The sequence below is a fragment of the Treponema sp. OMZ 855 genome, from assembly GCF_024181145.1.
In the GTDB taxonomy this organism is placed as follows: domain Bacteria; phylum Spirochaetota; class Spirochaetia; order Treponematales; family Treponemataceae; genus Treponema.
The window spans coordinates 2,025,018-2,412,500 of sequence record NZ_CP051194.1 but is presented as its reverse complement, the minus strand read 5'-3'; the positions used below and the strand labels follow the sequence as shown (position 1 = coordinate 2,412,500).

The window sequence follows — 387,483 nt, the reverse complement described above, 5'->3', positions numbered from 1 at the left end:
TATTGCCCGGTTGCCATAGTGGAGAGGTCATACCCGTTCCCATCCCGAACACGGAAGTCAAGCTCTCATTACGCCGATGATACTGCTCATCCAGAGTGGGAAAGTAGGTAGCTGCCGGGCTTTTTTTTTACCTAACTATGTGGAATAAAGGTAGGTATTGTTGATGATGTTTTCTCATCCTATCTCAAAATATTGTGTATTATATTTGTTTGTTCCTATTCTTTTCTTCATATCATGTACTACAGTAAAAAATAGTACTCACGCCGATCATTCGTCCGGCCAGTCTCTTTCGGCCACTATTCTGCCATTACCTTCGGCCACTGATTTGGCCTCAAGCCGTATTGATCCACAGGTTCAAGCTGATATGGAGATAGGTTCTCCGGCAAGTATTCGCAGTGCGGTAACCCGTGTGTATTCGACTTCCCAGGGTTTAACGAAGGAGAAGCAATTGCAATTAACATTGGCTACCCGATTGATGCGTCTCTTATATCCGTTTGAGACTATCGATTGGAATGCGCCGAATTATCAACAAACTGATCCGTATCTTGATGCATTGACTCAGATCGAAAAAGGTCTTTATCCACAAAATCTTGGAATGAATACGTTTTTTGATGCGGTTATTCCGGCAATAATTTTAACAAAGGGTGTAGGGGTACAGGAATACGCTGATGCATTGGAAAAACGTCTCTTTATTGCAAGAAATTTAAATCCTTCTTCTGTACTGCCTTCTTACCTTTTGGGACTCTTATATGAGCAGCGTGGTAAACTTTCGGATGCAGAGAATTACTATCAAACGGCATGGGAACAAGATGAGAGCTGCTATCCGGCCGGTATGCGCTTTGCATATTTAGCTCTTTTTAGTAATAATATTGAAACATCATATAAAATTGCTGAAAAATTGTATGCGCGCTATCCTAATGCAGTAACAATTCAACTATTGCTGGCAGAAACATATCTTGAAAAAGGAAATCTTGAAAAGGCAGAGGAGATTGTTTCTGCAGTTCTCAAAAAAAACAATGACTTTGGACGTGCGTTCTTTTTGCAAGTCCGGTTGCATATAGAAAAAAAAGAATATTTAGCAGCAAATGCCATGCTTGATGAATTTGCAAAACAAAATAAGGTTGATAAGGATTATCTTTCGCTGCGCCACCGTGTGTTACTTGAATGGAGTAAAAATATTGCCGAGGCAAAACAATGCCTTGAAAGAGCCGCCTCTTTTTATCCGCAATCACCGGATGTTGTTCTTGCTTGTGCGAATTTTTGTTTTGAAACAAAAAATACTGTTAATGGGAAAACAGCGAATGATTTTATTAATGCACTTTTAAAACAGAATCCGCGTAATATTCTAGCAATTCGTCTTCTGGTTAAAGAGGATATAGCTGAAAAACGATGGGGAAGTGCCTTTGAACGTGCTCAGTATCTATATGAAAACAATCCTTCTGAGGAAGATATCGTGTTATATGCTCGTGTCTGTGCAGGAATGAATAACTGGGAAGAGGCGGTGACTACGGCACAAGCTGCATATAACGCTGCTTCGAAACAGCCTTCCGACGAAATTATTACGTTGTATTTACAGGCTCTTTACGGTGCAAAAAAATATGGTATGCTGGTGCAAGTGATTAATCGGCATCTCTCCGATGCTCGTTCTGCATTAAAGTCGGTTTTAATTTATTATCAATCATTACTTGCATCCAATGATGAAGATAAACTTGCTCTTTTACGGTCGAGCCTTTTATCCGATCCGCGCAGTTCTTTGACGCTCTTTGCTCTCTACGAGTGGTATTTTAGACATAAAGACTATCGAAAGGCATATTATTATTTACAACAAGTTATTGCGCTTGACCCTTACAACAAGACGTATCTCCAACTCGCTGAAAAATTGGAAAGACTTCAATAGAATTTTACATGAACAATGTTGTAGGCGGTAACTTCTTTTCCGTTATGCAGTTCAGGTTAAACGTAAAGGCAAGTGCGGAAAATAAAAAAAAAGCCTAAAGCACTCCGCTTTAGGCTTTAATCATCTCCTAGGGGAATTGAACCCCTGTTGTCGGGATGAAAACCCGATGTCCTAACCACTAGACGAAGGAGACATTTATATTCCGCCGAATAACAACGAGATACATTTATATCGCAAAAGCGGATTATTGTCAAGTGGTAAGTTTAAAACCTGTCAAGTTTTAAAGTTTATTCGGCAAAACGAATATTCACCTTCCCTATACCGGCTTTAACACAGATGGTATGTAGCGCATTCTGATTGTTGATACGGAATGTGGAGTCGAGCCCTTTCGCACTGCGTCCGTCTATTAGTATCGAACCAATCCCTGAGGTAGCATTGATCAAATAATCATCTTTTTTACCGTTTATACGCATATCTATTTCGCCGATTCCGGCATTGATATCAAGGTTCTTGCAAATTTTGCCGTCAAAGGATGTTTCACCGACACCGGTGTTCATCACCGTATCCGTAAAGCTGCAATTACGGAAGACCGTTTCACCGACGCCTGTTTTGATATCCACATTTGAGGCGGTAATATTTTTAATGTCTATAGCAGCAGCCCCGGCATTTAGTGTAAACCGCTGATTTGCCGTAAAGCTGTCAAGGAGTAATGAACCCGCCCCGATGTTGATGTCAGCGGTATCGAATAGCATATTTTGAGGAATTTTTACTGTGATTACAATTTTAGCACGTCCTATATCAGGGCTCCATCCAAAAAACCAATTCCATTTACGCTCCTTTTCCGTGCTGATCATCAAGGTATTCCCCTCAGCTTGTACCGAAGCTCTCATTTTCTTTGTGTTATTCATGATGCTGTAGGTAACGGATTGCTTATCGTGCGGTATAATTCGCAGCGTGACATAAGAAACATCCGCTTTAAGCCGGTTTAAAGCGGATATGCTGGTAGACAGCTGTGTTTCATGCATATCAGCCGATAGGGCAGTACCGGTATTCTTGTTATCCATATTCCACTCCTCGTCCATACTCCACTTTTCATCGTGATATTCGTTATAGAAAGTCTTTTTAACGCTACCGCCCATCAGAATTCCAATGATGATGAGCAATCCCCCAATTCCGATAATTGCAAATGCCGTTCGAATTCTTCTTTTCATCTATACATCCTAAAATAAGAACACCAAGCCGCCGAAAAATAATCCTGCCAATAAAAGGGGGATGCCGAACAAAATGGCAATAATCAACGTAATACTAAAGATGAGGAGCTTAAATGAGAACTTTAGCAGGCCGCCTGCGATGGCAAAGACTAATCCCCCCATTCCGAATAAAGTAAGCAAAAGGCATAAAATAATAATTGTCAGCATTTACTTTTTCCTTATTGCTCCATATCATTTTCACCTTTGCGGACATATTCATATTCGAGCGGTTCCTCTCTTTTAATCGGGATTACCAATGCACAAATAATGTAGCAGAAAATGCCGCTTCCGAAAAAAAGAGTCGCAAGAATCCACAACAACCGGATAACGGTTGAGTCGATATCAAAGTATTCGGCAATACCGCCGCATACACCACAGATTTTTTTATCGCTTTCGCTTCGATAGAGTTTCTTTTTCATATAGTCCTCCAATGTGTGTGGTTTTGAGAATCACTAAAAGTTCATTTGAGCTTTTGGCAATGCTCGTTCATCTATTTATTTGATTTGTTCTTAATATGCTTCCCAATACCGGCAATTAAGGCGCTGATGCCGTAAAAAATCAGGAGTGCAAAACCTACCAGTATTAATGCACTGCCGAAGAGTAATAAGGCAGTAGCAGAGCCGAAAAACAATGTGCCAATGCCTTTGATAAAAATGGCACCTGCTGCAATTATCAAGGCAAAAACAACTGCAAATCCGGCAAATCCGAGTGCTACGATGGTTACCACTGCTGCGATGATAAGCGGTACCGCAACAGGCGCGGCGCAAATCGCCAATATGGTAAACCAAAAAGCGTGCCAGCCGCTTTTAGTAGAGGCTCGGGCTTTTTTTGCTTCTTTTACGGCATAATCGGATAAAATTTTTGAAGCAACATGTGCGGGGCTTCTCAGTTCCCGTATCACCTCTTGTTCATTTTGACTGCCGGCCTCCTCAAAGTATTCTTCATAATATTGCAATGCAGCTTGCAAATCTTCTTGCGGTAACCGGTGCAGCCGCGCGGCAAGCTCGAGCATAAATTCTTTATGGGTCATGAATGCTGTGCTCCTTTAAAAATTTTTTCGATCAATTCCTTGTAAGACTTCCATTCGTCACAGTATAGGCTCTGCTGCCGTTTTCCTGCGGGTGTTATACGATAATATTTTCTATTGCGTCCATCAATGGGCATGTCATACGTTTCTAGAAAACCCGCCGTTTGCAGCCGTTTTAATACCGGATAGAGTGTCGATTCGGAAATAGACATGACGTCCTTTACGTCTTGCGTTAGCTTATAGCCGTAGGAATCTTCATTACTCAAGAGAGCAAGCACACAGGCTTCAAGCAGTCCTGAGTTAATTGAAAAAAGCACCTTCACCTCCCGATGTTTATATGGAAATCTCTAAAAACTGCAAGCCTATCGGCTTGTTCTGTAAGGAAATTCATTAAGTTATCCGCTAAAGCGGATTGCGAATCAGTTTTTTAGAGATCTGTCTTAAGCGTGTTGGTAAACATCTACAAATCTTTGAAAATCTCACGGAGCTTATTACTATCTCCTTATTTTACACTGTAATTATTATAATATTATTTATAATATAATATGTTGTCAAGTATGATATTTAAGAAAAAATAAACTGATGTGTTTGTCCTAACTTATCTGTCTATTAAAACTTTCTTAAATGATATATACTTTTAACCGATAATTGAAAACGATGATGTGTATAAAAAAAATTTTTGCAGCGCTATTTTTTTTCTCAAGCATTCTCACGGCTTCATTTACCGGTAATGCGGTATTTGAATTAGGTGGAAAAAACGGTTGGGGTATGCTGCAGTATACGGAAAATATCCAGATGTGTCCGGGAAAATATGGGAATCCCGGCATTTCGCTCAGCAGCAGTGTTCCAAAAATAACGCAGGAAACCGATCTGTATCTTAATTTCGATTCCCCTTCCATCGTAGAAGAGACCAGCTCCTATACGGTTGCTTCCTCGAGTATGCGTTTTGCAGGAGCTGAACAAGCAAAACTGGGAGCCGGTGCTGCAATGTGCAGCCCTCATGTAAAAACAGCCGGTTTGGTTTTAAAACCTCAAAAAGGCTCTTTTTTCGGAGGTGAAAGTTCTGCCGGTTCGTTTACGATTGAATTTTGGATTGCTCCGTCGGTTACCGAAAACGGTAGTATTATTCTTCAATGGTATTCCTCATATTTTGAAAGAGAACGCTTAACCGATCAGCATATTATCGCACAGATCATTCAAAATAAGCTGCAGTGGAATTTTTTTAACATTTGGCAGGATAAATACAATAATGGTATTTCCATTCAGCTGAGAGGACGCACCAATTTAATTCCTTCGAAGTGGTCGCACCATCTGATTACGTATGATGAAGAAATCGGGTTGTTAGAATACCGAATGAACGGGCATACGGAGAATATTGTCTACATTACCGAGAATGGGCGGGAAAGTGATGCCGTTTTATTATCAAAAATGGGGCATGCAGCCGATCTTTCAATTGGGGTGCAGTATTCTGGAATGCTTGATGAGATGAAGATAACCAAACGGTTTGTCGAACCACCGACTTTTGCCGAACAGACGGCACTGTTTGATCGGTATCACCTTAACGGCGGCCGTTTTGAATCTCTGATTATTGATGCAGGCGGTTCTCTGTCCGAGGCAAAGCGGCTGACTGTTTCTGCTGATACGCCGGTACAGACAGACGCTGTGTTCTTTATTCGCTCTGGGGAAAACCGTTACACATGGACGGATACGGAACCTGCATGGAAACCTATACGCAGCGGGCAGACAATTACCGGAATGCAAGGCCGGTTCTTTCAAATTGCAGGAAATTTGTATCCGGATGCGGAAGGACAAAAGACACCGATTGTACATTCCATCAGTCTTGAATATGAAAAAGATTCAGAACCGCTGCCGCCTGCACGATTATTTGCAGTGCCGAAGGACGGCGGAATCGAACTGTCATGGACGCCCTCAATCGATTTTGATGTAAAAGGTTATATGGTTTATTACGGAGAGCGCCGAGGCGAATATTTTTCGGCGGGCTCGCCTTTGAATGTGGGTAAAGTTCTTTCTTATCGCATACCGAATTTGCATAACGGTAAAATTTATTTTTTTGCTGTTGCCGCCTATGATGATGAGGCCGGTACGCGGGTAGGGACGTTTTCTCAAGAAGTATGGGCAAGGCCGCGGAAGGAATAGCGGCCTTTAGAGGAACTATGTCGGAGTCACTTGATTTTATCTTTGAACGTGCAAATTCAGCTTTAATTACTCAAGACTTTGAATATGCCGAACGTTTGTTGACCAATGCGCTGAAAAAGCATCCGGATATGTTGCCTGGTGACAGGGAAAAAGTTGAGAGCTTGTTAGCGCGTGTGTATGGAGATGAAGGTAATCTTGAACAGTCGCTTGCAACCTATCTCCGCTTATATGAACGTGCTCCCGATAATATTGACTTGATGCTGAGTCTCGGCCGTATTTATCGGCATTTGGGACGTTATGACGATGCGCTTGAGATATTAACTAAAGCGCAAGCAGCCGGCGGTGATACCGACGAAGTATTGTATAATTTTGCAAAAACCTATAAAAGAATGGGCGACTATGCAAAATCTGCGGAGTATTTTTCCCGTGCAATCGAAGTGAAGCCCGACCATGCTCACGCCTATGATCGGCTCGGCAATCTTTATGTCTTAACCGGTGAAACGGATAAAGCAATTGAAATATATAAACAAGGTCTTCGTGTAGACGCTAATCATCCCTATTTAAATTTTCACCTTGCCGGGCTTTTACGCAAAGAAAAGCGATATGAAGAAGCGATTGTATATTACAATTCGGCACTTCGTGTTAATCCTGCATGGGGTGAAGTGTTAGCGGGTATCGCTGCTGCGTATTTAGAGTTGGATAAACTTGATGATGCGTTGAATGCCTATCGCTCGTTGCTTCGTGTAACCGGTGAAAATGCCTCGGTCTATACTGAGCTTGGTTATCTTTTTGAAAAGAAACAGCTTCAGCAGGAGGCTGAGCAATACTATTATGATGCATTGGCGATCGATTCCGGGTACGCTCCTGCTGCACTTGCCTTAACGAATCTTTTAGAAAAAAAACAGCGATATAACGAAGCGCTTCCGATACTGCTTACTGCAGAAGCTGCACCGGTAAATGCCGACAATCATGCCTTACGGCTTAAAGCTATTCAAATGTGCATGTATGCTAAAGATTATGCAAAGGCACACGAGCTTTTGGGGCGGCTGGACACGGAACATAGTAACAGCCTCAACGCACTAAAACTACGGGGGCAGCTGTTTGCCCTTACAGGTGAGCTTGAGCAAGCTGAAGATACCTTCAAACAAATATTAAAAATGGCACCTTCAGCAATAGAGTTCCGTCAAGAACTTGCAGAACAATACCTCTTGGCTCATAAATATGAGGAAGCAAAGGAGCAGCTTAAACTCTTCTTGCGGCAAAAGCCGAGCGATATTTCTGCGTTGATGGCATTAGGTAGAACCGAAGAATTGCTGAATAATCCTCAAGCTGCATATCAGGAATATCAAAAAGTGCTCGAGTTAAAGCCGAATGCTATTGAAGCCCGCTCCGCTCTTTCGAGATTATTCCAAAAAAGAGGAGACACACTTGAAGCGTTAAAAACAGCAAATGAGATTCTTAATATGCAGAGTGGCTTCGAATCGGATGCTCCTGAACAAGATATAGCTGCCTCGCTTGATCTCTATGAGCAGGCTGCAGAAAAGTATATAGCCGATCCGTTGTTAACTAAAAACCTTGAACAGCTAAAATCCGATGATTCATATCTTTATATTTCTCCGGCCGAATTGAATCCGGAGCCGAAACAAAGTATTCCTTCATTGAGGGATATATCGATGTCCGAACGGGAAATTCCTTTTGAAATGCTCATCGAAGGAATGGAAGAGGTAAAAGAACTTCCGCCGGAAAAAGACGATGCTGCACTCGGCGGTATCCAATTAATCGGCGCCCAACAATCGGATATAGCCGGTCAGTCGTCATTTCCCTCCTATTCAAGCGCGGGGGTTGAACCCTATACGTTCGGTGCAGGAAATTCAGATACTGCCGGCTTTGCCGCAGCAGGGAACAGCGCCGGCGGTGCACCGCAAATAAGCAGCCGTCTACCGAATGGTCAAGTAGGGGCAGCCTCCAATGAGACGTTTGCTTCACCTGTTGATGAACTGTATCTTAATCCCGATCACGTTGAAAACAACGCCGCCCTTGGCGTTGGCGGTATATCTCAAAAAAATGTACAAGCGCTGTATAAACGCCAGAATCTTCTTCGCGACGAGGTAGTACAGGAAAGATTGAAAGATCTGGATGTCTACGGCACGACAATCGGTTTTTTGCAGGATGTCATTTCAGATATTGATAAGCAGCTTGATGAAAATCGATATGCTCAGGCTGTTGAGGTTTTAGCAGAAAAGATTGCCGAAAACCTGAGTCGAAAAATGCCGCTTCAATCAGCTCTTCTAGAACAAGAACCTGAGGAGCAACAGATTCAATCGGATGAGCAAGCAGTGCAAGAATCGGCGGAAATATCCCAAGACGAAACAGCACCCGCCGCCGAAGAAGAAACCGTTGCAGTAACCACAGCAGGAGAATCCGAAGTGGGAGAAGCCGAAGCAGCAGAAGAAGACGGGCTGCAGATTGCCGAAATGCAGGAAACTTTCCCCGATATGGAAGAAGATCGTGCTTCGGTTGATAGGGATGTATCGGTGCATGATGATAGCGTGCAGGTTATCGAAACTACAGAAGAAGATATTTTTGGCACCGAGGAAGATAAGGCGGTTTCGCTTGAAACCGAAACGATTCCGGTTGATGAAATAATGGATCAAGATTATTCCGAAGTGGTTACAAAAGACGCAACGGAAGAAGAATCTGTAGATATTTCATCTGATTTCAATCAAGAAGAAGGCACGGACGTTACCGTTGATACTGATGAAGACTCTGCTTCCGAAAATTTGGAAAGCAAGGAAGTATATGCGCCGAGTGATAACGAAGCTCCGTTTGTTCTTGATCAAGAACAGAAAAACCTTTTGTGGTGCCATGCAAAACATCAGATTAAAGACTCTCCTTCGCTTGAACAATATCTTAATACTACGGATCCTGAGCAGCTTGCTCAGTTGTTCTTGTATTTGCGCGATCTAGCTATCTATCTTCCACAGGAAGAACTTGAAGTTTTCCTTAACAGCAGCGAAAGAATACAGATTTATTATATTATTGCTCGATTGTCGGGAGAATTGGGGCTTAAAGAACGGGCGAACCTTATTAAGCAGGCTTCTAGTGTAGCGAATGATCATCTCCCGTATAATGATGCGGCTGTATTTAAATTGCTCAGCTATTTGCGTGATTTAAGTATTGAGTTACCTGATCAGGAATTAGGAACGAGAGTAAGACAAGAGTTGGAACAAGTAATGGCGAATATGTCGGCAGTGTTGCCTGACTTATCATAAGATAAAAAAATGTTAGACTGGTGTCTGTTATTTTAGGAGAAAAAAATGGAATTGAATAAGTATATCGATCATACTTTATTAAAGCCGAATGCCGTCGAGCCGGAAATTATTGCATTGTGCAAGGAAGCAAAGGAATATCATTTTGCTTCGGTTTGTGTGAATCCCTGCAATGTTGCACTGGTAAAAAAAGAGCTTACGGGTTCCGATGTTATGACGTGCAGCGTTATCGGTTTTCCGTTTGGAACGCAAACAACCGAAGTAAAATGCGCTGAAACCGAGCAGGCTATAAAAGACGGCGCCGATGAAATCGATATGGTGATCAATATCGGAAAACTGCTGGAAGGAAATACTGCGTATGTCGAAAAAGAAATTGCTGCGCTTGCCTCGCTTTGCCATGCGAAAAAAGCTCATTTAAAGGTAATCGTCGAGACCTGCTATTTGTCCGAAAAGGATATTGCGAATGTCTGTGCCGCGGTTGAACAAGCCGGAGCAGATTTTATTAAAACATCTACCGGTTACGGTTCACGTGGAGCATCGCTTGAGGATATTGCATTATTTAAAAAATACCTCAAAAAGGATACAAAGATTAAGGCTTCCGGAGGTATCCGCAGTCGCGAGGATGCGCTTAAATATATAGAGGCGGGATGTTTGAGGATTGGCACCAGCAGCGGCATCAAAATAATTAAAGGATAAATGATGCGCCGTTAGTGGATATTTTGCTGTATAATACAGTAAGGCTGTAACATTCAAGATTTTTCGATATTCACCGATAATTAGACTGTCGGCCTGTCGGAATATGTATGTCGGATATTAGTAGAGGCGCAAAAAGGGTTTTAGAATGAAAGATATTGAGTATTTAAAATCGCGACCGAAGTCGGATACGCATAATCACCTTAACTTGAGCATGAAGTATGAACGCTACAAGCATTGGGCTGGTATGGCTATTCCGAATTTTCCCCGTAAAATGACCGGCCTCGATGAAATGCACATGGTAATCGGTACTTATACCCGCCCGCGCTGTCAAACGGCAAAGGATGTTAAGGATCTTTTTGAAATGTCCATTCAGGATGCGATTGCAGATAATGTTGTATGGCTGGAAACGTCCGTCGATATAAATTTTCTAAAACATTACGATAACAATCTTGACAAGTTCTTATCGGATATTTCGGGGCTTGTTTCAAAGTACAAAAAGCAAATTGAAATACGCCCCGAAGTCGGTATTTCGAAAACACTTGACCGCGATTTTATTCGTACGTGGGTATATCCGCTTTTTGAAAGCAAGATATTCAACAATGTTGACTTATACGGTCCGGAAGTTTTTGAGGGTATTGAAGATTTTGTCTATATTTTTAAGCTTGCCGAAAAATATAATATAAAAAAGAAAGCCCATGTCGGAGAATTTTCCGATGCACAGTCTGTCCGCCGCTTTGTCGAACTTTTCGATTTGGATGAAGTACAGCACGGTATTGGGGCCGCTGCCGATGATTCGGTTTTGCAATTCTTGGCCGACCGTAAAATACGCTGTAATGTATGCCCGATGAGTAATGTGATGCTGAGCGCTGTTTCCAGTTTAAAAGAACACCCTATCAAAAAAATGATCGATGCGGGAATTCCAATCGGACTTGGCACTGATGATTTGTTGTTCTTTGGAAAGACAAACAGCGATCAGCTCTACGATATGCTGAAATGCGGACTGATTACGGACGCCGATGCTGAAATGCTGATGGCGGTGCGCGATTAAGCGATACGCCGCTCACGCTTCTCTTGGGAATCTCTAAAAGCTAACCGAGTTTTTAGAGATGCTCTCTTATTTAATTGCTACCATCAACACCATTATATCAGACGGGCGGATGCCGGGGATTCTGCTTGCCTGGCCGATTGTTGCGGGCATTACCCTCTTTAAGCGTGCAAGCGATTCCGTCGAAAGTCCCGAAACCGCATCGTAGTTAAAATTGGGCGGGATGCGGCTTGTTTCCATCTTCTTCATTTTATCAATTCGTTTATCCTGCGCAATAATGTAATGCTCATAGCGGATTTCGAGTTCCGCCGCGTTTTTAATTGCCTCGGAATACTGTGCGCTTGCTGGATCGCATCGGCAGATCAGCTCAAGCGGGATAAGCGGATCGTGCAGCGCGTCGGCGAGGGATTTACCGAGATGACACTGCAACGCGGGTTCCGCCTCTACAATGCTGCCGGTAATTTTCGACTCCCGCCAGTGTTTGATAAGCTCGCCGCGCTGCACAAGTTTTTCCTGTAGGCGGGTAAAGGCGCTTTGTTTTTGCAAGCCGATGCGGTATGCCCGCTCGGTGAGCCGCTCGTCGGCAGTATCGTGCCGGAGCTTGAGCCGGTATTCGGCGCGGGCGGTGAACATCCGGTAGGGTTCATCGACCCCTTGCGTGATAAGGTCGTCGATCATTACGCCGATGTAGGCTTCATCGCGGCGGAGTGTAAACGGTTCGTAGGCTGCCGGTTGTGCGTGGCTGTGGCTGAAAGCCCTGGCGTACAGCGTTGCGTTGATTCCGGCGATGAGACCTTGACCGCCCGCTTCTTCGTAGCCGGAGGTGCCGTTAATCTGCCCCGCGGTAAAAAGTCCTGCGATCCGGCGGGTTTGTAAGTCCGGCCCCAGCTGTAGCGGAGAGACAACCGCATAGTCAACCGCATACGCGGGGCGGGTGATTACGGCATCGGCAAAACCGGTGAGGGTGCGGAGCATTTGATCCTGCACATCCTCCGGCAGCGACGAAGAAAAGCCGTTGATGTACAGCTCATCGCTCATCAGGCCTTCCGGTTCGATATACAGTTGGTGCCGCGTGCGTTCGGGGAACTTTCGAACCTTGTCCTCGATGGAAGGGCAGTAGCGGGCGCCCGTTGCGTGGATTTTCCCTGAAAAAAGCGGCGAGCGGTGAAAGTTTTGCCGGATAACCTCGTGGGTATGCTCGTTGGTGTAGCAGACATAGCACACTGCCGAGGGGCGGAGTATTTCCGCCGTGTCGAAGGAGAACGGGCGCATCACCGCACCCGCCTCCTGTATTTCCAGCTGAGAAAGATCGACTGATTTCCTCAGTACGCGGCAGGGAGTGCCGGTTTTGAGTCTGCTCATCGTGAAGCCCTTGCGTGCAAGGGCTGTACCGAGCCCAATCGCCGCTTTTTCGCCGAGGCGGCCTTCTTCGGCCTCGAACTCGCCGATGTAGATTTTCCCTTCCATAAAGGTTCCGGTGGTAAGCACCACCGCCCGTGCGGAAATTGTCCTGCCGCGCGCCGTCAACACCGCTTGTATGGTTCCTCCGTCCACAAGCCCGCTTTCCGCAGTCTGCGAGGCGATAACATCAACAACCGTATCTTGATAAATATGGAGATTTTTTTCTTTTTCGAGGGTGTACTGCGCAGTCTGCGCATATAAGAATTTATCCGCCTGAATGCGGGGGGATTGCACTGCCGGCCCGCGGCTTTTATTGAGGAGTCGGTACTGAATCATACATGCGTCGGCGAGTTTTCCCATTTCGCCGCCGAGCGCGTCTATTTCCCGCACGATATTGCCCTTTGAAACGCCTCCAATCGAGGGGTTGCAGGACATCCTGCCGATAGTATCAACCGTTTGTGTAATAAGAAGGGTTTGTGCGCCCATCCGTGCAGCGGCGAGCGAGGCTTCGATGCCCGCGTGCCCCCCGCCGACGACAATCACGTCATAGTCCGAATAACGAAAATTCATAGCGGATATTATAGCGAAACGGCTCCTGTTTGTCTGGCATAGATTTGTATTTTCGGCTATAACTATGTAAAAAGCAAGGCACCCGCTTGCAATAGTGCCAGTGTGTTTGCCTGCTGTGAAATGTTTATAGTTGGAGACGGTTATGGAAATAGGAATTAAGGGCGATGCCAGCTTTGTTGTTACAAAGGAAATGCTCGCAACTGCGGTGGGGAGCGGAACGGTGGAGGTATTTGCAACACCGGCTATGATTGCTCGAATGGAAGATACGGCAACGCGCAGCGTGATGCCGTATTTGGACGAGGGGCAGGCTACGGTCGGTACACATGTGGATGTACGGCATCTTGATGCAACGCCCGAAGGAATGAAAGTTACCATTCATACCGAATTGGTAGAGATCAACGCAAATGGAAAATTTCTGACCTTTCAGGTTGAAGCGCGTGATGAGCGCGGCGTGATAGGCAGTGGTATTCATGAACGGGCGATAATCAATGTCGGCCGGTTTATGGAAAAAGTGAATAAAAAGAAAAACGCATAACTCAAATGACATGTAAGGGAAATCTCAAAAAACCGATATTTTATGAGGTTCCTACTATTTTAATACGATGAGTATCTTTTAGCAATGCAGATGAACGGCGAAATATATCAGGATAATGAAATAGACGAATTCGGCCTTATACGCGGAGAAAAGCGTGCGGGGGATGAAAAAGACCGCGCGCTACGCCCGCAGCTTTTGAAGGATTTTCAGGGACAGCAAAACATCAAAGAAAATCTGTCGGTCTTTATCCAAGCGGCGCGGAGTAGGGGAGAGAGCCTTGATCACCTTTTTTTGATTGGGCCTCCCGGGCTGGGAAAAACAACCCTTGCACAAATTACCGCGCAGGAACTTGGCGTTGAATGTAAGATCACCGGCGCTCCTGCCCTTGATAAACCTAAGGACTTGGCTGGTATTTTGACAACGCTTTCCGAACGGAGCGTATTCTTTATCGACGAAATCCATCGGTTAAAACCTGCTATCGAAGAGATGCTCTATATCGCTATGGAAGATTACGAGCTTGACTGGATTATCGGGCAAGGGCCGGGGGCGCGGACTGTCCGTATCCCGCTGCCGCCGTTTACACTGATCGGTGCGACAACCCGTGCTGGGATGGTTTCCAGTCCGCTTATCAGCCGGTTCGGGATTGTGCAGCGCTTCGAATTTTACAGCGACGAAGAGCTTGCTTCCATTATTATGCGCTCCGCCGATATTCTTCAAATCAACATCGGGAAAAAAGCGGCCGTTGCACTTGCCCGCTGTTCCCGCGGAACGCCGCGCGTTGCCAACCGGCTGCTGAGGCGTATGCGGGATTTTGCATTTATTGAAGGCAGCGATACTATCCGCGAAACAACCGTTGCGCAAGGCTTGGAAAAATTGCACATCGACCGGCTTGGTTTGGAAAACTATGACCGGCAGATACTTCGCTCTATCATCGAAAACTACGGTGGGGGACCGGTCGGGGCAGAGACGCTTGCGATCTCCATCGGAGAGTCGCAGGATACGCTTGAAGATTACTACGAACCCTACCTTATTCAAACGGGATTGTTACAGCGTACTCCCCGCGGACGTATGGTTACGGAAAAAGCATACACCCATCTCGGACTAAAAATTCCGGCGTCAGCAGCACAAACCGGCAGCCTCTTTGAGTAGGTGAGGCTACACGGTTACATCCGTTGTTCATGATGTTGTTGCCCTTTGTACTTCCGTTTACATTGGGCAATAACAAGTTTTTTCATAAAAGCAAAGCCGGGTGGGCTTAGGGCAGCGCCCTAATTGGTTTTAAATTTAGAAACTTCTTGAGCAAGACTTTCTATGCTTTGTTTGTTTTTCTGAGTAATTGTGTTGACTTCTTGGATTGCATTGTTGATTTCAATAGCACCTGAAGCCATTTCGTTCATGCTGTCGGTAATAGTGCGGGTAAGATTGTCCAATTTGTACATTTCTTCCGCAACACCCTCACCGCCTTTCAGCATTTCCTCAGAGCCGGCTTGAACTTCAGTTGTTACCATATTGATGTTTTTAATCGCGGAGAGGACTTCTCTACTGCCGTTTTCCTGTTCTCTCATCGATGCGGTAAGTGTGTCGCTCATTGTCTTTACCTGCTCGGCAAGCGTAAAAATGGCGTTGAATTTTTCTTCGACCGTTTTAGAGGAAGCCGAAAGTGTTTCAATCTCGATGCTGAGTGTTTTTAAGGTTGTAGTGATGTTTTTTCCCTGCATGGCAGAATCTTCTGCAAGCTTTCGGATTTCATCTGCGACTACGGCAAAACCTTTGCCCGCCTCTCCTGCATGAGCAGCTTCGATTGCAGCATTCATTGCAAGAAGATTCGTCTGTGAGGCAATATGCTGGATAACATTTGAGGCTTCCATAAGAGAGCCGGACTCTTCGGCAATTTTTTGCGTTACGGTATTTGATGTTACCAATGTTGCTTTACCGTCGTTCGTTGCAGAGGTTAAATCTTTTATAACCGTGTCGGTTTTTCCGAGTGTTTGTCCGATAGAGGCAATATTGGCAACCATTTCTTCAACCGATGCGGAAGATTGGGCAACGCTTGCTGCTTGTACTTCAATACTCGCGTTCAGCTGTTTAATGGTTCGGACAATCTCTTCTATAGTAGAGGCGGTTTCGGTAACGCTTGCCGCTTGCGTTAAGGCTTGTTGTTTTAATCCATCGATGTTTGCGCTGATTTGGTTTACCGAACTTGCCGTGGTGGTCATATTTTCGGCAAGCTCGTTTCCGGTGGTTTGCATGGTAGCGCTGTTTTCTCCAACTGTTTGGATTGATGTACCGATCTTTTCAATTGTTTGGTTAAAATATTCCGACATATCGGTAATTTCGTCATTCCCTAGTATCGGTAAACGTACCGTTAAATCGCCTTCTCCTTGGGCAATGTTCTGCAGTGCCGTAACAGCCTGACTAATCGGTTTGATAATATTGCGTGCAATGAAGTACACAATAACAAGCGCGACAATCAAACTGATGGTTGCCATAATACCCATGATTCGTTGTAGGTCATCCAGTGTTCCCATAAACTCTTCAACCGGAGCTCTGATAATGACCGACCATCCTGATATCCCGATGGGCGAAGCAGTTGCAATGTAATAGGTTCCTTTGTAGGTGTAGTATCCCATTTCGTTTTTGCTGCCGTCTAAAATGTACTGTGTAAATACCGCAAGGGAATCGTACTCGCGGTCTTCTTTGGCTTTTTCGATAGCATTGAATTGTGTTTGAACTAAAGAAAAATCTTTGTTCGCAATGATCGTACCGGTTCTACCGATAATATATGAATTTCCTGTTTTCCCGATCACGATATCGCTGATTTGCTTCGATAAAAATTCCGGAGGGACAACTGCGCATAATACACCGATAATTTCTTGATTTTCACCTCTAATCGGTACGGCAAGAATGATTTGGAGCGTATTGAGCTTGCGGGCAAGCTGAGGTTCCGTAATAAAATTAGCTCCTTTTATAGCTGCAGTGAACCATTCTCTATCGCCGAGGAAAACTTCGTTCCCGTCCGTATCGGAGCAATTGCCTTGCATATTGCATACGGCAAAAGCTTTTATGTCTTCATTACTCTCTGCTTCTCGAACGAGTGTTTGAGCCTTTTGCCGAAGAGAAAGCGAATTGTCCCTTAAAGAAGGCATACGGGAAACGCCTTCGATAAATTGAAAGAGAGCACCGAGTTTCCCGTCTATAATTAAGGCAATATCAGCTGCTTTATCGGCGAGATGGTCTTCGATTTTTTCGGAAACAGCTTTACGGGCAGTGTAAATTGCCAAACTTCCTTCGATAGTTAATGCAACAGCGATTAAAGCTCCAAAAATAAGAATAAGTTTTCTTTTGAGCGAGAATCGTTTTTTTCCTTTTGATGTACGCATAAAAAATCCCTTTCCTTTCTATAAGATTACGTATAGACCTTTTATGAAAGCGTGTCTAGCTGATAAACGTATTTTTTTCAATAGCTCGTTTTATGTTACAGTAGTGCTTCATTAACATGGTTTACTATACTAATGGAACCGTTTTGTGTAAAATTATCACCGAGCTTTTTAGATTGAGTCTTTTAATAATAGAGGAGCGGGACGTGAGTATCGAAACGGTATATCAGCAGACATTATTGGATTATTCGCGGAGAGCGGAACATAAACATCAGTTGGACGGAGCGACCGGCATTGAGCGCGGGCATAATCCCAGCTGCGGGGACGATTTAACCTTGCTGATTAAGCAGAAGGACGGGATTGTTGAGGACGCTTCTTTTTTAGGCGCCGGTTGTGCGGTTTCAACCGCTTCCACCAATATGCTGATCGATTTAATCAAAGGCAAAACGGTTAAAGAGGCGCAGCATTGCCTTGAGGTGTTTTTTAATATGATGGCAGGAAAGCCGCAGTCAGAGGAAGAATTAGAGAGCCTCGGCGATGCGCAGATTCTTAGCTATTTTGCCGAAATGCCTGCTCGTATTAAATGCGCGACACTGAGCTGGCACAGCGCACAGGTACTGCTTAAATAAGATAATCGGACATTTCAGGATAACCTCATCGGAACATCAGACATGGAAACCAAGACAACGAATAAGACTCATAAAACAAATAAACCGGCATTAACCGGAAATTGGGAGCCTCAAAACAAACTGCGGTTGGAACGCTTGATTGCTGAAAAAGCTTTTGCGGACAACTATGCCGTCTTTGATTGGGATTACACGTGTATTTTTTATGATATACAGGATAGTCTTTTTCTGTATCAGATTGAGCATCTTTGTTTTAACCTGACGCCCGAACAGTTTGCCGTTACTATTCGGCACGAAATTCCGCAGAATATTCCGCTCGTCGGCTGCTTTAATAGCGAAGGGCGGCAGCTCACTGCAGCCGATCTTTCGGCGGATTTGGATGACCGCTACCGGTTCTTATATCATGCATATCAACATTTGAACGGAACGCTTCCGCTTGAGGAAGTTGTGCAAACCGAGGCGTTCCTCGATTTTAAGGCAAAAATTCTGACGCTGATGCGGTATGCGGTAACGGTTTGCGATACCGATATTTCTCAATCGGTATGCACGGGAATGACGCTTCCCGAATTGAATAGTCTTGTAGAAAAAACGATTGCCGAAGTGCTTACCGCTGAAATAAAACAATACACGATCGTATCACCCGTGCGGCAGGCAGGGAGAGCTGGTGTCGTTATCGCAACGTACCGGAAGGGTATACGGATACAGCCGGAAATACGGGAGCTGTTCCGCCGCTTTGAAGAACACGGTATTACTCCCTACATCTGCTCCGCCTCGCAGGAGGACGGCGTGCGGGTGTTTGCTTGTAATCCTGCGTATGGCTACTGCCTCCGTCCCGAACAAGTATTCGGCAGGCGGCGGCTGCGGAATGCCGACGGCGTGTTTACCGATGAGCGGGATTACTCCATTCCGCAAACGTGGCGGGAAGGAAAGGCGGAGGCGATACGGACGTTGATTGCTCCGCGGCACGGCGGAAAAGCTCCTATCCTTATTGCGGGCGACAGCGACGGCGATTTTTGTATGATGGATGCGTTCAAAAATGAGGCATTGCTGCTTATCCTGTACCGCAATCAAAAGCCGCACGAACAGCTCTACCCGCTGATACAGCGCGGTTTAGCCGAGCGCAATGCCCCCGATGCATCGATTATCGTACAGCATCGGAATGAAGAGACGGGGCTATTTATTTCCGGTGTGTCTGATTGTGCCGACGGTTCTGTGAACGTCCTTTAGGCGGTTTTGCTCGTCCGCCGGAGTTTTTGGGGCCGCGCTCTGCCGCCGATTTTTGCCCCAGCTGTTTGAGTTCTTCCACCCGCTGTGGATCGTAAAAGCCTTCCTTCCAATTAAAGCGCACCGAGTCGGGGAGGGGAGTACCGTTCCGCAGTGACTGTAAAATAAACCGGTAAGCGCGGCGTTCAACGCTCGTATGCGAAAAATCCAGTAAAAAGCGTGAGAACTGATGATGCTGCAAGGCATGGTAGCGGTCTACAACCGAGAACGGCTTGTCGGACAGCACAAAAGAGGCGGATGGGGTAGAAAAAGCTCTAAACGCTTCGCCCTGCTTGTCGGAAAAGTAGAGAAAGTTGTAGTTTTTCGGCAGCGTAAAGCGCATCCTGAACAGCACGGAATACGAAAAAAGCGGCAGCAGTACCTGCGGGCGCAGCTCCGGCGCAAACACCGTTTCGATATTCGCCTGAGAGCTTTCGGCAGGGGGAATGTAGGCGCAGATGCCGTTCTCCTGCAGCCACGAAACCGCCCAGCAGTTAAAGGTGTAAAGGTACGGCCCCGCGACTAAAAAGTTCTTTTTATTGCGGAGCATGGAAATATGTGCCGGATTATTCACGATAAATTGCGTATACCCCTGTGCGGTTAGCTGTTCCAGCTGCTCCGCAAGGATAGGCTCCTGTTCCTGCGGCACAAAGGGATCAAGCGAAATAAAAATTTCCCGTTTGGAGAACGGCAGCGGTTTTGCCTGCTGCTGATTTTGCTGCTGCGGATTGGACTGTTGTCCAGCCAGCGCCGGATAGGTGTCCTCATTTAAATTGATAATAACCCGTACCGGTTTATCCGCAAGGATGGTATGCAAATCCGCAATGGAAGAAACTTGAACGTAGAGCCCTTCGGGAAAGATATCCGCAGGCTTTTTCGCAAGGCTTTTTTTGACAGGTGTCGCGGAAAGTGCGGTTGCTGCAGTCGCTGATTTCGCGGGCAATGCAGCTCCGGCAGGTGTCGAGGTTGCTGATTTTGAAGACGCAGCCTTGTTTGTATCGCCGAGCGTCGGGAAGCCTGCTTCGAGCGTCAACATCGGCAGCGCTTCGTCGTTGGGCTGTTTGCGGTATTTTTCGAGCGAGGCGGGCAGCAAACGGGGGTAGCGTTTGGTCATTGCCTTGGTCTGTAAAAGGTATACGCTGTCTCCTTTGCCGGAATCCGCAGGCAGCTGCAGCCATGCGCCGGATTTACTTTCCATTATATCCTGAATTTTCCAGCTTTCGCGTCCGCTGTCGTCCTTCTTATGAATGCGCACCGAGTCGCCTTTTTCCGGCGTATAATGTCCGTCTTTCAGCTGTACATAGTGTACCGCCCTCGTACCGTCTTTAAACGGGACTTCCTCCACGGCGCCTTTTTTAATGCCGTCGATAATGCCGAGGTAGATGCCGGTACCGCCCGCCTGATCGGGGTTGAGCACTTCTTCCGCGCGGGTGCTTTTAAAGCGATAGCTTGTCTTTTTCCGTGCAAAGTCGTTCGCTAAGATACGCTTGCCTGTTTCTACCGCCGCCTTTTTATCGGCTTCCCAGTTATCGATAACATACCGGTAGGCGGATACCACCGTGCCGACATACTCGGCACTTTTCATTCTTCCTTCTATTTTAAATGAGGCAACGCCTGCCTGAATCAAATCGGGAATATACTCGATGAGTTGTAAGTCCGCGGGGGAGAAAAAGTAGCCTTCCCGGTCGCCCTCCGGCTCATGCGCGGTGTAGAGGCGGCGGCACGCTTGGGTACACATCCCGCGGTTCGCCGACTTTCCGCCGAGGTAGCTCGAAAACAAGCACAAGCCCGATTCGCTGACACAGAGCGCCCCGTGTACGAATACCTCCAGCTCGCATGAAGTGTTTGCATGAACGGCACGGATTTCTTCCAAGCTCAGTTCCCGTGCCAGCACCGTCCGCGACACTCCCCAGCGGCTCATCGCATTGGCTGCTTTTGCACTCGCAATATTGAGCTGCGTAGAAGCATGGAGCTTGAGATTCGGAAAGTGTTTGTGTGCCATTTGAATCAGTCCGAGATCCTGCACGATAATGCCGTCCGGGCCGACATTGTTGAGATACGCCAAAAACCGGTAGAGCCGCTCCATCTCGTTCTCAGTTACAACCGTATTGACGGTAACATATATTTTTTTGTTCCGCTTATGCAGCACATCAACCGTTGCCTCAAACTGATTCCACGCAAAGTTTGAAGACCGCATACGGGCATTAAAGCTTTTTAAACCTAAATAAACGGCGTCCGCCCCTTCCGCAATCGCTGCTTCCAATGCTTCGGGATTCCCCGCCGGCGCTAATAATTCGACCATTCCGTCATCATACTGAAAAAATGCGGCGCTGCATAGATATGGGGTTGTCCGTGATGTCGGTGTAATTGGGGAGGGGCTTCCCGATGACCTTCTGCTGGAAAGCTTAGACTATGTCGAAACACGTGATTGTCGTATTGTTTTCTAAAGCATTTTTAGTGATGCTATCTTTATTATCAAGAATATTTTGTAAGTCTTGAGTAATATCTTTTGAGTTTTTATTATTTAGTAACTCATGATTCGTTGTAAGTATTTTTCCATTTTGATATTTATTTGGACTTGATAACTTTTCTGCTGTTCTGGAATCTATTTCAATGGCTTTAAGAATGTTTCCTTCTTTATCAAACAATACCACAACAAGAATATCGAAATCCCAGCTTCGAATTACATTTAAACTTGTTGTTTTTAATCGATCTATCTTTCTTGATTTCACTTGTATAAGTCTTCCGTCTTTTGTTTTCAAATCAGCGCTTTTATTTGAGGCAGGTAACTGTTCTGCATTATAGTATTTACCTACGAGTATTTCAGCAAACTCGCCGACTTCATTTGCTGTACCACCCATTGCTGAAGTTAATAAATAACTTGCATTATTGTACTTTTTCCATAATGATACAAGAAAATCAAAATTAAATTCCATGTTTATTCCTTTATTATTTGTGACCACAGTAAGATTTCTTGCTAAACCTTGAGCGGTAATCTGCGTATCAAAAGGTACAATCGGAAATCCTTTATTTTCAAGATACGCTCTAATCATTCCGTACGTTTCTGTATCTTCGGTCGTAAAATCTATTATGTTAGTAAAATCGGAACAAAAATTCTGTGCACTACTCTTCTCTTACACTTTCAGCGTCCGCAGGTAGTCCTTTATTTCCGGAGAAATCCGGCGGCTCTCTATCGCTTTTTGAATGGTTTTGTTGTGGGTAAAGGGAGCAAGCGTTTGCTTTTTGATATAGGGGAGCGCGGCATCGTACTGTTTAATTAGCGCAAAGCTGAAATACCACGCAATCATCATATTGATGTAATACTCATCCGATTTTACAGAGGCAACAAGTTCGAGCATTTCCGGTTTAAACCGGTCATCAAGGTAATTCGACAACAAGAGATTGATGGCATAACGGACGGTATAGGTGCGGTGCGACCGTATCCAGAGCAAAATTTTTTGATATATCTCATCTGGGTGTTTTTTAAAGAGCGGCGGTGCAAAGGTATCGCAGGTTGCCCAGTTGTCGATAAACGGTAAAAACCGTTCTGTTTCGGTGATCGCAGTGTCAAAATCTTTGATGTTTTCGATGAGGAATGCATGGAGATTGTTTTCTTCAAAATACCGGTGCGGAAGGGTTTGCATAAAAGCGGCAGCCTGCTTCGGTTCCATCTTAAACAGGTCTTTCGCAAATTTTCGTAAAAGAGGCGTCCGTATTCCGATCATCAGTTTCGGGTCAACGGTGGGGATGAGTTTCGCATTAAAATCCCGATATGATATATCTTGCATCGACAAGAGCTTACTTTGAATTGATTCCATCATTTTCTCCATGGTAATTGTACCGGACGCTTTGCTAGGTACCCCACAGAAAACTAAAGACTATTCAAGCAGAGTTGAACCTCTTCGCGGTTCAAATGCTTGCCTAATCTTTAGTTTTCTGCGATGTCTGTTTATTTGTCCGGTACACTTACCTTCTTTTTAAAATAAACTGTGCGAAATTTTAGATAAAATTTCGCATGACAAGGAAGGCAATCGTACCGGACGCTTCCTTATAATAAGCCGCTTACCAGCGCGGGGACTGCGATAAAATTTCCGATTGCCCCGCCGAGGCTGGATAAAAAGAATATCAACAGGATGTGCGCTATTTTGTTTTTATACCATCCCTTGATGCTCGTTACATCGGTGGTCAGGTTTTCCATATCGGCGACCTGCGGTTTCCGCACCCAAGCTTGAACAATACCGGTAAATAAGCCGACTCCGATAAACGGGTTAAGGGTTGCGAGGGGCGCTCCTAAAAAGCCGGTGATAATGCTTAACGGATGTCCCAGCGCGAGCAAGGTTCCGAGTGCGGCAAGGCTTCCGTTCCAGAGCAGCCAGCGTACCAGCAACGCGCTTGACGCTGCAACGCCGCCTTTCATAAATCCCGCTGCGATAAGTAGCACAATCAGCGCCGGTAATATCCAGCCGGAAATTTTTGCAAACCTGCTTTTCGGCGGTACGTCTGCAATATCGCTTACATCGTTCGGCGCGGTTCCGTTTTGCAGTTTTTCAATGTAGGCGGCAGTACCTTCGAGGTGTCCCGCCCCCAGAACCGCAACGGTTTTCTTTCCTGCCGCATTCCATATTTTTGTTGCCAAATAACGGTCACGCTCGTCGATGAGGGCTTCTTTTACCTGCGGCAAGTATTCCGCCATTTCCGCCATCATGCTGTCCATTTCACTTTTGTCTTTCAGCGCTTCAATTTCGTCCGCGCTGAGTTTTTCGGTAGAAAAAGCGCTGCTGAGCAGCGTTGCCAAAAGCTTCGATTTGCCCCACAGATTATTCTTTGCCCATGCCCGTTTGAGCGTGATGTGAATCGGACGATCAACAAGCTCTGTTTTAATCGAAAGTTCTTTCGCTACGGTAATAGCCGCCTTCATTTCATCTCCGGGCTTAACTCCGACATCGGCGCCGATCCGCTTCTGAAAAGCAGCAAGCACTAAATTAGCAAGCAGCAAAAAGCCTTTTCCGCTTTTTAGTACTGCGACAATATCAAGTTCCTGCCATTGCTTTTCATCGGTAAGCGCTTTGTACCGTTGTTCGTCCAACTCGACGCATACACAGTCGGGCTGTTCGTCGTGGATACACTGTTCAACATCATCGATGCTTTCTTTTGAAATATGCGCCGTTCCAAGTAAGATGATTTCTTTATCATTTAAGGTAATACGTTTCAATGTTTGATTCATGGGGGTATCCTATTTTTGAGCAGTTTTATTCCCATCGGGGGCAAGCTCACTTACCGCAAGCCGATATTCAAAAAAAGTCGGAGCTTGCGTTGTTTTTATTTCGAGTAGAAATTTTTCGGCAAGATGACCTTTGCCTGCCAGCCGGTAGAATTCGGCTAAATAAAAAAACTTGCGCAAGCGTTCCGATTCGTCTTTTACTTTGGTGATTCGATTATTAACATCGCTATCACCGGCAAAGTCGATAAAGAGACGGCAAAGATAATAATCGGTTTCGCGCTTTGTACGGTCTATCGTTTTAAGATATTTTGACATAAAATCTTTTGCCTCAGCTTTTTTCTTCATTTTATAGCTGCAGACGGTTGCGGATAGTGCGTAATAGATGTTTGTAGGAGCATAACGCAAGGCATTCACAAAGGCTTTGCGGGAGTTTTCCCAATCTTTTTTTTCAAACAGTAAAATACCGAGTCCTTCATACGCAAAATAATATTGCGGATAGAGTTCGGTTACTTTTTTGTAATGTTTTATCGCATCCTCTTTATTGCCGAGGTCATCGTTTAATCCTGCAAGATAAATGTGAATAAAATATGAATCGGGGACAAGCTCGATTGCGCGGTTAAATGCAACACGGGCTTCTTCTCTCCTTCCGATTTGCAGATTATAAGAGCCGAGATCTGTCCAATGTGGAGCAGCATCGGGTTCCAAGTCGATCGCTTTTTGTATATCTGCAATCGCCTCCGCCATGCGGTTGGTTTCCGATTTTATCCGTGCCAATTCGGCGATTGCAAGACTGTTCTTTGGTTGATACTTCAAGACGGTGAGATAGCATTGCTCAGCTTCCGGCATCTTATTGTCCAGATAATACACCTTACCGCACCAAATCAATGCCTGAATATCGTTCGGATACTTTTTTAAAATTTTGCTGAATGTTTCTCCTGCTTCTTTGTAGCTGCCTTGATTGTAAAAATCAACGCCTTCTTCCTGTAAAGCCTGTACGTTGTCGGGATCAAGTTTTAATATCTTTTTTAAATACGTTTTCCGCATTTTTTTATCATTTTTCGCCTGTGCGACCATTGTCATCGTATACAGTACATTGAGGTCATTGGGATATTGTTTTTCCAGGGCTTTTGCCGTCTCCTCCGCATCCTGTATCCGGCCGGTTGAAACGAGTACCGCTACCTTTAAATTCCGTATGGAAAGGGAATTTCTGTCCTCTTCGGGCAATGTGTCAAAGAGTGCAATGGCTTCATCCGTTTTTTGTTCGTTTAATAATGTGTTGAGCCGCTGTCCGAATATAACACGCGGGGAAATTTCTTCAGCTGCTTCCGCCGCACTGCCGGCGGCTGCGGGCTTTTCGGATACTTTTCGGTTAGACTGCGTATGAGGCTTTGCGCTCTGTGCGCTCAAGCAGGAAAGTATACCGATTATAAGGGAGATACATACGGCTTTTTTTGAAATACTTCTATCCAAATGTTTCATGGAAACTCCTACGGAACGGTGATTAACTAAAACTAAAGAAACTGCTCAAAGCCTTTCGCTTTTGCATAACCCCGCTAGTCTACCCAAGTTTTCCAATCTGGTCTAGCGGTTATGTTAAACGGTTGTACATCCGTGTGCACTTTTCATGATGCGACAACGCAGATGCATCGTATATTTGCAAAGGGAAGGATTGCAATTATTATCCCCTTTTATTAGACTAACAGCGTATGAAGCATATTGTCGGCAGAGTAGTTGCATATACCGTTCTTTATTGTAGTGTTATTTTCGGTATTTTTGTTCTTCAGTTTACCAAAGGACAAACATTTTCTTTAACTTTAGGATCTATGGCCGTTACAGGCAGACAGGAGCGCACCGAAGCGGGTGAAACGCTCCCTCTTTTACCCCTTCATGTCGTGTCGAATGGGCTTGATTTATATATTAGTGACCAAAATCCCGTTTATGCCGTAGATGCAGCGGACACGATTTCCCCTTTGCGTGTACTATCGTACCAATTTTATGAAACGGAAGCACGTTTTTCGGTACACTGCTCTGATGATGTGGTTATTTCATTTTTTTCCGAAAAGCGGGGTGAAGTTGACAGCCTTATGGTTGAAGCGGTGCTTCCCGAAGGAATAAAAAGAGTATTGCTTCCGTGGAAGATTACTCAAAATGCCGGTATTGAGCGTGCCGACGGTAAGATCTTTGTGCGTTCCGGTAAAAAGCAATACACGTTTACCGGCAGCTTCGGGTTTGATACGGATGGTGAAAATACGGCGGCACAATTGGAAGGACCGCATCTGGTACTCGCAAAGACACAGCCGATTGCCTCTTACAAAACCTATTTGCCGCTCGAAGAGCTTGATATCACGACTATCCCGTCGATGGTACAGGCTTCTGCGGAATCATATACGGCAGCACTGAACACTTTTTCCTCAGCTGTCATCCATGCGGGTACGCAGGCACTTTCAGCTAAACAGATAACGGAGAAAACGTTGACGGCATATATTGCCGAAATGGGGCAGCGCGGCAAATTCGCCGGAGCGATGGAAGCTGCTCCTGCTCAAACGCTGGCGCGGAACGTGCGGACATATCTTTCAAATCCTTTTTACAATAATATACAGGAAACCCATGTAGGCTTGGCTGCTGACGATACAAAAAAAAGAGAGCTGTATGCTGCCCTTATCACGGATAATTCACTTGAAATTTTTGAACAAGACGGCTTAATACCGTTTTTAACCGACCGCGGCTCTAGTCGCAGCATAGAAGGTTTATTCCGGCTGATAGGAAAGCTGGATGCTGTACAGCTTAACGCACGGCAGGCGGCAGGGGTATTGGCAGTGTGGCTCGACTGTACGCATTACTACCCTGAGCAAAAGACATTGTTTGAAGATTTACTTCCGTTGTGCGAGAAAAAAATTACCGAATCCCTCTTGCTGATTAATGAAGGTTTATATCTGAGCAATAACGGCACGTATATCGATAGTGCAGACTCTTTAACTTCTGCACAAATACTGATGCGGTACGGAGCGGTTCAATCTTCGGTATGGCAATCCGTCGCCCGGATGCTGATAACCTCTTTATTAAGATACTCAGGCGAATCGACCGAGTTGCCGATAGGATTTACCATAACCGGCAGCAAATCGACACAGCTTGTAATTACAGCTGATGACAGCGGTATGCTGGATGCCGGTACGCTCTATCCTTTGCTAAAACCGGATAACAGTTGGTATCCCCATGCACAGTCGCTTGCTTTGCAGGCGGAAGCCGGTATTTGGGCGTGGACTTGTGCGCAGAACATCGAGGTTTTGGAAAACACTTCAAAAACCTTAGTATTGCGGATTCGCTTTCCGGAAGGCCAATCTCACTATCTTACCTTGCACGGTATTAGGTCTTTCTATCGAATTGAGATGTATGGTATTCCGTTCAGGAGCGATGCCCGTTTTGAAATGTATAACTCCTCCGGCTATGCCTATAATGCAGGAAGTAAGATTTTATACTTAAAGATGAGACATAAGAGCGAATACGAAACAATACGGCTTTCGCTCGGTTCAGCGCCACAGGATGCTGCTTCCGTGCGGCCTGCCCCATCTGCTTCCGGTTCAAATACAAGCACCGGAGCCGCTCCTTCTACGGAGGCAGCATCCTCTAACCAAGCGGCAGGCACAACTGGGGCTCTTTCGGTACCGCAACCGGAAAATCCCGCTCAGCCGGAGGATGCAGAATAGTTCACGGGAGTGTGAGACGGCTTCAAAGTGTTTCCTCACCGCATAAAAAAAGCCCTGCCGATATAATCGACAGGGCTTTCTAGAATAGTTTTTACAGCCATCGTACTTAGCTGCGTTATGCTTTTTGCTCGGTTATCCTTTTAGGTTCTGCGGCTATTTTTCCGCTAAAAGCATTGTTTTGGCGTCAAGTTTGCAGCCGGTATCAAAGTTCGCTTTACCGCGAGCTTTTAACGCGTGTATTTTAATAGCGTCCGGCGTCGGTTCCAAATACAGGATAACGTCTAGATCATCTGCATAAGGTTTTAAATCGGCATGAACGGCTTTTTCACGTGCGTCAGCGGAAGCAGAATACCAGACGAACATACCGGTTTCTTTTGCAAAAGTTTTTATCTGCTGAATCGCTTCGGGAACCGCTTTGGAAAAATCGAAATCATCGATAATCAGCGCGGAAGGCTTGGATCCGACTTCAAACAGCGCTTTTACGGTCTTGATAATTTGTGTCGTACGTACAATGTCTTGATTAAAATTCAGAACAATGCGTCGTGCGATAACCTCCGACTTTAACTCGGCTGCTTTTTCAAGGTGTTTTTTCTCGGCTGTTTCGTCGAACATATTGTTGTACCATGTAATGGCATAATCGGTTTGCTGACTGAACGAGATATGTACAATCGGTTTACCTTGCAGCAGCTGATCCAATCCGAGCTGTACCAGCATGGAAGTTTTTCCAACGCCTCTTTTAGCTGTTACAATACCGATTTCCCCCGGTTGTAACGCCCCTCCGAGCGCTTTCTCAAAATTACGAACAGCGCTGCGTTCGATTAAATCCTCTTTAACCATTTTCCGCCTCCTATTTTTGTTGTTCCGCTTTGCGTTTTTCTTCGTACGCCTTAATTAAGGTCTCCGTAACACTCTGGGGAGCTTTGCCGTACTTCGCAAATTCCATTGAGTATTCCGCTTTACCCTGCGTTGAAGAGCGCAAAATGGTTGAAAATCCGAACATTTCGCTTAACGGGACTTCTGCATCAACGCGGGTAAACTGTTCATCTTCGGTCGACGAAAGTATTATACCACGACGTTGGTTGATAAGTCCAAAGATATTTCCTTGAAATTCCTGAGGGCCTTCGATTGAAACTTTCATAATCGGTTCGAGTACAATCGGATTGGCTTTTTTGTACGCTTCGCGGAAAGCACCGATAGCGGCAGCCTGGAATGCCATATCGGAAGAGTCAACCGGGTGTGTTTGACCGTCGTTAATGGTAACCCGTACACCGACAATCGGGAAGCCGATAAGCGTACCCTTCTTCACAGCCGCTCTAAAGCCCTTATCACAAGACGGAATGAATTCCGAAGGAATGGCACCGCCCTTAATTTGATCGACAAACTCGTAGTCTTGCTCGGAAGTCGGTTCAATAAAGCCTGCAACACGGCCGAACTGACCGGAACCGCCCGTCTGCTTTTTATGGGTGTAGTTAAAATCTGCACGCTGGCTGATTGCTTCGCGGTAGGCAACTTGCGGCATACCGGTTTCTACGTCGCACTTGTATTCACGGCGCATTCGTTCGATGTATACATCCAAGTGGAGTTCGCCCATACCCTGAATAATCGTTTCGTTCGATTCGGTGTCCACATACGTGTGGAAAGTAGGGTCCTCTTTGGTAAAGCGGTTTAACGCCTTGCCCATCTGGTCGGCAGATTTTTTATCCTTGGGGGTAATCGAAAGCGAAATAACCGGATCGGGGACGTACATGGAACTCATTGCGTAGTTGAGGTCTCCGCCGCAGAACGTGTCTCCTGATGCACATTCGATACCGAAGAGAGCAACGATGTCTCCCGGGCCGCCTTCGGAAATATCTTCCATTTCGGCAGAGTTCATGCGGACGAGACGCCCAACCTTGAACTTTTTGCGTGAGCGGGTATTGTACAGTTCGCCGCCTTTTTTCAGCGTTCCCTGATAGATACGCACATAGGTCAGCTGACCGTATTTCCCATCCTCCAGCTTAAATCCGAGCGACACAACCGGATCATCGGGGTTAGTGCTCAATACAACCGGCTCTTCGTTTTTATCCAAATCGAGCGCTTTATTGGTAATTTCCGTCGGATTGGGTAAGTAGTAGGTAACGGCATCGAGCAGCGGCTGGATACCTTTGTTTTTATAGGCTGAACCGAGGAATACCGGTACAAATGCTTCTTTTAAGGTTCCTGCGCGTACCGCTGCACGGATCATCTCTTCCGTTTCGGCGCCTTCAAGATATGCTTCTGCAAGCTCATCGGAGAACATGGACGCTGCATCAATCATTTCCTCGCGGTATTTTTTTGCATCATCCAGCAGGTGCGCCGGAATTTCGGCAACGCGGAGTTCGGTGCCGCTGTCTCCTTCAAAGTACAGTGCCTTCATCGTTACGAGGTCGATAACGCCTTCGAGTTTGTCTTCAAGACCGATCGGGAGCTGCATCATATAGGCGTTGAGGCCAAGCTTTTCGCGGAGCTGCATCCGCACCTTTAACGGGTTTGCACCGGTTCTGTCACACTTGTTAACAAATGCGATACGCGGAACATGGTAGCGCTTGAGCTGGCGGTCAACCGTGATAGACTGAGACTGTACACCGGCAACGGAACAAAGTACCAAAATAGCGCCGTCCAAAACGCGTAATGAACGCTCAACCTCGATAGTAAAGTCAACGTGTCCGGGAGTGTCGATAACGTTAATGGTATGATCTTTCCATTGTACCTGTGTTGATGCGGACTGAATGGTGATACCGCGCTCCCGTTCCAATTCCATATTATCCATAACGGCGCCGACACCGTCTTTTCCGCGTACTTCGTGAATGGTATGAATACGGTCGCAATAAAACAAGATACGCTCTGAAAGGGTTGTTTTTCCCGAATCGATGTGCGCACTGATACCGATATTTCTCATTTTTGAAATATCACTACTCATAATTCTTTTACCTCATTTCTATAAGATTTTTACGTCAAAAAAAACAGCAGCTAAAAATATCAATTTTCAAAAACTGTCTATAAGCAAGATTATAAATTATACAGGAAACGGTTTTTGATTGCAAGACTAAGCTTTAAGTTATGTGAGAAAAAGGCGCAAAAAGCAGAAAGATGCCTCTTTCGTATACTAAAACGTGTCCAATATGTAACTGCTGCTGTTAAATACTGTTTAAACTGAAAGGACTATTTTAGTAATTGGAATTTTGAAAGATGTCTATTAATGATCAGTACATTTTATGAGTGCTGAGGGGATGGTCTATGGTTACAGTCAATGAAATTCAAAAGGCTTTGGACGGTATTCGTCCTCACTTGCAAGCGGATGGAGGCGATGTTGAATTTGTCTCATTATCCGATGACGGTGTTGTTTCCGTCCGATTAAAGGGGGCGTGCGGCTCCTGTCCGATGGCTTTGATGACGTTAAAATCCGGTATTGAAGCTCAACTAAAAGAATCCTATCCTGATATAAAAAAAGTCGTCTCCGTTTAATATCTTTACATTATCCCGATCTTGATATACTCAAGTTTTCGGGGTATTGTGCCGATACCTTAAAAGGAAATTTTTACAACAATGATCTTCTTCTTAATCTGAATTACTATAAAAGTTGTAGCATGCCGGTACTGTATATAAGTTTCCGGAGAAAGCTGCCGTATTAAACGAGAGCTTATTTACTTTAATAAGGAACTTCTATGAAAAAGCTACTGCTCTGTGTCTGTGCGTCCGCCTTTCTGGGGGCATTTCTATTTGCCGGAGGCAAGGTAGAAACCCGCACTGTAGAAAATCCCGAAAGCTGGGACGAATCTTTTGATCTTACGGGGAAAAAGCCGGGTAAGTATAATGTACTTGTTACGGCCGAAGATTCGGCAGGTAATATCGGAGAAGCCGGCCCCTTTAATATGTACATAGACCCCCGCTCGGATCAACCGGTTGTGTCTATTACAAACCCCTTCAAAAATATGAATATTACGGGAACTTTTAGTGCATCCGGAACATGTTTTGACGATGACGGTATCGATTATATTGAAGTAGCCTTAGACGACAATGAACCGGTCCGTGCAAAAGGTAAGCAGTTTTGGACACAAACCTTTAATACTGCCGACTTGCAAGAGGGGGTACACCGTATTACTGCATGGGGTATCGACATTAACGGACTAAAGAGTGACGGCGTTTCGGTTGAGTTTAATTTGAATCTGCATACGCCTGAAACCCTTGTAACCACTATGGATGACGGTGCCTTGATTTCCGGTAAACAGGTATTGGGAGGAATCGTGCGGGATGGAAACGGCGTGAGTAAGCTGTTCTATTCGCTGGATGCCGGACATACCTATACGCCGCTTGCGCTTAAATATGATAAAAAGGCGAACGTTTCTTCTTTCAAGCTTGACATTGATACACGTAAAATGCCTGAGGGGCCGACCGTATGTTGGTTTAAGGCGGTTGATAAATTAGGAGCCGAAGGTATTTCTACGTTCTTATTCTTTATTGATAATACTCCTCCTGTGGTTGATTTCTTTTATCCCGCCCCTTCCGAAAAGGTTAATAGCGTTTTTGGGATAGCAGGCTTTGCAAGCGATGCGGTAAATCTTAAGTCGTTATCGTGGCGAATGGGGAATCAAGCCGGAGATTTTGAACTGACTAAAGGAAATTCTTATTGGGTTAAAGAATTTGATGTGAGCGGTTTTTCAAATAAAACCGAGACCGTTGAGATTACTGCCGAAGATGCAGCCGGCAATATTACGAAGGTAGTACGGACAATTACGATTGATAAATCCGTGGATGCTCCCCGCCTTACAATAGTACAGCCCGTTGCCAATGCCATTACCGGTAACAGTATATATCTTGCCGGTTCAATTCAAAGTGGTTTCGGAGTTTCCGAAATACGCTATAGAATCGATCGAGGGGAGGAAGTAACCGTACCCGTCACCATGAGTGCTTTTGGCGTTCCTATTACCGATATTTCGGGAGGAACGCATACGGTTTCGGTGTATGCCGTTAACCCTCAAGGTGTAAGAGGGAATACCGAAACGGTATCTTTCTCGGTAATAGGTACGAAGTCCGTTATCGGACTTGAGGGAACTTCCGGTGTTGTGCAGTCGGCGGCTCCTGATAGCCGGACTCCCGTTACAATAACTGTCAGCGCCGGAGCCGGTCTTGATTCGGTTTCATACACTATTGCAGATAATGCTGAAATTCCTGTTTCAATCAGGAAAGGGGCTGCAAATACGCTTATCCGTATTCCGGTTGATTCTTCATTTACCGGCAAGGTGATTCCCGTTGCGGTACAAGCTTCCGATATATACGGCAGGGCGGTCGCTCAAACTATTTTAATTGATTCTCAGACAACTGCGGAAGAAGAAGCTTTTGCCTGGGCGGAAGGGAATAAATCTTCTGACGGAACTTTTGTTTTATCCGATAACAATACGCTAACGGCGGTGTATCGTCCTGCAGGCGAGGCTGAGATTGCTTCCGTCGAATTAGCCGGTTCTACAATACCCTGCGAATTGTCGTTTTCGGGACATGTCATTGCGCTCGCTGTCACTGAAGAAGGAGTATATAAAAATGTACGGATTACCGTTACGGATACGGAAGGCCGGACTTTTACCTCTTCGGGTATTAATATTCTCGTTGATAAAACCGCTCCGGTAATTAAACTGACGCTTGCCGAAGAGCCTCGCTTTATAAAAGAATCGCTGGAATTAGCCGGCACAATTTCCGATATTTCCGCATTACAGTCGATAACATACACGGTTGGAGATGCCGAAGCGCAACCGCTTCCTTCCGCTAAGTTCTCTCAGAAAATTGCGCTGGAAAATTATCCTGACGGCGTTATTGTTGTGGGTGTACATGCAGTCGATGTGCTTGGACAGAAAAGCTCTGCATATCGGACATTCTATAAAAATTCGCAGGGACCGCAGGTGTCGCTTATCCTTCCTCGTGAAGGCGATAAGGTGAACGGTTCTATTTTGGTGGCTTTTAAACCGGATAACTATTCTGCCCTCGAAAAAATCGAGTATAAACCGGAAGGTTCTAATCGTCCCTGGGAGCCCATGGAAATTTCTCCTCTTCCCCATAGAATTATCGGGACGGCAGCCGCACCGATCGGTAAGGGAATGGTATTCCGATTTACAGATAAAGCAGGGAATGTCTCAACATATAACGAGTATCCTTTTGAAATAGACACTGAGTCGGATAAGCCGATTATTGAAGTTCACTTACCGGAAGAAGATGCCATTGTAGTAAAAGATTTTGTCCTGTCCGGTATCATCCATGACGATGACGGCGTCTCAAAAGTCTTTTATCAGATTGACAACGGTGCAATCAAATCTCTTGAAGTAAAGAATACCTTTACGGTTCCGCTTGCTTTAACCGATTTTACGGATAATGAACATACTATTTCGATTTATGCCGAAGATATTTATGGCGTTAAGAGCAATGTATTTAAGCGGAAAGTTCGGGTTTCTCTTGAACCTCCGTCAGTTGCGGTTCAGGTGCCGGCGAGTACGTCCATAGTAAAAGATATTATTTCTATCAAAGGAACTGCAGCCGATAAAAACGGCATCAAGTCAATTGAGGTGTCGATTGACAACGGAAATACCTATTCTAAAGCAGAAGGTGGTGAGAACTGGTACTATGATTTTAATACCGCTGTGATTGCCGATGGAACCCATGTAGTGTTTATAAAAGCTGTAGACCAATACGGCGAAGAATCTCGAGCTTCTACTCTGGTAAACATCGATAATACGGCACCGGTACTCCAGTTTGAATATCCCATCCCCGGTGGAAGATACGACAATGAGCTTTTTGTTTCCGGACAGGTATATGACGAAATCGCCTTAAAAGAAGTTGCTGTTCATATCAAAGGATTACAAGGTCAGTCGGTGCCGGCAAAGTTTTCAAATACAGTGCTTGAACCGAAGCTTATCGTCTCAAAAAGTATCAATGTTGCAGATCTTCCTGAAGGATCTTATAACCTTGAAATTGTCGGTTCAGATGAAGCAGGAAATGTTACCAATATTGCCCGAAACTTTGTCATTGATCGTAGTAATGATAAAGGAAAGATTGAGCTTCTCGCTCCGCTTATGGGAGAAACATTGGTCGGCGAGTTTAATATATATGGAAAGATTTCCAGTACGATTTTTCCTGAGTCCGCGACCTTATATATCGATGGTGCGGAGCGCGGTACATCCACTATTTCTCCGACCGGTTATTTTAATTTTAGAATAACGCCTGAAGGTATGACCGAGGGTTCACATAAAATATCGGTTAAAGCAGAAATTGTAAAAAATAAACCGGAAAGTTCTGCCATTCATTCGATAGTTTATAAGACCTCTGGTCCGTGGATTACGATTGATAATTTTGCAATGGGTGATTTTGCCGTTGAGCGGCCGTATCTGAAAGGTAAGGCGGGATACACTCTTTCCGAAGAAGAGAAGTTATTACTCAAAGACAAATCTACGGCAGTTGGTGTTCGCGAAGCAATCGCTGCAAAGAAATTAGTTGCAGTAGAACTGAGTTTTAATAACGGTAGAACATTTGTTCCGCTCGGTTCGAAAGCCAACTGGAAATACCGGCTTGAAACCGGAGATATGGCAGAAGGTGAACATTTCTTGCTCGTGCGTGCTCGAATGGCAAATAATGAAACTGCTGTTTGCCGTATGGTGGTGAGTATCGATAAGACGGCTCCTGTTGTTACCCTGCTTACTCCGGATGAAGGCGGAACCTATAACCAATCTTTGACGTATGCAGGATTAGCGACCGATGATGTTTCCCTTACTAATGTTTCTTTGTCTTTACGAAAGGGTGATAAATACCTTTATGGTATACCAAAGGTCATACAAGGGTTGCATTTTGATGTCGGTTTCTGGGGGGCTACGTTGTGGAATGCCGGGGTTGGGTTGAGTTTCTTCGGCAGCAATGTGAAATTACAGCTTCATTATGGACAGTTCTTGCAATCGCAATGGGATTTATTCTATAAGGGCAAGGTAAGAATGCGGTACGGCGGGCACGTCTTTAGTATGAAGATTCTTGCAAACGTATTCGAGCTGCCTTTTGAATCTTTTGCGGGTCCCGATTGGTCGTGGTTATATATGACCGGTGCTTTAGGCGCAAATTTCTCGGTCTTTACGCAAACACAGAAAGGGACGCCGCAAGTCCTTGCTGCTATGCTTGCGCAGATAGAGTTCCCTCGTGTTAAGTTATCGAAGAAGAAAATGAAGTATTTTAGAAGCTTTGCTGTGTATACGGAAGGTCAACTTTGGTTTATCCCGACCGATGTCAGCGGCGGTTCTTCCTCAGCAATAAGGGGTGTCCTTCCGCATATATCGGTCGGTCTCCGCTTTGATGTATTCTAAAAAAAATGCAGCGCCTTTGGCGCTGCATTTTTTGTTTTAAAAGATGTTTAACGTATCATGTTGGAGTAAAAATACACACGTTTGCAAAAACGGCCGGTTTTTTCTATAATACAACGATAATGAGTATGCAAAAACCTTTTTATGAAAAATTTATTAAAAAACCGTCTTCCGTCCGGACGCAAGACAAGCGCAATCAATTCCAAGTAGAGGAAAAGAACCGGAAGCATCAGTCAAAAGAGAAGGATATTTATCAAAAAACTTCCGGACAGCGTCTTAATCAAAAAAATGAGAAGCAAAGCAAAAACCGAAACACTGCACTTTATACATTCGGCAGACCGATATTTGCAGAGCTGACTCCTGAAGCTAAAAATATCTTAGAGCATTTCCCTGCCTTGTTGGATCAGGTTTTGCCGCTTGATGCAAAAAAGAAACAACTGTTACCGCAGCATATTCATACGCTTTTCCATGAACTGACGGATGAGCGAAGCAGCAGAAAAACGCACTATTTAAATGATCCGGTAAAGCTGTCCGCATATACGCATTATTATGTCTGGTGGAATTTAGTACGGCTTACGAAACTCTTGCAGAATCTTGATATTCGGCTTGATGACGGCGATTATGCGGCAGATTTCGGTTCGGGGCCGCTTACTTTGGTCTGCGCTTTGTGGATTGCAAAACCGGAGCTGCGGAAAAAATGGCTGACATGGTATTGTGTGGATATTTCTAATAAGGCGCTCGGCTTTGGTGAAGAGCTTTTTTTAGCGCTCTGTGCATACACCGGTAAAAAGAATGACAACGGCGAAATTCCGTGGACTGTTAAGAAAGTGTGCGGCGCATTCGGTACGCCATTGTCCGAAAAAGTATCGCTGGTAACGGAAGCAAATATGTTCAATGAGATATTCTGGAACAGCCCGCTCTCCCTCGATGACCAGGCCGAAAAAACGCACCGTACGGTTATGCACTATCTCAAGCCAGCCTGTTCGGTTCTGTTCATTGAACCGGGGATACCGCTTGCAGGCGAGTTTTTAAGCTTGTTGAGAACGGAATTTTTAGCGGCTGGATTTTCTATATATGCGCCGTGTCCCCATGCCGGAGTTTGTTGTTTCCCCAATCGTCCTCTCCAAACCGGAACGGCGAAAATGCCGGTAGCGTTTCATAAATGGTGTCATTTTACTTTTGAAACGCACGATTCACCTGAGAATCTTCTCCGCCTTTCGGAAGCATCCCATTTGGGAAAAGAGCGTGCAAGTTTAAGTTTTTTATACGGCACGTTATCCTCATCCGCATTATCTTCCGGCACCGTGCAGCGGGGGGCTTCCGATGGAATACCCGTGCGTATCTGTTCGGATATCATCAAACCGGATCCCCAAACTATCGGCAGATATGCCTGTTCGGAAAAAGGTTTTATGCTTATTACCGGCCATGCGTACAAAGAATCGGTGTTAAATATCGCCGTATCGGGCACGCTGCTTATTCTGCCGGAAGAGTCAGTGAAGCTTAATCAGCGGGATAAAAAGACCCATGCACTGTTGGTGGAAGTACCGTAAAAGCGGAGGGAAACGATTAGTTCGAAATTGCTATGGACACCATCATGGTTGACGAATCTATCGTTTTGTTTCCCTGTGTATCCATCCCTCTCTCTCCGCCCTTTACTTACTCCAACTCACTTATATCAAGCCGGTCAAAACCTTCCAGTAATGTGCGGGCGATGTCTTTCAGCTTTGCAAGATCACCTTTTCGGGCGCTTTCGATGTTCAGCGGCATAACGGGGTCGTGCAGGGATAGGCGGAGCAGCATCCAGCCTTGTGCTTCGGCGTTTTTAAATGAAATACGCACCCCTTCATACGACTGCGGCAGTTCAAAACCGGCTTTTGCGGCGCGCTCCTTAAATGCTTGCAGGATTGACGTGCCATATTCTTTAAAGTCATCGCCTCGTATCTTAAAACGCAATTCCGTTTCTTCTACCATCGGCGGGAGCTTTTCAATCAGGCTTTCGATATTTTTTCCTGCGTGCTTTGCGTTCGCAAGCGCCGTAACCAGCTTTACCGCAAGAAAAGCGCCGTCATCGAGGTAGTAATTGTCTTTCAGCGCGCCGTGTCCGGACGTTTCCATCGCCAGCGGGCTGATAAGCCCTTGCTCGTTCAATTCGCGGCATTTGTTGATTACGTTTTTGTAGCCGCGCATATACCGCAGATGGGTAAGCCCTAACTCCTGCTCAAGAAAGAAGGTGAGCCGGTCGGAAGTTACCGAATCGGTAACGATGGTGCTGTGCGGATAGTCGGGTGCAAGGATTGCCGCCGTCATTGCGATAATTGCATCGCGGTTGACTTCCGTTCCGTCGGATAGTACTGCCGACATACGGTCAACATCCGTGTCGAAAATCAAGCCTAGATCGGAGCTGCTTTGCACGGTAGCGGTTTTAGCCGCTTCCATCGCCGCCTTGTTTTCGGGATTGGGAATGTGATTGGGAAAGGTACCGTCCGGTTCAAGGAAGCGGCTGCCGCTGGTATCGGCGCCAAGCGCTTTTAATACCTGCTTTGCAAAAAAGCCGCCTGCACCGTTCCCGGCATCGACCGCGATTTTTAAGTTTGCAAGCGGCTTTTCGGCATGGAAGCTCAAGCCTTTCCGGATGGCGTCTTGCAGGTGTTTTGAGTATCGCGCAATTAAATCGAATGACCGGCATTTCGACGCGCTGCTGTCTCCGGTAGTCTGTTGTGCGGCGGTATCAGGCGGAATGGCATTACTGTGCTGCGCTGTAGCATCATGCTGTGCGGCGGCACTGCGTAAAATTTCCGTGATGTCGGCGCGTTCAAGCCCGCCTGTTTTATCGAAGAACTTGAACCCGTTCCGGTTGAACGGGAGGTGGCTTGCGGTAATCATAATTGAGCCGTCAAAGTTTGTTTCTTCAAACACGGTGCCCATAAACATTGCCGGTGTGGTAGCAAGCGAGCAGCGCACGATAGTAACCCGCTGCGCCGCAAGCCCTTCGATGAGCGCATTTTCAAGCGCTTCGCCGGAAAGCCGGGAATCCCGTCCGATACCGATTACCAGCGTATCCGTGCTGCGTCCTGTTTTTGCAGAAAGCCAGAGCGCAAACGCCGCGCCGATGTTCCGGCAGACTTCGGTCGTTAAATTTACCTGTTCGCCGTCAACGCCTTCCAGCGCAACGCCGCGGATATCGCTGCCGTTTTGCAGCTTCAAAAAATCATGTTCGTTCATAGTGTGTTTATTATAGCAAAAAACTGCGTGTGGGGTAGAGGGGGAAGCGCGGCTTTTAGTCGGAGAGAGCCCCCTCGCAAAATGATGATCTGATGATATAGCTTGCTTGATATATAAAACTGCGGTACCATTAGGGAATGAGCAGGAATATAAACATGAACAAAAGATTTTTTTATTGGTTTATTATCAGCATTGCTGTTGCGGCACAGTTATTTGCAGCTGAGACGGTGCGTTTTCAGGAGCAGACTTACAGCGGTTCCGTAACCTACAACGAAAAGGTTCAGCCGGGAGACGCAGTATTCGTGCGTCTTTCGATGAAGATGCCCGGAGCAACGTCTGATAAGACCTCACAAAAGCCTACCGCCGTTTTGCAGCTCTTTAAGGGAAAAGAGCGGGCTGCTTCCGCGCAGTTCTTCTTTACAAATCCACAAAATTGCAGCGCGGAAACAGCTGAGATGCTTGCGGGTATTCCGCTTTCGACATGGCTTTCCGACAAAGAGGTTTATTCACTTAAAGTGATTATTTCAACAGGGGATGCACAGAAAAAAGAAATAACGCTGCCCTTCAGTATTCAGAAAAAGCAATTTGTTTCCGAGCGTATTGTGCTTGATGCAAGAAATACAGGAATTAGGAAGGATGTGAGTCCGGAACGCCGTGCACAAAGTGAAAAACTCAATAAAATTCTTGAAACGGTAATACCGCAGGATGTGTATACATTGAAGCCCTTTACAATACCGGTAGATTCAAAACGGATAACGTCCGGTTTTGGCGACCGCCGAGTCTTTGAATATACCGACAAGCAAACGAGTACTACGCTGCATTATGGAATAGATTATGGAGTGCCGACGGGGACTCCCGTTCATTCCTGTGCTGAGGGAAAGGTTGTACTAGCGGAGAACCGTATTTCTACCGGCTGGAGTGTTGTGGTAGAGCATTTGCCTGGACTGTACAGTCTCTATTACCATCTGGATTCGCTGAACGTGCAAGAAGGTCAATATGTCAAACAAGGGGAGCGGCTCGGGCTTTCCGGTGCAACAGGGCTTGCAACCGGGCCGCATCTGCACTGGGAAGTACGGCTGAATATGGGCGCTGTAAATCCCGAATTCTTTTTGAAAGAGTTTGCGTTTTGACTTTGATATCTTCCCATGCATTATCTGTATCATCAGAAAATCTTTATGCATTTTTATCTGTATGAGTATTTTATACTCCGACGTTCTACGTCGAGGGAAACAGCATAGGGTAAAGTATATATCTTGATTTCTGCATAAAACCGCAGTACCATTAGGAAGTAAAAGATTATGATGGGAAAGACTATGAGGTCTGCTGAATAATGTGCTGCGGTGGGCGTGAATGAACGGGGGCCGATTGCATCAATGTAAGAGGAGATAAATATGACATACGAAATGTTGGAACAGCAGATAAAATCCCTTCCGTATGAATATTATATGCAAGTTGAGCATTTTGTAAATTTTATGGTACACGAAGCGGGGAAACAGGCTGACGAAAAATATGCTTCTACTATTTCTGAAAAATTGAAGAGTGTTTATTCACAGATACCGGCATCTGCACAAACAGCTTTATCGGCAGCAACATTGGATTCATGGCGGGAGCTTACAAAAAATGATACGTGGTGAAATATACTGGGCTGATTACGGAATACCGTATGGAAGTGAGCCTGGATTTAAAAGACCTGTTGTGATCGTCCAGAACGATGCATTTAATATCAAGGAACTCCATACTGTTCTTGCCGTTCCGCTGACAACCAATATAATACTCGCTGATGCTCCCGGGAATGTATTTATCGATAAAATAGATAGCGGTCTTCCAAAAGATTCCGTCGCAGTGGTATCGCAAACAGGAGTGATTGATAAAGCAAGAATTTCTGAAAAAGCCGGTATTCTACCTTTTGATAATATGCATGAAATTGATGCCGGACTTTGTTTGATTTTGGGGCTTAATTAAAAAGCTCATTTTAGTATTCTTATAAACTCGTCCGAGTGTGTTATAATGTGTGGCATATTCAAATACGAAAGCGGAGGAGGGGTAAATGATGTCTATTAAGGCAAAAGACATGACGATGGCGGAACGCAAGGAACGTGTGGCGCAGCTGGTAAATCAATTTAAGGAGAATGAGGCGTTTTATCTTTCCAAGAATTTTGTTGAAAGCGAAGTACGTAATAAGTTTATCGATCCGCTGCTTGAATGTCTGAAGTGGGATGTTTAACTTCGGCTGCTAATGCGTTTGCACAGCCGAAAAAATTCTTTGATTATCGAAAACAAAATATAAAAAGCGGCGGTGATTGGAATGTTTACAGCAAAGATAGAATTGTCGTAAGGTAAATCGATTCTATACCAATCGTAGGTCTATGTAAAGCTGACATACTTGCATCAAATACACTATATAGTATTTGGTCGAAAACTCCTGATTTTTCATTATTATATATACTGTGTATATTAAATTCAAAATTAATAAAAAAATATTGGAGTACAACATACTCCGATAACAAGTTACTATTTTCTAAAATAAAAGGATATCAGCTAAAAGAACGGCCTATTAAAAAAATTCCGCTTCAAGAGCAAACGCCGCTTATCCATTTTGCTGAGCAAATGCTTGATGCACAGGAATAGCTGGACAGTGCAATATCCGATTCTGATAAAAAATTCTTACAACAGCGGGTTGACATTTTAGATAAGCAGATAAATACTGTTGTATATGGACTGTACGGGTTGACGGCGGATGAGGTGAAGATTGTGGAGGGGGAGTAGGGATAATTTATGAGAGATAAAACTAATGCAGAAATAACAGTATATCCTAAACTTATCAAGAATATGCCGTGTGAAGAAGATTTATTTGCTGGTAAAGCACATACAACAATTGCACAAAATATTTGTAATACCATAAAAAATAATCTTGATTGTCGTATGATAGGTCTTGACGGATCTTGGGGGACCGGTAAGTCAAACTTATTAAAAATACTTGAAAAACAGCTTAATCAACAAGAGTATGAAAAATATTATTTTTTTTATATGACGCATGGGGACATCAAGAAGATATTCAACGACGTGCAATTTTAGAGAATTTGACTGATTTTCTTGTTAAAGAGAAAAAGATTCTTGATAGTAAGAAATGGAAAGAAAAATGTAAAAATCTTGAATCAAAAACAAAAGAAACGGAAGTAAAAACGATACCTAAATTAAGTATCGGAGTTATCATAGGTGTTCTATCTGTTATAATAGCACCTGCTTTAAAACCGATCTCTGATTTATTACAAGAATCTTATCCAATAATTAGTAAATATATATATTGTATACCTTTAGGTTCATTAATGCTTGTGTTATGTTTTAAGATATTAAAACATATTTGGCATTGTATAATATGTTTTTATAAAAGGGGTAAAAATCAACAAAAATTTAAATTTATTTTTGATGAAATATTTGCTTTTTATACAAAAGATAGAAAAGACATTGTAACCCATGAGGTAATCTCTGAACGTAATCCTTCCTCAAAAGATTTTAAAGATTGGATAAAAGAGATATCTGAGGACTTAGAAAATAATAATCTTATAATTATTTTCGATAATATGGATAGGCTTCCGTCCAATAAAGTACAAGAACTTTGGTCATCGATTCATAGTTTTTTTGCAGAAGAAAGATATGAGGGGAGATGGGTTATTGTTCCTTTTGATAGGCTGCATATACGAAATGCTTTTAAGAAAGAGGATATACAAATACCTAAGACAGAAAAAGAGAATACTTCTGCAGATAAATATATATGTTATGGCGATGATTTTATCAATAAAACCTTTGATGTTGTCTACAGGGTATCTCCGCCTATTATGTCTGATTGGAAAGATTATTTTAGAATGCAGTGGAAAGAGGCATTCGGGAATACGATTGAGCAAAACAACTATGAAAATGTGATGCAAATATATGATATGTTGACAATAGAGCAATCACCTCGAAAAATTATTGCATTCATAAATGAAATAGTGACGATTAAACAAATTGTAAAAGATACCATACCCTACCAATATATTGCATTGTACATATTTGGTAAACAAAGAATGACCGAAAAAGGTATTACCGAAATTTTTTCGCCTACCTTTTTAGGTGCTATTGACTTCTTATATAAAAATGACACTGACCTAGCAAAATATCTTGCTGCATTATATTACCAATTACCACCGGAGCAGGTAAAAAGCGTCATATTCAAGGAAAAACTTAAGCAGTCACTCGACAGCAAGGATGTGATTACCGTTAAAGAAATCAGTAATTCGCCTCTTTTTATTGATGTACTAGAATCTGCTTTGCCGGAGGTTACCAATGTTGGTAATACGGCAGAGGTCATTAATGATGTTTTCCGTGATAAACAAGATGACCCATATACCAAACATATGTGGAGAGTTCTTTACAATAAGTCAAGAGATAAAACGGAAACAAAACTAGAAAATTATCAGTATATATTACTTACCCATATTGAAGCTCCTGCACAATATCTAATGAACATTATAAATACATTAGCAAATGATAAAAATTTTAATTCTAAGCAGTATTATAGTGATATTACAAAGCTTAGTGAATTAAAAAATATTAATGTTTTTGACTACATCAAATCTAAAGAATTACAGGTAGAGCAGTTTATTACTTTTATTAACCTTGCGAAAGAAAAAATAGAAAAGTATAAAATTACTTGTGATAATGATGAACTAGATGAATACTTAGCAACATTGGAAGTTTTAAAATTAAAAGAAATAAATTTTATACCATACATTGTAAAAGAATATGATTTTGATAAATATAAAAAACACTTGGTTGAGCTTATCTCAAAAAATCAAAGCTCTAAAGAATATATTAAACTTTTATATACTCGTCTAAAAGAAATTGAACGTCCTGTGAAACAAGAGCTTTTAACTGATAGTGAGATTTATTCACTGTTTACCCAATTTAATAATCAAGATGAGTTTTACTATGATTTAATTTGTATGAGGATTGCACGATTTGATGATTTTAGTTCATCATATTCAAGCCCCTTCGATGCTGTGCTAAAGAACAATAAGGATAAGATATCTTTAAAAATAGCAGAAAGAATCGAGTATTACACCGATTACAGTGATATACTCATAAATTTATCAAAAATAGACTTTCCTCTTTATAAATCAATGGCACAGGATTTAACGAAAAGATCTTATGGTGTATCACGTGCAAGAATTGAAATAATCTTAAATGATTATGATGTTATTAGTAAAAAACTGGAACTTCCACATAAGACATTGCTTTCTCGTTTAGAGGGCTGGAGTGAGTATGCAATCAGAGATATCACTATATCTAATATAATACATATATCGGTTGCCTTTTTTAAAGCAGTACATAATGAAAACATCAAAAATGAATTGACTGATCATTGTATGAATACGCTTGATGAATATCTGAAAAGCCTTACTAAAGAACTATGGATTGAAGAAATTAAAAATAAAGGCTTTGCTTACCAAACAATCGAATACAGTACATTACCACTACAGCATAGCGCTGTTGAGGCGTTGGAAGATGTTATCAAAAGTTTTGTAAAATCAGAATCAGATTTTACAAATTGTACAGATCAGATTACATATTTAATTGAAAAAGCAGAAAAAGATAGTCGTTCGTTACAAAGTATTGCAAAGGATATCAGGGATATTTTTACCAATGGAAAGGTAGAAATGACAACAGAGCTTTTTTCAACTATAGGAGTTCTTCTATTGAAACGAGGCAAACTTGAACAGAAAACGGAAGCTCTACGTACGGTATTTCCTAATACTGTTGTTGATTCATATATTGATCTATTACTCCAATACAGTAAATCAATAAAAAAGATAATACAGCAAGCAGATACTGAAGAAGTTGAATCGTTTGCCGCTCATCTGATAAGTATGTCGGATAAAGATGAGCGAGCGCTTGAACTTATCAAAAAACTTGGGCTATCTCAATCTGAGAACAAAGAAAATACAAAAACCGATAAATTATAATTACACAGTATCTCCCTCAATGTCTTACGAAACAATTATCAAACAAGTAAAAATGTTACCGGAACCATTGTTAGCATCAGTATCAACCTTCATCAAACTATTTGAATCTGCGTAATGCAATTTTACTGAAAACCACGCCGGTCACGCAAAGCCTAAAAAAAAACTTTTTTTGCATTAGCGGAAAAATACACCTTGACCAGAACGCTGTTACCGAGTTACGCGAGGTAAGCTTGATATGATTTGATCTACTGAATGAATCTTTTAACCCACGTATCTAAAAAATTCATTTGCTCTTCCGTATGAAACCAATGTTCGCCCCTATCAAAAACCGTTAAGCTCGCGTTTATTGTATGTGCAAAATTCGTCATTGTTTCCAAAGAAGTCATATCGTCTTTTTTACCGTAAAGAATGCCGGTAGGAATGTTCCATGTTATAGGATTGTTCCTGACAAAAGAAAGGTATTCCCACGATAATGGTTCGCCGAAAGAAGTACTGATTATCTTTTTTGCCCTCAGCTCTTCTTCGGATACCTTTGCCTTTTTCATCATAGTTAAGATTAGATTTTCCATATCGACAATGGGCGAAATAAACAGGGCTTTTGTGATTGGCTTTTTCGATAAAGAAATCAGAGAAAAATAAGCTCCTATACTGTTTGCGATTAATAAAATTTCACTGTACTTTGGAGCGATAAAATCAAAATAGTTTTGAAATTCTTCTTTAGCCTGCCACGGTAATTCCGCTTTATAATCGAAACCTATAACTTCATAATCGTCATTAAAAAGTTTTTTATAATGATCGGCTTCGTCTGTGGAACCGCCTTTTCCGTGCACATATATAACAGCGTTGTTCATTTAAAATAGCTCCTATTCTGCATCTATAAATCCGAAACAATAAATTATTTTAAGAAATCTTCCCAATTTCGCCAACCGGCATAGGAAAATTCTAAGGCAGGGCAACCGCATTACAAATATTTTTAGCGGTTGCCTTCCTTCCTCTGTGCGAAATTTTGCTTAAAATTTCGCACATTTTTCCAGCAAATGGGTAAACGCATCAGGTAGAGTAGATATAAATCGCGGAAAAATTGAGACTGTGAGACCATTTGAACCATCTTCAACTGTTGTACATCCGTGTACAACAGTTGAAGGCGAGTTTTGTGCGCGCACAAAACATCGCTGCTGTATGGAACTACTGCCATCCTTGGCCGTTCTGGTCGAATAGTATCAATTTTTCCGCGGGGAGACTAAAAAAACGACCTGATGCGTTTATCCTGAATTCTAAAGTCAATACATGGGAATTTCCAGAGTAATCCCCGCTTCCCACCTGTTGCCTTTCCGTTCAAAAATCGTGATGTTATCAACCGGAAAGTCTTCCGCAAGGTTCATTTCGTTCATAACTTGAAGCGCCTTCGTCATTATGCCTACAGAAATATCCCGATTTGCAACAGTTGCATGAGGCTGGAAAGGCTTTTTGTCTTTTTTCGTACAGCCCGGACAGGCATTCAAAATTGCTTGTATTGTTTTATCACGGAGCTTTGTCCAATTTTCATCTGCAACGACGTTTGCAAAAAGCGTTCTATCTCCAAACGCATCAAAGTTATCAATATGAGCAGTAAAACCTAAACCTTTGGGCAAGACTTCTTTTTCAATCGCGCTGATTAAATCAGCTGTTGAATATTCTTCTTGCAATCTGAACGGAGGGACGAGTGTAACATGGATGGGTGTACCATGCCCTGACTTGCAGCCGTAAACCTCGTTCATATAACGGCGGCAATCTTCAAGAGTAAGGGTTATATCCTCTGGGAGGAGAACGCCGATAAAATGCGTTTGCTGCGGAACATTGTTTTGTTTCATCTCTATCATTATAGCATGGAACCATGTATCATTCTATCTTGGTGTTCTTCAGTATTCTGAATGCCGGCAGCTGGATTTTCTCAAAGTTATGATATAATAGTTATGCAATGTTAAGGTTAACTGAAAATGATTCATAATCCGGTATTTTTTCATGTTGATTTAGATGCTTTTTTTGCCTCGGTAGAACAGCTTGATAATCCGGCTTATCGCGGCAAGCCGGTTATTGTCGGCGGGCTTGGTAGGCGAGGTGTTGTTTCAACTGCTTCGTATGAAGCGCGGAAATTCGGTGTCCATTCTGCGATGCCGATAGCCCGTGCGCGTGCCTTGTGTCCGCAGGGGATCTTTATAAAAACACGAATGCAGCGTTACTATGAAAAATCGAAAGAGATTATGAGCATTTTTAAAAACTTTAGTCCCGATATACAGCAGCTTTCTGTCGATGAAGCGTTCCTCGATATGAGCGGTACTGAAAAAATATTCGGCGATACGACAACGGCAGCCCGGCTTTTAAAAACTACCATTTTTGAACAAACCGGTTTGCGCGTTTCCGTAGGAGCTGCTTCTAATAAGTACATTGCAAAAATTGCGTCGGGACAATCGAAGCCGGATGGTTTGCTGGTTATTCCGCCAGGCGGAGAAGGGGCGTTTATGCAGTCGCTGCGTTTAAGCGATGTATGGGGGATCGGCGGCAAAACGCGTGCGAGACTTGCGGAGGCCGGTCTGACGACTATTGCTGAAATTCTCAAACAGCAGGAATCCGTTTTACAGCTGATTATCGGGAATGCCGCCGGTACGTTTTTGTATCAAGCCGTCCGCGGAGATATGGCGCATGTTTTTAACGAAGAGCGGAAAAGTCATGCTATCAGTACGGAACGCACGTTTGAAACCGATCTTCATGAAAGAGACGAAATCTCCGATGTGCTGTTTCAGCTGAGTGCTGAGTTGATGTGCCGTATTCTTGATGAGCGTATTCAAAGCCGCACCGTACATATTAAAATACGGTATACGGATTTTACCACCATTTCGGCACAGCAGAGCGGGGCATTGATTAACGATTCTGCTGATTTATATGAGCGGGCACAAAAGCTGTTCTTTTCCCGTTTTGATACGGCGCTGTCCGTCCGGCTTATCGGGATTGGGGTGGATGTCGGCAGCGACAACAGTCAGTTGGAGCTTTTTGCTTCCGAAAAAGCGACAAAAAAACGTAAAATTGAAGAAGCGGTTTTGAATATTGCAAAGAAGAATAAAGATGTCAAAATTGTGCAAGCACGATTGCTCCCGCGGGGAGAATAGCGGAGTATAATGAGTTTATGGCTTGCTTCCGTACTTCGGGATTGTCTCTGCGGCAAGGGATGCGTCTGTATACGATTGTGCCGGCACTGTGTCTTTTATCGCTGTGGCTTTTGAGTTCGTAGTTTGTGCTGCTTTTACGTTTTCCTTTTGCACTGTTGTATTAGATGATATGACGGCGGAGGAATCAAGTTCCATAAGGTTATCTGTCCACACTTCGCATTGGTTCATAACAGTTTCCACTGCATCTTCTACCCCTGCTGGCGGGTAATCATATTTTTTTAAGAGTCTTTTGATAAGCATCCGCATGTGTGCCCGAGCACCTGCTTTCCGCGACCAATCGATGGTTTTATTTTTACGCAGTGTTTCGGTTAATGCCTTTGTCATTGCAATCAGCTCACCATTTTTATAAAAATCTTTGATTGCTTCAGGCTTCGTGAGAGCATCATAAAACGCGGATTCTTCGGCGCTCAAGCCTAGCTGTTTTCCTTCCTGTTCGGCTTCGGTGATTTGCCGTGCGAGTTTGAGCATCTCGGCTATGACTTCTTCGTTGGTAAGCATCCCGTTCAAATAGGCATTTACGGTCTGCTGCAGCATTTTGCTGAATTTTTCTGATTTTACAACATTGTACCTCTGATAGATATGTACTTGTTCCGCAAGCAGCCGCTTGAGCAGCTCGACGGCAAGGTTGCGCTCTTTCATATTCGCAATATCTTCTAAAAATCCCGGAGAAAAGAGGGAAAAAGCTTTTGAAATATCCGAAAAAAGATTGACTACACCGCTGCTTTTAATACTCTGCATTAAAAGCGCATTGATCTGAGCATTCAATTCAGGCAGTGAAAGCCGTTTGCCGCCACCGGTATAGCTTAATCTGACTAACAAAACACGTACCGCTTCAAAAAAAGCAGCTTCAAACCGTTGCGGTTCTACAGCAACGGAAGAACAGAGGGAGAGTGCTTGCCGGAGCAAGAATGCTTCTTTCAAAAAAGTGTCTTTTTGCTTTTCTTTTTCACGTGCCATAAGAAAGTTCACCGCACCGCTTATCGCCTTTGCCCGTTCCAGATCGGTACCGGTCATAAACATAGAGTAATCATAGCCATGTAAGAGGTCTTGGCAGATAGAAAGTTTTTCTAGGAAGGTAGGATAAGCAACGGAAAGAATATCAGTGTCGCCGTATTGTTTTTTATCGCGGCTGGTGTAGTCGTTCATTGCCTGTTTGAGCGCCCGTATAATCCCGATGTAATCGACTACGAGTCCTCCTTCTTTATCCTGAAAAACACGGTTGACACGGGCGATTGCCTGCATCAGATTATGCCCAGCCATCGGCTTGTATATATACATGGTAGCAAGAGACGGTACATCAAAACCGGTCAACCACATATCGACAACAATCGCAATCTTGAGCGGACTCGTGTTATCCTTAAATTTTGCAGCAAGTTCATCCCGTCGGTGTTTATTTCCAATAATACTCCGCCATGATTCATCGTCATCATTGGTAGAAGTCATAACGACAGCAACGGTTTCAGTCCATATAGGACGCAGCTCCAGCATTTTACGGTAAATCTTCATCGCAATAGGCCGGGAATAAGCGACAACCATCGCTTTACCGGTTAGAAGGCAGGCACGGTTACTTTCATAATGTTCAATAATATCGCGCACCAGCGAATCGATTGCTTCATCGCTGCCGAGCAATGCTTCCATTTTGGTAAGTTCGTGTTTACTTTTTTCAATGACGTATTCATCGGTTTGTTGCGCAGCCGCATCATATTCCGCATCGATGAGCTGCAAAGTTTCCTGATCTAGTTTGAGCTTGATGACGCGACTTTCATAATATACCGGCCGAGTTGCGCCGTCTTCAACTGCCTGCGTCATATCGTAAATATCGATGTAATCGCCAAACACTTCGCGAGTGCTGCGATCGGCAGCGGAGATCGGTGTTCCGGTAAAACCGATATAACTTGCATTCGGTAGACTGTTACGAATAATGCGTGCAGTACCGATTATCCGTTTGGCGATATCTTCACCTGCGTCGTTTTTGGCTATTTTTATTTTTTCGGTGAGGCCGTATTGTCCGCGGTGAGCTTCATCTGCCATCACAATGATATTCCGACGTTCCGACAGCGGTTCAGAAGATTCTTCGAACTTCTGCATGGTGGTAAAAAAGATACCGTTTGCCTGTCGTCCTGCAAGCAGTTGTTTTAGGTTTTGTCTGCTTGTTGCTTGTATTGGAGATTGCCGCAAAAAGCTCTTGCATTTAGCAAACTGACCATAGAGTTGATCGTCAAGGTCATTTCGATCCGTAATTACTACAATAGTAGGGCTTTCCAATGCAGCTTGCAGCAAATGGGCGTAAAACACCATCGAGAGAGATTTTCCGCTTCCCTGCGTATGCCAAAACACTCCGGCTTTTCCGTCGGTCTTAACAGCTTTTTGCGTTGAAAGGATGGCTTTCCGCACGGCAAAGTATTGATGATACCCTGCAAGGATTTTAAAGCTCTCGAGTCCCTCATCCGAGAAGCAAATGAAGTTTTTGATGATATCCAAAAGCCGTTCTTTTTTAAACATACCTTCAAAAAACGTATCAAACTGAGCATACTGGGTATTTTCGTAGTTGCCGTCCTTTGTTTTCCACTCCATAAAGCGGTCTTCTCCGGATGTTATCGTACCTGCTTTTGAGGTAAGCTGATCACTCATTACGCAGATTGCATTGTAGATAAACAGAGAAGGGACTTCTCTCATATAGTTGCGGATTTGCCGGTAAGCCTCGGATGCATCGGTTTCCTCACGGGATGGTGACTTCAGTTCTATCAGTACAATCGGCAGTCCGTTAAGAAACAGGAGCATATCGGGGCGTTTTGTGCTGTTTTCGATATATGTCCATTGATTTGCGATGATAAATGAATTGCGCGCAGGATTGTCATAATCGGCAAGATATACGATAGCTGACCGCCGTTGCCCCTGATCAAAATACTGTACTTCGATACCGTTTTGCAGGTAATCCATAAAAAGCGTATTTTTTTGCAGCAGTTCGGCGTTTTCAAAATGCTGTAATTTAGAAAGCGCTTCCTGAATCGCCTCTTGCGGCAGATCCGCGTTAATCCGATACAGAGAATCCTCTAAAACAGTATGGAACAGGGGGCTATGAAAATCCCGTTCAACATCCGGCCCGTACACATAGTCATAGCCCAATGTATCTCTAAAAAGCTCAATCAAAGAATGTTCATAATCGGTTTCGGTATAATTTTGCACACTCTCTCCTTTTGAAAATATACAGCGCATCTACTGCGTCGCATCATTAAAAGTGTACATCCGTGTACACTTTTAATGGCGATGTTTCGGTGCTGCCGAAACATCGCTTCTGATAAAACCAGCGGCATCCATGCCGCTACTGAAATTCTCACCGTTTCAGAACGGACATGGATGTCCGTGATATAAAACAAGAGCGATGTTTTTGCGTGAGCAAAAACTCGCCGTCAGCAAATGTACACGGATGTACATTTGCTGGCAGGGTATCTACACCGTCTCTTTTCAAAAGGCTCACGAAAACCTGATTTTTCAAAAAAGAGGTGTTTCATCGCTGCGCTAAATCAGAATTTATCGGCTTAATCAGGGCTTTATCCTAAGTTTTAGAATCGATTTCTGCTATAGCTGATTAACGGGACATCCGTTTTGCCGTGCCCAGCGGATAACTTCGTTCATGCGTTTTTGATAGCCTTTAACACCTGAACTTTGCAACCATGCCAAATTATCTAAGTCTATTCTAAAGGACACCGGTTTTTTTAAGGGTTTCCAATTTTTTAAATGCCCTTCTGAAAAGTCCTTTTCCGTAAGTTCCGGAATATCCGTAAAATCGATATTTTTACGCAATTCTTCCATTCTTTTAGCTGTAAAACTGTTTGCACCATTGTTCATAAAGTCTTTCCTCTTCATTTGACGAAATACGGGCGGATATAATCCTAATCCGTTCCCGTTCCGTATAGCAGGAAACAACCACTGCAAATCCATTTATTTTAGCAGTGCCGATATATCGTGTTTCATCTAAACTTGAATGAGCAAAATCTTCCTTTTCCCAAAAAAGAGGATCATCAAACATCGGCAGTATTTCTTCAAAAGAAATACCATGCTTTTTTATGTTCAACGTCTCTTTAGCTTTATCCCATTCAAAACGACCATGTATAACATTTTCACCCATTTGATTGCCTATAATTATTATACATTCTGTATATACAATTTGTCAATTATAATTTTCTCTCATTACCTAAAATAGCTATTATCAGTTGACCTTTATTCCAACTCTATCTTTGAAACATCGATTTCACCCGACATAAGTTTTGGTAAGAGGGTGTCGCGGAGAGAGGAAAGGGTATATATCTCTTTTATATTATTATCGATAGCACTATTAATAGCTGTAAATTGATCTATAAGAGTAAAGTTATTAATATCTTTAGGGCCAATAAATCGGAAATCTTCGAGATTCCCTTTTGTAATAAAGTTAATTACAGAACCTCGCGCAGCTTTTGTAATTTCAGAAAGATGAAATTTGACAGCATAATATAGCCAACTTGTATATCTTGAAATTGTTGGAATTAGCACATATGTACGTTGATATGCCTCAAACTTTCCATTATACCACTTAACATTAAAATCACCGTTGCCTGCAACAAGAATTGCATTTGCATCAAATGAATATTCATCTGTCCAACTAATAGTCTGTGAGCAGCTGAAAAATGGATAGCGCCCTTTTTCTGATGAAATATTAGCATTTTTCTTTCCCGTTACTACCGGCAAAAAATCTCCTAACCGATACTCATTCCAATCATCTGGCATTGTACCGCCGAATGGCTCAAAATCAATAAACCATGACTTAAAAATTGCCTGAGCCTGCTGCTCTAAATTAGTATTTATCTGCCGATTGAGCTCGATTTTATCGTCGAGGAGTCTTAGAAGTTTCGTCAATTTTTGTTGTTCAGTATATGACGGACAAGAAATTTCAAGATTTTTAACAACATCAAGTTGTACTCTTTGCCGTCCGGAAGAACCAACCATTGATTTTATTGCACCTTCTCTAACGTCAGAACTCGTTGCTAAATAGTAAATATAATCAGCATCCGCTATTCCTTTTTTTGCTCTTAAAACAATATATTCTGTAGAACCAAATCCAATTTCATTATCATTTAATAAAGAAATTTTAGCTGTTTTACCATTTTCTAGACAGGGAGTAATTCTAGCCATTATCGTATCGCCATTACGAAATTTTGTACCGCTATAAAAAACTTCTTTTGTATATCCTATAACATCTCTACAAAAAGGCGTAAGCTGTGTCATTTCTATTTTTTTAGCAGCAGAGCCTTTGGGTATACTTTCTTTAGGATTAAATTCAATAATATCTTTCAATTTACATTCTTTCCACTTTTCCATATTTATTCCTCAGCACAATTATTTCTTATCCAATATATTTGCGATGTGCAATTTTGACATTGCTTTGTTTGACCATCGCGTACTGCAATGTGGTATCGATACGTTTATGTCCCAATAGCTGCTGTAGTTGTTCGATGGGCATTCCCTTATCGATTGCCATTGTCGCCAATGTTCTTCTGAATTTATGAGGATGCACCCGCGCCAATCCTAACTGTTTTCCCAATCGGCGCAAACAAGTTTCAATACCGCCGATATTCATTCTATTATATGGAGCTTTAAGCGAGACGAAAAGAGCTGGATTATCGTCAGTTCTGCTTTGAAGATAATTTTTTAAATGTATCTTTGTTCGGGCATCAAAATATACCACTCGTTCCTTATTACCTTTACCGAACACAACACATTCACGTTCGTTAAAATCTATATCGTTCCGATTAAGAAGCACCATTTCACCCACTCTCATGCCGGTTGATGCAAGCATATCGATCATTGCTAAATCGCGCGGTTCGGTGCAGTTATCCCGCATCATTTCTAGAGCTTCATCAGAATAAGTCTCTTTTATGTTAATAACAGCTTTTACTTTATGGATTCGCCGTACCGGACTTTTTAAAATATGATCTTCATCTTCAAGCCACGAGAAAAAACTCGACAATATCCGCCGAATATTATCAATTGTAACCCTGCAGGACTGTTTTTGCTGCTGATAACTTGTAAGATAGCTGCGTATATCTTCCGTTTCAATCTGTTTTATATCTTTGTTTACCGTAGAAAGCATAGCTTGAATGGTTGTATGGTAGTATTTGAGCGATTTTTCCGAACATCCTTCGACCCGTTTAGCCGATAGAAATAAGTCAACAAGATTAAGTGTACTGCATTCCGAGCTTCCGTCTTTCTTGGTTATTTCATACTGAAAAAGAACATATTGCATTACTGCTTGTAGCTTTTCAAGCTGGGCATTATTTAAACAGGGCAACATAGACTGCATAACGTCATTTATAAGATTTTGTTTCATTTTATATCTCCTCTCTACTTACGGTATCGGTAAAATAGAGAATAGAGACCGCTAAATCAGAATTTATCGGCTAATATATCCAAGGCTTGATGCGGTGTTATGACGAAGGGAACTTCAGGAAAATGTTTTATATTGCCGGTAATTAAATAAGCATTAAACTGTTGCCGAGCATGTAACGTAACGGCATAGAAAACAATGTCTTTCGGATCGGGCATTGGTTCATTGACTGATATGCCGTTAAATTTTATCCCTATCTCTTGTATCGCATGTACTGCAATATCAACTGATTTTGCCGGAAAACAAAATTTTGGACGGTGCAGTACGGTAGAATATTCAGCAATAATTTCTTCATTATAAATCGGAATAATATTACCTGCATACATGTTATTGACGACAGAGCGAGGAACAGAATTTTCCTTTAGAAATGCTGAAACAAGCACATTTGTATCAACAACAGCATATAGAGGCATATTATTATCCCTTGCGAACGGCATTGATTTCAGCATTAATTTCGTCAAGACTCATATCGGCAATGCCGTTTACGGTAGCACTTTCGGTCATTTTCTGCATTGCAGACATCACATCTTGTGGAATTCGCCTTTTCAAAGCCTTTTGATCCGAATTTCCTAACTTCATGCTAAATGGAATGCCATTTTCTGCAACGCTCCGCTTAAAAAAAATACGCACTGCTGTTGATAAATCTAAGCCAAGACCTTCATAGACGGCAGCAGCATCGTTTTTCAGCTTTTCATCTACTCGGATTTGAACTAAGGTACTTGCCATAAGGAATCTCCTGAAACCGATATTATCATATAAAAAGTCATTTTTGCAAGTATAATGTAATAACAAATTCTTATAGCTGTAAAAATCTTTCAAATTGTTTGAAAATATATCAATCAAGCTCTATTTTTGAAACGTCTATTTCTCCAGACATCAATTTGGGGAGAAGAGTGTCGCGGAGGGCAGAAAGCGCTGTATTTTCAATACGGGTTGTGATAATAAAATCATATACGTGACTAAGCAAGTTTCCCACTGTCAAATATACTTGTTTTGTAGGAATAACAACCTCTGCTTTTGCTAAATTTTCTCGTTTGATATGTCCTAGTGTGGTTGCTTTATCTGCAGCTTCCGTAATAAAGTGATGTAAATGAAATTTTGTCCAACAATAATAAAACCATTTGACATATTTGTTCGAGCTTACTTTAAAAAGATGTTGGTTCAATCCGCACAAACCTCCACACCAGAAATCGATTAGTAAACTTCCTGACCAAGAAAAAATAACATCGCCATTATGTATTAAATAAGCAGGATTTACATTATTTGAACATAATTCACTGCTATTATCGCAAAAACCTTGACGAAGTTCTTTGATTTTCATAACAGGAATTCCTTGTTCATTATTGAGAGGGCGATATTTTTGCATTGCTAGGCCATTCACATAATCTGCAATATCCAGTAAACACGCCTTTTCCCAATCATCTGGCATTGTACCGCCGAATGGCTCAAAATCAATAAACCATGACTTAAAAATTGCCTGAGCCTGCTGCTCTAAATTAGTATTTATCTGCTTAAAAATATCCGCAGCAAAACAAAAAGCATCAAAAATAACAGCAGTAAATTAGTATTTATCTGTCGATTGAGCTCGATTTTTTTATCAATATCATATAAAATATCAACAATTTTTTGTTGTATGGTAATAGAAGGAAGCCGTATTTCCATTCTTTTCATAATCCAACCAGAAAGGCCTCCTCTTGTACTTGTTCCATCTGATAATTGCCTAAGCTCCTGATAACGATTAGTTAGATTATAATATAAATAGAGCGGCAGAATGATATTTTGTTTAGGAACAAGAACTAACACAGATTGACTTACATATGTATCTATCATTAAATAACTTACTTGTCCCCTAGTATAGCCTTGTCCGGCAGAAGCGACAATGATACTACCTTGCTGTGCTTTTTTAGTCGCAGAAAACTTTACACCCTCTGAGGTGATTTTTTTCTTTGTATCATAAATGAAATGTTTTGATGTTTCACTGGACGATAGCCAATTTACATCCCCATTCCAGAATAATGATTGTTTTGTTGAAGGAGTTCCACCACTATATATATTGGTACAGGTTTGATTCAATGTATAAATTTTCCACTCACATCTCATAGCCGATTGCTCCAAGGTTTTTACGTATTTCGGCTTCTAATTCGTGCGATTTTGCGAAGAGTCCCGTTAATTCGGTAGTCAAGCGCTTCATTTTATCATCGAAAGGTTCACCGTCATCTTCTTGTTCTTCAATACCGACATAGCGTCCCGGCGTTAAGATAAAATCTTGCCGGGCAATCTCCTCCGTATCGGCGATTGCACAGAAGCCTTTTACCGGTTCTAAGGTTCCGTTTTGAAATGCTTCAAAAGTATCGCCGAGTTTTTTAATATCCTCATCGCTAAAATCCCGATGGTTTTTATCTACCATGTGTCCCATTTTGCGGGCATCGATAAATACGGTTTTTCCTTTCTGCTTTTTGTTTTTTGAAATGAACCAGAGGGTAACAGGAATAGTAACGCTGTAAAAAAGCTGTGTAGGCAGCGCAACGATTCCTTCTATTAAGTCTGCTTCAATAATATTTTTTCTGATTTGACCTTCTCCGCTTGTTTGTGTCGAAAGAGCACCATTGGCAAGTACAAGTCCGATTTTACCGTTAGCAGAAAGATGGTGTATCATGTGCTGTATCCACGCATAGTTCGCATTGCCGGCAGGAGGAAGCCCATATTTCCAGCGGACATCATCTTTAAGCTTATCCTGTCCCCAGTTTGAGAGATTGAAGGGCGGATTTGCCATAATATAATCGGCTTTTAAGGTTGGATGTAAGTCGTTAAAAAAGGTATCGGCTTGATGAGAGCCGAAATCAACTTCGATACCGCGGATTGCCATATTCATTTTTGCCATTTTCCAGGTATCGGCATTGCTTTCTTGTCCGTACACTGAAATACCGTAGCGGTTCCCCGCATGTTCATTGATAAATCGAACCGATTGTACGAACATACCGCCCGATCCGCAGCATGGATCATAGATGCGGCAGTTGGAAAACGGCTTGAGTATTTCTACAATAGTTTTGACAATACTTGCCGGAGTATAAAACTCTCCGCCCTTTTTACCCTCGTAGGCAGCAAACTGCGCAATGCAGTATTCATACGTTCTGCCGAGCAAGTCTTTGCTTTCCTCCGTACCATCCATATCCATGTTGGTAAAAAGGTCAACAACATCACCAAGGACACGCTTATCCAAATCATGACTTGCATAATTTTGAGGCAGCACATTTTTAAGGTTTTTATTTTCTGCTTCTATTTCCCGCATTGCGGTATCAATTACAATGCCGATTTCCGGAGTATGCGCTGCCGTCGCGATGATATTCCAGCGAGCTTTTTCGGGTACAAAGAAAATATTTTTCTCTTCGTAAGCATCGCGATCGTTCTCAAAACCGTCACCGTCGCTCACTAGCTCAGCATAGCGTTTTTCAAATGCAGATGAAATGTACCGTAAAAAAATCAGTCCAATAATTACTTTCCGGTATTCGGCAGCAGGAATATGTCCCCACAAGACGCATGCAGCATCCCAAATCTGTTTTTCAAATCCGATATTCGCATTGTTTTTTACCGGCATAGTGACGGCTCCTTTTTTTGAGTTAATTTACCTACCACACACTTTTCTACACATGCTGCGACATCAGCCATGGAGGAGGTCGGTTCAAAGCGGGCAATGACCGTACCAGCCCGGGCGTAGTTGTACGTTTATGTTTTACCTATTGTACCTTAAACTTAGCGACCTCCTCTGCCAGCTTTTCAATACTCCGCTTATTCTTCTGCGTAATTTCGTTGACGTCCTGTACTGCATTGCTAATCTGCACCGCGCCAGCTGCCATCTCATTCATACTGTCGGTGATAACGCGGGTTAGACTGTCCAATTTTTGCATCTCCTCTGCGACACCTTCACCGCCTTTCAGCATTTCTTCCGAACCGGCTTGTACTTCCATTGTTACCATATTGATATTCTTAATAGCCGTTAATACTTCTTTACTGCCGTTTTCCTGTTCCCTCATCGATTCCGTAAGGATGGTACTCATTTCCTTCACCTGCTCCGCAAGGGTGAAAATAGTATTAAATTTCTCTTCTACCGTCTTGGATGAAGCGGAAAGGGTTTCAATTTCACCGGATAATGCTTTCAGCGTTGTTGTGATGGTTTTTCCTTGTATTGAAGATTCTTCTGCGAGCTTGCGAATTTCATCTGCAACAACCGCAAAACCTTTTCCCGCCTCTCCTGCATGGGCTGCTTCGATGGCGGCATTCATCGCTAAAAGGTTTGTCTGCGAGGCAATATGCTGAATAACGCTCGACGCTTCCAGCAGCGAACCGGATTCTTCGGCAATCTTTTGTGTTACGGTATTTGAGGTTACAAGTGTTGCTTTGCCGTCTCCTGTTGCACCGGTCAAATTTTTGATTACATCATCGGTTTTTGCAAGGGTCTGTCCGATAGAGGCGATATTTGCAACCATCTCTTCTACGGAAGATGAAGATTGGGCGACACTTGCCGCTTGCGTTTCAATACTGGTATTCAGCTGCTTAATTGTGCGTACGATTTCTTCAACAGTAGCGGCTGTTTCGGTAACGCTTGCCGCTTGCGTTAAAGCTTGTTGTTTTACGCCATCGATATTTGCACTGATTTCATTTATAGCGCTTGCCGTTTCAGTCATATTGGATGCAAGTTCATTCCCGATTTCTTCCATGTTGTTACTGTTTGTACCGACGGTATGTATCGACATACCGATTTTTTTGATTGTTTCATTGAAGTATTCTGCCATATCGGTAATTTCGTCATTACCGTGTACAGGCAGCCGTACCGTTAAATCTCCTTCGCCTTGTGCAATATCCTGCAATGCAGAAACGGCTTTTTGAATCGGTTTTACCATTGCACGGGAGATAATATATACAATAACAATTACCGTGAGTAAAATGACAAACCCTATCAGTATCATGGTGCTGCGTAAGGTATCGACGGTTCCCATAAATTCGTGATACGGAGCTTTGATAATAACAGTCCAGCCCGTTGTCTTTATCAGAGCATGAGCTGCAATATTCGAAATATTGTCGTATGTATAACTGCCGATTAAAGCCTTGCTGTTTTGCAGAGCTTGTTTTTCAAAGGTTGCACGAGAATTAAACTGTGCATCTGTTTGTGCTCGCTGTTGTGCATTATCAAAATTATCGACAAGAGAAGCATCTTTATGCCCGATAACCGTTCCATCAGAATTGATGACATAGCAATATCCCGTTTCGCCTACAACAATGTCTTTAATCTGTTCAGTTATCCAATGACCGTCAACATCGGCTCCCAGTACACCGATCAAGTTTTTGTTCCTATCGTAGACAGGTATGGAGAAAGCGATAAACAGCGCATTACCGCGTGTTTCGTCACGATCGGGAACGCCGATAAATCTTTTTCCGGTAACGGCTACGGCAAACCAAGGGTCGGTTGCGTAATCTTCCGTCGTACCGTCGATATTATGCTGCTTTCCTGAGGGATCGGCTATATATAATTCTTTCAGTACGGTATTGAACTGGGTTTCTTTAGCAAGAATGCTCATTTTTTCCTGAAATGATCTGGAATTATCTTGAATAATCGGCATGCGGGTAATACCTTCCAAAAACTGAAACATAGCTGTTATTCGTCCGTCAATAATTTCCGCCGTATTGAGTGCTTTATCGATTAAATGGGTCTCAACTTTTTCGATTACCGCTTTTCGTGACGTATATACCGCAAGAGCGCCTTCGATAGAACCTGCAAGTAAAATTAAAAGACCGAAAATAACGATAAGTTTGTAACGAAGCGAAAAACGTTTTTTCATTGTACAACCCCTAAGAAAATATAATGCATAGCGATACCTTTTATCATAACATATATTATTCCTTTTGCAAGGTTTACAATGTTTATAATGGCTAATTTTTTTGGTTTTAATGTTAAATTAAATCTAAAGAAGTATCGACCGGTTCTGAGGATATTATCTACAACCCCAAAAAAATAATTTTGACAAGTGCCGAATCGCATGATATAATCCTTTTTATATTTATTGCCTCTTTTAAGGCAAGCGTGATTTTATCCGGTAGGGTTTACCGGATTATTTCTATTAGGGAGTACATTATGAAAAAAATGTGTCTGTTTTTATTGGTTGCCGCAGCTAGCGTATGGACAGGAATGTCTAATGCTTTCGGCTGTACCGGCTTCGTTGCAGGAAAGGATGCAACAGCCGACGGCTTTCGTATCATTGCACGGACTGAAGATTTAAGCGGTGCCCATAACAAAACCTTTAAGGTATATCCGCATAAGAAAAACAGAAAGCCGGTACAGTTTGCCGACTCAATCGGCTTTAAAATCGAATTACCGAAAGAGAGTTATCGGTATACCGCTATCTGCGATGCCGAACAATCCGAAGGCATCTACGACGAAGTCGGTTTTAACGAGCACGGCGTTGCTATGAGCGCAACCGTTTCAGCATCTCCGGGAAAAGCAGCGGAAGCAGCTGACCCGCTTGTTGAAAACGGACTGTCTGAAGCATCTATGACAACCGTTGTGCTGCCGTATGTTACCACCGCACGGGAAGGCGTTGAACGGATTGCAAAGATTGTAGATACCTACGGTTCAGCTGAAGGCAATATCCTTTTTATTGCAGACGATAAAGAAACCTGGTACATGGAAATTTATACCGGCCATCAGTATGCGGCGGTTAAAGTTCCGGACGATATGTATGCGGTAGTACCTAATTGCTTCTTGCTCGGCTACATTGATACGGCAAGTAAAGATGTTATTGCATCAAAAGATTTAATCAATTTGCCTAAGGCGAAAGGTTTTTATAAAGAAGTTGACGGTAAATTCCATGCGGGGCTTACTTATGGAGAAGAAATGAACGACTACAACCGTGTGCGGCTTTGGGGAGGACAAAACAAACTCTCACCGTCCGCTAAGGTTGCGTATGACACAAAGCTATTCTCTTTGTGGAGAAAGGCTGACAAGAAAATCGCGCTTGAAGATGTAATGGAATTGCAGCGCTACCGCTATGAAGATACCGATAAAAATGCAAATTTACCGGAAAACGCAGGAGTTCGGGCAATCGGTACACCGACTTCTATGGAGTGCCATATCATTCAGATGAAAAACACATTACCGAAAGCTATCGGCGGTGTAATGTGGATGGCAATGGCAAATGCGGAACATTCAGTATATCTGCCATTCTATGGCAACATTACGGACACCTACTCTGCGTATAAAGTAGACAACGAAATGTATACACCCGATTCGTTTTACTGGCTGATGCGGACTATCAATGTCTTTTCAGCATTAAACAGGGATATGTATGGAAAGAATGTCCGCAGCTATTGGAAAGCCTATGAGCAAAAGCTGATTAAAGAGCAGAAAGACAAAGATGCTGAAATTGCACGGCTCTATACCAAAAAAGGTGAATCCGCCGCAGCAAAATATGCAACCAAATTAGGAAACGACCAAGCAGCCGATGTGTTTGCTAAAGCACAGAAAATATACCCGGAACTGGTAGGTTTTGCAGCAAAGAACGAAGGCAGAACTCCTAAAAAAGCCTTTGAACCGTCTGTAGCAAAAGAAAAATAAAGAATGTCTTCCAGCAGTTTAGCCGCTAAACTGCCGGAAATTGGAAGCAACCAATGAATATACGTACTATGCTTGTATCCGACTATGAAGCGGTATATGCTTTATGGATGTCGTGTGCGGGAATGGGCTTGAACGATTTAGATGACTCAAAAGAAGGTATTGCTCGTTTCTTGAAGCGCAATCCGGAAACATGTTTTGTTGCGGAAAATGAAAAAGATATTATCGGCGCAATATTGGCAGGAAATGACGGAAGGCGAGGTTACATATACCATACTGCTGTACATCCGAAATGGCGGAGACAAAGGGTTGCTTCCCAATTGATCACCACGGTGCTGAATGCTTTAAAACATATTGGTATTCACAAAACCGCGTTAGTTATATTCACTAAAAATAAAGATGGTAATGCCTTTTGGGAAAACGAAGGTTTTTCCGCTAGGAACGATTTAGTTTATCGCAATAAAGCACTGACAGAATTAAAAAGAATAGACACCTAGCTTGATATCTTTGGGACAGTTTTTTAGCGGTATAAGGGTATTTCCTTTTTATCGAAAAACCTGTTTTTTCAACCCTTTTGCGAAATATCTTAGACACAAATAAAGCGAGTAGATACAAGGCGCTGAATAAAAATAAAGCGGAGACACGGCAACGAATGCACATCCTATACATTCGTTGCCTGCGAATTTAGTCTTGCGCCTAAATTCGTTTCTAATTGGCACCCCGTCCATCCGTGGACGTTCTGAAATAGGTTATCGTGGCAACCCCAACGGCCAAGCTTTTGTATCAGAGCTAAGCTCAAGAACAAAGGCGAGGCATATAAGGGGAGATTGTAAAGAGGGGGCTCCCTCTTTACCCGTCATTTTTCTTTTTAGGGGTTGTAGGGGGTATTTTTCTTTTTATCGGAAAAAAAGAAAAATACCCCCTACATGACTTTGAATTTAGAGACCTCGGTTGCCAGATTCTCAATACTCTGCTTGTTCTTTTGCGTAATCGCGTTTACTTCCTGCACGGCATTGTTAATCTGCACCGCACCTGCCGCCATCTCATTCATACTGTCAGTTATGATGCGGGTAAGATTATCCAGTTTCCGCATTTCCTGAGCAACTCCTTCGCCGCCTTTAAGCATTTCCTCGGAACCGGCCTGTACTTCCATTGTTACCGTGTTGATGTTCTTAATAGCTGTCAATACTTCTTTGCTGCCGTGCTCCTGTTCTTTCATCGATTCGGTTAGGCGGGCGCTCATCTCTTTAACCTGTTCTGCAAGAGTAAAAATACTATTGAAATTTCCTTCTACCGTTTTGGATGATGCTGAAAGGGTTTCTATTTCCGCTGAAAGCATTTTTAAGGTTGTGGTGATCGTTTTCCCTTGTACCGAAGATTCTTCGGCAAGCTTTCTTATCTCATCAGCTACAACGGCAAAGCCCTTACCGGCTTCTCCTGCATGTGCAGCTTCTATTGCAGCATTCATTGCCAATAAGTTTGTCTGCGATGCAATGTGCTGGATGACGCTTGACGCTTCCAGTAAAGAACCGGATTCTTCTGCAATTTTCTGCGTTACGGTATTTGATGTAACGATCGTAGCTTTGCCGTTAGCGGTTGCGGTTGTAAGCTCTTTAATAGCGCTATCGGTTTTAGTGAGTGTTTGTCCGATCGAAGCGATATTTGCGACCATTTCTTCTATAGATGACGATGACTGTGCAACACTTGCCGCTTGCATTTCGATGCCTGTATTCAACTGCTTAATGGTTCGGACAATTTCCTCAACGGTTGCCGCTGTTTCGGTAACGCTTGCCGCTTGAGTCATTGCTTGATGTTTTACCCCATCGATATTCGCACTGATTTGATGTACTGCGCTTGCCGTTTCGGTCATATTGGTAGACAACTCATTTCCGATTTCTTCCATTTGATTGCAGTTCACACCTATCGATTTGATTGCGTTTCTTATTTTTGCAATCGTCTCGTTAAAATATTCCGATAAGTCCGTAATTTCATCATTTCCGGTTACCGGAAGGCTTACGGTTAAATCACCTTCGCCCTGTGCGATATTTTTTAAAGCCGAAACTGTCCGCTTAACCGGTTTTATCATACTCCGAGCTGCTAAATAGACGATAATAACGGCTCCTATAAAAATAACGAATCCGATTAAAATCAGACTGAGCCGGAGTGTGTTGACGGTTTCCATAAATTCGTCTACAGGCGCACACACGATAGTTGTCCATGCAGCTGACTTCAATTTTGTATAAGCCGCAATTTTGGGAACTCCCTCGTACTCATAATAGCCGATGCCGGGTTGTGAAGAAGCTATCGCGTTTCTTTCAAATTTTCCGCAAGAATCCAATTCAATATTGCTCTGTCCTTCTTGGCTTGGGTTGAGCATACTTGTTACCGCATTAATATCCTGATCGGCAATGGTTGCTCCCGTAGGTCCTATGATGTAGCAATTGCCGCTTTTGCCGATGGTAATGTCTTTGATATTATCTCTGAACCATAGGCCGGAAATATCGGCTGATAAAACACCCGTGATGCGTTGATTCTCATCGTAAAGCGGAATCGAGAATGTGCTGATCAACTTTTGAGTTGTTTTTGAAATCAGTAAGTCGGAAACAAAACGTTCCCCTCTCATTGAGGTTTTAAACCATTCTCTGTCGTTTACATTTACCGTACCGCTTTCTGCATAACAGATACCGGCGGTATCACTGATATTAAGTTCCTGTATTGTATTGTTGCTTATGGCATTTTTTTGCAGCTGTTCTATTTTTTCTTGATATGAAGCATTCGGATCATACAGTATCGGTATGTGAGATAATCCTTCTAGAAATTGAAAAAAAGCAGTTATTTTTGCGTCGATAATTTCCGCTTCATCCAAAGCCTTATCGATAAGTTGTACTTCCAATTTTTCGATAACGGCTTTCCGTGCAAAGCTGATTGCCAGAGCTCCTTCCGTTACGGAGGCCGCTGCAATTAAAAGTCCGAAAATGATAATCAATTTGTTGCTGATTGAAAAACGTTTTTTTGCCATGCTATGTATCCTATTTTAAACAATTTTGAGCTGAGTGGTATGTATACCATATTTTGTATATTTTGAAAATAGGGGAAAAAGTATTGACATGAAAAAAATTGTTGACGGGCGGGGGAATCTCACGGTATAATTTTACAATAGAGTATGCAAGAAAAAGTATTCGCAGGAGCAGTGCTGATCATTACGGTGCTTCTCTGTCTCGGTATGCCGAAAATTTCAAATAAACTCAAGCCCGAATCTCCGTTTACCCAAGAATTTGCTGAGGGTATTATCGAGGAGGTGCTGGAAGAAGACCTTTCTCTCGATCCTGTTGTACAAGGAAGATATCGCGGTACGCAGAAACTTCGTGTTAAAATTCTGGAAGGGAAATATAAAAATACCGAATTTGAGGTGTATAATACGCTCAGCAGCTTACACAGTAATTTTGCGTATAAGGGCTTAAAAGCGGTGTTCACGCTGCGGGAGAGCGGAGGGCAAACTGCGGTATGGCTTTATAACCTCAAGCGCGACACCCATGTTTTTGTGCTGCTGGGGTTGTTCTTTGCCGCGCTGATTATTCTCGGTAGGGGACAGGGCTTAAAGTCTGCGCTTGGACTTGTGTTTACCTGTGTACTTATTGTTACCGTCCTTATTCCCGCTCTGTTTGCCGGCTTCCCGCCCGTGCCGATTTCTATCGGGCTTGTTTCCATTATGACCATCGTCAGCTTTATTTTGATAAGCGGCTTTACGCGCAAAACATATACCGCAATCGCAGGTACCGTGTCCGGTATTACCATTGCCGGAATTATCTCGGCAATCGTTTCTTATTCGGCGCAGCTTTCCGGTGTCAATATGGAAGGAGGCGAACAGCTGCTCAACTTGGCCCCTGATTATAACCTCAAGCTGGACGGACTGCTGTTTACCTCAATTTTGATTGCCTCGCTCGGTGCCGTGATGGATGTCAGTATGTCTATCGCTTCTTCTATGCAGGAGATTTTAGCGGTCAATCCGCGCCTCAGCAAAAAAGAGTTGTTTAAGTCGGGATTGACCGTAGGCAAAGATATTACCGGCACGATGAGTAACACGCTTATTTTAGCCTTTGCTGGGGCGTCGCTGCCGCTTGTGATGATGATTTGGGGCTACGGCATGAGCTTTAAGCAGTTTATCAATATACCGCGCATCGTCATAGAAATTATGCACGGTATTTCCGGAAGTATCGGCATTATTGGGGCTGTTCCATGCACGGCGCTGGTTGCTCTTGTTGTACTAAAAATACCTGCTGCCGGGAAAGTACGAAAATAGGCGGATAAGATCCGTACTATAAAAGATATCGCGATAAACTCACCTAAGATTTTGAGCGGTGTCAAAAATAATGTAAAAGGAGTATGCACATGATCAAGAAAAGAATGCTGCATTTTGTAGCTGCATTGATTTTTGTTTTTTCGCTGACCGCTTGCGTTGAAACAAATTCTGCAGCACGAAGCACGGAACAGGCCTCTGCACGTACAGCAAAGGCGCGCGGAAAACAATCTGATGAGGTAAAGCTTACCCACAAGATTATCCAAAAGGGACAGCCGGGCGCGGATGCCGTTACCCTTACCTTCGGTGTAACCGGCGACGTACATGGACGGCTCTATGCCTATGACTACGCAGTCTGTGAAGAGACCGCGGGAGCCGGTTTTGTAAAAACTTACGTACTTGCAAAGGAATTGCGGGCACAAAATCCCAACACCGTTTTGATCGATGTCGGCGACACAGTACAGGACAACAGTGCGGATCTGTTTAACGACCTCGATACCCATCCGATGATTCAAGCCCTCAACTACATGAATTATGATATTTGGGTATTGGGTAACCATGAGTTCAATTTTGAAAAAGAATTCCTTGCCCGTAATATCCGCCACTTTAACGGTTCGGTTGTAAGTGCCAATATCAAAAACACAAAGGACGGCAGCAACTTTGTACTGCCCTATCAGCTGTTTAATATTGAAGGTGTCCGCGTTGCCGTTATCGGTATGGTGCCGCCTCATATCCCGATGTGGGAAGCTGCCGCACCGTCTCACTTTAAAGGGTTGGAATTTGAAGATCCGATAGCTGTTGCACGTAAAACCGTCGATTCCTTAAAGGGGCAATATGACGTTCTAATCGGTGCGTTCCATCTTGGGCGTAACGGTGAATACGGTACCAACAGCGGCGTTATCGAAATGGCAAAGCAAATTCCGGAATTCGATTTAATCTTCGGCGGACATGAACACGCCCGTTATGCAAGCATTGTAGACGGTCAGAACGGTGATAAAACATGGATCATTGAACCGGGGTGTTACGGCTGGGCTTTAGCGGTTGGAGAAGTACAGGTTAAAAAAGACAACGGCGCATGGAAGGTTGTTTCCGTAAAAGCAGAAAACCGCGAAACTGCCAAAATTGCTGCCGATAAAGCGATGGAAAAAGAGTTTAACTTTGTACATGATAAATCCGTTGCAGATGCAAACCTCATTGTCGGAAAGGTTACGGCAGATTTTATCCCGCGTGTTGATTACATTACCGGAAAAGACAAAGTTACGACCATGCCTACTATTCAGCTTGAAGATACCGCACTCATTGATTTAATCAACAATGTGCAGCTTTATTACACGAAGGCTGATGTTGCTGCCGCTGCCGCTTTCCGCTTTGATATGAATTTAAAGAAAGGGGATTTCAAGAAAAAGGATGTGGCCTTTATCTATAAATATTCCAATACGTTGATGGGTGTTAATATGACCGGTGAGAACCTGTTAAAATACATGGAGTGGTCGGCTTCATATTACAACACTGCAAAGAAAGGCGATGTAACGATTTCGTTTAATCCCAATGTGCGCGGTTATAACTATGATATGTTTGAAGGTGTCGATTACGACATCGATATTTCAAAAGAGGCTGGGAATAGAATTACAAACGCCAAGATAAAAGGGCAGGCACTTGATCCTAAAAAGGTGTATAAGGTTGCCGTCAATAACTACCGCTTCGGTACGCTGCAAAACTTAAAACTTGCAACACCTCAAGATGTGTATTACGATTCGTATGAAGTAATGCAGGATGCCGGGCGTATTCGAGATTTGATCGGTGCGTATGTAAAGAAAGTCGATAAGGGCGTTATTACTCCCAAGGTTAATTACAACTGGAAGATTATCGGTTTTAATCCGAATGTTGCCGAACGGGATAAGATTTTTGATGAGATTAGAGCGGGTACTATCATGATTCCGACTTCTGCGGACGGAAGAACTCCGAACGTTAAATCCATCAATATTAACGACCTCAAGAAGTAAAAAATTAATTTGTGGTGTTTCTAATAAGTTCTGTATATTTATAGACTTATTAGAAACTCGCAAGGCATCTCTAAAAAACTGATGAGATTTTTAGAGATGCCTTATACAATTTTCAGCGGTTTAGTTAAAAACCCGCGTGGTGGCTAAAAAGCGGTAATTGTCGCTATCAACCCGAAAATAATCCCGGGAGCGTTTGCTGCTGCAAGCGGGTAATCTCTTTTATCTTTCAGCAATGCGTATAAAACCCATATTGTGCAATTGACGGCTGCCGCTAAGGGCTGAAGAAAGACGGTTTTATTTCCGCTTAAGTTATTCATAATCTGAGGGATATAAGATATGTACATGGTAACCGATAATGCTGTGCCTATCCACCCGATAATCTTTAATTTGTTTTCGCTCATTGCAGCTCCTTATGTATCAATTTATAGTTAATACTTTGCAAGTATACATTGATGGGTTTACTATATCCGTTTTATCGGTGTTGAGCAATATTCCGGCATATCGGATAACGGCGCCGGACATATTGTCGAGTATCCGCAGCTTACTCGCGCGGTTCGTTGAGCTTGTCGGTAATTTCCTTTATTTTTGCAGAATGAGCGAGCACATAGAGAATATCGCTTTTTTGAATAACGGTATCGCCCTTAGGAAAGATGATTTTTCCCCCGCGTACGATTGAGCTGATGAGCGTATCCTTATCAAGATGGAGGTTGCTGATTTTTTGACCGATACTGCCGGAATGATCTTCTATATAAATATCAAAGATATCAACGTCGCTTGCTTTAAGCGAGTACAGTTCGACCGAATACAGCGACTCCGGTTTCTTTGGGTCGGTAAACTTTAAGAGCCGTGCAAGCGGTGCAAGCGTGGTTCCTTGAATAATACAAGAAAGAAAAACAGCAAAGAAGATCGTATCAAAGATAAAACCGTTCTCGTCCAACCCGTTCGCAAGCGGGTAGGTTGCAAGAACAATGGGAACCGCACCTTTAATACCGCCCCACATTAAAAAGAATTTTTCCTTCCGTGTATATTGAAATGGAAACGTAGAGATCAATACGGCAAGCGGGCGAGCGACAAACATCATAATGCCGACAATGATGAGCGCTTCTTTCCAGATATGGACGAATCGGTGGGGAAACGATAAAAGCCCGAGCATAATAAAGAGCGTGATATTAAAAATAGTAGAAACGCTTTCGAGAAAACTTCCGACGCTGCGCTTTGCAGGAAAAGCGGTATTACCGATCCAGTAGCCCATAAAAAATACTGCGATAATTCCGTTCGCTTGACAAAGCTCCGCTGCGCCGTATCCAAGCAGTACGCAGCCCAGCATCAGTACGTTATAATTCCCTCTATTATCCGACTGCAGCCGGTTGAACAACCATACCGAAATTTGAAAGGCAAAGTAACCGATAATGATGCCGCCGACAAACTGCCAAATAAGCCGAGCAACAGTTAAGGCAGGGGTATCAAATGCTCCGGTTGCAATATGTACAAAGGTGAGGGTCAGCAAAATCGCCATCGGGTCGTTTGCTGCGGATTCAACATTGAGCGTTGTCGCAAGTTTATCCTTTATCGGGTTTGATTTGGTAATCATAAAGACACCGGCCGCATCGGTGGAAGAAATAATAGAAGAAATCAACATCGAGTATGCTAAATCGAATTTTAGGACAAAGTGAATTAAGAACCCGAGTGTTACCGAAGTAAGCGCAACGCCGAGTATTGCAAGGGTCATCGATGGTCCGGCAACTTTGTGAAACGTATCTTTAGAAACGCAGAATCCGCCGTCAAAAATAATAAAGATCAACAGAATATCCGCAATTTTTTTGGTTAAAAGGGCATTATCAAAATAGAATAAATTTAAAACATCGCTTCCAACCAGCACACCGATAAGAATAAAGCCGATAAGGAGCGGCAGCCCGAATTTATCGCTGATTTTGGTTGAAAGCATCGCCAAAATGATAAGAAAGGAGATAAACAGAATCATAGAAACCTCAAAGTTGTAGCTATGCCGATTGTACCGATTTTGACAGTAAAATCAACAACCCCGACGCAGACCACTGGTGCCGCCTAAAAAAATCTCTTTGCGATTTGTGGATTTAGTGCTATAATCGTTCTATGCAAAAATTATATCGATATGGATTGTTATGTATCGGCTTTTGTTTTGTCTTTATGATGAGCAGTTGTGTTTCTACTTCTTTGGCAAAACGTGATGAGTCAAATGTTCAAAAATACGGCAAGGACGGCAGAGATATACTGCTTATCTTTACCGGTTCGGATTGGTCACAGGAAGCGGAAGAGTTTTCAAAAAACATCCTTACCGAATCGTGTAAAACTGAATTGGCAGCGAACTATACCGCCCGTTTTATCGACTTATTACGTAATCCTTCGGAGGGTGAACGAGCGGCTGCACAAAAGAACTATCTGTTGTTTTCCGAATATGCAGTACCTGATGTCCCTTTTATTATACTGCAAACAGCCGAACAGGATACGTATGCCTCTGCCGTTATAGAATCGGATATAAAGAGCGGCGTGCAGCTGATGGAAAAGATTAAAGCGCTGACAGCACAGCGGACAAGCGTGGTTGAAGCGCGAAAGCGTATCGGCAGTACAAAAGGAGCGGAAAAAGCGCAGGCAATTGATGACTTTTTAAATACGGTCGGCAATCCGGAAGCGCATCGCTATGATTCGTTACGGATGCAAGTACCCGCGCTCGATCCCCATAATCAATCGGGACTCAAAGGCAAATACGTATTGATAAGCGCTGACATACGGGCAAAGAGCTTTGCACAACAGGGAAATTATCTTAAAGCAGGCGATGAATATAAAACTGCCGCAGAAACGGGCGATCTTTCTCCTGCCGAATTACAGCTTGCATGGTATTTAACGGCTTATTCTCATCTCATGGCGGGAAGCGCCGATACGGAAATCATCGTTGGATATTTACAAAAGGCGATTGAAGCGGATCCTCAAAATCCCGCGGTTCCACAACTTAATCAGGCAATACATAAGCTGCGAAACGATGTTCAGTTAAAAAAATAATGAGAGAAAAAAGGAATTACATAATATGATGTCCAAACACACCCTTGCGCTGCTGCAGCAAATTGCACACGGTATTGCTGTCCATTTCGGTAATAATTGTGAAGTACTTGTGCACGACCTTACCGCCGGCTATACCAACAGCTCAATCGTCATTATAGAAAACGGTACTGTTACGATGCGGAAAATCGGTGACGGGCCGTCTCATGTAGTGCTTGAGGCGCTCAATAGCGATCGTAAAACGTTGGAAGACAAACTCAGTTATCTGACAAAAACGAAGGACGGACGCATTCTTAAATCGAGCAGTATGTTTATCAGAAATGAAGATGATGCAATCGAGGCGGTACTTTCGATTAATCTTGATATTACACCGATGCAGATGGCGGAAAATGTATTGCGGCAGCTTATTTCGCCGATCAGTGTTAAAAATGAACCTGAGAATATTCTGCAGAATGTCAACGATCTGTTGGACGAGCTTATCGAACAATCCGTTCATATTGTGGGTAAGCCGGTTGCATTGATGAATAAAGAAGATAAAATTACGGCGATTAAGTTTTTAAATGAGTCCGGCGCTTTTTTAATTACAAAATCCGGCGATAAGATTTCAAGTTACTTCGGTATTTCCAAGTATACGCTCTACAGCTATATAGATGCCGGCGCGAGCGGGCATCTATAATGCCGCACCGTACCTTGTACCGGCAACGGTAATAGACCGCCGTTCATACTGCTCTTCACTATGGCAAATCCCAAGCTGTTTAGAACAATCGATAAGGCTGTTTCCGAATATAATATGATAGAAGCCGGCGACCGGATTTTGATTGCAGCATCCGGCGGAAAGGATTCAACGGCTCTTACGGAATATTTTGCAGCACGGCTCCAACGCCGGCATCCGGTTTTTGAAGCCGCTGCACTCCATATCGCCACGGATATCGGCTCAGAATTCGCGCCTGAATTGGCGAAGCGGTTTAAAAGCTGGGGAATTGATTTAACCGTTAAAACAATTTCGGTACTGGAGCGGCTTAAAACCGGCAAGAAGATGAACTGCTGGTGGTGCTCCAGCCAGCGCCGCTTGGAACTGAGCAAATATGCGCAGGAGCACGGCTTTAATAAAATTGCGCTCGGGCACCACTTGGATGACATCCTCGAAACGGCGCTGATGAATGCGCTGACAAAGGGAGAGCTTGCGGCAATGCCTCCCGTACTGAAGTTCGATAAATTCCCGTTGACCTTTATCCGCCCACTCTGCCTCGCCGACATCCCGATGATTGTCCGGCATGCAGAAATGCAGGGCTATATTTCTTCTACCTGTACATGCAGCTATCAGGATAATTCAGGGAGAAAAACCGCTCGTTCCCGCTTGGATAAGCTTACGGACGGTAACTATGAGTTAAAACGTAAGCTCTTCGATGCGTTGCGGAATATAAATACGGCGTACCTACCCTAGCAACACCTTTTGAAATATACGGTGCATCTACTGCGTTATACAGTAAAAAAGTGTCCTCAACGTATCAAAGATACGCCTGCGGTACTTTTTTACTGTATTCCTTGTATCTACACCGTCTATTTCAAAAGGCTTACGGAAAGGTTTTACAGTATATGCCGCTTCTGAAAATACTCAACGTATCGCTTGCCTTGCGAAGCAATGTCAGGGTGAAGCGGGTGTTGGATTAGCACGTTGCAAGATATCGAGCCGTATTAACATTTCGTATTGTCATATCTTTATATACTTTATGCGATATTACTTTATTTAAATGGCTTTTATTATAATCTTCTCGCCGAACATTCCAGATTAACGCACCCTTAACATATATCAATTGTATATATTCTTTTCTTATTGGTAATTCATTGATTATGTTTTCATTATCTATTGAGTCAAATAAATAGGCTACATCAGTCTTTTGAGCATCATTATTTTGCCAATCACTGGGGATGCTCGTTGCTATTTTTACCATCTCACTTTTTGTTTTTACTAATACTTTTACTTCATTCCCGGTCGTTATATGCAATGCTTGTTCAATATTCTCTGTGATACTATTTTTCGCGTCATGTGATTGAAAAATGACGTTTCCGGAATTGATATATGTTGAAATGTTTGAAAAACCGCATTGCTCAAATAATGTTTTCAATTCTTTCATGTTAATTTTTACAGAGCTTCCAACATTGATACCTCTGAGCAATGCTATATAATCCATATATTCCGTATTAATTCTGCCATGCATGGCGGGGTGTTCAAAAGAATATCTAATTACCCCGCCATAATTGCTATTTTGCGATGTGCGATGCGGCGCTGATAGTGCGGTGGCGTTCTTCCCAAGGGGAGGCGACACGGTTTACATCGGAAACAACGAGGAAGCATTGAGTCGCCTTACCAAACCAGTCTTTATTGGTTGCATCTTTGCGGAGTACATACTGGCATTTTTTTCCATCGGTAGAGAACGAGCGGCATCCGTTTACCGGCTTTCCCGTTGCATCGATCATCGAACCTGAATCGCGATAGTATTCTTCTCCCGGTACGTCAAAATAGAAATAAGCGTTTTTAACCCGTGAATCATTAACCGAAAAGATAATCTCTATTGTATCTGCGTCGCGGGAAACGGATTGTATAACCGGCATTGTCAGTGCTTGCTGTTCGTTTTCCGCTTTCGCAGTGGGAACGATAAGCGGGATAACCTTTTTCTTTGCAGCCTCTTTAGCGGCCTTATTCTCCGTGACGGTTTTACCGCCGATTCCGGTTACGTTCAATTCTTTTTCAAACGGCTTTTGCCCTGTAAGGGTAACCGATGCAAACCACTTTCCAAGAGCAGCTGCTCCTTCGCCTTCACCCGAAGACAGATGTTTCAGCATCAAGAGTTTCTCTTTTTTGTTAATCTCCATCAGCCCCTTTGCACTTTGTTCATCAAGCCCCCACACATCAGCGGGTGAAGCAAAGAAAGCTTCTTTGAAATCTTGAGCTGTTAGTTCGCCTTTGTATTTTGCAAGCATGGTAACAAAGATTTTTCCCTTACCTTTATGCTGTTTGGAAACAAAAGATGCATCAGCTTGCTCAATCATCCAGGAAATATCGGTAATTTGGGCTGCTGCGGTTTGAGCAGCAGATTCTTTTGCTTTAGTTTCGGTCTTTTTATTTTCCGGCTGTTTTGCCGGAGCAGCTTTATCGGCAGTATCCTGCTTGGCAGATATCGATTTAGATGCTTCTTTCTTGGCCGCTTCCGGAGATGCAGACTGCTTATTATTTTTTGCGGTTGCTTTAGACTTTGCCGTTTCTTGTTGTTTCGGATCTTGCTTAGCGGGCTTTGTCTGCGCATTTTTTGCTTGAGAAGCGGTTTTGTTTTTTGAAGTGCTTTCCGCTTGTGCAGCAGCCTTTTGTGGCGTTTCCTTCTGAGTAGATTCTTTCGCCGGTGCCTTTTGGGGTGCAGTCTTTACCGATTGCTTAGAGGTGTCAGTTTTTGCAGCCGATGTAGCGGACGCATTTGAGTTCGCTGTTTTCTGCTGCGTCGTACCCTGTTTGGGGGACTTTGTTTGAGTATTCTTTGCCGCTGATGTCGCAGTCTGATTCGCCTGTCCGGGCGTTTTAACCGGTTCCGGTGTTTTTGCAGTGGCTGTTTGTGCAGCTTCCTTAGATTTTGCTTTTTGAGCCGTGTTCAATTCGCCCGCTGTTTGCGTTGTTTGTGTCTCAGCTCCCGCTCCTTTGGCGGTTTCGGCCGGTTCCGGCGTTTTATTCGCAGGAGCTGTTTTACAGCCCGCAGCAATTATAAGTAAGCAAAATAATATAAACGATAATAATGATTTTTTCATCCAAGATCCTCCTTAGCGGTAAGGCATAGTAAGAAAACAAATAGTTCTATGTGATGTATCGGTAAATATACCGAAAAGCCTAAGAAAATACCAGAGGGGGATCCCGCAACGATCCGCCGTCGATCTTGACTTAACAGGTAAATGTGATATAGTTTTGTCTGCAATTTTACGGGAAAGTACTTATTGAGGATTTTTTTTAAAACTAACCGAGCTTTAGAGATTCCCGACAGATTTTTTCCACCGTAGATATTTTTATAATTGAGGAGTATAAAATGGTAAAATTAGCGACGATTGCCGGTTCCGACGCATCAGGCGGAGCAGGACTTGAGGCAGATTTAAAAACATTTCAGGAATATGGCGGATACGGTATGGCAGCGATTACTTTGGTTGCTACCATGAACCCCCACAAGGATTGGGGACATGAGGTATTTCCAATTGGCGAAGATTCGCTGCGGGCACAGCTCGAAACCATTTTTAACGGTATCGGCGTTGATGCGGCAAAAACGGGAATGTTGGCAACTCCCTATGCAATCGAACTTGCTGCCGAGTATCTCAGTAAATATAAGGTAGAAAACTACGTTCTTGATCCGGTAATGATTTGTAAAGGCGGAAATTTACCGCTTAATCCCGAAATCAATGAGCTGTTGATTAAAAAACTGCTGCCGCTTGCAAAGATCATTACGCCGAATGTGTTTGAAGCCGGTCAAATTGCCCATGTCGATACGCCTTCGACGTTAGAAGAAATTAAAGATGCCGCAAAACGGATTTACGATATGGGCGCCCCGCATGTATTCATCAAGGGCGGCTCAAAATTGAAAGATGCGGAAACCTCCATCGATGTTTTCTATGATGGCAATGATTTCCGATATCTCGAAGCAGAGCTGATTAAAACCGAATGGACTCACGGGTGCGGTTGTACCGTTGCCGCTGCAATTACTGCGGGCTTGGGTTTCGGGCTTGAACCGTACGAAGCAGCCCTCCGCGCAAAGAAATTTATCACGTTAAGTTTACGGAACGGTTTTGCCCTCAATAAATGGGTTGGCCCGGGTAATCCCGCTGCGTGGCGAAAAGCCTTCAATTAAGAGAGGAATAAAAAGCATGCGTGCAGTTGATATCATTATGAAAAAGCGCGGATTTAGAGAAACCGGCGCAGGAACGCTCTCTCGGGAAGAAATTGCCTTTTTAGTGAACGGATATGTGGCCGGAGAGATTCCCGACTATCAAATGGCCGCATGGCTGATGGCGGTTTATTTTAACGGTATGACGTTTGATGAAACCGCCGTTCTTACCGACGTCATGCTGCATTCCGGAGCGGTTATGGACTTGTCGGGGATTGAAGGTCCCTTTGTCGATAAACATTCCACCGGCGGCGTCGGAGATAAGCTTTCTCTGCCGCTTGCTCCTATTGTGGCTGCTTGCGGGGTGAAAGTTCCGATGATGAGCGGCCGTGCACTTGGACACACCGGCGGTACGCTCGATAAACTTGAATCGATTACCGGATATAAGACCGGCCTTTCCGTTGACCAATTCCGCAATTATATTAAAAAAACCGGCTTTGCAATGACGGGGCAGACAAAAGAGATTGTCCCCGCCGACCGGCTGATTTACGCCTTACGTGATGTGACTGCAACCGTTGAATCGGTGCCGCTCATTACGGCGAGTATTCTCTCCAAGAAAGTTGCCGAAGGCGCCGAAGCGCTGGTGTTCGATGTCAAATGCGGAAGCGGCGCCTTTATGAAAACACTGCCCGAAGCCGAAGCGCTCGCAAAGAGCCTTGTCGGTACCGGCACCGCGATGGGTAAAAAAGTTATCGCGATGATAACCAATATGTATGAACCCTTAGGAAATGCAGTCGGTAATTTCTTGGAAATGGAAGAAACCTACAATGTTCTGAAAGGCACAGGGCCGCAGGATGTAACCGACTTAACATTACAGCTTGCAGGCTGGATGCTCGTGCTTGGTCATAAGGCTGCATCAAAAGAAGAAGGAATTCAAAAAGCGCAAGAGGCGCTTCGCACCGGTAAAGCGGTTGAGCTCTTTTTGGAGAATGTTACGCTGCAAGGCGGCAATGCGCAGCAGTTTGTTGCCGAATGCGGAAAGCGCCGCAGCCCGCACACCTGCCACATTAAAGCGGAACAAGACGGTTTTATCGCGGATATCGATGCGTTTAAAATCGGTATTGCCGGAGTTAATCTTGGGGTCGGCCGCAATAAAACAACCGATGCGGTGTGTCCCGATGCCGGTATGATTCTGCATAAGCACGCAGGCGATGCCGTAAAAAAAGGCGACCTTATCATGGACGTGTACGGCAAGGATGCGGAGTGTCTTCCGGCTGCTTCCGATATGATCAAAACAGCGATACGGTATGCAGCGGAGAAGCCGCAAATGCGTCCGCTGGTATTTAAAGAAATTTCTGCGGCCGACTTATAGCCGCGCTTCCGGTACCATACAGTGAATTGGGAAAAAAAAGATATAGACCCTAATGTTGTCCGCTCCATGGCGCAGCAATACGGCTGCACTCCGCTTGTTGCATCGATTTTGCTGCGGCGTGGTATTGCCGAAGGGAGCGAGGCGTTTTTTCACCTTGAAAACGATCTGCGCTATGTGCATAATCCCTTTCTTTTTGTAAATATGGAGGATGCCGTTGACCGGATCCTCGATGCAAAGGAAGAAGGGGAGCGGGTGCTTATTTTCGGAGACCGCGATGTGGACGGGATTACTGCCGTTACCGTGCTCTACGAAGCGCTCACCGATTTAGGCATCCCGACAACATGGCGTATCCCCACCGGCGACGAACCGTACGGACTTTCCTGCGAAGCGGTTGATGCGCATGAAGCCGACGGTGGTACCCTCATCATTACCGTAGACTGCGGTATTTCCAATATTCAAGAAGTCGCCTACGCTGCGGAAAAAGGAATCGATGTTATCGTCATCGATCATCACACCCCGCAGGATACGCTTCCCGATGCCGCAGTCATCATTAACTGTAAGGTGCCGGGATCGGGCTATCCCAACGAACATCTTTCCGGATGCGCTACGGCGTGGAAGGTTGTTACCGCCCTGCGCTTCGGACTTCTCGACATTTATAAACAGCAGATTTGCCTATTGAATGTGCGCCCCGTTAACGATGCCTTTGCAGTGGAAGCTATCCATACCGTCAATTTAGTTGAAACGGCGCGAATCACCGAAACGATTATCCCCGGTATGGTTCCGTTTTCAGATACTCGGCTCGGCAGATTTTTGCAGGGGCAACAGATTTTTGTGTGGGATAAGGAGTTGCAGCTCAAGCAGCTGGAAAAAGTCTTCGGTAAGTCGGTTGAATTTTATGTGAGTGATTTTAGACTCGAATGTGCAAAGATTGCGCCTCAGCTTGCCGAGATGAGCCTTTTGCGGTTAAAGAATCTATCGCGGATTGGCAAGTACAACGACACGCCGATGTCCGAACTCGACGGCTTTTTCAATATCTTTATTACGCTCATCCAACAAGCGCATAACATATACGGTGAAAAAGAAAAGCGTGAATTACAACTTGTCGCGCTTTCGCTGCTTGCAGACTTGATGCAGCTGACCGGAGAAAACCGGATATTGGTAAAGCAAGGCTTAGCAGCCATCAATGCCGCGCCGCGTGCCGGTCTTTCCGAGTTGATGATAAAACAGGGACTTATCGGTAAGCACATTGGCACCAACGATATTGCGTGGAATATTACGCCCGTTATCAATGCAACAGGACGGATGGGTAAACCGGAAACGGCAATCAGACTTTTTCTTGAGCAAAATGCAGCGGTACGCAATGAACTTGCAGATGCGGTTATTGCGATGAACGAGGAGCGGAAAGAACTCGGAAAGGCCGGCTGGGCAATTGCCGAACCGATTGCGCGGGAAAGTCTTGCAAAATACCGCGAAAAGCTCACCGTTGTTGTAAGCGATAAAATCCACCGCGGCATTACCGGTATTCTTTCAAACCGGCTTGCAGATCGGTTTAACGTGCCGAGCATGGTTATCTGTCTTATGGAAGACGGAACCGCAGTCGGTTCGCTTCGTTCCGCCCGCGGCTATCGGGTGCTTTCTTTACCGGAAGCATACCCCGATTTTTTCCTCGACTACGGCGGACACGCATTTGCAGCAGGCTTCAGCTTAATGCAGGAAAAACTTGCGCCGTTTTTAAAAAAAGTTCAGGAATTTACCGCGGCTATCGAATTTGACGAAAACTCGGAAAACCCTCCGCTTTCCATCGATGCGGAACTCCCGCATGACTATTTAACGCCCGAACTTTTAGCCGTGCATGATACCTTTGAGCCCTACGGTGAAGGGTTCCCGGCGCTGCAATTTGCCGCTAAAGCAATCAAACTTACCGCTGCCTCAATTATGGGGAAAACCCAGCCACAGCATTTGCGTCTTACGTTCGACTGCGGAACATATAAATGGACAGCGGTGTATTGGCAGGCAGCGGATAAATTGAATGTTGAATTTAAAATCGGCGACAGTATCGATGCCGTATTCACGCTGACCCGGAATACCTTTAACGGCAATACGGTGCCTCAAATGGTTATTCAGGATATGCGGAAGACGGGCACGGGTATTTAAGCAGCGTCTCTCTTATACACAAAATTTTGAATAAAATTTTGTGTAATTTTTTTACGGCGGCAGAATAAGCGTATCAGACAGATAGATCAGATGTCGCAGAAAAAGCGGGGTTGTGAGACCATTTGAACCGCAAAGAGGTTCAATTCTGGTTGAACAGCTCCACTTTTTCTGCGGGAATATTAAACAAGCATCTGATGCGCTTGCCCTGCGCTTCGTTGGTGTTAGCGCCCCTGCCGAGACAAGGTAAGGTTTGCCAGCTCTTTGGGTAAGTCGCTGCCGCGCAGTGTGAGCGTATTATCGTCATTGCGGGTGTACTGGAGTTTCCACGTTGCATTCATGCTTTCGCGGGTTTCCTTTTTAGAGCCGTTTGTCCATGTTTCGGTTTCTTTACTTCTTACGGTAAAGGTGACTTCGGTATCCGTAGATGTCCAGAAACCTTCCCACTCCGTCGATGAAGTAAAGCCTTGCAGCCATTCGATTTCCATACTGCCGTCGCGGTCAAACTCAACCTTCACCGCTTTATTTTCATCGCGGGCAATCCATTTACCCATAACCGAATTCCCCGTCGGTGCGGCAGCATCATTCATCATCGGGCGCCGGTTGAACTCTCCGCCTTTACCGTCATGCGGCATCGGACGTTCCGCAGCTCCGGCATCATTATGATGTTTCCAATCTTTTGAATTCGATTGGTGCGGTTTTGCAAAAACGGCTCCTACCGATAATACCGCACCGATACCGAATGCCGCAGCCTTTTTCACCATTTGTTTGTTCATTTGTATACTCCTAAAATAAAGTACGGCTGTTTACGTTTTCACACCGTCTGTGCACGACTATACCGTATTGTGCTAGCCCTATCATGAAGCCTGCATTGGAAAAAGATTAAAATATTTTAATCGGGAATTTTGACACAAAACGGAAAGAATACGGTATGATACGGTTATGATTACGCATAAGACATTGAGTGTCTCTATCATATCGGTATTTATCTTTCTTATTATGCACAGTACACTTTTTGCGGATAAACCGAAGGACGCTAAACATACATTTTCATATCGCGGTATGCGGATGGCAAATGCCGACGGTCTTTTTTATGTTACAAAAATAGAAACCGAAATCGAGCAGGCCGGCATTATCGAAATAGAGATTAAATTCAATATGCCTGCCGATCCGCGTACACTGCAAAAAAAGAATATCAGCATAAACGGTCAGTTTTTACCTGCCAATGCGTTGATTGCTTTTAACAAAGCAGGTGATAAAATAAAAATATTGATTCGGGACTCTTTTTTATCTGCGGGAAAAGATACGCCAAATCGTCCGTTTCATCTTGATTTACCGGAAGCGAAAAGTTTTAATCATATTCCGCTCTATCTTTCACACTTTGATGATATGGAATGCGACAAAGAATATAAATTTACATTTTTGAATATTCCGCCGCAGAAACCTCCTAGGGAAATGCACGAAGAAATGCATAATCATCACCATTATGAATATATTCGTTTTGAGGAAAAAGATTGATGGCACGGGTATTAATCGTTGAAGATGATTCGGGTATTGCGGAATTCTTACAGCTTGAACTTGAGCATGAAGGATATGATATTCTCTACGCCGCAGACGGCAGAACCGCTTTGGATATTTTTGAAAAGAATGAGCCGGATCTTGTGCTGCTCGGCATCATGCTTCCCCAGTTGAACGGACTTGAAGTGTTGCGGCGAATCAGAAAAACGTCGAATACGCCGGTTATTATGCTCACCGCGCGGGGGGGATACATTCGATAAGGTGAGCGGTCTTGATTCCGGTGCGGATGACTATCTTGCAAAACCGTTTGAGATTGAAGAGTTGCTTGCACGGATGAGAGCGGTGATGCGCCGGAACAATGCACAGGGAGTAACGCCGTTAAAACTGCGTGGTATCGAACTTAACCCGAACAGTATGGGAGTAACGGTAAACAAAGAACGGGTTATGTTGTCGAAAACCGAATACCTTTTGTTAAAAACATTGCTCGAACACAAGAACACCGTTTTAAGCCGCGATACCATCATCAATACGGTATGGGGTGCAGATCATTACATCGATGAAAATTCGGTCGATGTGTATGTGCGGTATTTGCGTGCAAAAATCGACGATAAAACCGGTGAGGAATATATCTCTACGGTACGCGGCGTCGGCTATGTTATGCGGGATATCGGCAATGAAAGCATTTGATTCACCGGTACGGCAGCTCCGCATATCGACGGTACGGCAGCTTTCACTTCGCTTCTCTCTTTTGTTTGCCGTGATGATTGCCCTTTTTTCCGCCGGTATTATCGTGCTGCTTCGTTCCGGCGTTAGGCAGCAGCAAAACCGCGAACTCATTTCCGCCGCTCGGACTATTGCCGAAGCACTGAAGGACGGCCGTGTACAAGAAATCGACGCGGATCTTCCGTATTATATTACGTTTTCCGTGTATCAGAGCGGCACGCAGGAAGTGATCGCAACGAACGATCCCTTTTTACCGATGCTGCCGGTAACACCCCGCCGTGCAGAACGCTATACGGCAAAACAATACTTTATCGACGGCGATTTAAATATTCTCTACTATGCAGTACCCGTTCATGCGGGGGGCGATTACGTTATACAGACGGCGCTGAATATGGATTCCGATACGGCGGAGTCCATTATCTCCGGTGTACCGAGCATCCTTGCTCTCGTTACCGTCCCGTTGCTGCTGCTTTCGTACATCGCGGTGTTTTTTATGACAAAACGTACGATGCGAAGCGTTCGTGCTATGACCGATGCGGCAAAGAACATCAGCGGCTCCAATTTAACCGACCGGCTTCCCGTTACGGATAGGGACGACGACTTTGATGTTCTTGCAAAAACATTGAACGATTTGCTTTCCCGCCTGCAAACCGATTTTGAACGGGAACGCCGGTTTACGGCTGATGTATCCCACGAGTTAAAAACACCGCTTGCGGTGATACTCGGTCATGCGAACCTGCTGCGCCGTTGGGGAAAGCACGATCCCGACCGCTTGGAAAAATCGCTTTCGGCACTGATCCGCGAAGCGCACTCGATGGAAGCAATTATCGAAAATTTGCTGCAAATGACCCGGCTTGAAAACGGGCATATACGGATTCATAAAACGCCTATTGCCGTTGCCGAATTTTTTACGCGGCTTATCGACAGCACACAAAGCTATGCGCCGAATGTGAGCTTTACCGAAAGTATTGGGGTGCCAACCCTGTATACGGATGAAGCGCTGCTCCATCAAGTATGCACTATTATAATTTCCAATAGCGTAAAATTTGCCGGAGAATATGCGCATATCGAACTTTCGGTACAGCCTCTTTTGGAAGCGGAGCGCCTTCCTGATGCGCCTGCGTCGGAAAGTGCGTGTATTATCTCGATTTCGGATAACGGCCCCGGAATTGCGCAAGATATACTATCGCATATCTTTGAGCGCTTTTACCGCGGAGATGCCGCGCATACGAGAGGTGTGGGCGGTGCGGGGCTCGGCTTGTCGATAGCGGCAAGCATAATGCAGGCGCTCGGCGGTTCAATTCGTGCCGAAAATAACAACGGGAAAGGTGCGTGCATTATGCTTCGGTTACCCTGAAGTTTTCCCTTGACAAAAGATGCCGAGAATATACACTATAAGCGATAATTAACATATCGACAGGCTGTTGAAAGATATCCTTTCGGGTTATAAGTTATTCTAAAAATATAGGATTCTGCGATGAGTGAGAATGAAGATAAAAAGTTAGAAACACCGCCGACACAGACGCTAAAGTCTCCTTATATGCTGCAAATTGTTTCCCTTGCTATTTTGGCTGCATTGATGGTTATGCCTTTCGGTATGGATAAAATGAATTTGCTCAATTATGAGCAGACTCCGCAGCTCTTGTATCCCTTTACGGCTCTGTTTTCCGGTTTGGTACAAAAAGAGTTCTATTTTTTTTATATCAGCTGTTTTTCCTTTTTTTTATTGCCTGTAGCTTTTCTCATTATTTTAGCTTCGATCTTTTATAAAAAAATTACACAAAACATTGTTATTATCTCTGCCTTTGTTGCGGTAACATTGTATCTTGCACCTACCCTTTCGGGAATGACAGTATTCGCCAACACCATACGTTGGTTTAAATCTTTAAGTATTTTAGTGTATGCCGCTTTTTTTACTGCGCTTATCTTTCATATCTTTTTAATCAGCCGCGGTATTGCTTTAATAAAAGCAAAGAATGAAGCGTTCTCTGAATACAAGCAACTTATTTTGGAAGATGAAAAAGCTGAGAAATCGGATAAATCGGAGAAACAGCAGGGAAACAAAAAGAAAGATACAACAGAAGTTGCAGAACCGGAAGATAAAAAAAAGATTAATATAAAAACTCGAATTAAAGAACTCATTGCTGCGGTAAATGATCCTGAAAAGAAAACACATCTAAAAAATAAAATAGCCGCTGTAATTCTTATCGCAATTATTGTTATTATTTCTGCCTTTATTTATACGGATTTAAAGAACTACAAATTGCTTTTAACCCAGAATGTCAATACGACGGGTAAGAATCAAGCCGAGCAGGTCGCGGCAATTTATGATTTTTCGGATGGACTTCATGCAAAAATAAGCGCCTTTCTCGAAGGTATAAAAAAGACAAACGCCTCTTCACCTTTTCCGCACCGCCGCGTAGATATTATTACGACTGACAGTACCGCTCCTATTTTTCTTGATAAAATCGATAGTACTACGGAGCTTCCGGACTTCAACGTATTCTCTTATACGACAGAGTCCGGATCGGTACGCGATATACCGGCAGAAGAAAAACGCATTACTGCGAAAGAGGCTGCTTTCTATATAAAGCATTTTCAAAATGCAAGTACCCGGAATCAACCTATTTATAAACCGGAAAAGGGAACCTGTATTTATATATATCCTATAACTTTTTCACGGAAAGATGGGCAAAGGCTTGTCGGATTTTCCGTTGTAACATACATGAAAGAAATACTTAACCGTCCGTATTTCCAAGCAAAAGTATTTATCTTTGCACTTGCAGCAGTCTTTTTGTATGCTGTCATCATTATCACATTGTTTCTTGCTGATTTTATCGCCGCTCCTATTATTCAGCTTTGTGTAAATATTAGAAAGACAACCAATATTTTAAGCGGAATACTTTCGGGTAACGCAAAGGTTGAAGCGAACAGACTGGTCTTTGAAGATAATCTAAAAACACGGGACGAAATAAAGACGCTCTCACACGAAATAAAAAATATTATTACGCTCGTGCGTAGAATACTGCCCTATATTTCTTTTCATACTCTTCAGAATGCAGAAAAGGATATCGGCCCCAAGGGAATTACACGGAATCTTTGTTTTCTTTTTACCGATATCAGAGGGTTTACAAAGATGTGCGAAAAACTTCCTGCGCGGGAAGTCATTATGATTTTAAATCGATATCTGAACATCGAAACTAAGATTATCTTTGATCATGGCGGCGATGTTGATAAATATGTCGGCGACGAAATCATGGCGTTTTTTTCCGGACCCAATAAAGAGATAAATGCTTGTAAGGCTGCAATGGAAATACGGGAGGCACTCTACCGTGAACAACAGGCCGCTATGAAGGTAGGTAAGGAAACTATCTCGCTCGGCATCGGTATCAATACCGGCTATGTTACGTTCGGTCCTGTCGGTTCGGAAACAAGAAAAGATTTTACGTCCATCGGCGATACGGTAAATTTGGCGGCACGGCTTGAAGGTGCAAATAAAGAATACGGTTCAAAGACCATTATTTCGGAAGCTGTTTACAAGAGTCTCAACGATTCTTTCATTTGCCGAGAACTTGATTATATAACGGTAAAAGGCAGAACTGAAGTGGTGCGGATCTTTGAAGTGTTACAAGATGCTCAAAAGACCAGCAGTGATAAGCTTTATGATTTAAAAGAAGTTTTTGAAACAGGACTCGGATATTATCGACAACGAAAATGGAAGACTGCCGAAAAATATTTTTTGGAATGTGTAGAAAAATACAACGATCAACCGGCAAAAGTATTCTTAGATAGAATAGCCCACTATCGTAATTCTCCGCCTCCCGCCGACTGGAAAGGCGTCTTTGCTATGCGTATGAAATAACCAACTAAAACAACTATTGCACATAAAAAAGGCCGATCAACCGGATGGTTAATCGGCCTTTTCCATTTTAGCCTTTATCTTAACTTAAAACTTATAGCGTAAAGTTGATAACGTTTGTCCTTCACGCAATACATCGAACCACACTTCTTTTTTAACCTTTGACAATTCGCGATAGAATTCACGCATATTTGCTACCGGCACATCGTTTACCGCAGTAATAACATCGCCGGATTTAAGCCCGATAATGACTGCGGGGGTTTTATTGGTAATGTTGGTTACCAGTACTCCCGTCTGTTTTTTATCAAGCTTTAATTTATCGCGTACTTCATCAGTGAGCTCGTAACCGACAAACCCCGGCCATAATTTTGATGAGTCGGTAACGATTTTTTGATCCCGCTCTTCAATTTTTACGGAAAATGTTTGTTCTTTGCCGTCACGGATAACTACAAACTCTGCTGTCGTTCCGCTGCGGAGATCACCGACATCGCGCACGAGCTGATCGACACTTTTTACTTCTTTGCCGTTCAGCTTAACGACAAAATCTCCCGGTCGGATGCCGCCTTTAAACGCAGGGGAACCTAAGAATATGTCGATAGCCAAAGCACCGGTTTTTTCACCGAGCCCTAGAGCTTTCATAACTGTTTCGTCGGCACTCGTTAATTGCACGCCGACCCAGCCGTATTTCAGTTTACCGTCGGAAATAAGCGAGTCGATTGCGCCTTTGACGTTGTTGATCGGAATGGAAAATCCGAGCCCTTGTGAACCGCCGCTTGACGATGCGATCCATGTGTTAATACCGATAACTTGCCCGTAGATATTCACAAGCGGGCCGCCGGAGTTTCCCTGATTAATTGCCGCGTCGGTTTGGATAAAGTCGTTGATGTTATTATTCGGACCACCCGACCGTCCTACCGCGCTGACCATACCGCGGGTAACCGTCGAAACATACCCGAGCGGAGAACCGACGGCAAACACGATATCACCAACCTCTACCGCATCGGAATTTCCCAATTCGGCAATGGCAATATCTTTTTCGGTGGATTCAAACGAAACCAATGCGATGTCCCGCCGCTGATCGCCGCCGACCAGTTTTCCTTCTGCGGTATGTCCGTTATATAACTTGACGATAATTTTTTCCGCCGTACCGGTAACATGCTGATTAGTCAGCACATAATAAGTATTGCCGCTTTTACGGACGATAACGCCCGAGCCCATACCTTCTGATTTATATTCCTGCTCGCCGCCGTCATTACCATCGGATTTTTCACCGTTATTCTGATTAGGCATTCCGAAAAAGAACCACGGGAAGCCGTCCCCCGAGAGAGGATTGCGGACTTTCTTAATTTCCGTAACCGAAAGCGTTACTACTGACGGCAAAATTGCCGCAGACACTTGTCGATTTGCGCTTTGCAGCCCTTCCAGCAAGGAAATCGTCTCTTTTGTGATTGCTTCCGAATGTTTTGTATCGGCATAAACCGTTGTTGCCGAAGCAGGACTCGCAGAGCATGATGATACAAAAATCATTACAGCCATGCTCAACAGTGCGGTAAATGACAGTACTGTTTGAAATCGTTGTTTTAAATGCATGTGTTTACCTCCAATATGAGAGCGCTATATAAGGATATAAGTTTTAGAAGCCCTCGTTTGTGTATCAACTGTTTCTTAAACATATAAAATACTATTTTGATACACGCATCGGCAATAACTTGACAGAGGTTTTATATTTTGTTTGTATGTACGGATGATACGATTAGTAAACGTAAACAAACGGTACGGGGATCTTCAAGCAGTAGATAATATCAGCCTTGAAATTCCTTCCAATACGATTTTCGGGATTATCGGGAAAAGCGGTGCGGGGAAATCGACGCTCGTGCGGCTGATAAGCCTTTTAGAACCGGTGGACTCGGGCGAGATTTACTATGGAGACTCCCGTGTAGACACCTTGACGGGCAAGCTCCTACGGAATCAGCATAAAAAAATCGGGATGATTTTCCAGAATTTCAATTTATTTGCATCGCGCACGGCAGCAGGCAATATCGCCTATCCGCTTGAAATTGCCGGAATGCCGAAACGTGCTATTGCAGCAAAAGTGGAAGAAATGCTGCACGTTGTCGGGCTTGAAGGACGCGGCGATGCGCGGGTAAGTACCCTATCCGGCGGGCAAAAACAGCGGGTGGCTATTGCTCGTGCCTTGGCGGTTTCTCCTGATATCCTCTTTTGTGATGAAGCAACGAGCGCACTTGATCCGCAGACGACACGCTCAATTCTGGAGCTGCTCAAGCGGCTGCAAAAGGATATGAATTTGAGCGTTGTGATGATAACGCATCAGATGGAAGTGGTGCGCGATTGCTGTCAGCAAGTGGCCGTTATCGATAACGGTGCCGTGGCGGAAACGGGTTCCGTGCGTGAAATCTTTTCTGCACCGAAGTCGGAAGTAACCAAAGACTTCTTAATGCATATCAACCCGCTCAATCCCGAAGACACGCAGCTTATCCGATGGTCTAAAAGCGGCGGCGCCTATACGCTCCGGTTCTCAGGTGAGCTGACGAGTGAGCCTGTCTTGAGTAAAATTTCCCGCGATTACAATATTGAATTTAACATCTGCGCAGGCGGTATGCAGAAGGTCGGGGAAACGGTGGTCGGAACCCTCTTTGTCGATATTAACGGTTCACCCGAAAATATGCAAAAAGCGTTTGCTTATCTTAATCAAAACGGTATCAAAGTAGAGGAGACACGCAAATGAGTTCATGGTCAACGTTAGTGCAGCTGGTAGGAACGGCGACGGGACAAACGCTTATAATGGTATTCTTTTCTACGCTTTTTTCTTTTATACTCGGAGCACCGCTCGGCGTGCTGTTGTGCATCACTGCGGAAGGAAACCTTATGCCAAGACCGGTGTTGCATCAACTTATCGACCGGGTGGTAAACGTGTTACGCTCATTCCCGTTTATTATATTGATGATTTTGCTCTTTCCGTTTTCGCGGCTCATTATCGGTACCAGCATCGGAACCGCCGCAACGGTAGTGCCGCTTTCCATCGCCGCCGCCCCCTTTGTTGCGCGGGTTATCGAAAACGCCTTGCTGGAAATTGACCGCGGTGTTATCCAAGCGGCTCTCGCGATGGGATCATCCACTATGGAGATTATCTTTAAAGTGATGATACCGGAAGCGCTGCCGCCCCTCGTTGCAGGCATTACACTGACTATTATCAACCTTATCGGGTATTCGGCAATGGCAGGTGCAATCGGCGGCGGCGGTCTCGGCGATTTGGCAATCCGATACGGCTATCAGCGGTTCCGCAGCGATATTATGCTGGCGGCGGTCATCGTCATTTTAGTGATGGTCGAACTTATTCAATTTATCGGCACGAGGATCAGTACGGCGCTTGCAAAACGACGGTAGGAGATACTCGCTCACTGTCTTTTGTAAAGACTGGGAAGCTGCATTAAGGATGAAGAGGTAGTACTGATTAATTAGCCTTCCTACTAAAAAGCTGAGAGAAAGGGCAAACATGTCAGATTTGTTTGCCCTGGTCGTACCTTTATTTTTTATTAATTTGTTCCGTATAGAATTCAAATGCTTCTTTGTCGGTATATTTGTGGTGAACGATTTTTCCGATTGCATCGGCCATCGCTACAGGATGAGCACTCTGAAAAATATTACGTCCCATATCAAGGCCGCGGGCTCCGTCACGGATTGCATGATAAGCCAATGCAAGCGCTTCTTGTTCGGGGAGCTTTTTTCCACCGGCTACTACAATCGGCACCGGACATGCAGCGACGATTTCTTCAAAATCTTCGCAATAATATGTTTTTATAATGTTTGCACCGAGTTCGGCAATAATACGTGTTGCAAGTTTAAAATACTGTGCGGTGCGCTCCATATTCTTACCGACTGCGACTACGCCAAGAGTCGGTATGCTATAACGGATTCCCGCATTAATAACCGCAGAAAGATTATCGATGCTTTCCAGCTGACCGTCGCCGCCGATAAAGGTCTGAACTGCAAGACAGTCAGCATTCATCCTTATCGCATCTTCAATATTGACGGCAACAACTTCATGGGTTAAGTCATCCTGTACCATAGAAGAACCGGAAGATACTCTGAGCGCAATAGCTTTTTTGCAGTCGGGACGCACAGAGGTACGCAATGCTCCTCGTGTTGCCATAAGGACATCGACATGGTCATTAAGCTGGGGAATTAAAAGGTCGAGCCGTTCGAGCCCCGAAACGGACCCCATAAAATAACCGTGATCAAATGCGAACATCACGGTATTACCGGTTTGAGGATTAAAGATATTCGAGAGGTGTTTTTTCATACCCCAGTCGAGATTACCTGCCCCCTTGACATAAAATGCTCCGTCAACGGCAAAAGGGACATCCGTGTAATAATCGTGAGCTGTTTTTAAACCATCTAAATCTGCCATACTATCATTCCTATCATTAAAAGTGATAACAGGGAACCTCTAAAAACGGCTGTGTCTTTAAAGATTCCCCTATAACCTCTATTTAGAAGTTATATTTATCCATGTTTTCTTTTGTGAATACTGCACGCTCCGGAAGCAATACAACACCGGAATCGTTTGCCGTATAAGCTTTCGGATCAAGTACCGTGTTCGGCTGAATAGTTACCTTACCGATGGTAGGAATATCGATTGTGTCGCCGACTTTCATACTGTGTCCTGTTGCTGCCCAGTAGGCGAGGTAACAGGAAATTGCACCTTGAATACCGCAATCCCACAAACCCCAGCGAGTAAGAATACCTGCACGGCAATAGCCCTTAATCGCATTCGGTGTTGCAAAACCGGTAATGGTTACCTTTTTCTGATTAAGACCAAGGTTTTGTGCGGCTTGACATTGACCGGGAAGAGCAGTCGAGTCGTTACAAATAATTAAGTCGATATCTTTGTGAGCAGACAGAACCGCTTCTCCAACTGTAATTGCACGTTCCGCATCTTGGTTGGAATAGTAGTTATCCGGCGCAACATTAACCCATTTGGGATACTTTTGGCGAATATAAGCTTCGCCTGCGACATGCCATGAATTCTGATCGGTAACCGTTGCCTGAGAATAGTGCCAGCAGTATTTGATAACATCTGTATCGGGATTTTTACCTCTTTCTTTAAGAGAGGTAACGCCCATATCTACAAGCATTTTGCCGAGGATATCGGGGGTTCCCTGAGATGTCATAAGCTGCCGAGCATCAGGATTGGAATCGGAGTCCCATGTCATAACGGCAAGGCCGGCTTTGCGAGCTGCTTTCAATGCTTGATCGACACCGGCTGCATCAACGGTCGAAATTGAGATTGCATCGGCACCTTGCTGAATAGCATTGTTAATGATATTAACCTGATTCGCCACTGCTGCATCGGGGCTACCGTCATACTTTACGGTAAAACCGACCTGTTTTGCCAGTTTTTGAGCGCCTTCATTTGCTACTTCAAAAAAAGCATTGCCGCTGATTTTCGGAATAAATACGACAACAATGTCTTTCTTTGAACCACCAGAGCCCTGATCACTTGAGCCGCCGGCAAATACCGGTACGCCGACCAAGAGCGCTGCCAACATAATCGACATCAGTTTTTTCATTTTTTACCTCCTGATTTTGTCGTCCGTTGTTTTTCACCTATAGACATCTTTAAAAAATAAAATTTGTTTTTTAAAAATGCCCCCTATCGCTTGCGGAAAATACCGGTGAGATTGCTCGAAAAACCTTTCCCGGAAAATCCGCGAGATGCAACAATAATGAGCAGTAACATGCCGACCGGTATATCAAGATACTGAGTATTGACTCCAGCCATCGATAAACCGAATCGCATAATTCCAATTACCAGCGCAGAAAGCGCAGTCCCGAAAATACTGCCGCTCCCGCCGGTAATTGCCGTACCACCGAGTACGACAGCTGTTATAACCGGCAGGGTTAATTCTTTACCAAAGTCCGCCTTTGCAGTACCAAGATATGAGGTAAGCACAATCCCGGCGATCGCCGCACCGGCTCCGGAAAGCGCATACGTCGTCATCTTGATAAATCGCGTATTTACCCCGGAAAATTCGGCTGCATTCGAGTTAATACCGCACAAATACACGGAACGTCCGTAGGCAGTACGGTGCAGAATAATATAGGCAATTATCGCCATAATTAAAAACAATAAAATTTGAGAAGGAATAATTCCAAAAAAACGGAACTGCGTAACTGCCGTAAATGCAGCAGGGAAACCGCTGATACCCTTGTACAATTCAACCTTTGCAATACGGGTAATCGAAACCGCTAAACCGGAATATAAAAACGAACCGCCAAGTGTTACAACCATGGGCGGCACATTGGTATACGCAATGATAAAACCGCTTAACAGTCCGCACAGTATACCTGCAATAATCGCAAGCAAACAGGCCGCATAGATATTTACACCGCTTTGAAAAAATACACCTACAACAATTGACGAAAGGCCGACTATGGAACCTGCCTGAATATCCATCCCGCCGGCAATAATAACCATCGTTACAAAAAGCGAGATGATGCAGATCGAAATAAAGTCATTGATCGAACCGAGCAGTACAATCGGACGTAAAAAGCGCGGGTTCAACATACCGAATAAGATAATTTCGCATACAATAACGGCAATCAGCAATAATTCATTTGTAAAAGCAAACCGTTTCTTTCCCATATCGCTACCTACTCTCCGTTCCGGCTGTCTTTGCTAAGAGGCGCGTTCTCCGTGCCTTTTCAGCCGCATAATGCTGTACCAGCCCGTCTATCGTAACAATCGTGATCAATAAAATACCGGTAATCGTGCTGTCATAATCGGAAGAAAATTTTAAAAATACGAGGATGCGGTCTATCGACGCCATGATGATGGCTCCTATCAGCGCACCGAACAACGAACCTACACCACCGGACAGACTGATGCCGCCCAGAACACAGGCTGCAATCGCTTTCATTTCGTAACCGTTTCCTGCAATCGGCGTAACAAATCCGATGCGGCTTACATAGATACAACCGGCTGCGGCGGCAAAGAACGAACTGAGCACAAAGGCGCTTATCCGCGTGCGCTTTACCGGAATGCCGACCAGCTCGGCGCCGCCGATATTGTCTCCTACGGCATAAAAGTTTCGTCCTACGGCAATACGCCGCAGTAATAGCGAACCGCCGACTGCGATAATGAACGTTGCCAAGTAAATGTAAGTGATGCCGCCGACAGTCGCTTGACTGATCGCCTTATACTCAAACGGAATGTTTTCAACCCATTTTCCGCCGGTATAGACATAGATAAGACCGCGGATAACACCGTTCATACCAAGCGTCATAATAATGGAAGGAATGCCGAGATATACGAGCCCATAGCCGTTTATGAGACCGCATACGATGCCGATTCCGACGGCCGCTAAAATAGCAAGCGTCCACGGACTGCCGTCACGAATTAACGTTGCGCTTACCGCAGCAGTCAACCCCATCACTGCGCCGACTGAAACGTCGATTTCACCGATAATCAGTACAAATGCGATACCGATAGACAAAAGCGCAAATACGACGCTTGAGTTTACCGTCTGCATTAAATTTCGCGTACCGAGAAAATCGGGATTAACAATACCGACAAGAAGAAAAAGTATAACTACTATCGCAAGCGAAAAGAGGCTTCTTGCCTTAAAAATCCGCTTAAAGGATATATACTGCATTTATCCAACCATCCCTTTTTCTACACCGAAAGAAGCCGCCATCAGCGCCTGTTCGTTTATTTCATCTTTTGAAAATTCATGATTAATTCTACCACGGTACATGGTAACCACCCGATCGCTCATTGTAATGATTTCTTCCATATCGGAACTAATCAGTAAGATAGCTACGCCTGTTTTTTTAAGCTCTTTGATAATCGCGTACACATCACTGCGAGCTCCCGCATCAACACCGCGCGTCGGTTCGTCAAGAATAACAAGGTGCGGATTTGTAGAAAAACATCTTCCGATAATCACTTTTTGCTGATTGCCGCCGGAAAGAGAACCCATTATCTGGCCGTCGCCGGTAACTTTAATATGAAATTCATCGATGTATTTTTTTGCAAGCGATTTTTCTTGTACGGTATTGATAAGCATTCGCTTTAACGTTGTAAGTGTTATAGAGGTAATATTATTACGCACCGTTGTCAATTTAAAAATCCCGTTTAAAAACCGGTCTTCGGGAAGATAATTGATCCCCTTTGCAATAATCCGCTTGGTCTTCAACCCCGTAATATCTTCTCCGTTTAAATACACTTTTCCGCTCAGCACCTTATCGCGGCCGTAAAGCGTTGTTGCGAGCTCCGTTTTACCGGCTCCTACGACACCTGTCATACCGAGAACTTCTCCGGGATAGACATCAAGATTGACATCGGCAAAACCGTAACCGCTGAGAGTTTTAAGTGAAAGTACCGGCTCTTTTTTTTCGACTTTCGTCGTCTCAATCGTTTCTTCTTCGAGCATTTTTTCGACACTTTCCGGTGCGAGCCCTTTTAACAACATGTCGTATGTAAAGTCTTTGGTGTCGCCATCCATCGTAATAGTACCATCTATCAAAAGCGCAATGCGGTTTGCTATAGCAAATACTTCATTTAAACGATGCGTTATATAAATGACACCGACTTTCTTTTTTTTCAATTCGGCGATAATGTTAAAAAGAGAGTTAACCTCTTCAAACGTAAGTGAAGACGTCGGTTCATCAAAAAACATGATGCGTGCTTCACGCATCAGACCGCGTAAGATTTCTACCAACTGCTGTTCCGCAATCGAGAGCATACGCGCTGTTCTATCAAAATCGAGCTTCCAGCCGAGCTGCTGCATAATATCCATAAGACGCTTATGAAGTTCTTTCTTTTTACCGGGAACCCCCATCAAAATATTTTCTTCAAGCGTCATATTTGAAAAAAGCATCGGCTCCTGCGGTATAAGATATACTCCCGCATGCAGCGAGGCCGATGGACTTCCGAAATGAATAGGTTTTCCGTCTACAAGGATATCTCCGCTTTCCGGTCTGTTTATTCCCATAATGGTCTTTACCAGCGTGCTTTTACCGGCGCCGTTACCTCCGATAAGCGCAAGAACGTCTCCCGGGTAGACATTAAGGTCAACACCTTTAAGTACGGCATTGGAACCGAATGATTTATAGATTTTCTTTACCGACAGCAACGGCGCTGCGTTTTCATCCATAGGTTGTTTCCTCTCTCACTCAAGAGTAAAAATTAAAGAACTTTTGTTCTTGATATGAACATTTATCAATATTTTAAGTATAAGACGAAAGAAACGATTTGTCAAATGTATATTTGATAAAATAGCAAAATTTCAGCGAGACAGGAATTTCTTACTGTTTTTAAAGTTTTGTTAATTAAATTATGAAGAAAATGAATGATTAGTCCTAATAACCTATCGGTTAAATCTTGTTTTTTTAGATCTAATGTGATAATATGTTCATAGTGTGATATTTTGTTCGTTTAGGAGAAAAAAAACACAATGACGGATGATTGGGAAAAAGAGCTTATCGTACGTATTGCATGGTATTATTACATACAAAAGAAGACGCAAAAAGAAATAGCTGATATGCTCGGTATTTCCCGTATGCGTGTTATAAGATTGCTTGAAAAGGCTGAACGGGAAAACGTTGTGCAAATCAGTATTCATAACGATTTTAGAGGCAGGTTGAAAACCGAGCAAGAGCTAATCGATATCTACCGGCTTGATGATGCCTTTGTAATCCCGTCCGATGAACGCCATACCCCCGAAACGCTTAATGATGCGGTTGCGAAGGCGGCTGCCATGTACATCGACGAACACTTCTCCGATACTCCCATCATCAATATCGGATATGGTGATACGACCGGACGGTTTATGAATTATTTTTCGCAAATTTCAAAAAAGAAACCGACGTATATCTCACTCACCGGCGGAGTGAGTATTTATCTGCTCAACACACAGCTCTCTGCCGGAAATGCATCACTCTACCTTATTCCGGCTCCTTTCGTTGCATCAACAAAAGAAATTGTTGACGCAATCAAAAAAGAAACGGCCGTTATTGAAATTTCGCGGATGCACCCGACGGCAAGTTGTTCGGTTATCGGCATCGGCGGTATGGATGATAATGCGACTGTTATTAAGTCCGGTATCATACAAAAAAACGATTTCGATTTTCTCAAAATGCGCGGCGCTGCGGGTGATGTGCTTGCTCATTTTTTTGACGAAAACGGAACTTTTATTCCGGTTTCTACCGAAGAACGCCTTATCACATATTCACCGGAAGCATTAAAAAAACTGCACAATGTCATTGCCGTTGCTGCTGGAACGGTTAAACGCACTGCAATCAGAGCGGCGCTTCGGGGACAGTACCCGAATATTCTCATAACGGATGAAGCAACCGCAGAGTGGCTCATTGAAAATAAGTAAAGGAGTATTGGGAGATAATTATGAGTGAAAAGTATTTGATGGCTATCGATGCCGGTACGGGGAGTGTTCGCGCTGTCATTTTTGATGTAAAAGGAAATCAAATCGAATGCGTACAGCAAGAATGGGAGCATCTTGAAGATCCGAAATATCCCGGAAGTATGAACTTCGATTGGGAAAAAAATTGGGACTATGCGCGCCGCTGTATCGCCGGGGTAATGGAAAAATCACACATCAACAATGCCGACATCGTTGCCGTTTCGACAACTTGTATGCGCGAAGGGATTATCTTATACGATAAGACAGGAAAAGAAATCTGGGCATGTGCCAATGTCGATGCGCGCAGTACGGACGAAGTGGTACAGCTTAAAAAAAAGTCGCTCTCTCTTGAACATGAACTTTATCTTGAGACCGGACAAACGTATTCGCTCAGTGCGCTGCCGCGTATCCTTTGGGTAAAAAATAATTTGCCGGAAGTATATGAGAACATTGCTTCTATTGGTATGTTTAACGACTGGCTTATCTATAAAATGAGCGGGAAACTGGTTGTGGAACCGAGTAACGGCTCTACAAGCGGGCTTTTTTCATTGATAAAGCGGACATGGGATAAAACGATTGCAGAGCGTTGCGGTCTTAAACGCGATATCTTCCCGCCGGTACAGGAATGCGGTACGCTCGTTTCCCACGTCAGCAAAGAGGGCGCTAAAGAAACCGGATTGAAAGAAGGAACTCCTATTATTGTCGGTGGCGGAGATGCCCAGCTTGGTACAATCGGAGTCGGCGTAACGGAAGCGAATGAAGCGGCTGTTTTCGGTGGGACATTTTGGCAATATGAATATAACACCGCAAGCGGAAGCATATCGGACGACTGCGATATACGGGTGAACTGCCATGTACAGCCGAATCTTTGGCAGTATGAAGCGCTTGCATTTAAACCCGGCCTGATGATGCGCTGGTACCGCGACGGATTTTGTAGCGAAGAACAAAAAGAAGCTGCCGCACAAGGTAAGGATGTCTATGCGCTGATGGATGAACGCGCCGAAAAAATCCCGGTTGGTTCGAACGGTATGTTCTGTACATTCAGCGATGTTATGAATTTTTCCGCATGGCGCCATGCAGCCCCTACGTTTACGAACTTCACCTTTGAAGCGGAGCTGTTCAATAAATACACCTTTTACCGTTCCATCCTCGAAAGCACTGCGCTTATCACTTACGGCCATATGCAGCTGGTTGCATCAAAAGGAGGCGGAATGCCGTCCGCGGTAACGTTCGGCGGCGGAGCTGCGAAGAGCCGGTTATGGGCGCAAATCGTATGCGATGCACTCGGCGTGCCTCTGCGCATACCGGTCGTAAAAGAAGCAACCGCGCTTGGGGCGGCAATGCTCGCGGCGACAGGCGTCGGTATATACGGCAGTATAAAAGAAGCGGCGGCGGCGATGGTGAAAATCGAAACGACACTACAGCCGAATATGGAACATCATAAAAAATACATGGAAATGTACAAGATATGGCGGAATATATACGATGCCCAACTCGATTTGAGCGATCGCGGCATCACGCAGTACATGTGGGCTGCGCCGGGCATTACCGGAAAATAGAAAGGAACTTCTAAAAACTTCAGGTTTTAGAAGTTTTCTTTAGATGTAACTTGTGATGTTTTAATTTAAGTCATTATATTGTAAAGACTTAAATTAAAACTCGACGGGCACCTCTATTCCGAAGGATGCGAAGCAAATCTAACCGAGTTTTTAGAGGTGCCCAGAGCATAATAGGAGAATAATATGTTTATAGTAGATGAAAAAGATAAAGAGTATCGTTTTCAGGATCACGGGCCGAAGTATTTGATGAAAGGGCCTCGAATGAATTTTGCGATAGTGCAGTTCCAACCGGGACAGGATTTTAGAGCGCATTATCACGACATAATGGAAGAAAATTTTTACATCCTTGAAGGTGAGGTAGATATCGTTGTCGATAACGTCATGCACCATCTGACAAAGGGGCAATTCATCCATATTGAGCCCAAGGAAGTTCATTATGTTATCAATCGATCCAATGCCGTGATGCGCATGGTATCGACGCTTGCCCCCTATCAAGACAACGATAAAATTGAAGTGGATAATCCGGTATTGGAATAAAGGCCACAGAGCGCTCTTGTTGACATACTTTGCTTTTTCAATTGACCTTTCAGCGATAGTATGCGAAAATAAAAAGATGTCCGCATCGTAATCAACCAAATCTACAGATGTGGGCAAGAAGGAGCATAAATCTATGTTAAAAAAAATGATTGGCATTTTGTCTGCGGGGCTGATGATTGCAGCTCTTATGTCATGTACTCAGGCAAAAAAGGAAGAGGGACCTATCACGCTTCATTATTGGACGCATGAAGACCCCGCCCGTACGGAGCTTGAAACAAAGCTTATCGCCGAATTTGAAAAAGCAAATCCGAATATCAAAGTCGAGCGGACGACGCAGGGCGCTGCAAAGCTGATTGAACTGGTACAGACTGCTTTTGCGGCTAATCAGGGACCGGATATTTTCAATTTATCTATCGAAGATGAATATTCTTATGTTGCGAACGGTAGAGTCGCTCCGGTTGATCCCAAAGCTGCCGGTTATGCCGATCAGGCAGCTATCTATGACAGCTATTTGCCGGAAATTCTCAATGCCGTAACCAAAGACGGAAAAGTATACGGTCTGCCGTTGGAAATTACCAACTGGTGTATCTATATCAATAAGAAGATTTTCCGTGATGCCGGTTTGGATCCCGAAAAAGATTATCCCAAAACATGGGAAGATATGGTTGCTGTTTCCGAAAAATTGGTTATCCGCGACGGTGATATTTTGGTGCGCAGAGGGTTCGATTTCCGCTATCCGTATTATCTTGTTGCCTTTGTTCCGATGGTGGAACAGCTCGGTGGTCAGCTGATCAGTGATGATGGAAAAACAGCGATTGTCGGCGATGAAGCATGGATCAAGTTCCTTACCTTTATGCGCGATTGGGGACCCTCCGGAAAGAACCTTGGCTCTCCCACCTACAAGAGCGCACGTAACCTGTTCAACAAAGACAATAACGACATTGCAATGGCAACGACCGGTTTATACCAGCAGGGACGGATCCGCAAGGATAATCCCGACTTCTATAATAGCGGTGAATGGATGGTTGTTCCGTTCCCTCAATTTAAGAACGCAGTTAAAGAAGTTCCCGCTTGCTATTACGGACATTTCTTAATGGTTAACAACGATATTTCCAAGGCGAAGCAGGAGGCTGCATGGAAGCTCATCGGCTTTTTACTCAAGCACGGTGAAGACTACCTACGCGAAGGAGGTAACATTATTCAGCCGACCAAAGCCTTGCTCGACTCGCAGACACTCAAAGATATGCCGTATTCCGATGTATTTATCAACGATATGAACAAAGGACACATGGTGTATTACGGAGCGAACAGTGCTGAGTTGCAAACGGCAATCCGCTCGGCAGTTGAGTCGGTTATGCTGTCCGGTGTAGCTCCTGAAAAAGCGCTTGAGTCTTTGCGAGCAACGGCTCAAGAAATTCTTGACGAAGAAAATAAAAAATAAATAGTTACCTTGCAATGCGATGTTCTAACTCGTGCTATTTGTACGAGTTAGAACTCGCCGACCTATTCGCCAACGAAGCTATTGAACAGGTCTAGTACTCATCGGTAAAAGGAAAAGCGGTTATGTCTAACTCAAAAAAAAGCGGCGGTATTGAAAAAAAAATCGCACGGTGGGGTGTTATTTTTGTTATTCCCGCAGTGTTGTTTTTTACTGTATTCAGTTTTTATCCCATTATAAATGCATTCATCGAAAGCTTTTTCGATAAGCGCGTTCTCAGTAATATTCCCCCTAAGTTTGTAGGGCTGCAAAATTATTTCTATATTTTTGACGCTTCCCGATACGATAATCCGATGTCATTCTTAAATTCGCTGCGTGCAACGGTCGTGTTTACGCTCGGAACATTTATACCGCTTGTGATATTAAGTCTCTTGTTTGCGGTGCTTATCAGCTCATTGCAGCGAAACAGTTTAAAAAAAGTTTTTCAGATAGCGTATTACACGCCTGCTATTCTATCGTCTGTTGTTGCTGCGGCGATTTGGCTGCTTATTTTTGATCCTCGCGGACTGGGAAATTACTGGATTAATAAACTTCTTTCCACGCCCGGTGTTGACCATCAATGGTTGCTAAACAGTACGATGCTTCAACTTTCTACAATGATTGTATATTTTTGGAAATATATCGGATACTTTGTTATTCTTTTTATTACCGGTCTTTCGACCATTCCTCCGGTGGTGTACGAAGCGGCTTTAATCGACGGTGCAAATAGATTCCAAGTCTTTTGGTCGATTACGCTGCCGCTCCTGAAACCGACGGTTGTATTGGTTTCAATTATGGCGATGCTGCAGTGTTTAAAAACGTTCAGCACCCAATATCTCTTTACTCAGAATGGAGCGTCGCTCGGGCCGATTAACGTTATCACGTTGAATATCTATCAGACCGGTATTAAGCTGCAGCGGATCGGCCGTGCAAGCGCGATGAGTATCGTATTATTTTTAATGATGCTCCTTTTAACATGGCTGCAATTCCGCTCGTCAAAACCCGACGAGACGGATTATTAAAAGAGTGCCGTAAGACGCATAGGAGTTAAATATGAAACAATCTATGACGACGGGAGCGCTTTCGGTTATTAAACTGGTATTATTGCTGGCGCTTGCTGCCTTTACTGTGATGCCGCTCATTTTTATGTTGACCGCTTCATTTATGTCGGGAAAAGAGATTATGCAGATGCCGTATAAATGGATTCCCGAAAGCTGGCAGTACGTCAACTTTATAACGGCAATGAAAGGCAACGACGGCAATTACATTTACGTTCGGAATATTATCAACTCGTTTATCGTGGCAATTAGCGTGTCATTTACCACGGTTCTCCTCGCATCCATCACCGGTTACGGACTGGCTAAATTTAGATTCCGCGGACGAAACCTCATCTTTATGCTGATTATGGCAACCATGATGATTCCGTTTGAAGCTATTATGATACCGCTGTACATGATCGCGACGAAGCTGCATATCCAAAATACATACACGGGGCTGATACTGCCCTTTATGGTGAGCGCATTCGGTATTTTTATGATGCGCCAATACCTTATCACCTTCCCGAATGAGTTTTTGGATGCAGCACGTGTGGATGGTATGCATGAGTTTTCCATCTATTCGCATATCGTACTGCCGAACTGTAAACCCGTTATCGCAACGCTCGCGATCCTTTCGTTTAGGACGCAGTGGGATAACCTGCTGTGGCCGCTGCTGGTTTCCCAGTCCGATACGATGAAAACCATTCCGCAGTACATCACCTCATTTACAGCCGAACGGAGCACCGACGAAGGTGCAATGATGGCCGCCGCCGTTATTGCCAGCATCCCGATGATGTTGATCTTCTTCGGACTTTCCAAATATTTTATTGGGGGGTCGGTTGTATACGAATCCCGCAAAGGCTAACCACCTTTTGAAATATACGGCACATCTGCGTTGTCGCTACGCCGAAATAAATGCTCAACGTACAGCAAGTACGCCTCCGCTTTATTTCGGCTAGGCTCCTAACATCTGTACCGTCTATTTCAAAAGGCTTACGGAAAGGGTGCAGCTACTGTGTCGCATTGCCAAAAGCGTACATCCTTGTACGCTTTTGGCAGCGAGTTTCGGGCGATGCCGAAACATCGCTTCTGTTTAAACCAGCGGCATCCTTGCCAATGTTTAAGCGGCATTGCCGCTTAAACTTGCAAGTTTTGGCTGGCCAAAACGTTGCTGCTGAAAATCCTCAACGTATCATTTCCGATAAAGATGGCGGTGGTTCCACACAGCAGCAAGTTTTTCGTGAGAAAAACTTGTCGTTGAACGGCGTACATGAATGTACACTGTTCAACAGGCTATTTCCGCTTTTTATAGGCGGAGGCAGAGCTTGCACTGACGGGATGTTTCTTTCTCGTGTCTTTGTCGCGGAAAAAGGCTTCGCGCCGGTTCCCTTCACGCAGCTTTCGTGAAGGGCTTTTTTTTGCATAACCGGCTGTATGAGGACTCTTTTCGTTTACGCTATCCGATTTTGTGTCGATGTGGATATGCGGCATATTGTTTTTTTTCTTTGAAAGCCTCAATGCCTCGTGAGCGGCGTCGGCCGGTAAATCTGCGAGCGAAAAACGGTCGAATAATTCGATACGATCAACCGCGTGTTCGGGAATGGAAAGCAACGTACTGAAAAACTGTGCGAGGCTCCGCTTGCTTGTCCCGTCCTTCCTGCCTAATCCGATATAGAGCCGGACGGTATTCCCGCCGGAGGATTTTCCGCGCTTGTCTTCCGTGCGGGGGACTTTGATATTTCTGTAATGGGATGCCGACAGTACCGAACCGTAATGCAGCTGCAGCACGGCGGCAAGCACTTCGACACTGTCAATATTTATGATACTGCTTTCGGTATTCTCGGCGTAGGATACGGTGGCGGTTTCTTCAGTGGCGGTGAGGCTTGCTTTATTTCCGGCTAAGAGTTCTCGGGCGAGTTCGATAAAGGGCTTGTTGACCGTATGCTCGGCTCGGATGGTGTCCAGCTGACGCCGCAGATCGGAAAAGAGCCGCTCTTGTTTTTGCGCGAGGACTTTCTCTATAGAAGGGATTTTTCCTTCCTGCAGCTCGCCTCGTGCATGGCGGCGCAAATAGTCGATCCTGCGCCGCTCATTCGGGCGGATAAAGCTTACCGCCGTCCCTTTTGCCCCCGCCCGTCCGGTTCTGCCGATACGGTGGGTGTACGTGGGGCCATCATACGGAATGGAATAGTTGACAACGTGCGTAATCCCTTCGATATCGATACCGCGGGCGGCAACATCGGTTGCAACGAGAATGCGGGTTTTCCCCGCCCGAAAACGGCTCAAGATTTTTTCGCGCTGTCCCTGCGGGATATCTCCATGCAAAGCGGCGGCTTCGTAATGCCGTTCGTCAAGTTCTTTCGCAACCGCATCGGCGTCAACCTTGGTTTGGCAAAAGACCAGCCCGTAAAAGTTTTCGGCGGTGTCGATCAGGCGAACTAAGGCTTCGCTTTTATCTTCTTCCCTCACCATCCAAAAAAACTGTTCGGTAAGCGGCAGCGGTTCTTCCGACGCCTCTTCTTCTACAATTTCATATTCGCCCATAAAGTCGGCAGCAATTTTCAAAATCTGCTTGGGCATCGTTGCCGAGAACATCAGTACTCGAGAATCGGGATTTGCCTTTTTGAATATCGTTTCGATATCTTCGATAAAGCCCATGTTCAGCATTTCGTCAGCTTCATCTAAAATAAAATATTCGATACTGTCCAAATTCAGCGAGCCGCGCTCCAAATGATCGATAACACGGCCGGGGGTTCCGGCAACAATTTCGCATCCGCGCTTTAAGTTTCGTAATTGTTCGACAATCGATGCGCCGCCGTATACGGTCGTGATACGGGGATGGGTTCCTTCCTTAAACGATTCTATTTCCGAAGCGACTTGCAGCGCAAGTTCGCGAGTAGGCACCAATACCAACGCACGTGGTTTTTCCCGCGGTTCCCTCAATTCCTGTACAAGCGGCAATCCGTAGGCGGCTGTCTTACCGGTACCTGTTCTCGCCTTTGCAATAACGTTCGCATCACCGTTTAAGAGGCGCGGAATTGCCAACACCTGAATGGGCGTCGGCTCTTCAAATCCTTTTGCCGCTACCGCATTCAACACGGACTCATCGAGTCCTAAATCTCTAAAAGATATATCCATAATCGGTGCGAGTATATCAGATACGACGATAAGTTCATAGCCTACTTTACAAAAGAAACTTAATATGCTACAGTACTCCCTCGAAAGCCGGCGTGGTGAAATTGGTATACACGATAGACTCAAAATCTATTGGGGGCAACTCCGTAAGGGTTCAAGTCCCTTCGCCGGCATGTTCTTCAACCCAGCCGCCGTTAACCCACCGGTCTTCAATCTATCAAAACTACTAAAAATGAAATATGGAACGAAAAGACGCAGGACTTGCATTTTTATTGCAATACGAAAATGTCGCATGGTATGAAAAAGGACGTGTCAGAATCCTTGACCGGCGCATTTATCCCCAAAAAATAACATACGTTGAATGTTCTTCGTGGCAGGAAGTCCGGCAGGCGATTGCCGATATGGTAACCCAGAGCGCCGGGCCGTATACGGCTGCCGCTATGGGAATGGCGCTTGCCGCATATCAAGTACGGAATGAGGGGGCAGAGAAGCAGCGGCGCTTTCTTGAAGAGGCAGCGCAGGGGTTGGCTCATGCGCGCCCGACGACGGCAAACAGAATGGGACTGATTACTACCGGCTGCCTCACTACGGCTGAAAATGCCTTGAACGCGGGGCAAGATGTAGTAACCGCCCTTTTTAACGCTGCAATAGATTCGCTGAATCGGCGCTACGGTATAATGGAAAAGGTTGGAGGCTATCTTGCAGAGCTTTTTCCGCAAGGAGGCGGCGTTCTTACCCAGTGTTTTGGGGAAACGATTGTCGGGATGATGCTGAAGGCTGCCCGTGCGAGCAATAATCCCGTGAGAATAATCTGTGCCGAAACGAGGCCGTTCCTGCAAGGCGCCCGCTTAACTGCAAGCTGTGCCGCCGATATGGGCTTCGATACCACCGTTATTACCGATAATATGGTTGCCTATATGATGCAGCAAGGGCAAGTCGATCTTTTTACCTCAGCGGCGGATACTATTACGCGGGACGGTCATATCGCAAATAAAATCGGCACGTTTCAGATAGCCCTGCTTGCAGAGCAGTTCGATATACCGTACTATGTAACCGGCATACCGGATGCGGATAAAAAAACTGCCGCTGATATCCGCATCGAGCAGCGCAATCCTGAAGAAACGCTTTCGTGCCATGGAGTGCGGCATACGCATCCTGCGGTAAAAGGTATTTATCCCTCGTTCGATATTACCCCACCTCAGCTTATCCGTGGGGTCGTAACCGATAAGGGAATATACCGCGCCCAAGAGCTCGGTGCGTATTTCGATACGCCGCAGGAGCGGTTCTATTAGATTGTTACGAGATTGCTAGGTTATTACTATGGATATACAAAAAGTTCCTTATACCCGTATTATTACTCCGGCTCCACGCCGTCCCATCGAAAATGCAGTACCGTTGTATGGGTCGTATTCGGGGATGTTTCATACCTTTGACATACGGGGCGTTAAAAAACCGTTCGGAGATTTACCGATTCCTTCGTTCATTACGGATACCCGTATAACCGACACACTGAGGCTCCTCTTTTGCGATGATACTCTTATCGGTGAAATCGAATTTTTTTACGGCGGATATTTTGCTTTTATGGAAACAACACTGTGGAACCGGCAAACGAACCGCTTGCTTGCCTACCGGCAGCTTTTGCCGCTCGGTTTTGTGCATCTACCTAAGTACATTGCGTACAGTGTTGCAACCTGCCGCGTTAAACGGCGGTATATCCGTATTTTTTCCCGCCTTTCCAAAGGGATGCTCTATGCCGATTTTGATTTTCTTGCTGCCAACGACCGTCCGTCATGCGAGGGGCGACTTGATTTTGATTCACGTTCGCCGCAATGCACCGACTATTCCGCCGTTATCCCTTCTTTTGTGAACCGCCGGTGCCAAGCCGTGTATTTCCGCTCATTTGCCGTAAACGGGTGGGTTACGTTCGGGCACAATCAAGATATACAATTGAATAAAGCAAATGCAGTCGGCTTTTTGGATTTTCGAAAAACATATACGACACTGCGTACAAAGCGGAGTGTGGTTATCGGACTAGGCGTTATTGATGGCACCCAAGTTTCTTTCCATTTAAGTAATTCCATCGCTCCCGACAGCTACAGCTATAATGACAATATTTTGTTTTATGGTGGAAAACGTATTCCGTTGCCGCCGGTACGTATTACATATCCGTTCGGTTCTTCCAAGGAATGGATTATCCAAGATACCGAGAGCATGGTTGATTTAACCTTTACCCCCAGTGCAATCTCCCAGCGGAACCTGAATATCCTTGTCTGGCAGCGGGATTATAAGACTATTTGCGGTACTTTTGAAGGTTCTTTTTTAATTGAGGACGGCGTAGTGCTCAAATTAAAAGGCTTCCCAGGCATCGCAAAAAAAGTTAGGATGAGAATGTAAAGGGCATCGGCAGGTGTCTACCGCAGCTTTTCTCCTTTAGTTTTGTGCTTAACTCTGTACTTCCGGAAAACGATAGATAAAATCGGCAATGGGCTCCAGTCCGTTTTGAATATGCATCGTATCGATTTTTTGTTCTATAGAGCTCAATACGGAATCATCGGCGATTATCTCTTTTACTTTTTTTATTATCTTCCGTGGTTTTGGAATATACCAACCGAGGTTGTTGTTAACAACATAGAGCATATTCCCGAATTCTTGTCCACGCACATAGCTTGCAAGGATTAACGGCTTACCGGCAGACAGGGTTTCCATAACGGTAGCAGGTCCGCCTTTGGTGATCACACAATCGGACACATTGATTAAATCGGGCATAAACGAAACAAAACCGAATACCTGAATATTGGAAATATTCGTGGTTTTAAGGAGAATTTCCAGTTGTGTTTTTAACACTTTATTCTTGCCGCAGATAACGATTAAATGAGCAGGACAGCGCTGAAAAATAAAAGCGTTGACAATAGCAAGCGTCGATTTTAAGCCTTCTCCGCCGCCGACAACCAGTATGATTTTCTTATCAAGCGGAATGCCGTGTTTTTTCTTAGCAGTAATTTTTTCGTCGGGGGTATACCGCCGGTCAAAATTCCGTGAAAGCATAATAGGAAATTGATGAACCTGTTCCGGCTTAAAGCCGCAGTGCGAGATCGCTTCTTTTTGCAGCTTCCGAGAAAAGACAATAAGCTCGGTATCTTTTACATAAAACCAGGACGGATGTGCGGTGAACGGATCCATCACAATGGAAATAAGCGGGATGTTAGGGTTTACTCTATCGATAGCAATCCGTGCCAGCGGAATAAGTATTTCGTGTAGACAAACCAATTTAGTTATTTTTTCAGCTTTAAGAAATGTTACCAGATTTTTTACAATAAACGGACGTAACAGCCATGCACAAAAGGTTAAAACGGTTTTCGATTTTGTTAACTGATAGAACGCAACGTAACCGGGTTCAAAGTAGTTTGAAGTTGCAAGATATCCTTTTTCAAAAAAAATGCGCGCAACCCAATTGGTGCTTTTGAAGCCATTTTGCGGTATATATTCGGCATTATCCGGATATTTTTCTTTTAAGAATGACACTAAAGCATTGGCGCCGGAAATATGCCCGCCGCCTGTCTTTAGATATAAAAAGCCGATACGTTGTTTCATTAAGAACACTATATCAAAAAGAGGTTGTAAGCGTAAAGACGATGGTATTGAAACGTTGTAACCAAGTTTTTCCGCTGCTGCCATGAATTGGAGCATTTGACAATAGGTGGGTGGCTTGACAAACAATATCGTTGCCGATAGCATAAATAAGTCTTTTTAATAGTATTTGAAGATACCTGGTGGTATCTAAAAATGGGGAGAAAATATGCATTTACATAAAAAAATATTGGCGGTGGTACTGTTTGCTGTCGCTGCCGTCCATTTATATGCTTTTGATTCCGGCTTTACGTTGGGAGTAAAGGCGAATTTGACCGGCTCACTGACACGTCCGAAGATTAATAAAGAGGATAGGGATTACTTAGGTGCCGACAAAATGGAAGGATCGCTCGGCTATATAACCGTCGGAGAAGCAGATCTAACCTATATTTTCGATTCAATAAAATACTTCCGCTTACAAGATAATAGTATATTTGGCGGACTGGGCTGGAGCTTCGCGCTCGGCCTGGGGCAGGGCTTTACCGGACAGATTTCGGGACAGGCTGATGCAGGTATCGGGGTGCCAGTTAATGTCTATTGCCGTATACACATGACTCCTGTGTTAACGCTTACAACGGGTGTCCGCTCATATTTTTTAGGTAACCGTATCGCAGTCGGTCTTAACACCGGTATACGGATGCCGATGGATCCTCAACCGATATATGAACTTTACAGCAATTTAACGCCGGAACAGATTGAAGCATTAAAAACAGCTACCGGCGGAAAGGTTGATTTTTCTCCCGAAACAGGAACGCTGTTAATTACTCCGGAACAAATAAAAAAAATAAACCCTATCGGTTTTACTTTTAAGGGCTACTTTGAATATAACCAGCCGTTCCTGTCCCGAATGGAGATTTTGTTTGGAGCGTTCTTATCATATACGGTGTATAGACCGAAATATATAACAATGCCGCAAAAAGTTATTACTGCGGCTCAAGCCGGAGGGGCAGCCAAAAATCCTCCTATTAATGTTGATGTGCTTAATCACCCGCTTAATTCGTATTATTTAAATTCGCTCGATTTTGGTCTCACAATCGGGTTAACCTTTAAGGTCTAAGGAGGTACATTTATGTATTTGCCTAAAAAGATTATAAATACAATTACTGTAATGCTTTGTACCGCTTCTGCGGTGTTGATGTTTTCGACATGTAAACCGTCGATAGGAACCCCATGGTACCCGCGGTCGGCAGGTTCGGATAAAATGCCGCTGTATGTAGGCGAGATAACGGTGGCAGATACCCATGTAGAAAAAAGCGCTGATGCACCCAATTTTAATGCTTCTGCGGAATATACCGTTCCGGTATCCGGTAAATTAGATTCCGTTAATGTTGCACATATTAAGGTAAAGCTCTATTCCGATGCCAAGTTAGAAAAAGAATTGACGCTTGATAAAGATTTTACCCTTGAGCTTGCCGGAGGTTCCATTCCTCTGGTAACGAATACTCCTGTTCCGGTGCTGCTGCGTATTAAGCCTACGGCTTCACAGTATGGTATTATAGAAAAAACAATAAAGATAACACGGCAGCCTAAGGATACCGTATACCTTGGTAATTTGACAGTATATGGTATTTCGGCAACTCCGCCATCGGCTGACGGCAGTTCTTACTATACGGTTACCGTACCGAGCGAAATTAACAAAATAACAAAAAATGAGATTGGCGTAAGTCTTTTTTCGGATGCGCAAAAGAAAAATGAAATAGATAATAACAGTGTTACTATTACCGTTACCGGCGGTTCCGTACAGCTAGCCGCCGAGGTGCCAATTGCCGTTACAGTAACGATTACCCCGCCCGATCTTTATGACAGTGTACAAACAACTGTTATGGTAACACGCGAAAAGGTTCAGGAAAAACCTTTGAGTGAATTGGTATTGGTAAAAGAACTGGCGGTATTCGGAACTCCTGTTGTACCCGATAATAATGGGACATATACTCTTTCCGTTGCGAACGATACAAAACGAGTAACACAGCGGGATATTACCGTAAGTCTGGTAAAAAACGATGAAGCCCAAACGCCGGTTGTAGGTAGAGTAAGGTTACTATCCGGCAGTTCGGTTCCGTTAGCTGCAGGGACAGAGGCCTACCTCGCTGTTGAAATTACAGTGCAGGAGCCTTCCGGCCAATTTATAAAGATTGTAAAAATCACACGTGAAAAGAAAGCTGCTGATCCTTCCAATCCGGGCGATCCGTCCAATCCTAATGATCCTGATGACGGAGAAGATTGGGGAAGTGGTGGGGAAAGTGATGAGGACAATAACGATCTCCCTGGAACTGTGCCTCCTTCTATTCCCGAATTTAATGAAAATAAACCCAATTCAAACCCGAAAGATCCAGAAGGTCGATTGAAATGGGTTAAGAAAACTTTTGATCCGAATGAAGATCCGTTTACCAAATATACGGCAGATTCCAACGGCTTTTCTGCTACCCAATTTGATAGTTGGGTTGTGTATATCAGCGATTTTAATAACGACACAAACGTTCCTACCTATAGATTTAAACCCGGTGTATGGACGGGAACACCTGAAAGCTATGATGGACCGAATTTCGGCTCCAGTCTTAAAACTTCAAAAAATGTAAAGTTTTATCGTTATAGAACGCGAAAAGATCGTTGGGCACAACATGGGGGGTTCGTTCCTGCCCATGATCCAAACGATGAGCGGTTTTATTTTTATCGATTTACTTCACTTTCAGGTCCTGCAATTGGTGCTCAAAGTCTTGACAATTCAATGTTTGCGATGGATACTTATTCCAAATTCATCTTCTACTATAGCGAACCCAGTTATCTAAAAAATTTGTTTGGAAATAAAGTTCCTCAAAACTGGATGGACTATAATGCCCCTGCTTCAGGAGAACATCAGCTGTTTAATGAACCGTTTTATATGAGTGACCCTATAGGGTATGTTAACGCTGACGGAACAGTTGTTCTGTATTCTTGGGTTAAACAGTATATTGCAAATGATAAGTATCATGCCCCTAAAAATGGAAGTTTTACACAACCGGCAGAACCTAATGAAGGAAAACCGGGCTATTCGCCTTACCGGAAAACTCAACTGCCGTTACAGACCAAGTGGGTAGAAAATCCTGATTATACGGCAGCGGCTGTAACGATTAAGGAGCAGCCTAAATCGCAGTCTGTTATGCAGGGGGCTCGTGATTGGTTTGTACAGGTTATACCGAATGCAACGCCGTCAGACGAAAACTTGAGCTACCAATGGTACGAAAATGCTTCGAACTCTAATACTGGTGGTACACCGGTTTCAACCGGTATGGGAAATACGGCGTCTGCATTTTATTTCCCGACCGGTACAGAAGGAGTAAAATACTATTACTGCAAGGTAACCAATACAAACCCCAAAAACAATAAGACCGCCGAAGTAGTAAGTGATGCTGTTAAGGTTGAAGTAAAAAAAGGTACAGCCGTTATTCACTTCCGTCATACTCCCGATAAGGGTGGCACGCTTGCCGCTGTAATAGACGGACAGCCGGTACAAGATGGAGCAACGGTTGATCGTGGTTCCGTTATTACCTTAACCGCAAGTCCTGCTGCCGGTTTTGTTGTCGGCAGTTGGGTAGGTGCTGTACAGAAAGATGCCGGTATCCCACTCGTTGCCGAATATACCGTAACTCAGAATGCAACTATAGGTGTGCAATTTAAATCGAACTCTGCACCTCCTGCTGAAAAAGTAAAGTTGTATTTCTTTACCGGCGATTCTAACGGAACTCTAAAAGCAGTGGCAAGAGTAGAGAACCAAGATGTTGAACTGCAAAACGGCACGGAGCTTGATAAAGGCACTATCGTTACCTTTACCGCCGACCCCAAGCCTTTGTATGAAGTTGACTCATGGACAGTCGGAGAGTCCTCCAATAAAACAATAACAGTAACGCTAAAGGAAAAAAAGACCACGGTATGTGTATTCTTTAAGTTGAAACAGTTTAAGGTAACATTTGCGCCGGAACCGGTAGAAGGAGGTTCGGTTACCGCTTTTATAGATGAAAAGCCGCATGAAAACAATACTGAAGTGGAAGTGGGCAAAAACGTAACCTTTAAAGCGAAAGCAGAGCCCGGCTATTACCTCGATCATTGGGAAGGCTGGGATGAAGCTTCCGACAAAGGTGAAGCTTCTGAGGTGCAGGTACAGGTGAAAAATCCCCTTTCTGTTACAGCTGTCTTTAAAAAGCTCTATCCCGTTACCTTTGCTTCCACTGACGAAAATAAAGGTACCGTTACCGCAACCGTTAATGGAGAATCTATTGAGAGCGGAGCAAACGTTCGAGAGGGGCAAACCGTTACCTTTAAAGCAACGCCGAAAAATGGAGCATTCATTATTGATCAGTGGAACGATATTGACGCCCAAGCTTCCGATACAGAAAAAACGGTAGTTGTTGATCGCGTATTTAATGTTACAGCCTCCTTTAAGCATAAGCCTAATATGCAGTTAACTGTAACTCCAAAAATACAGAATGTAGATTTACAGTCGTGGAGTACAGCAGACGGAGCTCACTTTAGTCCTAAATATCTGGATGGTGTCCATTTAGCACATAATCTTTCCGTATCGATACAAGGCGGCGGTAACGATAAGACAGAAAAATGGGAATACAGTTTTCCTTACGAAAAGAAATCGTGGGCTAACGGAAATAAAGGCGATTATGTACAAGAAGTTGATTTGATTACTGTAGGTAAAAACAAAGAGAAGGGATCCGCATTGGTGGATATTGGGTATACCTCATTTCCCAATTTAAAAGTAGGATTTACGAATTATCTAGTTAAATCTAATCGGCATGACTATTGGCGTACTGAATATGTGCGGTATGCTCTGGGAATTGGCCCCGATCTATATAGGAAACAATGTTTAGATAACAATAGTGTATTTGCGTTGAAATACAATGAAGGCGAAGGGGAATGGACGATCAATAAAAACGCTGTCCATATTAACCAAGTTGATAAGGATAATGATGGTATTACCGATGATGTTCCCCAGCTTCCACGTCCGAACGGCTATGATGGTATGGATCCTAACTATAAAACCATATCGTTTAAAAACGTAACTATCACCTATGACGAAAACTTTACCCTTGCCGGTGGCGAGGAAAAAGACTTCGTTATTACGTACAAGGTAGATAACCATGATGGAACCCGCTCGAAAGGAACCATAAAGGTAATCTATACGATAGGGTGGAAGTAGTTACTAAGCAATAATTTTGAATGAAAGGAAAGCCGTTTTATGTTGGAGAAATCCTGCGTAAGACGGCTTTTTTTTATGGGTAGGGCGTGATTTGCTCCTTTACTAAGGTTTTGGCAGCGGGGTAGAACGAACCGGTTTGGCGGTTGTACCGCATCCGTATAGATTGAAGATGTAGAGCGTTCTATGATATTATGAGGAGAGAGAAGGATACTTGTCTATCTGCGATTGAAATAATAAACTTGAAGAGATGATGACCGTTACAAGTCGTCTGTATTGGTCTGTGTATGTAGTTGGGAGCATGTTTAATGTTGTTGTATAGCTCAACGACTAAAACGAAGGAGCAATATATGTTTAAGACGGTGTTGATACTTGCAAATTCAATAAAACATCACGGATATTGTGTTGCCGGAAAGGAATTGATTACTAAAAACTGGATTAGATTCCATCTAATTTTCTAGATAGTCCTCTCGATTTATGGGGTACGAAGGATTGGGTAGATCCTAATGCTATTACACAAAAGCAAATTGCTATTAATCAGTCATTGTATCTTGTGAAAGTCAAAAATCTTCAGACAAAAGTTATAGATGAAAATCAAAATAAAAGAAGAAGAGTAGTGTTTGACTATAATGGAATACTGTATGATCTTGCTTGTACGGATCCGAACTTTGATACTATAAATAATGGTCAAAAAGCGCATAATAATATATTGTGTATCAGCTTGGGAGAACTTTTTGACGCGACAGGCTGTCATCATAAAATTGTAGCAGGAATCTTTTGATGGTTATGAGTGCAATAAACAGCGGAGGTAGGCTCTACACAATAGGGTGTTCGATTCACACTATCGAATCTTTCATTGATATTCTCAAAAAGCATGAAGTTAATGTCGTTATTGACGTTCGATCTACTCCCTATAGCAAGCATACGGCTCAATTCAATAAAGAGAATTTACAGAGAGTGACAAGTCACAATCGTATCTATTATTCATCTTTTAGTAAGGAATTCGGTGCTAGGCGTAAAGAAAACTGTGTTTACACAAACGATACTGTCAGTTTTGATAAAGTAAAGCAGCTTCCCATATTTATTAATGGGGTAGAAAGAATTAGAAAAGGACTACAAGAAGGATATCGTATTGCTCTTATATGCACGGAAAAAGAACCTGCCGACTGCCATAGATTTAGCCTTGTTACTAAAGGCATTTCAGAGAGAATCGGTGTTTATGCAAACCATATTTTATATGACGGCAGTCTAATGACAACCAAAAGACTTGTTACGTAATTATCAAAAGAAAGAAATTACCTGGGCAGATTATGAAGTTGAGTATTTAAGAATTATTGAACAAAGAAATATACTGAATATCATAAAAAAAGACGAGATCATCAACGGTGTGTTACTTTGTAGTGAAGATCGTCCCGACCAGTGTCATAGAAGATTATTAGCGGAATATTTAGCACGAAATTGGGAAAATATTGAAATAGTTCACCTATTTTAATATAGGAGGAATATTATGATTACTTCAAAAAAATTAACGGCTGAAAGATTGGAAGAAATAAAAAACTATCCTATATTGTATGATGAGGATAGTCCAAAACTGACAAAAGAACAAATTGCAAGGCTTAGACCGGCGCATGAAGCATATTGGAATGCAACGCCCGTTAAAAAACAATTTCTATAAAAAAAATAGATGCGGATATTCTTGCTGTACTCCAGTCTTTAGGTAAAGGCTATCAGACGAGAATCAACAGTATTTTAAGAAAAGCTATTACTATAGGTGATTATTAAAATATTCCTGACAGGCTTAATTGCACTATATTGATTACTATCATTTCAATATATTTTAAAAGACTTGATTTACTTGAAGAATATTTTCAAACAAAGTTAACTTATCCCCCAAAAAAACATGTATTTGTTTTACCGCTGCTATTACGCAATAGCAAAACTTCAAGTGTAAATGTGCCGCCTGATAGGTCTGTATACTTTCCCCACTAGAGGGAGAATAGAAAGGCGAATCTATACCCTTGATACGATGCGGTATCTCTGACTCCGATGACCTTACACTATCGAGCTTTGTATGCTATACTGCTATCATGTTAGAAACCGTACCGGATAACCGTAACTATAAGGACTCTATTTTTGTCGATCTGTTCAGCACCGATGAAAAAGCAAAAGAGAGGTTTTTGTCCCTCTACAATGCTTTGCACGGTACTCAGTTGCATGATGTTGCCTTACTAGAAAATATCAAGCTTGAACAAGTGATGTATATGAGCTTTGCCAATGATGTCTCGTATCTTGTCGAAAACAAAATTATTGTCCTTGCCGAGCATCAATCGACTATTAATCCTAATATGCCATTGCGCTGTCTTGAGTATGTCAGCCGTCTGTATGAGAAACTTTTTGAATCAAAAGAAAAGTATAGCCGTAAACTGCTCACTATCCCGACACCGGAATTTTATGTCTTTTATAATGGAATAGAACCATATCCCTGTGATAAAGCGCTTAAACTATCCCACGCATTTAAGGAACAGACGGAACAACCAAACTTGGAATTAATTGTCAAAGTGGTAAACATAAATCAGCATAATGAACATCCGCTCTTGGAACTGTGTAAACCCATCAATGAATATAGCATTTTTGTCCAAACAGTGAGAAAATGGAAAGAGCTTGATCCGGTACATGGTTTTCAAAAAGCCATTGAGGAATGTATAGCAAATAATGTTTTGCGAGAATATCTCGAACGGAAGACGAAGGAGGTAATAAACATGTTGCTGGCCGAATATAATTATGAAGAAGATATTGCCGTACAACGTGCAGAAGAACGTGAAATAGCCTTTGCTGAAGGTATAGAACAAGGTATAGAACAAGGTGCTCATAACAAAGCTGTTGAAAGTGCAAGAATTTTAAAGCAGCTCCATTCTGATACTGCAATGATTATGCAAGTAACCGGTTTAAGTGCTGAAGAAATAGCAAGGCTATAGAGGAAGGTGCGCTCAATTCTCCCGCCACTTCTGCTTGCGAAAGCCCTGTCTCTTGGGCTATATTTTCCACTGATAGGCTGAACCGTATCTAATTACAATCAGGCTCTCTATAATTTCTCTCCCCAAAAGTGTATAATGATTGGTGCATGGAAGCGCTTATACTTTTTTGAAGAGTAGGCAATATTTTAATTTTTTATAAGGAGAGACGTTATGGATCAAAAGAAACGAAAAGTAACGATTGTCGGTGCGGGTTCTGTCGGGGCTACATTTGCGTATGCGTTGGCTCAAAGCGGTTTTGCCGATGAGATTGCAATCACCGATATGAATAAAAACTTTGCAGAAGGGCAGGCGATGGATCTTGTCCACGGTTTGCCGTTTTTGCCGCAGGTTGATATCCACACCGGCAGTCAAACCGATTATGCCGACAGCGATATCATTGTGATAACTGCCGGTGCAAAACAGCAGCCGGGAGAAACGAGAATAGACCTCCTTAAACGCAATGCCGCTATCATCAAAACTATTGCAAAAGAAATTGCCGCAAGCGGCTGCAAAGGCGTCATGCTGCTCGTGAGTAATCCCGTCGATATTCTTACAAAGGTGGCGCTCGAAGCAAGCGGTTGGGATCGCGGTAGGGTTATCGGTTCCGGTACCGTCTTGGATACCGCCCGCTTCCGCTACGTACTCAGCAAAGAATGCGGCGTCGATGCCCGTAATATACACGGCTACATCCTCGGCGAGCACGGCGACAGCGAATTTGCCGCATGGTCGATGACCACCATAGCCGGACGGCGCATCGACGAATACTGCGGCAGCGGCACGTGCAGCTCGGGTATTCACTTCGATAAAGAAAAAATCTTGGACGAAGTACGCCATTCCGCCTATCATATCATCGACTACAAAGGCTCAACCTATTTTGCTGTCGGTTTGGCGCTTACCAGAATAGCCGGCGCCATTCTGCGTAATGAACACAGCATCCTCTCCGTCTCGATGGCTCTAAACGGAGAATTCGGCTTGCACGGCGCTTGTTTGAGCGTTCCCTGCATTGTCGGCAGAAGTGGCGTCGAAAAAATCATCGAAGGCGAACTTCCCAAGGACGAACAATCAGCGCTTGAAGCCAGCGCCCAGCGGCTTCACGACGCATATCTGTCTATCTGTTAAAAAGCATATTTTTATATAGGATTTCAGCAGCGGCATCTCCTGTACACCCCTTCCGTAAGCCCGTTGACCAGTGTACTTCCGTGTACACTGGTCAACGTCGAGTTTGCGGGGCAAACTCGCTGCTGCTCAATTTCACGGACATCCGTGTCCGTTCTGAAAAGCCTTTTACCGTAAGCCTTTTGAAATAGACGATGCAGATGCTAGGAGCGTACAAAAAACACCCGCAGGCACGCCCAAAAATGAACATCCTTGTTCATTTTTGGGCTGCCAGTTTGCAAGCAAACTGGTTACTGTTTAGAACCAGCGGCATCCGTGCCGCTTCTGCCACGTTGAGGATTAATTTATGTGCAGCACGAAGTAGCTGCACCCTTTCCGTTAGCCTTTTGAAATAGACGGCGTAGATGCTAGGAGCCTAGCCGAAATAAAGCGGAGGCGTACTTTTTGTACGTCGAGCATTTATTTCGGCGTAGCGACAACGCAGATGCACCGTATATTTCAAAAGGATAGCTTGCAGGGACACTGTAACCATGCTACACTTACCACATGAAAACTATCAATAAAGATTTACAATCTATTACGGAACACTTCCCTTCCGACTTTACGGAAAATGAAAAAGCGGCGGCGAAAACGTTGTTTTTAAAAAAGCTTTCGCTGTTAACACACGAATTTTATGGCGGAAAGCTGCAAACCGTCCCAAAATGCGGGCTCTATGGGTTTAACTGGTTCAATGTCTGGTATACACCGGGAGTTTCCGCCGTTTCTACCGGCATCCGCGATAATCATGACAGCTCCTTTATGCTTTCCAATCGAGGAAACCTTGTAGCCGTTGTCAGCGATTCCACCCGCGTACTGGGCGACGGGGATTGTTCTCCTTCCGGCGGTCTCGGCGTTATGGAAGGAAAATGTATGCTGATGAAGTACTTAGGCGGCGTGGACGCGTATCCCATCTGTATCGATTCCTACGTTAAGCCGAATGAAGAAAAGAAATATAACTTCCCCGCCGGTAAACATTGTCCCGATAAGATCATCGATTTTGTGAAGATGCTTGAGCCGAGCGTTGGTGCAGTTAATCTGGAAGATATTCAGCAGCCGGACTGTTTTAAAGTTCTGGATACGCTGCGGGAAGAATGCGATATTCCTGTGTGGCATGACGACGCTCAAGGAACGGCCTGTATTACGCTTGCCGGTTTGCTCAATGCGCTGAAATTGGCGGGTAAAAAAATCGGAGACTGCCGCATTGTCCTTCTCGGTGCAGGCGCTTCCAACACGACGATTGCACGCCTCATCCTACAGGACGGCGGAGATCCCGCGAAGATGATTGTTTGCGACTCTCAAGGTGCGCTCCATGCAGGCCGCGAAGACATCAAAGCTGATGCGCGCTATTACCGCAAATGGGAGCTGTGCCAAACAACGAACCCCAACCGGATAAACGATTTTGACGAAGCACTGAAAGGCGCCGACGTACTGATCGCTTTGTCCAAGCCGGGTCCGAATACCGTAACCAAAGAGCAGATCGCCTCTATGGGCGATAAACCCATCGTGTTTACCTGCGCAAATCCCATCCCCGAAATTTGGCCGCATGATGCCAAGGCCGCCGGCGCTTTCATCGTCGGCACCGGACGCGGAGACTTCCCGAACCAGATCAATAACTCCGTCTGCTTCCCCGGCATCTTGAAAGGAGCGCTGCTTGTCCGTGCCCGGAAAATTTCCGACGGTATGGCGATCCGCTGTGCACACTCTATTGCCGACTATTCGGAGAAAAAAGGTATCAATCCCGAAAATATTGTCGTAAAGATGGATGATGAGGATGTCTTTGCCGTCGAAGCAGCCGATGTTGCAATGCAGGCGATAAAAGAAGGTCTTGCCCGTATCACTATTACATGGGATGAAGCCTTTAAGCAGGCTAAGGCTGAGATTGCCGAAAGCAGAGCGCTGACGCAGCAGCTGATGGATAGCGGGTTTATCAAAGAACCGCCGCAAGACTTTTTTAATCAAGCGATGGACTACGCGATTGAACAAATTAAAAATCAGCGTAGCAAATAACGACAAGACGTTTGTGCTAGATATAGAAGAGAGGGTGCCCCGAAAGCAATCAACTTTTGGGGCGTCCTCGTACTGACTGCCGGTGTTTCCATACTCGGAACCGCCGGCATTTTTCTTAAAAGGCAGGTACGGCCTCTTTTTCTGGGACGGTCTCCTCACGCATATCGTCTAACGCATCGGCAGGCTGTTTCCCGTTTTTGAACAAGGGCTTAAACTCGATATGTTCGGCCACTACTTTAATCTTGCTGTAGTGTTTGCCGTCGGTACCTACCCAGCGGTCTTGCTTTAAACGTCCTACAACCCGGACGCCGCGGCCTTTTGTGCAATTTTCTCCGCAGAGTTCCGCTAAGCGTGACCATGTTTCGACATCAAAGAATGAAGTTTCTTGCGTTGTTTGATCTTCCTGCTTAAAAAAACGGTTCGAAGCAATGGAAAACATACAGAGCGGTGTTCCTTTAGGTGTCGCTCTTACAACGGGATCGCGAACTACATTTCCCTCAATGATCAACGAATTCAAATTGTGCATAATAGCCTCCTAAAATAAGAGTACCGAGTTGCCGCTCGCCGCGGTTCCGGTCTCTTTTGATCTTGTAGTACCTGTTATATAAAGCATTCATTTAAAAATGGCTGGAAATTTACGGTATTTTTGCAAAAAAAAATAAAAAAAATTACAAATTTTTTTTATATGCACTATTAAGAGAAAAATCGATACGGTTTGAGCGATAGTCTTGACATTCGCCATTATTCTAGGCTAATATACAAACCGCTTATGGAGCGGTGGCCGAGTGGTTTAAGGCGGCGGTCTTGAAAACCGTTGTGCTGCGAGGTACCGGGGGTTCGAATCCCCCCTGCTCCGTAAAATAAAAGGCGGCACGTTCCTTTATACGTGCATATATAAAACCGATAACTTAGACAGGCAATAACTTTGGAGCGGTGCGAGAGTGGCCGAATCGGGCTCCCTGCTAAGGAGTTGTACCCATCCGGGTACCGGGGGTTCGAATCCCCCCTGCTCCGTAAGATAAAACCGGATATTATTGTACATTAGACGGCAAGAATGCAGTAATGGACAAAGCATATCGGGGATATTTGAGATTATAGCTCAGTTGGATCAGAGCGTCAGATTGCGGATCTGAAGGTCGGCGGTTCGAGCCCGCCTAGTCTCATCGGTTGTTTTTGTGTTTGAGATTATAGCTCAGTTGGATTAGAGCGTCAGATTGCGGATCTGAAGGTCGGCGGTTCGAGCCCGCCTAGTCTCATCGGTTATTTTTATTTTTGAGATTATAGCTCAGTTGGATTAGAGCGTCAGATTGCGGATCTGAAGGTCGGCGGTTCGAGCCCGCCTAGTCTCATGCTACTGGAGAGATGCGAGAGCGGTCGAATCGGGCGGTCTCGAAAACCGTTGTACCGCAAGGTACCGGGGGTTCGAATCCCCCTCTCTCCGTTTTTTAACGGAGCCGCGCGTTCAAGCATCTTCTTTATGCGTTTTACGAAACACCTTGAAAATTTCAATACTTTCAGGTGCTTTCAACACTTTGGAGAGATGTCCGAGTGGTCGAAGGTACACGATTGGAAGTCGTGTGTGCCCGGAAGGGTACCGAGGGTTCGAATCCCTCTCTCTCCGTACCGGGACCTATGCAAAGAAGGTTTTTCAAACCCCGTCAGATCCGGAAGGAAGCAGCGGTAGATTAATTCTTCTTGTGCCGTAGTGCTCCCGGTTTTTTATATCCTCTGTAAATTTTCTTTTTCAGTTGACCGTATCTCTCCAATTTATTCTATAGAATAGCCATTGCATCGGAATGGTGATCGTATCGGCTAACAAGCAACTTGTACATTTAGACTGATAGCGGTATGATAGCGACTGCTTCGTAACACTTTTAATGATAGGAGTAATAATGAACGAACATAAATTATTTACCTCGGAATCGGTCGGAGAAGGCCATCCCGATAAACTGTGTGATCAAATTTCTGATGCTGTTTTGGACGCTTGCTTACGTGATGATCCCGGAAGCCATGTTGCGTGCGAAACCTTTGCTTCAACTGCGTTAATCCTTATCGGCGGAGAGATTACCACCAATACTTTTGTTGATATACAGCAAACAGCCCGCAATATCGCACGGGAAATCGGCTATACCGATTCCGCATTTGGACTTGACTGCAACTCCATGGCTGTTTTAAGCATGATTCACGCTCAGTCTCCTGACATTGCGCAGGGGGTAAACGGTACCGGCCTCAGCGAGTATCAGAACCAAATGGGTGCAGGGGATCAGGGGATGATGTTCGGCTATGCGTGTAAAGAAACGCCGGAATTGATGCCTGCCCCTATCATGTATGCACACAAACTTTTACGCAAAGCTTCACAACTGCGTAAGTCAAAAGAGATTGATTGGCTACGCCCCGATGCAAAAAGTCAGGTAACGGTGGAATACGAAGGCGATAAACCCGTGCGTATCGATACGGTCGTTATCTCCCATCAGCACGACCCCAAAATTTCGTATGGTTCGTTAAAAGAAGCGATTATCGAAAAGATTGTTAAACCCGTCCTTGAACCGACCGGTTTACTCGATGCAAAGACAAAATTCTTTATTAACCCAACCGGACGCTTTGTTATCGGAGGCCCCTTCGGCGACACCGGTTTAACGGGGCGGAAGATCATCGTGGATACCTACGGCGGTATGGGGAGGCACGGCGGCGGCGCTTTTTCCGGTAAAGACCCGACCAAGGTAGACCGTTCAGCCGCATATATGGCACGCTATGTCGCAAAGAATATCGTTGCAGCAGGATTTGCCGAACGGTGCGAGTTGCAGCTTGCCTATGCTATCGGTGTACCGTTTCCCGTTTCAATTCGGGTAGATTCCTTCGGTACCGCAAAGGTTCCGGAAGATGCAATCGAAAAAGCCGTTCAGCAGGTATTCGACCTCAGCCCCGCCGGTATTATCAAGACATTGGATTTACGTAAACCTATTTACCAAGCGACCGCTGCCTACGGACACTTCGGTCGCCCCGAATTCAGTTGGGAAAAAACCGATAAGATTGACGCTCTAAAAGCAGCTATAAAATAGCAGCAACATGCATATCCTGCTGCGTGGCGTTCTTGTTTTAGTTTTTACCTCTTGGTTATGTACCTCTTGTGTCGATCCCGCGTCGTCGGTATCGCTTGCATTGCCGGCAGACAGGGATGATACTGCGGTTTATCTATTAGCTGCTTCTGAGCGGCATATCCGCTCCGTACCGCTCAAGGCTTTAAATACAAATGCCCAAACGGGTACGATAGATGATCCGGAAAAATCCGATGTCATGTGCTTCGCTTTTGAAAAAAGCCCTACGATGTTCGGTTTAACCGATTCCGGCTTATATGCCCTCGAGCTGGAGTTTGAACCGTTAGAGTTCACCGGTCAATCGAGCCGCACAGCACCTATCAACCCAAACGCTATTCAAACTGATGCTGCCCAATTTGCCGTAGGGCTGCTTTATGCAAACGATTTTTCCGCTTTCGGTAAGTTAAAAGAAAACTTCCGCCCGCAGCATCCCGTTACAGCGAAGCTGCTGCCGCGAGGAACCCTTACGGTCAGCATCGGCTTTGCTGGCATAGCCGTAGGGACAGCTCATATGAGGGGCTTTATGGTTTGGGCGAAATCGGCGCTAAAGCTGAAAAGTGCGGCTATCGTACCCGTTCGGTACGGTTGGTTAAAAGATGGGGCTGCACTGTGGTACGGTACAACCGCCGATGGAGATGTTATTCCGCCGGAATTATGTACCGAAGCAAACGTACCATTACGCACGGAGTTACCGAAGCCGTCGGCTGTCATACAGGCACGGTATGCCGGAAAAGGCGGTAGGGACTCTATCGGTATTCATTTTGACAAGACCCAACCGGTTAATCTGACGGCAGGGCAAAAACAGCCGCGCCTTTCTTTCCAATGCGGGGATAAAAGCATATCCGTATATCGCGCACCGAATGTATATCGCCTTACGCTTGACGGCTGTCTTTTTCCCGATGCTTTTTTTACTATTGAACAAACCGGCGCGGAGCGGTTATCCAATGCGGATACGCTTCCTGGTACCGGCGGGCAGGCAGATACGGGAGCCATGGTCTGTGGTATTACAATCGAATATTCTACTCCCTCTCTGATGACTCCGATTACTGCCGATCCGGGGCTTATTCCGGATTGGCCGCAAGAACAATGGCGGCAGCCCTCTTACGAGCTGTTTTCATGGGAACAGTTTCCTTCGGTGCTGATCTTTGATTTTGCCGACTATTCAGTGCAGGATGCCCATCTTAAACGGCTTTCGTTCTTTGCGGAAAAAAAAGGCTTTACAGGAAAGCTCCTTTTTGATGAAGAGCTTGCTTCTCTCCACGGGTTTAATGCCCACGACTATAGAGCTGAAGCGCTTGCAGCATTCTTTCAGAAGGCTGAAGCGGAATCTTTCCCACTTAACAAAGCGGAATTACATTTACGGAAAATCCTTTTCCATAACGGCATTATTATTCGTACGGAAGCCGGTATTGAGGCGGGGGAGGGTGCAATCGTATCCATCAGCCGTCAGTCTGAGCGGGATCTCCGTTACCGGTTTATTACCCACGAATGCCTGCACGGTATTTATTTTACGGAAGAAAGCTTCCGTGATACGGTAACGGAGGCTTTTCGGAAGACAGATCCGCGCGCAGTGTTGTTTTTGCGCCGTTATTTTGAAATATATCCGTCGCTGCAGTATGACACGGATGACGATTACTTGATGCAAAATGAATTTATGGCGTATCTCCTTCAACAAAGCAGCAGTTTTCTTCAGCACTATTTTACACAGATTGCATGGTTCCGTTTAATGAATACGGCTGAACCGGCGCTTTGCAGATACATCCGCAAGACCAAGGCAGTTGGTTTTGTGCGGGCCGCTGCGCACATGGAGTCTTTTTTATATACGGCATGGGGGATAAAAGGCGGAAGAATTTATTTGGCAAATATGGAAACTTTATAAAAATCGATAAATTTCAATATTATTGAAAAATTGTTGAAAAATTATTGAAACGTTTTTTGTAGTTCATTGTTTATTTTTTTTATCTTTATTTCCGTGAGAGGGAAAATTATGAATTTTGAAGCGATACTGAATCAATGGGAAACTCAAACTCAACAGCCTTATGGAAAGAAGCGAATGCGTAAAGATGCAAAAAATCCGGCAGCAGCGTATGCCGTTGAAACTACCCAAACGCTCAATCCGATGGATTATTGGGTGCGGCGTTACGGCATTTATGATAAAGATGCGGATAATTCCGAAAATATTTCCTTTTTTGATAATCTAGCCGAAAAGCGGCGGCTACGGACAATGCGTCCGCAGGCAGAAATCGACTTGCATGGCATGACGCTTGAAGAAGCGTATGGCGCGTTGGTTACTTTTTTTGAAGATTCCGTGAGGAGAGAGTATCAAAAAATACTCATCATTCACGGTAAAGGGAATCATTCTCAAAACGGGCCTGTATTGGCGCGGTTTGTACAAAAATTCTTAGAAACAAATACCCATGCAGGCGAAACAGGCCATCCCAAAGGACGCGACGGAGGGACGGGGTCAACGTGGGTGATATTGAAATAACCGTCTCTTTTGCAAATATTCTGCGGGAATATCAAAAAATACCTGATGCGTTTACCTTGACTAAACTTATTGCCATAATAGTTAAAAAGAATTACAATCAGCAATTATTATGGATACCCAGTCGGATATTGTAGCTAGGGAAAAGGACAATCCCCTCGCTCGGCATGCTTTAGTAATGCAGATAGCGCTCTATGCCGGAGAGCTTCTTATTCGGAACGGAGCAGAGATGTACCGCGCCGAGGAAACGATTGTGCGGATAAGCGAAGCGGGCGGCGTCCACGATATTACTCCGTTTGTTACGCCCACCGTGCTGTTTATTGCAAACGGTGACGGCGAAAACGTACTCTATACAAAAAATATAAAAAAGCGGAGCAACAATATTGCTAAAATTACATTAGTGAGTGATTTTTCCCGTAATTTTGTGGAAGGCCGTATTGATATATCCGAAGCAATGGATTGCTTACGCAAAATAGATCAATACAAAGGTTATCCATACCGGTTTGTTCTCTTTGCGACCGGCATCGGATGCGGTCTTTTTGCGGTATTAGTAGGCGGAAAATTCGGAGACTTTGTTGCGGCGTTTTTTGCCTCATATATTGCCGTTTTTATCAGCGATAAAATAATGGCTCGTTCCCGCACCGTCTTTACCGGTAATTTTGTCGCAAGTATGTTCGTAGGGATTATTTCTATAATATCTTTCGAAATTAAATTAGTCGATAATCTCGATAATATCATCGTCGGCGCCGCACTCGCCCTTGTTCCCGGTGTTGCATTCACTGCAGGTATTAGAGACTTTATTTCGGGGGATCTTATCTCCGGTATTGCGCGTATCGGAGAGGCGGTTCTGGTTGCCATTGCCATTGCTTTCGGTGTCGGCAGTATCCTCATGCTCTATTCAATCTTAGGGGGACTGTGATGCCGATCTATGCCCATACGATACTCTCCTTTGTCAGCTGTCTCGGCTTCGGTGTCTTGTTCAATGTTCAAAAGCGTACATTACTGCTTGCCGCAGCAAACGGTGCAATCGGATGGACAATTTTGTTAGTACTCGATGTTCCGCAAGTCAGCTATATTTTTGCCAATCTCTTGTCCGCCATTATAGTCGGTCTTCTTGCCGAAGTCTTTGCCGTAATCCAAAAAACCCCTGCAACTTCTTTTATCGTTATCGGTGTTATTCCGTTAGTTCCCGGTTTCCGCGTGTATCGGTCGATGCTTTTCTTTGTACGGGGAGATCTTGATAAGGGAATTGCTGAAGGTGTCCATTCATGCTTTATGGCAGTTGCGATAGCAGTCGGTATCATTCTTGCCACCTCAATTGTCCGCATGACTAGACAAGCCCATACGGACTATAAAAGAAAAAAATACAGAATAGACTAAATTGACAGCCTAGGTTAATTGCAATAAAATATCCCTGTATACTTAGGGGATAGTCCGCCCCTTGCAAAAAAGTATAGGAGGTCGATATGAAGCTTGAACTGGGAATTATCCCTATTCATGAGATGAGGTTTTCCAGTAAAACTGCTATCAAGGGAACTTGTCTTGAAATAAACAAAGATGAACTGATTTCGCTTATTAAAGAGGATCCGCTTATCACTGATGTTTCACTGACAATTACCAAACCGGGTGATAAAACCCGTATTATTTCCGTTAAAGATGTTATTGAACCGCGCTGTAAAATCGAAGGCAGCGGTGTTTGTTTTCCCGGATTCTTTACCGGTGAGGAAGATACTGTCGGATCGGGCAAAACTGCCGTGCTTCGCGGTGCAGCGGTTGTAACAACCGGTACCGTTGTCGGGTTCCAAGAAGGAATTATCGATATGAGCGGCCCCGGCGCCGAATATACACCGTTTTCACGCACGGTTAACCTTGTGGTAAAAGGTACCGTTAAAGACGACACGACGCGTGCGGTTAAAGAAAAATCGCTGCGCTTGATGGGGCTTAAAGCTGCCCGCTATTTGGGTAATGCCGCAAAGTCCGTTGCTCCGGCAGAAACCGAAGTGTACGAAACCTTAAACCCGATTGAACAGGCTAAGCAATATCCCAATCTGCCGAAGGTTGGCTATGTCTATGCACTCCAAAGTCAGGGATTGCTGCATGACACCTACTATTATGGTATCGACGTTAAGCAGATTGTTCCGACCATTATGTATCCCACTGAGGCGATGGACGGCGCAGTTGTGAGCGGTAACTGCGTTTCCGCCTGCGATAAAAACCCGACCTATGTACATCAGAACAGCCCTGTTATCCACGAACTGTATAAGCGGCACGGAAAGGATTACAACTTTATCGGCGTCATCGTAACCAACGAGAACGTAACGCTTGCCGATAAAGAGCGCTCCTCTTCTTTAACCGCACGGCTTGCGGAACAGCTCGGCCTTGATGCGGTGATTATCTCCGAAGAAGGTTTCGGTAACCCCGATGCCGACTTGATGATGAACTGCCGCAAGATTGCCGCAAAGGGCATTAAAACCGTATTGCTGACCGACGAATACGCGGGGCAGGACGGCGCGAGCCAGTCGCTTGCGGATGCTCATCCTTCTGCGGATGCCGTGGTGTCGAACGGGAATGCCAATCAGGTTATCAAACTGCCTAAGATGAACTTGGTTATCGGCGATCCCCAACAGGCCAACGTTATTGCAGGGGCATGGGAAGGCAGTTTACACGAGGACGGCAGTATCGAAGCGGAATTACAGGTTATTACCGGCGCAACCAACGAGCTGGGCTTCTGGAATTTATCCGCATGCGGATTATAAGAGGTAAACAATGAAAAAGATTGTACATTATATCAACCAATTCTTTGCCGGAAAGGGCGGCGAAGATGTTGCCGATTACAAAATTGAAGTAATCGACGGAAATGCCGGCCCCGGTATGGGGATTCAGGCTGCACTCGGCGACGGAGGAAAAATTGTTAAGACAATTATCTGCGGTGATAACTATTTTAACGACCACACCGACGAGTGTATTGCATTTATCCAAGATGTTTTAAAGAAAAACGAAGCGGATTTGCTGATTGCCGGCCCCGGTTTTAACGCCGGCCGTTACGGTATGGCATGCGGCGGTGCTGCGAAAGCTGCTGCAGCCCTTGGCATTCCTGCTGTCTCCGGTTTGTACGAAGAGAACCCCGGTTACGACGTGTTCAAAGCCTTTATGTATACGGTAAAGACCAAGAACTCCGCTGCCGATATGCGCCATGCGGTACCTGCAATTGCCGCAGTTGCAAAGAAAATTTTAAACGGCGAAGCAATCGACCTTGCAGCCGACGGTTTACTGCCGCGCGGTATCCGCCAAAACTACTTTGCAAAAGAACGCGGTGCAAAACGCGCCGTCGATATGCTCGTGCAGAAACTCAAGGGTGAAGCATTCGTTACCGAATATCCGATGCCGGTGTTCGACCGCGTACCGCCGCATGCGCCTATCACCGATATTTCCAAAGCGGTTATCGCATTGGTTACTTCAGGCGGTGTTGTTCCGAAAGGAAACCCCGATCACATCGAAGCATCTTCCGCTTCTCATTATGGGGAATACTCCATTGCGGGGCTTGCAGAGCTGACCTCCGAAAACAGCGAAACGGCGCACGGCGGTTACGACCCCACCTATTGTAACGCTAACCCCAACCGCGTTTTGCCGGTCGATGTATTGCGCGATATGGAACGCGAGCATAAAATCGGAAAACTGCACGAGCTGTATTACACGACGGTCGGTAACGGCACCAGTGTTGCGAATGCAAAGCGTTTTGCTTCCGAAATTGCCGGTAAGCTTGTAAACGCCGGAGTGCAGGCGGTTATTCTTACCTCCACGTGAGGTACCTGTACTCGTTGCGGTGCAACGATGGTTAAAGAAATTGAAAAAGTTTTACCGGTTGTGCATATTGCGACCGTTGTTCCGATTTCAAAAACAGTAGGAGCGAACAGAATTGTACCGGCGGTAGCAATTCCTCACCCGCTCGGAAACCCGACAATGAACGCAAAGGATGAAAAAGAATTACGCCGTGCGCTTGTCGAAAAAGCCTTAAAAGCCTTACAAACACCCATCACAGAGCAGACTGTTTTCTAAACGACCGGCTGACGGCTCTGGCCGTTAGCTGATGTTAAAAGCAAGCTGTTTTTGTGTGAACGCCCTCTAAAACACATGGTCTTAGAGGGCGTTTTTATAATGTAATGCTGTTACCGGTAGCTTTCATTTACCGCAGCGAGGGCAGGGAGTAGGTTATCGGTAAAAAAACGGTCTTCAATCGGGAGATGGGCTGCGGTTCTGCCTAAATACACATCTTTACGGTTCTTACCGTGGAAGTCGCTCCCTGCGGTAACAATCAATCCGAGTTCTTCCGCCAATGCTTGCAGCCGGACGCATTCGCCGTATCGTGCTCCCGAATGCCATGCTTCAAGGCCTACTAAGCCTTGTTCCTTGAATTGAGCAATCGTTTCGGGCAGTTTTCCCCACGAAAGATAAAGCGACATCGGGTGCGCCAAAACGGGAACTCCGCGAGCGGCTTTAATAGCCTCTATCGCTTCCGCAAGCGGTAAACATTCCTTTTCAATATAAAACGGCCGTCCTTTGGCTAGGTATTTAAGAAAGGCGTCTTGAATGGATTTTGCTTTTTTTTCCTGTACAAGATACTTTGCAAAATGAGGCCGTCCGATTACCGCTCCACCGGCGAGTTGGGCGAGCTTTTCTTCATCGATTACAATTCCCGCCTCATTGAATTTTTCTATTATCTTACGGTTCCGTTCCAGCCGCTTTGCCTGAGCATACTGCATAAGACTGCACAGAGTTTTATTTTCAATATCGATTCCAAGCCCGAGTAGATGCAGCTCTCCCGGTTGCCATTCAACGCTGATTTCTATTCCCGGTAAAACACGGATGCCGAGAGCCTCTCCTGCCTGTTGTGCTTCCGCAACGCCTTCTACCGTGTCGTGGTCGGTAAGGGCAAACAGCGAAAGACCGGCTTTATGGGCTTCCGCTGCCAGTTCTGCCGGCGAAAAAGTACCGTCGGAAGCAGTGGAGTGAGTATGCAAATCTACCATAGCAATCATTATAGCAAAAAGATGTATAATGCACTAGGTTTTTTCCGCAAGGTATGATATAATCCTTACAGATAGTTCTTACCGTTAATTAGAGTTGAGAACTGCGTGTGGTACGGAGGACAAAATGCCAAAGGCTGTTCAATACAGCGCAAATTCAGTAATTTATTTTTCAGGCGATTTTGATGCTCGAGTATTTTTGCTGCATAGCGGACATATTGCACTTAATTCGCTTGATATTGAAACCGGCGCGCAGGTAACGGAATATATTAAAACCGGTGAGTTTTTTGGGGTGAAGTCCGCACTTGGGAATTATCCGCGGGAAGAAAGCGCAATGGTTTTAACCGATTCGCTCGTATATACTTTCTCGGTTGCCGAATTTGAGAGTTTTGCTCAAACCAATACGCGTATTATTCTTCAAATGTTGAAAGTTTTTTCCAGACAACTGAGAAATATTCATCATCAGCTTGAATCGTTGATGGATAGTAAACAGCAGACAAATAACGAAGACGGTTTATTCACGGTTGCAACGGCTTTTTATAAGTCACAGCATTATCAGGCGGCTGCCCAAGTAGCAGCGCGCTATCGGGCGCTTTATCCGTCCGGTAAGCATTTGGCTGCTATCGGGCCGATTATTGCAAATTCGACACAGATGGCAGGACGCAGCTTCGGGGAAGCGCGGCAAGCAGGTAGTGTTAATGCCGTGCCCGGCGGCGGTGGTGCTGCTGCTGCTCAGCCTGAACAGAACAATGATGCCTCCATAGAATTGACGTTCCAGCTTGCTGAAGATTTGGCAAAGCAGCAAAAGTGGGCCGATGCGTATAAGCAGTACCATACGATTATCGAGTTAAAACAAGGTGCAAATGTTGAAGCATCCTATTTAGGGGCAGCCCGCTGTTTATATAAACAAGCGGAATATGTCCGGTGTATTCAATTGGGTACCGGTTTTATCACTCAATTCCCTAAATCTTTAAAACTTGCAGAAATTCTGATGTTCCTCGGTCTCTGTTATCAAGGTATGGATCGCCCCGATAAGGCGTTGCCGTTCTATGATAAAGCTTTAACGATGGCAGGTCCGCTGCTGGTGCCTAAGATTAAAGAATTGCAGGCTACATGCGAAGGAGCTATTCATGCCTGATTTATTTGCCTCGTTTGCCCGTTTTGCAAAAAAATTCCCCAAAGGATCGGTTATTTTTTCCGAATTTGAACCCGGGGCATCTTTTTATTTAATTCAATCGGGACGTGTTCAGCTGATTAAGATTATCAACGGAGCAGAAAAAAATCTTGATATTTTACAACAGGGGGAAATCTTCGGCGAGATGGCCGTTTTGGATAATTCTCCCCGTTCCGCTTCTGCAATCGCGTATGACGATGTTGTTGCGCTCGAGTTTAATAAAGAAAACTTTGAAATTCTTTTAACCGGCAATCCCGCTATTGCAATGCGTCTGTTAAAGACCTTTGTAAAGCGTATTTACGTGCAAAAGCGGCGGTTTATGATTTTGACGATACAAGATAATGTTGCCCGTATCGGCGACGTATTCTTGATGCTTGATGAAACCCAGCCCGATCTTGACCGTTCTACCCAGATGCGCACCTTTATCATTACGCCCGAAGAAGTTGCCCGATGGGCAGGTCTTTCGGCGGAGGCAACCGGCGATGCGTTGCGGAAATTCGCCGATCAGGGGCGGTTAGAGGTATACGGCGACCGCATTATCGTAAAAAATATTGTTGACCTTGCCCGTTTCGTAACGACTCGCCGTACAAAAGACAATTTCTTCGGCTAAATCAACAATCCCGGCGTACACTGCCGAGGAACGGCGGGTATGCAACCCTCTGCACGAATTATTGGTGATGAAAGAACATACATTACAAGACAGTATCCGCTCATGGAAAACCATGCAAGACGCTTTTTCCTCTTTGAGGGAAGGGCGTTTTCCGTATCATATACACGGCCTTTCAGGCGGTATATTCGCTTTTTTTCTTGCCGAATATGTCCGACATTTTAACGCTCATCTCTGCATCGTCGTACCGACGGAAAAAGAAATAGAAGAACTGCGTGCAGACCTCGATATTGCAGGGCTACAGGCTCAGGTTTTGCCGTGGTGGGGCAATATGGCATACCGGCCGGTGCAAAACTCGGCGCCGGTTTTTGCGGAACGTGCTCAAATATTAGCGGAACTTTGCGCGGGGTCGCCGGTATCTGGTGCGGTATCGTCCGGCTTGACGACAAAAGCGGTATCCGGTGCGGCGGTCTCCGGAGAGGCGACAACCATGGTAACGGTAATGACCCAGCGGGCATTTCTAACGCCGGTTCCGCCGCCCGACTACCTTAAAACACTCACCTGTACTCTCTATAAAGGCAAGGAAATCGATACGGAAAAAATAGCTTCGCTGCTCGTGCAATGGGGCTATACGCGGGTGCCGCGGGTAAGTGTCCGGGGCGAGTTTGCGCTTCGAGGCGAGGTACTCGATGTCTGCGCCGCTGCTAACAAAGGCTCGCAGCATACCGCCTACCGTATCCAATTCGACTTTACTACTATCGAAAAGATAAAGTCCTTCGATATGCACACGCAGGCCTCGGTTGAAGAATTTGACAGCCTGACGCTCTATCCGATGAAAGAAGTTATCTGGGATGATGAGCGGATCGCCGCGTTCGAACGGAATGTGCATAATATGCCCGAATTTACTGCCGAAGGTACGGAAAAGCTGATTGCGCACTTAAAAGAACACCGCGCCTTTGACGGTGAAGAGCTTTTTTATCCGCTCTGTTTTGAAAAACCTGCAAGCGTCCTTGATTATCTTGAGTATCTGCATGGCGGCGCTGCGAAACCCGCGGTTCTCCTTTATATGGATTACGACCGGCAGCGGAACGCGGTGGAGGCGCTGGAGCGGGAATATCACGGCTTATATAACAAAATTACCCGCGCAATCGACGACGACATTAAGCATAATCTCTTAATTACCGAATATCCCATGCCGCAGCGCCTTTTGCTGCCCTTTACGGAGTTGACCGAAAGCTATCCGCAGAGCCTTTTCCTTCGGACGCTGAAAGAAACAGACGAAACCGAAGCGTCGATTGTGTTTAACTGCGACCCGCCGCGCAGTTTTTTCGGCAACATCGTGTATCTAAAAGAAGAATTAACGCATTTACAGCAGAAAGGCTGGCGTATTTTTGTATTTGCGGAAAGCGATGCGCAGGCGCTCCGTATCGGCGAATTGCTCAAGGATATTAAGGCAACGGTGCTGCCGCTTACGCTATCGTCCGGCTTCGGTATCCCCGAACTTAAAATACTCGTTATTCAGGAAAACGAAATTTTCGGCAGGCGGCGGCGTATCCCGAAATCGGTTAAGCAGGTTAAAAGCTCCGTTATCGACACCTTTGTGGAACTTAATCCCGGCGACTATGTTGTCCACGTCAACTACGGTATCGGACAGTTTAAGGGGATTGAGCGGGTCAAAACGCTGGGGCATGAACGCGACTATATCAACCTGCTATACGCGCAAGACGAAACGGTGTTTATCCCGATCGAGCAGGCGAACCTCGTGCAGCGATATATCGGCAATGAAGGCGAAGCGCCGCGGCTGGATATCATCGGGTCTAAGGCGTGGGAAAACCGGAAAAACAAGGTTAAAAAGTCGGTTGAAGATATCGCCGATAAACTCATCGACCTTTATTCCCGCCGCAAAGCCGCCGCCGGTTTTGCCTTTGCGAAAGACAATGAATGGCAAACCGCTTTTGAGGCCGCATTCCCGTATGAGGAAACGGAAGATCAGCTGACCTGTATTGCCGATGTAAAGACGGATATGGAAAAACCGATACCGATGGATCGGCTCATCTGCGGCGACGTCGGTTACGGTAAGACGGAAATTGCGATGCGGGCGGCATTTAAGGCGGTGATGAGCGGAAAGCAGGCCGCCTTTTTAGCGCCGACTACCATCCTTGCGGAGCAGCACTTTGATACCTTTCAGGAACGCTTTCAAAAATTTCCGGTAAAACTCGCTCGGCTGTCCCGCTTTGTTTCAAAGACTGAACAGAAAAAAGTGCTGACCCAGCTGAAAAACGGCGAGCTTGATATCGTTATCGGCACACACCGCATTATCCAGAAAGACGTGCAGTTTAAAGATTTAGGCCTGATGATTGTCGATGAAGAACAGCGGTTCGGAGTCAAAGACAAGGAACGGCTCAAGCAGATGAAGACGAATATCGACTGCCTTTGTTTGAGTGCGACACCCATCCCGCGTACCCTGCATATCAGCCTGCTAAAAATCCGCGACATGAGCCTTTTAACCACGCCGCCGCAAAACCGCCGTCCGGTAGAAACCGTTATTTCTCCGTTTGACCCCGAAAGAATTGCGCAGGCGATCCGTTTTGAAGTTGACCGCGGCGGGCAGGTGTTCTATCTGCATAACCGCGTGGAGAGCCTCGAAGAAACACGGTATAAGATCCAGCAGCTCATCCCCGAAGTGCTTATCGACATTGCCCACGGGCAGATGAGCGCAACCGAACTTGAAGATATTTTCCGCCGCTTCAACATGGGCGGCTTTCATGTCCTTATCGCGACTACTATTATCGAAAACGGTATCGACATCCCCAATGCGAATACCATCATCATCGACCGTGCCGATATGTACGGCGTTTCACAACTGTACCAACTGCGCGGCCGCGTCGGACGTTCCGACAGAAAGGCCTATGCGTACCTCCTCTATCCCGAAAACAAGGCGTTGTCGGAGGTTGCGATGAAGCGGCTGCAGGTTATCTCCGATTTTACGGAACTCGGCTCCGGCTTTAAAATTGCGATGAAGGATATGGAAATCCGCGGCGCAGGGAATCTGTTGGGAAAAGAACAGTCAGGCGATATTTATTCCGTCGGCTTTGACCTCTATCTTCGCCTGCTGGAAGAGGCGGTGGAGCGGCTGCAAAACGCCGGTTACGAGCCTGAGACAGAACCGGTCATAGAGCTTGAGTACACGGGCTTTATCCCCGACAGCTATATCCGCGTGCCGGAAACAAAGATGGAAATATACAAAAAAATCGCCGCCGTCCGCACTGCGGAAGAACTGGATAGGCTCTACGCGGAACTGTCCGACCGGTTCGGCCCCGTTCCGGAAGAAGCGGAAAGCCTGCTTGCCCTTGCCGAAATCAAAATTATCTGTGCAAAACTCGCAATCGCCTCGCTTAAAGAGCGGAACGGAACCGTGCGCATTACCTTTGCGAAGGTCTCAAAGATTTCCATCGATAAATTGCTCCGCATGATAAAAGAGTCGGCAGGGCGGGTTAAACTCGATGCAAAGCAGCCGAATGTCATCATGCTCGAAACCGGCTCCATCGGCTTAAAAGAAAAGAGCGAATTTATCAGCGAAAAACTCAATCAGCTAAGCTGAGATGTGAATAAGCTAAACTACGCTATACCGTATCGGTAGTGCCGGTGGTATACAATTTGTTATGAAGGTATATTTAACTCGTTTGCGGAAAGTGTGTTGTCGTATTAAATAATCATTGAGAATGGGTAATTTATTTTGACAGCGGTATTATGGTGTGGTATGCTTTTAGAGTATATGATGCTGAATCGAAATAAATGGCTTTTAGTTTTGACGGCTGCCGTAGTTGCAGCTGCGGTACTGCCCTGCACGAGCGTGTGCCTCTACGCAGGCATTGGGCAGCGAAGCGATAGCGAGCTTCAAGCCAATAATCCGGTTAAATATGTGGATCCGGATGGGAAAGCTTCAACTGAAACTGAGGTTACCCTAAGGATTGATGGTACTTTAGGCAAGACCAATGCACGTGATATGGCGGTAGCTATATATCAATATTCTAATCTTGTAAGTTTAGTACTCGCATCGTCTAATGATGAGAAAAATAAAATAAATGATTTTGCTTTTAGTATTATGAATGCACTTTCTGGCTATGGGGAGCTAATATGATTGAGGAAAACATGAGAAATTTAAAGGGGAAAAAATACACGGCTTTATTTATTGCAATTTATGTTTTGCTTAATATTGCTATTATATTTATTGTGTATTTACGTATTTTACCCGGACATTCAGATAAATTATATATTCCTGTAAATGATAGTGATATATCCATATCACAAATACATTCTGTTCTTCAAATGCTTGGAAAATATGATGAAAATTATACTTTAAATATTAATGGTTCAGAATTTGAATTCGGTTTAAATATGAAGAAAGTAAGACAAATTCTTGTGCTAAGTTTAATAGTGATTATACATGACTCTAAAAACTCTTAAAAAGATAGAGAAAAAGGATACTGTAAGACGGTGTTTGATAGATTTTGAAAAGAATTAGGAACAAGAAAGCATACAATGAAATGTCTAAAAATGCTCGCTTTCTCACAGAACGAGTTACGGCCGTATGTGAGGAATAAACAGAAATAGGGAAGGGAGTATCCCGTACAGCGATTGAAGCAGAAATCCTTTTCGCCGCGCGTATAATGCAAGTGCGGTTTTTGGAGCGGTTATCAAACCTGTATATCCTTGTACAGGTTTGATAGCACGTTTTGCTCAGCAAAACGTGCTTCTGCTTAGAACCACCGACGTCCGTGTCGGTACTGAGAGCAGAAAAACACCGCTTAAAGAAAACAGCAGCGGCAAAAAGATTGGAAGTGAGATCGGTTGACAGTCCATCGAATGGGAAAATTATAAATGGATTTTCTCGATTTCCTGTATGGTCAAACCGGTTGCGTGTGCAATAGTGTCGATAGATAAGCCCATAGAAAGTAAGTTCCGCGCTGTTTCGCGCTTACCTTCGGCGATACCAAGAGATCTGCCTTCGGTATAAGCTATTTTCCGCTCTTCAGCGCGCTGTACGGCGATATCGGTAGCATAATCGTATTCTGCTATTAACATATTTATGACCTCCTTGGCTTTTCGTTGCAGGTATTCTTTGAGAATACCGTTTTGTATACATTCTTTTATTGCATTTTCAAAACCGTGTTCTTTATCTTGTTCAATATTTCGTTGTACCGTTTCCACGAACATACTGTATTCCGCTAACGACTTACAGTTTTGCAGTATCGTATGTTTTTTATTTTTATTGATATTCAGTACTTTTACTTTTAATTCTAACGGAATATGCTCCGGTTTTGTCATAAAAGAATCGGAAAGTTTTAATTCGGTTTCATTCGGATAGTCTTCGACTCCATTATAAAAAACATAAAATTCCGGCGTTGGAATTTTTACGAGCGAGCGTGCCTATCGTTCTTGAGCATCTAATAGCCGTTCATATAATCGTACGACATATTCGAGGCATCGTATTGGCATATTAGGATTGATGGTTGACTGATGTTCAGCCAATACAATCATTTTGTTATCAATGAGATATGATACATCATTATAGAAAGACATATAGATAACTTGTTCAAGGCGGAGTGATTCTAACGGTACTGAATTGCCCAGATGAGTGCCGTGTAGAGCATTATATAATGAGAGAAAATTTTCTTTTGCGTTTTTATCTTCACCAAACAGGTCTACAAAAACCGAATCTTTATAATTCCTGTTTGCCGTTTGTTTTTGCTCTTACATAGTTTCCAGTATAGCAGAAAAAAGTACATAGTGCAAATAGAGCGCAGCCGAAGAACAACAGGTGTATCCGTCTCCCTACGAATAAAGCATAGTTTTGATTTTGACAGCAGCACAGTGATATGCTAGGATAATAAGAAAGCTGGGAAGACGATACAGGTATACTTTAACGATGAAAAGTATGAAGGGATGGTGGAAGAAAAAGTCGCGATAACAATTAGCCGGCTGTATGAAGTAGCAGAGGAAGGGAAGCGGATCGAATCGTATACGGATCACTTTACGGATATGATCAACGGGACATTGAGCTTACCGGAATCCCCTGATCCGGTGCGGGTGAACTTAAACAGCATCAAGGAGTTACAATAAATGAAAAAGATTGCATTGATAATAATATTTATTTATATATTTATAGGACCAAACGCTTAACTTTTTCAAAAGCAGGATTGGCGGGACTAGCAGGATATTTTAAGGTTGATAAATCTTTAGCAATGGATATGCAAGCAAGTTTAACCTTAAATGGAAAAGAAGTTGGCAGTTTTAAGGGGATACATTGGTGGGCGACCAGCTTTAATCCGAGGGTACAAGGGGTAAAGGCAAGCGACTTAAAAGCCCAGTTTACCGTTAATTTTGGTAACAATAAGCAAATGTATCAAGATTTCAAAGCAGAATGGGATAAAAAAGATTTAAGGTGGACATTTAATGATAATAATTGTTCTGCAAAACTTAATTTCTAAGGAGTTGATATGAAAAAACTATTTTATGTTGTTGTATATGGAATGATATTATTTACTGAGGGGTGGGGATGGCCTCTGATTTTTCAAGATATGAAGCACATAGAGAAGAAAAGAACAGAAGCGCTTTTACTGGCAATAAAAAACAAAGATAAAATTAGTTTTAAAAAGCACTTTATTCCTCACATAGAACACTTTTCCTCTCACTATGATGAAGATGTTGATCATTTATTTGAGAGATTTCAAATTCAAACGTATGAGGTTATTGATGCAATGGTGTATGAATCGGCTTTATACAAGGATGGAGAAGGTATCGTTCAGTGGAATGTTTCTATATTAATTGCTACGGATATTGGAGAATTACGATTAATGTTTGTTGATGTCAGAAAAGACTATAAGCATAAGGAAAATGTGGGAATACGCGGTTTATTTTTATTAGAAGAAAGGAAGGCCGATGAAATTGATTTTGATGATTTTGATCTTAGTACACTTCCATATGGAGTCTATGTTGAATCTATTAAGTAAAATAAAAACAATATAAACCTATTGCTAAAAGTATGAAAACAACATTTTGCTTTTATTCACAGCTTAATTATTCTCACCCCCGGACAGCGATTGAAGCAGAAATCTTTTTTGCCGCGCGTGTAATACAAGTGCGGTTTTTGAAGCGATTAATTGGAAAGACAACATTTATTAAATACAATCCAGCAGACCCTTCGTATGGGATGAGAGTTTGGCCATGAAAAAATATGCTATTATTATATTAGTCTTCCATATTTTTGTAAAACTATCATCTCAAGAACTTCTTTCGAATACTAAATATTATTCTGATGATGGAAGTTCATATTTTAAATTTACAGAACAAGGGGGGGTAACCAAAGGGTTTGTATGGGATAAGAAAAGTCAACATGAGCTTATGATTTTTTCACTTAAATTGCGTTATAAACTTAGAAAAGATGCTATTAAATGGTTTAAGAATAGAATTTTAGAAATTAAAATTCATACAGGCAACCCGGGTATTTATTCTATTTTTGTGTCAGTGAATGACGGAATAATATCTAATCCGGTTAATTTTGTGATGGCAGTAGATATTACCGGAAGCTATGCACTTGTAGGAGAAGAGGATGTTTATGTGTTAGATATATTCAAAGGAAAAAAGATATTTTATATAAATCGTAATTATGATAACACTGCAATTAAGTATTTACTTTTTGATTTAAAAGAAACTAAGTTTCTTGATAATGGAGATCTAATGATTACGTATTATAACCTGTCTATGGAAAAAGTATATGAATTAATAAATAAGAATGATTTTATGAGATGAAAATGACTACAATTGTAATTATGATGTTTATATTTCTGGGACTCGCCCTTATGGTGATGATGTTTCTTGCCGTTTTTATTCATATATCTTTTAATCGCACAGGGCTTACTTCTTTATTCTATGAAGATGCTACAAGAGAAGATGTATTTTTTCCAAAAAATGCAGTCTCCAATGGCGGACTCATATCATCTTCATGGGATAGAACCAGATTTATGATAAGATGGTGCTTAAAAGAAGAATATGCAAAAGAGGATTCAATACAAACGAAAGCGATAAAGCGAAAATTTTTTATTTTAAATATGATACAGCTGTTATGTTTTCCATTATCCTTATTATGGATTTTATTATGTTTAGTTACAATAGTTTTAACTTTTTTTCTTGTTTAGAAAGATATATAAGTATTGTGAAGTCTATAGTTACAGTTAAAACATAGAAGTATGTGGATCCGGATGGGCGGGAATTAATGCCTATTAAAAATAATCGTGTAAACTATGCTGTGCTAAAGTTATTTTTTAATAGCCCAACATTTAAAAAACATATGAACAATCTTTTAGCCTCGACAAATGCTCACGGGATAAGTTACTAACAGTAATTACAGCGATGCAAGGTAAGTACGCCGGCAATACAGAAACACAAACGACTTCCCTTGATGCAGATGTTGCTACAATAAAACTTGATAGGAATGGTTCTATGATTAATGGAAAGATGAATAAAGGAGATACCGCTCAAGCTATTGTAATAAATATTGACCTTGATAGAATAGATAAGAATGGGCTAAATCTTCTTGAAGTTATAGCAGAAGAAGTAGTTCATGGCTCTGATGCTTCGAAAGCAGGAGCAGAAAAATGGGAGAAACGCGCAATTGAGGAAAACAAACTACCTTATAAAGAGCGGCCGCGTGAAATTAGTGCAAAAAATGTCGTTAAAGAAATTCTCAAAGAAATGAATTTTGCAGGTGAATGATATGAAAAAAGTTCTTTTAATTAGCGTATTCATTTTAGTGAATTTGTTATACATTTTTGCTGATTTTGTTGCTATGGAAAAAATAACAGAAAAGGAATTTAATGAGAAGTATCATATTTTAGATAGAGTTAAGACTATGCTGTTAGAAGAAATTTGTATTGATGACTTTATGAAACAAGAGGAAATAAAACTTGAAATAGAATTTTATGAATGTAATCTGTTTGGTGATTTTGATAATATTATTCATATCTATGCAAAAGAAGAATCGTTATTTGGGAATAGTTATTATTATATGATACTTTTTTTTGAAAAAGGAGAAAGCAGGAAACTTTTAACTTATTCTTTTTATGTGTTAAATGAAACCATCCCCGAAACGTTGCCGTTTAAACTAATAGAAAGGCCTGATATTGAGTTCATAGAAAAGGATAGCAAAGAGAGTGGTTTAAGATGATCCGATAATGCGGATGATAGGAGATATGAATATGAAGATAGACCTCCGGCAACACCAGAAAATCCCTAGCCTAATTGGGAGGGTATTCCAATAGATTAGATAATAAGGGAGGCGTCTATGTTTTTTATCAAATATGAAACTGAAGAAAATATAAATGGTGAACTGCCACCGATAATATACATAAAAGGAAATCGTAATAAATTCCACAATGCTTTATTGACATTATTGAAAAAATTACGGATGAAGGTATTTACGGTTAATATACGTGAATTAGGAATAGTCATAGATGAGAGAGTAACCTATGTCGATATTATTCTTAAAATTCAAGATAAAACTGAATTGTTTTATAATACTGAGACACTTATCATTGGAATTGAATATGATAATTTCATTGATATATTATTTGAATTAGAGCAATTAGCATTTACTAATGCTACAGTATTTTTTGAATACGAATGGGTACAAAGTTTATATAATGGAGCAATAATTGTTGAGTCATGTGATAGTTGTTAAATTGCTTGATTACAAATTGTTATGGGGAATAATCCGGTGAAGTATATTGACCCGGATGGAGATGAAATAGAACTTGTTAGCAGAGATGGATTATCATTTGTGAATTATCAAGGAAAGAAATGGAATTCCTCTGCAGTATATGCATTTCAGCGAACTGGATTCGATCAAAGTTTTATAGGACAAGTTAGTAATGCATTAGGATTGTATGACAATAGTTCTAAATTGCTTGGAAAAGTTGAATATAATCATAATCGGAGAGGAAGTGGCTATAAAGTTACTGATATAGAGACAGGTAAATCACTTGGAGATTTGTACTATAGCATAGCATTAAAAGACAATAAAGAGGAAGTAGCATGGAATATGGGTAAATATGTTGTCAGTCTTGGGGGGATGCATTTACGGTAGTAAGTGCTTTTGAAAAAGATGCTGAAAAAGGTGCACTATCAGTTTTAAAACAAATTGCAACACCGAGTAAAACAAGTATAGGTGCATGGGGTCTTACTGCAAAAGAACAATCGTTTTTTTGCGAAGGTGTACAAAATTTTGCTAAAGGACTTATACCTTTTAAGGGAACATACGATGCGGCGAGAGAGACAATAGATTCATCTAGTCGAATTTATAATATAAAGAATGAAGAATTATTAAAGGAGATAAAGTAATATGTATTTAGTTTTGCTTAAAATAGTATGTGTTTTTTTTCTCGTACTATCAGCTGCATTTTTTATAGCGATGTGGATTTTATATCTTAAAATGAGTCGAGGAGTGACAGATGCATTGGTAGAAAAAAGAATAAAATGGAAATGGTGGTGGACTATGCCGATGGTATATTGGCACGCATATCCTGAAGATAGAAAAATATATATTATGTATACTGCTTGTTTTTGGCTATTTATAATTTTTCTTTTTATAGGTGTGTTTATAAGCGGTAAGATCCGCGCCTTGGATTGGACATGGTGGTTATGAATATAATAAGAGCGTCTAAGTTGTTATAATATGCCGTATGTGGGAAGCCATATCAAATCTGTATGTCCTTGTATAGATTTGATATCATGTTTTGCTGACAGCAAAATATGATATTATTTAGAACCACCGCCATCCGTGGCGGTACTGAGAGAGGAAAAACTGTGCCTTTTGAAAAAAAGGGGCAACAACAGAATATGCAAATGGGACAAGACCCTATAGTGCCGGCTGTCAAATTTCTCATCTAGCTGATTTCAATGAGGTTACCAGTATATTAAAAGATATTGGTTTTAAGTATGGAGAAGGTGAAAAAGTTTGGGTGAAAGGAGACAATATTAAAATAGTAATTAAGGCTCCACCAATAGTTGAAAATTAATCAACACCCCGACACAGAGCGTCGGGGTATTACTCCCTCCATACAAATAAAAAGGAGACTATATGGAAAAAACAATTCTCAAGATAATTTTTTTGTTATGTATATGTTTTAGGACTTATACATTACCAATGAATGGGGTGAAAATAGCTGAACCGACTTACTATAAGGATATGAATAGTTTTAAAATGATAACTTTTTACGAAAACAATAAAATTAGATTTTCTGATGATGAAAATAACAATTCAGATGATTTTTTATGGAATCATGTATTTGAGTATTCAATCAATACTGATGGTAAATTTTATCAGCTTAAGATAAAAAATGAAAATTATTCAAAATCATTATTGATGTTATTATCTGAAAGGTTCTTAGTTTTGTATGGAGAATCTAATGAACCTATCTTTTTTGGTGCTTCAAAAATTAATACAGAACTCTTATATTTCCCATCTTATTTTGAAGCTTCTTCGGAACTACATGAAAAAGATATTATATACTCTGGATCAAATTTGAAAACTCTTGATTTAAATAAACCATGGGTTGAAGGTGTGAAAGGATACGGAGAGGGTGAGTCTGTTCGATTTAGCATAAATGCTGAGGAATTAATTATTTTTAATGGATTTGTATCAAAAAATAGATCCTACCTATTTTCTCAGAATAGCAGGCTGAAAACAATAGACTTATATTTTACTTCTTCAGATTTGCATCAACGATATGAATTAAAAGACACACCGAATCCTCAGTCAATAATTTTTGAAAAAATCTTTAATGAAGATATTATATTAACAATTATTGATGTGTATAAGGGTGAAAAATATACCGATACGTGTTTAAATGCAATTATACTAAAATATTAATGTATACAGTTATGCTAAGTAAATTTTTTAAAGAAATGTATCACCACTTTTGAATGGGGACTTTGACAGTTAACGCAAATGGCGCAACTCAAAGAATTTTGGAATTAGCAATATCATCAGGATCTACACCGGGACGGATGGAAGCGATGCAATGAGCTTCAGATGGAAATTATAATCTCTGTGAACCAGGCGGTGAGTTTAATCAACTTAAAAAATATAGAGATAGAGGTTTTGAATGAAATATAATACAGAAATTGAATATTGTTTGGTAGAATTTAAGATGTCTAATCAAACATATTATTGTTTATGGTTTTCTGATAACCGTGATGCGTTTTTGATTGATGAAAATGGCAAATTAATTATATTTTATTGTGAAGCTGAAATGAGAGGTTTTTGTAAAATTCATAATTTAGATATTCAAGTAGATGCCGCTGTATTGTATGATATTGATACATTTATAGAAAAAATATGTCTGAACGACATAGATTGCAATCTTATTTTACGTTTTTTGAACATTGCATCTGATATGGCAGATACATTGAAAGAACCATTTATAGGTGATGATAATGGTGTGGATTGTATAATCTTAGACGTATATAATAAACTGTTTTACGGAACGAATCCTCCTGCTTTGAAAAAAGACTCTCCTGAGGTATATAGTCCTGTATGGGGAGAAAGCGAAATAAATATTATACGGAATATTATGAACGATAGTATTAGAATATTTCGTAAGTTTCTAAAATAAATATGTCATTATTAGGACAAGCATCAGGATACAACAAAATGAGAAAAGAAGTCAAAGATAAAACTATAAATACCTCAGATAAAGAAAATAATACAAGTTGCTGACATGAATAAAGATATTTGGGAGTAAAGCAGGGGAAGAAGGAAATGGTTTATAAAAATAATATCATAGATGCATATACAAAATTAAAAAATGGAGCTAATCATTATGTGTCTATTCCAGAATTTTTATATTTAATGAGTAAATTAAAGTCTAATGGTTCGATACAAAAAAGTATTTCATTTAATCCATTTTATGAACATAAAGATTTTCTGTTGGAAATAGATGAAAGGATGCTTTATATAGAAAGCCGAGATAGTCTGAATGAAATTGATACAAAGAAATTTTATGAGAGTCAAAAGTGTGAAGAAGATTTTTATAATGTTGATATTGAAAAAAGATATTTCCTAATACAAAGAGATGATGTGACCGAGTATAAAAAAATTCTTGATAGGATAATTTCATATCTTGATGAGTTAATTCCTTATATACTGCAACGTTTAAAATCTGAATATAATATCAAAGAAGTTGACTTATTGTTTGGGAATGTATGTTTTGAGATTTATTATGAATAGAAAATAGTCTTCTGGAGATAGGGTTATGTGGATTTTTGATGATTATAAAGAAACCTACAATCCGCATTTAATATCCTGATAAGAATTTCTACTCTCTTCCCACAGAACGAGTTACGGGCGTATGTGAGGAATAAACAGAAATAGGGAAGGTTGTATCCCGGACAGCGATTGAAGCAGAAATCCTCTATCAAGCGTTGTACGTCCATGTACAACGCTTGAACACGAGTTTGACGAAATGTCAAACTCGTTACTGTATGGAACCACGTCCATCCGTGGACGATTGTAAAGTCATGCGGTTTTTGGGAGCGTTTATCAAACCTGTACATCCTTGTACAGGTTTGATAGCACGTTTTGCTCAGCAAAACGCGCTTCTGCTTAGAACCACCGACATCCGTGTCGGTACTGAGAAAAAAAACACCGCGGGAACAAAGAAGTATACTAAGCCGGATGGGAAGATCGTTATTGCCCCTGCTATTGTATGGGGCATCAATGCTACTTTATTCGGATACGGTGTAGTTGCTTCAAGAAACGATGAGATAGGGTTTGCTGCAAGACATCCGATAATTGCTGTACAATTGGGAATCTTACAGGATGGTGGAAGACATGGAATAAATAGTGCTACGACAAATTTTGCTATAAATTCAGAATTATCTACTTCTGTATTTTCTGAAGGACAAGGATGGAAGCTATAGCGTAGGAATAACAAAAATAAATGATAGTGAATATAATACTGCATATTCAGAGATTTTAAAAAGAAATAATCAAGGATTATTAAAATGAGTGGAAAAAATAAATTATTTATGATATCTACAATTATTCTTATTTTATTTTCATTGATTTCATGTTCATCGAAAGAAGAGAGGAGAATTATATTGCAAATACAAAAGAATGGTTTTGTTGATTTATCAATGTATTGCAGTGAGTGTGATGAAATTATAATTTATAATGAAGGATATTATTGTGAGCATGATGATAATCAATGGCCTGGAACAAAAATCTATTATTTTAATAAAGGAAATGTAAAGAAAATAATAAATCTACATTATTGCGCTGATATTCCAATTGGTACTGTAATTCACTTTTCTGATTATAATAATGGAAAAATTAAACGAAATAAAGAAAATGCTGTATTTTATCTTTCGCATATATCTGAATATAAAAGTGGAAAAATATTGCAGCTTAATTCTCAAAAAACAAATATACAAACATGGTCATTTAAATGAAAGTGAAGTACAAACAGATCGGACTCCTCGTCAAGATGAATGGCAAATAGATCATATTATTCCTAAAAGCAAAGGCAAAACAAAAAGTTATTCGAATGCTCAAGTCCTATCAAGGCAAGAAAATAGGTTGAAATGGGATAATTAGGAGGAAAGATAAACTGGCTTTTTGATGACAAAAAAACAACGATGGTCATTACAACAAAACGTATTATCAATAAACTTACTCCGATATCTATCGTTACTCATGATCGTGATGATGGTATGTGGCAATTTCTTGATAAAGGAGAATTAACCGAAGAAATTGCTGCTATAGTTAGTTTAGAAGAAATAATTTTACTGGATGAATCGTTAATGATATTATACGATTTGCCTTTAGGATGGATTGCTGAAAAGCATTCTGATGGATCATGGGTTAGAATGGAACTATTGTAGTTGCTTTGAATATCAAAATTCAGGGATACAACTTCAGAATAAAAGGGGATGTGCATATTGGAGGTGCTACTGCAGGCGGTTTATTGGGATTGACGACTGGAGTAAAGCTGGGGGCCGGCGTGTGGCTTGAAGTTAGGAAACTAGAGGAGTGATAGTATATGAAAAAAATCGGAATAATTATTATAATTTTAAGTATAGTATTTGTTGGTATTGTTAAATTTGATGTATATTTTTCAGGGGGTGAATTAAGTCTAAATTATATTGAAAAAAATAGATATTATGTGCGTGATAAAGCTGGAAATTTGACGGAAATATCTAAAGTGCATTGGTATTGCAGTTTTATCATTTCTATTACTGCATTTATATTATTGTGTTTAGATAGCTTACTTTATCTATATGTTATGTGTAAATATGTACTGCCTTACATTTGGTTTAAAAAATATGAGGATATTTTTAATGGAACTTGATTCTAAAAGTTACGGCCGTATGTGAGAATCCATATCAAATCTGTACAAGGACGTACAGATTTGATATCATGTTTTGCTGATGGTAAAACATGATACTGTTTAGAACCACCACCATCCATGTCGGTATTGAGAAAAAAACGCCGCGGGAACAAAGCCGCAGCGACAAAAAGATTGGAGCGGTATGGTGCAGCGGAGCCGATAGGCGTAGCTTCGAAGCAAGCACGGTGCCGCTTATGCATTTGTGGCTAGTGGACTTACACAAGCTGCTATTGGAAGTTGTTCAACAAGTACGAGTAGGGTTCCCAATTTATTAACAGGGACTGTTGAAGATTTTAAAATTCACCAACCGAAATGGGCTGGAGTTGCTGGTGTGATTGGAGAATCTATAATTCCTACTGCTATAGATATGCATCGTTCGCTTACCCAAAAGTCAGAGTTGAGGTGGAGTATGCGTCCTGTTCGTAAATTTTTTATCACATTGCTGATTTACTTTGGTTCTGTATTTTTGACTGTTGCAGTAGGTCTTTTTATTAATAGTTATTTTCCATGGCTTGATAAATATGAGATTGTTTTAGGACTCGAATTTACTATTATTTGGAGTATTTTTGTTTCTATATTTATGATACTTGTTAAGATGGATTGATTATTTTGCGTGAAATAGATCGTAAAAAATGAAGCATACAATGCGATGTCTAAAAAACGCTCTCTTCCTCACAAAACGAGTTACGGCCGTATGCGGAAAAACGGTGCCTTTTGAAAAGAGCCTGTTCCCCAGTGTACATCCTTGTACACTGGGGAACGACGAGATTTGTGGTATCCACAAATCTCGCTTCTGTTTAGTTTCACGGACATCCGTGTCCGTTGTGAAACTACAAGGAGACAGCCGAAAATAAAGCGGAGGCACGGTAAAAATGTACATCCTTGTACATTTTTACCTACGTGTTTGCAGAACAAACACGTTACTGACGAGAACCACCGCCATCCGTGGCGGTTCTGATACGGTGAGGATTTTCAGGAGCAACGTTTTGGCCAACCAAAACTTGCAAGTTTAAGCGGCAATGCCGCTTAAACATTGGCATGGATGCCGCTGGTTTAAACAGAAGCGATGTTTCGGCTTCGCCCGAAACTCGTCGTCAAAAGCGTACACGGAAGTACGCTTTTGACAGTGCGACGCCGTAGATGCCCGCATATTTTCAAAAGGGGAGACGGGCTTGTACTACTACGGCGCGCGTTACCTTGATCCGAAGTATAGTAGATGGTTGAGTGGCGACCCGGCACTGGGTGATTACATTCCCAAAGCTCCGATAGACGATGAGGCGAAGAAACACAACGAGAACCTACCCGGCATGGGCGGGGTGTTTAATGTGGTGAACCTGCATCTATACCACTACGCGGGCATCGGGCAGCGAAGCGATAGCGAGCTTCAAGCCAATAATCCGGTGAAGTATACTTACCCGGATGGGAGAGAGAGAACCGTAATGATTATTCATGCAAATACTGGATGGGAAAAGTTTGTCAGTGGTTCTCATGTTGCTGTCCATTTTAGCAACCCAGGTGTTGATAAATATAATTATCAAATTGGTCAAACATTATATGATCCCTCTGGTTCTTATCAAGCAAAAGATGAATTTGGATGTTTATATAGATCTTCCAGTGGTGTTTTCTCAGGAGAATCATCAGGAGATCTAAAAGCCTATATAGATTCTGTTTTAGATAGACAAAATGGTGAGTATATAGTTGCTTATACGATTAATACAACTCCTGGACAAGAAAAAGCGATGGTTGAATCTGCAATGGAGTTAGGTGATGGGGATGGCTTTTCTTGTGCAAGTCATACATCTGCGGTATTAGAAAAATTGGGTTTTAAGGAAGTTATGACTCCAGGCGGTTTAGAGAAACAATTAAAGAACTCAAAGGTGGTTGAAAATATTAAAGTATTTTCTAAAGATGGTACTTCGATAATTTACTCAAAACCCAAAAAAAATATTGCAGAGTAAATATAGAATAGGTATTGGATTTCAATCATTAGTATTTTTTTAAGGAGGAATGATAAAATAGGTCAACAAACAAACGGTACTGTGATAAGCTGAAGTAATTCAGCAGAGAGCAGGTAGAAGTTCGTCGTGTCTAGTAGAGGCAAAGACCTCTGGTAAGGAGGATATTATGATAAGAAGATCGATAAAAGTAAAAATTCTCTCTGGGTTTCTCATAATTTTGTATGTTGTATTATTTATGCTTTTAGTTTCATTGCTGCAATATACATATAATAATCGGTTTTGGAAGATTATAGTTATTTCATTTGTGTTTAATGTCTTACTTATACTAAGCTTCCATAAAATGCGACATCATTTTATCTTATTGACTTTATTATTAAATATTCTATTCGGTTCTTTGTTCTTTGTTAGTGGAAATATTAATTTACTAAAAGTTTCAACATTTATTGAACAATGTAACCTAGTTTTATTTTATATAGTACAATATTTGATTATACCTAATTGGATATTGCCTATTTTATTCTTTATAAATAAAAAAGGTAAAGAGGAATATGATTCTGTCTAAAAAATATAATGCACATGATAGTATGCTTTAAAAGAGGATAGAGTAAGATGTTAATATATACTGAAGCTTGTACTGTTTTTTTATCAGATAAGAAAAATATGCTTTCCTATATTGCAAATTAAAGAGAAGATATTCTTTTAAACATGAATTGGAGGTCTAGAAGTTGGTACTTCTGTTGGACCAAAAATAGAGTTTAAGATTGCTGCTGGAGTTGGTGGATCTATCGGGGTTGAATTTAGAAAAATTGAGGAGTAATAAAAGAAATATATGAAGAAAGTAGGAATATGTATTATTATACTAACTATAATATTTGTAATTACTGCTAATATGGATAAATATTATGCTAGTGAAAACTTGATTTTTGATACTACAGATATTATTAATGGTAATTATTATTTAACTGCTAAAGAAAATATGGAAAATATTCAGGTATCTGCTTTACAGTGGTATTATACTAATATTGTAGTTACTATTTTATTGGTGTTATGGATTCTGACAGGACTGCTATTTTTATATGTAATGGCACGCTATGTATTGCCTTATTTGTGGTATAAAAAGTATGATCATATTTTTGATGGATCTTAATTTTGTATGTATGCGTTATACCAAGAAAATAATTTCAGGTTATGAAAACAAAATTTTGCTTTTATTCACAGCTTAATTATTCTCACCCCCGGACAGCGATTGAAGCGGTATAGTGCAGCGGAGCCGACAGGCGTAGCTTCGAAGCAAGCACGGTACCGATATTTGTGTACCTTTATATTGTAATAATAGTACACAAGTATCGGCAGTCCGCCAAAGAAAGATGCATATTAAAAGGTTTTTGGGTAAATCCATGAAAGTAGATAGCAAATTAAAAGAACAAATTAATGGTATACTTTCAGAATGGAATCCTTTAGATGTACCTGCTTTTATAGCTAGTGAGGAATATATGAATTATGTTGACTCAATCATTGATATAGGTCGAAATATAGATGCGTTACGGAGATATTTCCTTAGCCTTATTATTGATCGATTAGGGTTAGAATATGACCCATCAAATTTAAAACAAATAAATAGCATAGAGAATGTAATAGAAAAGGTTATGAATGCTTTACCGGAACGAGGAGAAAAAACTTTATGATGAAACAGGTGAAGAGTTGTGAATTCATAAACCAGATAAGTATCATCCAAAAATGCATTAGTATAAGGCCTTTATATTTTTTCTCATATGAATGGCATGCATCTGAAGAACTCCCTTCTATTTTTTTACGAGGTTTTTGTTATTTTTATGTGATAAACCTTATACCGTATAGGTAATGCTGATGGCTCCTTTTTTTCCAAAGAGGTTTTATACAAAAAAGTTCACCGAATATAAAGGGTGTAAAGTTTCCTGAATTTAGAGTATACCATCAAAACAAGGTAAAATATGTAAAAATAAATGCAAATATTTATAGGAACTGTTGGGATATAATAGGCAAGCAATAATGATGACGTTAACGATGCGTGTATATCTGAAGTAAAAAGTGTTTTCAAGGTGATAGCTTATCATTTTTTTGTACTTTACTTTTAAAAGAAAATTCATTATGCTGTGCTTTGATATCCTAAAGTTGCACAAAGCAAACAATTGTGCACGGCTAGAATATCCGAAATTTTCTTTTATTTTTTTTTAGGAGGATGGGATTATGAAAAAATCCGTTTTCGTATTATCGCTTCTTTTTTTGACAAGTGTTCTTTCGTTTGCCTCCGGTGCTGCCGATACTACGGCTACCAGTGTTGCAACTGATGTCAAAATTGACTTTAGAATGAACATTGCCAAGCAGGATTATGACTCCAATTATTTTAATTGGACGTTGGGAAAGCAAGAGACGGTGCAGGATAAATTCGATGCCGTTTCAGGAGCCAGTTTGAAGGGCTCGACAAAAGGATTTAATGTTGTCCGCTATGCAGGTAATGCCGCAGATAAGAAAGCTGCGATTCCGGCAGCGCTGCGCAGTTTGTTTTTGTTCCCACTTTCCGATTGGAAATTCGTCGAAGGATACGGACTCCAAGTAACAAACACCGACGGTGCGTTTACAATACGTTTTGCCCGTAAAACAACCGCCTATGAATTGAAGACCGATAACAAAGGGAATTTTAACATTCTGACCGGTGCAAGAATCGCAAAAGATATTACGGAAAAGACCGATACCGGTTATGTCATCAAGTCCGAATACCTTAAAGCCGGTGGTGATCCGGCAAAAATGTCCGATTTGGATTGGGATAAACTGCCGTTGAAAGCCGACACTTTTGCTTCCGATGCGGCCTATCATTATGAAGGATCACTGAAATTTGCGTTAAAGGATAACGTGTTAACAGTTAACGGCACATTAAACCGTAAATAAGTGATGGATGCCTGAATAATCGAACAAAATCGAACAAAAAAGCCTCTTCAAGCAATCGCTTGAGAGGCTTTTGGGTATATTTAAAAATTCGCTTGATTTATAGAGTGTTCTCTTTTTTACTCCGAATAAAGACCAATGCCGTGTATCTTTTTGCGGCGGTACCGTACTAAGACTTTGGGATCACGTTTGCAGAGATCGGCTAGGTCGTGCAGGATTTGTGCGCGTATTTTGTCCGCCGCTTTTTGCGGATCGGTATGGGCGCCGTCTACCGGCTCTTCAATAACGCCGTTAATGAGTTTAAGTCCGAGTACTTCGCGGCTGGTAATTTTCAGCATCGCGGCGGCATCCTTCGCCTTGCTTGAGTCCCGCAATAGGATAGATGCACAGCCTTCCGGCGAGATAACCGAGAAAATCGCATTCTCCAGCATATACACCTTATCTCCGACACCGATACCGAGCGCACCGCCTGAGCCGCCTTCTCCAATGACAAAGCAGATAACCGGGGTTTTCACGCGGCTAAGTTCACGTAAGTTTACCGCAATGGCTTCGGCGATACCGCGCTCCTCCGAACCAAGCCCCGGATATGCCCCTTGTGTGTCAACAAAAGTGATAATCGGGCGGTGGAATTTTTCCGCCTGCTTAATCAGTCTGAGTGCCTTTCGGTAGCCTTCGGGGTTTGCCATACCGCCGTTCCGGTCGATGGTTTCCCGCAAGTTCCGCCCCTTCTGGTTACCGATAACCGTTACCGGTATTCCGTTGATAAAGGCGATGCCGCCTATCAATGCAGGGTCGTCGCCGAAGCAGCGGTCGCCGTGCAGCTCGATGAAGTTATCAAAGATCATATCGATATAATCGAGGGCGCGCGGGCGGTCGTTGTGCCGGGCGAGTTCAATCTTCCGCCATACTTGCGAAATTGCAGAACTTGCTTGCAGCTTTTCGGTTATCGTTTTTAACTCGGTAGTAATGTCGAGTCCGTATTTATCCGCAATATCGCGCAAGCCGATTAAAAGCTCGGTCTGATCGGTTCTTGTTTCGTTTTCTTTACTCATGTTACTTCCTTTCCTTGCCGAACGGGGGATTCATGTGCGCGTCGATCATCACGGCAAAAAAATGCTTTTGCTCGATGCGCGGCACAATGCAGTCAACAAAACCTTTTTTAAGCTGGAATTCTGCCCGCTGAAAGCCTTCCGGCAGCTGCTGGTGGATAGTGCCTTCGATAACACGCGGCCCTGCAAATCCGATAAGCGCATTGGGTTCCGCCGCGATAACATCGCCCAGCATCGCAAAACTTGCCGTAACGCCGCCCGTTGTGGGGTCGCAGAGCATCAAAAAGAGGGGAACGCCCTTGTCGTCAAGCTCCGCCGCCGCGCTTGAGGTTTTCGCCATCTGCATCAGCGAGAAAAGCCCTTCCTGCATACGCGCGCCGCCCGACGTTGCGTAGATAATCACCGGTATCCGTTCCGCTGCGCCTTTTACCATAAGCCGGGAAATTTTCTCCCCGACAACCGAACCCATGGAGCCGCCGAGGAAGTCGAAGGACATAACGCCCAACAGCGCATCCCTGCCTTCGATTTTGCATTTGCCGGTAACAACGGCTTCGTTTATGGCAGTTTTTGCTTCCGCAGCGGATATTTTTTCTTCATACCCTGCCATCTGAATAGGATTCATCGTTCGCAAGGTTGGATTAAGTTCTTCAAACGTGTCTTTGTCGGCAAGATAGGCAATCCGCTCTGATACATCCATTCGGAGATGATATCCGCAGTCGGGGCACACCATCAAACGCTTTAAAAGTACTTCCCGTTCATATTGTGTTTTACAATGAGGACATTCCATTATTTTCCTCCCTCAAATAATTGTGCATAGAGACTGGTGCCGAAGGTTCCCGATTGGAACTGCGCCGACCGTAAAATCGTTTTTTGCTCTTCGATATTGGTTTGGATACCTTCGATGTGCAGCTCATCCAGTGCACACAGCAGCTTTTTAATGGTCTGTACCCGATCCGCTCCGTGTACAATCAGCTTGGCGGTCATCGAATCGTAGAAAGGCACCACCTTGTAGCCCTGATATAAAAATCCGTCGAACCGGACGCCATTTCCACCGGGTACCCGCAAGTTTGTAATCAAACCGGGGGTGCGTGCATTGATACGGGCTTCGATTGCCCAACCCTTTACCGGCACCACGCCGTCAGGGAGTGTCATCTTGCCGCCCGTACATACGGTAATCTGCTCACGGATAATGTCGGTGCCGGTTACCATCTCGGAGACGGGGTGTTCAACCTGTACGCGCGCATTAACTTCCATAAAATAAAACTGCTCGCCGGAAACGAGAAACTCGATGGTACCCGCTCCGCAATAGTTGAGCGTAGAAAAAAGCTTTTTGGCGCCGGCGCACATCGCATCGTACATCGCGTCGCTTACCGCCTGAGATGGGCTTTCCTCTATTAACTTTTGGTGATTCCGCTGTACCGAGCAGTCCCGCTCGCCGAGAATTGCAACACCGCCTGCGCCGTCGCCGATAACCTGCAGCTCAACGTGCCGCGGGTCGCTCAAGTATTTTTCGATGTACACCGTACCGTCGGCGAAATTCGCTTCCGCCTCCGAAGATGCGATGGCGAGGTTTTCAGCTAAATCGGCTTCTTTCCAGACAATGCGCATTCCCTTGCCGCCGCCGCCTGAGGCTGCCTTGATGATAACGGGATACCCGCATTCCTTCGCGGTTTCCGCCGCTTGTTCTTTGGTTGTAATCGCGCCCTTAGAGCCGGGTGTAATCGGCAGTCCGCTTTTTTGAGCAGTCTCCCGCGCTCTTACCTTATCGCCGAGCATTTCGATAGTGTCGGGTTTCGGCCCAATCCAGAACATACCGGATTTTTCTACCTCACGTGCAAAATCCGCATTTTCCGAAAGGAAGCCGACACCGGGGTGTACGGCATCGCAACCGGTGCAGAGTGCGGCGGTAATCAGCGCATCCTTGTTCAAATAACTTTTGGCGGATGGAGCCGGTCCGATACACACTGCATGATCGGCGAGTAGCACATGCAGACATTCTTTATCGGCAGTTGAATACACGGCGACCGTTTCAATGCCCATTTCGCGGCAGGCGCGGATAACGCGGACGGCAATTTCACCGCGGTTTGCAATCAGCATTTTCCGTATCATACTTAGATCCTGATTATAAAGAGCGGCTGGTCAAACTCAACCAAATCACCGTTTGCCGCAAGAATTTCTTCGATTGTTCCGTCGTATTCGCATTCAAGGGTGTTCATCATCTTCATCGCTTCGAGGATGCACAGCGGCTGTCCTTTTGAAACCTTGGAACCCTTTTCCACATACGCAGGAGCGTCAGGGGAGGGTGAGCGGTAGAATGAACCGACGATGGGACTTTTTACCGTTACGAGGTTCGCATCAGCGCCGGGGGCAGTACCGGCCGCTGTGCCTACGGAATTGGCGCCTGCCGGATTGCTTCCTGCCCCAGCCGGCATTCCCGTTGCAGCCGCGGGGAGAACCGCCCCCGCGCCCATGGTTCCTGCCGCTGCATATCCGCCTGCGTCCGCTCCGGTAACAGGCTGCATCGGCACATTGTGCAGTGCGAACGGCACGGCAGTCTGCGTATTTTGATACGCAGCTTCTTTTTTGAGCGTCAGCTCCGCTTCGCCTTCCTTTATATGGAGCAGCACTGCCGAGCTCTTTTCAAATTTGTCAAAGACATTCAAAATAAATTTTTCGTTCATGTTCTTACTCTGTGTTGATACCGATACTTCTTTGTTTCAATGCGCCGGAAGCAGATATATACAACCGGTGCGGCTTCGCAAAGAAGTAACAGGTCTTATATCCGGTCGAACCGGTCAATCTCGGCATCATAATCGATGCCGGCAATATCAAATCCGTTAATCGCCAAAAAGTCGTGCCGGTATTCGTCAACATCGGTACGCTCGCGGCTGGTTTCATCGGTAACGGTTGCCATAATTGCGGCAACGGCGGACTGCACCGCTTCGTCCAATTCCCAGTCGTCAATGCGGATACGGTGTTCGCTATCCGTCGGGATGACCCCGTCCGCCGTATATAGGCGGCTGTCAAAAAGGCGGTTGATCTGTTCGATGCAACCTTCGTGGGTGCCTTTCTCCTTCATCACCTTAAAAAGGCTTGCCAAATAGAGCGGAATAACGGGGATAACGGCGCTTGCACGGGTTACCAATCCTTTGTTAACCGACACAAATGCCTGCCCTTTTAAGGCCGCGAGCTTGGTGTTCAGAGCATGGGCGGTTGCTTCCAAGTGTTCCTTAGCCTTGCCGATGGTGCCCTTGCGGTACAGCGCTTGCGTGGCCTCCGGCCCAATGTAGGAATACGCAACGGTGATACATCCTTGTGCAAGCAGATCCGCGGCGCCGAGCTTTTCTATCCAGCGCTGCCAATCCTCACCGCCCATAACCTTTACGGTAGCGAAGGCTTCTTCGTCGCTCGCCGGTTCTGCGGTGATTTCCGTCAGTGCACCGGTGAACGGATCGAGGGTTTTGCCGGTAAACGGCTTTCCGAAGGGCTTGAGCGCCGAGCGGTAGGTAACGCCGGTATCGGGGTCGGTACGCACGGAACTTGCCACGCTATAGACAATCAAATCAAACTTCATGCCGCGCTTTTTGGCCTCATCGATAACCTGTTCTTTGATGGTATCGGAGAATGCATCGCCGTCGATGGTAACGGATACAAGCCCCGCTTCTTTTGCAGCGGTATCAACCGTTAAGTTGTTGTACCAACCGGGCGTTCCCCATTTTTTTTCGGAACCGGCTTTTTCATACGATACGCCGATAGTTGCAGCTCCGTATCCGAATGCTGCCGTAATGCGGCTTGCCAGTCCGTATCCGCCGGAACAGCCGACTACTAAAACGTTTTTCGGTACAGCCGTACCCGCCGGATGGGTAGCAGCTCTCTTTTTTGTATACGCGATTTGATCTTCAACCGCTTTTTTACACCCTTGAGGATGCGCATTCAAACAGATATTGCTCCTCAACATCGGTTTCATACTCATTCTTTCTACTCCTTACCATATTAGTCATTTATAATGCATCATTACGCCATGATTGGCAATGCACGGTATACAAATTATTGCTTGCCGGGCATCTCTAAAAATCTAACCGGGATTTTAGAGAACTCGATTGCTTAGTTTATCAGTTTTTACCGTTTGCCGATAGTACCTTTCCCCATGCTTTTCAATCGTGGTTTTTTTCTTGACTGATAATACGATGTTTTATATAATAAAAGAATGAGTACTAAGTCATTTAAGGGGGGCTGTCACCCTCCCGAGCGGAAAGCAATTTCCGCCGAATCCGAAGTCTTGGCCGTCATGCCGTCTACAAAGATGGTATGGATTCCGGTTACCCAAGGCGGTGCTCCGAATACTCCGTTAGTAAAGGTTGGAGATACGGTTGTACGAGGTCAAAAAATAGCGGAAACGGACAAGTTCATGTCTGCGCCGGTACATGCTTCGATCTCCGGTACCGTAAAGAAAATAGAACCCCATCTCGTTACCGGTAATACGGACGCACTTTGTATTGCAATTCAAGCGGGCGAGGACACTTCCGAGTCTTTTATGGAACCGCTTGATCCCTTCACCTGCACAAAAGAGGACGCCCTTAAACGTATCCGCGAGGCCGGTATAACCGGTATGGGCGGCGCTTCATTCCCTGTACATGTTAAATTGAGTCCTCCTAAGGATGCAAAGATAGACTACATTTTAGGTAATGCCGCAGAATGTGAGCCGTATCTGTGCACCGACGCTGCTACGATGTACCATTCCGCTGAAACGATTATAGACGGAATGGCGATTATCATGCACGTTACCGGCGCTGATAAAGGGATTATTGCACTTGAAGATAATAAAACGCACTTGGTTCCTGTGTTCGAAAAAGCGATTGCAAAAATAAAGCAAAATCCTGTCGGTCCGGGCGCTTACGACATTTCCGTTGAATTATGCAAAACAAAATATCCGCAGGGCGGAGAAAAAAATCTGACCTCCGCTGTTGTCGGCAGAGAAATACCCTCCGGTGGGCTTCCGTTTCAGGTCGGCTGTATCGTCCAGAATGTCGGAACAATGAAGGCGATTTCCGATGCGTTCCGTAAGGGAATGCCGTTAATCGACCGCCCGCTTACGATCGGCGGAGGAGCTTGTGAAAATCCGATAAATGCGATAGCGCCTATCGGTACCTGTATCGGCGACCTTATTCCCGAAGTAGTCCGCTTAAAACCCGGTGTTACAAAGATTATTTCCGGCGGCCCGATGATGGGCTTCGCGATGAAGAGCGCGGATTTCCCCGTACAAAAGAATACGTCGGGTGTTCTTTTCTTAACGCGCGAAGAAGTCAATCTTGATGAAGAAAGTCCCTGTATCGGATGCGGAAAATGTGTCACTCATTGTAGTTGCCAACTGTCTCCCGTTCTGATGATCCGCGCATTAAAAGCGAATAAGCTTGACGAAGCAGTCCGCTGCGGTCTTATGGACTGCGTTGAATGCGGCATTTGCTCTTATGTGTGTCCGGCGCGTATAAAGCTCGTCCAACGGTTCAAGGTAGGAAAGCAGCTGTTGCGTGAAGCAAAACAGAAAGAAGCGGCAAAAGCAGCCGCTGCGCAAGGAGGAAAATAGATTATGGCCGAATCAGATAAGAACGAAATTTATCTTTCCCCCGCGCCTCATATCGCGAGCCCCGTTACTACCCAAAAACTGATGATGCACGTACTGATTGCGCTTGCACCGCTTGCGCTGTACGGTATTTATCTGTATGGAGTACCGGCGCTCATCCGCATTATTGTTTCCGTAGGCGTTGCGGTCGGTTCCGAAGCGGCGTTCCGGAAAATTATGGGCAAGGATATCCGCGTAAAGGATTGTTCTGCCGCAGTAACCGGTTTACTGTTGGCGCTTGTTTTACCGCCGCTTATTCCTATTTGGATTGTGGTTGTTTCCGCAATTTTTGCTATTGTCGTCGCAAAAGAGTTCTTCGGCGGACTCGGCGCAAACCCGTTTAACCCTGCGTTGGTAGGCCGCGCGTTTGCCTTTGTCAGTTTTTCACGCTTGATGACTTCATGGGTTGCTCCTCATCACGGTTTTGATGCCGTGAGTACGGCAACACCGCTTTCGTACCTTAAAATGTCGGAAGGCGGAGTTTCCACCGCAGCCGCAATTGCAGAGAAAATGGGGCTGTCTTCTTCAAGTGATGTATATCTTAAACTCTTTTTAGGCGATCACGGCGGCTGTATCGGTGAGTCGAGCGCTGTGCTCATCCTCATCGGTTTTGTCTACTTGCTGGTAACCCGCGTTATTGAATGGCAAATTCCCGTTTCCATGATAGTAACGGCTGTAGCGGTAACCGCACTTGCCGGTATCGATCCGCTGCTCACGCTGTTAAGCGGAGGCTTGCTGTTCGGCGCCGTCTTTATGGCTACCGATTATGCAACCTCTCCTGTAACATTTAAAGGGCAGATTATCTTCGGTGCGGGCTGCGGCTTGCTTACCGCCTTGATGCGGCTCTTTGCCGGAATGCCGGAAGGCGTTATGTACAGTATTCTGATTATGAATTCTGTCGTTACATTCTTAAATAAACTGATTCAGAAAAAATACGGATATGTGAAGCCCGTTAAGGCAGTCAAGGAGGGTGCAAAATGAAACAGATGATGAAATTATCCGTTACGTTGGCTCTCTATACTGTTGTGGCCTGCCTTGCACTTGCGGCGGTCAATATGTTGACTTCTCCCCGCATTCTTGCGGCGAAAGAGGCAAAAACAAAACTGGCGCTTCAAGCGATTTTCCCCGATGCGGATTCTTTCCGTCCGATTACCGAAGGAATGCCGAAATCGGTCGATAAGGTAGCGTTCGGCGATGCTTTCCTTGCTCTGAACGGGGATAAACCTGCCGGAATTATCATAACAGTCAGCGGGCATACCTATGATCAGGCGACTATTCTTACCGGTATCGATATGGAAGGAAAACTGAGGATGATTCAGTTTTTGGTATTAACCGATTCACCCGGTATCGGAACAAAAGCGAAGGATGAACCGTTCATCGGACAGTTCCGCAATAAACCTATCTCCGATGCCTTTGCGCTGGGAAGCGATGTTCAGGCGATTGCCGGTGCTACGATTACCTCTACGGCTGTTACCCGAATGGTGAAAATTGCCGTCGATGCCGCTTCTTCATACATGAGCAGCCAAGGTCTCAGCAGCTCAGGCAGCGGAAACTAAGGAGAACGGTTATGAAAGAGTATGTACGCATTTTTACGAACGGGTTGGTAAAAGAAAACCCCCTCATTATGCTGATGATCGGGCTTTGTTCCGCACTTGCCATTACAACCTCGGTTGCGAACGGTATCGGAATGGGGCTTGCAATGACCTTCGTTATTGTATTGAGCGAAATGATTATCAGTATGTTCCGGAAGTTTATTCCGAATGATATCCGTATTCCTATTTTTATTATTGTTATCGCATCGTTTACTACTATCGTAGACCTTTTGATGCAGGCGTTTTTACCGGAGCTTTCCGAATCGATGGGTATTTTTATTAAACTCATCGTTGTAAACTGTATCATCATGGGACGCGTCGAATCCTTTGCCTCGAAAGAGTCTCCTTTAAAAGCGATGGCTGATGCCCTAGGTATGGGTTTGGGCTTTACATGGGTGCTGGTGGTTATGTCTGCCATCCGCGAACTGTTGGGAAGCGGCACCGTACTCGGTGTGCACCTTCTGCCGGACGATTACCTTATTAAGTTCTTTGCAAACTCTCCCGGAGGATTCTTTGTATTCGGCTTGCTGATCGCTTTAACGTATTTGATACAAGATCAGCGGAAGCAGCGGAAAATACGGAAGGCAGCTGCGGTAAAAGAAGCAGCGTTGAAAGAAGCCGCCGCACTGAGGGAAGCTGAGCTGGCGAAAGAAGCTGCGCTCAAGGCTGAGACCGCACAAAAAGAAGCCGCATTGAAAGCGGATGCAGAAAAACAAGCTGCTCCCACAACCGAATCTCCCGCGGTTGCTGCACCTGCAAAGGAGGGGAACTGAGAATGGAACTGTTTAAGATTTTTCTTGCTGCGGTATTCGTTAAGAATATCGTTTTTATCCGCTTCCTTGCGTTGTGTTCGTTTATCGGTATGACATCCGATGTTAAGAAATCTACCGGTATGGGATGGGCGGTTCTTTTTGTTACGGTTATTGCAACAGCGGCAACCTATCCTCTTTATAAATTGGTCCTTGCTCCTTATGATCTCGGTTTCTTGCAGACATTGCTCTTTATCTTGGTTATTGCGAGCTTGGTTCAATTGGTAGAGTTCTACTTAAAGAAGTCGGCGCCTGCCTTGTATTCGGCGATGGGTGTGTATTTGCCGCTCATCACGACAAACTGCGCTATCCTTGCGGTTACGCTCGATGTTATCGCTGCCGACTATACCTTTATCCAATCGATGGTATATTCAATCGGCGTTGCGCTCAGCTATCTGTTGGCAATGGTATTGTTTGCCGGTTTACGTGAACGTATCGATATTGCGCCGATACCTAAGTACCTCAAGGGTACTCCCATCCTGTTTATCGCTGCAGCGCTGTTGTCGTTGGCATTCGGCGGTTTTGCCGGCATGATTTAAAGGAGTGGAAAGAGTATGCAAATAATCATTTTAACGCTTATTGTTTCGCTGGTATTGTCCGTAGCAATAGGCTTTTTACTAGGATTTTTTAAAAAGCTGTTTTATGTTGCCCCTGATGAAACGGTGGCAAAAATCCGTGAAGTGCTTCCGGGTGCTAACTGCGGCGCCTGCGGTTTCCCGGGCTGCGACGGTTTTGCGGCAGCGGTTGCAAGCGGTAATGCGCCGGTAAACGGCTGTTCCGTCGGTGCGGGTCCCGTTGCGGCGAAAGTCGGTGCGATTATGGGTGTTTCCGCATCTGCCGATGCAAAAGTAGCGGTTCTGCTTTGCCAAGGCTCCCATGATGTCTGTAAGGAAAAAGCGGATTATGTCGGTGTTAAGACCTGCCGTGCCGCAAAGATTTCCGTAAACGGCTTGCGGGAATGCGATTGGGGCTGTATCGGCCTCGGCGACTGTGAAATGGCCTGTCCTTTTGACGCTATCCATGTCGGAGAGGACGGTATCCCGCACGTCGATTATGAAAAATGTACCGGCTGTGCAGTCTGTGTTGCGGCTTGTCCTCAGCACATATTGACGACCGTATCTACTTCCCGGAAAGGTTCCATTGCGCTTTGTTCTTGCAGAAACCCAAGAAAAGCCGTTATTATGAAAAACTGTAAACGCGGCTGTATCAAGTGTATGAAGTGCGAAAAGAACTGCCCGACAGGTGCGATAAAGGTTATCAACGGAATCCCCGAAGTTAATTATGACCTGTGCGATTCCTGCGGTATCTGTATCAAAGGCTGTCCGACAAAGGTTCTTGCCTTAGTGGAAGATAAGATTGCAGTGCTGTCGCCCTGCAGCGCGTGCGAAGCGTGTTAATTTGTGCGAAATATATTAAATTACGGCTTACCGGCATGTTTAGCGAATGCTCGGTAATATCGAGCAGGATTAGCAAATATGCCGGATAAAAAAATGCGGAGCGGGGTCGTCTGTATTATCGGACGCCCCTCCGCCGGAAAGTCAACATTTCTAAATAGTGTTTGCGGCGAAACGGTATCGATTGTTTCCGCACTGCCGCAGACCACGCGCAGCTCCGTCCGCGGTATCCTTACGGCGGAGCAGGGGCAGATTATTTTCCTTGATACGCCCGGTTACCATATCAGTGAAAAAAAAATAAACCGCCGGATGCAGCTCATTGCGGAAAACCGTCTACAGGAAGCTGATGCCGTGCTGTATCTTATCGATGCAGCGCGTCCGTTCGGCGAAGAAGAATTGGCGATCTGCGCATTGCTGAAAAATAAACAAGACCGCTTGATTGCCGGTATTAATAAAACCGATAGTCCCGCAGCGCGTCCGGGGCAAACCCGCTTGAGTGTGATGCAGGCTTTACCCGATCTGCCGCAAGAGCGGATTTTCGAGTTGTCCGCGCAGGAAAAAACGGGACTAGAGCCCGTGCTTGCCGCACTGTTTTCCCTTCTGCCGGAAGGCGAACTTTTGTATCCCGAAGACTTTTATACCGATCAGCCGGTAGATTTCCGTATTGCCGAAATTATCCGCGGGCAGGCAATCAGCCGCCTCTACGAAGAAATCCCCCATGCGCTGTATGTTGATATTCAGGATATGGAGATGAAAAAGAACGGTAAGGAACTTTTTGTCCGTGCCTTTCTGTGCGTAGAGCGGGAAAGTCAAAAGGCTATGGTTATCGGTAAAGGCGCAGCGATGATTAAAGCAATCAGGGTAGAATCCCAAAAAGAGCTGCGCAAAATTTTCCCATACCGAGTACAGCTGGATTTACAGGTGCGCGTCGATAAAAACTGGCGCCAAAAAGACAGGGTGCTGCAGTCTGTCTTTCTCGACTAGGGAAAGCATGACAAACGCATTAGGTGCTCTTTCCGTAAGCTTTTTGAAAATAGACGATGCAGATACGAGGCGCGAGCACAAATTAATCGCAGGCGTATCTTTGATACGTTGAGAATTAATTTGTGCGCAGCAACGAAGTAGATGCACCGTATATTTTCAAAAAGGACTTCGCAGCTTTTTTAGTATCAGCACCAGCAACAGCATAAAAACCGAAATAAGCGCGGTAAAACCGCCGGGGGCGACGTTTAAATAGTACGAACAGACAAGACCGAGCATAATGTCCGCGATACCGAAACAGATTGAAAAAAACACCGTCCGCTTAAAGCCTACGTGTAGCTGGAGCGCTGCTGCAACCGGCAGGGCAATCATCGAGCTGAGTACGAGAATGCCCACTATCTTGATGGAAACGGCAATTGTTGCCGCTACTAAAATCGAAAAAATATAATTGATTGTCTTTACACGGATGCCGATGACATACGCGATGTCTTCATCGAGCGTTATATACAGCAGCTTATGATACAGCACAGCCAATACGGTAACGGCAAAAAAGCTCAATACAATCACGGTGATAACATCGGAGGTTGAAACCGTTAAGATACTTCCGAACAAATAGGCTTCCGCATTGGTGCGTATCAACCCCGAACTCATCAAGGTGATGGCAATACCGACACTGAGCGAAAGGACGATGGAAAGGATGAGGTCGCTGTATTCTTTAAAATAGTTGCGCAGCGCTTCGATGAGTGCACCTGCCGCAGAGGTAAAGGTAAAGGCTCCGATGATGGGATTGACACCGGTAACCAGCCCGAGCGTAATCCCCGTCAGCGAGGCGTGTGCAAGCGTATCCCCGATAAGCGAGTATCGCCGCAAAACAAGGAAAATACCGATTAATGGGCAGAGAATGCCGATAAAGAACGACACAATAAAGGCGTTCTGCATAAAAGCATATTTCAACATAGCGGCTATACTATCAGATTTTATGGATAAGGGCTATCAGGGGGATTAAGGAGCCGGATACACAACCGAAGCTGCGTATTCTCAGCTCCTTAACGGTTCATTTTTAACTATTATAGTCCGGTATGGCGGAGTGTTCCCCGTTTTTCGAGTTCTTCCAGCGTAAGCTGCGGATAGCGTACTTTTGCAAGGAAGATCATTGCAGCGATGATGTACGGCTTAAAGCTTGCCTGCTTGTAGAGCGGCACGCGGTAGCGGTCGAATACTGAACCGGCAACTTCACCTTCTTTGCAGCTGACGCCGGTAATATCTGCCGGTAAGCAGTGCAGATAGAGTGCTTTACCGTCTTTGGTCAGCTTCATCATATCTTCGGTGCATTCCCAATCCTTGTGGTGGCCGTTCTGAGCGAGCAGCTCTTTTTCGAGCGCTTTGATACCGTCAAAGTCGCCTGCACCGTAGAGGTTCGTCCGTTTTTCCATTGCGGTAAAGGGCGCCCAGCTCTTGGGATACACGATGTCTGCATCCTTAAAGGCTTCCTTCATGCTGTTGGTCTTGGTAAAGGAACCGCCCGATGCCTTTGCCTGTTTTCTCGCGACTTCTTCAACCTCAGGCATTACTTCATATCCTTCCGGATGTGCAAGTACAACGTCCATTCCCAAGCGGGAGAACAGACCGATTGCGCCCTGCGGAACGGAAAGCGGCTTACCGTAAGAGGGTGAATATGCCCATGTCATCGCAATTTTTTTACCTTTGAGGTTTTCCAATCCGCCGAACTCGTGGATGATATGGAGGGTATCCGCCATAATCTGGGTGGGATGGTCGATATCGCACTGCAAGTTAACGAGGGTCGGGCGCTGTTCGAGCACGCCGTCCTTATTACCTTCGGCAACCGCATCCATAAAGGTGTGCATGTAGGTATTACCCTTACCGATGTACATATCGTCGCGGATACCGATAACGTCTGCCATGAACGAAACCATATTAGCGGTTTCGCGGACGGTTTCTCCGTGGGCAATTTGAGACTTGCCTTCGTCCAAATCCTGTACTTCCAAACCGAGCAGGTTACAGGCTGATGCAAAGCTGAACCGTGTGCGGGTTGAGTTGTCGCGGAACAGCGAAATGCCGAGACCGCTTTCAAAAATCTTTGTAGAAATGTTGGATTCCCGCAAGGTGCGCAGCGCATCGGCTACCGTCCATGTTGCAAGAATTTCATCGAAGGTCTTTTCCCATGTAAGGAAAAAGTCATTGTTGTACATCTTCTTAAAGCTCAAGCTATTGAGCTTTGTAATGTACGGATCCATAATCAAGGCCATAATTACTCCTCTATGATATGGGTATCCCTAAAACTCGAAGTTCCAGAGACTCCTTTTATAACTTTTCAACGTATATGGACGGCAGTGCGGCATATACGGCTGCGCAGGTTACCAAGTCCTGTTTCCACGTAATTTCGTTCGGGGCATGAGCCTGTGCTTCCGCGCCCGGGCCGAAACCGATGCAGGGAACTTTATTCCGTCCCATGATGGAAACGCCGTTTGTAGAGAATGTCCACTTGTCAACGAGCGGGCGTGCTTCGCGCATAGCAATCTGATCTTTCGGGCCAATACGCTTATCGCCGTATAAATTGTTATACGATTCGATCATCGAACGTGCAACGACGTGCTCTTTCGGCAATACCCACGTGGGGAAGAAGCATTCGATCGGGTATTGTTCTCCCGTCCATGACGGCCGGTCGTAGTTGTACATCGAGACCGTTACATCTTTTCCGTATTTTTTGACGGCGGGGAGCTGGCGGATTTCTTCCAAGCATGATTCCCATGTTTCTCCGGCCGTCATACGGCGGTCGAGCGAAACGGAACAGGAGTCCGCAACGGCACAGCGGCTCGGGCTGGTATAGAAAATTTCGGAAACGGTAACGGTTCCGCGTCCAAGGAAGTTTGCTTCTTCCCATTCCTTGTTGTATTTTTTATCCAGCATTTTGACGAGCCCTTTAATTTCAGTGCCGTCAGCCGCGTCGTTTTCATTCAACTTGCGTACTTCTTGCAGAATATCGGACATCTTGTAGATTGCGTTATCGCCGCGTTCCGGTGCGGAGCCGTGGCAGGAAATACCTTTAACATCGATGCGGATTTCCATGCGTCCGCGGTGTCCGCGGTAGATACCGCCGTCAGTCGGTTCGGTAGAAACAACAAAGTCGGGCTTGCAGAGTTTTTCGTAACCGGGAACTTTGACGTCTTTTTTCAGGATATACTCCCAGCACATACCGTCGCAGTCTTCTTCCTGTACGGAGCCGACTACCATAGCGGTGTATTTATCGTTGAGAAGACCTAAGTCCTTCATCATCTTACAGGCATACATAGCAGAAACAACGCCGCCGGTTTGGTCGGAAACCCCGCGGCCGCCGATGAATATGTCATCTTCAAATCCTTCATAGGGGTCAAACTTCCAGTTGCTGCGGTTACCGATACCAACCGTATCGATATGGCCGTCAAAACAAACAATGTGCGGGCCGGTGCCCATCCATCCCATTACGTTGCCGAGCGGATCAATCCATGTTTTGTTGAATCCGAGCTCATCCATTTTCTTTTGGATGCGTTTTGCTTTTTCACCCTCTTGGCTGCTTTCGCTGGGAAGGCGGATGATTTCACGAAGGAAGGCGGTCATGTCGGCCTTGTATCCTTCTGCAGCAGTTTTAATCTTGTTAAAATCCAAACTCATGCTTCCTCCTCTATCGTTTTTTCAAGCGTACTGCTTGATACGATATTGATATGAAACCCGGCTCCCGTAACAATGTATTTATAGAAGGAACCTTAGGCTAATTTAATTATAGAAGTGAAAAATTCTTCTGTCAAGCATAATCTTCTAAAAAATTTTTAGCTATACTAATTCTTTTTTAGCTTTGTAAAAAAGTCAACTGTTAGGTGATTTTGGCAGTCCTAGAGACGAACAATGAACATTGAATGAGCAAAAGAGAGTGGGAGAGAGCGGAATTAAATGGAATGCTGTATTTTGTATGAAACAGGCAAACACATAAAGGGAATTGATGGAATAAAAGTATGAATTTCGGTATTTTTTGTTTAAGGCTATATACAGCAAGGAAAGGAACTATGGGCGCTGACGGGATCGAACCGCCGACATTTTGGGTGTAAACCAAACGCTCGTACCAGCTGAGCTAAGCGCCCTAATAACAGAAGAGACTATATATAAACCGGATGAAAATGTCAATCCCCCGCATTGCATCACGTTAAATCTAACCGAAAAAGAAGCGGTGCATCACGTAAAAATCTAACCCAAAATAGAAGCCCAAAGGAAGGGCGCAATGGGGTTAGACATGAAAACGAAAAAGGAATTAACCGAAGAGACGGCGAAGCGTTACTGTACGGCAAGCAAAAAGAGCAAGACGAAAATAATCGATGAGTTCATTGCAACAACCGGTTACAATCGAAAGTATGCCATTCACGTTCTGAAAAACAGTGCATATGTAAAGGTCACGCACTTTAACAATGTCGCAAGACAGAGCGTACAGGTCATTACAAAGACACGTAAAAAGCGGAACTATGAAAAATACTACGGTCAAGACGTACAACAAGAAGTCATCCGGCTGTGGATTTTTTCGATGTATCTGTGTGCAAAACGACTTGTGCCGTTCATTCGGGATAATATCGATTACTTTACTCAAAAGTTCGGCTATGATGAAAAACTGAAAGCAAAACTCGCCCGCATATCAAGCGCGACAGTCGGCAGGATTCTCAAACCGGAAATCCCAAAACATTCCATCCGCGGTATTTCAACAACACGACCTGCAAAGAATCTTAATAAGCTCATTCCCATCCGCACCTTTTTCGATTGGGATGAACGTAAGCCGGGTTTTTTTGAGGTTGACACCGTTGCCAACTGCGGCATAAGTACCCAAGGACAGTATATTTGCACGCTTACCCTTACCGATGTCCATTCCGACTGGACAGAAAACCGAGCACTTTTAAACAAAGCTCACCGCTGGGTAAAAGAAGCGATAGAAGATGTGAAAGAGAAGCTCCCCTTTCAGATGAAAGGTATTGATAGCGACAACGGAAGTGAGTTCAAAAATACACAGCTGTTGCAATGGTGTAAAAGTAATGAAGTTATTTTCACTCGGAGCAGATCATATAAAAAGAATGATAATTGTTTTGTTGAACAGAAAAATGACAGTGTCGTAAGACGCATCGTCGGTTACTATCGCTTTGAGGGAGAAGCGGCACGAGCGGTCATGGCTAACCTTTATCAGCAGTACAATGCACTCGTCAATTTCTTTTTTCCCTCGATGAAAATTATTTCAAAAAAACGGATAGACGCAAAGGTCATAAAAAAATATGATACGGCAAAGACGCCGTATTGCAGGCTGATGGAAAGCTCTGATGTAAGCGAGGCGGTAAAAGCTGAGCTGTGCCGCAGGAAGAACAACTTGGATTTACAACAGCTGCTTGAAACAACGCAATACTTGCAGCGTAAACTTATCTCTATGGCTCAGCCTTGGTCATAGATAGCTACGGTTAGATTTTTACTTGAGTAACCGCAATCCTTTCGGTTAGATTTTTACGTGAGTAAATACGTCCCCCGATGTGATAATGTGCGATAACGAAACTGTTACCACGAGCCGGAAGAACCGCCGCCGCCAAAGCGTCCACCGCCGCCGCTGAAACCGCCGCCAAAGCCCCCACTGCCGAACCCTCCGCCGCGTCCCGAATAACCGCCTCTTCGTCCTGCCGAAAGGAATAGCAACGGCCAGAATAAACCGCCGGGCATAAAACGGGAACCGAGCAGAAAGATAATAATCAGGAAAATGACGAGCGGCAGCGGAATAGAATCGTCATCCTGCCGGTCGGCTTCTTTTACAGCCTCGCTGATGAGGCTTTCATCTTGAAGCGCAAGCCCTGCAAGGTTTTTTACCCCTAAAAGAACACCTTTTCCGTATTCCTGCTGTTTAAAGTGAGGTGCGATGATTGAACGGATAATCCTGCTGCTTTGTGCATCGGTGATACGATCCTCGAGGCCGTAGCCCACTTCGATACGCAGCTTGCGGTCTTGTGCGGCAATTACTAAGATAACGCCGCTGTCCTTGCCTTTTTGTCCGATCTGCCATTTTTCCGCAACGCGGATGGAATAATCTTCAAGACTTTCGCCTTCCAACGAAGGAATGGTCAATACCGCTATCTGTAAATCGCTTTGGCGGTCAATACTATATAAATACGCATTTAATTCCTGCGTTTCGCTTGCTGTGAATATATGTGCATAATCGTTGACCGGGCCGTTCAGGGGCGGAACGTCAAGCGCAAACAGAAAGGCGCTTTGCACACAAAGATAGGCAATAATGATAAACCGGAAAGGATGTTTTGAAAATTTCATAGCTTCCCCTTTAGTTTTATGATGCGGCGGAGGAAAGGCGTGTAAGACATCGTTTGATCATAGAGAACGGGAAGCCTTTTCGTTGAAGGGCGCTGTAGAGTTTTTGTTCGGTATAACCCTTACGGATAAGGCTGCGTGCTGCTCCTTCGCATACTTCTGCTTCGTCAATCTCTGCGAAAAAATCATTGAGCGCTTGCTTTGCCGTGTCCGCAGCGATTCCGCGTTTACGCAGTTCCGAAAAGAGACGCGAATATCCTTCTTTTTTTGAAAGGCTCCTCGTATGTAAATATGCACCGGCAAAGCGGGAATCGTCAAGCGTACCTTCAGCACGTAAATAATCCAACGCAGGCTGATATTCGTTTTTTATATAGCCTTTTTTTTGCAATTTGACTGTTAGTTGATAAGAAGAATGTTCGGCACGGTTAAGATAGGCAGCAGCTTGTTTTTCAGCTAAGAAACGCCGGCCTGCTTGATAGAGATATTCTGTTTGGGATTCTGTAAGGGTGAGTGGAAGCTCCTCTATCGCAAGCGGTTCATCAAAGTAACAAAACCGGCTTACGATAGAAACATCCCCGGAGAGTACCAGTTTGACGGTATCCGAGGATGTATGCTCCACCGCAATAAGGGTAGGATTAACGCTTGCTGAACTGGAAGCGTCGGCGAGCACCGCGTTGGCCATACTTTTTGCGTTCAACCATTCTGGAATCACGAGTTAATAAGCCATTCGCTTTAAGTGAGCTGTGGTTAGAGGCATCTACCTGTGCAAGCGCACGGGCAATACCGTGTGAACAAGCACCTGCCTGTCCGTTTAAACCGCCGCCATATACGGTAATGATGATATCATAGCGGGTATCGCTGCCGGTAACAAACAAAGGCCGTTTTGCCATTTGAACCTGCTCGGGAGTGGCAAAGTAGTCGTCCATATTCTTATTGTTGACGGTTACCGAACCTTTCCCTTCGCGGATATAAACCCGTGCTACCGAGGTTTTTCTTCGTCCTGTTCCTATTCCGATATTTTTCACAACCATTTCTCCTAAAATTATAACGCTACCGCAACAGGATTTTGTGCCGCATGCGGATGTTCGCTACCTGCATAAATTTTCACATTTTTAAGCAGTTTACGCCCGAGCGGGCCTTTGGGCAGCATACCTTTTACCGCAATATACAGCGGTTCGGTCGGCTTTTTCCCGATAAGGGTATTAAAATTGACGGACTTAAGTCCTCCGGGAAAACCTGTGTGATGGTGATACATCTTATCCTTGTCTTTATTCCCCGTAACGGCAACCTTATCGGCGTTAATAACGATAATATAATCGCCCGATTCCTGATGGGGTGCATAGAGAGCCTTGTGCTTTCCTCGAGCCATTGCAGCAACTTTTGCAGCAACCCGCCCAAGCGGCTTTCCTGCAGCGTCGATAACATACCAGCTCCGCGGTATTTCACGCTCTTTATAAAAAATTGTCTTCATCTTTTGTGTACCTTATATATTTTTATTGCAGATAATGTGGGTAAAACACTATATCAAAAAAGCGGCTATGCAGTCAACCCGCAGAACTTTATTCGTTTTTATTTTCTCCAACTTTCATCGCTGCTTCTTCTTTTCTCGCATCCTGCTTGTCTTTGATATCTGCAATACCGATGAACACAGCAATTAATCCGACAAAGGCTGTAAAAATCGGTAAGCCGCCGCGCAAAAAGAGTAGAATATCTTTTCCCCAGCCGAGTCCGAAACCGGCAGTCTCCGGCGGAAGCGCTGCAAAGACTGTAAAGAGAATCATTGCTGCCCCAATAATAAGCGCAATCATACCAACCTCCTATTAAAGAATGACCCGTACACGATTCGAACGTGCGACCTGTTGCTTAGGAGGCAACCGCTCTATCCACCTGAGCTAACGGATCAAAAGATTATGCTGCCTATATCGGCATATCAGCTATGCTTCTTAAACAGCCTGTATCTTAGTGAGTATAAAAAAAAAAACGGCCTTTTACAAGCCCTCGTGTTGTTCCTTTTTAAAGTATAAGGAACCTCTCAAAATCTAAGCGATTTTTTAGAGATGCTTTATCGGTCTTTTCTCCGAAAATTGACATTTCAGGCGAATCGCTGTACATTGATACAATGATTGCAGATAAAATAATTAAAGCCGTTTTCGGTTCACAGCACGAACGGGATATTAAAGCATTGCTGCCCGTTCTTCATCAAATAAATGAAAAAGAAGCATGGGCGCTCGCTCTTGCTCCCGAAGATTTTACGAAAAAGACCGCCGAGTTTAAGGAGCGGTTTGCAAAAGGCGAATCCCTCGATGCCTTTATCCCCGAAGCCTTTGCGCTTGCACGGGAGGCGGCGCGGCGTATTTTGCACGAGCGTATGTACGATGTGCAGCTCTTAGGTTCGCTGGTGCTCCATTCGGGACGCATCGTCGAAATGAAGACCGGTGAAGGTAAAACCTTGATGAGTATCGCCGCTTCATACCTCAATAGCCTTTCCGGGAAGGGTGTACACATTGTAACCGTCAACGACTACCTCGCAGAGCGCGACGCCGATTGGATGCGTCCCGTCTACGCATATCTCGGAGTCAGTGTCGGCGCAATCCTTTCCAACATGGACAACGCCGCGCGGAAAGCTGCCTACAATGCGGACATTACCTACGGTACCAACAACGAATTCGGCTTTGACTATCTGCGCGACAATATGCAGCTTACAATAGAAGAAAAAGTGCAGCGCGGCTTTTCATTCGCGGTTGTGGACGAAATAGACTCCATCCTCATCGACGAGGCGCGCACACCGCTCATCATCTCCGGTTCCGCTGAGGACGACACTAGGCGGTATTTTGATGTCGATAAGCTCGTCGATCAGCTTGAAGAGGTTAAGAAAAATCCCGAAACCGGTGAGTATCCCAATGAGCTGGAAGGGGAAGAGATTGTCGGCGACTACACCCTCGACGAAAAGAGCCGCCGCGTGTCCTTTACCGACTCCGGTATGCTGCATATTCAGGATATCCTGCAAAAACAGGGCTTAATCAACGGCAGCCTCTTTGAAGAAGAGAACTTTGAATATATCCACTACTTTACGCAGGCAGTACGCGCCCACATCCTCTATCACATCGATGTTGATTATGTCGTAAAAGAAGGGCAGGTGCAGATTGTCGATGAGTTCACCGGGCGTATTCTTGAAGGACGCCGCTATTCGGACGGCTTGCATCAGGCTATCGAAGCGAAAGAGCATATCCGCATTGCTCAGCGCAACCGCACGATGGCGACTATCACTTTTCAGAACTTCTTCCGTATGTACGACAAGCTGTCCGGTATGACCGGTACGGCAGACACCGAAGCGGTTGAATTCAACAAGATTTACTCGCTCGATGTTGTGGTTATCCCGACCAACTTGCCGGTTATCCGCAAGGACGAACACGATGTGGTCTACCTGAATGAAGCGGAAAAATGGGAAGCGCTCTGTAACGAAATTGCCGAAGCGCATAAACGCGGACAGCCGGTACTGGTTGGTACGGTGTCTATCGAAAAATCAGAAAAGCTTTCGGCGCTGCTTACCCGGAAAGGTGTCCGCCACGAGGTATTGAACGCGAAGAACCACGCACGGGAAGCGCTCATCATCGCGGAAGCGGGCGCAAAAGGTTCGGTTACGATTGCAACAAACATGGCAGGACGCGGTACCGACATCAAGCTCGGCGGCAGTCCCGAATTTAGGGCGCGCAGACGGGCAGGAACCGAAGCCGAGCCGGAAGTGTATCAAAAAATATACGAAGAGGAATACAAGAAGTGGCAGGAAGACTACAAGGAAGTCAAATCGCTCGGCGGTTTGTATGTTATCGGTACCGAACGGCACGAAAGCCGCCGTATCGACAATCAGCTGCGCGGACGTTCGGGACGGCAGGGCGATCCGGGGCGTTCAAAATTCTTCCTTTCCCTCGATGATGATTTGATGCGTCTGTTCGGCGGTGAAAATCTCAAGCGGGTGATGACAAAGGTCGGTATGGAACCCGGCGAGCCGATCGAACATCCGTGGCTCAACAAGAGTATCGAAAAGGCGCAAACCAAGGTTGAAGAGCGCAACTTCGATATCCGTAAGCATCTCCTTGAATATGACGACGTGCTGAACGAACAGCGCGGCTTTATCTATGAACAGCGCGATAAAATTTTGCAGGATGAAAATCTTGTTGAGCGCATTTATGCCACGGTAGAAGAATACCTCGATGATGCATTCGAGCAGTTCAAGCACGGTTCCCGCAAGGAAAAACCGGAAGAACTCAAGGAGCTACAAGCAAATCTCAAGGCAAAATTCGGCTACATTTTCAGCGATGAGGACACGAAGCTAGCCCATGCTGCCGACACCAGCGCCTTGCAGCAGAAAATCTACGCCGCGCTCAAAGCAAATATCGAAGAAAAGATTGCGCTTGCCGGCAATGAAAATCTTAATATGTTTATCCGCTACCAGTATTTACAGGCGATAGACCGTAAATGGCTCGATCACTTGGAAAATCTGGAAGCCCTGCGCGAAGCTGTCTACCTCCGCTCTTACGGTCAAAAAAATCCGCTTACGGAATACAAGCTTGAAGGTTTCGACATCTTCTATGCGATGCTCGATGAAATCCGCTTCTCCATTGCCTCCTTACTGGTATTGGTACGGATTAGCACCGAAGAACCTGCTTCGCGTACTCCCAACCGCCGCATCCCGCAAGGCTCCGCGCACCACAGCTCCATGGCTTCTTTCCGGCAGAGCAGCTCCCCGATGGGGTCAAGCAGCAAGCCGGAAAACGTCCAAGTAGTACGCACCGCGCCTAAAGTCGGCAGAAACGATCCCTGCCCCTGCGGCTCCGGCAAAAAATACAAGCACTGCTGCGGAAGGTAAGCAGCATAACGCCGAATCTGTATGATATGACCGGGACACTCTTTGGGGTGTTCCCGTTGCAATTTTGTCCCTCTCCTGATTATTTTGAGGCAGCTTTTCCGGCAGACCTGTAAAGCCGCCTTTTTACCCTTTGTGTTCACAAATTATTCATAAATACATCCGATTCTATTTAGGAACAAGTTTGATATTTCCTCAAACTTGTTATCAGGTACTGTACAGAGATGTGCGCGCCTGATAGGTGGCAGTCCGCGGTCTTGGCGTCAGTGTCCTATAGACAGGATGGGATTTTGCTTTAGCTTGTTTAGTGAGGATATGCCTAATCTGGCTGTTGATGCTGTGTTCCGGTGGGTATTATGGTAGAAAGATGTCATTGGTTTAATCCGCGATAGTTTAGATTGCAAATGGGGTGTTCGTATGATATTATGAGGAAGGGTCGAAAAGGTGTTAGATGGATGTCGCCCTGCGGCACATAAGGAGAAAAAAATGAATATACCAGGGTTATCTACTAATAATATTACAGAAACTGTGAACAGTGTACTAACTGCTAGTAAATTACCCACTGTTAGACCTATGGCATCGACTGTTTTACAAGCAATAAGTTCATTGCCAAGTGTATCACCAAGTATTTTAAATAGAGCAACTGAAATAAGCGGATTATCAATTTATCCAAAGAGTTGTTTAAATTTATTTGAAAATATTAATTCTTTCGGTATAAACTCTAATATTTTCGGGCAAAATGATACTGCTTATTCAAGACAAAATGAGCTTGAAACAAAACTAAGCAAACTAGCGACAGAGCTAAGAGAAAAGTACAAAGAAATTGAGCAGTTAGAACAAAATGATGAAAACAAAAATAAAAAAATTGATGAATTGACTGAAAAATTAAAAGAATTTGAAGTTAATAAATTATTAAGTCATTTATTACCAAGAGTAAATGAATATGCTCAAAAGCGATTGTGTGAGGATAGTAAGTTTGCAGAAAGATTTAAATTAAACTCAATTTGTAAATCAGTAGTTGTTTCAATAGATATTCGAGATTCAACACAATTAATGCTAAATGCGAAATCTCCTGAGTTGTTTGCACAGTTTATCACTAATATTTCATTAAAATTTGTAGAGATAGTAACTTCTAACTATGGTGTATATGACAAATTTACAGGTGATGGGCTACTCTGTTTTTTTCCAGATTTTTATTCTGGAGAAGATGCAATTTACTATGCTTTAAAAACTGCGGCAGAAGCACACCAACTTTTTCAAATCGAGTATAGTAAATACTATAATAGTTTTACAGTAGTAAGATCTGATGTTGGTTTGGGAATTGGAATTGATTATGGAGAAACTTGTCTAACATCTATTAGTAACGATTTAACAGTCGTCGGAATTCCTGTTGTTTATGCCTGCCGTCTTTCTTCAGCACCGGCGAATCATACTTACTTAAATCAATCTGCATTTGAAGTTATAAGTGAAAAATATAGTTGCTTTTTTACTAAGAAAATCCAAACACACGCATTTAAAAATCAAGGCAGTATGATAGCTTATGATATTGATCTAAATTTTGATGCAATTAAACCAGAATTACCTGATTGGTTGGACGAAAAAGATCTAACACCCGCTTCAACCTGACATTTGTTTTGTCATAAAACTTGCTTAATGTGCCTATACGGCACCGCAAGTTTTACGCCAACTTTGCCGCCGCTATGCGTCGGCAAAGGCACAAATGCAGGTTAAGCGAATGTTATGTGTATGCAAGATATGCAGTTGCATGGAGTAATAAAATATGGGTAAATATGGGAAATGTTTAGTTTCTGAGTACAAAGATTTACAAAAATTTTATAAAAAGTACAAAAAACAAGATGACGCATTACTTGAATATAGAAAGAAGATAGCCCAAATTACAAAGAATACAAATCAAAATATACACGCTGATAATAGATTTGATTTATTATACTGTGATATTAAAGGATATTTATTACATTTGTATTTTCTTGATAAAGAACTAAAAAATTTTCTTATAAACATTGATTTACCAAATATGAAAAATGCAATTGAATTTATAAATGAACAAAGTTACGAGACATTATATCCAATTTTAGATAGTAAATCTAAAAAACATATTCAATTTTGTATCCATGTTCCAGATGAACCTAATGGCTATGTTTTTAGAATTGCACAAAATGACGAAAAAAATGATTTGACTTTTTTTATAATCGATAATACAGAAGAAAGTTATCTTGCATTTTTCAAACAAGGAATTAATTCAAAAATCGGATGCCTTATAAAATTAGCAGTTAATACATTATTTTATATAAACTGTTTCTCAGATTGCGTAGTAAACGGGATTCCTAAAGACGTTAAACTGGACAGTAGTTTTTCATGTCCTAAATTCAGAGTTAAAATCACAGATAAAATTAAAATCAAATCAGGAACAGGCGAAACTCATTTGGTTTCATCTCATTTCAGACGTGGACATTTTAGATACTTTCCCGCCGATTCAGAATATTTTGTGAATAAGAAAGGAACGACTATCTGGATTGAAGCAACGACTGTTAAAGGAAATAATAAAATTGTCTTAACAGACGATTCCATCAAAGAAGAAAGACAATAAAATGATGAGTTTTTATAAAAGATTAAAAATTTACAAAGAATTAGAAAAGCTTCCTTTTAAAGAATTGCATATTGCTTTTACTATTTGCTCAGATCTAATTGTCAGCAAGTTTATAAATTCAGTTTTGAAAGAAACAGAACACTATTTTCTAGGTTCATTAAGATTAGAACAATTATTTGTGGACTTTTATACAAAATATCGAAACTATAATTTTTGGAGAAAAGTTGTTTTTTCTCAAAATGAAAGTATTTTAGATTTATCAAAAGATTCTATTTTAGCTTTTCCGTGGAATAAATCACGATTGCTCCCATTATTAAGTGACTTTGGACAAGAAGGTTTCTTATTGAAAGAAGATACGCTTAATCATGATGTAACTTTAATAGCTCCTTTTAATATCTACTTTGCATATAGTGGCAATCATTCAATTGCAACTGGTAGATTTTATAGAAAAGGGATTATTCATTGCCACCAAAAAGTTGATTATTCGCCCGTATTAAATGATTTTGATTTTGATGGAAAATATTTTAGAACTCTATCAAATCACAAGATAAATAGACCGTATTTTGATGAATTAGGGGAATTATTTATGATAGGAAAAATTTTGGTTGAAAGGAAACAAAACACCTAACACCCGCTTCAACCTGACATTGCGGGCAAGCCGCAAAGCAGGTTAAGCGAATGTTAGGCTGACGTTGCACGCTTGTTTTATCTTTAAATTAAAGGAATTAAGTTTTCCCTAGCATTGATTGTACTTTTCAGAATAACATCAACTTGATGAATTGATTCGGATATAAAGTGTGAATTAGATTGTATAAAAATATGTTATCGAAAAATAAATATTATTAAAAAAGAGGTAGGCAATGCTTAGTTTTGTGTATGGAATATTATTATTACTTGCTTCAGGAATATCATTTTTAGGAGGGCTAATACTACCTCTTGGAATTATTTTTGTTGCAATGGGATGCCTTATAGGTCTTATTATTTCCATATTATTTATAAAGAAATCAATGGAAAATAAAAAAGTTAATCTATTATCATTCGGAGTTATTGTAACTTTAATGTTTGCATTACTTGGATTTTATTTTGACATACATAGAACAAATAAAATAAAAGAAGAACTTTATAAATTAAAAGCATATGTAATTAAATATGTAGAAGAGAATGGAGAATTACCTAATTTTGAAAATGATGAGTATATAAACAAGTATAAAAATAAGCCAAGTTTAAGTGATTATGGAGACGGTAAATTTGATATTAAATATATGGATGGAATAATATCAAGTGAAAGTAATGATATTGGATTTAGACCGAGACCATAAACCTAACACCCGCTTCAACCTGACATTGCGGACGAGCCGCAAATGCAGGTTAAGCAGATGTTATGCTCACACGTCGCTGACGTGGTAATTTTAAGAAGTTATGAATAAAAAATATCTAATAATGAATATATTATTGATACTTTCAATTTGTATACCAATAGTTTCATTGTTTTTACTTTATGAAGTTTTTGATTTTCAGGGAATATATACAGGCTTTTATGTATATGTATGTATTAGTATCTTATATATTCTATTTTTACTTATTTTAGGATTTTCAATTCTAGAAAGCAAATATCAATTAATGAATAAGATTATTTATACGATTATTATAGTTGGATATATTATATTTGCGTTTTATTTAGTTGATATACAAATTCCTTAATAATGATATATAGCTACTTGACAGATATATCTTAATAACAGATAATATAATTATGATTAAATCATTTGCAGATTCAGAAACAGAAAAAATCTGGAAAGGCAGTAAATCACCTAAGCTTCCGCCTGAAATACATAAGAGAGCATTCGCCAAATTATTGATAATTAATTCAGCGGAAAAAGAAGATGATTTAAGGATACCTCCAGGAAATAAATTTGAGCATCTTCTTGGAGATTTAAAAGACTATTGTTCTATAAGAATAAATAATCAATGGAGAATACAGTTTAAGTTTCTAAATAATGAAGCTTATGAAGTACAGATTGTGGATTACCACTAAATGGAGGGATGCTATGGATGAAAGATTTGAATTACCAACAGTTGGTGAAATTTTAGTAGAAGAGTTTCTTGAACCTTTACATATTACTCCGTATCGACTTTCAAAAGATTTAGGGGTTTCTTCCAGTTCAATTTTAGATTTAGTTCACGGAAAAAGAAAAATAACGGTCGAAATGTCTTTAAGATTTTCTAAATATTTTGGAACGACTTCTAAGTTCTGGCTTAATATGCAGAATGAATTGGATTTAAGAGAAGCAGAGGTAAAACTCGTAAATGATTTAGAGAAAATTCAAAAGTGTAAGCAGATAGCCTAACACCGTTTTCAAAGCTGACAAAACCTACGGTTTTGCGGTTTAAAACAATGTTGAACGGACGCTTCGCGCCCGTTCAACGGGGCGGCGGAATCTCCGCCTGTCGTCCGGCGCACAGCGCCGTCCAACACGCGGATTAAGCTGACGGCAAAGCTCAAAAGTCTAAAGACTTTCTCGCTTCTTGCAGCTTATCCGCCGCCTCGTTAGGCGGACACGCATTGGCGTGCTTTTTTTAGGAAAGAAAAATGAAGAAAGTATTTTTTATAACATCTTCAATTTTATTATTTCTTTTTCTTGTATATAGATTTTTCTTTGTCGGATTAATGTATGATGCATATGAAAATAGTAATGCAGAATATGAAGATTCAAATGTCTATATAGATTCATCTTTTTTTCCAAGCTATGATTATGAAGGCTATACTATTTTTTTTGTTCATTATCGTAGACGATATTATTTTCAATTTAAAATACAAAGCAAATCTGGGAAAATTATAAAAGCTGAAATTCTTAATAATGAATTAATAAAAAATGGAAATTCTTCTTCTTTTATGGATTCAAGTAGTTGGACTCGAAATGGACGAGAAATGGTATTTATGGATATAACAGAAATATACCCTTCAGCAATTACTTCAAAATACGACAGAGAAGATGAATACCTTGAATATTTCAAAGAATATAAGACTGTAAACTTCAAACATGAAGAATATCCAGAAACAGAAGATTATTGTATTTATTTCGAAATTCCGATTACTTACAAAAAAGATGATACAGTGGAAATTAATTTGGAAATTAATCTTATATTTGAAGATGGTCATGAAGAAATTGTATGCCAACATTTCGGAGGAAAGAAAAATAGATATATAAATTTTCTTTAATTTTTTAGAAATAAGGTTTATAGAAAAAAGGAATATTTTAGAAAGCAAGTCGAGCTTGCTTTCTAAAATGGAATTGAACTTTAGGGGTTGCGCGAAGAATCGATAGTACGCGACTTTACGCCGCTTAGGAAAAATATCATAATAGAAGGGTACGCTGTCAAAAACAGTACAAAATATTTCTTAATGAAAAAAGGAATTAAGAAATCTAATTCTGTAAAAGAAATAATTTTGCCATAACACGGCTTTAACCTGACATTTGTTTTGTCACGAAAGTTGCTTGAGTGGGCGCTGCTGACGCAGCTCCCTTTTTATGCAACTTTCTCGCCAACTTTGCCGCTGCTAAGTGCGTCGGCAAAGTCACAAATGCAGGTCAAGCGTTAGTTATGGCGACAGGCCACTGGCCTGCTTTTTTAGAAGGAAAAATGAAAAGAACAGTTTCACTATTATTTATATGTATATATCTGTTTAACTGCTATGCGATAAATTTTGAAATAAATTCTAAAAGTTATCCACATTGGGTTTTTCAACAGTATAATTTTTGTCATGAAGAAAATACCGATTCTAAAAATCATAACAATATTGTGCTTTGGACTCATACCGTACAAACATGGCCATTTGGTATTTTGTATGATGATTTCAGTTTTTTAGTAGATAAGAATATATCATGGAAAAAAATGATGATTTATAGTTTTTCCTATCAGTCAGAGAATGGAGAAGTTTTTATCATTAAAAATAAAATAATAAACAATCATGGAAATATGTTCAACGAAATTAAAAAATATTGGTTGGTTAAAGAAATGAAAAATGAAAAAAATTTCATAGGAAAAATTGTATATAGTTTTGATGATGGCGAACTTATTACAGAATATACTGAAATAACAGTTTGGTAATAAAGGATATAATTTCAGGCTTGGACGAAGAAGCGGTTTTATGCCGCTTAGGAACAGTACAATATATAGAAGCATACGCTTCAAAAAATATAATTCTGTAAAAGAAATATTTTTGCCATAACACCCGCTTCAACCTGACATTGCGGACGAGCCGCAAATGCAGGTTAAGGGTTGGTTAGGCGGATACGCATTGGCGTGCAAGAAAGGGAAAAAATGGAAAAAATAATTAATTTTTATGAAAAAAGAATAAAAATTATTCTAGGTATAATTCTTGGGGTTTGCATATTAAATTGTATTATTTGCATCTGTAAAGATATAAAAGTTTCAGAAGCTTTATTAGGTTTTGGAATAAGCATTGTTTTTTTCTTTATAGCATGGGCAATGGTTTTTATCGTATTAGGTTTCCAGAAAATAAACCCGTTTTGTCCAAAATCTATTTTTAAGTTTTTTTGTTACTTCTTTATAATAGTAAGCACAATTGGTATTATCTTTGGAATAATAAATGATACAATTATTTGTTTACTAAAAGATAAAAACGATATGTTTCCTTTTGCATATTCTACATGTCTATTAGGTTTTGTTTACGGAAACATTTTTCTATATAGAAAAACTTTTGGTAAAGATAAAGAAATTGAAGTAAAAACAAATATCGAAATTACAGATAAAACTAAAAAGAAAAAATTATAAAATGTGTTGTAATATTTGGAATTGGTTTTATCGGCGCTATAATTGTATGCACCTCTATTTTTTCATTATTTAAAAACTCTGAGCCATATAAGTATTCATTAGAACTTATTGAAAATAATCAGGATGCTATGGAATATCTTGGAGAAGAATATAAACTTCCAATTATAATTAGTGGTTCTATGAGTATGAATGGAAATGGAACGGGACAAGCATCTCTTTCGTACAAAAAAAAGGGAAAAATGGTATTTCAAGAGTGTATATCGATGCTGAAAAGGAAAATGGAGTTTGGAAATATAACAAAGTAATTTTTTATAAAGAGAAAGGAAAAGCAGATTCAATAGATTTACTTTTAAATAAAGAATAACGCCTAACACCGTTTTCAAAGCCGACAAACGGACAAGCCGTTTGCGGTTTAAAACAATGTTAGATTGACCTGCCTGAAGGCAGGCTCAAAAAAAGTCGTTGTTCGAAAACACAAGTAAGAAATCAAAGCTACTTTTTTATGGAGGCATGGAGAATAACAGTCTGTACATTTACTTCGATCTAAAATAAATTTATAGGAGTAATGAATTACATTTTAGATTTAAAAATCTTGATACTGCATGGAAAGCCAGAGAAGAGATAAACAAAATAAGTAGTGGCTTGCCTGCAAGTGGAGGTTACGCCTCAGATTCAGTTACGCTTAATTTGAGTGGGATGGGGAAAGATTCTTCAGAGGCGGCAAGAAATGTACAGACAATTATAGATCGTTATGGCGGTGAATCCTGGTAAAGTACAAGAGTTAATGCGATAAAAATTAGATAGAATATTTAATAAAAGTTATTGACAGCAAGTTCTTAGTTTGTATATAGTATAAGTAAGGAAAGTAAGGAGCTGTTTTATGGAACTTGCAAAAGTAACCTCAAAAGGTCAGATTACCATTCCTCTTACAATAAGAAATTTGCTTGGATTAAAAACTGGGGATAAAGTCTATTTTGAAGAAAGTAGAGGAAAAATTTATATTACAAACGCCTCTCAAATAACTTTGTCAAATGCTCAAGATCAAATGCAAGGAGAAGCAGGAAAAGTAGGCTTTCAAACAGAAGATGATATTATTGCTTATATTAAAGAATTAAGGAAAGTACGTTGAGAGTTTTCGTAGATACAAATATCATTATTTCTGCGATACTTTTCCCTAGTGGTAAAACTGCTCGAGTTTTTTCCTATTTACTTGAAAAACATACAGTGATAATTTCTTCATACACCAAGGAAGAATGCGAAGAAGTTTTTAAAAGAAAATTTCCATTAAAAAGAGAACTGTTGGATATTTTTTTGATGGAATTAGTTTTGAGGAATTTAATAGTCCGAATAAAATTGATGGAAAGCAATATCCGAAAATTCGTGACATAAAAGATTTACCGGTTCTTGCATCTGCAATTTTATCTGATTCGGATATTTTAATTACTGGAGACAAAGATTTTGAAGATGTAAAAATTGATAAACCATTAATTTTTACATCGACAGAATACTTTGACATGATTGAAGAAATAATCTAACACCCGCTTCAACGCTGACATTGCCTTTGCAGCAAATGCAGGTTAAGCAAATGTTAGATGGATGCTTTCGGCGCACAAGATAAAAGGAGAATTTAATCTTGTTTGAGAAAATCAACGAATAAAAGTCCTTCGGACAATCTATTTATATATAAAACACTTACCTGTTAAGCGCACCCTTGAGTGTCGGATTCAAGGGTTAAAAAACGAAATCTGTTCTAGCGAGCCAGGCTTCTAATCACGGAAATCAGTTTTTGCCGTTTCATAGGTTTTGAGGCCGAAATCAGCAGAAAAATACTAAAAAAGTGCTTTGTTTTTTCTAAAAACATCATAGAAATGGTTAGATTGCAATATTATTTTTCAAAAATTAAGTTCCGTGGCTTTTAATTTTACCACAGTGCAAAAATATTCAAAATATGATATAATTCTGAGTATGAAGATTTATCTTGATAACTGTTGTTATAATCGACCATATGATGACCAAAATTATCTATCGATTTCACTTGAAACACAGGCAAAGTTGCTTATTCAATTACTTATAAAGGAAAAATGTCTAGAGCTTGCTTCTTCGTTTATTTTGGATTATGAAAATTTTTGCAACCCATATAGTGATAGAAAAATTGCTGTAAAGAATTTTCTGGATACCAATGTTTCTGATTATATAGGTAGTGAAAAATCGGAAGAAGTCATTACAAAGGCAAAAATAGTGATGGCAGCAGGTGTAAAAATGAAGGATTCTTGCCATATAGTTTGTGCTGAAATGATGAAATGCGACTATCTTTTGAGTACTGATAAACGTATGTTAAAATATAAGAGTGATACTGTAAAATTACTTAATCCGATAGAATTCATAGATTTTTTAAATGGAGGTAATGAAAGTGATGACTAAAATGATTGAACCACCAGCGACAATAGAGCTTCTTTCTCGTGGTATGGAATGTTTGGTGGAATCTTTGGGTATCGTTGATGCAGAATACTTTATTGCTGCTGTAAGAAGAGAACGTTTTGATTATACAAAATGGCAGCGAGATTATTTTGACAAGATAGATTTAAAAACTTTTGTTAATAATGCGAAAACCTATGCTCAAACTATGGGAAAGTAAAATCGTCTAACACCCGCTTCAACGCTGACATTTGTTGTGTCACGAAAGTTGCTTGGGCGGTAATTGCTAGCGCAATTCCCTTTTTATGCAACTTTCGCGCCAACTTTGCTGTCGCTACACGCGACAGCAAAGGCACAAATGCAGGTTAAGCGGATGTTGGATGGACGCTGTGCGTCCCTCCAACGGGGCGGCGGAGCATCCGCCTGTTGTCCGGCGCACAGCGCCGTCCAACACGCGAATTAAGCTGACTGCGAAGCTCAAAAGCCTAAAGGCTTTCTCCCTTCTTGCAGCTTATCCGCCGCCCCGTTAGGTGCACGTCTTCGGCGGGCGAAGAAAATAATATCTGTAATTATTGATAAAGGAATAAATGTAAATGATTATTGAAAAAATTTGTGATTATGTAATTGAAATTATTGATGATAGAGAATATTCAGAAAACTCAACAGATAATATAATAATATACAAAAATATTTATAAAACTGATGATGAACGTATTAGTACAAAACATGGAATAGTAATAAAGGATAAAAATAATCAGATTCTTTCTAGCGCTATAATGCTTGTAAGTGGCGGAGCAACGGGAATTCATGAGAAGTTATATATTATCGAGAAAAATAGAATTCTATTGCTTTGCGTCTCAAATTGGTTGTTTTCATTAACAATACCAACTCTTGAATTAAATTGGAAAAAAGAAATCGACTCAGTAAGTGCTTTTGGAATCTATAAAATGAATGATGATTATATAGTTCATGGAGAACTTGAAATAAGCAGAATTAATATAAATGGCACAATTATTTGGCAAAATTCTGGATCTGATATATTTGTATTGCCGAAAGGAATTAATAATTTCTATATTGAAGATAATAAAATATTTACACAATCTTGGGATGAGAGAAAATATTGTTTTACTTATGAAGGAAAAATCACCTAACACCCGCTTCAACACTGACATTGCCTTTGCCGCAAATGCAGGTTAAGCGAATGTTATGTGGATGCCTTACGGCACGATAAACTGTAACTTTGAAAAATGGTGTATATTTTTGTAAATTAAAGCTTAAAACCCAAATTAATAGCTTAGGCTCTTTGAGTAAAGCGACGTTTTATCATACTGACTAATTAAGTAAGAAAAACAAACTTTTATCTAAAAATTTTAAAACTTATTAAGGAAATCAACGAAATATAAGTCCTCCGGACGGTCATGGAGAGGGCTTTTATTCATAATTAGTAAAATATATGAGAGTCAGGGATTCTGCATTATAACTAACTAAATCATTGTGTGATATGAATGTTTAATCCACTTGACAGTTTATAAGTATTTTAAGATAATTATTTCGTAAAATATTACGAATATTAGAGGTATGTATGATTGCTATAAAACCTGTTTCCGATTTGCGTAATTATAATGAAGTTTTGCAGGATGTTGCTGATGAATCGCCGGTTTTTCTTACTAGAAATGGCAGGGGATGTTATGCGGTGATTTCTATAAGAGATTACGAAAAATTGACGGCTACGAAAACTCTTTTTTCTGAATTGCAGAAAGGCGAAGAATCTGCTTTGCAAAGCGGGTGGCTGGACACAACACAGGTCAGAAAAATGGCAGGACTTTAATGTTTGAGATAAAAATTGCTCCGCAAGCGGCAGCAGACTTACTTGAAATTAAAAATTATATCGAGAATGAACTTCAAAATCCCATAGCAGCACATAATACCATTTCAAAAATTATAGAAAGTTATGAAAATTTGACGTTCTCTCCAAATGGAGGGATTCCTGTGGAAAAATATGTTTCATTTCCTACCGATTATAAGTTTGTGCTTGCAAATAATTATTCAATATTTTATAGAATTGAAGACGAAGTTATAAGAATTATAAGGATTTTGTATTCAAAAAGAGATTTTGTTCGTGTTTTGTTCGGTGAGAAGACCAAATAGCGTCTAACATCCGCTTCAACGCTGACAACGCAGACAAGCTGCGTTGCAGTTTAAAACAATGTTAGGTGTACAGACCACCAAGCACGCAGGTATAATCATAAACAAATTTTACTTTGTAATATTCGTGCCAATTAATTTAAAACACGCGGTAAAGATGTCAAATAAGGAAGAGATGAATTATGTAATGAAAGCGCTGCGGTTTACCGCGTTTACTGCGAATGGCTGCAAAATTAAATTACAGTCGCTTATTGCAACATTAAACGTAAAGAAACTTTCCTCTCAATAATTCGAATTCCGTAAAACCGATTGCCGAACATTCCGGAGCGGCGAGCTGTTTTTTTAATTATCAATGTGTTATTATAGTATCGTACTTCGATATGAAGTTTTAATAATTTTTTATACAACAAGGGGTATATATGAAAATCGGATTTGGAAGCGATCATTCGGGAGTTGCATTAAAACATATTTTAATGGAGCACGTTCGCAATAAAGGATATGAATGCGTCGATTATGGTGCGGCGGATTCAAAGGTTTCGGTAAACTATGCCGAATTCGGCTTAAAGGTTGCAGAAGCGATTAAATCGCACGAAGTTGAAAAGGGCATTATGGTGTGCGGATCGGGTGTTGGCATTTCTCTCGCCGCAAACAAAGTTCCCGGAGTGAGGGCTGCGGCGTGCAGCGAACCGTGTACGGCAAAGCTCGCCGTCGAACACAGCGACATAAATGCGGTCGCCATGGGCGTATGCATCGTCGGCCCCGAAGAAGCAAAAATGATTGTCGACGCCTTTCTCGATGCCCGCTTTGAAGGCGGCGTTTACACGGAACGGGTCGATACTCTTTCCGCTATAGAAAGAAAATACGGTAAATAAACGCGGCCGCCGATAGGAGAAAAAGAATGAAAAGGTTGTTAATTTTATTCAGTTTATTTTGCGCTTTATTATGTTCTTGCACGAGCTTGTGGCGTGTTGGAACTGCCGATGTTAAAAATTCGTATTTAATGAAATTAGATGAGGAGTTTTCGGTTTCAGGAAATGAATATTCCGTAGGAGAAAACTTTAATTTTATTGTAGAAGCAAAAGAACCCATCAAAGGCATTCATATAATTCTTTCAAAAGAGAAATTAGACCCCCGGCAATATATTGGGAAAGAAATAGATGAAACTCCTTTTTCGGTCGGAAATATGATAATTACGGATAAAACGGAACCGAAGATTTTGTATTTTAATTCGGATTTAGTAAATAATTATTTATTTCCAAAGGAAAATACCGAAAGTAAAAGTTTTTCTCTCAAAATAAAAGGTTTCGCGGAGACGGATAACAGTAAATCGTTCGGCAAACTGTTTTGCTACGGTTTTTGCGATTTGAATAAAAACCGGATAATCGAAAGCGATGAACTGAAACAAATAATAATTAATGTAAATCCCTCGCTTTCTCTTACAGATGAAAAAATATATATATCAACAGTCGGTTACAAAGTAAAGACATATTCTGAAGTTGCAGAGACATATGTTATTTATAAAATAAACAGTTTTGTCGGTTTTACTGAATTTAAAGCAACGGTTACACCGTATGTATCTAATTTTGATATGCTTTTTAAAAATGAATCTCCGTTTAAAGACGTAAACTACTATATTGTGCATTCTCCCGTAACAACAAATAAAGTTTTAAATCAACCGTATAAATATGCGATGTCAAATTTATTAATATTCGATGTCACGGAAGATATAAAAGATTCCAAGGAGGAATATATTGCGGCACGTAATTATCAAGTAAAAAAAACAAAAGATATTCTAAGAATTTGTGTAAATATTTCAGGAAAAATAATTTTTCCTGAAATAATTGAATACTAAAATATAACTTAAAAAAGGATCTCAGCCGATTTTTTTACGATGGCTGGCCGGTTGCTGCGGCTTTTTCTATTTCCGCAGCCAGAATTTTTGCCGATGCCGAATTAAAATGAACGCCGTCTACGCTTGTGTTCAAACCTCGTGCTTTTGCGAATATGTCTTTACAGAACGGCAACAGCGTCATTATGACGGCATCTATAAGCCTGAACGTAAAACCGTGTTTCCACGTATAGGTGCGCTTGTCGGGTAGAAGCGTTTCTTTTTGCAGTTTGTATATATCGATAAAAGAATAATTATATTTTTTCGCCAATCGTTTGATAACGGCGTTTCTTTGTACAGTCTTTTCGTGCGGAAAATTTTTTAAGTTAATAAACGGTATTCCGAAAACGATTACGCGTTTGTTTTTTTCGGAGCATAAGTGCAAAAGCCTGTCATATTCGCGTTCAAAGTTATCGTCATTTTCTATGCACCGTTTTATTTTGCAGCGCAGATTCATTGTCAAAAACCAAAATAAAGAAAGGGATTTTAAATACGGCAGCAGAATATCGTTTGTACCGATTCCGAGGATGAATGTACCGCCCCTGTGTCGGGATTTATCGATTATTTTTTTGAGCTGGTCGTAAGCGCCCTTAAGCGTGTCGCCGTTTTTTCCTTTGTTTACGGCATGAATTTTTTTGTTTAAAAAATGGATATACGAATAGCCGACATTACCGAATGTTAAGCTGTCGCCGATACAGATGAGTCTCATTCCACGCTGATTATGGTTCGTTGGAATTCCGGCAAGATATTGATACAACTGAGAGTGCAGAGATCGCATTTCCTCGGGGGCTTTCATCGAGTGCCGGTACATAAATAAATTTCCGAAGCGGCTTTTAAAAATCTGAGTAAAAACGGCTTGCATAACCGGAGTCGGCAGCAGTCTCAAAAGGTGCATTTTCGGAGGCGAAAGTTTTACGCCCGAGCGGTACAATTTTTGAAAGTTGTTTTTTATTTGCCGCGCCGTATCGTTCATAATGCCCGCTTCTTTCCAAACCTCTTCCGGATTTTCGGCTTTATAATACGCATCGGCAATCGGGACAACCAGAGCCAAGTGACACAACTGCCAGCCGTGCATGTCTTTTACGATTCGGTACGGCACGTTCACCGTCTTAAAAAGAGACGCGAGTTCTTTCAGCCGCTCCGATGTGTTCCCGCCGATTTCGGCGAATGTCGTAGTCTGAATAAGCGGCGGCGTAAAGTCCGCTTTCAGCACGCCGTCTTCATAGCTGCCGCCCGCTCCCGGGAATGCAGGGATAATGCGTCCCTTACCGCACAGGCGCTCCCAGTCGGCGTAAGGTTCAAGCGTATTGACCATCGTAACGATATTCGGGCTGCCATTCGGCCGGAGTTCTTCGAGCGCCGTATGCACTTGATTTTCTTTTACCGTCAAAAAAATAAAATCATAGATATCATCGTTTTGCAATTTAGCGATAACTTTAATATTTGCTTTATACTGTTTGCCGTTTTCTTCATACAGCAAGCCGCGGGTTTTCAATGTTTCGAGTTTTTTCCCTCTTGCGTACACTGTCGTGTCACAGCCTGCTTCGGCGAACGCGTTGGCATACAAACCGCCGATTACGCCTGCACCGTAAATTAAAAGTCTCATTTGTCGATTGCGGTCTCCTCTGAATTGAAAATTATGCCACAAATAGATTTCAGTATAAAAAAGTAAAATATTGATGGAAACTCAACTGCTTTTTCCTTTATGCATTTTATTTAATTCGGCGATATAATTCAAACCAAAAATCTCAATCTCGTCTAATACTTTTCGAAACTGAGTTCCCAATTTGCTCAAAGAGTATTCAACATGAGGCGGGACTTCGGCAAAGACTTTGCGGTCGATTAGTTTATCTTTTTCAAGCTGACGGAGCTGTCTTGTTAAAACCGTTCGAGTTGTTGTAGGCATTAATCTTTCGAGTTCATTAAACCTTTTTGTACCCGTACTCAGATGATATAAAATTATAATCGCCCATTTTCCTTGCAATACTCTTTGAGTAGTAGCGAAGGGACACTTATCATAAATCGACATTATAAGAACCCTCTCAAGTATTATATTTGATACTATGTATTATAAATGTTCGTACTTACAAAATCAAGACTAAAGACTATAATGATACTTAGAGAAGTGAGAAACTTCTAAATATTTACTGGAGGAATGTTATGAAACATGAAGTAATGAAGGTCTTTGATGCTTATCGAGATGCACTGGAAAAGGGCGATTTTGCGGGAGCTTTTGCAACAATGTCCGATACTGTTGTATGGCACATGGGAGGCGAAAGTTCGCTTTCAGGCACGATTATAGGGAAACAGGCATTGGGTGAGCGTCTAGGAGAATTCGCAAAAAGAAGCGGTGGCACATTTAAAGTTATTACAAATTGGGCTGCGAGCAACGAGTGTTTTGTTGCTGCAAGTGTTGTTTCCGTAGCGGAGAGAGGAGCTGATAAGCTCAATGATCCGGGAATTGATCTATTCAAAATAGAAAATGGCAAGATACAAGAAGTATGGACTTTTGCTGAGCAACAATCGGCAGAAGATAAATTTTGGGATAAAGTATAGAATTTTTATGTGTTATAGATTATCATAGGAAAATAAATAAAAGACATCTAACACCCGTTTCAACGCCGACAAATGGGGCAAGCCCGTTTGCAGGTTAAGCGGATGTTAGATGGATGTCCCCGCTGGGGCGAAGGGAGAAAGGATGAAAAAAAGATTATTGGTAGTGATAATGTATTCATTTGTTTTGTTTTCAATAGCTGCTCAATCTACTAAAGATTATACTATTTTTTTAAATATTGTAAAAAAAGAATTAAAAGAAATCCATATACAAAATTATGAAGAACACTTCAATGAACAGTATTTTATTATCAAAGAAAAGAATGATTATTTTGATGTTGATACAGAAGTCGGATTGACAAATTTATATAATATCTGTGTACAAAATGATAAATCACAATGGGAGAGTATTATTAAAGACCATTTTTCTCAAGTCAAAAACGGAAGGGCAGAAGAAAAAGAAATTCTTCCTAAATTAGAAAAAATAGAAACGGGTAAAGAATATCTGAGAATTCGCCTATATCCGATTGATTATAAAAAACAGATTTCAAAATCTTCAATAACAGATTGCTCGATGGATGACTATATCGGTGTTGTTGTTATAGATTTTCCCAGTGCAGTAAAAGCCTTGTCAAATGAATATGTAAAAAAATGGTCAATCAGTGAAAAAGAAATCTTAAAAATTGCAAAAGAAAATACACTTAAAAACAATACTGAAAAATTTGAAGTATATAAAATATCAGATACTTTTTCGGTCTCTATAATGCTTTCCAATACAAATATTTTTATTACTTCTTCTATTTATGATTTAAATAAAAAATATAAGGATCTTTCCGAATATGGTGCCTTTGTAGCTATTCCAAACAGATATGGAATAATTCTAAAAAATATAAATAAAGAAACTTTGAATAATGATATTATACAACTGATTGGATTAGTAAATTATATGTATCAACAAGGTCCGGGAAGCATTACCGATGCAATATATTGGTTTGATGGTAAACAATTCTACAAAGTTATCCATAATACTTCAAAAGGAATGATAAAACTTCCTGATAAATTAGTGCAAAAATTGAAATAAAACCACATAGCACCATTTTCAAAGCCGACAACGGGACAAGCCTATTGCGGTTTAAAACAATGTTGTGGCGATAGGTTGCTGGTTTACCGTGGAGGAAAAATGAAAAGTTTAAGTAGAATTATATTATTTTCTGTTCTATTATTTTTGTTTATCTCATGTAAAAAAAGTGAAGATAAAGATTTTACTGCTGTAGCAATGGATATAGAAAATTCTGCAAGAGAAGAATTGCTAACCTTTGAAGAAGTAAGAGAAAGATTAGATTTAAAAAATCCTGAAGTGAAAGAATATTTTAAACCATTTTATGAATCTCTAAAAATATTAGATGTGGAAAATCCTACTGTTGAAGATCAGATAAAATTATTTTATGAAACAATAAAAGTATTGGAAGAGGAATACTATTTTAATATATTTGATTTTGATTATAAACCAAGCGATGAATTAACAGAAATATTTCATAAAATATTTTTAGAAGATGAAATTTGGCAGAATATCATTTCGAATTTATATACAAAAGCATCTCAGCAACCGGATAGATTCCTTAATACAAGTAAAAGCATAAAGATAAAAGATATCTCAATAGTTTCAATCACTGATAAGGAATGCACTTGTATCGTAAAAGCAGAGGCTTCACATTGGTTTTATGCAGACCATGGTATGGAGCTTACAAAAAAGGTGTATTTCAAATATTATGATGATATTTGTATAAGTGAAGAAGAATTGGAAAAATTCGGCCAAAAAGCTTTACAGGAATATAAGAAGATTGGAGAAGGAAAATTCGCGGGAAACACTATAAAGACAGAAGAAAATCATATATTCCATTTAGTAAAAAAAGAAGGGGTATATAAAATAAAAGATTTTGTTTTTAATATTACCTCATTTACAGAAGGCTGAAATATTATGTATAAGAAGAATATTTTAGCTATACCTCAAGGTGATATGATAAATTATATTCATGGTGGGTATCTTTCAGAATTTGAAGAATACATTTTAATAAAGGTAAATAATGGGAAGATAATTGAACAAGGGAAATATAATTTAGAAAATTATAAAAATAAAAAATACCAAGCATTCGAAAGATTTTATGGTTCTGCTAAGTGTAACGAATCTTTGAAGAAAAATGGAATACAAGATGTATTTAGGACCGAGCCTTTTTGATATAACTCAAAAATATATAAAAGAATTACGGGATAATAATTACGAGGGCTACAATACTGATACGTACGAACTATTTGTAAAAATCATATTAAAGAAATTGACAAAACACTTGCTTCAATCTAACATTGTAGATAGATCGTGAATGCAGGTTGAGTAAATGTTATGCGTATACCCCACTGGGACGCTTGGAGAAAATAAATGAGAATAAAAATTCTAAAAAAAATAATTTACTCTTTACTTTTATTAAATTTATTTATAGATATTGCATGTGCTGAACCAAGGAAAGAAACTAAAAATATTTTACTGGTTTATTTATTTCAAAAGGGGTATGGAGAAAAAGCAACATATTCAATTTATAATGGAGAGCGGTTGTTAATTGACTTAGACTGTTTAAAGAAACGCAATATTTTAGGAATAAGATTTGACAGGGAAAATAAGGATACAGTTTTATTTGCTGAAAAAAATGATAATTTATATCGTGTAATAAGGCTTAATTATATTAACAATAAAGAAGCTGTTTTATTTGATTTTGAATGGGAAATATATCACTTATGTACTTTTACTGAAAATACTATATTCTGGTGTGAACGGTGTGAGAAAAACAGGGAACCTCATATTCTATATGAATATGATTCTCGAACAAAACGAATAAAAAAACTGTATGAAATTGAAGATATTCTCAAAAAATTCGAAGAACGATATGAGCCCCGATTTATTACAAGCGTTCAAGCTGATGATGATACTGTTTATTTTTATATGGACGGAGGATTTGTCGGTGATTCGGGAAATTTTGTAATTGACCGCTCAACAGGAAGTATCCGAAAAAATGAAATTGATATCGGCTGGTCTTATCCTCATAGTCGTCATAAAAATAAAATAATACGGCAGGGTGCATCTGTTACACAAACAGAGAATATGAAATCTTTTAGAAGCGATAGCAAAAGCTGTGTTATAACGGATTTAAATACATTTGAAGATATTCAATGTACATTTAAGCAAAGATACGAGCGAGTGGCCGGACCTTTAGTGCTGCTATCTGATGATTATTTTCTGGCACCGTTTTGTATCAGTCCTTTTAGGGATTCTTTGCGTAACGGACTGTTTGGTCATAATTGGACTGTTTGTTATACAGTATTTGATATTAAGAAAAACAAACCTGTATTTAACGGAATCAGAACAGAAACCGATATAATGCACCTTGTTGATGCAAAAATCATTGATGAGAACTAGAAGAGGATAAACACATTAAATGTTTTTTAGCCGAGTCAGGATTGATTAAAAAAGAAACAGATCTTTATGATGAGGTAAGTCTACAATGGGTCTTGACGTTCATCAGTTAAAATATTAACCTAGAAAAGGTACTTCTAGAAATATAAAACGTCCTTTTTAAGAAAAAAAGAAAGTGAATATAATATTTCACGAAAAGATATTTTTCGCCTAAGACAGTTTTTAAAATCAACGGGTAGACAAGCTGCCTATAGTTTAAAACAGTGTTCTACATAACAGCACACTGCGCTTGATTGAGAAAAAACGGCTTTTTCGCTTGAGTAAAGGAAATTTTGGTAATTTTAAAATGTTGAAAAAAAGAAATGCACTATTCTTGCTTTGTATATTTGCATTTATATCATGGGGAATATGGTTGTTAGAAGTAAATCCATTTTTAACTAATACATGGGATTGGATTAGGTTTAAAAAAATAACATTTATTCTTACACCTTTATTGTTTATTGTATGGGGTTATATGTCTCAAGTAATTACAAAAATATTTTCTATGATTTTTAATTTACTTATATTTTTTATATTCTTTTTAATTATATTATTTTTAATTATGGCTGCACATATAGCAGGTCCTGCCGGTATTATATTTTTAATTTCCCCTTTTTATTTTTTGCTTTATAAACCAATTGTATTAATTTTAATATCGTTTTTTACTTTTGTATTTAATTTAATAATTATAGAATTAAATCATCTTAAAATTAAAAAGAAAGAATTTTTAATAATAATTTATACTTCTTTCTTTATTATTCCGATTGTGATGTTTTTTATAAGTTGTTTATTTAAAATATTCAATGCAAATGAATATATAACTGGTTTTTTTGGATATAACAATATGGATACTATTTTATGGTTTAAAACGGGTATAGTTATTCCATTATCATTTATCTATGAAGGATGTCTGTTGTTGGTTTTTAAGAAATGAAAATACAATTATAAATATACCAAAGTTAGTTGATAAAAAAGAAGTAGCGAAATCAAAATTTGAGGAATGTGTTTTCGCTGATGAATTTCCCATGCATTAATAAAAATATTAAAAATGACATCGAGCTTTCTGGTTTAGGTAGAAGAAGCTGTTTGATAAAAGAAAACCGAATATAATATTTCAATAAGAAATATTTTGTCCAACACTGTTTTCAAAGTCGGAAAAGCGGTCAAGCTGCGTTACGGTTTAAAACGTTGGTTATATGGACTGCCTTCTGGGGGGGGGCAGTAATTCTGAGGGGGATATGAAAAATAAAAGAATATGTATTTTGTGTATCTTACTATTTTTATTGCAAAATATCTTTGCTCATGATGAACGAGAGATGGATATTTTCATTTTACTAGAAAATAATTCTAATAGTATTCTACTGTATAAAGGATGGATTCCGAAATCCCATGATGAGTCAGCAATTTTAAATAAAGATCTCTATAATGCTTTAATATCGATGGATAGAAAAATTAAAAAGTCAAAACCTATTTCTATAAATAATGTTGAAAAAGCTTGTATTATAGATGGTGAATATAAAGTTGAGTATCTACTGACAGGAAAGAAGTATGAAATTCAAAATAATTATTGGGTGTATGAGTCTCAGTCTGGAAAGTTCTATAGATGTGATATTTTAAATGAATTGAGAACCATATATGATTGTTATAATTATTCGGATTTTTATAGTAAATATTATTTACAGGATACATTAAATATTGCTGATTGTAAAAATATAAGTTTTATAAAATGGCTTTTTACTCATGAAACGGATATTCAAATTAAAGATAAACCTATTGAGGTTATTGAAAAACAATATTCAAATGGAATTCCAATTAGGATTCAACAATTACCTTGTTACTATACAATAAAAATTTCAAATGAAGAATATAATCAATATAAAAAAGCTTGTAAGAAAAGGTCTGATTGGAAAATATTTAAAAATGGTGAAATATCATTTTGTCTTATAACAAAGTTTGATTTATGTTGTGTTATAAAAGAAAATGAGCTGATTTTTGGATTTGGAAATATGGATATTATCCATCCATAAAATGAAATAATACATAACATCGTTTTCAAAGTAAAAGGTGAGGGAGTGATAAAAATATTGATTCATGATACACTTTAAAAAAATAAGAAGATTTGATAATGTTGATATATAGAGGGTTATATAGTATATTGTAATAAACATATACGAAATAAGCACACTTCATGTTCAAGAACTATTACTGTTAGCGCTAACTATATATGCCATCATCACCGCGTTTATTCGTGGGGGTGTTAAAAAGCAGTCCGGTTGTCTTGAATAGAGAAGGAGAAGACGTTGAAAAAATTTGAAGAACGGTTAACGCGTCTTGAAGAAATCAGCGAAAAAATCAAGAGTGCCGATCTTCCGTTGGAAGAAGCTCTTGCGGCTTTTGAAGAAGGAATCAAGCTTGCTAAAACCTTGGAAAAAGACATTGATAAAATAGAAAGTAAGGTGCAGATATTGATGAATCAGCCGGTGCAATCGCAGGATAAACCTGAGCTGGAGCTATTTTCAGCTGATGACATATAGCGATGGATACCTCGTCTCAATCACCTGCTGAAATATCTCAAGTTTCTTTTCATACTGATACGGCTGTCGATTCCACCGCTGTGTACAAGCCGATAAAAGCGCTTGATGCGGAAACGGCACGGAAAATTGCGGCCGGCGAGGTTATTGATCGCCCTGCAGCCGTTATCCGCGAGCTTCTAGACAATGCAATCGATGCAGGCGCTTCAAAGGTGCAAGTGGAAATCTCAGGCGGCGGTATCGACCGCATTCGGGTTACGGATAACGGTTGCGGAATGAGCCGCGAAGACCTCGCAATCTGTACGGATACCCATACGACGAGCAAGATATCCACCGCGGAAGATTTGCTCTCCCTGCACAGCCTCGGTTTCCGCGGCGAAGCGCTTTCTTCTATTAAAGCGGTCAGTGATCTTGAAATTACCTCAACGAGGAGCGGACCCGCCGCATGGAAATTGCAGCTAGGGAAGATACTTCCGGCTCGTCTAAATGCCGGTACTGTGGTGCAGGTAGAAAACCTCTTTGAAAACTTTCCTGCCCGCAAGCAGTTTTTAAAGCGGGCGGCTGCCGAGACTGCGCTGTGTAGAATAATCTTTCTCGACAAAGCTCTGCCGCATTACCGTACCGAAATGCGCTTTATCACGGATGGCGAGCTTCGCTTTCTGCTTCCTCCTACAGAGTCGCTGCGGGAACGTTGCCTCGCCGCTTTTTCGTTTAAAGAACCCGAAGCGCTCTTTTTTGAAATTGAAGGAAGCGGTGAGCATTTCTCGTTCCGTATTGTGCTCGGCAGCCCGGATGTTGTCCGAAGCGATAAACGCGCTATCATGGTATTTGTCAACGGTAGAAGGATTACCGAGTTTGGACTTACGCAGGCAATCGAGTACGGCAGCGAAGGCTATTTCCCCAACGGCGGACATCCCGTTGCGTTTTTATTTTTAACGGTAGAGCCTTCCCGTGTGGACTTTAACATTCACCCCGCAAAAAAAGAAGCACGCTTTCAGGATTACGGCGCTATCCACCACGCCGTCAGCAGCGCCGTCGGCTCCTTTTACCGGCAGCATACCGTTGCAAGTCTCTTAAAAGAAAAGTATGACCCCAGCCTTACCCGCCCTCTGGATTTTCAGCACGGTTCCCCGGCAGGAGCATACCCACAGTCATCGCACTCCGGCACGGCAGCCGGTCAGTATGGAGACGGTAAAAGCGGTAACTCAGCCGTCGGTACAGCAGCCGATGAGTATGACCGATATGGAAAGGAGTACGGAAACGATACCGGTGTACTGCCTGACGGATACAACTACGAGGTGTCCGGCACTCAAGCGGAGTACGGTTCTGCACAAAGCGGATATGGCAGCGCATTCCGCCAAATAGCGGCGACAGCAGCAGTTCCTTATTCAGTAGGGGAACGCATTATTCCACCGCCTGCGGCTACGGGTACGGCAGCGTATCTACAGCCGCCGCCGGATCTTCCTCCGGCTGATTTTAAGCTGCTCGGACAGGTCGCCGGTACCTTTATCGCAGTAGAAAAAAACGAGGCGCTGTATTTAATTGACCAACATGCTGCCCACGAGCGGATTATCTTTGAGCAGCTGCGGCATAATATCGGCGGCGTACAGGAGCTGTTAATCCCCTACCGCATTATCACTTCATCGGAAGAAGACGATGCGTTTATCAAAAAACATCAGGAGCTGCTGTGTAAGGCGGGCTTTGCCCTCTCCGATGAAGGTGCGGGCGTATGGCAGGTAACCGCCGTACCGGCACGGTGGACAGGCACGGAGCGCGATCTTATCCGCGACATCACGGGCGTCCGTAAAAATGCCGATGATATCCTCTATCAGATTTTAGCCTCAGCCGCCTGCCGTGCTGCCTGCAAGGATCATGCCATCCTCGACCCCGTAACCCAGCAGCACATTGCGGCGCAAGCCTTTGAACTTCCGGAACCCATCTGTCCGCACGGCCGCCCAATCTGGATTGTGCTTACCCGCGAAGAACTCTTTAAACGAGTTAAGCGAACGTAGACAAAATATTTTTGTACGGCTATGCAACCAATATCTCAGTACAATAGGCTAGGGAGCTTATGAAAGCGTTATAGGAACCAAAAACTATACTCATCTATAACTGTAATTGTGCAATCTTTTTTATCTATTTTAACAAACACCGTAATTCTATCAAATCTACGATTTTGAAAGCCTATAAAAATATTAAATGAACCTTGAAATTTATCAGAATACTTAGACACAGTTACTAGTATTTTATTTTTATTCTGTGGACTTATACTATATTTTAAAATTTCAAATGGTATTTCTACTCGCTGCATATCATTTATTGACTCTGTCTGTAAACGAGTGATTTTATTGCCTATTTTTTTTACATTATATTCAATGATAATATCATTACCCTCTATTGAAATAAAATTTATTAATGGCGGTTTAGGTAATATACATGCAGATAAATGTATACAAAAAGAAATAAGTAATATTAATCTTGTAAATTTTCTGAAACCCATTTTATAGCCTTTGACTTATGATAATATAAGGAAATAAGCATTTCAATACCGGTGGATTAAACTTCTTGTAGTAAAAATCCTTATACTTTTCTTCTTTGAACTGCATCAAGATTCTTGTTTATAGACTTGAACAAACCCGCCGGCATTGACCTTTCTTGTATTTTTCGCTAAAAAATTTTACGGGCTGATTACATTTTAAGGAAATCTCTAAAACTAAGGTTGTGAAGAAGTCCCGATTCTTTTTCTATATTACGATTAAAGGAAGCATTATGAGCGAAGCAATTTTTTTAGGCCGCGGCGAAACTGCGGTTGAACTTTTACCGATGAGGGCGAATAGACACGGACTTATTACGGGGGCAACCGGTACGGGAAAGACCGTTACGCTCAAAGTAATTGCTGAAGCATTCAGCGATTTAGGCGTACCGGTGTTTTTACCGGATGTGAAAGGCGACCTGTGCGGTTTTGCCGAAAAAGGCGAATCAAGCGTTAAACTGCAAGAGCGGCTCAGTCTCTTACATATTTCAAACTTTGAATTTAAAAATTATCCCGTGCGGATGTGGAGTATCTTACAAGAAACGGGACATCCCATACGCACTACGATTTCCGAAATGGGGCCGCTGTTGCTTTCTCGCCTTTTAGACCTTAACGAAGTGCAAACCGGTGTATTGAATATCGCGTTTCGTGTCGCGGATGAGGACGGGCTATTGCTTTTGGATTTAAAGGATCTTAAAGCGATGCTCCATTATATTAGTGAAAATAAGCAGGATTTAAAATTAAAATACGGTAATATCTCCGACACCTCGGTAGGGGCAATTCAGCGGAATCTTTTAACGCTCGAAAATGAAGGAGCCGATAATTTTTTCGGAGAACCGGCTTTAGACCTCAATGATTTTTTTAAGCAAACATCGGACGGGCGAGGTTATATCAATATATTGAATGCCGTCAAACTGTACCAAAAGCCCATGCTGTATTCAACCTTTTTGCTATGGTTCTTATCCGAGCTTTACGAGAACCTCCCGGAAATCGGCGATGCGGAAAAACCGAAAATCGTTTTTTTCTTTGATGAAGCTCACTTGTTGTTTGATAACGGCTCAAAGATATTGCTTCAAAAGATTGAACAAATTATGCGTTTAATCCGGTCGAAGGGTGTTGCGGTTTTTTTCGTTACTCAAAATCCCGCCGATATTCCCGAAGCGATCCTCGGTCAGCTGGGAAATAAGATTCAGCATGCGTTGAGGGCGTTTACCCCTAAGGACGCAAAAGCCATACGCCTTGCAGCCGAGACCTTCCGCGTCAATCCTGCGTTCGACACCGCTCAAGTTATCACGCAGCTTAAAACCGGCGAAGCCCTCGTTTCCGTTTTGCAGCAGGACGGCAGCCCTTCCATAACGCAGCGGACAATGATTGTTCCTCCTCACAGTAAAATGGGCGTAATCGACAGTGCTAAAATCACAGCACTGGTAGAAGAGTCTCCTCTTTTGTATAAATACAAGGATCCGGTCGATCGGGAATCCGCTTATGAGATTCTTACCAAACAGTTTAGCGAACAAGCCGAAGCCGCAACGCGCCAAGCCGAAGAAAAACAACTCGCAAAAGAAAATGCAGCAAAGGCAAAAGAAGAAGCAGCGCTTATACGAGCCGAAAACGCCAAAGCAAGGGCGGAAGCGGCAAAGTTAAGGCTGGAAGAAGCTGCGAAACGAAAAAATCAAAGCACCACTGATAGATTGGGAAGAATTTTGGTTGACAGCATCACCCGCTCAGTCGGACGGGAAATTACCCGCGGTGTTTTCGGCTCCGTTAAAAAAATGCTCCGCAGTTGAGCAGTGGTACAGGGACGGGCAAATATATCAAGCTGTTAAGAAACCGTCTGAGGTGTTTGCCCCGATAGTTCATCTTCTTTAAAAAGCCATATCAGTGCATCATCGATTGCTTTTGTGAGGACGAGTACATGAATATTTTGTTTTTCTTTTTGCGCATGTTTTTTCCAGTACTGCAATGAATGTTTTTTTAATTTCCGTTTTTCTTCTTCGATCCTTTTATCTGCCTCGTCTTTGTGCACATCAATGTAATGATATAATCCGCATGCCATAAAATAAACGCCGAGTAATCGAACAAACGGTTCTTGTTCGGTTTCCAGCAGGTGTGAAAATTTCTCTGCTGCCTCGCGGTAGCGTTTTAGCATCTGTGCCGAGAATGCCTCATAAAACGATATCCACGGGGAGGTTTTATGAGGCTGTTCGGCAATACGAGTCATAAAATCGGCAAGTCCTTGATAATCGTTTGAAAGCAGTTTGGCCGCCGCAAAGCGGGAAGCAAAAGTTCTAATATATTCAGGTTTATATTCTTCGAGTACACGTTCAAGCCGTTTTAATATTTCAAAATCGCCCAATAAAATACTGATTTCGCACAACAGTCGTACTTTTTTAGCGGTAAGATGATGTTTTTCAAAAATTTCCGTTTCAAGGTACAGCGAAAGAGCCGGCCAATCCTCCGATTCGAGGGTAGTTATCAGCTTCCAGTTATTGATAAAAAATAGATTCATTCCAATAAAGAGAATCGTAAAAAAAAGAACGAATATCCAGTAGTTTTTAAAAAAACTGCCGATAAATTCAGTACCGGCAGTAAAGAATGAAAAAGAAAGTACTGTAAAGAAGATGGTTAATAAAACGGCGTTAAAGATAATAATAAGCACTTTTAATTTCATTCAAAATCTCCTATAATCATATAAATGGTGCGACCATTTTGATCACACTGTCAGTGTACTACAGGAGCGTATTTAAGTGAATACATTGAAACTTTTAGAGCTAAGCCCCCCCGTATATTTTACGGAGGATGTGTACATTGATAAAAAGTTTTTGTTATTTACACGGGGAAGCTGTTTTACGGATGAATTGAAAAGACTTCTTTCCGAATGGCAATTTACGCTTCTCTATACAAAAGGAACCGTCACCGAAGCGAATCCTCAAAAAAAAGAAAATAATGGCGAAGAAAAAACCGATGCGACCGGCAAAGGTCAAGTCCTAACCGAACAAAAACTTTCGGGCGAGTTAGTAGAAAAAACCTATCAAAGATTCTATGCCTTTGCCGACGAAGTGTATGGAGCTTATCGTAATAAGCAGGAGCTCAATACCGAAAGTGTAATTACCAATATGAAGGAATTCTGTACTTTTGTACAAGAAAACCGGCAAGCAGTACTTATTTTGCAATCGATTATGCCGTATAACGTGGATAATTTTCTTGTTACCCATTCGATTCGGTCGGCAGTTTTTGCTATCGTAGTCGGTATGGAACTTAAAATGCAAAATCATCAGCTCGTGGAATTGGCGATCACCGCCTTACTGCATGAGATAGGCCTTATTCATATTTCCGAAGACATTTATTCCAGAGATGGTGAACTGTCTGATGAGGAAAAAAAATATCTCCATGTACATCCGGTACTTTCCTGCAAAATATTAAAAAAGGCTAAGTTCCCATTGCCGATTTGCCTTGGAACGCTTGATCATCACGAACGGGAAAATGGTACGGGATACCCTCAAAAGCTGACCGGTGAAAAAATTTCTCTTTACGGAAAGATTCTGGCAGTTGTCTGTTCTTATGAGGCGATGACCGGCGAGCGCAAGTATAAAAAAGCTGATGATCCTGCAACGGGGTTATTAAATGTCTTGCGAAGGGAACCTTCGCAATATGATGAAGAAATACTGAAAGCCTTGTTGAATGCGCTGTCGTTTTTTCCTATCGGCAGTTTTGTCTATCTTTCAAATAATACCGTTGGGCAGGTAATCGACAATAATTCGGAGGATCCCCGTTTTCCTATCGTACGTGTTATCGACAGATCCGCGAAAGAAGTCTTTTCGGAAGCAATCCGAACCTCAATGGAAGGCATCCGCATCATGCGACCCGCACGTAAAGAAGAATGGGTTGCCGCTCTCGGCAAGGGTAAGAAGAAAGCATAACTATCTCAACCGTACGATAGTCTTGCCGGTACCGCCGTGTTCGGGACGCGCAAAGAAAAATTCTGCGACATACGGAGCTGCGGCGAGTTTTTCCTGAACCATGGTTTGCAATACGCCGTTCCCTTTCCCGTGTACAATCGAAAATTCCTGCATATTATGCATCAGAGCGAGATCGAGCTGATTTTGTAAGTGTTTTTCCGCTTCCTCAAGCCTCATGCCAAGTAGACGCAGCTCAAGTTCGGGACGGCTCTCCTTATGCAGTTCCGCCTCTACTACAACCTGCGGCGTGCGTAACGGTGCGATGGCGGATGAGTTAAGCGGTTCGAGTTTATCGGCGGGGAATGTCATCTTAACGGTATCGACCGCCACCAGCCAGTTCTTTTTTTCTTTCCGGATAATAACGCCGCGCCGGTGCAGGTGAGGAATAAGTACCTCCATGCCTTCTGCAAGTGCTTCGTTTATTGAGGCGCCGGCTACAGAAACACCGTTTACAGACATACCGTTTGCAGATTTTCCGTGCCCTTGTTCCTGTTCACGATTTCGAAGCGCCTGCTGTAGGGCGGAAAGCTCCTCCTGTTCATTGCGGATATCCGTTTGCTCTTCCGCAAGCGTTTGTCCGAAATCGGCAAAGAACTGCTTGAGTTTACTCGTCTTTTCGTGCGTCAGCTCCCCTTCTTGAATTTCTCGTACGAGGTTTTCTATTTCGTTGCGCTTTTGCTCGAATAAATCGTTTAAGCGTTTATATCCCTGCGAGCGGAGAACTTGCTCCTTTTGACGGAGCTTGAGGGCGTTTAAATCGAAGCGACGCTGCTTTTCCCTTAGAGCTTTTTCCATCTCGTCTTTTTCCCGTTCAAAGACCGCAAGCTGCTCATGCTTTTCCATCAGCCCTTTGATAAGGGCGGCGGCATCGGCGGAACTGTCCGCCATGTAGGCACGGGCGGCGCGGATAACGTCGGGGCTTAATCCGTTTTTTTCCGCAATATCAACGGCGCGGCTTTCACCGGGAATGCCCATCAGTATCCGATACGAGGGACGCAGTGTCGCTTCGTCAAAAGATACGGAGGCATTTACGCAGCCGCTTTTCCGGTACGCATAGTTTTTCAGCACACCGTGATGGCTCGTTACGAAAACTCTCGAGCGGCGGGTAAACAGCTCATCCAAAATCGCCATGGCGAGCGCGCCGCCCTCTTGAGGGTCGGTACCGCTGCCAAGTTCGTCAAGGAGAATAAGGCTTTCCTCATCGGCTGCTTCCAAAAGCTCCCCAACGGTACGCATATAGGCGGAAAAGGTGGAAAGCGAGCGGTCGAGCGATTGCTCATCTCCGATAGCGCAGCCGACATAGCGGAACACCGGCAACCGCGTTTCTTCTCCGGCAAGTACCGGCCAGCCGGTTTGGTTTAATAGAACAAAGAGGGCAGCGGTTTTTAAGCTGACTGTTTTGCCGCCGGTGTTCGGCCCCGTGATAATCAGTATCCGCTCTTCCGGCGCCAATTTCAGGTCGATGGGAACCGCCGCTGCGCCGAGAAGCGGATGCCGCGCTGCCTGTAAATAAAAGTATTGAGAATTCCCCGTGTCGGGGACGAACACACCGTTTTCCGTATATGCCCAGCGGGCGGCGGCGGCGGCGCAATCCAGCTCCAACACAAGATCGTATGCCTGCTCAAGTGCCTCCGCTTCCTCCGCGAGCTTTGCGCTGATGCTCACCAACAGGCGGTGCAGCTCCTGTTCATACTCAGCCTGCGCCCGCATCAATTCGTTATTACGCAGCACAATGCTTTCAGGTTCAAGGTAAAAGCTTTGCCCCGACTGGGAGTATTCGTGGATAATGCCCTTAATCCGTCCTTTAAAGTTGGAACGTACGGCGATAACCTGCCTGCCGTTCCGCAGCACGGGTGTAGGTGTTTGCAGCATTCCCTTGGTAGACTCGTCGGTGCAGTAGCTCCGCATTGTTTTTTCGATATCGGCTTCGATACGCTGCATCTTTTTTCGGATAGCCGTCAGCGAGGGTATCTCCCGCAGCGCGCCGTTTTTGTCGATAAACGAAAACACCGCCTGCTCGGTTTGCGGAAGCGGAGGTATCAATTCGATGAGTGTACAGGCGGCGCTCTCCGTCCGTTTTTGCTTTATAGCCCACGCCTTCAACTCACCGGCTTGCAGCGCCAAAAGCCCCGCCGCGTAGAGTTCCTCTACGGTAAGGCAAACACCGACGGTATGCAGCTGTTTTAATACGGAAGCGAGCGGCGGGAGGTTTTTAATCGGAAGCGGCTCATCAGCTTGTAAAAACGAGAGGATATCCCGTCCCAGCTCCTTTGCCGCGGTAATCTCCACCGCATCTTGCAGCGGCCGTTTTTGCAGGCACTGTGCTCGCGCTTCCTCCGATTTGCAGTAACCTGCAATAATCTCCGCAATGCGGAAAAACTCTAAAACTTCTAATGTATGTGGGGTCATTACATTCCTTACTTACTTTACTTACTCACTACCGTTATAAATAACAAATAGTTTATCAGTTTTTACTATTTATCGATAGTGCTTTCCGATATGGTGATTTACAAATAACATCCCGATAACCTGCATATTTTTTATTTTTTCTCCTTAAGTGTTTTTCAATAACTCCGATATATGTAATAAGCACAGTGAAAAGGTTGTGCACCCTTCATTGTGTTACGTTCTTCTGTGTCGGATAGCAGAGGATCTGGAAAATAATTATTGACATATCGGCAGGGATGCCGTGACGGACGCCGTAAGGTAAAAAACTCGTCAAAAATCGCCGAAGGAGTAGCAATATGATCATTAATCACAACATGAGCGCTATGTTTGCACAGAGAACAGTTGGTCAAACCAACGTTTCCACTCAGAAAAACATAGAAAAACTTTCATCCGGTTTACGCATCAATCGTGCAGGGGATGATGCTTCCGGCTTAGCAGTTTCCGAGAAAATGCGAAGCCAAATCCGCGGCTTGAACAGAGCAAGTGCCAACGCTCAAGACGGCATTTCTTTTATTCAAGTTACCGAAGCGTTCTTGCAGGAAACAACTGATGTTATGCAGCGCATCCGTGAATTAAGCGTTCAGTCTTCGAACGGTATTTACAGCGCCGAAGACCGCTTGTACATCCAGGTTGAAGTATCTCAGCTTGTTGCTGAAGTTGACCGGATTGCAAGTCACGCACAGTTCAACGGTATGAATCTGCTTACCGGCCGTTTCGCTCGTGAAACAGGAGAAAACACCGTTACCGCCTCTATGTGGTTCCATATCGGTGCCAACATGGATCAGCGCATACGTGCATATGTCGGTACAATGACCGCTAAAGCACTCGGTGTTCGCGACGTTGGTGACGAATCGATTCTTACAATCGATACGCCTGAAACAGCAAACCGTGCAATCGGTACCATTGATGAAGCCATCAAGAAGATCAACAAACAGCGGGCTGATCTCGGTGCATACCAGAACAGACTCGAGATGAGTGTTGTCGGTATCAATGTTGCAGCGGAAAACCTCCAAGCCTCGGAATCACGCATACGTGATGTCGACATGGCTAAGGAGATGGTAGAATTCACCAGAAACCAGATCCTGACGCAGTCCGGTATGGCAATGCTTGCACAAGCAAACCAGCAGACACAAAGCGTGATGTCTCTGTTGCGCTAAGCATTAGAGAGTGACGGAAAAGGTTGCCTCCTACTAGGGATGCAACCTTTTTTTTATTATAATCGATTCCGTTATATAGTATGCGACAACTTACCGAACTGGATATTTATATATTAAAGCAAGAATTTCCTCAGCTCAGTCTTACAGAAGACCCTGACATTGAACGCTATTTTGAATTTCGTTCTTTGAATAGACAGGCGGAGGCATTGCGGCTCTATAATACAAAGTTGATACATCGATATCCTGATAGTAAGATGCGGGTACAGTTGATGACCTATTACCGAAAGCGAGATTATCGATTCCATATTTTGCTTACCGATTCGCTTGTTCAGCTTGCAGATCGGACTGTTGTTCAGGTCAAAAAAGTTATCATTTTCTTTGCAGACACTATTGCTCCGTTAAAGCGTGCAAAGGTATATACAATTATTAAAGTATGCGAAAAAGTCATTAATGCTATTTCTCCGAATCGATTTGCCGCTATTAGTTTTACTGAAAAATATACGCGGTATGCCGAAAAGCTTAAATACCATGCCGCCGATATGCGGCAAGCTGCCGATATTATCCGCATGTATATTACCGATACGCTTTCTTCTGTGCGGGAATACCGTGAAGAACAGGATCGGAAAAACGCTCAAGAGAAAACACGGAGAGCACTTCATAAAGAAAAGGCTTCCGTTGTCGATTTTTCAAAAATTGTATTCACAAAAGAACAGGTCGCTGCAATTACGATTCCTTCATCCATAATCCGTATCGAGGATAAAGTACTTGCCTATACTATGAAATATTGGAATCGCTATGCCGACGGTGCTTTTGAAAATATACTGCTTTTGTACAGCAGAAAGTACGGCACTAATCATTATGCTATTTTCCATGCGGTAAAAGTAGGCAGAGTGCGTAATTGGAAAGATGAGGAACTGCTCCATGCGGTACTCGCGAATGTAGCACAGGGATACTATTACAGTATCTCCGGGGATTTGTACTTACAACGAGCCTGGAAGCAGTTAAAGCTTAATCTGGAACCTTTGTCTCCGCCTTCGCAGGTTAAAGGATTGCCGGTACCGGCTGTAAAAAAAGCAAAGGCTGCAAAATGGTCAAAAAAACAGACTGAAAAAGCAGTGGTTCAAAAAACGAACAAAGCGGAAAAGGAAACTGTTTCCACACGTAAGAAAAAAGAGACGAAAAAAAATGTTCAGGTTAATTCCGTTTCCGTGTCCGGAGCTGCAATGCCGTCTGCAAAAAAAGTATTGCAAAAAAACACAGCGACAGCGCCCGAATCAAGAAAGAGTACGAAACCGGTTTCAGCAGCTTCAGTACCGGAATCCGGAAAAACCGCTCAGGAACAAATAGTCGCTGAAAAAACATCGGCTTCCGTTCAAATATATCCCATCAATGAACCTAAAGGTGTGCCGGCCTCCATCGCCGAAACGGTAAAAAAAGTAACGGGTAAAAGCTATGGTATCTACCGCGATCTCTTCTTTAAAGAAGTCCGATCGGCAATCCGTACAATTCTCCAACACTCAACAGTACAAAAATTATCGTTCTTCGGCAGCGAACAAAACAACGCCGAAAATATCATTTATCAATTTTTAGAAACCAATTACGACAATCCCTATCAGCAATGGCAGGGCAGCAAAGAACAAGCTGATGTGTTTGAGCAAGGATTCCGCATCGACAGCCTCGAACCGATTATTCGCCTTTGGGCTAAAGAAAACCTCTGATACGTTTACCTCAGGGCAACCGCATTAAAAATATTTTTAGAGGGTGCCTTCCTTCTGTGCGAAATTTTGGTTAAAATTTCGCACATTTTTTTCAACAGGCGGGTAAACGCATCAGATAGAGTAGATAAAAACCGTGGAAAAATTAAGACTGTGAGACCATTTGAACCGCGAAGAGGTTCAACTCTGGTCGAATAGTCTCAATTTTTCCGCGGGGGTGTTAAAAAACGGCCTGATGCGTTTACCCTGACGTTTACCCGGCGGAAGTTTGACATTTAAGGGGCTTACCGATATACTTTTTTTATGCTCAGTAATTTTCATACCCATACGTATCTGTGCAAACACGCTGAGGGTACTCCTGTTGATTACGTACGGCAGGCTGCAGCTGCCGGTTGTTCCGCGCTCGGGTTTTCCGACCATTGTCCTTATCCACACGACGACATGTGGCTCTATTGCCGGATGGCAGCGGCTGATATCCCGCTGTATAAGCGCCTTGTTGAAGGCGCAAAAAAGGAAGCCGATTTTCCCGTGTATTTCGGGTTTGAATGTGAATGGTCGCCGCAGCACCGCAGCTGGTTTAAGGATGAGTTAATCGGTCGCTATGGAGCCGACTATTTGGTATTCGGTTCACACTGGTTTCCGCTGCACGGCGGACTTGAATATATTGCGACCGTTACCGAAAGACGTTTGCTGCATACCTATATCGATTTTACGATTGAAGGGATGAAGTCGGGGCTCTATGCGTTTTTAGCTCATCCCGATTTGTTTTTGAGCAGCATCCGGTCTATCGATGCGGACTGTCTTGCCTGCATTGATGCACTGATCGATGCGGCAAATGATTTGGGAATGCCTCTTGAAATCAACGGCTACGGGCTGATTAAATCGAAGGTGCGGCGGGATTACGGTGAGGACTATCAATATCCCGTAGCGGCGTTTTGGAAACGTGCAGCGCAAAAAAATGCCCGTATTATCTGCAATGCCGATGCGCATCAAATAGAACAGGTTTTGGCAGGAGTGCAGAACGGTATCGAATATGCGGAAGATCTCGGCATACCGATCATCGATGCGGCGGAAGCGCTGGGCTTTGCACATAAGTAGGATTGGTTCACACGTATGTTGAAAGAGGTCATATTTTTAAGGATATACGATGCGTAAGGATACGCCGCATATTGCCGAACGGAAAGCCGCTCGTGCCGTTGCGGAAGGACGGGTGCAGGGTGTGGGCTTCCGTTATTGGACGGTACAGGTTGCACGGGAATTCGGCATTACCGGCTGGGTGCGAAACTGTCCCGACTATTCGGTGGAGATATTTGCGGAAGGAGACGGCGCCGCGCTCTATGAATTTTTCAATGCAGTGCAGCACAGTCATCCCCGCGCGTATATTTCCAACTTTACCGTTACGGCGGCGCAGTATCAGGGGTTGGAATCTTTCGACGTCCTCTTTTGAAAATATATGGCACATCTACTTCGTTGCTACGCACAAATTAATCCTCAACGTATCAAAGATACGCCTGCGGTTAATTTGTGCTCGCGCCTTGTATCTGTACCATCTATTTTCAAAAGGCTAACGGAAAGCTATATCCGTGTGCCGCTACCGCAAATGCTCAACGTATTAGAACGGACAAGGACGTACAACTGTTCAAAAGGCTTTTTAGGAGCGGCATGGATGCCATTGTTCGGGAATGTACATCCGTGTACACTTTTAATGATGCATCTACTGAGGAGAACATAATGGTTGTTAAAATAGTGCTTCCGTTTTTGTATCTCGGGTTCGGTTTTCTTGTTGGGAAAACGCCGATCGATATAAAAAATCAGACATCGTATCTTTTAACGAGATTGGTTATTCCAATGGTGATTATTTATAACATTGCAACGTTTCACAGCGATTTGTTTTTTATTATTACCGCTATGATAGTTATGCTGACTGCAATGATGCTTTTGAGCCGACTCTTTACTTCCGATGCTGTCGAACGTTTATGTTTTTTCTATTTAAATATCGGATGGCTTGCTCTGCCGGTTGTTACTGCTGTGTGGGGTGACAGTGCAGCAATGGCTGTCCTTTCGTTGTATATCGGCAACTCTCTTTTTGGTAATTCCATTGGCGCGGGTATGTTGATCAATAATGGTGCTGTAAAGATCGACATAAAACGGACATTACAGTCCCCCCCAGTGGCAGCGCTTATTATCGGTGTCGCCTGTATTCCTTTCGGTGATGTCTTTCGGCAGTATCTCCCACCGGTATATCGAATGGTAAAATGGTTACTGACTTTCTTAGGTATGGGGGTACTCGGAATGTGGCTGGCTCATATAAAACTTTGCCGTAAAGATTTTAAAGCTGCGCTGCGTTGGGCGTTACTAAGGGCAATAATAGTCGGCTTCTTTCTAACTTTGTTTATTTATATTGCAGGTATGTTTAAACTGGAACTGGTAACTGGGAATAAATCCGCACTATATATAATCTGTATTATGCCTCCGGCTGCCAATATTATCGTATTGGAAACACATTACTGTCGTACTGGAAAGTCTGCGGGGCTTACCGCTTGCGGTACTCTTTTGAGTTTAATTCTTATCGCTTTATATATTGTGGTAACAAGGTTGCTGTTTTAAACCATGGCAAACGCATCAGGCTATTTCTTAGCATCCCCGCAGAATAATTGAGGCCGTTCAACCAGAGTTGAACCGTTGGTTCAAATGGTCTCTCGACCTCAATTATTCTGCGCTTTTATCTACTCTACCTGGTGCGTTTGCCCGTCCACTGGAAAAAAGTGCGAAATTTTATTTAAAATTTCGCACAGAAGGAAAGCAACCGCTTAAAATATTTCTGATGCGGTTGCTCTGGTTTTAAACGCTACCGGAGCGGCTAAGCCCTTTCCCAGTTTTTGACATATTCTTCCAGCTCATCAAGCATTGCGAGAATGGCGGCCTTGTTTTTTTCCGAATATGTTTCTGCTTCTTTTTCCAGCTTTTTTAAAAACGGGAGCAATGGGGTCAGCTTCGCTATGGGTACCTTTGTCGGGTGGTACGTTATCAACACGCTTCCGGTAACGGGATTGTGTTCAATTTCTTTGACGATTGATGAAAGCGCCGGAGATTTCAGTATGGATAATGCCCGCTCGGTGATTGCGGTGTCCTTAAAGACAGGCGCCCGCAGCCGTATGCGGCCGGGGAAAAAGCCGGTAATCATCTTGCCTCCTTTAACAGCTTTTGCATGGATTCGATACTGACGGCAATGGTCAGTGAATTATGCAGTGTCGCCGCGAGGGCGGGCGGGATAAGACCGAACATACCGGCAAACAAGAGCAGTGAATTGCCGCCGATAATCAGCTTATTGTTTTTATCTATCCGTGACAGGGTTTTTTGACCGAGCTTCCGTACCGTAATTAAGCCGGAAAGTCCGTCTTCGGCCAGTACAATATCGGCGGTGTCTCCTGCAATTGATGAACAGTTATCCATTGCAATGCCGACATCCGCGGCGGAAAGTGCGGGTGCATCGTTGATTCCGTCACCGATCATAATCACCTTATGTCCGGCATCTCGTGCTTCCTGCACATACCGCACCTTATCTTCTGGCAGCGTCTGCGCATGATATTCCGTGATACCGGCCTGAGCTGCAACCTTTGCTGCCGCTTGTTCGGCATCTCCGGTAATCATAACGCAATTACGCACACCCAAGTGTTTCAGCTCAGAGACGGTTTCTGCGGTACCTTCCCGGGCGGGGTCTCCAATAGTCAAAATACCGGCAAGCTGTCCGTCAACCGCCAAGTAGAGTAAGGAATAGCCTGATTTTTCTGCGGATTTCTGCACCCGAGCTATCGCTTTGGTGGTTGGAATTTTTTCATCTTCAAAAATAAAATGAGCGCTTCCGATACAGAGCCGTTTGCCCTCTAACGAAGAAGCAATGCCGTGTGCGACAATGTATTCAACCTTCGCATGGCGTTCGGGATGTACAAGATTTTGGTCTTGGGCGGCTTGTACAACGGCTCTTCCCAGCGGATGCGGAAAATGTTCTTCAAGGCATGCAGCGAGCCGCAACACTTCATCCTTTGTGAAGGAGCCGAACGGATGCACTTCGGCTAAGACCGGTTCCGCATAAGTGAGGGTTCCCGTTTTATCGAAAATAACGGTATCGGCAAGCGCCGCCGCTTCCAAATATTTCCCGCCTTTTATCGAAATACCGTGCTCCGCCGCTTCCTTCATTGCGGAAAGAACGGCAATAGGCGCGGCCAGTTTCATCGCGCAGGAATAATCTACCATCAATGTTGAAATCGTTTTGGTGATATCCCGTGTAAATAAGTACGTTAAACCGGTCAGCAAAAAATTGAAGGGGACTACTTTTTCCGCTATCAACTCCGACCGTTTTTGAGCGGCAGCTTTTAAAGATTGAGAGCGGTCGATCATCGCGATGATATTGTTCACTTTCGTTTCAGACCCCACCGTGCGTACACGGACGTACAGTTCACCTTCCAAAAGGATGGTACCTGCAAAGACGGTAGCGCCGCTTTTTTTTTCTACCGGCAGGGATTCTCCGGTAATGCTCGCTTGGTTTACGAGCCCTTCACCTTTTTCAATATTCCCGTCTGCGGGGATTTGGCTGCCGGCACGGACAACAATAAGATCGTCTTTTTTAAGCGCAGAAGGTGGGAGCGTCCGTTCTTGATCACCTTCGATAAGATGTACCGGCTCGTTTGAAATCAAAAGCGTTTGTGCCAGATTATTGTACGATTGCCGGCGGGTCAGTTCTTCAATTTCTTCTCCCATATCGAGCAGCGTTGCCACAAAACGAGCAGTCTGCGCCTTACCGTCCAGAACGGCAACGGTCAGGGCTGTTGCATCGAGTAAATCCGTACTAAAGAATTTTCCTGCAAAAATAGACTGCGCCGCTTTCATAATGCGCGGGACAATCCTTTTGTAGAGCAACAGATTACGTACCGGCATCGGGAGAAGCGATCGTACGGTAACGTCAAAGAGGGTGGATGCGAGTACATCGAAGATGCTTTCGGGTGCAGGAATTTTTGCAACTGAAGCGAGCAGGCTTTCATCGGACAAGTATTTATCGGAGAGGACTCGGAATAAGGCGAGCACCTCAGCTTCCGAAAGTGTCTTTACGTCATAATAAACCAGAAAGGATGCGACTTTGGGGTTAACTTGAATGTCGGTTATGCCGTCTTGTACCGCGATGAGCGTCTGCGCAAGAATAGCTTGCCGCGGCGAAATTTCAACCGCATTGTAGTGCAGTCTTATTCTGCCGGGCAGGGAGTGTTTAATGGTTACGTTCATTGATAAATTGATAAAAAGTTCTTATGCGTTTTGTGATTGGTTGTATGCAGCTTCGGCCGCGATATCCTGTGCGTCCTCTTTCACCGCTTCCATAAAGGCAACCGCTTCCTGCTTGAGCTGCAAGCCCTTTTCCGTAACAGCTACACAGGCCTTGCGGAATGCCGGAGTCCGAATGAGAGCCGCTGCGGCAAATCCTGCTGCAACGCCCACGCCGAATGCAACCCATTTATTTGAAAACATATGGTACCTCGCTTATTGTCATACTTAACATCCGCCGTCAATTTTGCTGGCGAAACATTCGTGTGTGGAACAATAACAGTTTTTGATAAAAAACGCAATAAGATATGTTTGGAGCTGTCCAAAAACTTCAGTTTTTGGACAGTTTCCTTAGATTTAGATGCGACGTTTAAAATTAAGTCATTGTTGTATAAAGACTTAATTTTAAACTCGACGGGTATGTCCCGAAAGTAACCAACTTTTGGGACATACCCGTTATTCTGTTATTCTTGACACGGAATAGCAATATATGATAGTATGCCGCTCGTCAACTTTCCCCGGTTGTGTAATGGTAGCACCGCAGATTCTGGTTCTGCTTGTGGGGGTTCGAATCCTCCCTGGGGAATCTCCAAAAACCTCTAAAAATGATTATTTTTAGAGGTTTTCGCTTAGTAGAGCAATTGATGCTCTGTTTGGGTCCCTTCGTCTATCGGTTAGGACATGAGATTCTCAATCTTAAAAGACGGGTTCGATTCCCGTAGGGACCGTCCCTCATTTTATCTGTACCGTTCCGTTATATATGCAAACCCCATCATTTTTTCTATAATACTTTTATGAAAAAGTTTACCGGTTTATCTGTATGCGACGGTCTCGTTGCATGCCGGCTTGTGTGTATTCCTGAAAATGTTATACAGGCAGCACCCGCCTACGCAATTACCGCTCAAAATATTCAACATGAACAAGAACGGCTGCGAATTGCCGTACAAGCTGCTCAAGAGGGGCTGAGACTGGCGCTTGCCGAATATCGAACGGCAGATACCCACGTGAAATCTCCCGAACAGGCTATTTTAGAAACCCATCAGACAATGCTCGCCGACGAAGAGTTTATGCGCGGCATTTATACGGAAATAGAAACTTCGCTGATGAATGCTGAAGCGGTACTCAAACGGAAATTGGATGAAGTGATCACAATGCTGACTGCTTCAAAGGAGGCGTACCTTTGTGAACGAGCAGTTGACATTCAGGATGCTTATGAACCGGTTTTTTCTTATTTAAATCCGCAGCATAAGCAGTCTCCTTCTCGGTTTGCCGGCGTACAGCCTGACTCTCTGCTTGCGGCACGGGTGTTTAAACCATCCGAAGCGCTCGAAATAAAAAAACTTGCGCCCTGCGGAATTATTATGGAAGAAGGGGGCGCTACCAGTCATATTGCGATTATGGCACGAGCGTGGAATATTCCGACACTGATTGCTGTTCAAGGACTTATGGATTCGGCAAAAAGCGGAATGTATGCCGTGCTGGATGCCACGAAGGGAACGCTGACCTTGGAACCCGATGCAGAAACGATCGCTCAAATAAAATCTGCCGATAGTGAACACATTGAGGTAACCGAAGAAGAACGGGACTATACGCTGGTGTATACGCAAGACGGTACTCCCGTACATTTGAGTGCAAACATTGTGCTTACGGAAGAATCGGTGTTGCCGGCTGTGCAGAACACTGCCGGAATCGGACTCTTCCGGTCTGAGTTCTTGTTTTTAGGAACCCAAGATATCCCTGATGAAGAGCATCAGTACACAGCATACCGTACCGTTTTAGAAAGGATGGGGTCAAAACCGGTAGTAATCCGCACCTTTGATGCCGGTGCCGATAAAATGCTGAAAGAGCAGGAAAGTCTTTTGGAACGGAATGCACTCCTCGGCTGGCGGGGAATCCGGTATTGCTTGGATCGTCCCGAAATTTTTAAGCCTCAGCTGCGGGCACTGTTGCGGGCAGGCTGTACCGGCAATCTGCATATACTCATTCCGATGATCTCCTGTAAAAAAGAAATCACCGCGGTGCGGAATTTAATCAAAGAAATTGAGCAGGAGTGCGAGCTGAATCGGATACCGTATAAGAAAGATATTCCGGTCGGTATTATGATCGAAGTACCTTCCGCCGCAATTGCTGCCGACCTCTATGCACCAGCGGTTGACTTTTTCTCTATCGGTACTAATGATCTTATTCAATACACGATGGCAGCGGATCGGGAAAACCAAACCATCGCACATTTAGCCGACTGTTTTCAGCCCGCAGTGCTGCGGCTTATCCGGCACGTTATTGAAACGGAGCCGCTCCTGCACCGCACCGGTGATTTGCGCGGCGGATTTGTGTCTATGTGTGGGGAGATGGCTTCCGATACGGAGGCTGTTCCGCTCTTACTTGGGATGGGTTTGCGGCGGTTCAGCATGGCAGCGCAAAAAATCCCTGAGATTGCGCAGCGGATCGAATCTATCCGGATTTCCGATGCGGAGGCTCTCTGTAAAGCCGTCAGTCTGCTGGGCACCGCTGAAGAAATACGCCGGGAAACAATGAAGCGCTTCCCGCTGTAGGCTTTCATGGTTTAACTGCTGTAGCTTTTATCAAGCAATATACGTCGATGTACGGAAATCAGTTTTGAAATTTTTGCTTGCATTTCGGGGACGCTGTGCGTTCTACTTCGTGCACAGAGCTTAGCGGGATTGCCGCAGATAAGGCATGGACGGGAGGAGAGTCCCAGTTCCGATGCGGAAAGCTTTTGTTCAAACGCCGAAAAAACGTCGAAGTCCCACAATATACCGATCGGATGCGTGCGTTCCAATGCTACCGCTTGCCGCTTGACTGTTTCTGCCTGCGCGTTAAGCAGCCAAAATGCAGTGCATCCTGCAGGCGCTCGGTCTTCATAATGTGCCGCGATGAGCGGTGTTTGCACAGAACCCGCGCCGGCCGGTTTTTCGTCCGTGTACGGTTGCTCCTGCACGAGCCGATCTAAAAATGAGCGGCAGCCTTCATCGAAGACTGCCTCCAGAAAGCGGTTGTTTTTTATTGGTCCCGGAATCACGAGAGAGAACATCACCACGGTTTTATTTACAGGTAGCGTTTGATTCGGTGTTCCATCCGGCAGGGAGCTCCCTAATCGATGCCCACTGTCCGTCTCCGCGAGCCGGAATAACCGTGCTTGCTGTTCCCGCCGGGCATCCCGCAAGGCCGCCATATCCTGTACGGTCTGCGGAACACCTTCGGTAAAAATTTCCATGATAAGATGCTTACCACAAAAGCGAAAATAAAATGCTACCGATAACCAGCACGATACCGCCGCCGAGACGGGATGAAAGCTGCGCATAGGCCATTAAGCCCATTCGCTTTGAGGCGCCGAGTACCGCCAAGTCGCCCGAACCGCCGCGGTTCGCCATACAAAGCCCGGCGGTAATGGCAGAATCAATCGGATAGAAGCCGACCAGATAGCCCGTTACTGCGGAACCGAGAATAGCGCCGACAACAATTAAAAAGGCGATAACGACATTCCCAAAGGTGATTGCATCCAACAATTCTTTCAAGCTAGTATCAGCACCGACCCCTACCATAATAATCAAAATGAGGGTACCGGTAAAAAAGCTTTGCAGTTTTTTTGCACCGGTGCGCAGTCCTTCCGGGATGATGCCTAATGCACTCACCAATGCGACGAACAAGATCATATATGCAAAGGGGTGAATAGCAACACCGAAGATTTTCGGCAATAGTACTTTTCCGAACAACCGTCCAAGCGCATAAAAGCCTCCCGATAAAATAAGACCGCCGCCGACCTGTGCAAGCGTTGCAGAGGTCTTCCCGCTTTCAGACTTAATTTCCTTATATTTGCGCATCAATACGGTACCGTCGCCTGTCCATGACGGCTTTTTTTCTCCGATTTTACCGAGTACTGCGGCGGTTATAATGGCAAATATATTGGCAATCGTCAGTACGGCAATAGCAAAGGCATAGTATTCTGTCTTGGGCTGTCCGGTTACTTGCTCGTAAATCTGGCTTAACGGAACTGCACCGCCGCCGTTACCGCCACCCATAATCGGCAATACATACTTCAATATTGTCAGTGAAGGTGAAACACCAAAAATCAGCCCACCCAGAACACCGAGAGCGGCGGCTCCGACAAGCCCACCCAATATCGCCGGGATATAGCCCGCAAAAGATTTGAGCAGAATATTCCGTTCCAAACTTAAAATAGAGCCGGTGATCAGCACGGCAATAAAGAATGAGAGGAAATCCTGATCATCCATAACAGTATTCATGGATTTAAGATATGCTTCCGGTATAAGGTTAAAATAGACCAGCACCGCTGTACCGATAAAGGCAAGCACAATGCCACCGCCGATATAGGTATTCCAGAGCGGAATGCGTTCGCCTATTTCATAGAATACCAGCCCGATTGCGAACATTAGCGCGAATGAGCCAAGCAAATCTTTCGATAGACCGCCGGTATAGGCAGCGACCAACACAACGGCAACCGTAACAAGAGCGACATACCACGGCATACCGAAAAATTCCAATGATTTTTTTTCACTCATTGTCAAACCTCCTCTTTATAAGAACCTCTCAAATCTGCGTTGAGCCGCGTTTGAAAGAAGCCTTTCTCACAATATCGGCGAATATCTTTCCAAAATCAGGTTAGATTGTGAGAGATGTACCGACATTTTTCATGCGCCGGCAAGACTCCGGCAGAACAGCACTGCGGCAAAAATATCAGCCGAACCTCCCGGGCTGATATGTCGCTTAATGCAGTAGGCGTCAAGAGCTTCCACAGCAGCGTAGAGCGTCGCTCCGGTAGCGCCTGATTTAACGATGGAAGCGCAGCGGGTCTGTAGGTCGCGCAATGCGGTAGAACCTGCCCGAAACAGCACGTTGGTATCCTTGTTTTCTGCAATGATATGGAGCAGCGTGTAGAGATACGCATCCCGCTGCGTTAGATGGGTAAGTCCGGCAAGGTACGCTACGTTCCGTTGTACCAAGGGTAGTCCCGCTTCCGCCTCACCGCGGATGCCCGTGCAGCCGTATTGTAAAAAGACCTGCTCGCCGTGCGTCAGTGTCCGCTTTGCGCTCACCCCGGCCATATCCTCGCTGCATAAACCGGCTGCAAGAACCCGCACCTGAGCGCACAACGTTTCCGTCAATTCCACTACGCTGCGGATACCGTCAAGCTGTGTAGCACCCGACAGCAAACCCGCCGCTCCTAAAAGATATGCAAAAATAAAGATTGCTCCTTTATGCGTATTGACGCCGTGCGTTTCAGCAAACATTGCTTTTTCAAGCGCGAGCCCTGCCGTCCTGAGCCGTTTCCGTATCGCAGTGGCTATCGGTTGAGCCTGAGCGGCGGACTTATAGCCGATACGCGCGCATTCGTAAAACCCCTGCTGCAACGCCGCGGCGCTTCTGACAAGGGTGGCAAAGTCCATATCCGAATGCGCACCTTGCGAAACAGGATCGACCAAACCGGGCTTCGGAAACAGCGCCGCTTCATCCAACAGCGCCTTCACCGCAAGGGCGGCGAGTTCTTTGCAAACTCTATCAGCCTTCTCAACCCTATCGGCCGATGCACCTTCCGCAGTATCGTCCTTATTTACTAAACTCAAAAGGTTTTGTCTTTCTGATAACGTCGAGCACGGTGCCGTCGCGGTATTCTACCACTGCAACAACCTTTTCATCAAAATGAACCGGTTCCGGCGCACCTGAAATGCGGTATGCCTTGTCGCGCAGTGCTTCGATAGTAGTAATCGGCAGCCCACTGTCTTTCATCGCATCGATTAAGTCGGTACGGCGCGGGTTAATCGCAATGCCTTCCTCCGTAATCAGCACGTCTACCGTTTCACCGGGCGTGGTTACAGTGGTAACCTTATCAATAACCACCGGAATGCGCGAGCGGATAAGCGGCGTAATGATGATGCTGACTTTTGCTCCTGCCGCCGCATCGGGATGACCGCCGGGGGCGCCTCGCACAACGCCGTCCGAGCCGACAATTACGTTGACGTTAAAGTCGGTATCAATTTCCAAGGCGCCGAGTACCGCAAAATCAAGCATATTCACGAATGCACCCTTGTTAAAAGGATTGGCATACTGCGACGTAGAAATTTCAAAATGTCCGGGGCTGTCGATAACAGATTCTGCCGACGGAAGGTCAAAGTCCTGCGCATCGACTACACACTTGATCAATCCGTCATGAAGCAGCTGCACAATCGGTGCAGTAATGCCGCCGATGGCAAAGCTCATCTTGTAGTTCTTTTCCGCCATGTACTGCTTGAGACAGCGGACAACCGCCAACGCAGCACCGCCTGCTCCGGCTTGGAACGAAAAGCCGTCTTTGAAATTCGGACAGTGAGCGATAAACCGCGCTGCATAGTCGGCCATCATCAGCTCTTTGGGATTATCCGTGTAACGGACTTCCTTGCTGGCTATTTTTGCAGGATTTCCAATTTCATCCACAACCGCAACAATATCGACATCGATTGCCTGAATAGCAGGCGGGAAATTCGGAAAGGGCACCAACGTGTCCGTAACGACAACCACCTTATCCGCATACTGCGCGTCGACCATCGCATACGAAAGAACACCGCAATCCGACTTACCGCCCTTTCCGCGCGCATTTCCCATGCAGTCCGCACTGGGCGCTCCGATAAACGCAACATCAATATGAATATCACCGGCTTCTATTGCTCTCACCCGTCCACCGTGGCTTCTAATGTACACCACATCGCGGAAAAGCCCGTGCGAAATTGCTTCGCCGATTTTACCGCGTACACCACTGGATGAAAGACCGGTAACGGTACCGTCTTCAATATAAGGGAGCAGCGCATCGTGTGCCTCCCCCAGCGAGCTTGCATAAATCGTAATATCTTTGATGCCCAGTTCACCGATTGCCTGCACAACCTTGTTCACGACATAATCGCCGTTTCTAAAATGATGATGGAATGAAATACTCATCCCGTTTTTCAGACCAGCCCGTTTAACCGCTTCTTTTAGATCGTGCACAACCTTATCTTCGGGAGATGAGGTGAGCTTTGCGTATCCTTTCCGGGCAACTCGCTGAAAATTCGTGCCGTCAAAGTGATAGGCTCCTTGATATGCTTGTTTTCCGTTTGAAAGTATATTGTCGGGAATGTCCCGTCCGGCTCGATTTTTCATAATCACAACGCTCCTTTATACACACCGGAGGCTTTCGCATAGTTGATTGTCCGCTGTGCTCCCTCAAGTAATGCAATATCAACCATCTTCCCGTCAATGGTAAAGACACCAATTCCTTTCTTCTTATTTTCTTCCAGCTGAACGATGATTTTTTCCGCATGGCTAATCTCTTTTTCAGTCGGTGTATACAGCTCATGCACCGGTGCAATCTGCTTGGGGCTGATCAGCGATTTGCCGTCAAAGCCCATCTGCTTAATCAGCGCGACTTCCCGTTTAAAGCCTTCGATATTATCTACATCGAGGTAGGCCGTATCGAAGCATTGAATGCCCGCAGCCCGCGCCGCAATCACCAGTTGAGACCGAGCTCCTAACAGCTCTACCCCGGAATCCGACTTTACCGTGTGCAGATTGCGGATATAGTCCCCTGCACCGAGTGCAATACCCATCATCCGCTCCGAAGCCTCGCAAATCGCAAGCGCATTGATCACTCCGCGCGGGGATTCAACGGCAGCCATCAGCAAGGTTGAACCTTCAGTCCGTCCGTATTCTTTCTCTGCAGCACTTACTAATTCGGCAACATGCAGCACATCGTCCCGTGTTTCACATTTCGGAATACGGATCGTGTCCGCCCCCGCTGCGACGCATACCCGTATGTCTTCTCTATAATGCGGCGTGTCGAGTCCGTTGATGCGCACCACTTTTTCGCAACCCTGATAATCGATTGACGTCAGCGCATGGTACAGTGAAAAACGGGCTGAATCCTTTTCCCGCTCGGCTACCGCATCCTCAAGGTCGAATATCAAGCTGTCTGATCGGTAAATATACGCATCCTGCAGCAAAGACGGGCGCTGCGCATTCAAAAACATCATCGTCCGCCGTATCCTGTTCTTTTTCGTGTTATTCGGTTCCATATATTCTATCCTCCGCAAGGCGTCTTGCTACTTGCCCCATTTTTCGGGCACCAGCTTATCGGCAGCACGATGTAACACCGTTTCAAGCCGCGCCTCAAGCGTACAGTCCAGCGCCCCCTTGTCGATGACGCGGATTTCACCGTGCTGCACCCCCATCCGTTGTAAGGCCTCCATTATCAACTGACGTATATGGTTGCCGTACTGATGTATCACATCACTTTCGATGGTGACATCCAATTCTCCGCTTGGCAAAACGGTTATCTGCACATCGCTTGATTCCAACGTGCCTGCCGTCGCCGCATGTAAAATTTCCATATAGGTACCTCTTATAAATATTATATCACTATAAAAAAAAACAGCTAGAGCGGAAATCCGATTTATCGGAAGAGCAAAAGCGATAGGCTTATAATCAACAACCCCGACCCACGAATAAGATTTATCACCGCAAATACATCAGTAGCGAGGAACAACCTTGACACTGTAAAAAAACTCCATAATACTTGATCACGCCGGCTTATTCGCCGGGGATGTCCTGAAAGTAACCAACTTTTGGGACATCCCCGACCGGTTCAGTACAAAATAAAACAGGAGAATCAGAATGACGTATCAGGTAAGAAAAATTTTTTTAAACGATCCCCAACAGCGGCAACAAGTGATTGATCTTTTGGAATCGGATGACCTGCATATTGATTCCTGCCTTGACACGACATACGGGCTATTCGATGAAGCGGACACGCTTGCCGCAACCGCTTCCGCCTATAAAAATACACTGCGCTGCATTGCCGTCCGAAAAGCCCTGCAAGGAGAAGGATTACTGCCGCCTTTAATGTCAGAACTAATTGCAGACAGGAATGAGCACGGATTTTTCAACCTTTTTATCTATACAAAGCGGGAAGCCGCTCCGTTTTTTGAAAGACTCGGGTTTTATCCTATCGTTACGGTTGCGGACACACTCGTCTTTTTGGAAAACAAAAAGAACGGTTTTGAAAAATACCTTGTCTCATTGCAGAAAACCGGAATGCATTCAGGCACTGTAGGCGCTATTGTGATGAATGCCAATCCTTTTACCATAGGACATTATTACCTTGTCGAACAGGCAGCGGCAGCTGTCGACCACCTGTACCTCTTTATGGTCTCGGACGATGCTTCCGCTATCCCTTTCGCAGTACGAGAGCGGCTGATTAAAGAGAATACCGCTCATTTTAAAAATATTTCGTACCATAGAACCCAAGACTACCTCATATCGTCTGCAACGTTTCCCGCCTATTTCCTCAGAGATTCCGATGAAGCCATCGCTCTGCAAGCCGCCTTGGATGCCGATATTTTTATCGCTATTGCCCATGCACTCAGCATTACGCATCGCTTTGTCGGCGATGAGCCGTTTAGCCATGTAACCGGTCTTTACAACCGCATCTTGCAGGATTCGTTGCCTGCGCACGGCGTACAGCTGCATGTTATTCCGCGCAAAACCGAAAACGGCGTTCCGATCAGCGCCTCCGCCGCCCGGCGACTGCTGCAGCAAGAAGATTGGACAAAACTGGCGGCTATAGTACCTCCGGCGACACTCAGCTTTTTTCAATCGCCGGAAGGTGGTCGTATTGTGCAAAGCTTAAAACAGGTGAAGGATATTACCCACTATTAAGGGAAGCGCGTAAGGGAACCGCAGCTTTAATTTTTTTGTTTTGCTCCGTGTTTACGTTCGGCAAATTCCGCCTTTATTTCTTCCAGCAGTGCGGGCTGTTCAAGTATATCGCATACCGAATATGCAAGAATTTTTGCAGCAGTTAGTATGGCTTCATGCCCCTCTTTTGTTTTCCCGTATTGCAGATAGACATCGGAATGAGAGGATGTCCCTTCGGGGACAAAGGCAATCCGTATACAAGATCCGGGTACACGATACATAACATTTCCAAAGTCCGTAGAGCCTGTTTTTTCCCGCGGCGGGGTTATCCGTGGAGCATTCAACAGCGCAGCGTTATCCATCCTTTTGTTTGTGCTATCGAAAAGATTTTCCTCTTACACAATATATGCGCGACTTTATTCAGTGCGCTGCGGATATTCTTGATCACAAGCACCCGTAAGATTGTTCTACAGAACGGACATGGATGTACTTTAAGCTTGACGTTGCGTTAGGGATTGGAGCGATAGCCTTTTTGCCATTGGTTTTATGCAGCTGCAACTTTTGTAGTAAGTACGGAAAAACGTTGCTCCTGTATGCAGTAATGGCAAAAAGCTTCAAGCGTAAAGCCCGACCCTTCATTTTTGCCGTGCGAAAATGAAGGGGAACGCCTTGATGGGTGCAGCGTATTTACAAGAGACTACTGATCGTAAACCGCCCTTCGATGGCCGATAGTTAGAGCAAGAATAACAAGTTCATTGTCCTGTATTGCACATATCAGCCGATAATCTCCTATTCTGTATCGCCACTGTCCGCTTCTATTTGCTGTAAGACCTTTTCCATGTACGCGCGGATTTTCCGAGCCTTCAAGGTTCTTATCAATCCATGCAGCTATCATGCGTTGCGTATATTTATCCAGTTTTTTAAATTCTTTATCAAATCGAGCAGTCGTTTCAACCCTGTACATTACAAACCTAATTCTTTCTTGAGTTCAGAAAATGGACGGCTTTTTTTTCCGGCGCTCACATATTCTTGATATGCCTCCGCAGCGACAGTAATATCATATTCATCTTCAATTTTTTCAAACAATGCATTCTTAAAAGCTTCTCCCAATGATACCGAATGCAGTTTTGCATAGCTATTCGCAATAGCTCTTTCTGCTTCTGTCAACCGTATTGAAAACGCCATACTATCACCTCCTCAACGTAGGATATTGTACTATATTGATTCAATTTGTCAATATTTTTGACAGCAGGTATCGGCAGGGAGGTCAATTCTTGAAAGCAAGGAGTTTTTGGACAGCCTCGAACATCCTGAGCATTATCGGCATAGCGTCTTTATAAACTGCTCTGGTGTTTGTATGATTAAAACCTTTTCTTTGTAATCTTTGATATTCCGTGTGAGTAACATATCCATGTGATGCCGTACCGCAGTATAATACTGGAGCGCATCTTCAAAGTCGGAGAACGGCGAGTTTAAAGCTAAGTCGATTTCCTGTTCTTCTATAGCAATAATATGCATCAAAAGCCGCAATTTTCTTAAAGCTTCTTTGGCTTTTTCTATCCCTATAGCCTTGCGCAAAATATAGTATACATTTGCAACAACCAAAGGAGTGGTATATAACCTAAGCTGCCGTGTGTCAGCTAATGAAAAAACTTGTGCGGCATATTCATAATGAGGTTCCCTTTTACAGAGGATATCTAAAATAACATCGGAGTCGGTAAAAACTTTTTTAGTCATATTTTTTTTCCAAATAATCGATGTAATTGCTCTTTTCTATATCCGCTTCGCTGATAATACCTGTTAATTCTTTTACGAGCGGAGATAGTGCGATGGTGTGTTGTGTTTCTCCGATAGAGTTTTTGAAAAAATCTTCAACCAGCCGTGAAAGACTTTTGTTGTTGTTTGACGCATAGCGTTTCATTGAATCGATAACATCTTTGTCCATTTTTAATGTTAATTTTGCTTGCATCTGCATTACCTCTTGTACGTATAGATATAACGTGATTAATACGTATTGTCAAGGATTATTGTTCTTTAAAGCCCGCCCCTTCATTCTTGCCGTGCGAAAATGAAGGGGAACGCCCTGATAGGTGCTTGAGAGAGCGGCGGTAATTTTCTATAATTGCAATCCAGTAAGTATGTAAGGAAAGATAATGAGTAAAAATCACAGGATAAATACAGAAAAAAACGATAAAAATGAGGCATTCGGTACAGATACGGCCGTGTACAGCGATACGGATGCGGACATGGAAGTTGCGGGTGCGGAATTTGACTACCGCAAAAAATATGAGAACATCCCGCTTGTGGTGATAGCAGGGCGTCCGAATGTAGGGAAGTCTACCCTATTCAACCGGTTTTTGCGGAAGCGCCGCGCTATTACCGACCCGACGCCCGGCGTAACCCGCGACCCCATCGAGGAGCAGGCGATTATCAACGGAAAGCCGGTACGGCTGATGGACACGGGCGGCTTCAAGCTGACCCGCAGCGGCGACAAAAAAGAAGACCTGATGGATGAGCTGGTTATAGAAAAAACGCAAGAAGCGCTCCGCCGTGCCGATAAAATTCTTCTATTGCTAGAAGCCTCTGCCCCCACTGCGGAAGACGAAGAATTTATCCGCTTTCTGCGTCCCTATTGGGATAAACTCATCACTGCGGTGAATAAAACAGAAGGCGGGCGCGGTGAAGCGGAAGCCTATAACTACCTCAGCTTCGGCTTTCCGACACTCCTGTGTATCAGTGCCGAACACGGGGACAATATTACGCCGCTTGCCGAAGAGATAACCAAGGGCTTGGACTTTTCGCGTGTACGCGAAGCGCCTGCCGACACTGCGATCCGCATCGCACTTATCGGTAAGCCAAACACCGGCAAGTCCACACTCAGCAACTACCTGACTAAGACTTCCGCATCGATTGTGTCGGAGATTGCCGGTACAACGCGCGATGTGGTGGAAGGTGAGTTTTTCTATAAAGACAGACAGTTTATCATTCAGGACACCGCCGGGATCAGGCGCAAGGCAAAGGTAAAAGAGGATATCGAGTATTACTCGGTTGTCCGCGCGATGAAGAGCTTGGAACATGCCGACATTGTCTTTCACCTGATCGATGCGGAGGAAGGGCTGACAGAACAGGATAAAAAGATCATTGTGCAGGCAACCAAGCGGGGGCTAGGCGTTATCTTTGTGCTGAATAAATGGGATTTGGTGAAAGGCGAAAAAAAATTCCGCGATGCGGAGCAGCATATCAAGATTATGTTCGGCAAGATGGAATATGCGCCGATTGTCCCCGTTTCCGCACAGAAAGGGAGCGGCATCCCCGACCTGCTCAACACCGCACTTGAGCTGTTCGAGCAACTGACAAAAAAGGTAGAAACCTCTGCGCTCAACCTTGCGCTCAAGGACTGGCTTGAGGCGGTGCCTCCTCCACACGGGCAGCGCAATTCGTTTACGCTCAAATATATGGTGCAAACCTCCGCACGACCGGTAGAGTTTTTAATCTTTGCAAATAAGCCCGACCTTGTCTCGGAATCCTACCTCCGGTACATTACAAACCGGATACGGAAAGACCTCGGCTTTAGCGCAATCCCCTTTTTAGTACGGGTAAAGGGCAGCCGGATAAAATGGGAAGAGCGGGTAAAACCGTGACAGGCTTTTCCATCGGCGAAGTTGAAAAGATAACCGGTATCAAGGCGCATGTTCTCCGCTACTGGGAACAAACGCTGCCCTTTTTACGTCCGCAAAAGGATGAGCAAGGCAGGCGGCTGTATACCGATCATCACCTCGATTTAATCTTCCGTATGAAGTATCTGATTGAGGTGCGAAAGTTTACGCTTGAAGGTGCAGGCCGGCAGCTGCTCGCCGATCTTTCCGGCAAGGGAGGAAGCAGCCGGATTACGGAGCTTTCCGGTATCCGCAGCGAGTTACTCGATATGTACCGGCTGCTGCAAGGAAGTAAAAATGTGTTTAAGCCGGCGGCTGAAGAATTTCCCGCAATACCTTGACGAGAGATAGAAATTCGCATAAGCTATTGAAGTGGAGGTCTGTCCGTGTTGAAGCTAAAAGCTCCCCTAATCATTGCCGGTACAACATGCGTTTTATCTATGCTTATCGGACTGATAAGCGGGGTACGGTTCTTACATATTTTGGGGAGGGGGCTTATTGCCGGCGTAGGAGCCGGAAGCTTTGTGTTCTGCACGCGGATTCTTTTAGAGCGATTCATACCCGATCTTTTTACCCCTTCTCCGGCGGTATCGGATACCGCTGAAACAGCCGATAGCTCTTCCGGATCAAATATCAATATTACCCTTGATGACGACTTGGGTGTTGCTGCGCCGGTAATGGCTGGCAGTAATGCGGAAACGGCTGCAACAGCGAAGCCTTTAGGAACGCAGGTAGAGTCTGAAAGTACGGAAACCTTCCCTGTTGATGCTGCTTCGGACTCTTTAGATAACGATACTGTACATGAAGCCTCCGGAGCTTCGGATGCCTCTTCTTTTTCTTTTGGCGGCAGTTCTCAAGACGATAGCGGCTTATCGGATTTACCTAATATGGGTTCATTTATAGATGATGACGATTTTGATGAAGCTGTCGGTGACAGTGTACAGACGGATAGCAGCGGTTTTTCGATGACCGGTATTCAAACCGGCGGTACCGATAGTAAGGTAATGGCTCAGGCAATCAGAACCGTTTTAGCAACTGAGGATTAGAGGGTGGGTGTTGATAGAGTATGGGAAATATCAGTTTAGATACGAAACCGGAAGACGAGCTTTGGCTTGAATATAAACATACGCAAGACCCACAGCTTCGTGAGTTTTTTATTATAAAATATGCACCTCTTGTAAAATACGTTGCCGGTAAGGTTGCCGTCGGTATGCCGAATAATGTTGAGTTTGATGATTTGGTCGGTTATGGTGTATTCGGACTTCTGGATGCTATCGATAAATATGATCCCGAAAAAAATGTAAAATTCAATACTTATGCAGTAACACGCATCCGCGGTGCTATTTTTGATGAATTACGTTCAATTGATTGGGTTCCCCGTTCGGTACGTCAGCAATCCCGTGAAATTGAAGAAGTAATAGCGGATTTGGAAGCTCGGTTGGGGCACGCTGCGACCGATCCGGAAATTGCCGAAGCACTCGGTATGAGTGTGGAAGAATTTCATCAAGTTTTATTAAAGATTTCCGGTACCAGTATTATTTCTCTTACGGATTTACGGTTTGGATCCGACGATTCCGAGCAGACACCGGTCGTTGATAGTATTGAAGCCCCTGCTTCGCTTAATCCTGATGTCATTGTAGAACGGGAAGAAATGCAGCGAATTATCGTGGATGCAATTAATGAACTTCCCGATAGAGAAAAAAAAGTATTAATCATGTATTACTATGAGGATATGACATTACGGGAAATTGGAAAAGTATTAGAGGTAACCGAATCGCGAGTATCTCAGATTCACACCAGCGCAAATCTAAAACTTAAAGCAAAACTAAGCAATATTCGTAAGGGTATCCGTTAGGAGCGTTGCTATGATACATTTTGAACAAATTCGGGAGCAGATGAAGGAACAGTACGAAAAGGATTCCTCCCGTTTTTTTGTTGAAGTTACCGGGCAAACCCTCGAAGAAGCAATTGATAATGCGGCTGTCGAGCTCGGTTTACGCCGCTCTCTTATCGATTATGAAATTTTACAAAAAGGGGCGTCGGGCTTTTTTGTCTTAAACCCTAAAGAATGGAAAATCCGTGCTTACGAAGCACATAGAATACATAAGTCTAGTATTCATGCAGAAGCCGCAGCGGGTCTCAGTGCGGAAGAAGTGCCGGAAGAAAATATGAATAGAGACGGAGCTGCGTATGTATTCTGTGCTCCCGACGGTGTATTCCTGAAAGTTACACCGCCCATCGGTAACGGCAGAAAAGTTGCACTTGCCGATGTCGTAGAACGAATACGCGATAGAAATGTGGCTGTTCCGCCGGATGAAGTTTTAAAACCGATTGTTAAAGCCTGTGCAGATGAATATGTCAGAATAGGACATTATGAATACCTACCCGGTAACGATGCGCTGATGTCTGTCGAAATCAGTGATGATGAGATGAGGGCATATCTTTTTGTGTCTCCCCCGATGCCCGGCGGCGCCGATGTGTCGGCAGATATGATTATCACCTTCTTATCAAATAATCGTGTTATTTCGGGTGTTAATGAAAAAAGAGTTAAACAATTCCAAGACAGCCCCGTATATCGCGAAAATTATCTGATTGCGGAAGGCACTCCGCCGCAAAAGGGTGCTGATGCTAAGATCCTTTTCAATTTTGAAACCGATAATTCACAGTTACGCCTCAAAGAAAACAAGAGCGGGCAGATTAACTTTAAAGAACTCAATCTTATTCAGAATGTCATTGAAGGGCAGCCCCTCGCGCAAAAGGTTCCCGCTGAGGAAGGAAAGAGCGGAAGAACCGTTACCGGAAAATACTTACCTGCCGCAGCCGGTAAGGATATCGCTATCCCATTGGGAAAAAACACCCGATTGGCCGAGGATAATCTGACTGTTGTTGCCGAAACGAAGGGACAAGTATTGCTGATAAAGAACAAGATCAATGTCGAACCGATTATGACAATCGAAGGCAATGTCTCGATTAAGACCGGTAATATCATGTTCCTCGGTACAGTGTACGTTAAGGGTAATGTTGACGACGGATTCTCTATTAAGGCTGCGGGTAACATCGAAGTAAAAGGTACTGTCGGGAAGGCATCGTTGGATGCGGAAGGCGATATTGTCGTCAGTCAGGGTATCGCCGGAAAAGAAGGCGGACATATCCGTGCCGGTAAGTCAATATGGTCGAAATTCATCCAAAATATCGAATTGGTAGAAGCAGGCGATATGGTTATCGTATCAGACGGTATTTTAAATTCAAAAATTGTCGCTAACCATAAAGTTATTTGCCGCGGGAAACGTGCAGATATTATCGGCAGTCAAGTAATCGCATGCGAAGGAGTCTATGCCCGAAACCTCGGCAGTCCGGCAGGCGGTTCCGATACGGTTATCAGTGTCGGGTTTGATCCGCGCAGTAAAGAACGGTTGATTATATTAGAGAAGAACTTACTTGCTTCCGAAAAAGCGCTTGCTGCGTTGAAGCTGGATTTAAAATCACTTGAAAGTCAAAAAAAGATCCTCAAAGAGCTTTCCGAAGAAAAAGAAGCATTGCTTAAAAAGAAAAAAGAGCTGCGCTATATTAACGAGACGGAAATTAAGGAGCTGCGGAACGAGATAGAACGGATACGGGATTATCTTGCAGCGCTTAAAACTGAAGGACGTGTTTCCGTTTCCGGAAATATTTATACGGGTGTACGAATCGTTATTAAAGATATTATCGAAGATGTGCGGGTTGATTGCAAAGCAACAACATTCTTTTTGCAAAACGGTCTCGTGCGGTATGGGCCTTATGAAGACTATACCAATGATGACGACGTAAAGAGGACGCCCAGTGGGTATTCAACCGATTGATTTGCAGACACTTTATACTCAACTTGATAAGGTCGGAAAGCTCCAAGGAGACGCGCGGCAGACGTTTGCTGCAGAATTCGAAAACAGTCAGCAAGCCAATAAGGAAGATGCTGCGCGCCGCCAGCAAACGGTACAGAAGACCGAAGCCACAGGGGCTGAAAAAACGGCGATAAATAAAGACGGTTCAAACGGTTCTTCAGGAGGAGCATTTAATAATACTCCTCAACAGCAAAAAAATGAAACACCCCTTACAGACGAAAAATCATATTATATTCAAGATCCCTTGCTTGGAAAAAAAATCGATATTTCAGGATAATTCCTATGCTTATTGCTGCCCTCATACTGCTCTGTATTAATATTATTTTAATGATTGTTTTTTATCGGAAGACATCGCATAACTTTTCGCAAAATGCATACCGCGACCGTATTCGGGAAGAAGTAAACCGGCTTATTATCGATATTGAACATGAATCGGATCATGCGGTAACGGTACTTGAAAATAAGGTTCAACAGATAGAAAAGCTGATTGCCGACACGGATAAACATATCGCGCTTGTTGAGCAGGAGCATGAAAAATGGCGAATGCAAAAAGAATTTCTCGGAGCCTACCGAACTTCACCGCAAGGAGATAGTGAACCGGCAGCCGATGCTAAAAAAAATACCGTGATGATCTATAAAAAACCTATCGGCATCCCTGAAACTGCGGCAAAAGTCTCTCCTCTTTTGAATCCCCGGGAACAAGTTGTCGAACTGGCACGGCAAGGATTCTCGATTGACTTTATCGCCGAAAAAGTCGATCTCCCTCTTGGTGAGATTGCTCTTATTCTCTCCATCGGAGGGTAGCGAGGTATGAAAATAGATTTCAAAGCTATGGAGCAAAACAGTTAGAAAGGAGTAATGATGATTACCAATGCGCTTTTTTCGGATCTTTATGAGCTGACAATGGCTCAAGGTTATTTTAAACGCCAAAACAATCGGCCGTGTGTCTTTGATATGTTTTTTAGGCGTAATCCGTTTAGAGGAGGGTACGCGGTTCTTGCAGGCCTTGAGCCGCTGCTCGAAGCGATTCAAGCCTTTCATTTTGATGAATCCGATATCGCTTACCTTGCGACCTTACACCTTTTTGACGATGACTTTCTCAGCTATCTCAAGGATTTCCGTTTTTCAGGTTCGGTATGGGCGATGGATGAAGGAAGTCTTATATTTCCCAGCGAGCCGGTACTGCGCATTGAAGCGCCGATTATCGAAGCATTGCTTCTCGAAGGGCTTATCCTTAATACTATCAACTTTCAAAGTTTGATTGCAACAAAGACCGCCCGCATCTGGCTTGCGTCGGGGAAATCTTCCATTATGGAATTCGGCTTGCGGCGTGCACAAGGACCGGACGGCGCGATGAGTGCTACCCGTGCGGCTATTATCGGCGGAGCGGCCGGTACCAGCAATACACTCGGCGGAAAGCTTTACGGTGTGCCGGTGATGGGTACCATGGCTCACGCATGGGTGATGTCTTTCCCCAGCGAAGAAGAGGCGTTTGAACAATATGCCGCCATCTATCCCGATAAATCGGTATTCCTTATCGACACCTACAATACGCTCGGTTCCGGTATCGAGGCGGCGATAAAAGTCGGAAAAAAACTGCAAGCGCAAGGGAAAAACTTTGGCGTCAGACTCGATTCGGGTGATATGCAGTATTTAAGTACCGAAGTACGGAAACGGCTCGACGCTGCCGGTTTACCCGAAGCAAAAATCTCCATTTCCAACGAACTAACCGAAGAAATTATCGAATCGCTCATTTTGAACAAAGCGCCGATTGACTCGTGGGGCGTCGGCACTCACATGGTAACCGGCGGGCAAGAGTCTTCGTTTACCGGTGTATACAAACTTGCCGCGCGTCAATCCGACGACGGAACGTGGCTGCCGGTGATGAAGCTGTCGGATAATCCTGCAAAGATTACCAATCCGGGCATTAAACAAGTGTGGCGGCTCTACGACAGTGACGGATTTTTTAAGGCTGACATTATCGGTTTATATGATGAAACGCTCGACGCCGAAGCAATGAACACCTACTATCACCCGTTGAATGATTACCAAAGCTTTTCGTTTAAAGCGGCAGAGGCGGAACAATTACTCCACCTAAAAATTACCGATGGCGTATACACCGGCAAAAAGGAAACGCTCCAAGAGCTGCATCAGCGGGCAAGCCGGCAGCTTGAATGTTTACATCCGACTTCTCGCCGTCTGCTCAACCCGCACATCTACAAGGTGTCGCTTACAAAGACGCTCTTTGCAATGAAGCAGAAACTGCTGCATTCCCTGCGCCGCGGATAAAACCGTATCGTCTGCAGCAGCTGTATAATCCGGCTGCTGTCCGGGTGCATTCCGTCAATAATTGATACTCAAGGCTAAGCCGAATTGGTTGGGGGCGATGATAGGCATCGCTTGCCGGTACAGAAAAATAGAGATTTCTTCATAAGTGCCGTCCTTATTAAAGACTATGGCAGTAGTAAAATCTGCCGTAGCCAGTCTTATACCCGCATAGAAGAAATACTTGCGTATTTGTCGTTAAAGTTCCTATTAAAAAAGATATAGTGATTTTTATACAAGACGTTTATACCGTTAGACCAACCTGAAACCGTTTTATCGGCGCCGTGCAGTTTTCCCGTTTTTGCATCGAATACCAATAAGCCGTTCCCGTATGTTATTATGTATATTTTTCCGTTTGCCACAGTAAGCGGTGTGCTGTATGAAGCATTTTCTAACGGTACACTCCATAAACGTTGTAATGTTACGGCATCAATACATATCAACCAATAGTCGTCTTTCCGCCACTTATATGGCGGAAAATCCCGCACGGCGATGTAATACAGCCGCTCATTACTACATCGAACGCGGCAGAGCGAAATGGTTGATTCGGTAACCGGATCTGTTGAAGGAGGCACTATTTCGCCGTCATACCGATTAAGTATTGAGCCGTCTCTTTTATCTATCCGTATAAAGGAATTGGTTAACACATATAATACATCGTCTTTGATGTATAATTCGTTATCGTAGTATCTGTTCATATTGATATTATCCAGCTGTCGTTGCCAGTTTACGGTTTTGGTTTGTAAATCGACAGCGACAACGATACCGGAACCGTTCGGAGTATATGCCAGTAGATACAGTATACCTTCGATAAGTTGTTGATCTGCCAATCTATTTCCGTTCCAATAAGCATTAAGCTGCAGCGGAACTGGAGGACATATTTGTATTACCCATCCTTTCGTACAGTCTATTGCTGTTGCATCAAGTTTTACAATGTCCCCTTTGTCCGCTGCCCAATAAAGTGCCGTATCATCTGTCATAATCGTATTGGATACACTACGGTTATGGAGTATTTCTTCTTTTGTGGAGCCAATTTGTACCCGCGCCAACAATGCTCCATTCGTATCCGAGTAACAATATAGCAGTCCTCTTTCAAAACGCATAACGTAAAGGACATCTCCGATTTTTACGATGTTTGAAGGACGACCCTCATCGGCTTCATACATCCTATCTCCATACCATTGATAGGCGCCTGTTTCCATGTCGAGTTTTATAAGGCGGCTTCCTCTTCTATTTTCATATTCAATAAGATACAGATATTTCCCTTCAGTGTATGGCCGACTTTCGTCCCGTACATCTTCTAACAAGAGCTGATATGCATAACTAGGTGTGTAGCGAGGATATACAGGACGCGTGCCCCAGAATTGATCGGTAAACAATGCTTCACAAGAAGTGCATAACATAAAGAATGTTATTGTTGCCAACAAAATACCTATTCTGATACTACCTTTAATCTCAACAGAAGCGTTTCGTTTCACGTTAACCCCTCTTTCATTTACAGCGTTCTCTCTGTAAAAACTGTAGCAGCAAAGGCTGCCACAATTCCCACTATACCCGTGAGAGAGATACTTACTCAGCATAGAACACGCTGCAATATCATGCAGTTTATCCGCCGAAAAGTCGAGCTGTATAAATGTCCACGATACCTGCCGTTCAAAAGATAAGTTGACCGGTCTTTCCGTTACTCTACACCTCAAGCGTAATGGAGTCTGTTTTTGTCGTCAAGCGAAAATTCTACAAAGAACCGGAGTTCTTAAAAAAAGAACTTTCGGTTCTCTTTTTTCGGGGTTGTTTAAAAAACAGTCTGACCTGTTTGTCTTGACGACCTTACTGAATTAATTCATGCTGCTGTATAAAAATGAGGAAAGCGTGATAATTCGCAACGTTCAACTCTTTGTAAATTTCGGTCATTTCTTTTTTTATTACCGATTCCGAAATACAAAGTTTGTCGCCGATTTGTTTGAATGTCAAACCTTTCGCCGCTAAGCAGAGGCATTGGTGCTGCCGATCGGTTAACCGGAGCGAAGACACGCGGATGGGAGTTTTTCGGGTATAATAGTGTTTTAAATCATCTGCAAACAGGACAAACAGAGCAGCTGCCATAAAAAAGCCAAGTCCAATATGCAGCAACGAAAGCATAAAAGCGGTACGTCCATGCCGAAACCACTGGGTAATTAAAACGGCTGCAAAGCTGCCGCCTAACACACTAACTTTATACCGAATATATGTTTTAAAGAAATTCGTTTTTAATAGAATCAGTAATCCCGCCAGATATAAAGAAAATCCGAGCAAATTGCCGCCATGATAAATATTGACCAATCCTGCAATCAAACACGGAAACGTATACAGGATGATGAAACGGGGTTTTATTACGATATAACCGAGAATCGCCGCACATAAAATATTGGATAATCTGATCAGCCTATCTGACGGAAGAATGAAAATATACTGCAATACAATGACGGCTGCGGTAACGAGTAGCATGATAAGAGCCACAAGCCGGGATTTTTTTATGAGAGTTTGGGTATAGATAAAATGCCGTATTTCTTCTATAGGTTGTTTGGTGCGCATAGAAGCATTCCTCTTGCCGATCGGTATTTCATATAGCATACCGGTTAAAACCGGAACCGTAAAGCCCTTACCGATGGCTTTTATCAATACCCATATCGCGGGATGAATTGCTTGCGGACAACCCGGAAATAACCGGTACCCGGACAATCCGCAAGCTTATTTCTCTTTTCTAATCGTGTATTTCAAAACGGAAGCCGAGCGGTAAATGGTCGGAATATCCTTCGCCGGTCAGTACATTGTACCTGACCGGTTTGCCGTTCTCAATGAGCGGCGGTTCATACAGCACAAAAAACAACAGCGGTTTGATAGAAGCCGCTCCGGCATCCGGGGCTGCCTCTAAATCCTCATAACCGTCCGCGCCGCTCTCGTAGAAAATATGGTCGATTTTCTCCCACGAATTCTTAAAATAATAGCTGCCGTCCGGTTGCGTGCCTTCTTCGCACTCGGCTCTATAACCCTCTATATCCCAACACACGGGAAAATCATTCAGCTGATTAAATTCTTCAAGGGTCTGATTAAAATCTCCGCATACAATAAATGGAATGTGCGGATTCTTTTCTCTATGTTCTTGAATTTTCTTTATCAACTGAGCTTCTTGTTGAGCGCGGATTGCCGCACTGTCGGAACTGCCGGTTTTTGACTTCCAATGTGCTGCAAAGACGGTTAATAACTGCGGTTTATCTTTGCTTCCCGTATTTAATACCGCTTCCGTCAGAGGGCGCAGCGATCCCTTTTGCTCGGTATAAAGCCGGTGTACAAAATAGCGCTCAACGGGATACTTACTCAAGATTACGGTAGTAAAGGCGCCTTTCTCCGAACGCGGCGGACACACCGCATAAGGATAATTTTCCCCGCTCGGCAGTTGTTTACAGAAGTCTTCAATTACGCGGTCATTTTCAACCTCTTGCAAAACCGCAATATCGGGCAGCCGGTCTTTTTTTCCGGTCAGCTTTTCTCCTGCCGCAAACATGGTGCCTTTAAGCCGTTCGAGGCGTGCCCGATATTTTTGATCGGTCCATCGGGATTTGCTCCCCTTGTATTCTTTAAACTCGATACCGTCCTCTACGGCGTCAAAGAATGTCTGCGTGTTATACGTAACAAGCGTAATAGGCTCCTTAAACTGCGTATCCGTAAGCGGAGTACACCGCGTACATTGCAGAAAGATAACACCCGCAGCAATACAGGCAAAGAATGGAAATAACACTCGTTTGAGTTTCATGGTTTAACCTCCGGTTCTTATATAGCGCACGAGATGCAAAATGGCTATAAAATTAGGCTTGAAAAAACATATTTCATGTATTAAAATACAAAAATCAGTTCCAATAAAAAGTACTTTGGACATATCACAGAAGCAATGGTTATGAATTGCAATAGAATCTTCTATAAAAAAATTTTATAAAAGAGGGAAAAGGATTGAGAGGAGTAATAGTATGATGATAACTAATCTTGTGTATTCCGTATTGGCGCTTGTCCTTGCGGGAAGCATTGCAGCATTGCTGTATGCCTTTGCAAAAACGCGCTGGATTAACCGGCAGCCGGTAGAGAACGATGATTTACGGCGCATCAGCAGTTATATCTCGGAAGGAGCAATGGCTTTTTTGAACCGCGAATATAAGGCATTGGTGCCTTTTATTGCAGCGGTTGCTTTGTTTTTGGCTGCCGGAAATAAAGGCGAGCTTAAAATGGAAGCGCTTACTTTTGTATTGGGTGCAGCGGTATCCCTGTTGGCGGGCTACATCGGTATGAAGGTTGCAACCGCGGCAAATGCGCGCACGGCGCAGGCGGCAAAAAACGGCGGTCTTACCCCGGCGTTAAAAGTTGCATTCTCCGGCGGCAGCGTCATGGGTATGAGCGTCGTCGGTCTTGCGCTATTCGGATTTTTTATTGTAATGCTTATAGGAACCCTGACTTACGGAACGGATATCAAGACTTTTTATGATATAACGCTGCCGCTCGGAACCGCCTTTTCGCTTGGCGCTTCCTCAGTCGCGCTTTTCTCCCGTGTCGGCGGCGGTATCTTTACCAAAGCGGCGGACGTCGGTGCAGACTTGGTCGGTAAAGTAGAAAAAAACATCCCCGAAGACGACCCTCGCAACCCTGCCACTATTGCGGATAACGTCGGCGATAACGTCGGCGACGTCGCAGGTATGGGCGCAGACCTCTTTGAATCCTTTGTCGGTTCGCTGATTGGAGCAATGATTCTCGGTTTAACCGTTGCCGCTTCCGATTCCCTTAAATTAAAGCTGATGGTATTGCCGCTGTTGATTGCGGTTTTGGGTATTGTTGCATCCTTAGTCGGAACGATATTTGTACGTGCAAAACCGGGAAGTGATCCTCAAAAAGCGTTGAACGCCGGTACTTTCGGCGCGGCAATTCTGGCAACCGTATTCTTATTTATCGTATTGAAGTTCTTTATCGGCGAAGAAACCTTTAACGGAACCGCCGGTATGTACCATATCTTCGGCGCAACGATTACCGGTCTTGCCTCCGGCGTTCTTATCGGACTTTTAACCGAATACTATACCGGTACAGGCAAAAAGCCGGTTGTTTCGATTATGAATTCATGCGAAACAGGCGCCGCAACAACGATTATCACCGGTCTCGGTGTCGGTATGCGCAGTGCATTCCCGACCATCGTATTGATCGGAGCGGCAATCTGGGGCAGTTTCAGCTTGGCAGGTCTCTACGGTGTCGGTATTGCGGCAGTCGGTATGCTGGTTACGCTCGGTATTCAACTTGCCGTCGATGCTTACGGCCCCATCGCGGATAACGCCGGCGGTCTTGCTCAGATGGCTGAGTTCCCGGGCGAAGTACGCGAAATTACCGACAGCCTCGACGCCGTCGGAAACACCACCGCTGCAATCGGAAAGGGTTTTGCTATCGGTTCCGCAGCATTAACCGCTATCATCCTTTTCACTTCATTCAAAGAACATACCGGCGTCGATATCGTCGATATTACGAATATCCCTGTTCTGACCGGTATCCTGCTGGGCGTTGCGGTACCGTTCCTCTTCTCCGCTATGGCGATGTCCGCAGTCGGTAAAGCCGCGTACAAGATGATAGAAGAAGTGCGCAGTCAGTTTAAAAACAAGCCCGGCATTTTGAACAACACCGAAAAACCGGACTATAAGCGCTGTGTAGACATCAGTACGCAGGCCGCTATCCGCGAAATGGTTATCCCCGGTCTTGTCGCCATTATCACACCGATTTTAGTCGGCTTTGTCGGCGGCCCGGCGATGCTTATCGGGTTATTAACCGGCGTTACCGGCTCCGGCGTTGTACTCGCCATCTTTATGGCAAACTCCGGCGGCGCATGGGATAACGCAAAGAAGATGATTGAATCGGGCAGCGGGGCAGGCAAAGGCTCCGAAGCGCACAAGGCCGCCGTTGTCGGTGATACGGTCGGCGATCCTTTCAAAGATACCGCCGGTCCTTCGATCAATATTTTGATAAAGCTGATGTCGATGGTCTCATTGGTTATCGCACCGATGTTGAAAACGTTCTGGGGCTTATAAAAGAAGTCCTCTGTATAGCGCTTGCGGTACTACGCTCCGATGGGTGTAAACCGCAGGGCAAAAAAAAGCCGGTTTATGGTTGTCCATAGACCGGCTTTTTTATAATTTGTTGAACTTTCTTCTCGTTACCGGTTTTTTTTCTGTACTTCTTCCGCTTTTCGGGAAATTTTATTCCAAACACTGGAAACACCCATCGCTTTTTTTACAATTTTAAGGGTTTGTGCGGCTTCCGCCCGCATCTTCATCGTACCGTTGTAGATAATTTCGTCGATGAAGCCTCGTTTGGATGCATACATCGCACGCTGTTCTCTAATAGGTTCAAGGAAAGTATTGATGGCGGCTGCAAGTTTATCCTTTACTTCGACATCGCCGACTTTTCCCTTCCGGTAGCGTTCTTTTAAATCTTCAATTTCCGCTTTGTTCGGATTAAAGGCGTCATGGTAGATAAACACCGGATTCCCCTCTACAGTTCCCGGAATGTCGGCGCTGGTTCGGTTGGGATCGGTATACATACTGCGTACCTTTTTTATCACTGTTTTTTCATCATCGCAAAGGAAGATGGCATTATTCAAACTCTTCGACATCTTAGCTTGCCCGTCCGTACCGACGAGCGAGCCGCAGTCGCTCACCATAACCTCCGGCAATGGAAATACATCACCGTACATATAGTTAAAGCGCTTTGCGATTTCCCGCGTCAATTCGACATGGCTTTCGTTGTCCTTGCCGACCGGTACCAGATTTGCACGGGGCAGCAAAATATCGGCAGCTTGCAGCACCGGATAGCCGAGAAGCCCAAGCGGTAATTCGGAAAGATGCGCCGCCTTTGCCATATCCTTTATGGAAGGAATACGCTGCAGCCGCGGTACGGTAACAAGGTCGGAAAAGAACAGGTTCAATTCGCATACTTCCGGTACCGCTGATTGCAGATAAATAACCGATTTTTCAGGATCGATTCCGCAAGCCAAATAATCCAGTGCCATTTGCCGTACATTATCGGCAAGTTCATCGATATAGTGTTTTTCGGGCTTGGTTGTCAGTGTATGCAAGTCCGCAATAATAAAAAAGCATTCAAATTCTTCTTGAAGCCGTACACGGTTCCTAATCGAGCCGACATAATGCCCCAGATGAAGGTTCCCTGTAGGGCGATCACCCGTTAAAATTCGTTTTCTTTCCATAAAAGCGATAGTACCATGTTTATATTTAGCAGTGCAAGGGTAACCGCAAAAGAAGCAACGCGTTAGTACATAATCGACTTAACCAAAATGAACAGCATTACATTCCGTTCAGGCGCATCGTTATCGTCGGCAATCCGCGCACATTCGGTCCGTACCGGCGCATGCCGATTTAAATTACCGGCGAGCGACCAAAAGGCTGAATACTTTATGGATGCTCGGTATAATTCTTCACCTGTTATATCGAGTATATTAATTAATTGTTTAAAACTCTCCGGATGTTCCCGGTACTTATCCAACACGGAAATATCGCAGTCCTCCATAAGTGCATCCGGCTTTCCATTGTTATATTTAATATCAAAATCTGAAAGAAGTTTTATAAGCTCATCTTTTTGTTCTTTAGTGCCCTTAAACGCCGTAATTTTATCTTTAAAAATATCCTCCCATGCCAACACAGAGGCAATTTTCTGAATAGGTGCGGAATCGCCTGTTGCAAAAAAGATACTCCAGAGTATATCAAGTTCCGTTGCATTGCGTATATCGGCTGTCAGCGGATCATATTCGGTTTTATCATCGATAACACCTTTGATAAAACCTTTTAAATAAGCATCATTTTCTTTTTCATACAGTTTGTTTAAAAGCTGCTTATCTTTGAGGCCGACAACCAGAATAAGAAACCGCCGTTCTTCGCTATCGCTTTTGCTATATATGGTCATAAGCTGATTGAAGGATTGTTCCGTAGGAAAGATTTTTGAAAAAAAGAATACCGTCGGATAATACCACGAGGCTTCTCTGTCCGGGTGGTGTTCGTTAAAAAAAGATTTCAATAATTCCGGCGCTTTTTGATATTCTTTCGTTTTATAAAAATCCATTATTTGATCATCGATTGTTTGATACCCTTGCGCCGCAGCATGTGCTCCGCAGATTACAGCAAATACAAGTGTACAAAAGAAACGGATAACGGCTTTCTGTTTTAGCATATAATATACCCCCTTTCGATAGTGATGGAGATATTTTAACCGATCTGAGGTAAACCGTCTATTCATAATGAGTTCTGGCAAATTGACGTTGGAAAATATATAGTTAAATCGAAAAAGGAAAGGATTATGATATATTGACGGTTGGTTGGATGTATAATATATGGAAGGGAAATAGCACTCCGCTATCGAGATGCAGCAACCGGCAAAGTGTATATTTTGTTCAGTTGCCGCATTTCGAACAATTGTTATGGGAACCCCTAAAAGCTAACCCTATTTTTAGAGATGCCTTTATCTTCTTTTGCCGAATAAGCGGAGGAGGGCTAAGAAGATATTAATAAAGTCAAGATACAGCTCTAATGCGCCGATAATCGCAACCTTCTTAAAATCTTCATTATCCTGTGCATAACGGGCAGCTTGTGTAATCTTTTGAGAATCATAAGCGGTTAGTCCGGTAAACACACCGACAGCCACAAAAGAAATCAGCCAACTGAGCGAAGAAGAATTCATAAACCAGTTAACGATTGATGCAATGACCAGTCCGGTAAGCGCCATCATCAAATACTTACCAGCCGAGTTTAGATTGCTCTTTGTCGTTGCCCCGTAAATACTCATTGCACCGAACATCAGCGCCGTTATGACAAAAATACTTGCAACAGAAGTACGCGTGTAGGCAAAGAGTACCACCGAAAGCGTCAATCCGTTAACAATCGAGTAGACTACAAAAGAAGCGGCTGCAACCGGAAAGCTCATTTTTCTAATACCTGCCGACAGAATAATGACCAGTGCAAATTCTGCGAGGATTAATCCCATGAAGGTAAAGTTGCTTCCAAAGATAAACCGTGCAAGTGTTCTGCTGTTGAAGACCGCAAAGGCTGCAATCCCGCTGATTGCTAAAGCTGCAACCATCCATCCGTATACGGCGGTGATAAACCGCTGAGAGATTTTTTCATTTGCTTGCTGCAATGAAATGTTGTCAGGTGATGTGTTCATGTTCTTAATATACAAATGAATATCTAATATGTCAATCAATCGGGTGTTGACAGGAGGCGGGTAAATCCGTATATTCGATGCGATTAAGCCTGGGGATGTTCCGGTTTCGACTAGGAAGCAGAGGCTTGAGTTGCAGGTGGAGAGCCGTACTCCTAAAAAGCGGCAAACTTTATAACTGCCAACAATGACAGTTCCGACTACGCATTAGCTGCGTAATCGCGGAACCTACCGAGTGTTGCTTCCGAGCGAGGTAGAGTTCCGACGCTACTCGGAGCTTGCTTTTTACCGGATGCGGACGGTAAAAAGGACACTTCCCGCAATACGGATTCGACGCTTTCGGCGCTGACACCGGATCCCGACAATCACCTCGCGCCGATAAACCTGTAGACGCTCCTGTGTCTCTTTTTAGGACGGGGGTTCAATTCCCCCCATCTCCAACACTTCTATTGATACATAATCAAATACGGACGCGGGTTAAGTAAAAATACTTCTTCCGGCTTCATAATCGGAACGTCATAACCGGCGCCCTCAACCATCGGTTTTAAAAAGAGCTTAAACGACTTTAAGGGAATATTTTTTGCGGCTGCGTTATATGCATACGTTTCTTTTTTTAACTTCGGTGATCCGAAACCGTCGGAACAATGAATGAGCTGCACCCGCTCGTAATTGCTTTTTACTAAGTGCCGCTGTTGAATCATTTTTGCATTAAACTGATGAATAACCAACATACGTCTGCCGCCGATACCGTGCTCAATCATATAATTCTGGATAATTTGCTGCGCTTCGTTGATCTCCTCCGCTGTAACGGAACCGATTTCCTTCATCGGTTTTGTGGTTCTCCATTCGGGATCAAGCGCGAGATGGACATTCGGGTATTTTAAGAACGGAAGCAGCTTTTTTGTTGCTTCAGCTACAGAGTACTTGCCGATTTGATGGTCGAGGAACACATACCAGCCACGCTCCGCCGCAAACGCAATATACTGCTCTACAATAGCGGTAGAAAGTATACCGATTTCGCCGGCAGGCCAGCAGGTACCGTAAATGATATAAAATGCAGGGATAATATTCCGATTGCCGTTTGCGGAATCGTAGAGTTTAACGAATTCGTTCATAATCGGCTCAATCTCTTCAAGCGAATACTGACCGAGTATCCCCATCGTGCGGGCATTCGGTTTTCCATACAGCGCAAAAACATCGCTATTGAGCAATACCGATTGCAAGCCGTGCTCCGCCCGCTCTTTGTTCTTTATGATATCCTGATACTCAATAGGCCCTGCCAGACCGCCTGTTTCCATCACGGTGATCTCCGGTTTATTGAGGAAAAGGGCACGGGGAAAGACCGGCTTCCATTCAATCTGTCCCTGCGGAACGGCGGTGTTCCTTTCAGGATTGACGGAATCATAGGCAGAAGCGCCGGTGGTATAAAACACGGCGGCACAAAGAAGTAGGGCGATTTTTTTCGGCAAAGATACTACCATAGCTTTCATAGTATCGGCAGTAAATCAAAAAGCTATAGGTATGAAACACCCGCAGATTCTGCATGGAATCCCCGCCATCCTTGGCGGTTCCGATACGTTGAGGATATTCAGAAGTGGCACGGATGCCATTGTTCGGGAATGTATATCCTTGCACATTCCCGAACAGCGCTTTTGAAAATAGACGGTATAGATACGAGGCGCGAGCACAGATTAAGCGCAGGCACGGTAAAAAATATACATCCTTGTATATTTTTTACCTGCGTGTTTGCAGGGCAAACACGCTACTGACTAAAACCACCGCCATCCTTGGCGGTTCCGATACGTTGAGGATATTCAGAAGCGGCACGGATGCCGCTGGTTCTATCAGAAGCGATGTTTCAGCGATGCTGAAACTCGCTGTCAAAAGTGTACAAGGATGTACACTTTTGACAAGGCAACGAAGTAGATGCCCCGTATATTTTCAAAAGAAAAGGACGGCCTGATCAACAGCATCAAACCGCCCTCATTTTCGGGTGTATAAGAAACGGCGTCTGGATGTTGGTACCGCCGTTTAATGTCCCCTTCTGTTTTTATTATCGGCGGCTGCTTGAAAATGTTTAGAAGTTTTTTGTTCTTTAAGATATTAAACCTGTTCGGAAACTTCCGTTTCTGAACAGGTTACCTTGAAATGCGATGTTCTAAATCGTGCTATTTGCGCGATTTAGAACTCGTCGACCTATTCGAAAACGCAGTTATCGAATAGGTCTATTATCTACTTGTTTTTAAATATCTCGTACACCTGCATCGCCATTCGGCGAATCCTTTTGTATATCGTTTCTGCCGCAGCGATGGGGGGCAGTCCGCTATCTTTGCCGGTTTCGTCGTGAAAAAAGAGTACGGCAACCAAATCTTTCGCAAAGCCGTTCTTTATGTTCTCGTCTATTTTGTTGAGCTGTGTAATTAAGGCAGCTTGCTCACGGGCGCAACTCCCGTTACCTGAATGTGCGTTTTTTGGTGTGCCTGCTTCGTTGTATTCCGCTAAACGGCGGCACAATGCCTCGGCTTTTTCCGCTTGAGCTGCGAGACCGGCGGCACTCTCGGTCATTGCCTTGACCGAAGCGGCTAACTGCCGCTTCCGCGCACCGCAGCCGTCTAGGAATGCTTGGGAATACACACTTTTTACAAGAGTTTCCAACCGTTCATCGATGGCGGTGCGCGGGAGTCCGCCGGTCATGCCCGCAAAATCTTCCGCAGTACAGGCAGGCATTCCGGGAATAAACACTCCGTGCGGCATAAGATTGAAGGTTTTAACCTCCGGATATTTGGCAAGCGTGCTTTCAAACCACCACGCATAGAGCAGCATCCGGCGGTCGGTCAGCACCGTACCTCCGGCATAATCCTGATGCAGCGAAGGAAATGCCGAATATAAGCTGTTAAAATTCGCTTGCTCTGCGGAAGCAACACGGGTAGAGCGGGTATGGACGGCTTCTTCAAAGGTGCTGCCTGCAAAGTGGGTTTGCTTACCGGGATAAGCCAAATCCAACCCCGCCATGATAACGGACTTGGCGCCGATATACCGCGCAAAATCCCACGCAGTCGTTGCAACCGAACCTCCGGCGGCGAGTACACAGTCCTCATCGCCGTTCTGTTCTCCGCCTTTTCCTTCAAGATAACGGGCAAAGGGTACCGAAGATTCGGAGAGGAATACTGCGCGGTAACGCTGCCGGAGTACCGCCGGAAAAACCGCTGCCTCGCTGATTAAAATAGACTTGCTTGTGTCCAATCCGGCGGTATGCAGGTAGTTCCAATACTGCGGGTCAAAGCTGAGGATAAAATCCGGTGTAATGCTTGCCCGCAGACATGCCCGCAGCGCCGTATCCACTGCAATAATCAAAAAATCTTTGCCGCTTTTTTTAATCTGCTCAAGATGAGCGGTTAAACTCGGCCCGCCGGCAAGTACGACGGCTACCGCATCGGGAAAAGCATTTTTAAAACAGCCGATCTTTGCCGTCGTGCAAAGCATACCGAGGTTTTTTACCGTATTTTTTAACCACAGCGTACCGAAGCGTTCCAGCGTTTTGGCATTGATGCTGTTTTTCATTTTATTCCGCTCAAGCAGCGTAAAAAAAGTCCCGTACCACGGCTTATACGCTTCGGCAGAAACGGGCGCTTTAAACAGTATCTTGTTATTCCATCCTGTTGAGGCGAGAAACGAGGCTGCTTCTTCCGGTTGTGTGCCGATCAGAAGGCTTAAACGCCGGTGCCGAAAAAAGGAAGCAAGCGGGCGGGCAGCCAAGCAGCACAGAAAAATATCCCGATCCGCTTCGATGATGACCGCTTCGGCAGCGGGAAACCGTTCGATATACTGCAAAGCAAGATAGCCTAAGCCAAGCCCCGTAAAGATACAGCGGCTCTGCGCCTCTGCGGTTTGAAAAAATTCGGAATCGAGGATACGGCGGGCTTCTTCTTGAGGGTTATATTTGGAATGCACAAAGCTGCCGTTTACCGCCAGCGTCGGCGTATGTTCCATACCCTTTGCTTTTGCTTGTACTAATCGATATGCGGGCGGTACGGCTTGTAAACACTGGAGCGCTGTTTCCGGGCGATTGAGTCCGATCCTTGCCGCCTGTTCGGGAAAGCGGGCGGTAAAGCTGTTACAGTTTTGGAGGAACACCTCGGTATCGATGGTAAAGGGTACGCCGGCAGAAGCTGTTCCGGCACCGATGGACGCACCGTTGTTTCCGGTGGAAGCCGAGCCGACAGAAGCTGCGCCGATAAAAGCTGCGCCGTTATTCGAGGGTGAGTTCAATGATCATTCCTTTTACAACCGGCGTTCCCGCTGCCGGACTCTGGGCAGTTACATAGCCGTCTCCGGTCAGCTTAACCGTAATATCGGTTCTGCCTAATAAATCGAGCAGCAGCCGCTTGGGGGTGCCGATCAAATCGGGCATCGTGTCGCCGACGGTTACCGGTGTTTGGCGGTGCGATTGAATAATGCCGGTATGGGTTACATTCGGAGCATTTGCCCGCCCCATACCGCGATAATCGATGATTACATTTGCAGCTTCCGAAATAGCCGGCGCGGCAACCAACGAACCGTAGGTTTCCCCGACAGGACGGATAACCGCCATATACAGGATAATCTGGGGGTCATCGACGGGAAAAATACCGATACAGCTGCTGAGGTAATCGGTAGAACTATAACCGCGCCCATCCGCTTGCGCCATCTGTGCCGTACCGGTCTTAACGGAAATCGGTACACCTTTAATCGAAGCGCGAAAGCCGGTACCGTCATCAGCGGCGGTCTGCATATAACCGAGTACCATCTTTGCGGTTTGTGCCGAAATAACCTGTTCAAGCGGTTTCGGTTTATGCCGGTAGACAGGCTTACCTGCCGAATCCAGAATTTCGGATAAAAGACTGAGTTTTAAGGTTTTACCTTTATTGGTAAAGGCTGTTGCGGCTTGTACGATTTGCAGGGATGTAACACCGATTTCCTGCCCTATCGCAATGGTATGCTTGGTACGGGCTGACCATGACGATACCGGCGCAAAAATGCCCGCCGCTTCTCCGGGCAGCTCAAGACCGGTCTTTTTCCCGAACCCGAATGCCCGCAGCTTTTCGGCAAAAGCCGCGGCATCTGTTTTATCGGCAATCTGCGCCATCCCGTCGTTACAAGAAAATCTGATAATGTCGCGCGGTGTTACTTGGCCGTGCACCCGCAAACAACGGATCACGTTTTGATCTTTTTTTTCACTTAGCTGCCGCGGTTTAAACGCAAATTGTGCATCGCAGGTGTAGACATCGGAATCCTTCGTCGTGCCGAGTTCTAAGAAAGATGCTATCGAAAAAATCTTAAAAACGGATCCCGGCTCATAAATAAAATATGCGGGACGGTCAAACCGGTCTTCTTTTTTGCTGGATGTAAAATGAGCTAAATCAACCGACGGTTCGTTTATATACGCAAGGATTTCGCCCGTCTTTGCATCTGCTGCCAAAAAAATGACTGCCTCCGCCTTTGAGCTCTTCATTGTCCGTTCGGCTATCTGTTGCAGCATATATTGAATGGAAGCATCGATTGTTAAGGCAACCGTATAACCGTTTTTGTCCGCACCGGCAGTACCTTCAGGCGGGGAAAGGATATTTTGCATAGAGTATTCAATACCTGCCAATCCCTTACCGTCATCGCCAAGATAGCCGATCAGCGTCGATGCAAGTGCATTTTCAGGATAGATCCGGTTTGCTACCGCTTCAAGTCTGATCCCTTTTAAATTATATTCCCGTATTGCATCTTTTAAAATATCTTTTTCATTTTCACTCAATTTCTTTTTTAAATACAAAAAATTCGACTTGGAAGCCTGAATTTTATCAAGCAGCTCGGATTCCGATATTTCGAGAATCGGGGAAAGGATATTGACAAGACGGTTAACATCCCCAATCAATGTTTTATTTACCGATAGGTTATACAGCGTTGTAGCTGCCGCTAAGATTTTTCCGTTCCGATCTAAAATTGAACCCCGTTCGCGGCTCTTCTTAACGGTACGTACTTCCGGTTCCGTCCCAAGCATCGCCTGCGCATATTTTGCAACGATTAAGCCGGTAAAGAGGAGCAATAAGCCGATAAAAAAGATAATGCGTTTTTTAGAAATAAAATGATTTAGTTCCATAGTAACCGACCGCAGATACTATCGACCGAGACAAATCCGTAATCACGGGAGTCGCGGGATTGGATTGCATTATCGCCGAGTGCTAAAATAAAACCGGCAGGAACATATTGTTCGGCTTGCGGTAAAAATCCTCCCAGATTTCTAAATTGGACGCGGTTAAGCGCAACAGTTCTATTATCGTCTAATATAAGCGAACCATAACTTTCCGCTGATTTTTGCGGAGCCGAAATAAAATGCAGTTCCGTATTTTCTATTTTTACGCAGCGTTTTACCACAAACCGCCCGTCTATATGATAGAGGACGGTATCCCCTGTTTTCGGCATTCCCCAGCGGCAAAGATACCGGTTCGCAGCAGGAAGCTGAATTCCATACGCCAATTTCCATATAACAACAAACTGCCCATCGGAAAGGGTAGGTTCCATCGAATGTCCCGAAATTCGCCGTATATCTAAAACATAGCTTTTTAAAAAGAGCAGGCCGCCTATTAACACAAGGAAGCCCAGGAGTTTTCTTTTCACCGGTTAAAGATAGCAAAAAAGCAAGATTTTTTCCAGCGTGAAGCAACCGCGATGCCCCATTCCTCCTTCAGGCTAAAACGAACTATTTTTGTTTTGACAGCGGTATTATGGTGTGGTATATTCTTAGAGTATATGATGCTGAATCGAAATAAATTGCTTTTAGTTTTGGCGGCTGCCGTAGTTGCGGCGGCGGTGATGTCCTGCACGAGCGTGTGGAATAAGAAATACAAAGATGATGCAGGAGTCATGTATGGGATGATCTATGACGAACGGGAAGAAGGTGTGGCGTTGGTCAACGTAAAGGTAAACGGAAAGCTGAAGGCGGTGTCGGACGGGCAGGGGCGGTTTATCCTACAGTTTTATTTTGCGGATATAAAGGATAAGAAGGAACAACTGATAGAATTGGAAAAAGAAGGGTATGAAAAATTTAAGCAGGTATTTTATTATGAACCTCTGAGCTTATTGCATTTAAGGCTTGAAAGCGGTGAATACTTATTAAAAGAAGCAGAAGGGGTGATAGAGAACGGAAACTATGAAGAAGCGGAGGGGTTTCTTGATCGAGCGTTCGAAATAGAAGAGAGCCGAGATGAAAGTCTTTATTTGAGAGCGGTGATACGATATAGGGAAGGGAAAGCTGATGAGGCGCTTGCGGCGTTAGAAAGCATGAGCAGAAAGGAAGATGCTGCGGTAAAAGCGTTTATGCAGAGACTGGAAAGGGTAAGGAAATAAAAGTGGAGCGGCGGATAAAAGGATACCTCAGGAAAGCTTCGGTAGTGTCGGCTTTTGCGCTTTTAGTTTTGAATGTCGCTCTACTGTTGAGTGTGCAAAGCAGGCAAAAAGAGATGGAAAGGATGCTGACGCTTGCCTTAGAGCAAGGGAGAGATGCAGCTGAAAAAGCGCTTGGGGCACAGGAAGAGAAGATAAAAGAAGCGATCGCGGTAAGCGAAGCGAATATAAACGATCGACTGGACAGGATAGAGAAAACGATGATTGCACAGGGGCAAGTAAAACGCGGAGTAGCGGGGCAAGTTCCGGCAGGAGAAAAAGAGAGCGGGAAAGGAGTGCGGCTCCTGTATGATGAAGCGTATTTGGCAGGGAAAGAAGAAGAAGCCTACCGGCTTTTAAAGGGAAAGAAATATGCCGCGGCATATCAACTATATGATGAAATTGTAGAAAAAGATCCTGAGCGACTTATGAGCCGGTATTATCGGATGTACAGCTTGTTTTACGCGAATGAAATGAACAAAGAAAACTATGAATTTCTGCTGAAAGAAATTGAATATCTTCGGGGAAAGGGCATGAGAGAGGACAGCTTTAAAAAGATAGAAACGTTTATCGAAAAGGAGCGAGCTATAGAATATGAAGCGCGGTAAGCTGCTTTTATTAACATCTATGATTATCGTATGGGCTACTGCCGGGGTATATGGGGAGCAGGTATATATCGCGCCGATCTTAACTGTGGATGAAGGCGGGGAAAGTTATGGAATAGACGAGCGGTATCGGGATGATATCTATACGAGCATAGAGGAACAAAAAGGTGCTCTTGCGATGACGGCTGTGAAAACACCTGCACAGATAAAGACGGTGAGGTCTTCCTATGATGCCTTAAAAGTATGTAAAGAAGAAAAAATAGCATATTTATTGTACGGGTGGATTAGAAAAAGCGAACAGACGTATGAGGGAGAGATCAGAATATTTGATGGAGAGGGACGGAAAACTATTTACACGGTATACGAAAAAGACGGAGCGGAAGATTACGAAGCATTTATACAAAATATCAGCAGAAAAGTAGTGAGAAAATTGGAGGAGCTTTTTTACCTGCCCGATAGAGATGAAAATAAAACACACAGTAGAATCAATGTGCAGGTGGAAGCGGGGTATTGGACATTTATCAACAAAGCGTGGCTTCAGTATTTAAGCGGTACGGTAAGTGCCGGAGGAGGGTTGGAAGTCATTCCGAATGACGGAGCCGTTTTAACGAAAAAAATGAACCTCTATTTTTCTATCGGGTGTGCCGCGGACTACCGGTTTGGAGTTAGCGGAAAAGGGGCAGTAAAAAGTTACTTACATAACGTGAATATAGCGGGATATATGAATACATATCTTCATTTCCGTAATGATCACCGTATCTACGGGAAAATGGGGGTAGTATACGACTTTGATATTCTTTCATATACGGATAAATATGCGGATACGCGTGTAGTCAATTCGGGTGCGGTCGGTATTGTCGCCGGGCTTGGATATAAATACGGAATAAGCGAAAAGGTAAAGCTCGTATTTGAAAGCGATTTTGAATGCATTTTTTATAAGAAAGTGATGGGAAAATATAAAGGGACGTTCGGGGTGGAAGTGGAAGTATTTAAAAAGGAGCATACGCGAATATGAAAAGGAACGTGATGTCGGCGGCTTTGGTGCTCAGTGGTGCAATGTTTTTTTCCGGATGCGGGAACGGGATATACGAGATTGTTACACGGAATCAGGAAGATCCCGATACGTTTTATCTGAACGTAGACTCATTTAGCGAAGAGAATGTCATACGGTGCAGTTGGGCAAAAGATGAGCGAAGTGATAAGTATATTGTGATGAGGAGTGAAGATAGGGAGCCGTTACATTTTGAAAAAGTATATGAGGGAGACGGGACGAGGTATGAAGATGCGGTGTTAAAAGAAGATACACGGTACTTATATCGGCTGGATAAGGTGAGGGGAAAAAGAGGTTTTAAAGGAAAGACGCATTACATGGGGATATACAGTAAACAGGTAAAAGACGTGTATGAACCGAATGATAAGAAAGAGAATGCCGTCCTTTTGGAAAGCGATAAACAAGCAAATGTGTATTATTACCGATCGACGGAAGGGACGATTTTAGAGGATGAAGACTGGTATAAGGTAAGAGTTCCGGCGAGGAGGCAGGCGAAGATAACGATTGTCTATAATGTTGCAAACCAGCCCTTTGTTATCACGAAACCGGACAACGGAGAGGAAGAGCGTCCTGCAACGAATGGCGCCGTTGAGATAAAAAATGATACGGACTACGAAAAAGAATTGAGGTTTAAAATATCATTGGATAAGAACATTGTCGTAAGCGGAAGTGCGGGAGGTGCATGCTATCGGTATACCTTGCGCCTTCTATCAATTGAGTAGGGAAAGCGCGAGATGAAAAGAAAGGTCGTTTTACTGGGCATACTTTTTTTATCGCTTTGCTTATATGGACAGGAAGCGGAAGAAGAAAGGAGCAGCGAAAAATATGAGCTGCAATACATTGAAGCGAAAAAATTTATCGACGCATTACCGGAAGGATTGAAGAAGAACAAAATATATATATTAACGGACAGAAACGGATTTGTTATTCGGTGCGGAGAAAAAGAGAAAAAGGTCGTAGAAGAGTATATTCGGATACTGGATGAGGAGCCGAAAGCGATAGCGGTAACGCTAAAGTATCTATCGACGGAAGAACTGTTAAGGAATTTACCGCCGTCGGTGAATAAAGAAAGTATAACGGTAACGAGTAACCCGAACATTCTTTTTTTTAACGGGAGTGAAGGGAGAAAAGAGCAGTTTTTAAAAGAACTGGAACTGATCGATAAACCTAAGGCGCAGATACGGTACCAATTATTGGTGGTGCAGTATGAGAAAAGCGAGGATATGAATTGGACTAAGAGCCTAGAAGTAAAGAAGAGTAAGGGACAGCCGATGAGTGAGTTTTCCGGCGTGATGAGTAATATCTTTAATATCAATTTTGATATTGTTTCGAAATTCGGCTATCAGTTTATTGCAAAGTTGAGCTTTGAGTTATCCGAAAACAAGGCACGAGTATTAGCGGACACAACGCTGAATGGACTGACGGGAGAAGAGGTGAAATTCCAAAATACGAATACGTTTCGCTATATCGATAAGACGTTCGATTCAAATGGCAAGCCCTTATATGGGTCGATGAGGGAGATAACGTCGGGGTTATTGCTAAATATCAAGGGGAATGTTTCCGGAGACGGAATGATAACGATGGAAGTAAATGCGCAAGTGTCGAAGCAGGGATCGGGGGGAGTAACAAGCGGGGTGCTGCCGCCGACGTCGGAGAAGATCGTAAAGACAAAGGTGAGGACGCAATCGGGTACGCCGATTATTATCGGCGGTTTGTTGCAAGCGGAAAGAAATTCGAGTGAAAAAAAAGTACCGGGACTCGGCGATATACCGATAGCGGGAATGTTATTTAAAGATACGAGCGGGGCGGAAACAGTGACGGAGATGGTTATTTACATTGTGCCGTATCTGCATCGGGAGAAAGAGAAAAAAGAGAAAAAGAGCGAGCGACTGATGCGGCTGTATAAGAAGTATGTAGAAGAAGCGAACTGAAAAGCATCGGAAAATTTTATAGGAGTAACTATGAAAAAGACAAACAAGATTATTACTTTGTTGTTGTGCCTCGGATTATTGACAGGATGTGTTAATCAGTACAGTTCGGGAGGTACCGTCGGAAATAACCCGCTTGACGAAGGGAAAGAAATAGAGGAAAAGGAGGAAGAGAGCAAACCCTCTGAAGACATATTGTTTACTAAAGGAGCCGACGGGAAGGTTATATTTAAGGTAAACGACACAAAATATTGGAGTGTAAGAGGATACACCTTATGGAAATTTTTTGGAGAAGAGATAGATAAACAGAAACCGTGCATACGGGTCGTAAAGAAAGCAGGCGCAAGCGAAGCCGGGTACGGGCTTGTATGTTACAGTACCAAGACAGAGGTAGGACAGAAGCAGTACCGGATGCTCGTTGTACTGATACATACGGACGGAAGATACTCGGTAGGCTATGCAGTGAACGGGGAATATAAGCATATAGTATGGAAAAAAGTGAGCGAACGGTTGGCAAAGGGCTACGGGGTGGCGAATAGCATCAGCGTAAAGAAAGCCGGAAAGGCGATACAGATATACTTTAATGACAAAGGGTGTGAAGGAAACGCAGAGTACACGATTAACAATGCGGATGAGTATGCCTTAGGGGAAGGCGAAGCAGGAGTAATAGCGGTGATATCGGCGAAGGATAAATTCCCGAGCGAGTGCGTGTGGATAGAGTACGAGGCGGTGAGGTAAGGGGAGAAGGTGAAGATGATGAAAAGAATAAAAGAAGCCTTGGCAGGGATGGTGAAGAAAGCAGTATTTATGGTCTACCTTTTTACGGTGATAGCGCCCGGCGGTGTGTACGGACAGGGGCGGAGAGAAGGGGCGCGCGGCGTGAAGAGAGAAGCAAGCGAGCTCGTAGCGCAAAAGGTTATCGGGCAAGAGGGAGGAGTGTTAGAGGCGGAAGGAGTACGGTTTGTGATTCCTCGCGGAGCAGTGGAAGAGGCAACAAAGATAACGATTAGCCGGCTGTATGAAGTAGCAGAGGGAGGAGAAGTAAAGAACGTAACGGCGGGCTTTGGCGGATGGCGGTTTTTACCTGAGGGGATGAAATTTAAGAAAGCGTGCGAGCTATCGCTTGAGTACGATGAGCGGATAGAAGGGGAAGACGCGCAGGGGATTTATACATACTACTACGATGAGAAAGAGAAGCGGTGGGTTGCATTAGAGCGAAAGAGAGTCGATGAGGAAGGGAAGCGGATCGAATCGTATACGGATCATTTTACGGATATGATCAACGGGACGTTGAGTTTACCGGAGAGCCCTGAACCGGTGCGTGTGAACTTAAACAGCATCAAGGAGTTAAAGGCGGCGGATGCGGCAGGGGGGATAGAGGGAATAGAAGGATTACAAGGGGGAAGTGAAGGAAGCGCGGCGTTCGGTATAAAGCTCAAAGTACCGGAAGGGATGAAAGGGATGGCGCCGAATCTTTCACTTAGCTATGCGAGCGGAAGCGGCTGGGGACTATTAGGAAAGGGGTGGAGTTTAGGAGGAATAGAAAGCATAAGCATCGACACACGGTTTGGCCTACCTGAGTATAACGGGAAGGACACATACATTGTAGAAGGCAGCCGTGTGAGGTATGAAGGGGGAGCGTGGATAAAGGAGAAGGAGCAGCGGTATGAACGGATAGCCAACGGGTGGGTAGAAGGGAGAGGAGTAAGTGAAAATTATTTTGAAGTAACGGGGAAAGACGGACGGGTAAAGATATACGGGAAAGAAAGGTGGAGCGGCAAAGGAGCGGGAGCAAAATATATTTATTATTTGGATAGCCAGAGAGACAGCTTCGGCAACGAGGTGAAGTATGTGTACAAGAAAGAAAACGGCGCAGAGGGAGAAGAAGTTGTTCTTGAGGAGATTGTATACGGGAAAGAGGGCGAGCGGCACGTGCGTATTGAGTATGAAGGCAGAGGTGATGTGCGGCTTGAGGGACGTGGAAAGTATGTGCGGAAGGAAAGTAAGCGGATTAGCAGTATAGAGATGAGTGTTGGCGGGCGGGTTGTGAGGAGGTACGGCTTTGAATACCGAGAAAACGAGATGGGAGAGAGCCTTCTTGTAAAGCTTGAAGTAAAGGGAGAAGGAAGCGGCGAAGGGTATGGGTATGAATTCGGGTACGAAGAAGCGGAGAAAGATGGGAGCGGAAGGATAAAAGTATTTGGAGAGACGGAAGGCTGGGAGCGAAGCGGAAGCATCGCGGAAAGTGTGCACATTAGCGGAGGGGGAAGCGGCAGCGGAGGAGCGGGAGTAAACTTTACAAACAGCGTGTCGATATCGGGAGGCATGACCGCTTCTGCCGGAAGCGGGAGTGGGCATAGTAAGCGGAATTTTGTGGATGTAACGGGAGACGGGATAGCGGACATTGTGGAGTGGAAGAAAGGGGAAATAAGGATATATGAAGGGAAAAAGCGCAGCGACGGAAAGATAGGATATGAGCGGGCTGAGTACTTTGATGGGAAGGCATTGAAAGGGCTTTATTTAAGTGAGAATGAGGATTGGAACTGGAGTATCGGCGGGAAGGTAGATATTAATGTGGGTTTTGGGGCAGGCTCGGCCGGAGCGGGTGCGGGACTGACAAAACAGGGAGGGCGAGGAGAAAGTAAAAGCGAATTTGCAGATGTAAACCGGGACGGGTATGTGGATTTTGTGTCGAAGGGAAAGTACTACGAAAACGACCGGGGAAGAGGCTTTAAAGCGGGAATTGCTTTAAGCGGGATAGAGGAAGCGGAGATAGGGGTAAGTAAAGAAGAGAGAGAGAAAGCGGAGAAAGGGCATTACTTTCAAGAAGGAGTGCAAGCGTGGCGGAGTGAGGTAAGCGGAAAGATTGAGATAGGAGTAGACGTAAAAGAAATAGGGGCAGGACTGTTAAGCGTATGGAAGGGTACGAATAAGGAAGGAGTGAGGATCGGGGAATGCACGGAAAAGAAGCAGTATGTTTTTACGGAAGCGGTGAGACGGGGCGAATATATTTATTTTGCGACGGAGACGGATAACAAGGCAGAAGTCGGAGAGAGCGTCAAAGCGGGGATACGGATACGGTACAGCGAATACCAAAGAGATGAGTTACTGGGAGCGCATATAGCGTACCAGCTGCCTGAAAGGCTCACTGTTGCGCAGATTGATGAAACATGGAAAAGATACTATGAAGCAGATCACGGGGGAAGCGGGGAGTGGAAACTTAAAGCGGGGAATTACGTTACGCGGCTTGATGAGGAAGCGATAGAAAAGATACTGGAAAAAGGGTATTACACATACATCGGCAGTGAGATAGGAAAAGATGCCTTTGAAGCATTTTATAAGGGACTGGGAACAGATACTGCAAAAGAAAGCCTAAAAAAGAGTATGGAATACGACGGGGGCTTTGAAGAATATGTGTACGACGGGCAAGAGAGCGGCGCTACACTGAACAGTGATGTAATCAAAAAGATGAGTGAAGCCGAGCAAAAAGAAGCGGCAGGGTATAAAAGCGCTGATGGAGGCGTGAAGTACCCGCTGTATTATGAGGATGGGAAAGCCTACTACCGCGATAGGCTAACGCTCAAAACGAATAGTGAGCGGGAAAAAGGAGCGCGAGGTTACGAAGATACGGAAGGGATAGCAGTAGGAGCAATCAACGGGAAGACGTACCGGCTGGGCAAGGAAGGAGGAACGCTTGTTCTGTATGAGCAGGGAAAGAGAAAAGAAGAAGCGATTATAACGAAAGAGGGTGATACGGTAAAGGCGGTAGTGGATGGGCGGAATAAAACAGGGTATGAGTTTTCGATTGTGCTTGAGGGGAGAACACTCGGGAAGATAATCAGTGAGCAAGAATATGAGAAAGGGATGGGCGATATTGTCGAGCGCGGTATCGAATATCGTATCAGCCGGGTAGAAGGCTTGAGTGAAGCTGCGTATGAGAAGATAAAGGATAAAACAGTTATCAAAAACGCCCAAATGGTTGCGATTGGAACGCTGTATGAGAAAGCGGGAAATGAGCGGCGGCTAAAGGAAAGTGAAGGAGCCCTCGTTATACAAGCGATAGCAGAGGCGTTAAAAGAAGCGCGGAGCGGGATTAAAGTTATTATCGAGCAGAGAGAAGCAGGAGAGGTACGGATACGGGAGGTTGGGGTATTCACAGCGGAAGAGAAAGAGGCAATTGGAAGAGAGTATTTTGAAGCGATTGGAAGCTTGTATCAAATAAAGAGCGGGATAGGAGAAGCTGAACGTGCGCAGCTAGAGAAGAAGCTGAAACGGTATGAAAGTGAGGCGTATGATTTTCCATACTTTACGTATGATGGGGCAAAGAAAGAATACCGGACGACAAAAGAGCACCTTGAGAAAGAAGAAGTGAGGAAGTTTTTAGCGTATGTAGAAAGCTATTACTACGAGGAAGTGGGGGTGGTAGTAGAGTACCCGCAGGAGAGCCGGTATCCGGTACGAGACGGGAAGATAGCAATAGTGAAGATACAAGGGGGGCAGGTCGTAACAGTCGAGGAAGAGATAGCTGTGTACCGAGGAAATGAGAACTATGAAAGCGGGAAGTATGAAGGGACTGCCGGCATAGAAGGCTTTAACCGGCATGAGCGGATGTATGGCGGAGGGAAGCGGTGGTATTACGGACTGTATTCGAGGTGGGGGGAACAAAAGTTCAGTATTGCTTCTCTTTTTGCACCGAATGAGTATGAGGAAAGCGCGGCTTATAAAGACGAGAATGTTGCTGAACGAAAGAAGCAAAATATTAAAGAGAGCCAGAAAAATAGTGAAGAAGAGAAAAATAAGTTTGCCAAGACGCTGAAAGAGAATGGAAACGAGGAAGCGATTGGAGAGACGGTAAAAGCAGAAGTAATGCAGAAGATACAGGAAGGGGTGACACTGGGCGGGTATATTCCGGTGCAGAGATATCAAACATACGTAAAGAAAGGTCAGGAGAGCGAACCGAAAGGAGAAGCGCCGAAGAAGGAAAGGAGAAGCGGACTTGTTTTTTCAAAAGAAAGCCTTATCGGAGCGTTTGCGAGCACGAGTGAAAACGGTTTTGATAGAGAGGGAGAAGTTTCGAGCACCATTCATTACTATGCAGCGTATATTGATAATGAAGTGCTGCACTCAAGCCGGATCACCGGAGGGGCATACAAAAACCTGCCGTGGATAAAAGACGGAGGCTTTGCCCTTTCCGCGAACGAGAGCAGTAGTTTTGATAAAACACTCGAAGCACACGCGGGTGTGTCAGTCGCATCGATCAATGCCAGTGTCGGTTTTAATAAGGGAGAAAGTAAGCAGGTACAAAGCTATCAAGACATCGATGGGGATGGGTACCCTGATATAGTAAAAACAAGCAGCGGAGGCCTGAGCGTCCAGTACGGGAATGCAGAAGGAGTCTTTCAGAAGAAGAAAGGAGGTATACAGGGAGGAGCACTGTCGACTAATAGTAATGAATCGAAAGTATTTGGAGCGGGTATAGGGCTTTCAGGATCGGTCGGGGTAATCAGAGATACTGAAGGGAGAGTTAAAAGCATTACACTGGAACCGGCCGGTTCGACACCGTATGGGGCGAGTGTGAATGAGGGAGTAAACTATTCCAGAGGCCGGCAGCAGCAGACAGGTGGATTAGTAGACATAAACGGAGATGGGCTACCCGATTACCAAACGGCAGCAGGAGCGAAGCTAAACCTTGGAGAAGAATTTAGAGCGGTAGGGGCGTGGCAGGCAGTGAACGTATCGGAAGGAAGCGTTAAAAGCGGCGGGGGAAACTTCGGCATAGGAGTGAGTGCCGGGGCGAAGGCGAATTATGGCGGAGGAAACCTAGGGGTCAACGTGAATATCAGCCAGACGGCCACAGAATCCCTTATAGCAGACATCAACGGAGACGGGTTACCGGACGTATTAAAAGTAAAGGAAGACGGCAGCTATGCCGTCAAACTGAACTATGGAGCAGGCTTTGACGGGAAAGAAAAGACAATAGAGATACGGAATATCGAAGGGGCAGAGTACGCTGCGTATTATAACCGTGTAGTGGCGGATCTTGTGGGGACATCCGAGAAGATACAGGTACCGTACCGGCCGGAAAATATGAATAAGAGTACCGAAAGAAGTGAAATAGAAAAGTTATTACAGATACCGAAAGCATTGGAGTTTAACACAAGCCAAAGTGTGGGAGTCTCCGGAGGATTATCGGGACAGATAGGGTTTCTTGTGTGGGTAGGGATTTTTATTACCTGTAACTTTTCAGGTGGAGTGAATGGAACCTATAGCAAAAGCGAAGTGAGCTTACGCCTCTTTGACGTAGACGGGGACGGCCTCGCCGACAGGGTCTTCAACATCGGAGGCTCCGATAAGCTGTATGTACAGCGGAACAAGTTAGGGAAAGTAGGACTATTAAAAACGATACACCTTCCGACCGGCGGCAGCTATGAGATAGAGTATCAAAGAGTAGGGAACACACGGGAGCTGCCGCAGAGTAAGTATGTGCTAAGCAGCGTCACAATGAACTCAGGGCTGCAGAGTAAGAGCGGAAACATACAATCGTACCGCACAACCTACACCTACAAAGACGGCTACTATGACCGCAAAGCAAAAGAGTTCTACGGGTTTAAGACGGTAAAAGCAGTAACGGGAACGGGAAAGACGAGCGAGACGGAGTATTACATTGATGCCTATTACCGCAAAGGGATGGTAAAAAAAGAGACGGTCAGCCATAACGGCATCGTTTATTCGATAAAAGAGTATGAAACGGATGAAGTCCCCCATGCACGGGTAAAGCGAGAGTGGAACACCATACGGGAAGGATACCGGTCGATACAAACGGAAAGCGATTATCGCTATGATCGATACGGTAACGTTACGGAGCTGGACGACAAGGGAGACGTCAGTAGAAGCGACGACGACATCATTGCCCGAATACGGTATTGGGACAGTGCCGATGAGCGGCGCTACTTTAAAGCGCACCCCGAACGGATAGAAGTGCTGGACGGCAAGAGCGGCAGGTTATTGCGGAAACGCGAAGGACGCTACGATAATAACACCGGTGCGATAACGGAACTAAAGCAATACATCTCAAGCGGCACGAGTCTTACCTACACGATAGACTGGGATGAGAAGGGAAACATTAAGACCCTGATAAGTCCCACAGGCAAGAAGGTAAGCTACCGCTACCAAGATGGGATATACCCGGTTAAAATAACGGAAGAAGGCAGTAAAGGCGGCACTCCGTACGAGAGTACGCTCCTGTGGGACAGTGCCTTAGGAGTAAAACTTGAAGAAACCGACAGCGCGGGTAACACCATGAAGTACCGCTATGACGGCTTCGGGCGGGTCATTGAAGTACAAAGTCCCTATGATGATACGGCCGGTACTCCCTACGCAAAGTACGAGTACCATACCCCCGCATCTTCTTTCTGGTACACCGTAACGGCAAATAAGCTTACTACTGAGGCAACGGACGAAGCCATTATGAAAACGATAGTCATGCATGACGGCTTAGGCCGTGCCCTCTACACCGCGAAAGAAGGGGAAGTGTACCGGGAAGGAACCGCCGGAGAAACGAATGTGGGCTGGAATATATCAGGGGCGACACACTACGATGAGGCAGGAAGAAAGATAAAAGAAGGAATGCCCTTCTTCTATGGAGGCGATTTACCGGCTGAACTTGCAAATAAAGCTTCTTACGCAAGCGTCGAGCAGTTCTATGAAACAAACGACTTTACAGCGCTGCGAAATGAAACCGCGTACACCTACGACGGCATCGACCGAGTGATTAAAACGCTATTACCCGACGGAAGCGAGCAGAAAAATGAGTATGCAATAGAAGACGGTTTACAGGTAACAAAGGCAACCGACCCGTTAGAGAATAAGAGCGTTACCAAGAAAGACGCCCGTGGAAACATCCGCGAGGTGGAACGCCTTGATAAAAACGGCACAGTATTAACCAAAGGCCGCTACGAATATTCAGTCCTCGGCGAAATGCTTCGCGCATACGACGCCAATGAAAACATTGTCTCGGTAACATACGACCTGTTGGGTAGAAGAGTAGCCTTAGAAAGTAAAGACACCGGAAGGAAAGAATGGCGCTATGATAATAAAGGCCTCCTTGAAGCGGAATCGGATTCACTGCTGCGCAGTAAGTTAAGCGAGATACAGTACCACTACGACGGCTTTGACCGGCTCGTAAAAATAGACTACCCGTTTAGTGAAGACGTAACCTATGAATACGGCGAAGCAGGGCAAGCGGGTGCCGGAGAGATAGTCCATAAGAAGGATGAGAGTGGAGAAATACGCTACGAGTACGGGAAGTTAAGCGAAGTAATAAAAGAGACGCGGACAATTAAGCGTTACGAGGCGTTAAGCGAACCGGAAACGGCAACCTTTACCTACCGCTCCGACTACCTCGGCCGTATGCAGACCATGAAGTACCCCGATGGGGAGACCATTACCTATACCTACGACAAAGGCGGACAGCTCAAAGGCGTAAGCGGTGTAAAAAACACGGTAAAAGGAAGTGAAACCTATTCCTATATTGATACGATTGTCTATGACGAACACGGGCAGAGAGTCTACATCAAATACGGAAACGGCGTAGAGACCCGCTACCGCTATGACGACAAACGGCGGTGGCTGAAAGACATAGAGACGAGAAATAAGCAAACAGACGAGGTGTTCCAGAAAATCACCTATAGTTTTGACAAAGTCGGGAACGTCTTAGGCTACAGCAATGACGCAAGCGTGTACGAGACGAGCCAAAGTTACTCATACGACAACCTCTACCAACTTATCGGAGTAGAGGGGACAAGCAACCAATACAAAGCGATAAAAAGCTTTGGAAGCACACCGGTCAATGTCGCAAAATACAAGCAAGACTTTGCCTTTGACGGCATCGGAAACATGACAAAGAAGTCCAGTACCACAAACCTCCCCGGCGCCCGCGGTAACGCCTACCCGAAAGCAGAGCTTGACTACAGTCTTGATTACGAATACGACCCGGCCTATGCACACCGGCTCGTACACGCCGGAAACCGCTACTACCGCTATGATGCGAACGGCAACATCACGGCAGAAAAAGACGGCCCCTTTACCGAGGATGATGAGTTTATCTTTACCTACAGCTACGACCCTGACACCGACGTATACGGCGCCGACTACGGCTTCGGCCTTGACGCCCCGAAGGAGACAGAAGAGACGCGTCCTGAAAACCTATTTGCATACCGCCGTAACTACACGTGGAATGAGAAGAATCAGTTAACGAAGTCAAGCGATCGTACGTACACCGTACACTACCGCTACGGTGAGGACGGGCAGCGAGCGCTCAAGTATACAGAAGAGGGACGTTCTGAAACGCTCTACTTTAATAACTTCTACACGATACACATCCCCGTGCAAGACAAAAACAATCCGCAGGGCTTGCGAGTGCATAAGCACATCTTTGTGGGTAACTCACGTCTTGTAACGGCAATGACACACACCGACAACAACGGAGATAATGCAGAGCAACGGGAGAAGCGCTACTACTACCATTCAGACCACTTAGGCAGCGCGCAGTTTGTAACCGACTGGAGAGGTAAACAATACGAGCACATCGAATACACACCTTACGGGGAACTGTGGATAGAAGAAGTAGCTGCGGGGTTAGACAAACTGCCGTTCAGGTTTACCGGCAAGGAGATGGATGAGGAGACGGGCTTATACTATTACGGAGCGCGCTACTTAGACCCGAAGTATAGTAGATGGTTGAGTGGAGACCCGGCGTTGGGAGACTACGTCCCAGCTGCAGGCACTGATCCGTCAAAGCTTGCGGGAATGGGCGGCGTATATAATACGGTCAATTTACATCTCTATCATTATGCGGGGAATAATCCTGTGAAATTCCTAGATCCGACAGGATTATATGATGAAGAAAACGGATATACAAAACAAGAGATAAAAGATTTTAAAAATATGAGTGTAAAAGATCAATTGGCTTATTTAAAAAGTGAAGTTGGTAGTGTAAAAAAAGGAACAACAGCAGCTGGTGCAAAGGCTGGATTTATGCGAACTCAACTAAAAAATAATATGAAATTACATGGATTGTTTTTTAGTATGTCTGGTGATGAAAAATTTATGAATGAGGATTTACGTTCATTTTTGAATCTGAATTCAGAGGGTAAAAATGAATATTCAAGAGCAGATATGGAAAAAGGTGGATGGTTTCAAATGATTCCATATCTGGGAGATAATGAACATCAGCGTAATCAAAATGGTGGAAGAAATGTAAAATTCTGCAATACAGATGGACGTGAAGCTATTTTCGATGCACAAGACAATTATATTGGAACAGAAATAGATTCTTCAACATATAATTATGGCTATGTTTCACGATTTAATCCAATATGTATAACATTAGGAAGTACCCATGGACAATATGATATGAAGCCGTTCTTCCGCCAAACTGGTACTAAACCATTTTATTGGAGCATGAGCGTTGGTTCTAATTATGGATTTAATTCAAGGTAACTTAGATGTCAAAAGTAATTAAACGCCCTATATTAGTATTAATTTGTCTTTTTTTAGTTTTTTCTTTATTTGAACAACGCAAATATTATGAGTTTACTTGTAAAAATGATACAAGTATGAAGAATATATTTAATTCAACTCAAATAAATCAGTTATCAAAAAAAGACTCTATTATGAGGATATCTGTTGGTAATGTAATCTTCTTAAAAACTCAGCATTTGGGTTTTAGGATTTTTGCTAAACAGAATTTTAGGCAAGTACGCATCAATCAACTTGAAATTTTATATGACAATAAACATAGAATTTTAAAAAAGCATAATGTTTATAAACCAGATGATTCTAACAAGAATAGGGTTATTTTCAAAAATTATGAAGTTGATGGCATTAATTATTCAGGAGTTGAAAAATTAATATTCTCTGATTTTAATACAAAAAACTTTTGTTGGGTAAATTTTTATAATATGTTTAAATGGCGACATGGAAAGTTGAATGATAAATTCCCTGTAAAAATTGTCTGCCATTATTCATTAGATGAAGAAAATTACACAGAAGAAATTGACTACATAGTAGAATGCAAAGAAGCATATCCATCTCGGTTATACAAGATTTTTTTTTAATCATTTAACTCAACAGAGTAAAAATTAAAACTCCGTAGTTTTCAAAAAAACTGCGGACTACCTACCGTACAAATTTACCGGCAAGGAGATGGATATGGTGGAGCCTTGGTTTTAGGAACTTGGGATTTGAATGCTCAAAATAAATCGGGTTCCCCGAATAGTTTGAGTGGTATTGGTGTTGGAGGTGCTGTATGGTGGTCTGCAACAGGGGTATGGAAAATTCATGAGGGGAAAAAATAAAATATGTATTTAGAGTGGATGAAAAAACATTTATTAATAATGACAATATTACAGTTTAGTTTAGTAATATTTGTACTAGTTTTTAAGCAAGAGTTTCGCTATGAAATATATTTAACTTCATTTTTAGGAGGTTCGTTTTGGGGCGTATTACAATATATTATTTGTAAGTTAGTTTATAAAAATTCAAAAAGTTTGAAGATAAATTTGATGCTTGTTATGTGGGATATATTTTTCTATTTTTCTGTTGTATTATCACTTCGAAATTCAAATGCGATAATTCAGATTATGGTTATTTTGTTCTTAGTTAGAACAGAATTAACAATCTTTTCTAGAAAGTTTAATATAAAAGGGAAATAGGTAGAGGGTAAGGCAAAATAACTAAGATTGGGAATTGAGCAATACAAATACGAACTGTGAAATAGAAAGAAATAATTATATGGATATAAAAGATTACTTTTATCAGCGTAACTATTCTCTCCCCCGGACAGCGATTGAAGCAGAAATCCTTTTTGCCGCGCGTATAATGCAAGTGCGGTTTTTGAAGCGCTTAAGCGGAAAAACACCGCTTAAACAAAACAGCAGCGGCGAAAAGATTGGAGCGGAAAGCGCGGTGCTGCATTTTGTTTTCTTTATAGTAATAGTAAACAAAATGCAGCAGTCCGCCAAAGAAGGATGCTTATTAAAAAGAAACACTGTGTTGGAGGTTTTTCCGCTTACGGCAGGGATTGCCGGAAGCGGAAAAACGGTGCCTTTTGAAAAGAGGCGGAGCAGATACAAGGAGACAGCCGAAAATAAAGCGGAGGCGTATCGGGTATACGTCGAGCATTTATTTTCGGCGTGCGACGCCGTAGATGCCCGCATATTTTCAAAAGGGGACGGGAACATGACAAGGAAGATAAGCACCACGAATCTCCCCGGCGCCCGCGGCAACGCATACCCCAAGGCAGAGCTTGACTACAGTCTTGATTACGAATACGACCCGGCCTACGCACACCGCTTAATTCATGCAGGAAACCGCTACTACCGCTATGATGCAAACGGCAACATTACGGCGGAAAAAGACGGCCCGTTTACCGAGGACGATGAGTTTGTCTTTACCTACAGCTATGACCCGGAAACAGACGTATACGGCACCGACTACGGCTTCGGGCTTGACGCGCCGAAAGAGACGGAAGAGACGCATCCGGAGAACCTATTCGCGTACCGGCGCAACTACACGTGGAACGAAAAGAACTTACTTACCAAATCGAGCGACCGGAGCTACACCGTGCATTACCGCTACGGTGAGGATGGGCAAAGAGCACTCAAGTATACGGAAGAGGGAAGAAGCGAAACGCTCTACTTCAATAACTTCTACACGATACACATCCCCGTGCAGGATAAGAATAACCCGCAAGGTTTGAGAGTACATAAGCATATCTTTGTAGGGAACAGCCGTCTTGTTACCGCGATGACCCACACCGACAACAACGGAGATAACGCAGAGCAACGCGAGAAGCGGTACTACTACCACTCAGACCACTTAGGCAGCGCGCAGTTTGTAACCGACTGGCGAGGCCGCCAGTACGAGCATATCGAGTACACGCCATACGGGGAGCTGTGGATAGAGGAAGTCGCCGCAGGGTTAGATAAGCTGCCATTCCGCTTTACCGGTAAGGAGATGGATGAGGAGACGGGGCTGTACTACTACGGAGCGCGCTACCTTGACCCGAAGTATTCGAGGTGGCTGAGTGGAGACCCGGCACTGGGAGAGTATGTCCCAAAAGCGCCGATAGATGACGAGGCGAAGAAACACAACGAGAACCTCCCCGGCATGGGTGGGGTGTTTAATGTAGTGAACTTGCACCTATACCACTACGCAGGGAATAATCCGGTGAAGTATACTGATCCGGATGGGAGAATTGTTAGAAGTGCAAATTCATCAATTATGATGGCAGATTCTTCAGATAATCTAGGAACTTCACAAGAAAAAATATGTAATGTTGGGTGTGTATTAACAGCCTATACGAGAATCGCCGCAGCACTTCTTGGAAGTAATATATCTGTCAATGATGCAAATGCATATGCAAACGAGCATAACCTTTTTTCAAACGAAAATTTATTGACACCAGAAGCCGGTGCAGCGTTAATAAATGGATTACTAGAAGAAAAGGGGGTGACAGATACGAAAGTTCAATTTGTCTGTTCTTGTAAATCCGATAAGCAGGATAATATGATTATTGCTATAGGTAGGACAGAAAATTTTGCTGATGAGTATTTTGTTAATGCTAGAATTGAAACAACAAACAAGGCAGGTACAGAGACATACGGTCATCATGTAAATATAAATCATGGTGCAGTGTTTGCAGATACGGAAAATGGTTGTATGAATCTTTCACTAAATGATACAAATGGCGTTAGAAAAAAGTTGTATCATGATTCAAGAAGTAACACATTACAACGATTTGATTTGTTTAAGGTCGTTAAAACTCAATCAATAGGAGATGAATAATGAAGTGCCGGTTATGTATTTTTTTGGCTCTTTTTTTTGTTATGGCTTGTGGTTTTTCTGAAGCTAACTTATTTTCATTAGTTGGACTGAATCAATTTATCAATATTGAAACTTTGGAATCTATAAGTGATTCTTGGTATTTTTCGAGCTTTGAAAAAGAATCTAAGTTCAATTTACAAAAAGTAGTTATAAAACTGCAGCGGAAAGAAAGAAAAGAAAATTATACTCTTTTCTATAATTCTAAGGGACTGTTGGATAAAGAAGAATCTAGCGTTTTTGAAGATTATGTTTTCTTATATCAGTATGATGAGAAAGATAGGTTGCTTTCACGTGGGGATTTCACATTTAAATATCTTGACGATTTTCAGCGAGAAAGATATTGCCGCGGTGTGCTGCAATACAAGGAAAGTTTAGAATATCAAAAAAATAAGATAATAGTAACTGTTATATCTTATTCTGAGCGATATGCAGATGGGGCTATAATTGAGTCCGGTAAGGAAATTTATGAGTATAGCTTCATAGCAGGGCTTTTGACAGATATATGTTGCACACGGTTTAACGGAAAAGGAATCGAAAAGAAAAATAAACATTATTTGAAACTATCTTACGATAATAATAGATTAAAAAGCACTGCAGAGTATTATGGGGAAGAACTGAGATGTGAACGGATTTTTGAATATCAAAATGAAAGACTTGTAAAGCAAACTGTTAGTTATACTAATGATCCTGCTGCAAATCATGTGGCTGAATATTTTGATTTCGATAAACATGGAAATTTCCAGCATTATATAAAAAAATCTGCAAGAGGTATTGAGGTTTCGTTATCTCGTGAAATTGTATATAAATATTAGATTCTCACAGAACGCGTTACGGCCGTATGTGGGAAGCCATATCAAATCCGTACGTCCTTGTACAGATTTGATATCATGTTTTGCTGACAGCAAAACATGATACTGTTTAGAATCACCGCCATCCATGGCGGTAGTGAAGGGAAAAATATTTTTTAAATTGAAAACAAAATTTTGTTTTTATTTACAGCCTAACTATCCTCACCCCCGGACAGCGATTGAAGCAGAAATCCTTTTTGCCGCTCGTGTAATGCATCTGCGGTTTTTGAAGCGATTAAGCGGAAAAACACCGCGGGAACAAAACAGCAGCGGCAAAAAGATTGGAGCGGAAAGCGCGGTGCCGATACTTGTGTACTTTTACATAATCATAATAGTACACAAGTATCGGCAGTCCGCCAGAAGAAAGGTATTATTAAAAAGAAACATCTTAGCGGAGGTTTTTCCGCTTACGGCAAGGATTGCCGGAAGCGGAAAAACGATGCCTTTTGAAAAGAGGCGGAGCAGATACAAGGAGACAGCCGAAAATAAAGCGGAGGCGTATCTGGTATACGTCGAGCATTTATTTTCGGCGTGCGACGCCGTAGATGCCCGCATATTTTCAAAAGGGGATGGGGAAACCATCACCTACACCTATGACAAAGGCGGACAGCTAAAGGGGGTGAGCGGCGTAAAGAACACGGTAAAGGGCACTGCAACCTATTCCTATATCGACACAATCGTCTATGACGAACACGGACAACGTGTGTACATCAAGTACGGTAATGGTGTAGAGACCAAATACCGCTACGACGATAAGCGGCGATGGTTAAAAGACATCGAGACGAGAAATAAACAGACCGATGAGGTATTCCAAAAGATAAGCTACCGCTTCGATAAAGTCGGCAATGTCTTAGGCTACAGTAACGACGCGAGTGTCTACGAGACGAGTCAGAGCTACACCTACGACAGCCTCTATCAGCTTATCGGGGTAGAGGGCACAAGCAACCAGTACAAGGCGATAAAGAGCTTTGGAAGTACACCGGTCAATGTCGCAAAGTATAAGCAAGACTTTGCCTTTGACGGCATCGGGAACATGACAAAGAAGATGAGCACCACGAACCTGTCCGGCGCTCGCGGTAACGCCTACCCGAAAGCAGAGCTAGACTACAGTCTTGATTACGAATACGACCCTGCCTACGCCCACCGGCTTGTACACGCAGGGAATCGCTACTACCGCTATGATGCGAACGGCAACATCACGGCAGAAAAAGACGGACCGTTTACCGAGGATGATGAGTTCATCTTTACATACAACTACGACCCTGACACCGACGTCTACGGCACCGACTACGGCTTCGGCCTTGACGCCCCGAAGGAGACGGAAGAGACGCATCCGCAGAACCTGTTTGCATACCGGCGTAACTACACGTGGAATGAGAAGAATCTCCTCACTAAATCGAGCGACCGCAGCTACACCGTGCATTACCGCTACGGTGAGGATGGGCAAAGAGCACTCAAGTACACCGAAGAGGGAAGAAGCGAAACTTTATACTTCAATAACTTCTACACGATACACATCCCCGTGCAGGATAAGAATAACCCGCAAGGCTTGCGCGTACATAAGCACATCTTTGTGGGTAACAGCCGCCTTGTTACCGCAATGACACACACCGATAATAACGGAGACAATGCCGAGCAGCGGGAGAAGCGGTACTACTACCACTCAGACCACTTAGGCAGCGCGCAGTTTGTAACCGACTGGCGAGGCCGCCAGTACGAGCATATCGAGTACACGCCGTACGGAGAGCTGTGGATTGAAGAAGTGGCTGCTGGCTTAGATAAACTGCCGTTCAGGTTCACAGGCAAAGAGATGGATGAAGAGACCGGCTTATACTATTACGGCGCGCGCTACCTTGACCCGAAGTATAGTAGATGGCTATCGGGAGATCCGGCATTAAGCGATTACATCCCGACAGCCCCGATAGATGACGAGGCGAAGAAGCATAACGAGAACTTACCCGGCATGGGTGGGGTGTTTAATGTGGTGAACCTACACCTGTACCATTACGCGGGGAATAATCCGGTTAAATATGTGGATCCTACCGGTAAGTTTTTTATTATTGATGATTTAATAGGGGCGGTAATTCAATCGATTCGTGATAATAATTGGTCAAATTTTGGAGAGAAATTTAAATCCAATTTTATTAATACATGGAAATTGATCGGTCATTCAATATTGATGTTGCCGCAGACATTGTGGTTTGGGCCTCAAGAAATTCTCGGATTACTATTAGGGTATGGCTTTATTCTCGGATCGGGGGGAACCGTTGATTGGGATGGTGGTTTTAAATATGTAAACCTCCCAAACCGTAAGGATGGAATAACATTAGGGAGCATTGGTATGGGACATCCTTCATTCAAATCGCATGAAAAAGGACATTATTACCAATCGTGGATATTGGGGCCGTTATATTTATTTGTCATAGGGATACCAAGCGGTATTCATGCGGCGATGCATAATACAAATAAATGTAATAGATGTAATGAACTTAGAGAAAATGGAGACAACGATCCTTATAAGCATTTTTGGACGGAGCAATGGGCCGAACGATACAATAAAGAAAAGAATAAAGAAGAAAAAAAATAATTGAAATAAGGAGTGCTGTATGAGAAAAATATACATAATATGTATAGCCGTAATAACGATGAGTCTAACATCATGTCTTTCTAGTGCGAGGCTTTATATACTCAATGCAACTGATGACCATATTTTAGTGGAAGTAAAAACTATCTATCAGGTATCAAGTGATAAATTTTATGATGTTAAAGTTACTTATGATGGACTGATGTCTTTTAAGTACAAAGAGGAAAGTTCTTTTGGGGTCTCTATAGCATTGGCACCGATGGTTATTAAGCCTAATAATTTTGACTACTTAGTTGGTAAGCCTGCCTCTTTCGATATTTTACAGGTGCTGGGGTTTGGCGCATCCGTTTCACAAGATGCGGATGGCATAAAATTTATAGATATGGATAAAATTATTAAAGCATTAGATACGGTGTTTATTGAAATGAATGTGTATAAAATTGTACCGAATGAAAGTGGTAAAGAATTATTATACACTAAAACAGATATTTTGAATGAGAAAAATATCTGTTGTTATTTATTCGATTTAAAAAAAGAAATTGATATTGACAAAAAGTATAAGGAATTTTTAAAAAAACGTTTTCTTAGTAATGATTTTTATATAGTTATAAGGGAAAAAACTGAAGAAGAAAAAAATGAAAACTAGTTATTGTAGTGTACAGTTTACCCGGTCTATCAGGAATCAAATGATAGCCTATGAGATTATAAAGAGCTCGTTATAAAACTTTACCCTCACTTCTCCCAGAACGAGTTACGGCCGTATATGAGGAGTAAACAGGAATAGGGAAGGTACTTCCCCGGACAGCGATTGAAGCAGAAATCCTTTTTGCCGCGCGTATAATGCAAGTGCGGTTTTTGAAGCGCTTAAGCGGAAGAACACCGCGGGAACAAAACAGCAGCGGCGAAAAGATTGGAGCGGAAAGCGCGGTGCTGCATTTTGTTTTCTTTATTGTAATAGTAAACAAAATGCAGCAGTCCGCCAAAAAAGCAAGAAACAAAAACAACAAAAGCTCTTTACCGGAGGTTTTTCCGCTTACGGCAGGGATTGCCGGAAGCGGAAAAACGAGGCCTTTTGAAAAGAGGCGGAGCAGATACAAGGAGACAGCCGAAAATAAAGCGGAGGCGTATCGGGTATACGTCGAGCATTTATTTTCGGTGTGCGACGCCGTAGATGCCCGCATATTTTCAAAAGGAGAGGAGACGGGCGTTAATTATTACGGCGCACGCTACCTTGACCCGAAGTACAGTAGATGGCTGAGTGGCGACCCGGCGCTGGGAGAGTATATACCATCTGCAGGAGCAGATACGTCAAAACTTGCAGGAATGGGTGGCGTATTTAATGTGGTGAACCTACATCTGTACCACTACGCGGGGAATAATCCGGTGAAGTATATCGATCCTGATGGGAAGGAGTCTGGATATATTTTGGATAATGAAGGAGCACAAGGTTTTGGGCATGCTGGGATGTATGTCCAAACAAAGGATGGAAAATATGCTTTTTTTGAAGTGACTGGTATATCAAAAGAAGCTAATGGTATAAAAAGTAATATATCGCCAGGGAGTACTGTAAAAGATAAATGGGGTCATGATACAACAGTGCTAAGCAATCTGCCTCTAAAGTTTCCTACTCAAGGGAGCGCTCAATCAATGGGGCAGCCAACCCGAGCTGGCTGTTTATTAAGGACTTTTGATAAGCGTGAAGATATGATTGCCGCTTTACAGGAAATGGATTTTGATGAAATGATAGTTTTTAAGACTCAGGGTCGTGAGGATGCAAAAATTTATGATAAAGCATTTGTAGAAGGGCAATCCTTTTCCGGTTATCAAGTTTTTAATGATAGTTGCGGAATTTTTGCAAGAAATGCATTGACAGCAGAAGGTAGTGGTATAAAAGCAATAAATCCTTTTGTAAACATAAATCATATATTTAGTTCGTCAATTCCAAATGAAATCGGTGTAAATCTTTATCTCGCAAATCCTGAAAGTACTGTTATAAGATGGAGGCAAAAATGAAAAAAAATAGATATATTTATTTTATATCTTTTTGCTTAGTGGCCTTTTGTTTGTTTGTTTTTGCGTATAGTAAATATACCTCCCGAAAAGAAATTCAATCAAATTTAATTTATGAAGTGGAATCTGATAGAATTGTAAAATAGGGGAGTAGAACGATTAACATTCCGCAAGGCGCTGATTTTGCTTTTGATCAGATTTCACAAACAGGGTGGTTTCATATAGCAAAAAAAGATTATTCTGTGTTTATTTGCATAAATAAAAATGGAGAAGAAGAAAAATCAATTTTGGTAAAGTACAATGAGCCATCCGTATCTATCAGAGAAGTGCTTTTCTTTGTATCTGATTCTGTAGCTTTGATAGAAGGGAAGTATAATAACATGTTTTATCTAATAGATCTAAAAACAAGAAATTATCGGACTGTAAGTTCTGCAGCTTTTCATGGATTGCAAATATGCAGTTTTTATCGTGATATGATATTTTTTTATAGCAGTGGAAAGAACTCTATAACAAAGTTTAATTATAATAAAAATATGGTTGAACGGGTAGAGCCTAATTTAATTGGGTATGGTTATATGCCTTTAAAGGAATCTTTTGTTGGAATAAATGAGAAGGGAAAGATTTCTATTTTGAACTATAATACATTAGAACAAACTGAATTAAATATTCGCGGATTAAAAAATGAGAAAAACGGTTTTGTAAACGATAGATATTATCTGACAGCTGATTATCTCTATTTTTCGAAATTTGATTATGGGTACTATATAAAATATCTGCCGATTTTTATTCTGATGAGCTTTTGTACGATAGCAAGTCCTTCCGCTCCACATTCGTGGTATCGCTATTCATTTGAAAGTCATAGGATTGATAAAATTTCATCTGAGGATAAGTTTATTAAAATTTTAGGAACAATTGAATAGTTACATTACTATGATAAATTGAAAAGTATTTGAATGATTTGAGATAAGTCTATGTATTACAGTACTTATCTCAAATAATTTCTCTCCCCACAGAACGAGTTACGGCCGTCTGTGGGAAACAAACAGAACTAGGGATGATACTTCCCCGGACAGCGATTGAAGCAGAAATCCTTTTTGCCGCTCGTGTAATGCAGGTGCGGTTTTTGAAGCGGCCGAGCGGAAAAACACCGCTTAAAAAAAATAGCAGCGGCAAAAAGATTGAAGCGGAAAGCGCGGTGCTGCATTTTGTTTTCTTTGAAGTTATAGTAAACAAAATGCAGCAGTCCGCCAAAAAAAGCAAGAAACAACAAAAGCTCTTTACCGGAGGTTTTTCCGCTTACGACAGGAAGCGGAAAAACGGTGCCTTTTGAAAAGAGACATGTCGGATGCGAGGAGCGAGAAAAAATTAACCGCAGGCGTATCTATGATACGTTGAGGATTAATTTTTTTGAAGCGACGAAGCAGACGGCGTGTATATTTTCAAAAGGGGAGATGGATGAGGAAACGGGGCTTATACTATTACGGCGCACGCTACCTTGACCCGAAGTATAGCAGATGGCTGAGTGGAGATCCGGCATTAAGCGACTACATCCCCAAAGCACCGATAGACGACGAAGCGAAGAAGCACAACGAGAACTTACCCGGCATGGGTGGGGTGTTTAATGTAGTGAACTTGCACCTGTACCACTACGCGGGGAATAATCCGGTGAAGTATACTGACCCGGATGGGAAAGATATAGAAGAATCTCCTTTTCTTTCCGGATCTTTAGCTGTTTTGCTAGCAGGGCGAGGTAGTATGGGATTAGCAAAGGATAGTAATAATCATATTGCTTTGTATCTTAAAACTGAAATTGGTGTAGGTGCAGGTACAGATATTGATTTTAAGGGAACTCTTACTCAGGCTCTTGGTATTGGAGGTAAAATTCTAAATTTACTAGATAAAGGAGATACAGTGGCGAATCTTGTCGCAAATGCACTAACTACGCCGGAGGATACCGGAAAGGGGAATTTTGATGGTATATTGACTTTTATGCCGGAAAATTTTTCAGATTGGGCTGGAAAGCTTCCCAGTGAAGGCGCTTGTTTTATAGGTGCACAAAGTGATAAAAATGGTAAAACTTCTTTTACTGTAGGCATAAAAGTTATTGGTGCCGCTTATCTTTGTTCAGGTACTTTATATATTGATTTAACAGAATTAAAGAATAAGGGAATGGAGAAATTAAGTGAATCGATGCGACCTTTTGAATTTATTATAGGTAATTATATAAGTGAAATGTTCAAAGACTTTTTAAATAGGAGATAGATACAATGCGAGTAAATCCGATACTAGGAATTATGATAATTATATATGTTATATCGGGCATAATCATGAGGTTCTATTTGCAGATAAGAGCAAGGCGTCTTATCGCGGAGAAATTAGACTGTTTGGAGCCTTTGGGGCTAGATAAATTTCTATTATTTATACCGGAATTTGTTCCTCTGTCGGTATTGGATCCTATATATGAAGGACTTTCGAGTTTTAATGCTGAAAAATATGAGTTGGAAGATTATATAAAACCGTTAAAATTATACCGCAAAATATTTTTTATACCTGCATTTATTATTGGAAGTCTTGTTACGTTATATCTTTTTATAACTAATTTCGTACTATAAGGAGGAGCGATATTATGAACTATAAAAAAGTCAATGTGAAGCTATGCCTTATTGTCTCTGTTTTGCTTGGAATAGCTTATGTACTGTTTTTTTATTTTTTCCCCTCTGCATCAGAAAGTCTGGTATATAATAATGTTGATTTTTCAAATTTAATTTTTGTATTTAAGTATAGCTATGTAGGTTTATTCGGTTTAGGGATTTCTTTTTATAGATTCGATTTTAAATCTTTAAGAGCAAAGATTGCTAGTATGCCTGCTAAGCTTATAAAAATTTTGTTAGCGGTTTTTAAGGTAGTACTTTATGTGCTTACTTTCTTGTTATCGGATACTTATATTCCTGTTTTTGATCCCAAACCGAAGTTTATATTTTTTGTGGTTCATATCTTATTTTTAATTGCTGGTATTGTATTAAATGTTATATCGGAGGCTGCTTTTGAATTTCATTCAGATAACTATCAGCACCCATACTTGCAATTAATTCTTGGGAAAATTGTTTTTATATTGTGTGCTTTACCCCTATATGTTGATTTTCTTGGATGTTTTTACTTGTTCTTATCTTTATTTTGAATATCATTTATACACAACAAGGAGGCATACAATGAAATGTCTAAAAAAAATAGCAATTATTCTATTTATCTCCCTATTTAGTTCTTGCCTTTTACATACTAAAAGCGAAATAAGTAGAATAAAGAATCCGATTTATGAATATGAAAATGAAACTTTGACCATTTCGGACGGTCAACATAAAATCGTCTTTAATAATGTTAAAAGCTATATTTTTAGTTTTACTCCTTTTATAAAGCATTTTGATTATTCAGTATCGGAGGATAAGTCTAAATGTGTTATAAATCAAACATTGGGGGAAGTGGTCATTAATAGAGTTCATACACACAATCGGGCAGTATATTTTCTCGATTTTAAAAAGGGACAGATGAATAAGATTGATGAAAATATAATGCAAATAGCGATATCAAATGATCTAACCGAAATTGTTTATGGAAAAAATTATGATTATACAAGAGTGAATGAAATAAGCTTAATTTATTATAATACAAAAACAGGAAAGTCTAAAATGAAAACAATTCATTTTAAGGATTATGGCACTGCGATAGAGGACTATCCTGTAACAAGAATTTGTTATGAAAACAATGGTTTTATTCTTGAATTTTGGTCGGATGCAGCCAATTACGGAATTATGAGACTTGATATGGTGAACGATGTTTATACATTTGAGAAAGCTTTTAAAGAAGCTTTTGTAAGTCAATAAAAAAGAAAGAGGTAACAATCAAGGATGAAATATGTGATGAGTGTTAAAAAAGATCTTTTCAGCTAATAAAAACACTCTCTTTCTCACAGAACGAGTTGCGGCCGTATGTGAGGAATAAACAGAAATAGGGAAGGTAGTGTTTCGGACAGCGACTGAAGTGGTATCAGACTGCGAAGCGATAGCGAGCTTCAAGCCAATAATTCGGTTAAATATGTGGATTCGGATGGGAAGGTAGCTGCAATTGTAATAACAACTGGTGTTATTGCTATGGCAAATAATCAATCCTATAAAGATTCGGCTAAGGAAGTATCTGCATATGTACAGGAAAAAATGAATGGCATTAGTAATTGGGTTGGCAATACAGCAAAAGAAATAGGTACATCAATTTATAATGCCGTGCAAAGTTTTGAGGACAAAAAGGCCGCTGGTAAAACGAGAATTAACGAGATTACGCAAGATAAAGATAAAAATAGTAGCACAGGTTCATATATTATTATCTTTGAATCCGGAATGAAATATCACGGAAAAGGAGGACAGAAACGAGCAATGTAATCAGCAATAAGAATAAGCTTTGCTTATGATGATATGCCTGTAAATATTGATTGGACGCCATCACCGAATCATAGAGGCCTTTAAGGATGAATTCATAAGATTAGCAAGAGATGGTACTCATAAAAATCCTAAAAATTATAATAAAATTCAAAGCCCCGGCAAATTATTTTATATTATAGATAACGGGCATTCTTTAGATGATTAGAGGGTAAATGATAAATGATTGTCGAAAAAGATGGGTTTAAATTTTTTCAGGGAGATGTAGATCAAACTGATTGCATATTAATTAATGATGATAATATCACTTCTGTTTCAAACTATATTCTTGCTCATAAAATTCGTGGTATTATGTTAATGGGACGATATTCAAGAGATGATATTAATTTTATTGAAGAATTTCCATGGTTGGAAACTATCATAATTCAAACAACGAACTATTTAAAAGATATAACGGTGTTGAATAGATTGCCCCATTTGCAATCGTTATGGGGTGACTTTTGTTTAAATTGTAAATTAGAGAATTCAAGTATAAAATACATTGGAGGCGATTGGTCTAAAAACGGTTTTATTTCTGATAAATGTATCAATCTACAATATATATCTATAACGAAGTGTAAAGACTTTCCGTTATTCTTTACTCAACTAATAAATCTTCCTAATTTAAATCACCTTTCGATTATTAAAGGCACGTTAGTAAAAGATTGTACATTTATAAAACCAATGAGAAAATTAGAGTATTTAGATTTAAGCTACCTTATCAAACTTGAAAGTTTGAATGGTATAGAAGTACTGGCGCCTACATTAAGATATCTTGACCTCGATACAGGAAGTAAAATATACGATCATAGTCATCTAAAAACATTAAAAAAGTTAGAAGTGCTAAGAATTACTCACAAAGGTATTATAAAATCTCTTGATTTTATACAAGAAATGCCCATGCTTAAAGAACTTGTTGTTGTAGGACCGAAATTAGAAGATAATAATCTTTCTTATTGTAACCATATTCCAACACTGCGAATATGGCGGTAAGGTAAAATAGTGAATGTTTTTCGGACAGCGATTGAAGCGGAAATCCTTTCCTGCTTCTACGACTAGAGAAAGCAATAATAAATCGGGTGTTACTAAAAGAGAAGCGTATGGAGCTCTTTCAGAATTATATGCGAAAGCTGTTGTTGCTTAGCCAGGGCTATCTCGATGTAAAGATTTTAGAGCTGCAATAATTAGAATGAGTGAAGCGGTTAAGGATACAAAGGGGACATCAGGCGGTGGCACAGTTATGCGTGAGAAATTTGAATATTCAGGAAAAGAATATAGAATTGATTTAGAAAATTTGCGTGGTATAAACCTTGTGGAATAGCTTTATGAATGAATTGATAAAGAAATATATTGAATTATTATTTAGTGCAGGCAATAAAAATAAACGGGATATAATAATAAATCTTGGTTTATTAATTGAAAAAAATACTGATAAGGAGAATCCTACAGATTATGTACAACTACTTCCTTCAGATTTATTGGTTGTTAATTTATCCGAAGAAGAAAAAAATTATATATTAGATGAATTAATTTATTTTTTAAGTAAAGGCAGAAATTATTATGATTCTGTTATTTGGGCTATCGGAAAATCTTATGATAAAAAATTTATTGAAAAAGCATTGGAGACTGTAATTCATGAAAAATTATATGTATATAAAGATGTCTTACAGCAAATTAATTTTGTTGTAGATATAATAAAAAGCGAAAAAATAGATGAATTATTATCTACTATTAACCTGATGCTTAAATTTGGTTGAGTGATATTTGCGTTAGCATTTGAAGATTGTTGGTTGCAGGTATATCAATTCAAAAGTCGGTATATATGAATGAGTGTAAAAGAATATAATTCTGTATTTTTATGTGATGATGTATAATTTATAATATAAGATTGGATAAATGGATACTGTTTAGAACCATCGCCGTCCGTGTCGGTACTGAGAAAAAAGCACCGCGTGAACAAAGTAGCAGCGGCGAAAAGATTTGAGCGGTATGGTGCAGCGAAGCGATAGCCAGCTTCAAGCCAATAATCCGGTGAAGTATACTGATCCGGATGGGAAAGCAGCAACAGAATTTGTTATAGCAGTTATTCAAACGGATCTTTCGACACCTGATCCGTCTGATCTCAGTCTGTTGAAATGGGGTGGGTATGTAGCTGCTATTGGATTAACAGCTACTGTTGAATGTTTTGCTATAAAAGCTATACAAAGTTCCATATCAAAAGCAAAAGAAGCTAATGGGCAGCGTAATCGTGAGCTTGGATCTATAACAATTCAGATACAACAAGGAACAAGATCGATCCAGGTTGGTTCGACACGGTTTGCTCTTAATGAAAAAGGAGTGACAAAACGTCAAGCCAAAAAAGCTCTCGATGAATAAGTGAGTATGTTATCAAATAATAGAGGATATGGGCATCTGGCTAAGAGTAAAAAATTTCAAACAGCTGTTAGTGAAATGCCAGAAAACATTAAGACAAAGCATACTGTTGGAGATGGCGATTAAAAACAAATGAAAGCACCATTTGAATATAACGGTAAAACTTATCGAATTGATATTCGTAATAATGGTAATAATCTAAATTTACTACTATACTAACGATATAAAAGGGATTGTCCATGGATAAAAGAATTTATATGTTGTTGGAAGATGCAGAAAATGATTTATCAAAAAAAGAAGTTCTTGGAATTCTAATGCATATTATAGCAGGGACATATCAATTGATGGATCAATCTTTTTATCTGTGTATTCCTGTTGAATATAGAGATATAAGAATTAGACAAGAAGATGAAAAAGAGATTTTGAATAGACTCATAAGCATAATTAATAAAAAAGGAGATAATATGGAATATGCAATGAAATGCATATCGGATATGCAAAATAATAAAGCATATAAATGTGCAGAAGAGTTGTTTTTGCAAGAAGACTGGGGAAAATATCCTGATTTCTTAGGAACGCTTATTTTTTTTCTGGCAATTTCAGATCGAAAATTTAAGAAATATATTCCAAAAACAATCGAATACTATAACACGATTGATAATGTATTTTTTCATGAAACTGTCGGTGCATTATTAGAATCTTTTTGGGCGAGAGGTGCTTATGGGCAAAGAATAAGAGCAAAAATAAAAGATTTTATCGTAATGCCTATACTAAGATTTATTTCAAAAGTAATAGAGGTTCCTATGTCAAAAGAAGAAGCTTATAAATACCGTAATTGTCAGCTTAACTCTGTAACAATTCAGATACAACAAGGGAGAAAATCAATTCAGCTCAGTTCAGTGCGTCTCGCCCTTAATAAAAAAGGAGTTACGAAAGAGCAAGTTCTAGAAGCTTTAACTGAACAAGTTACTATATTATCAATATCCGATGACTATGGAAAAATGGCTACCAGTAAGGAATTCCAAGCAGCTGTTATGGAAATGTCAAAAAATATTCAAACCAAGAATACAATATATGTTGGTGATCAACCTCATATGAGTGTATCATTTACGTATAATAAACAGGAGTATAGGATTGTTATATTGAGCATCGGAAAAAACCTAAAAGACTAGGAGAAAGCATGAATAGAAAAATTAAATTGCTTATGAAAAAAGCTAAGAAAGATACCAACGATATTCATTCGTTGGAAATATTGACAGCAATACTTTTCGCGAATTTTGCATTAGTTGATGAATCGTTTCATTATAGTATTCCTGAATATTATAGGAATATCAAAATAAAGAAAGATGATATTGATGATATGCTAACAGAGCTTGTTGTTATCGTTAATCAGAAAGGGGAAAATATGAGACAAGCAATGGAATGTATAACACAAATGAAAGACGATGAAAATAAGGGGTATGCATGTGCAGAAAAATTATTTTTACAAGAGAATTGGAAGCAATACCCTGATTTCTTAGTAACCCTTATTTTTTTTCTTTCAATTTTTGATGAGGAATTTCAGAAATATATTCTAAGAATAATTGAATACTATAATACGATTGATAATGTATTTTTTCATGAGACAATCGGTTCATTATTAGAGCGTAAAGGATACCTACAATCGATAAGTAGAGAATGAAAACTTACAATTATGATGTATACTGTAACAAAAACTTATCTACTTTTCTCACAGAACGAGTTGCAGCCGTATGTGAGGAATAAATAGGAATAGGGAAGAATGCCCCCCGGACAGCGATTGAAGCGGTATGGTGCAGCGGAGCCGACAGGCGTAGCTTCGAAGCAGACGGCGTGTATATTTTCAAAAGGTGGAGGAGCCGGGCGTTAATTACTACGGCGCGCGTTACCTTGACCCGAAGTATTCGAGGTGGTTGAGTGGAGACCCAGCATTAAGCGACTACATACCCAAAGCGCCGATAGATGACGAGGCGAAGAAGCATAACGAGAACTTACCGAGCATGGGTGGGGTGTTTAATGTGGTGAACCTGCACCTGTACCACTACGCAGGCATCGGACAGCGAAGCAATAGCGAGCTTCAAGCCAATAATCCGGTAAAGTATATGGAGCCTGATGGGAGGGAGGATGATATTGAAACTATTTATGCAAAATACATGGATTTGGCTTTATCCAGTCAAAAAGCAGGTTCAACCGTAGCGGCCTCTAATATAAACTATGAAAAAGAATTTTAAAATTATTATCGTAATAATTCAATTTTTAGTGTTTACTATGTTTAAATCTTTTGCTAATGAGTTACACTTATATATTCGTTTTACAAAAGTTGTATATAGCGAAAAAGAGCAGGCATTTATTAGGGAGTTTGACTATTCAGATGAATATAAGAAAAATATGATAAATGTTCTTAAATGTTTGGGATATGCGTATTTAGAGAAAAACGGAAATTTATATATAACAATTCAATTAGATTTAGCTATTCAGTATTTGTGGAATCTATGTAATAAGGCTGAAGATCCTTCTTGGGTGGATAGATTTAAATGATAGCGATGTTCCTTTCTTATATTGCTGATCTTAGTCAAGATGTATTTAATCCATAAGAGGAAAGGTAGAAAAATTATATGCGATCTAATAATTTAAAAGCAAAACTTTATATTTTGAGTGCATTTATATTATCTTTTATTTATGTAATGCTATTTTTCTTTTTCCCTGATATAAAAATATTTATTACCAATAAAATATTAAAAGCAATGACTTTAATTTATTTAGGGCCATTAGCACTTGGTGTTTTTTGTTATGAGTTTAATTTCGAGAATATAGAATCTCAATTAGGATATTTTTCAAAAGGTATCCTTTTATGCTTATACGCTATTTTGACAATCTTTACTTATTTGCTTTTTATCTTATTAAAGCCAACATACGCAAATATTCTATATCCAAAGTTTAATTTTATATTTTTTGTTTATCATATATTATTTATGATAGTTGGATTACTATTAATTTGTGTGTTGGGAAGTATATCGAAATTTCATTTTAGTTATGATTACTATATTTTTCAGGTTTTAATAGCAAAATTTGCTTTTACGTTGTCGATATTGCCTTTATTTAAAGATATAAATTCATATCTTCATTTATTATTAATATTTATTAAAGATGCGAAAATTATATGAAAAAAATAATAAGCGCTACAAGATCTCTTGCATCCCTAAAAAAACAAGAAAAATGATAAAGTTATAAAATGAAAGAAAGTTTTGTTAAATTAACTGGTTTAGAGCAAAGTAAAATATTTATCGTCTCCTCTGGACAACGATTGAAGCAAAAACGGCACAGCAATCTTATTGGAAAGATGACTATTCTAATGTATGAGAACAATCAAAGTGTTTCAGATGTGAGAAACTACAAACTTGGAATTCATAGAATTAGGAATGCTATTACTCATAAAACTGGAAAGGATTTAGTATCAGAACTGGGCAAAGCTATTGTATATTATGCAAAGATAAATGGATTAAAATCTATTAGCAAAGATACAGTGTGGAGTATTTTGAAAGGAACAGCACCTTCTGCACTTAACTTAGGCATTCAGTAATTGTCCTTATTTTATCTTATATTCTTATTTTATATGCTTTGATTATATTAATTCTTTCAAAGGTAAATAATTTAAGCAATACTAGGCTAATTTCAGTACCGCTAAGAATATTTTGTATAATTGCTTCTATTAATTTTGCGTTATTATGCACAGGATTGTATAGTAAATAGATGAATTTTAAACTTAATGCAACAGGTGATTATATTTTAGTGGAAGTAAAAACCGTCTATCAGGTATTAAGTGATAGTTCATGAGATTATAAAGAGCTTGTTATAAGAGTTTATTCTTTCTTCCCACAGAACGAGTTACGGTCGTATGTGAGGAATAAACAGAAATAGAGAAGGTAGTATCCCGGACAGCGATTGAAGCAGTAACAAATAATAAACTTTCAAGTATTTATTACGATGATCCTGCAAAAAGAACAGGGAGTGAGATAAAAAGTTCGTATACAAGAGAAACCTCGAGGGCAATTAAACTGGAACAACACCCTGTATTAGCACTTGGAGCAGCTTTACCAAGAGGCAATTATTCAGAGAGTGATTACTCTGCTCCCAATCAAATAAAAGGACATGCAATAGAAAAAAACAGGTACAGTTTTAGCTGGCTTGAGTTTTATTGATACTTTGGCAAAGAATCTATCTAATGGACATTTGGGAGACGTTACTTTAAACTTGAAAAAATGGAAGAATAATTTTTTGGAAATTGAATCCGCATTATAAAAATGTGACTGGCTCAAAGGCATATCAATGATAAAAAAACTTTTTTTACTTTCATATTATTTTATCCGATTTTTGTATATGGTCAGAATTGTATAGATTTTTATGATGTACGAGAATGTCCTTATACATTGATAAGAATTAAGAGAACTGGATGGCTTGAACATAAATACTTGGAAAAAGAAGAATTTACGGAATGTTATATTTCCGAATTTGAAAATTTAGAGGGTATTGAAAGTATAAGGTACTATCCTTGTCAGAATTTTATTGATACTAAAGGGAAAAAACATGGAAAAATTGAGCTTTGTAATCAAGAATTTTATTTTAATGGATGGGATATTTTCTTAGAAAGTCAAATTTTTTATTTGATACAGTACAATGAAAAAAAATATTTGGTACTTGTTGGCGATGTGGCAGCATATAATGCATATAAATATTTTATTTTTGACATAACAGATTTAACGAGAATACAGTTTTATGAGTTGGAAAACGCCTTTTATAATGAAAAAATTGATTCTACAATATTTGGTATATTTAGAAGTCAATTATGTTTTTTTGCGGCAAAGCGTGTTTACCAATGGAATGGAGATTATTTTTTATGTCCTTATATCATTAAAGACGGTAAATTGAGAGAGTTTGTTGATAGTGATGGAACAGAATTTCGAGTATACTTCTCATATATTACAAAACCTGATTTTGAATTTAAAATAATAAGGTGTACTTTTTAATTTTATGAAAAATTTAATAGGGAGTATGATGAGGATGTATAAGTACTACTAAAAAGGTTATTCTGGTTTACATAAAATCTCACTCAGTCTTCCCATAGAACGAGTTACGGCCGTCTGTGAGGAGCTATATCAAATCTGTACGTCCTTGTACAGATTTGATATCATGTTTTGCTGATGACAAAACATGATACTGTTTAGAACCACCGCCATCCGTGGCGGTATTGAGAAAAAAACACCGTGGGAACAAAGCAGTAGAGGCAAAAAGATTGGAGCGGTATGGTGCAGCGAAGCGATAGCGAGCCTCAAGCCAATAATCCGGTGAAGTATACCGACTCGGATGGAAGAAAATTTTTGCAACCCGTTGGTGGAGAAGAAACTGGGATAACTTAATAAGTTTAAGTGTTAATGCAGCAGTCCGCCAAAAGCATAACAATAAGAATTGGAAGAAATATTTTATCGGAGGTTTTTCCGCTTACGGCAATCATTGCCGGAAGTGGAAAAACGGTGCCTTTTGATATGATGGAATCTTTTGCTGATGCTATGGTTAGCTATACGGATTCTGCCTTATCGGAAAAAGTGGAGCTTTATTTGATCTTTTCGACACAGGATGTCGAATAGCTCTATCATTTTGTGCTGGAAAGTTCAATAAAGCTGTCGATTCATTTGTAAAAGAAGTTGGAAGCATCATTCCTAAAAATAAATTAGTACAATTTCAAAAATATTTAGAAAGGGCTGAAAAATTTACTGCTGTAAATTTTATTAAAGGTATTATCGAAAAATATGATACTATTTCAGGAATTATCGAAAATATAAAACAGATGGGTGAGTAAATATGCTTTTTATTATCAGAAGTTTAATCTATCTTTTTGCATCGGTTATGTGTATTGTAGGAATATTCTTTACTTATCAAGATGCGGATAATGAATGTTTGAAAATTTTTAAGCTTCTTGTGCTTATATTGGGTGTTATAGTATTTATTGTTTTTTCTCTTCAGGATTTCATAGATTTTATAAAGATTGTGAGGAGGAAGTAATTTTTTTGAAGCGACGAAGCAGACGGCGTGTATATTTTCAAAAGGTGGAGGAGCCGGGCGTTAATTACTACGGCGCGCGCTACCTTGACCCGAAGTATAGTAGGGGGCTGTCGGGGCGACCCGGCGCTGGGCGATTATATACCGACTAGAGGTGCAGATGCATCAAAGCTTACAGGACTGGGTGGGGTATATAATACTGTCAATTTACATCTTTATCATTATTCTGGAAATAATCCTGTGAAGTATATAGATCCAGATGGAAAGGTTGTTTTTGTACCTGCCGCTATCGTATGGGGAATCAATACTATATTACTTAGTTACGGAATAGGTGCTTCTCGAAAAGATGAATATGGTTTTGCTTTAGGGCATCCAATAATATCAGCAGATAGATGTAAATGGGTATCAACTTTGAGAAAGATAATGAAAAAGCAGTTTATTCTTTTATTAATTTTAATAGCTCTATTTCTTCTCGTTTGTTTTTTGGTTTGTTTTACTTGCCTACGACCAACAAATCAAAAACTACATGCAATATGGATCGGGAAAGAAAAAAAACTTACAGATATTTATAGATATAAGTGTGAAAAAATTGTTTTTATTGAAGGTAAAAATAAAAAAGATAAAATTAAGGTGTTTTGTGATTCTGTAGAAATAAAAGAATGGTGCGAAAATCATGATGTTTTAATGCTGTTTATAGATAAAGATAGACATGCGATAGCATATCCGTTTTATACTTATTTTGATGATTTGGAGAGAGAACCTTTTTATGATGGTATTTGGTTTGAAGTTCCATTTGAAAAGGAGCTGCCTGAAGATTATGTATTTGTTAAAAGATTAACGAAAAACTCGTTTAGAATTAAAGTGAAATAATATATCGTTGAACCGATTGTCGAATCTGTTCGTAGGAATAGGTCGGTAAGAGGGAACAGAAAAGAGTATGAGGAATATGTATTAAAGCTTCCGTACTTGTACAATTAAATAATGATATGGTAGCTTAATACATCTAAATAAATACTTTTTGTGTTGAAAAAATATTCTGTGTAGTTATTGATATTAACTAAGGGGGATGAATATGATTATGGTAGTTTTTCCTGTTTGCGCAGTTACATTCTGGTTCTTTGTAAAAGCTTTTAAAAAATTTGATTCCGAATTTGCTAAAGAACGGAAAAAATTTGTAGAATATCTGGATACAATAAATGATATTGAGACTTTAAAACGAATCGGGGAAATAAATATGTTTGGAGTTCGTGAAAAATGGTATCCAAGGTATACGGATCTAATTCCTTATCTTGAATATAAAATTCAACAAACAAACGATGATAATTTTAAAACTTACCTAATTGAATATAAGAAATTTATAAAACATTTTTTGTGTACTATGCCATTTATTGTTCTGTCAGTAATGATTCCTATATCATGTGTTATTTCTTTGTTCCGTAATTAAACGTATAAAATCTTTCTGTAAGCTAAGATATTAGCAGATAGTATAAAAGTATGGGTTTCTGGACATATGTAATTGCATGGAAATATAAGGAAGATGATTTTGATATATCTGCATGGTCTGCTGTAGATCCGGCTATAAATACTTGAAAAAGGAAAGATATACACTCTCTCTTCCATAGAACGAGTTACGGCCGTATGTGGAAAGCCGTATCAAAGCTGTACGTTTTTGTACAGATTTGATATCATGTTTTGCTGATGTCCTTGGAGTAAGTGCGGATGTTATTAAATCTTCCTACGAGGCCTATCAATCATGGATGAATAATCACAAAAAAGAGGAGATAGATCAATGAGCTCATATAAATTAAGGATGTTTTTTGAATTTTTGTTATGTATGCCAGGACTTTATTGGATATTATTATGGTTTTTGCTGTTGGTATATTGCAGCTTTTCATTATTAGGAAGATTTAATGAAAAGTTAAAATCAATTATATTCGACAGTTTTGATGTTGACACAGGGTTTCATATTTTCAGATATACAATAATGCCGATTTTTATTTTTATATTGCTAACAGTAATTTTGCTTATGCGAATAATATCGGGTACTATGGATTATGGATACGGATCGCCTAAACTTTTAATAAAGGTTATTGTGATTGTGATTGTGTTTTTTGTTCTTTGCTATATTGCAGAATTTCAACAAAGTAGGTATAAAGCAGGAAAGATAGATAAACTATTTTATGTAAGGGGAATAATCGCAGCCGTACTACCAGCTTTTATTATAATACCTCTTGTTTTATGGTGATCTTTATGTGAAGTGATATAATAAATGGATTTTATAATAAAAAATTTGATTCGATGCCAGAAATGGTTTAAGTACAGTTATGAAGGTTCAAAATTCTATGAATTTGATCTATGTTCTTTCAATTGAGTTCAACGGTTCCGTATTGTCAGACTAAATATTAGCAGATGATAATTAGGAATACTGAGATTATAAAGAGTTGGTTATAAGAGTTTATTCTTGTCTCCCCACAGAACGAGTTACGGCCGTATGTGAGGAATAAACTGAAATAGGGAAGGTAGTCCTCCGGACAGCAATTGAAGTGGCATCAGACTGTGAAGCGATAGCGAGCTTCAAGCCAATAATCCAGTGAAGTATACGGATCCGGATGGGAAAGTAGCTGCACTTGATGATGTTACGATAGCCGCTGCAATTGTAGTAACAACTGGTGTTATTGCTATGGCAAATAATCAATCCTATAAAGATTCGGCAGATAAAGATAAAAATAATAACACAGGTGCATATACTATTAACTTTGAATCCGAAATGAAATATCACGGAAAAGGAGGGCAGAAACGATCAATGCAATCAGCAATGAGAATAAGCTTTACTTATGATGATATGCCTGTAAATATTGATTGGATGCCATCCTCGAATCATAGAGAGCCTTTACGGATGAATATGAGCGATTGGCAACAGATGATTGCCCATCATTTAAGAAAACTGGAATAGAAAGAAAAAATTATAACAAGATACAAAGTTCCTGTAAGCTGTTTTTTACTTGGGTAATGGCTATGTCCTTGATTGAAGTTAAAGGAGTATATATGATAATTAAAAAAGATGGATTTTATTTTTTTGATAACTTGAAAGGAGAACCGGAAACTCTAATTTTAGGTTCAGTTGAAGCTTTTAATCAGAATGAATACAAAATACTTACACAGCAAGAAGTCAATGAGCTTTTAAACTATATACGGACTAATCGTATCACAAAAATAAGTACGTTTTGGGGCTATCCCTACGATAATATCGATTTTATTACTGAATTTTCATGGATTGAATCTATAAGTATAACAGAACCCCATATAACAAAACTAGATATTATAAATAAAATGCCGAATCTTGTTTATATTTCTTGGGACGATCCTATACCTTTTAATATTAATAATCCTGTTTTAAAAGAACTTTCTTTTGAGTGGCATAAAAATAATTCGATTTCATCTAATTGCAAGAGTTTAAGATCCATTTGTGTTACAAACTGTAAGGATTTAACCGGATTATTTGAACAAATTTGTATACTTCCAAATGTAGCTCGTGTAGCAATTGTAAAAAATTTTTCAGTCAAGGATTGTACATTTATGAAACCGATGGCAAAACTGGAATATTTAGGACTAAGTTACTTTACTAAACTTGAAAGTTTGAATGGTATAGAAGTACTGGCGCCTACATTAAGATATCTTGAACTCGATACAGGAAGTAAAATATACGATCATAGTCATCTAAAAACATTAAAAAAGTTAGAAGTACTAAGAATTACTCACAAAGGTATTATAAAGTCTCTTGATTTTATACAAGAAATGCCCATGCTCAAAGAACTTGCTGTTGTAGGACCGAAATTAGAAGATAATAATCTTTCTTATTGTAACCATATTCCAACACTGCAAATATGGCGGTAAGGTAAAATAGTGAATGTTTTTTGGACATCAAACGCCATTAATAGTTATTTAATGGGATCTGTAATCAGCGGTATGAAGAGAAAGGGGCGTGAATAATGAAAATAAATAAGTATTTCCTTATACTAGTCTTTTTATTCTGTTTATCAGCATGTTCTTTTGTGAAAGATTTATATTTATCAAGAGAAGTAAGCAGGCATTTTAAAGAAACGAAGTCTTTTGAATTAGCCAAAGCTGTTATGCATCAAATGGAAGAACAGCGGCAATTCAAGCATTACATATTCAAGATGTAGAAATGACATATTATTTTATTGTTGAATTAAAGGCTGATATAACGCAACCTTATTATTCGCCTGATTATGTCGTTCTGGAAGGTGAGGAGAAGAAAAAGCATTATCCTGTTTCTTTATTACGGGATTTTTGGATATATCTGCTCGATTCAGATGAATATAAAATGAAGAGAAAAATAATTGAAGAGTTTGAAAGACAAGGTGTCGATTATAGGAATACACAACCTAGTAAATATGCATTACAAAAAATAAAACAATTATATCCAAATACATGGGAGGAGTATTTACAGAAATATTAATGTAAACTCTTTAATCTGATTTTTAAATGAAATAATACAAAGAATTTTACTATCTCACCCCATAGTAGTGATAAATTCGATAGGTAAAAGCAGCAATAAGGCTGATAATGTTATCATTAATGGAAGAGAATATTCTGCACATGCAATGCAGCGTATGAAAGAAAGGAACCTTGTTCTAATGGTAATAGAATAAACAATTAAAAATGGTACAAAAATATAAGTAAATACGCCTAACACTTTTGTTTATTTTACCGATGAAGCAAAAGTTGTTGTAAAAGAGACTGGTAAAGTAGTTGCTGCTATATCGCAGTAAAGGAGTACTAAATGAATTTTAATTTGGGTGTGTGTAGAATTATTGAACAAATCATTGAATGCAGTATCGGAGATATTGATTTATATAATTTTTTAGAGAATATATGGGGTATATATATACTTATAAAAGATAAAGGAAATTTAGATTTTCAGCATACCTTTCATGAGAGTTGGGATTATATTGATGAAATTATAGGATTAAATATTGAAGATAAAAATATTTATACAACAATTTTACCAAAGTTTAAACAAAATATGATTAAATTTTTATAATATTGCTATATGCGAATCAAAGAAATGAAGTAAAGGCTACGCAAGATGCTTCATTATTGATGGAAATAAATGGCATGACACTTCACGATGTACCGTTGTATGTAGCTGGATGTCAGCCGTGTGAAGCACGGATTCTCATTCGAGGGACTGATGATTAAAAAGATAAGTTTTATGGGTATAATTATTGTGATGTTTCTTGCTTGCAAAACAATAAATACTGATGCAAAAATATGGAAGAATAAACCGTCCTATTGGTTGAAGTAGATCAATTGCCTAATAATGTATACGTTTCATATTCAACAGCTAAATAATAAATATAGAAAGTAAAACATAACGGTAGAAGGCGCCTAGAAAAGTACCTCAAGAAACTGTAAACTTAGATGATGCTCCGGTTTAACTAATGAAGTACATAAAAAATTAAAGCGTGGTTGAGCCATAAATGACTAGATATATTAGATGTTTTGATAAATACTCAGACAGATATATAGGACAAAAAGAGAAATAGATGATGACTATGCTCAATGATAAAATACTAGAAGGCTGTAATGAAGAACAAAAAGAATTGATGCGCAAAGTCTGTTTTGAAGATGATCAAAATCATACAGAAGAAACGATTTTCCTTTTAAGGAGGATAATTGACATACAGCCAACTGTTCCTTATGCGTTTGCATTACTTGGATCAATATATCTTGATCAAGCTCAATTGCTTGATGCAACATACCATTACGACAAAAGAAGGCGAAAATATATCGTTGCACGTCGTAAGCTTTATCGTGATACTATTGCTCATTTTGAGAAAGCTATTGCATTAAAGCCAGATTCGCCAGGTACTATTTTATTATTAGCACGTGCGTGCGAACAGTGTTCGTTTTTAAAACGGGCGGTGAGATATTATGATTTGTATTTAACGTTTAAGCCTCATAGAGCAGAAATATACTATGCTAAAGGAATGATCTATGAATATCAGCAAGATTATCCAACAGCACTTGCGTTGTACGAAAAGGCCTTATCATTCGAACCTGATAATGAAATGTATAAAGACCGTATAATGAAGTTACAAAAAAGAAATAATCATACTACAAAGACATCTAAGAAATGATAAAAATTTCCCGTAATATAGGTGAGCGTATGCTTAAAGTTGATATTGCAATTGTAGTAAGACATCCGATACTGCCTACGCGTGAGATAACGCCTATTTTTGACATTAAAGCAACTGCTGAGCATTCTGCTAATACGCCGCGAATTTCACCCTCCGGTAAAGAATATTGCAATTTCAGAGAATCTTATGTTCGCTATGATGTTGTTCCTGAAATACTAAAGGGGAGTAACCATGATAGTATCATTCATAATTTGAATACCTATTTTAAATCGAAAATAAAAGATAGACAAAAGCTTGAAGTATTTTTGCGAAGCGGCGGGAGTGTAACCTATGAATTTTATCTGAATGAACTATATGATGAAAATATATTTGAATTGTCTCCAGGGATTCTAGGTGAATGTGCTGATTTGGGTATACCATTATGTCTGACTATATTGATGGCGAGTGAAAATATAGTCTCTGACAATACAGATTATAAGATTCTAGATTTTGTAACTGTTTCCGTTGAGCAGCAAATATCATCCTTTGTGGATAATGTTCATACGCATAACTTTAATAATGGAATAGTTTATTATTCACACAAGATACCTTTAAATGGAGATACTTATTTAGAGAATGAAATTGATAGAGCTATTACTGTTTATAAAAAACAAGCTGTTGATATGTGTTTATCGATAAAAGAAAAAGTACGGTGTAAAATAATATTATGTCTAAAAACTTATTATCATTATGCTTTTGAACTTTCTTCCGAAATATGTAAGATGTGTGCTGAGTTGAATATTGGAATTATGGTATATTTTTAATCAACTTATTGAAAAGAGCTTGTTAGCTAGTGTATATTCTTGTCCGTTGTGAAACTACAAGGAGACAGGTAAAAAGTACCGTAGGCATATCTTTGATACGTTGAGGATTAATTTTTTTGAAGCGATGAAGCAGACGGCTTAGCTGTCTGCGTCTTTAACATCGGAGGCTCTGATAAGCTGTATGTGCAGCGGGAGCAATTAGGGAAAGGCGGGCTTTTAAAGAAGATAAAGTTACCGACCGGAGGAAGCTATAAGCTTGAGCACCGAGGAGAAGGGGACACGATGGTGTTGCCGTAGAGTAAGTATGTGTTAAGTAGCGTCACAATGAACTTAGGGTTACAGAGGAAAGTCGGGGACGGGCAAGGTAATCGAAAGCGAATACTATGAGGTAAAATAGTGAAAAAATATTATCTTATCATATTCTTTTTTGGGGTAAGTATTTTTCTTATTACTGGTCAAGAAATTATAAAACCAGAAGATGCAGAAATAATTGCACGAGCGAAAGATTTTTATCTTAGTGGTAAAGATTTATCTGAATTAACAAAAACAGGATTAGCTGGGGATATATACGATGGAATATGCGTATTTAATTATTATGCATATTCAGCATTTGATATCAATAAAAAAAATGAATGGATTGAGTTTTTAGCGGAAGAAGATTTTGCATTTTTTGAGTGGGAGCTTTCACGTAAGCTAATAAATTCTGAAGAAGACAATGATAGTAAAATAAGAGCTTTATATTGGATTTTTTCTGCTGAAAAAGACGGAGAAAATAATGCAAAAATTTTTATTAAAAAAGAAAAGTTAGAAATTGAAAGTCCTTATCCTCAGTTGGGAAAAGATATTTACAAAAAAGAAAATAATAAAGTTCTAGATTATGAAATAGAAGTTTTAACCGATTATGCCTTGCGAGGAGGAAAGAAAGAAGCCTATAAACTTTATGAGTATTATTGGGATTATAAACATGACAAGCAAGAGGCAGTTTATTGGTTACGGATAGGGGCACAAAATAAAAATGAACAGTGTCAGTATGAATACGGGAAATATCTCCTTGCCAAAGGCAATGAGAATGACAAGATAAGGGGGCTTTTTTGGATAAAAAAAGCGGCTAAAAACGGATACAAAGAAGCAGAAAAAATAGTAGGAAAATTAAAAGAAAATGAAGAGTAATTATTTTTATTCGCAGCGTAACTATCTCATCTCTCGGACAGCGATTGCAGCAGAAAAACACCACTTAAACAAAACAGCAGCGGCAAAAAGATTGAAGCAGTATGGTGCAGCGGAGCCGACAGTCGTAGCTTCGGGCGTAAATAGGCGCTTTGTTCATTATTCCAAGGAAAGAATTAGAGCAAAATGAAAAAGATAAAATATTTATCAATGCTTTTTATGTTTGTAGAATTACTCATTGCATGTTCAAACCAAGAAAAAAGAATAAAAGATTTATGGAAAGTGGAAGATACTATAAATTACCAAAATTTTACGGATGATGAAAATAAAAAAATAGAAAACCTTCTAAATGCTTTTTCTTTGGAAGAAAAAATAGATAAGTTAAATTGGAATAGTGGATACTCTCAACAATGTTATGTATTAAGAAAACTATATTTTGAAAAAATTATTCCAAGGGGAGTTTTTCTGGATAGCTGTGCTTCTGTATACAAGCGATATGAAGCTAATCAAACTAATATTTCTTTTCATACTCTGGGATATGCAGTTTGTCTTTATTATTTGGGAGAAAGGAAGCAGGCTAATGAATTGTTTATAAAAATTTTAGATAAATCAACTGAGAAATATTTTGCTTCAAAAAGGGATTACGAAATAATAGTGACTGTATGTAGTAAATTGCTGGGAATAGACAATGGTAATAATCTAAAGATAGACGAGTTCTTTTTCAATATGACCGATGATGATATAATTAATATATTTTGCGGAAATTAAAAATAAAATTTTTTTATAGAATTGATAATTATTTAATATTGAGTATATAGTTAGTTATGCCTGGTGTTATGGTTTTCCTTGGTGATAATTGAAAGAGAAAAAGAACGATACATCTACATGTCCTTTAAATAGTTCGTATAGCACTTATAAGTATGCTGATACTTATGGAGATTAACTATGTCAAGAAAACTGAATATTTTTATACTTATTTTGATAACAATTTTGTGTATGTTGTTTCTTAAAAATATAAAAAATAATCCAACACTTGTTATAAAACATGAAGAATGCAGTGGTATGATGAATTCTCTTGATTGTGATGTTTTGATAGAAAAGAAGATAGGAGACGAGTATATTCTTTATAAAGAATATACGATTTTTAAATTTGAGATATTAGGGGATAGTTTTAATTACACAAGAAAAGACCTATCTCTTGCGGGTGGGGAAAGAATTGTTTTGTCAATGCAACCAATGAAATATCGTATAAAGTGCGTAACTCCATTTGATAAACAAAATGGATATTTAAATAAAAAACATGATTGGATTTCTGATTATGTATATGTGGATTTTACGCATGATTCTATCGCAACAATAGTTATAAATCCAAAAATTGATGCATTTGGTTATTCTGGGGGATGGGAATTAAGCATTAGTTATAAGTAAGATGAGTATAGTTTTGCTTCTATGATATAGTGTGTGAAAATAATGATGATATTGCGCAGAATGATAGTACTTTGATTTTGGCGTAGGGGCAGGTTTACAAGTAACTTGGAAAAAGGAGAAAGAATGAGTTCTGAAATAAAACTAAATTTGGTGGCATGTTTATGTATTTTAGTTGCAATTATCTTTGTAATTATGTTTGTTTTATTTGATAAAAAAATTGGGGGAAATGTTTTAAATACAAAAAGTTATAAAACAGAAACTTCTTTTTTTATCGCAGATAAGAATGGAAATCAAAGAGAAGTCTCAGAAGAAATTTGGAATAAAAGTTATAAAATTACAATTGTAACTTTTATTTTTCTATCGTTTGCTATGATATGTTTATTTTATTTTTTTCAAGATATATATTTATTCCAACTATGAAAAGAAATTTACAAATATTGATCTCTTTTTTTAGAAAAGTATGAATGTTATAAATATGCTGCAACTATTCAGTATCTAAAAACTAAGATATAGATAGAGTAGCATTCGAACGAATACGACACCTCCAGCGGTCGTGCTTGCTCATGAATTAACACAGAGACTTCACTATGCTGCAGGTTCGGGAGATAATAGGCATGATTCTTATACGGAAAATGTATTAAGGAGATAATTAGAGCATTATGAAAGGCTTAATCATTAAATATATATGTATCATTCTATGGTATTGGGTTACAGTGTCGATTCCCTGTTTCTCCGAAGAAACTTTTGAAAGGCAGTTGGAAAAAAATATTGAAAGGATAGGTATCGAAAATTATTATCTATTGGAAACTGTATATAGAGAACGACACGGTCCTGTACCCTCCATTGCTGTCTATTGTGATGGTGGATTTTATTCATTGTATGACACAGGATTGGAATATGAAAAGATAGGAAATAAACGGTATTTTTTTGATTATAAGGTTAATGATAGTATCAAGAAGCTTTCGACGGAGATAGCTGATAAAAATATGCCTCTCAATGATTTTATCAACACCTATTTAGCGAAAAATGAACATGATGAAAGCTATAGGATATCTGATTTTGGCTATGGTCCATTTTTATCGTCAGAAATGATGGAAACTATCTTGTTTGCCGCGCAGTATAGTTATGATTTTTTAATTTTAGCTGAGAACGGTTATGAACATGAGATAAAATTATATTTGCCGGATTCGTATGAATATGCTTTAAAATATTATGAGGAGATATACGGATTGAAAAAACAAAAGTAAAAACTTGCAAGTTTAAACGGTAATACTGCTTAACAATTGGCACGGATACCGTAGTTTTATATGATGGGGCGAATATGAATTACAATAGAATTAACGCTATAATAAGAATGGTCGTATGTAGTACGTTGTTAAATTAACTGCAAATGAATTGGGTTTAAGAATATATGACAACGGCATAAAAGAAGACGAGTCTCGTAAATTAATGGAGATAAAGATGCTAATTCTGAAATGATTCAAACAGATGGCTGTAAAATTAATACCGTAGGTGCTTTTAGATATCATATTCCACTAGAGGCTAGCCCGATAAATAAAGGAGAAAAGAACAAAGATATGAAAAGAAATCTTTTAATCGGTATGATTTTAGTGGGGACGATGATACTATTTTTACAAGGAGCACAATTACGAAGTTATATCGGTAAATGGAAGATTGACCGTATCTTTACTGTTAATGAAGACTATCATATTATCGGAAATTTAATAAAGAATGAAGCTTATGCATACATGGGAGTGATTATAGTATATGCATCGATATAATGTAACTATTGAACGAAATCGAATTTTGAACGGTTATTCTAACAAACTCATAACTATTGCAAAAAAAAATAATGTTAATTTAGATGATTTTTTTCAAAATTATAAAGGAATAGAAGGTCTTACTGTGAGTATGAAAACTATGTATTCTGTATCGCTTTGTATAGATCAAGTGCATGAAGTATCAATAAATTGCTATGGGTTTGACATAGGTATTTTTGATATAGATTGCTATTCATTTTCTTCAATATACAATGAAATAATTTTTTCATCTCACAATTATTTTTCAGCATATAAAAATCGACTGAATAGTTCTTTTCTTTTTTCAACATATTCTGATGCTTTTGATTTTTTACAGTATCATAAAAAAATAGATGATAGTATGCATGATATTGAGCACACTGAGTTGCTGAGTATTTATAGGGTACTAAAACCGAATTGGAAAGAATAACTAAGATGAAAAAAAAAGGTGAATGTTATTCTCCCGGTTGTATAATAAAAATAACCCCTAAAGATGCAAATATTATCGGTGAGATAGAATTCAATGCTATCTTATGATATACCATATACACATGCTGGTATAAAAACTTATTACCTCTGGAGGTGTAAAAGTGGAAGAAATAAAAATTATAGAAGGAATTGTAATTATGATGTTTATATTTCCGGCACTCGCCATAATGGTGGTGATCTTTCTTGCAGTTTTTACTCATATCTCTTTTCATCGCACAGGGCTTGCTTCTTTATTCTATGAAGAGGCTACAAAAGAAGGTGTGTTTTTTCCTAAAAATGCGGTCTCCAATGACGGACTCATATCATCTTCATGGGATAGAACCAGATTTATTATAAGATGGTGCTTAAAAGAAGAATATGCAAAAGAGGATTCAATACAAACGAAAGCGATAAAGCGAAAATTTTTTATTTTAAATATGATACAGCTGTTATGCTTTCCATTATCCTTAATATGGATTTTATTATGTTTAGTTACAATAGTTTTAACTTTTTTTCTTGTTTAGAAAGATATAAGGGCATCTCTAAAAACTCGGTTAGCTTTTAGAGATGCCCGACGAGTATTTTTTATAAATTTTTATACTGTAATAATTTATAAAAAATACATCGCAAATAAATCTAAGGGAAACCTCTAAAAACGGAAGTTTTTAGAGGTGCCCATAAGCATTGTGAAGGGGCTGCACAATATAGATATACCCCTAATGAAACAGTTGGTTTCACCTACGACTTAAATATAGGGCTTTACCATGCATATAGTTATGGGTTGTAAAAGTGAAAGAAATCAGTAAGATATGTGAGTGATGAAGCTGGAAATTTGACTGAAATATCTAAAGTTCATAGGTTTTGCAGTTTGATCATTTTGATTGTTGTGTTTAGATAGCTTACTTTTTATATATCTTATGTGTAAATATCTGCTATTGTAAAGTTGTGCGGTTTTTTGAACGATTGAGCAGAAAAGCGATGCCTTTTGGGAAGAGGCGGAGCAGATACAAGGAGAAAGAAGAATAAATAATATGCATGATGGAGGAGTTATAATATTAATTATAGTTGGATTAATTACATCTTTGCAGTTTGTTGTACGTTTCATAATTGAACCATTCGTAAAGAGTAAAGACGGAGAAAAAAATAAATATAGTAAAATAAAAATTTTATTAAGCGTTTTTTATTGTATATTTTTCTTGGTTTTATTATTTCTTGATTTAAAAGGATTCTTTGAATATAAATAACAAAAAATATAAAAATTAATGGTATTACTAAATCGGTTATAAAACCAATTAATGAATTTTATTTTTTTTGATAACTTGAAAGAAGAACCGGAAACTCTAATTTTAGATTTTAATCAGGATTAATGCACAGCAAGAATTCAATAAGCTTTTAGACTATATACGAACCAATCATATCACAAAAATAAGTACGTTTTGGGGCTGTTCCTAATATTTGTGTGTTTTCGCATTGTATTAAGAGTACAAAAAGAGTTATAAATATAAGCGGGTTTAATCCGGAATTTTAGAGGTGGGCATGGAAAAATATTTTTTATCTTCAGGTGAAAATAAACAATTGGAATATGTAAGAGAATGTGAGTATATACGATATATAAAATTTTCAACAGGGAAATTAGCAGTGATTGCAAAAATTAATGAACCTGTGCAATGGAAAGATGAAAAAGGGTTTCATGGATCTGAGTATGTTATTATTACATCACGACATGAGGGTTATGATATAAAGAACATAATATACTTTCCAACTTTTGTGTATGTAACTGTTTTAAAAAATAAAGATTATGATTTGATTGAAGAAATAGTAGCAGATGATTTAATTACAATTGGAATAGGAGAATTATATGAAACTTATGATAGAGCAAAAAATCATATATTTGATTAATTTTTTTTATATACTAATTTAAAAATAGGATCCTGTTGGAAAGATGCAAAAAAGATGTACTGAAGTAATGAGATTTTTGAGGAAAGTAAAGTTTACGTTAGCAGAAGAAAAGTTAAAGGCTTGTGAATTGTCAGCTGGGGCAATACTGCCTGATTCTTATTCTGATGGACATAGGGGGAGATTCGCAAATGAAGAATATAAATCACTTGATTAAGGGTGGTGTTCTTTTCCTGTTCTTTTTTACACAAACGCTTTATGCCGACATATCTTTTGATAAAGATAATGCTATGTATTATGAGAGCCTGAAAAACAACTATCGAATAGAGGGGTTATATATACAAAATAATACGTATTATGTGAAAGTTAAAGATAAGTGGTTAGTCTTTTACGAAGGTAGGTTGATAGGTGAATTTAATTATACAAGCCTCGTTGTAACAAAGAACGGTCTATTGGGAAAAAATAATACGTATACATTATTATCGAATGATTTAAAAGTATTACAAGATAATTTACTGTGGGCAAGTATAAACGATAACGGGATTATAATAAAAGAGAAGAATAAAGAGTTGTTGGCGATATCTCCTGATGGTTCAAAAAAGACTTTAAAGGGGTATGATTATGCTAAGATGTGTTCTAATGGGTTCTATATTGCATGGGAGGTTACAAGATTAATACCGCGATGGTTTTTATTAAATAGTAAAGGTAAAATGATTGAGTCAGCTGATACAAAAATAATAGAATTTGATGGAAAATTTTTTATTAAGAAGGATAATAAAATTATAGTGATAGAAAACTATAAAAAGAAAGTTCTTGATGAAAAATATAGTGATTTTATGGAGGGGAGAGAATATATATTTTTATTTAATAACGGTACAAAAAGATGGGAGGTGCATGACAGTAACCTTAATTATGTGCTTGAAATAGATTTGCCAAATATTTCAACTAGTATGGTTTGTCATAATATTTTTTTAATATATGATAGGCAAGCAGAGATATTGATAATGTATAAAATTGATACGCATACATCGATGATAATTGATGACTATCGAATAGGAGAAGACTATTTATTTATAAAATACGAGAATGCTTGGAAGAGAATTTATTAGTATTATTAAGTGTTATAATATTGATATTTATAGAAAATATTATTTCATTTCATGTATTGGAGTAGTAAAATGGCATTAGTTCATAATTTTTTTGTTATTTCTGATTTACGTGATGTTACTAATAAAATTAACAATCAATTGGATCTAAACTGTATGTCAGAACGGTATAAGCATGTCTCAATTCATGATGATATCATTATTTTTATTTTTAAAACTTTGAAATGGTTTAAATCAGAAAATGATACTAAAACGAAGGCAGCGAAAGGTCTTTTTTATTATGGTATTAGTCTAATTGAATCTGATAATTTGAATACTTTTCTTCACATAGTTGTCTTATGGAAAGAATTGTTCAAATTAGCTCCTGAGACGGATGTAATACCGGAATCTGGTTTTAGTAAAAAAGAAATTATATCACAAATTGAGAATTTAATTAGACTATTAGAATATGCAACTAAGAGTAATAAAATTGTTTTGCATTTGGGAATCTGAAATATTTAGAGTATTAATTCTGTACAGAAAAATTTTGAGGATCATTTTAAACGGGAACTTCTAAAAACTGAAAAGGTGGAAGAATAGAATGAATAGGCGTACTGCTCGGATTTGTTGTTATATTGCCTTAGTAGCATGTTTTATTGTAATTATATTGTATATAATTGGATATAGAGGAACCTATATTTTGTATTATCTCCTCGGCGCTATTGCTGGAGGAGGGATGTTTCCAACTTGTTATTTAGATTTCAAAAATGACTGTAACAACGATGACGTATCTCCTTCTAATATAAAAGGATTACTAACATCTGTCTTTGTTTTTATGATTTATTTTTTTATGTTAATTAAGTCATTGATTGGATAAATCAGAAATCATATGGTAATGAGCTCACGGTCGCTGAAATATATGCATTATATCCAGATGCTAGAGCTCAGGTACCATCTTTAGAATAGGAGTCTTTATGAAAAAACAAAAAATTATATTAATGATAGTTATATTTACGAATATGATACTATGGGCAAACAGTGTGGATATTGAAATTCATTTTGCTTTGAATAAAGGAAGTGAAATACGGAGTATTGATTCGAATATTGAAAAACTGGGAGAAAAATTATGAAGAAATTGTACCTAATCTTACTTTTTAGTATGTTTTTTGCTTTCACTCTTGCAGCACAGCCTTTGTCGTACGATTCTTTTACAAAAAAATACAAAGAAGCTGCGCAGTTGTATTATCAAAAACGATACGAATCTGCTTTGCAAATTCTTGATATTCTAGCGGCAGATGATTATGCACAGACTTATCCATCTGTTTTTCTTAGCAGGTCTTTAGTGTTATATTACATGGGAAGATATGATGAAGCAAAAATAGACATAGAAAAAGCTATTGCCTTTCAGCCTTATACATTGAAACTGCGCTTATGTCGTTCGATGATAAATATGGCTTTGAAAGAATATGAAGAAGCTTTAGCGGATATAAACTATTGCCTGGAAAAGAATCCTACATGGGCAGACGCTTATCATCAAAAAGGTTTAATATATCTGACTTTATCAAATTATTCCGAAGCTTTGGATAACTTCGATAACGCACTTGCAACCGCAAACGGCTCTTACAAGCCGGAGTATTTTTCTGACAGAGGTTTTGCGTATTATTATTTGCACTATTTTGAAAAAGCAAAAGATGATTTTCTTCATTCACTGACACTTACAGAAAACGATAATGTATATTTATGCCTTATAGATGTTTGCTATAAATTACAGCAATATGACGAAGGTATTAAATATGCAAATATTCTCATAAAACAAGGACGGCGCGTTGAATCTGCAATAATAGACCGCGCATATATTTATCTTGTACAAAAGCGCTATGACGAAGTAAAAGCAGACTTAGATTTAATCGAAAAATCATGTGAAAATCTTAGTTCATATCATAAGGTAAAAGCAGTCTATGCTATATTAACAGGCGATAAAGCTTCTGCAATTGAAGCAGTTGATAAAGCTTATATATTAAATTCACAAGACAAAGATATTTTGATATTGAGGGAAGCGTTGAGTACAGATGAAATTGATATTCGTAAGATCGTAAATTTGCTAATAGATTTTAGCTATACTTTTTAACTTACATTATTTTCTCACAGAATGAGTTACGGCCGTATGTGAGGAATAAACAGAAATAGGGAAGGTAGTACCCCGGACAGCGATTCCCGTTCCTTTATGAGGTTATGTGCGATACAATCCCAATAAAAATCCGTACCAATATTCAGTATCTTATTCACCGAATTTATTAAAGTAGCCTTGAATAAAAATGATCGGTGTCCCTTTATCGCCGCTGCCGGAGGTAAGGTCGCACAGCGAACCGATTAAGTCGGTTAATTGGCGAGGGGTCGTTCCTTGGGCTTCTTTTTGATCAATTTGTGACGAACAGGCATTTTTCTTATGCTCGCTGATGTAGGTAACCATTGCTTGGTACTGTTCTTTATCGGACAAATCCTTAAAGTTGTTGTCTGCAAGGTATTTCAGCTTTACCTCATGCGGTGTGCCGGATAATCCTGCGGTAAAGCCCGGCGACACAACAGGATCGGCAAGCTCCCAAATCTTTCCGACAGGGTCTTTAAAAGCTCCGTCTCCGTATACCATCACTTCAACCGTTTTGCCGGTTTTTTCTTTAAGCATCAGTTGAATTTTTTCTACCAATGTTTGGCAATCATTCGGAAAGAGCTTGACGGAATCTTCCGTTGCCTTATTCGAACCGAGTAGACCGTATGCACTGTTGTATCCGCTGCCGTTAACCGATCGGGAAAGCACATCGTCAAGCCCGTACACACAAACTGCCCCGCGCTCTTTTAATCGCCGTTTTGTATTTGCCCGTGTGTGGATATCGCAGACAAGCACGTGTTTTGTTGCGGAAAGAACAGCGCACGGATCATTTGCCAATAGGATAGAAGATTGTGCATTGTATTTTTTGATGATTGAGTTATAAAAAGCGATATAATCGATACCCGTAAACGGGTGTTTATATGCCCCAAAGCGCTGCGTAAACTCCTCAGCTGTAAAAGTATCCTGCCAAGGATTTACCGCCTCCGCTTTACCCGTATCAGGATCCATCAGTCGGTTTCCAACCTCGTCGGAAGGATAGCTTAGTACAAGTGTCAGTCTGTTTCCTGCCTTTGCGATACCCTCCAAACAGATTGCAAAACGGTTTCTGCTTAGGATAGGAAATACCAAACCGATATGTTCGCTGCCGAATTTTTCCCGTATATCGGCGGCAATCTGGTCGGTAGAAGCGTAATTTCCTTGAGCCCGGGCAACAACAGATTCCGTTACGGCGAGGATATCCCGATCGTGAATGGAAAAGCCTTCCGTTTCCGCCGCCGACAAGAGCGTATCAACCGCTATTGCGGCAATATCATCTCCGGCATGTACAATGGGTGCTATCAATCCCCGCGAAACCGTTCCGACCTTCTGAGGCATAATTTCTCTCCTTAGGATACTCCTGAGCGCACTCGGTTATTGGGAGTATCCTTCCGTTTTATTTTAACCGGGCGGCAGCTGTTTCGGCTTTTGCCCTGCTTGGATATAACTCTACACAAGAGCGTTGCAGCCAGCCATCCGTAAGGTGTACCCACAGTTCGCTCTCCGAATCTCTTGATACGAATTGCGTCCCTGTTACTTCGTATATTTCTTTCCGCCGAGCATGGTTGACAATGATACCGTTTGCCCCCGGACTATCTTTTAATGAGATATAGGTTTCGACAATAACGGCAAACCGGTCGGCATCATTTACGGCTGAATCAGGCGGCAGTATGATAGAATCCAGTGTTGCACGATTAGTACAGGAGAATAAGGCCAAACAGGAAAAAAGGCACAACACAACAATGCGGCATACCGCGCCCAAGCCGCTTCGTATCACATTTTTCACAATTATAACTGATAAAATTTCCGGAGCTCGGGAATAAACAGCGCATCTGACGGAACTATCGGAATATTCTGCATCTCGTCAATCGAAAACCATTTTAATTCGGAGTGTACCGAAGAAACACACGTTTGATTTTCTGGAATGATTACTTCGTATGCAAAAAGATCAAAATTACGGTGTTCATTTTGAAAATGTTTACGCGCAATAAACCGTCCGACGGATACGCGGACGGCAAGCTCTTCTTCATACTCGCGGATTAATGTCTGCTCGTGTGTTTCTCCTTCTTCACACTTTCCTCCCGGAAATTCCCAATGCTCTCCGACATCGCCGCCGGGTGTGCGCAAGCCAAGCAGAAATTTGTTATCCTTCCGGACTATGCCTACTACGGATTGGCGCATAGGCTATAAGAACAGTACCTGCGAAAAAAGCAGGTGAGTAACACCGGCAAACAGGCAGAAAAAGCCTATCGGCTGTTCAAAGTTAAGAATACGAGCCAAAAACGGCGGCAGTGTCAGCTGATTTTCGGATGCTTTAATCCAACGGTCAAAGAATACGATGCTGCCAAGGATGCCCGAAAGCGCGGGGATAATATCGCCGACCAACGGTACGTTTCCTGTAACGGGGCTGAGAAGTTTAAATACGGCCGAAATACCTGAAAAAATCAGCAACACCAGCAAAAACGTCGGATCGTTGAGGAGAGGATATTTAATGCCGAAATCCTCTTTATCTTTTGCAGAAAGGAGTAAAATCCCCCCCATCATAAGATTGGTGGTGACGGAAAGAAAATAGAATGGTAACATATATGTGCCCCCCGTAACGCATGATAAGCGCTTTTAATAGAATATCGTATTTATAAAAAAAAAGCAATTCATACCTACGCATTCATCGGTACAGAACACATCATAATCGAGGGCTTGACCTAAAATGGAATTTCCTTCATAATCGCATTGTTGCCTTTGGGGGTGTAGCTCAGTTGGCTAGAGCGCTTGCATGGCATGCAAGAGGTCAGGGGTTCAATTCCCCTCACCTCCAAATAAAATCAACAACCCCGGCGCAGAGCAGCGGAGTGTTAAACCCTCCACACAAATAAAAAGAAGGTAGGCAGAGAACCGCGTATGGATATATCAAATCTTGATCCTGATCTTGCAGCCTTATTGGAAGATATTCCTGTAGCGCCTTCTGCTTCTGCCCCATCGCTTGACCTGTTTGGTGATATCGGTGACGATATCCTTTTATCCGCTTCACCCGAAGCGTCCGGCGGTTCGGAACCGAGTCCTGCCCGTGTTGATCTTACCGTTAAAGCTTTTCCTAAAATCGAACATTTTTATAATGAAACTCCTCATACCTATTTCGATTCGGCGGATTTTTATAAAAAAGTCCTAAAGAATTGCGGCGAGGCTTCCCAGCGTTTGCATAATACGCTTACCAAATATCTTACCACACGCGATCAAAAAGACCGTACCGTGTATCGGCAACAGCTCGTCACAAATTATTGGCAGTTTATTTCCGTGCTTGTGTTAAAGTTACCGACAGATGAATCCGCAATCGAAAAAAAATATGCATTACGGTACGGACTCATTTTGCCGACGCTTTTAACCGCTGAACAAAAAGATACGTTTGCAAAGATTATCGATGAAAATTCCTACAATGAACCCGTTTATTACCTTGATGAGTGGTTCCATGATATTGCCGTCGGATTGATTAATCCTTCTTCCACTGATGAGGTACGGACAAAACAAAAGAACATTTCGACTCAGTTTCAGCAACTGCTCAATAAGGCACAGGGTAAATTGCAAAGTGCGGAAAATTTACTCCGTGCAAAATCGGATGAACGCTCCAGTGCGGAAGAACTGCTCAAAAATCAAGTCCATGAGTTGTTTGTGCATGACAGTCTTGCGGGTTTTGCAGGAATAAAAGAGCCGTTTACCGAAATACAGAAGCGCAATGTGAGCGATCTGAGCGATGGTATTCGGCGGATTCTTGCGCTGGATAAAGAATTGACCAACTTCTTGAATGAATATCGCCGAGTCGATGAAGATGTCCGCTTGTTAAAAGAAAAAATCGAGGTGAGCGGCGACGGCGAGTTGAATGTCTCCGATGTAAATACGGAGCTGGAAACCGTCCGGCAAATGGTTAAGATGACCTGCGGACGGCAGGGTAATCACTTCCCTATTTTATCTCGTGAATTCTTCCGATGTACACCGAACGAAATTGGTATTAGAGAAAACGTATTGGAGATTATGCGCTGGATTGAAAGCATTGACTGCGAAGCGTATTGCCGCCAGTACCGCTCTCAGCTGAATAGAATCCCTCCGTTCGTGGTGCTTATTCCTTCTTACGGTGATATCGGTTTTTGCTGGGAACCCTTTGACCGGTATAACCGCGTAACCAGCCGCGGGCGTATTGCCATTCCGATGTATACAAAAAATTTGAAAAATGCACTGTTAACGGCTACAGCCGACCTTCGATGGCAGGTTGCAAAGGAAAAGGCTTCATACTATTGGATGGAAGAAGGTTTAACCGGTAATTACTATCAATGGTTCCAAGCTCAAAAATTGAAAGGCGACGTAAAAGAATACTTTATTGAAGACTACCTCATCTGGATGACTAAAGAAAGCGAAGGAATACAGAAGCTCGATAAAGAAGTACGCAACGTATTCTGGCGTTATATGCCGTTCAGCAAGGCTGTTAAGGAAGAGTTGAAAACCCGCGCACCCATTTATCAAGAGCTGTGCCAAAAAGATTTAAACCGCCAGATGTCCGACGGTTATTAATCCCGGTTTTGACTGCTTATTTTTTGTTATTTAATCCGTACTTATTCATTATTTTCTTCATGATCTTACCGTAAAAGAAAAACGATAATAGAATACCGGCAATAACCGAGAAAGGCAGTGCCGCTAAAATACTTTCATTTACAAATTTTGCCAGCAAGATAATGATTGCAGCACATACTGCGCTGCATCCGGCGATAAGTACGAGCGTTACCAATGTTCCGATAATTAAAAAAAGAATAATATTCCGCATTTATTCCCCGTCTTTTGACGCAGCCGGAGTTTTACTTTTGCCTTTCCATTCTTGTATGAAAAGTGCAATAAATAAACCTGCCCCGCATATCACAATAGCGGAATCTGCGACATTAAATGTCGGCCAGCGTTCCAAACCGAAAAGACCGAAAAATTTAACATCGATAAAGTCCACAACACCTTCCGCCCTAAAAAAACGATCAAGCAAATTGCTTATTCCGCCGCCGATAACGCCGCTTAAAAACCAGCGCTGCAGCCGTGGAAATTCCGATTTAAAATAGACTACGCAGATACCGGCAATAAAGCAGGCAGGGATGCAGGCCATTACGATAAAACGCATAACGGACGAAAGTCCGCTTCCGAGACTGAACGCCGCTCCGGTATTGTAAACACAGACAATCCGTATGAAGTCTCCGAAAAAAGAAGCCCCCACAGACCACGGAGCAATCGATGTAATAATCAGCCATTTGGTTAATTGATCAAATGCAATAACCGCAAAGGTTAGTATCAGCGGTAAAAAGTAATCTCGTTTGTTTTTGATATTCATCGGCACAGTATAGTGGAATTTTTCCGAAAGGTCTACAAACTTTATCGGAATAGAGAAAAAGCCGATACATAATAAGGAAGGTTGTTATGATTTGTATCTATTTTGAAATTCCTTATGAACGGCAGCTTTTGAGAATTGCTCCGTTTGAAATACAAAAATTATTGAATACCATCGCGGAATCGGCCGAAGCCAACGGGGCATCATCATTTAAAGTTGCCTGTGCCTCAATTTACCGCTTTAGCAGCCATGAAGTTGCTCCGGTGTTTTCCGCTAATTTATTTTTGCAGAATTTAGCCGATTTACTGCGTGTCTATAAAAGGCGGGTGGTAGATTACCGAATTATTATCGATTGCTGTGAAGAAACGGATTCTGAGGATGTTATTGCAGATCATTTTGCTGCTTACAGGAGTGTGCTTGTGCCGAGCCGCAGTTTTTTTGCTTCCGCGCAAGCAGAACGGCTTTTAAAATCCTATATCCGGTTTGAATATGTGCCTAAAGTTAAACTTTACTACAGTGCGGATTTTATCGTACCGAAAACGGATCACGCCGAAACGGCGGAATCCCAATGCTGTATCTACCTCTCGAATACCGGTACGTGGATACATGCGCTGTATCATTTTATGCTGACTCATCCTCTGACGGAGCACGCGGTAAAGGCCGCACTTTCAAAAGATGAACAAGCGCAATACGAGAACGCAAAACATGTGCAGTATTATTTCCGCCGGAACCGGTTTTGTTCAAATTATCCCGATTATTTTATTGACGCATTTTTATTATATACACGCCTCTATTTTCAGGTCTTTGTAAAAAGTTATCATACTACCGAATTAACGGTTATATATACCGAAAAAAATGCGGAGGCGGCGAATCATCTCATCGGTGTACTCCCCATTACCGCTCATTCAAAGCTTATGCCGGAAAAATCGATGGCATTTGACGGCTTATCGGTTGATTTTTTGCAACTTGCGTATCTTACGATATGTGCTTCTGTGTTTATCTTTGACGATGAAATGCCGGAATTTTTTCTTTCGCTGCATAAAAGCGCTCCGTTTATTACGAGTTTGTATGAATGGATGTATGCAGTCGGTATTACCGAAGTAAAAAACGATATATGCTCGGTAACCCCATACGCTGTCGAGCGATTGGAGCAGTGGCTTGGAACAGAAAAGAATAAGGCGAAACAGTATATAGCCGATTTCCTATGGGATAAATATAAAAAGGGAATGTTATGTCCCGATGAGAACCTGAAAGATATTTTTGGCGCGCTTCAATTTATTCCGGAAGATCAATTTATGCTGCATTATTTCTTCCACAAGTACTCGGATAAGGAAATACCTCAGATTGATATCAGTCCCTTTAAGTCTACGGTTTTTTTCCCCGCTCTCGAAAGCTATCAAAAAGCATTAAAAATCAGTAAACAAAAAAATATTAACGAAGCGGTTTATGCGGTAAAAAAAGCGGTCAGCTCAGTTCAAGCGCATACCTTTCCTGCAGGTGAATATCGTGCGCTTTCCTGTGTGGCCTTTCTGCATTTGTCTCAAAATAAAATAGAGGACGCCATAACATATTTTCAATATGCGCTTGATATTGCCGAAGCGCTGAACGACAGCAGTTTTATATGTGAGGCATTGTTTAACCTCAGTATCAGTTGCTTTTTACAGAATAGTTTACATACTGCCGAAAATTTTCTCGGCCGGCTCTTAGAGGATGCAGAGCGTTATTTTGAACAGCCTAAAAAAATACCGTGCTTGTTTATGCAGGGGAGAGTCGCATTGCAATTAGGTGATTACGGCAAAGCGGAGCTTTTATTTCAAGAGGCGGAAAAAGCAGCTTCGAAGCACTTCCAAGAATGGGCGCCCCTTTGTAGGATTTGGTATGCAAGAGCATTATCCCAAAAGGGACAAACAAGCAAGGCGCAGCCGATCTTTATTGCAAACCTCGATAAGTCTCCCGATGCCCGTTTATTTTTGATCGAATCATTTTTATTTGCTCCTATTCTTCGCGATGAACGTGCGCAGATACAAGTGAGTCCCGAAACATTTACCGCTGTGCTTGAGCCGTACCAAAGCGGTTTTGTACTTGCAGAGGAATTGGTCTGGGGGCATCTATACGGTAAGCCGGCAATGCAAATATGCTACGCCGCTCTTGACAGCTATTACCGCTTTAGACTTGCTGCGAACTCATTGGAAGAATCTGCGTCGGCATATTTGCAAAAACTTGAGGACACTGCACGGGATGCGCTTAAAAATCATGATATGTATGCTTCGATATATTCGTATCTTTGCTACGATGCAATTCTCCGCCAAGAGGGAAATACATCCGATACCGCAAACGGATATTTAAGCCGTTCGTTTAAAGCGCTGCAAAACTGTATGGATACGATGACGGAGAATACGGTGCGTGATAAGTTTATTTTTCGTAATGTGTGGAACGCCAAACTCTATGCTGCGGCGCAAAAGAATAAATTGATTTAAAATTGCCGCTTTTGCAAATTGAAATATGTTACGGAGCTTCCGTCTGCGGAGTCTGCGCTTCCTCTTCGGCTTTGCAGGCAGGGCAAAGTCCGGTAAGTTCTATGCTGTGTGATGTCATGGTAAAGCCCGTTTCCGATAAGATCTGATTTTCCAAATCGTGCAGCGGACAGACGGCAATGTCAGCCGAAGCCTTGCACTTACTGCACACAATTCTGTGGTGATGTTCTGTTCCCTGTTGAGAGGCAATCTGAAAATAGGCTTTCCCGTTGGGATGCATACTTTTTGTTATAAAACCGGATTCGGCAAGTGTATGCATTGTTCGATATACCGTCGATAAGTCGATTTGCAGATCTGCCCCACAAGCTTCATGCAGCTCTTCGACGGAGAAAGCCTTATCCTTATCTTGAGATAAAATACTGATGATTAAGTTCCGTGCTTTTGTTTTGCGCAACTTTTTTGTAACGAGCGGGTTTTCCATACTTTTTGTGTCCTACGCACTATCTATTCGATAGTTCGATTATATCGGAGAATGTTTTTTTTTGAAAGGGTAAAAACTCAGTGTACCAAAAACTCAGCGTTCAGACAGCCGTATAAGACAGATAGATCGAATATCGCAGAAAAAAGAAGCTGTTGAAAATAATCCGATGTGTTCGATGCCCTTCTATTGGCGGATGTGCTTTTTTTTTGTATATTTATCCAAAATATGTGATGATTCGTGCAGAAGATTTTAATACTCCGGTGCTTTGCGCTGTGATAAAGAGTATGAGCGCCGGATGCAACCACCTTATGTTTAAGAGGATCGCGTATGAAGCTTTACAGTAGAAAACAACTTATTTTTTCTGCAGCCGTTATCGGCTGTTTTATTGCACTTGCCGCTTATGGGATGGGCTTCTATTTGGGGCACGGAACAAAAACGCCGCAGGGGAATGTCGCAGCCGAGCTTGAAGCATTGACGGAAAGTAATGCCGCCCTCACACAACAGAGCGGCGGGCAAATTGACGGCGTAGAAAATGCCGGTGACGGGAGCGTGTCTGTCTTAGAAGCAGCGGGGCAAACAAGCCCTTACCTGACAACTGCTGCGGAACCGGCGGGCCGTTACACCGCAGAAGAAAAGCAAAATATTTCGGTGTACGAAAATACCAACGATGCGGTTGTTAACATCACCACGGAAACGGTCGGGGTAAACTGGTTCCTTGAACCGATTCCGCAGGAAGGCGGTTCCGGTTCGGGGTCGATAATCGACAGCCGCGGATACATCCTGACCAACACGCACGTTATCGAGGATGCAACAAAAATATTCGTATCCCTTTCGGACGGCAGCCAGTACAATGCAAAGGTTATCGGGGTAGACCGCGAAAACGATCTTGCCGTGCTTAAATTCGACCCGCCCGCAAACACGCAGCTTACGACGATAAAATTCGGCGATTCGGACGGGCTTAAGGTAGGGCAGCGGGTACTCGCAATCGGGAACCCCTTCGGCTTAACACGGACGTTGACGGTCGGTATTGTATCCGCCCTCGGCCGCCCGATTCAAACCGATAAAAACGTCATCATCAAAAATATGATTCAAACCGACACGGCAATCAATCCCGGTAATTCGGGCGGGCCGCTCCTCGATTCGGACGGCAAGATGATTGGCATCAATACGATGATTTATTCTACGTCGGGCAGTTCGGCAGGGGTCGGCTTTGCGGTGCCTATCAACACGGCAAAACGGGTTGTATCCGAAATTATCAAGTACGGAAAGGTTCGGCGTGCGTCCATCGATGCGGAGCTGGTACAGCTGAACGCTTCGATTGCAAACTATGCGGGGCTGTCGGTGCAGCGCGGTTTGCTGGTTTCCCGTGTTAAAAAAGACAGTAATGCCGAAAAGGCGGGACTTCGCGGTGGAGCGAATGCCGTCCGTTACGGTATCGGGAAGCGCGCTGCGGTTATCTACCTTGGCGGCGATATTATTACCGAAATTGCCGGTCAGGCTGTCAGCAACCTCAGCGAATACTACGCTGTTTTAGAAGATAAAAAACCGAATGAGAGTATCGCCGTAACGGTGCTCCGCGGAAATAAGACCGTAAAATTGACGCTTACCCTTTCCGAACGGAACGATGAATAGGTAACGAAGAAAAATGGCAAAAAAGAAAGCCGGCGGACGGATATTCCGGTGCAGCTCCTGCGGGTACAGCCAGCCGAAATGGCTCGGACGTTGTCCAAGCTGCGGCGAATGGAATACCTTTGAGGAGCAGTTCCAAGAAGCGGACTTTACCCCCGGCTTTGCTTCAAGCGCCACTGCCGTGCGGCAAACGGACGAAGCGCATCCTATCCCGCTTGACCAGGTGGAGGTGCACGATACCGTCCGTATCACGACTGGCATTTCTGAATTTGACAGAGTGCTGGGCGGCGGTGCGGTAAAGCGCTCGGCGGTATTGATCGGCGGAGAACCCGGTATCGGAAAGTCGACATTGCTCTTGCAAGCGGCAGCTGCCGCAGCAGCCGGAGCGGTAGGGCAGCGGACGCTTTATGTGTCCGGAGAAGAGTCCGCCGGTCAGATACGCGGCAGGGCTGACCGGCTCGGTGTTCCGCTCAAAAATATCGAACTGCTTTGCACCAATTCGGTGGAAAATATCGAAAAAGTATTAAATAATCTCAATCCCCTTATCATCATTATCGATTCGGTACAAACGCTTTTTTCTCCGCAGGCGGGAACCATTCCGGGCACGATCAATCAGCTCAAATACTGCGCCAACGAATTGGTGCAGTGGGTAAAGGAACGGGACGCTGTGCTCTTTCTTACCGCTCATGTAACAAAGGAAGGCGTTATCGCAGGGCCGAAGGTTCTGGAACACATGGTCGATACCGTTATCTCTTTTGAGCGGAACGAAGATGATGTGCGGTTCCTCCGTGCCCTTAAAAACCGCTTCGGTTCGGTGGATGAGCTGGGAATTTTCAGGATGGATGAAAAAGGCTTGGCTGCCGTACAGGATCCCGCCGCGCTGTTTATTATTCAGCGGCAAGGTGAACTGCCTGCCGGGTCTGCAACCGTACCGGTGTTTGAAGGCAGCCGCGTATTTATGGTAGAAATTCAGGCGCTTACAGTTCCTGCTAAGGGCACGATGACGCGCGTATTCTCCGATAAGATAGATTCTGCACGGGTCAGCCGTGTTGCCGCCGTACTGGAAAAACGGATAGGCTTGCGGTTCTCCGATCAAGATATTTATATTAATGTCGCCGGCGGCATCCGGCTGCGGGAACCGGCTATCGATTTGGCCTTGGCTCTTGCACTCTACTCTGCGCGGACGGATATCCCCGCGCGTAAAAACGAAGCATTTATCGGAGAGCTCAGTCTTGCCGGTGAGATAAGACCGGTGCGCCGCTTAAAGCCGCTGATTAAAACCGCGCAAAGCCTCGGCTTTACCCAACTCTATGTCCCGGCCGCTGCCGGCGACGGCGATGAACCGGAACCTGCAATGCAAGGCATTTCCCGCGTAGAAAATCTCGCCGAAACAATCAAACGAGCGTTCGGCACGGGGAAGTAAAGGCCTCTTGTGTTCTGCTGTGACTGTGTGGAATCACTGCCATTCGTGGAGAATATGGGAATGGCGATCGGGTATAACAAAATCTTTGTTGACACCGCAATTTTTATCTATTTTAAAATTACCTCAGCTCAAATACCATCTCTATTTGCGCGTCAAAGAGAATCTTTCCGATTGGAGCGCCGCCTAACTCCGAAGTATCTCCAGCTGTCTGTGCGTATGCAACTCGATTTTGCACAGCGATATTGTATCCGTTTCCATTCCAATCGGAATAAGAGGGAGCTTCCGAAATGCGGATAATTTTACCGAGTGAAGGTTTATGATTGCCGCTTGATGCCGCTTCGCATAGAAGCTGCGCTTTTTCTTCCGCAGCTTTTACAGCATTGCGCCGTGCCTCATCCTTGTATTTTTTAACGTCTTTTGTAGAAAATCGGACATCGTTAATCCGGTCGATACCGTTATTCACTAAATCCGTTAAGAACGGTTCATAATTATCCAAGTTTGTAATCACTGCTGAAATATTCTGAGTAATTTCATAATAGAGGAATTTAGGCGTATCGGTATTGTAAGAGTATTGGGGATGAATGGTAAGGTTTTCCGCTGTAACGTCTTTTTGTTCGATGCCGTACTGGTTGAATAGTGTATTCGTTTTTTGCATCGCCGTATCGTGACGCTGTTTTGCTGCGGTAAGGTCATTTGCCTGCGAAACAATTGAAAAAGAGATCATTGCTTGATCGGGTGAAACGTACACGGTTGCTTTTCCAACGACGCTGATGCAATGTTCTTGCGCGACGTTTTTTTCAGTACAAGCTGTACTTAGCAGTACAGTGCAAACAGTAATTAATGATAAAATAATTGAACGGATGTATTTGTTCATAGGATCTCCTAACTAAGATAATCGAATCAGGACTGCCTGATATGTGTTGCATTATATCATAATCTTTCCACTATATAAATGAAGAAAGCCGTGGTATAATCAATTATGGTTTCTAAGAAAGCGCATAAGTAGCAGGAATGATCACATAAAGTTAGACTATGCCAGAAAGACCCGATATAAGGTGAATGAAGGAATATAACCGCAGTTACAGTTATAACGGATATAAGAAGTAGCTGAAATAATCAAAAATTCGGTTTACAAGAGTCTCAAATACAGGGGGGCTGATAAGCGGCTATCGGTACATTTATGGGCAGAGAGGGTTAAGTTATCGCAAATTAAATTTAAGGTACCCCTTACAACTGAGGTTTTTAGAGGTTCCCATTATATTAATTAGGAGAAATTAAATATGTTTACAAAAGATTGGTTTAAAATTTTAGAAATTGTAGAGAAATCTTATATTGGATTTAGACCATTTAGAGATGGATCTAAAAAAGATAAGCGCAGAATTGTAATATTGTGGATATTTTTTGCGGTTCTTGCGTGTCTTTTCTTTTTGGTAAGAGTAGCTGATAAGAAATTGAATACAATAATCACTCCATTATTTAATCTTATTTTGCAGATGGCGTCTAAAATTGTATTGATGGGGTATACTATTTTCTTTATTAAATATTTGCGGAAGAAAGATCGGACTGAGAATTTTATTTATATGAAAGGACAAAAAGACGAAGAAGAATTTCTTTTAAAATTTCTTTTTAATCTCTCGAAAAATGGTGTTTCGATGAGTATGTATCCAAACATAATTGAATACTATGAAAATAGAATTCAGAAAGAGAAAAACGAGAAAAAAAATGGAGTGTATTCATATATTACAGCCTTTTTACTTCCTTTGTTTATCTCATACTTTGCTGCTCAAAAATAGTCGGATCTGATATTTTGCAGCTAAGTATTGCTAGTTTACCATTTGTAAAGATTGTAAATGATACTCTAAATAAAAAGCTTTATATGTATGAGCATATTGTTTATTATCTAAAACTTCAAATGCAAATTACAAAATTATAAAAAAGTACCAAATGCTCACTGTAAAGGAACAGTCCAAATGGTGGTTTAGTGTGCTTGATATCATCGGTGTTCTAAATGAACAGTATGAATACGAAAAGAACCGTAACTACTGGAAATACTTAAAAGCAAAACTGAAAAAAGAAAATAATCAACTGGGTAGTGTCACTACCCAGTTCAAACTTACCGCGCCTGACGGTAAAAAACGGTTATCAAACGTCATTGATTACAATCAAGTAATAGAGCTTGCAAAAAATTTTCCGAACAATAAATCCATGCCGTTTATCCAGTGGTTTACCTATTCTGAAGAAACAATAGATGCAAAAAGTAAAACAAAGGCATACGCGCTTTTTGAAAGTTCATTGCTGGACAGTATTGAAGTTGGGACGATACAGGGATTACAGCAGATTCATGCCTATCTTTTTGGGGGGACTGTATAATTTTGCCGGTAAAATCAGAACCGTAAATATTTCAAAAGGCGGTTTTCAGTTTGCGGCAGCAGAGTTCCTTGAACAAAATCTTGCCGGAATAGAGAAAATGCCGGACACAACGTTTGAACAGATCGTAGAAAAATATGTTGAGATGAATATCGCGCATCCTTTCCGTGAAGGTAACGGGAGAACAACAAGGATATGGCTGGATTTAATCCTCAAGCGTACATTAAAAAAGTGCATCGATTGGAGCAAAATCAATAAAAGAGAATATCTGGAAGCTATGGCGGAAAGCGTAATCGACTCAGGCAAAATAAAGGTTTTGCTGCAAAATGCTCTGACGGACAAAATCAATGACCGTGAAATGTTTATGAAAGGGATTGATTATTCCTATTATTATGAAGAAGCGGAGTAATATGCACCATTTTCTCAATGTTTGTTTACAATTTTTTCCTTGACGTAACGGTTCTTTTTCCGTATACTGTTCAAACTTTGTCTGAGGAAGCCTTTTTCGGTAAACTTGCCTCAGCTTGTTTTATTTGCCAACTTAGCTCACCTGGCAGAGCAGCACCCTCGTAACGTGCAGGTACTCGGTTCAAGTCCGAGAGTTGGCTTTTTTATCTTTTTCCTTTTAATTTCTTCACTAATCCTTATATATTGTGAGACATCCTAAAAAAAAATTAGTTTTTTGCGTTTTTTTGCTTGTTTTTGCGGTGAACCGTGCTATACTGGTACAAGGGTATTGCAGTATGAGTCAGACACAGTTTGTCGTTAAGGGTGATTTTATATCAGCCGTAACAAAAGACCGTCTTGTAGCGCATCCGAATGCGTATGCGCTGTGCGAAAACGGAAGAATAATCGATTTTGTTACCGCATTGCCGGAAGGTCAATGGGAACGTGTTCCCTGTTTTGATTTTTCCGGTATGCTGATTGTCCCCGCCTGTGTTGACTTACACGTTCATGCGCCGCAGTATGCGTTCCGCGGAATGGGGATGGAGCTTGAGCTCATCGATTGGCTGAATACCTATACCTTTCCCGAAGAAGCGAAATATGCGGATGCGGATTATGCTTTGCAGAGCTATCGGCTTTTTACCGATGACCTTGAAGCGAGTCTGTCCTGCCGTGCGGTAATCTTCGGTACCATTCATAACAGCGGTAATCTTGTGTTGGCAGACTTGCTGAAAGCTAAGAAGATGCCGTGCCTCGTCGGCAAGGTGAATATGGATCGGAATGCGCCCGACTACTTATGCGAAACGGCGGAATCATCTTTTGCCGCGACCCAAGCCTTTGTTGATTCATTTAAAAATGATGATGCCGTTGCTCCTATTATAACGCCCCGCTTTGTACCTTCGTGTACGCCCGCTTTAATGGATAATCTCGGCAAGCTGGCAGCAGCTCGGCACTTGCCTATACAGAGTCATCTTTCGGAAAATAAAAAAGAAATCGCGTGGGTGAAGGAGCTTCATCCCGAATGCAAAAATTATGCCGAAGTATACGAACGCTACGGTCTTTTAACCGATAAAACCATCCTCGCTCATTGTGTGCATCCTACCGACGCAGAAATAGAATTGCTGATTCGGCGCGGCACGTATATTGCGCATTGTCCCGAATCAAATATCAATTTAACCAGCGGCATTGCACCGATTGCGCGTCTTTTGGATGCGGGCGTTCATATCGGGCTTGGCTCAGATGTGGCTGCCGGTTCTCAACTCTCTCTTTTTAAAGCGATGATGTCGGCGCTTCAAGTGTCAAAAATGCGGCGGTATTTTTATGAAGGAGAACGTGCGCTTTCCGTATCGGAGGCCTTATACCTCGGAACGAAAGGCGGCGGTTCCTTCTTCGGCGATACCGGCAGCTTTGAAAAAAACTTCTGGTTTGACGCAGTAGTGATCGATGATACGCAGTTGAGTGCACGTACCGATTTTTCCGTTGAGCAGCGGCTGGAACGGGCGCTCTATTTAACGGAATGGCACAACATGGTTGCAAAATTCGTACAAGGCCGTTGCGTATGGGATAAACGGGAGGAGATATAATTATGGATGAAAAAAGGTTTATCGATATTGCGGCAGGGCGGGTAAAAGCCGATCTGGTGTTAAAAAACGCTTTTGTGCTTAATGTATTTACCAAAGAGTTTATTAAACAGGATGTTGCGATAGCGGACGGGTATATCGCCGGAGTCGGACAGTACGAAGGCGTTGTAGAAAAAGATTTAACCGGCAAGTTCGTGTGTCCGGGGCTTATCGATGCGCACCTGCATATTGAGTCCACGATGGCGTCTCCGCGGAATTTTGCCCGGCAGGCGCTCCGCTGCGGTACTACCGCCGTTATTGCCGACCCGCACGAAATTGCCAACGTTGCGGGTGTTGACGGTATCCTCTATATGCTGGAGGATGCGCGGAAGGCGGTGTTTGCCGGTACGAACCAGCCGCTTGTTTCCATCTATTTTATGATTCCTTCCTGCGTGCCCGCTACCGATTTTGAACACACCGGCGGCGCGATTACCGTGTACGATATAGAAAAACTGTTAGATGAGCCGAACGTACTCGGCCTCGGCGAGATGATGAATTATCCTGCAGTCATCTGTGGGGATGAAGCCGTATTGAAAAAGATATCCGCGGCTCGGGAAAAGAAAAAGATATGCGACGGTCATGCGCCGTGCGTGCGCGGCCGCGATTTACAGGCATACTGTGCCGCCGGTATCCGTACCGATCACGAATGCGCTTCCTACGATGAAGCATTTGAAAAATTGCAGCAGGGAATGTACATCCTGATACGCGAAGGATCTTCCGCTCAGGATTTGGAACCCATCGTACGCGGTATGCTGGAGCATAAAACCGATACGAGCCGCTTTGCGTTCTGTACCGACGATAAAAAAATGAGCGATATTTTAGCGAACGGACACATCAACAATAATGTACGCAAAGCGGTGTCGCTCGGGTTATCTCCGGAAGATGCGCTGTGTATGGCGAGCTTCCATGCGGCGCAGTGCTACGGTTTGAGCGGCAGGGGGGCTATCGCTCCGCGACACTATGCGGATATTGTCGTATTTGATAATATAACGGACTTTTCAATCGATTCGGTGTATAAGGCCGGTATTGAAGTTTCTTCCGTTCCGATGGCGCAAGAAACGGAATCGGCGGCGGCAGAGGAACCGTCTTCGTTCTCCATTCAACGGATTACCGACAGCGTGCATGTTGTTCCCGTGTCTCGGAGCGCCTTTACTGCCGATCATTTTATGCCGTCGGGTTCCGATAATTTCCATGTTATCGGAATGCAGCGGGGAACGCTTTTTACGAAGCATTTGGTGTTTCCGCGGCAGGAATGCGCTGAGATGCTTAAAGACGGCAAGCTCTGCTATTTGGCGGTGCTGGAGCGGCACAAGAACACCGGCAATATCGGCCGCGCTTTGCTGCACGGGTACGGAGTGTCGAACGGAGCCATCGCGTCGAGTATCGGGCATGATTCGCACAATATCATCGTAGCCGGTTCCAATGCGGCCGATATGCACCGTGCCGTTGAACAAGTAATCGATATGAAAGGCGGCGTGGCTGTCGTACAAAACGGCACGGTGCTCAGCAAGTTTGCATTGCCGATTGCCGGTTTGATGAGTGCTATGGAACCGGTGCAGCTCGCCGACTGTATTCACGACGCAGCCGAGAAAGCGCATACTGTCGGCGTATACCCCGAAGTTGAACCGCTGATCGGTTTGTCGTTCCTTGCGCTGCCGGTTATCCCCGAATTAAAATTGACGGATTCCGGTTTGTTTGATGTAGTAAAATTTCAATTTATATAGGGAGGTAAAAATGATAGTTGGAAAAGCGGTGCCCCGTGTCGATGCTTACGATAAGGTAACCGGCAGGGCAAAGTATGTTGACGATTATTTTCACAGTGATTTTTTAGTCGCAAAGGTATTGCACAGCACCATTGCGAACGGCCTGGTAAAAAAAATCGATACGAGCGCTGCGGAAAAAATCCCCGGCGTGGTTAAGATTGTTACCTGTTTCGATGTGCCGGATATTTGTTTCCCGACTGCGGGACACCCGTGGTCTACCGAGGAGGCACATCAGGATATTGCCGACCGCAAGCTGCTCAACAAAAGAGTACGCTTTTACGGGGATGATATTGCTGCCGTTATTGCGGAAGATAATGTCGCCGCCGAGCGCGCGTTAAAGGCCATCACTGTTGAATATGAAGAATATCCGCCTATTCTGGATGTGCATCAAGCGATGTCCCCCGACGCGACCGTTTTACACGAAGCGTTCCCGGGCAATGTGCTGAAGCATACGGTGTTTAGCGTGGGTGAGTATGAAGAAACGCCGGATGATCCCGATACGGTTATGTTTGAAGGCGATTATGCGGTCTCTCCGATTTCTCACTGCCATATTGAAAATCCCGGCTCGTATGCCTATATGAAGGGCGGAAAGATTATCGTGGTGTCTTCCACGCAGCTGCCTCATATCTGTCGCCGCGTGTGCGGACAGGCGCTCGGAATCGACTGGGGAAAAATACGGGTTATCAAGCCGTATATCGGCGGCGGCTTCGGCAATAAGCAGGACATCCTGTATGAACCGCTGAACGCTTACCTTTGTACGCTCGTAGGCGGCCGCTGTGTGCAGCTGTCCGTTTCGCGTGAGGAAACCTTTATGTGTACCCGCACGCGCCATGCGATGGAATTCCATATGAAGACCACGGTGCGGAAATCCGACGGCAGGTTCATTTCGCGCAAAATGCTCTGCTATTCCACAAAGGGCGGTTACGCTTCACACGGACACGCCATTACCGCGAATGCCTCCAACGAGTTTAAGCAGCTCTATTCGGCGGAAAAGGGAATCATTTCCGAAGCGTATTCCGTGTTTACCAATCATATTACCGCAGGGGCTATGCGCGCGTATGGGATTCCGCAAGCGGATTTTGCCCTTGAATCTTTTATGGATGATATGGCGCTCAAACTGAATATGGATCCTATCGATTTGCGGCTCAAGAACTGTATGCGGGAAGGGTATGAAGATCCCGTTACAAAGATTAGAGCAAACTCGGATGGGCTCTATCAATGCTTGCAGAAAGGCCGCGAGGTGTTCCACTGGGATGAGCTGCGGAAAAAGTATGCGAATCAGACAGGGCCGGTGCGCCGCGGTGTCGGAGTTGCCTGCTTTAACTACAAAACCGGCGTTTACCCCATCTCGCTCGAAACTGCGGCTGCCCGTATCATGCTCAATCAGGACGGCAGTATTCAAATTCAGATGGGTGCGACGGAAATAGGGCAGGGCGCCGATACGGTGTTCTGCCAGATGGCTGCCGAGGTGCTTTCGCTGCCAATGGATAAGGTCTATATTTTTTCCGAACAGGATACCGATGTCAGCCCGTACGACAGCGCGGCTTATGCTTCACGGCAAACGTATGTCAGCGGCAAGGCAATTAAGAAAACTGCCGAATCGCTTAAACGGAAGATATTGGACTATGCGGCGGGAATGCTCGATATGAAGGCCGATGAACTTGATCTTCAGCATGAAAAAATTATCGTCCGCAGTACCGGTGAAGAGAGGCTCACCTTGGAAGAGGTCGCAATGGAAAGCTGTTACAGTATGAAGGAATCCAATCACCTCAGCGCGGAAGAAACGTCGCATTGTACCGATAACTGCTTTTCGTTCGGCGCAACCTTTGTTGAGATTGAGGTTGATATACCGGTCGGCAAAATCAAGGTACTGAATATTTTGAACCTGCACGACAGCGGTACGCTTATCAATCCACAGCTTGCGGCGGCTCAGGTACACGGCGGCATGGGAATGGGACTCGGCGCTGCGACTGCCGAACAGATGCTTTACGATAATAAAGGCAAGCTGCTGAACGGGAACCTTTTGGACTATAAGCTGCCGACAGCGATGGATCTTCCCGACTTACACGAGCTGTTTATCGAAAATGCCGATCCCACCGGCCCCTTCGGGAATAAATCTTTGGGCGAGCCGCCGATTATTTCGCAGCCGCCGGCAATCCGCAATGCGCTGCTTCATGCCACCGGCGTTGCCATTAACAAGCTGCCGCTTAATCCTCAGCGGCTTTTTGAAGCGTTCAGCGAGAGCGGGCTGCTGAAGGAGGTAATCTAATATGTACGATATGGAAAGTTTTTATCAAGCGACATCAATCTCCGATGCCGTAAGCGCCTTAGTCCGCACCGAAAACCCGGTTATCCTTGCCGGCGGCACCGACGTGCTGATTCAAATGCGGGAAGGTAAACTTGCCGGACGGAATGTCGTGTCTATTTTCGGCATCCCCGAATTGCGCGGCGTGAGTATAGACGAGGAAGGTACGATCTGCATCCGTCCGCTGACGGTCTTTAGCGAATTAACCGAAAGTCCCATCGTGCAGAAGCACTTACCGATGCTCGGCTATGCGGCCGATCAGGTAGGCGGGCCTCAGATACGGAATATGGGAACCGCAGGAGGGAATATCTCCAATGGTGTAACGAGTGCCGACACCGCTCCGAGCCAGCAGTGCTATAACTCGGTTGTCGAAATTACCGGCCCGGACGGTGTGCGGTTGGTTCCCGTGCAGGAGTTTTACATCTCTGCCGGAAAGGTGGTGCTGCAAAAAGGCGAGTTGGTAACCTCATTCCTCATTAAAAAGAAGGACTACGAAGGCTTTACCGGCGATTACATCAAGTATGCGATGCGTAATGCGATGGATATTGCGAACTTGAGCTGCGCTTCCCTTGTAAAAACCAAACGGGAAAACGGCGCATTAAAAATCGACGAGGTGCGTATGTGCTTCGGCGTTGCCGCTCCGGTGCCGCTCCGCTGTAAAAATACCGAGGCTTTTTTAACGGGTAAAGAAATCAATGATGCGTTATATGAAGGCTTGCAGGAAGTGCTCCTCACGGATATCAATCCCCGTGACTCGTGGCGCGCGTCAAAAGCGTTCAGAATTAATACCGCCAAGCAAATAGCGGTGCGATCTTTACGGAAAGCTGTCGAGCGGCAGGAGGTGTAAGCATGTTAAAAATTATTACTGTGAAGGTAAACGGGAAGCAGTGCGAGCTTGCCGTTGATGTTCGGGAATCGCTTGCCGACGCGCTTCGCAATAGGCTTGCGTTGACCAGTGTTAAAAAAGGCTGTGAAGTAGGGGAGTGCGGTGCCTGTACCGTGTTGGTAGACGGAGTGTCTGTTGACAGCTGCATTTACCTTGCAGTATGGGCGGACGGCAAGAGTATTTTGACGGTTGAAGGACTACAGGGCGAAAACGGAGAACTCAATCCGGTGCAGCAGGCCTTTATCGATGAAGCTGCCGTTCAGTGCGGCTTCTGTACCCCCGGGCTTATTATGACAGCGGTGGAAATTGTCGGAAGCGGAAGGCTGTATACGCGGGAAGAGCTGCGTAAGCTTATCTCCGGGCACTTGTGCCGCTGTACCGGCTACGAAAACATCCTCCGCGCGGTCGAAAAAGCGATGAAGCAAAACCTTGAGCAAATGAAAAAGGCAGGAGCGTAAGGTTCGGGGCTTGAGTATTGGGCGCCGCTAAAAATCGTAAGCCTATCCGAGATGATGTTTTTCATAAGTTTTGGAATACCAATAACTTATGAAAAACATTGTATGAAACGTCTATTTTTTATACAGCTTTTTTACTGTGCGCTGTATTTGTTTTTGCGGCTGATGATGATATAGAAGACACATCGCAGCCGCTTTTTTTTGTACAATAACTATTGGGACGGCTGTTTTTATATGCATTATACTCTCCGTAGGTTTTGGAGCAAAAGATGAATATCATTCAATCATTTAACGGAGCGATGGCTTATATTGAAAGGACTATTGAGACAGGGTGTGATGAAGCGGAGATTGCGCGCATTTCCGGCTATTCCTATCCGCTATTCAGCAGAATCTTTTCGATATTGGTCGGGTATCCTTTAAATGAATATCTCCGTTTTAGAAAGCTCAGCCGAGCCGCCGCCGATTTGCGCAATACCGATGCTAAGATTATCGACATAGCATTGGCGTACGGCTATGAATCGCCTGATTCTTTTGCAGCTGCGTTTAAGAAATTCCACGACGTCAGTCCGAGCGCGGTTCGGAACGGAAAAGAATTTAAATCATTTGCTCCAATTAAATTATCTTTAACCGTCAACGGAGGGCAAACTATGGAAGTCAAAATTGAAAAAAAGAGCGGATTTACGCTTGCAGGTATTCAAGTCGATGCGGATCGAACCAGTGATTTTCCGAAAGTCTGGGGCAGCCTTTTTGAAAAAGCTTCGCACGAAGAACTTGCAAAACTCGGAAACGGTAGGAGCTTCGGCATCTGTTCCGAGGTAAAAGACGGCAAAACGTTTACTTATGCAGCGGCATATGATTGCCGTGACGCACAAAAGGCGGCCGAACTCGGCTTGTCGGTGATGCACATCCCGGAAGCTGAATACGCAGTAGTCCAGCTGAAAGGCTCCGTTCCTAACTGCATCCACCAAGGCTGGAAGTATGTTATGGAAACCTTCTTTCCCGAACAAGGGTACTGTCATGCCGGTACTCCCGACTTTGAAGCATATTCGGAAGGAGATATGTACAGCAAGAATTACACGATGGAGCTATGGGTGCCTATTGTAAAGGCATAAGGCTGTGAATTACTCTTCCTCCGCAGTCCTGCATACGAGGTTGCTGCTGCGGGGGGAGGCTGATTATTTTCTATGCTCAATAATCCATCCTTTTATGTCATTTTTAGACATTTTCCCCGAAGCAATGTCTAAACCAAAATCAACCAATTCTTGTTGTGAATAATTTACTTCAATATTATTCAACTTTAGAAAAAGCAACATTAAATGTACACCGATTCTTTTGTTTCCATCTATAAAAGGGTGATTCTCAATCAAAGAGTAGCACAGCTGCGAAGCCTTGTCTAAAATATCAGGATAAAGATTGTTCCCGCTAAAAGTTTGAAATGGTGTTTTCAATGCTGAATCCAAAAGCTGCGCGTCACGTATACCATCCATACCGCCTGTCTTTTCGATAAGAGACCTGTGGATTTTTACTACTTGTTCATACTCAAAGAAAATCATTTAGCTAATTCCTGATACGCTTGCTTATTCTGATCGATGAGAGAATCGGAAATCGCAAAAAGTTTTTCATCAGAAACGGTATGATATGGCTTGTCATCTTCCAAAACGGTTATTATTACTTTTCTACCGTTATAATATTCAAGCGAAGGATAATCCGTAAGAATGGTATTTCCCTGAATAATCCCAGTTATTGCAAACATTTTGCTGCCTCCGGGTAGTATTATACATATATTGATTGTTTTTTTACAGAGCTTTTCATAAACATACCCCCTGGTACTCTGATTCGAAGGATGAGATTATTGTCAAATTAATTGATAAATATAACAATATCTGTTTGGGGTATAATAAATTCCGATTGGGGTAGAGCTTCCTATACTTTTTCGTAGAATACTAACGATTAATATTAGAATAGACCTGTTCGGAAACTTCGTTTTTTACAGATGCTCATCGGTGCCATTACCCATCAAAATGATGTGAGTTGTTTCGGTTCGGTTAGCTGTGCGGGTCGGAGATGATTTCCGTTAGTAGGGCATTCTTTCCCTGCACTCGTACACGGATATATTCGCCGCCGTGCAAATTATTCTTCTGTAAAGGATCCCGTATTAAAGGCAGGGAAAGATAATTTTCCGTGATAACGGTTTGCTGTCCGTTGCGCGGCGCTTCGACAACCCCGCATATCAGTTTTCCATCCCATGCCTGTAAATATGATGCGGATTGCGTTTCCGCAAGTTCGTTCAGCTTTTTCATCCGTTGACCTGCAATCCGTTCAGGTACTTTTGGCTGCATTTTCCACGCCTCTGTTCCCGGGCGGGCAGAGAAGGGAAAGGCATGTATTCCTGCAAACTCAAGTTCACAGCACATCCGGTAGGTTTCCTCAAAATCAGCTTCCGTTTCACCGGGGAAACCGGCGATGATATCCGCACCGATAAACGGATTATTCTTTACGCGGCGGAGTTCAGAAACGGCTTGATATATGGTTGCTTTCCTGTAGCCTCGGTGCATCGCTTTAAGGACGGTATCGCTGCCCGATTGTACGGAAAGGTGGAAGTGGGGGCAAATCTGCGGATGTGCCAGCAGTGGGACAAGCACCTCATCTATCCTGTCGGGATAAAGACTCGAAATGCGGATACGCATCTCAGTGTTTTCCAGTATGAGTTTGAGTATATCGGCAAAGTCTCCGGCTTCGCTCCGGTACTGCGATAGGTTCACGCCCGTCAGCGTTACTTCACGAGCACCGGTTTCTTCTATACAGCGAAGCCGCTCGAGGACTTCGGCGGCGGGCAGCGACACGGATTTACCCCGTGCAAGCCGTATCCTGCAATAAGCACAGGCATCGTTACAGCCGTCCTGAATTTTCAGCAGTGCGCGTGAGTGGAATAAAAAATGCGGGGAGCTGAGTGCGAATAGCCGATTCTCCCGTCTGCCGTGTATGGATATATTTTGTACTGATGAGTTTTGTACCGGTTTGTTCTGTGTATGCTGCGGCGCCTTGGTTGTCAGGTTGGTAAGATAGGCGCGCACTGCGCTTAGAAAAAAGGCTGTATCAAAGTAAGCGCTGTCGGCTACCAATTTTGCAAGGTATGCCGGTATTTCGGTTAATAAATCTTTCTGTTGTCCGGGGAAGGCGAGTATGTGGGGGTGCAGCGCTTCTATTTCCGCCGCTTCCAGTTGAGCATAGCAGCCCGTTACCAGAATAACGGCATGGGGGTGTGTCTTCACCAGTAATCTGATTAGCCGGCGCGCCTTTTGTTCTGCTTTGCCGGTTACCGTGCATGTATTCACAAAACAGAGAACCGTCTGTTCGGGCGGCAGCGCGGAAGATAATCGGATGGGAGCCGCGGCTTCCGGGGCTGTTATCGTTGAAGTGTCGGCAGGCGTTGTACCGGCGTAGCCGGCATAATCGGCATGGCCGGTATAGATGGAAAACCCCGCATCGGTACACAGCGCGGCAAAGGACTCAGCCTCCGTTTGATTAAGCCTGCATCCGAGCGTTTCAATTCGTATTGAACATAATTGAACATTCATATTAATGAAGAAAACCTGCACAAAGAGTCAAGCAGAAGGGCGGGCGCTGCGGCGGATTAAAAGCGGTGCAGTACGCGTTCATAACCTTTTTGAGCATCGGTTGAATTTTTGTTCAGCTGCAATGCAGACGAATATGCCTCCAATGCTGCCCGGTATTCCTTTGCCTGTTCCCGCGAGTACGCAAGCCTCGTCCACCACACGCTATTGAGCGGTTCCAACCTGATAGCGGTAGAAAAGGCTATATCGGCATGACGGTATTTTGCCATGCGCAAATACAATTCTCCGATATGATAATACACCCCGCTCACCTTCGTACCGTTAGGTGCATAGGCAATATAATCTTCAAAAAGATGCAGGCTCTCTTCATTCCTTCCAAGGTGATAGAGCGCTTGCGCATGGCTTTCAATAAGCCGCGGATCATATTGCGAAACTTCCCGTCCTTTAACTGTCCAGTCGGCCGCTTCCTGATAGCGCTCGTCGGCAAGCAGCGCCCATGTCAGTACAACATAGCTGTCGATATTGCGGGGCATCCGTTCTATTTCGTTTAAACACACCGATGCGGATTCTTTATAGCGGCCTTCACGATATAATACCAGCGCATCATCACCCTTTTGTGCATAAATATAATAGGGAAAAAAGAGCGTTAAAAAACCTAATGCGATTCCTGCCGGAAATCTTTTGCAGAGAGCAAACACGTTCTTACAACCTCTAGTGCCGATTCATCGTACAAATTCCGCTGAAAAAACAACCGCTATCCAGTATTACTTCGGGAGCTGTTACATCGCCGGTTAATTTCCCTGAGGCAAATACATGTACGGAGGTGGTAGCGGTAACATTACCGATGACCTCGCCTTTAATAATAACGCGGTCTGCGTTTATCTTTGCCTTTACTTTTGCATATTCACTGATCATTAAATCGCTTGAAGATTGAATGGTTCCTTGTACGGCACCCTTTATCATAAAGGGCTTTTCAAACTTAATGATCCCGTCAAAGACGATATCCTCAGCTAAAACCGTATCGTAATCTTCTTCATCCAAATCTATCAGCGCTATTTTATCCGCTTCTGTCATAGCTCATAGAATAACAATGATTAACCGTCGAGGTCAAGAGGCTTTCCGGCAGGGTATTGTGCTTTTGTATCCAGTTCCGACAGCGCATCGATTAAAAAGCGGTTGAGAAAAAGCAGACCTTCTTCCGTAAGGGAGACCCGATCGGCTTCGATGCGGCACTGCCTGCGTTTTTCCCAGAGGCTGAGGGTATTGCCGATAAAGGCGGTAATATCCGTGCCGAACCGCCGCGCAAATGCCGGCCGGTTAATCCCTTCCGAAAGCCGGAAACCCATCAGCAGAACCTCTTCTAAAAAGATATTCCGGTCGATATGCTCACACGGATATACCGAGGTTCGGTCGGCTACGGTCATCCATTCGCCGATATCTTTGCTTCCTTCAAAACGCTCCGCTGCGATAAATTTTCCGCCTGAATCTTCATGTATCAGAGTCCCGCATGCAGCCGGGCCGATGCCGGCGTATGGTTCCATATTCCAATAGATTTGGTTATGAAGGGAACGGTGCTTATCCTGATACGAAAAATTCGACACCTCATACCGGATGTATCCGTTTTCGGCTAAAAGTTCGATGTTTTGCTGTAACAGGTCGGAAATAAAATCTTCACGGGCTTCCGGAAGCGGTGCTTCGCTGCACAGCCCGTAGAGGGAGAGGTGATCGATGCGGTAGTCTATTAGCCGTCGCACATCGCCGGAAAGGCTCGCCGCGGTCTGTCCGGTCAATCCCGCAATTAAATCACAGGAAAGTTCGCCGTGCCATCGGCTTTTTATCGTATTCAACGCTGTTATCGTTTTTTCTTTTGAGCCGCGGCGTCCGTTTACGGCCAATACATCGTTATCAAAAGTCTGTACGCCGATGGAAAGCCGGTTGATGCCGCCTTCGCTGCAAGCTGCAAGCCATTCGGGGTGAATATCTTCGGGATTTGCTTCTATCGTAAATTCTTGAACCGGCAGATGTTGCTCTTTACGGATACCGGCCGCGAGGGTGCTAATATCATCAGGGTGCAGCAGCGAAGGCGTGCCGCCGCCGATATAGACGGTTTTCCATGCTTCAATAGCATAGCGCTCTTTAAAAAAACGGACATCGTGCAGGAGCCGCTCGATAAATTGAGGATTGGGATGATAAGGGGCAAAGCCCGCCTTTTGCGTTATCGAGTAAAAATCGCAATAGCAGCATTTTTGTGTGCAGAATGGAATATGAATGTAAAGACCGGCAGGCTTCACGGGTACGGTTTCGGCTTAAAAAAAAGCGATACGGGAAAACGGCCAATACCGCATTAGGATGCGTCCCTTAATCTGTGTTGCCGCCTGTAACGGTCCCCAGAGGCGGGAATCGCTTGAGGCAATTCGGTTGTCGCACAATACAAAGTATTCCCCTTCCTTGAGCGTAATTTCGGGATAAGCGCCTGAGAACGGCAGTGACGTATCCCAGTTCTCCGGTAGATTTTCGCTTTTGACGTTATAGTCGTTTTCCGTTACTTCAAACTCGGTTAAGAAATGTCCGCCGTTCTTTGTTTTAATATGCAGTACAAAATCTTCCATATATATTGTATCGCCGGGGATGCCGACAACGCGTCGGATAAAAGGTTTTGCTTGCGACGGCTGATTAGCTGCAAAGGGATTGACCAGCTGGAAGGTAAAAAAGGCAACGATTTTTTGTACCGTTTTTTCAAAAAAATTTTGATGAGGGCGTTCAATCGGTTCGACCGTTACGAGGGTTCCTCGTTCAATATCTTTTTGGGAGGAATAAAAAGGAGCGGTAATAATCATATCCCCGGAGGAAAAAGTCGGCTGCATTGTATCCGCTTGAATTCGGTACGCGGCGATAATATACGAGTTGATAAGCTGATACAGTATAAAAAGTAAGAAAACAATAAAAGCGATACGGATAATTTTAAACCGCTTTTCCCGCCGTTCAGTATATGAAGTAAATTTGTACCGTTGAAAAAACATAAAAAACCTATTCTACCGGTGATGCCATGTATTTGAATAATGATATCGGAATATCTTTTGTAACTACAGTACCATTTTGTCTCTACGTTGACAAGTATTTTAAGATGAATATAATGAGTTTAATGGACGGAGAGCCGATAAAAATTATTGCAAAGAATAAAAAAGCGCATTTTGACTATTCTATCGAAGAAACAATAGAATGCGGGATTGCGCTGCAAGGTACCGAAATAAAATCGGTAAGGGACGGGCGTATTTCATTCCCCGATTCGTTTGCCGAAATTATACGGAATGAGGTGTGGTTGAAAAATTTTCATATTTCGGAATATGTGTATTCTTCAATCTTTAACCATGATCCCGACCGTCCTAAGAAACTGCTGCTGCATAAAGATGAAATTAAACGATTAACCCGAAAAACGGAGGAAAAGGGCTATACGCTTATTCCTCTTGAGTTTTACTTAAAGCGGGGACGGATTAAGGTCATGCTCGGCATCTGTAAGGGTAAAAAGCAGTTTGATAAACGGGCAGACATAAAGGAGCGGGATATTAAGCGGGATATGCAACGGGAACTGCACCTAAAAAACAGGTGATGACAAGCATGAAACACGGAAGAAAAAAAACTCTATACATAGCCCTCCTGTTGCTCATCAGTCTGCCGCCGGCGCTTTCTGCGCTGCCGGGTGTTGCAGTGTATCAATTACAAGCGCCTGAAATGCCTGAGCAAACGGCTCAGACGGTCGATAATCTTGTCTTTTCTTTTATTAAAGAACTTAAAACATATACTATCTTCGATGTGCGTAATGAGTCCGTACCGGTTGATTTTCCTAAAAATCCGGCTATTGAATATATTTTCTTCGGGGTATTGGAAGAAGTTCCTGAAGGAATCAAGCTTGAGCTCGTGTTGAAGGGACGAAAAGATCAATTTACCCGTATCATTTCGAAAGTATACGGTAATATCAATAAAATCCTGCTTGATTCACGGCTGTTGGTGTTCAATCTCTTTGATTTTTCGGTACCCTTGGACAGCCTTGCAATTTCGATGCCGCAAAATGAACAAGACACGGAATTCGGATACATCGAGACCGTTGATTCGCTTGCCGGTTCATGGAAAGGAGAACCCGGTCTTGACCGTGTGATGATATTACGCGGCGGCCGCGGTATGGCGGTGTTTTCAAGCGGCGTGTCTGTTTCGCTCGATTTAAAAATAGATAACGGATACCTGCTGGTAACTCAAAAAGGCAGTTTGCAGCCCCGCCAGTTCCTCAATTTACCCGATGAAATTGCCCGTCAGGCAGTGCAAAAAACCAATCCTCCCCAATGGCGTTTTTTGGTATCCCCCGATAAAAAAATTCTTTCAGGCACAAAGGTCGATGCGCAGATACAATATAATGAAACGGCCATTATCAGTGTGAACTACGGTACTGCGGCAGTTGAATGGCTGCGTGATTAAGCTCCCATGCACTACGAAGATGAAGCGGAGGAGCGAGTATACCGCCGCCTTAATGCCGATACAATAGCCGGATATCTTGAGGAAACCGGCAGCTTTGCTTCCTTTTTTGATCACTATGAAGAACGTCCACCCCAGCTCGACCTTACCCGCGCAATAACCCATTGTTTTAACGACAGTACAATCGGCGTTTTTGAAGCGGGAACCGGTGTCGGCAAGAGTTTGGCATACTTGCTGCCTGCCTTTGAATGGGCGCTTGCTAATAAAGTCCGTATTGTCATCTCCACCGGTACCATCAATTTACAACATCAGCTCATCGATAAGGATGTTCCCGACGCCTTAAAAATACTCGGCGTATGCGGCGAGCAATCGGAACAGCCTCAGGCGGTGCTTATTAAAGGACGGCAGAATTACCTTTGTTTGCGACGGCTTATGCAGACAATACAGGAACCTGATCTCTTTAGTCAGGAAGCGGAAGAGCTGGCTGCTATCCAAAAATGGGCGCAAACAAGCAAAGACGGCGCACGATCCGAACTCCCGTTTATGCCCGCCGCAGGGCTATGGTCAAAGATTTGCTCCGAATCGGATAACTGTCTTGGGCAGCGTTGTCCTTTTTATACCGACTGCTTTGTGATGAAGCTGCGCAAAAAGGCGGAAAAGGCGGCGCTTTTAATTGTTAATCACCATCTGCTCTTTGCCGATCTTGCCAGCAGGAAAGAAGGGGCAGGGTATGCCTCAACTGCCGTTCTGCCGTCCTTTAATGCAATCATCTTTGACGAAGCGCATACGATTGAAGAGGCGGCAAGCGGATTTTTTTCCCGTACCTTTTCCCGCTATGATTTAACCCGCTGTATTACAACGCTTTCTCGGACTAAAAAAGGAAAAGCCGCGGGCTGTATCGAAAAAATCACCGCGGTTTCGACTAAAGCCGAACTGATGCCGGCGATCATCGGTGCGCTTGCAAAAACGCAAACGGCTTACTCCATATTGGAGGCGCGGGCTCTTTCGTTTTGCGGCACTGTAAGTAGCCTCAGTTTTACACAGGTACCGGCATCGAAGACGGCGGCGCTGCTTGCCGCATGCAAGGATTTTTACGCCGAGCTGAATATCCTCAACCTCAAGCTCGCGGTGCTGATTACCAATGCCGAACCGGACGAAGGCTCCCCGTATGAAGAGGCGGTGCGGGAAGGTTCACTCGCGCTGCACCGGCTGCAAGATATTTCCGAAACCCTCGAAAACTTTTTCCGCTGGAAGGAATTGCCCGATTACGTCTTTTGGATAGAAAAATACCAAAGCCCCGCGGGGGAGGTTCCCTACTTTAATCAGACGCCGGTGGATATGTCGGGTTTGTTGAGGCAGGCGGTGTTCACGCCCTTCGATACCGTCATTGCGCTTTCCGCAACGCTGAAAATCGGCACGAGCTTTTCGTATTGGCTGGGCAGGGTCGGTCTGCATCCTTTTTCCGACAAACCGGTGCGCACCGGTACCTTTGAATCGCCTTTCCCGTACGATAAAAACGTTCTTTTGAATATCCCGACGGATGCACCTGCCCCTGATGATGAGCAGTTTCAGCAATTCGTGAATACCGCCGTTACCAAATTGATTGAAATGACCGGAGGAAAAACGCTTGTCCTGTTTACCTCTTATGAGTCGTTAAAACAAACGTGCGCATACGCCCGCAAGGAACTGCCTAACATGGAGCTATTGCAGCAGGGAGAGGACGACCGTAGCCGCCTGTTGCAAACCTTTAAAGAGCATATCGACAGCAGCTTATTCGCAACGGCCTCATTTTGGGCAGGCATCGACGTACCGGGAGAGGCGCTTAGCCATGTCATTTTGGTAAAACTGCCCTTTGCCGTGCCGAGTGCACCTCTTTTCCGCGCCCGTGCGGATGCTATCGAAAAAAGAGGCGGCAGCTCGTTTATGCAGTTAAGCGTCCCCGAAGCAGTCGTGCAATTCCGGCAAGGGTTCGGCCGCCTGATGCGCTCACAGACCGACCGCGGTATTGTAACGCTGCTTGATAAACGTGCACTCGTTAAACAGTACGGGAGAATCTTTATCGATAGTATCCCTCCGACAAAACAATGCTTTGCATCTTTGCAAGAAATAGTATATACTATTGAAAATTTTTTGTATTGACGGAGTTCCCATGCTTGGAATTTTTTGCATAGTATGCTGTATCAACACAATAGCAGGATGGGCGTTATTAAACCGTATTGCTTATGCCGTATATCGGCCGTGGTGTAAAAAAATCAATGCGCATATTTCAACCGTTGTCGCTCACCGTATTTTTTCAATTTTTTCTACTTATCTAAACTTCCGCTTTAAGGGCGACTATGCTCTTGTGCCGCAGCTGCCAGAACAGTATTTACTGATTTCCAACCACCAGAGCTTATTGGATATTGTCGTGTATATGAATTACCTCGGCGGAAAGCGGGTTCGCTTTGTCGCAAAGAAAGAACTTGCAGACCATGTCCCATTGGTTTCCGTTATGCTGAAAAGCGACGAGCATTGTCTGGTACGGCGTACCGGTAGTCCCAGCCAAGCGATGCAGGCAATGGATTCATTTGCACAACGGGTGGTGCGCAACAATTGGATACCGATTTTATTTCCGGAAGGAACCCGCTCGAAGGATGGTACAGTCGGAACCTTTCATTCGGCGGGATTCCGGCGGTTTTTATCCAAGGCGCCGATGCCGGTGGTTGTTGCTGCCGTTGACGGCGGATGGAATATCTCTTCGATAACACGGCTTGCAACCAACCTGCGCGGCGGTTCGTATCGCGTTAAAATCTTAAAAATATATCCGACGCCTACTACAAAGGAAGCCCAGCTGAAAGTTTTGGAAGAAAGTAAAGAGTTGATACAGGAGCAGCTTAAAGTCTGGCGAAATCAGAGTAGGTAATGCATAATTAACACTGAAAGAACGAATTTTTTAGAGGTTCCCTGTTTTGGCTTTCCCTCTTTAAAGTTTGCATTTTATATTCCGATAAAGGTATAGAAACGTAATTTACGGATTCTTCATGCACAGGAGTTGTTATGCGGAAACTTTATATGATAATGATCATGGCAGTCTTTTCTGCTGCCGTTTATGCAGGAGATATTGCAAACTTTGTTAATTTAGGTTTTTCAGCTGATGGAACAAAGTTTGCATTCGGTCAGCACGGTTTACAGGATAAGACCTACCGTGCGTATGCTGAAATTTATGCTGTCGATGTAGGTGCCAATACCTTTCTCCCTAACGGTATTTTCAGGACATCTCCCTCAAAGCAAACGGAAGGCAAAGAGAGTAAAGCGACTTTTCTTGCATTACAGAATAGAGCGCAAGTTTCCTTGAGTAAATGGGGTATTTCCGAAATCCGGCAGGGACGGGTTCTTTATGCGCAGACAGAATCGACGGAAGGGAATCAGACTCTATTTTTCCGCGACTTCCAAACAAGTGATGAATATACGGTTGTGCTGAATACAACGCAAAAATCAAAAACAGAAAGCTCATTTTATTTAACGGTAGAAAAAACAAAACCGAACGGAACTAAGGTAAAAAAAGAGGTTGGCCGTCCCGATTATGTCAGAAGCGGTGTTAAAAATTATGCTGTTAAGAAGATATTGATGGATGACACCTCCCGGTCTCTCATTTTTATTATTGAAAAAAAAGAATATTCTGCTGAAGGTGATTCTTTCCGCTATATGGTGGAGGCAACCTTAATCGAATAGAGGGTGCGGGTAAAAAGGCGGTTCCGCTATTTTAATTTTTATTTATTCGGTATATACTGGTAGCTATGAGTACTGATATAATGATAACAGACGATCGCTTAAATTTTTCGTTAAGCTTAGCTGATTTTTTACGGGTACAGGGGCAGCGTGTAATCGTTATTTCCGATGCCGAACGAACAAAAGATAAAAAAACGGAGAATGCGATAGGTCCTGTGTTATTATGGAACCGCCAATCCGTATTTTCGCTTCAATCTTTACCGCTCCAATTTAAAACGTTACAGTTAAATATTGAAACTGCACTGCTGATCTTTGATGCACCGGCATATACCGAATTATATTCCAATACCGGTGTATTGCATGCCGACAAGATCGTTACCGAATTGATTACTGCAAATATACAGTTGGCCTACACTTTTATGCGGTATTTTATTCATAAAAAATCGGGGAAATTAATATTTGTACATCGAGATGTCTCTCCTTCATGCGGGAATATACCGGTTGCCGCTGCGTCCGGGGCATTTGTCAGGATGGCGGAGGCAAGTGTAGCAACACTTGCACAGGAAGAAAATGCTCTTTTGCAAACAATGCTTGTTCGCCTTGAGGGAGAAGATAATGCGCTTTATACCGAATGGCTGGCTGCACAAATAAACCAGCCTGCGTTGTCGCGTATGCCCGGCAAATGGATTAAAGCAGGACAGCGTGGATTATTTGGCAAATAGGCTTCTTCCTGTAAGCATTCTTTAATTATTTAAGGAGAAATAATGGATACTAAAAAAAAGAATATGTCTCTGCGTACTAAAATTTTGCTGAGCGGTGTCATTACGCTGTGTATTGTAATAATATGCGCCTGTGCCATAATCGGGTTTCAACTATATCAGGTTAATATAAAACAATACGATCGAACTTCATCTCAGCAGTTTTCTCTTATAGAGCAAACAATTATGCTGTTTATGGAAAACAATAAAAATACGGCAAAAATGCTTGCAGAGCATCCTACCGTGCAAGTTGCTGATACCAGCCTCAATAATTATACGGCTACAAAGCAGAATATGATACTAAAAAATGTGTCGAAGGGCGAAATAGAGCAAGAGATGGTAACGCTGTTTAAGCGTATCTATAACGGATATTCCGATATTGCGGAAGTTTTTTTTGGGTCAAAATGGGGCGGGTTTGCCAGTTCGTGGGATGATACCGTCAGCGCGGGATTTGATCCGCGAAAGCGTATATGGTATCAACAAGCGGAAGCTGCTGGTGGTGATACGATTGTGACGCCTGCATATATGTCAACGATAGGTGCACCTGTTATCTGTTTTTCCAGACAAGTATTATCGCCGGAAGGACGTTTTATCGGAAATCTGGGGCTTGAGGTAAAACTTGAGCAGCTTACTTCATTTATCGATTCGATAAAAGTCGGCAAGACAGGATATGTAATGTTGTTCCAAAATGACGGGACTATTTTAGCCGATCCGATGCATCGGGATTTAGTGTTTACAAAGCTGGATAGTACCGTTAATCAATACCTTAAACATTTTCAAGATATCGGCATCGAAACGAAAGTTGTTACGATCGATAATATTCAGTGGCGGGTACGGGTTTTTGCTATTGATGAATTGGGATGGAAAATAGCGATATTGATGCAAAATAGTGAGATATTGGAAAGTTTTTACCGAATCGTTATCAGTATGGCCGCAGTGGGAACGGGGATGCTGATTATATTTTTCTGGCTTATTTTCTGGTTCTCAAAACGTGTAAAAGGATATTTCCGAAAGCTGCAGCTTATCTTTGCAAAAATGGCATCCGGCGATCTGACCGGACGGTTTTACATTAAGAAAAATGATGAAATCGGCCGTCTGATGATCGATTTTAATACGACAATGGATAAGGTTGCCGGTATGATTAATTCGCTTATCCATGAATCGAAGGCAATGCAGCATGTGGGAGATGATCTCTACAATAATATGTCCGAAACGGCAAGTGCAATAAACGAAATCAGCGCAAATGTGGAAAGTATTAAGCGGCAAGCAAAAACCCAGGCTTCAAGTGTTCAAAAAACCGGCAATGTAGTTGAAAATATTATTGCACAAATTCAAGAACTGGATAAAGAGATTACAGTACAAGCAAATTCAGTTGCGCACTCTTCTTCTGCAGTTGAAGAAATGGCTGCAAATATTGTTACTATTACGCAAACGCTTGAAAAAAATAATGATTTGATAAAAGAGATGTATTCGATGACTCTTGATGGGAAGAACGGCGCTAAGACGGCAAACTCGGTAGTTCAGCAAATAGCGGAGCGCTCCGATTCGCTTTTGGAGGCAAGTGTGATCATTCAGAATATTGCAAGCCAGACAAACCTGCTTGCAATGAATGCCGCTATCGAAGCCGCCCATGCGGGAGAAACCGGAAAAGGTTTTGCGGTTGTTGCCGATGAAATCCGTAAACTTGCGGAAGAATCAAATGCACAGGGAAAGCAAATCGGCGGTGTTCTGAAAGAATCTATTGAAATTATTCGTACGCTGATAGCTGCCGGTAACGGTGCCGAACAGACCTTTGATAAGGTATATGAACTTGCGACCAGAATTTCCGATCAGGAAGACTTTATTACGCGTTCCATGCAAGATCAGATGAATGCGAATAAAGAAGTATTGGCAGCGATTAAAGATATCAATATTACTACGAATACGGTACAAGCCGGTTCATCGGAAATGCTTTCGGGCAGCGGAGAAGTTGCACGGGAGATGAATAAACTGGATGGATTGACTCAGGTTATTACCAACAGCATGGATGAGATGTCTGCCGGTGCTATTCAAATAAATAATGCCGTTGTAGAAGTAAATGATCTGGTGCAAAAAAATAAAGAAAGTATCGAAATATTGGCGAATAAGGTAAAAGAATTTACGATATGATAAAAGAAGCGGAAAAATTTGCGGGTACTGTGATCTATGATATTTTGACGGCAGTTGATTCGTTGTATAATGATATAGACGCAGATCAAAAAATATGGAAGGCAAAGAGCCCCATGCAATGCCCTGACGGCTGCGGTAGTTGTTGTGTTCATTTTGAACCTGAAGTATATGAGGCTGAAGCGCTGTATCTCGCAGCATGGATGCTGGAAAATCAGAGCGAGCGGGCAGACCGCATCGCCGAAGCTGACAGTGATGCTTCTATCGGAGGCGACGGCTGCGTTCTGTTTGACCCCGAAAGCCCGTATCACTGCACGGTGTACGGCGGACGGTGTCTGATATGCCGGTTATTCGGTTTTTCCGGTGATCACGGTAAAGACAGGTGTATCCGCTGGAAGCCGTGCCGGTATATGGAGCCTTCCGTAGTTGCCGGTAACGCAGCAGGCAGAATTTCCGGTACCCCTGTCAACGGGACAGGTACGGTGCAAGATGTTCAAACGGGACGGCAATATGGAGAAGAGGAGATGATGCGATTATTCGGTGCTGTTCCGCCGTATATGGGCGCCGCTTCGTCAAGTCTTTTGGCGCTGAACCCTGATGATACGCATCCCCGTCCGCTGCGGATTGCGCTCCCCGCTGCGATTAAAAAGCTGAAAATGCTGTTGCACTTTATCACACCGCCCGAACCCGATTGTCCTTCACCGCATCCGTTAAGTGCCTAGCACTGCCGCTATCGTGAACTTCATGATACTTTTAGGCTTGAGCCGTTCAGGAAAGACTTCCGTAGGGAGACTCCTTGCCGAACAGCTCGGCTGCTCTTTTTACGACACCGATGAAGTTATCCGCGTTCGTACCGGTTTAACGCCGCGGGAGCTTTGCCGTCAAGGAGGGGTATCCGCATTACATGCTGCGGAAGCTGTTGCCCTGCGTGAATGCTGCGCTCTACATGACTGCGGTTGGGGTGCCTTTGCAGACGAGCCGTTGCGGCACTCTACACCTTTGCCCCTGCCAACCGACGGCTCCGCTGAGAAACGGCAGGGGGCAACCGTAGAAAACTGTGCTGTCATTGCAGCGGGCGGCGGCATCTGCGATAATGTCGAAGCGTCTGCCATCGTTGCGGCGATACCGCTGCGGGTATTCCTCTATGCAACGGAAGCGGTACTTTTTGAACGCCTGACGCGCGATGCACTGCAAACAGGGTATTATCCGGCTTTCTTACGCTTTCTACCTGCCGATCAAAAAGCGGAAGCTCGGCATCTGTTTACCGAATTGTATACGCGCCGCACCGAACTGTACCACAGGAGCTGCAACCTTATCATCGATACGACCGGCTTGGATTGCGCTGCCGCCGCTCAGAAGATAGCGGAGCAATGCTGATTATCGTAAATTAATATATCTTTTGTGAGATACGGCAAACGGTAAAATTCTTATTTCTTTAAGGGCATAGCTTGTCGTTATTGATACGGAGTTACTATCAAAGTTTTGTCCACGTATTCTCCTAAAAATACGTCGCTATATGCACCTATACCTTGCTTTTTTAGTTCATCAAGAAGCCATTCTTCATCCTTCCCGATTACTTTAAGAATATCACTTTGTACCTGACCATCCGTAATAATGGGAAACTTGGGATTTTCTTCACCAGCCTGTATGATAATGAACTGCCCGTTTTGTTCGACTAAAGCTCTCTTTACAGCCTTTGATGAGTAAATGCCATTTGTACGAAGTTTAAACGCTACATCGTGAGCCGATAACCGAGCCTTCTTGCAATTTGTGATATCTATTTTGCCGTCATCGATTATAATTAACGCCTTGCCGTCTATAAGCTGCTTAGCCTTTAGATTACGTTTCTTTACCCATTTCATCGATAGAACAAAGACGCACCAAATGCACAAAACAACAATAAAATCAGGTATTCGAACACTACTGTTGTAAATAGCGCCTCCCATAACTCCACCGAACACATAGTTTATAATTTGGTCACTGGCTGATGATGGCGCTAAATTTCCTTTTCCTGATATGTTTATGATTACTACCATTGCAAAGAAGCCGATGAGCAGCTTTATCGTTACTAGTAAAAATACCCCCATATATGTGCTCCTCTATTATTTAGAAAAATTGTATGGTACGCTTCCTTCATAAATTGAGCTATTATATCATTTTCTTTTTAAATGTATACAGCAAAACTCAGTAATACGTGTATCAAGGGCTTTTCACTTTCCGCGAATCTGATACACAAGCTTAACATCGTAATACGGCTTTTCATTTCTTACCGAAACTTCCAATTTGCCGGAGTGTACCTTTCCGATACCGTCTCGCTTAAAACTGACATATACGCCGCCGCCGTACACGGGACTTTGCAGGTATATAAGACGTTCATTTTCGGTTTCTTCCTTCCGTACTGCTTGGGAAAACGAACCGGCGATACCGCAAAAAATACCGTCGGTAATGCAGAAATGACCGTTTATATGGATAGCATACTTTTTTAAGATAAACGGATTGGCGGTTTTGTCCTGTAATTCAACGGAAGCTCCGGCAGCTGCTTTTTGGAGCCATTGAACGCCGTTAAACCATTTCGGTTTGCTTATGCATATCAGTTCCGTTTTAATAGTATGCAGTTCATTGCGGTAATCCCAGCTTGCCTTCCAACGGATTACTTCATGTTTTACCTGTGTAATAAGCCCTCCGTTATGCAGCATTGTTCTATCTTCCATACTGAACCCATAGAGCGCGGACAGCGAGAAAAGACCGACCTTAAAGTGTGGCTGAATAAAAGCGGTAATCTGTTCGTTTTGCTGCTTCCCATCCCAGTTGACGGCACGCGCTCCGGTATAGCTGCCGCCGGTTCGTATACCCGCATACCGATACCAAGCATCGATTTCGGCTTGTACCGCGCCGGAAACGGTTTTGTCTGCCGCATAGCTGCAAAAACCGGTTGTCGAAAATGAGACAATCGGATGAGTAAAAACGGCATTAAGACCGAAAAGCGTGTGGTAACGCTGCCGGATATCTTCACCATATATGCCTGAGGACTCTGCGGAAGATGGTTTTACCTCCCTAACCAATTCCGGCATAAAAGCGGTAAGATATTGAACGGCAAAGTTGATATCAGCTTTTTTCTGATTCATACGCCAGCCGCCTATAAGACCGTACCGCATACGCTGCTTCTTTGGTTCGGGGCTTGCAAAAAAAACTCCGTTCCATCCGCTGCCGTATACTTCAACCCCATATTGAACAGCCTTTTGCCCGCTCCCGATACCGATAAACTGTTCCCGCGGAAATTTGACTCCGCCGTAGCTTGCTTTTGTTTTTGAAAAGCCGGAAAACTGCGCCGTTCTTAAGAAACTATCAAAGGTCAGGCTTCCTGCACCGAGGAAAAGCGCCGGGATATTTTTTTTAGGAAAAGAAGATTGCAGTGCTGCAAGCGGATGCAGCCCAACACCAAAATTCCTCACCGAAAGTTCAAAGTAGGGTACGGGCATCGGTGATTCAAGCTGTAAATAACCGATGTAGCCGCGTCCGCTGACTCCGGCAGAAATCCGGGCACCTTTATGAACACTGTGTACATATTGGAAAAAATAGTCGCGTTCCGGGGCTGTGTGTTTTGCATCAGCCTTATCATTCTGTTGTACGTCCGATGAGGAATCTGCTTTGTCTATTTGTTGTTTGACCGATTCGTCCGTTTGTTGGGTAAGCGCTTTATCCGGTTGCTGCTCAGTTGATTCGTCCGTCTGTTGTCCGCCGCCTGTTTCCGATCCGGTTTCGGAAGCTTTATCGAAATTGTGTTCATCCGTCTCGGCGCCGGAATCCTCATCGGAATCTTCGTTGGAGTATTCATCGATATCGTATTCCTCGCCGTTTTGTAGACCGAATATAAAACGGTCATTGGTTAGCCGGTCAAAAAGCGATTGTTGCCCGTGGACTTGCGTAGAAACGCATCCGAAGAGGGTAACAAACATACACAATAGGGTCGGCATACGCTTGATGCCGTGATAAAATTTTATAAGGTTCATGCCCCTTTTATGCGACATCAACGGCGTTTCGGCTAATAATTTTTATGTTTTTGGAAAAAAAGTGAAAAAAAATATGTGAAAAGAAGTTTTTATGGGTAAAGAGTGAGGTAAATAAGTTCTTTTATTTGTGCGAGGGTTTAAAACAAAAAACGGATTCCGGCAGAAGCCGAAATCCGTTTGAGCACCACTGTTAGCAGTTAATCAGTCCGAAAACCATAACGAACAACGCGACGGTTTCGCAAAGACCGACAACGGTAATGTACTGACCGAAGCCCTTACCGGTTTCCGCAAGCGCATCAGAACCTGCTGCGGAAGCCTTGCCCTGTGCAATAGCGGAAGCTGCAATACCGAGACCGCACGCAACACCGACACCTAACAGGAACCATGGATCCGCTTTTGAAGTAAGCATTGTGTTCATCAGCAAGAAGCCGTAAATAGTCTGCGTGAGCGGGGCGCCTGCAAATGCGAGGAGGATGAAGGGAGCCGGTTTATTATTCAAATAACACCGCTTCCATGCTCCGATTGTGCCCTGTCCTGCGATAGCAAGCCCTAATGCCGATCCGAATGCCGAAATACCGAGTGCAGCTGCTGCACCAAACATACCAAAACTCATTGAAATCCTCCAAATTGATAATCTACACGATAAGAAGTTGTTCTTCTTATTTAATTATTCTGCAAAAGGTTCGTATTTGAACCCTGCCCATGTTAGCCCGACATGGTTTGAAAACTCTAATGTATTAAGCCGCACTCCGTGTACGATGACCGAAAGTACGTTCATAATATAGTTTAAACCGTGTCCGAAGAATAACAGCAGCACACCCAAAAAGATGAGGAAGCTGCCGAGTGCCGGCCCCGCCATCTGGTTGACTGTCGCGCTGATTGCAGAACCTGCAAGCCCGACTGCCCAAAGGCGGATATAGCTCATAATATCGGCAAAGACGTTTACCACCCCTAAGAACATCGTGATGATATTTTTAAGGCTGTCAACAATACTCTGCCCGATACCGGTTTGATAATTTGAAAAAATAAAGTTGAGCGCAAATCCGCAGCCGATCGCAATCAGTACCGGCTGATTAATCTGATACCGCTCACGGCTGACAACAAGGCTTAACACCACGACATACATACCGCACAGCATTGCAATCGAACCAATGTGCCCCAGTATTTGCGGGGAACGGATATTCCGCACAATCGAGATAAGATGTCCGATTGTCAGCTGAATAAGACCGAGTGTAAAACAGAACTGCATCAAGTTGGCATTCCTGACAGTCGCCTCAGTCGCGTTCGAGATAGCCGGTACGGACAGGTTTTTCAGCCATGCGGGGATGTACTCCACCGAGATGCCGAACCAGTTGCAGGTTGCAGTCCCCCAGATAACGGTGAGGACACCGAGGTAGAGGAACATCTGCATGGCAAGCGGAGCGGGCTGCTCCTTCGCTTTTGCTTTGACGATTCCGATGAGCGACAAGATCACGAGGATGCCGCCGTAGCCTGCGTCCCCAAAAATCATCGCAAAGAAGATACCGAAAAAGAGCAGGAACCACAGCGAAATATCGGGTTCGCGGTAGCCCGGTACCGTACCGAGGAAGTCCGTCAGCGGGGTAAGCAGCTGGACAAACCGGTTATGCCGCATTGCAGTCGGGACGGCATCTTCTTCAGCAGGATCATCTGCAATAAACGCCCAGCCGTTTGCCTTTGCAAGCCCTGCAAAATCAGCTTGTTTTTCAGCAAGGATATAACCGGAAAGCCGTGCAAGCCGTCTCGGCTCTTTTTTACCGGTATCGGCTGCCGTAAGCGTTACAGCGGTATCGGCAGCGCCGGGAATCTCTGCCGTATCTTCATCAAGCGGGATAATCTCCATACCGGCATGTACGGTTTCAAACTCAATCTCTTTTGCAAGCTTTTTTGCCTCTGCCTTTAACGGCGCAAGCAATTCAGTCCGTGCCCCAATCTTTGCTTTGAATGAGGGCAGCTGTTTTTGCAGCCGTTCCCTTTCGGTATGCATTGCCGAAAGCCGCATATCCGGTAAAATAAGCGGACTAAAATCGGACGGCAAATCGGCAGGAACATCTGCGGTTTCGGACACTATGGCAAAGCGGACTGTTTTTTTGCCGCCTGCAAGCCGTACCGTTTTAATGGTTTCAGGCAGTGCTGCATATGATTTTTCCGGAAGTTCGCCTATCGTCAAATAGATGCTGTTTTCTTCAAAGCTGCGTATATCTTCGGGATCAAAATCACCCCAAGAACTGTATGCTTCGATGTCGCCGGTTAGCTTATTGATAGCAGCCCGTGTATTTGATTCTTGGTCTTTAAGCTCAAGAATCTCGTCAACTGCCTGCAATAAGTCATTTCGGTTCAACGTAAGCGTTTCAGTCTTTGTTTTTTCCGCTTTTTTCGGCTTTGATTCGGTAATCAGTGCTTCCGCTTGCTGCAATCTCGCATACGTGTTCTGCAATTCCGTCAAGGTATCGCTTGAAGCGGCTTCCTTCTCAATATGCACCGCACCGAAGTTCCGCAGTGTTTTTAACGCTGCCTTTTTCTGAGAATCCAGCACAAGGAGCGTCAGTTTTTTCATCGGTAAAATCATGCTGTTTCCTCCTCATCCGGAGCGTTCTTTTCCAAGTTTTTCTTGGAAATCTTCCCGCGCACAACCGCCGCTACCTGCTGATCGCCCAGATACACGGAAATCTTTTTGATGTTCCGCTTTGTTTCCGGTATCTTTACCTTTTCAAACAAGTTGACACGCTGCGTTGTGGTACGCAGTTCGTTGTTGAGCCGTGCCACCTGTTCGTCGAGGATTTGAGCTTCAAGATCGAGCGATAAAACCCGCTCCATCCGGTCGCAGGCAATGTCGAGCCAGAGCGGCGTTGTAAAAAGATCGTAGCTGCTGCGTTCAAAGTCCGCCCCGGAAAATACCGGTATCGAAACACCGGCAATATTTCCCGTCGAGGTACGCACTTCTTTCACCTTGAGGATTTCAGGCGTAAAGACTCCCGCTTCACCGAAGACGGCAATCCACTGCTCAAACTCCTTGTGCAGCGCATCGCGGTTCAGCCGAACCTCTTTTGCATGCGTCTCAATCGTGCGGATCTCGGTTTGCAGCTGCTGTTTTTTAAGCTGAAGCGTCGGCAAGTACCGCTGGAACATCTTAAGCGATTCTTTTTGATTTTTCAGCTCGTTTTTCGTCAGTTTAATAGCCATCGCTATTCCTTATAATCTTATAATATAGAAGGAAACGCATTAATCCGCAGCGGGATTGTTCTGCGCATCCTTGGGCCAGAAGGTTTTGATCAAATCGGACTTAATACCGGTTTCCTCAGGAGTAAAGCAGGACGAAAGAATCTTCCATCCATTATCGAGCGCTTCCTCAAGCGGAATGTTTACCGACAAATCCATCATGCGGGATTCAAAAAGCTCACCGTATTTCAGCAGCTTGCCGTCCCATTCGCTCATCATAAAGCCCATCGATTTTTTCTCAAGCGTGTCCTTGTAGGAAGCATAGAGCTTGATCATATTGTCCATAAGTGCACGGTGATCTTCGCGGGTCTTGCCGTTGACGTTCTGCTTGAGACGGGAAAGACTTCCGAACGGTTCGATGCGTCCGTGTTTAAGATAGAACTGACCTTCGGTGATATATCCGGTGTTATCGGGAACGGGGTGCGTTACGTCGTCGCCGGGCATGGTGGTAACGGCAAGAACGGTAACCGAACCTGCGTCGTCAAAGTCAACCGCCTTTTCGTAGCGGGCGGCAAGCTGGCTGTAAAGATCGCCGGGATAACCGCGGTTTGACGGAACCTGCTCCTGTATAATGGCAATTTCCTTCATCGCATCGGCGAAGTTGGTCATATCGGTTAAAAGGACGAGGACATCCTTGCCTTTGAGTGCAAATTGCTCGCCGACTGCAAGACACATATCGGGGATCATCAAACATTCTACCGTCGGGTCGGCGGCAGTGTGTACGAACATCACCGTGCGGCTCAGCGCGCCTGCTTCTTCCAACGTGTCCTTAAAATAGAGGTAGTCGTCGTATTTAAGCCCCATACCGCCGAGTACGATGACATCAACCTCAGCCTGCATTGCGATACGTGCGAGCAGTTCGTTGTAGGGTTCACCGGAGCTTGAGAAAATCGGCAGCTTCTGGGAAACCACGAGGGTGTTGAATACGTCGATCATCGGAATACCGGTTCTGATCATCCGCTTTGCCATGATACGTTTGGACGGGTTTACGGACGGGCCACCGATTTCTACCATATTATCTTTGAGCATCGGGCCTTGGTCGCGCGGCTCGCCTGAACCGTTAAAGATACGCCCGAGTAAGTCATCGGAAAAGCTTACCTGCATTTCCCTGCCGAGGAAGCGTACTTCATCACCGGTGGAAACACCGCGTCCGCCTGCAAATACCTGTAGCGAAACAAGACCGCCATCCAACTTATTGACCTGTGCAAGTGAGGCGCCAAAGCTTGTCTGTACCTGCGCAAGCTCCCCGTAGGACACATCTTCAGCCTTGACGGTTATAACCGAACCGTTAATGGATTCAATCTTACTGTACACTTTCTTCATGATGTGCCTCCGCTTCTTTTATGAGTTTTGCCGCTTTTTCATCAAGCCCTGTTGCCTTATCGGTAAGCGCTCCGGTAATAGCAGCTTCATGCTTCTTAAATTCCGGCGATTCCCACGGCGAATAGTTATAGTCGATAAAGGACTGGCGCAGCTTGTTAAAGTACGCGCGGGCTTCATCCTTGGTATTAAAGGAGAATTGAGAACCCAATATGCGCAGGATCAGTTTGTAAATGTAGCGCTGACGCTCTACGGAAACGGCATCGTCAACCTTATCGAAGGAGTTTTGCTGTAAATAAACCGCGTCGAGGAAGTCGCCCTTCAAATAGACGATAAAGTCTTCCATACTGGTACCTTCTTCGCCGACAACCTTCATCATCTGTTCGACCTCGGTACCGCGGCGGAGCATTCCTCTGCCGTATTCCACCTGCGCCGTGCCGAGTACGCTCGGGTATTTTGACCATGAATCGAGCGGGTGGATGGCGGGATATTTACGGGCATCAGAGCGTTCGCGGGAAAGACCGTGGAAGGCGCCGACAACTTTCAGCGTTGCCTGCGTAACAGGCTCTTCAAAGTTACCGCCTGCGGGGGAAACTGTACCGCCGATCGTTACGGAGCCTTTGCTGCCGTCCTTTAAGCGGACAATACCGGCGCGCTCATAGAATGCTGCAATGTAGGATTCCAAATAGGCGGGGAAGGCTTCTTCACCGGGGATTTCTTCCAAGCGTCCGGACATTTCGCGCAAGGCCTGCGCCCAGCGGCTGGTGGAGTCTGCAAGGAGCAGAACGTCAAGCCCCATCTGGCGGTAGTATTCGGCAAGGGTTACGCCGGTATAAACCGAAGCTTCGCGCGCCGCAACCGGCATCGATGATGTATTACAGATGATAACCGTCCGCTCCATCAAGGTGCGTCCCGTGCGGGGGTCGATCAATTCAGGGAATTCTTTTAAGGTTTCTACAACTTCACCGGCGCGCTCACCGCAGGCAGCGATGATAACGATATCAACCTCTGCGTTACGGCTGGTTGCGTGCTGTAAAACGGTTTTACCGGCACCGAACGGTCCCGGAATACAGTAGGTACCGCCCTTTGCTACCGGGAAGAAGGTATCTACGGTGCGGATTTTGGTAACAAGCGTTTCGGATGGCTTGAGCCGTTCGGCATAGCAGTCGATTGCACGCTTTACCGGCCAGCGGAAGCTCATCGTAAGCGGATACTTTTTTCCGCGTTCGTCGGTTACTTCCGCAATGGTTTCGTGTACGGTGTACTGTCCTGCCGGTTTAATGGAAGAAAGCGTGTATGTGCCGTACATACCGAAGGGAAGCATAATCCGGTGGGTAAAGTTCCCCTCCGGCACGGTTCCCAGCACATCGCCGCGCACGAGCGTATCGCCGACCTGTGCAACCGGTGTAAAATCCCACTTTGCTTCGGTAGAAAGCGCATTCAAATAGATACCGCGCTCCAAAAAGTAGCCCGCCTTTTCTGCAAGGTCGGGGAGCGGGTTTTGCAAACCGTCATACACTCTGCCGAGCAGTCCCGGCCCGAGTTCAACCGACAAGAGATCGCCGGTAAACTCAACTTCATCACCGACGCGGATACCCTTGGTAATTTCGAATACCTGCATCTGAGCAACGGAGCCGCGTATACGGATGATCTCGCTCTTCAATTTGGTGTCGCCGATATGGACGTAGCCAACTTCGTTTAACGTAACCAGACCGTCAAACTCAACGCTGACCATATTCCCGTTAATACCGACTACCTTTCCTTTCGTTCCTCTCATATCTTTTCTCCGAGAATTTGTGTATAAATTGAGTGATATTCTGTGCGGCCGGTTTCCATCTTAAATTTTGAAGCCCGTTCGCTCAACAGTAATACAATTCCATAGCCGAAAACCGCTTCGCTATCAAAGAAATGCAGTTTCCGCAGCTGATCTGCCGCCGCAAGCCGCGCATTCAGCAAATACCGTTCCGCCGCTAAGGGGTCATCGATGTTGGAAACCCCGCGCACAATAGCGCCGATATCAAAGGCGGAAGCAGGTGTTTCTGCCGGAGCAATCCGCTCATCCCGTTTCAGCTTTGCAGCGCGCATTTGTTCAAGCGCAAACCGCAGTTCTTGTTCAAACGCATACCATTCGTTCACCACAGCAGAAGCCGTATGGACAGCCTCGCGGGGCGGAACAAGCGTTAAAGATTCCAGCACGGCGGCATCTTTTTCAGTTAAAAACCGCAGGGCAAGCTCTTTAAATTGCGCGTAAGAAAGCGGCGGGTCGGTGTGCGGCATAATTGACGGCAGCTGAGCCATCAAATAATAGTATGAAGTCACTCCTTATAACTCCTTTACCGCATCCTTCAACAGGCGTGCAGCGCGTGAGCTGATATAGGCGGAGAACAAATCGGCGACCGATTCCGCAGAGAAATCATAGTATGCCGAACCGTCCTTTACCCCGATTCTAAAGCCGCCTGCAAGCTGCGCATCGGATTTAACCTCGATGCCTTTTTCAACTTCTTTCTTAAACGCAGCGAGCAAAGCGCTTTCCAGCTTTTGTGCATCTTCGGGAGAAAGAACAACGGAAATATCGGCTTCGTTTGTTTTAATCCAGCCCTTTACCGCTTCGGGAATGAGCGTTTTGAGTACATCGCTGTTATATGCCGCTGCGGTTTCCGCTTTGATGAGGGCATCGAGAGAAGCGGTAACTCCTTCTCTAAAGGCGATGAGCGCATTGCGGCAAGCCTGTTTAACGGCAGCCTCCGAAGCGTTTGTAAACCGTTGGGATTCGACTTCAGTCTTCTTCAACAAGGTTTCAGCCTCTTTTTCCGCATCCGCAACGATAGCCTTTGCCTTTTTCTTCGCTTCGGCAATGATACCCGCAGCTTGCTGTTCAGCAGAAGCAATACCGTCCTGCTTGATCTTTTCAACAAGATCCTGTAACTGAACTTCCATAATCAACTCACCTCTCTTATGTATGTATCGTCATATTGTTTGTATCGATTCTATAACAGGCTCAATCAGTTTCTATTATATCAATCTCAACTATAAGTATAGCATTTATCCGGTATCGTTATAACCCCGATAGTATCTATTCCCAATTGTGCGCTGTTTACTCCTTACCGCTAAACGGTAAAGCGCCACTGCGTTTCGTGCCGATATACTTCGCCGGGATGCACCCATACGGAAGGGAATTCAGGACGATTGGGCGAATCCGGTATATGCTGTGTTTCAAGGCACACAGCAGAATGTTTATTGTACACATCGCCGTTCTTTCCCTGCTCTCCGTTTAAAAAATTTCCGGTGTACATCGTAATTGCCGGCTGTGTTGAATAAATACGCAGCGCCCTGCCTGTCGCCGGCTCCGTTACAACCGCAGCAAGCGGAACGTTGTCCGTGCTGTCTGCATCAAGCAGCCATGTGTCATCATAGCCGTTTTTCAATTGAGCAAAATCCTGCGATAACAGCTTCGGCGTACGGAAATCGAACGGCGTCCCTGCTACCGGCACCAACTTACCGGTCGGTATAAGCAAAGCGTCAACCTCTGCATAACAGCTTGCAAAAAGCTGTACTTGATGATTCAAAGCCGAAATATAGCCGCCGTCCGCCTCCATTCCGGCAGGATTGAGATTAAAATAGGTATGGTTTGTCAGATTGATTGGTGTTGTCTTTGTTGTATGAGCTTCGTACCGAAGCGTGATAGTATTGTTTTTGTTGAGGGTATACGAAACGGTCAGCCGAACTTCACCGGGAAAGCCTTGCTCTCCGTCGGGGCTTATTCTGGAAAAACGGATGCCCGCCTCATCGTTGCCGGAAATAGGTTCCGCTTGCCACAGCTGCCGGTCATACGCAGGATAGCCGCCGTGCAGACAGTGTTTTCCGCCTGAATTACGGGTCAGTGTATAGCATTTTTCTTCTATAGAAAAGCGGGCATTTGAAATCCTGCCTGCACATCGTCCGACAATAGAACCGAAATGAGGTTTATTGCGGATATATCCTTCGAGCGTTGAATAACCGAGCACGATATCGTCATATCCGCCCTTTGCTGCGGGTAATAAAATCGCGGTAATACAGCAGCCGTAATCGATTGCCGAAAACGACATTGTGCCATTAGAAACCGTAAAAATCGATACCGCATCTCCCGATGACAGCATCCCGAACCGCTCTTTCTTTACTTCCATAATACCTGCCCAAAGTTACCTGCAAAAAAAGCAAATGCTTGTATTTATTGTACAAGCATTTCCACAAATTTACAAGGATGCTTTTGAAAATATGCAGGGGAAACGCATCAGGCCGTTTTTTTAACACCCCCGCGGAAAAATTGAGACTATTCGACCAGAACTGCCAAGGATGGCAGTAGTTCCATACAGCAGCGATGTTTTGTGCGTACACAAAACTCGCCTTCAACTGTTGTACACGGATGTACAACAGTTGAAGATGGTTCAAATGGTCTCACAGTCTCAATTTTTCCGCGATTTTTATCTATTTTGCCTGATGTGTTTCCCCCTTTGCTGGAAAAATGTGCGAAATTTTATTCGTGCGGAGAGTTTAATACCCCGACGCTTGCGTCGTAACAAAGGGTATTAAAGCCGACTGCAACCACCTTATGAGAACAACATACCCCGACGCTTGCGTCGGGGTTGTTGATTTCCTCAAAATGCAACAGTTGAACAAAATATGAATTTTGGAAACTGTTGCATTCGTGCGCGAAAAGCGCACACATCAATACGCAAGTTTTCGAAAGAAAACTTGACGGTTAAGGTGAGCGGCATCCGTGCCGCCGCTCAACGTATCATTACCGCCATGGATGGCGGGGTAGCTAAGCAGTAGCGATGTTTTTGCGTGAGCAAAAACTCGCGTCCAGCAGTGTACACGGATGTACACTGCCGGACAGGCTATTTGCAAAAGCGCTGGGGGCGGCGCATCTGCGTTTTAAAAGGAGGGCTGTGCGATTGCTGTTTCGTATCTTAACGGCAGAGACTCGCTGCCGTTTTGGCAAGCTGTTCACCGGTTAGTCCGGCGCATTCAAGAACATCCTGCCGCGAGCCCTGCATAAAGACCGTGTCGGGAAAAGCGCGTACTGCGGTTTTTATGCCTGAAAGTTGTTTTTGAACCAGACCTTCCAGATAATGCCCGACACCGCCGATATATGCGCCGTCTTCGATAAAGAGTACGGCTGGGTATTTTTGGGTTTTTTCCAAGAAAAAAGCTTCGTCGATGGGTTTTAAGAAGCGGAGATTGTATATATCAGCGGATATCCCTTTTTGTCTAAGGAGTGCTGCCGCTTCGGCTGTTTCCGGGTATATACCGCCGGTGCACACCAGCAGTACATCGCTGTGTTCCGCCGTTACGGTGAACACGCCGCGGCCGGTTTCCATCGGAAGCGAAAATGCAGGGCATTCCGCTGCGCATGTATTTTTAGGGTACCGTATTGCAACCGGTGCATCCAACTGCAATGCCCATTCAAACATCGCCCGCATTTCCGCTGCCGAGGCGGGAGCAAGCACCGTCATATTGGGGATACTGCGCAAAAAGCAGATGTCATAAAAACCTTGGTGAGTTTCGCCGTCATAGGGGACAGCTCCCGCACGGTCTATCGCAAAGATAACCGGCAGTTTTTGCAGTGCAACGTCATGGATGATTTGATCGATTGCCCGCTGCAAAAACGTACTGTAAATGGCTGCGATAGGCCGTAAACCGGCCGCGGCCAGCCCTGCGGCAAAGGTTACCGCATGCTGTTCGGCGATACCAACGTCAAAAAAGCGCTCGGGATACTGCTGCTGGAACTGTTGAAGCCCTGTTCCCTGCGCCATTGCAGCGGTAATCGCTACAATATCCTTCCGCTTTGCCGCTTCCTCGGTGATAATCCGGGAAAATGCTTCGGTAAAAGAGTTGGTACTCGCTTTTTCAATTTTCCCATCGGCAATATTAAACGGTCCGATACCGTGGAAAGCGGAGGGATCATCTTCCGCAAGCGGGTAGCCTTTCCCTTTCTTTGTTTCAATATGAATAAGCACCGGCGCATCAATATTTTTGACATTACGGAATACTTTTTCAAGTTCTTTTTCGTTATGCCCGTTCAGCGGCCCGACATATTCAAATCCGAGATCGGTAAAAAGATTGTTCCTGTAAAAAATCCCCTTGGCGCCCCGCTTTAGCCGGTGAATCAAAAAGTTAATACGCCTGCCTAAAAACGGAATTTTGCCGACAGCGGTATCAAAGATGTACTTAAACTGCTGGTATCCTTTCCGCACGGTTAAACGGCTGAGGTATTCGGAAACGGCTCGTATATTTGGAGAGATGGACATCTTATTATCGTTGAGGATAACAACCAAATTCTTTGTATACGGGGTAACATTTAGGAGTGCTTCAAAGGCCATGCCTCCGCTTAAAGCCCCATCACCGATAACAGCGATAACCTTTCCGTTTTGGTGCTGCAGCTTTCGCCCGATAAGAATCCCCTCGGCGGCCGAAATTGAGGTGGAGGCATGTCCCGTATTAAATGCATCATGGGGGCTTTCTTCCCGTTTTGGGAATCCTGCGAGGCCGTCCTTTAAGCGGAGTGTCGAAAAATTATCATACCGTCCGGTTAGGAGCTTATGAGGATAGGATTGATGCCCCACATCCCAGATGATTGCGTCTTTGGGACTTGAAAATACCCGATGCAGCGCAATGGTTAATTCAATAACTCCGAGGTTACTGGCAAGATGTCCACCGTTTGCGCCTACCGTTTCCAAAATAATGCTGCGCATCTCATGCGCTAATATACGAAGTTCCTCTCTTGAAAGAGATTGCAGGTCTTTCGGTTCTCGTATTGATAAGAGTACGTTTTTATCCATGTATATGTTCAGTGAACTGCTGGGTACATAAAAAAAGGGCTGTGAAGATACTCAACAAAGCCCTTTCTCACCGTAATAAAAGCGATAGAACAATACGCCTGTAATAATCTTGCAAAATCACAAAACATCCCTCTTATATACTTTATACACCGGTATACCGGTATAATCGAGAAGGATACAAGATTATTGAAAACCTCTAAAAAGCGTAATGATATTTTTAGAGGTTACTTGTTCTTATGTCTATTCTTTCGAAGCTTCTTCTTTCGTTTATGCGTTGCTATTTTCTGTCGCTTCCGTTTTTTTCCGCAGGGCACGTGAACACACTCCTTATTTATAAAGATAGGAGATAATAGCCGAACAGCAGTAAAAAGTCAAGGCAGCCGTTTTTTCTTGTTTTTTTATACCAGAGTAGGGGAGGAACAGAGCCGCTGGTTTCTCAGATCGAGGAAAAAAATAAAGATTGAATAGATTGAAATTACCATGGCATATCTTAAAATAATGAAGAAATGCACAAATAGTGCTGAATAAATATTGAAGAAATGCATAAAATCCGCATAATAAGGAAGTAAAAACAATTACCCCAATGACAATACGGAAGCCGAAAATGAAAATTGAACATATTGCCATGTATGTCAATGATTTGGAAAAAGCAAAAGACTTTTTTGTTGACTATTTTGGCGGACATCCCAATACCGGATACCATAATAAAACGACCGATTTCCGCTCATATTTTATCACCTTTGATGAAGGTGCACGATTGGAAATTATGAAAAAGCCTCATGTAGCTGATTGTGAGAAAACACTTGCGCGTACAGGGTACATCCATATTGCATTCTCCGTCGGAAGCAAAGATGCTGTTGATGCCTTAACTGAAAGGCTTAAAAACGCCGGATACGAAGTTGTAAGCGGGCCGCGGACTACCGGAGACGGATACTATGAAAGTTGTATTGTCGCCATTGAAGATAATCAAATTGAAATTACGGTATAATCTGGTATATGCTAACGGCATTGAATATCAAGATTACGGGAATATAATCCATGAGTATTTTATCATCAATCCTCAATCATCACTGTGTAAGACTATTAAAACAGCCTGATGTGTGTACCCGAAGCAACCGTTTGGCATCTTGACTTAAAATGCCTTTGTCATAAAATATTGGTATGAAACATATCTATACGAAAATGCTGCCATTTATGGCGGCGCTGATTGTTATTTCCTGCGGAAGCTGCTCAAGTAAAGACGAAATCAAGCCGCTTACCGAAGGAGGTTCTATGAAGTTGACAAGCACGGCTTTTGCCGACGGCGAAAAAATGCCCCAAGAATTTGCAAAACTCGGAGCGAATCACATTCCTCCGCTCGAAATCGACGGTGTACCGGAGGGTACAAAGAGTCTTGCGATTATCGTGCACGATCCGGATGCGCCGCTTCCCGGCGGATTTTATCATTGGACGCTGTGGAACATTCCGCCGCAAACAACGTCGATCGGAGAAGGTAATGTGCCATCGGATGCCGTCGAAGGCGAAACAAGCTGGGGTACGAGCGGCTACAACGGACCTCAACCGCCGTTCGGGACGCACCGCTATATTTTTTATCTCTATGCGCTCGATATGAATCTGAGTCTCCCGGCGGGCAGCAGCGTAAAAGAGCTTAAGGCCGCAATTAAGGGGCACGCAATCGAAGCTGCTTCACTTACGGGTATGTTCGGTGCTAAGGATAACCCCTGACCAAAGCAGTGAAAAATTATCCGTATACTATAATGATCTAAACTCATCATTCACCGAGGGGGTGTAGAGAAATGAATTTATTTTTGTGCTCACACTTTTCAAAAGTAGGCGCTCTTCTTAAAGAGCACATTGTGGGGAAAAGAGTTGCTTTCATTCCCACTGCATCGATACACGAAGGGTACACAGGCTATGTGGGGTCAGCCCGTACATTATTCAAAAAATTAGGAGCTGAGCTGATTGAAATTGAGATTTCAACTGCAAACGCTTCCGATATTACGCAGGTGTTTGACACAGCGGATATTATTTATTTTACCGGCGGTAATGCATTTTTCCTTATTGATCAATTGAGGAAAACCGGTACGGATACGTTGCTAAAGCAACAGCTGGAAAAAGGGAAATTATTTATTGGAGAATCAGCAGGCGCTATTGTATGTGCTCCGGAGCTTTCTTATATTGAAAAAATGGATCCTATTCCGGAAGATTATTCTCAGAGTGATTATGCCGGATTAGGACTCATCAATTTTTATGTGCTGCCGCACTATCTTACCGCACCATTCAAAAAAGTTACCGCAGACATTATGCAATCCTTCTCAAATATCGAACTATGCGCTATCAATAATGCACAAGCTCTTAGTGTTAAAGACGGAGTACGGAAGCTGGTAAGTGTAGAGAAAGAGTAAGGAGGCTATTGACTATAGACAAGTAACGGAGTAACCGATGGGCGATATGCAAAATACAAGGATGGAATTTGATGCGATGAACGCCGCCCCCGTTATCAAACACATTGCGGTGCGCAGCATTATAACGAAATCAAATTTACCCGTAGCGGATTATTCCGTTAATCCATACACCGGATGTACACATGCATGCAAATATTGTTATGCATCTTTTATGCGAAGGGAGAATATTGATTTATGCTTTCAATATTAGGTGCAGTATTATTTGGAATTATAGCAATTATGACAGTTCTTGTGGCTTGCGGTTTGCCTTTGGGCGAATTTACAATGGGAGGACAACATAAAATCTTACCTAATAAATTGAGAGTTGCGGCAGTCATTTCAGTGGCTATCCAAATTTTTGCAATGATAATTATTTTGCAAGCCGGAGGTTTTATTTCCTTGCGGTTGTCTTTTAAGGTTACTAAATATATTTGTTTTTTCTTTGCCGCTTACCTATCTTTGAATACTATTATGAATATGATTTCAAAAAGTAAGAAAGAAAAATATGTTATGACTCCGCTTTCACTTATTGTTGGAATATGTTTTTGGATAACGGCATCTCATACCTGTATATGATGCTGCCGGTGTTTGTCTTTTGCGTCCATATTCATATCCTCCTATCTCTCATAAAATCTCGATTCAAAATAGTGGGAACTTCTAAAAACTTCGTTTTTTAGAGGTGCCCTTATCATCAGAAATTTGCTTGTCAGACCTTGGCGTTGGGGCATGGGACGCAGCTTCAATGGCAGCTATGCCGAATACGCCCTGCTGCCTGCTCACCACGTTTTTGCAATACAGTCCGATATGACATGGGCTGACATTGCCGCCGTCCCCGAAACCTATTTTACCGCATGGGGTTCTCTGTTCCAATGCCTGCGTTTACAAAAAGACGACACGCTGCTTGTCCGGGGCGGCACCTGCGCTCTCGGTTACGCTGCTATGCAGATTGCAAAAGCGATCGGCTGCCGCGTTGCTGCCACAACACATAGTGAAAGCAAACTGAACCTACTGAAAGGGGCTGGTGCCGATGAATGCATCTTAGATACCGGCAATTTATCTGAAACATATAATGCCCGCTTTACCAAAGCGCTGGAACTGGTTGGCTGCAAAACCTTACGTGATACGCTGTGGTGCATGGCGGCGGGCGGCATTGTGTGCAATACGGGCGTACTCGGCGGTGTGTTCGCACTTGAGCATTTCGCCCCCATCCAAGAAATTCCGAGCGGTGTGTATCTTACCGGCTTTCACAGCAATTTTCCTACGCAAGCCGACATCGATTCAATTTTCAGCTTTTTAACCGAGCATACCTTACAGCCGCTTATCGGTGCACACTTTGCGTTTCGCGATATTGCCCAAGCCTGCGCATATACGTGCAAATATACTTGATTTTTATAATAAACTGTTTTACACTTGGATAAAAAGAGGTGCGAATATGCCGCAGTTATCATTATATGTTACGCAAGAGCAGCTTCTCAAAATTGAAAACGAAGCTCATGCGGAAAATATGTCACTTTCAAAGTGGGTCGTAAGCAAAATCATGGAAAGAATAGAGCCTCATTATCCGGAGGGCTGGGCTGATCTGTTCGGCTCTGTTTCTGACCCGTCATTTACGAGACCTGATCAGCCAAAACTTGAAACGCGAGTGGCTTTTTAATGTATTTTATAGACTCAAATACGTGCATTTACTTTATGAATGGAAAGTTTCCATCTGTCCGCGAAAAATTCTTATCAGTTTCGCCAAAAGAGATAAAAATTTCTTCGGTGGTAAAAGGAGAACTTTTGCTTGGCGCTTTTAAAAGCCAGACAAGAGAAAAGACTATGGAGAAAGTGGAAAAATTTTTGAAGCCGTTTGAAATTGTGAATTTTACAGGTAAAATGGCTTACTTCTATGCAGAAATCCGAAAAGATTTGGAGCTTGCAGGTACACCGATAGGCGCAAATGATTTACTGATTGCTGCCACCGTTCTTCATGAAAAAGGGACTCTTATTACTCATAATGCGAATGAATTTTCAAGTGTAAACGGTTTGAAAATTGAAGATTGGGTAGTCGATTGAACATATTAGATATTTAACCCATCCTTGAACGATTCTCCGACACGCTCCAAAACGGAAGTTACCGGCTTTCACAGCAATTTTCCTACGCAAGCCGACATCGATTCAATTTTCAGCTTTTTAACCGAGCATACCTTACAGCCGCTTATCGGTGCACACTTTGCGTTCCGCGATATTGCCCAAGCCTGCGCAGCATGCGACGGCGGTAAGGTAAACGGGAAAATTGTTGTGGAGCTGTAAGGCGCGTGATGCATGAGAAAAGTCTTCTGATAGCTCCCTTGTTGCCTCAGAAACCTTTCGCTTGCTGTATATGGAGTACAAATCGAAATCAATCAATTCTTGCTGTGAATAATTCAATTCAATAGTATTCAACTTTAGGAAAAACAAAATTACTATTTCGTCTATTGACATTTATTATCCAAACTATTACTATTAGATATGTCTAATAGTAATGTTATAAACAGGGAAGATGAAGTATATGAAATATTTTTTGCTCGGTTTATTGATGTTAAAAGAAATGACGGTTTATCAATTAAAAGCGATGATAGCCGAAAACTTCACCGCTATGTGCAGCGATAGTATGGGGAGCATTCAAGCAGCTCTGAAAAACCTGCTGTCAAACGGACTTATTACGTGCTCTGCCGTAAAAGAAAAGAATGTGGAAAAAAAATATTACCGTATAAAAGAAAACGGCAGGAAGGAATTTTTACTGTGGCTGCAAAACCCGATGGATATGTCGCAAGGAAAAAATACCGAACTCGGGAAGCTTTTGTTTATGGGTGTCTTACCGAACGATAAACGTGTTGAACTCATTTCCGCTGTCATAAAAAATTTAGAAAGCGAACTTACATATCTAAAACAAATACTGGAAGTAAACAAGGATGTTGAAGCAAACAAAAAAGAATTGCTTGATTACTATGCCGATAATCCTGATTATGCCGCAGCGTTGTTGCGCGCGGGAAAAAGCAAAAATATCGCCCAAAGTTTTTCCGACATACATAAGTACGAAATGTTGACGGCACAACATGGGGCGGATTTAGTACAGTTTCATATTAAATGGTTCAAAGAATTGCAAAAGAAAATAAATGCAGGTTTATTTTAAGATAGGAGATGATCTAATGGAAAATACACGTACAATAAAAAGAAATCTTTTGATATTTATTGTCTTTATATCAGTAATAGGCTTTGTAGGATATTTTATTGACAGGATGACGGGACATGCCGATTATACGAATGCAGGTATGGGCGATACCGGTACGGCAGGAATGGGAATATGGCTTATCAGTCCCTTATTTTTAGTGATTATTTTACGGTCATTTTGCGGTGATACATGGAAGGAACACGGTTATCATCTGAACATAAAAAAACATCGAACAATGTATCTTGTCTCATTTTTGATATATCCGGTAGTAGCAACGTTGATAATATTGACCGGCTTACTCTTTAACGGTATAGGTCTCGGCAAGATGAATGGTGCTGTTTTATTGACTACTCTTGGCAGCCAAATAATCATTCAGTTTATTAAAAACTTTTTTGAAGAATCTTTATGGCGTGCGTATTTGACAAATCAGCTCTTAAAACTAAAACTGAAAGATTGCACACTCTATATTGTGAGCGGCATTATTTGGTGGATGTGGCATTTGCCGTATGTTTTGTACTTTCTTACTCAAAAAGAAATAAACGACTACATGGGATTCTCGGTAAGCAGACCCTTCTTTTTTGTTTGGGGATTTCTGGTTTGTCTGAGTTGGATTGTGATGTATGTTGAAATGTTTAGAATCACCAAAAGTGTATGGCCTGCGGTTATTATGCACACAATGGAAGATGCCTACATCAATCCTTTGTTGCTATCGGGTGCGGTAGTTATACACTCGCAAACAGCGCTCGTTTTCTCGTTATCTGCCGGAGTGCTATCTATGTTCATGTATCTTGGCATAGGATTTTGGCTGAGAAATATCCGCAGAGAAACAGAAAATCAAGAGACGCAGAGATAGATATGAATATAAAACTTGAAAAAGCAAGTATAATTTAATGTATTGTTTTACCGGTAAAAAGTTGTGCTTATGATCTGTAAACAACCAAACATGCTAAGGAGGTCTGTAGTTTCCCTCTCTCTTTTTCATATTTTTATGCTATACTATCTCCATGTATCTAAAACCTGAATTAATTTATATGAAAAAATGTATGCTTTTATCGGCAGCTATCTTGTATATCGGAACAATTGCCGCGGCACAAACAAATGCAATGCCGTCCGCCTTTAAAGTTGAGGAACAATGCTTTCAAAGGAACGGCATGAAAATATACGGAAAGCTTTTTATCCCCGATAGAACCTCTCAGATGCCCTTAGTCATCCTTTCGCACGGATTCGGCGGAAATCATGGAGGTGTTAAAGACTATGCAGCGGCTTTTGCGGAACAGGGGATTGCCGCATATATTTTCGATTTTATCGGCGGTGGCAATCATATCAAAAGCGCCGGGAAAATGACGGAAATGTCGGTGCTTACCGAGGCTGAAGATTTGACAGTCATTCTCGACAACTTAAAAGCCGACCCGCGTTTTAAGCGTGCGCAAATCTTTTTATTCGGAGAAAGCCAAGGCGGATTCGTTTCAACCTATGTCGCGGCAAAATGTCCCGCCGATGTTGCCGGTCTAGTTTTATTATATCCCGCATTTGTTCTGCAGGATGATGCTCGGCGGCGCACCCCCGATCCCGAACGGATTCCTGCTGAAATGAAGCTGCTGGGAAAAACCATCGGGCACATTTATAACAAGGATGCACTATCCTTTGATATTTATACGTTGATGCCGCAGTATTCCGGCAGAACGCTCATCATTCATGGAACAGACGACTCGATTGTACCGCTGTCGTATTCGGAGCGTGCGATTAAGACCTTCCCTAATGCCAAGCTCATAAAGCTTGACAGAGAAAAGCACGTTTTTTATGGAAACGCGAGGCGGAAAGCGGCGGACTATGCAGTGCAATTTGTGCAAAACATAATCGATGAGAAAAGTGCTATCTCGTTTTGCAGCAGCAGTTCTTTTTTCTCGATATGGAAAAAGGCTATGCCATATTCTTTACCGATTATACTGCAATCATGGTCATGTTTGCAGTTTTTGCTCATTACAGTGCAAAGTTAATGGGGCTCGCTTTCGGAGATAGGCATTCTTTTCTTAATCAGATAATATCTTTACTTCTTCTCTAACATGATATTTAATTAATCCATTTTCTAGTACCGGAGAATATTCATTTCCAATATTAGTTTCAATAATTGATATCTTTTTTTGTTCAACATTGTATTTTTTTAAAATAATTTGCGAGCTCAATATCTCCTTTTCATCTTCCGGAGATTGAGGATTGACCCAATTTGAATAAATTAAAATAGCTTTATTCGTGTCAAAACAATATTCATTGTAACCACAAATATCATCGGGAGCATCAAAATAGCACAGTTCTTTTTTATCGACATTATATTTTGCGATATATGAAATATGAGTAGGGGTTATAGACCAAAACCAATAATTTTTATTGCTATCATCCCATCCGAGATCATAAATTGTATCTGCATTCGGGTATCGGGATTGTGCTTCATCCCAAGAATATCTTAATACCAAATGTCCATTCTTATCTTTTATTTCTAAAATACTGGAACCTATTATAACTGCTGATAATGTAGTAGCAGCATACCTATTTTCTCGTATTATATTTGTATCGTTGTGAGCTATTGTTTTTGATTTATTACAAGAATTTAATAAGAACCAACAAGTCATTAATACGAAAATAAATGTTTTGCATTTTATCATGCTTCTACCTCACTCATCTTATTTCCCCATCTTTTTTTACGCTGACTTGTGTCTTTACCACCACAGGGAATGCACACGGCACGGTGACGCGCTCCCGCGTGGTGTTCAGAAAATCAAAGCGTACGGTTACTTCGCGCCCGCTGGTTTTATCAAACGTGTCGCTCTTTCTGTCATATTCACCGATAGCCGTATGCTCTACAACCAGAAGCTCTCGCTCCAGTGCGATTTTGTCGTTCGGCTCCTTGACATAGATGTTCCCGTAAGTCCAGTCCTCCGGCTTGTATGAGCCGCTGTCGTCAGTAAATGCCGCGAGCGAGGCGAACAGAAGTGCTATGATTAAAAGTGATTTTTTCATTTTATCTCCAAGCGGTTCAGTAAGCTATCCGTTGAATGGACATATTAGATTTCTTTTATAAATTGATTAGATTATATCATAGGAATGCTGCACTTTCAATTAAAACCCTCTCGTGCTGGTATCTATTTTATCGTATCAATCCGCGGTGAATAGACGGTTTATGTAAGATCGGTTAAAATATCGTGCATCATCATTGAGAAGTGAGGTGGTATGTGCTAAAATCAAAAACTGTTATCAGTATTTTTTGATAATCGTGCTTGCTGTAATCAAAGGAATCTAATACTTTTTATTTTGGTTAAATCGGTTATGTACTAGATTTGAGAAAATACAAACTACAATAATCTCAAAGAAAATTGGTAAAATGATTGTGGAGAAAAAATGAAAAAGAAGATTTTTGAGTTTATCAAAAAAGCGGATTTTGTGTTGGTGTTTGTTTTTGCTCTTTTGGGGATTATAGCTCTGACTGCGGCACTCATTAATGATTTGTTACCGTTTCATCGAACGCGGGCGCAGCAGATTGCAGTTGTCGAGGAGGCACACATAGAAATTAAAGAACATCTGGAATTTGAGAGAAAAATAAAAGATGTATATATTTTTAGCGTGAAAAGCTCGACGATTAAGGCGGATGAAGCATACGGTACGGAAAAATCCAAGTGGTCGGGAAATGGATTTTCGAATGTGTTGGGAAAAGGTTTTGGTGGAGATGGTATCACAAACCTTGTTTTTGTGAAAAATAACGGGCGGGAAGAATACAAGTTGTTTCCGGCAAATGTTTTTATCTATAAATATTGCTTAACAGAGGTTGAGAAAGATCAGCCGCCGAGATATCCTCAAGAGTGTAATGTGTATGCCGTCGTTAAAAACGATACAACGAATGATAAGATTTTGAATAGCGAGGATGATATTGCGCTTTATGTTTCCGATTACGACGGTACGCATGTGAAAGAGATTTCGTCTTCAATAATTACGTTTCGCTTTCTCGGCGGCGAAGAAATTCTGTATTCAGAATATGACGGAACGATACAATCGTATTTTGTTTACGATTGCAAGACGAATGTAAAAACATTGATAAAATCCGTAAAGCAAGAGATTATAGAAAAAGAAATTGCGCTGTATAAATAAGAGAAGGGTAGGCAAAATATGGATAAGATTTTTCAACAGGATTTAACCAAAGAAGAAAAGGTTGGCAGCATTTTTATTGTAAAGCTCTTATTCAAAGCGCCGGTAACAATGCCGGCTCGAGAGCAGATGGAAGCGGTGATGCAAAAGCGCTTGGGAGATGCCGAATGTTTTTCGTACGATTCCGACACTGCCGTAGCGCAGTTTGCCGCCACTCGATATCGGGCGGAATTTAAGGATGGGGCGTATCCGCCTATGCTGATGATTGCTCCCGCCGCCTTTGACGGAAGCACCATTGACGATTTTACCAAAAGCCAGATGTGGGACTGCGGAGAAGATAAAGATGCTATTTTGTCCGAATGCCGGTATGCACTCATCGGTACCGATATGCTGGCGGCGGCGCTTCCCGCATCAGAGCGTGCAGAACTCGATATGGATTTTACAGAGGCGCTGGTCGAGCTTTTCCCTGACTGTACTGCCGTTTATTTTGAAAATTCGGGGAAACTTTTTACCGCAGAAACTATTCGCAACCATACGCTTCCCCGTGAAAACCGTTTTATTCAATTCGCCGTGAATGTCCGCTTTTTTACTATTCAAGGCGGTGAAGATATGCTTGTCGATACGCTCGGTATGGGCTTGTTGTTCTTACCCGACTTACAATATCATTTTCACGGACTTGATCCGAATCTGATGGTAAATCATGCATACAACACCGCGTTGTATCTTTTAATAAATGATAACCCCATAGAAACCGGCGACACCATTGACGGCATACCGGACGATTCTGCACCGCCTGAACGATGGATATGCCGCTACGAAGAATCGCTTATCCAACCTGTGCGCGAAGTTCTCGATATAGATACCGGCGCCTATGCTGCGGGTAACAGACAGTACGAATAAGGAAGGTATATTATGGTTTTACAAATAAACACAGCAATTATTCACGGTTTTGTCTGGTCGGTAGTGTGGATGATAATAGTATCGGTTTCAGTTCGCAAATTCCCATGGACGATAGCGCATGACTATCCGAAAGACGTAGTACAATGTGCCAATATACCGCAACCGGATAAAAAGCAAAAACTGCAGAGCATTGTCTTTTTTGTTTGCAGTTTTTTAGTAATTATCGGTACGGCTGTTTTGTCGGTGCTTTATACCTATGGTGCCAAAAGTGTCTCGTTCATTACAGTCTTTTTCCATCTGTGGATTATGTCGATGACGTGGAATGTAGTTGATTTAATCATTGTAGACTGGTTCATGATATGTGTACTCACTTCAAAACTATTTATTTTTCCGGGAACCGAAAACTGCGTAGGCAATAAAGATTATCTATTCCATTTTATCGGATTTCTAAAAGGGATTGTTGCAATGACGCTTACAGCTTTTATAGTATCCGGTACACTTTTTGCCATTATGCGGTTAATGCGATAATATAATATATTGTGAAAAGAGCTGATTTACTTATGATCGAAATCAAAAGGGCAAGTGATTGTGTCAACGATATTAGGAATATCAAGAAGTTATTCTGGAAACAACGGATACTAATATCCCTGCAATTACGGCATATAAAAGAATAGGTTTTAAGGAGTATGATCGACTAAAACAAAAATATGCCAAACAAAGCGGAATAAATTATTTTATATATTTGAAGTACACAAAATCTACAAATGATATAGGTGCAATATAATAAAACGCAAAGAGCAACTATTGTGATTCATGCGGAGGGGCGTTAAACTTTCTGTACGAATAAAGAAGTCGAATATGAATGAAAAAGAAATAATTACATTTTTAAAAATGAATATCGAACCGATAGTGGATGATATATATGGATGTATATATCGAGCGTCTGTAGTTTTAAGAGACGATGTGATTATTCCATGCGTAAAATTTTCATGTGCGGATACATATATAGATTTAGCGATAAGAAGATTCGAAGAAGAAAAAGAAAATAAAATTTTTCTCAATAATGAGGAGAATCCTTACAGGCAAATCGTAAGTCATTTTTGTATAGAACATAACATCATAGACTCTAAAAAAATAGTAAGAATAGAGAGAAGCCGGTATTCTTTTCCGATAGAAATATTAAAGCAAATAAGAGGCGAAACGTTAATGAGCTGGACGGGATTTGTTGTGAAAATGCGTGACGGAAATTATTTTAATTTCGGCACAGCCTTCTCATTCTCTTTTTTTGATCTTCCCGAAAATTATAATTTTTCCGATATTACCGAAGTGATAAATCACAGCTACATAGATAGTAGCGGCAAAATACAAAATTACCGAAAGGCCGGATTAAAAAATTTTTCGGGTACAAAAATCTATAGGGAAAAAGATTATTTCAATTGTTACTTAAAGGGACTTTAAATATATAAAGTATAGCTGAATCCGAAAAGGCAATCCTTGCACTTTCCCCGTGCCCGATAAAGAACGGTGTTGTTGTTTTTGCTTTAATACCCTTTGTTACGACGAGAGCCTTGCTGAAAAAGTAAAAGAGTATGCAATAATTCAAACGTTCTTCTCTGTCGATTATGCCTTATGTTTGTTGCAGTGCATCCAACCAAGCTAAATAGTCCCTTGCGCTCTGCTCTACCTCTTTCTGTGCAGCTTCGCTATATCCTGCGTTGCTGTCTATCGTGTGGAAGATGAACGGCGGGCGGTAGTCTGCATTGCAGTATTTCGCTGTCAGTTCAAACGGACGCAGTACTTCGGCAACGCTGCACCCGACAGCACCGTCTGCGCGGTAGTCTATGGCCGGCGCACCGAGCGAGACGGCAAGTGCAATTTTTCTGCCCGTAAGTGCTTTGCTTTTCGAGCCATAAGCCCAGCCATGAGTCAGCACTTCATCGAACCACTGTTTCAGTAATGGCGGACAATTAAACCAGTATACGGGAAATTGCCACACCATTGCATCGTGAGTTTCTATCAATTTTTGTTCAGCCGCTACATCAAGTTTACCTTGAGGATAGGCAGTGTATAGTTCGTGAACAGTAAAGCGATCGGTATGGTGCCGCACTCTAGCCGCCCAGTGTTTATGAACGATAGATTGAGAAATAGTAGGGTGAGCAAGAATAATCAGAGTTTTAGGCATAACAATATCCTTTAATGAGTTGTGTCGAGAGCATACCATCAAAGATAAAAATGTTCTATACTGATGATAGAAAACTGAAAACTGTGCGGCTATTAGACAGGTAGTAAAATGAAAATCTTAATCTACGGTGCAGGTGTAATCGGCAGTTTGTATGCCGCTGCGTTTGCTGAAGCAGGATATAACACCACGGTGTACGCACGAGGGGAAAGGCTTAAAGCACTGCAAACCCTCGGTCTACAGTATGAGAAAAAGGGCAACATCCACAGAGCAAATGTTACCGTTATCGGTACATTGGAAAAAGATGACTGGTATGATTTTATTTTTCTAACGGTAAAGGAAAATCAAGTACATACGGCGTTACAAGAGTTGAAGCACAATATCAGTCCGAATATTGTTACAATGGTCAACACGCTTGAACCGTACGGTAATTGGGAACGTATTTGCGGAACAGGACGTATTATACCGGCATTTCCGGGTGCAGGCGGCAGTTATGAAAAGGGCATCCTTAACGCGGACTTTACGCCGCGTATTATTCAACTTACGACCTTTGCCGAAATCAATGGAAATAAATCCGAACGTTTGAAAAAATTAGCCGCTCTTTTTACCGCATCGAACATACCGCACGGGATTGTAAAAGATATGCACTGCTGGCAACTCTGTCATCTGGCGCTGGTTGTTCCGATTGCCGATGCGTATTACAAAGCAAAAAATCCGGAAACGGTTTGGAAAGAATCGAGCATTATGAATGAAACCGTACGGCAAATCAAAAAGAATGTTACTATGCTGTACCATTCCGACGTAAAACTTTCACCGCCGAAGATGCATTTGTTAAGGCGTTTGCCCATTCGGATATTACAGCACATTTTTACACTCATTTTCAAAAGCCATTTCGGATATATGTTTATGTACCGGCATTCGATGAAAGCTCCCGATGAAATGAATCGGTTGCATGTACAATTTTATCGGTATCTTTCTGCGCGATAATGTTATACACTGCATCATGGATAACCGAGTTGGTGATTAATAAATCATCGATTTCTTGTCGCGGCTTATTCGATAGATTGGTTACCTTACCGCCCGCTTCGCTGACAATCAACTTACCGGCACAGGAACTTAAGCCCATTGACGGCTTGACGTTGATCATCGCTTCGCTTTTGCCAGTGGCAAGCCAGATAAGCTCATAGACCGTACAAACAATTATCCGTATGCCGCGTACATGCGGCTGTAATTTTTGTATAAGGTCGAGCACTTTTCCGCTGTATTCGGCATTATAACTCGATGTTAAACAAATACTGACAATCGATTCGTCAAGCCGCGAACGCTGCGACACCTGCAGTTTCACAGTGCCGCAGTACGCTCCCTCGCCTTTGATTGCGTAATAAATAGCGTTATTCGGCCAATCGAATATGATACCGAAAATCGTTTCTTTATTTTTCCGCAAGGCGAGCGTTGTGCCGAACATTGGAATACCGGCAGCAAAATTCACCGTACCGTCAATCGGATCGATAAGCCATTCGTACGGACTTTCCCCGCGGTTTTCGCCGTATTCTTCTCCGATAAACGTATGATCGGGAAAGCGCTGCCGGATGCCTTCTACAATTGCTTGTTCCATAAACCGGTCGGTAAACGTGGCAATATCGTTCAATTCTTTTTTTTCAATTCCCTGAACACTATACCGTGATGCTTCCCGATAGGCTCCCGTTACCAGCGGAACTAAATAATCGTAGAGTTGATGTAATGTTTCTGACGTCATGCTACTATCCATTAAACTGCAAGTGTGAACTTCTAAAAACTAACCTTGAGTTTTAGAGATGCCCAAGTGTCCCATTGCAATATTTGCTTCGGTTTCTTTATCGAAGAGGATGATGGAGTTACCGGAAAAATCGAATGAGACTTTTTTATCAATGTCATAATCGACACTGCCGAACACAACGGAAGTAAGAATGGTGCCGTGTGAATTGATTTTAACGGTTGTTTCCATGCCCGCAGGTAAGGTTGAAAAGACGGTTCCCTCTGCACTTCCATGTTCGCTTATCTGTACATATTCAGGGCGGATGCCGAGAATAACACTTTTTTCTTCAAACGGGAGTGGGGTATCGCTGACAAATTCCGCCTGCAATCCGCAAAATTGAATGGTACCCTTACGGTATTCCGCCTCGATAAAATTCATAGTAGGATTACCGATAAAGTCGCCGACAAATACACATGACGGCTTATTGTACATCTCAAGCGGAGCGGCGTATTGCTTTAACAGTCCCTTTTCCATAATGCAGACCTTCGTAGAAAGCGTCATTGCTTCCAACTGATCATGCGTAACATACACAAATGTGGAATCGGTGGTACTGTGCAGCCGTTTCAGTTCGACTCGTATTTCCGTCCTCAGCTTTGCATCAAGGTTGGACAGCGGCTCATCCATAAATAAAATTTTGGGGTTGGGAGCAAGCGTGCGCGCAATAGCAACCCGCTGCTGTTGTCCGCCTGAAAGCTCACTCGGATATCTTTTTTCAAATTGCTCGATTTTCAGCAAGGCAAGCAGCTCCGCCACCCGTTCTCTGATGCGCCGGCTATCCCACTTTAAGTTTTGCAAGCCGAATGCAATATTTTGATACACCGTCATGTGCGGCCACAACGCATAGTTTTGAAACAAAAAGCCGACATTCCGTTTTGACGGCGGCACATTGATTCCTTTCTCCGAATCGAAGACGGGCGTGCCGTCGATAATAATCTTTCCCGATGTAGGCGTTTCCAGTCCCGCAATCATCCGGAGCGTTGTCGTTTTTCCGCAGCCGGAAGGACCAAGCAGCGTTACAAATGCACGGTCATCTATTGTCATATTGAGGTTATCAACGCCGACAAATTTTCCCCATTGCTTTGTCACCTGTTCCAATATAATCTCAGACATCTTATTTTCCTCCTACGCCTTTCGTAACGCTTGCGCCTGTCAATTTATTCACCACCCAGTTGATAAGCAGCACGATAATGACAATCAATAAGTTTAACGCATTGCCGTACTGAGAATATCCTTTTTCGTTGTAATACATCAGTAGGGTCGTTGTAATGAAATTACTATCCACAATCAAAAGCACGAACAACGATAGTTCGCGCATACACGAGATAAACGGCAAAAGATATCCCGACAAGAAACTCGGCTTTTGAATCGGAAAGATAATTTTCAGCATCCGTTTCCACCACGGCGTATTGGTTAAAATTGCAGCTTCTTCTATTTCGCCTGACAGCTGCAGCATCGCGCCTGTAGCGGACTTTGTTGCAAAAGGCATATATTTAATAGCGCCGACCAACACGAGCAGAAAAAACGATCCGTATAAAAACGACCAGTTAACCGACAGCGCAAGGTACGCCATACCGAACGCCATCGAAGGAATAAGATATGGAATAAACGCGAGTGTGCTCACGATTTTTGATAGCTTGGAATGCCGTTTGTTTACAACCGCATAGCCGACCAACAGTCCGCACGTGCCGGCAATCAGTGCGCAGGCAAGTGAGAGCAGTAAGCTATGCCCCAGCGCACTCCATACATGTGCATTGACCAGAATACCGCCTTCCCAGTTATAGTATTGCGCTTGCAGAGCTTGAGAATTGGGGTCTCCGATCCAGAAATTAAACGACATATTGCCGAGTGTATAATTACCGGCGCTTTTCAGTACCGATTCCAGTGCAAAGGTGATCATCGGCAGAATGGAGATAGCGAAGACGATAAGAAGACCTGCTGCTGCAAGCGGACGCCGCGCTGCTTTCAAATTGATGAATGATACTTGCGAACTCTTGCCGGTTACTGTTGTGTATGACTTCCGTTTTCCGGTAAATAGGTTGTTGATGCCCAGTACGAATAGCCCTAATACTACCAGCACGATACCGACTGCATAGCCTTGCGCCGGATATGCCTGATTAAAATAGGTCATCGAGGTGGTTAACGTCATAAAGCCGATAGGAGTACCGAGAAAAACGGGTACGGCATACGCGCTTACGGAACTGGCGAACACCAGCAAAAACGTATTCATCATCGCGGGAGCTACAATCGGTAAGGTAATCTTTGTAAGGATTCTCCAGCGCGGCGTTTTTAGAATGGTTGCCGCTTCTTCAAGATTGGCATCCATGTTTTTCAGAATACCGCCGATCAGAATATAGGCAAACGGCGCATAGTGAATACCGAGTGTCATTCCGATAGGGAACCGTCCGTAAACAAACCACTCCGGTGCATAGATATGGAACAACGAAGCGATAATGCCGTTTGCACTGCATCCATGTACTGTTACGTTAGCAAATATATTGTGCCAAAAAAGCGCAATCGTCCACGACGGCATAATGTACGGAAATAAAAGCAGCGCCGATATCGGTTTTTTCAGCGGGATGTTCGTCCGGTTGATAAACCATGCAAATACTCCGCCGATAACAATGGCAACAGCGGAAGCAATCAACGCCATGGAGATTGAGTTAAACAGCGGAACGTAAAAGTAATTTTTACTGTAGTTATACTCCGACGTGAGTAAAAGCGATTTCCATCCGCTGAGCGATATGCTTCCCGCCGGCTCTCCATGAAACAGCGCCTCCCGTAAATGTACGGTAAAACTTTCGATAATCATCGAAATGAGCGGGAAGATAGTCGTTACACCGAGTAAAATGAGCGCAACGGTAAGAATGATATTTGAGGGCTGTGCGAAAAACGCTTTTAATTTGTTGCCGGCCCTCTTCCCGGTAAGTGTCATAGGTTTCATATATTATACAAGATACAAACCGGATCAATTATACCCTTCAAGAAGTTTGACAATCGATGCCCAATCGGATTTTATATCGGCATAATTTTCCAGTACAAATCCGTCGAGTAACGAATCTATATCCTGCTGTACCGTGTTATTTGTAGAATACACCCCATTCCCTTCCTGATAGTTCGCAATGCCTTCTGCCGTTGACAGATAGTTAATAAAGAGCATCGCCGTATACGGACGGTCGGTTGTTTTTGCAATCTGCGTATAAAATTTATACGCATAACCGTTAAAGCCTTTCATTTTATTGAAAAATTTTACTTTGTTGTATGTTCCTTCTGCACCGGTTGAATACTTTGTTACCGGAGAAAATCCGATAACGGGCTTTTCCGCATCGACAACAATCTTGGATGCTATCTTACCTTCGCTTTCGTAATCGGTTGCTTTTTTCAAAAAACCGTCTATAAATAAATAGCCAGCATTCTTAAAGCCTCCGGCAGCAACAGCGGAATCACATGTTCCTGCGCCGTATTTTTCGTCATAGGCAGCAGACAATTTTTGCGCCCATGCATCGGATGTCAACGCGGCCATAAACAGCTGGTTAATCGGCTCTCCCGCTTTTCGGTAATAGACTGCCGATGAGGTGTCGATTAAATCCCACACATTGGTAATCTGTTCATCGAACTTTTTATCCATTGCAAATTCTTTAAAATAGTACATAAACGCGTACATATCGCTCTTCGCTGCACCGGGTACAACGGGATTATAATTGATAAGATTTCCAGCGCCTAATTCAACACTCAAAGAAGCTCCGTTCTGGGTAACGACTGCATCAATTTCTGCCGAACCGCCGTCAATCAGCTTTTCAATAGCAGAATAGAAATCTTTTTCACTCTGCTTTACGCCGGAACCGGTTCCTTGCAGTCCGTATTTAGCAAAGAACGCCTTGACCGTTTTATCGGTTTTTGATGATGTGGAGTACACGGTAAAATCACCGGTTTCCGCCTTTGCACGCTCGATTAACTGTTCAATGCTTGTGTCTTTCGCATTATTGATAACGCTCAGCACATCGTCCGCTTTTTTTTGCTGTCCGCATCCGGCAATAAGCCCGATTAGTAACAAACAAACTGCTACAATTCCAAATTTTTTCATGTTAGAAAACTCCTTTTTCGTTCCTACAAATTTTTGAAAAAATAAGCGGGCACCTTGAAAGATTCAAAACGGTTTTTCAAGAGCCCGGATGGGGTTAATTATACCGCTGCTTTCAAAAACTTGTCAACGAGAAATATAAAATACGCTGGACAAAGAAGAAAGATGGTTCTATCCAGTATTCTTACCGTTGCGGCGGGTATGCAAGCAGGGTTAATTCTTGTACTTCCCATACAATTAGTGCTGATACTGTTGAAGCCTTGATATTATCGGCAGTTAAACGCTTTTCAAAATTCGTTCTAAATGACGAAAAAGCCTTTGCTTTGGAACTGCAATCCCTTTGGAAAGACAAGCAAGAGGAAAAGCCGAAGTACAATCAATCGGAGTTCTGTCTAATTGCTGGCAGTTTTCTTTTTCGGCAAGTATTCAAGAAGTCATTAAGTTGAGAGTATAGTCGAAGGGGCGGAAAAGTTTACAAAGAAGTGGTATAATACTTTTGATTAAGAACGACAAATCGGAATTTACCTCTATTTAGACATACAAACTGTTGACAATAAAACTCCTATATAGTATGATTTGATAAACTACTATATAGGATCTTTTGTATGGAAATGAATGGAGGATTCCTTGTTACCAAAATAAAACAGCTTGGAGACCGGATCTTTGAGAAGATTCTCAGTGAAAAGAATATTGATGCGTTCAATGGAGCCCAGGGGCGTATTCTTTATGTGCTGTGGCAGGAGGATGGAATCCCGATTGGGTCACTCTCGATCAAATGTGGATTAGCGATAACTTCTCTTACGACGATGCTGGAAAGAATGGAAAATCAAGGGCTGATAAGCCGCGTTCAGTCTGAAACGGACAAAAGGAAAACACTCCTGTTTCTGACTGAGAAAGCACATGCCTTAAAGGGCGAGTACGATTCTGTATCTGATGATATGGGCAGCATTTACTACAAAGGTTTTTCGGAGGAAGAAATTACCCGGTTTGAGGAATGCCTCGACCGCATCAGAAAGAATCTTGAGGATTGGCAGGAGTCATGAGTATTTGTATCAAAAATCAGATTCAGAACATGAATATCGTCATCGGCTGCACAGTGGGGTGTGCATATTGCTATGCCCGCAACAATGTGAGGCGCTGGCATATGATTGATGATTTCGCTGTTCCTGAGTTCTTCCCGGGTAAGCTCAAGATGATGAAAAAGAAACGTCCGCAGAACTTTCTTCTTACCGGCATGAGCGATCTCTCCGGATGGAAGTCGGAATGGAGAGACGAGGTATTTGCAAAGATCCGTGAAAATCCACAGCACCAGTTCCTGTTTCTTACCAAGCGCCCCGATCTGCTGGATTTTGATACCGATCTGGAAAACGCATGGTTTGGCGTTACGGTAACGAGGAAAGCAGAACTGTGGCGTATTGACGCCCTTCGGAAAAACGTCAGAGCAAAACACTACCATGTTACCTTTGAGCCGTTATTCGACGATCCCGGTACAGTTGGTCTTTCCGGAATCAACTGGATCGTTGTCGGCACCATGACTGGAGCTCAGAGCAGGAAGGTTCATACGGAGCCGGAGTGGGCATGGTCTCTGACGGATCAGGCACACGCGCTCGGCATTCCGGTGTTTATGAAGGAAGACCTTGTCTCTATCATAGGGGATGAAAATATGATTCAGGAAATGCCGGAAGAATTCAATAAAGTGTTGGTGGCACAGAGATCATGGCAGAAGTAATCGATGGAATCCTCATTAGTGAGGTGGAAACAAAGAACATCATGACCAAGTCCAGTCTGCCGGTAGGCGGTTACTCGGTCAATCCCTATGTAGGCTGTACACATGCCTGCAAGTATTGCTATGCTTCTTTTATGAAGCGCTTTACCGGACACAAGGAGGAATGGGGCACTTTCCTTGATGTGAAGCATTGGCCGGAAATTAAAAATCCGAAGAAATATGCCGGACAGCGTGTGGTCATCGGTTCTGTGACGGATGGCTACAATCCACAGGAGGAGCAATTCGGGAATACCAGAAAACTTCTGGAGCAGCTGATCGGCAGTGACGCAGATATTCTAATCTGCACAAAGTCTGATCTTGTGGTACGGGATATTGATCTGCTGAAGAAGCTTGGACGAGTAACCGTTTCATGGTCGATCAACACACTGGATGAAAATTTCAAGAACGATATGGACTCTGCTTCGAGCATTGAGCGTCGTATCGCTTCTATGAAGCAGGTATATGATGCAGGTATCCGTACAGTCTGTTTCGTATCCCCGGTATTCCCCGGTATCACGGATTTTGAAGCGATCTTTGAGCGGGTAAAGGGTCAGTGCGATCTGTTCTGGCTCGAAAATCTCAATCTTCGGGGCGGTTTCAAGAAGACGATTATGGATTATATCGCTGGAAAATATCCTGATCTTGTACCGCTTTACGATGAGATCTATAACAAGCATAACCGCAGCTACTTTGAAGCACTTGAAGTAAAAGCTGAGGAAATGGCTAAAAAGTATGATTGTCCCTTTGTGGATAATGAAATGCCTTATGGCAGAGTCCCGCAGGGACATCCGGTGATCGTGGATTATTTCTATCATGAGGAAATCCGAGGGACAGAAAATACCGGAAAAAGAAATCGTTAAACAGAAATTGACCGAGCTCTTTGAACGAGGGAGACTCCTTGTCCGAAGGGCAAGAAGGTGCAACCGAGAAGACTTAGAACAATTCCAATTTGCCAGTATCTTGAACAGAATATGGACAACGAAAAACATCGTAGCAATACGGTGTTTTTTGTTGCTTAAAACCTACGATTTCATACATGACCACAGGTTAGTACAAACCCTTGTGTGATTTTTTGAAAGGCTTAGAACGGGGATTTTCCCCGATTTTCGCCCCGAAAAGTCACATAAAAAGGCTTGAAGTATCTTTCCTGTAGTTTTTTATTATCAGTTTGCACGCTCGATTAACTGTTCAATGCTTGTGTCTTTCGCATTATTGATAACACTCAGCACATCGTCCGCTTTCTTTTGCTGTCCGAATCCGGCAATAAGCCCGGTTAACAACAAACAAACCGCTACAATTCCAAATTTTTTCATGTTAGAAGACTTCTTTTTAGCTCCTATAAATTTTTGAAAAACACTATAGCATCCTAAGAGCCTCAAAACGGTTTTTCAAGCGCCCGGATGAGGTTGATTATACCGCTGCTTTCAAAAACTTGTCAACGAAAAAAATATGAAAGGTGATGGTTTCTCAATACTCTTGCGGCTTGGCCTGTTGCCTTATATAATAAAATACAACCGCGTATGCAAGAGGTAAGGGACTTGAAAAAAAATAGTAAAAGCCTATTTATCTTGTGTTTTTTATTTTTGATCTTGTTTAAAGCTTTCGGCCTTAATGTGCCCTCTCTTAAAGGACGGGTAAATGACTTAGCCGGTATTATTTTTGCCGATGAGGAAAAGAAAATAGAAGAATTCCTTTTTGAAGTTGAAAAAAGATCAGACCTCCAAATTGCCGTTCTAACGATCCCCTCACTTGAGGGAGAAAATCTTGAAGATTACTCGATGCGTGTGGCTGAGGCCTGGCAGTTAGGTTCTAAAGAACATGATTCAGGTGTTTTATTGCTGGTGGCGGCTCATGACCGGAAAATGCGTATTGAAGTAGGCTACGGGCTTGAATCAACTCTTACGGATGCTGATGCCGGCCGGATTATACGCAATATCATCGGCCCCGAATTCAGAAACGGCAATTATGGAAGCGGAATTCTTCAAGGCGTAAAAACTATCGCCGGATACGTGCTTCAAGATGAAACCCTCATGAAGCATAACAGTACCGATGAAAATACCTCTCTTCCGGGAATACTGGCATTTGCGCTGCTGGTCTTGATATTTGCCAGTCCGATAGTGTTGGTTTGTTTAATCATTAAGTTGCGTTTCAGAGGTCCTTATACAAGTTATTTTTCAGGTTCGAATAGAAACTATACTTCAGGTTCCGGAAGGGGTTATAGTCTGGGTTCAAACAGAAGCTATTCAAGCGGCAGCGGTTATGCAGGCCGCGGCGGAAGTTTCGGGGGTGGCGGAGCTTCGGGAGGCTGGTAGGAAACGCCGTGTTTTTCGGCGTGGCATATCGGAGATGAGTCCTTCTCCACGAATAAAAAAGGCGCTGCAAAACTTTTACAGTGCCTTTCATAACAAAGCCGCTTGCCTCCAACCGGAAGTAAGCGGCTTGTTTTTAGCGTTATATTACCGAGTACGGGGATGTCTCAAAAGGTGGTTACTTTTTCGACAGCCCCGCACCCTCTACCGTATCCGCTTAGAACGGGCGATCGGCAAGATATTTATACTCCTGCCAGCGCCGCTTCGCCTTCGCAACCGCTTTATCAAGCAGCATTTGAGCGCGTTCGGGGTTTGCATTCTTTAACGACTTGAAGCGTACTTCTTTATACATAAAGTCTGCAAGGTTAAAGTCCGGCTCTTTGCTGTCAAGCTGGAAGGGGTTCTTACCTTGATCGGTTAAGCGCGGGTCGTAGCGGTACAACGGCCACAGACCGCAGGCAACAGCTTCTTTCTGGTTCAACATACCCTTCGTCATGTTGATACCGTGGTTGATACAATGGCTGTATGCGATGATGATCGAAGGTCCGTCATAGCTTTCCGCTTCACGGAATGCTTTAATAACCTGCGACATATTTGCACCCATGGAAACCTGTGCAACATACACATAACCGTAGCTCATCGCCATCATACCGAGGTCTTTTTTGCTGGTCTCTTTACCGGATGCGGCAAACTTTGCGATAGCGCCGATCTGAGTAGCCTTTGACATCTGACCGCCGGTATTGGAATATACTTCCGTATCCATAACCAGTACATTGATGTTTCTGCCGGAAGCAAGAACATGATCCAAACCGCCGTAGCCGATATCGTATGCCCAGCCGTCACCGCCGAGTATCCATACGGAACGCTTAATAAAGTGATCGGTTAAGGACAGCAGCTCTTTTGCGAGCGGGTCGGAAGATTTTTCCAATTCTTTTTTCAGCTCATCGACAAAGCCGCGCTGCTCGTCGATTGCAGCATCATCAGCCTGCGTATTGCCCAGTACCTTATCAATAGCGGCAACGGCAACACCTTTTGCCTTGAGCTTTCCGGCAACTTCGCGTGCGTATTCTGCAAGTTTATCGCTGGTTAAGCGCATACCGTAACCGAATTCAGCCGCATCTTCAAAGAGGGAGTTCGACCATACCGGGCCTCGTCCGTCCGCGCGTTTTGCATACGGAGTTGTGGGGAGGTTACCGCCGTAAATGGAAGAACAACCGGTTGCGTTCGCAATAACGGCACGGTCGCCGAAGAGTTGCGATAAGACGCCGATATAGGGCGTTTCACCGCAGCCTGCGCAGGCGCCGGAGAACTCAAAGAGCGGACGGCGCATACCGAGACCTTTCGGCTGGCTCAAGTTGACCTTGCGCGTATCGGGGTCGGGGAGACTCATAAAGAACTTCCAGTTTTCCGATTCAACGGCGCGGTGTTCAACAAAGCTTTCCATATTGATTGCTTTAACTGCGGGATTTTCCTTGGACTTCGCAGGACACTGCTCGACACAGATACCGCATCCCGTACAATCTTCGGGAGAAACCTGAATAGTAAACAGCGAGTTGTCGAATTCCTTGCCCTTATACGGAATGGAACGGAATGTCGAAGGCGCACGGTCGGCATTGGATTTGTCGAATGCCTTCATTCGGATAACGGCATGAGGACACACAACCGTACACTGACCGCACTGGATACAGAGTTCGCTCTTCCAAATCGGGATGCGTTCTGCGATTGCGCGTTTTTCATACTGAGTCGTTGCAGTCGGGAAGGTACCGTCTGCCGGAATTTCGCTTACCTTTACCGCATCGCCTTCATTGATAGCGATTTTGCCCAGTATTTTGCGGACAAATTCCGGCGCATCGGAACTCATTGCGGCATGGCGCGAAAGTTTGCTGTTTGCTTCTTTGGGGTAGGTAACCTGTTCAACGCCTTCAAGCGCCATATCGATGGTCTTGATGTTCTTCTGAACAATTTCCGGCCCTTTCTTGCCGTAGGATTTTTCGATAAATTTCTTAATCAGCGCTACCGCTTCGGCTTCGGGCAAAATACCGGAAATTTTAAAGAATGCGGTTTGCATAACAACGTTGATACGGTTGCCCATGCCTGCTTTTTCCGCAATCTTTACACCGTCGATAACATAGAACTTCGCTTCTTTCGCGATAAGATCTTTCTGCACTTCTATCGGCAGGTGCTCCCATACCTCATCCTTATTCCAGTGGCTGTTCAAAAGGAAGGTTCCGCCTTTTTTAAGGCTCTTGAGCATATCATACGTTTCGAGGAAGGTGAATTTATGGCACGCAATAAAGTCTGCCTGCCCGACGAGGTAAGGCTTGCGGATCTTTTTCTTTCCGAAGCGCAAGTGCGAGGTAGTAATCGATCCGGACTTCTTGGAGTCGTACACAAAATAGGCTTGTGCGTTGTTGTCGGTCGCTTCACCGATAATTTTGATGGAGTTCTTGTTGGCACCGACCGTACCGTCCGAGCCGAGTCCGTAGAACATAGCCTGATGCATACCGGAATCATCAACATGGAAGTGATGGTCGTAGGCAAGGCTTACATGGGTTACGTCGTCTTCGATACCGACGGCAAAGTTGCTCTTCTTTTCTCCTTCCATATTATCGAATACGGCTTTCACCATTGCCGGGGTGAATTCTTTTGAACCCATACCGTAGCGGCCGCCGAGGATAACGGGATAGTGAGTAAAGGGGCATTTCTTTGCGGATTGCATTTCGCCGATAGCGGTACGTACATCTTCGTAGAGCGCTTCACCGAGCGAGCCGGGTTCTTTCGAGCGGTCAAGTACCGTGATGTTTTGTACGGAGGCGGGCAATGCTTTTACAAAGGCCTCCGCGCTGAAGGGGCGGTATAAGCGTACTTTCAGTAAGCCGTACTTTTTACCTTGACTATTCAGATAGTCTACGGTCTCTTCTACCGTGTCAGCACCGGAACCCATCAGAATGATGACCGATTCAGCATTGGGATCGCCGTAATAGTCGAACAGGTGATAAGCGCGTCCGGTCAAGGCTGCATATTTATCCATAACCCGCTGCACGATTTCGGGGGTTGCCAGATAGTATTTATTGACTGCTTCGCGCGCTTGGAAGTATACGTCAGGGTTCTGAGCAGTTCCGCGGATCATCGGTTTTTCGGGTGTTAAGCCGCGGAGACGGTGTGCGCGTACCAGATCATCATTGATCATCTGACGCATCACATCCTGCGAAACTTCTTCAATCTTCTGAATTTCGTGGGAGGTTCTAAAACCGTCGAAGAAGTGGAGGAACGGAACGCGCGCTTCGAGCGTCGCAGTATGAGCGATAATCGCGAGATCCATAACTTCCTGTACGGAATTGGAAGCAAGCATTGCCCAACCGGTTTGGCGGCATGCCATAACGTCCTGATGGTCGCCGAAGATGGAAAGAGCGCTGGTTGCCAAGGCTCGGGCTGCAACGTGGAACACCGTGCTGGTAAGCTCACCGGCAATTTTGTACATATTGGGGATCATCAGTAAGAGACCCTGTGATGCGGTAAAGGTTGAAGAGAGCGCTCCCGTGGTTAATGCACCGTGAACAGCGCCGGAAGCTCCTCCTTCGGATTGCAATTCGACAACTTGCGGCACGGTTCCCCAGATATTGGTTTTTCCGTGGGCGGAATACTCATCAGCAACTTCCCCCATCGGGCTTGACGGCGTGATAGGATAAATTGCGATAACTTCGCTGAGCGCATGCGCAACGTGACCGGCGGCAGTATTACCGTCAATCATTACGAGGTTTTTTTCAGGCATAGTATCGTCCTTCTAAAGTATGGTGTGAATAGGTGTGTATACTATATTATTCAATATAATATATCCGATTTGCAAACAGCATAGTCTTTTAATGCAAAAAGTGCAAGACTTGGATGATAGTTTCTTTTTGTCGTTTAAATGCATTTTGAACAGAGTTTTATCGGGGTAAAAATCTTTTAATCCGCTATTCATAACGGCGCCCGTGTGCTATACTTATCGGCAAATGAATTTTTCTAATTGTAATCTAGATTCTCATCTTTTACAGGGGCTTGAAGAAGCCGGTTATATTGAATGCACTCCGGTTCAAGAGCAGGTGTTTTCCGCAGGAATGGACGGTTCCGATCTTTATGTACAATCTCAAACAGGTACGGGAAAAACAGCTGCGTATCTGGTAACGCTGATGCAGCGGATGCTTGCTGCAGGAACCGAAGACCGCCGCCCCGCTTTGATTCTTGTTCCCACGCGGGAACTTGCCGTTCAAGTTGAAGAAGAAGCGCTTAAATTAGGTAAACATACGGGGATCCGTGCCGCGAGCTTTTACGGCGGCGTCGGATATCAACAGCAGGAAGAAGCGCTTAAAAACGGAGTAGACCTTATCATCGGTACCCCCGGCCGCGTTATCGATCTTGAAAAATCAAAAACCATGAAGCTGAAGCATATCGGCTTTTTAGTCGTTGATGAAGCGGACCGTATGTTCGATATGGGCTTTTATCCCGATCTGCGCAGCCTCCTTTCGGTATTGTCCAAGGCGGAAGACCGCCAAACGATGCTGTTCAGCGCGACCTTAAATACGTGGGTAAAGAACCTCGCATGGGAATACACCATCGATGCAAAAGAAATCACCATCGATGCGGATAATGTGACGGTTGATGAAATCAATCAGAAGCTGTTCCACGTGGCTGCGGAGCAAAAGATGTCCCTGCTGCTCGGTATCTTGCGTAACGAAAAACCGGAGAATGCCATCATCTTCTGCAATACCAAAAAGACAACGGAGATTGTTGCAAAACGGCTGCGCATTAACGGCTACGCAACGGAGTTCCTCATCGGCGATTTGCCCCAACCGAAGCGGCTGCATATTATCGATTCGTTTAAGGCGGGTAAACTCAGCTGTTTGGTTGCAACCGATGTCGCGGCGCGGGGAATCGACATCAATGACCTCGCAATGGTTATCAACTACGACCTTCCGAATGAGGCGGAGAACTACGTGCACCGAATCGGCAGAACGGCGCGGGCGGGAAAGACCGGCGCTGCGTACAGCCTTTGCTCGGAACAGGATGTGTACAACCTCCCCGATATAGAGAAGTATATAGAAGCAAAGATACCGGTTGTTATCCCCGGTGAAGAGGATTTTGAAAAAGACCGCAGCGCCGATCAGTATATACGGCTTGACCGCGATTCCTTTGACGAAGAACGATCCGGCGGACGGTTCGGACGCAAGCCGCGCCCCGGTGAAAAATCGAGGCGGGATGAGAAAGACTCCCGACGCAGCGCTAAAACAGCAAAACCTGCATCCCGGCTTGCCGATTCAAAGCGTAAAAAGAAAGGCACGCAGGGAGAAGACAAAACCGATAGAAAATCTGCCGACTCACTCGGCGGCTTGAGCTTTGAAGAGCGGATGGCATACTACAAAAAACAGTACGGAAAAAAACTTGCCGCACAGGAGAGCGCCGCCCTTGCGGATCCCAACGAGGGTGCCGAAAGCGCCAAAGAAAGTCGCAATGCTCAGCCCGCTGCCGACAAGAAAGGAAAGGCGGGAGCAACCGCAAACCGCACTAAAAACCGTCAGGGGCAGCCTGAGAAAAAGCGGCGCAAGGGTGATAAATACGTTCCGTCCCAAACAGGCGATACACGGCAGGGGGCAAAGCAAAAGAGACGGCCTAACCAAGACCGAATGCCGGAACCGCGGAGCCGAACCGGAAAGGCGCCGGTACAGTCTTCGGCACAAGCCCAGCCGGTCAAACAAAAAACAGGTATATTCGGTATGCTGAAAAAACTGTTTACCGGAAAGTAAGCGGCAAGGAATAAGGAGGAATATGTTATGGATGCAGTAAAACGCTTTTTTAAATACATTGCAGTCGATACCAAATCGAATGAAGATAATCCCGAATGTCCCAGCACCAAGGGACAGCTTGAGCTTGGAAAGATGTTGGTGCAGGAATTGCACGAGCTGGGCGTAGCCGATGCCGAACAGGATGCGCACGGATATGTCTACGGAACAATCCCTGCCAACACCGATAAAAAAGCGCCGGTCATCGGATTTATTGCACACATGGATACCGCGCCCGACTTGGACGGAAAATGCGTCAACCCGCAGATTGTGCACTACACAGGCGGCGATATTAAACTGAACGAAACCTATTCGCTGACAGTAAAGGAATTTCCGTTCCTCAACAAGCTTATCGGCGAAGACATTATCACCACTGACGGTACCACGCTTTTGGGCGCGGATGATAAATCGGGCATCACCATCATCATGGGAATGGTTGAATACCTCCGCGACAACCCGCAGGTGCAGCACGGTACGATTAAAATCGGCTTTACCCCCGACGAGGAAATCGGCAGAGGTGCAGACCTCTTCGATGTAAAAAAATTCGGAGCGGATTTTGCGTATACCATCGACGGTGGAGAAATCGGCGAGCTTGAATACGAAAACTTTAATGCCGCAAGTGCGAAAATCGAAATTCAAGGGAAAAACGTCCATCCGGGCACGGCAAAGAATATCATGATCAATTCGCTGCGGGTTGCCGGCGAGCTGGACGCTATGCTGCCCGTGGAACAAAAGCCCGAATATACGGAAGGGTATGAAGGCTTTTTTCTGCTTACTCACCTTAACGGCGCAGTGGATCACACGTCCATGTCGTATATCATCCGCGACCATTCTACCGACAAATTCGAGCAAAAGAAAACGCTGCTGCGGAATGCCGTTGCTTTTTTGAACACAAAATACGGCGCCATCATCACGCTTTCCATTACAGACAGCTACTATAATATGCGCGGACAAATTGAACCGCATATCGAAATTATCGACCTTGCGAAGAAGTCTATGGAAGAGATCGGCATCACGCCGATTATCCACCCCATCCGCGGCGGAACAGACGGCGCACGGCTTTCGTTTATGGGACTGCCTTGCCCAAACATCTTTGCCGGCGGCTTTAACTTCCACGGCCGTTTTGAGTGCATCCCCGTAAGCTCCATCTATAAAGGGATCGATTTACTCATCCGTATTATCGAAAATGCCGTAGGGTAAATAGGCTTTCCGATTTTTCTAAATCTGGACAATGTCGGGTTTTTCCGCTATGCTTAACAACCTTGTATGGATTATGTAGAAAGTTTATTTAATACGAATTTTTTAGAGTATGCCAGTTATGTTATCCGTGACCGTGCAATTCCCGACGTAGAGGACGGTTTAAAGCCGGTACAACGGCGTATTCTGCATTCTCTTTTTGAGATGGATGACGGAAAGTTCCATAAGGTTGCCAATGTCGTCGGCTACTGTATGAAGTATCACCCGCACGGGGACGCTTCCATCGGAAACGCATTGACGGTACTCGCCAATAAAAGCCTCTTTATCGACAAGCAAGGGAACTTCGGCAACCTCTTTACGGGGGACGAAGCCTCCGCCCCGCGGTATATCGAATGCCGCATCACCGAATTTGCAAAAGATATCCTGTTTAATCCCCATATTACGCGATATGTTCCTTCTTATGACGGCAGAAATAAAGAGCCGGTTGTATTCCGCGCCAAACTGCCTGTCGTACTGCTCATCGGGGCGGAAGGTATTGCCGTCGGTATGTCTACCAAGATACTTCCGCATAATATCCGCGAAATCATCGAGGCGGAAAAAGCCTGCCTTTCCGGTAAATCCTTTACGCTCTATCCCGACTTTCAGACCGGCGGACTTATCGACGTGTCCGAGTATCAGGACGGCAAGGGCAAGGTGCTGGTGCGGGCAAAGTTGGACACCTCCGACGACAAACGGATTGTTATCCGCGAACTCCCCTTCGGCAGCACTACCGAAAGCCTCATCGCTTCGATAGAATCGGCGTCGAAGTCGGGAAAGGTAAAAATTTCGGAAATTAACGACTATACGGCGGAACAAGTAGAAATAGAACTCAAGCTGCCGCGCGGCGTGTACGCAGCGGATGTTGTCGATGCGCTCTATGCCTTTACCGACTGTGAGCAATCGATCTCCTGTAATTTGCTGGTCATTCAAGACAATCTGCCGGTTCAAACGACTGTTACCGAGGTGATTAAAACCCACGCAAAACAGCTGACCGCTTTGCTGAAAGATGAACTTTTATATGAGCAGGAGATGCTGACCGACCGGCTGCACCTCAGAACACTTGAGCGGATATTTATCGAAGAGCGGATTTATAAAAAGATTGAAACGATGAAAACCGCCGAGTCGGTCATTAAGGCGGTTATCAAAGGTTTTGAACCGTTCAAAGCAGAGCTGATACGGGAAGTAACGGAAGACGATGTAGACCGGCTCCTCAAAATCCCCATTCGGCGTATTTCGCTCTACGATATTCAAAAAAACCGTGCCGAGGTGCAGGAAATTTCCGCCCGTCTTAAAGAGATGGCCCGCCTTTTAAAGAACCTTAAAAAATATGCGCTCAGCGTCCTTGACGGAATCCTTGCAAAGTTGCCGCCTGAAATTACGGCGCGCAAAACGGAGATTACCGGCTTTACCAAAGTGGACGTAAAAGAAGCGGTAAACCGCGACCTGTCGCTCCGCTATGATGAAGCGACCGGATACCTCGGCACTGCCGTGACTACCGGAAAAGAAATACTCAAAGTTTCGCCGTATGACCGCATTTTTATCCTACGCAAAAGCGGGGTGTACACCGTTATGGACGTACCCGACCGGCTTTTTGTCGACACCGGTATGTGGTATTGCGGCTTTGCGGAAAAAGAATTATTGTCACAAATCCTCTTTACGGTTATTTATAAAGATGAGAAAACACAGTATCCGTATATCAAACGGGCACGGGTTGAATCTTATATATTGAACCGTGATTACCTGTTTGTACCGGATACGGCAACTGTGCTCTACGCAAGTACGGCTGAAAATTTCGAGTTTACGGTGCAATATACGCCCAAGCCTCGAACAAAGAAAACCGAAGCACGCTTTAAAACCGCGGATTATCCGGAAAAGGGATTAAAAGCGCAGGGGGTACGGCTTGCAGAACGGGAAGCGGAAGCTGCGGCTCCGGTAACGAAAAAAAATAGTAAAAAGTGAGGAAAACCTCTAGAAACGTGAGTTTTTAGAGATGTCTAGTACCTTGTAGGGGGAAAACTACCTATGCAAACAATCAATGAACTTGGAACTTATACCTTTCAAGCGATGCTGGAGAATAGCATCAAGCGGTTTGGGGAACGCCCTGCGCTTTCATTTGTGTCGGGATCGCCGATTTCATACAACGAAGCCGATAAGCAGATAAAACAGCTGCAGCAGCGTTTGTACCGCCTCGGCGTCAACCCGGGCGATAAGGTGTCAATCTATAGCCACAGCGTTCCTCATTGGGGAATCGCCTATTTTGCGATTGTTACGATGGGCGCCGTTGCCGTTCCGCTGCTACCTGATTTTACCGACAAAGAAGTTAAAACCTGTCTTGAACATTCCGAAACAAACATAATCATTGTTTCGGACAAACTGATGAGCCGAGTACCCGAAACCGTTTCGGTACTTATCGATATTCAGGACTTTTCGGTTAAAAAAGGTACGGAAATAAGAGACGGCACCCCTCCGCCTCATACCTGTAAAGAAGACGACACCGCTTCCGTTATTTATACGTCCGGTACGACGGGGCGTTCCAAGGGTGTGGAGCTTTCACATAAAAACCTTGTCTGCAATGCAATCGCAGGGCAATCCTGCCAACGCATTAACGAGTATGATCGGGCGCTTTCTATTCTGCCGCTTTCGCATGTATATGAATTTACGATCGGCTTTTTGATGTTTTTCTTAAACGGCGCCTGCGTGTACTATCTCGAAGGTATTC

At 43.1% G+C, this 387,483-nt stretch carries 364 protein-coding genes, 15 tRNA genes, 1 rRNA gene, 2 other RNA genes and 11 pseudogenes (1 of these 393 cut by a window edge); 267 read left to right on the top strand and 126 right to left on the bottom strand.

Annotated elements, in window-relative coordinates:
* Nucleotides 1-5: 5 nt before the first annotated feature.
* Both rrf and E4N65_RS10985 read left to right on the top strand, forming a co-directional pair.
* Nucleotides 6-120 (top strand): 5S ribosomal RNA (rrf, locus tag E4N65_RS10990).
* A 328-nt stretch (nucleotides 121-448) separates the two neighbouring features.
* On the top strand, nucleotides 449-1,897 hold the full coding sequence (locus E4N65_RS10985) for a tetratricopeptide repeat protein (protein WP_253673257.1): 1,449 nt from the start codon (nucleotides 449-451) through the stop codon (nucleotides 1,895-1,897).
* Nucleotides 1,898-2,018: 121 nt separating this feature from the next.
* Here E4N65_RS10985 and E4N65_RS10980 read toward each other — a convergent pair.
* The 6 genes from E4N65_RS10980 to E4N65_RS10955 all read right to left on the bottom strand — a co-directional run bounded on the left by E4N65_RS10980 (nucleotide 2,019) and on the right by E4N65_RS10955 (nucleotide 4,491).
* Nucleotides 2,019-2,090 (bottom strand) — tRNA-Glu (locus E4N65_RS10980).
* Nucleotides 2,091-2,184: 94 nt separating this feature from the next.
* Nucleotides 2,185-3,108: a DUF4097 family beta strand repeat-containing protein gene (locus E4N65_RS10975; RefSeq protein WP_253673256.1), complete on the bottom strand. Its 924-nt coding sequence runs from the start codon at nucleotides 3,106-3,108 to the stop codon at nucleotides 2,185-2,187.
* Nucleotides 3,109-3,117: 9 nt separating this feature from the next.
* Nucleotides 3,118-3,315, bottom strand: coding sequence for a hypothetical protein (locus E4N65_RS10970; protein ID WP_253673255.1), 198 nt, complete (start codon nucleotides 3,313-3,315; stop codon nucleotides 3,118-3,120).
* An 11-nt stretch (nucleotides 3,316-3,326) separates the two neighbouring features.
* Nucleotides 3,327-3,566, bottom strand: a complete 240-nt coding sequence (locus E4N65_RS10965) for a PspC domain-containing protein (RefSeq protein ID WP_253673254.1) — start codon at nucleotides 3,564-3,566, stop codon at nucleotides 3,327-3,329.
* A 71-nt stretch (nucleotides 3,567-3,637) separates the two neighbouring features.
* Nucleotides 3,638-4,177, bottom strand: coding sequence for a DUF1700 domain-containing protein (locus tag E4N65_RS10960; RefSeq protein WP_253673253.1), 540 nt, complete (start codon nucleotides 4,175-4,177; stop codon nucleotides 3,638-3,640).
* Nucleotides 4,174-4,491 carry a PadR family transcriptional regulator gene (locus E4N65_RS10955; protein ID WP_253673251.1) on the bottom strand — a complete coding sequence of 106 codons (318 nt, stop codon included), beginning with the start codon at nucleotides 4,489-4,491 and terminating at the stop codon, nucleotides 4,174-4,176. The genes E4N65_RS10960 and E4N65_RS10955 overlap by 4 nt, the downstream gene beginning before the upstream one ends.
* Nucleotides 4,492-4,831: 340 nt before the next feature.
* On the opposite strand from E4N65_RS10955, the gene E4N65_RS10950 reads away from it, so the two are divergent.
* From E4N65_RS10950 to E4N65_RS10935, 4 genes are all read left to right on the top strand, one after another.
* The gene (locus tag E4N65_RS10950) at nucleotides 4,832-6,331 is read left to right on the top strand and encodes a LamG domain-containing protein (RefSeq protein ID WP_253673249.1); all 1,500 of its coding nucleotides are present in this window, start codon (nucleotides 4,832-4,834) and stop codon (nucleotides 6,329-6,331) included.
* A 17-nt stretch (nucleotides 6,332-6,348) separates the two neighbouring features.
* A complete protein-coding gene (locus tag E4N65_RS10945; RefSeq protein ID WP_253673247.1) occupies nucleotides 6,349-9,603 on the top strand; it encodes a tetratricopeptide repeat protein in 3,255 nt (1,084 codons plus the stop codon).
* 45 nt (nucleotides 9,604-9,648) lie between these two features.
* A complete protein-coding gene (gene deoC, locus E4N65_RS10940; protein WP_253673246.1) occupies nucleotides 9,649-10,296 on the top strand; it encodes a deoxyribose-phosphate aldolase in 648 nt (215 codons plus the stop codon).
* A gap of 145 nt (nucleotides 10,297-10,441) precedes the next feature.
* Nucleotides 10,442-11,344, top strand: coding sequence for an amidohydrolase family protein (locus E4N65_RS10935; protein ID WP_044014657.1), 903 nt, complete (start codon nucleotides 10,442-10,444; stop codon nucleotides 11,342-11,344).
* A 66-nt stretch (nucleotides 11,345-11,410) separates the two neighbouring features.
* Here the strand turns inward: E4N65_RS10935 and mnmG are convergent, their stop codons facing one another.
* Nucleotides 11,411-13,312: a tRNA uridine-5-carboxymethylaminomethyl(34) synthesis enzyme MnmG gene (gene mnmG, locus E4N65_RS10930; protein WP_253673245.1), complete on the bottom strand. Its 1,902-nt coding sequence runs from the start codon at nucleotides 13,310-13,312 to the stop codon at nucleotides 11,411-11,413.
* Between the two features lie 142 nt (nucleotides 13,313-13,454).
* On the opposite strand from mnmG, the gene E4N65_RS10925 reads away from it, so the two are divergent.
* Both E4N65_RS10925 and ruvB read left to right on the top strand, forming a co-directional pair.
* Nucleotides 13,455-13,847: a thioesterase family protein gene (locus E4N65_RS10925; RefSeq protein ID WP_253673244.1), complete on the top strand. Its 393-nt coding sequence runs from the start codon at nucleotides 13,455-13,457 to the stop codon at nucleotides 13,845-13,847.
* Nucleotides 13,848-13,937: 90 nt separating this feature from the next.
* Nucleotides 13,938-14,996: a Holliday junction branch migration DNA helicase RuvB gene (gene ruvB, locus E4N65_RS10920; protein WP_371921842.1), complete on the top strand. Its 1,059-nt coding sequence runs from the start codon at nucleotides 13,938-13,940 to the stop codon at nucleotides 14,994-14,996.
* A gap of 119 nt (nucleotides 14,997-15,115) precedes the next feature.
* On the opposite strand, the gene E4N65_RS10915 is transcribed toward ruvB, so the two are convergent.
* Complete coding sequence (locus E4N65_RS10915; protein WP_044014663.1) at nucleotides 15,116-17,227, bottom strand: methyl-accepting chemotaxis protein; 2,112 nt, start codon at nucleotides 17,225-17,227, stop codon at nucleotides 15,116-15,118.
* A 203-nt stretch (nucleotides 17,228-17,430) separates the two neighbouring features.
* Here E4N65_RS10915 and sufU point away from each other — a divergent pair, with 203 nt between their 5' ends.
* Together sufU and E4N65_RS10905 are read left to right on the top strand one after the other, a co-directional pair.
* Nucleotides 17,431-17,853: a Fe-S cluster assembly sulfur transfer protein SufU gene (sufU, locus tag E4N65_RS10910; protein WP_016522648.1), complete on the top strand. Its 423-nt coding sequence runs from the start codon at nucleotides 17,431-17,433 to the stop codon at nucleotides 17,851-17,853.
* Nucleotides 17,854-17,895: 42 nt separating this feature from the next.
* On the top strand, nucleotides 17,896-19,077 hold the full coding sequence (locus tag E4N65_RS10905) for a haloacid dehalogenase-like hydrolase (RefSeq protein WP_052185492.1): 1,182 nt from the start codon (nucleotides 17,896-17,898) through the stop codon (nucleotides 19,075-19,077).
* Here the strand turns inward: E4N65_RS10905 and E4N65_RS10900 are convergent.
* The 5 genes from E4N65_RS10900 to E4N65_RS10880 form a co-directional block, all read right to left on the bottom strand.
* Nucleotides 19,028-21,415 carry a peptidase U32 family protein gene (locus E4N65_RS10900; RefSeq protein WP_044014665.1) on the bottom strand — a complete coding sequence of 796 codons (2,388 nt, stop codon included), beginning with the start codon at nucleotides 21,413-21,415 and terminating at the stop codon, nucleotides 19,028-19,030. The genes E4N65_RS10905 and E4N65_RS10900 overlap by 50 nt on opposite strands.
* Nucleotides 21,416-21,518: 103 nt before the next feature.
* Nucleotides 21,519-22,166 carry a DUF6998 domain-containing protein gene (locus E4N65_RS10895; protein ID WP_052185493.1) on the bottom strand — a complete coding sequence of 216 codons (648 nt, stop codon included), beginning with the start codon at nucleotides 22,164-22,166 and terminating at the stop codon, nucleotides 21,519-21,521.
* 81 nt (nucleotides 22,167-22,247) lie between these two features.
* The gene (locus E4N65_RS10890) at nucleotides 22,248-22,943 is read right to left on the bottom strand and encodes a DNA alkylation repair protein (RefSeq protein WP_081984411.1); all 696 of its coding nucleotides are present in this window, start codon (nucleotides 22,941-22,943) and stop codon (nucleotides 22,248-22,250) included.
* A 218-nt stretch (nucleotides 22,944-23,161) separates the two neighbouring features.
* Nucleotides 23,162-24,337: a TraB/GumN family protein gene (locus E4N65_RS10885; RefSeq protein WP_253673242.1), complete on the bottom strand. Its 1,176-nt coding sequence runs from the start codon at nucleotides 24,335-24,337 to the stop codon at nucleotides 23,162-23,164.
* A 9-nt stretch (nucleotides 24,338-24,346) separates the two neighbouring features.
* The gene (locus E4N65_RS10880; RefSeq protein ID WP_044014671.1) at nucleotides 24,347-25,813 is read right to left on the bottom strand and encodes a tetratricopeptide repeat protein; all 1,467 of its coding nucleotides are present in this window, start codon (nucleotides 25,811-25,813) and stop codon (nucleotides 24,347-24,349) included.
* A gap of 227 nt (nucleotides 25,814-26,040) precedes the next feature.
* Between E4N65_RS10880 and E4N65_RS10875 the strand changes: the two genes are divergently transcribed.
* Nucleotides 26,041-28,038, top strand: a complete 1,998-nt coding sequence (locus E4N65_RS10875; RefSeq protein WP_044014673.1) for a hypothetical protein — start codon at nucleotides 26,041-26,043, stop codon at nucleotides 28,036-28,038.
* Nucleotides 28,039-28,191: 153 nt separating this feature from the next.
* Here the strand turns inward: E4N65_RS10875 and E4N65_RS10870 are convergent, their stop codons facing one another.
* Together E4N65_RS10870 and fusA are read right to left on the bottom strand one after the other, a co-directional pair.
* On the bottom strand, nucleotides 28,192-28,875 hold the full coding sequence (locus E4N65_RS10870) for a hypothetical protein (RefSeq protein WP_044014675.1): 684 nt from the start codon (nucleotides 28,873-28,875) through the stop codon (nucleotides 28,192-28,194).
* 10 nt (nucleotides 28,876-28,885) lie between these two features.
* Nucleotides 28,886-30,976 carry an elongation factor G gene (gene fusA, locus E4N65_RS10865; protein WP_044014677.1) on the bottom strand — a complete coding sequence of 697 codons (2,091 nt, stop codon included), beginning with the start codon at nucleotides 30,974-30,976 and terminating at the stop codon, nucleotides 28,886-28,888.
* Between the two features lie 317 nt (nucleotides 30,977-31,293).
* On the opposite strand from fusA, the gene E4N65_RS10860 reads away from it, so the two are divergent.
* The 3 genes from E4N65_RS10860 to E4N65_RS10850 all read left to right on the top strand — a co-directional run bounded on the left by E4N65_RS10860 (nucleotide 31,294) and on the right by E4N65_RS10850 (nucleotide 37,930).
* Nucleotides 31,294-31,521, top strand: a complete 228-nt coding sequence (locus E4N65_RS10860) for a NifU family protein (RefSeq protein ID WP_044014679.1) — start codon at nucleotides 31,294-31,296, stop codon at nucleotides 31,519-31,521.
* A 200-nt stretch (nucleotides 31,522-31,721) separates the two neighbouring features.
* Nucleotides 31,722-36,383, top strand: coding sequence for an Ig-like domain-containing protein (locus tag E4N65_RS10855; protein WP_044014681.1), 4,662 nt, complete (start codon nucleotides 31,722-31,724; stop codon nucleotides 36,381-36,383).
* A gap of 125 nt (nucleotides 36,384-36,508) precedes the next feature.
* The gene (locus E4N65_RS10850; RefSeq protein WP_253673240.1) at nucleotides 36,509-37,930 is read left to right on the top strand and encodes a small ribosomal subunit Rsm22 family protein; all 1,422 of its coding nucleotides are present in this window, start codon (nucleotides 36,509-36,511) and stop codon (nucleotides 37,928-37,930) included.
* 106 nt (nucleotides 37,931-38,036) lie between these two features.
* On the opposite strand, the gene E4N65_RS10845 is transcribed toward E4N65_RS10850, so the two are convergent.
* On the bottom strand, nucleotides 38,037-39,602 hold the full coding sequence (locus E4N65_RS10845) for a phosphohexomutase domain-containing protein (protein ID WP_253673238.1): 1,566 nt from the start codon (nucleotides 39,600-39,602) through the stop codon (nucleotides 38,037-38,039).
* 155 nt (nucleotides 39,603-39,757) lie between these two features.
* Between E4N65_RS10845 and E4N65_RS10840 the strand changes: the two genes are divergently transcribed.
* From E4N65_RS10840 to E4N65_RS10815, 7 genes are all read left to right on the top strand, one after another.
* On the top strand, nucleotides 39,758-40,732 hold the full coding sequence (locus tag E4N65_RS10840; protein ID WP_253673236.1) for a M23 family metallopeptidase: 975 nt from the start codon (nucleotides 39,758-39,760) through the stop codon (nucleotides 40,730-40,732).
* A gap of 261 nt (nucleotides 40,733-40,993) precedes the next feature.
* A complete protein-coding gene (locus E4N65_RS10835; protein WP_253673234.1) occupies nucleotides 40,994-41,236 on the top strand; it encodes a hypothetical protein in 243 nt (80 codons plus the stop codon).
* Nucleotides 41,223-41,564: a type II toxin-antitoxin system PemK/MazF family toxin gene (locus tag E4N65_RS10830; protein WP_253673232.1), complete on the top strand. Its 342-nt coding sequence runs from the start codon at nucleotides 41,223-41,225 to the stop codon at nucleotides 41,562-41,564. Before E4N65_RS10835 ends, E4N65_RS10830 begins: the two co-directional genes overlap by 14 nt.
* 85 nt (nucleotides 41,565-41,649) lie before the next feature.
* The gene (locus E4N65_RS10825; RefSeq protein WP_235619808.1) at nucleotides 41,650-41,826 is read left to right on the top strand and encodes a hypothetical protein; all 177 of its coding nucleotides are present in this window, start codon (nucleotides 41,650-41,652) and stop codon (nucleotides 41,824-41,826) included.
* Nucleotides 41,827-41,942: 116 nt separating this feature from the next.
* Nucleotides 41,943-42,230: a TaqI-like C-terminal specificity domain-containing protein gene (locus E4N65_RS12315; RefSeq protein WP_371921841.1), complete on the top strand. Its 288-nt coding sequence runs from the start codon at nucleotides 41,943-41,945 to the stop codon at nucleotides 42,228-42,230.
* 147 nt (nucleotides 42,231-42,377) lie between these two features.
* Nucleotides 42,378-42,677, top strand: a complete 300-nt coding sequence (locus E4N65_RS10820) for a P-loop NTPase fold protein (RefSeq protein WP_052185494.1) — start codon at nucleotides 42,378-42,380, stop codon at nucleotides 42,675-42,677.
* Nucleotides 42,678-42,682: 5 nt separating this feature from the next.
* Nucleotides 42,683-45,604 carry a hypothetical protein gene (locus tag E4N65_RS10815; protein WP_052185495.1) on the top strand — a complete coding sequence of 974 codons (2,922 nt, stop codon included), beginning with the start codon at nucleotides 42,683-42,685 and terminating at the stop codon, nucleotides 45,602-45,604.
* A 245-nt stretch (nucleotides 45,605-45,849) separates the two neighbouring features.
* On the opposite strand, the gene E4N65_RS10810 is transcribed toward E4N65_RS10815, so the two are convergent.
* Both E4N65_RS10810 and E4N65_RS10805 read right to left on the bottom strand, forming a co-directional pair.
* Entirely contained in the window at nucleotides 45,850-46,455 is a 606-nt protein-coding gene (locus E4N65_RS10810; RefSeq protein WP_044014691.1) for an alpha/beta hydrolase, read from the bottom strand.
* A 429-nt stretch (nucleotides 46,456-46,884) separates the two neighbouring features.
* Nucleotides 46,885-47,454, bottom strand: a complete 570-nt coding sequence (locus tag E4N65_RS10805; RefSeq protein WP_044014693.1) for a 2'-5' RNA ligase family protein — start codon at nucleotides 47,452-47,454, stop codon at nucleotides 46,885-46,887.
* Between the two features lie 126 nt (nucleotides 47,455-47,580).
* Between E4N65_RS10805 and dinB the strand changes: the two genes are divergently transcribed.
* Nucleotides 47,581-48,747, top strand: a complete 1,167-nt coding sequence (gene dinB / locus E4N65_RS10800) for a DNA polymerase IV (protein WP_044014696.1) — start codon at nucleotides 47,581-47,583, stop codon at nucleotides 48,745-48,747.
* A gap of 15 nt (nucleotides 48,748-48,762) precedes the next feature.
* On the opposite strand, the gene E4N65_RS10795 is transcribed toward dinB, so the two are convergent.
* The 11 genes from E4N65_RS10795 to E4N65_RS10745 all read right to left on the bottom strand — a co-directional run bounded on the left by E4N65_RS10795 (nucleotide 48,763) and on the right by E4N65_RS10745 (nucleotide 61,062).
* On the bottom strand, nucleotides 48,763-51,993 hold the full coding sequence (locus tag E4N65_RS10795) for a type I restriction endonuclease subunit R (RefSeq protein ID WP_081984412.1): 3,231 nt from the start codon (nucleotides 51,991-51,993) through the stop codon (nucleotides 48,763-48,765).
* A gap of 393 nt (nucleotides 51,994-52,386) precedes the next feature.
* Nucleotides 52,387-52,656 (bottom strand): BrnA antitoxin family protein, encoded by a 270-nt coding sequence (locus E4N65_RS10790; RefSeq protein ID WP_044014702.1) that lies wholly within the window; start codon nucleotides 52,654-52,656, stop codon nucleotides 52,387-52,389.
* Nucleotides 52,625-52,936: a BrnT family toxin gene (locus E4N65_RS10785; protein ID WP_044014704.1), complete on the bottom strand. Its 312-nt coding sequence runs from the start codon at nucleotides 52,934-52,936 to the stop codon at nucleotides 52,625-52,627. Before E4N65_RS10785 ends, E4N65_RS10790 begins: the two co-directional genes overlap by 32 nt.
* 92 nt (nucleotides 52,937-53,028) lie before the next feature.
* A complete protein-coding gene (locus E4N65_RS10780) occupies nucleotides 53,029-54,162 on the bottom strand; it encodes a restriction endonuclease subunit S (protein WP_253673230.1) in 1,134 nt (377 codons plus the stop codon).
* Between the two features lie 25 nt (nucleotides 54,163-54,187).
* Nucleotides 54,188-55,171, bottom strand: coding sequence for a site-specific tyrosine recombinase/integron integrase (gene xerA / locus E4N65_RS10775; RefSeq protein ID WP_044014700.1), 984 nt, complete (start codon nucleotides 55,169-55,171; stop codon nucleotides 54,188-54,190).
* A 56-nt stretch (nucleotides 55,172-55,227) separates the two neighbouring features.
* Complete coding sequence (locus tag E4N65_RS10770) at nucleotides 55,228-55,641, bottom strand: PIN domain-containing protein (protein ID WP_044014698.1); 414 nt, start codon at nucleotides 55,639-55,641, stop codon at nucleotides 55,228-55,230.
* A 4-nt stretch (nucleotides 55,642-55,645) separates the two neighbouring features.
* A complete protein-coding gene (locus tag E4N65_RS10765) occupies nucleotides 55,646-55,954 on the bottom strand; it encodes a type II toxin-antitoxin system RelB/DinJ family antitoxin (protein WP_044017120.1) in 309 nt (102 codons plus the stop codon).
* A gap of 109 nt (nucleotides 55,955-56,063) precedes the next feature.
* Nucleotides 56,064-56,657 (bottom strand): restriction endonuclease subunit S, encoded by a 594-nt coding sequence (locus tag E4N65_RS10760; protein ID WP_044017123.1) that lies wholly within the window; start codon nucleotides 56,655-56,657, stop codon nucleotides 56,064-56,066.
* A gap of 74 nt (nucleotides 56,658-56,731) precedes the next feature.
* A complete protein-coding gene (locus E4N65_RS10755; protein ID WP_052185496.1) occupies nucleotides 56,732-57,328 on the bottom strand; it encodes a restriction endonuclease subunit S in 597 nt (198 codons plus the stop codon).
* Nucleotides 57,318-58,823, bottom strand: a complete 1,506-nt coding sequence (locus E4N65_RS10750) for a type I restriction-modification system subunit M (RefSeq protein ID WP_253673229.1) — start codon at nucleotides 58,821-58,823, stop codon at nucleotides 57,318-57,320. Before E4N65_RS10750 ends, E4N65_RS10755 begins: the two co-directional genes overlap by 11 nt.
* A gap of 139 nt (nucleotides 58,824-58,962) precedes the next feature.
* Nucleotides 58,963-61,062: a methyl-accepting chemotaxis protein gene (locus tag E4N65_RS10745; protein ID WP_253673227.1), complete on the bottom strand. Its 2,100-nt coding sequence runs from the start codon at nucleotides 61,060-61,062 to the stop codon at nucleotides 58,963-58,965.
* Between the two features lie 293 nt (nucleotides 61,063-61,355).
* Here E4N65_RS10745 and E4N65_RS10740 point away from each other — a divergent pair, with 293 nt between their 5' ends.
* Nucleotides 61,356-62,834: a C69 family dipeptidase gene (locus E4N65_RS10740; protein WP_253673225.1), complete on the top strand. Its 1,479-nt coding sequence runs from the start codon at nucleotides 61,356-61,358 to the stop codon at nucleotides 62,832-62,834.
* A gap of 53 nt (nucleotides 62,835-62,887) precedes the next feature.
* Entirely contained in the window at nucleotides 62,888-63,328 is a 441-nt protein-coding gene (locus E4N65_RS10735) for a GNAT family N-acetyltransferase (protein ID WP_253673224.1), read from the top strand.
* Between the two features lie 425 nt (nucleotides 63,329-63,753).
* Here the strand turns inward: E4N65_RS10735 and E4N65_RS10730 are convergent, their stop codons facing one another.
* Nucleotides 63,754-65,850, bottom strand: a complete 2,097-nt coding sequence (locus tag E4N65_RS10730) for a methyl-accepting chemotaxis protein (protein WP_253673223.1) — start codon at nucleotides 65,848-65,850, stop codon at nucleotides 63,754-63,756.
* 144 nt (nucleotides 65,851-65,994) lie between these two features.
* Between E4N65_RS10730 and E4N65_RS10725 the strand changes: the two genes are divergently transcribed.
* Nucleotides 65,995-67,131: a YibE/F family protein gene (locus E4N65_RS10725; RefSeq protein WP_253673222.1), complete on the top strand. Its 1,137-nt coding sequence runs from the start codon at nucleotides 65,995-65,997 to the stop codon at nucleotides 67,129-67,131.
* An 89-nt stretch (nucleotides 67,132-67,220) separates the two neighbouring features.
* On the top strand, nucleotides 67,221-69,131 hold the full coding sequence (locus tag E4N65_RS10720) for a bifunctional metallophosphatase/5'-nucleotidase (protein WP_044014723.1): 1,911 nt from the start codon (nucleotides 67,221-67,223) through the stop codon (nucleotides 69,129-69,131).
* 143 nt (nucleotides 69,132-69,274) lie between these two features.
* Here the strand turns inward: E4N65_RS10720 and E4N65_RS10715 are convergent, their stop codons facing one another.
* Entirely contained in the window at nucleotides 69,275-69,532 is a 258-nt protein-coding gene (locus E4N65_RS10715) for a SemiSWEET family transporter (protein ID WP_044014726.1), read from the bottom strand.
* Between the two features lie 140 nt (nucleotides 69,533-69,672).
* The gene (locus tag E4N65_RS10710; RefSeq protein WP_253673221.1) at nucleotides 69,673-71,112 is read right to left on the bottom strand and encodes a potassium/proton antiporter; all 1,440 of its coding nucleotides are present in this window, start codon (nucleotides 71,110-71,112) and stop codon (nucleotides 69,673-69,675) included.
* A 185-nt stretch (nucleotides 71,113-71,297) separates the two neighbouring features.
* Between E4N65_RS10710 and E4N65_RS10705 the strand changes: the two genes are divergently transcribed.
* The 3 genes from E4N65_RS10705 to E4N65_RS10695 are packed head-to-tail and all read left to right on the top strand — an operon-like array spanning nucleotide 71,298 to nucleotide 73,608.
* Nucleotides 71,298-72,167, top strand: a complete 870-nt coding sequence (locus E4N65_RS10705; protein WP_253673220.1) for a tetratricopeptide repeat protein — start codon at nucleotides 71,298-71,300, stop codon at nucleotides 72,165-72,167.
* Nucleotides 72,168-72,192: 25 nt separating this feature from the next.
* Nucleotides 72,193-72,840 (top strand): helix-turn-helix transcriptional regulator, encoded by a 648-nt coding sequence (locus tag E4N65_RS10700; RefSeq protein WP_044014732.1) that lies wholly within the window; start codon nucleotides 72,193-72,195, stop codon nucleotides 72,838-72,840.
* 60 nt (nucleotides 72,841-72,900) lie between these two features.
* Nucleotides 72,901-73,608 carry a tRNA 2-thiocytidine biosynthesis TtcA family protein gene (locus E4N65_RS10695; protein ID WP_253673219.1) on the top strand — a complete coding sequence of 236 codons (708 nt, stop codon included), beginning with the start codon at nucleotides 72,901-72,903 and terminating at the stop codon, nucleotides 73,606-73,608.
* Nucleotides 73,609-73,831: 223 nt separating this feature from the next.
* Here the strand turns inward: E4N65_RS10695 and E4N65_RS10690 are convergent, their stop codons facing one another.
* Together E4N65_RS10690 and E4N65_RS10685 are read right to left on the bottom strand one after the other, a co-directional pair.
* Nucleotides 73,832-74,356 (bottom strand): DUF1697 domain-containing protein, encoded by a 525-nt coding sequence (locus E4N65_RS10690; protein WP_253673217.1) that lies wholly within the window; start codon nucleotides 74,354-74,356, stop codon nucleotides 73,832-73,834.
* A gap of 70 nt (nucleotides 74,357-74,426) precedes the next feature.
* Nucleotides 74,427-75,959 (bottom strand): hypothetical protein, encoded by a 1,533-nt coding sequence (locus E4N65_RS10685; protein WP_253673215.1) that lies wholly within the window; start codon nucleotides 75,957-75,959, stop codon nucleotides 74,427-74,429.
* A gap of 272 nt (nucleotides 75,960-76,231) precedes the next feature.
* Between E4N65_RS10685 and thiD the strand changes: the two genes are divergently transcribed.
* Genes thiD through recJ form a run of 3 tightly spaced genes read left to right on the top strand, consistent with a single transcriptional unit; the run spans nucleotide 76,232 to nucleotide 80,543 of the window.
* Nucleotides 76,232-77,041, top strand: a complete 810-nt coding sequence (gene thiD / locus E4N65_RS10680; RefSeq protein ID WP_253673212.1) for a bifunctional hydroxymethylpyrimidine kinase/phosphomethylpyrimidine kinase — start codon at nucleotides 76,232-76,234, stop codon at nucleotides 77,039-77,041.
* A 16-nt stretch (nucleotides 77,042-77,057) separates the two neighbouring features.
* The gene (locus E4N65_RS10675; RefSeq protein ID WP_253673210.1) at nucleotides 77,058-78,389 is read left to right on the top strand and encodes a thymidine phosphorylase; all 1,332 of its coding nucleotides are present in this window, start codon (nucleotides 77,058-77,060) and stop codon (nucleotides 78,387-78,389) included.
* 21 nt (nucleotides 78,390-78,410) lie between these two features.
* On the top strand, nucleotides 78,411-80,543 hold the full coding sequence (gene recJ / locus E4N65_RS10670) for a single-stranded-DNA-specific exonuclease RecJ (protein WP_253673208.1): 2,133 nt from the start codon (nucleotides 78,411-78,413) through the stop codon (nucleotides 80,541-80,543).
* Nucleotides 80,544-80,764: 221 nt separating this feature from the next.
* Here recJ and E4N65_RS10665 read toward each other — a convergent pair whose 3' ends face one another.
* A complete protein-coding gene (locus tag E4N65_RS10665) occupies nucleotides 80,765-81,316 on the bottom strand; it encodes a hypothetical protein (protein WP_253673206.1) in 552 nt (183 codons plus the stop codon).
* A gap of 166 nt (nucleotides 81,317-81,482) precedes the next feature.
* Here E4N65_RS10665 and E4N65_RS10660 point away from each other — a divergent pair, with 166 nt between their 5' ends.
* The 4 genes and pseudogenes from E4N65_RS10660 to E4N65_RS10645 all read left to right on the top strand — a co-directional run bounded on the left by E4N65_RS10660 (nucleotide 81,483) and on the right by E4N65_RS10645 (nucleotide 86,643).
* Entirely contained in the window at nucleotides 81,483-82,058 is a 576-nt protein-coding gene (locus E4N65_RS10660) for a hypothetical protein (RefSeq protein WP_253673204.1), read from the top strand.
* A pseudogene (locus E4N65_RS10655) lies at nucleotides 82,058-82,745 on the top strand (response regulator transcription factor). Before E4N65_RS10660 ends, E4N65_RS10655 begins: the two are co-directional and overlap by 1 nt.
* On the top strand, nucleotides 82,732-84,138 hold the full coding sequence (locus E4N65_RS10650; RefSeq protein ID WP_253673202.1) for a sensor histidine kinase: 1,407 nt from the start codon (nucleotides 82,732-82,734) through the stop codon (nucleotides 84,136-84,138). The pseudogene E4N65_RS10655 and the gene E4N65_RS10650 overlap by 14 nt, the downstream one beginning before the upstream one ends.
* 120 nt (nucleotides 84,139-84,258) lie before the next feature.
* Nucleotides 84,259-86,643, top strand: coding sequence for an adenylate/guanylate cyclase domain-containing protein (locus tag E4N65_RS10645; protein WP_253673200.1), 2,385 nt, complete (start codon nucleotides 84,259-84,261; stop codon nucleotides 86,641-86,643).
* An 84-nt stretch (nucleotides 86,644-86,727) separates the two neighbouring features.
* Here E4N65_RS10645 and E4N65_RS10640 read toward each other — a convergent pair whose 3' ends face one another.
* Nucleotides 86,728-88,230, bottom strand: coding sequence for a Do family serine endopeptidase (locus E4N65_RS10640; protein WP_253673198.1), 1,503 nt, complete (start codon nucleotides 88,228-88,230; stop codon nucleotides 86,728-86,730).
* 154 nt (nucleotides 88,231-88,384) lie between these two features.
* Here E4N65_RS10640 and E4N65_RS10635 point away from each other — a divergent pair, with 154 nt between their 5' ends.
* The gene (locus tag E4N65_RS10635; protein ID WP_253673197.1) at nucleotides 88,385-89,386 is read left to right on the top strand and encodes a methionine ABC transporter ATP-binding protein; all 1,002 of its coding nucleotides are present in this window, start codon (nucleotides 88,385-88,387) and stop codon (nucleotides 89,384-89,386) included.
* Complete coding sequence (locus E4N65_RS10630; RefSeq protein WP_253673196.1) at nucleotides 89,383-90,045, top strand: methionine ABC transporter permease; 663 nt, start codon at nucleotides 89,383-89,385, stop codon at nucleotides 90,043-90,045. Before E4N65_RS10635 ends, E4N65_RS10630 begins: the two co-directional genes overlap by 4 nt.
* A 139-nt stretch (nucleotides 90,046-90,184) precedes the next feature.
* On the opposite strand, the gene lsrF is transcribed toward E4N65_RS10630, so the two are convergent.
* The 5 genes from lsrF to E4N65_RS10605 form a co-directional block, all read right to left on the bottom strand.
* Nucleotides 90,185-91,069 (bottom strand): 3-hydroxy-5-phosphonooxypentane-2,4-dione thiolase, encoded by an 885-nt coding sequence (gene lsrF / locus E4N65_RS10625; RefSeq protein WP_253673195.1) that lies wholly within the window; start codon nucleotides 91,067-91,069, stop codon nucleotides 90,185-90,187.
* An 82-nt stretch (nucleotides 91,070-91,151) separates the two neighbouring features.
* Nucleotides 91,152-92,231: a substrate-binding domain-containing protein gene (locus E4N65_RS10620; protein ID WP_253673194.1), complete on the bottom strand. Its 1,080-nt coding sequence runs from the start codon at nucleotides 92,229-92,231 to the stop codon at nucleotides 91,152-91,154.
* An 83-nt stretch (nucleotides 92,232-92,314) separates the two neighbouring features.
* Entirely contained in the window at nucleotides 92,315-93,307 is a 993-nt protein-coding gene (locus E4N65_RS10615) for an ABC transporter permease (protein ID WP_253673193.1), read from the bottom strand.
* 4 nt (nucleotides 93,308-93,311) lie between these two features.
* Nucleotides 93,312-94,316 (bottom strand): ABC transporter permease, encoded by a 1,005-nt coding sequence (locus E4N65_RS10610; protein WP_253673192.1) that lies wholly within the window; start codon nucleotides 94,314-94,316, stop codon nucleotides 93,312-93,314.
* Entirely contained in the window at nucleotides 94,317-95,819 is a 1,503-nt protein-coding gene (locus tag E4N65_RS10605; protein WP_253673191.1) for a sugar ABC transporter ATP-binding protein, read from the bottom strand.
* A gap of 300 nt (nucleotides 95,820-96,119) precedes the next feature.
* On the opposite strand from E4N65_RS10605, the gene E4N65_RS10600 reads away from it, so the two are divergent.
* From E4N65_RS10600 to E4N65_RS10575, 6 genes are all read left to right on the top strand, one after another.
* The gene (locus tag E4N65_RS10600; protein ID WP_253673190.1) at nucleotides 96,120-97,046 is read left to right on the top strand and encodes a sugar-binding transcriptional regulator; all 927 of its coding nucleotides are present in this window, start codon (nucleotides 96,120-96,122) and stop codon (nucleotides 97,044-97,046) included.
* 20 nt (nucleotides 97,047-97,066) lie between these two features.
* Nucleotides 97,067-98,641, top strand: a complete 1,575-nt coding sequence (lsrK, locus tag E4N65_RS10595; RefSeq protein ID WP_044014771.1) for an autoinducer-2 kinase — start codon at nucleotides 97,067-97,069, stop codon at nucleotides 98,639-98,641.
* Between the two features lie 183 nt (nucleotides 98,642-98,824).
* The gene (locus E4N65_RS10590) at nucleotides 98,825-99,178 is read left to right on the top strand and encodes a cupin domain-containing protein (protein ID WP_044014773.1); all 354 of its coding nucleotides are present in this window, start codon (nucleotides 98,825-98,827) and stop codon (nucleotides 99,176-99,178) included.
* Nucleotides 99,179-99,311: 133 nt separating this feature from the next.
* Nucleotides 99,312-100,619 carry an ABC transporter substrate-binding protein gene (locus E4N65_RS10585; RefSeq protein ID WP_044014775.1) on the top strand — a complete coding sequence of 436 codons (1,308 nt, stop codon included), beginning with the start codon at nucleotides 99,312-99,314 and terminating at the stop codon, nucleotides 100,617-100,619.
* A gap of 122 nt (nucleotides 100,620-100,741) precedes the next feature.
* On the top strand, nucleotides 100,742-101,677 hold the full coding sequence (locus tag E4N65_RS10580; RefSeq protein WP_044014777.1) for a carbohydrate ABC transporter permease: 936 nt from the start codon (nucleotides 100,742-100,744) through the stop codon (nucleotides 101,675-101,677).
* A 31-nt stretch (nucleotides 101,678-101,708) separates the two neighbouring features.
* Nucleotides 101,709-102,557 (top strand): carbohydrate ABC transporter permease, encoded by an 849-nt coding sequence (locus E4N65_RS10575; protein ID WP_044014780.1) that lies wholly within the window; start codon nucleotides 101,709-101,711, stop codon nucleotides 102,555-102,557.
* Nucleotides 102,558-102,985: 428 nt separating this feature from the next.
* Here the strand turns inward: E4N65_RS10575 and E4N65_RS10570 are convergent, their stop codons facing one another.
* Nucleotides 102,986-104,830 (bottom strand): DEAD/DEAH box helicase, encoded by a 1,845-nt coding sequence (locus E4N65_RS10570; RefSeq protein WP_044014782.1) that lies wholly within the window; start codon nucleotides 104,828-104,830, stop codon nucleotides 102,986-102,988.
* Between the two features lie 86 nt (nucleotides 104,831-104,916).
* On the opposite strand from E4N65_RS10570, the gene E4N65_RS10565 reads away from it, so the two are divergent.
* From E4N65_RS10565 to E4N65_RS10555, 3 genes are all read left to right on the top strand, one after another.
* Nucleotides 104,917-105,000 (top strand) — tRNA-Leu (locus E4N65_RS10565).
* 66 nt (nucleotides 105,001-105,066) lie between these two features.
* Nucleotides 105,067-106,119: a s-methyl-5-thioribose-1-phosphate isomerase gene (locus E4N65_RS10560; RefSeq protein WP_044014784.1), complete on the top strand. Its 1,053-nt coding sequence runs from the start codon at nucleotides 105,067-105,069 to the stop codon at nucleotides 106,117-106,119.
* 28 nt (nucleotides 106,120-106,147) lie between these two features.
* The gene (locus E4N65_RS10555; protein WP_044014786.1) at nucleotides 106,148-107,221 is read left to right on the top strand and encodes a DUF2804 family protein; all 1,074 of its coding nucleotides are present in this window, start codon (nucleotides 106,148-106,150) and stop codon (nucleotides 107,219-107,221) included.
* 48 nt (nucleotides 107,222-107,269) lie between these two features.
* Here E4N65_RS10555 and E4N65_RS10550 read toward each other — a convergent pair whose 3' ends face one another.
* The gene (locus E4N65_RS10550) at nucleotides 107,270-108,418 is read right to left on the bottom strand and encodes a glycosyltransferase (protein ID WP_044014788.1); all 1,149 of its coding nucleotides are present in this window, start codon (nucleotides 108,416-108,418) and stop codon (nucleotides 107,270-107,272) included.
* Between the two features lie 205 nt (nucleotides 108,419-108,623).
* Between E4N65_RS10550 and E4N65_RS10545 the strand changes: the two genes are divergently transcribed.
* The 11 genes from E4N65_RS10545 (at nucleotide 108,624) to E4N65_RS10515 (ending at nucleotide 119,809) form a co-directional block, all read left to right on the top strand.
* Complete coding sequence (locus E4N65_RS10545) at nucleotides 108,624-109,511, top strand: hypothetical protein (RefSeq protein WP_253673189.1); 888 nt, start codon at nucleotides 108,624-108,626, stop codon at nucleotides 109,509-109,511.
* A 12-nt stretch (nucleotides 109,512-109,523) separates the two neighbouring features.
* Nucleotides 109,524-113,636: an InlB B-repeat-containing protein gene (locus tag E4N65_RS10540; protein WP_253673188.1), complete on the top strand. Its 4,113-nt coding sequence runs from the start codon at nucleotides 109,524-109,526 to the stop codon at nucleotides 113,634-113,636.
* Between the two features lie 305 nt (nucleotides 113,637-113,941).
* Nucleotides 113,942-114,094, top strand: coding sequence for a dual OB domain-containing protein (locus E4N65_RS12310; RefSeq protein ID WP_371921817.1), 153 nt, complete (start codon nucleotides 113,942-113,944; stop codon nucleotides 114,092-114,094).
* Nucleotides 114,076-114,414, top strand: coding sequence for a dual OB domain-containing protein (locus E4N65_RS12305; protein WP_371921840.1), 339 nt, complete (start codon nucleotides 114,076-114,078; stop codon nucleotides 114,412-114,414). The genes E4N65_RS12310 and E4N65_RS12305 overlap by 19 nt, the downstream gene beginning before the upstream one ends.
* Nucleotides 114,415-114,419: 5 nt before the next feature.
* The gene (locus E4N65_RS10535) at nucleotides 114,420-114,911 is read left to right on the top strand and encodes a DUF488 domain-containing protein (RefSeq protein WP_215904686.1); all 492 of its coding nucleotides are present in this window, start codon (nucleotides 114,420-114,422) and stop codon (nucleotides 114,909-114,911) included.
* Entirely contained in the window at nucleotides 114,901-115,125 is a 225-nt protein-coding gene (locus tag E4N65_RS12300; RefSeq protein ID WP_081984414.1) for a DUF488 family protein, read from the top strand. Before E4N65_RS10535 ends, E4N65_RS12300 begins: the two co-directional genes overlap by 11 nt.
* Nucleotides 115,126-115,140: 15 nt before the next feature.
* A complete protein-coding gene (locus E4N65_RS10530; protein ID WP_253673187.1) occupies nucleotides 115,141-115,308 on the top strand; it encodes a hypothetical protein in 168 nt (55 codons plus the stop codon).
* Nucleotides 115,299-115,415 carry a BrnA antitoxin family protein gene (locus E4N65_RS12295; RefSeq protein ID WP_371921839.1) on the top strand — a complete coding sequence of 39 codons (117 nt, stop codon included), beginning with the start codon at nucleotides 115,299-115,301 and terminating at the stop codon, nucleotides 115,413-115,415. The genes E4N65_RS10530 and E4N65_RS12295 overlap by 10 nt, the downstream gene beginning before the upstream one ends.
* A gap of 305 nt (nucleotides 115,416-115,720) precedes the next feature.
* Nucleotides 115,721-116,608, top strand: a complete 888-nt coding sequence (locus tag E4N65_RS10525) for an Rpn family recombination-promoting nuclease/putative transposase (RefSeq protein WP_044014791.1) — start codon at nucleotides 115,721-115,723, stop codon at nucleotides 116,606-116,608.
* Nucleotides 116,609-116,818: 210 nt separating this feature from the next.
* Nucleotides 116,819-117,766 (top strand): L-lactate dehydrogenase, encoded by a 948-nt coding sequence (locus E4N65_RS10520; protein ID WP_044014793.1) that lies wholly within the window; start codon nucleotides 116,819-116,821, stop codon nucleotides 117,764-117,766.
* 543 nt (nucleotides 117,767-118,309) lie between these two features.
* Complete coding sequence (locus E4N65_RS10515; RefSeq protein WP_044014795.1) at nucleotides 118,310-119,809, top strand: NAD(P)-dependent malic enzyme; 1,500 nt, start codon at nucleotides 118,310-118,312, stop codon at nucleotides 119,807-119,809.
* Nucleotides 119,810-119,924: 115 nt separating this feature from the next.
* On the opposite strand, the gene E4N65_RS10510 is transcribed toward E4N65_RS10515, so the two are convergent.
* Complete coding sequence (locus tag E4N65_RS10510; RefSeq protein WP_044014797.1) at nucleotides 119,925-120,335, bottom strand: single-stranded DNA-binding protein; 411 nt, start codon at nucleotides 120,333-120,335, stop codon at nucleotides 119,925-119,927.
* A 245-nt stretch (nucleotides 120,336-120,580) separates the two neighbouring features.
* Here E4N65_RS10510 and E4N65_RS10505 point away from each other — a divergent pair.
* The 15 genes from E4N65_RS10505 (at nucleotide 120,581) to grdB (ending at nucleotide 129,445) form a co-directional block, all read left to right on the top strand.
* Nucleotides 120,581-120,665, top strand: a tRNA-Ser gene (locus E4N65_RS10505).
* A gap of 71 nt (nucleotides 120,666-120,736) precedes the next feature.
* A tRNA-Ser gene (locus E4N65_RS10500) sits at nucleotides 120,737-120,823 on the top strand.
* Between the two features lie 74 nt (nucleotides 120,824-120,897).
* Nucleotides 120,898-120,972, top strand: a tRNA-Arg gene (locus E4N65_RS10495).
* 18 nt (nucleotides 120,973-120,990) lie between these two features.
* A tRNA-Arg gene (locus E4N65_RS10490) sits at nucleotides 120,991-121,065 on the top strand.
* 18 nt (nucleotides 121,066-121,083) lie between these two features.
* Nucleotides 121,084-121,158 (top strand) — tRNA-Arg (locus E4N65_RS10485).
* Between the two features lie 7 nt (nucleotides 121,159-121,165).
* Nucleotides 121,166-121,250: transfer RNA gene (locus tag E4N65_RS10480), tRNA-Ser, on the top strand.
* Between the two features lie 93 nt (nucleotides 121,251-121,343).
* Nucleotides 121,344-121,430, top strand: a tRNA-Ser gene (locus E4N65_RS10475).
* Nucleotides 121,431-121,529, top strand: an RNA gene (ffs, locus tag E4N65_RS10470) — signal recognition particle sRNA small type. It abuts the tRNA gene before it with no gap.
* Nucleotides 121,530-121,701: 172 nt separating this feature from the next.
* Nucleotides 121,702-122,868, top strand: coding sequence for a methionine adenosyltransferase (gene metK / locus E4N65_RS10465; protein WP_253673186.1), 1,167 nt, complete (start codon nucleotides 121,702-121,704; stop codon nucleotides 122,866-122,868).
* Between the two features lie 7 nt (nucleotides 122,869-122,875).
* Nucleotides 122,876-124,783, top strand: a complete 1,908-nt coding sequence (locus tag E4N65_RS10460) for a hypothetical protein (RefSeq protein WP_253673185.1) — start codon at nucleotides 122,876-122,878, stop codon at nucleotides 124,781-124,783.
* A 108-nt stretch (nucleotides 124,784-124,891) separates the two neighbouring features.
* Complete coding sequence (locus tag E4N65_RS10455; RefSeq protein WP_253673184.1) at nucleotides 124,892-125,392, top strand: Smr/MutS family protein; 501 nt, start codon at nucleotides 124,892-124,894, stop codon at nucleotides 125,390-125,392.
* Between the two features lie 109 nt (nucleotides 125,393-125,501).
* Entirely contained in the window at nucleotides 125,502-126,308 is an 807-nt protein-coding gene (locus E4N65_RS10450) for a threonine/serine exporter family protein (RefSeq protein WP_253673182.1), read from the top strand.
* Entirely contained in the window at nucleotides 126,308-126,769 is a 462-nt protein-coding gene (locus E4N65_RS10445) for a threonine/serine exporter family protein (RefSeq protein WP_253673181.1), read from the top strand. The genes E4N65_RS10450 and E4N65_RS10445 overlap by 1 nt, the downstream gene beginning before the upstream one ends.
* A gap of 86 nt (nucleotides 126,770-126,855) precedes the next feature.
* Complete coding sequence (locus E4N65_RS10440) at nucleotides 126,856-128,145, top strand: glycine/sarcosine/betaine reductase component B subunit (protein ID WP_253673180.1); 1,290 nt, start codon at nucleotides 126,856-126,858, stop codon at nucleotides 128,143-128,145.
* Between the two features lie 10 nt (nucleotides 128,146-128,155).
* Entirely contained in the window at nucleotides 128,156-129,445 is a 1,290-nt protein-coding gene (gene grdB / locus E4N65_RS10435) for a glycine reductase complex selenoprotein B (RefSeq protein ID WP_253673179.1), read from the top strand.
* Between the two features lie 110 nt (nucleotides 129,446-129,555).
* Here the strand turns inward: grdB and E4N65_RS10430 are convergent, their stop codons facing one another.
* Nucleotides 129,556-130,416 carry a PHP domain-containing protein gene (locus E4N65_RS10430; protein WP_253673178.1) on the bottom strand — a complete coding sequence of 287 codons (861 nt, stop codon included), beginning with the start codon at nucleotides 130,414-130,416 and terminating at the stop codon, nucleotides 129,556-129,558.
* Between the two features lie 124 nt (nucleotides 130,417-130,540).
* Here E4N65_RS10430 and E4N65_RS10425 point away from each other — a divergent pair, with 124 nt between their 5' ends.
* The 5 genes from E4N65_RS10425 (at nucleotide 130,541) to E4N65_RS10405 (ending at nucleotide 136,661) form a co-directional block, all read left to right on the top strand.
* On the top strand, nucleotides 130,541-131,551 hold the full coding sequence (locus E4N65_RS10425; RefSeq protein WP_044014813.1) for a cyclic nucleotide-binding domain-containing protein: 1,011 nt from the start codon (nucleotides 130,541-130,543) through the stop codon (nucleotides 131,549-131,551).
* Nucleotides 131,544-132,197 carry a Crp/Fnr family transcriptional regulator gene (locus E4N65_RS10420; protein WP_044014815.1) on the top strand — a complete coding sequence of 218 codons (654 nt, stop codon included), beginning with the start codon at nucleotides 131,544-131,546 and terminating at the stop codon, nucleotides 132,195-132,197. Before E4N65_RS10425 ends, E4N65_RS10420 begins: the two co-directional genes overlap by 8 nt.
* Nucleotides 132,198-132,264: 67 nt before the next feature.
* Complete coding sequence (gene mfd / locus E4N65_RS10415) at nucleotides 132,265-135,795, top strand: transcription-repair coupling factor (RefSeq protein WP_253673177.1); 3,531 nt, start codon at nucleotides 132,265-132,267, stop codon at nucleotides 135,793-135,795.
* Nucleotides 135,796-135,954: 159 nt separating this feature from the next.
* Entirely contained in the window at nucleotides 135,955-136,335 is a 381-nt protein-coding gene (locus tag E4N65_RS10410; RefSeq protein ID WP_044014819.1) for a hypothetical protein, read from the top strand.
* Nucleotides 136,332-136,661, top strand: a complete 330-nt coding sequence (locus E4N65_RS10405) for a hypothetical protein (RefSeq protein WP_044014821.1) — start codon at nucleotides 136,332-136,334, stop codon at nucleotides 136,659-136,661. The genes E4N65_RS10410 and E4N65_RS10405 overlap by 4 nt, the downstream gene beginning before the upstream one ends.
* Before the next feature lie 408 nt (nucleotides 136,662-137,069).
* On the opposite strand, the pseudogene E4N65_RS10400 reads toward E4N65_RS10405, so the two are convergent.
* Nucleotides 137,070-137,897 (bottom strand): annotated as a pseudogene (locus E4N65_RS10400) (Rpn family recombination-promoting nuclease/putative transposase).
* A 243-nt stretch (nucleotides 137,898-138,140) separates the two neighbouring features.
* On the opposite strand from E4N65_RS10400, the gene E4N65_RS10395 reads away from it, so the two are divergent.
* The 23 genes and pseudogenes from E4N65_RS10395 (at nucleotide 138,141) to E4N65_RS10290 (ending at nucleotide 152,526) form a co-directional block, all read left to right on the top strand.
* Nucleotides 138,141-138,317: a hypothetical protein gene (locus tag E4N65_RS10395; protein ID WP_158506659.1), complete on the top strand. Its 177-nt coding sequence runs from the start codon at nucleotides 138,141-138,143 to the stop codon at nucleotides 138,315-138,317.
* Between the two features lie 77 nt (nucleotides 138,318-138,394).
* On the top strand, nucleotides 138,395-138,685 hold the full coding sequence (locus E4N65_RS10390) for a DUF4474 domain-containing protein (protein WP_044014823.1): 291 nt from the start codon (nucleotides 138,395-138,397) through the stop codon (nucleotides 138,683-138,685).
* Between the two features lie 9 nt (nucleotides 138,686-138,694).
* Nucleotides 138,695-139,207 (top strand): DUF5104 domain-containing protein, encoded by a 513-nt coding sequence (locus E4N65_RS10385; protein ID WP_044014825.1) that lies wholly within the window; start codon nucleotides 138,695-138,697, stop codon nucleotides 139,205-139,207.
* A gap of 214 nt (nucleotides 139,208-139,421) precedes the next feature.
* Nucleotides 139,422-140,006, top strand: coding sequence for a hypothetical protein (locus E4N65_RS10380; protein ID WP_044014827.1), 585 nt, complete (start codon nucleotides 139,422-139,424; stop codon nucleotides 140,004-140,006).
* A 2-nt stretch (nucleotides 140,007-140,008) separates the two neighbouring features.
* Nucleotides 140,009-140,392, top strand: coding sequence for a hypothetical protein (locus E4N65_RS10375; protein ID WP_253673176.1), 384 nt, complete (start codon nucleotides 140,009-140,011; stop codon nucleotides 140,390-140,392).
* 214 nt (nucleotides 140,393-140,606) lie between these two features.
* A complete protein-coding gene (locus tag E4N65_RS10370) occupies nucleotides 140,607-140,969 on the top strand; it encodes a hypothetical protein (RefSeq protein WP_044014831.1) in 363 nt (120 codons plus the stop codon).
* A 1-nt stretch (nucleotide 140,970) separates the two neighbouring features.
* Nucleotides 140,971-141,420: a hypothetical protein gene (locus E4N65_RS10365; protein WP_044014833.1), complete on the top strand. Its 450-nt coding sequence runs from the start codon at nucleotides 140,971-140,973 to the stop codon at nucleotides 141,418-141,420.
* Nucleotides 141,421-141,537: 117 nt separating this feature from the next.
* Complete coding sequence (locus tag E4N65_RS10360) at nucleotides 141,538-141,933, top strand: hypothetical protein (RefSeq protein WP_044014835.1); 396 nt, start codon at nucleotides 141,538-141,540, stop codon at nucleotides 141,931-141,933.
* A gap of 36 nt (nucleotides 141,934-141,969) precedes the next feature.
* Complete coding sequence (locus E4N65_RS10355) at nucleotides 141,970-142,338, top strand: hypothetical protein (protein ID WP_044014838.1); 369 nt, start codon at nucleotides 141,970-141,972, stop codon at nucleotides 142,336-142,338.
* Between the two features lie 255 nt (nucleotides 142,339-142,593).
* Nucleotides 142,594-142,896 (top strand): hypothetical protein, encoded by a 303-nt coding sequence (locus E4N65_RS10350; protein WP_044014840.1) that lies wholly within the window; start codon nucleotides 142,594-142,596, stop codon nucleotides 142,894-142,896.
* Between the two features lie 435 nt (nucleotides 142,897-143,331).
* Nucleotides 143,332-144,123, top strand: a complete 792-nt coding sequence (locus E4N65_RS10345) for an NADase-type glycan-binding domain-containing protein (RefSeq protein WP_044014842.1) — start codon at nucleotides 143,332-143,334, stop codon at nucleotides 144,121-144,123.
* A gap of 235 nt (nucleotides 144,124-144,358) precedes the next feature.
* Nucleotides 144,359-144,868 carry a hypothetical protein gene (locus tag E4N65_RS10340; protein ID WP_044014844.1) on the top strand — a complete coding sequence of 170 codons (510 nt, stop codon included), beginning with the start codon at nucleotides 144,359-144,361 and terminating at the stop codon, nucleotides 144,866-144,868.
* A 146-nt stretch (nucleotides 144,869-145,014) separates the two neighbouring features.
* Nucleotides 145,015-145,482, top strand: a complete 468-nt coding sequence (locus E4N65_RS10335; RefSeq protein WP_044014846.1) for a hypothetical protein — start codon at nucleotides 145,015-145,017, stop codon at nucleotides 145,480-145,482.
* A gap of 290 nt (nucleotides 145,483-145,772) precedes the next feature.
* The gene (locus E4N65_RS10330; protein ID WP_044014848.1) at nucleotides 145,773-146,174 is read left to right on the top strand and encodes a hypothetical protein; all 402 of its coding nucleotides are present in this window, start codon (nucleotides 145,773-145,775) and stop codon (nucleotides 146,172-146,174) included.
* Between the two features lie 84 nt (nucleotides 146,175-146,258).
* Nucleotides 146,259-146,705, top strand: coding sequence for a hypothetical protein (locus E4N65_RS10325; RefSeq protein WP_044014850.1), 447 nt, complete (start codon nucleotides 146,259-146,261; stop codon nucleotides 146,703-146,705).
* Complete coding sequence (locus E4N65_RS12290) at nucleotides 146,605-146,850, top strand: HNH endonuclease signature motif containing protein (RefSeq protein WP_081984416.1); 246 nt, start codon at nucleotides 146,605-146,607, stop codon at nucleotides 146,848-146,850. The genes E4N65_RS10325 and E4N65_RS12290 overlap by 101 nt, the downstream gene beginning before the upstream one ends.
* 41 nt (nucleotides 146,851-146,891) lie before the next feature.
* The gene (locus E4N65_RS10320) at nucleotides 146,892-147,137 is read left to right on the top strand and encodes a hypothetical protein (protein ID WP_200877731.1); all 246 of its coding nucleotides are present in this window, start codon (nucleotides 146,892-146,894) and stop codon (nucleotides 147,135-147,137) included.
* Nucleotides 147,138-147,295: 158 nt separating this feature from the next.
* Complete coding sequence (locus E4N65_RS10315; protein WP_253673175.1) at nucleotides 147,296-147,604, top strand: hypothetical protein; 309 nt, start codon at nucleotides 147,296-147,298, stop codon at nucleotides 147,602-147,604.
* Between the two features lie 241 nt (nucleotides 147,605-147,845).
* A complete protein-coding gene (locus E4N65_RS10310; protein ID WP_253673174.1) occupies nucleotides 147,846-148,247 on the top strand; it encodes a hypothetical protein in 402 nt (133 codons plus the stop codon).
* A 559-nt stretch (nucleotides 148,248-148,806) separates the two neighbouring features.
* Nucleotides 148,807-149,070: pseudogene (locus E4N65_RS12285) on the top strand (hypothetical protein); the annotation flags it as partial.
* 1,360 nt (nucleotides 149,071-150,430) lie between these two features.
* Nucleotides 150,431-150,748 (top strand): hypothetical protein, encoded by a 318-nt coding sequence (locus E4N65_RS10300; RefSeq protein ID WP_253673170.1) that lies wholly within the window; start codon nucleotides 150,431-150,433, stop codon nucleotides 150,746-150,748.
* 250 nt (nucleotides 150,749-150,998) lie between these two features.
* Nucleotides 150,999-151,286, top strand: a complete 288-nt coding sequence (locus E4N65_RS10295; RefSeq protein ID WP_253673168.1) for a hypothetical protein — start codon at nucleotides 150,999-151,001, stop codon at nucleotides 151,284-151,286.
* Nucleotides 151,287-151,827: 541 nt separating this feature from the next.
* Nucleotides 151,828-152,526: a hypothetical protein gene (locus E4N65_RS10290; protein ID WP_253673166.1), complete on the top strand. Its 699-nt coding sequence runs from the start codon at nucleotides 151,828-151,830 to the stop codon at nucleotides 152,524-152,526.
* A 116-nt stretch (nucleotides 152,527-152,642) separates the two neighbouring features.
* Here E4N65_RS10290 and E4N65_RS10285 read toward each other — a convergent pair whose 3' ends face one another.
* The 5 genes from E4N65_RS10285 to fabV all read right to left on the bottom strand — a co-directional run bounded on the left by E4N65_RS10285 (nucleotide 152,643) and on the right by fabV (nucleotide 157,545).
* Nucleotides 152,643-153,575, bottom strand: a complete 933-nt coding sequence (locus E4N65_RS10285) for an acetyl-CoA carboxylase carboxyltransferase subunit alpha (protein ID WP_253673164.1) — start codon at nucleotides 153,573-153,575, stop codon at nucleotides 152,643-152,645.
* Nucleotide 153,576: 1 nt separating this feature from the next.
* Nucleotides 153,577-154,359, bottom strand: coding sequence for an acetyl-CoA carboxylase, carboxyltransferase subunit beta (accD, locus tag E4N65_RS10280; RefSeq protein WP_044014870.1), 783 nt, complete (start codon nucleotides 154,357-154,359; stop codon nucleotides 153,577-153,579).
* The gene (locus tag E4N65_RS10275; protein ID WP_253673162.1) at nucleotides 154,359-155,681 is read right to left on the bottom strand and encodes an acetyl-CoA carboxylase biotin carboxylase subunit; all 1,323 of its coding nucleotides are present in this window, start codon (nucleotides 155,679-155,681) and stop codon (nucleotides 154,359-154,361) included. Before E4N65_RS10275 ends, accD begins: the two co-directional genes overlap by 1 nt.
* Nucleotides 155,682-155,683: 2 nt before the next feature.
* Complete coding sequence (accB, locus tag E4N65_RS10270) at nucleotides 155,684-156,253, bottom strand: acetyl-CoA carboxylase biotin carboxyl carrier protein (protein ID WP_253673160.1); 570 nt, start codon at nucleotides 156,251-156,253, stop codon at nucleotides 155,684-155,686.
* A gap of 95 nt (nucleotides 156,254-156,348) precedes the next feature.
* A complete protein-coding gene (gene fabV / locus E4N65_RS10265; protein ID WP_253673158.1) occupies nucleotides 156,349-157,545 on the bottom strand; it encodes an enoyl-ACP reductase FabV in 1,197 nt (398 codons plus the stop codon).
* Between the two features lie 234 nt (nucleotides 157,546-157,779).
* On the opposite strand from fabV, the gene rsxC reads away from it, so the two are divergent.
* From rsxC to era, 7 genes and pseudogenes are all read left to right on the top strand, one after another.
* On the top strand, nucleotides 157,780-159,156 hold the full coding sequence (gene rsxC / locus E4N65_RS10260) for an electron transport complex subunit RsxC (RefSeq protein WP_044014877.1): 1,377 nt from the start codon (nucleotides 157,780-157,782) through the stop codon (nucleotides 159,154-159,156).
* Nucleotides 159,157-159,159: 3 nt separating this feature from the next.
* Complete coding sequence (locus E4N65_RS10255; protein WP_253673156.1) at nucleotides 159,160-160,173, top strand: RnfABCDGE type electron transport complex subunit D; 1,014 nt, start codon at nucleotides 159,160-159,162, stop codon at nucleotides 160,171-160,173.
* Nucleotides 160,170-160,748 carry an RnfABCDGE type electron transport complex subunit G gene (locus E4N65_RS10250; protein WP_253673154.1) on the top strand — a complete coding sequence of 193 codons (579 nt, stop codon included), beginning with the start codon at nucleotides 160,170-160,172 and terminating at the stop codon, nucleotides 160,746-160,748. The genes E4N65_RS10255 and E4N65_RS10250 overlap by 4 nt, the downstream gene beginning before the upstream one ends.
* Nucleotides 160,749-160,759: 11 nt before the next feature.
* Nucleotides 160,760-161,425 (top strand): annotated as a pseudogene (gene rsxE, locus E4N65_RS10245) (electron transport complex subunit RsxE); the annotation flags it as partial.
* A gap of 134 nt (nucleotides 161,426-161,559) precedes the next feature.
* Nucleotides 161,560-162,132, top strand: a complete 573-nt coding sequence (locus tag E4N65_RS10240; protein WP_044014884.1) for an electron transport complex protein RnfA — start codon at nucleotides 161,560-161,562, stop codon at nucleotides 162,130-162,132.
* A 15-nt stretch (nucleotides 162,133-162,147) separates the two neighbouring features.
* Nucleotides 162,148-162,990, top strand: a complete 843-nt coding sequence (locus E4N65_RS10235; RefSeq protein WP_253673150.1) for an RnfABCDGE type electron transport complex subunit B — start codon at nucleotides 162,148-162,150, stop codon at nucleotides 162,988-162,990.
* A 93-nt stretch (nucleotides 162,991-163,083) separates the two neighbouring features.
* On the top strand, nucleotides 163,084-163,971 hold the full coding sequence (gene era / locus E4N65_RS10230) for a GTPase Era (protein WP_253674835.1): 888 nt from the start codon (nucleotides 163,084-163,086) through the stop codon (nucleotides 163,969-163,971).
* 156 nt (nucleotides 163,972-164,127) lie between these two features.
* Here the strand turns inward: era and E4N65_RS10225 are convergent, their stop codons facing one another.
* From E4N65_RS10225 to E4N65_RS10210, 4 genes are all read right to left on the bottom strand, one after another.
* Entirely contained in the window at nucleotides 164,128-164,925 is a 798-nt protein-coding gene (locus E4N65_RS10225; RefSeq protein WP_253673148.1) for a metal ABC transporter permease, read from the bottom strand.
* A gap of 110 nt (nucleotides 164,926-165,035) precedes the next feature.
* On the bottom strand, nucleotides 165,036-166,235 hold the full coding sequence (gene ygeW, locus E4N65_RS10220; protein WP_044014890.1) for a knotted carbamoyltransferase YgeW: 1,200 nt from the start codon (nucleotides 166,233-166,235) through the stop codon (nucleotides 165,036-165,038).
* Between the two features lie 55 nt (nucleotides 166,236-166,290).
* Nucleotides 166,291-167,637 (bottom strand): YgeY family selenium metabolism-linked hydrolase, encoded by a 1,347-nt coding sequence (locus E4N65_RS10215; protein ID WP_253673146.1) that lies wholly within the window; start codon nucleotides 167,635-167,637, stop codon nucleotides 166,291-166,293.
* A gap of 390 nt (nucleotides 167,638-168,027) precedes the next feature.
* Nucleotides 168,028-168,101 (bottom strand) — tRNA-Val (locus tag E4N65_RS10210).
* Between the two features lie 149 nt (nucleotides 168,102-168,250).
* Between E4N65_RS10210 and E4N65_RS10205 the strand changes: the two genes are divergently transcribed.
* Nucleotides 168,251-169,438: an integrase catalytic domain-containing protein gene (locus E4N65_RS10205; RefSeq protein WP_253673144.1), complete on the top strand. Its 1,188-nt coding sequence runs from the start codon at nucleotides 168,251-168,253 to the stop codon at nucleotides 169,436-169,438.
* A 104-nt stretch (nucleotides 169,439-169,542) separates the two neighbouring features.
* Here E4N65_RS10205 and E4N65_RS10200 read toward each other — a convergent pair whose 3' ends face one another.
* The 6 genes from E4N65_RS10200 to E4N65_RS10175 form a co-directional block, all read right to left on the bottom strand.
* Nucleotides 169,543-170,301, bottom strand: a complete 759-nt coding sequence (locus E4N65_RS10200; protein ID WP_253673143.1) for a TPM domain-containing protein — start codon at nucleotides 170,299-170,301, stop codon at nucleotides 169,543-169,545.
* Nucleotides 170,302-170,317: 16 nt separating this feature from the next.
* The gene (locus E4N65_RS10195) at nucleotides 170,318-170,980 is read right to left on the bottom strand and encodes a regulatory protein RecX (RefSeq protein ID WP_253673142.1); all 663 of its coding nucleotides are present in this window, start codon (nucleotides 170,978-170,980) and stop codon (nucleotides 170,318-170,320) included.
* Nucleotides 170,934-171,323: a 30S ribosomal protein S9 gene (gene rpsI, locus E4N65_RS10190; RefSeq protein ID WP_044017141.1), complete on the bottom strand. Its 390-nt coding sequence runs from the start codon at nucleotides 171,321-171,323 to the stop codon at nucleotides 170,934-170,936. The genes E4N65_RS10195 and rpsI overlap by 47 nt, the downstream gene beginning before the upstream one ends.
* 17 nt (nucleotides 171,324-171,340) lie before the next feature.
* Entirely contained in the window at nucleotides 171,341-171,769 is a 429-nt protein-coding gene (gene rplM / locus E4N65_RS10185) for a 50S ribosomal protein L13 (RefSeq protein WP_044014908.1), read from the bottom strand.
* Between the two features lie 88 nt (nucleotides 171,770-171,857).
* Entirely contained in the window at nucleotides 171,858-172,106 is a 249-nt protein-coding gene (locus E4N65_RS10180; protein WP_044014910.1) for a hypothetical protein, read from the bottom strand.
* A gap of 20 nt (nucleotides 172,107-172,126) precedes the next feature.
* A tRNA-Arg gene (locus E4N65_RS10175) sits at nucleotides 172,127-172,200 on the bottom strand.
* 220 nt (nucleotides 172,201-172,420) lie between these two features.
* Here E4N65_RS10175 and secA point away from each other — a divergent pair.
* The 22 genes and pseudogenes from secA to E4N65_RS10075 all read left to right on the top strand — a co-directional run bounded on the left by secA (nucleotide 172,421) and on the right by E4N65_RS10075 (nucleotide 188,979).
* On the top strand, nucleotides 172,421-175,165 hold the full coding sequence (secA, locus tag E4N65_RS10170; RefSeq protein ID WP_371921838.1) for a preprotein translocase subunit SecA: 2,745 nt from the start codon (nucleotides 172,421-172,423) through the stop codon (nucleotides 175,163-175,165).
* A 441-nt stretch (nucleotides 175,166-175,606) separates the two neighbouring features.
* Nucleotides 175,607-176,788, top strand: coding sequence for an adenylate/guanylate cyclase domain-containing protein (locus tag E4N65_RS10165; RefSeq protein ID WP_253673140.1), 1,182 nt, complete (start codon nucleotides 175,607-175,609; stop codon nucleotides 176,786-176,788).
* Between the two features lie 154 nt (nucleotides 176,789-176,942).
* Entirely contained in the window at nucleotides 176,943-177,770 is an 828-nt protein-coding gene (locus E4N65_RS10160) for a hypothetical protein (protein WP_253673139.1), read from the top strand.
* A gap of 1 nt (nucleotide 177,771) precedes the next feature.
* Nucleotides 177,772-178,398: a DUF6710 family protein gene (locus E4N65_RS10155; RefSeq protein WP_253673138.1), complete on the top strand. Its 627-nt coding sequence runs from the start codon at nucleotides 177,772-177,774 to the stop codon at nucleotides 178,396-178,398.
* A gap of 232 nt (nucleotides 178,399-178,630) precedes the next feature.
* Nucleotides 178,631-179,089, top strand: a complete 459-nt coding sequence (locus tag E4N65_RS10150) for a hypothetical protein (RefSeq protein ID WP_002669546.1) — start codon at nucleotides 178,631-178,633, stop codon at nucleotides 179,087-179,089.
* 434 nt (nucleotides 179,090-179,523) lie between these two features.
* On the top strand, nucleotides 179,524-179,805 hold the full coding sequence (locus E4N65_RS10145; protein WP_253673136.1) for a type II toxin-antitoxin system RelE/ParE family toxin: 282 nt from the start codon (nucleotides 179,524-179,526) through the stop codon (nucleotides 179,803-179,805).
* Between the two features lie 13 nt (nucleotides 179,806-179,818).
* Complete coding sequence (locus E4N65_RS10140; protein ID WP_253673134.1) at nucleotides 179,819-180,118, top strand: HigA family addiction module antitoxin; 300 nt, start codon at nucleotides 179,819-179,821, stop codon at nucleotides 180,116-180,118.
* A gap of 242 nt (nucleotides 180,119-180,360) precedes the next feature.
* Entirely contained in the window at nucleotides 180,361-180,990 is a 630-nt protein-coding gene (locus E4N65_RS10135; protein WP_253673133.1) for a hypothetical protein, read from the top strand.
* Between the two features lie 281 nt (nucleotides 180,991-181,271).
* A complete protein-coding gene (locus E4N65_RS10130; protein WP_253673132.1) occupies nucleotides 181,272-181,880 on the top strand; it encodes a hypothetical protein in 609 nt (202 codons plus the stop codon).
* Nucleotides 181,881-182,093: 213 nt separating this feature from the next.
* Nucleotides 182,094-182,567, top strand: a complete 474-nt coding sequence (locus E4N65_RS10125; RefSeq protein WP_253673131.1) for a hypothetical protein — start codon at nucleotides 182,094-182,096, stop codon at nucleotides 182,565-182,567.
* The gene (locus E4N65_RS10120) at nucleotides 182,561-182,872 is read left to right on the top strand and encodes a cytochrome c oxidase assembly factor Coa1 family protein (protein ID WP_371921837.1); all 312 of its coding nucleotides are present in this window, start codon (nucleotides 182,561-182,563) and stop codon (nucleotides 182,870-182,872) included. Before E4N65_RS10125 ends, E4N65_RS10120 begins: the two co-directional genes overlap by 7 nt.
* A 575-nt stretch (nucleotides 182,873-183,447) precedes the next feature.
* Nucleotides 183,448-183,696, top strand: coding sequence for an AbrB/MazE/SpoVT family DNA-binding domain-containing protein (locus E4N65_RS10115; protein ID WP_253673130.1), 249 nt, complete (start codon nucleotides 183,448-183,450; stop codon nucleotides 183,694-183,696).
* Nucleotides 183,693-184,102, top strand: a pseudogene (locus E4N65_RS12280) (putative toxin-antitoxin system toxin component, PIN family). Before E4N65_RS10115 ends, E4N65_RS12280 begins: the two are co-directional and overlap by 4 nt.
* 430 nt (nucleotides 184,103-184,532) lie before the next feature.
* Nucleotides 184,533-184,988, top strand: a complete 456-nt coding sequence (locus tag E4N65_RS10110; RefSeq protein ID WP_253673129.1) for a hypothetical protein — start codon at nucleotides 184,533-184,535, stop codon at nucleotides 184,986-184,988.
* Nucleotides 184,978-185,202, top strand: a complete 225-nt coding sequence (locus E4N65_RS10105; protein ID WP_044017143.1) for a hypothetical protein — start codon at nucleotides 184,978-184,980, stop codon at nucleotides 185,200-185,202. Before E4N65_RS10110 ends, E4N65_RS10105 begins: the two co-directional genes overlap by 11 nt.
* A 160-nt stretch (nucleotides 185,203-185,362) precedes the next feature.
* Nucleotides 185,363-185,512: a hypothetical protein gene (locus E4N65_RS10100; protein ID WP_158506660.1), complete on the top strand. Its 150-nt coding sequence runs from the start codon at nucleotides 185,363-185,365 to the stop codon at nucleotides 185,510-185,512.
* Between the two features lie 63 nt (nucleotides 185,513-185,575).
* A complete protein-coding gene (locus E4N65_RS10095; protein WP_253673128.1) occupies nucleotides 185,576-186,133 on the top strand; it encodes a hypothetical protein in 558 nt (185 codons plus the stop codon).
* A 431-nt stretch (nucleotides 186,134-186,564) separates the two neighbouring features.
* Entirely contained in the window at nucleotides 186,565-186,810 is a 246-nt protein-coding gene (locus E4N65_RS10090; protein WP_253673126.1) for a type II toxin-antitoxin system prevent-host-death family antitoxin, read from the top strand.
* Nucleotides 186,810-187,130, top strand: a complete 321-nt coding sequence (locus tag E4N65_RS10085; RefSeq protein ID WP_253673124.1) for a type II toxin-antitoxin system RelE/ParE family toxin — start codon at nucleotides 186,810-186,812, stop codon at nucleotides 187,128-187,130. Before E4N65_RS10090 ends, E4N65_RS10085 begins: the two co-directional genes overlap by 1 nt.
* A gap of 154 nt (nucleotides 187,131-187,284) precedes the next feature.
* Nucleotides 187,285-187,416 carry a hypothetical protein gene (locus tag E4N65_RS12190; protein WP_256478211.1) on the top strand — a complete coding sequence of 44 codons (132 nt, stop codon included), beginning with the start codon at nucleotides 187,285-187,287 and terminating at the stop codon, nucleotides 187,414-187,416.
* A 130-nt stretch (nucleotides 187,417-187,546) separates the two neighbouring features.
* Complete coding sequence (rpiB, locus tag E4N65_RS10080; RefSeq protein ID WP_253673122.1) at nucleotides 187,547-187,999, top strand: ribose 5-phosphate isomerase B; 453 nt, start codon at nucleotides 187,547-187,549, stop codon at nucleotides 187,997-187,999.
* 26 nt (nucleotides 188,000-188,025) lie between these two features.
* Nucleotides 188,026-188,979 (top strand): hypothetical protein, encoded by a 954-nt coding sequence (locus E4N65_RS10075; protein WP_253673120.1) that lies wholly within the window; start codon nucleotides 188,026-188,028, stop codon nucleotides 188,977-188,979.
* Between the two features lie 34 nt (nucleotides 188,980-189,013).
* On the opposite strand, the pseudogene E4N65_RS12275 reads toward E4N65_RS10075, so the two are convergent.
* From E4N65_RS12275 to E4N65_RS10065, 3 genes and pseudogenes are all read right to left on the bottom strand, one after another.
* Nucleotides 189,014-189,655 (bottom strand): annotated as a pseudogene (locus E4N65_RS12275) (SGNH/GDSL hydrolase family protein); the annotation flags it as partial.
* 78 nt (nucleotides 189,656-189,733) lie between these two features.
* Nucleotides 189,734-190,621, bottom strand: a pseudogene (locus E4N65_RS12270) (ketopantoate reductase family protein); the annotation flags it as partial.
* Between the two features lie 81 nt (nucleotides 190,622-190,702).
* The gene (locus tag E4N65_RS10065) at nucleotides 190,703-191,044 is read right to left on the bottom strand and encodes a winged helix-turn-helix transcriptional regulator (protein ID WP_235619643.1); all 342 of its coding nucleotides are present in this window, start codon (nucleotides 191,042-191,044) and stop codon (nucleotides 190,703-190,705) included.
* Between the two features lie 131 nt (nucleotides 191,045-191,175).
* On the opposite strand from E4N65_RS10065, the gene E4N65_RS10060 reads away from it, so the two are divergent.
* The 9 genes from E4N65_RS10060 (at nucleotide 191,176) to mutL (ending at nucleotide 199,613) form a co-directional block, all read left to right on the top strand.
* On the top strand, nucleotides 191,176-191,571 hold the full coding sequence (locus tag E4N65_RS10060; RefSeq protein ID WP_044014934.1) for a nuclear transport factor 2 family protein: 396 nt from the start codon (nucleotides 191,176-191,178) through the stop codon (nucleotides 191,569-191,571).
* Nucleotides 191,572-191,713: 142 nt separating this feature from the next.
* A complete protein-coding gene (locus tag E4N65_RS10055; protein ID WP_253673116.1) occupies nucleotides 191,714-192,649 on the top strand; it encodes a hypothetical protein in 936 nt (311 codons plus the stop codon).
* A 99-nt stretch (nucleotides 192,650-192,748) separates the two neighbouring features.
* Nucleotides 192,749-193,540: a hypothetical protein gene (locus tag E4N65_RS10050; protein ID WP_253673114.1), complete on the top strand. Its 792-nt coding sequence runs from the start codon at nucleotides 192,749-192,751 to the stop codon at nucleotides 193,538-193,540.
* A gap of 6 nt (nucleotides 193,541-193,546) precedes the next feature.
* Nucleotides 193,547-193,804 carry a hypothetical protein gene (locus E4N65_RS10045; RefSeq protein WP_253673112.1) on the top strand — a complete coding sequence of 86 codons (258 nt, stop codon included), beginning with the start codon at nucleotides 193,547-193,549 and terminating at the stop codon, nucleotides 193,802-193,804.
* Between the two features lie 198 nt (nucleotides 193,805-194,002).
* A complete protein-coding gene (locus E4N65_RS10040) occupies nucleotides 194,003-195,034 on the top strand; it encodes a hypothetical protein (RefSeq protein ID WP_044014940.1) in 1,032 nt (343 codons plus the stop codon).
* Between the two features lie 286 nt (nucleotides 195,035-195,320).
* A complete protein-coding gene (locus E4N65_RS10035; RefSeq protein WP_253673110.1) occupies nucleotides 195,321-196,004 on the top strand; it encodes a hypothetical protein in 684 nt (227 codons plus the stop codon).
* A gap of 304 nt (nucleotides 196,005-196,308) precedes the next feature.
* The gene (locus tag E4N65_RS10030; RefSeq protein ID WP_253673108.1) at nucleotides 196,309-197,097 is read left to right on the top strand and encodes a hypothetical protein; all 789 of its coding nucleotides are present in this window, start codon (nucleotides 196,309-196,311) and stop codon (nucleotides 197,095-197,097) included.
* Nucleotides 197,098-197,370: 273 nt separating this feature from the next.
* Nucleotides 197,371-197,604, top strand: coding sequence for an exodeoxyribonuclease VII small subunit (gene xseB / locus E4N65_RS10025; RefSeq protein ID WP_162664362.1), 234 nt, complete (start codon nucleotides 197,371-197,373; stop codon nucleotides 197,602-197,604).
* Nucleotides 197,605-197,606: 2 nt separating this feature from the next.
* On the top strand, nucleotides 197,607-199,613 hold the full coding sequence (gene mutL, locus E4N65_RS10020; RefSeq protein WP_253673106.1) for a DNA mismatch repair endonuclease MutL: 2,007 nt from the start codon (nucleotides 197,607-197,609) through the stop codon (nucleotides 199,611-199,613).
* A 68-nt stretch (nucleotides 199,614-199,681) separates the two neighbouring features.
* Here the strand turns inward: mutL and E4N65_RS10015 are convergent, their stop codons facing one another.
* On the bottom strand, nucleotides 199,682-200,101 hold the full coding sequence (locus E4N65_RS10015; RefSeq protein ID WP_253673105.1) for a hypothetical protein: 420 nt from the start codon (nucleotides 200,099-200,101) through the stop codon (nucleotides 199,682-199,684).
* A 269-nt stretch (nucleotides 200,102-200,370) separates the two neighbouring features.
* On the opposite strand from E4N65_RS10015, the gene E4N65_RS10010 reads away from it, so the two are divergent.
* A complete protein-coding gene (locus E4N65_RS10010; RefSeq protein WP_253673104.1) occupies nucleotides 200,371-201,921 on the top strand; it encodes a helicase HerA-like domain-containing protein in 1,551 nt (516 codons plus the stop codon).
* Between the two features lie 35 nt (nucleotides 201,922-201,956).
* Here E4N65_RS10010 and E4N65_RS10005 read toward each other — a convergent pair whose 3' ends face one another.
* Nucleotides 201,957-202,805 (bottom strand): hypothetical protein, encoded by an 849-nt coding sequence (locus tag E4N65_RS10005; RefSeq protein WP_253673103.1) that lies wholly within the window; start codon nucleotides 202,803-202,805, stop codon nucleotides 201,957-201,959.
* 76 nt (nucleotides 202,806-202,881) lie between these two features.
* On the opposite strand from E4N65_RS10005, the gene E4N65_RS10000 reads away from it, so the two are divergent.
* Nucleotides 202,882-204,054, top strand: coding sequence for an HD-GYP domain-containing protein (locus tag E4N65_RS10000; protein WP_253673102.1), 1,173 nt, complete (start codon nucleotides 202,882-202,884; stop codon nucleotides 204,052-204,054).
* On the opposite strand, the gene E4N65_RS09995 is transcribed toward E4N65_RS10000, so the two are convergent.
* Entirely contained in the window at nucleotides 204,055-206,502 is a 2,448-nt protein-coding gene (locus E4N65_RS09995; protein WP_253673101.1) for an endonuclease MutS2, read from the bottom strand.
* Nucleotides 206,503-206,837: 335 nt separating this feature from the next.
* Between E4N65_RS09995 and E4N65_RS09990 the strand changes: the two genes are divergently transcribed.
* The 5 genes from E4N65_RS09990 (at nucleotide 206,838) to E4N65_RS09970 (ending at nucleotide 212,020) form a co-directional block, all read left to right on the top strand.
* Nucleotides 206,838-207,698 (top strand): flagellin N-terminal helical domain-containing protein, encoded by an 861-nt coding sequence (locus tag E4N65_RS09990; protein ID WP_044014958.1) that lies wholly within the window; start codon nucleotides 206,838-206,840, stop codon nucleotides 207,696-207,698.
* Between the two features lie 80 nt (nucleotides 207,699-207,778).
* Nucleotides 207,779-209,416: a hypothetical protein gene (locus E4N65_RS09985; protein WP_253673100.1), complete on the top strand. Its 1,638-nt coding sequence runs from the start codon at nucleotides 207,779-207,781 to the stop codon at nucleotides 209,414-209,416.
* A 300-nt stretch (nucleotides 209,417-209,716) separates the two neighbouring features.
* A complete protein-coding gene (locus E4N65_RS09980; RefSeq protein ID WP_253673098.1) occupies nucleotides 209,717-210,511 on the top strand; it encodes a histidinol-phosphatase in 795 nt (264 codons plus the stop codon).
* 49 nt (nucleotides 210,512-210,560) lie between these two features.
* Nucleotides 210,561-210,860 carry an acylphosphatase gene (locus E4N65_RS09975; protein WP_253673096.1) on the top strand — a complete coding sequence of 100 codons (300 nt, stop codon included), beginning with the start codon at nucleotides 210,561-210,563 and terminating at the stop codon, nucleotides 210,858-210,860.
* A gap of 284 nt (nucleotides 210,861-211,144) precedes the next feature.
* Complete coding sequence (locus E4N65_RS09970; protein ID WP_253673094.1) at nucleotides 211,145-212,020, top strand: AEC family transporter; 876 nt, start codon at nucleotides 211,145-211,147, stop codon at nucleotides 212,018-212,020.
* 253 nt (nucleotides 212,021-212,273) lie between these two features.
* Here E4N65_RS09970 and E4N65_RS09965 read toward each other — a convergent pair whose 3' ends face one another.
* From E4N65_RS09965 to E4N65_RS09955, 3 genes are read right to left on the bottom strand one after another with little or no spacing between them, the layout of a single operon-like run.
* Entirely contained in the window at nucleotides 212,274-212,597 is a 324-nt protein-coding gene (locus E4N65_RS09965) for an HMA2 domain-containing protein (protein WP_253673092.1), read from the bottom strand.
* Nucleotides 212,594-214,690 carry a heavy metal translocating P-type ATPase gene (locus E4N65_RS09960; protein ID WP_253673091.1) on the bottom strand — a complete coding sequence of 699 codons (2,097 nt, stop codon included), beginning with the start codon at nucleotides 214,688-214,690 and terminating at the stop codon, nucleotides 212,594-212,596. The genes E4N65_RS09965 and E4N65_RS09960 overlap by 4 nt, the downstream gene beginning before the upstream one ends.
* 21 nt (nucleotides 214,691-214,711) lie before the next feature.
* A complete protein-coding gene (locus E4N65_RS09955; RefSeq protein WP_044014971.1) occupies nucleotides 214,712-214,930 on the bottom strand; it encodes a hypothetical protein in 219 nt (72 codons plus the stop codon).
* Between the two features lie 311 nt (nucleotides 214,931-215,241).
* On the opposite strand from E4N65_RS09955, the gene E4N65_RS09950 reads away from it, so the two are divergent.
* From E4N65_RS09950 to ptsP, 3 genes are all read left to right on the top strand, one after another.
* Nucleotides 215,242-215,312, top strand: a tRNA-Gln gene (locus E4N65_RS09950).
* Between the two features lie 70 nt (nucleotides 215,313-215,382).
* Nucleotides 215,383-215,454 (top strand) — tRNA-Glu (locus E4N65_RS09945).
* A gap of 66 nt (nucleotides 215,455-215,520) precedes the next feature.
* Nucleotides 215,521-217,278, top strand: a complete 1,758-nt coding sequence (ptsP, locus tag E4N65_RS09940; protein WP_253673090.1) for a phosphoenolpyruvate--protein phosphotransferase — start codon at nucleotides 215,521-215,523, stop codon at nucleotides 217,276-217,278.
* Between the two features lie 11 nt (nucleotides 217,279-217,289).
* Here ptsP and citX read toward each other — a convergent pair whose 3' ends face one another.
* From citX to citD, 6 genes are all read right to left on the bottom strand, one after another.
* Nucleotides 217,290-217,961 (bottom strand): citrate lyase holo-[acyl-carrier protein] synthase, encoded by a 672-nt coding sequence (gene citX, locus E4N65_RS09935; RefSeq protein WP_253673089.1) that lies wholly within the window; start codon nucleotides 217,959-217,961, stop codon nucleotides 217,290-217,292.
* 10 nt (nucleotides 217,962-217,971) lie between these two features.
* A complete protein-coding gene (locus E4N65_RS09930) occupies nucleotides 217,972-219,267 on the bottom strand; it encodes a 2-hydroxycarboxylate transporter family protein (protein ID WP_253673088.1) in 1,296 nt (431 codons plus the stop codon).
* 129 nt (nucleotides 219,268-219,396) lie between these two features.
* Nucleotides 219,397-220,329, bottom strand: a complete 933-nt coding sequence (locus tag E4N65_RS09925; RefSeq protein WP_253673087.1) for a triphosphoribosyl-dephospho-CoA synthase — start codon at nucleotides 220,327-220,329, stop codon at nucleotides 219,397-219,399.
* On the bottom strand, nucleotides 220,313-221,875 hold the full coding sequence (citF, locus tag E4N65_RS09920; protein WP_253673086.1) for a citrate lyase subunit alpha: 1,563 nt from the start codon (nucleotides 221,873-221,875) through the stop codon (nucleotides 220,313-220,315). The genes E4N65_RS09925 and citF overlap by 17 nt, the downstream gene beginning before the upstream one ends.
* 2 nt (nucleotides 221,876-221,877) lie before the next feature.
* On the bottom strand, nucleotides 221,878-222,786 hold the full coding sequence (locus tag E4N65_RS09915; protein ID WP_253673084.1) for an aldolase/citrate lyase family protein: 909 nt from the start codon (nucleotides 222,784-222,786) through the stop codon (nucleotides 221,878-221,880).
* Nucleotides 222,787-222,813: 27 nt separating this feature from the next.
* The gene (gene citD / locus E4N65_RS09910) at nucleotides 222,814-223,101 is read right to left on the bottom strand and encodes a citrate lyase acyl carrier protein (protein ID WP_253673082.1); all 288 of its coding nucleotides are present in this window, start codon (nucleotides 223,099-223,101) and stop codon (nucleotides 222,814-222,816) included.
* Between the two features lie 283 nt (nucleotides 223,102-223,384).
* On the opposite strand from citD, the gene citC reads away from it, so the two are divergent.
* Nucleotides 223,385-224,428 carry a [citrate (pro-3S)-lyase] ligase gene (citC, locus tag E4N65_RS09905; RefSeq protein WP_253673080.1) on the top strand — a complete coding sequence of 348 codons (1,044 nt, stop codon included), beginning with the start codon at nucleotides 223,385-223,387 and terminating at the stop codon, nucleotides 224,426-224,428.
* Between the two features lie 26 nt (nucleotides 224,429-224,454).
* On the opposite strand, the gene E4N65_RS09900 is transcribed toward citC, so the two are convergent.
* From E4N65_RS09900 to E4N65_RS09880, 5 genes are all read right to left on the bottom strand, one after another.
* Nucleotides 224,455-224,769: a zinc-binding metallopeptidase family protein gene (locus tag E4N65_RS09900; protein ID WP_253673078.1), complete on the bottom strand. Its 315-nt coding sequence runs from the start codon at nucleotides 224,767-224,769 to the stop codon at nucleotides 224,455-224,457.
* 335 nt (nucleotides 224,770-225,104) lie between these two features.
* Nucleotides 225,105-225,371 carry a type II toxin-antitoxin system RelE family toxin gene (locus E4N65_RS09895; RefSeq protein WP_253673076.1) on the bottom strand — a complete coding sequence of 89 codons (267 nt, stop codon included), beginning with the start codon at nucleotides 225,369-225,371 and terminating at the stop codon, nucleotides 225,105-225,107.
* A complete protein-coding gene (relB, locus tag E4N65_RS09890; RefSeq protein ID WP_253673074.1) occupies nucleotides 225,371-225,592 on the bottom strand; it encodes a type II toxin-antitoxin system RelB family antitoxin in 222 nt (73 codons plus the stop codon). Before relB ends, E4N65_RS09895 begins: the two co-directional genes overlap by 1 nt.
* Before the next feature lie 132 nt (nucleotides 225,593-225,724).
* Complete coding sequence (locus E4N65_RS09885; protein WP_253673072.1) at nucleotides 225,725-226,144, bottom strand: PIN domain-containing protein; 420 nt, start codon at nucleotides 226,142-226,144, stop codon at nucleotides 225,725-225,727.
* On the bottom strand, nucleotides 226,137-226,376 hold the full coding sequence (locus E4N65_RS09880; protein WP_253673070.1) for a DUF6364 family protein: 240 nt from the start codon (nucleotides 226,374-226,376) through the stop codon (nucleotides 226,137-226,139). The genes E4N65_RS09885 and E4N65_RS09880 overlap by 8 nt, the downstream gene beginning before the upstream one ends.
* Before the next feature lie 277 nt (nucleotides 226,377-226,653).
* Here E4N65_RS09880 and der point away from each other — a divergent pair, with 277 nt between their 5' ends.
* The 8 genes from der to E4N65_RS09840 all read left to right on the top strand — a co-directional run bounded on the left by der (nucleotide 226,654) and on the right by E4N65_RS09840 (nucleotide 234,230).
* On the top strand, nucleotides 226,654-228,048 hold the full coding sequence (der, locus tag E4N65_RS09875; RefSeq protein ID WP_253674831.1) for a ribosome biogenesis GTPase Der: 1,395 nt from the start codon (nucleotides 226,654-226,656) through the stop codon (nucleotides 228,046-228,048).
* Nucleotides 228,024-228,404 (top strand): MerR family transcriptional regulator, encoded by a 381-nt coding sequence (locus E4N65_RS09870; protein ID WP_253673068.1) that lies wholly within the window; start codon nucleotides 228,024-228,026, stop codon nucleotides 228,402-228,404. The genes der and E4N65_RS09870 overlap by 25 nt, the downstream gene beginning before the upstream one ends.
* 99 nt (nucleotides 228,405-228,503) lie before the next feature.
* Complete coding sequence (locus E4N65_RS09865; protein ID WP_253673067.1) at nucleotides 228,504-229,109, top strand: hypothetical protein; 606 nt, start codon at nucleotides 228,504-228,506, stop codon at nucleotides 229,107-229,109.
* A gap of 20 nt (nucleotides 229,110-229,129) precedes the next feature.
* Entirely contained in the window at nucleotides 229,130-229,918 is a 789-nt protein-coding gene (whiG, locus tag E4N65_RS09860) for an RNA polymerase sigma factor WhiG (RefSeq protein ID WP_044014995.1), read from the top strand.
* Nucleotides 229,919-229,928: 10 nt separating this feature from the next.
* Nucleotides 229,929-231,902 (top strand): FapA family protein, encoded by a 1,974-nt coding sequence (locus tag E4N65_RS09855; protein WP_253673064.1) that lies wholly within the window; start codon nucleotides 229,929-229,931, stop codon nucleotides 231,900-231,902.
* Entirely contained in the window at nucleotides 231,883-232,218 is a 336-nt protein-coding gene (locus E4N65_RS09850; RefSeq protein WP_044015000.1) for a hypothetical protein, read from the top strand. The genes E4N65_RS09855 and E4N65_RS09850 overlap by 20 nt, the downstream gene beginning before the upstream one ends.
* A gap of 5 nt (nucleotides 232,219-232,223) precedes the next feature.
* Nucleotides 232,224-232,745, top strand: a complete 522-nt coding sequence (locus E4N65_RS09845; RefSeq protein ID WP_253673062.1) for a hypothetical protein — start codon at nucleotides 232,224-232,226, stop codon at nucleotides 232,743-232,745.
* Nucleotides 232,746-232,802: 57 nt separating this feature from the next.
* Nucleotides 232,803-234,230, top strand: coding sequence for a nicotinate phosphoribosyltransferase (locus E4N65_RS09840; protein WP_253674829.1), 1,428 nt, complete (start codon nucleotides 232,803-232,805; stop codon nucleotides 234,228-234,230).
* 197 nt (nucleotides 234,231-234,427) lie between these two features.
* Here E4N65_RS09840 and E4N65_RS09835 read toward each other — a convergent pair whose 3' ends face one another.
* The 3 genes from E4N65_RS09835 to E4N65_RS09825 form a co-directional block, all read right to left on the bottom strand.
* A complete protein-coding gene (locus E4N65_RS09835) occupies nucleotides 234,428-235,744 on the bottom strand; it encodes an outer membrane protein assembly factor BamB family protein (RefSeq protein WP_253673060.1) in 1,317 nt (438 codons plus the stop codon).
* Nucleotides 235,745-236,093: 349 nt separating this feature from the next.
* Nucleotides 236,094-236,837 carry a helix-turn-helix transcriptional regulator gene (locus E4N65_RS09830; protein WP_253673058.1) on the bottom strand — a complete coding sequence of 248 codons (744 nt, stop codon included), beginning with the start codon at nucleotides 236,835-236,837 and terminating at the stop codon, nucleotides 236,094-236,096.
* Nucleotides 236,838-237,006: 169 nt separating this feature from the next.
* Nucleotides 237,007-238,056, bottom strand: coding sequence for an endonuclease/exonuclease/phosphatase family protein (locus E4N65_RS09825; protein WP_253673056.1), 1,050 nt, complete (start codon nucleotides 238,054-238,056; stop codon nucleotides 237,007-237,009).
* Between the two features lie 214 nt (nucleotides 238,057-238,270).
* Here E4N65_RS09825 and E4N65_RS09820 point away from each other — a divergent pair, with 214 nt between their 5' ends.
* Nucleotides 238,271-240,352, top strand: coding sequence for a sodium-translocating pyrophosphatase (locus E4N65_RS09820; protein ID WP_371921836.1), 2,082 nt, complete (start codon nucleotides 238,271-238,273; stop codon nucleotides 240,350-240,352).
* 125 nt (nucleotides 240,353-240,477) lie between these two features.
* Here E4N65_RS09820 and trpS read toward each other — a convergent pair whose 3' ends face one another.
* From trpS to E4N65_RS09805, 3 genes are all read right to left on the bottom strand, one after another.
* Entirely contained in the window at nucleotides 240,478-241,527 is a 1,050-nt protein-coding gene (gene trpS, locus E4N65_RS09815; protein ID WP_253673052.1) for a tryptophan--tRNA ligase, read from the bottom strand.
* A 62-nt stretch (nucleotides 241,528-241,589) separates the two neighbouring features.
* Nucleotides 241,590-242,504 (bottom strand): hypothetical protein, encoded by a 915-nt coding sequence (locus E4N65_RS09810; protein WP_253673050.1) that lies wholly within the window; start codon nucleotides 242,502-242,504, stop codon nucleotides 241,590-241,592.
* A 288-nt stretch (nucleotides 242,505-242,792) separates the two neighbouring features.
* Nucleotides 242,793-243,494, bottom strand: coding sequence for a Bax inhibitor-1/YccA family protein (locus E4N65_RS09805; protein ID WP_253673049.1), 702 nt, complete (start codon nucleotides 243,492-243,494; stop codon nucleotides 242,793-242,795).
* Between the two features lie 91 nt (nucleotides 243,495-243,585).
* On the opposite strand from E4N65_RS09805, the gene ssrA reads away from it, so the two are divergent.
* Nucleotides 243,586-243,934, top strand: a transfer-messenger RNA (tmRNA) gene (ssrA, locus tag E4N65_RS09800).
* 3 nt (nucleotides 243,935-243,937) lie between these two features.
* Here the strand turns inward: ssrA and E4N65_RS09795 are convergent.
* Nucleotides 243,938-244,981 carry a hypothetical protein gene (locus tag E4N65_RS09795; RefSeq protein WP_253673048.1) on the bottom strand — a complete coding sequence of 348 codons (1,044 nt, stop codon included), beginning with the start codon at nucleotides 244,979-244,981 and terminating at the stop codon, nucleotides 243,938-243,940.
* 31 nt (nucleotides 244,982-245,012) lie between these two features.
* On the opposite strand from E4N65_RS09795, the gene E4N65_RS12185 reads away from it, so the two are divergent.
* Nucleotides 245,013-245,147: a hypothetical protein gene (locus E4N65_RS12185; RefSeq protein ID WP_256478608.1), complete on the top strand. Its 135-nt coding sequence runs from the start codon at nucleotides 245,013-245,015 to the stop codon at nucleotides 245,145-245,147.
* A gap of 576 nt (nucleotides 245,148-245,723) precedes the next feature.
* On the opposite strand, the gene E4N65_RS09790 is transcribed toward E4N65_RS12185, so the two are convergent.
* From E4N65_RS09790 to lepB (E4N65_RS09780), 3 genes are read right to left on the bottom strand one after another with little or no spacing between them, the layout of a single operon-like run.
* Complete coding sequence (locus tag E4N65_RS09790) at nucleotides 245,724-247,760, bottom strand: motility associated factor glycosyltransferase family protein (protein ID WP_253673047.1); 2,037 nt, start codon at nucleotides 247,758-247,760, stop codon at nucleotides 245,724-245,726.
* Entirely contained in the window at nucleotides 247,741-249,618 is a 1,878-nt protein-coding gene (locus E4N65_RS09785; RefSeq protein ID WP_253673046.1) for a penicillin-binding protein, read from the bottom strand. Before E4N65_RS09785 ends, E4N65_RS09790 begins: the two co-directional genes overlap by 20 nt.
* Nucleotides 249,609-250,136: a signal peptidase I gene (lepB, locus tag E4N65_RS09780; RefSeq protein WP_253673045.1), complete on the bottom strand. Its 528-nt coding sequence runs from the start codon at nucleotides 250,134-250,136 to the stop codon at nucleotides 249,609-249,611. Before lepB (E4N65_RS09780) ends, E4N65_RS09785 begins: the two co-directional genes overlap by 10 nt.
* Nucleotides 250,137-250,268: 132 nt before the next feature.
* On the opposite strand from lepB (E4N65_RS09780), the gene E4N65_RS09775 reads away from it, so the two are divergent.
* The 55 genes and pseudogenes from E4N65_RS09775 to E4N65_RS09510 all read left to right on the top strand — a co-directional run bounded on the left by E4N65_RS09775 (nucleotide 250,269) and on the right by E4N65_RS09510 (nucleotide 303,663).
* The gene (locus E4N65_RS09775) at nucleotides 250,269-250,865 is read left to right on the top strand and encodes a tetratricopeptide repeat protein (RefSeq protein ID WP_253673044.1); all 597 of its coding nucleotides are present in this window, start codon (nucleotides 250,269-250,271) and stop codon (nucleotides 250,863-250,865) included.
* 2 nt (nucleotides 250,866-250,867) lie between these two features.
* Nucleotides 250,868-251,509 (top strand): hypothetical protein, encoded by a 642-nt coding sequence (locus tag E4N65_RS09770; RefSeq protein ID WP_253673043.1) that lies wholly within the window; start codon nucleotides 250,868-250,870, stop codon nucleotides 251,507-251,509.
* On the top strand, nucleotides 251,496-252,521 hold the full coding sequence (locus E4N65_RS09765) for a hypothetical protein (protein WP_253673041.1): 1,026 nt from the start codon (nucleotides 251,496-251,498) through the stop codon (nucleotides 252,519-252,521). Before E4N65_RS09770 ends, E4N65_RS09765 begins: the two co-directional genes overlap by 14 nt.
* Entirely contained in the window at nucleotides 252,518-253,279 is a 762-nt protein-coding gene (locus E4N65_RS09760) for a hypothetical protein (protein WP_253673039.1), read from the top strand. The genes E4N65_RS09765 and E4N65_RS09760 overlap by 4 nt, the downstream gene beginning before the upstream one ends.
* Nucleotides 253,280-253,291: 12 nt before the next feature.
* The gene (locus E4N65_RS09755; RefSeq protein ID WP_253673038.1) at nucleotides 253,292-254,488 is read left to right on the top strand and encodes a type II secretion system protein GspD; all 1,197 of its coding nucleotides are present in this window, start codon (nucleotides 253,292-253,294) and stop codon (nucleotides 254,486-254,488) included.
* Between the two features lie 30 nt (nucleotides 254,489-254,518).
* Nucleotides 254,519-255,223 carry a hypothetical protein gene (locus E4N65_RS09750; RefSeq protein WP_253673037.1) on the top strand — a complete coding sequence of 235 codons (705 nt, stop codon included), beginning with the start codon at nucleotides 254,519-254,521 and terminating at the stop codon, nucleotides 255,221-255,223.
* Between the two features lie 15 nt (nucleotides 255,224-255,238).
* Nucleotides 255,239-264,985 carry a toxin TcdB middle/N-terminal domain-containing protein gene (locus tag E4N65_RS09745; protein ID WP_371921816.1) on the top strand — a complete coding sequence of 3,249 codons (9,747 nt, stop codon included), beginning with the start codon at nucleotides 255,239-255,241 and terminating at the stop codon, nucleotides 264,983-264,985.
* Between the two features lie 5 nt (nucleotides 264,986-264,990).
* The gene (locus E4N65_RS09740; RefSeq protein ID WP_044015027.1) at nucleotides 264,991-265,602 is read left to right on the top strand and encodes a hypothetical protein; all 612 of its coding nucleotides are present in this window, start codon (nucleotides 264,991-264,993) and stop codon (nucleotides 265,600-265,602) included.
* Nucleotides 265,603-266,278: 676 nt separating this feature from the next.
* Nucleotides 266,279-268,333, top strand: a complete 2,055-nt coding sequence (locus E4N65_RS09735) for an RHS repeat domain-containing protein (RefSeq protein ID WP_253673036.1) — start codon at nucleotides 266,279-266,281, stop codon at nucleotides 268,331-268,333.
* Nucleotides 268,333-269,184 carry a hypothetical protein gene (locus E4N65_RS09730; protein ID WP_253673035.1) on the top strand — a complete coding sequence of 284 codons (852 nt, stop codon included), beginning with the start codon at nucleotides 268,333-268,335 and terminating at the stop codon, nucleotides 269,182-269,184. The genes E4N65_RS09735 and E4N65_RS09730 overlap by 1 nt, the downstream gene beginning before the upstream one ends.
* Nucleotides 269,185-269,659: 475 nt before the next feature.
* Nucleotides 269,660-271,807, top strand: a complete 2,148-nt coding sequence (locus tag E4N65_RS09725; RefSeq protein WP_371921835.1) for an RHS repeat domain-containing protein — start codon at nucleotides 269,660-269,662, stop codon at nucleotides 271,805-271,807.
* Between the two features lie 19 nt (nucleotides 271,808-271,826).
* Complete coding sequence (locus E4N65_RS09720; protein WP_253673033.1) at nucleotides 271,827-272,450, top strand: hypothetical protein; 624 nt, start codon at nucleotides 271,827-271,829, stop codon at nucleotides 272,448-272,450.
* Between the two features lie 194 nt (nucleotides 272,451-272,644).
* A complete protein-coding gene (locus tag E4N65_RS09715; protein ID WP_253673032.1) occupies nucleotides 272,645-273,817 on the top strand; it encodes an RHS repeat domain-containing protein in 1,173 nt (390 codons plus the stop codon).
* A 239-nt stretch (nucleotides 273,818-274,056) separates the two neighbouring features.
* Nucleotides 274,057-274,734 (top strand): hypothetical protein, encoded by a 678-nt coding sequence (locus tag E4N65_RS09710; RefSeq protein ID WP_253673030.1) that lies wholly within the window; start codon nucleotides 274,057-274,059, stop codon nucleotides 274,732-274,734.
* A 134-nt stretch (nucleotides 274,735-274,868) separates the two neighbouring features.
* The gene (locus E4N65_RS09705) at nucleotides 274,869-275,144 is read left to right on the top strand and encodes a hypothetical protein (protein ID WP_253673028.1); all 276 of its coding nucleotides are present in this window, start codon (nucleotides 274,869-274,871) and stop codon (nucleotides 275,142-275,144) included.
* 106 nt (nucleotides 275,145-275,250) lie between these two features.
* Nucleotides 275,251-275,507, top strand: a pseudogene (locus tag E4N65_RS12265) (RHS repeat-associated core domain-containing protein); the annotation flags it as partial.
* A gap of 933 nt (nucleotides 275,508-276,440) precedes the next feature.
* A complete protein-coding gene (locus tag E4N65_RS09695) occupies nucleotides 276,441-276,992 on the top strand; it encodes a hypothetical protein (RefSeq protein ID WP_253673024.1) in 552 nt (183 codons plus the stop codon).
* 31 nt (nucleotides 276,993-277,023) lie between these two features.
* Nucleotides 277,024-277,692 (top strand): hypothetical protein, encoded by a 669-nt coding sequence (locus E4N65_RS09690; RefSeq protein ID WP_253673022.1) that lies wholly within the window; start codon nucleotides 277,024-277,026, stop codon nucleotides 277,690-277,692.
* 213 nt (nucleotides 277,693-277,905) lie between these two features.
* Nucleotides 277,906-278,244 (top strand): hypothetical protein, encoded by a 339-nt coding sequence (locus tag E4N65_RS09685; RefSeq protein ID WP_253673020.1) that lies wholly within the window; start codon nucleotides 277,906-277,908, stop codon nucleotides 278,242-278,244.
* A gap of 219 nt (nucleotides 278,245-278,463) precedes the next feature.
* Nucleotides 278,464-279,273 carry a leucine-rich repeat domain-containing protein gene (locus tag E4N65_RS09680; protein ID WP_253673018.1) on the top strand — a complete coding sequence of 270 codons (810 nt, stop codon included), beginning with the start codon at nucleotides 278,464-278,466 and terminating at the stop codon, nucleotides 279,271-279,273.
* 196 nt (nucleotides 279,274-279,469) lie between these two features.
* On the top strand, nucleotides 279,470-279,601 hold the full coding sequence (locus E4N65_RS12180; RefSeq protein ID WP_256478226.1) for a hypothetical protein: 132 nt from the start codon (nucleotides 279,470-279,472) through the stop codon (nucleotides 279,599-279,601).
* A gap of 4 nt (nucleotides 279,602-279,605) precedes the next feature.
* The gene (locus E4N65_RS09675; protein ID WP_253673016.1) at nucleotides 279,606-280,037 is read left to right on the top strand and encodes a hypothetical protein; all 432 of its coding nucleotides are present in this window, start codon (nucleotides 279,606-279,608) and stop codon (nucleotides 280,035-280,037) included.
* A 223-nt stretch (nucleotides 280,038-280,260) separates the two neighbouring features.
* Nucleotides 280,261-280,656 (top strand): hypothetical protein, encoded by a 396-nt coding sequence (locus E4N65_RS09670; RefSeq protein WP_253673014.1) that lies wholly within the window; start codon nucleotides 280,261-280,263, stop codon nucleotides 280,654-280,656.
* A 236-nt stretch (nucleotides 280,657-280,892) separates the two neighbouring features.
* Complete coding sequence (locus E4N65_RS09665) at nucleotides 280,893-281,825, top strand: hypothetical protein (RefSeq protein ID WP_253673013.1); 933 nt, start codon at nucleotides 280,893-280,895, stop codon at nucleotides 281,823-281,825.
* 8 nt (nucleotides 281,826-281,833) lie between these two features.
* Nucleotides 281,834-282,334 (top strand): hypothetical protein, encoded by a 501-nt coding sequence (locus E4N65_RS09660; protein WP_253673012.1) that lies wholly within the window; start codon nucleotides 281,834-281,836, stop codon nucleotides 282,332-282,334.
* A gap of 190 nt (nucleotides 282,335-282,524) precedes the next feature.
* Nucleotides 282,525-282,791, top strand: a pseudogene (locus E4N65_RS09655) (hypothetical protein); the annotation flags it as partial.
* Nucleotides 282,792-282,885: 94 nt separating this feature from the next.
* Entirely contained in the window at nucleotides 282,886-283,209 is a 324-nt protein-coding gene (locus E4N65_RS09650) for a hypothetical protein (protein WP_253673010.1), read from the top strand.
* 77 nt (nucleotides 283,210-283,286) lie between these two features.
* Nucleotides 283,287-283,835, top strand: coding sequence for a hypothetical protein (locus tag E4N65_RS09645; protein WP_253673009.1), 549 nt, complete (start codon nucleotides 283,287-283,289; stop codon nucleotides 283,833-283,835).
* A 68-nt stretch (nucleotides 283,836-283,903) separates the two neighbouring features.
* On the top strand, nucleotides 283,904-284,251 hold the full coding sequence (locus E4N65_RS09640) for a hypothetical protein (RefSeq protein ID WP_253673008.1): 348 nt from the start codon (nucleotides 283,904-283,906) through the stop codon (nucleotides 284,249-284,251).
* Nucleotides 284,252-285,098: 847 nt separating this feature from the next.
* Nucleotides 285,099-285,695: a hypothetical protein gene (locus E4N65_RS09635; protein ID WP_253673007.1), complete on the top strand. Its 597-nt coding sequence runs from the start codon at nucleotides 285,099-285,101 to the stop codon at nucleotides 285,693-285,695.
* A 405-nt stretch (nucleotides 285,696-286,100) separates the two neighbouring features.
* The gene (locus E4N65_RS09630) at nucleotides 286,101-286,313 is read left to right on the top strand and encodes a hypothetical protein (protein WP_253673006.1); all 213 of its coding nucleotides are present in this window, start codon (nucleotides 286,101-286,103) and stop codon (nucleotides 286,311-286,313) included.
* 462 nt (nucleotides 286,314-286,775) lie between these two features.
* A pseudogene (locus tag E4N65_RS12260) lies at nucleotides 286,776-287,001 on the top strand (RHS repeat-associated core domain-containing protein); the annotation flags it as partial.
* Nucleotides 287,002-287,797: 796 nt separating this feature from the next.
* Nucleotides 287,798-288,169 (top strand): hypothetical protein, encoded by a 372-nt coding sequence (locus tag E4N65_RS09620; protein WP_253673002.1) that lies wholly within the window; start codon nucleotides 287,798-287,800, stop codon nucleotides 288,167-288,169.
* A 345-nt stretch (nucleotides 288,170-288,514) separates the two neighbouring features.
* A complete protein-coding gene (locus E4N65_RS09615) occupies nucleotides 288,515-288,970 on the top strand; it encodes a hypothetical protein (protein ID WP_253673001.1) in 456 nt (151 codons plus the stop codon).
* A gap of 345 nt (nucleotides 288,971-289,315) precedes the next feature.
* Nucleotides 289,316-289,678: a hypothetical protein gene (locus E4N65_RS09610; RefSeq protein ID WP_044015054.1), complete on the top strand. Its 363-nt coding sequence runs from the start codon at nucleotides 289,316-289,318 to the stop codon at nucleotides 289,676-289,678.
* On the top strand, nucleotides 289,636-290,619 hold the full coding sequence (locus E4N65_RS09605; RefSeq protein ID WP_144389674.1) for a hypothetical protein: 984 nt from the start codon (nucleotides 289,636-289,638) through the stop codon (nucleotides 290,617-290,619). Before E4N65_RS09610 ends, E4N65_RS09605 begins: the two co-directional genes overlap by 43 nt.
* A gap of 292 nt (nucleotides 290,620-290,911) precedes the next feature.
* Nucleotides 290,912-291,205 carry a hypothetical protein gene (locus E4N65_RS09600; protein ID WP_052185505.1) on the top strand — a complete coding sequence of 98 codons (294 nt, stop codon included), beginning with the start codon at nucleotides 290,912-290,914 and terminating at the stop codon, nucleotides 291,203-291,205.
* Nucleotides 291,206-291,529: 324 nt separating this feature from the next.
* Complete coding sequence (locus tag E4N65_RS09595; RefSeq protein WP_044015060.1) at nucleotides 291,530-291,790, top strand: hypothetical protein; 261 nt, start codon at nucleotides 291,530-291,532, stop codon at nucleotides 291,788-291,790.
* 505 nt (nucleotides 291,791-292,295) lie between these two features.
* Entirely contained in the window at nucleotides 292,296-292,889 is a 594-nt protein-coding gene (locus E4N65_RS09590) for a tetratricopeptide repeat protein (RefSeq protein WP_044015062.1), read from the top strand.
* A 29-nt stretch (nucleotides 292,890-292,918) separates the two neighbouring features.
* Nucleotides 292,919-293,692 carry a hypothetical protein gene (locus tag E4N65_RS09585; RefSeq protein ID WP_044015064.1) on the top strand — a complete coding sequence of 258 codons (774 nt, stop codon included), beginning with the start codon at nucleotides 292,919-292,921 and terminating at the stop codon, nucleotides 293,690-293,692.
* 396 nt (nucleotides 293,693-294,088) lie between these two features.
* Entirely contained in the window at nucleotides 294,089-294,862 is a 774-nt protein-coding gene (locus tag E4N65_RS09580; RefSeq protein ID WP_044015066.1) for an SEL1-like repeat protein, read from the top strand.
* Entirely contained in the window at nucleotides 294,852-295,049 is a 198-nt protein-coding gene (locus E4N65_RS09575) for a hypothetical protein (protein ID WP_044015068.1), read from the top strand. Before E4N65_RS09580 ends, E4N65_RS09575 begins: the two co-directional genes overlap by 11 nt.
* A complete protein-coding gene (locus E4N65_RS09570; RefSeq protein ID WP_253673000.1) occupies nucleotides 295,046-295,627 on the top strand; it encodes a hypothetical protein in 582 nt (193 codons plus the stop codon). The genes E4N65_RS09575 and E4N65_RS09570 overlap by 4 nt, the downstream gene beginning before the upstream one ends.
* A gap of 177 nt (nucleotides 295,628-295,804) precedes the next feature.
* Entirely contained in the window at nucleotides 295,805-296,287 is a 483-nt protein-coding gene (locus E4N65_RS09565; protein ID WP_044015071.1) for a hypothetical protein, read from the top strand.
* A 123-nt stretch (nucleotides 296,288-296,410) separates the two neighbouring features.
* Complete coding sequence (locus E4N65_RS09560) at nucleotides 296,411-296,707, top strand: hypothetical protein (RefSeq protein WP_253672999.1); 297 nt, start codon at nucleotides 296,411-296,413, stop codon at nucleotides 296,705-296,707.
* Between the two features lie 239 nt (nucleotides 296,708-296,946).
* On the top strand, nucleotides 296,947-297,534 hold the full coding sequence (locus E4N65_RS09555; protein ID WP_253672998.1) for a hypothetical protein: 588 nt from the start codon (nucleotides 296,947-296,949) through the stop codon (nucleotides 297,532-297,534).
* 228 nt (nucleotides 297,535-297,762) lie between these two features.
* The gene (locus tag E4N65_RS09550; RefSeq protein WP_044015076.1) at nucleotides 297,763-298,068 is read left to right on the top strand and encodes a hypothetical protein; all 306 of its coding nucleotides are present in this window, start codon (nucleotides 297,763-297,765) and stop codon (nucleotides 298,066-298,068) included.
* Nucleotides 298,055-298,516: a hypothetical protein gene (locus E4N65_RS09545; RefSeq protein WP_253672997.1), complete on the top strand. Its 462-nt coding sequence runs from the start codon at nucleotides 298,055-298,057 to the stop codon at nucleotides 298,514-298,516. Before E4N65_RS09550 ends, E4N65_RS09545 begins: the two co-directional genes overlap by 14 nt.
* A 160-nt stretch (nucleotides 298,517-298,676) precedes the next feature.
* The gene (locus E4N65_RS09540; protein ID WP_044015078.1) at nucleotides 298,677-299,078 is read left to right on the top strand and encodes a hypothetical protein; all 402 of its coding nucleotides are present in this window, start codon (nucleotides 298,677-298,679) and stop codon (nucleotides 299,076-299,078) included.
* A 507-nt stretch (nucleotides 299,079-299,585) separates the two neighbouring features.
* On the top strand, nucleotides 299,586-299,798 hold the full coding sequence (locus E4N65_RS09535; protein ID WP_044015080.1) for a hypothetical protein: 213 nt from the start codon (nucleotides 299,586-299,588) through the stop codon (nucleotides 299,796-299,798).
* Between the two features lie 292 nt (nucleotides 299,799-300,090).
* The gene (locus tag E4N65_RS09530; RefSeq protein ID WP_253672996.1) at nucleotides 300,091-300,453 is read left to right on the top strand and encodes a hypothetical protein; all 363 of its coding nucleotides are present in this window, start codon (nucleotides 300,091-300,093) and stop codon (nucleotides 300,451-300,453) included.
* Nucleotides 300,454-300,641: 188 nt separating this feature from the next.
* Nucleotides 300,642-301,559 (top strand): hypothetical protein, encoded by a 918-nt coding sequence (locus tag E4N65_RS09525; protein WP_253672995.1) that lies wholly within the window; start codon nucleotides 300,642-300,644, stop codon nucleotides 301,557-301,559.
* A 69-nt stretch (nucleotides 301,560-301,628) separates the two neighbouring features.
* Complete coding sequence (locus E4N65_RS09520; protein ID WP_253672993.1) at nucleotides 301,629-302,048, top strand: hypothetical protein; 420 nt, start codon at nucleotides 301,629-301,631, stop codon at nucleotides 302,046-302,048.
* Nucleotides 302,049-302,509: 461 nt separating this feature from the next.
* Entirely contained in the window at nucleotides 302,510-302,665 is a 156-nt protein-coding gene (locus tag E4N65_RS09515) for a hypothetical protein (protein ID WP_253672991.1), read from the top strand.
* Nucleotides 302,662-303,663 (top strand): tetratricopeptide repeat protein, encoded by a 1,002-nt coding sequence (locus E4N65_RS09510; RefSeq protein ID WP_253672989.1) that lies wholly within the window; start codon nucleotides 302,662-302,664, stop codon nucleotides 303,661-303,663. The genes E4N65_RS09515 and E4N65_RS09510 overlap by 4 nt, the downstream gene beginning before the upstream one ends.
* A gap of 150 nt (nucleotides 303,664-303,813) precedes the next feature.
* Here E4N65_RS09510 and E4N65_RS09505 read toward each other — a convergent pair whose 3' ends face one another.
* Genes E4N65_RS09505 through E4N65_RS09490 form a run of 4 tightly spaced genes read right to left on the bottom strand, consistent with a single transcriptional unit; the run spans nucleotide 303,814 to nucleotide 306,261 of the window.
* Nucleotides 303,814-305,016 carry a coenzyme F420-0:L-glutamate ligase gene (locus tag E4N65_RS09505; RefSeq protein WP_253672987.1) on the bottom strand — a complete coding sequence of 401 codons (1,203 nt, stop codon included), beginning with the start codon at nucleotides 305,014-305,016 and terminating at the stop codon, nucleotides 303,814-303,816.
* Between the two features lie 58 nt (nucleotides 305,017-305,074).
* Complete coding sequence (locus E4N65_RS09500; protein WP_253672986.1) at nucleotides 305,075-305,464, bottom strand: class II glutamine amidotransferase domain-containing protein; 390 nt, start codon at nucleotides 305,462-305,464, stop codon at nucleotides 305,075-305,077.
* 2 nt (nucleotides 305,465-305,466) lie between these two features.
* Nucleotides 305,467-305,859: a (deoxy)nucleoside triphosphate pyrophosphohydrolase gene (locus E4N65_RS09495; RefSeq protein ID WP_253672985.1), complete on the bottom strand. Its 393-nt coding sequence runs from the start codon at nucleotides 305,857-305,859 to the stop codon at nucleotides 305,467-305,469.
* Nucleotides 305,860-305,862: 3 nt separating this feature from the next.
* Nucleotides 305,863-306,261, bottom strand: coding sequence for a hypothetical protein (locus tag E4N65_RS09490; RefSeq protein ID WP_253672984.1), 399 nt, complete (start codon nucleotides 306,259-306,261; stop codon nucleotides 305,863-305,865).
* Nucleotides 306,262-306,419: 158 nt separating this feature from the next.
* Here E4N65_RS09490 and E4N65_RS09485 point away from each other — a divergent pair.
* A tRNA-Ala gene (locus E4N65_RS09485) sits at nucleotides 306,420-306,493 on the top strand.
* Nucleotides 306,494-306,576: 83 nt separating this feature from the next.
* Nucleotides 306,577-308,235 (top strand): hypothetical protein, encoded by a 1,659-nt coding sequence (locus tag E4N65_RS09480; protein WP_253672983.1) that lies wholly within the window; start codon nucleotides 306,577-306,579, stop codon nucleotides 308,233-308,235.
* A 16-nt stretch (nucleotides 308,236-308,251) separates the two neighbouring features.
* On the opposite strand, the gene E4N65_RS09475 is transcribed toward E4N65_RS09480, so the two are convergent.
* Both E4N65_RS09475 and lspA read right to left on the bottom strand, forming a co-directional pair.
* Nucleotides 308,252-308,485, bottom strand: a complete 234-nt coding sequence (locus tag E4N65_RS09475) for a hypothetical protein (RefSeq protein ID WP_253672982.1) — start codon at nucleotides 308,483-308,485, stop codon at nucleotides 308,252-308,254.
* Entirely contained in the window at nucleotides 308,486-309,031 is a 546-nt protein-coding gene (lspA, locus tag E4N65_RS09470) for a signal peptidase II (protein ID WP_253672981.1), read from the bottom strand.
* A gap of 86 nt (nucleotides 309,032-309,117) precedes the next feature.
* Here lspA and E4N65_RS09465 point away from each other — a divergent pair, with 86 nt between their 5' ends.
* Nucleotides 309,118-311,505 carry a tetratricopeptide repeat protein gene (locus E4N65_RS09465; protein WP_253672979.1) on the top strand — a complete coding sequence of 796 codons (2,388 nt, stop codon included), beginning with the start codon at nucleotides 309,118-309,120 and terminating at the stop codon, nucleotides 311,503-311,505.
* Between the two features lie 28 nt (nucleotides 311,506-311,533).
* Here E4N65_RS09465 and E4N65_RS09460 read toward each other — a convergent pair whose 3' ends face one another.
* On the bottom strand, nucleotides 311,534-311,983 hold the full coding sequence (locus E4N65_RS09460; protein ID WP_044015101.1) for a Fur family transcriptional regulator: 450 nt from the start codon (nucleotides 311,981-311,983) through the stop codon (nucleotides 311,534-311,536).
* A gap of 327 nt (nucleotides 311,984-312,310) precedes the next feature.
* Between E4N65_RS09460 and E4N65_RS09455 the strand changes: the two genes are divergently transcribed.
* On the top strand, nucleotides 312,311-313,615 hold the full coding sequence (locus tag E4N65_RS09455; protein ID WP_253672977.1) for a S1C family serine protease: 1,305 nt from the start codon (nucleotides 312,311-312,313) through the stop codon (nucleotides 313,613-313,615).
* A 13-nt stretch (nucleotides 313,616-313,628) separates the two neighbouring features.
* Nucleotides 313,629-315,035, top strand: coding sequence for a DNA repair protein RadA (gene radA / locus E4N65_RS09450; RefSeq protein ID WP_253672975.1), 1,407 nt, complete (start codon nucleotides 313,629-313,631; stop codon nucleotides 315,033-315,035).
* 118 nt (nucleotides 315,036-315,153) lie between these two features.
* On the opposite strand, the gene E4N65_RS09445 is transcribed toward radA, so the two are convergent.
* Complete coding sequence (locus E4N65_RS09445) at nucleotides 315,154-315,909, bottom strand: SIMPL domain-containing protein (RefSeq protein ID WP_253672974.1); 756 nt, start codon at nucleotides 315,907-315,909, stop codon at nucleotides 315,154-315,156.
* 406 nt (nucleotides 315,910-316,315) lie between these two features.
* Here E4N65_RS09445 and E4N65_RS09440 point away from each other — a divergent pair, with 406 nt between their 5' ends.
* From E4N65_RS09440 to E4N65_RS09395, 10 genes are all read left to right on the top strand, one after another.
* Nucleotides 316,316-316,828 carry a hypothetical protein gene (locus tag E4N65_RS09440; RefSeq protein ID WP_253672972.1) on the top strand — a complete coding sequence of 171 codons (513 nt, stop codon included), beginning with the start codon at nucleotides 316,316-316,318 and terminating at the stop codon, nucleotides 316,826-316,828.
* A 151-nt stretch (nucleotides 316,829-316,979) separates the two neighbouring features.
* Entirely contained in the window at nucleotides 316,980-317,405 is a 426-nt protein-coding gene (locus E4N65_RS12255) for a hypothetical protein (protein WP_371921815.1), read from the top strand.
* Nucleotides 317,317-317,811 carry a protein adenylyltransferase Fic gene (gene fic, locus E4N65_RS09430; RefSeq protein WP_371921814.1) on the top strand — a complete coding sequence of 165 codons (495 nt, stop codon included), beginning with the start codon at nucleotides 317,317-317,319 and terminating at the stop codon, nucleotides 317,809-317,811. The genes E4N65_RS12255 and fic overlap by 89 nt, the downstream gene beginning before the upstream one ends.
* 126 nt (nucleotides 317,812-317,937) lie before the next feature.
* Nucleotides 317,938-318,010: transfer RNA gene (locus E4N65_RS09425), tRNA-Thr, on the top strand.
* Between the two features lie 135 nt (nucleotides 318,011-318,145).
* The gene (locus E4N65_RS09420) at nucleotides 318,146-319,429 is read left to right on the top strand and encodes an amidohydrolase family protein (RefSeq protein ID WP_253672971.1); all 1,284 of its coding nucleotides are present in this window, start codon (nucleotides 318,146-318,148) and stop codon (nucleotides 319,427-319,429) included.
* 2 nt (nucleotides 319,430-319,431) lie between these two features.
* Nucleotides 319,432-321,189: an adenine deaminase gene (gene ade / locus E4N65_RS09415; protein WP_253672970.1), complete on the top strand. Its 1,758-nt coding sequence runs from the start codon at nucleotides 319,432-319,434 to the stop codon at nucleotides 321,187-321,189.
* Between the two features lie 10 nt (nucleotides 321,190-321,199).
* Entirely contained in the window at nucleotides 321,200-323,497 is a 2,298-nt protein-coding gene (gene xdhA / locus E4N65_RS09410) for a xanthine dehydrogenase subunit XdhA (protein ID WP_253672969.1), read from the top strand.
* Between the two features lies 1 nt (nucleotide 323,498).
* Entirely contained in the window at nucleotides 323,499-324,380 is an 882-nt protein-coding gene (gene xdhB / locus E4N65_RS09405; protein ID WP_253672968.1) for a xanthine dehydrogenase subunit XdhB, read from the top strand.
* 2 nt (nucleotides 324,381-324,382) lie between these two features.
* Complete coding sequence (gene xdhC, locus E4N65_RS09400) at nucleotides 324,383-324,877, top strand: xanthine dehydrogenase subunit XdhC (RefSeq protein WP_253672967.1); 495 nt, start codon at nucleotides 324,383-324,385, stop codon at nucleotides 324,875-324,877.
* A gap of 266 nt (nucleotides 324,878-325,143) precedes the next feature.
* A complete protein-coding gene (locus E4N65_RS09395) occupies nucleotides 325,144-325,986 on the top strand; it encodes an AraC family transcriptional regulator (protein ID WP_253672966.1) in 843 nt (280 codons plus the stop codon).
* Nucleotides 325,987-326,049: 63 nt separating this feature from the next.
* Here E4N65_RS09395 and E4N65_RS09390 read toward each other — a convergent pair whose 3' ends face one another.
* The 7 genes from E4N65_RS09390 to lepB (E4N65_RS09360) all read right to left on the bottom strand — a co-directional run bounded on the left by E4N65_RS09390 (nucleotide 326,050) and on the right by lepB (E4N65_RS09360) (nucleotide 331,469).
* The gene (locus E4N65_RS09390) at nucleotides 326,050-326,427 is read right to left on the bottom strand and encodes a type II toxin-antitoxin system death-on-curing family toxin (protein ID WP_253672965.1); all 378 of its coding nucleotides are present in this window, start codon (nucleotides 326,425-326,427) and stop codon (nucleotides 326,050-326,052) included.
* Nucleotides 326,424-326,627 carry a hypothetical protein gene (locus E4N65_RS09385; RefSeq protein ID WP_253672963.1) on the bottom strand — a complete coding sequence of 68 codons (204 nt, stop codon included), beginning with the start codon at nucleotides 326,625-326,627 and terminating at the stop codon, nucleotides 326,424-326,426. Before E4N65_RS09385 ends, E4N65_RS09390 begins: the two co-directional genes overlap by 4 nt.
* A gap of 292 nt (nucleotides 326,628-326,919) precedes the next feature.
* The gene (gene mtaB, locus E4N65_RS09380; protein WP_253672961.1) at nucleotides 326,920-328,452 is read right to left on the bottom strand and encodes a tRNA (N(6)-L-threonylcarbamoyladenosine(37)-C(2))-methylthiotransferase MtaB; all 1,533 of its coding nucleotides are present in this window, start codon (nucleotides 328,450-328,452) and stop codon (nucleotides 326,920-326,922) included.
* A gap of 56 nt (nucleotides 328,453-328,508) precedes the next feature.
* Nucleotides 328,509-329,147: a tetratricopeptide repeat protein gene (locus E4N65_RS09375; protein ID WP_253672959.1), complete on the bottom strand. Its 639-nt coding sequence runs from the start codon at nucleotides 329,145-329,147 to the stop codon at nucleotides 328,509-328,511.
* A gap of 13 nt (nucleotides 329,148-329,160) precedes the next feature.
* Entirely contained in the window at nucleotides 329,161-329,523 is a 363-nt protein-coding gene (locus tag E4N65_RS09370; protein WP_044015119.1) for a bactofilin family protein, read from the bottom strand.
* Nucleotides 329,524-329,543: 20 nt separating this feature from the next.
* Nucleotides 329,544-330,740 (bottom strand): coproporphyrinogen-III oxidase family protein, encoded by a 1,197-nt coding sequence (locus E4N65_RS09365; protein WP_253672957.1) that lies wholly within the window; start codon nucleotides 330,738-330,740, stop codon nucleotides 329,544-329,546.
* Nucleotides 330,741-330,755: 15 nt separating this feature from the next.
* Nucleotides 330,756-331,469 (bottom strand): signal peptidase I, encoded by a 714-nt coding sequence (gene lepB / locus E4N65_RS09360; RefSeq protein WP_253672955.1) that lies wholly within the window; start codon nucleotides 331,467-331,469, stop codon nucleotides 330,756-330,758.
* A gap of 122 nt (nucleotides 331,470-331,591) precedes the next feature.
* Here lepB (E4N65_RS09360) and smpB point away from each other — a divergent pair, with 122 nt between their 5' ends.
* From smpB to E4N65_RS09315, 9 genes are all read left to right on the top strand, one after another.
* Nucleotides 331,592-332,056 (top strand): SsrA-binding protein SmpB, encoded by a 465-nt coding sequence (smpB, locus tag E4N65_RS09355; RefSeq protein WP_016519060.1) that lies wholly within the window; start codon nucleotides 331,592-331,594, stop codon nucleotides 332,054-332,056.
* 8 nt (nucleotides 332,057-332,064) lie between these two features.
* Nucleotides 332,065-332,916: a TP0183 family DNA metabolism protein gene (locus E4N65_RS09350; RefSeq protein ID WP_253672953.1), complete on the top strand. Its 852-nt coding sequence runs from the start codon at nucleotides 332,065-332,067 to the stop codon at nucleotides 332,914-332,916.
* 6 nt (nucleotides 332,917-332,922) lie between these two features.
* Nucleotides 332,923-335,052 (top strand): ATP-dependent DNA helicase, encoded by a 2,130-nt coding sequence (locus E4N65_RS09345; protein WP_253672952.1) that lies wholly within the window; start codon nucleotides 332,923-332,925, stop codon nucleotides 335,050-335,052.
* A 10-nt stretch (nucleotides 335,053-335,062) separates the two neighbouring features.
* Nucleotides 335,063-335,815, top strand: coding sequence for a lysophospholipid acyltransferase family protein (locus tag E4N65_RS09340; protein WP_253672951.1), 753 nt, complete (start codon nucleotides 335,063-335,065; stop codon nucleotides 335,813-335,815).
* A 134-nt stretch (nucleotides 335,816-335,949) separates the two neighbouring features.
* Nucleotides 335,950-336,624, top strand: coding sequence for a DUF2259 domain-containing protein (locus E4N65_RS09335; RefSeq protein WP_253672950.1), 675 nt, complete (start codon nucleotides 335,950-335,952; stop codon nucleotides 336,622-336,624).
* 80 nt (nucleotides 336,625-336,704) lie between these two features.
* Entirely contained in the window at nucleotides 336,705-337,343 is a 639-nt protein-coding gene (locus E4N65_RS09330; RefSeq protein ID WP_253672949.1) for a hypothetical protein, read from the top strand.
* Between the two features lie 42 nt (nucleotides 337,344-337,385).
* Complete coding sequence (locus E4N65_RS09325; RefSeq protein WP_253672948.1) at nucleotides 337,386-339,527, top strand: methyl-accepting chemotaxis protein; 2,142 nt, start codon at nucleotides 337,386-337,388, stop codon at nucleotides 339,525-339,527.
* Nucleotides 339,524-340,246 (top strand): YkgJ family cysteine cluster protein, encoded by a 723-nt coding sequence (locus tag E4N65_RS09320; RefSeq protein ID WP_253672947.1) that lies wholly within the window; start codon nucleotides 339,524-339,526, stop codon nucleotides 340,244-340,246. Before E4N65_RS09325 ends, E4N65_RS09320 begins: the two co-directional genes overlap by 4 nt.
* Nucleotides 340,247-340,268: 22 nt before the next feature.
* On the top strand, nucleotides 340,269-340,901 hold the full coding sequence (locus tag E4N65_RS09315; protein WP_044015138.1) for a shikimate kinase: 633 nt from the start codon (nucleotides 340,269-340,271) through the stop codon (nucleotides 340,899-340,901).
* A 77-nt stretch (nucleotides 340,902-340,978) separates the two neighbouring features.
* On the opposite strand, the gene E4N65_RS09310 is transcribed toward E4N65_RS09315, so the two are convergent.
* The 11 genes from E4N65_RS09310 to dxs form a co-directional block, all read right to left on the bottom strand.
* Nucleotides 340,979-341,611, bottom strand: a complete 633-nt coding sequence (locus E4N65_RS09310; RefSeq protein ID WP_044015140.1) for a DUF421 domain-containing protein — start codon at nucleotides 341,609-341,611, stop codon at nucleotides 340,979-340,981.
* Between the two features lie 123 nt (nucleotides 341,612-341,734).
* Nucleotides 341,735-343,534, bottom strand: a complete 1,800-nt coding sequence (locus E4N65_RS09305) for a hypothetical protein (RefSeq protein ID WP_253672946.1) — start codon at nucleotides 343,532-343,534, stop codon at nucleotides 341,735-341,737.
* Nucleotides 343,535-343,724: 190 nt separating this feature from the next.
* Complete coding sequence (locus E4N65_RS09300) at nucleotides 343,725-344,147, bottom strand: ATP synthase subunit K (protein ID WP_044015146.1); 423 nt, start codon at nucleotides 344,145-344,147, stop codon at nucleotides 343,725-343,727.
* A 54-nt stretch (nucleotides 344,148-344,201) separates the two neighbouring features.
* The gene (locus E4N65_RS09295; protein ID WP_253672944.1) at nucleotides 344,202-346,121 is read right to left on the bottom strand and encodes a V-type ATP synthase subunit I; all 1,920 of its coding nucleotides are present in this window, start codon (nucleotides 346,119-346,121) and stop codon (nucleotides 344,202-344,204) included.
* Complete coding sequence (locus E4N65_RS09290; protein ID WP_162664304.1) at nucleotides 346,118-346,735, bottom strand: V-type ATP synthase subunit D; 618 nt, start codon at nucleotides 346,733-346,735, stop codon at nucleotides 346,118-346,120. The genes E4N65_RS09295 and E4N65_RS09290 overlap by 4 nt, the downstream gene beginning before the upstream one ends.
* Nucleotides 346,736-346,774: 39 nt before the next feature.
* Nucleotides 346,775-348,094: a V-type ATP synthase subunit B gene (locus tag E4N65_RS09285; protein ID WP_253672942.1), complete on the bottom strand. Its 1,320-nt coding sequence runs from the start codon at nucleotides 348,092-348,094 to the stop codon at nucleotides 346,775-346,777.
* Nucleotides 348,075-349,868, bottom strand: coding sequence for a V-type ATP synthase subunit A (locus tag E4N65_RS09280; RefSeq protein ID WP_253672940.1), 1,794 nt, complete (start codon nucleotides 349,866-349,868; stop codon nucleotides 348,075-348,077). The genes E4N65_RS09285 and E4N65_RS09280 overlap by 20 nt, the downstream gene beginning before the upstream one ends.
* Nucleotides 349,865-350,410, bottom strand: coding sequence for a hypothetical protein (locus tag E4N65_RS09275; RefSeq protein WP_253672938.1), 546 nt, complete (start codon nucleotides 350,408-350,410; stop codon nucleotides 349,865-349,867). The genes E4N65_RS09280 and E4N65_RS09275 overlap by 4 nt, the downstream gene beginning before the upstream one ends.
* Nucleotides 350,411-350,413: 3 nt before the next feature.
* Nucleotides 350,414-351,028 carry a V-type ATP synthase subunit E gene (locus E4N65_RS09270; protein ID WP_253672936.1) on the bottom strand — a complete coding sequence of 205 codons (615 nt, stop codon included), beginning with the start codon at nucleotides 351,026-351,028 and terminating at the stop codon, nucleotides 350,414-350,416.
* Between the two features lie 170 nt (nucleotides 351,029-351,198).
* Entirely contained in the window at nucleotides 351,199-352,254 is a 1,056-nt protein-coding gene (locus E4N65_RS09265) for an aldose epimerase family protein (protein WP_044015157.1), read from the bottom strand.
* Nucleotides 352,255-353,040: 786 nt separating this feature from the next.
* Nucleotides 353,041-354,912, bottom strand: coding sequence for a 1-deoxy-D-xylulose-5-phosphate synthase (gene dxs, locus E4N65_RS09260; protein ID WP_253672934.1), 1,872 nt, complete (start codon nucleotides 354,910-354,912; stop codon nucleotides 353,041-353,043).
* Nucleotides 354,913-355,516: 604 nt separating this feature from the next.
* On the opposite strand from dxs, the gene E4N65_RS09255 reads away from it, so the two are divergent.
* From E4N65_RS09255 to E4N65_RS09200, 12 genes and pseudogenes are all read left to right on the top strand, one after another.
* Entirely contained in the window at nucleotides 355,517-355,900 is a 384-nt protein-coding gene (locus E4N65_RS09255) for a VOC family protein (protein ID WP_253672932.1), read from the top strand.
* Between the two features lie 173 nt (nucleotides 355,901-356,073).
* Entirely contained in the window at nucleotides 356,074-356,637 is a 564-nt protein-coding gene (locus tag E4N65_RS09250; RefSeq protein WP_052185507.1) for a YbhB/YbcL family Raf kinase inhibitor-like protein, read from the top strand.
* Nucleotides 356,638-356,708: 71 nt separating this feature from the next.
* Nucleotides 356,709-357,317, top strand: a complete 609-nt coding sequence (locus tag E4N65_RS09245) for a Type 1 glutamine amidotransferase-like domain-containing protein (RefSeq protein ID WP_371921813.1) — start codon at nucleotides 356,709-356,711, stop codon at nucleotides 357,315-357,317.
* A gap of 76 nt (nucleotides 357,318-357,393) precedes the next feature.
* Nucleotides 357,394-357,537: pseudogene (locus tag E4N65_RS09240) on the top strand (radical SAM protein); the annotation flags it as partial.
* A gap of 14 nt (nucleotides 357,538-357,551) precedes the next feature.
* Entirely contained in the window at nucleotides 357,552-357,932 is a 381-nt protein-coding gene (locus E4N65_RS09235; RefSeq protein ID WP_253672927.1) for a hypothetical protein, read from the top strand.
* Between the two features lie 150 nt (nucleotides 357,933-358,082).
* Entirely contained in the window at nucleotides 358,083-358,742 is a 660-nt protein-coding gene (locus E4N65_RS09230; RefSeq protein WP_253672926.1) for a zinc-binding dehydrogenase, read from the top strand.
* 46 nt (nucleotides 358,743-358,788) lie between these two features.
* On the top strand, nucleotides 358,789-359,010 hold the full coding sequence (locus E4N65_RS09225; protein WP_253672925.1) for a hypothetical protein: 222 nt from the start codon (nucleotides 358,789-358,791) through the stop codon (nucleotides 359,008-359,010).
* Between the two features lie 35 nt (nucleotides 359,011-359,045).
* Nucleotides 359,046-359,411 carry a type II toxin-antitoxin system VapC family toxin gene (locus E4N65_RS09220; RefSeq protein WP_253672924.1) on the top strand — a complete coding sequence of 122 codons (366 nt, stop codon included), beginning with the start codon at nucleotides 359,046-359,048 and terminating at the stop codon, nucleotides 359,409-359,411.
* A gap of 24 nt (nucleotides 359,412-359,435) precedes the next feature.
* Nucleotides 359,436-359,648, top strand: a complete 213-nt coding sequence (locus E4N65_RS09215) for a zinc-binding dehydrogenase (RefSeq protein WP_253672923.1) — start codon at nucleotides 359,436-359,438, stop codon at nucleotides 359,646-359,648.
* 238 nt (nucleotides 359,649-359,886) lie between these two features.
* Nucleotides 359,887-360,510 (top strand): PadR family transcriptional regulator, encoded by a 624-nt coding sequence (locus E4N65_RS09210; protein ID WP_044017182.1) that lies wholly within the window; start codon nucleotides 359,887-359,889, stop codon nucleotides 360,508-360,510.
* 16 nt (nucleotides 360,511-360,526) lie between these two features.
* A complete protein-coding gene (locus tag E4N65_RS09205) occupies nucleotides 360,527-361,402 on the top strand; it encodes a CPBP family intramembrane glutamic endopeptidase (RefSeq protein ID WP_044015179.1) in 876 nt (291 codons plus the stop codon).
* A 178-nt stretch (nucleotides 361,403-361,580) separates the two neighbouring features.
* Nucleotides 361,581-362,546 carry an alpha/beta hydrolase gene (locus E4N65_RS09200; protein ID WP_081984425.1) on the top strand — a complete coding sequence of 322 codons (966 nt, stop codon included), beginning with the start codon at nucleotides 361,581-361,583 and terminating at the stop codon, nucleotides 362,544-362,546.
* 33 nt (nucleotides 362,547-362,579) lie between these two features.
* Here E4N65_RS09200 and E4N65_RS09195 read toward each other — a convergent pair whose 3' ends face one another.
* Together E4N65_RS09195 and E4N65_RS09190 are read right to left on the bottom strand one after the other, a co-directional pair.
* Nucleotides 362,580-363,209: a hypothetical protein gene (locus E4N65_RS09195; RefSeq protein WP_044015180.1), complete on the bottom strand. Its 630-nt coding sequence runs from the start codon at nucleotides 363,207-363,209 to the stop codon at nucleotides 362,580-362,582.
* A 13-nt stretch (nucleotides 363,210-363,222) separates the two neighbouring features.
* Nucleotides 363,223-363,564: a hypothetical protein gene (locus tag E4N65_RS09190; protein ID WP_044015182.1), complete on the bottom strand. Its 342-nt coding sequence runs from the start codon at nucleotides 363,562-363,564 to the stop codon at nucleotides 363,223-363,225.
* Between the two features lie 378 nt (nucleotides 363,565-363,942).
* Between E4N65_RS09190 and E4N65_RS09185 the strand changes: the two genes are divergently transcribed.
* The 4 genes from E4N65_RS09185 to E4N65_RS09170 all read left to right on the top strand — a co-directional run bounded on the left by E4N65_RS09185 (nucleotide 363,943) and on the right by E4N65_RS09170 (nucleotide 367,041).
* Complete coding sequence (locus E4N65_RS09185; RefSeq protein WP_044015184.1) at nucleotides 363,943-364,686, top strand: hypothetical protein; 744 nt, start codon at nucleotides 363,943-363,945, stop codon at nucleotides 364,684-364,686.
* An 18-nt stretch (nucleotides 364,687-364,704) separates the two neighbouring features.
* On the top strand, nucleotides 364,705-365,583 hold the full coding sequence (locus E4N65_RS09180; RefSeq protein ID WP_044015187.1) for a DUF4261 domain-containing protein: 879 nt from the start codon (nucleotides 364,705-364,707) through the stop codon (nucleotides 365,581-365,583).
* Nucleotides 365,584-365,595: 12 nt separating this feature from the next.
* Complete coding sequence (locus E4N65_RS09175; RefSeq protein WP_044015189.1) at nucleotides 365,596-366,111, top strand: hypothetical protein; 516 nt, start codon at nucleotides 365,596-365,598, stop codon at nucleotides 366,109-366,111.
* Between the two features lie 330 nt (nucleotides 366,112-366,441).
* On the top strand, nucleotides 366,442-367,041 hold the full coding sequence (locus E4N65_RS09170; RefSeq protein WP_044015191.1) for a hypothetical protein: 600 nt from the start codon (nucleotides 366,442-366,444) through the stop codon (nucleotides 367,039-367,041).
* A 169-nt stretch (nucleotides 367,042-367,210) separates the two neighbouring features.
* On the opposite strand, the gene E4N65_RS09165 is transcribed toward E4N65_RS09170, so the two are convergent.
* On the bottom strand, nucleotides 367,211-367,765 hold the full coding sequence (locus E4N65_RS09165; RefSeq protein WP_253672922.1) for an NAD(P)H-dependent oxidoreductase: 555 nt from the start codon (nucleotides 367,763-367,765) through the stop codon (nucleotides 367,211-367,213).
* Between the two features lie 108 nt (nucleotides 367,766-367,873).
* Here E4N65_RS09165 and E4N65_RS09160 point away from each other — a divergent pair, with 108 nt between their 5' ends.
* Nucleotides 367,874-368,749, top strand: coding sequence for a ketopantoate reductase family protein (locus E4N65_RS09160; protein WP_044015195.1), 876 nt, complete (start codon nucleotides 367,874-367,876; stop codon nucleotides 368,747-368,749).
* Here E4N65_RS09160 and E4N65_RS09155 read toward each other — a convergent pair.
* The 4 genes from E4N65_RS09155 to E4N65_RS09140 are packed head-to-tail and all read right to left on the bottom strand — an operon-like array spanning nucleotide 368,667 to nucleotide 373,638.
* Nucleotides 368,667-369,518: an inositol monophosphatase family protein gene (locus E4N65_RS09155; RefSeq protein WP_044015197.1), complete on the bottom strand. Its 852-nt coding sequence runs from the start codon at nucleotides 369,516-369,518 to the stop codon at nucleotides 368,667-368,669. The genes E4N65_RS09160 and E4N65_RS09155 overlap by 83 nt on opposite strands.
* 39 nt (nucleotides 369,519-369,557) lie before the next feature.
* Complete coding sequence (locus E4N65_RS09150; protein ID WP_044015199.1) at nucleotides 369,558-370,667, bottom strand: ABC transporter ATP-binding protein; 1,110 nt, start codon at nucleotides 370,665-370,667, stop codon at nucleotides 369,558-369,560.
* A gap of 1 nt (nucleotide 370,668) precedes the next feature.
* On the bottom strand, nucleotides 370,669-372,498 hold the full coding sequence (locus tag E4N65_RS09145) for an ABC transporter permease (RefSeq protein ID WP_253672921.1): 1,830 nt from the start codon (nucleotides 372,496-372,498) through the stop codon (nucleotides 370,669-370,671).
* A 24-nt stretch (nucleotides 372,499-372,522) separates the two neighbouring features.
* The gene (locus E4N65_RS09140; protein WP_044015202.1) at nucleotides 372,523-373,638 is read right to left on the bottom strand and encodes a hypothetical protein; all 1,116 of its coding nucleotides are present in this window, start codon (nucleotides 373,636-373,638) and stop codon (nucleotides 372,523-372,525) included.
* A gap of 140 nt (nucleotides 373,639-373,778) precedes the next feature.
* Between E4N65_RS09140 and E4N65_RS12250 the strand changes: the two genes are divergently transcribed.
* The 4 genes from E4N65_RS12250 (at nucleotide 373,779) to E4N65_RS09125 (ending at nucleotide 376,260) form a co-directional block, all read left to right on the top strand.
* The gene (locus E4N65_RS12250; RefSeq protein ID WP_200877784.1) at nucleotides 373,779-374,081 is read left to right on the top strand and encodes a recombinase zinc ribbon domain-containing protein; all 303 of its coding nucleotides are present in this window, start codon (nucleotides 373,779-373,781) and stop codon (nucleotides 374,079-374,081) included.
* Between the two features lie 159 nt (nucleotides 374,082-374,240).
* A complete protein-coding gene (locus tag E4N65_RS09135; protein ID WP_016518098.1) occupies nucleotides 374,241-374,678 on the top strand; it encodes a radical SAM mobile pair system MarR family transcriptional regulator in 438 nt (145 codons plus the stop codon).
* Nucleotides 374,675-375,364: a radical SAM mobile pair protein A gene (locus E4N65_RS09130; RefSeq protein WP_044015207.1), complete on the top strand. Its 690-nt coding sequence runs from the start codon at nucleotides 374,675-374,677 to the stop codon at nucleotides 375,362-375,364. The genes E4N65_RS09135 and E4N65_RS09130 overlap by 4 nt, the downstream gene beginning before the upstream one ends.
* Entirely contained in the window at nucleotides 375,352-376,260 is a 909-nt protein-coding gene (locus E4N65_RS09125) for a radical SAM mobile pair protein B (RefSeq protein WP_044015209.1), read from the top strand. The genes E4N65_RS09130 and E4N65_RS09125 overlap by 13 nt, the downstream gene beginning before the upstream one ends.
* Nucleotides 376,261-376,563: 303 nt before the next feature.
* On the opposite strand, the gene E4N65_RS09120 is transcribed toward E4N65_RS09125, so the two are convergent.
* The gene (locus E4N65_RS09120; RefSeq protein ID WP_158506661.1) at nucleotides 376,564-376,713 is read right to left on the bottom strand and encodes a hypothetical protein; all 150 of its coding nucleotides are present in this window, start codon (nucleotides 376,711-376,713) and stop codon (nucleotides 376,564-376,566) included.
* 225 nt (nucleotides 376,714-376,938) lie between these two features.
* On the opposite strand from E4N65_RS09120, the gene E4N65_RS09115 reads away from it, so the two are divergent.
* Nucleotides 376,939-377,712: a TPM domain-containing protein gene (locus tag E4N65_RS09115; RefSeq protein ID WP_253672919.1), complete on the top strand. Its 774-nt coding sequence runs from the start codon at nucleotides 376,939-376,941 to the stop codon at nucleotides 377,710-377,712.
* Between the two features lie 214 nt (nucleotides 377,713-377,926).
* On the opposite strand, the gene nifJ is transcribed toward E4N65_RS09115, so the two are convergent.
* Nucleotides 377,927-381,481, bottom strand: a complete 3,555-nt coding sequence (gene nifJ, locus E4N65_RS09110) for a pyruvate:ferredoxin (flavodoxin) oxidoreductase (protein WP_044015211.1) — start codon at nucleotides 381,479-381,481, stop codon at nucleotides 377,927-377,929.
* Between the two features lie 223 nt (nucleotides 381,482-381,704).
* Here nifJ and E4N65_RS09105 point away from each other — a divergent pair, with 223 nt between their 5' ends.
* The 4 genes from E4N65_RS09105 to E4N65_RS09090 form a co-directional block, all read left to right on the top strand.
* Nucleotides 381,705-383,492, top strand: a complete 1,788-nt coding sequence (locus E4N65_RS09105; protein WP_253672917.1) for a DEAD/DEAH box helicase — start codon at nucleotides 381,705-381,707, stop codon at nucleotides 383,490-383,492.
* Between the two features lie 27 nt (nucleotides 383,493-383,519).
* On the top strand, nucleotides 383,520-384,728 hold the full coding sequence (gene pepT / locus E4N65_RS09100) for a peptidase T (protein WP_253672916.1): 1,209 nt from the start codon (nucleotides 383,520-383,522) through the stop codon (nucleotides 384,726-384,728).
* Nucleotides 384,729-384,794: 66 nt separating this feature from the next.
* The gene (locus E4N65_RS09095; RefSeq protein WP_253672914.1) at nucleotides 384,795-386,723 is read left to right on the top strand and encodes a DNA topoisomerase IV subunit A; all 1,929 of its coding nucleotides are present in this window, start codon (nucleotides 384,795-384,797) and stop codon (nucleotides 386,721-386,723) included.
* A 63-nt stretch (nucleotides 386,724-386,786) separates the two neighbouring features.
* Nucleotides 386,787-387,483: the beginning of an AMP-binding protein gene (locus E4N65_RS09090; protein WP_253672912.1), read on the top strand. Its footprint extends 1,031 nt past the window's final position; the window shows 697 of its 1,728 coding nt (coding positions 1-697); the start codon lies at nucleotides 386,787-386,789; the stop codon falls past the right edge of the window.

What these genes read in the sequence shown, in the direction of transcription:
- E4N65_RS10975 (WP_253673256.1), bottom strand. Translation starts at nt 3,108, where the DNA reads ATGAAAAGAAGAATTCGAACGGCATTTGCAATTATCGGAATTGGGGGA.
- E4N65_RS10970 (WP_253673255.1), bottom strand. Translation starts at nt 3,315, where the DNA reads ATGCTGACAATTATTATTTTATGCCTTTTGCTTACTTTATTCGGAATG.
- E4N65_RS10965 (WP_253673254.1), bottom strand. Translation starts at nt 3,566, where the DNA reads ATGAAAAAGAAACTCTATCGAAGCGAAAGCGATAAAAAAATCTGTGGT.
- E4N65_RS10960 (WP_253673253.1), bottom strand. Translation starts at nt 4,177, where the DNA reads ATGACCCATAAAGAATTTATGCTCGAGCTTGCCGCGCGGCTGCACCGG.
- E4N65_RS10950 (WP_253673249.1), top strand. Translation starts at nt 4,832, where the DNA reads ATGATGTGTATAAAAAAAATTTTTGCAGCGCTATTTTTTTTCTCAAGC.
- E4N65_RS10945 (WP_253673247.1), top strand. Translation starts at nt 6,349, where the DNA reads ATGTCGGAGTCACTTGATTTTATCTTTGAACGTGCAAATTCAGCTTTA.
- deoC (WP_253673246.1), top strand. Translation starts at nt 9,649, where the DNA reads ATGGAATTGAATAAGTATATCGATCATACTTTATTAAAGCCGAATGCC.
- E4N65_RS10935 (WP_044014657.1), top strand. Translation starts at nt 10,442, where the DNA reads ATGAAAGATATTGAGTATTTAAAATCGCGACCGAAGTCGGATACGCAT.
- mnmG (WP_253673245.1), bottom strand. Translation starts at nt 13,312, where the DNA reads ATGAATTTTCGTTATTCGGACTATGACGTGATTGTCGTCGGCGGGGGG.
- E4N65_RS10925 (WP_253673244.1), top strand. Translation starts at nt 13,455, where the DNA reads ATGGAAATAGGAATTAAGGGCGATGCCAGCTTTGTTGTTACAAAGGAA.
- ruvB (WP_371921842.1), top strand. Translation starts at nt 13,938, where the DNA reads ATGAACGGCGAAATATATCAGGATAATGAAATAGACGAATTCGGCCTT.
- E4N65_RS10915 (WP_044014663.1), bottom strand. Translation starts at nt 17,227, where the DNA reads ATGCGTACATCAAAAGGAAAAAAACGATTCTCGCTCAAAAGAAAACTT.
- E4N65_RS10905 (WP_052185492.1), top strand. Translation starts at nt 17,896, where the DNA reads ATGGAAACCAAGACAACGAATAAGACTCATAAAACAAATAAACCGGCA.
- E4N65_RS10900 (WP_044014665.1), bottom strand. Translation starts at nt 21,415, where the DNA reads ATGGTCGAATTATTAGCGCCGGCGGGGAATCCCGAAGCATTGGAAGCA.
- E4N65_RS10895 (WP_052185493.1), bottom strand. Translation starts at nt 22,166, where the DNA reads ATGATTAGAGCGTATCTTGAAAATAAAGGATTTCCGATTGTACCTTTT.
- E4N65_RS10890 (WP_081984411.1), bottom strand. Translation starts at nt 22,943, where the DNA reads ATGGAGAAAATGATGGAATCAATTCAAAGTAAGCTCTTGTCGATGCAA.
- E4N65_RS10885 (WP_253673242.1), bottom strand. Translation starts at nt 24,337, where the DNA reads ATGAATCAAACATTGAAACGTATTACCTTAAATGATAAAGAAATCATC.
- E4N65_RS10880 (WP_044014671.1), bottom strand. Translation starts at nt 25,813, where the DNA reads ATGAAACATTTGGATAGAAGTATTTCAAAAAAAGCCGTATGTATCTCC.
- E4N65_RS10875 (WP_044014673.1), top strand. Translation starts at nt 26,041, where the DNA reads ATGAAGCATATTGTCGGCAGAGTAGTTGCATATACCGTTCTTTATTGT.
- E4N65_RS10870 (WP_044014675.1), bottom strand. Translation starts at nt 28,875, where the DNA reads ATGGTTAAAGAGGATTTAATCGAACGCAGCGCTGTTCGTAATTTTGAG.
- fusA (WP_044014677.1), bottom strand. Translation starts at nt 30,976, where the DNA reads ATGAGTAGTGATATTTCAAAAATGAGAAATATCGGTATCAGTGCGCAC.
- E4N65_RS10860 (WP_044014679.1), top strand. Translation starts at nt 31,294, where the DNA reads ATGGTTACAGTCAATGAAATTCAAAAGGCTTTGGACGGTATTCGTCCT.
- E4N65_RS10855 (WP_044014681.1), top strand. Translation starts at nt 31,722, where the DNA reads ATGAAAAAGCTACTGCTCTGTGTCTGTGCGTCCGCCTTTCTGGGGGCA.
- E4N65_RS10850 (WP_253673240.1), top strand. Translation starts at nt 36,509, where the DNA reads ATGCAAAAACCTTTTTATGAAAAATTTATTAAAAAACCGTCTTCCGTC.
- E4N65_RS10845 (WP_253673238.1), bottom strand. Translation starts at nt 39,602, where the DNA reads ATGAACGAACATGATTTTTTGAAGCTGCAAAACGGCAGCGATATCCGC.
- E4N65_RS10840 (WP_253673236.1), top strand. Translation starts at nt 39,758, where the DNA reads ATGAACAAAAGATTTTTTTATTGGTTTATTATCAGCATTGCTGTTGCG.
- E4N65_RS10835 (WP_253673234.1), top strand. Translation starts at nt 40,994, where the DNA reads ATGACATACGAAATGTTGGAACAGCAGATAAAATCCCTTCCGTATGAA.
- E4N65_RS10830 (WP_253673232.1), top strand. Translation starts at nt 41,223, where the DNA reads ATGATACGTGGTGAAATATACTGGGCTGATTACGGAATACCGTATGGA.
- E4N65_RS10825 (WP_235619808.1), top strand. Translation starts at nt 41,650, where the DNA reads ATGATGTCTATTAAGGCAAAAGACATGACGATGGCGGAACGCAAGGAA.
- E4N65_RS10820 (WP_052185494.1), top strand. Translation starts at nt 42,378, where the DNA reads ATGAGAGATAAAACTAATGCAGAAATAACAGTATATCCTAAACTTATC.
- E4N65_RS10810 (WP_044014691.1), bottom strand. Translation starts at nt 46,455, where the DNA reads ATGAACAACGCTGTTATATATGTGCACGGAAAAGGCGGTTCCACAGAC.
- E4N65_RS10805 (WP_044014693.1), bottom strand. Translation starts at nt 47,454, where the DNA reads ATGAAACAAAACAATGTTCCGCAGCAAACGCATTTTATCGGCGTTCTC.
- dinB (WP_044014696.1), top strand. Translation starts at nt 47,581, where the DNA reads ATGATTCATAATCCGGTATTTTTTCATGTTGATTTAGATGCTTTTTTT.
- E4N65_RS10790 (WP_044014702.1), bottom strand. Translation starts at nt 52,656, where the DNA reads ATGAACAATGGTGCAAACAGTTTTACAGCTAAAAGAATGGAAGAATTG.
- E4N65_RS10785 (WP_044014704.1), bottom strand. Translation starts at nt 52,936, where the DNA reads ATGGGTGAAAATGTTATACATGGTCGTTTTGAATGGGATAAAGCTAAA.
- E4N65_RS10780 (WP_253673230.1), bottom strand. Translation starts at nt 54,162, where the DNA reads ATGGAAAAGTGGAAAGAATGTAAATTGAAAGATATTATTGAATTTAAT.
- xerA (WP_044014700.1), bottom strand. Translation starts at nt 55,171, where the DNA reads ATGAAACAAAATCTTATAAATGACGTTATGCAGTCTATGTTGCCCTGT.
- E4N65_RS10770 (WP_044014698.1), bottom strand. Translation starts at nt 55,641, where the DNA reads ATGCCTCTATATGCTGTTGTTGATACAAATGTGCTTGTTTCAGCATTT.
- E4N65_RS10765 (WP_044017120.1), bottom strand. Translation starts at nt 55,954, where the DNA reads ATGGCAAGTACCTTAGTTCAAATCCGAGTAGATGAAAAGCTGAAAAAC.
- E4N65_RS10760 (WP_044017123.1), bottom strand. Translation starts at nt 56,657, where the DNA reads ATGCCAGATGATTGGGAAAAGGCGTGTTTACTGGATATTGCAGATTAT.
- E4N65_RS10755 (WP_052185496.1), bottom strand. Translation starts at nt 57,328, where the DNA reads ATGAGATGTGAGTGGAAAATTTATACATTGAATCAAACCTGTACCAAT.
- E4N65_RS10750 (WP_253673229.1), bottom strand. Translation starts at nt 58,823, where the DNA reads ATGCCGGTAAAAAACAATGCGAATATCGGATTTGAAAAACAGATTTGG.
- E4N65_RS10745 (WP_253673227.1), bottom strand. Translation starts at nt 61,062, where the DNA reads ATGAAAAAACGTTTTTCGCTTCGTTACAAACTTATCGTTATTTTCGGT.
- E4N65_RS10740 (WP_253673225.1), top strand. Translation starts at nt 61,356, where the DNA reads ATGAAAAAAATGTGTCTGTTTTTATTGGTTGCCGCAGCTAGCGTATGG.
- E4N65_RS10735 (WP_253673224.1), top strand. Translation starts at nt 62,888, where the DNA reads ATGAATATACGTACTATGCTTGTATCCGACTATGAAGCGGTATATGCT.
- E4N65_RS10730 (WP_253673223.1), bottom strand. Translation starts at nt 65,850, where the DNA reads ATGGCAAAAAAACGTTTTTCAATCAGCAACAAATTGATTATCATTTTC.
- E4N65_RS10725 (WP_253673222.1), top strand. Translation starts at nt 65,995, where the DNA reads ATGCAAGAAAAAGTATTCGCAGGAGCAGTGCTGATCATTACGGTGCTT.
- E4N65_RS10720 (WP_044014723.1), top strand. Translation starts at nt 67,221, where the DNA reads ATGATCAAGAAAAGAATGCTGCATTTTGTAGCTGCATTGATTTTTGTT.
- E4N65_RS10715 (WP_044014726.1), bottom strand. Translation starts at nt 69,532, where the DNA reads ATGAGCGAAAACAAATTAAAGATTATCGGGTGGATAGGCACAGCATTA.
- E4N65_RS10710 (WP_253673221.1), bottom strand. Translation starts at nt 71,112, where the DNA reads ATGATTCTGTTTATCTCCTTTCTTATCATTTTGGCGATGCTTTCAACC.
- E4N65_RS10705 (WP_253673220.1), top strand. Translation starts at nt 71,298, where the DNA reads ATGATGAGCAGTTGTGTTTCTACTTCTTTGGCAAAACGTGATGAGTCA.
- E4N65_RS10700 (WP_044014732.1), top strand. Translation starts at nt 72,193, where the DNA reads ATGATGTCCAAACACACCCTTGCGCTGCTGCAGCAAATTGCACACGGT.
- E4N65_RS10695 (WP_253673219.1), top strand. Translation starts at nt 72,901, where the DNA reads ATGGCAAATCCCAAGCTGTTTAGAACAATCGATAAGGCTGTTTCCGAA.
- E4N65_RS10690 (WP_253673217.1), bottom strand. Translation starts at nt 74,356, where the DNA reads ATGGATTATATAGCATTGCTCAGAGGTATCAATGTTGGAAGCTCTGTA.
- E4N65_RS10685 (WP_253673215.1), bottom strand. Translation starts at nt 75,959, where the DNA reads ATGAAAAAATCATTATTATCGTTTATATTATTTTGCTTACTTATAATT.
- thiD (WP_253673212.1), top strand. Translation starts at nt 76,232, where the DNA reads ATGGTAAAATTAGCGACGATTGCCGGTTCCGACGCATCAGGCGGAGCA.
- E4N65_RS10675 (WP_253673210.1), top strand. Translation starts at nt 77,058, where the DNA reads ATGCGTGCAGTTGATATCATTATGAAAAAGCGCGGATTTAGAGAAACC.
- E4N65_RS10665 (WP_253673206.1), bottom strand. Translation starts at nt 81,316, where the DNA reads ATGAACAAACAAATGGTGAAAAAGGCTGCGGCATTCGGTATCGGTGCG.
- E4N65_RS10660 (WP_253673204.1), top strand. Translation starts at nt 81,483, where the DNA reads ATGATTACGCATAAGACATTGAGTGTCTCTATCATATCGGTATTTATC.
- E4N65_RS10650 (WP_253673202.1), top strand. Translation starts at nt 82,732, where the DNA reads ATGAAAGCATTTGATTCACCGGTACGGCAGCTCCGCATATCGACGGTA.
- E4N65_RS10645 (WP_253673200.1), top strand. Translation starts at nt 84,259, where the DNA reads ATGAGTGAGAATGAAGATAAAAAGTTAGAAACACCGCCGACACAGACG.
- E4N65_RS10640 (WP_253673198.1), bottom strand. Translation starts at nt 88,230, where the DNA reads ATGCATTTAAAACAACGATTTCAAACAGTACTGTCATTTACCGCACTG.
- E4N65_RS10635 (WP_253673197.1), top strand. Translation starts at nt 88,385, where the DNA reads ATGATACGATTAGTAAACGTAAACAAACGGTACGGGGATCTTCAAGCA.
- E4N65_RS10630 (WP_253673196.1), top strand. Translation starts at nt 89,383, where the DNA reads ATGAGTTCATGGTCAACGTTAGTGCAGCTGGTAGGAACGGCGACGGGA.
- lsrF (WP_253673195.1), bottom strand. Translation starts at nt 91,069, where the DNA reads ATGGCAGATTTAGATGGTTTAAAAACAGCTCACGATTATTACACGGAT.
- E4N65_RS10620 (WP_253673194.1), bottom strand. Translation starts at nt 92,231, where the DNA reads ATGAAAAAACTGATGTCGATTATGTTGGCAGCGCTCTTGGTCGGCGTA.
- E4N65_RS10615 (WP_253673193.1), bottom strand. Translation starts at nt 93,307, where the DNA reads ATGGGAAAGAAACGGTTTGCTTTTACAAATGAATTATTGCTGATTGCC.
- E4N65_RS10610 (WP_253673192.1), bottom strand. Translation starts at nt 94,316, where the DNA reads ATGCAGTATATATCCTTTAAGCGGATTTTTAAGGCAAGAAGCCTCTTT.
- E4N65_RS10605 (WP_253673191.1), bottom strand. Translation starts at nt 95,819, where the DNA reads ATGGATGAAAACGCAGCGCCGTTGCTGTCGGTAAAGAAAATCTATAAA.
- E4N65_RS10600 (WP_253673190.1), top strand. Translation starts at nt 96,120, where the DNA reads ATGACGGATGATTGGGAAAAAGAGCTTATCGTACGTATTGCATGGTAT.
- lsrK (WP_044014771.1), top strand. Translation starts at nt 97,067, where the DNA reads ATGAGTGAAAAGTATTTGATGGCTATCGATGCCGGTACGGGGAGTGTT.
- E4N65_RS10590 (WP_044014773.1), top strand. Translation starts at nt 98,825, where the DNA reads ATGTTTATAGTAGATGAAAAAGATAAAGAGTATCGTTTTCAGGATCAC.
- E4N65_RS10585 (WP_044014775.1), top strand. Translation starts at nt 99,312, where the DNA reads ATGTTAAAAAAAATGATTGGCATTTTGTCTGCGGGGCTGATGATTGCA.
- E4N65_RS10580 (WP_044014777.1), top strand. Translation starts at nt 100,742, where the DNA reads ATGTCTAACTCAAAAAAAAGCGGCGGTATTGAAAAAAAAATCGCACGG.
- E4N65_RS10575 (WP_044014780.1), top strand. Translation starts at nt 101,709, where the DNA reads ATGAAACAATCTATGACGACGGGAGCGCTTTCGGTTATTAAACTGGTA.
- E4N65_RS10570 (WP_044014782.1), bottom strand. Translation starts at nt 104,830, where the DNA reads ATGGATATATCTTTTAGAGATTTAGGACTCGATGAGTCCGTGTTGAAT.
- E4N65_RS10560 (WP_044014784.1), top strand. Translation starts at nt 105,067, where the DNA reads ATGGAACGAAAAGACGCAGGACTTGCATTTTTATTGCAATACGAAAAT.
- E4N65_RS10555 (WP_044014786.1), top strand. Translation starts at nt 106,148, where the DNA reads ATGGATATACAAAAAGTTCCTTATACCCGTATTATTACTCCGGCTCCA.
- E4N65_RS10550 (WP_044014788.1), bottom strand. Translation starts at nt 108,418, where the DNA reads ATGAAACAACGTATCGGCTTTTTATATCTAAAGACAGGCGGCGGGCAT.
- E4N65_RS10545 (WP_253673189.1), top strand. Translation starts at nt 108,624, where the DNA reads ATGCATTTACATAAAAAAATATTGGCGGTGGTACTGTTTGCTGTCGCT.
- E4N65_RS10540 (WP_253673188.1), top strand. Translation starts at nt 109,524, where the DNA reads ATGTATTTGCCTAAAAAGATTATAAATACAATTACTGTAATGCTTTGT.
- E4N65_RS12310 (WP_371921817.1), top strand. Translation starts at nt 113,942, where the DNA reads ATGTTGTTGTATAGCTCAACGACTAAAACGAAGGAGCAATATATGTTT.
- E4N65_RS10535 (WP_215904686.1), top strand. Translation starts at nt 114,420, where the DNA reads ATGAGTGCAATAAACAGCGGAGGTAGGCTCTACACAATAGGGTGTTCG.
- E4N65_RS10530 (WP_253673187.1), top strand. Translation starts at nt 115,141, where the DNA reads ATGATTACTTCAAAAAAATTAACGGCTGAAAGATTGGAAGAAATAAAA.
- E4N65_RS10525 (WP_044014791.1), top strand. Translation starts at nt 115,721, where the DNA reads ATGTTAGAAACCGTACCGGATAACCGTAACTATAAGGACTCTATTTTT.
- E4N65_RS10520 (WP_044014793.1), top strand. Translation starts at nt 116,819, where the DNA reads ATGGATCAAAAGAAACGAAAAGTAACGATTGTCGGTGCGGGTTCTGTC.
- E4N65_RS10515 (WP_044014795.1), top strand. Translation starts at nt 118,310, where the DNA reads ATGAAAACTATCAATAAAGATTTACAATCTATTACGGAACACTTCCCT.
- E4N65_RS10510 (WP_044014797.1), bottom strand. Translation starts at nt 120,335, where the DNA reads ATGCACAATTTGAATTCGTTGATCATTGAGGGAAATGTAGTTCGCGAT.
- metK (WP_253673186.1), top strand. Translation starts at nt 121,702, where the DNA reads ATGAACGAACATAAATTATTTACCTCGGAATCGGTCGGAGAAGGCCAT.
- E4N65_RS10460 (WP_253673185.1), top strand. Translation starts at nt 122,876, where the DNA reads ATGCATATCCTGCTGCGTGGCGTTCTTGTTTTAGTTTTTACCTCTTGG.
- E4N65_RS10455 (WP_253673184.1), top strand. Translation starts at nt 124,892, where the DNA reads ATGAATTTTGAAGCGATACTGAATCAATGGGAAACTCAAACTCAACAG.
- E4N65_RS10450 (WP_253673182.1), top strand. Translation starts at nt 125,502, where the DNA reads ATGGATACCCAGTCGGATATTGTAGCTAGGGAAAAGGACAATCCCCTC.
- E4N65_RS10445 (WP_253673181.1), top strand. Translation starts at nt 126,308, where the DNA reads ATGCCGATCTATGCCCATACGATACTCTCCTTTGTCAGCTGTCTCGGC.
- E4N65_RS10440 (WP_253673180.1), top strand. Translation starts at nt 126,856, where the DNA reads ATGAAGCTTGAACTGGGAATTATCCCTATTCATGAGATGAGGTTTTCC.
- E4N65_RS10430 (WP_253673178.1), bottom strand. Translation starts at nt 130,416, where the DNA reads ATGGTAGATTTGCATACTCACTCCACTGCTTCCGACGGTACTTTTTCG.
- E4N65_RS10425 (WP_044014813.1), top strand. Translation starts at nt 130,541, where the DNA reads ATGCCAAAGGCTGTTCAATACAGCGCAAATTCAGTAATTTATTTTTCA.
- E4N65_RS10420 (WP_044014815.1), top strand. Translation starts at nt 131,544, where the DNA reads ATGCCTGATTTATTTGCCTCGTTTGCCCGTTTTGCAAAAAAATTCCCC.
- mfd (WP_253673177.1), top strand. Translation starts at nt 132,265, where the DNA reads ATGAAAGAACATACATTACAAGACAGTATCCGCTCATGGAAAACCATG.
- E4N65_RS10410 (WP_044014819.1), top strand. Translation starts at nt 135,955, where the DNA reads ATGCTTTTAGAGTATATGATGCTGAATCGAAATAAATGGCTTTTAGTT.
- E4N65_RS10405 (WP_044014821.1), top strand. Translation starts at nt 136,332, where the DNA reads ATGATTGAGGAAAACATGAGAAATTTAAAGGGGAAAAAATACACGGCT.
- E4N65_RS10395 (WP_158506659.1), top strand. Translation starts at nt 138,141, where the DNA reads ATGGTGGAAGAAAAAGTCGCGATAACAATTAGCCGGCTGTATGAAGTA.
- E4N65_RS10385 (WP_044014825.1), top strand. Translation starts at nt 138,695, where the DNA reads ATGAAAAAACTATTTTATGTTGTTGTATATGGAATGATATTATTTACT.
- E4N65_RS10380 (WP_044014827.1), top strand. Translation starts at nt 139,422, where the DNA reads ATGAAAAAATATGCTATTATTATATTAGTCTTCCATATTTTTGTAAAA.
- E4N65_RS10375 (WP_253673176.1), top strand. Translation starts at nt 140,009, where the DNA reads ATGACTACAATTGTAATTATGATGTTTATATTTCTGGGACTCGCCCTT.
- E4N65_RS10370 (WP_044014831.1), top strand. Translation starts at nt 140,607, where the DNA reads ATGCAAGGTAAGTACGCCGGCAATACAGAAACACAAACGACTTCCCTT.
- E4N65_RS10365 (WP_044014833.1), top strand. Translation starts at nt 140,971, where the DNA reads ATGAAAAAAGTTCTTTTAATTAGCGTATTCATTTTAGTGAATTTGTTA.
- E4N65_RS10360 (WP_044014835.1), top strand. Translation starts at nt 141,538, where the DNA reads ATGTTTTTTATCAAATATGAAACTGAAGAAAATATAAATGGTGAACTG.
- E4N65_RS10350 (WP_044014840.1), top strand. Translation starts at nt 142,594, where the DNA reads ATGTATTTAGTTTTGCTTAAAATAGTATGTGTTTTTTTTCTCGTACTA.
- E4N65_RS10345 (WP_044014842.1), top strand. Translation starts at nt 143,332, where the DNA reads ATGGAAAAAACAATTCTCAAGATAATTTTTTTGTTATGTATATGTTTT.
- E4N65_RS10340 (WP_044014844.1), top strand. Translation starts at nt 144,359, where the DNA reads ATGAAATATAATACAGAAATTGAATATTGTTTGGTAGAATTTAAGATG.
- E4N65_RS10335 (WP_044014846.1), top strand. Translation starts at nt 145,015, where the DNA reads ATGGTTTATAAAAATAATATCATAGATGCATATACAAAATTAAAAAAT.
- E4N65_RS10330 (WP_044014848.1), top strand. Translation starts at nt 145,773, where the DNA reads ATGCGGTTTTTGGGAGCGTTTATCAAACCTGTACATCCTTGTACAGGT.
- E4N65_RS10325 (WP_044014850.1), top strand. Translation starts at nt 146,259, where the DNA reads ATGAGTGGAAAAAATAAATTATTTATGATATCTACAATTATTCTTATT.
- E4N65_RS12290 (WP_081984416.1), top strand. Translation starts at nt 146,605, where the DNA reads ATGCTGTATTTTATCTTTCGCATATATCTGAATATAAAAGTGGAAAAA.
- E4N65_RS10320 (WP_200877731.1), top strand. Translation starts at nt 146,892, where the DNA reads ATGGTCATTACAACAAAACGTATTATCAATAAACTTACTCCGATATCT.
- E4N65_RS10315 (WP_253673175.1), top strand. Translation starts at nt 147,296, where the DNA reads ATGAAAAAAATCGGAATAATTATTATAATTTTAAGTATAGTATTTGTT.
- E4N65_RS10300 (WP_253673170.1), top strand. Translation starts at nt 150,431, where the DNA reads ATGAAGAAAGTAGGAATATGTATTATTATACTAACTATAATATTTGTA.
- E4N65_RS10295 (WP_253673168.1), top strand. Translation starts at nt 150,999, where the DNA reads ATGAAAGTAGATAGCAAATTAAAAGAACAAATTAATGGTATACTTTCA.
- E4N65_RS10290 (WP_253673166.1), top strand. Translation starts at nt 151,828, where the DNA reads ATGAAAAAATCCGTTTTCGTATTATCGCTTCTTTTTTTGACAAGTGTT.
- E4N65_RS10285 (WP_253673164.1), bottom strand. Translation starts at nt 153,575, where the DNA reads ATGAGTAAAGAAAACGAAACAAGAACCGATCAGACCGAGCTTTTAATC.
- accD (WP_044014870.1), bottom strand. Translation starts at nt 154,359, where the DNA reads ATGGAATGTCCTCATTGTAAAACACAATATGAACGGGAAGTACTTTTA.
- E4N65_RS10275 (WP_253673162.1), bottom strand. Translation starts at nt 155,681, where the DNA reads ATGATACGGAAAATGCTGATTGCAAACCGCGGTGAAATTGCCGTCCGC.
- accB (WP_253673160.1), bottom strand. Translation starts at nt 156,253, where the DNA reads ATGAACGAAAAATTTATTTTGAATGTCTTTGACAAATTTGAAAAGAGC.
- fabV (WP_253673158.1), bottom strand. Translation starts at nt 157,545, where the DNA reads ATGAGTATGAAACCGATGTTGAGGAGCAATATCTGTTTGAATGCGCAT.
- rsxC (WP_044014877.1), top strand. Translation starts at nt 157,780, where the DNA reads ATGAGTACTAAGTCATTTAAGGGGGGCTGTCACCCTCCCGAGCGGAAA.
- E4N65_RS10255 (WP_253673156.1), top strand. Translation starts at nt 159,160, where the DNA reads ATGGCCGAATCAGATAAGAACGAAATTTATCTTTCCCCCGCGCCTCAT.
- E4N65_RS10250 (WP_253673154.1), top strand. Translation starts at nt 160,170, where the DNA reads ATGAAACAGATGATGAAATTATCCGTTACGTTGGCTCTCTATACTGTT.
- E4N65_RS10240 (WP_044014884.1), top strand. Translation starts at nt 161,560, where the DNA reads ATGGAACTGTTTAAGATTTTTCTTGCTGCGGTATTCGTTAAGAATATC.
- E4N65_RS10235 (WP_253673150.1), top strand. Translation starts at nt 162,148, where the DNA reads ATGCAAATAATCATTTTAACGCTTATTGTTTCGCTGGTATTGTCCGTA.
- era (WP_253674835.1), top strand. Translation starts at nt 163,084, where the DNA reads ATGCGGAGCGGGGTCGTCTGTATTATCGGACGCCCCTCCGCCGGAAAG.
- E4N65_RS10225 (WP_253673148.1), bottom strand. Translation starts at nt 164,925, where the DNA reads ATGTTGAAATATGCTTTTATGCAGAACGCCTTTATTGTGTCGTTCTTT.
- ygeW (WP_044014890.1), bottom strand. Translation starts at nt 166,235, where the DNA reads ATGGCCTTGATTATGGATCCGTACATTACAAAGCTCAATAGCTTGAGC.
- E4N65_RS10215 (WP_253673146.1), bottom strand. Translation starts at nt 167,637, where the DNA reads ATGAGTTTGGATTTTAACAAGATTAAAACTGCTGCAGAAGGATACAAG.
- E4N65_RS10205 (WP_253673144.1), top strand. Translation starts at nt 168,251, where the DNA reads ATGAAAACGAAAAAGGAATTAACCGAAGAGACGGCGAAGCGTTACTGT.
- E4N65_RS10200 (WP_253673143.1), bottom strand. Translation starts at nt 170,301, where the DNA reads ATGAAATTTTCAAAACATCCTTTCCGGTTTATCATTATTGCCTATCTT.
- E4N65_RS10195 (WP_253673142.1), bottom strand. Translation starts at nt 170,980, where the DNA reads ATGGCCAACGCGGTGCTCGCCGACGCTTCCAGTTCAGCAAGCGTTAAT.
- rplM (WP_044014908.1), bottom strand. Translation starts at nt 171,769, where the DNA reads ATGAAGACAATTTTTTATAAAGAGCGTGAAATACCGCGGAGCTGGTAT.
- E4N65_RS10180 (WP_044014910.1), bottom strand. Translation starts at nt 172,106, where the DNA reads ATGATTGCGCTTATTATTGGGGCAGCAATGATTCTCTTTACAGTCTTT.
- E4N65_RS10160 (WP_253673139.1), top strand. Translation starts at nt 176,943, where the DNA reads ATGGGTAAATATGGGAAATGTTTAGTTTCTGAGTACAAAGATTTACAA.
- E4N65_RS10155 (WP_253673138.1), top strand. Translation starts at nt 177,772, where the DNA reads ATGATGAGTTTTTATAAAAGATTAAAAATTTACAAAGAATTAGAAAAG.
- E4N65_RS10150 (WP_002669546.1), top strand. Translation starts at nt 178,631, where the DNA reads ATGCTTAGTTTTGTGTATGGAATATTATTATTACTTGCTTCAGGAATA.
- E4N65_RS10145 (WP_253673136.1), top strand. Translation starts at nt 179,524, where the DNA reads ATGATTAAATCATTTGCAGATTCAGAAACAGAAAAAATCTGGAAAGGC.
- E4N65_RS10140 (WP_253673134.1), top strand. Translation starts at nt 179,819, where the DNA reads ATGGATGAAAGATTTGAATTACCAACAGTTGGTGAAATTTTAGTAGAA.
- E4N65_RS10135 (WP_253673133.1), top strand. Translation starts at nt 180,361, where the DNA reads ATGAAGAAAGTATTTTTTATAACATCTTCAATTTTATTATTTCTTTTT.
- E4N65_RS10125 (WP_253673131.1), top strand. Translation starts at nt 182,094, where the DNA reads ATGGAAAAAATAATTAATTTTTATGAAAAAAGAATAAAAATTATTCTA.
- E4N65_RS10115 (WP_253673130.1), top strand. Translation starts at nt 183,448, where the DNA reads ATGGAACTTGCAAAAGTAACCTCAAAAGGTCAGATTACCATTCCTCTT.
- E4N65_RS10110 (WP_253673129.1), top strand. Translation starts at nt 184,533, where the DNA reads ATGAAGATTTATCTTGATAACTGTTGTTATAATCGACCATATGATGAC.
- E4N65_RS10100 (WP_158506660.1), top strand. Translation starts at nt 185,363, where the DNA reads ATGGACGCTGTGCGTCCCTCCAACGGGGCGGCGGAGCATCCGCCTGTT.
- E4N65_RS10095 (WP_253673128.1), top strand. Translation starts at nt 185,576, where the DNA reads ATGATTATTGAAAAAATTTGTGATTATGTAATTGAAATTATTGATGAT.
- E4N65_RS10090 (WP_253673126.1), top strand. Translation starts at nt 186,565, where the DNA reads ATGATTGCTATAAAACCTGTTTCCGATTTGCGTAATTATAATGAAGTT.
- E4N65_RS10085 (WP_253673124.1), top strand. Translation starts at nt 186,810, where the DNA reads ATGTTTGAGATAAAAATTGCTCCGCAAGCGGCAGCAGACTTACTTGAA.
- E4N65_RS12190 (WP_256478211.1), top strand. Translation starts at nt 187,285, where the DNA reads ATGTCAAATAAGGAAGAGATGAATTATGTAATGAAAGCGCTGCGGTTT.
- rpiB (WP_253673122.1), top strand. Translation starts at nt 187,547, where the DNA reads ATGAAAATCGGATTTGGAAGCGATCATTCGGGAGTTGCATTAAAACAT.
- E4N65_RS10075 (WP_253673120.1), top strand. Translation starts at nt 188,026, where the DNA reads ATGAAAAGGTTGTTAATTTTATTCAGTTTATTTTGCGCTTTATTATGT.
- E4N65_RS10065 (WP_235619643.1), bottom strand. Translation starts at nt 191,044, where the DNA reads ATGTCGATTTATGATAAGTGTCCCTTCGCTACTACTCAAAGAGTATTG.
- E4N65_RS10060 (WP_044014934.1), top strand. Translation starts at nt 191,176, where the DNA reads ATGAAACATGAAGTAATGAAGGTCTTTGATGCTTATCGAGATGCACTG.
- E4N65_RS10055 (WP_253673116.1), top strand. Translation starts at nt 191,714, where the DNA reads ATGAAAAAAAGATTATTGGTAGTGATAATGTATTCATTTGTTTTGTTT.
- E4N65_RS10050 (WP_253673114.1), top strand. Translation starts at nt 192,749, where the DNA reads ATGAAAAGTTTAAGTAGAATTATATTATTTTCTGTTCTATTATTTTTG.
- E4N65_RS10045 (WP_253673112.1), top strand. Translation starts at nt 193,547, where the DNA reads ATGTATAAGAAGAATATTTTAGCTATACCTCAAGGTGATATGATAAAT.
- E4N65_RS10040 (WP_044014940.1), top strand. Translation starts at nt 194,003, where the DNA reads ATGAGAATAAAAATTCTAAAAAAAATAATTTACTCTTTACTTTTATTA.
- E4N65_RS10030 (WP_253673108.1), top strand. Translation starts at nt 196,309, where the DNA reads ATGAAAAATAAAAGAATATGTATTTTGTGTATCTTACTATTTTTATTG.
- mutL (WP_253673106.1), top strand. Translation starts at nt 197,607, where the DNA reads ATGGATACCTCGTCTCAATCACCTGCTGAAATATCTCAAGTTTCTTTT.
- E4N65_RS10015 (WP_253673105.1), bottom strand. Translation starts at nt 200,101, where the DNA reads ATGGGTTTCAGAAAATTTACAAGATTAATATTACTTATTTCTTTTTGT.
- E4N65_RS10010 (WP_253673104.1), top strand. Translation starts at nt 200,371, where the DNA reads ATGAGCGAAGCAATTTTTTTAGGCCGCGGCGAAACTGCGGTTGAACTT.
- E4N65_RS10005 (WP_253673103.1), bottom strand. Translation starts at nt 202,805, where the DNA reads ATGAAATTAAAAGTGCTTATTATTATCTTTAACGCCGTTTTATTAACC.
- E4N65_RS09995 (WP_253673101.1), bottom strand. Translation starts at nt 206,502, where the DNA reads ATGACCCCACATACATTAGAAGTTTTAGAGTTTTTCCGCATTGCGGAG.
- E4N65_RS09990 (WP_044014958.1), top strand. Translation starts at nt 206,838, where the DNA reads ATGATCATTAATCACAACATGAGCGCTATGTTTGCACAGAGAACAGTT.
- E4N65_RS09985 (WP_253673100.1), top strand. Translation starts at nt 207,779, where the DNA reads ATGCGACAACTTACCGAACTGGATATTTATATATTAAAGCAAGAATTT.
- E4N65_RS09980 (WP_253673098.1), top strand. Translation starts at nt 209,717, where the DNA reads ATGCTCAGTAATTTTCATACCCATACGTATCTGTGCAAACACGCTGAG.
- E4N65_RS09975 (WP_253673096.1), top strand. Translation starts at nt 210,561, where the DNA reads ATGCGTAAGGATACGCCGCATATTGCCGAACGGAAAGCCGCTCGTGCC.
- E4N65_RS09970 (WP_253673094.1), top strand. Translation starts at nt 211,145, where the DNA reads ATGGTTGTTAAAATAGTGCTTCCGTTTTTGTATCTCGGGTTCGGTTTT.
- E4N65_RS09965 (WP_253673092.1), bottom strand. Translation starts at nt 212,597, where the DNA reads ATGATTACCGGCTTTTTCCCCGGCCGCATACGGCTGCGGGCGCCTGTC.
- E4N65_RS09960 (WP_253673091.1), bottom strand. Translation starts at nt 214,690, where the DNA reads ATGAACGTAACCATTAAACACTCCCTGCCCGGCAGAATAAGACTGCAC.
- E4N65_RS09955 (WP_044014971.1), bottom strand. Translation starts at nt 214,930, where the DNA reads ATGTTTTCAAATAAATGGGTTGCATTCGGCGTGGGCGTTGCAGCAGGA.
- ptsP (WP_253673090.1), top strand. Translation starts at nt 215,521, where the DNA reads ATGAAAAAGTTTACCGGTTTATCTGTATGCGACGGTCTCGTTGCATGC.
- citX (WP_253673089.1), bottom strand. Translation starts at nt 217,961, where the DNA reads ATGGAAATTTTTACCGAAGGTGTTCCGCAGACCGTACAGGATATGGCG.
- E4N65_RS09930 (WP_253673088.1), bottom strand. Translation starts at nt 219,267, where the DNA reads ATGAGTGAAAAAAAATCATTGGAATTTTTCGGTATGCCGTGGTATGTC.
- citF (WP_253673086.1), bottom strand. Translation starts at nt 221,875, where the DNA reads ATGAAAAATCGAGCCGGACGGGACATTCCCGACAATATACTTTCAAAC.
- E4N65_RS09915 (WP_253673084.1), bottom strand. Translation starts at nt 222,786, where the DNA reads ATGGAACCGAATAACACGAAAAAGAACAGGATACGGCGGACGATGATG.
- citD (WP_253673082.1), bottom strand. Translation starts at nt 223,101, where the DNA reads ATGGAAATTTTACATGCGGCGACGGCAGGCACGTTGGAATCAAGCGAT.
- citC (WP_253673080.1), top strand. Translation starts at nt 223,385, where the DNA reads ATGACGTATCAGGTAAGAAAAATTTTTTTAAACGATCCCCAACAGCGG.
- E4N65_RS09900 (WP_253673078.1), bottom strand. Translation starts at nt 224,769, where the DNA reads ATGGATAACGCTGCGCTGTTGAATGCTCCACGGATAACCCCGCCGCGG.
- E4N65_RS09895 (WP_253673076.1), bottom strand. Translation starts at nt 225,371, where the DNA reads ATGTACAGGGTTGAAACGACTGCTCGATTTGATAAAGAATTTAAAAAA.
- relB (WP_253673074.1), bottom strand. Translation starts at nt 225,592, where the DNA reads ATGGCGTTTTCAATACGGTTGACAGAAGCAGAAAGAGCTATTGCGAAT.
- E4N65_RS09885 (WP_253673072.1), bottom strand. Translation starts at nt 226,144, where the DNA reads ATGACTAAAAAAGTTTTTACCGACTCCGATGTTATTTTAGATATCCTC.
- E4N65_RS09880 (WP_253673070.1), bottom strand. Translation starts at nt 226,376, where the DNA reads ATGCAAGCAAAATTAACATTAAAAATGGACAAAGATGTTATCGATTCA.
- der (WP_253674831.1), top strand. Translation starts at nt 226,654, where the DNA reads ATGGAAGTTGCGGGTGCGGAATTTGACTACCGCAAAAAATATGAGAAC.
- E4N65_RS09870 (WP_253673068.1), top strand. Translation starts at nt 228,024, where the DNA reads ATGGGAAGAGCGGGTAAAACCGTGACAGGCTTTTCCATCGGCGAAGTT.
- E4N65_RS09865 (WP_253673067.1), top strand. Translation starts at nt 228,504, where the DNA reads ATGCTTATCGGACTGATAAGCGGGGTACGGTTCTTACATATTTTGGGG.
- whiG (WP_044014995.1), top strand. Translation starts at nt 229,130, where the DNA reads ATGGGAAATATCAGTTTAGATACGAAACCGGAAGACGAGCTTTGGCTT.
- E4N65_RS09855 (WP_253673064.1), top strand. Translation starts at nt 229,929, where the DNA reads ATGATACATTTTGAACAAATTCGGGAGCAGATGAAGGAACAGTACGAA.
- E4N65_RS09845 (WP_253673062.1), top strand. Translation starts at nt 232,224, where the DNA reads ATGCTTATTGCTGCCCTCATACTGCTCTGTATTAATATTATTTTAATG.
- E4N65_RS09840 (WP_253674829.1), top strand. Translation starts at nt 232,803, where the DNA reads ATGATTACCAATGCGCTTTTTTCGGATCTTTATGAGCTGACAATGGCT.
- E4N65_RS09830 (WP_253673058.1), bottom strand. Translation starts at nt 236,837, where the DNA reads ATGCGCACCAAACAACCTATAGAAGAAATACGGCATTTTATCTATACC.
- E4N65_RS09825 (WP_253673056.1), bottom strand. Translation starts at nt 238,056, where the DNA reads ATGAAACTCAAACGAGTGTTATTTCCATTCTTTGCCTGTATTGCTGCG.
- E4N65_RS09820 (WP_371921836.1), top strand. Translation starts at nt 238,271, where the DNA reads ATGATAACTAATCTTGTGTATTCCGTATTGGCGCTTGTCCTTGCGGGA.
- trpS (WP_253673052.1), bottom strand. Translation starts at nt 241,527, where the DNA reads ATGGAAAGAAAACGAATTTTAACGGGTGATCGCCCTACAGGGAACCTT.
- E4N65_RS09810 (WP_253673050.1), bottom strand. Translation starts at nt 242,504, where the DNA reads ATGCTAAAACAGAAAGCCGTTATCCGTTTCTTTTGTACACTTGTATTT.
- E4N65_RS09805 (WP_253673049.1), bottom strand. Translation starts at nt 243,494, where the DNA reads ATGAACACATCACCTGACAACATTTCATTGCAGCAAGCAAATGAAAAA.
- E4N65_RS09795 (WP_253673048.1), bottom strand. Translation starts at nt 244,981, where the DNA reads ATGAAAGCTATGGTAGTATCTTTGCCGAAAAAAATCGCCCTACTTCTT.
- E4N65_RS12185 (WP_256478608.1), top strand. Translation starts at nt 245,013, where the DNA reads ATGAAACACCCGCAGATTCTGCATGGAATCCCCGCCATCCTTGGCGGT.
- E4N65_RS09785 (WP_253673046.1), bottom strand. Translation starts at nt 249,618, where the DNA reads ATGGAACTAAATCATTTTATTTCTAAAAAACGCATTATCTTTTTTATC.
- E4N65_RS09775 (WP_253673044.1), top strand. Translation starts at nt 250,269, where the DNA reads ATGATGCTGAATCGAAATAAATTGCTTTTAGTTTTGGCGGCTGCCGTA.
- E4N65_RS09765 (WP_253673041.1), top strand. Translation starts at nt 251,496, where the DNA reads ATGAAGCGCGGTAAGCTGCTTTTATTAACATCTATGATTATCGTATGG.
- E4N65_RS09760 (WP_253673039.1), top strand. Translation starts at nt 252,518, where the DNA reads ATGAAAAGGAACGTGATGTCGGCGGCTTTGGTGCTCAGTGGTGCAATG.
- E4N65_RS09755 (WP_253673038.1), top strand. Translation starts at nt 253,292, where the DNA reads ATGAAAAGAAAGGTCGTTTTACTGGGCATACTTTTTTTATCGCTTTGC.
- E4N65_RS09750 (WP_253673037.1), top strand. Translation starts at nt 254,519, where the DNA reads ATGAAAAAGACAAACAAGATTATTACTTTGTTGTTGTGCCTCGGATTA.
- E4N65_RS09745 (WP_371921816.1), top strand. Translation starts at nt 255,239, where the DNA reads ATGATGAAAAGAATAAAAGAAGCCTTGGCAGGGATGGTGAAGAAAGCA.
- E4N65_RS09740 (WP_044015027.1), top strand. Translation starts at nt 264,991, where the DNA reads ATGTCAAAAGTAATTAAACGCCCTATATTAGTATTAATTTGTCTTTTT.
- E4N65_RS09735 (WP_253673036.1), top strand. Translation starts at nt 266,279, where the DNA reads ATGGATATAAAAGATTACTTTTATCAGCGTAACTATTCTCTCCCCCGG.
- E4N65_RS09730 (WP_253673035.1), top strand. Translation starts at nt 268,333, where the DNA reads ATGAAGTGCCGGTTATGTATTTTTTTGGCTCTTTTTTTTGTTATGGCT.
- E4N65_RS09725 (WP_371921835.1), top strand. Translation starts at nt 269,660, where the DNA reads ATGCCTTTTGAAAAGAGGCGGAGCAGATACAAGGAGACAGCCGAAAAT.
- E4N65_RS09720 (WP_253673033.1), top strand. Translation starts at nt 271,827, where the DNA reads ATGAGAAAAATATACATAATATGTATAGCCGTAATAACGATGAGTCTA.
- E4N65_RS09715 (WP_253673032.1), top strand. Translation starts at nt 272,645, where the DNA reads ATGCAAGTGCGGTTTTTGAAGCGCTTAAGCGGAAGAACACCGCGGGAA.
- E4N65_RS09705 (WP_253673028.1), top strand. Translation starts at nt 274,869, where the DNA reads ATGATACTTCCCCGGACAGCGATTGAAGCAGAAATCCTTTTTGCCGCT.
- E4N65_RS09695 (WP_253673024.1), top strand. Translation starts at nt 276,441, where the DNA reads ATGAACTATAAAAAAGTCAATGTGAAGCTATGCCTTATTGTCTCTGTT.
- E4N65_RS09690 (WP_253673022.1), top strand. Translation starts at nt 277,024, where the DNA reads ATGAAATGTCTAAAAAAAATAGCAATTATTCTATTTATCTCCCTATTT.
- E4N65_RS09680 (WP_253673018.1), top strand. Translation starts at nt 278,464, where the DNA reads ATGATTGTCGAAAAAGATGGGTTTAAATTTTTTCAGGGAGATGTAGAT.
- E4N65_RS12180 (WP_256478226.1), top strand. Translation starts at nt 279,470, where the DNA reads ATGAGTGAAGCGGTTAAGGATACAAAGGGGACATCAGGCGGTGGCACA.
- E4N65_RS09675 (WP_253673016.1), top strand. Translation starts at nt 279,606, where the DNA reads ATGAATGAATTGATAAAGAAATATATTGAATTATTATTTAGTGCAGGC.
- E4N65_RS09665 (WP_253673013.1), top strand. Translation starts at nt 280,893, where the DNA reads ATGGATAAAAGAATTTATATGTTGTTGGAAGATGCAGAAAATGATTTA.
- E4N65_RS09660 (WP_253673012.1), top strand. Translation starts at nt 281,834, where the DNA reads ATGAATAGAAAAATTAAATTGCTTATGAAAAAAGCTAAGAAAGATACC.
- E4N65_RS09650 (WP_253673010.1), top strand. Translation starts at nt 282,886, where the DNA reads ATGAAAAAGAATTTTAAAATTATTATCGTAATAATTCAATTTTTAGTG.
- E4N65_RS09645 (WP_253673009.1), top strand. Translation starts at nt 283,287, where the DNA reads ATGCGATCTAATAATTTAAAAGCAAAACTTTATATTTTGAGTGCATTT.
- E4N65_RS09640 (WP_253673008.1), top strand. Translation starts at nt 283,904, where the DNA reads ATGAAAGAAAGTTTTGTTAAATTAACTGGTTTAGAGCAAAGTAAAATA.
- E4N65_RS09630 (WP_253673006.1), top strand. Translation starts at nt 286,101, where the DNA reads ATGCAGCAGTCCGCCAAAAGCATAACAATAAGAATTGGAAGAAATATT.
- E4N65_RS09620 (WP_253673002.1), top strand. Translation starts at nt 287,798, where the DNA reads ATGATTATGGTAGTTTTTCCTGTTTGCGCAGTTACATTCTGGTTCTTT.
- E4N65_RS09615 (WP_253673001.1), top strand. Translation starts at nt 288,515, where the DNA reads ATGAGCTCATATAAATTAAGGATGTTTTTTGAATTTTTGTTATGTATG.
- E4N65_RS09600 (WP_052185505.1), top strand. Translation starts at nt 290,912, where the DNA reads ATGACATATTATTTTATTGTTGAATTAAAGGCTGATATAACGCAACCT.
- E4N65_RS09595 (WP_044015060.1), top strand. Translation starts at nt 291,530, where the DNA reads ATGAATTTTAATTTGGGTGTGTGTAGAATTATTGAACAAATCATTGAA.
- E4N65_RS09590 (WP_044015062.1), top strand. Translation starts at nt 292,296, where the DNA reads ATGATGACTATGCTCAATGATAAAATACTAGAAGGCTGTAATGAAGAA.
- E4N65_RS09585 (WP_044015064.1), top strand. Translation starts at nt 292,919, where the DNA reads ATGCTTAAAGTTGATATTGCAATTGTAGTAAGACATCCGATACTGCCT.
- E4N65_RS09575 (WP_044015068.1), top strand. Translation starts at nt 294,852, where the DNA reads ATGAAGAGTAATTATTTTTATTCGCAGCGTAACTATCTCATCTCTCGG.
- E4N65_RS09570 (WP_253673000.1), top strand. Translation starts at nt 295,046, where the DNA reads ATGAAAAAGATAAAATATTTATCAATGCTTTTTATGTTTGTAGAATTA.
- E4N65_RS09565 (WP_044015071.1), top strand. Translation starts at nt 295,805, where the DNA reads ATGTCAAGAAAACTGAATATTTTTATACTTATTTTGATAACAATTTTG.
- E4N65_RS09560 (WP_253672999.1), top strand. Translation starts at nt 296,411, where the DNA reads ATGAGTTCTGAAATAAAACTAAATTTGGTGGCATGTTTATGTATTTTA.
- E4N65_RS09555 (WP_253672998.1), top strand. Translation starts at nt 296,947, where the DNA reads ATGAAAGGCTTAATCATTAAATATATATGTATCATTCTATGGTATTGG.
- E4N65_RS09550 (WP_044015076.1), top strand. Translation starts at nt 297,763, where the DNA reads ATGATTCAAACAGATGGCTGTAAAATTAATACCGTAGGTGCTTTTAGA.
- E4N65_RS09545 (WP_253672997.1), top strand. Translation starts at nt 298,055, where the DNA reads ATGCATCGATATAATGTAACTATTGAACGAAATCGAATTTTGAACGGT.
- E4N65_RS09535 (WP_044015080.1), top strand. Translation starts at nt 299,586, where the DNA reads ATGCATGATGGAGGAGTTATAATATTAATTATAGTTGGATTAATTACA.
- E4N65_RS09530 (WP_253672996.1), top strand. Translation starts at nt 300,091, where the DNA reads ATGGAAAAATATTTTTTATCTTCAGGTGAAAATAAACAATTGGAATAT.
- E4N65_RS09525 (WP_253672995.1), top strand. Translation starts at nt 300,642, where the DNA reads ATGAAGAATATAAATCACTTGATTAAGGGTGGTGTTCTTTTCCTGTTC.
- E4N65_RS09520 (WP_253672993.1), top strand. Translation starts at nt 301,629, where the DNA reads ATGGCATTAGTTCATAATTTTTTTGTTATTTCTGATTTACGTGATGTT.
- E4N65_RS09515 (WP_253672991.1), top strand. Translation starts at nt 302,510, where the DNA reads ATGAAAAAACAAAAAATTATATTAATGATAGTTATATTTACGAATATG.
- E4N65_RS09510 (WP_253672989.1), top strand. Translation starts at nt 302,662, where the DNA reads ATGAAGAAATTGTACCTAATCTTACTTTTTAGTATGTTTTTTGCTTTC.
- E4N65_RS09505 (WP_253672987.1), bottom strand. Translation starts at nt 305,016, where the DNA reads ATGCCTCAGAAGGTCGGAACGGTTTCGCGGGGATTGATAGCACCCATT.
- E4N65_RS09495 (WP_253672985.1), bottom strand. Translation starts at nt 305,859, where the DNA reads ATGCGCCAATCCGTAGTAGGCATAGTCCGGAAGGATAACAAATTTCTG.
- E4N65_RS09490 (WP_253672984.1), bottom strand. Translation starts at nt 306,261, where the DNA reads ATGTTACCATTCTATTTTCTTTCCGTCACCACCAATCTTATGATGGGG.
- E4N65_RS09480 (WP_253672983.1), top strand. Translation starts at nt 306,577, where the DNA reads ATGGATATATCAAATCTTGATCCTGATCTTGCAGCCTTATTGGAAGAT.
- E4N65_RS09475 (WP_253672982.1), bottom strand. Translation starts at nt 308,485, where the DNA reads ATGCGGAATATTATTCTTTTTTTAATTATCGGAACATTGGTAACGCTC.
- lspA (WP_253672981.1), bottom strand. Translation starts at nt 309,031, where the DNA reads ATGAATATCAAAAACAAACGAGATTACTTTTTACCGCTGATACTAACC.
- E4N65_RS09465 (WP_253672979.1), top strand. Translation starts at nt 309,118, where the DNA reads ATGATTTGTATCTATTTTGAAATTCCTTATGAACGGCAGCTTTTGAGA.
- E4N65_RS09460 (WP_044015101.1), bottom strand. Translation starts at nt 311,983, where the DNA reads ATGGAAAACCCGCTCGTTACAAAAAAGTTGCGCAAAACAAAAGCACGG.
- E4N65_RS09455 (WP_253672977.1), top strand. Translation starts at nt 312,311, where the DNA reads ATGAAGCTTTACAGTAGAAAACAACTTATTTTTTCTGCAGCCGTTATC.
- radA (WP_253672975.1), top strand. Translation starts at nt 313,629, where the DNA reads ATGGCAAAAAAGAAAGCCGGCGGACGGATATTCCGGTGCAGCTCCTGC.
- E4N65_RS09445 (WP_253672974.1), bottom strand. Translation starts at nt 315,909, where the DNA reads ATGAACAAATACATCCGTTCAATTATTTTATCATTAATTACTGTTTGC.
- E4N65_RS09440 (WP_253672972.1), top strand. Translation starts at nt 316,316, where the DNA reads ATGTTTACAAAAGATTGGTTTAAAATTTTAGAAATTGTAGAGAAATCT.
- E4N65_RS12255 (WP_371921815.1), top strand. Translation starts at nt 316,980, where the DNA reads ATGCTCACTGTAAAGGAACAGTCCAAATGGTGGTTTAGTGTGCTTGAT.
- E4N65_RS09420 (WP_253672971.1), top strand. Translation starts at nt 318,146, where the DNA reads ATGAGTCAGACACAGTTTGTCGTTAAGGGTGATTTTATATCAGCCGTA.
- ade (WP_253672970.1), top strand. Translation starts at nt 319,432, where the DNA reads ATGGATGAAAAAAGGTTTATCGATATTGCGGCAGGGCGGGTAAAAGCC.
- xdhA (WP_253672969.1), top strand. Translation starts at nt 321,200, where the DNA reads ATGATAGTTGGAAAAGCGGTGCCCCGTGTCGATGCTTACGATAAGGTA.
- xdhB (WP_253672968.1), top strand. Translation starts at nt 323,499, where the DNA reads ATGTACGATATGGAAAGTTTTTATCAAGCGACATCAATCTCCGATGCC.
- xdhC (WP_253672967.1), top strand. Translation starts at nt 324,383, where the DNA reads ATGTTAAAAATTATTACTGTGAAGGTAAACGGGAAGCAGTGCGAGCTT.
- E4N65_RS09395 (WP_253672966.1), top strand. Translation starts at nt 325,144, where the DNA reads ATGAATATCATTCAATCATTTAACGGAGCGATGGCTTATATTGAAAGG.
- E4N65_RS09390 (WP_253672965.1), bottom strand. Translation starts at nt 326,427, where the DNA reads ATGATTTTCTTTGAGTATGAACAAGTAGTAAAAATCCACAGGTCTCTT.
- E4N65_RS09385 (WP_253672963.1), bottom strand. Translation starts at nt 326,627, where the DNA reads ATGTTTGCAATAACTGGGATTATTCAGGGAAATACCATTCTTACGGAT.
- mtaB (WP_253672961.1), bottom strand. Translation starts at nt 328,452, where the DNA reads ATGAATGTTCAATTATGTTCAATACGAATTGAAACGCTCGGATGCAGG.
- E4N65_RS09370 (WP_044015119.1), bottom strand. Translation starts at nt 329,523, where the DNA reads ATGACAGAAGCGGATAAAATAGCGCTGATAGATTTGGATGAAGAAGAT.
- lepB (WP_253672955.1), bottom strand. Translation starts at nt 331,469, where the DNA reads ATGTTTTTTCAACGGTACAAATTTACTTCATATACTGAACGGCGGGAA.
- smpB (WP_016519060.1), top strand. Translation starts at nt 331,592, where the DNA reads ATGGACGGAGAGCCGATAAAAATTATTGCAAAGAATAAAAAAGCGCAT.
- E4N65_RS09350 (WP_253672953.1), top strand. Translation starts at nt 332,065, where the DNA reads ATGAAACACGGAAGAAAAAAAACTCTATACATAGCCCTCCTGTTGCTC.
- E4N65_RS09345 (WP_253672952.1), top strand. Translation starts at nt 332,923, where the DNA reads ATGCACTACGAAGATGAAGCGGAGGAGCGAGTATACCGCCGCCTTAAT.
- E4N65_RS09340 (WP_253672951.1), top strand. Translation starts at nt 335,063, where the DNA reads ATGCTTGGAATTTTTTGCATAGTATGCTGTATCAACACAATAGCAGGA.
- E4N65_RS09335 (WP_253672950.1), top strand. Translation starts at nt 335,950, where the DNA reads ATGCGGAAACTTTATATGATAATGATCATGGCAGTCTTTTCTGCTGCC.
- E4N65_RS09330 (WP_253672949.1), top strand. Translation starts at nt 336,705, where the DNA reads ATGATAACAGACGATCGCTTAAATTTTTCGTTAAGCTTAGCTGATTTT.
- E4N65_RS09325 (WP_253672948.1), top strand. Translation starts at nt 337,386, where the DNA reads ATGGATACTAAAAAAAAGAATATGTCTCTGCGTACTAAAATTTTGCTG.
- E4N65_RS09320 (WP_253672947.1), top strand. Translation starts at nt 339,524, where the DNA reads ATGATAAAAGAAGCGGAAAAATTTGCGGGTACTGTGATCTATGATATT.
- E4N65_RS09315 (WP_044015138.1), top strand. Translation starts at nt 340,269, where the DNA reads ATGATACTTTTAGGCTTGAGCCGTTCAGGAAAGACTTCCGTAGGGAGA.
- E4N65_RS09310 (WP_044015140.1), bottom strand. Translation starts at nt 341,611, where the DNA reads ATGGGGGTATTTTTACTAGTAACGATAAAGCTGCTCATCGGCTTCTTT.
- E4N65_RS09305 (WP_253672946.1), bottom strand. Translation starts at nt 343,534, where the DNA reads ATGAACCTTATAAAATTTTATCACGGCATCAAGCGTATGCCGACCCTA.
- E4N65_RS09300 (WP_044015146.1), bottom strand. Translation starts at nt 344,147, where the DNA reads ATGAGTTTTGGTATGTTTGGTGCAGCAGCTGCACTCGGTATTTCGGCA.
- E4N65_RS09295 (WP_253672944.1), bottom strand. Translation starts at nt 346,121, where the DNA reads ATGATTTTACCGATGAAAAAACTGACGCTCCTTGTGCTGGATTCTCAG.
- E4N65_RS09290 (WP_162664304.1), bottom strand. Translation starts at nt 346,735, where the DNA reads ATGGCTATTAAACTGACGAAAAACGAGCTGAAAAATCAAAAAGAATCG.
- E4N65_RS09285 (WP_253672942.1), bottom strand. Translation starts at nt 348,094, where the DNA reads ATGAAGAAAGTGTACAGTAAGATTGAATCCATTAACGGTTCGGTTATA.
- E4N65_RS09280 (WP_253672940.1), bottom strand. Translation starts at nt 349,868, where the DNA reads ATGAGAGGAACGAAAGGAAAGGTAGTCGGTATTAACGGGAATATGGTC.
- E4N65_RS09270 (WP_253672936.1), bottom strand. Translation starts at nt 351,028, where the DNA reads ATGGAAGTTCAGTTACAGGATCTTGTTGAAAAGATCAAGCAGGACGGT.
- E4N65_RS09265 (WP_044015157.1), bottom strand. Translation starts at nt 352,254, where the DNA reads ATGGAAGTAAAGAAAGAGCGGTTCGGGATGCTGTCATCGGGAGATGCG.
- dxs (WP_253672934.1), bottom strand. Translation starts at nt 354,912, where the DNA reads ATGGATAAAAACGTACTCTTATCAATACGAGAACCGAAAGACCTGCAA.
- E4N65_RS09255 (WP_253672932.1), top strand. Translation starts at nt 355,517, where the DNA reads ATGAAAATTGAACATATTGCCATGTATGTCAATGATTTGGAAAAAGCA.
- E4N65_RS09250 (WP_052185507.1), top strand. Translation starts at nt 356,074, where the DNA reads ATGAAACATATCTATACGAAAATGCTGCCATTTATGGCGGCGCTGATT.
- E4N65_RS09245 (WP_371921813.1), top strand. Translation starts at nt 356,709, where the DNA reads ATGAATTTATTTTTGTGCTCACACTTTTCAAAAGTAGGCGCTCTTCTT.
- E4N65_RS09235 (WP_253672927.1), top strand. Translation starts at nt 357,552, where the DNA reads ATGCTTTCAATATTAGGTGCAGTATTATTTGGAATTATAGCAATTATG.
- E4N65_RS09230 (WP_253672926.1), top strand. Translation starts at nt 358,083, where the DNA reads ATGGGACGCAGCTTCAATGGCAGCTATGCCGAATACGCCCTGCTGCCT.
- E4N65_RS09225 (WP_253672925.1), top strand. Translation starts at nt 358,789, where the DNA reads ATGCCGCAGTTATCATTATATGTTACGCAAGAGCAGCTTCTCAAAATT.
- E4N65_RS09220 (WP_253672924.1), top strand. Translation starts at nt 359,046, where the DNA reads ATGAATGGAAAGTTTCCATCTGTCCGCGAAAAATTCTTATCAGTTTCG.
- E4N65_RS09210 (WP_044017182.1), top strand. Translation starts at nt 359,887, where the DNA reads ATGAAATATTTTTTGCTCGGTTTATTGATGTTAAAAGAAATGACGGTT.
- E4N65_RS09205 (WP_044015179.1), top strand. Translation starts at nt 360,527, where the DNA reads ATGGAAAATACACGTACAATAAAAAGAAATCTTTTGATATTTATTGTC.
- E4N65_RS09200 (WP_081984425.1), top strand. Translation starts at nt 361,581, where the DNA reads ATGAAAAAATGTATGCTTTTATCGGCAGCTATCTTGTATATCGGAACA.
- E4N65_RS09195 (WP_044015180.1), bottom strand. Translation starts at nt 363,209, where the DNA reads ATGATAAAATGCAAAACATTTATTTTCGTATTAATGACTTGTTGGTTC.
- E4N65_RS09190 (WP_044015182.1), bottom strand. Translation starts at nt 363,564, where the DNA reads ATGAAAAAATCACTTTTAATCATAGCACTTCTGTTCGCCTCGCTCGCG.
- E4N65_RS09185 (WP_044015184.1), top strand. Translation starts at nt 363,943, where the DNA reads ATGAAAAAGAAGATTTTTGAGTTTATCAAAAAAGCGGATTTTGTGTTG.
- E4N65_RS09180 (WP_044015187.1), top strand. Translation starts at nt 364,705, where the DNA reads ATGGATAAGATTTTTCAACAGGATTTAACCAAAGAAGAAAAGGTTGGC.
- E4N65_RS09175 (WP_044015189.1), top strand. Translation starts at nt 365,596, where the DNA reads ATGGTTTTACAAATAAACACAGCAATTATTCACGGTTTTGTCTGGTCG.
- E4N65_RS09170 (WP_044015191.1), top strand. Translation starts at nt 366,442, where the DNA reads ATGAATGAAAAAGAAATAATTACATTTTTAAAAATGAATATCGAACCG.
- E4N65_RS09165 (WP_253672922.1), bottom strand. Translation starts at nt 367,765, where the DNA reads ATGCCTAAAACTCTGATTATTCTTGCTCACCCTACTATTTCTCAATCT.
- E4N65_RS09160 (WP_044015195.1), top strand. Translation starts at nt 367,874, where the DNA reads ATGAAAATCTTAATCTACGGTGCAGGTGTAATCGGCAGTTTGTATGCC.
- E4N65_RS09155 (WP_044015197.1), bottom strand. Translation starts at nt 369,518, where the DNA reads ATGACGTCAGAAACATTACATCAACTCTACGATTATTTAGTTCCGCTG.
- E4N65_RS09150 (WP_044015199.1), bottom strand. Translation starts at nt 370,667, where the DNA reads ATGTCTGAGATTATATTGGAACAGGTGACAAAGCAATGGGGAAAATTT.
- E4N65_RS09145 (WP_253672921.1), bottom strand. Translation starts at nt 372,498, where the DNA reads ATGAAACCTATGACACTTACCGGGAAGAGGGCCGGCAACAAATTAAAA.
- E4N65_RS09140 (WP_044015202.1), bottom strand. Translation starts at nt 373,638, where the DNA reads ATGAAAAAATTTGGAATTGTAGCAGTTTGTTTGTTACTAATCGGGCTT.
- E4N65_RS09135 (WP_016518098.1), top strand. Translation starts at nt 374,241, where the DNA reads ATGGAAATGAATGGAGGATTCCTTGTTACCAAAATAAAACAGCTTGGA.
- E4N65_RS09130 (WP_044015207.1), top strand. Translation starts at nt 374,675, where the DNA reads ATGAGTATTTGTATCAAAAATCAGATTCAGAACATGAATATCGTCATC.
- E4N65_RS09125 (WP_044015209.1), top strand. Translation starts at nt 375,352, where the DNA reads ATGGCAGAAGTAATCGATGGAATCCTCATTAGTGAGGTGGAAACAAAG.
- E4N65_RS09120 (WP_158506661.1), bottom strand. Translation starts at nt 376,713, where the DNA reads ATGAAAAAATTTGGAATTGTAGCGGTTTGTTTGTTGTTAACCGGGCTT.
- nifJ (WP_044015211.1), bottom strand. Translation starts at nt 381,481, where the DNA reads ATGCCTGAAAAAAACCTCGTAATGATTGACGGTAATACTGCCGCCGGT.
- E4N65_RS09105 (WP_253672917.1), top strand. Translation starts at nt 381,705, where the DNA reads ATGAATTTTTCTAATTGTAATCTAGATTCTCATCTTTTACAGGGGCTT.
- pepT (WP_253672916.1), top strand. Translation starts at nt 383,520, where the DNA reads ATGGATGCAGTAAAACGCTTTTTTAAATACATTGCAGTCGATACCAAA.
- E4N65_RS09095 (WP_253672914.1), top strand. Translation starts at nt 384,795, where the DNA reads ATGGATTATGTAGAAAGTTTATTTAATACGAATTTTTTAGAGTATGCC.